Here is a 461,373-nt window from a genome sequence, read left to right as displayed (position 1 = left end):
CATACAGAATTGCACTTAATGTATGAATACGTACCATATTTAGTATTCATAGTGGTATGTGTTAGGTTTCTTTTAAACTTTGAACATTTGATAAGTTTAGAAAACAAAAAGATTTTATTAGGGTCTTTAGCGAATTTAGTATTAGCTTCCAACAGTGATTGAGTTTTATAGTACACGTCTTCAGATATTATACTAGTTGCGAAGTTTGGATATTCTTTACCCTTGCTAACATATATACCTATATACAGTTTTCTTTTTAGAATATTACTTATCGTCCAAAAACTCATATCTATATCAAATTTATCTTGAACATGTTTTAAAGTTTTTCCCTTACTTGAGGTAATTAAGAAATCGTCGAATATAAACTTAACTATTTCAGCTTCATAGGGATCTATTGTATATCTTTTATTCTCAATCTTATACCCAAACATCTTTTGACCTGAAATTACTTCACCTTTAGATAACTTGTCTTTAAATACAAAGTTGATACGTTCTTTAGTTACTGCTGCTTCATTCTCAGCGACACTAAGCATAATGTTGATATGTAGTCTACCACTAGCAGTTGTTGAGTCATAGTCCTCAAGTATTGTCTTCCAACCACAGTTATTAGACTCTAGCACATCAGCAATTTTATAGTAGTTAGCAACTCCACGTGACAACCTATCTAACTTAGTGATAAGTATTAAGTCTATACGACCTTGTCTGACGTCCTCTAAGAGTCTCTGAAGTCCTGGACGGTCTAAGGTAGTAGCAGATAAACCCTCATCACTGTAAACGTCTACAACCTTATAATTTTGATTTTTAGCATATTCTATAAGTGCGTTCTCTTGTGCTATTAAAGACACGCCATGAACAGCTTGTTCTTCCGTTGATACCCTTGTGTAAATTCCTATTTTCATATTTTATTCCTCCTTACCTGGTACAAACTTTGGTTAGGCCACTTCTTGTACCACCCTTTGAGCCACCCTCTAAGCTAGTAATACCAATATATACAGCTATAGTGGTACAATTGGTACAAGAAAATCATTAAATATTTAGAAGTTATATTTATATATACGCGCGCGAGGGAGTATATACACATATATAGATAAGTTTTTTGCAAAAACTTTGTACCAATTGTACCAATTGAGCCACCACACCCCTAAAAGCTAGTAATTGCAATAGGTTCGTGATTGGCTTGAAGTGGTACAAAGTAAAAAGTCTGTACCATATCATTAGACCACTTAGGCCAATTTTTAATTAGAGGGCTTTAAAAAGCCCTCATAAAACCTATGATAAAGCTAAAGATTGTCTATATTCTACCGCTTCAGCATATTTAGTATATTCAACTGTACTACTGAAATTATTTTCAACAACTTCCTTTATCTCTTCAAGTGAGACATTGAAGAACTCTTTTCTCGGATTCACTTTATTAATTCTTCTATCTTCAAAAGCTTTATGTAAAGCACTTTCAAGTGAAGGAGCATCTTCACTAAAAATAGTTGCATGAACATCAAATCTAAATGGTACAGAAGCACTAGATAATTCATTTATTCTATCTTGAGGATCTAATCTTCTAGTCATACCAATTTTATAGATGTTTTCGCCAAATGAACCTATGTTAGATATTATATATACATAACCTGCCCTAGTATTTTGTTCTCTGTTAAGTATATTAGTTTCATCAATGTTTAACTCTTCAAGTTTTTCTTTAAGAGATTCTAACTCTAGCTGCCAGTTGATTTTTTCTTGTTCATCAGTTGGCATGTTCTTTTGAAGTCTTTCAATTTCAGTTAAGAAGTGTGCTTTTTCCTTAAGTAACTTTTTCTTTTCATTTTCAATTTCTTTCTGAACTTTAGCTTCTTCACGCATACGTTCTTTAATTTCTCTCTGTTCTTCTTTTTCTTCTTGCTTCTTTAGCTGGTAATCTAATACTAAGTACAGTTCATCAATTTTAGAAGTTAAATAGTCTTGAGTTATTTCAAGTGGATATAAAGCGTTTACGTCCTTAAAAGATTTTCTAATTCTTTTTTCCTTCCGTTCTACAGTTGATATGGTTAGATTATTTACAGCATTTTCACACTCAAGATTAAACATTTTAATAGCAGCTTTCATATATTTTTTCATAGTAACTTGACCTTTTTTAATACTTCCGTCTACTGCAAATTTTTTATCATATTTAAAACACGATTCATTTTTCACTAATTCCCTCTGTTTATCTTGTAGTTTTAGCAGTTCTTGTCTGTACTGTTCAGAGTTGCTTAGGTTTCTATGAAGATTTTTGAAAAGTCCATAAGATTGCATTTCAGATTCTTCTTCAAAATCAATTAAACTATCTTTCGCTTCTTTTAAGCTGTCTATTTCAGACTGTATCTGTTCTTTTTTTAGTTTAAGTTTTTCAAGTTCACAGTTAGATTTTTCAATATTGTCCATTATCACGTTTACGTTACTTTCAAACCTATGATATTCTTGCTTTTTATCTTCAAACTTAGAAAGTTCTTCAGTTATAGTCTTGTTAGACTCTTCTAAATCTGATAATTCTTTTTGCTTAGTTTTAATACTTTCTTCTAAAGATTTTAACTCATTTTTTAAATCTGTATTTTTGCGTTCTAACAGTAAAACATCATCACTACTCAAAATATTAGATATAAATTTGTGTCGTTTGTACATTATGATAGGTATTACAACCATAATTAAAAATGCTCCAAAACTTGCAATACCATCTCCACCTTCTGTATAAATCCCACCTGAGAACCAAGCAAAACCTAAGAACATTAGAATGTAAATAAAAGTGTTTGATTGCCACCAAGGTGGCTTGAATTGTGATTTTTTCATATTTTTTTCCTCCAAACTTTTTAATTATTGAACGAACACACGTTCTATGTTATAATACAAATATAAAATATTTAAAATTTTTCTAAAAAAGTGAAATACTTAAATCACTGATACATATATTAAAGATAAACCTAAAAGAAAGGAGTATCTTACTATGTTAGAAGAATTAAGAAACGAATTGATAAATGCAGTTAAAAACCTAAACAATGTAGCAATACTTAGACTACTAATAAGTATAGCAAAAGGTGGTAAGTAAACCACCTTCTACTATAAACCCTGCACCTGATTGGACCCTTATTCCATCGGGTGCTTTTTTTCTACCATAATTTCAATTAAATCTCTTATAACCTTTTGTTCTTTTTCGTCAAGCTCGTTAAACATGTAATATACGTCTAATATTAACTCAGCTTTTTCTGGATCATTTTTACATAACCCGTTTACAAACTTTATAAGTTCTTCACTTTTAGATAAGTCTATGAATATATCTCCTTCACCTGTAAGAATGAAGTCTTTATTAACCCCGTATTCACGAGAAATATCATTTAGAGTACGTTCAGTTAAGGAGCGTTCCCCTTTTTCTAAAAAGCTTACTTGCTGCCTCGATAAACCTAAACCTTTGGCAAATTCAGATTGATTTATACCTAAATTTTTTCTGATTTCTTTAATTCTGTCGCCTATTGATTTCACTAGTTTTCACCACCTTTCTATAATCTTATTTTACCACTTTTTACCACTTTTGACTACTATTTTTTGCTACTAAGTTGCATAAAATTTTAAAAAAAGCATTGACATTGTCAACTCAATAGAATATTATAGAGTCATGGAAGCAACACAGTAGACAAAGAGGTGATAAACAATGACAACTTTAGAACTTCACGAATTATCAAATTTAACAGTTGAAGAACTTAAAGAGTTAAAAAAGAAAATGAGAAAGGAGGAGTAAACTTGACAGACGTTTTAAAAGATGTGCCTACTGAGGTTTTACTTGCCGAAGTAAAGTTCAGAGAGATGCAAGAAAATAAAAAACCAGAGTATTTAACTCCAAAAGACTTACAAGAGATTTACGGATACACATCAGATAAGTACATTTATAAAAAAATTAAAGAGGATGGAATCCTAAATAAAAAATACAAAGTCGTAAGAAGCAATGGGGACTCTGGAAAAATATTAATTGACAAGGAATCATTTATGAAATTTTTAAATGGAGGTGAGAAAGATGACTAGAGAGGATATAGCTCCGATAGCTATGGAAGCAACACAGACCATTATATCTTTAGAAGTTGCTGAAATGGTAGGTTCAAGACACACAGACTTAATGAGAAAAATAGACAATATCAACAAAGATTTTGAAAACGCAAAATTGCGTTCTCAGGAATACTGGATAGAAGGAACATATAAAACAGAGGGAAATAACAAATCCTACAGATGTTACAACATCACTAAAAAAGGTTGCGAGTTTCTAGCTCATAAAACTACAGGAACGAAAGGTAACATATTCACAGCACGATATATGGAAAGGTTCGAGCAAATGGAAAAAGCTTTAAAGGTTAGAGCCGAACCACCTAGACAAGAGTTATCAGACATGGAGATATTATCCAGGGCGGTACTTATATCAAATAGCAAGATACAAGACCTACAAGGACAAGTTGAAGAGTTAAAACCTAAAGCTGAATTTGCTGATTACTTCTTAAGTAAACCAGGTGATATATCAGTTGACGAGTTATCTCAGATACTTAACTCAAACAACCTTATAAACTTTGGATATATAAAACTGTTCCAGTGGTTAAGAGATAAGAAGTATGTAAAGAAAAGTTATGGCGACAACGTGCCAACACAAAGAAGTTTAAATTTAAAAATTATGAGAGTTGCAGAAAAAACTTATGAAGTTGAAGGATTAACATTCATGAATAAACAAACTAGAATAACTCCAAAGGGTGTTGAGTATTTTATTAAAAAGTTTAAAGAGGCAAAAGATGTTAGAAATGATAAATAAAGAAGTTTTAGACATTGAAAGTGAAATGCTCGTAAACATCATAACGTGTAGTGGCGAACCAATCGTGAAAAAGTATAGTAGATTAGATTATTCAAATGAGTTTGTAGCACATGTGGTAAACAAGTTACGCGGAGATGGTTACGACGTAGAACTAGTAGATAAGAGAGAACTGATAGTTAGAAGGAGAGAAAAGTAATGAAGAAAATGCACTTAGACTTTGGCCAGGATACCTGGGAAAGACGTATGCCTGGTGTGGATATGTACTACAGTGAAAGCGAAGTACTATATAAAGCTAAAAAAGCTGGACAGAAATCAAAAGGTGGCTTCTCAATAGAAGACGCAATAATGGAAGCTTTTAAACTTGGAGCTGAAACAGCAGCAGAAGCAATAGAAGATGAAATAGATTATTAGGAGGATAAGTAAAATGGATAAACACATAAAAGATATGCTAGACGGAAACATCTTAAACGTAACATTTAAAAAAGTAAACAATGTACTTGATATGAAGGACGCACTTCCAGGTGCACCAATGATGGTAAGAAAAAGAGATAAGTACATGCCTTGTACACTTGTTAAAACAAGCTATGTAACTAAAAGAATAAAAGTTATGGTAGTTAAAAACTGCTTTGATAGAACAGATGTTGAGTCTTATGTAATAAGAGAGGAAGACCTTAAGAAGGGAGATGTGTATGTATGTGCTTAACTGAAAAAGTTTACACAATTCTTGCAGAACTACTTTCAAACGAATACTACGAAGTAAAGGTGGTGAAAGTAGATGATAGGTAAGTTAGTAGTAGTAAAAGATGAAGGGCTAGCGTACATAGGTACTGTGTTAGAAGAACGTGAAGAATACTCAATCGTTGAATGTAAACATATTAGAGAAGGTAACTATTTTATAAAAAGATTTCGCCAAGCTATAGCCCTTAATGAAAACATAATAAAAAAATCTTCAAGACCAGTGAAGATGAAACAACAACTAGGTCTTGAAGAACAACAACCAATTACATTATAGCATGAAACAAGGAGGACAACAACCATGGAATTTTATATACAAATAAACCCTTGTAACCCAAAAGAGTTAAAAGAGTATTTAGATATAGTAGAAGAAAAAGGACTACTAGACTTCACAGACGTTGAAGTAGCTGAAGAACAACAACCAAAAGAAGAAGAAGTAATAATAAATAACTGGACAACTAATGAGGACGAATCTCTAAGAGTTGTAACACGTGAAGAACTGAGAGATATGTTAATGAAAAAAAGTAAAGAAGGTGTAGACGTCAGAGGACTTCTTAAAAAATATAAAGCTAATAGCCTAGGAGAACTTGAAGAAGGTTATTATGCAGCAGTTATGGAGGAACTAGAAAATGGAATACAGAGTTAATACGATAATGGAAGTTAAGGAACTAGCTAAAAAGTATGGTGTACCTAAAAAATCAAGCTTACTACTAGGTTCTAAAAACCCTTATATAGCAATATCAGACGGGACTTGTGGAGTTGAATACGGGCACTACATGTATACTTCAGAACAAGACTTATACTCAATAAACCTAGATGTAGTACCAGATCTTCCAAAAGCAACACTTGTTATAGATGATAATGGAGCAGTTATAAAAGATGAGGGTGTGGAAATACCACTACTTGTAACATGTGGAGTTAGATTAGATAGACCTAAAGAGTTTGCAACAGTTGAGAGAATACCATATAAAGATGATTTAGTATTCTTTAAAGGTTTCATGCCTAAAGAGTCTCAATTGGTGGCTTATTCAGACCACTTAAGTTGTGTTCCAGATGCTGGACAAACAATATTAGTTTCTAGCAAAGGTGCGTATGCACTAGATAAACCTATGAGCTATACAAAAGGTGCAGTTAAGTTTTTAATAGACCATTATGGTTTATCAGATGTCAGAGTACATAAGGTAAAAGAGAAAGTATTTGAAGATGAGATAGAGTGTCAAGACTATATACACATTCATGACAATGTGCATACAAACCACGGATACTTTGAAAAGCAAGAAGTAAATAGACAGATAGACGGACATAAAAATGCTAAGAAGTATAAAAATATAGGAACACTCAACGCAATAAGAATTAGTCCAGTAATAAACAAAGATATAAAAGAAAAGTGTATGAAATCGAGTGTACACGCATTTAAACTAACAAACGAGGCTTTAGAGTTCTTACTTGGCCTAGATATAAAAGCAAAAGACGTGGAAGAGGCTAGAACAATATTTACGATACTTCCTAACAAAGATTTAAAAATAGAAGTACCTAATAAAAAAATTGAAGCAACGTTTAAATTAAACAACTTCCCAATGGTCCAAGGTAACATACATGTTAACTATAACCTACTAAAACCGTATCTGAAACTTTATAAAAAGTTTGGTGGGGAAATATACTTCTACCCAGATAGAAGTACTCTATACTTCAAATTTGAAAAGAGAGCAGAGTTATCAGCAATGGTGCTTGGCATAAGAAAATGGACTAGAGAAGAGATAGAGAAAAATATAGAACATAAAAAAGCGATAGGGGTGGAATAGATGGCACATGCAAAATTATCAGCAAGTGGTGCACACAGATGGCTTAAGTGTCCAGGGAGTGTAGTTTTAGAGGCTAACACACCTAACACAACTAGTGAGTTTGCTGAGGAAGGAACTTTCGCACATGATGTTGTTGAAAGACTTCTTACTGGTAAACCAATAAACAAAGACAGTAAATGGTACTCAGAAGAGTTAATGGAATACGTTGAAAAGCATATAGATTATGTTGAAGAACGTAAAGCCGAAATGTATCCATGTGCTATGAACGTGGAAGTAAGACTAGATATGTCTGACATCATACCTGGTGGCTTTGGTACAGCAGATACAATACTCGTCAACGATAATAAGTTAATAGTTATAGACCTTAAATATGGTAAAGGTGTTAAAGTAGATGCTTTTGAAAACCCACAGTTGATGCTTTACGCGTACGGAGCTTATAAGGCTTTAGACTTCTTATACGAGTTTGACACAGTAGAAGTTGTTATCTCACAACCTAGACTAGACCACATATCTAGCTTTGAGATAAGTTTAAAAAATTTAGTAGCTTGGGCAGAAAACTATGTTAAGCCTAGAGCAACTTACGTACTTTCTAAAGAAGGAGAAAAGGACTTTAACCCAGACAGTACTCGGTGTAAGTTCTGTAAAGCTAGAGCATTTTGTAAAGCTAGAGCAGAGAGTATGTTAGACGTTATAAACAAGTTTGACTTTGATAGTCCAAGTGTACTTTCAAAAGCTGATGTAAGTTTCATACTAGATCATTCAAAAGACATAAGTAGTTGGCTAACAGAGGTTAGTGAATATGCTTTCAATGCTTTAGAAGAAGGAGAGGAAATACCAGGATATAAGCTTGTTGAAGGTAGAAGTAACAGAAAAATAACAGACGAAATAAAAGCATCTAAACTACTACAAGCTGAAGGCTATACAGTAGATGAGTTCACACAGACTAAGTTATTAGGTATTACAGGACTTGAAAAGTTATTAGGTAAAAAAAGATTTAACGAATTATTGGGTGAGATAGTAGAAAAACCACAAGGTAAACCAGTCTTAGCACTTGAGAGTGATAAAAGACCAAAACTATCAAACAATTTAACAGTAGACGATTTTAAAGATTTTGAATAAAGAGAGGTAAAGGAAAATGGCAGAATTAAAAATAAAAGCGAGATTATCATTTGTAAAATTATTTAGAGCAGAAAGCTATATGGGAGGAGAACCAAGATACTCAGTATCACTTTTAATACCAAAAGAAAACAAAAATACTATAAACAAAATAAAAGAAGCAATAGAAAAAGCTAAACAGGATGGTATGAAAAAACACGGATGGACTTCAGGAACTGTTAAAAATACTAACTTTAAAACACCACTTCATGACGGGGATATAAAATTTGAAGAAAACAGTTCTTTATATGAAGCTTATGAAGGTTGCATGTTCATGAACGCATCTAATAGAAAAAGACCAGTATTAATAGATTTAGATGGGGAACCTTTAACAGAGGAAGAACTTTATAGTGGTTGTTGGGGCAATTGCATACTAAGTATATATCCTTTTGATAAGGGTGGCGGAAAAGGTGTATCAGCTTCTATAAGAGGTGTTCAGAAATACAAAGATGATGTTAATTTAGGTGGAGAAGCACCAGTAACAGAAGATAGCTTCAGTGACTTTGGTGATGATGATGAGTTCTTCAAATAAAATATTATCAATAGATATAGAAACCTTTAGTAGTGTTGACATAGGAAAGTGTGGGGCTTACAAGTATGTAAGCTCCAAAGACTTTGAAATACTTCTATTTGCATATCGGTACAACGATGATGAAGTAGAAGTAATAGACATGACTAAAGAAGAACTACCGGAGAGTATTAAAAAAGACTTACTAGATACTAAAGTTACAAAGTGTGCTTTCAATGCAAACTTTGAACGTATAGCACTTAGTGTGTACCTTAAACAGTACTTACCACCAGAAGGTTGGGAGTGTACTATGGTAAAAGCTTTAACACTTGGTCTACCTGGTTCACTTGATGCTTGTGGTAAGGCTTTAGGTTTTAAAGACTCAGATAGGAAAATGAAAGCAGCAGGGACAAGGCTTATAAATACTTTCTCTAAACCTATCAAGCCTACTATAAAAAATGGTGGTAGAACTAGAAACCTACCAGAGCATGAACCCGAAAAATGGGCGGAGTTTATAGAGTACAACAGACGAGATGTTGAAGTTGAGATTAAGATAAGAAAGCTATGTGATAAGTTTCCAATGTTACCTGAAGAATATAAAGCATGGTGTACAGACCAACGCATAAACGATAGAGGTGTAAGACTAGACAAGGACTTAGCAGACAGTGTCATAGAACTTTCTGAGGCTTACTCAAAGTCTTTACTAGGTAGGGCTAAAGCTATTACTGGACTAGATAACCCTAATAGCTTACAACAGTTGAAACTTTGGCTTAGTAATAGGCTAGATAAGACTATAGAAGGATTAACTAAAGCTGATGTGTCAGAATTATTAGAAAACGATATAGATGCTGATGTAAGAAAGGTTTTAGAGATAAGACAAGAGTTAGGTAAGACTAGTACAAAGAAGTACGTCACAATGCAAAATAGCGTATGTGATGATGGTAGGATACACGGACTACTACAGTTTTATGGTGCTAATCGTACGGGACGTTGGGCTGGCAGACTTGTACAAGTACAGAACCTACCACAAAACAAAATTCCCGACCTTGAGTACGCAAAAGACCTTGTAAAAGGTAAAGATTTAGACGGAATAAAGCTTATATATGGAAGTTTCTTTAATACCATATCTCAGCTTATTAGAACTGCATTTATACCTTCTAAAGATAATAAGTTTATGGTAGCAGACTTTAGTGCAATAGAGGCTAGAGTTATTGCTTGGCTTGCAGGGGAACAGTGGAGAATAGATACCTTCCTACAAGGTGGTGACATCTACTGTGCATCAGCTAGTCAGATGTTTGGTGTTCCCGTTGTAAAGCATGGAGTTAATGGACACTTAAGACAGAAAGGTAAGATAGCAGAACTAGCACTAGGTTATGGAGGTAGTGTTGGAGCACTAACTAGTATGGGTGCATTAAATATGGGACTTACAGAGGACGAACTTCCAGAACTTGTAAGTGTGTGGAGAGATACAAACCCTGCTATAACAAAGTTATGGTGGGATATAGATAAAGCAGCTAAAAAGTGTGTTAAGAATAGAACTTCAACTAAGACACACGGAATAACTTTTAAATGGCAAAGTGGAATTATGTTTGTGAAGTTACCTAGTGGAAGGGAATTAGCATACTGTAAACCACATATCACAATGAATAAATTTGATAGTGAGTGCATAGGATATTGGGGTGTAGACCAGACAACGAAACAATGGTGTGAGATTAAAACATATGGTCCAAAATTAGTAGAAAACATAGTACAAGGGATAGCGAGAGATTGTTTAAGAGATGCTATTGAGAACGTTGTAGAGTTAGGACTTAAACCCGTAATGCACGTACACGATGAGATTATAGTAGATGCACCTAAGAGTGCAAGCTTAGATGAAATGGTAAAGGCTATGTGTAAAGTACCAGAGTGGGCTGAAGGTTTACCACTTAATGCAGACGGTTACGAATGTAGCTTTTACATGAAAGATTAAAAAGGAGGATTAGTTATGGAGGACTTAGCTTTAATGGCACAGCAGGGAGATATGCAAGCATACTCTCAGCTTTATACAGATCATGAAAGAATGATATATAAATTCGTAAGGAAATACAGTTTAGGGTTAGAAGGTTACGAAGACTTATATAGTCTAGGACTTGTATTATTTTGTGAGGCGGTAGAGAAATATGACCCAAACAAAGGAAAGTTTATAACAGTACTTGGTAATAACCTTGAATTTGGTTTTAGAACATATAAAAATAGAAAAAAAGATTATGCAGTAAGCATACCACCTACTTGGGCAGAACGGAGCAGTAAGTTGAACAGTTGGGTAAAAGAGTTTTCAGTTAAAGAAGGTAGATTCCCAACAGACGAAGAAAGTATGAAGTTTTTAAATGTAGACGAACAGAGATACAGAGATATAAGAAGTGTATTAAAACAAGATAAAACTGTTGACGTGTCTGAGCTACTGACAGTAAAAGCTTTTGACGATACAGAAGGAAATGCAACAGATAAAGTGTTTGTTAATCAGCTTATGAATAAGTATCTAAACGAGAACGAGAAAAAGACAATAAAACTTTTATTCTTTGACGATATGACACATTCAGAAGCAGCAGAGTTGTTAGGAGTATCTAACTCTTTAATCAGAAACCGTAAACAGAGAGCATTACATAAAATGAGAAAGGGATTGAAGGTGGCTTAGTATGAATTTTATAACAGCTATGGACGAAGTAAAGGAAAAAGGTAAAAGAGTTTATTTAGTAGGTTGGAATCCAGAGAAACAGTATGTGTATTATTCATCAGACGGAGAATATAAAACACATTTTTATGGATTAGAACTAAACTTCACAATACATTGGTGTGATATAGACGAGTACATCATGGAAGGTGTTTGGGAGGAGTTGGAGTAAATGCCTAAAAAAGTTGAATGGACTAAAGAAGAAGACGAATTTTTAATAGAAAACTATCACAAAATGACTTTAAGGGAGTTGTCAGCACATCTCAATAAACCAACACCTACAGTAGACAGACGTGCCAAAGATGTACTTCATTTAGGAAGTAAAGCTAGAATAGACGCAATAACTGATGAAGAGAAAAAGTTTGTAAAATCTAATTGGGAAACTATGACTATTACAGAACTGGCGAAAGAATTAGGTGTAAGCAGAAATAGAGTAAACAGTATATCAGAGATTTTAAAAAAAGAAGGTGTTATAAAACTGAAATATAGAAGATCTGAAATTGTAAGATTAAAATTAATACCAGCTAAACTGAAAGATATAAAAGATTTTATTTTAGAAATTGAAAATTTCAATGAGGCAGATATGTATGATATAGCTGATGAGGTAGAGGCAATTTTAGAAGTTATTAAAGAGAGACTTCAGGAAGGGATTGAATAAGAATGCATGGATCAACTAAAGTAAGAAGAAAAGTTGAGATATACAGAGTATTTTACTCTTACAAGACACAACGAAAAAATGTAAGAGAGAGCAGTTGTGACTTTATGGTTTTAGAAGGTACAGGCGGTAAAAATGAAGCAAGACGGCTATTTTATAAAGCCTTCCTAGATTATAACTTTAAAGAAAAACATAAAAAGATGTTTAACGGAAAAATTCTAAACGTCGAGCTTATAGAAGAGAAAGAGATTGAAATATAAAGAATATAAACCTATATTTCTACACCTTGTATAAAGGTTGGTAAGAGACAAAACGAAAGTAGCTTAATCGTGGAGTTGGAGTAAGGCTAAAACCGTAAAAACTGACGCCGAGAAAGCTGGAGAAGCTGGTCAAGAATTAGTTTATCCATTTAGTTTAGCTAATAACTAGATGGAGGAAATATAGGTGAAGAATATATTTAGTTTTAGTGGTGGGAAAGACTCAACTGCAATGCTTATAAGAGCACTTGAGATAGGCTTCCCAATAGATGAAATAGTATTTATAGATGTAAGATTTAGCGATACATTAGGTGGAGAACTACCTGAGATGTACGAGTATATAGATAAGATAGAAAAGTACATAAACAGACCAATTAAACGTATTAGAAGTGAGTATGTGTTTAATGAATATTTTTTCAATACTTATAAAAGAGGTAAAAGAGAAGGAACTATATATGGTTTCCCTCATACTCTTGGTGGTTGGTGCAATAGCAGGCTTAAGGAAAAACCAATAATAGAATATAAGAAAAATATTAAAGAAAACTACACAATGTTTATTGGTATAGCAGCAGACGAACCTAAAAGACTTGCTAGAATGACAGAGAATGAAAGAAGCTTACTTGCTGAATGGGGTTGGACTGAACAGGACTGTCTTGACTACTTGGAAAGTAAAGGACTTGCAAACCCTTTATATAAGAAGTTTAAACGTACTGGGTGTTGGTTCTGTCCTAAGCAAAGACTTGATAGCTTGAGAATTATTAGAAAAGATTATCCAGAGCTATGGGCAGAGCTTTTAAGACTAGATAAGTACAGTCCTGTATCATTCAAACCAAAATACACTGTACAACAGTTAGATGAGAAGTTTGAAAGAGAGGAACAGAAAAATGTTAATGAAGTTGTTTAGGATACTAGTTATATTCTGTATAACTACACTACTTTTAAGACATTTCAGATAGGAGGCTAATATGCGAATAAAGATTAATTTCGGTAAAAACAAATACACATATATAAAAGACATAATAAGAGTTGAGGATAATTCCTTCCTTAATAATATAGATGACTTCTATTTTGATGAGGATGAAGTTATAGCTAATGTATTTGTAAGTGAAAAAGCTGTTAAGCTTAAACCTAGTCCAAGCTTTAGAGAATGGTATTACAGAGCTTCTAAAGGTAGAAAGCTTACAAGTTTACAAGTAAAAAAATGTTATGTAGATGTACCTTTTATATTTGGAACTAAAGAAGTGCCTACAGGAGATAAGGTATTAATTTTAGACTTTGATGAGGAGGAATAGACAATGCAGCACAATATATGTCTAAAAGGTAAAAGCATAGTAGTTGAGAGTGTAGAAACGATAGATAAGGAAGTCTTACCTTATTCATTAGATTTCTACCCAGACAACTACTGTAAACGTGTAAAAGTTAAAAAGGTTATATACTACAGAAACTTAAATAAATTGGAATTGAAAACAGTTAGAAGTTTGTTCGCAAGATTTAAAAGAGATATAGAAAAAGTTGGTTTAGATAAGGCTATAAACATATTAAATAAATATATACTAGATGCAAAATTCAACAGAGTAACACTACTTCCAGAGGATATAGAAGAAATAGTTTTAAAACTTAAAGATGTTGATAAACTTTCAAATTATAAAGTTGGAGAGTACTTATCCTTCAACTATGGAGTGGTTTATGATGATAGTGCAGTAGGAAGAATATATAAACAAGCTAAAAGGAGTGAACAGAATGCTATTTAAAAAGTTAACAGAGGACGCAGTAACACCAGAATATGCACATGAAGGTGATAGTGGTTTTGATCTTTATACTGCTGAAGAAGTTATATTACTTCCGGGCGAAAGAACTGCTATACCTACAGGACTAAAATTCTTTTTACCTAGAGACCTAGGTATGCAGATAAGACCTAGAAGTGGAAACTCTTTAAGTGGAAAATTTGGAGACGTATTACTAGGCACAATAGATAACGGATACACTGGAGAAGTTAAGATAATAACTGCTAACTACTCTAATAAACCTATAACAATTCCAAAAGGTACAAAGCTTGCACAAGCTGTTATGGAAAAAGTTATAAACGTATCATTTACAGAAACAACAGAGGACTTACCTAACACTAATAGAGGTGAGAAAGGGTTTGGTTCTACGGGGGTGAGATAATGGAAGAACTTAAAATAGTTCAAAACCAAAACAGAGTATTAAACATAGCGGTAGCCGATAAGGCTACTGCTAAAAAATGGAAAAATATAACAATGACGTGGAAGGAAATACTAGAAAAACTTGATGACCCTATAGTGACAGATGAAACTGTAGAAGAGTATAAAGCTATGTCTACATCAGAAAAAGGTCGCATAAAAGATGTAGGTGGGTTTGTAGGTGGCTTTTTAAAGAACGGTAGTAGAAAACGGGGTGACGTACAGAGCAGAAGTATAGTAGCACTGGATATAGATTATCCTGTTGAAGATTTAATAGACTCATTATGTATTTTAATGCCTTATGAGGCTGCTTTATATTCAACTCACTCACACTACAGAGGGCATGAACGTTATAGACTTCTATTACCTTTATCACGTCCAATACTTCCAGACGAATATGAGGCAGTAGCTAGAAAACTTGCTGAGGAATTAGGTATTGAAATGTTTGACGATACAACATATCAGCCTAATAGACTAATGTATTGGGCATCTTGTCCAAAAGATGGAGAGTATGTGTTTGAGCAATTTGATGGTATATTAGTTGATCCAGATGAAATACTTGCGAAGTATGAAGATTGGAAAGATGTATCAACGTGGCCACATTCAAGCCGAGTAACTGCTAAAGTTAAAAGAGATTTATCTGTAGAAGACCCTACAGAGAAAGAAGGTATAGTTGGTACGTTCTGTAGAGCTTACTCTATATCTGAGGCAATAGATACTTTCCTTCCAGATGTTTATACAGAATGTGATATGTTGAAAAGCAGATACACCTATGTACTAGGAAGTACTTACGGAGGGGCAGTAAGTTATGAGGATAAATTCTTATACTCTCATCACAGTACAGACCCAACGTGTGAGCAGTTATGCAATGCTTTTGACTTAGTACGTATACACAAGTTTGGAGAATTAGATAAAAATACTAAAAAAGAAGGTATAGAATTACCTTCATATCAAAAAATGGTCGAATTTATACAAAAAGACAATGAGTTTAATCGTCAATTAGCTGAAGACATTGCTAGAGACGATAGGAGACTCAGAGAAGAGTTTGAAAACTTCGACGATGTAGATAACCTTGAAAAACCTTCTGAGCCAATTTACGAGCTTACTGAAAAGGGTAAAATTAAATCTACTGTAGAAAATATAGTAATTTTTATAGAAAGTCGGTTAAAAGATACAATTTATTATGATAGTTTCTCTTGTAGATGTATGACTACTGGAAAACTTCCTTGGTCTAAAGGTAGAGGACTTTCTGAGTGGAGAGATACAGATGATTCGGCACTTAGAAACTTAATTGAAAAAAGACTAGGTATCTTTTCTAAACCTAAAGTAGAAGATGCTATTAAGATTGTATTTGAAAGACATAAAAAGCACCCAGTAAGAGAATACTTAGATAGTCTTAAATGGGATGGAGTAGAAAGGGTAGATACACTTTTAATAGATTACCTAGGAGCAGAGGACATACCTTATAATCGTTATACAATTAGAAAAGTAATGGCAGCACTTGTTGCTAGAGTTTATAAACCTGGTATTAAGTTTGATAATATGCTAGTTCTTACAGGTGCACAAGGTTTAGGTAAGAGTACATTTCTTAATATCCTTGGTGGCAATTGGTACTCAGACAGTTTAACAACTGTATCTGGTAAAGAAGCTTTTGAACAGTTACAAGGTGTGTGGCTTGTTGAAATGGGAGAACTTACTGCTACTAAAAAGGCAGATATAGAGTCAATCAAACACTTCTTATCTAAACGAGAGGATAGATATAGACAAGCATACGGAAGACGTACAGAAAATTATCCTAGACAATGTGTAATTGTTGGTACTACTAACGATACAGAGTTTTTAAGAGATAGAACGGGTAATAGACGTTTTTGGCCTATTGATGTTGGAAAAGTTAAACCAAGTAAAAACGTGTTTAAGGATCTAACAGAAGAACGAGACCAGATATTAGCAGAGGCTATTGAAATCTTTAAAAGCGGAGAAAACTTATATCTTAATTATGAGCAGAATGAAGAGGCAACACTTGCACAACTTAATCATACTGAAAGTAGTGAACGTGAGGGTGCTGTACTTGCATACCTTGACAAGATGATACCGGATAATTGGGATAAGCTAGATATGTTCACTAGAAGAATGTACTACAGTAGAGAAGACGAAGTTGAAAGTGTCTTTGACTTTGAAAAGGCAAATCTAGTACAACGTGATACAGTATGTGCTATGTCAATATGGTGTGAATTATATGGAAAAGATATGGCATCACTTAAGAACGTTGATGCTAGGGAGTTCAGAGCAATTATAGAAGCAAGTGGAGAATGGGAACCTTGTAGAACTAGCTTTAGTATATACGGACGTCAAAGGGGGTATAAGAGAAAATGTTAGAAAAGGATATAGAAAAATACTTTTGTAACTTGGTAAGTGCAAAAGGTGGAAAAGCTATAAAGGGGGCTGGCACTGGTGTTGCTGGCTTCCCAGATAGAATAGTTTTAAAACCTGGTGGGAAAGTATTCTTTACAGAACTTAAAGCACCAGGGCAGAAACCACGTAAGTTACAAGTACATGTGATAGGTTGGCTTATAGATATGGGATTTAATGTGTATGTAGTAGATAGTAAAGAAAAAGCTTGTGAGGTGATAGACAATGAATTTTAACCCTCATGATTACCAAAAAACTGCTATTGAGTTTATAAAGACTCATGATAGATGTGCTTTATTTTTAGATATGGGTTTAGGAAAAACTGTATCAACTCTTACAGCTTTAAATGATTTGAGTGGTAGATTTATGTCTGGTAAAGTTGGAGAAAAAGATAATAGTTTAGAATGGGGGAAAAGGTATGTAATTTGCTCAAGAAAAAACGGCAAATCCAAAATCACCTATGAGAGTGCAAAAAGAAAAACGGCAAATCTGATTTTACCTTCAACGGCAAATCGAATTTCACCTAAATTTGAAAACGGCAAATCTAATTTCACCAAAACGGCAAATCCAATTTTACCCTCAGAGGGCAAATCGGTTTTTACCTTTCCTTGCTTGGTGATAGCTCCAAAACGTGTGGCACTTACCACATGGACGGACGAGGTTCGGAAATGGGACCATTTAAAGCACCTTGATGTTGTCAGTGCTGCAGGTCTAACACCTGCCAAACGTGGGAAGGTCCTGAAGGAGCCACACGACATATACGTGATTAACGTTGACGTCGTGCCGTGGCTTGTTGATTTATTCGGTAAGTCCTGGCCGTTTAATACTGTTGTACTTGATGAGCTTTCTCTTTTTAAGTCTCCCAGTTCTAAACGCTTTAAGTCCTTAAAGAAGGTTATAAGACAGTCCAAGCGTGTTATAGGTCTTACAGGAACGCCCCTACCAAATGGATATGAAGACCTCTACAGTCAAATATATCTACTTGATGGTGGGGAACGCCTAGGAAGGACTTTGACCGCTTACCGAGAAAGATTTTTCGTGCCTGACAAGGTAAATTATCAAACTGGCACCGTGTACAGTCGTAAGCTTAGAAGTCCAGACTGTAAAAGTAAGATTGACAACGCTATATCTGATATATGCTTATCTATGAAGGCCAAAGACTTCTTAAACATGCCACCTTTAACGATTAATAATATAACTCTATCCTTAGATCCGAAAACACTGAAGCAGTATAAGGAACTAGAAAAAGAGTATATTTTAGAAGTCGATACGGAAAACATAACCGCCCAAAGTGCTGCGAGTGTTAATATGAAACTTGCACAGCTTGCCAATGGGGCAGTGTATTCCGAAAGTGGTGAAGTCGTACATATCCACGACGTAAAGATTGACGCCCTGAAGGAGCTTGTTGAAACGTCTCCAGGTAATATATTAATTTTTTATGAGTTTAAACACGACTTTGACAGAATCGTTGACGCGTTCAAATCTTTAAAACCTCGAAAGCTTGAGACCTCTCAAGACCTTAAAGACTGGAACGAGGGTAATATTAAAATTGCACTGTGCCACCCTAAGAGTGCGGGGCATGGTCTAAACTTACAAGCAGGGGGCAATATTATTGTTTGGTTCGGCCTTCCATGGAGCCTGGAACTCTACCAACAAGCCAACGCGAGACTATACAGACAAGGCCAAACAAATGGCGTTATAGTCCATCAACTTATTGTAAAAAACACTGTAGACGTGGACAAGGTAGAAGTATTGGAAAGTAAGGAAGACAGACAAGAGACATTTTTAAAAGCGTTTAAAAGAAGAGTAGAAGGGACTTTATAAGTCCCTTTTTTCTTTCTTGTCGAATTTTACTTCTATGCCATGCTCTTCTAAAAAAGTTCTATAATATTTATCTTCCGCCTCTTGGCGTGCCTTTATTGCGTCCTCTTTATGTATATAACTACCAAGGGGTATAGTTTCGCCCTTAACCCAAATTTGAGCTATCCAACGCTTATTTCGTTTACTCCAATAAACACCAGTAACACCGCTTGTATTATTAGCTCTCAATTTAGGGTAATTAATAGCGGATGTATTAACATGGTCTATTATATATTTTTCCTGGAAGGCAGTAGAAAACTTTTTGTATATTTCCTCTTTCATCTCTTCAAATAGACAACCACAAGATTTTTTATTTCTTAAGTCATCCACAGTGGCAGTTGTTAGGTTGCCACATTCACAACGACATTCCCAAATAACAGCCCCGTTGCTTGGATCTCTTTTTTCTGTTGGTCTTACAACTGTTAAACGTCCGAATTTTTGCCCTGTTAGGTCTTTAGTTTCAAATTGGTTAGCTTTAGATTCACAACCGCAACTCCTAGATGGTCTATTTTTAGTTGTTAGCCTGTCCGACCTTATCCACTTAGTATTTCCACAATCACACTTGCAAAGGCACCATGTTCGGTTGTTCTCTCGTTTCTGATCTATAACTTCAAGCATTCCAAAACGTTGGCCAATTAAATTCTTTTTTATAATATTCTTTTTTCTAGGTTCTTTTTTCACATTTTTTTCGGCTTCCTGGCGTGCTTTTATTGCATCCTCTTTATCCTCAAAAAGCCCTAAAGAATAGCGTTTACCATTAATAGTTATTTGCGCCGTCCACTTGTCAGCTTTTTTATGCCAAAATACACCAGTAACACCGCTAGTATTATCTTTTCTCATTTTTCAAATCTCCTATAGAAAAGGGGACTTAACAAGTCCCCAATTTTTATATTTAAAACATTTCAACATCTACAACTTTTATTTCGTCGTCTTCTGTTTCAGTTAAAGTTATAAAGAAAGTGTTGTTGTTTCTTTCGCCATCTTCACATCTTACCTCTATTCCTTCGCTAGAGTCTATAAAGTTTATATCGCCGTCTTCTGGGTCTGTTTCGCCTATTGCCATAAATACTGCGTCCCCTATATCCTCTCTAGTTGGCCAACTGTAGCCGACCAACTGACTCTGTAAGTCTAAAAATCTATCTTCAGTTACTTCTTTAAATTTTAAAGATTTTATAACATCTGGAGCTTCAAAGTGAGAGTATATTTTATCCTCTTTATCACCTATAACATACATAACACTTGTTGCGTCTTCGTCTAATGTTTCAGATACTTCTTCAAAGTATTTAGCTACTGCCTCATGTACTTCATCAAGTTCGAAAACTTCATGATTTAAAAACTCATCAAATACATCGCCTACTGCTATTTTAACTTCTGGAGTTTCAAAGTTTTCCATGTCTAAGCTTTCGTCCTGTGCTGCTATTGCTATTAATTCTTTTTCTGTTATTTCGCTTACTTCATAATCAAATTTTACACCGTTTATTATTCTAGTCATTTTCATTTACCTCGTTTCGTTTTATTATTTGGAAGGGCTTTTCCCTTTCCTTGATTATATATTACTACAATTATATTACATTGTCAACTACTTTTTAAATAAATTATAAAAAGTTTTTTCCCTGGAAGGGGAGGGAGCCGAGAAGCTCCCGAAATTATTTATATTCAATCTTATTTTCTTCTAATACTTTTATAGCTTCAGATATTAATTCAACATGTCTAGCTTTTTTATTTAAATAATTTTTTAATTGTTTAACTGTTTTCTTTCCTGTTATTATTTTCGCCTTAACAACAGTATCAGCATTTTCAACTTCTATAGCTTTTAAAGTATTAGCGTTTATAGTGTAAGGTCCTTCGTTCGGGTCGTTTGATAGTTCCGCAAATACAAGATATTTTTCTGTAGATGCCCAAGGATTAAAGCCATTAGGAACTGTGTTACTTTCTAAAATTTCAACTTTTCTTGTTTTTCTACCTATTACTAAATCTTTTGTCATCTTGATTACCTCGTTTCCTTCTGTAATTTTTTATCGCTTTGTGTTACTATGGTTATATATTATCACGCATTGCAATAATATGTCAATACTTTTTATAAAAAAATATCACATAGTGATAAAATGTGATATAATACAGTTATTAAAGATAGGAGGAAGTTGTAATAATGTATGGGGATATGATTAAAAAGATAAGAAAAGAATTAGGATTAAATCAGAAAAATTTCGGGGATGCTTTAGGACTTTCACAGTCTCAAATAGGATCTATAGAAAAAGGATATAGAGCACTTACAGACCGTACCAAGAACGATATTATAAGAGAATATGGAGTGAATCCTGCATACCTAGAAACTGGCGAGGGTGAAATGTTTTTGCAGGAACCGAAGCAAAAAGAAGGTATAAAAAGATTAATTCCAAAATTGGAAAGTTTAACAGTAGAGCAGTTGGAAAGTATAGAAAAATTAATAGAAGCGTTTGGAAAAGTGGGCGAGTAGTCCACTTTTTTCGTTGTTTATATTTTAAAAAATTATGTTAATTTGTTAACTATATTTTAAAATGATTATATTGTATTGTCAACTAAAATATTATAAAAAATGTTGAAAAACTTGAAAAGGTGATTAATTAATAAGAATACAATTATATTAGTTGTGTAATTATTCAGTTTGTATACAAAATACAAAACATTTCTACTATATAAGGACATAAAAAAAAGCCTCTAGGTGACACCCTAAAGGCCTTTAAAAGTCGCGTAGTATATTTGTATACTTTCGTCTATCCAATTGTTCATAATGCCATTTAATTCGCTCATACGCTCCTTGTAGTTGCCTTGTGTCGGCAGTACCCCACCAATAAAAAGAGTGTCCGCATCTGGTGATATGTCGCTTAGATCATCCGTGATGAGCAACTGCATATTAGTTATGTATGCGTATACTTCCGGGAATTGCTCCGTGCTATGCTTTTTAAGTAGTGGACTTATTAGTTTAACAGTATATGAAGTGGCTTTCGGCTTATAAGCTTCTAAAACGCCCGATAGAGTAGTTAAACACATACCAGCTATAGTTTTATTAACAAATTTCTTTCGGCTTGTTTTAACTGTATTTAGGGGCTTATTAAATACCTTTGCTACTTCTTCCAGAGATAATATTTCCGTTTGTATATCTAGGCCTCTTGGAAAGTCTTCCGGCTCTTCTAGGTCTTTAATCTCTGGATATATATATTTAACAGCACTTTTATAGACTATAATTTGTATGCCTTTATAAAAATAGTCCTTATTTTCTATTAACTGCGCTTTAATTTTTAAATTAACTGCATCCCTATGTGCTCCAACTTTTTTGGCAATTGTAGTTGTGTCTGTGAAGAGATCTAGTAATTGTTCTTGTTGCTGCTTATCTAACATTTTATTTTTTCTCCTTTCTTTTTTACTTCTTACTTATCTAATTATATCATATTTTCCTACAATTGTATCACATTATCAACAAAAGTGGCCTAAAGTGGCCTAAAGTGGCTCAAGAAAATTGACTTTGTACCACCCTTTGAGCCACCCTCTAACCAAGTAATACCAATGCTTTCAGAGTAAGTGGTACAATTGGTACAAGAAATACAGTAAATATTTAGTAATTAGTTTTTATATTATATATACGTATACGCGCGCGCGAGGGAGTATATAGATGAGTATAGAAAAAGATTTTCGCGAAAACTTTAGGCCAATTGTACCACCTAAGCTTTTAAAAGTGCTACAAGTCAGTAATTGCAATGGTTTGATAGGGTGGCTCAAAGTGGCTTGACTCTGTAGCATTAGGCCACTTATTAGGCCACTTTGACACGTTAAAAAGCTTGTAAGCTAGTAATTGCAATGGTTTGATAGGGTGGCTCAAGTTAGGCCACTTTGAGCCACTTCAACTATGCTGTAAATATGTATTTTCGGAATAGTTGGAGAAAACATTGAAATTTCAACGATTATTTTTGGAGATTTGATTAGTTAAGTTTATAAAAATGTACAGTAATTAATTTTATAAAGTAATTTATACATATTATATTTATAAAATAAAAACAAACTAAAGAAGTTATTTAATTGTTATGTTTTTGTGGTTCGGTGTGCATATAATAGCCTAAAATGTAATAATTAAATATGTGTAAGACTTTTACATCCCATAGACTTATAAAAAAATACATAATTGAATATCTAAAAAAATAAAAGTCTTACAAACAACAAAAAAGAGATAGAGGAGAGGAGGAGCACAATGGAAGGAAAAGACAGAATAAAGGACGTCCAGAAGTTATTGTACAATTACAAAGCATATAAACGTATATTGACCGATAAGGCGCGGTTATTGGAAGAGATACGCTTGTATGGTCTACCTTCTAAGAGTTCCTCCGTATCTATCTATCCAACTACTACAGGAGACAAGAAAGATGATAAAGAGTTAGAAGAGGAAACGATTAAAACTCTAGAACATCAGATTTCACAGCTTACAAGGCACAAAAACCAAATAGATGGTGCTATGGAATTAATAGAAAATGACGAATATTATGGAATTATAAAATATAAATACTTTAATAAAATGACACATGCAGCAATAGGTCGCATGTTTAACATAGATCCCTCAGGAATAAATAGACATGATAAAAGACTTTTAAAAGAGTTAGCAAAAGTGATATTTGCTTAATGTCTCCTTATTCTACCTCACTACATCAAAAAATTACCCCTTGTAAATGTTATAAATTATCTATCGGAATGCACTAAATACGAACTAAAAACACACTCAAAATACATTATTTATATAGTAGTGTAGTAGTGAGGTATAATAAGGAGATAATGAAAATCTCTTTTCTTAAGCCATGACATAGTGCTTAAGTCCTCCAAAGATTAATGAAATATATATCCTGAAGTGAGACACTCAAAACGAGTGTCTTTTTTCATTTTTTGAAAGAAGGTGAGAACGTTTGAAATACGATAAAAATAATATAAAAGTTATAAAATTTGCTGAGTTTTACGTTGAAACGGGAAATGCTTTAGACAGTGCGAGACGTGCAGGATTTGATAATCCAATGGCAGCAGCTAAGGAATTAAGAAAAAAAGATTCTCCAGCACAAGAACTTATAAAAGAATATTATGCCAGCGTACAGAGTCCAAAAATAATGAGTAGTGTTGAAGTACTTGAAAGACTTACAAGCATAGCACGAGGCGAGACAATAGCTTATACACCTATGGTAGTTGGTAAAGGAGACGGAGTAAGTGAAGTTGAACATGTAGAAGTTACACCGTCTATACGTGAACAGTCTGACGCACTTAAAACACTAGGTAAGATATACGGACTAGACAAGGGATACGATGCGACTAATCAACTAGGTGGGGTTAGCATACAAATTGTAGGAGCTGATATGCTTGAGGATTAACCTTCCTGATATAGTCGGTCGAGGCTATGCTACCTATTGGAACTTTAAAGGACGTTATAGGGTATGCAAAGGGTCGAGAGCCTCTAAGAAGTCCAAGACAACCGCTTTAAACGTGGTATTTAGGACTTTAGAGTACCCAGAGTCTAATACTTTAGTAGTTAGAAAAACAGAAAGAACTTTAAAAGACAGTTGTTATGCCGATATTAAGTGGGCGATACATAGGTTAGGTGTGGATGACTTATTTATTTGTAAAGTTTCCCCACTTGAGATTATAAGAAAAGATACAGGGCAGAAAATATTGTTTAGAGGGTTAGATGATCCTTTGAAAATAACTTCTATAACTGTTGATGTTGGTTATCTTAATTTCTGTTGGATAGAGGAATGTTATGAAATAACAGACGAAAAAAGCTTTGACATGCTTGATGAGTCTATAAGGGGACAAGTCCCAATGGGAATGTTTAAACAAATAACACTTACCCTAAACCCTTGGAACGATAGGCATTGGGTAAAGAAAAGATTTTTTGATGTACAAGACCCCGACATATTAGCTATGACAACAAATTATATGTGCAATGAATGGTTAGATGATGCCGACAAGCGAGTATTTGAACGTATGAAGGTCCAAAACCCTAGACGTTATCAAGTGGCAGGGCTTGGCGAGTGGGGAATTGTAGAAGGTGTTATTTTTGATAATTGGACAGAAGAAAAATTTGATATAAACATGATAAAACGTAAATACACTCAAATATACGGGCTTGACTATGGATACACTAATGACCCGACAGCAGTTTTTATGGGTGCAATAGACCCAGACAAGAAACGTTTATATGTGTTTGATGAAATATACGAATACCATATGTCGAATGAAAAAATAGCCGACGTATTAAGAAAAAGGGGTATAGCACATATGCAAATAACTGCCGATAGTTCCGAGCCAAAGTCTAACGATAGACTTTATGAGTTAGGAATAAGAGGGATAAGAAGAGCAAGAAAAGGAAAAGACAGTATAAACAATGGTATAGACTTCTTACAAGATTATGAAATTATAGCACATCCACAATGTGTAAACTTCCTAAAGGAAATAAGTAATTACACATGGGCGGAGGACAAGTTCGGTAAAAAACTAAACATACCTAATGACGAGTTCAATCACTTAATGGATGCTATGAGATACGCTTGTGAAGACTATATGAGAGGTCCTATTTATAGTTATAGATAGAGAGGAGCTTTGAGAATGTGGAATTTTATAAGAAAGGGGGTAGCGAGACTGAATAACTACATAAACAAAGAAATTGGAGTAAGTCCTGATAATTTAGAATTATTAGCTAAAGAGGTTACAAGGTTTTTACATAGTCCCGAAAGACTAGATATGTTAAAAGCTTATGAGTATTACAACGATAACCAAGACATATTAAGACACAAAAGGACTATGATTAATGAAGACGGAGATATTGAAGAAGTAACTAACGTAAAAAATTACAAAGTTATAGACAATATGTACGCAACACACGTTGACAAGAAAGTATCCTATCTAACGGGTAATAAATTTGCAATTAAGACGGACAATGATGCATACACTGATGTACTTGACGAATATTTTGACTTAAGACTAAGAAACAAAATAAAAATGGTATGCGGTGATATGGTTAAATGTGGTGTTGGCTACCTACACCCCTACTACAAAGATAATGAGTTGAAATTCAAAAGATTTAAACCTTATGAAGTAAAAGTCTACTATGCAGATGATGAGAAAGAGGAAATAGACTTTTTCTTTAGACACTACACAAATAGAGTCTACACAAATAGAGTCTACACAAGAGGCTACAATGAAGAATTTGTGGAGTATGTAGATGTTTATACTAAAGAAGGTGTGAAGACTTACAAATACGTTAATAATCACTTACTTCCTACAGGAGAAGAGGAAAAAAGTTATTTATCTTTTTCTGACGGTAGCAATATGAAGTGGAAAAAGTTCCCCCTTCTAGTATTTAGATACAATGAAGACGAACAAGTACTTTTAAACAGAATTAAATCACTACAAGACGGTATAAACTTAATAACGTCTACATTTGAAAATAATATGCTAGAAGATGCAAGGGATACAATACTTGTTGTAGAAAATTTCGACGGTACTAATCCAGGAGAATTGAGACACAACCTATCAACGTATGGAACTATTCAGATAAGAAATACTGAAGGTGGTAGCGGTGGAGTATCTACTCTAAAACTAGAGATTAACTCCGAAAACTACAAAATAATATTAGAGCAGTTTAAGAAAGCTTTAATTAAAGGTATGAAGTCTGTTGATGTTGAGGACTTAAAGTCAGGAACACCTAATCAGATGAACATACAATCTATGTTCAGTGAAATAGACCAAGACGCAACTAATATGGAAAATGAAATGTTAAAAACATTAGACGATATGTTGTGGTTTATTGATATAGACATAGCTTTAAAAGGACAAGGTAATTTTGAAAATGAAAAAGTTAATATCATATTCAATCGAGACATGCTACAAGACGAAACGTCTATAATAGACAATACTGTTAAACTTATAGGTCTTGTATCTGACGAAACTTTACTTGCACAAATACCTTTTATAGATGATCCAGCAGCAGAAAACGATAGAGTTAAAAAGCAACGTGAGGAAGAACAGCCCGAAGAGTTTAAAATGGGTTATGGTGGAAACGATAAGGACAAGGTAGAAGATGATGAGGAGTAGCAAGTATTGGCAAAAACGATTTGAGCAGTTAGAAGAGAGTCGATACAAGATAAACGATAAAGTAAGACAAGAAGTCGAGAGAGAGTATGAGAGAGCTATTAAGCGCATAGAAAAAGAGATACGTGTATTCTATCATAAGTTTGCAGATAACAACGGAGTAACGTACTCACGGGCTAAGAAGATGCTTAACGCACGTGAACTCAAAGAGTTTAAGTGGGACGTGTGGGAATACATTGAAAAAGCTCAAGAAAATGCGATTGAGGGTAATTGGATAAAAGAACTTGAAAACGCATCTATCAGATTTAGAATATCTAGGCTTGAGGCTTTAGAACTTAAAATACGAGCTATAGTAAATGATATGGAAAATACAGTACTTGAAAAAGTTGATAATCATATTACTAACTCTTATCAATCAACTTACTATCATACAGCTTTTGAAATACAAAAAGGTATTGGTGTAGGTTGGGATATAGCAGCAGTGGTTCCAAGTCACATCGTTATGATAAAATCTAAACCTTGGACAGCAGACGGGACTAACTTTTCTAAAAGGATATGGGGAAAGCATAGACCAGAACTTATAAAGTATTTAGAAAAAGAACTTGCACAAGCTTTAATACAAGGTAGACACCCTAACGAGCTTGTAGAAGATATGGCTAAAAGATTTAATGTTACAAAACATCAAGCATCCAATTTAGTTATGACAGAGAGTGCTTATATAGCCTCTGTAGCACAAAAAGATTGTTACAATGAACTAGATGTCGAAGAATACGAAATAGTCGCTACTCTCGACACTAGAACTTCTAAAATATGTCAAGATATGGACGGAGAAGTATTCAAAATAAGTGAGTATGAACCTTGGGTAACTGCACCGCCATTTCATAACTTTTGTAGAACAGTAACAGCACCATATTTTGAGGATGCTACAGATAAGAGATGGTATAGAGATGCTGAAGGAAATACTGGTCATGTAGATGCGAAAATGAAGTACCACGAATGGTATGATAAATACATTAAAAATAAATAGTGTTGCTCAAAGTCAGTAGACCATTGAGGACCATACCGAGTATAAAACTCGGTATTTTTTATGCAAAAAATCGTCTTTTTGGTATTAAGACGTAAAAGATAAAGACAGAGTTCACCGACTGAACGGTGTAAAAAAATGTACTGAAAAGGAGAAAAAGAAAATGGAATTAAAACAGCTTTTGGACCGAGGAATAGACGAACAGTTAGCAAACGAAATATTAAATTTAGCTAAAAACGATTTAAAAGATATGGTACCGAGGTCAAGATTAAACGAAGAAACATCTAAAAACAAATCTCTTAATGATACGGTTACTGCACTTAACAGTAAGATAGACACACTAACTTCTAACGCATCAGATAATGCAGAGTTAAACAGTATCATAGAGCAGTTAAAAACTGAAAAAGATAATTTACAGAAAAGTTATAACGCAAGCTTAGATGAAATGCGTATTAATAGTGCAGTTGAATCGGCTTTAAGAGATGCAAAAGCGAAAAATATTAAGGCAGTGTTACCTTTCATAAACAAGAACGATTTAAGACTTACTGAGGACAAAACTCGAGTATTAGGACTTAGTGAGATTGTAAAAGACCTTGTTGAAGGAGAGGACACTGCCTTTTTATTTGAGGGGAAAAATACCACAAAAATTGATGGTATCGAACCTAAAGAAACTAACGTTAAGCCCAATGAAAAACCAAAAAATGAATGGACTTATGAAGATTGGGTGGCAGAAATTGAAAGACAAAATAAATAATTTAAAGGAGATAAGATAATATGGCAATAACAGCTACAACTTCAAAATTCGACCATAAGTCGTTTAACCCAGAGGCTTTTGGTAAGTATATAGAAACTATACCAGACCTTAAAAAGAATGAATTTTTAAAAGCAGGAATACTTGTAGGAGATACAAGAGTAAGAAGTGCATTTATGGATCAAACTGGTTCATCATTCGCTCAGTTCCCTATATTCGGTTTACTAGATGGAGAACCTATAAACTATGATGGAGTTAATGATATAACTGCTCAGACTACTAAAACTTTTACTCAGACAATGGGTACATTCGGTAGAGCACAAGCTTGGACAGAAAAAGACTTCTCTTATGACATAACAAGTGGAGTTAACTTCATGACTCATGTAGCATCAAAAGTTTCTAAATATTGGGATGATAAGTTCCAGGGAACATTACTTAAAATATTAGAAGGTGTGTTCTCAATGACAACACCAACAGCAAACAAAACTTTCGTTGATACACATACAATGGATATAACTGGTAAAGGAACTGCTGATGACCCAGGTAAAGTTGGTGCTGATACACTTAACAACACTATGCAGAAAGCTTGTGGAGATAACAAAGACGTATTCAAACTTTGTATAATGCACTCAACTGTTGCAACAAACTTAGAAAACTTAAAACTATTAGAATACATGAAATACACAGATGCAAACGGTGTAGAAAGAAGTTTAGGATTAGCTACTTGGAACGGTAGAGTAGTTTTAATAGACGACTCTGTTCCAACAGTAAAAATATCTAAAGTAGGTACTGCTGAATCTGAACCTAACTATGTAGCAGAAGGTACAGGATATGTAACTTATGTATTTGGTTCAGGTTCAATAATATATGAAGACCTTCCAGTAAAAGTGCCTTATGAAATGGATAGAGACCCTAAAACTAATGGTGGTTTAGATACTCTATACACAAGAAAAAGAGCAGTTATGTGTCCTAAAGGAATATCATACACTGGTAAAAGTCAAACATCTAACTCACCTACAGATGCTGAATTAGCTAAAAAAGAAAACTGGACTTTAGTAAGTGATGGCGAAGGTGGAACTATAGACCCTAAAGCTATAGCAATAGCTAGAATAATATCAAGAGGATAGTCATGATAGACATAGATATGACTGTTGGGTATAAAAAAATTCAACAGTTATTAAAAGCATATAATGTGAAATTGAAGGAGACCGATGAGTCTCTTATTTTTATGCTTGTAGAGGAAGTGGAAGAAGAAATTAAAAACTTTTGCAATATAAAGTTAGTGCCACAAGAACTTCATACTGTAGTAGTTAGAAGGGTTTGTGGCCACTTCCTTGACATTAAAGGTTGGTCTACTAAAGATTTATCACAAAACGAGTCTCAAGAAGATTATGGCGAAATTAAAGCTATGACATTAGGTGAATATCGTATGGAAGTAGATACAGGAATAGATAAGGAAAAAATAAAAATCAAAGCTAAAGAAGTTGAAAGTCTTAAAAAATATGGAAATGAAATGCTTTACAAGTATAGGAGATTAGTCACATGGTAAGTACTAAAAAGTTTATGGAACTTATGAAAAAAAAGATTGAGGCAGATTACCCCGATACAGCTACAGTGTCGACAATGGTTAAATCTAAAGACCCAATAAGTAAACAATCTGATGTAAGGGAAACAGTACTTTTAACAGATATACCTTGTAGACTTTCCTATCTTGTTAAAGGAAGTGGACCTTCCGTAAAAACAGACACATATGACATATCTTCAAATATCGTAAAACTCTTTTTAGCACCAGAACACGACATACCTATAGGAAGTAGAATAACTGTTCATCATCAAGGTGAACATATTAGATACGAGTGTGCTGGTATACCTAAGAAGTATCCAACTCACCAAGAGATTGAGATGCTATTAAGTGAGGCTAACTAATATGGGTAGAGGGGGTAGCTATAACTACAGAGATTTGGTCGCACTAAAGAATAATCTTGAAAAGACAATAGTTGAAATAGATTATTTTTGCGACGTCTTAACTAGAGAACTTGCAGCTAGACTCCTAACTAAAGTTATTAAAAGGACACCCGTTAGAACGGGAGTACTTCGTAGAGGTTGGACAGCAGGTAAAGATGTGAAAATTGGTGAGTATGCCAACTCTCTATCTGTAAGACACGTTAACGGAGAATACATAATAACTATAGTAAACCCTGTACATTATGGGATATATGTCGAGTTTGGACACAGACAAGAAGTAGGAAGGTACGTTCCAGCTATAGGAAAACGTCTTGTAAACCCTTGGGTAAAAGGACAGTTTATGCTGACATACTCTGAAAACGAGTTAAGAAGTGAAGCACCTGACATTATTAGAAAAAAGCTAGATAAGAAACTTAAGGAGGCATTTAGATGGTTATAGATGCTATAACAAATAAATTAGATGAGTTATTCGGTGATAGTGCTGAGTATATAACAGACAATGTTGTTATAGACTTAAACCCACCGTGCTTTATGGTAAAAATGCTAGAAAGTAGTTCTACTGATTACATAGGTGGTAGAAAAGGTATTAAACGTACTTTTGTATTAACTTATGTATCTGATAAAGATAGAGCTAGTGGAAGACAACTAGACTTAAATAACGTGTCTGATAGATTACTTTTAGAATTTGATTTTCTTACTGATCCTTATAATCCTAATGATATATACAGACCATACGAGAAAAATATAGAAAGAACCGAGGGTGAACTACACTTTACTTTCAACATATTTGAAACTTATAGAAAAGTGATAGATGCACCTAAGATGAATAAATTAACACAGACTTGGAGATGTAAATAATGGCAACTAAAAAAGCAGAAGTGAAATTTACTAAAGAACAGATAGTGGAATCACTTAAATATAAAAAATATAGAGATGTACTTACAGCCTTATTAGACGATACAAAAGAGTATTCGTTTGATGAGGCTGATTTTATTTTAAAAGATTATTTAGAAAGAGAGGTATAGGCTTATGGCATTAGGTGGTGGTGTATGGACTACACAAAACAAAATAATACCAGGTACGTATGTAAATATAGTTGGTAAAAATGTCAACAGTTCTGACAATGAACGTGGTGTTGTAGCAGTTCCCGTTGAATTAGATTGGGGAGAAGCTAATAAAGTTATAACACTTACAAAAGAAGAATTTGAAAGAGATGCACTTATACTATTTGGTTATGAATATGATGACCCTAAACTAATAAAGCTTAGAGAAGTATTCAGACACGCAACTAAAGCACACATATATAGAATGTGTAAAGACGGTGTAAAAGCTAGTAATGACATAGCTGAGGCAAAGTTTGTTGGAACTAGAGGTAATAACATAACTATAGTTGTAAAAACTAATGTTGACGAACCTTCTAAGTTTGACGTTGAAACTATGCTAGATGGAAAAAGAGTAGATAGACAAGTTGTAGCTAAATCACAAGATTTAGTTGAAAATGCGTTTGTTACTTTTAAACAACCTAGTCTTTCAGCATCAGCAGGGAAACCACTTATAAGTGGTACTAATGGAACAACTATAACTGGTAAAGAACATCAGGAGTTTTTAGCTAAAGTAGAACCTTATAAATTTAACTGTTTAGTTTGCCCTTCTAAAGATGAAGCAACTAAAAAGATATATACAGCTTTCACTAAGAGATTAAGAGATGAAATAGGACAGAAATTCCAAACAATAACTCATAATTATACAGCAGCAGACTATGAAGGAGTTATATCAGTTAAAAACAATACTGAACCAGATTTAGTTTATTGGGTAGCTGGTGCATCGGCTAGTATACCTTTAAATGGGACTTTACTTAACATGGAATATGACGGTGAGTATGCAATAGATACAGACTACACTCAGTTTGAACTTGAAATGTGCACAAGAAATAAAGAGCTTGTGTTCCATAAATCAGGTGAGGATGTAGTTCTATTAAACGATATAAATACACTTAAAACTTACACAGATATAAAAACTGAGATATTTACTGAAAATAAAGTAATAAGAGTAACAGACTCAATAGCAATAGATACAGCTAACATTTTCAACAAAATGTATTTAGGAAATTATACAAATTTAGCAGATGACAGAGTATCACTTTGGAATAGCATATATTCAAAACTTAAAGCTTATGAAACTGCTAAAACAATAGATAAGTTAGATCCTAAAGATTTAAAAGTTGAAAAAGGAAGAGAAAATGACTCTGTATTGGTAACAGGTAACTTAACAATAGTACGTAACATGGCTAAAGCTTATGTGACATTCAACGTAATATAAGGAGGTATGTAGAATGGCTAATGGAGTAATGAAAGCAAAGGACACTATAGCCGGTAGCTTGGCGACTTGTTACGCGACTATAGAAGGAATAAGATATAACTTTATGCACGTTATAAATTTAGAGGCAAAAATAGATAAAACTAAAACAGAAGTACCTATACTAGGAAAAACTGGTAAAGGTAATAAGTCTACTGGTTGGAGTGGTACGTTTGAAGGAACTGCACACTATAACATGTCTGTTCTTAGAGAGCTTTTAAGAAAGTATAAAGAAACTGGACAAGACATATATTTTGATATGCAGATAACTAATGAAGACCCAACTTCAGCAGCAGGTAGACAGACAACTATATTAAAAGATTGTAACCTAGATGGTGGCATAATAGCTAAGTTTGATGCTGATGCAGATTACTTAGATGAAGACATATCTGGTACATTCGACGACTTCGAAATACCAGAAACATTTAATTTACTAGAAGGGATGAAATAGTAGAAAATGGGATTAACAGAATTTTTAGCTAAAAATAAAAGAACTTCAAAAGAAGTAGAATATACAATATCGAACGATTGGTTAGACGAAAATGGAAAACCAATCGTTTTTAAGTTAAGAGCTATTCCAGAAAAAATAGACAGAGAACTTAGAGAGTCTTGCATGAATATAGTTACTAATAAAAGAGGTCAAATTGTTAAACAGTCTTTTGACAATAATGGATATATGATTAAGCTAGTAGCTAAAAGTATAACAGAGCCTAATCTAAGAGATGCATCACTGCAAGATGCTTATGGAGTAACTAACGAATGGGATTTACTAGGAGAAATGTTGAGTTCAGGAGAGTTTGCTAACTTATTTACTAAAGTACAAGAAATAAATAATTTTGAACCTATGGATGATTTAGTAGAAGAAGCAAAAAACTAATACTCGAGGAAGATTATGAAGCTAATATACGGCATTATTGCTTACATCAGTTACATATTCTTCCTCGTGATTTTGACAACCTTGATACTCAAAGTAAAGCTTTTGTTATAGCTTCTATTCAAGTTAAAATTGAAAAAGAGGCTAAAGAAATGAAAAAAGTTAAATAAACATAAAGCTTAAAAGAAGGGTTTTTACCCTTCTTTTTTTTATTGCATAGGAGGTGTAATAGTTGGCAGTTTTAAAAAATTCAATACAACTTAACGACTATGTTTCACCCGCTTTAAGAAATATATGTAATGCAGTTAATCAAACTATATTAGTCATGGAACGTCTTAATCATAGAATGGGAGACGATATAAATGCTAGTAGTTTGGAGTTTGCAAGAAACACAATAAACTCAACTAGAAACAGTCTGATAAGTACTAACGAAACACTTAGACAAACCCAAACAGAGTTTGACCATACTGGTGTTAGAGGTACTAATGCTTTTAATAGAATGACGAACGCACTTAGAAACTATATAACAACTTATGGTATAGCAATGGGTGCTAGATGGCTTTTAAAGACATCAGACGAAATGTCTATGATAAACGCTAAGATAAATATGATTAACAATACTATGTTATCTACTGTAGAACTTAATAAACTTATATTCCAAACTGCACAAAATGCTAGAGCAGGATACGCGGAAATGGCTAATACGATAACACGTATCAGAATGAATGCTGGGGGAGTGTTTAAGAACACACTAGAAACGGTCCAATTTGCTGAAGTTTTAAACAAACAGTTTAAAATAGCAGGTGCAACTATGGAAGAAACTAATGCAGCAACTTTACAGTTAACTCAGGCACTAGGTAGTGGTGTGTTAAGAGGAGACGAGTTAAACTCAGTATTCGAGTCAGCACCAACACTTTTACAGGCTATAGCAGATTATATGAACGTACCTATAGGTAAGATAAGGCAGATGGCTAAAGAAGGGGAATTAACAGCGGATGTTATAAAAAATGCTTTACTAGATCCTCAGACAATAAGTAAAGTTAATGAACAGTTTAGCGAACTACCACTAACTTGGCAAGATTTATGGGTTAGAGCAACTAACAATGTTAAATTAGGTCTTATGGAAACTAATGATTTACTTAGTAATTTTGCTAACTCTGATGGAATGTTAGCTTTTGTAGATAATTTAGTTGGTATGACACAAGCTATATCAACTTTTATGGCTATGGCACTTATGGGACTTGCGAATATTGCTAATTTTGTTTATGAAAATTGGAGTATGATAGCACCCGTACTTACTACAGTTCTTGCACTTTTTGCACTATATAAAGGTGAGCTGTTAATCATGAATGCACTTGAAATGGCTCATGCATTACGGACCAATGCGGTCGTTATAGCTAAACAACTTTGGGCAGTTGCAACTGGGGCACAAACTGGTGCGCAACTTGCATTAAATACGGCGTTATACGCTTGTCCATTGACTTGGTATATAGCTATGATAATGCTAGTTGTAGGAGCTTTCTTCCTATTGATAGCAATAATCAATAAAGTTACCGGGGCTAATATAAGTGCAGTAGGTGTAATAGTAGGTGTGTGGTATGCAGCAGGTGCAATCATACGAAACATATTTATACTTATAATGAATACAGCTATGTTAGTTGGTACGTTTATAATAAATATGTTTATAGCCGTTGCAACGGATGTACAGAACTCATTTATAGCTATACAAAATGCTGGGATAAATACAGCTAATGATTTAGGAGATATATTCGATAAAGCCGGAAATAAGATATTTGAGGGTATAGCTTGGGGTTGTAATAAGGCTATAGATAAGATTAATAGTGTTATCAACTTAGCTAATAAAATACCTGGTGTAAATATAGGTACAATAGGACATGTAACTCCTAAAGCAGTACATCACACTAAAGCTAGTAGAATACCATACAAAAAAGCTAATTACCTAACTGCTGGGAAGCTACCATATGAGAGCATATCTGGTGCTTATAACAATGGGTACAACATAGGTAAAGACTTCCTTAACTTCGGTAAGAAACAAGATGATACGAATAAAACATTACAAGATTATCTTAATAAATATAATGGAAGTAATACTTTAGACCCAAGTAAAAATGGTGGAGCAGGGGGCAATGGTGGTGTAGGCAAAAATACAAAAGACACTGCTAACAATACTGCTCAAATATTAGAAGAGTTAAAAGCAACAGGTGAAAACATAGAATATTTAAGAGATTTAGCAGAAAGAGAAGTAATAAACAGATACACAACTGCTGAAATAAAAATAGATATGACAAATAATAATAATATAAATAGTGATATGGATGTTGACGGTGTTATGAGAAAGATAGCAGACAAGTTAGCTGAAGAACTTGATATAACAGAAGAAGGTGTCCATATACGGTAGTTTAGGAGGAGAATATGGCTTATAAATTTTATTTAGACGGATTTTTATTACCAGTAGCTCCACCTAAACTGGAGTTAATGATAAATAATAAAAATAAAACTAAAGATCTTGCAAATATGCAAGAGATAAACATTTTAAAACTTCCAGGGCTAACAGATATTAATTTTACTGTTCCTGTACCTCTTAAGGAATATCCTTGGATGAATAGATATGTTAGTCCTAGTGAGGTCATGAGTAAATTAGAAGAACTCAAAACAAGTTGTAAACCATTTCAATTTATAGTTAGTAGAGAATATGATGATGGTTCAACTTCACATTCTACAAATCTAAAAGTTAGTTTAGAGGACTATAGACTTATGGAAGATGCGGAAGATGCTTCAGACCTATCTATTGAAATAAACTTAAAACAGTATGTAAACTTTGGGGCAAAAGTAATATATGTGTCTGAAAAGGATAAAGGAACAGTGACTCAGAAGCCTCAGTCAAGCCCTAACAAGCCTTCTAATAATAAACCTAAGACTTATACAGTCAAACACGGAGATAGTATGTGGGAGATAGCTAAGAAGTATTTAGGTGATGGAAGTAAGTATAAACAGCTTTACAACATGAATAAAGTCATGTTAGATAAGAGGAATGCTAAAGAAGGTACTAGCAAATATACTATATACTCTGGGCAGGTGATAAGACTTGGCTAAAGAACATTATATGGAAAAATATGCTAGGGCTCGTAAAGATGCTATCAATAGAACTACTTTACAAATATCACATAAAGATAAGATATACGAACCTGTAGTGCTAGATAACTTTGAACTTAAACAAGCTAGGAAGGGAGAACCTTCTAAACTTACTTTTACATTACTTAGAGGTGCTGAAGTTGATTTTATAGAAGGCGATGCAGTGAGATTTAGAATATCTCACACATGGCTTTTTTTTGGTTGGATATTTACAAGAGAGATAGACGAAGACGGAAACATTAAATGTACGTGCTATGACCAAATAAGATATTTAAAAAATAAAGATACTTACATATATGAGAATAAAAAAGCTAGTGAACTTATCAAAATGATAGCTAAGGACTTTGGTCTAAAATGTGGTTATATAGAAGACACAAAATATAAAATAGCTGGAAGAATTGAAGAGGATAAATGTTTAATAGACATTATATTAAATGCTTTGGATGAAACTTTAGCTATGACGGGTAAACTGTATGTATTATACGATAACTTTGGAAAATTGATGCTTAAAAATATAGAAGACATGGCTTTTGACCTAGTGATAGATAACTCAACTATTATGGGATATGATTACAAAGCTACTATAGACAATGAAGTTTATAACCAAGTAAAACTTGCCTATCCTAATAAGGAGACAGGTAAATATGACATATCTATGGTTAAGGATTCAAAGAATATAAAACAGTGGGGTGTTCTTCAGTATTATAAAAAGATAGACGATAAAACTAATGCAGCAGCTATGGCAGAACAGTTATTACTTTTATACAACAATGTAAAAAGAAGTATAACTATTAAAGATGCTTTAGGTGATGTTAGAGTAAGACCCGGAACAAGAATACTTGTTAATCTTGATTTAGGTGATTATAAGTTAAAAAGTTATATGATTGTCGAAAATATGATACACAGATATAAAGATGGACTCTACACAATGGATATGGATCTAATAAATAAAGACTTTAGTGCAGAAAGTTACAACCCTAACACATCTACTGCTAACAGTCTTGTAGACAATAGTGGCAGTAGTGGAGGAAGTAGCTTAGGAGAACTTAATGGTAGAAAAGTTAAAGCAAGATTTAGTGCTTACTGTCCTAAAGCAGAAGGGTCTATTGGTGGTGGACCTACTACAGCTAGTGGAGAGAAAATAAACTACACTTTAAAAACTTGTGCAGCACCTTCATGCATACCTTTTGGTACGTTGTTACAGATAAATGGTACAGGTACTAAGTATGACGGTTCTACATTTAAAGTAAATGACCGTGGTGGAGCTATTAAGGTATTATCCGACGGTACTTATAGGTTTGACCTTCTTATGCCTTCTGGTAGTGAGATGAAAAACTTCGGTATGAGAAATGGTTATGCAATAATTGGAGACGGTACAGGCTTCCATAGTGTTGGTAGCTTAGGTGGTAACTCTAAAGCCGTTGAGTATGCTAAATCTAGATTAGGTTGTAGATACGTTTGGGGAGCCCAAGGTCCTAACACATTTGACTGTTCTGGTCTTATGTATTGGGTAGCTAAACAGCTTGGTAAAACTATACCTAGAACTTCTAAAGCTCAATCACAAAGTGGTATGCCAGTTAGTAAAGCTAATTTACTTCCAGGAGATTTAGTATTCTTCGCTAATAAAAATGGTGTGCATCACGTTGGTATGTTTATAGGTGGAGGACAGTTTATACACTCACCACAGACTGGTGATGTTGTTAAAATAAGTAAGTTATCTAGTAGAAAAGACTTCTACTGTGCAAGGAGGTATTTCTAGTGTCAACATTAAGTAATACTATAAAAAAACTAGCAGTAAATGCTAATTATGCAGAAAACCCTACAGACATAAGAATTGGTACGGTAGAAAGTGTTAGTCCTTTAAAAGTTAGATTAAACCAAAAGATAATACTTACCGAACCTTTCTTGAAATTATCGAGAAACGTAAAAGACTATGATACAAAAATGATTATAGAAGGAAAAACACTGAATGTAAGAGTTCTTAATGGGCTTAAAAAAGGTGAGAATGTCCTAATGATAAGTTATCAAAAGGGGCAAAAATATTTAATAATAGAAAGGGCTGATTAGAGTGATACCAGAAACTGATAATTATTCAGACCTTATAACAGATGATTTTGATTATGTCCTAGCTCCGTCTAGGACTTATTCTTTAAATAAAGAAGATGGAAAATTTAATATAGGATATATAGACGGTATAGAGGCAGTAGAGCAAGCTGTATACCTAGTACTTCTTACCGAAAGGTACGATTATATAATTTATGATGAGTATGGAACAGAGATTAAATACTTATTTGGGAAAGAGGATTCTTTCGTTATACCAGAGTTAGAAAGAGTAATAACTGAAGCAGTTATGAGAGATGATCGCGTAACAAACGTTTCAAATTTTAAAATAACTAAGAATAAAGATGCTATGTTATGTACTTTCACAGTACATTCTGTTTTTGGAGATTTTGAAGCAGAAAAGGAGGTGTTAGTGTAAATGTTTGAAAAGTATACATTCGAATATCACATAGACGATATGTTAGCTAGAGTACTTGACGAGTTTGATAAGAGGGAAGGTTCAATAATCTATGACACATTATCACCGACGGCAGTAAAATTTTCTGAAACTTATATAGATTTAGATTTAATACTTGATGAAGTATTTCCAGATACAGCTAGTAGACCATATCTAATACAACATTGTCACTCTAGAGGTATAACACCTACACCTGCTACAAGTGCAATAGTTAAATGTGAGTTTAATCAAGACGTACCAATTGGTAGCAGATTTAACTTTGACAAGTGGAACATTGTTATAACTGAAAAAATTGATAACTTCCATTTCAAAGGGCAATGTGAGGAAACTGGTCCTATAGGTGGCAGTGGAGATATGATACCTATTGAGTATATAGAAGGACTAGAGTACGCAAGACTTACTGAAATACTGATAAACGGAGAGGACGTTGAAGAAACTGAACCTTTAAGAGAGAGATACTTTAGAAGTTTTGACGCACAAGCTTATGGTGGTAATAGAGCTGACTACAGAGAGAAAGTCCCTCAACTACAAGATATAGGAAATATAAAAATTAAAAGAGTTACTGAGACTGATAGGAATATCTATTTAACGATTATAAACTCTACCTATGACGGTGCTAGTCAAGAACTTATAAAAGCTACACAAGAGGCAGTAGACCCAACAGACCATTCTAAAGAAGGTTATGGAATAGCACCAATAGGACACAAGGTAAAGGTGCTAGGTGTGAAGGATAAGGTCGTAAACATAGAAACTAAAATAACTTTTACTGACTCTTTTAGTTTTGAAGATATGAAGTCGCAACTAGAAAAAGCATTAGATGAGTACTTCTTAGAACTTAACAAGACTTGGAGTGATGGTGTTACTCTAGTTGTTAGGATAGCACAGATTGAGACTAGATTACTTGGACTAGATGGAGTACTTGACATAGCTGATACTAAGATAAATGGAGTAGCTAGTAACTTAGTACTTGAGTATGATGAAATTGCTAAAAGAGGTGAGTTGACTAATGCGAAAGTATAAAGACTACTTACCTGAAGAACTGAAAAAGTATAAAGAGTTTATAGCTATAGGAGATACAGTAGATAAACAGTTTGATAAGTTAGAAACTGATAAACGTAGAGTCCTTTTAAATGGCTTTATAATGACTTTAGACGATTATGGGTGTACTAGGTGGGAAAAGATGTTACACCTTGTCAGAAGGGATTCTGATAGCTTAGAGGACAGACGAAAAAGGATACTGATTAAGTTTTTAAACCAGTTACCTTATACAGAAAAAAGACTTAGAGAGATGTTAGACAGTATATGTGGTCAAGGTGGCTATGATTTAAAAGTTGATATTAGTATAGATTGCGTACATGTAAAGATTGACCTTGGAAGGAAGAATCAGTTCCAGGAAGTCGAGAAAATGCTTGAAGATGTAGTCCCTCTTAATCTTTGGCTAAAGGTAGAACTTAAATACAATACACATAGAATACTTGGTCAGTACACACATAGAGAACTAGCACAGTATACACATAGACAGTTAAGAGAGGAGAAGTTACATGGCAATAACAACAGATAATTTAAAGTTAGTGCTTCCTGATGAAGATGAGGCCTATGATGTCAAGATAACTAACTCAAACTTTAATAAGATAGATGAAAAATTTAAAACTATTGGTGATATTAAACTTATAGACGAAAAAGTACAAGTAACTGATAAGAATAATAAGTTTACAGGTACAACACTTGATAAAGTTTTAGATGAGATAGATGATAAGGTTTCAAATATTAGTCTTGTAGCCGATAAAGTTAAATATACAGATACAACTACACAAATCGGAGCTACAAATGTGCAACAAGCGTTAGAGTGGGCAGTTAGAGAGATTAAAGCACTAAAACAAGAAGTTACAGGACAAACAACAAGACTATCTAACATTAATACAGAGTTAGAGACAGAGATAGGTAATCCAGTGTAAGGAGGGATACAATGGCAGATTTAAAAACTACAATAGCACAGACAGAGAATTTAAAAAATAAAGTAAAGTTAGCTAAAGACCGTATTAATCAAGTTGTAGTACGGGGGGGGGGTATCACTTCTAAAAGTTTAGCAGAAGTTCCCGATAATATTAAAAGTATGATAAGTAAGAATTATAAAAAGATAGCTATGGGGAGTTGCAGTATAGAAAAGGTTTTAAAAGTAGGTGGAGAATTTTTAGAAGTTCCAATTGCAACAGATTTTAAACCTAGTAGGGTAATAGTAAGTACTATGGCAGACACTACTCTAAATTTAATATTAGATACGAAACAAAGAAAGCATACTTTTGTAGTTAGTTCGGCTAAGGAAGTTGATGTAAGCTATATTGACAATAAAGTAATTATAAAACTTACAAAAGACCCATACTCTTCTTTTTTAAGAGTTAATGCTAAAGAATGGTTAGCTATCGGATAGGAGAAAAAATGAACTTAAAACAAGAAATAACTAAAACAGAAAATTTAGAAACAAAATTAAAGAAAGGAATAACGAACATAAACAATATTGTTGTTCGGGGGGGTGTACAATCTACAAGTGTAGCCGAGGTTCCGGATAATATAACGAAGATGTTAGGACAATATAAAAAGATAGCGATAATTAAACCGAATAAAACTTTACAATTCTTAAGCACTTTTGGAGAAACAGATTTTGTAATAGATACAAATTTAAATTTTAATCCAAGTTTAATAATTCTAGTACTACAAGGGGACGCCTTCAAAAAAAAATAAATGTAATAAGTACATACAACTACGATTACAGAACGCCTGTTTACGAAACTAACGACAATTATAGTCGGTATATAAAAAATATAACAAACAAAAACTTTACAATTACAGCAACAACAAGACAGGAGGAATCTCTTACATTGCTAGAATACATTGCTATCGAATAGGAGAGTGATAGTATGTCGCTTATAAGCGAGATAAACAGAACAGAAACAGAAAAGAATAAAACTAAAACAGTTGCAACAAATATAGATAATAAGCTTGTCGAATTAGGTGGAGAACAAGCTATAGACCTAAGCGACGTGCCGAATAAAATGGAAGTAATGGTTGGACAATATAAAAAGTTTGCAACAGGAGATTTAAATTATAAAACTAGTTTAGGTCCTAGGCAAGGCTTTAACAAGACGTTACCCGTTGATTTTAAAATAAAAAATTTATTTTTAATAGCGACAAACCCTGTATATAGCTCTGAATTTACAGGTATGATTTCTACTTTGGGAAATACAGAGCCAGTTAATTGGTACATGGGGACAGTACAAGGTGAAGGAGGAACTATTTCAATTAAAATGATAGATAATAACACTTTTAGAATCCAAGAGATAAAAGGTAAAAGTATGGGAACTCTTATATACGGGAAATGGTTCGCATTAGGCTAAGAAAGGAGAATACTATGGCAGGATACAAATACATAGGAAAAAGAATTTACTTTTTAAAAGTAGACGGACGTGTAATATTAGACACAGGAGAGGCAGAAGGTTGGGTAAATCAAACTACTACAGAGGACGATTGGAGAATCTACACAGAACTTAGCAAATACAACAAAAGTGAGGTAGATTATATAGAATTAAAATGGGGCGAATTTAAGACAGAATTTGCAGAGTGTACAAGTTATAGAGTTAATGTGGAAACTAAGACTTTGGAATTTGATTACACACCAGTTCCACCTGCTCCAGATGTTCCGACAAGTCCAACTTTACACGAACGTATGGAAACGCAAGAAAACAGAAATAACGAGCAAGATGATATTATGTTTGAGCAGTCTTATAAGATTGCAATGCTTGAGCTAAATACTGCTAGTCTTAGCAGTTTAGAATAAATATTTTTTTAAAAGGAGGTATGACATTATGTTATACGATTTAACAGTAAGACAGATTAACAAAGCTAAAACAGGAGAAAAATTAGCAGACCTTAAAAACAAGGTAAATGTATTCTTTTTAGTTGGAGAATTTAACGACGAAGAATACAAAGGCTTAATAGCTATGATAGAAGAAAAAGAAAAAGCTCTAGCATAGTAAACTAACAGATAGGGCATAGATTAAGATATGTTCTTTTTTTATGCCCTAAAAAGATTGAAATTTGAACATTTCAAAATAGGCGAGGGAAATTTGTTTCCTTCGCCCAATTAAAAAGGAAGTGATTAAATGTTTAATAAAAATAACATAAGTGGTTTATCGCATACCACTGCTGATGAATTAAGTTATGCAGTTAATAAACTGAAACCTAACAACGCATTATCTAACCTAACAGAGTATTTCCTAAAGGCAGAAAAGAACTATGATATAAATGCAGTAATATTACTTTCTATAGCTTGTTTAGAGTCTAATTATGGACTATCTAAGTTAGCAAAAGATAAGAATAACTTATTCGGTATAGACGCAAGGGACAGTCTACAAGGTAAACCAAACTTCGGTAAAGACTTTGAAACTAAAGAAGCTTGTATAGACCACGCAGGGCATAGGTTAGGTATGCAATATTTAAAAAGGGACTCTAAGGCAGATTGGAGATACTGTGACGGGAAACAAGACATATACTCTGTAGGTAAAAAATGGTGTTCTAAGACTAGTTGGGCAGATAGTGTTATAAGTGTAGCTACTAGACTTGAAAAGGCTATAGAGGACTACAGAGGGCGTGAGACAGTGGACTACAAAAGAAAGTATGAGGACTTGAAAAGTAAAGTAAAAGTACTTATAAAGGAGCTAGAAAATGAAGTTAAATGATTTAAATTTAATCTTAGGGATTGTGGTAGCTATAACAACTCTTTATGCAGGATATTATAAAAAAGCTTTAAAAGAAGCACAAGATAAAGGTAAAGACAATGCTGTTATAATAACCATGCTCGAACATCATGAGTCCTTGCTTACCAAATTAGACGATAAGCTTGAAAAAAGTGCGCACGATAGACACATTATAGAAAAAGACTTGGCTAGACATGATGAGCAAATAGATACAATATTTAGAAACATAAAAAAGATAGAAAGCAATTGTGAAAATTGTAGAAAGAAGTGTGATTAGATGAATTATAAAGACATATATACTTGGATAGGTTTATTCGGTGTTATAGGAACTGCTGCAGGAATAAACGCAGAAAGCTTGACAAGTTGGTCGATACTATTTGAAAACATAATGAACGTTATACAAAACCCTTATCTATTAGGGTGCGTTATTATGGCAGTAGTTGGTGTTATAAGTAAAAATCCTAAGGAAATTAAGAAGGTGAGAAAGTAATGAATTTTAATATACACGCAGGACATAATCCAGACGGAAAGATAGCTTGTGGTGCTAGTGGATATATAAAAGAATCTACAGAAGCAAGAAAAGTAAAAAATGAAGTTATAGCAGAACTTAAAAGACGTGGACATAATGCTTATGACTGTACGTGCGACAATGGTACAGGGCAGACCGATGTGTTAAGAAAGATATGCGGTAAAGCAAATGCTAGAAAAGTTGACTGTGATGTATCTATTCACTTTAATAGTTCTAACGGACAAGGCAATGGCACAGAAGTACTTTATAAAACTTCTAATGGATCTAAATGGGCGACTAAAGTACAAAAGTCTATAGTCAAGGAATGTGGCTTTAAAGATAGAGGAATTAAAAAGAGAGATAACTTATATTATCTAAACAATACGAAAAATGTAGCAATACTTATAGAAGTATGTTTCGTGGATAATAAGAATGATGTAAACAAGTACAATAGTAAAAAAGTTGCTAAAGCTATTGTAGATGGTTTAGTTGGAGAGGAAAAAGGAAGTGTTAAAATGGATAAAGTAATAGCTTATGTAGGAGATATAGACAAGGTAGCTGCAACAGTATTAAATTGGAAACTGAAAGACTATAAACTTGTTGAAGCAAACACTATAAAAGGAAAATCTATAACTAATCTAGTTGTAGTAGGTGGAGGAGCAGAAAAAGTGTTCCCTGCTGCTAAAATTAAATTAGTTGGTAAGGATAGATTTGATACAGTTAAAAAAGTTTTAGATTATGTTGTTGAATCGACACACTAAACAAGGGTATAATGATTTTGGGAGAGGCTTTTTGAAAGTCCTTATTAAAAACTTAATAACAACATTATTTCTTTAGGTGAGGCCTGTCTTTATGACAGGCTTTTAAATTTTTATAGGAAGTGTTATTGAATCGACACACTAACCAAGGTTATAATATAAGTACAATATTAGTATTAGTTTAGCACAATGTGAAGTGAGACTTGTTACAATTCTAATCTAATTATATTTTAAATCACCAATTATTTTTCGAGATAAGACCAAGCCACTGTCTTACGTTGACGTGGCAACTTTAGGTAGTTACATACGTGTGGCTACCTTTTATCGTAAGGGTATAGCCAAGTCGGTAAGGCATAGCACTTTGACTGCTAGATGCGAAGGTTCGAGTCCTTCTACCCTTGCCAATTATAAGAGTATAGTTTAATGGTAAAACAACAGTCTCCAAAACTGTAGATATAGGTCCGATTCCTTTTACTCTTGCCAATTATATACGACAATGTGCACTTGTTATAAACCTAGGAAATGTGACAAGAGGACTCTACTGTACGAAACACAGTTGGTAAATTAAAAGCACTACCACGAACACAGTACCCGAATACTAGTTAAAAATTCTGGCTATAAAAAGTGGGGAGCCATGAGAGAGAGTTAAGTCGTATAAGAAAACTTTCGTTCTTTAAATATTACGATATTATAGCCGTTAGTCTGACCATAATAAAAAAATTCTAATAGTCCAGGTACAGACTAACAAGAAAACACTCATAGCGGTATGGGTGTTTTTTCATGCTTATTAAAATAATGCATAAAAAAAAGAACTCACACGTCTGTGAGTCCTTTTTAACGAAACGAAGTAAACAAGTAGATGACAAACTACTTGCTAACCTTATAATTAATATATCATAATAATATATGAAAGTCAAAAGAAATATTGTTTGTATTATTTTTGGTCTAGTGGAGAAGAAGCAAGTTTGAAGTTGTGGCAGAATGCAGCACCAACTAAAAGACCTAATATAGTTATAGATGAGTCAACGTTACCTTCACCTGATAAAACTAACTGTCTCATTGGGCATCCACCAAGAAGTATAGAACCCCAACCACAAACAACCATTCCTAAGAAGTTCCATAAAGCATCTGTATGAGCAACTGGCTGATCTGCAAATCCAGGAGCAAACTGATGAGTTATTACGTTAGCTATGAAAGCACCAACAAGCATAGCTATGAATCCGCTTACAAGATAGAAGTCTTTGAATAAAACTATATCTCTTATACCACCAGCCATACAAAGTCTTGTTTTCTGGCATATAGCACCAGCTATAAGACCAACTGCAAGAGCGAAGAATATTGGAGCATGCATAGAACCTGGTCCTTCTGTAGAGAATACAAGAAGAGTAGAGTTAACTGCAAGTAATATGAATAAGAATACGCATATTGCAGGCATTATAAATCCTTCTAATTTAGACTGTTTGTAGTTTCTTTTTAAAGTAAATCCTTTGTTTAAGAATACTATACCTATAAGTATACCTACTACAAATCCTGCTAAACCAGCTATGGCATTCCAGTCACCACCAGCTAATCTTAAAACCATTCTTGTTGGACATCCTAAGAACATTAATGCACCAACCATAACTATAAATCCAAGACAGAATCTTATAAGTGGAGAAGATCCTCCTCTTGAGCTGAATTCCTTACTAGCAAATGCAAGAATAAATGAACCTAATATAAATCCTATGATTTCTGGTCTTACGTACTGTACGATAGGAGCCTGATGTAAACTTAAAGCACCAGCAGTATCTCTGATGAAACAAGCTATACATATACCCATGTTTTTAGGGTTACCAAGCATAACTGAAATAACAGCCATTATACCTATAACAGCACCACCGATAATGATATTTCTTTTTTCTTTCATTATGAAAGTACCTCCTGTTTACTTTTTGAGGCAAAGCATTACCCAATCTCATAATAACATATTTGTATGTAACAATTAAGAAATATGCCATACTATAGAAAAAAACTATAATCAAAATAGTTATTATTGAAAAAATCATTTAAAACGAAAAATAATAAATAGATTAAAAATATTAAAAGAATTATCAAAAAAAATATATTCTGATATAATATAAGTAAGTATAAATATTATATTTTGTATATGATATATCTAAAATATAAATTATAAATTGATACGGAGGGAAAATAATATGAGAAAAGTATATTGTGATAATGGGGCAACATCATTTCCAAAAGCACCTGGTGTTGGGGATGCAATAAAAGAATATGTAGAAAGTGTTGGAGGAAATGTAAATAGAGGGGCATATTCATCAGCTTTAAGTGCAGGATTTGTTGTACTTGAAACAAGAGAAATGCTAGCAGAATTATTTGGATTTGATAAACCAGAAAATGTTGTATTCACTAAAAATATAACAGAATCTATGAATACAGTTTTAAAAGGACTATTAAAAGAAGGAGATCATGTTGTAGTATCTTCAGTTGAACATAATGCAGTCATGAGACCACTTGTAAAACTAGAACAGACTAGAGGAGTAACATTTACTAGAGTTCAGTGTAATAAAGTTGGGGAAATAGATTTAAAAGATGTAGAAGCTGCAATAAAAGAAGATACTAGAGCAGTTGTAATGACAGCAGCATCAAATGTATGTGGTACTGCACTTCCAATAAAAGAAATAGGAAAAATATGTAAAGAAAAAAATGTTATATTTATAGTAGATGCAGCTCAGACTGCAGGAGTATTCGAAATGAATATGAAAGAAATGAACATAGATATATTATGTTTTACAGGACATAAAGGATTACTAGGACCTCAGGGTATGGGAGGATTCTTAATAACTGATGAATTAGTTCCTCAGGTAGATAGTTTTATAGAAGGTGGAACAGGAAGTAAATCTGATGAAGAAATACAGCCAGAATACATGCCAGATAAATTCGAAAGTGGAACTCCTAACATACCAGGAACATATGGATTACATGCATCTCTTGAATACATCAAAAAAGTAGGTATAGAAAATATACATAAAAAAGAAATGATGCTTACTGAAAGATTCATAAAAGGTATGGAAGAAATAGATGAAAGATTTATAATAGGTAAGAGAGATACTGAAAATAGAACAGCTGTTGTATCTTTAGACTTTGTTGGAATGGACAATGGTATAATATGCCATGAATTAGATGTTAATTATGGAATATCTACAAGACCAGGTATGCATTGTGCACCATCTGCTCATAAAACATTAGGAACATTCCCTCAGGGAACAGTAAGATTTAGCTTTGGATACTTCAATACAGAAGAAGATGTAGATTATGCATTAAATGCTATAAAAGAAGTAATAAAAGCTTATAATGAATAAAAATTGTAATTGAGTAAATTACTAATAATATACACTGAAAACGTTGAAATATGATTGAATTTATGCGATAATAAAAAAAGGCTAAGAGTTAAAAATCTTAGCCTTTTTTAATTTAGAAAATGATTTGTAGATAAAAGAGTATATTATAAAATTGATTGTAAATAAAAATTATGAATGGTTATATGAGAGGAGGAATATTATTCAAATGAATTTAAAAAAAACAATGACAGTGTGTATGGCATCAACAATGTTAATGGGGAGCGTTATACCTGTTAATGCTGCGGAAAAAGAGGTAATCCAGGGTAAAAATATGTATGAAACAGCAGGATTAATAGCAGATAGACAAAAGTATAATACAGCTATACTTGTAAACTTAGATAACTCTATAGCGGATGGACTTTCAGCAAGTGGGTTATCAGGAGCAACAAATGCACCAATACTTCTTACTAAGAAAAATAGTATACCTGATGAAACATTTAAAAGACTAAAAAATGTAAAAAAGGTATACATAATCGGACTAGAGGATGCTGTATCAAAAGGAGTTGAAAGTACTCTAAAAACTAGAGGAATAAGTGTAGAAAGAATCGGTGGCTCAAATAGAAATAAAACTAGCTATAATGTAGCAAATAAGATAGCTAAATTAAAGAAAATAACTTCAGTAGCAATAACTAATGGTACAAAAGGGGAAGCGGACAGTATAAGTATAGCTTCAAAGGCTGTTAAGGATGGTATGCCTGTTATACTTACAAATGGAAAAACTATAGATTATAAACTAAAAAATGTAAAAACTTATGCAATAGGAGGAACTACTGTAATATCAGATAGCTTAGTAAAAGCAACAAATGCTGAAAGATTAGGTGGAGCTAATAGATATAAAACTAATCAAATAATACTTAATAAGTTCTATCCAAATGTTAATAGATATTATGTGGCAGATGGATATGATTTAAAAAATGCACTAGTAGGATCTACATTGGCAAAAGACGACCCTCTTATGTTAGTTTCTAAAGGGTCTGATAAATCAATATTTAGAGGTGCTTCAAAAATTTCTAAAATAGGTACTTTGAGTACTAGTATATACGAAGACTGTTTAAGACGGGCATCTTCAAGTGATTCAAATGGTTCAAATGAATCGAATGGTTCAACTAATAATGGAGTTGTGCTTGGTTTACCAATACTTTCTAAACCAACATCTACATATGAACAGTGTAGAAGATGGGCGGAAAGTAAAAAAGCATCTGATTTATTTATGGAGATATTACCAATATTATATAATACAGCTGTTGAAAATGGAGTAGACCCTACATTAGTAGTTGCACAGTGTGCAAAAGAAACAGGATATTGTAAATTTGGTGGAGTATTGGATGAAACATTTAAAAATACTTGTGGATTAAAATCTCCAGTAGGAGGAGATGATAAGGACAAAGAAGCACATACAAGATTTGAAACTTGGGAAGATGGTGTGCTAGCACAGGTACAACATTTGGCACTTTACGCTGGTAAAGAAGGGTATCCTCTATCAAATCCTAAAGATCCAAGACATTTTACTAGCCTTTTTGGAAAATGTAAAACAGTTAAATCATTATCTAATAATTGGGCTGGTAGTGGATATGGAGAAGGATTAGAAACTATGATGCAAGAAATAATGAGTAAATAAGATAAAAGTTTATTTTTATAGAAATAAGTTATACGAGTACATGTGCAAAATAGAAAAAATATATTGTTATAGAAAAAAACTATAATAAAAAATAGTATATATAGATATTTGCTATTATTAAAAAATAGTTTATTTACACAAACAGGTACAACAGTGATATATAATTAATATGGAAAACTTAAAATAAGTTATACTATAAAAATTATGATATCGAGGGGTGTGTTTTATAATGACAACAGTAGGACTTCCAGAACAGTTTGAAAGTTGGGGAGAAGCTAGAAGAAATGGTTTCTTAGCAATAAAAAAATTAAAAGATGATGGTAAAAAAGTAGTTGGAGCATATTGTACATTTACTCCAGCAGAAATAATATTAGCTGCAGGAGCAGTTTCAGTAGGTCTTTGTGGTGTTAGTGAAGAACCTATACCAGATGCGGAAAAAGTATTACCAAGAAACCTATGTCCAATGGTTAAATCAAGTTATGGTCATGCTATAACAGATACATGTCCATACTTCTATTTTAGTGATATAGTAGTAGCTGAAACAACTTGCGATGGTAAAAAGAAAATGTATGAACAGATGGCAAAAGTTAAACCAACTCACATAATGCATCTTCCAAACCTAGCAGATGAAGCAGGTATAAAACTATGGGCTGGAGAAATAAAAAGATTTAAAGAAAGATTAGAAGAATTCTACGGAATAACAATAACTGAAGACGATATAAGAGCAGCTATAAAAGATAAAAATGAAGAAAGAGCTTTATTAATGGAATACTTCAAATTAGGAGCTCTTAACCCACCTCCAATGAGTGGAATGGATATACACAGAGTTTTATATCAGACTCAGTTCAAATTTGATAGACCAGCTATGAAAGCAGAACTTAGAAAATTAATAGATGATATAAAAGCAGAATACAATGCAACTGAACATAAAAAATCAAATAGACCAAGAATACTTATAACTGGTTCTCCTATAGCAGGTGCTATAAATAAAATAGCTCCAGCAATAGAGGAAGCTGGTGGAGATGTTGTTGTTTATGAAAACTGTGGTGGTCCAAGATCAAATAGATGGTTAGTAGATGAAGAAAATCCTGATGTATACGAAGCAATAGCTGAAGCATACTTAAAAATAGGATGTTCTTGTATGATGAACAACGACAGAAGAATAGAATTACTTGATGAATTAATAGATGAATTCCAGATAGATGGTGTTATAGATATAGCATTAACTGCTTGCCATACTTTCACTGTTGAAAGTGCAAGAATAAAAGAATTCGTTACTAAAGAAAAAGGAATATCATTCCTTTCATTAGAAACTGATTACTCTCAGTCAGATAGTGAACAGTTAAAAACTAGATTTGAAGCATTTGTAGAAATGTTATAATATAAAAAAGTGCTATCACATATGTGATAGCACTTTTTTAATTTTCATTATTATCCTTTGAAAACATGTACTCTATTGAAGATGTAAAAACATACAATAGTACAGAGAACAAAATTTTAGTCCTAAAAGGAATAGATATAGACTTCATAATACTATCAACAACTAATAATCCCAATAAAACTAAAACGACCTCTACAAAAAACTCTAAAACCTTATAAAAAGATTCTGGAATACGACCTTTAAAACGAACAAAATCTAGAATAGAGGTACTAATAAAATCTAGCGGTATAGTAAAACATACAAAAATAAAGAAAAATAAAAATACCGCTGGAATCGAATTGTACTCAAATCCGATTAGAGTCATAAGCCCAATGCCTACAAAAGTAGTGACTGCATAAATAATACCAAACGAAATTGCCATAACAATAATCAAAGTTATAAGCATTGCAAATATTGAATTTTTTCCTTTTTTAGAAATTGAACTCACCACCTAAAAAATAATACTTTCAAAACATAAATAATTACAAAATTAAATTAAATAAACATTAACATCCTCAAAAATTCAAAATAGTCATCTGTATTGAAGATAACAGTTTTTTCATCCTTTTTCAATACATTTGGATAAAAAGATGCTTTATGTGCATCTTTATGATTTCTAAATCGTATTTCAGCTTCAAAGTACTCTGGAAGTTCAATTTTACAATTATCTAAATTATTTTTAAATGCTTTTTCAGAGTTCAATTCTATTAGTTTAATTGCTTGATTAGGGTGAATTGAAATTGATGCACCACCATTACCTTCTAAAATAGGAGCAGTTAAAATATTTTCGTTTAAAATTTTTGCTGTATCACAAAGAGATTTATCACCGCTTAAGAAAACAACTGGAACACCAAAATAAGCAGCTGTAAATACATTTATTATAAATTCAGACACAAATTCTCCATTTAATTTTATATAGTCAAATTTAAGGTACATTGTATGAGATAGTGGATTTCCATCAGAGCAAGCTCCAGAGTGGTATCCTACAAATGCACAAGCATCAAAACTTTCATCTATACAAGACATCATACAAAGAGGATCTTCTGTCCAACCTCTAATAAGCTTGATGCTAGGAATATCTGGCAACATATCATAAATTATATTTCTTCCGTCCTCATGGGCATCTTTTATTATAATTTCATCAAAAGCGCATTTATTAGCTGCATTACAAACAGCAGCAACTTCTTTAGTCATTTGAGTTCTAAATGTATCCCATTCTGAATTGTTTGTAAAAGTTTCATTCCAGTCGACTATTCCACAACAACCCTCAATATCTGCACTAATATATAATTTCATAAAATCCTCCTAAATAAAAATGTAAAAATAATAACAACTATCTTTGTAAAAAATAATACTATTTATATAGTATTAACCTCTTATATTTAATTTTAATACTTTTTTACAAACTATTAAACATATATTATAAATAAAATAAAGATAAAAGGATTAAATTTTCAAAAATTTTAAGCTAAAATTTATTTATATATGATATAATCTTTAATATAAAAATAGCTTTTCAAATTAAATAAAAAGTTAAAAAATAGATAAGCAATTAAATTAAAATTAGGGGGTATAGAAAATGTCTGAAATAATAGATTTTAATGAATTAAAAAATAAAGTAAAAGAATCTGATGTAGATAAATTTGAAGATTATATGTATAGCCTTTATAGTGATGTGGCAAGCGGTAACCTTAGTATGGCGGGCTTTTCAAGAAAAATGATGGATTATATGAGAGATAATAATATATCTCAAGAAAAATTCTACAAAATACAGCAGAAATTTATGGAAAGATATGGAATGGATACAAAAGAGATGGACGAACAGCTTAAAAAATTTGGTCTAGATCCAGAAAAAATAAGTGGAATAAGTTCTTCAAATCCATCTCAGGAAAGCGTAGACCGGTACACTAAAGCATCTGGATTTTACGATAAATATAGCAACAAAATAAAAATAAGAAGCAATATAACTTCTTATATAAAAAATGATTTAAATGATATAGAAATAATAATAGAAGAGGATAAAGTTTTACTTTTCAGCAGTAAAAAAATAGACTTATCAGATAGAGAACTTAATGAATTTTTAAACTCATACAGAAATATGTTTGATAAAACTATAAGAGTTGTTCTATGTGAGACTACTAGAAAATACGATTATAAATAAAACCCTTACAATTCTTTGAAAAGGGGGGATTAAAATGGAGACTAGAGAAAAAAAGATGTCTACAAGTTCTGAAAGAATAAAAAAAGCGGCACTTCATTGGAGTAATTTGCTTGAAGGATATAACAATATGGCTAAAATACCAGCAGATTATTTCAATAAAGAGAACAACGGCATTTTAGCTAAAGAAAAGATAGTAATAAATGAAGAAAAATATGCTAGATTAAAGAAGTTTTCTGAAAAACAGGGGATAAATATAACAGATATAATAGAATTAATATATGGGTTAATTTTACAGGAATATACATTTGAAAGGGATGTTATGTTTGGTAGTACGATGAACATAATTCCTGTAAGAATAACAACTGAAGAAAATGAGACTTTTACAGAGGCACTTAAAATATTTGTAAAGCAGAAAAATAACTCAAAAGAGTTTTTAACTTATATGTTATCAGAGATAGAAAAAAATAGTCCATTAGATAAAAAATTAATCAATACAATTTTTGTAAGTGGGAATGTTGATATGTATGCGAAAGATATGATTGATGATTTAATGAGGCTTAAGGGGTATGAATTTGCTGTAGATATGGTGGCTGGAGAGGGGACTTTAGTCATAAGGGCTAAATATATGACATCTAAATACAGCAAAGATACAGCTGAAAGAGTTTTGTCTATGTTTGATACAGTTATTTCCCAGATAGTAGAAAATGAAGAAATCAAAATGAAAAATATAAGATTTGTATCTAGGGAAGAGGAAGAAGAGATTTTTGAAGAGTTTAATATGAGCTGTAAGAAAAGACCTCCAGATATGACATTTATGGACGGTTTTTATGAGCAAGTTAAGAAAACTCCGGACAATATAGCCATTAGAGATGAAAAAATGACTATGACATATAGAGAGTTAGATATTGTAACCGAGAGATTTGCTGGGTATTTAAACAGTATAGATATAAAAAGAGAGGATACAGTTGCAGTTATTTTACCGAGAAATATAGGGGTAATAATCGCAGCAGTAAGTATAATGAAAGCTGGAGCAGCAGTATTTCCAATAGATATAAGCAATCCATCTGTTAGGATGTCGTATCTTTTAGAGGATAGCGAGGCAAAGGTTATAATAACTTCTAAAAAATTAGAAAAACAACTTCCTAAAACAGATAAAAAATTATTATTTATAGAGAATGAATCTATGTTTAACACAGATATTCCTATAACAGAATATGTGTATCCAGATAACTGTGCTTATAGAATCTCGACATCAGGATCTACTGGTAGACCTAAGTGTATGTCGATAGAGCATAGAAGTCTTATGAATATGTGTATGTATGCTATAGACTACATAAATGCGGATGAAAATGATATTTGTGGAGTGTATCTAAGTTTTAGCTTTGATGCAGCAGTTAAGCAGATATTCCCGTATTTGCTTTGTGGGGCGTCGGTCGACATAATTCCAGAGACTGCAAGGGCAAATGAATATACTGTAAATGAATACTGTGAAAAGAAAAAGATAACTATTTTAGCTGTTCCAACAATATTTGCAAAAAGATTTATAAAAAATTGTGATAATAAATATTTGAGGGTACTTCAATCAGGTGGAGATAAGCTAAAAGGATATAAAGAAAGAAATTATAAAATCTACAATGAATATGGGCCAGCAGAATTTACTGTGCTTGCTACATCGTTCTATGTAGATAAAGAGTATGAAAAGATTCCAATAGGAAAACCAATTTATAACACTTATGCCTATATATTCGATATGAACGGAAATATATGTCCAATAGGTGTTCCAGGAGAGCTATGCCTTTCTGGAATACAGATTTCCAGAGGGTATATGCATAAGGAAGAGCTTACAAAAGAAAAATTTGTCGAGAATCCATTCGCATTTGATAAATACACTAGATTTATGTATAAGACTGGAGATTTAGCAAAATGGCTAGAGGATGGAAATATAGATTGCATAGGAAGAATGGATAGCCAGGTTAAGATAAAAGGCATAAGGGTTGAAATATACGAGATTGAGAACGAAATAAACAATATTCCAGAAATAAAAAGCTCTGTCTGTATAGCTAGACCCGATGAAAAAGGGGAGCTTTATCTAAAGGCATTTTATGTATCAGATGAGAATGTAGATCCTAAAAAGGTAAAAAAACATCTTCAAATGTCTCTGCCACCATATATGGTTCCTGAGTATATTATGCAGATAGATAAAATACCAGTTACTCCAATAGGAAAGGTAAATAAAAAGAAACTTCCTAAAGAAAATATACCAGTATAAAATAGGATAATGATAAAAATCTATGGAAATTGTTTTGACAAAGGTACAAAATTGTCATCTATATTCATAGATTTTTCTTATTTTTTGAATGATAATATAAATAAAGAGTTATATAACAAAAAAATTGAACCAATGCTTTCTAAAGATACTCTAAATATTATATGAATATATTCTGTATTTTATTTACATTGAAGTAAAAAATCATTAAAATAGGTAATACACGATAATAGTTAGGAGTATTTATTATGAAAAAGAAAAGAAAACTTAAAAAAAGTGTTAAAATAGCAATAGCTTTTGTAGTATTATTGTTAATAGCTACTTATGGAAAAAGTTCGGGTAGAGAAAGTGTTGATTTTACACATATTGAAAATCCTACAAAATACGTTGAAGAGTTTCAAAAGAGAGCGAAGGAAGATGATAGATATAATGAAGTTATACAAAATATAGATACTTATCCTGAGGATGTAATAAAATTATTATATTCTAATGGAGAGACTTTAGACTTTGTTCTTAGTAGAGATAATTTCCAAAAGCCAGCGTTTTTAATAAATGTGGATGAAGAATGTGGTGATGGAAAGATACCAAGACTTCAGCAATGGGATCCAAAATGGGGCTGGAGAGAATATGGAAATAATGTAATTGCTATAAATGGATGTGGTCCAACAGCGTTATCTATGGTTGTATCTGGTCTTACTGGAGATAAAGATATAACACCAATAAAAATCGCAAAATATAGTGATAAACATGGATTTCATGAGGTAGCTGGGACAAATTGGAATCTCATGGTAGAGGGTGCAAAGAAATATGGTGTCAAAGGTTGGGCAATAGATAACACAAAATCTAGCTTTGAAAGTGCTCTAAAAAATGGAAGTCCTATAATTTGCAGTATGGGGCCGGGATATTTTACAAGTGAAGGTCATTTTATAGTAATTGCAGGAATGAAAGACGGAAAGCTTGTTATACACGACCCAAACAATATAAGTAGAAGTGAGAAATTATGGAACTATAATGATATAAAGAGCCAGATAAAAGCTGCTTGGGCTTACTCACTTGAATAGTGGAAGAATAAATTGTAACTAATTCTTTAGCCTTTAGAACATCATACTTTATTAGACGATATTTTAAAAATACGCAAAATGAAATATGTAAAAGCTATTCCATAAAAACCTATGAAAATAAAAAAGACTGTCACCCTAACGACAATCTGGAGACGGCTCACGACTTTGAAATGTGTTACTTTAAAGAGTGAGCCGTCGAAGCCTGGAGTAGGGGACAGTCTTTTTATTTTCATTATTTTACTGGAAACTTTCTGCTAATTCATTTAAGTATTCCCAGCGTTCATATTTATACTCTAATTCTTTTTCTAACTCAGCTTTTTCATTCATTATTTCCTGAAGTTTTGTGAAGTCAGTTGCATAAACAGCAGTACTTTCTTCAAGAGCAGCTATTTTCTTTTCTAACTGTTCTATATCAGAATCTATAGAATCAAATTCTTTCTGCTCTTTATATGAGAATTTAGTCTTTTTATCAGACTTAGGTTTTTCTTTTTCCTTTTTAGGTTCTACTACTTTCTCTGGTTTATCATCTTCAAATTCAATTCCCTGAATTTCTCTAAAAATAGCATAATCACTATAATTCCCTGTAAATATAAAGATTCTACCATTTCCTTCATAAGCAAAAATCTTGTTACATATTCTATCTAGGAAGTATCTATCATGAGATACAGTTATTACAACACCGTCGAATTCATCAAGATAGTCCTCTAATCTGCTAAGAGTTTCTATATCAAGGTCATTTGTAGGCTCATCAAGAAGTAGTACATTTGGAGCACCCATAAGAACTCTCAATAGGTGAAGTCTTCTTCTTTCCCCACCAGATAACTTTTCTATCATAGTATGCTGAAGAGTACCATTGAACAAAAATCTTTCGCACATCATAGATGCAGTTATTTTTGTACCATCAGCAGTTGTTATATAATCACTTTCTTCCTTTATATAATCTATAGCCTTCATACTAGGATCCATATGAGAGTCGTCCTGAGAGAAGCATCCTATTTTTACAGTTTCGCCGATTTCAATAGTACCGCTATCTGGCTGTAATTTACCATTTAAAATATTTATAAGTGTGGACTTACCAAGCCCATTTTTACCTACAATACCAATTCTATCTGTTCTAGCAAGAGTATACTCTAAATCGTCGATAACCTTTTTACCGTCAAAGCTTTTAGAAATATTCTTGATTTCAATTATTTTTTTACCAAGCCTACTTGAAGCAACAGAAATATCTATTTTTTCATCCTCTTTGATAACTTCACGATTTACAAGCTCATCAAATCTCTGAAGTCTAGCTTTCTGTTTAGTTGTTCTAGCTCTAGCACCCCTTTTAACCCATTTAAGCTCGTTTCTAATAAGGTTTTGTCTTTTATCTTCCATGCTAGATTCAAGCTGAAGTCTTTCCATTTTTTTCTCTAAAAATAGAGTATAGTTACCTTCGTAGCTAAATAATCTACCTTTGTCTAGCTCAAGAATCCTATTTGTAACCCTATCAAGGAAGTATCTATCGTGTGTAATCATTAATAGAGAGCCTTTTCTTGAGTTTAGATATTCCTCAAGCCAGTCTATTGTATCACTGTCTAAGTGGTTGGTAGGCTCGTCAAGAACTAGAAGCTCACAAGGTGTTATAAGTGCAGAAGCCAAAGAAATTCTCTTTTTCTGCCCACCTGAAAGCTCAGATACTTTCTGGTCAAAGTTATCTATTCCAAGTTTTGTAAGAACTGCCTTTGCATCATTTTCTAAATCCCACAGGTTCATAGTATCAATCTGTTCCTGAACCTTTATAAGTTCTTCATTTGTTTTATCAGAGTATTCTTTTTCTAATTTTTTTAATAAATCCTGATATTTACCAAGAAGATTAAGCTCCTTTGACTCAGCTTTAAATACCTGTTCAAGAACAGTTGCATTTTCATCATAGTCAGGACTCTGTGGTAAATATTCGATTCTAACTCTGTTTGCTTTTGTTATTTTTCCGCTATCTATCTCTTCCGCACCAGCAACTATTTTTAAAAGAGTAGATTTACCTGTACCATTTACACCAATAAGCCCAATTTTTTCACCGTCGTTTATACCAAAAGATAAATTTTCAATAAGTTTTTTTTCTGAATAACTTTTGCATATATTTTCAAATGTAATTAAGTTCATAATATCTCCTTGCAAATTTTTATTTTATTAATAATTATTTGTTTTATTAATAACTATTTATTTTCGTTACTAATTTCATCTACAGTTTCACCGATTATTTTTATACCTTTTTCTATGTCTTCAAGTGAAAGCCTAGATAACCCAAGTCTTAGGGTATCATATCCACTGTCATCTGTAAAGAATAGGTCTCCAGGCATAAATATTACCTTTTTATTATAGCATCTATCTAAAAGTTCTCTAGCATTTATACCTTTTAACTTTATAAAAATATGTAGACCGCCATCTCCTAAAATATAATCGTTATCTATATATTTTTCAACACAATCTCTAGCAAAACTAAACTTTTCGCCATATACTTTTCTTATTTTTTTTATATACTTTTCAAATTTTCCGCTATTTAAGTAATCGAAAAGTATTCCTTGATCTAAGAAAGATGTGTGTATATTTCTGCAGCGTTTAACACTGATAAGCCTATTTATAATTTTTTTATCAGCATAAATCCAACCTATTCTCATACCTGGGAATAGTATTTTTGAAAAACTTCCTATATAGATTATTCCGTTTCCTGTTGTATCAAAAGAGGAAAGAGGGAATATATGCGAGCTAGAATAGAGAAGTTCTTCGTTAAAACCATCCTCGATTATAGGAATTGAATATTTTTTCATCAAATTATAAAATCTAAGCCTGCTTTCAGGTGGCATAACACTTCCTGTTGGATTGTGATATGAGGGAGTTAGATATGCAAATTTTATAGATTTACTATATTTAACTAGAGTTTCTTCCAACATATCAAAATTTAATCCATCTTTGTCTATACTAACACCTTTTATATCTATTCCATGAGCTTTCATAATTTTTATAGATGTGTTGTGAGTCGGATTTTCGCATATTATCATATCACCAGGAGTTGTAAAAGAGGATAGAATTAAATCAAAAGCCTCAGTAAAGCCATTTGTAACTAAGGTAGTTTTAGACTTAGAAAATGAGCCTTTTTTTCTCATATATTCGCTAAGATAATCTATGAGAGGCTTGTAGCCCTGAGCATAACCATAATTTAAAAGCTTATGACTTTCAACAGAAATTCTACTCATAAAAGACTTTTTAAATTCCTCCATATCGAATAAATCTCCATCTGGGGAGATACTTTTAAAAGAAATTAAATCAGAGCTCCAAGGAATTTCATTTTTTACTATATCTAATTCATTTGCAGCTTTTGAAAAATTATTTTCTATATTATCCCAATTTATATTCCAATCAGATGATGAAATTAACTTTTCTGAGTTTACAAAAGTTCCTTTTCCATTTACAGAATACAGTAATCCATCAGCTTTAAGTTCGTCATATGCTGCAATCACTGAATTTCTGCTAACATCTAATATTTGAGAAAGTTCCCTTGTAGATGGAAGTTTGCTACCATTGGGTAGAAGTCCTTTATTAATCAAAGCACTTAAATAATTTTTAATTTGTGTATATATAGGAAGGTTTCCTTCCAATTTAAAATCTGAAAAAATCAAATTATCACCCTCAAAAATTAAATTTATGTAACATGAATTGGAAAATAATTAAAAAAACTTTCTTTCAAAGTAATTAAAAAAATTATTAACTCCAATTACTATTATATTATACTTTAGAAAATAAAGTTAGACAAAATATATTGAATTAAAAAATGGACTGTGCAAATTTGCAACAGTCCAAATTAAAAAATACTATATAGAATATTATTTTAGAGAGCAATCTATTAATTTATCTAGTAGCTGAGCATAAGAAATTCCTCTAGCTGCAGCACTTCTTGGTATTAAGCTTGTAGCTGTAAGTCCTGGAAGAGTGTTAAGTTCAAGAACATAAGGAACACCGTTGCTTATTATAAAGTCAACTCTAACATAAGCTCTACAATTAAATGCATCCCAGCACATTCTTGAATATTCATTTAGTTTATTCTGAAGTGATTCTTCAAGATAAACAACTTCTTCAACAGCTCCATTATCTGAAGAATATTTAGCTTCAAAATCAAAGAATTCCTGTTCAGATTTTATTGATACAGTAGGGAATACTTCACCGTCAAGTATAAATGAAGTACATTCTTCTCCTGGTAAATACTGTTCTATCATTACTTCTGTATCTACTTCAAGTCCCTGTCTAACAGCATCTTCTATTCCTGCTTTTTCTTTTATCATAAAAGTAGCTACACTTGATCCACCAGAATTTGGTTTAACAAATACAGGGTAACCCATTTCTTCTATTCTATCATAATCTATTTCTTCTATAGATTTAACTGTTATCCAATCTGCTGTTGGTATTCCAGAAACTTTGCATATTTTTTTAGATATATTTTTATCCATACACATTGCACTGCTTAGAGGTCCACATCCAGAGTATGGTATGTCTCTAGTTTCAAGAACAGACTGAACACATCCATCTTCGCCAAATTTTCCATGAAGTGCTAAGAAAGCAAAATCAACATCGTCTGGTATTTTTGTTATTATATCTGTTTTTTTGTCGATAACAACTTCTATTGGTTCATATTTTTCTCTATCAAGACTTCCTAAAACACCAGCTCCTGATTTTAATGATATTTCTCTTTCTGATGATATTCCGCCCATTATTACTGCTATTTTCTTTTTCAAAGTTATTCACTCCTTTTGATACACTGAATCTATTTATATGAGTTAAATTAATTTCTAAAATTTAAATTTTTATTTTTTACTCGATTACTATTATATTGTTATTTGAGAATATAAAAAAGAACCACTATAAAGTAAGTTTCGCTATATCGTGGTTCTAAATGATTATCTTATGTGAAAATTTATTGGCTACGGTTTAATTTTATAGATTATTCTGATAAACTTTATTGTATACAGTAAAAAAGGGGTGAGATGTTTGAGAGCAGAATTAATATCTGTAGGAACAGAATTATTACTTGGAGATATAGTAAATACAAATGCACAGTACATATCTAAAGAACTAGCAGCACTTGGAATAGGAGTATTCCATCAGAGTACAGTTGGAGACAATCCACAGAGACTATTAGAATGTTTTGATGAAGCATTGAAAAGAAGTGATTTAGTTATAACAACTGGAGGTCTTGGGCCAACTAAAGATGATTTAACTAAAGAAATGGCAGCAGAGTATTTTGGACAAAAAATGGTGCTTCATGAAGAATCTTGGGAGTATATAAAAGAAAGATGTAGAAAATTTGCACCAGATAAGCCAATTCCTGAAAATAATAAAAAACAGGCAATGTTCCCAGTTGAAGCAACAGTATTAAAAAATAATAACGGAACTGCACCTGGAGCAATATTTGAAAAAGATGGCAAAAGAATAATAGTATTACCTGGGCCACCTTGGGAAATGAAGGCAATGTTTGATGAAAGTGTAAGACCATTTTTACAACAGTTTACAGATAGTATTTTAGTATCGAGAGTATTAAGATTTAATGGAATAGGGGAGTCTGCACTTGAATTAGAAATAGAGGATATATTAGATAATCAGACAAATCCAACAGTAGCACTTTATGCAAAAGAAATGGAAGTACTTATAAGAATAACTGCCAAAGCAAAAGATGATGATGAGGCAAAAGTTCTTTTAGATAATAAAGTTTCTGAAATAAGAGAAAGAGTTGGGAAATACATTTACGCTGAAGGTGGAGATGAATTAGTAGATGGAGATTCTAAAATAGAAGAAGCTGTAGCAAAACTTCTTGTAGAAAAGGGATTAACTATTGCAACTGCTGAATCATGCACAGGTGGTTTAGTTGCAGGGACATTAATAAATTATCCTGGAATATCTGATGTATTCCTTGAAGGATGTGTAACATATTCTAATGCAGCAAAAGTCAAAAGACTTGGTGTATCTGAAGAAACTCTTGAAAAATATGGAGCAGTAAGTCCTCAGACAGCTACAGAAATGGCAGAAGGAATAAGAAAAGGTCTAGGAGCTGATATAGGATTATCTACAACAGGTGTTGCAGGTCCTGGTGGTGGAACAGAAGAAAAACCGGTTGGTCTAGTTTATACTGCTATATCTATAAACGGAGAAACTAAAGTAAGAAAAAATAACTTTAGAGGAGATAGACAGAAAGTAAGACGTAGAGCTGTAAGACAAATACTAATAGATTTAAAAAGTATGCTTGAAGAATTGTAAAAAAATATTAAAATAATAATTTTATTATTCTAATAGAATAATACTATAAATCAAATTTTGAAAGAAACTGAAGAAAAGGAAGTATTTAAATATGATAAAATATATATTTTGTGATTTAGACGGAACTCTTTATCATAATGGGGTTAGTGAAGAAGATGCAAAAGCTGTAAAGAAAATAGAAGAAAGCGGAAGAATTTTTAATATAGCTACAGGAAGAATATTTAGACAGGGATATGAAATGGTTAAAAATGACATATCTTTAAATGGATATTTTATAGCAGAAAATGGATCATATATATATGATAGTGAATTAAATTTAATATTTACAGGAACTCTAACTGATGATTTAGTAAGAGAAGTAATAAAAGAGTATGAAGAAATAAAAAAGTCTAAACATATTGAAGCTGAAATATACTTTAAATTTGATGGAAATATGCTTGTACTAAATGCTGGAAGTGCATTTGATTCTTACTCTAATGATTTTATAGTAGAGCCAGATTTTGCAAATAGAGAAAGCTTTGACAACAAGGTGGGCAATATAGGATTTGCATCTAATAATCCAGAAGAACTTGAAGAAATAGAATCAAGACTAAAAGAAAAATTATCAGATAAGCTTGATATATACTTCTCTAGTGAAAATACTATAAACTTAGTTCCAAAAGGAGTAGCTAAAAACAAGGCTATAGAATATGTTGTAGAAAAGGAAGGGGTAGATCCAAAAGAAGTTGCAACAATAGGAGATTCTCCAAACGATATAAGTATGATAGCTGGATTTGAACATGGATTTGCAGTTGCAAATGCAAGAGATGATGTAAAGGCTGCCGCTAAGTATGTTGTAAAAAATGTAGCTGAGGCATTAGAGATAATAGCAAATATAAAATAATCTAAGCAAATATATATAAATAGAAAACAATTAAAAGTAAAGCAATTAAAAAATTAATAAAATACATAAAAAGTGATTTTTGAGAAATTTATTTATTTTTATAAAAATCACTTTTTTAGTTATAAAGTTATAAAATAAAAGGGAGTCGTGTGCTGGACTCCCGATAAATCATAGTATAAAGATTAGTTTATGCTATTTGTAAACTTGCAGTAGCATTGCTATTAGAAAGTATATTTCCTAAAACAAAATCAGTAACACTATTGCATACATAAGTAGAAAACTTCAGATCGTTTTCTATATAATTACCATTGCTTTTGTACTGGCTATAAAGAGTATTGAAGAAAGATTCAAACTCTCCTTCTTTTATATCTCCATCGCCTTTAATTTTTACTAAATCAGTTTCTTTAGCTTTAGCAGCAAGCTCTCTTTCGTATATAACATGTTTATTCATACTGTGTTTGAACTCCCATCTTTCGCTGTGAGCAACACAGAAGAAGTCACATAAGAAGTGGCATATAACACCTAGTTCCTGGCTTAGTCTGCTAGTAGAAAATACTTTTGATAAAGATTCAAGAGTTAAGCTACATAAGTACTTAATCTTTTCTATAATCATATTGAAAGATTCTTCCATATAATGCTTTTTTAATTTATATTTTGAAAACGCATCAGGCTTAACGTTGCCGTACACGAAGTTCTTTTCGCTTATTAATACTGCCTTCTTTTCGTCCATATTTTCTAACACTGATTTAGCAATCTGAAAGTGTGTGTTCATTAACATATTTTTTCTCTGCACCTCGTAAAAAAATTTTCATCTAAAGCATCAAAAATCTCAAGTAGAGAAATTTGTATAACTTTAAACTTACACAAACAAATTGATTTGTGAGATGAAACGCACCTGCGCTTCGTTACCTTTATAATAGCAGAAAAACTTGCATTTTACAAGGTTAGAGGGGCAAAAAAGTCATTTTAAATATTATTTTTTAATGTGTTTTCTGATAAGTCTACTAGCTTTTGATTGCGAAATTCCTAGAATTTGAGCGATTTTGTAACTACTTTTATACTTTCTATAATATTCAGAAATAACTTTATTTTCAAAATTATAAATTATACTATCTAAATCCTGCAAATTATCCTCATCTATACAAAATTTGACATCGTTTACTTTTGAAAAAGATATGAGATTTTTTTCTTGAGAATTTTCAATTATTTTAGAATTTATGTTATTATCTATACTAAAATTAACTGTTTTGCTTTCGATACTATGATTTGTCTTAGAGGCATCATTAGAAATAAATGAATTATTGTAAACTGATAAATTATCATTTCTACCAGAATTATTATTTTTTATTGTATATATAATTTTCTCTGGAAGTGAATTTATATCTATATAATTGCTTCTTGATGTAAGTACAATATTTTGCATTATGTTTTGTAGCTCCCTAATATTTCCAGGGAAATTATAGCTTGAAATAAATTTTATCGCCTCATCGGATAATATTTTATCCTTCATATCAAACTGTATTGAATATTTTTTAAAATAATACCGAATTAAATTTAAAAGATTATCCCCGCGCTCTCTAAGTGGAGGCAATTTTATTTCTATTACATTCAATCTATAGTACAAATCCTCTCTAAAAGTTCTTTCCTTTACTTTTGATAGAATATCCGCATTTGTAGCAGATATTATTCTTATATCTACCTTCTTTTGTTTTATTCCACCTACTGGAAGGAAAGTTTTTTCTTGAATTAATTGTAAAAATTTTGATTGAAGTGGAAGTGGAATATCTGCAATTTCGTCTAAAAATAAAGTACCTCCATCTGCAAGCTCTACAAGTCCAACTTTTCCTTTAGAACTAGCACCTGTAAATGCTCCAGAAGTATACCCAAATAGTTCTGATTCTAAAAGTTGTGGAGATATAGCAGCACAGTTTATAGTTATAAAAGGGCCGTTAGATCTACTGCTATGCTGATGTATAAACTTTGCCAAAGAACTCTTTCCTGTACCCGATTCTCCAAGAAGCATAATATTTACATTTGCCTTTGCAACTTGATCTGCTGTATGTATAATGTTTTGCATTACAGGTCCATCGCTTATGATGTTGTCCTCATATTTTAAAGTTGTTCTATAAAATGTCTCAACTTCGGATTTGTATTTATGCATTTCTTTTTCTGTGGTTTGTAGTTTAGTCTTTATTTTATTTAACTCTGTTATATCCCTTACATTTTCAACGACATATTCTATTTCTCCATTACTAGAAAAAACCGGAGTTGCTGTTATAAGTAAATTTTTTCCTGTATGTGTCTCTTGTTCTACTGTAACCTGATTTTTACTTTGTATAACAAGTGGAATAGGGCTTTTTGTAGCATATCCGTGATTTTCTAAGTATTCAACATTTTTACCTATCATTTCAGATTTTAAAATACCGTAGTTTTCTTCAAAAGATTTATTGCAGAATATGATAACTCCATTTTTATCTGATACACATATTTCATCATGAGAAGCTTCTAATATTTTCTGATAAAAGTCTTTGCTATATTTCATGCGTTCCTCCTAAATTATATTTTATAAGTCAAATATAACTTAAATATTATTTTTAAACAATATAAATTAGTGTTATTTCAAAAATAAGTCAAATATAACTTCGATATAAGTTTAAAAAGAATTAAATAAAAAGATAATAAATAAAAGAGTCAAAAATAACTTAAAAATACTTATAAAAAAATATACAAATAATAAGAATATATTTATGGAAAGTATAATATTCATAAAAAATCAAAATGACTGTAATAAAAAAACTGTATAACTTGCAAACGCTAACTTTAAAAAAATATAAAATAAAAAAACAAACACAACAAATAAATGGCATATATTTTGCTTTATAAATATTGTGTAATATGAATATAAAAATATGAGTTTGAGGGAGGCAAGTATATGAAAAAAGGTGTTAATTCATACGCATTTATAGCAATGGCAGGGATATTATGGTCTACATTAGGTCTATTTGGGGATATGCTAATGAATAGAGGTCTATCATCTGAGCAGGTGGCATTTACTAGATTATTTATAGGATTTATAGTTTTATCATTGTATTCATTAATAAGAAGACCAGAAGTTTTAAAAATAAATTTAAAAGGTCTTTTATACTGTGGAGCGATAGGAATAATATGTCAGGGACTTTTTAACAAATGCTATTTTAAAGCAGTAGAAGTTACAGGTGTTTCAGTAGCAGCAGTTCTTTTATATACATCTCCATTGTTTTTAGCTTTATTTTCAAAAATAGTTTATAAAGAAAAAATGACTAGAGCTAAAATAATTTCTTTAATTCTATGCTGTGTAGGAGCTATTATGGCTGTTACAGGAGGAGTACTTGATTTAGAAGGAATAAACACATATGGAATTATAATGGGAATAATGGCAGCTATAACTTATGCATTAATGCCTATAATCAGTAAAAATGCATTAAAAGAATTTTCAAGTGAAACAATTTTAATTTATGGATTTTTATTTGGTGCAATTTTTATGATTCCTTCAGCAAAACCTATAGAAATGATAGGTTTTGTTACAAATATGAATGTACTACCATACATGGTTTTATTAGGAGTATTTCCAGCAGCTATGGCGTATATATTCTATGCAGAGGGTATTGCAAGAGGATGTGAGCTTTCAATAGTAGGTGTTGTAGCATCTGTTGAGCTTATAGCAGCATCTATAATAGGTTGGACTGTAGTAGGAGAGGTGTTTACTGTTGGAAAGGCAATAGGTGTTGCAATAATGTTTATATCAGCATTTACAGCGGTTGTAGGTAACAAAGAAGTGGAAACAGAATCTGTAGAAGAAGTTGAAGCAGAGGTATATGTTGGATAAATTTAATGTATAAGTTTTATGTTTATAAAGTAAATTTATATAAAGTGAATTTATATAAAGTATATGGTAATATCTTATAAATCGGGTGAGGGCTGTTACATTTTAAGTGGGGGTAAAATGTAGCAGTCTTTTTTTATAATACTTATGGATTTTTTTATAATATTTATAGAAAAAGTTAAGAATTCCTCAAGAATAAGAAGGTATAATAAGAACATATATCAAATATATATATTAACGAGGCAAATTAAAATAATTTAAAGATTAAAAGTTACTTAATTTGTATCAAATAGATAAGAGGGGTTTTATTATGGAACATATTCAAAATTTATTATATATTGCACAAGACAATTTAATATTATCGGTAATAGCAGGTCTTTTTAGTGCATTTATAGAAAGCTTTATTCCAGCTCTTCCGCTTGTAGCAATAGTATCGGCTAATGCGGCAATACATGGAATGTTAAAAGGACTTATTATATCTTGGATTGGATCAGGACTAGGTACAATAGCACTGTTTTTAGTAGTTTCGAGATTTAGAAATATTAGAATCTTAAAATGGTTATTAAAAAATAATAAGGTAGACTCGGTAATAGAGTGGGTAGATAAAAAAGGATTTAGTATACTATTCTTAGCTTATGCATGTCCATTCATGCCTAGTTGCCGGGCCACTTTGGCATCTGCACTTTGTGGCAAGAAAAAATTAATAGACTTTATACCTCCTATGTTGGCAGGCAAATTCGTAATGTTTATAATAATAAGTTATATTTCTGAGGATATAACTGGATTTATACACAGTCCAGTTAAGATAGGATTATTCTTAGGATTAACTTTAGTTTCTTGGATAATAGGTAAGAGATTCAATAAAAAACTTGAACAGCATGAAGAAGAAATTGAAGCTAGTATAGTTAAGATAGAAGAAAGTACTAAAAAAATTAAACAGCTACAGGAAGTTAAGAGAGAACATAAAAAAGAAATAAGAGAAGAAAAGAAAGAGCAGAAAAAGGAAAAGAAAAATCTTAGAAAACAGCAGAAAAAGAGATTTGTAAATATAACTATAGATAAGTCAAATAAAAAGTATAGAAAAAAGAAAGAAGATGAACAGGAATAAATTACACATAATCTAGTAGTAAAGTTCACTTTTTTTAGAGATTTGTTGTATAATCTAATAAGTAGAAAATTTTAGAAGGAGATATTTTTTAAGATGAAGGAAATACTTAAGGGACAAAAGGTTGAACTTACAAGAGATATACCAGAACTAGAAAATGTTTTAGTTGAATTTGATTATAGAGTTAATAATTATTTAAAAAAGGATGATTTTGAAATAGGAACAGCTGTATTCTTAACTGATGGAAGTGGGACTATGACTAGCTATGAGGATTTTATCTACAGTGAAAATAGAGAGCATCCATCTGAAGCAGTTAAATTAAATGAAAGAGAGGACAAAGTTTATATAACTATGTCTAAAATACCTAATAAGATAAGAAAAATAGCATTTGCACTTACATTAACTGAATACGGTGAAGTAGCTAGATATTATGATAGATTTGATTATTTATCTATGAGAATAATAGATTTAGATCGGGAAGAGGTAATATATGATTACCAGATAAATGATAGTGTAGGCCAGAATACAGAGATAGTATTTGGAGAAATGTATAGACATAATGGAGAATGGAAATTTAATGTAAATACTGACTACTTAGACGGAGGTCTTTTAAGCTTAGGTAAGAAATTTGGTTTAGGAATTTAATATTTTAGTTGTACTATTTATCAATATTATCCAAGGAGGCGATAATTTATGAAAGGAATTGCGCTAGAAGGTGGATCATCAAAGGGTGCATATCATTTAGGTGTATTAAAGGCTCTTTTTGAAAGAGGATATAAGTTTAAAGGAGCTGTTGGAACTTCGATAGGTGCTTTTAATGCAGCTATGATAGTCCAAGGGGACTTTGATGTATGCTACAATATGTGGAAAAATATGCAACCAGAGACATTATTTAATGTTGATAACCAGTTTATGGAAAATTTAGTCGATAAAAATATAGATAGAGGCATGCTAGAGTACGCATCTACAGAGGCTAAAAAAGTAATAAAAAATAAAGGAATTGATACTGCAAAGCTTAGAAGAATTTTAGATTTATACATAGATGAAGAAAAAATTCGTAAGTCAGATATGGATTTTGGCCTTGTTACAATAGAATTTGACGGATTAAAACCTGTACCAGTAGAGATTTTTAAGGAAGATATTCCAGAAGGAAAGATAAAAGATTACATAATGGCAAGTGCTAATTTACCTGTTTTTAAGAGTGAAGATATAGATGGAAGGACATTTATAGATGGTGGATTTTATGATAATTGTCCACTTAGACTTTTAGAAAGCAAGGGATATGATGATTTAGTGGCTGTCAGGGTGTCTCCAAACAGAAAACTTAGAGAGCCTATAAATGAATCTACAAAATTTATAGAGATTAAACCATCTGAGCCTCTTGGAAGAGGGCTAATTTTTAGCAACGATACAATAAGAAGAAATATGCTTAAAGGATATTTTGACCGGATTAAAAAGATTGAGGGCCTAAAAGGAAATAAATACTACATTACTGGAATAACAGATGATGAATTTATGAAGAGACTTATTTCCTATCCAAATGAAAAAATAATTCCTTATGCTGAAAGTAGGGGAATAGTAGGAAAAGATCCTAAAAGGGTTCTGTTTGAAGATTTAATACCTGAAACCGCAGAAGCTCTAAAAATGGGAAAAGAATCTACTTATCAAGAAATTTTTATAGGTCTACTTGAAGCAATAGCAGAGGGTAAAAAGATTAAAAAGTTTAAAATATATTCACTAGATGAATTTATTAATTGTATAAATAATTCTGAGGATAATGAATCAACTAATTCAAAATTATTGGAGCTTAAAAAAACAGCACTTCGACTTGCAAAGCCAATAGAAAAGATGACACCTATAACGTTTAAAGAGAGTATTTTAAAAGAATTTGAAGAGAATATGCTCGATGATATAGGGTATCATGTAAGTCAGCTAGAAAGTTATGAAAAAAGTGAAGATAGAGATGATGATGGTTGGGATTAAGTAAATATTTATTTATAGATAAAAATAATTAAATATTTATAATTAAAAAATTTGACAGTTTGATGAAAATCTTATATTATAAAAATGACAATCAAATATGTTCGGATGAGGACTGCATTAGAGACTTTTTAAATAAAGCGCCGAAGAAGCAAAACAGAAATTTCATCTTGTTTCTGTGGAAACTGACAGGCAAAAGGAGGGCAGTCTGACGATACTTTGGAGAGAGTGATTAAATTCACCGCCTACGAGGATATAACCAACTGGCAAAAGGACAGAGATATAGATGCATTTATTTGTGTATCTGTATCTCTTTTTATATTTTTTGAAGGTTGGTATTTTTTATACCTATTTATAATAAAAAGAGAAACCCATATTTGTGCAAGATGCAAGACTATATACAAAAGGGAGAGAAAAGATATGAGAATGTTATTAGTAGGTGCCGGAGCAGTCGGTGAATCAATTTTAAGGATATTAAAGGAAAGAGATAAGAATAGCGATTGGCTAGAGCTTGTAGTTGTTTCTGATTATGATTTAGACAGAGCAAAAGAAGTGTGTGATAATCTAGGAGATTACGATAGATTCAAACCAGAATTTGTAAATGCAAAATCAAAAGAAAGTATGAAAGAACTTGTAAAAAAATACGACTTAGATTTTGTTATGGATGCAACAGCTCCATTTTTAAGCAATTATATATTTGATGCAGCATTTGAAGCAGGAGCAAACTACGGAAATATGGGAACTTGGTCTGTTCCAATGGAAAATCCAGCATTTGGTCTAGGTATAGAAAACAGTTATACGGAGCCAATGACAAAGTACAATTTTGATAGACACGAAAAATGGGCAGAAAATGGACAGTTAGCTTGTATATGTATGGGAATAGATCCAGGAGTTGTAAATGTATTTGCAAAATATGCAGCAACAAAATTATTTGATGAAATAAAAGAAATACATGTAAAAGACGGTGGAAATCTTCAGATACCTTCTGCGGATAAAGATGATATTACTTTTGGATTCAATGTATGGACAGTTTTAGATGAATGTATGAATCCTAATGTTGAATGGGATAAAAATAACGGTGGATTTATAGTAGAAGATGCTTTTGCTGGAGAAGAAAAATTTGATATGCCAGAAGTTGGAGAAAATACTCTAGTAAAAATAGAACACGAAGAAACTGTTACAATGCCTAGATACCTTGAACAGTACGGATTAGAAAGAGTTACATATAAAATATCTCTTGACGAAAATCTTATGAATGCATTAAAAGTTATAGATAAATTAGGACTTAGAGGAACTAAACCTGTAGAAGTAGGTGGAGTAAAAGTTTCTCCTAGAGATGTTGTAGCTGCATGTGCTCCACAGCCTAAAGACATAGGAAATGAAATGGTTGGAGAAATGTGTGTTGGAATACATTGTAAGGGAATTAAAGATGGTAAAGAAAAAGAAATAATGATGTATCAGACATTTGACAATCAGGAATCTATGAAAGATTGGGGAATGCAGGCAGTAGTTGCACAGACAGGATTTGGTGCAGCAATAGCAATAGAGCTTATAGGTAGAGGAATATGGACAGGAGAAGGAGTATATTCTCCAGAATACTTTGATCCAATGCCATACCTAAATATAATGGATGAAGCAGGATTTGATTATAAAATAAAAGAAATGTAAGTATAAAAAATAAATGTAAATATAAAAAATAGCTGTTGCAAAGTACGCAACAGCTATTTTTTTACTCTTCATCTTCGTCAGGCATCCATGATGTTTTGAATTTTCTTTTGTTTTTACACATCATGTAGTCCGTTCTACTTACTAAATCAAATATAGATTTATCGTAACCGTATTTGTATGAATCATAGCCTATAGAAGTTATCATTTTTATATCATGAAGTTGGTTGTAAGAAGTTATTACAGATTGGAAAAGTTCTATATACCTTTCAACCTTTTCTTTAGGTTCATTTTTTATAAGCACTATAAACTCATCTCCGCCTATTCTAAAGCAGTTTCCTATATCTTCAAATGTATCTTCTATACTATCTGCTAAATTCTGTATTAATCTATCACCATGAGAGTACCCAAAATTATTGTTCACATATTTAATATCAGATAAATCTATGGAAATAGCCCAATAAGAGTTAAAATCGTTTATATTTTCATCGTCTTGTTTTAATTGTTTTTCAAAAGATTGCCTATTTTTCATTGATGTAAGTATATCTTTATACACAAGTTTTTCCCTCATATATTGAAGAGTTTTATTTCTATATTCTCTTAGAAAATTATCCACAAGAGCTACAGTTGAAACTATTGAAAAAATTAAAATACCTAAAATTATAAGCTCTATGCATTCATTCAATGCAGCAAATACAATACCTAATATAAGTATTAAATTGGCTGCTGAGAAAATAGGTGTAATACTTTTTTCCCTATATATATTTACAGATAATACAGTACCCAATAAAAGAGTAATAAAAATAATTATATAGATAACCGTATCAGAATACTCTATAGAGAAAATAGAGCTATGATCTAGCAAAAATATACCTACAGTAGCAATAACTGTAAAACGAGTAACTAGCTTTATAAAATGATGATATTTAAAATTACAATAGGATTTATAAAGTTTTATCAAAGGAATAACAGACAATCCTAAAAATAAAAATCCATAGCTTGTATCAGGATATTTAGATGAAAATAATGGGACTGCTACCATTACATCAAACAATCCTAGATATAAAAAATCCATAGAATTTACTTCATTCATATACCTATTTAAAAGCGAAAAAAGAAATACTATAAATAATCCATATAAAAAAAGCATATAATTTGTGCTTAGTATTAACTTTTGACTTGTCAAAATTAAATCCCCATCCATAAAAAACACCTCTTAAAAATCATTCTTATTAATTATAATTATAGCACATAAAGATTCTCAAAAATTTTTTTTCAAAAAAATAGATATTTTTTAAAAATCAAACTGAATGTATTGAAAACACTAGGTTTACTAAAATTAAAAAGTTTATCTTATGAATAAATAAAAGTTAGCGTAAAAAGTAAACTTTCACAAAAACTTGCTTTGACATTCATTTAAAAAAGGACTATTATAGGTTTAACGAAAGAGGAAGAAACGAGGTGATATGAATGCTAGAAATAAATAGTTCATCAAAAGTTGATGTAGATCAAAAATATACAGAAAGTAGAAACCTCGTACAAAAGAAGGATAAGTATTCAAGTATTTGTCTAAAGAATTTTATTAAGGTTGTGGAAGGGTCTTATACAAAGAAAGATTTAATTCCACTTATGCTTATAGAAGCCATGGACAGAGAAAATAAAATAAGGATGACTTTAGATGAAATGGCAGAAATCTTTGATTATCCGAAAACATCTCTTTCGACATTGTTTACAAAGTTGAAGAAAAGAGACTTTATTCAGAGGGTAAGAAATGGGGAGTATATGATAAACCCAGCTATCTCTTATAAGGGAAGCAAACCTGAAAGAGACCAGCTAATGGAGGAGTACAATTCCTTATCCAAGAAAAAATATAAATAGGAAGAAGGGATTTAAATGCTGAAGCTAGATAGAAATATACTCCAGTGGTTTGACTCCTTTTTTGAAGAACAGAGAACTTCTCTTCAAAAAAGTAACTTTATCTGTAAACTATATAGATTTGAAGATAAAGGCAGACAAAAGACAGCTCTTACTTTAGAAAAGGATAATCCAAAGTACTGGAAGATATACTTTGAAATGCCTCAAGAGTTGGCAGTTAAACTAGAAAAAAATGTACATCCAATTTTTAGAGAGTATATATACGAGCAAATATCAATATACAATAATAATAGAATGTATAACTTTATAAACTCTAATCTAATTGGAGTGTTCAACAATGTAGCATTTTATAGCTACGACCAAAATTCTGGTGTATATACTATGAATTTTAGAAACTCATTCTTAGAAAAATGTAATAATCTTATGGTTGGAGAAGACAGACAGATTGATACAAATCTATATTTAAATGCATCTTCAAATGATTTATTTAGATTTTTCAATGAGGATAAGAGTTTTGTAATGAATTTAAGATTTGATACTACTAGGGGAGAAAATCTTCTAGATAGTTTAATAGATTTAAGAAAATCTATAATAATAAATGATAGAGCATAAAAATGGAGGGATAGATTATGGACGTAGAAAAAATGACAGTAAGAGTACAGAAGAGTCTGAATGAAGCTTTCCAGGAAGCTGTCAGACACAACAACCAGCAGGTTGATACAATACATTTATTTTCAGCATTAATGAATCAGGAAGATGGATTAATTCCTAATATAATAGAAAAAATGGGAATATCTCCAGATTCAGTTAGAAGATCAGTAGAAAACGAATTAGATAGAATACCTAAAGTTTATGGTGAAGGAGCTCAATCTCAGGGGGTTACAGCTACTAGAAGAATAAACGAGGTACTTTTAAAAGCAGAAGAAATTTCAAAGGACTTTAAAGATTCATATATAAGTGTTGAACATCTTATGCTTGCTATGATAGAGCTAGAAAAAAATACAGCTACAGGCAAGATATTAAAAGATTTTGGTATAACTAAAGATGCATTTTTAGGTGTACTTCATCAGGTAAGAGGAAATCAGAGAGTAGATACTCAAGATCCAGAAGGAACATACGATGCATTAGCAAAATATGGTACAAACTTAGTTGAATTAGCTAAAAAGAATAAATTAGACCCTGTAATTGGTAGAGATGATGAAATAAGACGTGTTATAAGAATATTATCAAGAAGAACTAAAAACAATCCAGTTCTAATAGGTGAACCTGGTGTTGGTAAAACTGCAATAGTTGAAGGATTAGCAGAAAGAATAGTTAGAGGAGATGTTCCTGAAGGTCTAAAAGATAAAATAATATTCTCTCTTGATATGGGTGCATTAATAGCAGGTGCAAAATACAGAGGTGAATTTGAAGAAAGATTAAAAGCAGTTCTTAAAGAAGTTCAGGGCTCTGAAGGTAAGATAATATTATTTATAGATGAAATCCACAATATAGTTGGAGCAGGTAAAACAGAAGGCTCTATGGATGCAGGTAACTTAATAAAACCAATGCTTGCAAGAGGAGAATTAAACTGCATAGGTGCTACAACATTTGATGAATATAGAAAATATATAGAAAAAGATAAAGCACTAGAAAGAAGATTCCAGACAGTTATAGCAGAAGAACCTAGTGTTGAAGATACAATATCAATACTAAGAGGATTAAAAGAAAGATTTGAAATCCACCATGGTATAAGAATACACGATAATGCAATAGTTGCGGCTGCAAAATTATCTGATAGATATATAAGTGATAGATACTTACCAGATAAAGCTATAGACTTAATAGATGAAGCCAGTGCAATGATAAGAAGTGAAATAGACTCTCTTCCAACAGAACTAGACTCAATAAGAAGAAAATTATTTACACTAGAAACTGAAAGAGAAGCACTTCTAAAAGAAGATGATGAAAAAAGTAAAGTAAGATTAATGGATATACAGAGAGAAATAGCTGAATTAAAATCTATGAACGATGAAATGACAGCTAAATACGATAAAGAAAAATCTTATATAACAGAAATTAAAAATTTAAAATCTCAGTTAGACGATGCTAGAGGTAGAGTAGAAAAATATGAAAGAGAATACGACTACAATAAAGCAGCTGAAGTTAAATACAGTGAAATACCTCATTTAGAAGAAGCAATTAAAGAAAAAGAAGAACGGATGAAAAATGGTTCAGAAACATCCCTTCTAAAAGAAGATGTAACAGAAGATGAAATATCAGAAATAGTATCAAAATGGACTGGTATACCAGTTACAAAACTTCTTGAAGGAGAAAGAGAAAAACTTCTTAAACTAGAAGATGAATTACATAAAAGAGTAATAGGTCAGGATAAGGCTGTTACAGCAGTATCTGATGCGGTAATAAGAGCTAGAGCTGGACTAAAAGATGAAAATAAACCAATAGGTTCATTCATATTCTTAGGTCCTACAGGTGTTGGTAAAACAGAACTTGCTAAAACATTAGCTAGAAACTTATTCGACAGTGAGGACAATATAATCAGAATAGATATGTCTGAATACATGGAAAAACACTCAGTATCTAGATTAGTTGGTCCACCTCCAGGATATGTAGGATATGAAGAAGGAGGACAGCTAACAGAAGCTGTAAGAAGAAAACCATATTCAGTTATACTATTCGATGAAATAGAAAAAGCTCATGAAGATGTATTTAATATATTCTTACAGATATTAGATGATGGTAGACTTACAGACAACAAAGGTAAAACAGTTGACTTCAAGAATACTATAATCATAATGACATCTAATATAGGTAGCCAGTACCTACTTGAATCAGGAGGAAATATAACTGAAGAAGTAAATGATGTTGTAATGAGCGAAATGAAACATAGATTTAAACCAGAATTCTTAAACAGAGTAGATGATATTATAATGTTCACTCCTCTAAATAGAGAAGAAATAAAACAGATAATAGATATATTCATGCAGGGATTAAGAAATAGATTAGCAGATAGAGAAATAAAAATAGAACTTACTGATGCAGCTAAAGAAGTTATGATAAATGAAGGTTATGATCCAGTATATGGAGCAAGACCATTAAAGAGATACATCAGTGGTACATTAGAAACTATGCTTGCTAAGAAACTTATCTCAGGCGAAATATACAATGGATCTACTGTTGTAATAGATGGACATGGAGAAAATATTGATATAACAGTTAAATAGGATTGCCCTCTTTTCAAGAACGTTTAGAGTTTTCTAAATAAGTTCAGAGAAATTAAATTAAATATATTGTGTAGACCAACTTAAAATGCTGTTGCAAAGATATTTTGGTGGATATCTTGCAGCAGCATTTTTATTATAAATTTTATTATAATAAAACACAATAAAACTGTATAAAAAAAATAATATATAAAAATAATAAGATAACTTTGAAAAAAATAAAAAATGATGTTAAAATTAAAACTACAAGAAAACGTTTCTTGTTGTAATTGGTTGTCCTCGTAATTCAATCAATTATAAAAAATAATAATCTGCGTGTAGAATGGGATGGTCTCTTAGAAACCCCATTCTTTTTTTGTAAAAAAATACCTATAAAAAATTATAATATACTGTTAAATTTTTTGAAAAAATGAATATGAAATAAAAAATTTATAAAGTTTTTCATAAAGCTAAGAAATTGAAATTTCAATAGATTGAATAAAGCAGAAAAATTTCATGTGGTGTTAATTTTCTGAAAACAGAAAAAACTATGAAAAAATGTATTGACAAATTTTCTAAAAAAATATATAGTATTAATCAAGATAGATGAACACAAAACATCGAATAGAAAAAATTAATAAGTAACGTCTTATCAAGAGAGGTGGAGGGACTGGCCCTGTGAAACCCGGCAACCGGTATATTTCAATATATACAGCGGTGCTAAATCCTGCAACTAGTAATAATCAGTTGATAGATGAGTATAAATCCGTACAGTAATGCCCGAGTTTTATACTCGGGCATTTTTTAATTTGATTGATGAGATGGAAGTAAGGAAAGGAAGGAAGATAATATGATTTCAGTAAAGAATGTTAATAAATTCTTTGGGGAAAAGCAAGTTCTGAAAGATGTGAATATTGAAATAAATGAAGGTGAGATTTTCGGAATTATAGGACACAGTGGTGCAGGAAAATCTACAATACTAAGATGTATGAATGGACTTGAACCTTATCAAGAAGGTAGTGTAAAAGTAGATGGTAAAGAGGTTAAAGACCTTAACGAAAAAGAAATGAGAGAGCTAAGAAAAGATTTAGGAATGATATTCCAGCATTTCTCATTACTAGAAAGAAAAACAGTATTTGAAAATGTAGCACTTCCTCTAGAATGCTTCGGATACTCAAAAGCAGAAAAAGAAAAAAGAGTAATGGAGCTTTTAGATTTAGTAGGATTAAAGGAAAGAAGAAATGATAAACCTAGAAATTTATCAGGAGGTCAGAAACAGAGAGTTGCAATAGCAAGAGCATTAGCACTTAATCCAAAGGTTCTATTATGTGACGAAGCAACATCAGCACTTGACCCAAATACAACTAAATCAATCCTTACTTTAATAGAAGATATAAATAAAAAGATGGGAATAACAGTAGTAGTTGTAACTCATCAGATGGAAGTTATAAAACAGATATGTGGAAGAATAGCAATAATGGAAAATGGACAGGTATTAGAAGTAGGAGAAACAGAAGAAATATTCCTAAAAAATACAGCAGGTCTTAGAAAATTACTTGGTGAAGAAAATATAGTTCTTCCAGAGGGAACAAATGTAAAAATACTATTCCCTAAAGACATATCAAATGATTCAATAATAACAAGTATGGCAAGAGAATTAGACATAGACGTATCTATAGTATTTGGTAGACTTGAGAAATTTAAGGACGATGTACTTGGATCTCTTATAATAAATGTACCAGATAAAAATGGAGAAGCGGTTAAAAAATTCTTAACTGATAAAGATATAAGATGGGAGGAAATAGAAAATGTCAATTAGCGATTTCTTAAGTAAATTATTCCTTGGAGCATTAGGGGAAACATTATATATGACATTGGTTCCTACAGTATTAGCAACAATCATAGGATTTGTGATGGCAGTTATACTAGTACTTACAAAACCAAACGGGTTAAGCCCAAACAAAACAGTAAACTCAATAGGGGGATTCATAGTAAATATTTTAAGAAGTTTCCCATTCATTATATTAATGATAGCAATGATACCTTTAACTAGAGTAATAGTAGGAACAAGTATAGGTGAAACAGCAGCAATCGTTCCAATAACAGTAGGTTCAGCACCATTTATAGCAAGAGTAATTGAAAGTGCTTTAAATGAAGTTGATGAAGGACTTATAGAAGCTGCAAGATCATTTGGAGCAACAAAATCTCAGATAATATGGAAGGTTATGGTAAAAGAAGCAATGCCTTCAATAATATCAGGTATAACACTTTCAATAATATCAATACTTGGATGTACAGCAATGGCAGGAGCTGTTGGAGCTGGAGGATTTGGTAAAGTAGCTATAGTTTATGGATACCAGAGCTTTGATAATAACGTAATGTTATACACAGTAGTAGCACTTGCAATATTAGTACAGATAATACAGTCATTAGGAAATGTAATATACAAAAAACTAAAATAATAAAACATAAAAATATAAAAAGAAAATAATAAAAACTAGGATAAATAGATTTAAAATATAGAGAAAATAAAATTTAAAACAATAGCCTATAACTCGAGGTATTCGAGATTATAAAAAATCCTTAGGTAGCTGCAGAACCTAAGGGTATACATCAAACTGAAAATAATCAGTAATTATAAAAATTATAAGGTAAAGAACTACAAATTTAGGAGGACAAAACAATGAAATTAAAAAAATTATTATCAGTAGCAATAGCATCAGTAATAGCATTATCAGTAGTAGGATGTGGATCAAAATCAGCAGAAGACGATAAAAAAATAGTAGTAGGAGCAACAGCTAACCCACATGCAGTAATTCTTAATGAAGCAGTAAAACCATTACTTGAAAAAGAAGGATATGAATTAGAAGTACAGGAATTCAGTGATTATGTACTACCAAATACAGCACTTGATGAAGGTTCATTAGATGCTAACTACTTCCAGCATATACCATACTTAGAAGAAACAGTTAAAGAAAAAGGATACAAATTAACTTACACATCAAAAGTTCATATAGAACCAATGGGTGTATACTCAAATGATTTAAAAGATTTAGCTAGCTTACCAGATGGAGCAAAAGTAGCTATACCTAACGACCCAACAAATGGATCAAGAGCATTAGAATTATTAGCTAAAAATGGAATAATCAAATTAGCAGATAAAGAATTAGTTACAAAAGTAGATATAACAGAAAATCCTAAAAATATAGAAGTAATAGATATGAATGCAGAACAGTTACCAACAGCTTTAGCAGATGTAGATGTAGCAGTTATAAACTCTAACTACGCTTTAGAAGCAGACCTTAACCCAACTAAAGATGCTATAGCATTAGAAGAATCAGATTCTCCATACGTTAATATATTAGCTTGTAGAGAAGACAACAAAGATAGCGAAAAAATAAAAGCATTATCAGAAGCTTTAAATAGTGAAGAAGTTAAAACATTCATAGAAGAAAAATTCAACGGAGCTATAATACCAGCTTTCTAATAAAGTAAACCAGATTAAACCATAAAGAAATATAAAGCATAAAAAAGATAAAAACAAAATAACTATAAGAAAATAAACAAGCCTTGTAAATGTCTTAAATAATAGATATATACAAGGCTTATTTTTTTATAACTAAAAGTTATTAAATATTTTAATGACACTAATAAAAAAATATTTTTAATATTACAATTTGTTTTTGATTAAGAAAAGTATATTCATAATAATAAAAGAGAAAACATTTTTACGGTTTTGTAAGTAAAAAATATGAGTTTAAATGGAAAAATTTGAATGTATACAAAAATTATTTCTATAATACATTGTTTTTTATCAGAAAAAAATATACAATAAAAGTATAAAGAAAACTTCTTGAAAATAAGGCGCAAGAGAATTTTCTAAATTTTTTGTCTACATAAAATTGTAGATAGAATAGGATAAAAAATAAATCTGTAGGGGTGAGCTTAATGAATAAAAATATAGGTGCTAAGATAAAAAGACTAAGAACACAGAAACAGATGACTCTTAAAGATATGAGTGAAAAAACAAATCTCTCAATAGGATTTTTATCTCAGCTTGAGAGAGGTCTTACAAGTGTAGCAACAGACTCGCTTGAAAAAATAGCAGATGTACTAGAAGTAGATTTAACTTATTTCTTTATGAAACCTAAAGAACATAAAAAAACAGTTATAAGAAGTTATGAAAAAGAGGTATTTGAAATAACAGATGGAAAATATATAAATTATCATCTATCTTCAAATTTAACTGATAAACTAATGTTCCCAAAATTAATAGAAATACTTCCTGGAACTGTAGAAAGTGATGGATTTAATTATTCTGGAGAGGAATTTATATATGTACTAGAAGGTATATTAACTTTAAAAATGGCAGAATCAGAAGTAGACTTATATCCAGGAGATTCAATACATTATTCATACAAGAATAAGGTTATGTTAAAGAATGGAGAAGACAGCAAGATAGTCAATCAGAATCATTCATTATTGAATAAAACTAATAAGGTAACAAAAATAATCATAGTAAGTGTTCCAAATCCTTACTTTGAAGAAGAGAAAAATAAATAATAGAATGATAGAAAGGGCATACACTGCATGGTGTATGTCTTTTTTATTTTTAAGGGAAAATAAGATTTATAAGTGAATTTTTATAATATATAAATAGTATTCTACTATTAATGCATTGTTAATGAAAAATATTATCAACTATTATTGAAAGTTATTGCAAAACAATTTCAATAATGATAGAATAATTACATTGTAAATGATACTTAATATCAATAACTATATAATATCATTTAATTGTAAATAGAAAGAAAGGAAATAAAAAATATTGAGTACTACACTATCAGGAATTGCCACGATAATATTTATTGGACTGATGGCGATATACCCACTAAGTAAGATTAAATTATTTGATTCTAAAAAAGAAAGAATTAAAAATAAAATATACTGCCAGCTTAAAAAGAATCATAATCTACTGGCAATTTTATTTTTATTATTATCATTAGCACATGGAATCATTGCAATAAAAAATGGAGCTACAGAAGGTATGATGTCTGGGAAAATAGCCTGGATGTTTATACTTTTAATGTCTATTCTAATAGTATTTAGAAAAATTAACAAAGAAAAATGGGCAACTTTACACAGATTATTTGCAGTTATATCAACGATTTTAATAATAATACACATAGGAGGAGTTTTGATATGAAGATATTATATATTGTTTTAGGATTTATAGCAATGATAATAGGCTCGATAGGAATAGTACTTCCTGTGCTACCTACAACACCATTTTTATTAGTGGCTGCGGTTTGCTTTGCTAAAGGAAGTAAAAAATTAGATGTTTGGTTTAAGAAAACAAAACTTTATAAAAATCATCTTGAGGACTTTGTAAATAACAGAGAAATGAAGATTAACACAAAGGTTTATATATTAGCATTTGCATCTATATTGCTTTTAGGAGCATTCTTTTCAATGAATAATATATACGGAAGAATGACAATTTTAGCTCTTATAGTATTTAAGTATTATTACTTTATATTTAAGGTTAAAACAGTTAGGGTATGATAAAATTTAAAGCCTAAAAAGTTAGATTGATAGGAGATTTAAGACTATGATGATAAATAAAAGACTTATAAATGAAATGGGGGATACTAAAAAATACATAAAACTACAGGTATTTTTACAGTGGATAGCATTAATATGTAACATAGTGATGGTATTCACACTGACAGGATTACTTCAAAAAGCTATAAATGGTGGAGTAGAGACAGGGGAAATAATAAAAACAGCTATTATATTTATTGTAGTTATGGCAATAAGACATGTTGTTATGTATAAATAATCAGTCTGTTCAGGGGAATCAAGTAAGGTTGTAAAGAAGAAGTTAAGACATATGATTTACGAAAAACTATTAAAAATAGGAGATAAATATCAGGAAAAGTTCTCAACTTCAGAGATACTGCAGGTATCTGCAGAAGGGGTTGAGCAGCTAGAAATATACTTTAGTAAGTATTTACCACAGTTATTTTATAGTTTATTGGCTCCTATGACATTATTTGTACTTGTATCATTTATGAGCTTAAAGACAGCATTTGGGCTGTTTATATGCGTTCCTCTTATACCAATCTCAATAATACGGATTCAGAAGTTTGCTAAGAAGTTACTTGCAAAATACTGGGGAAGCTATGTTCAGCTTGGAGACCATTTCTTAGATAATATGCAGGGACTTACAACACTTAAGGTATATAGGAGTGACGAATTCAAAAACGAGGAAATGAATGTGGATGCAGAAAACTTTAGAAGAATAACAATGAAAGTTCTTACAATGCAGCTAAACTCAGTTACATTGATGGACTTAATTGCATACGGAGGAAGTGCGTTAGGAGTTGTATTTGCAAGTTTAGAGTTTGTACAGGGAAATATAGAGTTTTCTCAGGCACTTGCGATAATACTTTTATCTGCTGAATTCTTTATACCACTTAGATTACTTGGATCATTCTTCCACATAGCTATGAACGGTATGGCTGCAAGCGAAAAAATGTTTAGACTTATAGATATGGAAGAAGATTCTATTGTAGAAAAAATAAATTCTACAAATGAAAGAGAAGATTTTAATTTAAAAGAAGAATCTTCTATGGACAAAAAGGTAGAGGATAAAGCGTATATATCCGGAGAAAATATAGAATTTGGATATGAAGAAGGTAAAAATGTTATAAAGGGAATATCATTTGAAATACCTAAAAACTCTTTTGTATCTATTGTAGGGGAATCTGGATGCGGAAAGAGTACTTTAGTTTCTATTTTAATGGGATACAACAAGATAAATTCTGGGAAATTATCTATAGAAAATAGAAATGCAGAGGAAATAAGTACAGATGAAAAGATGAAACTTATGACTATGGTTTCATTCCAAAATTATTTATTTAAAGGAACAGTTAGGGAAAATCTTCTTATGGGAAGAAATGATATAAGAGATGATAAATTATTGGATGCGTTAAAATCAGTAAACTTATACGAATTCTTCTCTACATTAGAAGGATTAGATACTAAGATTGCTGAGCAGGCGAGCAATTTATCAGGGGGACAGAGACAGAGACTTTGTATAGCTAGAGCATTACTTCACAATAGCGAGATATACATATTCGACGAGGCAACAAGTAATATAGATGTTGAAAGTGAAGAGATAATAGTTGATTTAATCAAGAAATTAAAAAGAGAAAAAACTGTTATACAGATTACACATCGTCTTGCAAATGTTGTAGAAAGTGATGAGATATACATGATGGATTCGGGAAATATTATAGAAAAAGGAACTCACAATGAGCTTATGGAAAGAAAAGGACAGTACGAAAAAATGTACACAGCTCAGAAAGAATTAGAATTATATACTAGAGAGGAGGCTATGTAATGGAGAGAAAAAGAAGTGGAATTCAGATAGTTATGCAGCTTATAGGGCTTGTTAAGCCTATGCTTCCCATAATGATAATGGCTATACTGCTTGGTGTAGTAGGATTTTTATGTGCCATATTTATAGCGATAATGGGTGGATATGGGCTACTTTCTGTAATTGGAGAGAGTAGTATAAGTTTAAAAACTGTGTTTATAGCTGTTGGAATTATGGCAGTTTTAAGAGGAGCGCTTAGATATGGAGAACAGGCTTCAAACCATTATATAGCATTCAAACTACTTGCTATAATCAGGGATAAAGTATTTAAAGCACTTAGAAAACTAGCTCCAGCAAAACTAGAAGGCAAGGACAAAGGAAATTTAATATCTATAATAACTAGTGATATAGAGCTTTTAGAAGTATTCTATGCACATACAATTTCACCTGTATGTATAGCATTTATCACTTGTCTTATAATGGTCGTATTCTTTGCTCAGTACAGTGTAATTGCTGCACTTATTGCACTTGTGGCTTATGTATCTGTAGGTGCAATACTTCCAATGATAACTAGCAATATGGGGAAAAAAGCCGGAAGCACATATAGAGGACGGTTTGGTGAGATAAACACATATCTATTAGATAGTATAAGAGGACTTAGAGAAGTAATTCAGTATGGATATGGAAAAGATAGAATTGAAGAAATAGACAGACAGAGCGACTACTTAGCAGAATTAAACGATGATTTAAAGAAATGCGAAGGTAGTTCAAGAGGAAATTGTGATAGTTTGATAATAGGATTTTCTTTAATTATGCTATTAACTTGTGTATATCTAAATTCAAAAGGAATGATTAGCAATGAAGGAACTGTGATATGCACTATAGGGCTACTTGGATCTTTTGGGCCGGTTACAGCACTTAGCAATCTTGCAAATAATCTTCTTCACACATTTGCTAGTGGAGATAGAATATTAAACATACTTGAGGAAACTCCTTTAATAGAAGAAGTTGAAGGAAATGAAAGTATGTCTATCGCAGGAAAATTAAATGAAAGCAATTCAAAATTAATTGAATGTAAAAATGTAAACTTTGCATACAATACAAATCCAGATGAAGTTATTTTAGATAATGTTAGTATGAATATTGCAAAGGGAGAGATTGTAGGAATTTCTGGGAAGAGTGGTTCTGGAAAATCTACACTGCTTAAACTTATGATGAGATTCTTTGATACATCATCAGGGGAGATAAATATATCTGGAACAAATATAAAAGATTGGAATACTAGCGATTTAAGGGATTCTGAAAGTTATGTAATACAAGATACATATTTATTTGTAGATAGTATAAAGAATAATGTAAAGCTTGCCAATTTAAATGCGTCTGATGAAGATGTGATAGAGGCTTGTAAGAAGGCTAATATACATGAGTTTATTGAAAGTCTTCCAAATGGATATGACACTATAATAGGTGAAGGACATCATCAGCTTTCTGGTGGGGAAAGACAGAGAATAGGTATAGCTAGAGCATTTTTACACGATAGCGACATTATTCTGCTAGATGAGCCTACTAGTAATTTAGATAGTTTAAATGAAGGAGCTATTTTAAAGGTGTTAAATGAAGAAAGAGAGAAAAAGACGATTGTAATTGTATCTCATAGAAAATCTACAATGAAAATTGCAGATAGAGTAATAAATATGAATAATGGAAGAGCATCATAAATCAAAAGGACAAGATAATAACTACTCTGTGCTCCAGGGCTTCAGTGCCTCACACATCTATGTAACACATTTAGAAGATGTGAGGCACTTGCAGCATTGTCGCTTTAGAGTAGTTATTAATCTTGTCCTTAGTTTGTTTTTATGATTTAAAATGGTATGATATATTAAAGTTAGTCAATATGTCATACCATTTATTTTTCGTCAATTGACATAAGTAAATGTGTAAGCTAAGATTAAATTGAATATTACATCATAAAAAATTATATGCAATGGAGGAAAGAGTTGTTAAATATAGTAATTTGTGAAAATGATATAAATGATCAAGAGTTTATAAATAAAAATGTGATTAAAATATTAGATGATTTAAAAATAGAATATGAAATAAAAATATATAATTCTGGAGAGAATTTAATAGAATCCTATAATAACGATACAGATATTATTTTATTGGATATACAAATGGACGGAATAGATGGGATGGAAACTGCTAGAAAAATTAGAGAGTTTGACAATAGAGTAGAAATAATTTTTATTACTTCATTTGCAGAATATGCATTAGAAGGATATGAGGTAAAGGCATATAGATATTTGTTGAAGCCTGTTAAATATGATGATTTAAAAGTTAGTTTAATAAATTGTTTGAGTGATATAAATCTCATTAAAAGAAGTATTGTAATAAGAGAAGGGGATACAAGTATAAAATTAAGCTTAAAGGATATAATGTATATTGAAGTTCAAAGAAATGATATAATCATACACAAATTGGATAAAGTATATACAACAAAAGGGACAATGAATAACTTTGAAAATGAAATAAACAACGATGTATTTGTTAGATGTCATAAAAGCTATCTTCTAAATTTGGAATACATAAAAAGTATAAAAAGGTATAGTGCTATTCTTTCTAATGAGGAAGAGGTGCCTTTGAGCAGAAATAAATACAAAGAGATAAAAGATAAGTTCTTTGATATGATAGAGGATAAGTTATGTTAAATTTGTATAGCGTATATAGAGTTTTATCTTCTATAAATATGTTGTTATTTGTAGTCAGCTTTTTAATACTTATGAATAAAAGAGGATATTATTTTAAATTAGGAAAAGATTTTAGAAGTATAGTTACCTATATTGTAACAGCGACAATGATTGTATTTATGGGTCTTCCTTTTGGAATGGTAAGATTTCAAATATTAGCGGCTATTATAATTATGCTTACTCTGATTTGTAGATTTATCTATGATTTAGATACCAGAAGTATAGTTATAATCTCATTTATCTACAGTTTTTTATATATTCTGATAGAGTCCTCTATTTATTGGATAATATCTATGTCACTAAAATATAATGCCTATACTACATGTTTAATGGACTTAATAATAAGCTCCACGATTATTTTTATAGGTGTATGTTTCTACAATAGATTAAACGAATTTTATAATAAAAATAAATACAAAATATACATATCATTGGCGGTGATTACAAATACTTTGATAATTGTATTTTTAAATACATTTTCAAGTAAAATTGAAGATTTTTATGAAATTTTAATAGAGAATGATATAGAATACGATAAACTGTTATCTACTATAAATTTATCTGGATTTGTAGAATCTGTATTTCCGTATATTTTAGTAATAATAAATATTATTTTGATATTTATATTTATAAATTATGTAAAGTCAGAAAAAGAGAATGCAAAGATGCAAATTGTTAATGAAAAATTAAAAATGCAGTATAAGTACTACTTAGATATGGAAGAAAATCAAGAAAAAATGAGACAAGTATATCATGATATGAACAATCATATAAAAAATATAAAGTCTATGAAAGAAAATGGTACGGAAATAGACGAATATATTAATAGCATAGAAAAAGAAGTAAAGTACAACAGATGTGCGTATAACACTGGAAATACGCTATTAGATATTATTTTGTTTGAGAAAAATAAAGAATGTCTAAAAAATAATATAGAATTTAACACACTTATAGATTTTAAAGAATGTGATTTTATAGAAATGATTGATATAAGCAGTATATTTTCAAATTTACTTGATAATTCAATAGAGGCTTGTATAAAAATAAGTGATAGTGAAAAAAGATATATTACTTTGAGAACAGCGATTATAAATGGATATTTTGTTATAAGATGTGAAAATAGCAAATCTAAAAATGAATACTCTAAAAAAGATAGCAAGAATAAATTTATCACATCTAAAGAGGATAAATTTTATCATGGAATGGGGATTGAGAGTATAAAATCTTCTATATATAAATACGATGGCGATATTAGAATAAAAGAGGATGAGTTAAAATTTGTAGTAAGTATATATTTACCTATGGATAAAAAATAGTATTAAAATAAATTTAAAATAAAAAGTTTGTTATATTTAGATTTATTCACTATAATAGTAATGGGAGAAAATGACATAGGAGGGATATAATGAGTTTAGTAAAAGCAGAAGGATTAGATAAACAAGAGGCCACCACAAGTGTAAACGGATCTAATCCAATAAAAAAAGATGAAAATTTAATGACAGAGGGAAGTATTGTAAAAACAATTTTAATATTTTCCATTCCTTTAATATTAGGAAATCTGTTACAGCAGATGTACAACACAGTCGATTCTATAATTGTCGGAAATTATGTAGGGAAAAATGCCTTAGCAGCAGTAGGGTCGAGCTCGTCTTTAATCTATTTATTAATTGCATTCAGCCAGGGTATTTCAGTAGGTTCAGGGGTAATTGTTTCACAGGCAATCGGTGCAAATAAGGAAAAAGATATTCAATTATCAATTCATACATCTATGGCTATTTCAATAATACTTGGAGCTATATTATCTATTTTAGGGTTTATTTTTACACCGCAAATATTAAAAATGATGAATACACCAACTGAGGTTATGGTAGAATCAGTAAAATATCTTAGATTATATTCATTAGGACTTATATTCAATGTTATTTATAATATGGAAGCAGGAATTTTAAATTCAGTTGGTAACTCAAAACGCTCGTTACTGTATTTAGGAATTGCTTCTGTAATAAATATTATATTCGATTTAATTTTCATAAGAGGATTTGGACTAGGTGTTGAAGGTGCTGCAATAGCTACAAATATTAGTCAGGCAATAGCTTGTATAATAACATTGGGATATTTAGTTAGAGTAAATGCAAATTATAAAGTAACTCTTTCTAAAATAAGAATGCACAAAAGTGTTGCGATAAGACTGATAAAGGTAGGACTTCCAACAGGGATACAGAATATGATGATTTCTCTTTCAAATGTTTTAATTCAGTCTAGTATAAATGTGTTTGGACCTATTGCAATGGCAGGATTTGGAGCATATTTAAAAATAGATGGATTCAACATATTACCTGTATTGAGCTTTAGTATGGCTAGTACGACATTTACAGGTCAGAACTATGGAGCTAAAAAATCAGAACGTGTAAAAAGAGGTATGTGGGTAGTACTTGCGATGTGTGTTGTATATACAATAATCACAGGTGCATTATTGCTTGCATTTGCACATCAGGTTATACGGTTATTCTCTCAAGATCCTGAGGTAATAAATGCTGGGGTAAGTGCAATGAGATACTTCTGCCCATTCTATTTCTTACTTGGAATATTACATTCATTAGCAGGAACAGTAAGAGGAGTCGGAAAAACAGTACCACCTATGATAGTGTTATTCTTATCTTTATGTTTATTTAGAGTTATTTGTATATTATATGTTATACCGATGACTAGCATAAACTATGTTTATGTACTTTATCCAATATCTTGGTTAATCGGTGCTATTTTAATGGCATGTTATTTTATAAAATCAAAACCACTAGCTATAAAATCTACAATATAGAATAATCAATAATATAAAAGGACTGTTGAAAATGACAGTCCTTTTTATATATATATTATGTAATTAATTTATAATTGATTTAAGATATTTTTTTAGAATTTTGCTCAAGTAATCTTTTCCTAAAGAAACATCTCCACTGTTAAGTACTTCGAGAAAAGCTAGATCTTCTATAAGCATCTCACTTAAAAATCCTAACAGTTTTCTATTCATATTAAGATATTCATCATCAGGAAGAAGCATCGTAATTATGCAACTAATCCCTTCAAAATATTCATCTTCAAAATAATCACTATCAGAAATACAAACAGATAGCCTTATTTTTTTAGTACCAGATGTCTTTGTGTGGAATAGAGCAAATCCAATTTCTGGGAATACTTGAGTGGCTATTTTTTCTCTCTCAACTATATCAGATATTATTTTATTTGAATCATCATCAGAATCAATTAATTTATCTTTTAAAATACCTAAATATGCTTTAAAATCTATATCTGATGAAACTGATATTATATTAAAATGATCCATAATCAATCTCATTTGTCTTGTTAAATCGTGTATAAGTTCTAACTGATTATAAAAATCTAAACCATCTTCATAGTTATTTGGAGTAATTTCATATTTTCTTATATTTGCATCGATATTTTTTATATCAGAGTCTGTTATTAAAGGATTGATAAAGATAATATCAGCTCCTTTTGGGACTTCCATATTAATATTTGATACAAAGAAATCTGTTTTTCTTATTGTATTTGTATCTAAGTCTCCCTTTCCATACGTTTCTATAGATATTCTATTTCCAAATACTTTTTCTAATTTTGTTTTAATAAATCTCGAAATACCTATACCACTTGCACAAACTACACCTACATAAACAGTCCTTTTAGATAGATTGTTCTGTTCAAGTCTTACAACTGCAGCTCCAAAATGAACAGCCAAAAATCCTGTTTCAGATTCTGGTACTTTTAAATTTAATTTTTCTTCTAGCATAGCGGTTACTTTTTTACATTTTTTGAATATGTCGGGATAGTCGCTTTTTATTTGCTCTAATAGAGGATTTCGTATAGCCAATCCATTTGTCAGCCTAACCAATGTCGGCTGCATATGAGCAATAAGTCCATCTATAAATGCATTGTCTTGCTCAAGAATATATGAAATATCAGGATCATATGCCTCAATCATTTCATAAACCAATGAAACTAATGTGTTTTTTCTACCAGAGCTTTGAGAGCTGTCTGGATTTTGCATTTTAGATGCCCTAATATGAAGACAGATGTATGTAACCTCTATTTCTGGGATTTCTATATTGAATTCTCTTTCAAGAGAAGAAGCTATTATTACAGCAAGAGAGTAGTCTCTGTCATGCTCTATATCAGCGTCTAATCTACTATCAGGTTCAATTATTTCATTGTGCATTATTCTATTAATTGCAATAGTTATGTGAATTACAAGTCCAGCATAAGAGCTGTCAGTTAAATTTGCAATTTGTTCGTTGTTTAGATTAATTAAACATGAGATAACTCTCTTCATAATATCTGTATCTAGTAGACTATAGATATTTTTGCTACTTTTATTTTCTATTAATTTGATTAAGTTACTTTCTCTCATACTGTTTTTATCATTTTGAGTTAGTTTATAAGATGATGTGTATTCATCTATGAAAGCAGTTAATGCTTTTCTATAGGCTTTTTCTTTACCTTCAAGATAGATTCCAAAACCTTGTTTTTTAACTAACGATAATTTAAACTTATCAAACCACTTTGCAACTTCATCTAAATCGTTGCTTATTGTTGCCTCACTTACTCCTAGCATATTAGCGTAGTAAAATAATTTCTGAGGTTCGCTTTCTTTTAATAATTCAAGTATTAATTTTTTGATACGTTCATCTTTATTTGAAACATCTAAAGTATCATCGGCCATTAAAAGAGCAGAGAGTTTGTCTTTATCTGCTTTATCACCTTCAATCCAAACACCTGTCCCAGCTTTGGATTGAAATGATAAGTTATATTTTTTTAAAGATGATTCTATATATTCAAGTTCCCTTTGGACAGTTCTCTTACTGACACCTACTGAGTCGGCAAGATATTTAACAGAAACTGGAGAATCTTGCATCAGCAGATTTAATGTGATTTGTCCAAGTCTAGGGGAAAAATCAGAAATCATAAACAATCAATCCTTTCTAAAATTTTATTAATCTACATTTTTAATTTTTTCTATTATTGTCTTGTACATATCTTTGTCCATAAAGTTTTCTACTTCTATTATAGATGCATATTCATTGTAATCCCTAGCTTTTTTAGAAATAATCTTCTGGCAAATCAAAAGATCTGCATCCTCTGGTATTTCATCAATTGATGAAGATGTAACTGATATACTTCCTAGTCCATTTTCAATTAACATTTTTTTGAACATAGATGCAGCCATTACACTAGAGCCAATTCCAGCATCACACACAAATACAATATCTTCTACATATCCAAAATCTGGGATAGTAAATGTTTTTCTATATATATTACTATCTTCTTCAGAAATATCAGATTTACATAATTCCCTCTTAAGTATTAAGCAAGCGATAAAGCAACTAACTAATGTGGAAATTAATATTCCCAATGTTATTGCAAGCCAATCTGAAGGAATTGACATCATAAATATAGTTATTATAGAGCCAGGAGAAATAGCACCAATAGCACCTGCATGTAAAAGATAGAATACTAAATTTCCAGACATAGCACCAAATATTAAAGCTATCAGAAGTTTTAAATTTGATAGAACAAGAGGGAAATAAATCTCGTGAATACCACCTATAGCCTGAATAGTCATACAAGAGGCAAAGTATTTTCTTCTTTCTTTATATAATAAGAAAAATGCTAGAAGTATACCTAGTCCTGGCCCAGGATTCGTTTCAAGTAAGAAAAATACAGACTTACCATAAATAGTTGTATTTTCGATTCCTGCTGGAATCAAGAATCCATGATTTATACTATTATTCAGTGAGAAAACTTTCAAAATTTCAATTATAGAGGTAATAATAGGAAGTGATTTTATATTAGATAGATACTCAATTAAACTTGAGAAAAATAAGTCTATATATGAAAACATTGGAGCAAAGATAAAGTATGTTATAGATACAGTAATTACCCCAACTAATCCAAAGAATATATTTTTACTTATCATTTCAAAGCCAGTAAATCTATCAAATTTAATTTTTTTCTTTAAAAAACTACATAAAACACCGCACAAAGTACCAACAAATATAGATGCTATAAAAGATGTATATTCCGAAAATATCGATATAGCAAGGCCGCAGACAGAACCAGTAAATGCACCAGAATCGCCGCCTAGTTTTTTACCTGCAGTAGATGCTAAAATAATCGGCAATACATATTTGTAGCAAGATTGACTTACAAAAGTCATTTTTTCATTGGGTAAAATCCCAGAATTTGAAAAAATGAGCGAAATAAAACCTAACATTATAAATAAAGGAATATTTGTTGCTATTATACCACTATAAAATTTTATTCCCTTAGATAATAAAACTTTTGAATTATCTTCTTTCAATAGATTCACTTCCTTTTATATTATTTTATAAGCTTTTTCATTATATATGATAAAGTTATATTTAAATTATATCAGTAAAACTGTAGTAATTGATTAAAAGTATATCATTAAATTTGGCACTTATCCATAGTGCCAAATAGGTGTTTTGTTTGAATTGAAAATGTTATCCCGACAGAATTATAATATAGTCATAGAGATAAGAAAAAATAAAAGTAAATAAAATAAGTAAAAACGCTACTTAGATAATATATAAATTTTTGGAGGATTTGAGATGTTATTTGGATTTGGGAAAAAGAAAAAAGTAGAACAAGAAGTTAAAGAAATAAAAAAAGAAGTTGTCGAAAAGAAACCATTATTAATGAAAGAAAACATAGTGCTAAACTGTGAAAGAATGGCTAAAAACGACACTATAAGAAAGGTTGGACAGATGTTGGTTGATTCTGGATATGTTAATGAAAATTACATAGAAGGAATGTTAGAAAGAGAGCTTACTTTTTCAACTAATATGGGGAATTGTATAGCACTTCCTCATGGGACAAATAATGTTAAGAAAGAGGTTTTAGCATCTGGGATAGCAGTTCTTACATTCCCAGAAGGTACAGACTGGGGAGGAGAAGATGTTAAGTTAGTAATTGGTATAGCCGGTGTAGGAGATGAACACTTGGAGATACTAGCAAATATAGCTACTAAATTAGTGAGCATGGAGGAAGTTGATAAATTGGTCAATGGAAACAGTGTGGATCTAATATACGATACATTTATGAAGGAGGATTAATCGATGATAGTTACAGTTACAATGAATCCAGCGATAGATAAAACTGTCGACATTGGAAAATTTGAACACGGTGGACTTAATAGAATAAAAAATGTTGAAATCGATGCCGGTGGAAAAGGAATAAATGTTTCAAAAACAATAAAAGAGCTTGGTGGAGAAACAATAGCAACAGGATTTATAGGTGGCACAACAGGTCAGTTAATAGAAAATGTACTTAATGAAATGGGTATAAAAAACGACTTTGTAAAAATAGAAAGCCCAACTAGAACAAATACAAAACTAGTTGAAGAAGGTGGAATAGTTACAGAATTAAACGAGCCTGGACCAGTTATAACAGATGAAGCTATGAAAGAGCTTTTAGCTAAGTTAGAAGGATATGCATCTGAAGAAACTTTATTTGTACTTGCAGGAAGTGTTCCAGCTAGTGTAGATAAAGGAATCTATGGAAAAATAGCAGATGCAATTCACGAAAAAGGTGCAAAGGTATTTATAGATGCTGATGGAGAATTATTTGTAAAATCTCTAGATTCTAAGCCAGATTATATAAAACCTAATAATGTAGAACTTGCAGAATTCTTTGGTGTAGAAGGAGATATAAGTATCAAAGATACTGTAGGTATGGCTGAAAAATTAATGGCTAGAGGAATTGAGCATATAGCTGTATCTATGGGAAAAGATGGTGCAGTATTTGTATCTAATGAAGAAAAATTCAAATGCAAAGGATTAAAGGTTAAAGCACATTCTACAGTAGGTGCTGGAGATGCAATGGTTGCAGCTATTTCTTATGGAGTAGAAAAAGGACTTTGCTACAGAGAGGCAGCAAAACTAGGGGTTGCAACATCAGCAGGAGCTGTTACTACAATAGGAACAAAACCACCTACAAGAGAAGTTGTAGATGAACTTTTGGTGCAGGTTGAATGTGAAGAAATATAGCATATTAATAATAAAAAATTATAGATATATAAACTAGGAGGATTTTTAAAATGAAAACAAGAGCAGTACGTATGTATGGAAAAGAAGATTTAAGATTAGAAGAGTTTGAATTACCTAAAATAAAAGACGACGAAATATTAGTTAAAGTAATGAGTGATAGTATATGTATGTCTACATATAAATTAGTTGAACAGGGTAAAAAACATAAAAGAGCTCCTCAGAATATAGATACAAACCCAGTAATAGTAGGACATGAATTTGCAGGGGTTATAGTTGAAGTTGGTGAAAAATGGAAAAATCAGTTTAAACCAGGTCAGAAATTTGCTCAGCAGCCAGCATTAAACTACAAAGGAAGACTAGATTCTCCAGGATATTCTTATGAATTCTGCGGTGGTGCTTGTACTTACTGCATAATGCCTCACGAAGTTATGGAACTTGGATGCCTTCTTAACTACGATGGAGATTCATTCTTTGAAGCATCATTAGGAGAACCTATGAGTTGTATAATAGGTGGATACCATGCAAACTACCACACAAATAAGAAAAACTACAACCACGCTATGGGTACAAAAGTAGACGGTAATATACTAATAATGGGTGGATGTGGTCCGATGGGACTTGGTGCAGTTAGCTATGGACTACAGTTCGAAAATAAACCTAAGAGAATAGTTGTTACTGATATAAGTGACGATAGAATAGAAAGAGCAAAATCTGTTATACCTGAAGAAAAAGGTGCAGAAAAAGGAATAGAATTAAAATATGTAAACACAGCTAAAATGGAAGATCCAATAAAAGAATTAATGGATTTAACTGAAGGACATGGATTCGACGATGTATTCGTATATGTCCCAATAAAAGAAGTTGCAGAAATGGGAGATAAATTATTAGCATTTGATGGATGTATGAACTTCTTCGCTGGACCAACAAACAACCAGTTTAGTGCTGAAATAAACTTATACAACTGCCACTACACAAGTACTCATATACTAGGAACAACAGGTGGAAACAACGACGATCTTATAGAAGCTAACGACTTAGCAGCTAAAGGTTTAATAGAACCAGCAGTTATGGTTACTCATGTAGGAGGAATAGATAGTATAGCAGATGCAACTCTTAACTTACCAAACATACCAGGTGGAAAAAAACTTACTTACACTCAAATAGATATGCCTCTTACTGCAATAGATGATTTTGAAGAATTAGGAAAAACAGATCCATTATTTGCTAAACTTGATGCAAGTTGTAAAGCTCATAGAGGATTATGGAATGCAGAAGCAGAAAAAATATTATTCGACCACTTTGGTGTAGAATACTAAAATTTCTATCTAAATAATGCCGCTCTGAAAAACTTTTTTGGGGCGGTATTTTTTTAAAGAAAAAAATATTAAATATGTTATACTTTATATAAAGTGCAATTATAATATTTTATTTTTTATTATGAGGAGACAGAAAGATGATAATAACAGTATCTTTTAATCCTGCAATCGACCAAACAGTGGATATTAAAAATTATGAATATGCAGGAGTGAACAGAATCGAACATTTTGAAGTTGATGCTGGAGGAAAAGGAATCAACGTAGCAAAAAACTTAAAGGTTTTAGAAGAAGAGCCTATAGCGCTTGGCTTTATCGGAGGTAGAACTGGTCAGAATTTTAAAGAAATGATTAGCAATCTACAGATAAAAAACGATTTTACCTATATCTATGGCGAAACTAGAATTAATACAAAAATTGTGGAAGAAAATGGAAAAGTTACTGAATTTAATGCGGTTGGTCCAGAAATTTTACAAGACCGGATAAATGAGCTTATGGTAAAAATAGACGGATATGCGACTGAAGACACACTATTTGTAATTTCTGGGAAAGTGCCTCCAGGAGTAGATGCAAATGTGTTTAAAAATATAATCAAATTAGCTCATGATAGAGGTGCTAAAGTGGCTGTAGATTCATCAGGTGCTGTATTTGCAAAAGCAGTTGAAGAAAAACCTGAGATTATAAAAGTTAAGCTTAAAGAAATTGAAAGAGTTTATGAAAAAGAAAATATGACAGATGAAGATATTGTAGAAGTTATTAAAAAATATATAAGAGATGGTGTTAAATATGTGGCTATATCTATGGGGGAAAGAGGAGCCATATTTTCCAATGGGGAAGAAATTTTAAAGTGTAGTATTGAAAAAGTGAAAACTCACTCTACAGTGGGGGCAAGTGATGCACTATTAGCCGGACTAGTATACGGTATAGAAAATAGATTAGAGTTTGAAAAAACTGCTAAGCTAGCAACTGCTATGTCTGTTGGGGCTGTTATGACTATAGGAACAAAACCATCTTCAAAAGATATGATAAAAAAATTATATGAAGAAATTAAATTGATAAAATTCTAGTTTTTATAAAATTACATCTAATCTTTATATCTAGTTTTCATAAAAATTTAAAAAAATATTTTTATGATTATCTATGAAAAATATGTGAATTTTAAAAGGCTTGAAAGTAAGTAAAAGACTAAGATTGAATTGGTTTAATTGTATGAATTTTTTAGAAAAATTAAAAACTTAACATTTGAAAAAGAAAAATTTACTATTGACAGTGAAGTTTTTAGATGATAAAGTTTAATCATCAACTTAATATTTATCATTAAATGATAGAGGCGCGGTATTTATCAGTACATAATGACATAAGCAGGGCAGCTGTTGTTATCGAAAGGAAATATCGCCGAAGTTCAGATTTTGCACCGAAGTCTGTTCTGGGGTATCGTAGAATATGCGGTACACTGTCACATCGAGTGGAGCGCTATCTTGGTTAAATAAAAGGACTTTCCTTTTTATATTGTAAATACAGCCATAAATGCTATATTCTTTGTGATATATCATTTGTGGTTTTTTTTATTGTTTAAAAAGGGGAGGATTTATAAATGAAAAATTCGAAAAAATTATTTAGAATTATGACGATGTGTCTTATGATTGTCATGATGATGTCAGTAACAGTATTTGCGGAAGGAGAAGCAACTGAGTATGTACCAAAATTATACTCTACAGCTTGGGCACTTGTTCCGCCAGTAGTTGCAATAACACTAGCACTTATAACAAAAGAAGTTTATAGTTCATTATTCGTAGGTATAGCAGTTGGTGGTATATTCTACGGAGGTGGAAATTTTGAAAGAACTATAACACATGTATTAAACGACGGACTTATAGGAGTTCTTTCAGATCCATATAATGTTGGTATATTAATATTCCTAGTTATATTAGGGGCTATGGTAAGTTTAATGAACAGAGCAGGTGGTTCTGCTGCATTTGGTAGATGGGCAGGACAGCATATAAAAACAAGAGTTGGTGCTCAGATAACTACTATAATATTAGGATGTTTAATATTCATAGATGACTACTTCAACTGTTTAACAGTAGGTAGTGTTATGAGACCTATAACAGATAAACACAATGTATCTAGAGCTAAATTAGCTTACTTAATAGATTCAACTGCCGCTCCAATATGTATAATCGCACCAATATCATCTTGGGCAGCTGCAGTAACTGGATTTGTTCCTGGTGAGGATGGTCTTTCAGTATTCGTTCAGGCGATACCATTTAACTTCTACGCATTATTTACAATATTAATGATGTTAGGTTTAGTTCTTTTAAAAGTGGACTATGGCCCAATGAAATTACACGAAGATAATGCTAAAAAAGGAGACATATTCACAACAGGAGCAAGACCATATGCTTATAATGAAGATGATGGTAAAAAAGAAAATACTAAAGGTCATGTTTTAGATCTTCTTATACCAATATTCTCTCTTATAGTATTCTGTGTAATCGGTATGATATATACAGGAGGATTCTTCTCAGGAGAAAGTATAGTAACAGCATTCTCAAATGCAGATGCTTCAGTTGGTCTAGCACTAGGAAGTTTCTTTGCACTAGTTGTTACAATATTACTTTATGTACTTAGAAAAGCTCTTACATTTAAAGAATGTATGGATTGTATACCAGAAGGATTTAAATCAATGGTTCCAGCAATAATGATATTAACATTTGCTTGGGCTTTAAAAGCTATGACAGATAGTTTAGGAGCAGCTCCATTTGTTGAAGGAATAATGAAAGGTAATGCAGAAGCTCTAATGAACTTCTTACCAGCAGTTATATTCTTAGTTGGATGTTTCTTAGCATTTGCTACAGGTACATCTTGGGGAACATTTGGTATACTTATACCAATAGTTGTTGGAGTATTCTCTAATGACCACCAGATGATGATAATAGCTATATCAGCTTGTATGGCAGGAGCTGTATGTGGAGACCACTGTTCACCAATATCAGATACTACAATAATGGCATCTGCAGGATCTCAGAGTGACCACGTTAACCACGTTTCAACTCAGATACCATACGCTGCAACAGTAGCTGTGATATCTTGTATAACTTATATAATAGCTGGATTTACAAAATCAGCAGCAATATCATTAGGATTTGGTTTAATAGCTGTTTTAGGAACTCTAGCATTTATAAGAAGCAGAGAAAAAGCAAACGGAACTTATATAGAATAAAACCACTAAATAGATATACGATTGAATTCAGATAAATTAAAGTTGATGAGAGTTTGATTGTTAATTTAAAAAGCTTGTTAGAATTTTTTAATTGATTTATTGATTAAGAAATTATATAATAAATGATTCACTAACCAAAAAGAACCGATAGAACTGGGAACTCTATCGGTTCTTTTTATGTATATAGTGTATATTTTTAAGAAAAGTAAATATTATTTAAAAATCCTATATATATAAATAAGAACCTTCAATCGTTTTGGAGAGATATGTCAAATATAAATATTTTCGTTTGAAATGAGTAATTGTATTTTTATTGGGAATATATATATTAAAAGGGGAGATTATAATGAAAAGAAAAATTAAGACTACAGTAAAAGGATTTAGAACTATAGATGGAGCAGGTGTAAATTTAGTAAGAGTTTTGGGAAGGGATACTGTTAAGGAATTTGATCCAATATTGATGTTGGATTCGTTTGATAGTATAAATCCAGAAGATTATACAGCGGGATTTCCAATGCACCCACACAGAGGGATTGAAACTATAAGTTATGTTTCTAGTGGAAAGATGATGCACAGAGATAGTTTAGGAAATGAAGATACAGTCTCTAGTGGAGAGGTTCAGTGGATGAACTCAGGCTCTGGAATACTTCACGAGGAGCAAATACCAGAAGCAGATAGGCTTTTGGGAGTGCAACTTTGGTTGAATTTACCTAAAGACGATAAAATGAGCAAACCAAGTTATAATAGTATAAAAAAAGAAGATATAAAAGAAATTAATATAGATGGTGGAAAGATAAGACTTTTGGCTGGAGATTACAACGAATTCACTGGCTATAAAGGAAAACACCTACCTTTAAATTACTATGATATACATTTAGATGAAAGTGCTGAAATAACTTTAAACATGGATGAAAATGAATCAGTTATGTTATTTACACTTTTAGGTAGTGTATATATAGAAGACGAGCTTGTTGAAGAAAAAACAGCTGTTAAATTGACAGAAGGAAATAGCCTTTCTATAAAAAATGGAGATGAAAAGGCACAAGTTCTTTATATAAGTTCAAAGGCGTTAAATGAACCTATATCTTGGGCTGGTCCGATAGTTATGAATTCTAAAGAAGAAATTAAAGAAGCTTTAGACGATTTAAATAAAGATAGATTCATAAAAGAACAGTTAGAGTATTAAATTTAAATAAGTTATCAAATATAAATATGTTATTAAAGATAAAAAGGAGAGATTTTTATGATAAGAATAGAATATCAAGTAGATAAGAATAGAGCAATTGCTTTAGATACAGATAAAGAAGATAAGAGAGTAGGAAAGATAAAATACGTTGAACAAGAGGGAAATTGGGTAGTAAATAGTACTTTTGTTCGTCCAGACTATACAGGTCAAGGGATAGCAGGTCTTTTATTGGAAGAAATAGTTAAGCAAGCTAGAGAAAAAGGTGTTAAAATAGTACCTGAGTGCTCTTATGTTGAACATGCTTTTGAGAAAAAGGAAGAATATGCTGATGTTTGGGCAAAATAAGTATTTGAAAGGTAAAATATTATAGATGAAGTTGAAAGAATTTGATAAACAAAAGACTGAGAAATTAAAGGGGAATTTGAAGGCTGTTGTGTTTGATATGGACGGGCTCATGTTTAATACAGAGTGGCTTATAAAGTATTGTTGGGATGTTACAGGAAGAGAAATGGGATATGAAAACTTTGGAGATAATATATACAATACTTTAGGTATGAACTACAACAGAAGAAGAGAGTATTTTTTAGATAAATATGGAAAAGATTTTGATTTTGAAGGATTTACAGATAGATATAGAGAAGTATCAGCTGATTATTTGGCAAAAAATGGAACTCCTGTTAAAAAGGGGTTAGTTAATATTCTAGAATTTTTAAAGGAAAATGGAATAAAGATGGCTGTTGCGACATCTTCTAGCAGAAAGTATGCGATGTCTAAGATAGAGGATGTAGGAGTAGAAGGATATTTTGATACTATAATTTGTGGTGATATGGTGACTAAGTCGAAGCCAGATCCTCAGATATACAAGATTGCATGTGATAATTTAGATGTTGATTATAAAAATTGTATAGCTTTTGAGGATTCTCCAAATGGTATAAAATCAGCATATGCAGCAGGTATGAATCCTATAATGATTCCAGATTTATTGCTAGATGCACCTAAAGATGTGGAAGATATGCTTGTTGCAAAATTAGAGGATTTAGATGAAGCGATAGAATTTTTAAAAAAAGAAATTTTATAGAAATTTGTATAAAGAATAAAAATTTGTATAAAGAATAAAAAAGATAAATATATTACTCACTTAAAAAAGGCTATTGCATTAATTGCAATAGCCTCATCTTTTATTTTTCTTCTTCTTTGTCGTCATTCCCATATAGGAACATAGGTACAGAGTTGAAAATATGCTTATCTCCAACTACTAGTAAAGTATCTCCTTCCATAAATTCTATATATGGACCCGGAGAAATAATAAGTTCATCATTTCTTTTAATGGCAACTATTGTACCGCCAGTATTTTGCCAGAATTTAGTTTTTCCAGCATCTTGACCTATATATTTACACTCTTTAGTAAGTACAAATTGAGCAGGAACAAGAGGGTTTATTATCTCTAGTCTATTTGAATAATCTAAGATTTTATTGATTGTATCTAGAATATTGTCCTCAATTTTTGATTTTGAATCTAAAAGATCGTATAAATCTGACTTATAAGATGAAATGTTTGTAAGGTCTTGATATTTTTTAATAAAAGAAGATGCTTTAGCAGATGAAAGGACTATAACACCCTTTCCTTTAATACTTTTGACAACACCTATGTCTTCAAGTATTTTAACAGAACGTCTAACTGTTTCTGGGGAAACGTTATATTTTCCGGCGAGAACAGAACGACCATATAAAATTGAATTTTCTTCTACTTCACCTGTATATATCTTATTAGCTATATCTAGAGCGATTTTTTGATATATCGGCATTGTGTAATTACTATCCATTAAATCACCCACTTTTAAATAATTATAATACTTTTATTTTATAATATTTTGACAATTTTGTCTAGACATTGGCAACAAATAAAAATGTAACTATGTAAATTTTTTAAAATAAAAAAAGCGAAATAATACAAAATGTTAAATATTTGTATCAAATCGCTTTTTAAAAATTAATGATTAAACATTTAAAAATTCAATAGTTTAGAGTGTATACTATTTTTTAGTTTATAGAAACTATTATTTTTCAGCAGCAACTACACTCATTTCAACAAGTAGATGTTCTCTAGCAAGTCTAGCTTCAACACAAGCTCTAGCTGGTTCGTGTCCTTCTTCTACCCATGCATCCCAAACAGAGTTCATCTGTTCGAAATCTTTCATATCTCTTAAGTATATTGTTACAGAAAGTATGTGTTTTTTATCTGAACCGTAGTTTTCTAATAATTCTTCAACTTTAGCAAGAACACCTTTAGTCTGTTCTATTATATCTCCTTCACCGCAAGTCTGTCCGCATAGATATATAGTATCTTTGTGTTTTACAACTCTGCTCATTCTTCCAGTACCTTCAAATCTTTTTATTGACATTTTATCGTCCTCCTTAAAATAATATGCTATAAAATTATAATATATCTATGAAAAATAATCTAGTACAAGAATAAAATTTAATAAAAATAAGATAAAAAATAATAAATTAATAAAAAAAAGATAATTGAGAAAAATAAATTTAAATTATATTTAATTGAGAATTTTTATCGAGGAAAACGATGTTTAACAATGTTTAGCTTATAAATTAAAAATACTTAATAAAAATGTGTTACTTGACAGAAAATAGGGTAAAATATAAACTAATAAAGGAGTTTGATTTTAATATATAGAGAAAAAATTTTGGGCTAGAATTTAACTATATATTTTAACTATCTATTAAAGTAAAAAATTATAACAGTGAAAAATGTAATTTAAGATTATTTTAAAGGGAAATATAATATAAAATTTAAAGGAAAAATATAATATAAAAAGAGGAGGAAAAATATGGAATCAAGCAATAGATTAAAAGGTGTATTCTTTATAATACTATCTGCAGCCGGATTTGCAGGAATGTCTGCTTTTGTAAAATTAGCAGGAGATTTACCTAGTTTTCAGAAAGTGTTTTTCAGAAATTTAGTGTCTACAGTAATGGCACTTTATCTGATAATAAAGCATAAAGGAAGTTTTACAGGGAAGAAAGAAAATAGAAAACTACTACTTATGAGATCATTATTCGGAACTTTAGGTGTAATATTTAACTTCTATGCAATAGATAAGCTTATATTATCTGATGCAAATATGTTAAACAAAATAAGCCCATTTTTAGTAGTTATTTTAAGTGCAATATTCTTAAAAGAAAAAATAAACACAAAACAGATTACAATGATAATTATTGCATTTGTAGGTGCTTTATTTATAATTAAGCCAACATTTAGTGTGCAAATAGTGCCTTATCTAGCTGGTATACTTGGAGCTATTTCTGCGGCATCTGCATATACTTGCTTAAGAGCTATTGGGAACAAAGAGGATTATTATACAATAGTGTTCTTCTTCTCAGTATTTTCTATAGTTTCAATATTACCTATAGTTGTTATGGTTTATGAGCCTATGACATTTATTCAGCTTGTGTATATGCTTATGGCTGGAGTGTGTGCTAGTATAGGGCAGTTTGGTATAACTTTAGCTTATAGATTTGCTCCTGCAAAGGAAATTTCTATATTCGATTATACAAATATAATATTCTCAGCAATCTTAAGTATAGTTATATTTGGAGCTTATCCAGATAAATGGAGTATACTTGGATATTGTATAGTATTTGCTGCAGCACTTTATATGTTTATGTATAATAGAAAACTAGATAGAGAAGAAAGGGCAAAATCTTAGGAAAAACTTAACAAAATTATCCACAAATAGATTATAATATAATAGAAAAGTCGAAAAATTTATAAAATATAAGTTTGGAGATGTAAAATGAGGAAGTTTAAATTTGGCGGATACGTAGAAAGAAGAAGTGAAATATGGAAACAATAAGGGTAATAAAAAAGCTAAATAGAAATATGAAGATGTTCTTAATTATTAATCTGATTGAATGTTTTGTTATGGGAGTATTCAACACGTTTGTCGGAATATATCTAAAAGAAATTGGATATGGAGAGCATTTTGTAGGATATGTATTGTCTGTAAATACTTTGGTTATAGCGTTTGGCTCTGTTTTTAGTGCATATCTATTGGAAAAAATAGGCAGAAGATATAGTTTTATGTTAGGATTTTTATTTACTGCACTTGGAAGTATAGGAATTATATTTGTTCATAGCAAGATTTTAATACTACTTATGTCTGTTGCAGTTGGATTTGGACTTAGTGTTAGAGCAACAGCAGAGGGAATGTTTATAACGGAAAATACTCCAGAAGAAAATAGGGTTGCTGTCTTTAGTCTTAGTTATGTAATATACAACCTAGGATATGTCTTAGCTACATTTTTAGGTGGAGTGATTTCATCTTATATGGGACATATTGTCGATTCAAAAACAGCAGTTCAGATAATTTTTGTAATATCTACTATTATGTCTTTGATAGCTATAATTCCTATAGCACTTATGAAAGATCCTAAAAACCATATTCCAAGAGATATGAAGGGCTGTTTCAAGGCATATAAAAACATAATGAAGAAAAATGTAATAGCTTTTATGGTATATTATGGAATTATAGGAGTTGGGGCAGGGCTTGTTGTTCCTTTCTTTAGTATATACCTAAAATATAGCATGAATATAAGTGATGCAGTTGTAGGTAGTATTCTATCAATATCTCAGTTTGGTTGTATTGTGGGTGGTATGATTATACCATTTTTAGTATCGAGAATGGGTAGAGCTAGAACAGTTATATTCTGTCAGCTTATTTCTATACCATTTCTACTATCAATAATGTTCCCTCAAGGGCTTATAATGCTTACAATAGCCTTCTTTATGAGAAATGGTCTTATGAATATGGCCACACCTGTTATGCAAAATCTTGAGATGGATCTTATTGAAGAGGATGAAAGAACAAATCTAAGTAGTTTAGCAGCAGTTGTACAAAATCTAAGCAGAGCTATTGGTATTACTGCTGGTGGATTTATTATGGAGAATATTTCTTATAATGCACCTTATTTTGTAACAGTAGTTCTTTATGTGATAGGAGTGCTTATCTTTAGAAAAATTTATAAAAATGATTTAATAGGAAAAAAATAGAAATTAATAAGAAAGACATTCTCATAAACAGAGAATGTCTTTTCTTTAGGGATATAATTAAATTGGTTTTATAGTTAAGTATGTGAGAATACCTACTAACTAGATTAATACTTTAGATTTAAAATCTACTCAAATATTTTTAAATAATCTCCGTATCCTTCTTTTTCCATATCTTCTTTAGGTATGAATCTAAGTGATGCAGAGTTTATGCAGTATCTAAGTCCACCAAGTTCTTCTGGACCGTCATCAAATACATGACCTAAGTGTGAGTTTGACACTCTACTTCTTACTTCTGTTCTCAACATTCCCATAGAGAAATCAGTTCTTTCTGATAAAGAATTGTTTTCTACTGGTTTAGAGAATGCAGGCCAACCACAACCGCTTTCAAATTTATCCTTAGAAGAGAATAAAACTTCTCCTCCAACGACATCTACGTATATTCCTTCTTCAAAGTGGTTAAAGTAGTCATTTTCAAATGGACACTCAGTCATATCATTCTGAGTAACCTCAAACTGAATATCAGTAAGTTTTTCTTTTAATTCATCTCTATCAGGTCTGCTTCCATCCCAAAATGCCTTAACAAAATTGTATCTTCCAGAATTTTTGTAGTACATATTGTAATGTCTAGGTTGTTTTTTGTAGTAATTCTGATGCTCTGGTTCTGCATTATAGAATGTAGTAGCATCAATGATTTCAACTGATATAGGTCTATCAAATCTTTTGCTCTCATCTAATTCTTTTTTAGAGTTTTCTGCTATTTTTCTCTGTTCTTCACCATGAACAAATATAGCAGGTCTGTACTGAGGACCTCTATCAACAAATTGTCCATTAGAATCAGTTGGATCTATCTGTTTCCAGAATACGTCTAATATGTCAGCGTAATCTATTAGAGAGTCATCATAAGTTATTTCAATGGCTTCGTAATGTCCCGTAGTTCCACTGCACACTTCTTTATATGTAGGGTTTTCTGTTTCACCACCTGTGTATCCAGAAACTACCTCAAGTATTCCATCGTATTTAGAGAAGGGCTTTACCATACACCAAAAGCATCCTCCTGCAAATGTAGCTTTTTTTATCATATATTTACACATCCTTTATAATCGTAATTATTAATATACAAGACGAATTGTAATTTATCTTGAAAACTTTAAAATTATCTTATATAAGATATATTCCCAATGAAAATGTTTTTAAACATAAAATAGAGAAATTGTTTAAAATTTATCTTCTTTAAATATAGATGTTTTTATTTTTGAGAAATGATATAATAATATTATTATTAAAATTACAGAAAACTATGAAAAAAGAATAAACTTTTTTATGTTACAAAAGTAAAACACAAAGCATTATAAAACAAAGTGTTATAAATTATAAGAAAAGTATTATAAACAAAATATCATAAAAAAGAAACTATTAAAGAAAGAGATGAAAAAATGGAAAAATTATATTACACAGATAGATACAAAACTGAATTTGATGCAAATGTTGTCGATGTAATAGAAAAAGAAGGAAAATATCTAGTAGAATTAGATCAGACTGCATTTTTCCCAGGTGGTGGAGGACAGTTTTGTGATAAAGGAACTCTAAATGGGGTAGAAGTTGTGGATATGCTTGAAGAAAATGGAAAAGTATATCATATAATAGAAGAAAATTTATCTGAAAAGCAGGTAAAAGGAGTTATAGACTGGGATAGAAGAGAGGACGGTATGCACCAACATTTTGGGCAGCATATACTTTCTGGATGCTTCTTTACAAAATATAATAGAAATACTTGTGGATTCCATTTAGGTGAGGATATAAGTACAGTTGATATAGAAGGTGAATTTACAGATGAGATGCTTTTAGAAGTTGAAAAAATGGCAAACGATGTAATTCGTCAAAATATACACGTAGATATATTTGTACCTTCAAAAGATGAACTAGAGGATACATGGACTAGAAGAAAGCTTCCAGACACAGCTGAGGAAATAAGAATTGTTAGAATAGGTGATTTAGATACCAATGCATGTTGTGGATGCCATCCAGAGTATACAGGAGAGCTAAGACTTTTAAAAATAAAAAGAACAGAAAAATGTAGAAATGCTACAAGAGTAGAGTTTTTAGCTGGAAAAAGAGCAGTTGACTATGTATTAAAAAGGGATGCAGTTATGACAAGTCTTTGTAAACATCTTAGCTGCAACGAAGAAAATATAGAAAAATGTGTTAAAAATATTGAAGAGAAATGTGATGAAATTATACATCAGAAAAATATGCTAGAAGATGAGCTATTAGATTATAGAATTAAGGAATTAGTTGAAAAAGCTGAAATAATAGGTGATATAAAACTTATAAAGGCTGTATTTAAAGATAAGGACAGCAGATATTTAAACAAAATGGTCAAGAAAATTACAGAAAATGAAAAAATGGCTGTTATGTTTTTAAATGAAGTTTCAAATAGGCTAAATGTAGTATTTGCGTATACTGAAGATATAGATGGGCCTAGTATGTCAGATATATTAAGAAGCAATATCTCCATTATAGAAGGAAAAGGTGGAGGAAGTAGATACTCAGCACAGGGTGGCGGAGTAAACAACGGTAGGGCAGATGAATTTATCGAAGAATCTTATAAAATGTTTTTAGCTCATTTTGAGTAGTTTTAATTGGAAAGGTGGAATTTTAAGATGGAAAAATTAACAACTATTATGTATGTATTTTTAGGTTTAGATGTGTTATCAATAGGAATTATGTTCTTATTAAAGAATCTTAGTTCAAACAAGCTTGTTTTTAATGCAATAGGGCTATATATGTTTGTTTTATGTGTTCTATTATTCTCAGTAGTTCCTAGTTCACAGATAGTATTTAAGTTGGTTTCAGCGGCGCTATTTGTTCCAGGAGTTATAGCATTTGTTATGAAGGATAAGGATTTTGGAAAAGCTAGAATACTTATGACTATAACTATAATAGGATCTACAGTAGGACTATTTATGATTAGATAATTAAATAAAAAGGGACTGTTGTATAAAATTGCAATAGTCCCTTTTTAGTATAATCTTTTATAAATTTACTAGCGTAAAGTCGATAAATAAAAATTTACCAAAAACTTTGTTACTATGCGAAGCATATGAGATATAGACAAACTTTTCTCCAGGCTTCGGCGTGCGTGCAAGTGATATGTTTTATTGTAAATAAAATGCACGCCTGCAGATTGTCGAAAGAGTTTTGTCTATATAACTCATATGCTACATACTATCTATAGTTTTGATAAATTTTTATTTATTCGTTTTTTCAAGCTAGTAAATTTATAAAAGATTATGACTAACAAAAGGGACTATTGCAATATTATACTAACAGTCCCTAATTTTTAAATTTTATAATTGTTAAAGTATTTTACATAGCAACATACTTATTTATTTTATAAATGATAATGCTTGTATTTTTAAATTAGTTTTGAGAATACTACAAAGACTATCAGTATAAGTAGTACAGCATAGAATATTTTTATGTATCCGCTTCTTCCTTTGGGAGTAGCGTTTTTTATTTTTTGTTTACGCGCTTTTGTTTTTTGTTCTTTTTTGGCTTGTTCGAATTCTATTATTTTTCCGTCGTTAGTAGTTTTTTTCTTGCCTTCGTATATGTTGACAGTCATAGATTCGCTTAGTTTTTTATCTCTTTTTTCTCTATCTATAGAATTGAAGTCAATTGTTTTCGAATTTTTGTTATCTTTATCCATCGGAAAACCTCCAAATATTTTTTAGTATTATAAAATACTTTATAACTTATTCAAAAATATATCAAGTATATTTATAGGAATTTGTTCGAAAGTTAAGTAGAAAAAAATTATACAAATTTAATAAAATTATTATTAAAAAATCGAACAAAAATCTTGAAATCGAACATATGTGTGATATAATATAATTAACAAGAGGAACAGATGTTCTATAAAAGAACAGAACAATTTTACTAAAAGATGTTTGCAAATATAATAAATTGGGAATAATAACATACATAAAATTTTTTTTGAGGAGAGGATTTTATCATGGAAAGAGAAAGAACATTAAGAGAAATAACTTTTTCAAATTTAGAACACGGAGAAGTAACTTTATACGAGTTAAATGAGATATATAAACAATTAGGATTTTATTTTGAAGTAAAAAGAGGGCAGTTCAAAGGAATGAAAAAAGAAAGGGTCCATTAATACACAGAGCTAGAGAATTGAAATAATCGCAAATCTGTGGTAAAATTAAAAAGATTTAAAATAGCTACAGATACGGAGGTTTAAAATATGGAAGCATATAAAGAACAATTTATAGACTTTATGGTAGAAAGTAAAGTATTAAAATTTGGAGAATTTACTTTAAAAAGTGGAAGAAAATCACCATTCTTCATGAACGCTGGTGCTTATGTAACAGGTTCACAGTTAAAAAGACTTGGAGAATACTACGCTAAAGCTATACACGATAAATATGGCGATGATTTCGATGTATTATTTGGACCAGCTTACAAAGGTATACCACTAGGTGTAGTAACAGCGATTGCATATAGCGAATTATACGGAAAAGAAGTACGTTATTGCTCAGATAGAAAAGAAGTTAAAGATCATGGTGCTGACAAAGGTGGATTCCTTGGAAGCGAACTTCAGGATGGCGATAGAGTAATAATGATAGAAGACGTAACTACATCTGGAAAATCTATGGAAGAAACAGTTCCAAAAGTAAGAGGTGCAGCAAATGTTGAAATAGTAGGACTTATGGTATCTTTAGACCGTATGGAAATAGGAAAAGGCGGAGTAAAATGTGCTTTAGATGAAGTAAAAGAATTATACGGATTCGATACAAATGCTATAGTAACAATGGCAGAAGTTGTAGAATACTTATACAACAAACCATGCAACGGTGAAATAGTAATAAATGATGAAATAAAAGCTGCTATAGACGAATACTACAAACAGTATGGAGCAAAAAAATAATTTTTAATATATTGGGACGATTGTAATAATTTACAACCGTCCCTTTTTTAATATAATTTATTATGAATTTAGTGATTTAACAGAAATTCATGTGATAACAAATAAAACAAAATTAGGACAAGAGGTATAACTGCTCAAAAAGCGACAATACTGCAAGCGCCCCACAACCGCTAAATGTGTTACTCTAACGGAGGTGGGGCGCTGAAGCCTGGAGCAAAGAGCAGTTATTCTCTTGTCATGTTTTTTTATGCAAATATCACAAATTTCGCAACTAATGTTATTATAGGTAAACTTATCGCTGTTCTAACTAAGAATACTACAAGTAAATCCTTTAGATTTAGTGGTATATCTGACTTAAGAACAACAGCACCTGTTTCTGTTAAATATATCAGCTGAGATATTGATAAAACACCGATTATAAACTTAGTAACCTCAGATATTCCATCAACTGATACCATTATAGAAGGTAGGAACATGTCTGTAAATCCTACTAAAACTGCTGGAGCAGCTTCTACTGCATTTGGTATAGCAAGTAATTTAAGTATAAATACTATTGGATAAGATATTATTGTAAAGAATGGAGTGTATTCAGCAACGATAAGTGCTAGAGTACCCCAAGCCATAACAAGTGGAAGTAATCCAAAGTACATATCTATAACAGTCTTGCATCCGTTTAATACTATATCTCCAAAAGAAGGAGAAGTTTCAGCTCTTTCAACTGCCTTTTTAAGTCCGAATGCAAATATATTTTCTCCCTTAGGTATAACCTCTTCTTTAAGATGTTCAACACCCATATAAGTAGTATCTTCAAACTTATTAAGAGGATATATTCTAGGCATTATAAGTGCACAAGCTAATGAAGCTAGACAAACTGTACCGTAGAATGGAACAAATATATCCATAAATCCAAGCTGGTCAGCTATTACTGTAGAGAATGGAAGTGAAACTAGTGAGAAACAAACTGCTATTATTGACGCTTCTTTAGCAGTATAGAATCCCTGTTTGTACTGAGTATCAGTTATCATAATTCCAAGTGTACCATCTCCAAGCCAAGAAGATATAGCATCTATTGCAGATCTTCCAGGAACTTTGAAAAGCTTATACATAAACTTAGATATTAAAGTACCAAATAAATCCATTAACCCAAAGTCAACAACTAGAGGAAGTAGGAAACCTGATACTAAGAATATAGCAAGTAAGCTTGGAAGCACACCTATCATAGTACCTCCTGTTACATCAGAATGTATAAATTCTGGGCCTACTTTAAATATAGTCATGAAAATAAATATTGCACCTAGTATTCTAAATGTCAACCAGAATGGCGAAACCTCAAGAACACTTCTTAAAAAATCATTTTTAATTTTTACAAATTTACTCATAATAGAGAATATTGCAGATGCGATAATCACTACAAGTGCGATGTAGTTCATATAATCGGCAAGTAAAATTTTTATAAGCTCAGCTAAAAAACCTATCCCTATATTTACCGATGAAAGACCTTCAATAGGGAACATGCTTCCGTATGGCAGTGGTATTATGAAAAGAATCATACCAAATAGCGACGGAATAAAGAATTTAAAAAATCCACTAGCTGTTATGGATTTTTTATTCTTGTTATTACTCAAAATAATCCCTCCTAAAAACTTAAAATTTAAATATTTTTTGAAAAATGTTTTTTATTAATAAATATTCTAAAAATAAAATTGACTTTTTAAAATAAATCTATCCTAGAGCATAATAAAATAAATTTAAACAACATTAAAAAAGCCTTTGAAAAAACTTTCAAAAGCTAAGTATAAGTTTATCGTATTTTTGTGATAAAGTCAACGAAAATAGTGTATAATTGTAATTAACAATGAAAACTTGAACTGACAATTAAAGTTGAAGTGAAAAATTTATAATATTGGCGATAATAAAAAATTAGCGATAATTTTAAATCAGAAAGGATTGGTTTGATGATACTTATAAAAAATGGTAGACTTGTAAACCCTGCGACTAACACAGATGAAGTAATGGATGTCGCAATAAAAAATGGAAAAATATTAAAAGTAGGAAAAGGAATTGAAGAGAATGGATTTGAAAAAGTAATCGATGCATCTGGTAAAATAGTAGCTCCAGGACTTATAGATGTACACGTTCACTTTAGAGATCCAGGATTTGAGCATAAAGAAGACTTATTAACAGGTTCTGCATCAGCAGCAAAAGGCGGATTCACTACTGTTGTCTGCATGGCAAACACTAAACCTGTTGTAGATAGCGTTGAAGTATTAAACTATGTGCAGAACAAAGCAGAATTAGTTCCGATAAATATAGTTCAGGCTGCTGCAATAACAAAAGGATTCTTAGGAAAAGAATTAGTAGATATGAAAACTCTTAAAGAAGCTGGAGCACTAGGATTTACAGATGATGGACTTCCAATAAACGACACAGCTCTTGTAATGAAAGCTATGGAAATGGCAAAAGAATTAGATGTGCCACTAAGTTTCCATGAAGAAGATCCTTCATTAATAGGAAATCCTGGTGTAAACGCAGGAGAAGTTGCAAAAGAATTAGGTCTTGTAGGTGCTCCAAACGTAGCAGAAGACGTAATGGTTGCTAGAGATTGTATGATGGCTATGAAAACAGGAGCTAAAGTTGATATACAGCATATAAGCTCAGGAAATTCTGTTGATATGGTTAGATTTGCAAAACAGCATGGTGCAAGAGTGTACGCAGAAGCATCTCCACATCATTTTACATTAACAGAAGACGCTGTTAGAGAGCACAAAACATTTGCAAAAATGAATCCACCTCTAAGAACAGCTTGGGATAGAGATAAAATAATAGAAGGTTTAAAAGACAATACAATAGAAATAATAGCTACAGACCACGCACCTCACACAACTGAGGAAAAAACTGGTGAATTCCAGAATTGCCCAAGTGGAATAATAGGACTAGAAACTTCTTTAGCATTAGGAATAATGTCTTTAGTAAATGCAGGACATCTTACATACCTTCAGTTAATGGAAAAAATGTCTGTTAAACCAGCTGAATTATACAACTTAGATACTGCAAACATAGCAGAAGGAAAACCAGCAGATATAGTAATATTTGATCCTAATGAAAAATGGATAGCAGGTGACTATGCTTCAAAAGCAGAAAATACTCCATTTACAGGAATGGAAATGACAGGTAAAGTAAAATACACTATATGCAATGGAAGAATAGCTTACGAAGATAAATAAAAATTTACTGAAAATAAAAGATTATAATTAAAATTAAAAAAAGTAAAAGATTACATATAAGAGTAAACTTAATAAGAAATAGAAAAAGGTGCTGTTTTAAGAGTGTTTTATACATTCTTTGGCAGCACCATATTTATAGATATATACTTTTTATAGAGGAATAGTAATTTATTAAGGGGGAATAGAAATGATAGTATACTTTACAGGTACTGGAAATAGCAAATACATAGCAGAAAAAATAGCAAAAATAACAGAAGATGAACTAATAGACTCTACAAAATACATAAAAAACAACGAAAATCCTACTCTTAACTCAGAAAAACCATTTGTATTTGTCTGTCCAACTTATGGTTGGAGAATTCCGAGAGTATTTTATGAATTTATAAGAAAATCAAATTTTGAAGGAAGTAAAAAAGCATACTTTGTTATGAACTGTGGAAGCGATATAGGAAATGCAGAGGAAACAATATCAATATTATGTAAAGAAAAAAGTTTTGAATTTATGGGTATCAAAGAAATTATAATGCCTGAAAACTATATAGCGATGTTCCCAGTTCCAAGCGAAGAAGAATCAAAATCAATAATACAAAAAGCTGATCCTATTATAGAAAAAGCAGCCTATGAGATAAAAGAATGTAAGAAATTTGAAGAGAGAAAACTAAGAGCATTTGACAAAGCAAAGAGTGGATTTGTAAACAATATATTCTATAAAAAATTTGTAAAGGCAGATAAATTCTACGCAAAAGATAGTTGTATAGGTTGTGGAAAATGCGAGGAACTTTGTATGCTAAACAATATAAAATTAGTGGATAATAAGCCAATTTGGGGAAGTGATTGCACACATTGTATGGCTTGTATCTGCAATTGTCCTGTTGAAGCTATCGAATACGGAAAGAAAAGTGTAGGAAAGAGAAGATACCTTTGCAAATAGAAAAATTTCTGATAATGTAATAATAGAATTCTTTAAATCGAAAGGAGGATATTATGCTTACGATAGGAATTTGCGATGACGAAAAAGAAATAAGAGAAAAAATAAAAAATGTGGTTGAAAAGACTATGTTTGACGACGATAGAGATTATAGAATAAAAACATTTTCTTCTGGTGAAGAGCTGCTACAGGAAAATGTTGGTGAGATAGATATACTGTTTTTGGATATACTTATGGGCGATATAAATGGAATGGATACCGCTAGAAAAATAAGAGAAAACGATAAAAATATGGAGATAATTTTTATCACATCGTTAGTGGATTATATATCTGATGGATATGAAGTGAGAGCGTATAGGTATCTATTAAAGCCAGTGGACGAGGAGATAGTAGCAAAACATTTAAAATCGTGTATCAAAGATGTAGAGGATAGCAAGGGAAAGTATATAGTTGTAAAATCTGATGATGGGATTAAGAAAATATATCAGAGGGATATACTTTATCTTGAGGCTTTAAACAGAAAAGTAATCATTCACTCAGAAAAGGGAAACAGTGAAACAAGACAGACTCTCTCTGAAATAAGAAATGACTTAGACTCGAATATGTTCTATCAATGTCAAAAGAGCTTTATTGTAAACCTTGATTATATAAATAAAATCAAAGGATATACAGCTGTTTTAGACAATGGTGAAGACATACCAATTGGAAGAACTAAGTACAAGGATCTCAAAGAAAAATTTTTCTGGCGCTTAGGCGGTGGTAATTAGTGGAAAAAATATTTAGAGAACTTATATATCTATTTAGTGTAGTTAATGTATTTTTCATATTTAACACGGTAGTTGAATATAAAAGAGACGCACAAATATCTAAAAAAAGAAATATAATAGTGCAGCTTTTTTTGGTACTTGTTACATATATATTGGTAAGAGCAATTGGAATATGGGAGATATATATAGGAAGTGGATTTTTACCGTATAGAAAAATGGTATTTAGAGATTTTTTAGTTAATCTGCTTTCGATTGGAGCATTTAAAGGTGTAAAGGTAGTAATATGGACATTCAATATATTATTTTTACTACTTTTAGCAAAAGTTTATAAGAAAGAATACAATATAAGTTGCATAAAATCAGCCTTTTTATTCGTAATGACTACAAAATACCTTTCACTAATATGCGATATTATAATTCCAAGAATACTATTTATAATTTGGAAAAAGGACTCTATTTCTTCAGAAATGGTTACAAAATTGAGCTTGCAAGAATGGAACTGGTTTGATTTTTCTGTTATAGCAATAGCTTTTCTTGTATTTCTATTTATGCTTGGAATTGTAAAGATTATAAAAAAATTGGTAAACAATAACAGAGTATATGTGTATGGGATAAATATACTACTGATGAACGTAATAATATTATTCGTTTTAGAGTTTTTAAACGTAATTTCTATAGGAAAAATAGGTTTTATATATGGAGAATTATTGACATCAGAAAGGCATTTATTACAAATACAGGTGCTTCCAGATTTGATTTTCTTAAATCTAATAATGACCATATATCTAGTTATTATGATTAAAAAGGAAAATGACGAAAGAGCAAAGCAAGATTTGATGAATAGCAAACTAAAACTTCAAGAAGAATACTATTCTAGCCTTGAAGAATCTCAGATGCAGGTGAGAAAATTGTACCACGATATGAAAAATCATCTTGAAAATATAAGTAATCTCAATCAAAACAGCGAAGAATCAAGGCAGTATATAGATGAATTGAAGGATCAATTAAATAATAGCAATGATGTAAAAAGTACTGGAAACGCTATAGTAGATATAATTTTGAACGAAAAGAAAAAAGTTTGTATCAGAGAAGGTATAGATTTTGAAATTAATGTAAACTCTAAGGATTTGAGCTTTATGAAGAACGCAGATATATCTAACATTTTCTCAAATGTGCTAAACAATGCAATTGAAGCTTGTCAAAAGATTGAAAACAAGGAGAAATATATCAAGCTTGAGGCGTATAAGATAAAGCGGTACTATGTAATATACTGTGAAAACAGTAAAATAAATAAGATAAAAAGAGCAGGAAGTAGATTTATCACGGAGAAAAAGGACGATTTTGTTCATGGAATAGGAATTAGAAGCATTGAAACATCTGCAAAAGTGTATGATGGAGATGTTGTGATAGACTACGATGATGATAAATTTATGATAAAAATATTAATACCTTTAAATTAATGGAAATGGAGGGGCTGTTGTATAAATTACAACAGTCCTTTTATTATGCTAATCTTTTATAAATTTACTATCTGTATAATAGTGGATAAATCAAAATTTACCAAAAACTTTGTCACTATGCGAAGCATATGAGATATAGACAAACTCTTCTCCAGGCTTCGACGCGTAAGCGAAAAGCAGTTTTGTTGTAGTTAAAACACGCGTCTACAGATTGTCGAAAGAGTTTTGTCTATATAACTCATATGCTACATACACTATCAATAGTTTGTTAAATTTTGATTTTATCCACTTTTTTAGTTAGTAAATTTATAAAAGATTATGACTAATAAAAGAAACTTGTTGCAATGTTATACTAACAGCTCCAAAATTTTTTGAAAATCTTACAGTTTGTAAACTTATTGAAATATTAGAATAAAGCAACCACACTTTACTTTTGAATAGATTTGTAATTTTGATGTTGATCAATCGTGTAACTGTTAAAGTATCTTGTATTACAGTCAACTTTTATTGTTTAATCTTTTATGAATTTAGTATGTAATTAGAGAATTTTATACAGTTTTTTTACCGTTTAGGCACATTTTCATACCATTCGCGCACAATTTAATTATTTAAGAAAATAAAATGATAATATGATTTTATCGAATAGTTAAATGAGGAGTGTGAATAAATATGGTATTTAGTAGCTTGCTTTTTATATTTTTATTTTTACCGATAACACTTTTAATGTATTATGGGGCAAAAGATAAGTGGAAAAATATAGTTCTTTTTATAATGAGTTTACTTTTTTATGCGTGGGGAGAGCCTGTGTATATCTTACTTATGATATTTTCAACAATTGTCGACTACACACATGGAATGAAAGTAGAAGAAAATTTAAATAAAGGAAATAGAAAAAAGGCATTTAGATATGTAATATCTTCGGCGATTATTAATCTTAGTTTGCTTGGATTTTTCAAATATGCAGATTTTATAGTATCTAATGTAAATATTGTATTCAATACAAATATTCCTTTACTTCATTTACCTCTTCCAATAGGGATATCATTCTATACATTCCAGACAATGTCATACACAATAGATATTTACAGAGGAGATGCAAAGGCTCAAAAAAGTGTGATAGATTTTGGAACTTATGTTGCATTATTCCCTCAGCTTGTAGCAGGACCTATAGTACGCTACCAGACTGTGGCAGACCAAATTAATAAAAGAACTCATTCAGAAGAAAAATTTGCTGATGGTGTAAATAGATTTTGTATAGGTTTAGGGAAAAAAGTCATATTATCTAATCAATTGGCTGTTGTAGCAGATGGAGTGTTTAATGCAGCTATTGGAAATATATCAGTATTGGAATCGTGGTTGGGGATAATCTGCTATACATTACAAATATATTTTGATTTTAGTGGATATTCAGATATGGCTATTGGTCTTGGAAAAATGTTTGGATTTGATTTTTTAGAGAACTTCAATTATCCATATATATCTAAAAGTATTTCAGAGTTTTGGAGAAGATGGCACATATCTTTAGGAAGTTGGTTTAGAGATTATGTTTATATACCACTAGGTGGAAGTAGGGTATCGAAGTTAAAAATATATAGAAATATATTTGTAGTCTGGTTCTTGACAGGAATGTGGCATGGAGCAGAATGGACATTTGTAATATGGGGACTTTTATATGGATTGATAATAGCAATGGAGAGAGCCTTTTTGAATGAATGGCTAGAAAAAAGGTCTAATATTTTCAGACATGTATATGTATTAGCTACAGTCACATTATTGTTTGTAATCTTTAGATCTTTAACGATTGGAGATGCAATAGAATTTTACAAAGTTATGTTTGGGTTATCAAACAATCCAATAGCAAGTAATCAATTATACATATACATCATAGACTATTGGTATGTGATAATAGCAGCTATGATACTATCAACTCCAGTAGTAAAAAGAGCGAAAGAATATATAAATTCAAAAATCAATGTAAATGAAAGTAAGAGTTTACAGATTTTATACGGATTAAGCCTTTGTATGTGCGTATTAGTATCTACAATAATGCTTTGTAGCTCTACATACAATCCGTTTTTATATTTTAGATTCTAAAAAAGAATATTGAAGGGAGAATAATTGAAAAATGAAAAAGAATAGATATATAATAATTCCTTTTTTGATTATAATATTTACATTTTTTGTATTTAATATAGCTTTTCCAGATAAAGAATACAGTACAGTAGAAAATAGAACTTTGAGCAAAAGACCGAGTTTAGAAAATGTAGAGGGCAAAAAATTTTCTAAAGAATATGAAGACTATTACAATGACCAATTTGTATTTAGAGATTTTTTAATAGGTGTAAATACAGTTACAGACTATATTTTAAATAAGACAGAAGTAGGAAATTACTATGTTGTAGATGACAACTGGATTTTGGGAAAGTTTCCAAATGTATTTAATGAAAAGCGACTTAATAGATATTCAAATGCTATAAATAAATTGGCTAAGGTTGGAAAAATTGAAGGTAAAGATGTTTATTTTGCTATGACACCACATAAAACTAATGTACTTAAACATATTTATCCCAAATATGTAGAAACGAGCAGTATAGATAAAAATATTAAGGGATTTGAGGATAAGCTTAATAAGGAAGTTGTAAATTATATAGAGATGGATGACTATATGATGAATAAATTTAGTAAAAAAGAATTGGAAAGCATGTATTTTAAAACTGACCACCATTGGAATGGTAAAGGGGCATTTGAAGGATTTAAAAGAATTATAGAAGAGATGGATTTGGATGTAAGTTCAGAAAATTTAAAAAATATTTTCGATAAGTATAAAGAAATAACTGTGGATAGTAAAAAATTTAAGGGTAGTTATAACAAAAATATATGTATGGTTGTAAGAGAAAAGGAGTACCCAGATTATTTTACTATTAAAGAAAATAAAAATAACAATGCTGAATACTTTTTAAATGGAGAAAAAGTTAAAGAAGAAGATGTAATCGCTACGAGTAGACATGAAAAAGAGTGGGATTATGGAGGAGCATATTCTCGTGGAGCACAGATGAATATATTAAAAATAAAGAATGATGATGCGTTTTCGAATAAAAAGATATTGGTGATTAGAGATTCTATGCAAGGAGCGACTACTTGGCTATTTAGAGATTTCTTTAAAGAAACAGAATTAGTTGATCCTAGAAATATAACAGATATCAAAAAAAGTTATACAGAAATTATAAAAGAGAGCGATGCAGATATAGTATTGTTTATGTTTAATAGTTCGGGATTTGATTCTATGATAAATGAAATGATAAAAAAAGGTATATAAAATTACCGTTCAGGCACATTTTTATACCATTCAGACAAAATTTAGAATATAGAAAAAATAAAATGATATTATTTAACTAACCAATCACACAAATAAATTCTAAAAAATTTTCTAAAAAAGAGGTGAGAATATGAAAAATACAAACTTAAAAAAACTTACCAAAAATAAAATGCTTATAGTGTTTTTATTTGCTTTAATAGCGGTTGTACTAATACTTGGAGTAGATGCGGTAAAAATTTCAAAGAGTAAAAATGAAGCAGATGAAATAAAAAATGTATACGGAAGTTATCATACAGAATATGTTGGAATAACTGAGGAACAGATTCAGAGTATTTTTAAAGAAAAAGATATTGAAAGAATCGACAACGTTCAAAACTTAGGAGAAATTACTACAAATAATGGCTCAAAAGTTGAATTAAAGTCATTTGAAGGAAGATACTACGCAACTACACAGTATTTTGCTATGAAATCTCAAAAGCTTGTTGGGAAACAGGCTAGAAACAACAATGAGATTGTACTAGATGAAGAAGCAGCAAAGATTTTGGGAATAAGTGACGAGCTTGGAAAAGAAATTAATGTAACTCTTGAAAAAGAATACACAGATAAAAGTGGAGAAAAGAAGACGTTTAAAGAGGATAAGAAATTCAAAGTTGTCGGATTTGTAAAGAAAAGATATGAAGACAATATAAAAGATGATGTAAAAATCGAGTCTAATACAAATCGACGGATAGCTTACACTTACGGAAATGGTAATGAAAACGTGCAAGGTCTTATATGGAACAAAGGACAAGAGATAATTCCAGATGAAGCTGTTACATACGATGTGATATTAAGATTTAAAACAGGAAAAGAAAATTCTGTTGACTTAAATAAAAATCTTGAAAAGAAAGTAGAGCAGGTAGGAGCTAGAAGCAAAATAGGAAAAGATAAAATCTATCCAAATAGTGAATACATAAATAAACTATCAGAAATAGAAAGAGATTCAGAAAAATTGTGCAATAAAGGAAAAATAATTATTGTAATACTGGCAATATTGGCTGTAGTTGAAATAATTTACGCCGTATACACAAGAAAAAAGAGGTGAGAACATGAAAAATATATATTCTAAACTATCAATCAAATACCTTACTAAAAACAAGAATAGAACTGTGATGATGTTTTTAGGGGTAATTGCTGCGATTGCACTGATATTTGGGCTAAACACAGTAAAAATTTCTCAGAGCATGAACAAAGCAAATGCACTGAAAAAAGTATACGGAAGTTATCATACAGAATACGTTGGAATAACTTTAGATCAGTTGAACAAACTAATGGGAGATAAAGATATTTCAGCAATAGACGATGTTCAAAACTTAGGTGAGATAGTAACAGATAATGGTCTAAAGACAGAGCTAAAGTCTTTTGAAGGAAAATATGTCTCAGCACCATACTATTTCTCTATGAAATCTCAGGAGCTTGTTGGGAGAAAAGCCAGAAACAACAATGAAATCGTGTTAGACGAGGAAGCAGCAAAAATTTTTGGAATAAAAGACAAGCTTGGAAAAGAAATAACTGTAACTCTTAAAAAAGAATATACAGATAAAAATGGGAAAGAGCAGTTATTCACAGAAAAGAAAAAATTCAAGGTTGTAGGAATTGTAAAGAGAAAATATGAGGACAATATAAGAGGAGCTGTTGAAGTAGGTGCAGAGATGAGCCGACGGATAGCGTACACTTATGGAAATGGCAGCGATGAATTACAGGGAATTTCATTTACAAAAAACCAGAGAATAATTCCAGATGAGGCTGTGACTTACGACTCTATAGTAAAATTTAAAACTGATAAGGCTAAGTCATTTAGAGAAAGTATAGCTGTTGGAAATAAGGTAGAACAGGTTGCTATGAGAAATGGAATAGGAAGACCTACATTCTATCCAAACAGCAACTACATAGCTGAACTCACAGAAATACAGTTTTCACTTGAAAATATGTACGACAAAAATAATATGATTATAATACTAACTGTAATACTTCTTATATTTAATATATTTAACATAATGTGGGGAGAAATTATAAGAGAAGTCAGCCTACTTAGACTAGTTGGAGCTACTAAGAACAAGGTTAGAATGATGATAATCTACCAATCAGCTATAATTGCAGTAATAGGAACAATTCTTGGGATATTAGCTGGAATAGTATTTTCAAAAGTTGGATTAATGGTGTTTAAGGATTCTAGTTTAACTGCCCTTAAAATAAAACCTAAGCTATACATAGAAAGTGGAATACTAGTTCAGACAGTAGTTGTATCTCTAATTTCTGTAGTGATAGCAACTATTCCGCCGATTATTAAAATAGGAAGAGTATCAAGCTTAAATGCAGTTAGAGATATTTCAACACATAAGAGAAGAGAAAAACAGGGTGTGTTTGGAAGATTTTTACAGAAAGTATTTGGAATATATGGATACATGGGAATGAGAAATCTAACTCTTAAAAAAAGCAGAACATTGATTTCTGTTATCTCAATAGCACTTGGCGGATATATGATAATGAACACATTTACTTCGATGATGGGAGAAATAGACAATAATATAACTGATATATATTATAAATACGATATAAATGCAAGTCCTGGAATAAGCAACGATATAGATACTTTTGGAATTGATAAGAAATACGTTGAAAATCTAAAAGGAATGAAAGAAGTTGAATCTGTAAATGCTAGATTTGAAGGAGAGGCTAATGTAGAACTTAAAAAGGGATATGCAAATAAGAGAGCTTTAAAATACTATGGAATAAAGGAAACAGATAACATAGATCTTTTAAGCCACATGAGATTTTATACTAATGATGCAATTGACGAAAGAATAAAGGATTATATAAAAGATGGAACTCTTGATAGTATAAAACAGATAAAAGATGGATATGTAAATGTTGCAGTTCTTAATTATTTCTATGATCCTATAGATACACATACATATCACGAGGTTATAAAAGGACTTAAAGTGGGAGATATAATTCCGATAAATGTAAATTATCACAATGGTGATAAGATTGAGAGAAAAACAATAAATGTCAGAGTAGGTGCGCTTATATCTGAAAGTTGGCTAGGTTATGGGGATAGATTGCTTCCAACTAGGGTAGAGATTATAACATCAGAGAATAATATGAAGGCTATATTTGGAAAAGAAACATATAATAATATAGGAATAAATTTAAAAGATACAAACTCTGAGTCTGAAAATAAAAAAGTGATAGACTATGTTGAGGATAATATACCTGCTAGTATAAGCAATAAATTTGATTTTGAAGAAGAGCAAAGGTTGGCAGAGTTGGAAATGAGAAAAGAAGCGATAATAAGCTTAATTCTTATCGTGCTTATATCTATTTTAAATATATTCTGCACAGTTAGAGCCAATTTAATAATTAGAAGAAAAGAGATATTTACAATGAGAGCACTTGGAATGGATGTTTCAGGTATGAAGAAAATGAATAGATTTGAAGCATTAACTTATGGTGTACTTAGCTCAATTGTGGGAATAGCAATAGCTGTTGCAAGTCTTTTGAAAATGGTTAAATGGCACAACGATGCGTATGTAAACTTTGGAATAGAGCATTTTATGGACTTTACATTCCCAACTGGTGGGGCATTTGTGTTTGTAATAACTACAATTATAGCTTGTTTAGTTGCTGTTTCTTTAGCAAATAGAGAATTTGCAAATAAGGAAATAGCAGATGGAATTAGAGATTTAGATGATTAAATTTTGATAGAATGATTTGATTTTAGACTTTATGTTGCCATTTGTGCCGATTTTTATACCGTTTAAGCAGTATATATTGAAGGTAAATATTTAAAATGTTAATCTAATCGTAAATAAATGGTAGATAAATTTTATTCACTAAATAAAATTGAAAGAAATTTGGTGAATGTAGAGGAGATGAGATTTTATGAAAAAAACGTTAAAGATAGAAGGTTTGAAAAAATACTACGGAAAAGATGAGAGGCTTGTTAAAGCTGTAGATGGAATAGATTTAGAGATTGAAAATGGAAAATTTACAGCGATAATAGGGACATCTGGATCCGGAAAGAGTACACTTCTTCACTGTATAGCTGGACTTGATAAGCCTACAGATGGGAAAGTTTTTCTAGGGGATGAAGATTTATACAAGTTAAGTGATAGCGAGCTTTCTAAGATAAGAAGAAAGGAATTTGGATTTATATTCCAGAGTTTTAACTTAATTCCTGTGCTTAGTGTGTACGATAATATTGTGTTGCCAATTCTTTTGGATGGCTCAAAGGAAGATCCAATATATATTGATAGTATTATCAAAAGTATGGGACTTGAGGAGCAAGTTAAGAAGTTTCCAAATGAGCTTTCAGGTGGGCAGCAGCAGAGGGTTGCAATAGCGAGGGCACTTTCTAATAGACCATCAGTTATATTTGCTGATGAGCCGACTGGAAATCTTGATAGCAAGACAACTGAGGAGGTTATGCAGGTGCTTAGAGATACTGTCAATGATTTTGGACGGACACTTGTAATGATAACTCATAACCAGGAAATTGCGGAAACTGCGGATAGAATAGTGACTATTAGTGATGGGAAAATTATAAGTGATAAATAGGAAACTGGGAAAAGGGAGGAGTATATGCAAAACACTCCAGGCAGTCAAGCTGCATTGTCGTTGTTTGCATATACATCCTCCCTTTTTATCAGTTTTTATTTACACTCGCAAATTTTGAATTGATTTATTTTGTAATAACAGGTTTACCATCTTTATCGACTAAAACAGTGAATCCCGCTGCGTTTCCATTTCTATGGAAGATATAGTTTACTCCTGTTTCTGTGTCAACCCAAATTTCAATTACATCAATTGTTCCTTGTTGATAAATTTTCTTAAAACGTCCCATAAAAAATCATCTCCTTTAAAAATTAATTTATTTTAACCTATTTATTACCCTGAATTTAATATCAAAAATTGAATATCTCCAATCAGCTGTTCCCAAAATTAGTTTAAATCCTTGAAATCATCTTTTCCCATAAAAGCAAATAGAAGAGAGATTATGATTATCGAAATGCTTGTTGCTGAAACAGTAGGCATGTAATAGTCAACAATTTTTAGTCCAAAGCTTGTAGCTACAGTATCTAAAACTAAATATAGAATAAATGCAGTACGCCAATTTATTTTACCTAGTTTAAGTAATGCTTTTGGAAATGCACTAGCTATCAAATTTAAAGGAAAGGACATAATAGTTGCTATTATGAAAAATAGTATAATGCTGCCGGCTGATTCATATTGAAATCCAAATATTTTCATTATAGAGCCACTTATCAATGCAATAATTGATAATATCAATAAAAAAATCATTCCACAAATTGCAAATATTTTAAATTTTTCTTTATCTATTTTAGAGCTTCCCAAATATTTACACACCTTTCTAATTAATAAAATATATTTTGATAAAAATAATTTTTAATAATAATCTATCTTTAATTGTAAGTTTAAATCTATTTTTAAATGGAATCAAGCTTTTTTGATTTTACCCGCTATAGGAACTAAAAATAGGGTAGGTAGTAATAAAATAGCTGTGAAAATAAGCCCATATGATATAGAAAAATATTTAGCAACTATTCCAACAATAGGCCCGCCTATTATTTGTCCAAATGAGTCAAATTGACTATTTGTTGAAAATACAGTGGCTTGCAATCCATCTTCTACATGTTCATTCATCCATGCTGATATAATAGGTTCCTTTAAGTTACGCATAAGCCCAGTAATTAAAAATGTGCATAACATAAAGTAAAAGTTTTTACTTAGAGCAAATAGTATTAAAGAAATAATATAACCAGTATTTGTTAATAATACAATACTTGTACGGTTTATGGTTTTTCTTTTTTCAAGAGAAACAATAAGAATCTGTGAACAAAAGATACCAAGTACACTTCCAAGTAAACTCATAAAACCAAACCAAGTAACATCATTTAAAAATCCAACGGATGGAATTATACTATCATTTAGGAAGTGAGCAGTAGAAAGTCGGTCAAATCCTTCGCTAGCAAGTCCACCGCAAAATGTAATTGCAAGCAATGTAATTAATATTGGAGTAGCTTTGATAAAACTAAGATTGACATTGAATAGACCTAGCATATCTAAAAAAATGCTTTCTTTCCTCTTTTGTATTGGGGAAAAATTTGTTTCAGGCATAATGAAAATCAATACAATACCAAGAACAATAGAAAGTAAACCAGCTATTATTATAGGAAGTCTTAAATCTAAATTACCTAATATTGTTCCAATTACTATACCCAACATTCCTCCTAATTGGCCAATTTGACTGCCTTTTAGAAATATTTTATCCATTGAGCAATTTTTTTCTTCTGAAGAAATCCATGCCTCTAAAGCACCACTAATAAAAGTATCTCCACATCCCCAAATTACTTGAGCAAAAAGTACTGTTACAAACCAAGGAAGAGAGCCCTCTAATAAAAATCCGAAGCCATACAAAAATACTCCTATTAGAACAGATAGTCGGCGACTATAAAGATCTGCAACAATTCCAGTAGGGATTTCAAGTAAAAAACATGATGTTTCTAAAACCGTTCCAACTAGCACCAATTCAAAAGCATTTAAGCCAACTATTTCTAAATGATACACAAGAGAAAGTACTGTAGCCATTGAAACTATTAAAGAAAAACAAAATTTAAAAAATATATATACAGAATAAGATTTATAACGCATAAGTATCTCCTTTATAATAAAGTATATTATTCAATCATTAATTATACTATTTACTATATTATTTGTCAATATAGCGTTTTTTACTAATTTAAGGTATATAATTTAGAATCTTTAGAAAATATTTTGTGAAAGGATGTTTTAATTTTGGTATAATTTATTTAAAGAAAGTTTTTGATTTTTAAAAATTATTTTAAAAAATTTAAAAGACGAAAAGAATTTTAAGAAGTTAAGAATAAAAATTTTTAAAAAGAGATTAAACTTAAAATTAATAAATAAATTAGTTAAAGAGAGGATTTTATTATGATTATTAGAAAAGCGACAATGGAAGATTTAAGAGATGTTACAGATGTTGAGGCTGTTTGTTTTTCAGAGGCTGAAGCAGCAAAGGAAAAAGATTTTATTGATAGATTAAAACATTTTCCAAATCATTTTTGGCTTTTATACGATGGAGATAAGCTAATAAGTTTTGTAAATGGAATGACAACAAATGAAAGAGATTTAGCAGATGAAATGTATTCAAATGCATCTTTACACGATGAAAATGGTGATTGGCAGATGATTTTTGGTGTAAATACTATACCTAAATATAGAAGAAAAGGTTATGCAGGTATGGTTATAAAACAGGCAATTGAAGATGCTAAAGCTGATGGAAGAAAAGGATTAGTTTTAACTTGTAGAGATACAAAGATTCATTATTATGCTAAATTTGGTTTTGAAAATGAAGGTGTTTCAAAATCAGATCATGCAGGAGTTCTTTGGTATCAGATGAGATTAACTTTTTAATTTAAAAATAAAACTGTCTAGGTGGTGATATTATGAGCAAGAGAGTGGTAGATTCGGATTTATATGGTAAAAAGACAACTTTTATCAAAATAGCCAATTTAATAAGTCTACTATTTGTTGTTGGGATATTATTATACATCGTAATAACATGGAAAAATATTCCAAAGATGATCCCAGGACACTATAATATCGCTGGCGAGATAGACAAGTACTCATCTAAAAATTCAATATGGATTCTTTTAGCTGTGCAAACACTGTTGTTTACAATGATGTCTGTTCTTGAGAGATTTCCAAACATATGGAATACTGGAGTGAAAATAAATGATAAAAATAGAGAAGTTGTTTATACCACTCTTAGAAATATGCAAGCCTATTTAAAAATGATGATTATGGGATATTTTTCGTATATGACTTTTAAATCAATAGGTGGAGAAAACTTGAACAGCATATCAGTATTTATATTTTTAGTGCTAGTTTTTGTCGGAATGGCGATATTTTTGGTGAAAATATTTAAAAGTAGATAAATTAGTTGGATAAAACTTAGTTAAAATATAAAAATAAATATAAAAATGGAATAAACAGTTATATATAATAAAATTATGTAAAATAAAATGATTATTAAAAAATGATTATTAAAAATTGAATAACAATAATATATTTTGAATCGGGGTGTTTGAGATGATTTTTCAGAAGAAAAGTCCTAAGGACAAGGAATGGGAGCTGCTTCTTAAACAGGAAGATAAGATGCTTAAAAAAAGAGAGAATAAAAAAGAATCGCAAATAAACAAACTGCTTGAAGATAAAGTCACAGAAAAATTACAAACTACATTAAATGCTGCATTTAGAAAAGCTTTTGAGATAGTTTTCAGCAAGGGATCAGGTATAATAGAAAAGACTTACGACAAGGAAAAGTACGATTTTGAGTATGAAAACAGAGAAAGATGGCATGCAGAAACAGGGAATAGAAGGTCTTTGAAGTCATTTTCAAAGGCTGCATCTGCTGGCAAAAATAAAAATATACTAATTTCTGGGCTTGAAGGTGCTGGAATGGGTGCTTTAGGTGTAGGAATTCCAGATATTCCAGTATTTACAGGAGTTATTTTGAAAAGTATATATGAGGTAGCTATGAGCTATGGATTTGAATACGAGAGCGATTTTGAAAAGTTCTTTATTCTAAAAATTATTGAAGTTTCTATGCAGGAATCAGATAAATTTGAAAGACAGAATGATGAATTAAATAGATTCATCGACGAGGTTGATAAGTATGAATTTATTGTCGAAAAAGAGGATATAGACTATCAGATTGCAACGGCTGCAAATTCTGTATCAAAAGAAATGCTTTATATGAAGTTTGTACAAGGAATTCCTATAATAGGTATAGCTGGAGGGCTTACGAATACTGTGTATTTAAAGAAAATAGTCGACTATGCTGAATTAAAATATAGAAGAAGATTCTTAATTTCTAAGGGAAAAGTTCTTAAGGATTAAGGATTTTGAGTGAAAGGTAGTAAGTGAGAGTAGTATGATATTTAATAGAGATGAGTACGAATACGAGGAATTAGGGAATTTTGATATTGAGTCGGAAGAAATAGAAAATATTAAATTTATCGACTGTAATTTTGAAAATTGCTCTATTTCCGAGAGTTTAATACATAACTGTCTGTTCAAAGACTGTAAATTTGAGAATTGTAATATAGCAGGAAACAAGTTTGAATTGACTGTTTTTAAGGATTGCGAATTTAAAAAATGCAATTTAATAGGAATTAATTGGAAGGATATTACTGTTGAGAGGGGATATTCAAATCCATTCTCAAAACTAAAAGAATGTTATTTAAAATATTCTTCATTTATAAAAATGGATATTAAAAAATTTGATTTCAGTGGAAATATTATCCATGATTCAATGTTTGATGAGTCGTGCTTAAAAGATTGCAAGTTTAAGGGATGCGACTTAACGCAGACTAGATTTAATATTTGTGATATTAGAAGTGCAGATTTTAGGGAATCAAAAGGATATTTAGTGGATATAACAAATTGTAAAATAAAGGGAGCAAAGTTTTCATTTCCTGAGGCAATGAGCTTATTGGATTCCTTAGATATAAAAATTTATTAAAAATAAATCTATATAATTTTTTAGATATAATTAAATTTTTAGAAATAAGTTGTATAATTCTTTAGATACTAAAACTTATTAGAAACAAATTACTTTATATGGGAATGGAGTGATTTATATGAGGATTAAGGCTACATCTAAATCAAAATTAAAAGATGGAGATATGGATTTAAAAAGATTTACTAAGGAAAATAATTATACTGTTTCGGGGTGCAATGGTTCAGATAAGGCTTTTCTTGTAGATAAGTTAGTAGAATATAATTTATCTCAAGTACCAGCTACTCAAGAGGAAAATTTTGTGGATCTAAGCAGAAAAGTTATGTCTGAGGACGGAAAGATACTAGCAGGAATAGTTGTTAGAATGTACTGTTGGAAGTGCATTTACATAGATACATTTTGGATAGACGAGTCTATGAGAGGTGAAGGTTTAGGAACGCTACTGCTTGAAGAAGTTGAGAGAGTTGCTAAGGAAAATGGGTCTCACTTAATACACTTGGATACATTTGATTTTCAGGCGAAAGATTTCTATTTGGCTCATGGATATAGCGTGTTTGGAGAATTGAAGGATTGTCCTAAAGGGCATACGAGATATTTCATGAGTAAAGTGTTATAAATGAATCTATAAAAAGTGTAGCAGTTGAAAATGAAGAAAAACCAGTAAAAGTAAAGTGGAACTGTTAAAAGTAAGAAAAGAAGTATATTAAATATTATATGAATTTAGAACGTTAGACTAAAAGGCTGATTGAAAGATAAAATTTTAATCGGTCTTTTTTTTATTACAGAAAAGATACAAAAGTAAAAAATATTACTATTAAAATTACAGATAAGATACAGATTAGCAGAATTTGTTTTTAAGAAAGGATAGGGGATATATAATAGCAGAGTAGTAGGTATATAAGATGATAAAAAACTAGATATTAATATGATAGTAAATTTAGGATTCAATATATAAATAAGCTAAAAATAAATTTATAAAATTTTTTTGAAAAAAATCAAACTTTTTAGCACAGATAAATCGTCTTATATATGAAGGAGGAAATAAGAAGATGAAAATATACAACCTATTAGATAAAAAGAAGGAGAAGCTCATCAAGCAGTACATAATTGATAATAAAGATAGTTTATATAAATTTGCATATAGCTATACTAGAAATCAAAATGATGCTTTGGATATTGTACACGATGCTATTTGTAAGGCACTTGCAAATAAAAGCTCATTAAAAAGTGAAGATAAGATAAAACCTTGGATTTATCAAATCATATCAAATTGTGCTATAGATTATATGAGAAAAAATAATAAATACACAGAAATGACTGATGAAATACAGAATGATAGTATGGTGGGATTTGATGAATATGAGAATTTCGACTTACAACGTGCAATGCGGCTTTTACCTGAAAAATATAAGAGGGTGATAATTCTTAGATATTTTGAAGATATGAAGATTTCTGAGATTACAGAAATGTTAGGAGAGAATGAAAGTACAATAAAGACACGATTATACAGTGGTTTATCAAAGTTAAAAATAGAATTGATGAAAGCAGAAGAGGTGTAGATTATGAAAAATGATAAAATAGACAAACTAAAAGAAAATTATAATAACATTGAAATTCCAAAGGAATTAGACGATGTAATAAATGACGCCTTCAAAGAAAGTGAAGATAAAAAAATAGAAAATAACAAAAAAGATTGGAGAAGAAATATGAAAAATATGAAAAAATGGTATGCATCAGCAGCTGCAGTAGGTTTAATAATAGTATCAGTAAATGCGAGTTCAACATTTGCAACAAGTTTAGAAAATATACCAGTTATAGGAAATATAATAAAAATAGTAAATTTTAACAATTATAGAATAAACAAAGATGGTATGGATGTTTCAATATCGTTACCAGAAGTAAGCTCAGACAGTAAAGATTTAGAATATAAATTAAATAAAGAGTTTGAAAAAGAGGGTAAAGAAGCTTATAAAAAATACGAAGCGGAAGTTGCAAAATTAGAAAAAGAAGGTAAAACAACTCATAAATCTGCAGAGGTATGGTCTGAAACTATAGCAGAAAATGATAAAACAGCTTCAATTGCTATATACAATACTGAAATAGAAGCTTCAGCAGCAACAAGCAGAAAAATATACAACATAAATAAAGAAAATAAAACAGTTCTTACACTTGAAGGAATGTTTGGAAATAACGATTATGTAGATGTATTAAGCAAAAATATATTATCACAGATGAAGGAAAGAACTAAAAAAGATTCAAATGATGTATACTTTGTAGACAATACATTTAAAATCAAAAAAGATCAGCCATTCTACATAAACGACAAAGGTGAACTTGTTATATGTTTCGACGAATATGAAGTAGCCCCAGGTTCAGCAGGATTAGTAGAATTTGTAATACCATCAAATATAGTATCAAAACTAATGAAATAGTTTGATAAAATAAAAAATCAGTAAAAAAATAAATATTGCTCTAAAAACACAACAAAAAAACAGCAATAAAAAGTACAAAAAATCACACAAACACACAACTATCAAAAAGGCAAAATAATAAACTATTTTGCCTTTTTATATTAATAAAAAATATATTTTGCTATATAAAATTTGATATATCGAAATATATTAAGAAATAAATAAAACAAACTGAGGACAAGAGGTATAACTACTCAAAAGCGACAATACTGCAAGCGCCCCGAAACTTTATGCAATACTAACAAGATATAAAATGTATAAATGGTGGCTGTTCAATATTTGCAATATGTCTTTTAGTACATAATCACGAATTAATTTGCATCGACAATTCCGCAAGCGTTCCATACTTTGATATGTGTTAAATATATGGAACGCTGAGGACTGGAGAGCAAATAATCGTGATTATGCACTAAAAAAGGCTATTGCAAATTTGCAACAGCCCATTTATATATTTTATTCTTCTATTTGACCATTAACATCAGGTATTTTTAGTTCTTCTGGATCTATTTTTGGAGATTTATCAACAAGTCCAGCAGAAGGTATAGCATCTCCTTCTTTCATAGTCTTATCTGGATGTTTTAATATTCTATCTCCTGGTTCAAGGTTTGTAACTATTTTAGTTACATTTTTACCTGTTTTAACAACAGTAACTTCCTGTTTTTTAAGTATTCCATCAAGGTCTTTCATTACATAAGCTGAGTCTCCACTTTTTAATACAGCAGATGTAGGAACTTTATACTCATTAGAGATTATTTCTAAATCAGCATCTACGTGGAAACCATTTATTAATCCTTCTTGATCTTCAAAAGATATATCTACTTCATAGTAAGATAGATTATCTTTCATTTCTTTTGTCTTAGTAGTTGTTGGTCTATCTGAAACATAGCTTATTCTACCAGTCATTTTTTTATCAGAAGAATTAACTTTAATACTTACAGTCTGATCTATCTGAACTTTTGATAAATCGTCTTCGCTTACATATCCCTTCATAAAGAATTCGTTACTAACAAGAGATATGAAAGATGTGTTCATATCAGTAGAATTCTGGTCATTTATATATACTTTTCCAGCGAATGGAGCAGTATTTTTTACATAAGCACTACTATTTAATGCTGATATTTGAGCTTCAACTGAAGAAATCTGAGAATTTATAGAAGCTATTGCAGCATTATTTGCATTATCTTTATTATTTCTACTTAAATTAGATTTCTGAGAGTTTAAGCTACTTAACTGAGATTTTAATACATTTATCTGTTCTACAACAGAGTTATCTTTAGTTGTAAATAATAAATCTCCGTCGTTAACTTCCTGACCATTTTCAATACTTATATCACTTAAAGAGTTATTTTCTGGTGTTGCATACTGTTTAGACTCTCTAGGTGTAACCATACCATTTATATCGATATTTTCATAAGCTGGTATTTTATAAATTTCGTATTTTTCCCGAAGTTTTTCTTCTTCCTTAGTTCTTCTTACATAGTCAGTTCCGACCATAAATCCCGCAGCAAGTAATACTACTAGTACAACAGCAGTTCCTTTTTTATGATTCTTTATGAAATTTCCAAATTTTTTAAATCCGGATATAATAGCATTTTTAATTTTTCCAAAGAAAGCTTTAATCTTTGCCATAATTTCCTCCTTTCAAATAATACAATCAATTATAATTAAAAACCATACTACTATTATAATGAAACTAGTATGTATAAGTCAAAGGTATTTATAAAATTATGTAGTTAATTTTATAGATTTTTTAAATTAACAAATAAAAAATAATGGCTATTTAGGTGAATAAAACAATTGTTAAATATTAAATATGATGAGATAATAATCTTAAAGAATAATCTGAAAATTATTTTAATTTTTATTTGAGAAGAGGTGATTTTTATGGCTAAGAAAAATAAGAAGGCAAAAGAAAAATCGGTGAAAAATTTACAGGGATATTCTTTTAAGAGGGCAATTATAAAAACAAAACAAATAAATTTATATATATACTTTGTAGGGCTTGTTTTTAACGGTATATTTTCTGTAATTACTTATAATTTAGCTATGTCAAAAAATGATGGAGTCATGTTAGTGGTATGTACAATTATGGAGATTATGGTTGCAGCAGTGCTCATTTACGGAATAATAAAATATTATAGAAGAAAAATAATTTTAACTAATGAGGGAGTGGAGTATATTCCAACATTTGCTAGAAAGAAAATTTATCTATACAATGAGATAGGTTTTGTACAGTTTGATAAAATAAACGACGAAAATTATACGATTTTCTCTAAAGAAGGAAAGAAAATAGCTTCATTTAATAATGGATACGAAGGAATTGAAGAAGCAATAGTTGCTTTTAAGGGAAATGGAGTTGAAATAAGAGATAAAGAAAATGGAAAGATAGATAATTTAATTTTGAATACAAGAAATAAAATTGAGAAAAACAGAGAAGCTGAGATAAAACACATAAAGAGGAAAGATAGATTAGCACAGATAAATAAAGAAAAAGAGATGATAAGAAAGCTAAATATAGCAATGTGGGTTATTTCGATATTGGCTTTATTTTTAGGAACTCGTATAAGAAGTATTGTTTGGTCTGTAGAACTTCTTTTCATTTGGGGACTTTATATATATCTATATCCTAAAATGGTTGTTGAAGTTCCAACTAAGACAAAGGACGGAAGAGAATTTCACTATGAAATACCTTATGCATCTGCAATTATAGCTTTGTTGATGCTATATAATTTACCTAAATTAAATTATGTAAATTATGATGAAATTAAATTTGGATTGATTTACTTCTTAATACTGTTTGCAATTTATATGATAATGCTCAAAAAACGTAAAATAAGAGAAAAGACTAGTAAAATGTTTACTGTTGCCATGGCAATACTTTTGATAATAGTTTGTACTACTGATCATTTAAACAACGCACTTACATTTACACCAGAAAATCATGAAACTGTAATAGCACTTGAAAAAGACACTAGTAGATCAGCAAAGGGACTTAGACGTTATTATGCTGATGTGGTGATAGATGGGAAAAAAGAGAACGCATCTATTTCTGCGGCGATTTATAATAGTCTAGAAAATTTACCAGAAGCAGTGGTAAAATGTAATAGGAAAAGCATTTTTGGATGTGAGTATTATAAAATACACAGATAAAATATAAAAAGTAAAGTTATAAAAGTGAAGAAGTACAATTATAAATGTAAGAAAATAAAATTGAGAAGTGAGGGATATAGTATGAATTTTAATGTTTTGTCAAATAGATACAAATCAGAAAGAAATGTTATGTATGCAATAAGTGGAGCAGTATCCACTTCAAATCCACAGGCAGCTCAGGCAGGATTAGATATATTGAGAAAAGGTGGAAATGCTGTAGATGCTGCTGTTGCAACTGCTGCAGCACTTGCAGTTACTGAGCCAACAAGCAATGGAATTGGAGGAGATGCATATTCATTGGTTTGGATAGAATCTGAAAAGAAATTATATGGATTAAATTCTAGTGGCTTTGCACCAGAGCTTATGACAAAAGAGGCTTATGAAGGACTTGAAAAAATGCCAAGACATGGGTTTGGTGCTGTAACAGTGCCAGGAATTCCAGCAGCGTGGGCAGAGTTAAATAAAAAATTTGGAAAGTTATCATTATATGAATGTTTGAAACCTGCAATAGACTATGCAAGAGAAGGGTATGTAGTTTATCCTAATGTTGCAAAACTTTGGGAAGAGTCTTTTGAAGATTATTCAAATGATTTAAAGATGTTAGACAATCTTTCAAAAGAAGAATTAGAAAGAAAGACAAATAAAAAAAATGGTATAAAATCAGAGCTTGTAGACAAAGAGCTTTTAAAAGATTGGTTTAATACATTTACAATAGATGGAAAAGCTCCAAAAGCAGGAGATATTTTTAAATGTGAAGAGCAAGCAAAAACTCTTGAAGAAATTGCAAATACTGGTGCAGAGAGTTTCTATAGAGGTCGAATTGCTGAATTAATAGATAAACATAGTAGAAAATTTGGTGGAATGATAAGAAAATCAGACCTAGAAAAATACTATCCTCAGTGGGTTGAGCCTATAAGCACAAACTACAAGGGATATGATATATGCGAAATTCCTCCAAATGGGCATGGAATAACTGTGTTAATTGCACTAAATATACTAAAAGAATTAAAATTGGATGAAGAAAAAGAAACTGTGGATAATATACACAAAATGATTGAGTGTATGAAATTGGCATTTGCAGATTCTAAGAAATATGTAACAGATCCTAAGAAAATGACTGTTTCTGTAGAGGCAATGTTAAATCAAGAATACGCAAAGAAGAGAAGTGAATTAATAGGAGAAAAGGCGTTATACCCAGAAGCTGGAGAACCATTCTGTGGTGGGACAGTGTATATGTGTACTGCAGATAAAGATGGAAATATGGTATCTCACATACAGAGTAATTATATGAACTTTGGCTCAGGAGTTGTAATTCCAGGAACAGGAATAGCACTTCACAATAGAGGAAATAACTTTAGCTTAGATGAAAATCACGATAATATAGTTGAACCATTTAAAAAGCCTTATCATACAATTATTCCTGGATTTATTAAGCAAAATGGTGAAGCTGTTGGAGCATTTGGCGTAATGGGAGCATTTATGCAGCCTCAAGGTCAGTTCCAAGCAGTTACAAATTTAATTGATTTTGCAATGAATCCTCAAGAAGCACTTGATGCACCGAGATGGCAGTGGATTGACGGAATGAAAATTGAAGTTGAGGATGATATTAAAACAGGAATAGCAGAGGGTCTAAAAGAAAAAGGTCATGATATTAAGGTTGTATCTAATAAAATAAATATGGGTAGAGGACAGATTATCCTAAAAAACGAAAAAGGCGGATATATTTGCGGAACAGAAAAAAGATGCGACGGACATGTTGCTGTATATTAGTAAATATATGATTTGGATAAAATATTTGATTTAGATATTTTATTAATATTATTTAGATGTTTTATTAATATTAAAGTTTATATATGTTAAATATTCAAATAATTTGCTTGATTATTGTTAAATATTAAAAATTATTATAAAATATAACTTGATATTTTGCAGATGAGGAGGGAAAAAATGGAAGAAAAAATATGTCCACTGTGTGGGACTAGCGATAAAATATTGGAAATAGTAAGAGAAGGAAAGGTAAACGAAGAAATTGATAATCCGTATAGATGTGAAGGTTGTGGCTGCGAATTCGGTAAAATATACGGATTTATGTATAATGCTATAAAAGAAGTTAGCCTAGCTGTAGAAAAAGACGGACTATGCAGAAAAATAGTTATGGAAAAAAATATGGTCGGTGCTTGGATCAAAGAATTTGAAGGGCCTTCATTTGACAATATGGAGCAGATTTCTGAAGATAAAATAAGAAGCTTAAAATATAGAAGATTTTTAAACAATGTTCTAAAATGCTATGTAATGAGTTGGAGAAACATAAACGAATACGCAAAAACTCATGAAGTAAAAAGAACAGATGTAAATTGGATACTTGAAATGAAAGAAACTGGAAGCAAAATAAGAAGATTCAACGAGTATCTATACGGTGAAGAGGGGAAACTAACAGAAAAAGGTGGAGAACCACTAAAAGGGGATACAGTATTACATGTAGAATCTAATATAGAAGTACCTTACTTCAACGATTTAGTAAAAACTATGGAAAAATTTACTTGTAAGAAAGTATTTAAATAGGAGTATATAAAGGGGTTGTAGTTTTTCAAGATTATTAACTGTACAGCTCAAATCACAAATAGTCTCATCTCCAGGCTTCGACGCCTCACACTTTTATGTAACACATTTATAAGCTGTGAGGCGTCTCCAGATTGTCGAATTTCGACTAATTTGTGACTTTGAGCTAAGTAGAATAAAAATCTATGAGAAAACTACAACCTTTTTTTATATACACATTTAAATACTTTTACAAGTTGCATTACGATAAGAGAGGGTAAAAAGTTCTAACTAACCACATCACTGCCCTTGATAGTAATCATTAAAGGTGTAAATTCAAAATTAAATAAGTAGTTTTTAGGTAAGTATAGATGGCGCAAAGTGTTTTTTGTTTGACATCTTTTGCGATGAAAATAATATCCAAATCGTATTCGACAATTCTGCAAGCGCCCCACATCTGCTAAATGTGTTATTCTGACATTGTGGGGCGCTGAAGCCTGGAGAATAGATTGGATATTATTTTCGAGCATTAAAAAAGATGGCAACAGAAAATCTTGCGCCATCTTTATATATACATAAAATTATTTATTTAATTTGAATTTACTCTTTAATGGCACTATTCTATTAAATACCATTTTTGATTCAGTTGTGTATTTTGTATCTACACTGAAGAATCCGTTTCTGAAGAACTGGAATTTATCAAGAGGCTGAGCTCCTTTTAACTGAGTTTCTTCAACGAATCCTTCTAACACTTCAAGAGAATTAGGATTTATCTGATCTAAGAAGTCTTTTCCTTTGTTTTCTTCTACATCATCAAGTATTAATGGTTCAAATAATCTAAATTCTGCTGGAACTGCTGTTTTACTGTCTACCCAATGTATAGTAGATTTAACTTTACGTCCGTCGTTGCTTTCTCCACCTTTTGTTTCTGGGTCGTAAGTACAATGAACTTCTACAACATTTCCGTTTTCGTCTTTAACACATCCAGTACATTTTACAAAATATGCACCTTTAAGTCTAACTTCATTTCCTGGGAATAATCTGAAGTATTTTTTAACAGGTTCTTCCATGAAATCTTCCTGTTCTATGTATAATTCTTTAGAGAATGTAACTTTTCTCTTACCTTTTGTTTCGTCTTTAGCATGGTTTTCAACTTCAAGAACTTCTACCTGGTCTTCTGGATAGTTGTCTATAACTAATTTAACAGGTCTTAAAACTGCCATTGCAAGAGGTGCTTTTGGCTGTAAGTCTTCTCTTAAGAAGAAGTCTAATAGCTGGCTGTCTACAGTAGAGTCTGCTTTAGCAACACCTATTTCAGCACAGAAGTTTCTTATAGATTCTGGAGTATATCCTCTTCTTCTAAGTCCAGATATTGTTGGTATTCTTGGGTCATCCCAACCATCAACTATATTGTTATCAACAAGTAATTTTAATTTTCTCTTACTCATTACTGTGTTAGTCATGTTTAATCTTGCGAACTCTATCTGTCTTGGTACGCTTTCCATTTCACATTCTCTAACAACCCAATCATAAAGAGGTCTCTGTTCTTCAAATTCTAGAGTACATATAGAGTGAGTTATTCCTTCTATAGCATCTTCTAGTGGGTGAGCAAATGCGTACATTGGGTATATGCACCATTTATCTCCTGTATTGTGATGAGTAGTGTGAGCTATTCTGTATATAACAGGGTCTCTGAAGTTTATATTAGGGCTAGACATATCTATTTTAGCTCTAAGAACTTTTTCTCCGTCAGCGAATTCTCCGTTTTTCATTCTTTCAAATAAATCTAAGTTTTCTTCTATAGATCTATTTCTGTATGGACTTTCCTTACCAGGTTCAGTAAGTGTTCCTCTGTATTCTCTTATCTGATCAGCATTTAAATCACACACAAATGCTTTACCTTTTTTGATTAATAAAACCGCTCTATTGTACATTTCTTCAAAGTAATCAGAAGCAAAGAATAAATCGTCCCAGTTAAATCCTAACCAGTTTACATCGTTTTTTATTGAGTCTACATATTCTACATCTTCTTTTGTAGGGTTAGTATCGTCAAATCTCATATTAACTTTACCACCAAATTCTTTAGCTAGACCAAAGTTTAAGCAGATACTTTTTGCGTGTCCTATATGTAGGTATCCGTTTGGTTCTGGTGGGAAACGAGTAACTATACTTTTATGTTTTCCTGTTTCTAAATCATCAATAATTATATTTTTTATAAAGTTAGATGATACTGTTTCATTTGCCATATTATTATTCCTCCAAAGCATATATTTTGAATTTCTATTTATTAAAATCGCTCAATAGAATAGAAAAATCCAGTTTAATTTTATTTATAATATACATTAATTTTAATCTAATATATGAAAAAAATAAAGAGGATTAGAAGAATTTGTGATATTTTTTGAAACTATTGGCTTAAAATTAAAATTAAAAATATCTTTTGTGTGACATGAAAACGTTTAGGGTATTAATTACATATAAGAAAAATAGAAATAAATTTAAAAAAGATGTATAATGAAAAAAGAAATTAATACATAAAGTGAATTTAGTAAAAATAACGAAGAGAGAGTGATTTTTATGAAAAAAGTATTAAAAATTTTAGTAGGTATTCTAGTTGTAATTGCATTAGCAATGGGAGGTCTTTTCTATGCATTGCAGCCAGAAGGAGGAGTGCAACAGGATATAACTGGTAACAGAGAAATAACAAAAGAAGATATTATAAAGATGGGAATACTTCAAAGCCTAAAATTCAATAGAGAAACAGAAAGTTTTGAAGGAAGCATGACTTTAACAGCACAAGATATAAGTAATATTGTTTACACATTTATGAAAAATTATGAGGACGATATGATTGCCAATGAGATAAAAATATCTGATGATAAACTGAATGTAACTGTTCCTGTTGAGGTAGAATTTTTAAAAACTAAAGCTACTGTAACAGCAGTTCCATCTGTAGAAAATGGAGCTTTAGTGGTTACTATAGATAATGTTAAAGTAGGTAAAATTAATATATCAGGAGGAATTCTTGCAAAAATACTGGCATCACAGCAAAGTGAAATTCCGTTTGAGATAAGAGATAGATCAATTATAATTCCTCCAGAAACATTGAAACCTTTAAATCTTACAGGAATAAAAATTGAAAACAACGAGTTAAAAACTGATATGCGGATTACTTTAAGAGATGCAATGCGGTATGCTTATGATATATTAGTTCAATATGGAAATTCTCTAAAACCAGCTGCATAGTAAAAAAGGACATTATGCTAGATAGACATTATTTTAGATAATGAAATTAAAAACTGAATAAAAACTAAAGAATTAATAAAAAACGGTTTGAATAGTAAAATAAATACTCAAACCGTTTTTTTATATGATATAATCTTCACTAAGGATTTAAAAATAAAAAAGTAAAAAATTTAATATAATGGGATGGAAAGGAGAAAATATGAAAAATTTTAAGTCATATGTTATTTCGTTTATAATAACAGCTGTGTATGCATTTGTAAAACTGCCGGTACTTAGAATAGATTTCACTTCTTTATACTATGTACTAGCGATGTTCTTTGTAATAGCAGGAATACTTAATATGGTATTTGACAGAGAAGAGCAGAGATTCACTATTACAAATAAAAGGAACTTTAAAATAGCTATAGGAATATTAGCGATTGCAGTTGTTTTACCAACTTTAGCTTCTACACCTATAATAAGAGCAAAAGCATATAGAAATCTACTTGGAACTGTAAAAGAAAGTGAGTTTACAAAGGATGTTAGCCCTGTAAATGTAAATGAAATCAGAATAGTAGATGAAGATATGGCAATGAAGCTAGGGGATAAGAAATTAGGTGAGGTTCCAGCTATAGGAAGTGTTTCTAAATTAGGAAAATTCCACATACAAAAGGTTGGAGAAAAACTTTACTGGGTAGCACCTCTAGTACATAGAGATTTTATAAAATGGGTTACTAATATGGGAGGAACAAATGGATACGTTATGGTATCTGCAAATGATCCTCAGGATGTTAAATTAGTGCAAAAGGCAAATGGAGAAGATGTAAAAATAGTATATCAGCCAGATGCATACATACTTCAGGACTTACACAGACATGTATATATAAAAGGTGGAATGAGCAGAGGTATGGCAGACTATACATTAGAAATTGACGATAATGGTAAGCCATTCTGGGTAGTTTCTCTTTATGAGCATAAAGTAGGATTTGGAGGAGCAAATGTAAATGGAACTGCAATAGTCGATACTAAAACAGGAGAGACTAAGTTCTATTCTATAAAAGATACTCCAGAATGGGTTGATAGAATTCAACCAGAAGAATTTGTTATTGACCAGATAAATAGTTGGGGAGTATATGTAAATGGATTTATAAACTCTGTAATATCTGAAAAAGGTGTATTAAAGGCTACAGAAGGAACTTCTTTAGTATACGGTGAAGATGATAAATCATATTGGTATACAGGAATAACTTCAGCAGGTGGAGATGAGTCTACAATAGGATTTATGTTAGTTGACTCAAGAACTAAAGAAGCAAAACTTTATAAACAGCCAGGTGCAACAGAAATGGCAGCTATGAAATCTGCGGAAGGTAGTGTTCAGGAAAAGAACTATGAAGCTACATTCCCTGTTATGTATAATATATTAGGTCAGCCAACTTACGTATCATCATTAAAAGATAAGGCTGGACTTGTTAAGAGAGTCGTATTCGTATCTGTTGAGGACTACAACATAGTTGGAGTTGGACGGGATAAGGCAGAAGCAATGAAAAATTATAAAGATGCGTTAGAGTCTGGTGGAAGTGGTTTAGAAATAGATGAATCTGATGAGTTTGACAAAGAACTTGAAGGTACAGTTAAGAGAATTGCCGCAGATACTAAAAATGGTAATACTATATACTATCTGACTTTAGATACAGATGATGGCAATATATTCTATGCAACTTCTAAAATTTCTAAGGAATTACCTCTAACAAAAGAGGGAGATAAAATAAAAATTACTTTCTCTAAAGATGAAAAAGATGTAATAGAAATTGACGAATTCGATAACTACAATATAGGAAAAACTGTCGAAAAGAAAGAAGATTCTAAGGTTAAGGATAAAAAATCAGAAGATAAAAAACAAGAAGAAAATAAAACTAATAAAAAAGAAACTACAAACAAAGTAGAAACACAAGAAGAATAATATTTTTATGATAAGGCTATTGCGATTTTGCAGTAGCCTTTTTAAATTACAATTTACATTATAAAGTTAATAGAGTTATAGATTTAATCTATGAAGATTAAATGAGTATATAGTTATAATCTATTTTATTTTTTTAATAAAGTGTAATAAGATATTTAGTGGAATATAATAAAATAAAAATGGGGGGTATTTTTTTATGAATACTAAAAAATTGACATTTAGTGCTATGTGTGTTGTAGTAAACCTTGTATTAGGAACTGTTATGGGTATGATACAGATTCCTCTTCTATTCCTTGACACAATAGGTACTATACTTGGTGCAGTAGTTCTCGGACCATTATGGGGTGCTTTAATAGGTGGATGTAGTAACCTTGTATTAGGTGTTATATCAGACCCTACAAACATACCATTCGCAATAGTTAATATAGCTACAGGTCTTATAGTAGGATTTATGGCTAAAAAAGGAAACTTCGGTTATAAAAAAGCTATTATAACAGGTATTATACTTGCAGTAGTTTGTCCTATGATAGGAACACCTATATCAGTTTATATGTTTGGTGGACTTAGCGGAAGTGGAGCTGACTTATTAGTTGGAGCACTTTTACAGGCTGGACAGCAGATATTCACAGCAGCATTTATACCAAGAATATTAAGTAATATAGTAGATAAACCATTATCTTGTTTATTAGTTGTATTATTTATATCTAAAATGCCTAAGAATTTCCTTGCTCAGTTTAAATCACAGGAAAATTAATATTTAGAATGAAATTCATAAAATCCTAAATAAATATTTAAAAAAAGGGTTATCGTATATACATTAAAATATATTTTACGATAACTCTTTTTTATTGTGATTTTGTGAAGGAGTTTCAATCATTTAAAAATTTAGATGTAATAAATTAAAAAAGAGATGAATTTAAATATGATATAATTTTTATAAATGAAATATATTATAAATTAGGGGGAATATATAAAATGAAAGATATTATACTTGTATCTCATTGTATGCTTAACACTTTTTCTAAGGTAGAAAGTTTTGGAGAAGAAGAAGGAAGAGAAGAAGCTAGAAGAAAAGTAATGCAAACAATTATAGAAAATGGAATTGGGATAATACAGCTTCCATGTCCAGAGCTTATAATGTACGGAACAAAGAGATGGGGACATGTTAAAGACCAGTTTGACACACCTCACTTTAGAAATGTATGTAGATGTGAATTTGAAGTATATCTACAGCAGCTACAGGAATATATAAACAATGGCTATAATATAATAGGAATATTAGGGATAGATGGAAGTCCATCTTGTGGTGTAGACCTTACTTGTGTAGGAGATTGGAGAGGAGAAATAGGTAGCAACCCAAATCTTAGACAGACTATAGATAGTATAAAATATGTGAGAGAAAAAGGTGTACTTATAGACGAAATTTCAAAAATACTTTCTGAAAATGGAATAGAGTTAGAAATGTTCGGATTCCAGACTGAAACTGCAGACGATATATGTGAGAGAATAAAAAATTCTATAAAGTAAAAAAATATTAAAAAATATTGCTAAAAAATTTAAAATTTAGGTGTAATAAATAATTTTTACATAAATTTTAAAATTTTCAGAAAAAAAGTTGCAATATTGGAAATAATATGTTTTAATATACTTATCAAAAAAAACAGAATAATAAACCAAGGTAGAGGCGCTATTGTTCAATAGTATCTAAAGGAGTTGGCAGACGTTGAATTTAGAGAAAGGGGATATAGCCGAAGAAAGAATATATGGCGATAATTCTTTCTGGGCCTGTATATAATATATACTGGACTGTCGCTTTAATAAGTGTTGAGCTACAAGGTTACTTTGTATGAATACAGCGGTTCAAAGTTTCCTTTGAACCGTTTTTTTTATTTTGAATATTGAAGTAAAATTTGAATATTAAAGTAAAAGGCGATATATTTGGCAAAAGAATAGGGAATTTGCTAAAGGTAAGATTGAGTTTTATTATTCGCAAGGAGGTAAAAGAATGAGTGTAGTTGTACAGAAATACGGTGGAAGCTCTGTTGCCGATACTGATAAAATCAGAACAATAGCAGAGGGAATAATAGAAAGAAAGAAAACAGATTCTAATATAGTAGTAGTTGTTTCAGCTATGGGAAAAACTACTGATGGATATATAAATATGGCTAAGTCAGTAACAGATAAACCTTGTAAAAGAGAACTAGATGCTCTTTTATCTACTGGAGAAATGATTTCAGCATCAATGCTTGCCATAACATTAGAATCTTTAGGATGTAAAGCTATAAGCTACAATGCTTACCAGTTAGACATACATACAAGTGGAAATCATGGTAAATCATTAATAGATGATATAAATGTTGATAGAATACAGGAAAGTTTAGATGAGGGATATGTAGTAGTAGTTACTGGATTCCAGGGGATAAATGACGAAGGAGATATAACTACTCTAGGAAGAGGAGGATCAGATACTTCTGCTGTAGCATTAGCGGTTAAATTAAACGGAAAATGCGAAATATACACAGATGTAGATGGAGTATACTTCACAGATCCAAGAGCTTATGCAGATGCTAAAAAACTTGATGAAATAGAATATGAAGAAATGCTAGAACTTGCAAGCTTAGGTGCAAAAGTTATGCATTCAAGAAGTATAGAACTAGCTCAGAAATATGGAGTAGAAGTATATGTAGGACGTACATGTGGAACAGTAAAAGGAACATACATAAGAGGAGGAAAAAACATGAAATTAGAAGATAAAGTAATAACAGGAATAGCAACAAGTGATGCAGATAGCTCAATAACAATAAAAGAATTAGATATGGACAACGTATCAGCTCTATTTGAAGATATAGCAAATAAATCTATAAGTGTGGATATGATAAGCCAGACAGCTCCAATAGATGGAAAATTAAACGTATCATTTACTATACCAAAAGATGAAGTAGAAGAATGTATAGAATTAGCTAAAAAATACACTTCAGACGAAAATGTAGCTGTAGACAATGATATAACAAAATTCTCATTAGTTGGACTTGGAATGAAACACACTGCAGGGGTTGCTTCAAAGGTATTTAGAATATTCAAAGAAAACAACATAAGAGTAAAATTAATAACAACATCAGAAATCAGAATAACTTGTGCAATAAATACTTCGGATAAAGAAGTAGCTATACAGAAAATGTGCGAAGAGTTTAATGTATAAAAGAAATTGAAAGAAAGTAGGGAATAGGATATGAGACTTCATGGGAGTATGGAAATAAAAAATGACGAACTTTATATTGGTGGTGTAAATTGCCTAGATATGGTAAAAGAATACAAAACACCTCTTTATGTATTTGATGAGCAGCTTATAAGAGATAATTGTAGAGAATACAGAAAATATTTTAAAGCTGAAGAAAATGGAAATAGAGTGGCATATGCAGGTAAAGCATTTTTACCAGGATATATGTGTAGACTTATAAAAGAAGAAAAGATGTGTCTTGATGTAGTATCTGGTGGGGAATTATACACAGCTCATAAATCAGGATTCCCAATGGAGAACATATTCTTCCATGGAAACAATAAAACAAGAGAAGAAGTTGAGATGGGTGTAGAGTATGGAGTTGGAAAATTCGTAGTTGATAACTTCTATGAATTAGATTTATTAGAAGAAATTTGCGAAAGAGAAGATAAAGTACAGGAAATATACTTTAGAATAACTCCAGGAATAGAAGCTCACACTCATGAGTATATAAAAACAGGACAGATAGACTCAAAATTCGGATTTGCACTTGTAAATGGAGATTTATACAATGCAATCGAAAAGTTAAAAGAGTACAAAAGAATTAAATTAGTTGGACTTCATGCACATATAGGTTCTCAGATATTTGAACTTGAACCATTCCTTGATGAAGTAGATGTTATGATGAATCTTGTTAAGGAAATAAAAGAAAAATATGGAATAGAATTAACAGATGTAGACTTAGGTGGAGGAGTAGGTGTTTATTACACTGAAGAAGATAAACCAAGAGCTATAAAAGATTTCTGTGAATCTATAATTGAAAGAGCAGAAAAAACTTGTGCTGAGCTAGGTATGGAAGTTCCACACCTTGTTATAGAGCCAGGTAGATCTGTAATAGCAAATGCAGGAAGTACACTATACACAATAGGATCAATAAAAGAGATTAAGGATGTTAGAGTGTATGTAAGTGTTGATGGAGGTATGACTGATAATATCAGACCATCTCTATATCATGCGGGATATGAATGCAGCATTGTAAATAAGATGAATGGAGATACAGAAAATAGAGTTACTATTGCTGGAAAATGCTGCGAAAGTGGAGATATACTAATAAATAATGTTGCTATTTCAGAAATAGAAAGTGGCGATATTTTAATAACTACATCAACAGGGGCTTATGGATACTCAATGGCTTCAAACTACAATAAAATTCAGAAACCAGCAGTAATAGCTGTAAAAAATGGTGAAATAACACCAGTATGTAAAAGACAAACATTCGAAGATATACTTGCTTTAGAATTATAAAACTTAGGGCTGTTGTAAATTGCAACAGCCCTTTTTAGAATAATCTTTTATGTTTAGTGAATATAGAGTAGTAAAAACATAAGCTTACCAATCCTTTGTTATTATGCGAAGCATATGAGATATAGACAAACTTCTCTCCAGGCTTCGACGTGCGTGTAGGTAAACTATTTTTGTTGTAATTAAAACCCACGTCTGCAGATTGTCGAGAGAGTTTTGTCTATATGACTCATATGCTACATATTTACATTATTATTGGTAAGCTTTTATTTTTCCTACTCTATATAATACACTAAATTTATAGAAGATTATGGCTAATAAAAGAGGCTTGTTGAAAGTTTACAAGTAGCTCTAATTTTTTATAATTCTGAAGCTGCGTACATCGAGAGTAGGAGAATATAGTTATATGCTTTGAAGGATGAGATACGGCACAGTTATTTATCTTGTCATTTTTTATTTTTATATGTTAAAATTATAGTGAATAAGTAGGAGGTAATGCTATGAAACTTAAAATAAAATTGATTGCACTTAGCATGATAATGGCGCTTAGTTTGACAGCATGTAAGTCTGATGAAGGGTCTGAACTTTTTAATGAAGGTCAGGTTGCATTAGAGAAACACGATTATAAAACTGCTATGCAGAAATTTTCAGATGTGTTAGAAGGCGATAGTGAGAATAAGGTTGCTAGAGACATGTATGGTCAAGCCATTAGAATGATAAGAGTGGAAGATTATGAAAATGATGAAGAATACGAAAAAGCATTAAAAGAAGTAGAAAAGATTCTACGGTTAAAGAATGGTTCGTCAAAAATAAAGAAAGAAGCAGAACAGAAAAAGTCTGAGTTAGAGAAATTAGTTGAAAATTTAAATGCTGAAAGAGAAGAGAGAAAACAAAATGCAAAAGAAGCTGCTAAGAACAATAAAGGTCAGGTAGAGTCTGATGCATTACATTCAAATTCATCTTCAAATATAAATAAGCCAGAAAAACCAACACATAATAATAGTTCGTCAGGTGGAAGCTCATCAAGTGGAAACAGTGGAAGTAGTGGTGGAAGTAGCTCATCAGGTGGAAGTTCATCATCTGGAGGAGGTTCTTCATCAGATAATGGTTCATCAAATAGTGGAGGCTCATCAGGCGGAAACACTGGAAATAGCGGTGGAGGCTCATCATCAGGAGGAGGTTCTTCAGATAATGGAGCTTCTGGAGGAGAAGAGGAATAGAATAATAAATTTGGAAAGGATTTAAAATGAGAATAAATAAATATATAGCTTCTTGTGGGGTAGCATCTAGAAGAAAAGCTGAAGAGCTTATAATTTCTGGAAGAGTTACTATTAATGGAGAGCTAATAACTGAATTATCAACAACAGTAGATGAAACAAAGGATATAGTTGAAGTTGACGGAGTGCCTATAAACCAGGAAGAGAAGAAGGTGTATATACTTTTAAATAAGCCTGAAGGGTATATAACAACAGTTAAAGATCAGTTTGATAGACCTAGTGTGTTAGATATATTAAAAGATGTAGAGGAAAGAGTTTATCCTGTAGGTAGACTTGACTACGAGACAAGTGGTTTATTAATTCTTACAAATGATGGAGATTTAACATATAAACTAACTCATCCTAAACATGAAGTTGAAAAAACATATCTAGCTATGGTAAATGGTATAATTTCGCCTGAAGAAAAAAGAAGATTTGAAAATGGATTACAAATAGAAGATTACACAACTGCAAAAGCAAAATTAAAAATTGTAAAAGCAGATGAAGAAAAAAATTACTCAGTTTGCAAAATAACAATTCATGAGGGCAGAAATAGACAGGTCAGAAAAATGTGCAAGGCTATAGGACATCCAGTTAGAAATCTTAGAAGAATTCAGATGGGAAGAATAAACATAAGAGGCCTTGAAGTTGGAGAGTATAGAAATCTAACAGAGGATGAAGTAAAATATTTAAAAAGTGTAAAATAATTATAGGATTTATAAATGTCGTTGAAGGTAAGTAAAATTATTTTCAGCGACATTTTTTTATTTATAAATTTGCAAATTATTACACCAATTACATTTATAAATTTACCTAATATTACATTTTTTACGTTTATAAATTTATAAAAGATTGCACTTTTGCAGAAACAAAATTTTAGATGAATTGATAAAAACTAAGAAAAGGTTTTTCAAGTTTAAATTTTAAATAAAGTATATTTAACAATTGTATTAAGTATTTAATTTGGTTATAATATAATGTGGAAAAAATAAAAATGAAGTAATTACAGATAACAACCTTTGTTATTGTAGTATTTTATGAAAAGAGATGGAAAAATGAAAAAAAGAAACAATTTTGATAATGTAAATAATATCGCAAAAATATATATACAAGAAGTTGTAAAAGAAGGCGATATTTGTATAGATGCAACTATGGGAAACGGATACGATACTGTATTTTTAGCAGAAAAGGTTGGTAAATCAGGGAAGGTTTATGCATTTGATGTCCAAGAAGAAGCGATAAAATCTACTGAAAAAAAGGTAAAGAAACTAGAATTTGAGGATAGAGTAGAGTTGATTTTAGATGGACATGAAAATATAAATAATTATATAAAAGAAAAAATTAAGTGTGCAGTGTTTAATTTAGGGTATTTACCAAGATGTGAGCACAGAATAATAACTAAACCAGATACAACTATTGAGGCTATAAAACAGTCTGTATCATTACTTGAGGAAAATGGTGTGGTATGTGTTTCAATCTACACAGGACATGAGGGAGGAATGGAAGAAAGAAACGCAGTATTTGATTATGCATCAAATCTAGAACAAAAGGATTATAATGTTTTTGAATCTAAATTTGTAAATCAAAAGAACAATCCACCGTCAATAATATTAATAGAAAGAAAAAAACAAGTATAAGGATAAAATTTCTTGAAACTTTAAAACACGTAAAGTCAAAATATGAAGAAAAAATTGCATTTATTACTTAAAAATAATGCAATAAAGTGTTATAATGATGTAGAGAAATGAATCTTTATATATGTTTAGTTTCAATATACAGAAAATTTGAATATATGTATATTGAGTTGCATTCTTAAAAAATAAAGATATAGGGTAAAAGGAGAAATAAAAAAATGGATGAAACATTAAAGGACAGTAAAAAACTTATATCCGATATACAGACACAGTATACGAGATTAAGTAAAGGTCAGAAATTAATAGCACAGTATATACTGAATAATTACGACAAGGTTGCATTTATGACTGCCTGCAAATTGGGGGAAACTGTCGGAGTTAGTGAATCAACAGTTGTAAGGTTTGCAAATGCACTAGGATATTCTGGTTATCCAAAGTTACAGGCAGCTTTACAGGAATTAATAAAAAATAAATTGACTACAGTTCAGAGGGTTGAAATGGCAAACGACTACTCTGATGAAAATACAATACTTAACAAAATTCTTAAAGGCGATATGGATAATATAAGAGAAACTCTTGAAGAAATAGATGGAGAAGCATTCCAGGAAGCGACTGCTAGACTTTTAAAGGCTAGAAAAATATACATACTTGGAATGAGAACATCATTTGTTGTTGCTCAATATCTAGGATTCTATTTAGGAATAATATTAGACAATGTTCATACTGTAAGAATGGACATGGGGGATGCATTTGAACAGATAGTAAGAATAGGGGAAGGCGATGTTGTTATAGCATTTAGTTTCCCAAGATATTCTAAAAAATCATTCCAGCTAGTAAAATATGCTAAAGAAAAAGGAGCACATGTAATATCTATAACTGACAGTTTATTTGCACCGATAGCTTCAGTATCTGATAATACTTTAATAGTTAAGAGTAACATGGCTTCATTTGTAGACTCTTTAGTTCCTGCAATGAGTGTGGCAAATGCACTTGCAGTATCAGTAGGTATGAAAGAAAAAGAAGATATAAAAGAGCATTTCGACGATTTAGAGCAGATGTGGGATAAATACGGAATGTTTGAATAAGAAATTTATATAAATTTTGGAGGTAGCTCTATGAAAAATTTTGATTATAATATTCCAACAAGAGTGCATTTTGGTAAAGGACAGATAGCTAAGCTAAGAGGTGAAGTTAAAAACTTTGGACATAATGTTCTTCTTGTATATGGAGGAAATAGTATAAAAAGAAATGGAATCTATGACCAGGTTATGGAACAGTTAAATGATTCTGATGTAAATGTATTTGAGCTTTCTGGAATTGCTCCAAACCCAAGAATAGACTCTGCTAGAGATGGTGTTAAACTATGTAAGGAATATAAAATAGATGTAATTCTTGCAGTTGGTGGAGGAAGTGTTATAGATTGTAGTAAATTAATAGCAGCTGGAGCATTTTACGACGGAGATCCTTGGGATTTAGTGCTAAAAAGCTCACTTATAAAAGAAGCACTTCCAATAATATCAGTACTTACTCTTTCAGCAACTGGTTCAGAAATGGACGGATTTGCTGTTATATCTAATATGGAAACAAATGATAAATTAGGTATGGGTGGAGAAATATTAAAACCTAGAGTATCAATACTTGACCCTGAATACACATATACAGTGCCTACAAACCAGACAGCTGCTGGAACTGCGGATATAATGAGTCATATAATAGAAACATACTTCCACGATGTTGAAGGTGCTTATTTACAGGATAGATTTGCAGAATCACTGCTAAAAACTTGTATAGAATTTGGACCAATAGCTGTTAAAGAACCAAAAAATTACGATGCAAGAGCGAACTTAATGTGGGCAAGCTCTCATGCAATAAATGGTATGATTTCTTACGGAACAGATGTAGGTTGGTCAGTTCATCCAATGGAACACGAATTAAGTGCATACTATGATATAACTCATGGTGTTGGACTTGCAATTCTTACTCCAAGATGGATGAAACACATATTAAGCGACGAAACAGTAGGTAAATTTGTTGATTATGGTGTTAATGTATGGGGAATTGATTCTTCAGTAGATAAATTTGAGATAGCGAATATGGCTATTGAAAAGACTTATGAATTCTTCGCAAGTATAGGAATACCAATGAATTTAAGAGAAGTTGGTATAGGTGAAGAAAACTTAGAGGTTATGGCTGAGTTTGCATCTAAGAGAGGTGCTAAGTATGGATATGTATCTCTAAGTAAAGAAGATGTATTAGAAATATACAAAGAAAGTTTATAAGATAGAGCATAAATAGTACCCTGACATCATGGCTTCAGGCTTCGACGATTTTTCTGTATAGCTCGAACTCTGTTCGAGGCTAAAGAGAAAATCGTCTGCAGATTGGCGCTTATGATTGTCAGGGTACTATTTTTTTACCGCTAGTAAACTCATTGTATATAAGAAGATATATATTTTGGTAATTTGTTTTAAATATTAGCGTTTTTTATATTATTAATAAGGTAAATATAGTTAATATTAATATATTGTTAAACAAATATTTTTCCTAACTATGAAAACGGAAAAATTTCATATATAATTAAATATGAAAGGAAGTGGATCATTTTGGAAAAAGAAAAAGAAAGTTTAAGGCTAGGGTTTAGCGATATTTTTATCCTTGTTATAGGATGTATTATGATGGCGATTTCGCTAAATTTATTCTTCAATCCTTATGGAATTGCATCTGGTGGGATAACTGGGCTTGCAGTTGTTCTTAATATGCTTTTTGGAATTCCACTATGGATTGTCAACCTTGTTCTAAATGTACCGCTATTTATCGCAGCGTACAAGATTTTGAGCAAGAGAGACTGTATTAAAACAGTGCTAGGAATAATATTATTAACAGTTGCATTAAAGGTAACTGAGAGTATGTCTTCAATATTTATAACAGAGGACATTTACCTAATTATAATCCTGGGTTCAATACTTATGGGTATTGGACAGGGGTTAATCCTTAGAATAAGTGGTTCTACAGGTGGTACAGACTTAATGGCTTTATTAATTAATAAGGTGTTCCCAACATTAAGTATACCAATTCTTTTAGGAATTATAGACTGTGCAGTAATCGTTATGTCAGGGTTTGCAACAGGTCAGATAGAAATAGCACTATATTCTTCTGTTTCTTTATACATAATTATAAAGGTCAGCGACCTTATGATAGAAGGATTTAACTATTCTAAGTCATTTATGATTATTTCTGATCATTCAAAGGAAATTACAGACAAGATAATGGAGGAATTAGACAGAGGTGCGACTTTCCTTAAAGGTGAAGGTGCGTACACTGGTGCTGATAAGAATGTTATTTTGGTTGTAGTTGAGAAAAAAGAGGTTGTTGCTATGAAGAGACTTGTAAGAGAAGTCGATCCTAAGGCGTTTATAATCATAACTGATATACATGAGGCACTAGGTAACGGATTTAAACCGGTAACAGCAGAATAAGATTAATATTTTTGTTAGAGGAGGCTTTTGAGGAAGTCTCCTTTTTTGGTGCTTGGAAAAAATATATCCCCTTCTCTCCAGGCAGTCGAGCTGCATTGTCGAGTATGGAGATATATTTAATTTCCAAGCAAATAAAGTAAAATTTGCAAAAGCCTCTATGTAATAAAAATATTAATCTTATTTTTAGCTGTTACTGGTTTAAATTTAGGATGTTTAGGAGCAAGATTGCACATTCAACACATTATATGCCCTATTGATGTAAAATTTGTAAAGTGATGAACTTTGCTTGATGTTGAGTATTAAGTAAAGCTCCAAATCATATATCCTAAAAGAAATAGTTGCCGTTTATTCGACAACTATTTTTTTACTCAGTTTATAAAGATTTGTAATAATCTATTATTTTGGTATATAATATAATGTTGAGAGAGATTAATTTTTAAAGTCAAATGACACAGAAATATGACATTATTTCAAATATAAAAAGTGAAAATTTTTAAATGGAGGAAATTATGGGAAATACTTATTATATAGCTAGACATGGACAGACAGAATGGAATATATTAGGAAAAACTCAGGGGCATGGAAACTCACCTCTAACAGAAAAAGGGCTTGCTCAGGCAAATGAGCTTGCAGAAGGAATGGATAAATATCCACTAGATATGATATTCTCAAGCGATTTAGGTAGAGCAATGCAGACAGCAGAAGCAGTTGGAAAGAGATTTGGGATAGAAGTGCAGCCAACAGAAGCTTTAAGAGAAATGGGATTTGGAGAATGGGAAGGAAGATTGATTCCTGAAATAACTGAAAAATACCCAGAAATATACAAAACTTGGAGAAACGAGCCACATCTTGCAAAGATTCCTGGTGGGGAAACTTTAGATGTGATAAAGGAAAGATTAGAAAAATTCATAGACGAACTAAATGAAAAATATGATAACAAGAATATTTTACTAGTTAGTCATTCGGTTACAGTTAGGGTGCTTCTATTATTAATGTTAGATTCACCAATGAAAAATATATACAGAATTAAACAGGACAACACAGCTCTAAATATAGTAGAGTGGAGACATTACGGTCCGGTTGTTACTAAGATGAATGACACATCTCATATAAAAGGGGATTACAAGCTTAACAACTCAGCTCTTGAGTAGAAGATTAGTTATAAAATTAAATAAAAGATTAGTTATAAAATTAAATAAAAGATTAGTTATATAATTAAATAAAAAACTATTTATATAATTAAGTAAAAATAATTTAAATTATTTAATTAAGTATAGGATTTTTTATTATAAGAGAGGATTGTTGGATAAAGGAGATAAATATGGCAAAGGTTGTTATAATCGGTGGTGGAGCAGCTGGTATGATGGCGGCTGTGTCTGCTAGTCAAAATGCGGATAACGAGGTAATACTTCTTGAGAGAAACGGCGAATTAGGAAGAAAAATCAAACTAACTGGTGGAGGAAGATGCAATTTAACTAATGCCAGAGAGATAGATGATTTCTTTGATAAGGTAGTTACAAATAAGAGATTTTTATACAGCAGTTTTGATGCATTTTCAAATAAGGATCTACTAGGGTTCTTTGATAGAATTGGACTAAAATATAAAATAGAAAAAGATAATGATTTTAAGGTATATACAGAAAACGACAAGGCAGAGGATTTAATAGAATCCTTAAATAAAGAGCTTTTAAAGAGAAATGTTAAAATATACTACAATAAAAGAGTTACCGATTTAGATGTTAATATGTTCCCAGAGGAACAGATTTTATCAAAAAAGGACAAGATTGGCGAGATTAAGGGTGTTATCTTAGATAATGGAGATAAGATTGAGTGCGACAAGGTAATAGTTACAGCAGGAGGAAGAAGTTTTTCAAATACAGGATCAGACGGAAATATGTACAAAATCCTAAAAAAATATGGTCATAAAATAGTTGAGCCACTTCCTGCACTTGTACCACTTAAGATAGAAGAGTCTTGGATAATGAATATGCAGGGAATTTCGCTAAAAGACGTGGAATTATCTTGCAAAATCAAGAAGAAAAAGATAAAACAGAATGGAGATATGATATTCACTCACTTTGGAATAAGTGGGCCAGCGGTTTTAATTTTATCTTCTTATATAAATAAGGCATTAGAAGACGGAAATATAGAAATCACTCTAGACTGCCTACCTAATAGCACAAGAGAAGATATCGTTGCAGCGATAAGAGAGTTCCCAAATAGAAATGTAATAACAAATTTAAAGGGAATACTTCCACAGAATTTCTTAAAAGCTATTGGAGAACAGGCAGGAGTTGAAGAAATGAAGGTCAATGAACTTCCTAAAAAACTAGAAAACAAATTAGTATCTTTAATAAAAGAAATGAAGTTGACTTGCACTTCAACACTTGGAATTGAGCCAGCGATAGTAACTTCAGGTGGAGTATCTGTCAAGGATATTAACTCAACTACTATGGAGTCTAAAAAGATAAAAAATCTTCATGTTGCAGGGGAGATTTTAGATATAGATGCAGAAACTGGAGGGTATAATCTACAGATTGCATTCTCAACAGGATTTGCAGCAGGAAAAGATGAATTATAAAAAATAAAAATTAATTGGAAGGGTTGGTAATTATGATAATAGCAGTAGATGGGCCAGCAGGAGCTGGAAAAAGTACTATTTCAAAATTAATAGCTAAAAAATTAAACATAAACTACATAGACACAGGAGCAATGTATAGAGCAGTAACATACAAATGCTTATCTGAATGTGTTGATGTTAAAAATGAGGAAGCTGTGATAGAAATAGCTAAAAGAACTGATATAGACTTTAGAGATAACAATATATATCTTGATTCAAAAGTTGTAAATGAAGAGATAAGAACTAGAGAAGTAAGTGCAAATGTTTCTGATGTCGCTAAGATAAAAGAAGTTAGATATTTAATGGTAGATGTTCAGAGAGAAATAGGAACAAGAAATGATGTAATACTTGACGGTAGAGACATCGGTTCTTATGTATTCCCAAATGCAGACTACAAATTCTTCTTAGTTGCAACTCCTGAAGAAAGAGGAAGAAGAAGATACAAAGAACTTTGTGAAAAGGGATTTGAAGGAACTTTAGAAGAAATTATAAAAGACATAGAAAAAAGAGATGAGATAGACTCTAATAGAGAATTTGCTCCTCTAAAAAAAGCAGATGATGCTATAGAGATAGACACTACTGGACTTGGAATTGACGAGGTTGTAGAGGCTGTAGTGTCTAAGATAAAATAGTTACCATGACTACTATAAAGTTAAATAAAAATAAGAATGGAGAAATTAAATAATGAAGTTTTACGATTTTGCATTGAGTGTGCTTCGTCTATTTTGTAAGGTTTTCTTCAAATACGAGGTAATCGGTATAGAAAATGTGCCTCTTGAAGGAAATGTTATAATAGCTGCGAACCACAAATCAAACCTAGACCCGATATTTGTCGCATCTTCAATGACTACAAGAGAGGTTGCAGCGGTTGCTAAGAAGGAATTATTTGACCATAAAATACTAGGTTTTATTTTAAAGAAATTAAATACTATACCAATAGATAGAGAAAATACTGGAATTTCAACAGTTAAACAGATTTTAAGAGCTATAAAAGATGGTTATGTTTTAGGATTATTCCCAGAAGGAACTAGGGTAAAAGGAAAAGAATTTGGACAGGCAAAGGCTGGTTTATCACTTTTTGCATCTAAAGGAAAGGCAAATGTAGTGCCTATATCTGTAATTTCTACTTATAAATTATTTAGTAGAGTTAAGATATATATAGGTGAACCGATAGATATGAGCCAGTATTTTAAAGCCAAATTGACAAATGAAGACCACGAAAGAATATCAGAAGAAGTTATGCAGGTAATTATTAAAAATTACTGTGAACAAGCAGATGGAATAGTAGATGTTGAAGGAATAGAATACAACGCCTAAGCATCGATTGGAGGAAATTATGAATATAAAGATATCAGAAAAAGCAGGATTTTGTTTTGGTGTTAAAAGAGCTATGGGACTTGCATGGAGAGAATTATGCGACGAACATGATAAACAGACATACGCATTAGGTCCACTTATACATAATAAACAGGCGGTTGAAAAATACGAGGAAAGAGGACTAATAACAGTAGACGATATAGAAGAAATACCAAGTGATGTTAAAATGATAATAAGATCTCATGGGGTATCTAAGTCTATATACGATAGAACAGAGGAAAAGGGATTAGATGTTGTTGATACAACATGCCCATTTGTTAAAAAAATACATGACATAGTTAAAGAAAATTACGACACTGGAAAGAAAATAATATTAATAGGTGATAAAAATCATCCTGAGGTAATTGGGATAAATGGTTGGTGCAAAAATACAGCTATAACTATAAAAACAATTGAAGAGGCAGAAGTACTAGAGTTAAATAATGATAAAAGCTACTGTGCAGTTGCTCAGACAACTATGAATCTTGAAGTTTATAGAAAAATAGTAGAGATATTAAAAACTAAAGCTGATGATATAGAGTTTAATAATACTATATGTTCTTCTACTAAAGCTAGACAGGAAGCTGCTAGAGAGCTTGCATCAGAAATGGACTGCATGATTGTAATCGGTGGAAAACACAGCTCTAACACTCAGAAATTAGTTGGAATATGTAAAGAGGTATGTCCTACTTTTGCAATTGAAACTAGAGATGATTTAGATGTGGAAGAGATAAAAAAATACGAAAATGTCGGAATAACAGCTGGAGCATCTACTCCTGACTGGATAATAGATGATATAATAGAATTTTTAAAAAGTTTATAAAAGTTTTTTAGTATCCTCTTATATTCTTGGGAAAGAGTATAAGGGGATATTTTTTTATTCTTTTTTATTGTGTATATTTATTGTAAAAAAACATTTTCTTTGGATAAATATTTTTAGTATAAAATATTATTTATAAAAAATGTTTGATAATAAAATAATATATGTTAAAATATAACATATAAAAAATACAGAGGTGATAAATATGAAAATATTTGAAAGTATTTTTGACATCTGCTACTTAGTAACAGTTATTACAGTAGGTATAAAGATGATCAAAGCAACAGAAAAAGGTAGCCAGTATAGATTATTTGGTATAATGGCTATAGTTCTTGGATGTGGAGATGCATTCCACCTAGTTCCAAGAGTATATTCTATGTGGACAGTAGGTATAAACAATAATCCTGCTGCTTTAGGATTTGGTGAAGCAGTTGCATCAATCACAATGACTATTTTCTATGTAATATTATTCCATATATGGGAAATGAGATATGAAGTAAAAGACGATAAAAATCTTAAATTCGCAGTTTATGCATTAGCAGCGATAAGAATAATACTTTGTCTATTCCCGCAGAATGATTGGTTATCTCCAAATGCACCAGAAATTTGGGGAATATACAGAAACATACCATTTGCAATAATGGGATTAGTAATAATAGTTATATTCTTTAAGAAAGCAAGAGAATTCAACGATATAAGCTTTAAAAATATGTGGCTTGCAGTTACACTAAGCTTTGGATTCTATATTCCAGTTGTATTATTTGCTAAAACTATTCCAATAGTTGGAGCATTAATGATGCCTAAGACATTAGCATATGTATGGGTAGTATTTATGGGATACAATGCTATGAAAAGAGTAAATGAAAACTAAAAGCTAGGTAAAATAAAAGGACAAGATTATAACTACCATCCGCTCCAGGCAATCAAGTTGCATTGTCGCTGGATGGCAGTTATAAATCTTGTCCTATTTTTTACTTAGCTTCAAACTGAGTTGCTGAGGTAAGTTTGTTATTATACCATACCCAAAAGGTTATTTCCTAAAAAATTTATATTACGCTTTTTTATTATTTATTACAATTAAAATGAATAAGTTTAAGATAAAGGCAAATAATATAAGTAGAATAATATAATATTACAATAAAGAAATAAGTTGAAATGATATAAAGATAATCTAATGATTTCGTGAGAAAAGTTGAAAAAAATGTTATTATATAGTATTATTTAATAAACCATTTTTGTGTCATTTATAAGGAAGGAATACTGATGGCAGTAAGTTATGATAGATTATGGAAATTATTAATAGATCCAATAAAAATGATTTTTGATAAAATGGTATATAACTCTAGTTGGGATGAGATTATAAGTAATGAAATATTTAGGCAAAGAGATAAATCCAATAATAATGATATCGGGTATTTCCACCAAAGAATATTTAAGTATATAAATAAATGTAGAGTTCCAGAAAATGGAGAAGAAAATGGATGGGATATTATATATGAAGATCCAGCTGGAATAAACTTACCTGATGGAAGCGTAGTACATAGAGTTTATGTTGAGATGAAGAATAAGCACAATACTATGAATTCTGCATCTTCAGGAAAAACTTTTATAAAAATGCAAAATCAGTTATTAAATGATGATGATTGTGCATGTTTTTTAGTAGAAGTTATAGCTCAGAAATCACAAAATATAAAATGGGATGTAACAGTAGATAAGAAAAAGGTCGGTCATAAGTTAATAAGACGTGTAAGCATAGATCAATTTTACTCTTTGGTTACTGGCAGAGAAAATGCGTTTTATGATATGTGTATGGTATTACCTAAAGTGATTGAAGATGTAGTTAAGGAATTTGATGAAAGTATCATACCACATGATACAGTCATGGAGGAATTAACAGATATGATAAAAAATAAGGAAATTACATCAAAAGAAGCTGGAATATTGATGTCTATATATATGTTAGGTTTTAAAACATATTCAGGTTTTTCTAGTAGATAAAGTATAAACAAAATTAATGAACAAAATATAAATTTTTATGAAGTTTTTAGCATAAAGAAGGCTGTTGCAGTTGCAACAGCCTTCTTTTAATCGTGTTAAGTTTTCTAAGAGTATTAATTTATTTTAGAAGTTTGTTCTGCTTTCTTTCATCAGCGCTTCGTAGTCTTCTAAATCTTCTTTTGAAGGTTCTACAAATTCTTCTGCTACATTGTTCTTAAATCCAATTCTTCTTGCTGGTTTTTCATCGTCCAATTTTGGAGCTGATGTGATTAAGAAATTGATTTGAGAAACGTGTTGAATTAGTTCAGCATAGTTTCCATTTACGTATCCGAAGTAGTGGATAAGTGAAGGATTGCTGTATCCAATATCAGTTATGTGCATAAGGACGCTTTCACCGAAATTAGTAAGATATAGAGCAACCTCTTTATCTTTGTCTAAATATTGTTCAAAATCGTAAATGCTTTCCATGATTCTTTGATATTGGTAGTCTGCAAGCTCGTAATTTCTTGATGATACTGATTTTCTGATTTTATCGCTAATAGTATCAGGAAGCACATTAGAATCATTTTTACGCATAAAATCACGACCTTTCAAAAATTATTTTATATTTGTAATTATTATTATAGTGTTGTTAAAAAGTTTTTTCAACAGATTGTAGAAATTTTCAGAAAATTATTATAAAAACAAAACTTTATTAAATCATAAAAATAAAAGATTTATAAAATCATTTGAGATTATGATATACTATAAATATAAAAATTAAGAATTTGAAGTACAATTTAGTGTAATGAGGTGCATTTTATGGGATTAAAAACAATAGTAGACTACTATCATTTAGATGTGTTTAATGGAGATCAGCTGTATCAGATAGATTTAGGCTTAAAAGAAGGCATCGATGTAGATGTTTATGCTAAGCCAGAATATAAATTTGAACAGATGTATGAGATAAGAATGGGGTTAAAAGAAGGATTAGATATTTCTTTCTATATAGATCATAGATTAGATTCTAACCAGATGTATGAAATCAGAAGAGGTCTTGAAGCTGGGTACGATGTTTCTGTTTATGCAACAGATAAATTTATCTGGAGCCAGATGGAGCAGATTAGAATGGGACTTGAAAGTGGAGTAGATGTAAGCAAATATGCAAAATCTAACATATACACTTCTGTTATGGAGCAGATTAGAAAAGGTCTTGAAAATGGAGTAGATATCTCTCCATACACAGAAAGAAAGCTTTTTGCTAACCAGATGGAACAGGTTAGACTTGGATTAGAACATGGAATTGACCCAGATTCATACGCTTGGAGAAAATACGAATGTTATGAAATGGAAAAAATGAGACTAGAATTAGAAGAAAAATAAAAAATACTTGATTTCATCTTAATAACGTGATAACGTTTAGTAGAGTAAATGTTATGGAGGGAAAATCATGAAAGAGGGTATAAAATCAGTTCTTCTTAAAATTATAATGTTCGTAATTGCTGTTGGACTTTTATTCAATGTAATTATGATATTCAACATGATAATGAAAAAATTCTAATAAAATAAAAGCTGCTGAGAAATTTCTTGGTAGCTTTTTTTATTTTGAAGTTATATAAAAGTAGAAAAATAAAAAAGATTAAAGAAGGTTAAAAGCATTCTTCACCTGTTGTATGTAGAAACTGGGTTGTAGTATCAACTAACTCTAATGTGACAGACTAGTTATTTTTTAAAAATTTTTTAAAAATAAAATTTAAGGAAAGTTAAGATATAATTAAGTTGTTACTATCCATATCAACTCAAATAAATATTGAAATTTCAATGGATATTAGACATTAAATTTGATTATAAAATAGAAAGTTCCGCCATTTTTCCGCCAAAAATTTATTTGGCGGAAATTTTATTTAAATAACCTTCGAATTTTGTAGAAGATTCATCTTGTAAAGATTTTGTATTTGCTGTGTAAATATTTAATGTAGTATCAATACTAGAGTGTCCTAGACGCATCATCACAGCTTTCATAGATACACCTGACTCAACTAGCATAGTAGCGTGAGTGTGTCTTAGCTGATGTAGATGAAATTTACTATCTATATTTTTTTTAACTTTATTAACTATGAATGCTATATTTTGAAAGTTGTAAAAATCTCCATTTTCTTTTTTAAAGACAAAATCATTCACATCATATATATTGCCTACTGCAAATCTATCTAATAACTGTCTTTTTTTCAATTCTTTTAAAAGCTTAACATCAGAATCTAATATAGATATATCTCTAATGCTAGCTGTATTTTTAGGATTAGATAATTTTAAATATCCTTCTGGAGCTGAAACTTTAATAGCATTATTAACTACATGTATTACATTATTATCTAAATCAATATTGCTCCATTGTAGTCCTAATAATTCTCCACGACGCATTCCTGTATTATATGCTATTTTTAGGAATACTTGCACAGTAAAGTCTTTTTCAAAAACTTCTAATATTTTTTCAAATTTTTCTAATGAAATAAAATCTGTATTTTTATTTTTCACGTCTACATCATCCTTTCTTTTTTTTACTTTTACATATCCAGCAGGATTAGATTTTATAAACCCACATGGATGGACTGCATACTTAAGAGATCCTGAAAGTACGGCTTTATAAACGTCGACTGTATTCACGCTAAGAAACTCTAAAGATTTATCAAGAAAATCTTGTAAAATCATAGGAGTAAGTTGTCTTAGTTCGTAGTAGCCAAGAGCTGGAATAATTCTTTTAAGATGATACTCATACGAATCAATAGAATTTTTAGCTAGATTTTTTCTGACATAATTATCCATCCAATATTTTAAAAAATCTCCGTATGACATTTTACTTTTATCTAGAGTATTGATTCCATATTTTAATTCATTTTCTACTTCTAGCATTATTTTCATAGCTTCTTTTTTAGTTTTAGCCCCTTTTGCTACTCTTTCAACTCTTTTACGCTTCCCATCGACAGGAGCCATTTCGATTGTGTAGTACCAACTATTACCCTTTTTTCTAACACTTCCCATTTTCTCACCTTCCTTTATATTAAAAATTAATACAAAATGTGTAAATTTCAACATTTGTATTATTAACCTTGTTGTCAATCTTGTTGAAAGCTTAATGTCAATAAGGTTAGTAATGCAAACGTATGTTCTTGTAAAGGTCTAAGAAAAGGCGGAAAATAAACCGCCAATAAATAATTTCAATAACTTTTGCTTTTAAATACTTTATAAATAAACCAACCTATAATATACTTTAATTATCATATTAATGTGGAGGTGTTTATGAGTAGTTTAGAAGCTGTAATTGTAACAATAATTTTTTTAATTCCAGGATTCATGGTTATTGAACTAGACAACAGAATGTTTTCTAGAGCTAATAACAATGAGCATGAAATTGAAAAAATAATAAATGCTTTAATATTAAGCATGGTATCTGTAATTGTATCAATACTAATATTAAATATATTTAAAATAGATAATATAAAAAGTCTAAAAGAATTATCTGAAAAAATTGGAGACTTTAATTTTATTTTTAAATATATAGCTATAGTATTAGTATCTATTCCTATAACTGAAATAATTTATAAATGTTACAGGAAACTTATGTTAAAATTTATAAATTTTGTTTACAAGCTTCAAAATAAAAACATTACTGAAGTAGATACAAAGACCGCTTGGGAATTTATATTTGATAGTGCAAATATAAATCCTAGTGATTGTTGTATTGAAGTTGTAAAAAATGATACTGTAATAACAAGAGGTTATTTAAAAGCATTCTCAGATGTAAAGTCAAAGAATAAAGAACTTATTCTTGAAGCAACAAATCAAGTAAATGAATACTTTGAATCAGAAAAAAAGAAACCTGTTGACAAAAAAGTATTCAACGAAATTGATTTCGAGTATTACAATTTAGATAACGACGTGTTATTAAGATTTTATAATATGAGCAAACTTAATGCTTATCTTGATGAGGCTAACAAATAAGCATTATTAATTTCTAGGTGGTGGTGTGCTTTTAATTCTACTAGTATTAGGGTTAGTAGTTTTTAAGCCACCACCACTTCTTACTTCTTCCTTTGAATGTTTGTTACTCAAAATATCACTCCTTATTTAAATTTATATTTTAATAATTCAACTGGAATATTTAATATTATAGAAGCTTGTTCTATAGTATATTCTTCCAGATCTTTTAACGCAACATCACTAACTAATAACTCAACTGCAAATTTATTAGCTTCAATTTCAAATTTATTTTTTAAATGTAGTGTCTTTTTCTCCAGAAAAAAGCAATTAAGATTACTATGCAATATTGCGTGGCCAAGCTCATGAGCTAAGACAAATTTTCTTTGCTGGTAATCTAAACTTGTATTTAAGAAAATAAACTTATTTCTTTTTATATATTTATACATCCCGAGAGTAGAAGATCCTAAATCTATATCTATCGTTTGGATGTTAAAATAATCGACCAATTCAAACACATCATCAGTTTTTGCTTTTTTCTTAATCATAGATACGCATTTTTTCACATCCATATAAACGCACCTACTTTCAATTACTCTTTATCTTTTTTATATTTCTTAGGAGTATATTTTTCTTTATTTTTTACTTTAGCTATTTCAAGAGCTGTACGCATAGCTATTTCTAATTTATCTAAGTCGTCATCATCCAACTCAACTCCATCATAAAAAGCTGGACCAGCTTCTCCTGATTTAAAATCATCCATTATCTTTTTTAAATCTTTTTCTATGTCTTTTTTATCTCTATTATTTAGAGTTGGATTATCCTCATCTAAATCAATAAGATATCCAAGATCTAAATCTAGTGCTGTAGCAAAATCTCTCATTTTTTCAATATCTAATGTCTTTATATCTCCATCTTCATATCTTTTTACAGTTGATTCGTGAAGGTTTACTTTTAAACCTAATTCTTTTCTAGAAAGTTTCATTCTTTTTCTGGCATCAAATATTTTTTTACCAACTTCCTTATTAGAATTCATAATCTCAACTCCTCTCTACACCTTGATATTACAATAAATTTGCATACTATACAAGAAAATTGTAAAAAAATATTAAAAAACTTGCATAAAATTCTTGACGTTATTATTTTTATAGTGTATTATACAAGTATAGAAAACTTGCACAATACGCAAGAGAAAGGAGGAATCCTTTTTGAAGCTAGATAAATTAAAAGGTAAATTTAAAGAATGTAAATTCACCTATGCAGATATTGCTAAGATATTAAATGTAAGCATAACTACTGTTAGTAGTAAAATGAATGGTGAAACAAGATTCTATGCAGAAGAAATAAGAATACTATCTAACGTTCTTAATTTAACAGATGAGGAAAAGATAGATATTTTTTTGAGTTAAAACTTGCATAATATGCAAGAAGAATAAAAATATTTTTTTGAGTTAAAACTTGCATAATATGCAAGAAGAAAGAGGTGTTGAAATGATAGAAAATAGAGTAACAATAACAGATTTAGAACCAATAGCAATGGTAGCAGAAGCAAGAGAAGATGTTGAATTAGTCACAATGGAAGAAATGGAAATAGATGTAAACATAAACAAAATAAATTTAGGTGGAGAAGAAATAAACGTAGTTAGTAGTAGAGATATAGCTGAAGGGTTAGGTAAAAGACACGATAATGTAATGAGAGATTTAGATAACATATTAAAATCTGACTCCTCAAAATTGAGTAGTCAAATAATAAAATCCTCTTACATAAATGAAAGAGGTAAAGAATACAGAGAGTATCTTCTAACAAAAGACGGATTCACGTTATATATGTTCAACATACAAGGCTATAACAATTTCAAGATGGCTTACATAAACAAATTTAATGAGATGGAGCAGGCACTAAGAAATCCATTTAAGAATATGTCGAAGGAAATGCAATCTATATGGTTGCTAGATACTAAGACTCAGGAGCTAGATAAGAAAATAGATACTGTAGCAAAAGATTTTAATAATTTTGTAGAAAATGAAACACTTTCAACAGTAATGTGTGATGAGCTATCAAAGAAAGTAAGAAGAGTAGGAACAAGACTTCTAGGAGGTCATGATTCAACAGCATACAAAATTAATAAAGGACATTACAGAAAAGTACTATTTACAGATATATATAATCAGTTAAAAAGAGAGTTTGGGATAGATGTAAGAACATCATACAAAATATTAAAAAGAAAAGACTTGCAGGAAGCAATGGAATTCTTAGATAGATACAGACTTCCAGCAAGATTGGAAGAAGAAATAAGAGAAATAAATACACAGTTAGAGATGGAGGTATAGAAAATGTTCTACGTAAAAGAAGAAATAAATGGAGTACCAGAAAGAATAGAGATACACGATGAAAATGTGTACTGTGAATGTCCGTACTGTATGAAAGAGCAGTTAGTGGATATAAGTGAAATAATATCTACAGGTGGAGATTTATGCGGAACATCTGTAATATGTTCAGAATGTTCAAAGGTATTGAAGGAAATAAAGAATAATGTAAGACAGATAGTTACAAATATAATTGGAAGTAAATATACAACAGCTGAGCTAGAAAAAGCACTTGAAGCTTTAGTACTTGAATATTGGAATGAAGTCTTATATAGAGATGAGGCAGGTGAGCTAGATGAGTAAAGAAATAAAAAATTTACAGGTAAATGTAAAGATAGAGTTTGATGAAGAAAAAGCACATAAAAAAATAGAAAGAATAGCTGAATTAATGCAGGAAATACAGTTTGAGATGGATACATTTTCTTCTTTATTCAAATTTACGCAAGAGATAGGAGGTGAGCTAGATGAGATTCAAGATGGCGGTTCCCACTCAGGAATCTAAAGAAAAAAAATATAAATCTAATATCGAAGAAAGATTTTTAGATGTAAATGAAGTTGCTAAAAGATTAGCTATATCTCCAACAAACAAAGCTGGATTATACAGAGCTATTGACAAGGGATATATAAAAGCAAGCCGAGTAACTAAGTGGGTAGTTAGAGAAGGTTGGTTAAATAATTTTATAATCGAACATGAAGGCGAAGATATAAGCTATATGTTTAAATAGGAGGACGCCGATGAGCGACATAGTAAGAGTTGAAAATAGAGAAATCTCTTACAATAGGGATTTATTAATTAAGCAGCTAAGAAAAGCTGGAGAGAAAAGTCTTGGAGGATACTCTATAGATGACGCATTAGAGAATGCATTTTTAGAAGGAATTGAAGCAGCATTCAGAGCTGTTTATACAATATTTGATGATGACCAGGAGGAAGAAGAAAATGAAAAAAGCATGTGTATTTTTTAAAAAACTTAGATTAACTTATCCAATACTTATAGGAGTAGCAGTAGCACAGTTATTTAGAGAGTTTGACTTAGTGCTATTTGCCCTAGCATTTACTTTTATAGGATGCTTCTGCGATATATTCTGCGACACTATCTGGACTGCAGAAAGAGTAGAAGAATTAAGAAGAGGAGGTAAAAAGAAATGTTTAAGAGGGTAGGTCGCAAAATGATCATAGACTTCACTAGTTGTGAAAATGCAAAAGAAAAAATAGAAGCAATGCAAGACGTGATGAGAGAAAGACTTCCTACGCATAGAGCTAAGAAGGTTAAAAACAATGTATTTGAAATGAGATTCTATTATGACGACATGCTTGACTGCATGGAAGAAATGCTTACTACAGCATTTAAAGAAATAGACAAAAAAAGAGAATAGCCCAGCTCCAACAATAAGAGCTAGGCTAAATAACAATAACTTTTTTACAACCAACTATAGTCTAGCATATGAAAGGAGAAATGGCAATGAGAAAGATAATACTAGGCTTTAAACAAGACAAATTAGTAGAATTGGGACTGTCTATGGACGAAACTTTAATTCTTAAACATATAGAAGACTTTATAAATAGCGGTAAAACTGAAACTATCTATGATGAAAAAGACAAGATTCTATACCATTGGATTTACTATGAAAAACTACTACAGGACTTACCTATATTAGATATAACTCCAGAATCTATAAGCAGAATAATAAGATGTAATTTAGGTGAAGAGCCTGAAGGCTATAAGGAAAAATTAGCTACTTTAACAGAAAATGGTAGAAGAAAAGCTAAGTCTAGAAAATATCTAGGACTTGTAAAAAATAAAACAGTTAAGAATAACATCTATGGAAGTCGTTCCTATCTAGCATTTACTAGCAAATTTTATGACTTAAAAGAAGATTTGTTTGACGAGTATGACAGGGGGACATCCCCTTACCTAGATAGGGGGACATCCCCTTCTGCGGAGACGACAAAATCCCCTTGTCTAGATAGGGGGACATCCCCTTGTCTAGATAGGGGGACATCCCCCGACCAAAGATATATATATAAATATATATATATAGTCGACTACCTTAATAAAAAGACTGGTAAAAACTTTAAGTCAGATTCTTCTAAGACTAGAAAACTTATAGATGCTAGATTTAACGAAGGATATACGATAGAAGATTTTAGAAAAGTTATAGATACAAAAGTTGCACAGTGGAAGGGCGACGCTAAGATGGATGGATATTTAAGACCAGAAACTTTATTTAGTAATAAGTTTGAAGGATATTTAAACGAAAAAATTATAGAAGATTCTAAAGATGATAAGAAAAAAGCTTCTAACGGAATGACAGGCTACCAAGATATGTAGTAAGAGGTGGACGATATGAAAAATAATTCTCTATTTGATATGGATGCTGAACAGAAAGTCTTAGGAGCATTGCTCCTAGATGACTCTGTTGCATACAAAGCTAGAGAAATAAAAGAAAAACTTTTTTACCTAGAAGCACATAAATTAATATTAAGAGCCATGAAAGAATTGTTGGATAAGAATAAGCCGATTGACTTAGTGCTTTTAAGAGACCTGCTAGAGAAGCAGGGAGTATTAGAAAAAATAGGATTAAACTATATAGCAAGTTTAACAACAATAGTTGCTACTACTGCTAATATCGACTACTACATACAGATCCTTCAGGACAAAGTCTTGATTAGAGAAATCAAAGAACAAGCTGAAGATTTGTTGAAAGATATAGGAAGTAAAAATACAGCACAAATACACAATTCTGTAACTATGCTGCATGAGATATTAGTAGATAGTAGCTCCACAAAAGACAATTATATGGACGCATCCGAAGTTGAATTTGAAGGTGTGGAACATAAAAGTATTTCTACAGGCTATCGGAAAATAGATGAGAACATGGACGGCTTTAGATATGGGACTTTGACAGTCTTATCTGGAAAGCCTTCCAGTGGGAAATCTACTATCATAAATGCTTTTTTAGCATCTGCTATAGATAGTGGCCATAAAGCTTTTTTATACAGTGGAGAGCTTCCAACGGAAATAGTGTTGGATTGGTTTACTAAATACGTTGCTAGTGAAGAAGATATAATTCCATATCAGACTGAGCTGGGAGCAAGATATTCAGCTCCATCTCCAAATGCAATTAGAAAAATAAGAAGATGGATAAAAGGAAAGTTGTTCTTGTATAACGAGGACGCTCCTGCTGATGAAAGAAGTATGTGTGCTACTATAGAGCATCTGTATCTGAAATTTGGAGTAAGGATGTTTATTCTGGATAACTTGATGACTCTAGCTTTAGATGCTAAGGACAAGTATGAATCTCAGAAAGAGTTGGCGAAAAATCTTAAAAATTTAGCTAGAAAATATAATCTAGTAATAATTCTAGTAGCACATCCAAAAAAGACCAACAATGGTGACAATGTAGATATGTTTGACGTATCAGGGGCGAGTGAGATAGTAAATCTATGTGACTATGAGCTATTTACACAGAGAATTATAGATGATGAAGAAGGCAAGGATGAGACTTATCTATTGATTACGAAAAATAGACAGACAGGGAAACAGAAAAAAAGGCTGCAGTTGCACTTTGATGATATTAGAAAGCGACTTTATAGTTGCCCTGCTGAATTAAACAGAGTGTACAGATACGATATTAACGAACAACAGAGCATGGAGGATATAGCTCCATTCTAGAAAGGAAAAGCAAATGAAGTTAAATATGAAACTTGACTCTAGTAAGAGAAAAGAAGCATATAAAAGAGAATGCAAGAGTGCATATGTCAGGACTAGGTTACTAGCATTCCGATATGTGGGCTATGACAGAATAGAAGTTAAAAATAACACTGCTATTTTAAAGGGTAGCGGTGTTGAAGATAGGAAGATTTATTTTTTAGACCTTCCAGAAGGAATACATAAGATAGGGGAGATTTTAAATGCTGAAAGCTAAAGAGTTTTTTAGAAATCTACAAAACAAAAGTTTCAAGCCAGAGCTATTTTTTAAAAATTCTGTGTTCGTTGAAGCGTTGCCAGCAAATACGAATCCTGTATTAATAGCTACAGGTGGACAAGATAAGAAAAAATGGGGAGAAGCAAAGTTAAAATTAGAGGACTATGGAGTTACAGCAAAAGATGTAGCAGAGCAGTCCAAGAGAATGAATCTCTACATAATGAAATATGAGTGCAAGTTGAAGAAGTCTAGAGATGAGTTCGACACAATGACAAAAGAAAAAATAAGAAGAGAGTTCTATGAATCAGAAGGACTTTTGTAGGAGGGTTAAGTTATGGAATGTAAACAGTGTGGAAGTAGCAGAGAGCTTTATGTATTTAAAGATTGCTGTGATTGCGAATGTCTATGTAAGAGATGTTTAATGCAATCTTGTGATGTAGAAGAAGTGGAAGTTAAGAGATATGTGGATGTTAATTCTAGAGAGGTATTTTACAACAACGATGATTTAGCTGAATATGTAGTAGATGCAGGGTTTGTTGAGATAGAAAGTGAAGAAACTACAGCATTCTATGATAGTGATACAGCTGAATACTTAGAAGATGATGAGGATTTGATAAATTATCTTGAAGAAAAATATGATGCAGTAATAACAGAGGCAGATATATGTCCTGAGTGTGGGGCGGTTATGCAACAGTTATATCTTGTAATAGATGAGTCAGGAGACTTTAGAACAGTAATGTGTGAAAAATGTATTTTAGAAACAATGCAAGATGAAGTTGAATCTGAGGACAAACTAAGCAATGAGCTTAGATGGTTTTTAGAAGAAAAATTAAAAATATCAATAATAAAATTATAGGAGGTAGTAAGTATGAATTTATTAGAAGCAATGCAGGCAGTATTAGCAGGGGAAAGAGTTAGAAGAAAAAATTGGGACGAAAGTAGATATGTAAAGCTAGATGCAGATAGCAAAAGACTTGTAGATGAAAAAGGAAGATTTACAAATATGGTGCATCCTGTAGCAGGAGCTGGAGCTATAGAAGCAATGCTTGGAGAAGAATGGGAAATCTATAATGTAGGCGATACATTAACTTTTAAAGGAAAAATATTAGATATAACTAGATATTGTGAATGTCATAATTGTACAGGCTGCTTAATAAGTCCTATGTGTGAATTCTCTCAGCATTCTGATTTAATAATGGCTGACTTCCTTATGGATGTAGAAGACTACAATGATTTAGACGAAAAGAAAATAGATGCAATGTACAGAGTTATAAATTGTTAATAAATAAAAAGCTGGAGTGGGTAATCCTGCTCCAGCAAATAAAAAATTGGAGAAAGAAAATGTTTAGAAGAAGCAAAGGATATATAACAACAACAAATCCTAATACACTTAGAATAAAAAATATTCCGCCACCTAAATCAGAAAATGAAAATATTTTAAAAAAAGGACACACTATAATTATAGATTTATGCGAAGGTGCAAAATCAGATGAAATATTTCTAAAAGAAGGAGATATTTTCTTTGAGGAAGATGGATTTTTTATAACAGAAAGAAAAGATGAAAAAAACAAATATATTTAGACACAAAATAAATAAAGATGCAGTTTTAATGATTACACATATAGACAGAGCATCACTTAAGGAGAAAAAAGATGAATAAAGACATTTGGTTTGATTTTGTACGAGAATATATAATCCCAGAAGATAAGGATGAAATAGAGAGAGCTATAGAAGATCCTGCTGAAGATAGGGATATGAATTTTATAGAATGCTTTGATTGCAGGATGCATTTTCTAGTAGTTAGAAAGTTTGGAAAAGGAAGAGAAATAACTTGTCCTAAATGTGGCTGCAAGCTAAAGATAAAATTCTACAAAAATGGCGGAATAGATATAAGGAGGATTTTATAAATGGAATGGAAGAAAATAATAACAGCAATAGCTGCATTAATGTTAGCTTATTCGCTTGTAGGTTGTAATGATACAGTTGCAAGTGAAGTTGAAGAAGCAATGGCTATTAATAAATTTGAAGAAATTCATTATGAAAGAATTTATCCAGGAACGATAAGGATAGTAAAAGATAAAGAAACTGGAGTTGAATATATCGTAATTAGAGGTGATAGAGAATATTCTATAACTCCAAGACTAAAAGGAGCTGAATAGATATGAGAGAAGATACAAGAGTTTTCTTAAATCGAATAAGAGATTTAGGAAACGACATAATACATTATTTAGGAGAGCTTAATTATGAAGAAAGAGCTCAGGCTATAAAGCTATCAAATGAATTTGAAATGTTTAGTTACATGATAAATTATGCAACTACAAATATATTCATCGTAGAGGATGATGAATATGCTTATAGCAAAATTACACTTACACATTTTGAAGGAGCATTGAGAGCATTATTAAAAGGTAAGGCAGTAAGAAGAACAGATTGGTTACCTGGAGTATATGCGGTTTCTAAATTTGGAACATTAGAAGATCATCAAGGAAGCAGGGTAGAGCTTAGAATAGGATTTGATTTAGATATAGAAGAAAATCTAAATACTGCTTGGGAAATTTTAAATTAAGAAAGAAGATGATAGAAGATGAGAGAGTTTAGTCTTGAGGAAAAAGAATTTAATAAAGAAGTATCTATATTATTTCCAATTACAAATCCAGATCTATCAGAGAGCATAATAGAAAGTTTTAAAAAGCATCATGAGAAATTAGGATATATGCTTACGGGTTATGAAGTAATAATTAATTTAGAAGAAAATATAGGAGTGTTTAAAGCGACACTTACAAAATTAAAAGTATTCAATAGGCTTAAATGAGTGAGATAAATGTAACAACACAGAAAGAGCTGTAATATTTTATGTAAATATTATTGAATAATATGAAATATCTGTGAGGGTATAAGGATGATTATAAACACAGTAAAAAGAGCTTTAGAGTTAGAAAGTAGAATACTAACAAGGATAACATGTGCAATAGATATTTTTTTTAAGAGGTATACTAATATGAATATAGCGGAAGTATTTTTCATAATGTTTGTTAATTTTTTTATGATAATAATCATCATAGAAGTAATAACAGAATTAATAGATGCAATACGTAAACTAAAGAATAAATAAAGTTAATAAACAAAAAAGGAGGAAAAAATAAATGAATAATGCAGTATTAGTTGGAAGACTTACAAAGGACCCAGAATTAAGATATATTCCAGGAAGTGGAACAGCAGTAGCTACATTTACTGTAGCAATAGATAGAGATTTTGTTAAAAGAGATGGAACAAAAGATACAGACTTTATTCCATGCGAAGTAACTGGAAAAGCAGCAGAATATATAGCATCGTATGGAGTCAAAGGTTCTTTAGTAGAAGCTCATGGATATATCAGAGTAGATAGATATCAGGACAAGGATACAGGTGAAAATAAATCATTCACAAAAGTGCGGTGTTCAAAGGTTCATGTATGGGCGAAACCTAATAAATCTGAAAATAATGGAACAACACAAGAGCAGGAAAGCTATCCATCTGTAGAAGATGACGATGTACCATTTTAGGAGGTAAGAGATGGAATTTATTTATAAATTAATACAGGACGAAAATCACAGTAAGACTATGGCTGCATGCAAATTTATAGAAGAAGCTCAGGAATTTTTAGATGAAAGCTATGAAGCTGATATAAATATAGATGCAACACTTGAAGAAGGATTTGATGTAATACAGAGTGTACTGAGCTATTGGGATACAGTAGGAATTACTAAAGATGAGATGTTTGAAGGCTTGAAAAAACACAATGAAAAATTAGAGAATCGTGGATGGGACAGAGAAGCGATACGGAGGGTAGAATATGTTCGGGATATTGACTAAGAAAAAAGTTAGAGAGATAGAAGAGCAATATAAGAAAGAGCTAGAAGAAAAAGATACAAGACTACAGGAGTTGAAAGAGTTTAGTGACAGTAAGCTAAAAGAAATGGAAGAAAATTATAATAAGTCCTTATTAGAGAAGGATGAGCAATTCCATAAGCTAAATAAAGAGTACGAGCTTAATCTAGATCTTACAGATGAGCTTAACAAAGAGATAGGAAAATTAAACAAACAAGTAGTAAGAGAATCTAAAAAGGCTGCTGATATGCTAGGAAAAATAGAAAAAGAGAAAGCAATATTTCTAAGAACAAAGTCAGGAAGAATTAAAAAGAAATATGCGAAAAAGATATTAGAAAAATTAGATTAAAAATAAATAAAAAAAGAGAGACTGTGTAGCGGACAGTCTCTCTTATATACCATGCGAGCATGATATAAATCCCTTACTCATTTATTATAACATGCTCACTAATAAAAATATAGGGGTGAGTAATATGGAAAATATTAAATTTAGATAGATGATTCTAAGAAGGAGGAAATATGGCAGATATAAAGCAGTATTTAGACTTTACGGAAGAAACATTAAGACAGCACAAACAGATGAAATTATATTTAAAGACATTAGCAAAAAGAAAAGAAAATCTTGAAAAAGAAATATCTAACTTAAGAGCTGTAACTTATGATGGAGTAAGTGTTCAGACAAGTAATACATCTAGTCCAGTAGAGGATGAAGTCATTAAAAGATATGAAAGAATGTTAGATGTTGTATCTGAGACAGATAAGACAGAGGCTCTTGTAAAAAAGGTAGATACTGCTATTGCCAATTTAGATGATATCCATAGGAAAGTTCTAACTATGTATGTAGTAGAAGGAATGGATTGGATAAGCATAGAGGACAAACTTCCTTACTCAGAAAGACAGTTAAGAAAGAAAAAAGATGAAGCTGTAAAGAGTGTAGCTATAGCTCTATTTGGAGCTACAGTATTAAAAGAAAAAGATTCAGACACTCTATTTGATTTGTTGTAATTTAAAAGTTCCGTTTTAGTTCCGATATTTAGAGTTAAAAAGAGATAAAATAATATTATGGAAAGATATGAAGGTTGTATCTATCTTCTATAAGAGATTAGACTGGTTAGCCACCGGTCTTTTTTTATTGAAAAAATGAGGTGATTAAGGATGAGTAAAAAGAAGTGGCATGATGCAAATGAAATATTACATGTTGCAGAGCTTCCCGATGAGCTAAGAGCTCTTGACCTGGAGATGAAAAAGAAGCCAAACTTTGACCACTTCCCAAGCAAGAAAAGAAAGAAGGCAAGGAAGCATGAATCAGGTCGAACCGATTAGAGATTTAGATAAACTTGAAGATATGTGTAGATATTTAAAGCAGCATAACGAAAGAGATTATGTTCTTTTTTGTATGGGACTTTATACAGGATTGAGAGTTTCAGATATATTAACTCTTAGAATAAGAGATGTGAAAGACAAGAGCCAGATAGTTATAAAAGAAAAGAAAACTGGTAAAAGAAAATATATTGAAGTCAATCCAATCTTAAAGAAAGTTTTAAGAGATTATACCAGGGATAAAGACCCAGACGATTTCTTAATTAAGTCTAGGAAAAACTATAACAGACCTATAGGAAGGAAGAGAGCTTGGAAGATAATATCTGATTTAGGAGATAAGTTTGGTATTCCTCACTTAGGTTCACATTCAATGAGGAAGACTTTTGGATATCATTTTTATAAGCAGACTAAGGATGTTGCTTTATTGCAAAGTATATTTAACCACGCAAGTCCGAGTATCACACTTAATTATATAGGTATCAATAAAGATGGAATAGATGCAGCATATAGAGATTTTAGGTACTTTAATTAATTCAAAGGGACATATTGAGATTAGGTCGCATTCATATTTCAAATACCTAATTTATAGAGCCTTATACATATTGGAATTACTTATGTTTAAATAGGTTGGATAAGTATGTTGTCGAAAGCGACAGAATATAAGATAAGTCCCTTTCATAAAGGAGTATTAGATGGGAAGAAGAGGTAAAAGACCTTGTCGGAAGGTTGGTTGTCCTAATCTAGTTGAGTATCCAAGAGTATATTGTTCAGCCCATCAGGAGTATGAAGATGGACTCAAGGCAGCTAAAAATAAAATGTATGACAAGAGAAGAGCTGACGATAAGGAATATAAATTTTATAAGAGTTCTAAATGGATTAAGTTTAGAAACTATATCATGCAGCGAGACCATCACTTGTGTCAGATATGTTTACAGAACAACAAGTTGACTGATGCAACAGTTGTTCACCATATAAAACCAGTGAGAGAGTGTTGGGAGTTAAGACTGCAACCAAATAATGTTATAGCTATTTGTGACGAATGCCATAACAAAATACATAAAAGAAAATATACCCCCCCTACCTTTTGATAAAAAAGGAGGAGACGAAAAGACCGAACGCCCCCTCTATATATTACGGACGCAAGTTTTAACATGGGGGGGTATGGGGGGTATAGGTATGAAAAAGAGGTGATAGTTTGGGGAAAAGAGGACCAGCACCAAAACCTACCAATCTAAAACTTTTACAAGGAAATCCAGGAAAAAGAAAGCTAAATGAAGATGAACCAAAGTATGAGTGTTCAGATGAAATTATAAACCCTCCTTCATTCTTGAGTCGATATGCGAAAAAAGAATGGAAAAGAATAATTCCTCTTTTAAAGAAGAATGGAATTATAAGTGATGTAGATGTAAATACTTTAGCAGCATATTGCCAATCTTATCATCGTTGGATAGAGGCAGAAAAAGCAATTAGAACTTATGGTCTAACAACAGTTACTGATAAAGGCAATATAATTCAAAGACCAGAAGTTGGCATAGCCAATAAGCGGATGGAATCAATGGTTAAATATGCAAAAGAATTTGGTCTAACACCATCTTCAAGGACGAGTTTACATGCTACAACTCCAGATGAAGTAGATGATCCTTTTGTTGAATTTATGAAAGGAACTAAAAATGGATAGAACTACTAAGTATGCAAAAGAGGTTCTTGCAGGGAATATTCCTTCATGTAAGTTTGTAAAGCAAGCATGTAAAAGGCATTTAGAAGATATGAAGTCTTCTAAGAAAAAGTCATATCCATATAAGTTCAATTCAGAAAAAGCTGAAAGGAGCATAGAGTTCTTTAAATTACTGAAACATAGTAAGGGAGAATTTGCTGGAGAAGAAATCGAACTTGAATTATGGCAATGTTTTAGAGTTGGAAGTGTCTTTGGTTGGGAAGAGAAGAAAACTGGATATAGAAGATTCAGACAAGCATACAATCAAGTTCCAAGAAAGAATGGAAAGTCTACAGAAGCAGCAGGAATAGGACTTGAAATGATGACTGTAGATGGAGAGCAAGGAGCTGAAATCTATAGTGCAGCAACTAAAAAAGACCAGGCAAAAATCATTTTTGACGAGGCTAAAAGAATGATTAATGCATCTCCATATATCAAGAAACATGTAGATGTATTTCAAGCTAATATAAATATGCCATCTACAAATAGTAAGTTTGAGCCATTAAGTAGAGATGCCAAAGCTCTAGATGGTCTTAACATTCATTGTGGGATTATCGACGAATTACATGCTCATAAGACAAGAGAGGTGTATGACGTATTAGTTACTGCAACTGGAGCTAGAAGACAACCTTTGATATGGATGGTTACTACAGCAGGGTTCCGTACAGATACGATATGTTATGAGATGTATGAATATGCTACCAAGATATTAGATGGAAGTATAAAAGATGAAAGATTTTTCGCCTATATAGCGTGTGCTGACGAAGATGACGACCCATTTGACGAGGCAACGTGGGAGAAAGCTAATCCTAACTTGGATGTATCAGTAAGTAGAGAAGACCTAAGAGCAAAAGCTAAGCAGGCAAAAGAAATTCCTGCAGCTCTTACAAACTTTATGGTAAAACATTTGAACTTGTGGGTGAACGCAGATGATGCTTGGATGAATATGGAGAAATATAAGGAATGTGAAATAGAAAACTCTGACTTTAATGTGGAAGAATTAGAAGGGAAAGAGTGCTTTTGTGGTGTCGACTTGTCTGCTACAACAGATATAACTGCGGTAAATTTGGAGTTCCCTCTCGCTGATGGGCGATATGTATGGCTTAATCATGGCTTTTTACCAGAAGATGGAATAGTTGACAAGGAACATCGAGATAAAGTTCCATATACGACCTGGGCAAGACAAGGATATTTGACATTAACTCCTGGAGCTACAGTAGACCAGGATTGGATTCTATCTTACATAATGGAAATGGGTAAAAGATATCAGATTAAAGAAATTGACTATGACCCTTGGAATGCTACTCAATTCGCTAACAAGGCAATGGATGAAGATATTGAATGTGTTGAAATTCGACAAGGATTTAAGACTATGAGTGAGCCAATTAAGGATGTTGAGAAACTGATAATAGAGAAAAAGTTGGTAACTTTAGGCAATCCTCTTCTTAGGTGGTGCTTCTCTAATGCAGTTCCATCTTTAGATCCTGCAGGAAATATTAAATTAGATAAGTCAAAATCTACACGACGTATTGACCCAGTAATAGCAGGAATCAACTCACATGTCAGAGGAATGCACCACGCATACTTGAATGCGGATATTAATACTCACATCTTAAGTGATGATTGGGGGATGTAAAGTGAAAGAATTTTTAAGGAAATATATAGAAGATATATTGATATTGCTTGGAGCATTAATAGCAGTAATCAATACATATTTTCTAAATATATACATAGCCAATTACCTTCTAGCATTTTTGCTTATAGGTTTTGGAATTATTATAGCTAAGCTATATAAAAAATGATGAAAGGAGGTTAATATGTGCTATTTAGAAAAATATTAGGAAATGATTGGACGGATATGTTTTCAATGAATTATGGGAAAGTTACGACTAGTGGCGAATTTATCTCACCCGAAAATGCTTTTGCTAATATTGGGACTATATTTGAATGTATTGTTATAAGAGCCAATTCATTTTCAAAGTTGCCATTGCAACTTTTTAAATATGATGATACTAGAAAAGTTCGTGATAGAGATAACCCTCTATGGTATCTACTAGAGAAACGACCAAACAAATACCAGACACCGAGTCAGTTTAAAAGTTATATAGAAGTGTCTAGACTTTTGTGGGGAAATGCTTTTGTTGAAATGAAGTTTGATGCAAGAGGGAATATAATAGCCCTTGAACCACTTGAGCCACAGTATGTGACGATAGAGAAAAATCTAAATAATGATTATATCTATATTTACCAGAACTCAATTAAACGAAAAGTATTTACAGAAGATGAGATTTTACATTTTCCATATACAAGCTCTCAGGGAAAAGTGGGAAAAGCTCCAATGGAAGTTGCTCGTGAATCAGTTGGTAATTTAATGGCGATAAATAAGTTTGAAGGAAACTTCTACAAAAACGGAACTTTGACAACTGGTGTATTAGAAGTGGCAGGAGAATTAGGTTCTGCACAAAGGCAAAAGATAAAGGAAGAGTGGAGACGATTATATTCTGGTTCAAGTAATGCAGGAGATATAGCTGTAATTGATAGTGGGTTACAGTATAAGCCAATAACATTACCGATGAAGGATATGGAATTTATTGCCAGTAGGAAAATGAATAAATCTGAGATAGCTACTATATTTGATGTTCCAAGCTATATGTTGAATGATATTGACAACGCAAAGTACACAAATGTTGAGCAACAGAATTTAAGGTATTTGGTTGATGTGCTACAGCCAGAGGTGACTGCAGCGGAAGAGGAATTAAACTACAAACTATTTACAGAAGAGCAAGCGAAAAAGAATTTTGTTAAATTCAACCTTAATTCTGCAATGCGTGCTGATTCAAAAACTAGAGCTGAATATTACAAGGAAATGCTAGGAATGGGATTGATGTCAATTAATGAGGCAAGAGATAAAGAAGATCTCCATAATATAGGTGAGATAGGTGATAAGCATTATATGTCACTTAACTATACAACTTTGGAAACATTAGAAAAGCATAATCGTATTAAAGATACAGGAGGAGGTGATTCTGATGAGTAAGTTGGAGAAGTTTTTAGAGGTTAAAAACTCAACCGAAACAAGTGCTGATTTATATTTTTATGGCGATATTGTTTCAGATTGGATGGATGCATGGACTTCAGAGGACAAGTATCCTGCAACTATAAAAAGATTTCTGAATGATGCAAAGGGGAAGGACTTAAATATCTATGTGAATAGTGCTGGGGGAAGTGTCTTTGCTGGCATGGCAATTTATAACATGCTAAAAAGACATACTGGGCATAAAAAAGTCATAGTAGATGGTCTTGCAGCATCTATTTCTAGTGTAATTGCACTTGCAGGGGATGAGATAGAAATACCTTCTAATGCCTATTTTATGATACATAAACCTTGGATGAGTTGCCAGGGTGATGCAGATGATTTTAAAAGTCGGTCTGAGATGCTTGACAAAATAGAAGAGGGGATTGTGTCTGTATATGAGGAGAACCTTGCTGATGGGACAAGTGTGGATGATATTAAGAACATGATGCAAGAAGAAACGTGGATGACTGGTAAAGAAGCTAGTGAGATATTCAATAAAATATCAGTAGTGGATTCTTTAAATGTTCTGAACTGTGCATCGGATATTAAGTTTAAGCATAGACCAAATAATTTAGAGAATAAGAAAGTTGATGAAGAGTTAGAAAATTTAGCGTTAGAAATAGAGCTTTTATAGAAGGCTCTTTTTTTATACAAATTTTTAAGGAGGAAAACAGAATGAATAAGAAAATGAGAGAATTACTGAACTCTATAAACGAAAAAAGAGTGCAGGCAAGACAGTTAGTAAGTGAAGGTAAAAAAGTGGAAGCTAAAAATCTTATAGAAGAGATAAAATCACTTCAGGAAGATTACGAAATAGAAGCCGCTTTATATGAAAATGAAAAAACTCCAAATCCATCACCAACAAATAGAGTTGAACAGTCTGATGAGATGAGAAGAAGGGTAGCATTTAATAGAGCAGTTCTTCATAAGGATTTAGATCCTCAGGATAAGGGCTTAGTTGAAGGCACAGATGAAGATGGAGGATTCTTAGTTCCTAAAGAGCAGAAAACACAGATAAATGAACTAAGAAGAAGTCAGGTGGCTTTAAAAGATTATTGTAATGTAATAGTAGTTCATAGTCAGGCTGGGTCAATGCCACTTGAAGTTGAAGCCTCTGATAAATTAACTGCCTTTGATGAATTAACTGAAATAAATCAGTCAGATATAAAATTTGGTAATGTAGCTTGGAAATGTAAAGATAAAGGGGACATAATACCTATATCAAATACTTTACTTCAGGATGAAACTGCAAACTTAACATCTTATTGTGGTAGAAGATTCGCTAAAAAAGCGGTTAGAACAGAAAATGCAGATATATTAACTGCTATATCTGGAGCTGAATTAGTATCAGGAACTACATATAAGGATATAAATACAGCTCTTAATACAAAATTACCAGTTGCTATAAAAAATGTAGCAAAAATATTTACAAACCAGACTGGATTTGACTTCTTAGACAATGCAAGAGATGAAAATGGAGACCCAATACTTACAGAGGATAAATCATCTCCATCAGGATATAGTTATAAACATAAACATATAGTTGAACTTGATAATGCTGAACTTGTTACAGAAAAACCTACATTTTATGTTGGTTCTATGGAAGATTATCTAGCCTTCTTTGATAGAGATGTTTATGAAATGGCAGCGTCTGGAGAGGCAGGATTTACTAAAAATGCTACTCTATTAAGAGTTATAGAAAGATACGATGTTCAGAAGGTAGATACTAAAGCACTTGTAAAAGTTGAAATAACTATAGGTGGCTAGGATGGATGTTTTAGAATTTCTTAAAGATAATCTTAGAATAGATGGAGAATCTGAGGAACAATATCTAAAAACTCTTATTAATGCAGCCAAAGAGCTACTGATAGAAGCAGGTGTAACTGAATCAGAATCAGAACTATACAAGCTTACAGTAGCAAAAATATCTACAGAATGGTACTTGAATAGAGAAACAAATGAAAAGTTATCATTAGGAATTGTAGGGATGATAAATCAGTTGCGATATAAAGAAGGTGCTAACTAATGGCTGAGAAACTTGAAAAAATGCGACATCGAATTGAAATACAAAAATTTACAGAAGTAGAAAATGAATTATCAAGCTCACTCGATAAAGAGTGGGCTTTTTATGATAAGTGTTGGGCAAGCAAAGTACAATTAAAAGCATCTAATACTAATCTTCCAGCAGAGAAGATAGGAACAGAGTATGTCTATAGATTTAAAATAAGATATCGTACAGATATAAATGAAGGTATGAGAATTTTTTATAATAACGAATACTATTCAATAAAGCATATCAACAATATAAAAGAGACTTCTCTTTATGAAACTCACTTAGATTGCATAAAAGTAAAAGAGGGTGTTTGGAATGAGTAGAAATGATGGACTTGAAGTCAAAGAATTGGATGATTACATCAAAAAAATGGTAAATCAATATACTATTGAATACCCAAAGGAAAGTAAAAAGTTTGTAAGAGAGCAGGCTAAAAAGGTAAAAGCAAATGTTAAAGCTGATACTCCTAAAGTTACTGGTAATTTAAGGAAAGCTTGGAAGCATTCAGTATCATCTAGAAAAGGTAAGGTAAATGGGAATGTTTATAATAATGCTCCACATGCTCACCTTGTAGAAGATGGTCACTTCAATGTCGATGGAACATGGAATGAAGGAAAGCATATGCTATATAATACTATGCTAAAAAGTCGGCCAGAAATAGATAGTGAGTTTGATAAGTTTGTTGAAGATATATTGGAGATTAAATGATAAGTGTATTAAGTATTAATAAAGCGGTAAATGAAATATTAAAAGAGATAGAGAATGTGAAGGTCTATTCAACTGCAGTAAGAGATCAGTATGATAGGCCTGCTTTTTTTGTCCAAATAACACCAGTAAAAGTTGAGGATATAAAAAGAATATCTTCAACAACGATAAGTGTTATTATACATTACTTCTCAAAAGAAAAAACTCATACTGAAAATTTGAGAATGTTTGACATACTAAGAAAGAAATTTAATACAACTCTGAAAGTTGGAGATAGAAATCTAACTATATATGATGTTGATTTTATAGAGCAGCAGAATGTGTTGCAATATAGATTCGTTTTGAATGTTTGTGATGAAGAAATAATCATAGACAACAGAGAAAAAATGCAAAACTTAGAAATGAGATATGAGTAGAGGTGATAATATGGGTTTACCAGTTATGGAAGCTGAGTTTTTAAAATTAGCAGAGACAGCAATCTTCAGAAGTGGAAATGGTATAGTCTTACTTATATTAGATGATGATACAGCGAAAAATACTTCTTATTCATTCAATGATATAGGCGAGGTAAAATCAGGAACATTTACTGAAAAGAACTTAGACCTCTTAGCAAAAACTTTTAAAGGTCAGCCTTTAAAGGTGTTAGTTGAGGTTATAAGTTCTACAAATGATAGAACATTAGACTCTGTTCTTGCTGATGTTAAATTTAAAAAGTTTAACTATTTAGCATATCCTACAGATAAAGGTAGTTCAAATCAGAAAATAATAGATTATGTAAAAGCTCAGAGAAAGGAAAACATAGATATAAAAGCAGTCCTAGCAAATGCAGATAGCGCTGACTGTGAAGCTATAATAAACTTTACAACCGAAGAAATAAAAAAAAATAACTGATAAGGTGTATACAGCTCTTGAATATACAAGTAGAATAGCTGGAATAGTTGCAGGGATACCTTTAAATAAATCAGTTACTTATTATGTTTTAGATGAAGTCAAATCTATAAAAGAAAGCTCAACTCCAGATGATGATATAGATGCTGGTAAGTTAATACTAGTCAATGATGGAGAAAAAATTAAGATTGGTAGAGGAGTTAATTCCTTACAGACAATAGAGCTAGAAGTAACTGAAGATATGAAGAAAATAAAAATAATAGAAGGTATGGACTTAGTTCATAGTGATATATTAAAAACATTTAGTGATTATTATGTTGGTAATTATCCAAATGGCTATGATGATAAGGTGTTATTCTTTTCAGCTTGTGAAGAATACTATAAATCGCTAAAAGCAAAAGGAGTATTAAATCCAGCAGCAGATGCGACAATGAGACTAGATATGGAAAAACAGAAACGATATATCACTCAGCATGGTGGAGATGTAACTACTATGTCTGATCAGCAGATAAAAGATTATGATACTGGAAGTGATGTATTTTCAATATCATATGTAAAATTCATAGATGCAATGGAAGATATCCATATAAGAATATTCAAATAGGTGGTGATTAGATGGCAGCTAGAACAGAAAGAGGTAATAATCAGGTATCTGGAACTTACTTTGATGTATGGTGGGATGAAGAGCTACTATTTGAAACAAGTAAGTTAGAAGCAAAGGTAATACTTGAAAGAGAAGAAGTACAGTTAGATATAGACGTAGATACAAAGTATACAAAAGCTAAGGGTGAAGGAACATTAGTCATAAAAATGTTCTATACAAGAGGTATGGATAAATACCTTGAAGCATATAAAGCAGGGAAAGACCCAAGAGGAACTATAATAAGTAAAGTAAAAGACCCAGATACTCCAGGAGGACAGGAAGAAAGGGTTAAGATAGGTAATGTATGGCTAAATGAGTTAATATTAGCAATGTATGAAAGAGGAACACCTGCTGAAAGAGAGATACCATTTGGATTTACTCCAAAGGACGCATCATTCTTCAGTACTATAGAAAAATTATCATAAGAGAGAAGGCTTGACCTTCTCTTTTTTATTGGAAGGAGAAATAAAAAATGAGTAAAAAAAAGAATAAAGTTCTTACATTAGATGACATATTAAAGAGAAAAGAGTTCTTTGAGAACAGAAAAAATGAAGTAATAACACTAGATATAGAAACATTAAATTGTTTAGTTAAGGTTAAAAAACCAGATATAACTCTTTACAACGAATGTATGAGTATGGATTCTCCAGAAGGTGATAAGAGATTAATATACGAATGCATGGTAGAACCTAATCTAAAAAATACGGAATTAATAGAGGCTTTTGATTGCTTTACTCCTTTAGATATAGTAGAGAAAATATTTGACCCACTAGAAATATACTCTCTAACATCAGCAATAATTGAGGTTGCTGGATACAATTCAGTATCTAAAGTTATAGAAGAAACAAAAAACTAATCGACAGCGATATAGATGCGAGGATGTTTAGTTATTATCTTTCAAAAGGTCATTCTATAGATGAATTGAGTAGTTTGAGTTTGACTGAACGATATTTTTATATCGCTGCGATGCAATATGAAGAAAATAAACAATTAGATCTCCAAGATAGATTACTTTCAGCATTTAGTTTTGGAGGTGATGAATAAATGGGAAGAAAAAATATAAGTGCAGTTATATCTCTTAAAGACAATATGTCGGCAACTCTTAGAGGTATAAGAAATGAGCAGAAAGCATTTGGTAGAGAAGTAGATGCTCAAACTCAAAAAATAAGAGATAACAGAGCTGAAGCATTAAAGCAAAGAAATGAGCTTAAAAAAGCTAGAACTTTGAGATTAAATGCTACAAAGGCTCATGCCGAGATTACTAAGCTGAGAAATAAGTTAGAGCCTTTGAGAAAGAAAACTGCAAAACTTGTTGCGATAAAGACAACTGGTATTGAAAAAGTAGATAATGCTAAAAAGAAACTGGATACATTAGGTAGAAAGGTAGCAAAACCAGTAGTACAGGTTAAGGATAAAGCTACAGGTATCATTAAAAAGATAGCATCTGGTTTAACTAGCTTAAAAGGTATAGCAGCAACAGTTGGCATAGGAAAAGCAGTTGCAGGTGCATTGGGCGAAGGAGCCACCTTAGAAAAGCAACAGATATCAATGAACCATTTTATGGGAATTGGTAATAAAGGAAAAAGCCAAGCTCAGATAAGCAAGATGAGTAACAGATATCTGAAATCACTTAGAAATAATGCCAACAATACTCCCTTTGAAACTGGAGAAGTAATAGCAGCAGGAACAAGAGCATTACAGGTTGAAAAAGGAAACACTAAAAATGCTATGAGTATGGTAAGACTTGCTGAAGATATGGCAGCAATGAATCCAGGAAAGTCTGTTGGCGATGCAATGGAAGCTTTGGCAGATATGAAAATAGGTGAAATGTCTCGTCTGGCAGAGTTTGGTATTAAAGCTAGTTCAACTGATAATCCTGCAAATGTACAAAAGCAACTAGAGGCAATGTATTCTGGTGGAGCTGGGAAACTAGCACAAAGTGGTGGTGGTTTAGGCTCTACTATAATAGGTAAAGCTAAGTCTATGGTAGCAGATACAGGTTTAGCAGCACTACAAGCTATGGTTCCTGCATTAAAAGGAGTTATAAGTTTATTAGATAGTGCAGCTCCTGGAGTACAAGCTTTTGGTACAGCTATAGGACAAGGAATTGGTGGAGCTATTAGTTTCCTTCAGAGTAGGTCGGCAACACTAGCACCAATATTCCAAAATGCTTTTATGGGTATGCAGAGTATTATTACATCTGCAGGTCCAATTATATCTGAAGGTATTAAAGCTCTATGGCCAGTATTTGAAGGATTGCTTTCAATAGGTGGAGTAGCATTTAGAGGTATAGGAGCTATAGTTCAAGCAGTTGCTCCATTAGTTGTTACATTATTAAAAGGAATATCTCCTGTACTTAAAGATATAGGAAGTGTTCTAAAAAATGTAGGTAGTATATTCAATAAGGTATTTAATGGAATAAGGACAGTAGTTAAAAAAGCAGTTAATGCTATAAGTCCTCTATTAAATACTTTGGCAAATGGTCTATCTAGAATTACAAATGCAGTAAGTTCTGGATTTAGTTGGGTTACTAATAAAATAGGTCGTAATGCTACAGGAACTAAGTATTGGACTGGTGGATTGAGTATCGTTGGAGAACATGGGCCAGAACTTGTTGATATGCCAAACGGAAGTAAGGTTTATACAAATAGCGAAACAAATGCTATGCTACATAATTCTAGAATGGCATCAGCTCCTCCTGTAAGAGGTGGTAGTGGAAAATCAGTTGTAGAAGTAGTTATTAAGAAAATAGCAGATACAGTAATTATAAATGATGATATGGATATAAATGATTTCGTTGAAAAATTTGTAGCAATGTTAAAAATAGCATTATTAAATTTTGCAGGATAGGAGTGGTTATATGGAATTTTATATAGGAGATATAAGGCTTCCAGTTCCTATTTCTGAAGTGAATGTAAAAAGTGGAAGTGAGATAAATACTGTCGGTTTAGCAAAAGGTGGAGAGATAGCTTTTTTTAAAGGTAGAAAACTTGAGAATATTTCATTCTCAGGTTTTTATCCATCTGAATATATGCCATATTGCCAGTACCCAGATTTTCCTAGTCCAGAAAGTTTTTGTAATCAGATGAAAAGTATAATGGAACAGGGAGATCCTATTCGATTCATAATTACAGATACAGATATAAACAATCAATTTTTGATAGAGAGTTTTGAAAAAGTATATAAGGTAAATGGACGAGGAGATATTGATTTCTCTATATCATTGATAGAATACAAGGAGCTTGTAATTCCTCAGATAGCTCCACCTAAAAAAGATTCTTCAAAGGTGACAGAGAAAACTCCTCAGAAACGTCCAAATGATAAAAAGAAGAATAACAATAAAAATAGAACTCACACAGTTGTTAGAGGGGATACTCTTTGGGGACTTGCAAAACGATATTATGGTGATGGAAGTCAGTATATGAAGATAGCAAACGCAAATAAGGATAAGGTAAAAAATCCAAATCTAATTATCGATGGCTGGAAGTTGGTGATCCCTTAGATGCTTAAAAATGTTGAAATGGTAATTCAGAAAAAAGATGAGAGTAAGTACAACATAAGTAGTATTTTGGAAAGTGCAACGACATCTGGAGATATTAAAGCAGCAGGCAGAAAGTGTGAGTTTAGTGTTGCAAGGAGTAAGTTTAGTATAGAAGCTGGAAACTTGGCAAAACTCTATGATGCAAATGAGGAAGTATTTAGAGGAAAGGTGCTAAGTGTTCAGAATACTAGCGAAAATACTGTAAAATATACAGCACTCGATGAAGGATGGAGATTGACTAAGAGTAAATGCTCTTACAATTTTAAAGACAAAACAGCAGCGGAAATAGCTCAGATTGTTTTGAAGGATAATAAGTTTGCATACGGCGAATTTGCAAAATCTAAGGTAAAAATGAGCAAGGTGTTCGTTAATAAGTCTGTTTATGACATTATAATGACTGCATACACAGAAGAGGCAAAGAGCAGTGGAAAGAAGTATATGATAGTTGTTACAAGACAAAAGGTTTCAGTTATCGAAAAAGGTGTAACTGTTTTGAAGATAGGTTTTGAGGAAGATAAAAACCTTACAAATGCAGAGTATAGTATGAGTGCTGAGAATATAGTAAATAGAGTTGTAATAACAGATGCGAACGGAAATAAACTTGATGTAAAGGATAAGAAGGAACTCCAGGAAGTGTATGGAGTGATACAAGAGATAGCTGAGCAGAAAGATAAAGGTCTATCTACAGAGGAAATAAATGATAAATTTAAAGACGTTGAAAAGAAGTGTAGTGTAGGTGGTCTTGTGACAGATGGTACTTGTGTAGCTGGCAATGCAGTTATGGTTAAAGATACTAACTCAGGATTGATAGGTAAGTTTTATATTGATTCGGATTCACAAGAGTATTCTGATGGCATACACAAGACTAATTTGACTCTGAATTTTGAGAACATTATGGATGAAAAAGCCGAAGACGGCAAAGAAGAGAATGCCGATGGAGCATCTGAAAGTGGTGGAGTGCTAAATGGAAAAAGAGTTAAGGCTCTATTTACCGCTTATTATCCATCAAATGATAAACTTCAGGGTGGATTTGTAGCAGCTAATGGAGAAAGGCTTAATCCAAGCTCTAATACATGTGCAGCTCCTCCATCAATACCTTTTAATACACAGATACAAGTTTGTGGTACTGGTACAAGCAACGATGGAAAAGTATATCGTGTAAATGATCGTGGTGGAAAGATACAAGTTGTAAATGGAGTGTACCATATAGATTTACTTTACCCAGACAAAAAGAGTGCTTATGGATGGGGTAAAAAATATGGAGAAATTATCATTGGAAATGGAACAGGATTTTCAAATGGTGGAGGAAATAGTAGAGCTGTAACACTAGCTAAAAGTCAATTAGGTAAGCCATACAAATGGGGAGCAACTGGCCCTAATTCATTTGATTGCAGTGGCTTGATTTACTGGGTAGCTAAACAGATGAGAAAATCAATTCCACGTACATCCTCAGAACAGAGTAGGTATGGTCAATCTGTAAGTAAAGGTAACTTACAACCGGGTGATTTGGTATTCTTCGGAAGTCCTGTACATCACGTTGGAATGTATGTAGGGAATGGAGAATATATACATGCACCAAAGAGTAACGATGTAGTAAGGATAAGTAAGTTGAGTAGTCGTGGTGACTATCATAACGCAAGACGATTTTTATAGGAGGGGCATATGAAGAATAATACAGATCCTATGATAGAGTTAGCAGGAATGCTAAATGAATTAATAAGTAATGCTAAAGAGGAGAAGTTATTTTTAGCAAGTGTTAAGTCTGTTAGTCCGTTTAGTGTTAAGCTAAAAAATATGATATTAGATTCAGATGATTTATTGATATGTGGTTATCTGAAAGATTTATTAAATACGAAAATGACATTTAAAAATGATTATAAGTATAGAATTAGTCCTGGAGATAATGTGTTATTGTTACACGTTGGAGGGAAATTTGTAGTTATAGATAAGGTGGTGAGGATATAAATGAGTGATTTATATCCTTTTATAATTGAGGATAAAGATAATGCAGCGGATAATAATCTTGAGTTATTTAAAGAGATTGGTTGGGATTATCTTAATGATAAACCTTTGATAAATGAGAAAACAAAGGAGTATATAGTTGTCGAAGGTGATGAGGCAATAAAGGTTTGGATTTATAAGACGATAAAAATTGCTAGGTATAGATATCAAATTTTTACTACTGATTATGGTACAGAACTTGAAGAGTTAATCGGAAATAAGTACACAAAAGGATACACCGAAAGTGAGGCTATAAGGTTTATAAGAGAGGCTCTGATGGTGAATGAGTATATTAAAAATGTAAATATTATAGATGCAAGTTTTGAAAATGATAAGCTTACTGTGAATATTAATGTAGATACAGTATATAGCGAGGGGGTGGAGCTAAGTGTCTAGATATGCAACAGAAACAGTTGATGTTATTAGAGATAGGATTTTAGCGAATACAAAGACTGATTTGGCGAAAATTGAAGGCTCTACTACTTACAATAATGCATCTGCTATGGCTATAGATTTGGCACAAGCATATTCAGCATTGGATATGGTGGAAGATCTAGTATTTATTAAAAATACCTTTGGCGAATTTCTTGATGAAAGAATAAATGAATTTGGCCCTAAGAGAAAGCTTGGAGAGAATGCTACAGGAGAGGTTTATTTTGAGGGAACTACAGGAGCAACTATAGAAAATGGTACGAAAATAGAATATGCTGGTCTGGTTTATACAGTTATAAAAGATGTTACTCTAGTAGCTGACAATGAGCAAAATACTAGTCCTGTACAAGCTACAGAGATAGGTTTGAAGTATAACTTAAATGCGAACACAGAGTTCAATTTGGTTGAGGCTAATAGCAATATTACTAAGATTTATAATAGAGTTCCATTTAAGGGTGGTACTGAGAGAGAGTCGGATGAGGACTTTAGAGAGAGGTTTGATATCTATATGACCGATAAAGCAACATCTGGTAATGAGGCCGACTATGAGCAATGGGCAAGGAGCATTGATGGAGTGAAAGATGCAAAAGCTACTGGTCTTTGGAATGGCCCTAGTACTGTTAAGGTTGTAATATTTGGAGAAGGTAATACGGCGGTCGATGAGGAAGTTCTGAAAAACTGTAGGGAATATATAATGAGCAAGAAACCAGTTGGAGCTAATCCTACAGTTATAACTCCGACTGCTATGAATATAAACATAACAGCTACTCTTACATTAGCAGCTAATTCTATTTTAGAGAATGTTAAGTCAGACTTCTTAATTGCTTTGAATGAATATTTCAAGGAAGCAGGCACAAAGATAGCTTATATTAAGGTGCTTGGGTTACTGGCAAATATAGGTGAGGTAGTTAATATAGAAGGCTTGAAGTTAAATGGAGCTACTAATGATGTTGTAGTAGGAGATGAGCAGATAGCAGTTGCGAACTTGGATGGAGTGGTGAGTGATGCTTAAGAAATATAATTGGTTTTATGACAAGTCAGATATTTATTCTAAGTTTCCAAAGTTACTTCAGAATGATATAGATAAGCCTTTTATGGATGCTTTGGATATAGAAATTGATAAGTTGAAGGGAGCATTTACAGATCTTTTTAATCAGTTTTTCGTGAGTACTGCAACATGGGGACTTGAGTTCTGGGAAGATTTGGTGAAGATAGAGACCAATGAGAAACTTAGCTATGAAACTAGAAGAAGTAATGTGATGGCTGAGATGCGTAGGAGAGATATTACTACAGTTGAGGTTATTAAGAAGGTAGCTGAGGCATATAGTAATGGTGAGTGTGATGTGATAGAGGATTTTGAGCATTATATTTTTACCATTAAGTTTATAGGAGTTCGTGGTATTCCAGAAGCTTTACCAGAGTTAGACAAGGTGATTAGGAGAATTAAGCCAGCACACTTGGCACACAAGTATGAGTATTCGTACTTAATTTGGGATGAGTTCGATTCGTACAATAAGACTTGGGACGAGTGGGAGGCTCTTGGAATTACTTGGGATGAATTAGAGGTTTATATGGAGAAAAATAAAGGGGGTGTAGATATTGCCTAGTGCGAATAAGACACCAAATATTAATCTTAGTCAGTGGGCTGGGAATGAATATGTTAAAAGACAAGATTTTTGTGATGATAATTTAATAATAGATAGGGAAGTTGGAGAGCTTAAGACTAATTTAGGGAATAAGGAAGCTCTGACTACTAGTAATAAGGATAGCTTAGTTGATGCGGTAAATGAGTTGGATAAAGATGTAGGAGATATTACAACTCTAACAACAACTAAAAAGGATAATCTAGTAAACGCAATGAATGAAATTAAGGCTCTAGCAGATAAGAATAAGACAGATTTAGGAGATACAAATACAGAAGTTGGGAAATTAAAAGCAACATACGCAGAAGTTACTTTAATATCAAGTAATTGGAGTGAACAGACTTATTCTTTGGAAAGTACTTATCCTTCAAATACATATGATATTGAAATAGAATTAAGTGGCAATGCTACAAAGGATATTGCTAAAGTTTGGGGTAAAACTATTCCTGTTCCTAGTCCAGACAGAAAGAATATTATAAAAGCTTTGGGAACTGTTCCGACAGTTAACATTCCGATTCGTGTAAAGGTGGTGAAGAAGTAATGGCTATAAGTATAAAAAGTATTGGTGGAAGCTTTAATGAGGTTCCAAATGTTACTAATTTAAAAGTTACTGCCTTTGGACAAAATACAATAGATATTGAATATAAAATAGAAGATGTTGAATTAACAATATGTAGACATTATCTCTATGTAAATGGAGGTAAAAAAGAAATAACTAAAGAAGTTGGATACGAATCTGATACAAATGTTTTTAAACACAAAATTACAGGACTTAAAATGAACACTCCTTATACAATTCAAATTGGGGCAAGTGATGGATTAGACGAAGGGCTATCTAAAGCAATTCAACAAACTACTAAAAACTATCAATTATTTGGAGTAAGAGTTATGGAAAATAATAGTAATCCTTCTACTTGTTGTACTTACATTGAAGATGCAGTTGGAATATCTGTAGCTACACCAACTAGTTTAGGCGGTTGGGCAGATAAATTTCCATTTAACAAAATAAGAATAGTAGGTTTTAAAAATGGAACAGTTACAAAAGAAATTAAACCAAGCAATAAAACACAATATACAGATGGAAGTACAGTTCCAACAGATGTAGATGTTATGGTTGAAATTCCAAAAGTTTATTGGAAATTTACTAATATAACTAATGGATATGAAATGAGAATATCTAATTATAAAATAGATAGTTCTTATGATTGTTACGCACATAAAGTAGGAGGAGTAGAGAAAGATTTCATATATGTTGGTGCTTATCTTGGTTACAATGAAGGTGGAAAACTTAGAAGTAAAAGTGGTGTTTCACCTACTACAAGTGCTACTTTAACTCATTTTAGAACTTATGCAAATAATGTTGGAAGTGGTTATCAACAATGGAATTGGTTTACTTTATTATTATTACAAAATTTATATCTTCTTGCATATAAAAATCTTAATTCACAAAACGCTTTAGGTTATGGATACGTAAATAGAAATAGTAATAAAACTAATACTGGTGGCACTAATACAAAAGGTATGGTATTCGGTGAAACTGGTGGTAAACAACAAATGTGTTTCTTAGGTATAGAAGATTTTTGGGGAAATTTATATCAATTTGTGGATGGTATGAAATTAAATGGTTATAACATTATGGTTGCAACAAATAATAAATCATTTAATAATAGTGCAAGTGGATATGAAAATGTAGGTACAACTAGTTCTTTAGGTGTAAGAATAGATAAAGTTGCTCATACAAATAAAGGAGGATTCTTCCCAATGTCAACAAATGGTAGTGATACTACTTATTATTGCGATTATGGTTCGGCAAATTCGGACTGTTTCGGTATCACTGGTGGTAGTAAGGCTGATGGGCTTGGTGCTGGTGCTTTCTGTTTGAGTGTGGGTTATTCTGCTTCTGGTCAGGATTCTTTTGTCGGTTCTCGCCTTGTCTTTTTAGGCTAAAAAAGGGGTGATATAATGCAAGAATTTAAAAATGTACATGGAACACAAACAAAAGTTGATGGAATAGAATTTAACGTAGACACAATTTATATTCGCACAAATATAAGACGTGAAAAAGAAATTGATGGAATAACACAGAAAGAATATGAATTTTGGGTATATGACGAAAAACAGTACAGTTATAATGAGTATTTAGAAGTATTAAATACAAAAGTAGAAAAATCTGAAACAGAACAAAATACAAAGATAACAGATTTAGAAGCAATGAATGCTACACAAGATGACATGATATTTGAGCAATCATACGAGATTGCAATGTTAAAGCTAAACTCTGCTAATGCAGTTTAGAATAAATATTTTAAAGGAGGGATAGCATATGCTATACGATTTAACAGTAAGACAGATTAACAAAGCTAAAACAGGAGAAAAATTAGCAGACCTTAAAAACAAGGTAAATGTATTCTTTTTAGTTGGAGAATTTAACGACGAAGAATACAAAGGCTTAATAGCTATGATAGAAGAAAAAGAAAAAACTCTAGCATAGTAAACTAACAGACAGGGCATAGATTAAGATATGTTCTTTTTTTTATGCCCACAAACTAAAAATATGTGGTATAATAAATATAGAAAAGAACCACGTCAAGTGGCTTATAGAAATAAATGCAGTAATAAAAACTATTCTTCCTTATCGGAAGGAGTATTATGACCACTCTTCCAGTCGCCAAACTTAAGAGTGGTTTTTATTTTATCATAAATTAGATTAATTAATAACCCGTTTAAAATAGGTATTATTGTAATCTCTAATAATATACAAATAAACTCTTTCATAGTTATCACCTCCTTTCATTAGAAAGTAGGTTTAACTATAAGCCACTCTTTTTAAGACGTGATTCCAAAAATGATTATAACATATATTTAACACAAAAAGGGCTGATATTTTATATCGGTCCTTTTTTAATACAATTTTTTAGGAGGTGACTATGTGCATCTTACAGATATAAATGTATTAATAGCTATACTCAGTGGAGTTATAGGTATTTATGCAGGATACAAAAAGGCTCTATCAGAGGCAAAAGGTGATGGAGAAAATGAAGCAAAAATTATAATAATGCTTGAAAATTTAACCGAATCTTATAAGAAAATGGATGTGAAACTTGATGCTTCTATAGATGATAGGCATCAAATCAGAGAGGCAATAGGTGTTCACGAAACACAGATAAAGGCATTGCTTGGAGAAGTTAAGGACATAAAAGAGAATTGCAAGGAATGTAGGAAAAAATGTGATTAAGGAGAAAATGAAATGTATTTCAACAAAAATGATATATCAGAAATAACTGATGTAACTGCTGAAGAATTAGAAAATGCAGTTAATACATTAAAAGAAGATAATGGACTTGAAGGTCTAGGAGCTTACTTTATAGAGGCACAGAATAAATATAATATCAATGCAATAATGCTTGTAGCTATAGCTTGTTTAGAGAGTGCTTATGGGACTTCTAAGCTGGCAATAGAAAAAAACAACTTGTTCGGACTTAGAGCAAATGACGAATATCGAGATGATCCTTCAAAGTATGGAGATTATTTCTCTACAAAAGAGGACTGTATAGATTATGCTGGTCACAAGTTAAGATACCAGTATTTAGAGGAAGATGAAAAAGCTCCATGGTGCTACTGTAATGGAGAGACAGATATATATTCTATCGGCTCTATATGGTGCAGTAATCCAGAATGGGGCGACTATGTAGTTGACTTATCAACTAGATTATCAAAGGTAATTGAATCTGAAAGAGATAGTCAGATAGACTATAAGTCTAAGTATCTAAAAGAAAAAGATAAGCTAGACAGAATAAGAGCTATATTAAATGAAGATGAAATAGACACTTATAATTTAGAAGATGAAGAGGAGGATGAGCCCAGTTATGAATACTAATAGATTTAAAAATGTAGGTTTCTGGATAGGTATAGTAGGTATAGTTTTAACTGCTGCAGGAATAGATCCTGCAAGTATAACTAGTTGGGATATACTTTTTAACAATATAGTAGAGGTTATAAAAAATCCATACATGCTAGTAACTATAATAATGGCGGTAGTTGGAGTATTCACTGACCCAACAACTCCAGGAATAAAAGACAAGAAGGTGAGTAAATAATGGGTGTAAGCTCAGGAAAAATAACTGATAAAAAGTTAGGTAGTGCTAAGGTAACAGTTGATATTCTTCCATCAGGAAGATGCATACCAGGAGGCTCTATGTCTCCAAGCTACATTACAATACATGATACTGGTAATGATGCACCAGCTAAAAATCAGCACAACTATCTAAAAAATAATAATAGAAATGGTAGCAATGCAAAAGCATCATGGCATTTTTCAATTGATGATACTGAGATAATACAAGCAGTTGCTACTAATAAAAAGGCATGGCATGCAGGAAATGCTACTGGTAATGGTAAGAGCATAGGGATAGAAATATCTCAGAGAGGTAATGGAGCCAAACAGAAACAAGCATATCTAAATGCAATAGAGCTTGTAAGAGTTTTGATGAAAGCTTATAACATTCCTATAAGTAGGGTTGTAAGACATAAAGATTGGACTGGTAAAGACTGTCCATACAATATGAATCACAAAAAATTTGGGTATGATTGGAACTGGTTTAAAAAAGAATTATCAGCTCCAAGTAAAAAGGAGGTGTTTGATATGGATAAGGTAGTACTTTATCATGGTGATGCTGATGTGTTTGCTGCAGTTATAGTTGCTCAGAAATATAAGTGTCCTGTGATGAAAGAAACAGATTTCAAAGTGTCTGGATTAAAAGCAAAAGAAGTTGTTCAGATAGGCGGTAAATCAGAAGATGCTAATAGATTCCAGACATTTAAAAACGCAGCTAAATTATTATAGTTGTAAAAGGTACAAAATATAAAAAATAAAATAATCTAAAAGAAAGAAAATATAATAGTCCAAAATAATATATTATAACAGTAAACAACTATGGGAGAGGTCCTATAGTGTTTAAAAATCTAAAAAAATCTCAATATTTATAAAAATGGGCGAGGGAAATTAAATTCCTTCGCCCTATTTTTTTATTCTTCAGAGTGGTCTTTTTCGATTATAAGTTTTCCATCTTCCATATAAAGAAGAACAGCCCTGTCTTCAGGTGTAACACCTAAATCACGAACCATCTGAGCTGGTAAAGATATTCTATATCCTACTGAATTTTTACCAGCATTTCCACCAGCTTTTTGCATCATTATATTTCTTTTAGTTTTTTCCATTTTAAATCCTCCTAATGATTAAATATAATATAAATGTTTATTATAGTTATAATTAAATTTAATACGCTTATTGCAGCTGTTGCAAACAATATTTTTGATAATTTACTCATTAAAAACACCTCCTATTAAGATATATATGTTATAATGATGTAAAGAAAACAAATAAGATTTTATTAATGGTAGAGGGAGGGTCAGTCCCTCTACCGATTGAGTTAGTCTGTTAGGAGTTTTATTAATCCAATTAGACTAGTTATTAATGAGATTATAGATGTCCAAAAGCTAAATCTCGCTGTTTTGTATTCGAAATCTTCTTGTTTTCTTTTTTTTCTGCTCATTTTTATCACCCCCTTTCTTTAATTATATTATACTGTATTGGGGTTCAATAGTCAAGTGTTTTTGTTAAATTTATTCAAAAATAATATATTCATTTTAGCAAATAGAAAAAGACTGTCTAATTAAAGGCAGTCTTTTTTCCGACATTTTTCCGACGGAATTATAAATATGATATAATACAATATAATATTATATTTATATAAATTATAAAAAAATAACTTAATTTAGCAATATTTAATATAAAAAAATATTATATTAACACTTTCAGTTAAGATAGAGTTAAGAATTGTATGCTATGATAAAATAAAGATATAATCTTTTATAAAAATAGTAAAAACAGGTATAAAACTTATCAATTCTTAATAAATAATAAAAATAACGAATTTTTATAATTTAGATTGATAAAATAATACCAAAAAATAAAGGTAAATAGATTATCCTAAAAATTTTAGGGTATTTATTAACTTAGGAATAAAAAAATGGAGGTATGGATAAATGGAACCAAAGAAACCGAAGAGATCGATTTTCTATTATTATGCTATGATGATGCTTTTCGTAATGCTTCTTAATGTACTTGTATTTCCAAGTATGATGGAAAGACAGACTGTTGAGATAACTTACAGCAAATTTGAGCAGATGTTAGAAAAAAACGAGATAAAAACAGTTGATTTAGACGACGACAAAATATCTATAGAGCCTAAGAAAAAAGACGATAGAAATATATACGTGACAGGTAATATGGATGATCCAGATTTAATCAAAAAATTAAATGAAAAGAATGTATCATTCAGTAAGGAAATTCCTAGAGAAAACTCTCCACTTATGAATTTCTTACTTACTTGGATATTACCATTTGCAATTTTAGGTATGCTAGGTAATTTAATGATGAGAAACCTTTCTAAAAAAATGGGCGGAAATTCTATGCAGTTTGGTAAATCAAACGCAAAAGTTTATGTTCCTGCACAGAGTGGAAAGAGATTTTCAGATGTAGCTGGTCAGGATGAAGCAAAAGAAGCTTTAACTGAGATAGTAGATTATCTTCACAACCCAGCTAAGTATAGAGAAATCGGTGCTCAGATGCCTAAAGGTGCACTTTTAGTTGGACCTCCAGGTACAGGTAAAACACTTCTTGCAAAAGCTGTTGCAGGTGAAGCAGGAGTTCCATTCTTCTCAATTTCAGGATCTGAATTTATCGAAATGTTCGTAGGTATGGGTGCTGCTAGAGTAAGAGATTTATTCAAACAGGCTAAGGAAAAAGCACCTTGTATAGTATTTATAGACGAAATAGATGCGATAGGTAAGAAAAGAGATGGAGCTAATGGTATGGGAGGAAATGACGAAAGAGAACAGACTCTTAACCAGTTACTTAGCGAAATGGACGGATTTGATGGTGGAGTAGGAGTTGTAATACTTGCAGCTACAAATAGACCAGAAAGTCTTGATAAAGCACTTTTAAGACCAGGTAGATTTGATAGAAGAGTTCCAGTTGAATTACCAGACTTAAATGGTAGAGAAGCGATACTTAAAGTACATGCAAAAGCAGTTAAATACGATGAAAATATAGATTTCAACGAAATTGCAAGAGCTACATCAGGAGCATCTGGTGCAGAACTTGCAAATATAGTAAACGAAGCTGCACTTAGAGCAGTTAGAGATGGTAGAAAGAAAGTCGAACAGATGGACTTAGAAGAAGCTGTCGAAACAATAATCGCTGGTTACCAGAGAAAAGGCGCAGTTATAAGTCCAAAAGAAAAGAAAATTATCGCATACCACGAAATTGGTCATGCACTTGTTGCAGCTATCAATAAACATTCAGCACCAGTTCACAAGATAACAATAATTCCGAGAACTTCAGGAGCACTTGGATATACAATGCAGGTTGAAGAAGGCGAAAAAGTGCTAATGTCTAAAGAAGAAGCAATAGATAAGATAACAACATTCACTGGTGGACGTGCAGCAGAAGAAATAATCTTCAATATGTGCACATCAGGAGCATCAAACGATATAGAACAGGCTACTAGAATAGCTAGAGCAATGATAACAAGATTCGGTATGAGTGAAGAGTTTGGAATGGTTGCACTTGAAACTCTAAACAACCGGTACTTAGGTGGAGATACTTCACTAGCTTGCTCAGCAGAAACAGCAGCAAAAATAGACAAAGAGGTAATAGCTTTAGTTGGAGCTTGCCACAAAAAAGCAACTCAGATACTTAATGACAATATAGATAAACTTCACGAATTAGCAGATTACCTACTAGAAAAAGAAACAATAACTGGAGACGAATTCATGCGGATATTAAACAATGAAGATCCAGAAAAAGCAAAAGCTCCAGCAGAAGTACAAGAGTCTAAAAATGAAGAATCTACAAATAAAGAAGAAAACTAAAATCCAAAACTAAAATATATAAAAAAGACTGTTACAAAATTTTGTAGCAGTCTTTTTGAATTTAATAAATAATAATATACGATTTAAAATAATTATTGAATAAATATTGACATCAAGTATATACAAAGTATATACTTGATATAGAAATATAATTATTGGAGGTGTTGTATATGAAAACATTATTAGTTAGTAAATGGGGAAATAGCCAAGGTATAAGACTTTCAAAAGAGATATTAAATCAATTAGGTTGGGGAGAAAATGAAGAAGTTGAAGTTGATATACAAGATGGTAAATTAAGTTTAAAACCTGTTATAAAAGAAAGTAGACGCCCAAATGTTATACCAATAGAAGAGCTTTTTAAAGATTATGATATGTCAGATTATGAACCTTCAGAAATTTATTGGGGAGAAAGTGTAGGTCAGGAGGTTATAGAGTATGAAGATTAATAGAGGCGATATAATCAAATTGGATTTAGATCCTGTAAAAGGAGTTGAACAACATGGATTTAGACCAGCACTTGTTATTAGTAATAACTTTTTTAATAAAGTTGCTAAGCTTTTAATAGTAATGCCTATTACAAACACTAATAAAGGTTTTCCATTACATCTGCCACTTGATGATAGAACCAAGACAACAGGTGTAATATTATGTGAACATGCTAGAACAATTGACCCAACAAAAAGAAATGTAAAATTTATAGAAAAAGCACCAGATGATTTAGTTGAAAAAGCTATAGATATTTTAGTTTCTACAATAGAATAGATTAAAATAAAGTATAATATAAAAAGAGCTTCTATCTTAGAAGCTCTTTTTGTTAAAATTACATTTCTTCAGGATATTTCATACCCCATTCATTTCTAATTTCAGTCATCATATCCATTACATCTTTAGTGTAATTTAGGTGCATTACTTCAGGATTTCCATTTAATGCCTTTTCCATATCTTCAACCTCATACAATAATGCGTTTGAAGTTTCTCCAGATTTTATAACTTCTTTGCTACCATCTTCAGTATAAGTTATAACAGCTTCCTCTCCTCTAGGATATTCAAAAATCTCAACATATCCCTTATCAAAAGCGATAGTTCCACGTTTAGGCTGTTTTGCATGAAGAGATAATATCACTGTAGCCATTTCTTCTTCCTTGTTTTTTAGAAGAATACTAGCTTGCTCATCGACACCAGTTGGAGCATACTTAACCTGAGAAAGAATTTCTGTAGGTTTTGAGCTCATAAACCATCTAACAAATGAAAGTGCATAAACTCCAATATCTAGCATAGCACCACCTGCTAAATTTTTATTGAAAAATCTATTACTCATGTCGTATTCTTTATAGCTTCCAAAATTCATCTGAATCAGCTTTAAATCTCCAAGTTTTCCAGATTCTATTATTTTATTAAGTTCTTTGTAAAGTGGCATGTGGAAAATTGTCATAGCCTCGGCTAAAACGACGTGATTTTCCTTAGCAAGAGAAATAGCTTCATCTAATTCATCGCTGTTTAATGTAATTGATTTTTCACAAAGAACGTGTTTACCAGCTTTTAAGGCCTTTCTCAAATATTCTATATGAGTGTTGTGAGGAGTAGATATGTAGATTATATCCACATTTTCATCATCAAAAACATCCTCAATTTTATCGTATACTTTTTCGATTCCATATTTTGCGGCAAAATCTAAAGCTTTTTCATGAGTACGATTTGCAACAGAGTATAAACTATCTCCTCTAGAAATCATAGCTTCTGCAAGCTGATTGGCAATAACGCCACATCCTAAAGTTGCCCAATTATATTTTTTCATAGAAAATCTCCTTTTTATTTTTTATTTCATTCTACTTTTATCATAATTTAAAATAAGAATAATAAATGAAGGAATCATTACAAATACAAGCATTAAAACAGATAAAGTTTTAATTAAAGATGCTAAAAATTTTTTCATAAAATCCCCTCCTAATATTTGAATAATATCATAAGATAATTTAGAACAAATAAGCAGTAAAATTCCTATTATGCAAGGAAGTACTTATTCATAAGCGTTCTACCTATAACATCTGTAATCCAATTATATTTACAAATAACATCATCATATTCAACAAAAGCTCCTTTTGGAAGAGGAACATTGCTATCTGTCATAGTTTCAATTAATGTTATTAGTTTTAATAACTTTTTCTGATCTGATTCAGAAATTCTATCGTCGGCGAAAATCATCTTCTTTATATCTAAATAGTCCGTGTTTTTATTTATATAATAAGAAGATGCAGCCTCTATATCACTATAATTAGCAGTATTTACAGGCTCTTCCTGTTTTTTATATTCGACTGGTTTTCTATAATCATACTGTTTTTTATATTCATTTTCTTTCTTCTTATCCTCTTCTGTTTCAAAAGCATTATACTGTTTTATATGTTCTATAGGTGTTGTGTATTTATATTTTTTACTTTCTACCTCAGTTTCAAAATTGCCCCTTTTAAATGAAAACTCTGGCATTGAACCTATTTCATCTGCTGGCTGGTCGTATTCAAGACCTTTTTGATATACTTCCATAATCATAACAGTTCCAGTTATAAATTCCTTTGCACACAGATACCCTTTTTCTCCTAGAGAAAGTACTGTTTCTCTGATTTCATCTATACTCATATTTTTTATCTTTTCATCTATAAAATTATCTCTCATCAAAACCTTTCTATCATCTATAGCGAATGGTTTTATAAATGAAAGAATATTTTTTTCACTTTGGGTAAGCATTTTATCAACTCCTCGTATAATGTATTTAAATTAATTTTATTTATTATTATACTACACTTTTTGAAAATAATTGAAAAAAACTTGTTAAACCACCTGATATAATCAATAGAAAAAGAACGAATTTCAGTAATAGGTGACAATATGGTATACTTTAAAGTAACAATAAAAATATTATTGAAAAGTGGGGGAGATAGATGAAAATACTAGAATTACAAAGCAATAGGATTTTAGAAAAATTTGGAGATAGTTATAATTTGCAAAATGATTATGTTATATTATCTAAATTTGATGAAGTATGCGAAGTTAAAGATATTTTAGGAATAAATGAAGATTCCTTTGTAGATTGCATGAGTTTTGATAACTCTATAAGAATAAATCCAAATAAAAGCTTTGATTCTATGGTTCTAAGATCTCTCGAATACATAGATGATGAAATAAGAGAGTTTGAGGCACATATATACACAGCAGATAATTTTATATTAACTGTGGCCGATGATGGAAGTTTTATATATAAATTTATGAAAAATTTAATTTTAAATAGGGCTAAGTCTGAAAAAAGCACAAGATATGTACTTTACAAGATAAACCAGTATATTATAAGAGAATATATAATGAACGGATTTGAATTTGTAGAGATGTTAGAGGAGCGAATTTTGGATATAGAAGATGATATGATGGAAAATACAAATAGTAGCCATATAGAGGAGATAAATAAAATAAGGGCGATTGCAAGAAAAGTTGTTAAAAATATAAGACCTCTTATTTATATAACAGACAATGCTGTGAGCAAGGATGTTAGATTCTTAAAAGAAGTAGAGCTTGAAGAATATAATGATATGCAGGGGATAGATTTTGGAATCGATAAATTATATGAGTTTTCAATAGCCACTAGAGATTTAGCAGATAAACTTTTAGATATATATTCTTCAAAGATAAATGAAAAAACAAATTCACTTATAACTAAATTGACTATACTAACTGCAATAGCAGCACCACTTACAATAATTACGGGTGTTTATGGGATGAACTTTAAATATATGCCAGAGCTTGGTATGGCTTATGGTTACCCAATTACAATTGGAATAATGCTACTTATAATCCTTATAGGGATACATTTATTTAAAAAGAATGGTATGCTATAGCAGATTAGGAGATTAGGAGATTTTGAAATAATATAAGAATAGAAAAATAATATAAAAATGTAAAGAAGAGAGGATTTTTAATGGATATAAAAATAAAACCATCAAAGCTTTCTGGAAATGTTGTAATTCCGCCATCAAAAAGTTTTGCACATAGAGCACTTATTTGTGCAGCTCTTTCGGAAGGAAAGAGTATAGTAAGAAATATAGAGCTTTCAGATGATATAAGAGCTACTCTTGAGGCTTTAGAAGAGCTTGGAGCAACATCAAAAATAGAAAATATGAGTATAGAAATTGAAGGAATTCAAATCATGAATAATGATGTTCACGATATAAATAATAATATTCATAATATGAATAATAATATGCACATCATAAACTGCAATGAATCTGGATCTACTCTTAGATTTATGATACCGATAGCTGCAGCTTTAGGATATAAGTGTAGATTTGAGATGAGCGGTAATTTAGGAAAAAGACCACTAGATGTTTATTACGATATTTTTGATAAGAATGGAATTAAATACAAAAGAGGAGAAAATTACTTAGAAATAGACGGAAATCTAAATGCTGGAGAGTATGATATTCCTGGAAACATTAGCTCTCAGTTTATAACAGGGATGTTGTTTGCATTGTCTATGTTAGAAGAGGATTCTTTATTAAAAATTACTGATAAGATAGAATCTAAGAGCTATATAGATATAACATTGCAATGTCTAAAGGATTTTGGAATAGAAATTGAAAATAATAATTATAGAAAATTTAGGATAAAAGGCAATCAAAAGTATAAATGTAGAAAAGAAAAACAGGGCTATAATAAGTACACTGTTGAAGGAGATTTTTCTCAAGGGGCATTTTTCTTATGTGCTGATGCAATTGGAAATGATGTAAATATAAAAGGGCTAAGAAGAGATTCAATTCAAGGAGACAAGGCTACTTTAGAAATTCTTGAAAGAATGGGATGCGAGAGAATTTATAACGAGTGCAGTGATATAAAAATGAAGGTGAATTCTTTAAATAGCACAGTGATTGATGCAACAGATTGCCCAGATATTATACCTGTTCTTTCTGTTTGTGCAGCATTTGCAAATGGTACGACAGAGATTATCAATGCAAAAAGGCTTAGAATTAAAGAATGTGATAGACTTAGTGCGATAAATGAGGAATTATCAAAATTAGGAGCAAATATAGAAGAAAAAGAGGACTCTCTCATAATATATGGAAATGGAAATAAGAAGTTAAAAGGTGGCTGTGATGTTTGGAGCCACAAGGATCACAGAATATGTATGATGCTTTCAATAGCGTCTACAGTTTGCGAGGAAGAAATAATTATAAAAGATGCTGAATGTATTTCTAAATCTTATCCAAGATTTTTTGAGGATTTTGAAAAAATAGGTGGATGTATAGAAGTTATTGAAAAATAATATTAGTTGATTAATAAATATTAATAGAGATTAACGAAGATTAATAGTTGATTAATAGAGATTAATAGTTGATAGGTGGTGATTTTATTTGAGTAGTATGTGGGGAAAAAATTTAAAAATATCAATATTTGGAGAATCTCATGGAGCAGAAATAGGTGTTGTTATAGACGGATTGGAACCAGGATTTGAGATAGATTTAGATGAAGTAGAAAGACAAATGGATAGAAGAAAGCCCGGAAAAAATAGGTTATCCACTGCAAGAAAAGAGGACGACAAGGCAAATATTGTAAGTGGTTTTTTTGAAGGAAAGACTACAGGGACTCCACTTTGTGCAAATATCAAGAATAAGGATAGAAAATCGGCGGATTATACACAAATAAGAGATAATTTTAGACCAGGGCATGCTGATTACACCGGTTTTGTAAGATACAAAGGTTTTAATGATTACCGAGGTGGAGGACACTTTTCTGGAAGACTTACAGCTCCAATTGTGTTTGCGGGGGCTATCTGTAGACAGATTTTAGAGAAAAAAGGTATAAAGATTGTATCTCATATTAAGGCGATAAAAAATATTGAGGATAGTAGTTTTGACTATACTAATATAGATGAGAAATTAATAAAAAGACTTTCATACTCTGACTTTCCTTTAATAGATGAAAGTCTTGAGGATAGTATGAAAAATGAAATTTTAAAGGCTAGAGAAAATTTAGATTCTGTAGGTGGAAGGATTGAGTGTGCTGTTGTAGGAATAGATGCGGGTATAGGAAGTCCAATCTTTGACTCTGTTGAGTCGGTTATTTCTAGTATGATGTTTTCGATTCCTGCTGTGAAAGGGATTGAGTTTGGAGAAGGATTTGATATTTCTAGGATGTATGGCTCAGAAGCAAATGATGAGATGTATGTAGATAATGAAGGAAAAATTTTATCTTATACCAATAATAACGGAGGGGTAATAGGCGGAATTACAAATGGAATGCCTATTGTATTTACCGTTGCGATTAAACCTACTCCTTCTATAGCTAGTAAGCAGAGAACGGTAAACGTGGCCAATTTGAGAGATTGTAAGGATAATGGCGTAAAGAATACAGAGATTGAGGTAAATGGCAGACACGATCCTTGCATAGTGCAGAGAGCTGTTAGTGTAATTGAATCAGCTACTGCAATAGCTATTTTGGATATGATTTATGGGATATAGACTTGTATTAGTATTTTGAGCATGATTTACGTGATATAAATTTATGTTAATATTTGGGTATTATTTAGGTGATGTAAAATTTTAAAGAGTTGATATTTGAAAAGGAGAGTAGTATGACAAAGCTTGATGAATATAGAGTTGAAATAGATGAGATAGATAGAGAGCTTGTGCAGCTTTTTGAAAAGAGAATGGAAACTGTTTTAAAGGTTGCAAATTATAAGAAGGAAAATGGAATGGAAGTATTACAGAGCAGCAGAGAAGAAGTTGTGCTTCAAAAGGCTGTGGATAATTTAAATGATAAAAAATATGAGAATGATATAAGAGAAGTGTTTGAGCTTTTGATGAGATTGAGTAGAGAATCTCAGAAAAAAGAGCTTGGATTGTAGGAGTCTTCTAATTTGAATTGTATAGATTATAATTTAGAATAATTGAAAAGCTAATTCACTGAAAGGGAGTTTTATGAATAATATAGTAAAAGTTAGGAACTTAGAAAAAGTAAAAAGCTTGTTTGGAAATTTGGAGAATAATTTTTTATTGGCTTGCCTACAGGAAATTATGGGAGAAGTGTATTCTCTTGACTTAGATAATCCAAAATCTGCTGTTGCCGTACTTGGAGATTTTAGGATATTTGCAGGTGAGCCTAATGAAAATCTTTTAAAATATGATTATAAAAAAGGTGAGATGGATATAATTATACCTCAAAATGATAAATGGGCAGAACTTGTTAGAAATACATTTGATGTAGATTTAGAAGGTGTGCCGGCGTTAAAAGAGATTAAGAGATATTCTACATTTGAAGATATGAGCCAGTTTGACGTGGGTAAATTGAACGAGATAAAAAGTTCTGCAAAAGAAGGATTTGAAATTTTGGATATAGATGAAGAAATCTACAATAGATGTTTAGAAAACGAGTGGAGCAAAGACTTGGTTGGAATTTATAAGGATTACGAAGACTATTCTAAAAAGGGTATAGGAGTTGTTCTTTTGGATAGAAGTAATAATGAAATCGTGTCTGGAGCATCTTCATACTGTACTTTTGAAGGTGGAATTGAAATCGAGATAGACACAAATGAGCAACATAGAAGAAATGGATATGCTCTTATTTGTGGGGCAAGCATAATATTGAAGTGCTTGGAAAGAGGGATATATCCTAGCTGGGATGCCCACAACAAAGGATCTATAGAGCTTGCCAAAAAACTTGGATATAGAGAAAAAGGTGAGTATACAGCATTTGAGTTGTATAGAAAATAGTTGAAATTTAATCATACGATAAAATGATGTGAATTTGCTGAAATTAAACTTGTGGGAGTTGATATTTATGAGTATTAGCTTGGTTTTAGCGATTGTGTTCTACTTATACTTTGGAATACTGTTTTTCGCTATGAATGGGGTTGCATTTAGCGGATTTTTCTTTGTACTTGGAACAATTTGCTTGGTGTACCACTTCACTAGAGATAAGATTAAAAAACATAGGTGGTTATATATGATTGTAAAAATTTGTGCAGCTGTGGCGATTATAATATTCGTCGCTGTTGAGGGAATGATTATCGCATTTCCTAAGAAAAATACGGAAAACTGTGATTATATCATCGTTTTGGGAGCTAGAGTGATGGGGAATGAGCCAGGACTTACACTTAAAGGAAGGCTTGATAGAGCACTTGAATATGTAAAAAGCAACGACGATGATTGTAAAATAATTGTATCTGGTGGGAAGGGTGACGGAGAAAATATCTCTGAAGCCGAGGCTATGAAAAGATATCTTGTTGAAAGAGGAATTAAACCAGAGATGATTATAAAGGAAGATAAATCTGTAAACACTATGCAGAATTTTGAGTTTTCAAGATATAAAATAGAAAAGGACAGTAAGGAAAATGTAGCTGATGTAGATGTTAAGGTAGTTACTACAGATTTTCACGCATTTAGAAGTGAGAAGTATGCAAAAATGGATGGTTATAAAAATATAAGTTTTTATACAGAAAGAACTAAGTGGTATTTGATACCAGTATTTTATGTAAGAGAATTTTTTGCCATAATAAAAATGATGTTAGTTGGTATTTATACAATCTTTATATAATCTTAATGCTTAAAGAATACATTTTTATCCTAGCTTTATATTTTAACTGTTATATTTAAGATATAAGAAATATGAAAGGGTGTTGTCTATGAAAATATTATCAGGTATATATGAATATAAAGCAAATAAAGATGTAAATGGAGATTTAAAATTTGGATATATAAGAAAAAGCTTAAAATCTGTTTCTATAATTATATCTATAACTGTTATGTTTTTTATATTAGTAGCAAGAGTTTTTGATAAAAATGCATCTAATATAGATATATATGTATTTTTATTTTCATTTTTAGTTGCATTTTTAAGTATATTGATAAGATACTTTAACTCTAAGTATGAAAAAGATATAACAAGAGAGATAAAATCAAAAGAAAAAACAAAAACAGTAACAAAAATTGTTGATTTAGAAAATGGATATGCTGAAAAAATAGATGTAAAAGATATAAAAAAAGGAAATATTTTTATATTAAATAGAGGAGATATAGTTCCTTGTGATGCAACAGTGATTGATGGAGTAGCTCTTTTAGATGAAAGCTGTATAACAGGTGAAAGTGCAGCTGTTTTGGTTGAAGAAGGTGGCGAAAGAGATTCAGTAAAAGAAGGAACTAAACTAATATCGGATTCTTTAGTAGTTAAAGCAAAATCAAATTCTGGTGAAATTAAAAATAAAAGAACAATAAATAAAAGAGTTATAGATGATTTAGATAGAAGATCAAGAGAAAATAAAAGGACTGTATTATCAATAATCGTAGCAATACTTATTATACTTGTATATTCACATTACAATAAAATAGATTTGTTTGAAAAAATATTTTATTTTTTAGGTATATACATAGCAATATTGCCAGATGATATATATAATATTTTAAAATTTTTAAAGCTATTTAAAGGTGAAATTTTAAAATATTATAATATAGATTTAAAAAATATAAATTCAATAAAAAAATTAGCTGATGTAAAAACAATTTTAATAGATAAAACAGGAACTCTTACATTTGGTAATAGAGAGGCAATAAAAATTTATCCTGCTAGAAACATATCTGAAGATGATGTTGCAGAAGCTGCAGCATTGAGTTCAGCATATGATGATACTCCAGAAGGAAAAAGTATATTAGTATATGTAAAAAAATTGTATTCTTTAAGAGGAAAATATATTGGTCAAAAGGATATTAAACCTATTTCATTTGCATTAGGTAGTAGAATTAGTGGATGTGATTTAGAAGGGTTTAAAATTAGAAAGGGTTCTGAAAAAGCAATAAAAAAATTTGTAGAAGATAATGGAGGAACTTATCCTATTGAATGTAAAGAAATAAGTAAAAAAATTTCTATGAAAGGGGGAACTCCTTTATCAATAGCTGTGAATGATAAAGTATTAGGGGTGATTTATTTAAAAGATATTGTAAAAGAAGGGTTAAAAAAATCTTTTAAAAAATTGGAAAATAATGGATACGATATAGTGTTAGCGACAGGAGATAATCCTTTAACAGCTGCAACCATAGCAGCAGAATGTGGAATTAATAAATTTATATCAGAGGCAACTCCTGATAATAAATTGGATTTTGTTGAAGATTGCCAAAGTGTTGGCGATAAAACTGCTGTTGTGGGAGATGGAGAAAATGATATATATGCTCTAGCAAATGCAGATGTTTCAATAGTTATGGGAAATTCAAATGAAGATGTAAAAAGTTTTGGAGATATTATAGATAATGACTCAGATCCTGCAAAAATACCTATGATAATAGGTATAAGTAGGGAAGTTATTAAATCCGAAAAAATAATAAAGGTTATAGATTATATAAAAATGATTATAAAATCTGTTGCTGTAATAATATTAATATTACCTATAATTATGAATAATAATTTATACTTAAAAATAGATGTTTCTGCTATGTATCTACTTTTATTTAATTTATTTACAAGTGTTTTAATGATGATAACAGTTGTGTTTCACAAAAAATAAAGGAGAATAAATTTTACAATTAAAGGGAGGTATAGTCTATGGAAAGACCAGATCCAGATAGTATACTCGAAAAAATTAAAGAAGAAGAAACTTCAAGAGGAAAATTGAAAATATTCTTTGGATATGCTGCGGGTGTTGGTAAAACTTATGCGATGTTAGAAGCGGCTCATTCATTGCAAGATAATGGGATAGATGTGGTAGTTGGATACATAGAACCACATACAAGACCAGATACAATGGCTTTATTAGATGGCTTAGAAAGAATTCCAGTAAAGCAAGTCGAATATAAGGGAATAAAATTGAATGAATTTGATATAGATGCTGCATTAAAAAGAAGACCACACACTATATTAGTAGATGAGTTTGCACATACAAATGCAAAAGGTTCTAGACATAATAAAAGATGGAAGGATATAGAGGAACTTTTATTGGCAGGAATAAATGTATACACAACTTTGAATGTTCAACATCTTGAAAGTCTAAATGATATTATGGAAATAATAACAAATATCAATATAAAGGAAACAGTACCAGATAAAGTAATAGGTGATTCTTATACTCAAATAGAACTTATTGATATTGAGCCAGAAGAATTATTAGAGAGATTTAAAGAAGGTAAAATTTACGAAAAAAATCAAGCAGAAAGAGCTAAAGAAAATTTCTTTGTAAAAGATAATTTAATTGCACTTAGAGAAATTGCACTTAGAAAAACTGCAGATCGTGTCAATAAAGAAGTTCAGATATCAAGAATGTCAAAAGCTGATTCAGGTGTAAAACCTACATCAGATATATTATTAGCGTGTATAAGTCCGTCAACATCTTCATCAAAAGTAATAAGAACGGCGTATAGAATAGCAGATTCTTCTTTAGCAAAATGGATTGCAATATATGTTAAGCCATCAGATATGTCTTCAATTAGTCAAGAGTCTAAAAAAAGACTTGGCGAAAATATGGATCTTGCAAAAAAATTGGGTGCAGAAGTAGTAATATTACATGGCGAAAACCCAGAAGAGCAAATTATTAGATATTCTAAGGTAAGAAATGTAACTAAAATAATAATTGGTAGAGATCACTCTGATAAAGGCAAATTTAAAAGGAAATTTAAAAAGGATATTGCTGATAAATTATTAGATAATATAGATAATATAGATATTCTTATAATTCCGTTTAGAAACGAAATTCATTCGAATAAGGTAAATAAAAATAATAATAAATCCAAACTGAAGAGAGCTTTTTCTGTTTCTAGAGTAGATATTATAAAATTGATTCTTATAAGTATTTTTATTACTGTTATGGCTTATGTTTTACAGTCGATAGGATTTGCAAAAGATAATATTTTGTTAGTTTATATGCTAGGTGTTTCTATGGTGTCTCTTTGGACAAATGGTTATACACTAGGTATTTTAAGTGCATTTTTAAATATAACAATAGTAAATTATCTATTTACTATTCCAAAATATACCTTATCTATAGCAGATCCAAGCCATATTATAACTTTAGCTGTGTTCTGCGTAATAGGAATAATAACAAGTGCTTTAATGTCTAATATAAAATTCCAGGCTAATAATGCAAGTAAAAGAGAAGAACATACACAGATGATTTATCGGATAAGTAGGACATTTTTGAAGGTATCTAGAAAAGAAGATATAATAGAAAAGGCATTAGAAATTTTAAGTGTTAGTCTTGAAAGAGATGTTTCCCTAGTTATGAAAAATGAAGAAAAAATATACTATATTAAATATAAGGGAAAAAATAATGAAATAGAATTTGAACATAAGAGTATCAATGATGTAACAGAACATGACTTTGAAAATAATATAATGATTTCTCCAAACGAAATTGCTGTTGCAAAGTGGGTTGTTAATAATGGTATGAATGCAGGTCATTTTACAGATACACTTAGTGGTGCTGTAGGACTATATATTCCTATAAAAGGAATTAAAAAAATTCATGGTGCTGTAGGTGTTTCATCAGAAGTTAAAAATATAGATACAGATGATGAAATATTTATAGAAACTGTATTAGCACAGGTAAGTATTGCACTTGATAGGGAAGAATTAGCAGAATCAAGAGAAAAAGATAAACTAGAAATGGAAAGTGAAAGGCTTAGAAGTAACCTTTTAAGAGCTATTTCTCATGATTTAAGAACTCCACTTGCGGGGATATCCGGTGCTGTAAGTACAATTATAAAAAATAAAAATGAAATAAGTGAAGAGATTACAGACGAATTACTAAATGGTATATACGAAGATTCTCAATGGTTAATACAATTAGTAGAAAATTTACTAAGTATGACAAAGATAGATGAAGGAAAATTGAAGGTTGGAAAAGAACCAGAGCTTGTAGAGGAGGTATTATCAGAATCCTTGTCTCATATAAAAAGAAGGTTGAACGATGCAGATGTGGAAATTGATATACCAGATGAATTGATATTTGTTCCAATGGATGCAAAATTAATAGAACAAGTATTTGTTAATTTAGTTGATAATTCATTGAAATATGCAACAAGTAGTTGTAAGATTAATATAAGAGTATATAGAGATGATGACAATGCTTGGTTTGAATTTTCAGATAATGGTCCAGGTATATCAGATGATTTAGCTAGTCATATATTTGATAGATTCTATACTGGAGAAAGAAAAAGTAAAGACTCTAGAAAAGGCGTAGGTTTAGGTCTTTCTATATGCAAATCTATAGTAAATGCACATGGTGGAGAAATAAAGGTTAGAAATAGTCAAGAATTAGGTGGTGCTGAATTTATTTTTAATCTTCCACTAGAAGAAGATGAAGAGTAAGGAAGGATAAAAAATGAGTAAAAAACTTATACTTGTTGTAGAAGATGATAGTACAATTAGAAAATTTATATGTACAGCTTTAACAACTCAAGATTATGAAGTAATAGAGAGTTCAACTGGAAAAGAAGCAGTCCAAAATGCTATAGCAAAATCTCCAGATGTTATGCTACTTGATTTAGGTCTTGAAGATATAGATGGTATTGATGTTATTAAAACGGTTAGGCAGATTTCGGACCTTCCAATAATTGTAGTATCCGCTAGAGAACAAGATCGAGAAAAAGTGGAAGCATTTGATACTGGAGCTGATGATTACATAACAAAGCCATTTTCAATAGTTGAACTTCTTGCAAGGGTTAGAGTTGCTCTTAGACATAAAGAAAATAAATCTGTAGATATTTCTATGCCCGAGAAAGAAAAGGAAGATACTTTTTCTGTGGGAGATTTGTTCATAGATTACGATAAGAGAAAGGTGACTGTATCAGGAGAAAATATACATTTAACACCAATAGAATACGATATATTATCCCTTTTAGCAAGAAATCATGGAAAGGTATTAACACATAATTATATTATAAAAAAAATATGGGGTGGAGTAATAGGTGGAGAAACCAAGTCATTAAGAGTATTTATGGCGACAATTAGAAGAAAAATAGAAAAACAACCTGCAAATCCCCAATATATAATGACAGAAGTTGGTGTGGGATATAGATTAAACGATGAAATATAATTAGAATAAGAAAGAGATTGATGTATTTACGATATTTTATTTTTGAATTTATTATTTAAAAATAATTATTGTATCTATATTAATCTCTTTTTTTTATTGAATTTTATAGGAAAATATTTTCTTTTGTTAATTTTTTTCTTGTGTTAAGAAAGTATAAAGATAAAATATAAATCTTGATACAATCTTAATCCTAAAGACACTATCTTTAATCCCGTTTTTATATATAAAAGCATAAAATTATATACATGATAAAGAAAAAGAAGATATTAAAAAATCTTCTAAAAAAGTAGGAGGTAATTGAAATGATGGATGTAATAATGATTATACGGCTTTTAGTTGGAATTATATCTGTTAAACTATTTGCTGATTGGTGTGAAAAACAAATACAGAAATAATAAAATTTATGAAAAGTAACAATTAGTATTTTTAGATGGAGGGAGAAAAATGATACTTTTAGTAGTTGTAATAGTAGCTTTATTAGCATATTTACTTTATGCTTTAATAAACCCAGAGAAATTTTAACAGAGGGCATTATAGATTAATTATTAGATTCTAACTTAGATAGAAAATAAAATATAGTGATTAAGATATTAAAACAGGAGGAAAAAATGTTACAGAATATATTATTTTTAATAGTGTTTATGATATTAGTAATTCCTATGGGTAAATACTTATATCAGGTTGCCAATTGTGAAAAAGCATTTGGCGATAGAATATTTAACAAAGTAGATAATACTATCTATAAAATATTTAAAATAGATAAGGAAGAAATGAACTGGAAACAGTATGTTTTAGCTCTTATCATAACAAATGCAGTTATGATATTTGCAGGATATTTAATTCTTAGAATACAAGGAATAGGATTTTTTAATCCTAGTGAAATTGGAGGAATGGAAGCAAGTCTTTCATTTAATACAATAATAAGTTTCATGACTAATACAAACTTACAGCATTATTCAGGGGAATCTGGTTTATCTTATTTATCTCAGATGTTAGTAATAATTTATATGATGTTTACATCAGCAGCAACTGGTTATGCAGCTTGTATGGCATTTATAAGAGGTCTTGTAGGAAAGAAAAAAACTTTAGGTAACTTCTACGTTGATATGGTTAGAATAACAACAAGAGTTTTAGTTCCACTTGCATTTATAGTAGGTGTTTTACTTATATCTCAAGGTGTGCCTCAAACACTTGGCGGAACAGAAACAGTAAGAACAATTGAAGGTAATTTACAAGATATAGCAAGAGGCCCGGTTGCAGCTCTTGAATCTATAAAACATGTTGGTACAAACGGTGGTGGATTCTTTGGAGCTAACTCTTCTCATCCATTTGAAAATCCAACAATTATATCAAATATGATAGAAATGCTTTCAATGATGATACTTCCAGGAGCTTGTGTTATAGCTTTTGGATATATGATAGGAAATAAAAAACAGAGTAAGGCAGTATTTGGAGCTATGGGAATAATATTCTTAGTAGGTCTTTTAATATGCTGGACTTCTGAAAAAGCAGGTAACCCAGAATTAGCAGCAGCAGGATTAAGCCAAGCTATGGGTAATATGGAAGGTAAAGAGCTTAGATTTGGTATAGATCAATCGGCTTTATTTACAACAGTAACAACATCATTTACTACAGGTACAGTAAACAATATGCATGATACACTTACTCCACTTGGAGGACTTGTTCCAATGCTAAATATGATGTTAAATGTAGTATTCGGAGGAAAAGGTGTAGGGCTTATGAATATGTTAATGTATTCAATACTTACAGTATTCCTTTGTGGATTAATGGTTGGTAGAACACCAGAATTTTTATCAAAAAAACTAGAAGGTAGAGAAGTTAAGTTAGTTGCATTATCAATAATAGTTCATCCATTATTAATATTAGCATTTTCTGCATTAGCAGTTGCTATTCCGGCTGGACTTGAAGGTATAACAAATGGAGGATTCCATGGATTATCTCAGATTCTTTATGAATTCTCATCAGCATCAGCTAACAATGGTTCAGGCTTTGAAGGTTTAGCAGATAATACTTTATTCTGGAATATGACAACTGGAGTAGCAATGTTCTATGGAAGATATTTAGCAATAGTTATACAGTTAGCTGTTGTTGGATCACTAGCAAATAAAAAACCAGTAAATACTAGTGTAGGAACATTAAAAACAGATAACTTTACTTTCACAATACTTCTTGTTGCAATAGTTTTAATAATAGGAGCATTAACATTCTTGCCAGCTCTTGTATTAGGACCAATTGCAGAGCACCTAACTATTTGGGCGTAATAAAATAGACGAATATGTAAGGAGAGTATAAAGGAGATATAGATAAAAATGAAAAACAATGGAAATAAATTTTTAACTAATGATATTCTTAAAAGCTCTATAGTAGAAGCTTTTAAGAAGTTGAATCCAAAATATATGATGAAAAATCCAGTTATGTTTGTCGTTGAAGTAGGTACTGTAGTAGCATTTTTACTTACATTAATGCCAAACTTATTTGGAAATGATGGTTCAGGAAACATAAGAATATATAATGCGGCGGTTACAATTATATTATTTATAACTATATTATTTGCAAACTTTGCCGAATCAGTAGCAGAAGGTAGAGGTAAAGCTCAGGCAGATACATTAAAGAAAACAAGAAAAGATACAATGGCTAGACTTATTGATAAAAATGGAAATGAAAAAATGATAAGTTCAAGCGAATTAAAAAAAGGTGATGTGGTTTTAGTTAATACAGGAGAAGTTATACCAAATGATGGAGAAGTTATAGAAGGTTTAGCTTCAGTTGATGAATCAGCAATAACAGGTGAATCTGCTCCAGTTGTTAGAGAATCAGGTGGAGATTTTGCATCAGTAACTGGTGGTACAACGGTTGTAAGTGACTGGTTAAAAATAAAAATAACTACAAATCCAGGGGAATCATTCTTAGATAAAATGATTTCTTTAGTTGAAGGTGCTTCAAGACAGAAAACTCCAAATGAAATAGCATTAAATACAGTATTAGTTAGTTTAACTTTAATATTTATGATAGTTTTAATAACTTTATACCCAATGGCTAATTACACAGGTGTTCAGATACCAGTATCAACAATGATTGCTCTTTTAGTTTGTTTAATACCTACTACAATAGGTGGACTACTTTCTGCTATAGGGATAGCAGGTATGGACAGAGTTACAAGATTTAATGTAATAGCAATGTCTGGTAAAGCAGTTGAATCTTGTGGTGACGTTGATACAATGATACTTGATAAAACAGGTACAATAACTTACGGAAATAGATTAGCAGCTGATTTTATCCCAGTGGTTAATATAGAAAAAGAAGAATTAATAAACTTTGCAACGTTAAGTTCACTAAAAGATGATACTCCTGAAGGAAAATCAACAGTAACTCTTGCAAAAGACATGAATTGCAATGTAGAAAAATTAGAAGAACTTGCAGAAGGTGCTGAATTTATAGAATTCTCAGCTCAGACAAGAATGAGTGGTCTTGACTTAACAAATGGTGTAAAAATAAGAAAAGGGGCTTTCGATAGTATAAAAGAATATGTTAGAAATTTAGGTGGAGAAATACCATCAGATCTTGATGAAAAAGTAAATGAAATAGCAAAACTTGGAGGTACTCCTCTAGTAGTTGTAGCAGATAATAAAATATACGGTTTAATATATTTAAAAGATACTGTTAAACCAGGGTTAGTAGAAAGATTTGAAAGATTAAGAGAAATTGGTATAAAAACTATAATGTGTACAGGTGATAACCCTCTTACAGCCGCTACAATAGCAAAAGAAGCAGGTGTAGATGGATTTATCGCTGAATGTAAACCAGAAGATAAAATAGAAGCAATTAAAAAAGAACAGTCTGAAGGTAAAATTGTTGCAATGACTGGTGATGGTACAAATGATGCTCCAGCACTTGCGCAGGCAGATGTTGGACTTGCAATGAATAGTGGTACAACATCAGCAAAAGAAGCAGCAAATATGGTAGACTTAGATTCAGACCCAACAAAAATACTAGAAGTTGTTGAAATAGGTAAACAGCTTTTAATAACAAGAGGTGCATTAACAACATTCAGTATAGCTAATGACGTTGCAAAATATTTTGCAATAATACCAGCTATATTTACAGTTGCAATACCTCAGATGGAAATGTTAGATATAATGAATTTAGCAACTCCATTTAGTGCAGTTTTATCAGCACTAATATTTAATGCGATAATAATTCCTTGCTTAATACCTTTAGCAATGAAAGGTGTTAAATATAGACCTATGTCTGCACAGAAATTACTTCTTAGAAATGTAATCGTATTCGGTGGTGGTGGAGTAATCGTCCCATTCATAGGTATAAAATTAATAGACTTATTAATAGCACCACTTTTAATGATGATAGGTCTTTAAAAAAGAAATTTATGGAGGAAAAAAATGAAAGGGTTAAAAAATATATTAAAAAATGCAATTTCATTAAGTTTAGTTTTAATACTAGTTTGTGGGATAGCTTATCCAATGGCTTTAACAGCCACTGGACAAGTGTTATTCAAAGATAAAGCAGAAGGAAGTTTTATAGAAGTAGATGGTGAAAAAGTAGGATCAAAAAACATAGGGCAGCAATTTACAGAACCATATTTCTTTAAAGGAAGAGTGTCTTCTATTAATTACAATACTTATACAGAAAAAGATAAAGAAGATGGAACATACGAAGGACCATCTTCAGGAAGTTTTAACTATGCTCCATCAAATCCTGAACTTAAAAAAAGAGTAGAAGCTAGTGTTGATGAATTCTTAAAAAATAATCCAGAAGTAAATAGAGAAGATATACCAGCAGATTTAATGACAGCATCTGGTTCAGGATTAGATCCTAATATAAGTGTAAAATCAGCAGAAATTCAGGTTCCGGCTATATCAAAAGCAAGTGGAATATCAGAAGAAAAATTAAATAAAATGATAAAAGAAAATACAGACTCTAAATTTTTAGGAATATTTGGTGAAGAAAGAGTTAATGTATTAGAATTAAATATAGATGTTTATAAAAGTATGAATAAAAATAAATAGAAAAAAACAATAATATATAATGATTGAAATGCTCCATTTTATAAATAACACAATAATATATAAAATGGAGTATTTTTTTGCTTATATATAAAAAAATAAAATTAAATTAATTTATACTTAATAAAATATAATAAGTATGAAAAATGACAGAATGGCTAAATTTTCTAATAATTAAGAAAGTCATTGCAAAAAATATATTTTATATATTAATTGAAAATAACATTTGAAACACATTTGGAAATATGATATTTTAGACTAGGTGCGATTAATTAATGGAGGGAGTATAAAGAAATGATTGATGTAAGTAAATTTTTAGTTAATGAAGCGAATGAATGTTTATTATGCAAAAAACCAAGTTGTAGAACAAACTGTCCAGTTCATACAGATATACCTGGCATAATAAACCTATTTAAAGAAGGAAAAATGGAAGAAGCAGGGGAAATACTATTCGACAACAACCCAATGTCAGCAATCTGTGCTATGGTATGTCCTCACGAAGACCAGTGTTTTGGACACTGTATAAAAGGAATCAAAAAAGACCCAGTAGAATTCTACAAAATAGAAGAATTCATATCAAGAGAATATTTAAAAACTGGAAAAATAATTATAAAAGAAGAACCTAAAAACCAGAGAGTTGCGGTAGTTGGTTCAGGTCCAGCAGGTTTAACTATAGCTACTGAATTAGTTAAAAAAGGATACAAAGTAACTGTATTCGAAAAAAATGGTAGAGTTGGTGGTATATTAAGATACGGTATACCTGATTTCAGATTACCAAGAGAAATAGTTAAAGATATGATGAGAATGTTAGAAGAAGCTGGAGTTGTGTTCAGAACAAATACTGCAATAGGTCAGGTTATAACTATAGATAAATTATTCTACGATGGATACGATGCTGTGTTCATAGGAACTGGTACTTGGAGTCCAAAGAGATTAGATATAAAAGGTGAAACATTAGGTAACTCATTATATGCAATAAACTACTTAAGATCACCAAAAAGATATAACTTAGGTAAAAAAGTTATAGTAATAGGTGCAGGAAACGTTGCAATGGATGCTGCAAGAAGTGCTAAACGTTATGGAGCAGATGAAGTTACAATAGCATACAGAAAAGACTTCTGCGATATGAAAGCTTGTAAAGCAGAAATAGAAGAAACTAAAGAAGATGGAGTAGTATTTGATACATACAAAGCTCCAATAGAAATAACTGAAGAAGGTGTAATATTCGCTGATACTCACAGAGTTAAAGGTGAAGACGGAAGAGAATCAGTTGTTATGATAGAAGGAAGCGAAAAATTATACGAATGTGATTCTGTGTTAATAGCTATAAGCCAGACTGCAAGAAATACAATCGTTAAAAACAACCCAGAATTAGAAGTAAACAAATGGGGACTTCTAGTAACTGATGAATACGGTGAAACAACTAGAGATGGTGTATTCTCAGGTGGGGACGTTACTTCAGGACCAAGTACAGTTATAGAAGCTGTTGTTAATTCTAAAAAAGCAGCTGAATCTATAGATAGATACTTAACTAGTAAAAGAGAAAAATAATAACAAATTTATAAAATAGAGGGACAAGAGTATAACTGCTCTTTGCTCCAGGCTTCAGCGCCCCATACTATTATGTAATACATTTATAGGTATGGGGCGCTTGCAGTATTGTCGCTTTAGAGTAGTTATACATCTTGTCCTTAGTTTATAAATTTGTTTGCACATGAGAGAAGTTAAAAATGCTACTGTTGAATATTTTGTAAAGAATGTTCGACAGTAGTTTTTTTGTTGGAAAAATTTGTGAGTATAAGAGACTTGTATATTTTTAAAAATTATTATAAATTTTAATATTTTTATTCAAATTTAATTTGTAAAATGGTATAATATTTTATACATATTATATAAAATAAAAATATGAAATATAAAATTGCTAGGAGTTGACAGATATGTTGAAGGTTTGTGAAAATCTGAACAGACAGACAGACAGACAGACAGACAGACAGACAGACAAGTAAGTCTGTAGTTTTGTTATGCAGTTTTTTAATAGATGTATATAGAGGATACAGTTTTTGTTAGATACAATTACTGTGTCCTTTTTTTGTTGATTTTTAGCGTTTTATGTTTTAAGAGAGGGTGTGTTGTATGAATAAGAATAGGAATAAGGTTGCTGCTATGATGATGGTTGCAGCGATTACAGTTAGTTCAGTTGCTATGCCAGTTGAGGCTGCTGTGAGTAGTGTTGATAATGTAGGAATTGAGAGAGGAAATGTTGTAGATCAGGAAATAAAAGATGTAGAATTGAATGAGGTTAACTTCCCAGATGATGCATTTAGAGAAAGATTAGCAGAAAAATTTAAAATTCCAAACGATGGAACAGGTGTAATAACAGCTTATAATATAAAAAATACAGGTATATTATATTTTTATGATGATTCAAGAACAAAAATAACAAACTTAAAAGGGATAGAAAAATTTGTTAATTTAAATGACTTTATATGTTCCGGACAAAATATAAATAAAGCGGATTTTTCAAAGAATAAAAAACTAAAAAAATTACGTTTCAATAAAAATAATACTTCTGAATTGAACATATCAAACATTAATTTACAGTATTTGGAATGTTATGGAAATCATAATATACAAAATTTAGATTTAAGTTCTAGTACAGAACTAACAAATTTAGAAGCTTACGGAAATAATATATCAAGTATTAAATTGGATCAATGTGAAATGTTAACTGAAATAAATTTGAATGGAAACTCACTAAAATCAATCGATTTAACTGGAAATAAAAAATTATTAGATTTAGGTCTATCAAGTAATAAAGATTTAGTAGATTTAAAATTAAATAAAGATAATAGTAAGATTACAAAATTGGATATATCATATACTGCAATTAAAGATATTGATTTATTGCCACATGAAAAATTAATAGAATTTAATTCAAAAGGAAACAATGTAAAAAATTATAATTTCTCAAGAGCTACTCTTCTAGAAAATCTATACTTAAATGATAATGAAAAAATATCAGAATTAAACCTATCAACAAATACAAAAGTACAACAATTAGAACTTAGTGGATGTACAAGTTTAGAAAAATTAAATGTAAAAGAGTGTTTAGATTTAGTAAGTATAGTTATTAATGGTACTAAATTAAAATCTTTGGATTTACCAAAGTCAAGTAAATTACAAAGTATAGGTATAAGAAATAGTTCAAGGTTAGGATATGTAAATTTAAATGAAAATGCATTAATTAAATATCCAGAATCTATTGAATCAAACTTTTATAATATAAGTATAGATTCAAAACGAAATTATTTAGACTTAGAAGAGCTATTCCCTGGAATAAATATGTCAAAGGTAGATGTTAAAACTGAAGGTGTAACTAAAAAAGATGATGGAAAGTTAGAACTAGGAGATAAAAAGCCTAGAGAGGTAACATATGTTTATGATACTGGAGGAAATCATAATACGATAAAAATGACGGTAAATTTTTATTTAGATTATAATTTCCCTAGTGAAGGCGTTATATTAAATGAAAGCAATTTTAAAGATAAAAACTTTAGAAAGAAAATAACACAAATAACAGGAGTACAAGAAGATCAAAAGATAAGTAGTGAACAATTAGCTAGAATTACAGATTTAGACATTAGCAACTCTGATATTGAAAATTTAGATGGAATACAATTTTTTACTGCTCTTGAATCATTAAATTGTTATAAGAATGATTTGAAAGGTAAACTAGATTTAAGTAATACAAATTTAAAAGAAGTAAATTTTGGAGATAATTTTATAGCAGAAATTAAATTACCAAGTAATATAGAAATTATACGTTGCCAAGATAATGCATTTACAGAATTAAATTTATCAGAATATAGACAACTAAGGACTTTAGACTGTAGCAAAAATAAAGATTTAGTATTAATAGATGTATCACAGAATACAGCATTGGAAAATTTATATGCATCAGAAACAAAAATAAAAGAAAATAATGGTATAAATTTAGTAAATAATACAGGGTTAAAAAAATTAGTATTAAAGGGAAATAAATTAACAAATATAGATTTAAGTGCAAATACAGCATTAGAAACTTTAATATTAGAAGACAATGATTTAACAGGAATAAACATAAGTGCAAACACAGCATTAGTATTATTAAATCTAAAAAATAATAACTTAACAAATATAAATTTATCTACAAATACAGCTTTGCAAGAAGTATATTTAACTAACAATAGATTAAAGAATTTAGATTTATCTACAAATAAAAATTTATATAGAATTTCTTCAAGTGAAACAGAAGGTAAAATATTAGTAAATGATAATTTTAAATTTGAATATGATTATGATGATGTAGAAAATTACTTCCATACAGAAATTAGTTTTGATTTAAAGAATAAAGATTATATAGATCTATATGAAGAGTATGGTATAACTAAGAATGAAATTGATAATAATAAAGTAATATTAAATCCAGAAGAAGTAAAATTAAATAATTTATATTTTGATGGTACAAAAATAAAATGGAATGGAAAAACTCCAGACTTTATATCTTATCAATATAAATGTGGTGGAAGAAAAGATAAAATAAATTTAGGGGTATTCTTACATTTAGAAGGAGAAAACCCAGATAAACCAAACCCTAATCCTAATCCAGGAGGAGGTTCTGGTGGAGGAAGTGGAACAACAACTCCTGAACAAAAACCAGACCAGAAACCTGATGAAAAACCAAACAAACCAGGCAACATAACATCTAAAATAGTAGGAAAGAACAGATATGAAACAGCAGCTAAGATAGCAGATGAGCTAGTTAAGAACAATGTTTCATACAACTCAGTAATACTAGTAAATTCAGATAAATCAATGGCTGACGGACTTTCAGCAGCATCATTATCTGGTAAGAAAAATGCTCCAATTTTACTAGTAAAAAAAGACAGTATACCTGTTGAAGCTATGGCTAAAATAGAAAATGCTAAAAATGTCTACATAATAGGTGGAGAAGGTGCAATTTCTAAAAAGGTAGAAAATCAGTTAAAAGGCAAAAATATAACAAGAATATCTGGAAAAGATAGATATGAAACATCAGCAAAAATAGCTAATATGCTTGGTGGATACAAGATGGCATTTATAGTTAATGGTGCGAAAGGTGAAGCAGATGCAATGTCTGTATCATCAGTTGCAGCAAAATACGGTGCTCCAATATTATTAACTAACGGAAAAACTTCTACACATCCTGTAAAAGCGGGAGTTACATATTATGTAATTGGTGGAAGAAGTGTTGTATCTAATCAGTTAGCGGACAAATACAATGCAGATAGAATTGCGGGTGTTGATAGATATTCAACAAATAGAAAAGTAATAGATGAATTCTATTATGATTCTAAGAAAGTATACTTTGCAAAAGGAGATACTTTAGTAGATGCACTAACAGCATCATTATTAGCAAAAGAAAATGGAATGGTACTAGTATCTAAAAATTCAAATTATAAAAAATTAGAAGGAAAAGAAGCTGTTCAGGTTGGAGGAATGGACTTTGAAATAAGCTTTGAATAAGAATAAATTAAAATGCTACTATGATTAATTTCATGGTAGCATTTTTCATTGCTATATGTTATATATACAAATAATGTTATAATATTATTATAATAAAGGCGGTGTTGAGATGTTAAATATTTACTTTGGAGATAAAGAGGGAAGCAAATATATTTATAATCCCGATTCATATTTTGACCATTGGTATGATCCAAATTGGTTGGTAAAAGATTTATCTAAGGAGATAATAAAGGCTGTAGATAAATCTGAAGTTATAGGACCCAATTTAATTCAAAGTCCTGTTTTTGGAGCGATGTCCCCAGATAGATTGTCTGGAGGTACAAAGACTTTGATATTGATAGATAATGATAATGAGCATATATTTAATGCTACTCACTGTGGAAATAACTGTGCTCCATACTTGTTAAAAATAGCAGAAAATAAGGATGTTACAGTTACATTGGAGTATATAATGGATTTTGGAACTGACTTTGAAATAAAGATACTTAATACAGGTAATGTAGTTAATAATTTTGATGATTATTTTAGAGAAGCTAGAATTGCTCTAAGGGGTGAGTAAATGAAGGGAAAATATAGAATAAAAATTTATGATAGATTTGTTAGCTATGATTTTGAAATAAAAAGAAATATAACTATTATAAGAGGCGATAGTGGAACTGGAAAAACTTCATTAATAAAACTGCTATTAGAACATCAAGATCACCCAGAAAATGTTGCATTTATAGGCGATTGCGAAACATTAGTAATAACAGGAGAAACATCTTGGGAGATGTTTAAACAGGATGCAAAATCAGAAAATCCTAAATATAGCAAGCGAATAGTATTTATTGATGAGGGATATAGATTTGTAGATAAGTGTTTATTTTATGAGTATGACAATTATTTTGTTCTTATATCTAGAAAAGATACTAATAAAAAGCTTTCTCAATTATTATATAGTATAGAAGAAATATACGAAATAGTTAGTTCTGGAAAGTATAATACAACTTCTCCCGTATATAATGAGCTAGTTCCTATGTATAAGAGTAGTCCTAATGATAACCCAGATTTATTGATACTAGAAGATGAAGCATCAGGGTTCCAGTTTTTTGAATCTGTGTTTCCAAACTGTGAGTCTGCAAAAGGGAATTCTAATGTAGTTACAAAATTAGAGGATGTATCTAAAGATAAAAATATTTTAGCTATTGTTGATGGAGCAGCATATGGTCCATATTCAAGTGATTTATTTACTTATATAAGCAAATATAAAAATATAAATGTATATTTTCCAGAGTCTTTTGAATGGATAATTTTAAAATCAGGTGTAATAGAAGATATTCCTAATATAGAAGAAAAACTTAATTGTACATATGACTATGCAGATTCCCTAGAATATAATAGTTGGGAAGATTATTATTTCAAATTATTAGAATATGAAACTTTAAATGATAGACGTAAACAATATAATAAACACAAATTAAAAGAGTTTTACACAAGTAAAGGTATAAAAGAGCTAATTTTAGATGTATTACCTTTTAGATTAATAAATTCAAATTAATAAATACTGATTAAAAAGTGCTACTATGATTAATTTCATGGTAGCATTTTTTATTTGAAGTAATTTTAAAAACTTCTCCGGTATTTGTATAATCGTCGTCACAGGATGTTTTTTAATCAGCCGTATATTTTGTGTAATCACAAATTAATTTGCATCGACAATTCTGCAAGCGCCTCGCAGCCACTAAATGTATTACATAAAAGTGCGAGGCGCTGAAGCCTGGAGAGCAAATAATTGTGATTGATCAAAATAGGCTGTTAAAAAGAAATTGTGATAACTTTTATTGACATATGTCATAAACAGAGTATAATTATAGTTGTAAGTGACATATGTCGATAACTTAGGAGGTGTTTTATGCCTAGACCAATTAAATGGAGAAATGTTTGCGGTCTTCCAGAAAATGAAAGATTTGGACCGATAGACGCTCCTGAATCAGAAAGAAAATTTATAACGATGACTGTAGACGAGTATGAAACAATAAGATTAATAGATCTTGAAGGTTTTAATCAGACTCAGTGTGCAGAGCAGATGAATATCGCAAGAACTACAGTACAGGGAATTTACACAAGTGCGAGAAAGAAACTTGCGGAATCTCTTGTAAATGGTAGTGTTTTAGTTATAAAAGGTGGGGAGTATGTTCTTACAGAAGGCTCAGGAATGGGATGTATGCGAGGATGTAAGAAATGTAGAAAAAGAAAGATGATGGAAAAAGAACAACAAGAAAAAGAAATTTTAAACTTAGAAAAAAATTCAAATGAAGAAAAGTAGTTTGAGGTAGAAATAGGTGCAAATTTAAAAGAAATTTAAAATAATAAAGATTAAAGAGAATAAATATTAAAAATAACAAAGGACGTGTAAAATTATGAGAATAGCTATACCAGTAGACGAAAAAAATATAGATTCAGAGGTTTGTATATCATTTGGACGTACACCATACTTCCTAATATACGACACAGAAAACGGAAATGAAGAAATTTTAGACAATAGTGCAATAGCAGAATCAGATGGTGCAGGAATTAAGGCATCTCAGACAATAGTTGATGCTGAGGTGGAAGTTCTTTTAACACCGAGATGTGGTGAAAATGCAGCCGAAGTTCTTGAAGCAGGAGAAGTTAAGATGTATAGAACATTTAAGGGAACTGCAAGAGAAAATATAGAAGCTTTCAAAGAAGGAAAATTAGAGGAATTAACTGAAATCCACGCTGGATTCCACGGACATGGTGCAAACTAGTATGAATATAGCAGTGCTTAGTGGAAAGGGTGGAACAGGAAAAACCCTTCTTTCAGTAAATATGGCTGCAGCATCAGAATCAGCTACTTATATAGATTGCGATGTAGAAGAGCCAAATGGATATTTGTTCTTTAAACCAGAAGAAATTGTAGAGGAAAATGTATCTGTAAAAATTCCTGAGGTCGATAAAGAACTTTGTAGTGGTTGTAGAAAATGCGTGGATTTCTGCAAATTTAATGCACTTGCATTTATAAAAAAGGCACCAATTGTATTTGGAGATATTTGCCATTCATGTGGTGGCTGTTCGCTACTATGTCCAGAAAATGCAATTACTGAAAAAGATAAAGTAATAGGAAAAATAGAAAAAGGAAAATCTCAGGGAATTGATGTATACACAGGGATTTTGAATACTGGTGAGGTGTCTGGAGTTCCTATAATAGAGAAATTACTTGAGGAAAATAGAAAATCAAAAAGCAGTGCAACAGAAAATAGTGCAACAGGTAATGAAAAACTTTCTATTATAGATTGCCCTCCAGGAAGTGCGTGCATAGTAATGGAAAGTATAAAAGATGCTGATTTTTGTGTGTTAGTTGCTGAACCGACAGCATTTGGAGCACATAACTTAGAAATGGTGTATGAGTTAGTTAGTTTATTTGGTAAATCATTTGGAGTGGTGCTAAATAAATGCTTAGACGGAGAAAACCCATCAGAAGAATTCTGTAAAGAAAAAGGAATTAAAATTCTTGGAAGAGTTCCTTTTGAAAAAGAGCTTGGAGAGATAAACTCAAATGCAAAAATAGCAGCTAGAGAAAGTGAAAAATACAATAAATTGTTTAAAAATATACTTGAAACAGTGAAAGGAGAGGTGCAACATGAAAGAGCTTCTTATACTGAGCGGTAAAGGTGGAACTGGAAAGACTACTGTGGCTAGCTCATTTATAAAGCTTTCAAATACAAAGGCTTATGCTGATTGTGATGTGGATGCTCCAAACCTTCATCTTGTGGCAGGTAAAAAAACTGAGCCTGAAAAGAAAGAGTACTATGGGCTTCCAAAGGCAGTAATAGATCAAGATAAATGTATCCAATGTGGAAAATGTATGGAAAACTGTAGATTTGATTCCATAATGGAAAAAAATGGAGATTTTTCTGTAAAGAAATTTGGCTGTGAGGGATGTGGCGTGTGTGAATATGTATGTCCTTCAGATGCGATAACAATGCAGAAATCAGCTGCAGGAGATACTATGCTTTACAAAGAAGGAGATAGAGTATTTTCAACAGCTAAGTTGTATATGGGAAGTGGTACATCAGGAAAACTTGTCACAGAAGTTAAGAAAAATATGAGAGATAATGCAACTGATGATGTAGAAATAGCCGTTATAGACGGATCTCCAGGAATTGGCTGTCCGGTAATAGCTTCTTTAAATGGTGTGGATGCACTTCTAATAGTTGCAGAGCCTTCTATTTCTGGGATGAGCGATATGGAGAGAATTATAACAACTGCAGCGAGATTTAGAGTGAAAACTGCGGTGTGTGTAAATAAATTCGATACTAATATAGAAAATACAAATAGAATAGAAGAATTCTGTAAAGAAAATAATATTTCTCTAGTAGGAAAAATTCCTTATGACACAGAGGCAGTTAAGGCGATAAACAGTGGAAAAACTATAGTTGAGGTAGATTGTCCTTCTGGAAATGCTGTTAGAGAGGTATATAATAAGGTTGTTGATATGCTTTTTGAAGAAACAGAGAAAGTTTCTAAAGGAAAGGATTATGAAAACGTAATAACACTATAGAATATTAACCACAATAAAATATATTATAAAATGCAAATATTATAAATATATTATGAAATATTAAAATACTATAAAACAGATTATTAGATATTAACATTATAAAATGATGATATAAAATATTTTGGGAAAAGAGATGTTAAACTATGATAATAAAAACACTTTGCGAGAACACATCTGTAAATGAAGATATAAAGGCTGAGCATGGGCTTAGTTTTTATATTGAGTTAAACAATGGAAGAAAGCTTATGATAGACACAGGTCAGACAGATTTATTCTATGAAAATGCTGAAAAAATGGGAGTAGATGTATCTGATGTAGAATGTCTTGTGATTTCACATGGGCATTACGACCACGTTGGTGGATTAAACAAATTCCTTGAAGTAAATAAAAAAGCAAAGGTTTATGTGCACGAACTTGGATTTGATGATTATTTTTCTAAGAGCAGCGGAGAAATAAAATACATTGGAATGGATAAAAATCTTGAAGAAAATCCTCAGATAGTAAAAACTAAGGGAGTATTTGAAGTCGACGAAGATATTAAATTATTTTCAGATGTAGCACACGAAACTCCATTACCTGCATCAAATTCAGGTCTTTTTATGAAAGAGAATGGAGAAATAGTTCAAGATAAGTTCTTACATGAGCAAAATACTATTATAAAAGAAGATGGAAAGTATGTCCTATTTACAGGATGTTCACACAATGGAATAGTTAATATACTAAAACAGTTCTACAAAAACGAAGGAAAATATCCAGATTTTGTTATAGGAGGATTCCATTTCTCTTGGAAAAATGCAGACGCAGATGCGGATTTTAGTTATGTAGATGAGGTAGGAAAATTCTTATTAGAAACAGGAGCTAAGTTCTATACAGGTCATTGCACAGGAATTCCAGCATATGAAAGACTTAAAGAAATCATGGGAGATAAGATTGATTATTTAGCCTCAGGATCTGTTGAGACTTTATAAATAAATAATTTAAATTCAGTCGCAAATTTATGACGTTATTATATGGAGGTATTTGAAATGTTAAAAATAGCAGTAGCAAGTGAAGAAAAAATGGTAGCAGGACACTTTGGTCATTGCTCAAACTTCAATATATTTGATGTTGAAGACGGAAAAATAGTTAAAGAAGAATCAATAGCAAACCCAGGACATAAACCAGGATTTTTACCTAATTTCTTAAATGATATGGGTGTTAAAGTTGTAATATCTGGCGGTATGGGCGGTGGCGCCATAGAAATATTCAATGAAAAGAATATAGAAGTTATAACAGGTGCAACTGGTGAAGCTAAAGCTGCAGTGGAAGCTTATGTAGCTGGAAACTTAAAATCAACTGGAAGCGTATGTAACAAACATGAACACCATGGAGAATGCGGAGGACATTAATATTTCGTTGAAATACAGAGGGGTTGTTGCGATATTTAGCAGCAACCTCTTTTTTTAAACGGATTTTTATAACATATTAATTCCCTTCCAGGCTTCGGCACTTTTTCTGTCTAGTTCGAGCGCTGCTCGAAGCTATTGAAAAAAGTGCCATGCAGATTGTCAGTGGAATTTAATATGTTATCCAAATCCTAAAAAGAGTCGCTTTTTAAATATAGTAACAAACCAATTCTGATATTTTAAAAAAATATTAAAACATACTTAGGGGAAAGAATCAGATTAAAAAATTTTTACTAGAAGACGCTCTTTTATTTCTTGATGACTAATGTGAATAAGAAGTTTATAAATGTTATAATATGGGTATATAATGAATATATTAATGAAATAGTAAATTTATTAAATTTGTTTTATATGGAGGGATAAGATATGTTAGAAGTAGGTACTAAGGCGCCAAGTTTTACACTGCCTGATCAGAACGGAGATATGCATAGTTTAGAGGATTATAGAGGAAAGAAGGTTCTTCTATATTTCTATCCAAAGGATAATACACCTGGTTGTACAAAACAGGCTTGTGGTTATAGTGAGAGAGCACCTAAGTTTGAGGAAAATGGTGTTGTTGTTCTTGGAATTAGTAAAGATAGTGTAGCATCACATAAGAGATTTGAAGAAAAACAGGGACTTTCTTTCACAATTCTTTCAGACACAGAATTAGAAGCTATTCAGGCTTATGATGTATGGAAAGAAAAGAAGAATTTTGGAAAAGTTGCAATGGGTGTTGTGAGAACTACTTACCTTATAGATGAGGAAGGGGTAATCATTGAAGCGAATGGTAAGGTAAAAGCTGCTGAAGATCCAGAAAAAATGTTGAATTTAGTAGAAAATATGTAATTAGATAAAATAATGGCCTATCGAATTATTACGATAGGCCTATAATTTTATTCTATTTCTTTAAATCCATTTCCTAGTACTTCATGAACATCTGTAACGATTAAGAAAGCTTTTGGATCTATTCTTTTTACTAATTTTTTAAGTCCATTTTCCTGTCTCTTATTATTAAGCACAACAAGGAATAAGTCTTTATTTTCGTTAGTATATCCACCTCTTGCATTTATTATAGTTAAACCTCTATCAAGTTCGCTAGTTATTGCAGATCTTAGTTCTTCTTCTTTTTCACTTATTATGAAGAAAGCTTTTGAACTTTCAAATCCTTCCATTACTATGTCGGCGATTTTAACTATTATGAAAAGAGCTAATCCTGAATAAAGAGCTGTTTCTATACTTCTGTTTACTATACCAGCAGATATTACGACCATACCGTCAAGGCAGCTCATAAACTGAGTTGGTTTTAGGTTAGGGAATTTCTTACTAAGTATAAGTGCTATTAAATCCGTTCCTCCAGTTGAAGCATCAACCTTAAACATTATACCTAGAGCAAGTCCGATAAGAACAGCACCTGCTATTGCTGATAGTAGTGCATCATGTGTTAAATTCATACGAGATAATCCATCAGTAGCCTGTACCATAAATGAGAACAGTAAAGTACCGAAAAGAGTTTTCATTGAGTTTTTAACACCCATTATTTTGAAAGTAAGTAGAACAAGTGGAACACCTATTATAAGCATTATTACAGATACTGGTATCCCAGTAACCTTATTTAAAACTACTGATAACCCACTTAACCCACCAGGAGCTATTGTATGAGGTTTAAGGAATGCATTTATCCCAACACTCATAGATATACATCCTAAAATAAGACCGAAAAATTCTAGTATTGCTGATTTTTTACTTTCTTGCATTTTATTCCTCCTAAATATTAAATTTTCTCTTAAATAACAATATCATTATAACATAAATATAAAAATAATAAAATTGAAAAAATAAAATAATATCGACATTTTTCTGTAAATAAATAAAGGAATTATTTAAATATACTTATTATTTAAAAATAAAAATAAATTAGAAAATTTTAAATTTATATAAATTTATAGAAAAATTATATTGATGAGAAATTAAAATAAAAAATACAAAAAAATAAAAAACATGATATAAAAGAAAATTTGTGGGTATAAAAATAAACAAGAGTCAATATAGATTATATTGATAATATTATAGAAAAAAAGTATTTAAAACTTCACTCAAAATAGCAATTGTGGTATAATATTTGAGTAAAGTTGTTTAGGAGATACCCAAGTGGGTATTAACAAACTACAGACAATTAATAATTGAAAGGGGATTAACACAAAATGAAAATAACAGTTCCAGAAACAGCAGCGGAAACTTTAAAATCTATATTAGCAGAAAATCCAACTCAGCCAGATAATATAAGAGTATTCTTCCAGGGAGTATCTTGAAGTGGACCAGCTTTTGGTCTAGCTTTAGATCAGGTAGAAGATAACGACTTAACTTACGAACACGAAGATTTAAAATTCGTAATGAGTAAGGAAGAGCATGAAGCTTACGGAGATATAGTAATAGAAGATACAGGATATGGATTCAAAGTAATACCAGAATCAATGGTAGGACAGGGATGCAGCTGTGACAGTGGTTGCGGTGGATGTTGCGAATAATATTCGCATATGATGCCAAGTTATATAGATAGAAATATTTGTATAATTAAATAGAAAAAAACTATAAATAAAGCGCGAATTATAGAAAGATGTCTTTTTTACAAAGGCATCTTTTTTTATTTCATAAAAAGTATTAATATAGGAGTATAGTGTAAAATCTAAAAATAACTATTTTGGAGGTAATAAAATGAAAATAACAGTTCCAGATACAGCAATAGAAACTTTAAAATCTATATTAGCTGAAAATACTGATAAACCACAGAATATAAGAGTATATTTCCAGGGTGTTGCTTGTAGTGGGCCATCTTTCGGATTAGCTTTAGATGAAATGGAAGAAGGAGATGTTTCTACAGAAGTAGAAGGATTAAACTTCGTAATGGCTTCTAAAGAATATGAAGTTTATGGAGATATAGTAATAGAAGATACAGGATTTGGATTCAGAGTAATACCAGAATCAATGGTAGGACAGAGCTGCAGTTGCGACGGTGGTTGCGGTGGATGCTGCGGAGAATAATCTGTAGAACAATTTTTCTATCACAACAAAAAAGAATAGTTTATTTTGCAAGAAATATAACTATATATCCTAGTTTGAGATACCTTGATAAGAGTAATTTATCAAGGTATCTTTTTTATTCCTAAGGAAATTATAATAATTTAAAATTGTGGAAAACTTATGTACAATAGTAATATGAATGTATTGAAGAAACAAAAAGATGAAAAAATCATTAAGAAAATATTAAAAAATCACTTTGAAGAATTCAAACTAAAATATTGGAATAAAGTTAGAAGAGAAATGAGAGATCAGATAGAAAATACTGTAATAAAGGCTTTAAATTGTGGAAATATAGAGAACGGATATATAAAACACAAATGTATAGACTGTGGAGAAGAGTATATCCAAGGGTTCACTTGTAAAAGTAAGTTTTGTACAAAGTGTGGAAGAAAATATTCTATGGAATGGGCAGAAAAACAGGTAGAAAATATGCTTGATGTTTCTCATAGACATGCAGTTTTCACAATTCCGGAGGAGTTGAGAGTTTATTTCTACAGAAAGCGAGAGCTTTTAAAAGATTTACAAGATGCTACATATGAGGTATTAGATAGTTTTCATAAAAATAAAACAAAGGGAAATTATGAATTAGGGGTAATTGCTGTAGTACACACCTTTGGTGGAGATTTAAAATGGAATCCTCATATACACGCCTTATACACCGAAGGTGGAATAGATAGAAATAATAAGTGGTTCAAAAAATTAGATTTCATACCATATACATATATGAAAAAGGTATGGCGAAAGTTGGTACTAGATATAATAAAAAACAATTTTAGCGATAGAAAAACTAAAAATTTGATAAATAAGCTATATAAGAAAGAATTCTATGTAAATGCAGAAAGACGTTTAACTAATATAAAACAGGCAACTCAATATATAGGTAGATATTTGGCTAGACCAGCTATCGCTGAATATAGAATAATTAATTACGATGGAAAAAATGTAACTTACTGGTATGAAAACAAAAAACCTAAGGAAAAAAGAGAAATAACTGTAAATGTATTAGAATTTATAGGTAAAATAACCCAACATATTCACCCGAAGGGTTTTAGAGTTGCAAGAAGATACGGTCTATATTCAAGAATAAAAAATAAATTAAGCATAGAAATATTGAAGTTATATAACTTTATGAGACACAGAAATATATCTAAGCTGATAAAAAAGAAGAATACAGTAAAGAAAAATTTTAAAGATAGATTGATAGAATCATTTGGAGTAAATCCTTATATTTGTAAAAATTGTGGAAAAGACATGATTCTATGGGAAATATGGCATTATAAATATGGATTAATATATAATGCACTAGATAAATCAAATTATAAAAGAATAATCTACGAAGAAATTATAGAAAAAGAAATTTCTTTGAATACAACAACACAAATAGAATTATTTTAAAAGTCTATTAATAAATAGGCTAGCTTTGCTATACTCAAATATAAATAATAGTGTATAATTAGTGTAATTAAAATTATTAGGAGAAATAGTATGTTAAAAGAATTAGAAGAAATGAGTAAAGGACAAAAGTTATATAATTATGAATGTAAGTCTTGTGGATTTGAAAAAGGAGTACCAGAATTTATAGTAGAAGAATTAAGACAAGATGCATTCTTTTCATCAGGAGCGATAGCTTCGCTAAATGAAAAAAATATGCCAGAATTAATTTGTCCTAATTGTGGAGCTAAATTTGAATACAAAAAAACTGACGACCGTTAGGTGTCAGTAAAGGTACTGTCACAAGAACACCTTTTAAAGGTGTTCTGTGGCAGTATTTTTTTATTGTGTTTAATATATAAGATATAAATTAAAAGCAATACTTTAATTTGTATTTTAGTTTTAATAATTATGATATAATAGAAAAGATAAATACGATTAAAATTGGAGGAGCATAGATGAGAAGAAGAAAGAAAAAAGGTGCTGATATAAAACTTCTTAGCTACACAGACTGCGTATTCCACGAAAACGTAGAAGAAATGGCTGGGAAATGGCACGAAAGATTTGGAAACGAAAATCCAATACACATAGAAGTTGGGACTGGAAAAGGACAGTTTATAACTACATTAGCTGAACTAAATCCAGATAAAAACTACATTGCTATGGAAATAAAAGAAGAGGTACTACTTCATGCGGTATACAAAGCAAAAGAAAAAGGCTTAACAAACATACTATTTATATGGGGAGATGTAAAAATGCTTCCAGAATACTTTGATGTGGCAGAACTTTCAAGAATATATGTAAACTTCTGTGATCCATGGCCTAAAAATAGATGGGCAAAAAGAAGACTAACTCACTCAGATTTCTTAAACATATACAGAAGAGTATTAGACGAGAACGGAGAAATACACTTCAAAACAGACAACGAAAAATTATTCGAATTTAGTCTAAATGAAATTGCTGAAAACGACTGGAAACTAAAAAACATATCTTTAGACCTTGCGAATAGTAACTATGAAGGAAATGTAACTACAGAATACGAGGATAAATTCATGGCTCAGGGAATGAAAATATATAGACTAGAAGCAGCAAAAAGAAAATAAATTAGAATATAAAAATGACTGTTGCATATTTTGCAGCAGTTTTTTTCTTGATTTAAAATAATCCCCCTCTCAGTCTCCAGGCTTCGACGTGTGTGTACGTAAAAGATTTAAAAAAACTATTGCAAAATTATTTTAGCAGCCGTAATTTTGTGAGCAATCACGAATTAATTAGCATCGACAATTCTGCAAGCGACAATATTATTATTTTGGTATAGTAAGCTTCTAAAAAAGGGTAAGAAACGAATTAACACAACAATCTGCAGAACTTTGCAACATTTTGAAAGCATAGCTTGAAAAAGCAAAGTTCGAAGCCTGGAGTGTTAATCGTTCTTACCCTTTTCTCATTAGAAGATTGCTTCTCTTTTTCTCATTGAAAATAATCCAAATAGTATTATTAAGCAATGTATCGCATACAATACAATTCTAATTTTTATTACTTCAAATCCAAAAATCAACTCTGTAGAAGAAGACGGTGGTAGAAGTGCTAAAATTGCTGCAATAAGCATAACTATTGGGTTGATAACTATCTGCTTATCCGATCTAAAAATCAAAATCTTACCAGCCCAAAGAAAAGTTAAAACAAAAAATGCAATTTTTAGTACAAAATCAACGGTTTCTATCATAATATATAAATTCCTTTCATAGCTAATATAACATTTATTTTACTAATATTTTTTACCTAGTATAAATTAAAAAAATAATTAAATTTATTTAAAAATAATACCATATAAAAACGTATATACTATTAAAAAGTATAATAAATAAAAATTAAATTTTCAATACCTAAAGAATAATAATTGTATAAACAACTAAATTTAAAAGATAAATTAAAATAATTTTAAAATGTAAAAATAGAAAAGGGGCTATCACATTTTCTACAGACAATAAAATATACTATCTTGAAGAATAGTTTTTATTTACTAGTAATAGTTTTTATGATATATTATTAGTACTAGGTATTAATAATAGGAGGTAAAAATGAATCTTAAAGAAATAAAAGAGCTTTTAACGCTTATAGACAATACAAAACTTGAATATGTAAAACTAAATACTTCAGACATAGAGCTTGAAGTTTCTAAAAAAGTAGTTGGAAATATAGAAATAGGAACAAAAAACGCTTCAATAGCTGAAAATACAGTAAATAATACAAAAAAGTCATCATCTACATTTAATAATATAAAAGAAGAAAATAATACAATAAATGTAAAAGAATCTTTAGAAGATGAATTATCAAAAGAAAATAAAGTCGACGAAGATAAAATTGAATTTGCAGGAGAAAACTTCAAAGAGGTAAAAGCACCACTTATCGGTACTTTTTATGAATCTCCAGATCCAGATTCTCCAGCATTTGTAAATGTTGGCGACCATGTCGAAAAGGGAGATACACTTTGCATAGTTGAAGCTATGAAATTAATGAACGAAATTAAGAGTGAATTTACAGGAAAAGTTGTAGAGATAAAAGCTACAAATGAAAGCATGGTAGAGTATGGACAGACTTTATTCGTGATAGAGGAAGATTAAAAGGAGATAAAAATGAAAACTTTAAATAAAATACTAATTGCAAATCGTGGGGATATAGCTGTTAGAATAATTAGAACTTGTAGAGAAATGGGAATAAAAACAGTAGCTATTTACTCAGATGCAGATAGAGATTGCATACATAGATTTTTAGCAGATGAATCTATTTGTATAGGTCCTGGAAATATTGCAAAAAGCTATAACAATATAGACAACATATTATACATTGCAGAAAAACTAGAGTGTGATGCAATTCATCCGGGGTTTGGATTCTTATCTGAAAACCCAGAATTTGTTAGAAGATGTAAAGAAAAAAACATAATATTTATAGGGCCATCAGAAGAGCAGATGGTGCTTATGGGGGATAAATCAAAGGCTAGAAGTACAATGCAAAAGCTTGGAGTACCTGTTGTTCCAGGGTCTAAGGCTGTTTTAAAAGATAGAGAAGAAGCTAAGAAAATGGCCGAAGAAATAGGATACCCAGTTATGATAAAAGCATCTGCAGGTGGCGGTGGAAGAGGAATGAGAATAGTCCACAAAGCAGAAGATTTAGAAAAATCTTTTGAAATAGCTAAATCAGAGGCCATATCATACTTTAAAAACGGCGACTTATACATGGAAAAATTTATCCCAAATCCAAGACATATAGAAGTTCAGGTATTTGGAGATAAATTTGGAAATGCAATACATCTAGGTGAAAGAGATTGCTCAATGCAGAGAAGAAATCAGAAAATGATAGAAGAATCTCCAAGTTGCTTTTTAAATGATGAAGAAAGAAAAGGTTTATACGAAAGTGCTTTAAAAGCTGTAAAAGGAACTAATTATGAAGGTGCAGGAACTGTTGAATTTATAGTAGATAAAGATAAAAACTTCTACTTTATAGAAATGAACACGAGAATCCAGGTAGAACACCCTGTAACTGAGATGATAGTAGACAGAGATTTAATAAAATTACAGATACAGATTGCAGCAGGCAACCCAATTCCATTCAAACAGGAAGATATTTTAATGAGAGGACATGTTATAGAATGTAGAATAAATGCAGAAAATCCAGAAAGTGGATTCACACCATGTCCTGGGGAAATTGAAGAGATAAATATTCCAGGTGGATTTGGAGTAAGATTTGACACATTTGTATACGCAGGATACAGCATCCCACCTCTATATGATTCGATGATTGGAAAACTAATATGTAAGGCTGATACAAAAGAGGAATGTGTTGCAAAAATGAATGGGGCATTGGATGAGCTAATAATCGACGGAATAAAAACAAACATAGAATTCCAAAGAGAGCTAATAAACTCTGATGAATTCCTAAATGATACACACGATACAGGATTTATAGAAAGAAAATTAAGCGAAAGATAGGTGATAGATAAGTGTTAAATGGATTACAGCTTTTTAAAAAAGAGAAACAAAAGAATAAAGCTAAGAAAAAAAATGACAACTATACATCTATTCCTATAAAAATTCAAGAAAAAGAAGAAACTAAAGAGGATGGAAATTATATATCAAATAAACATGTTTCAAACAATATAGATGATAGATTTTGGAGTAAATGTCCAGAATGTGGGGAATATACGTTTAACAAAGATTTAGAGGAAAATTTATTTGTTTGTCCAAAGTGTAATAAGCATATGAGAATGAACGTAAGAGATAGAATAGAAATGCTTACAGATAAAGGGACATTTATTGAAATAAATAAGGAAAGTGATGTAGTGGATCCCTTAAAATTCCCTAATTATAGCGAAAAAATAACATCATATAAAGAAAAAACTCACGAGTCAGAATCCGTTATAACGGGGGTTGGAAGAATAAATGGTATTAGATACGTGCTATGTGTTATGAATCCAGCTTTTATGATGGGAAGTATGGGTTCTGTTACAGGTGATAAAATTTCGTATGCTTTTGAATATGGAGCAGAACACAATATACCAGTTGTTGTTTGTAGTGCATCTGGTGGTGCAAGAATGCAAGAGGGAATGATGTCTTTGATGCAAATGGCAAAAACTTCACGGGCTGTTACAAAGCTTTCTGAAAAAGGACAGCCATACATCTCAATTTTAACTGATCCTACAACAGGTGGGGTGACTGCTAGTTTTGCGATGCTTGGAGATATAATAATATCTGAGCCAAAGACACTTATTGGATTTGCAGGGAAAAGAGTTGTTAGACAGACAATAGGTAGAGAGCTACCAGAAGATTTCCAAACTGCTGAGTTTATGATGGTGCATGGATTTTTGGATATGATTGTAGAGCGAAAAGATTTAAAAGATACAGTTTACAAAATTTTGTACATGCATAAGAGGAAGTAAAAATGGAAAGAAATGTAGAACAGATAAAGAAGGATATAAAAAATTTAAAAGAAATTTCTAAAACAAGTGGGCTAGATTTTTCTGATAAAATATTATATTTAGAAGAGATTTTAAAAGAAGAAGAGTCTAAGAAATTTAAAAGTTTGACTCCTTACGAAAAGGTAAGTATAAGTAGGGATATAAAAAGACCTACAGCACTTGATTATATAAATAGAATTGTAAGCAATTTTATAGAGCTGCATGGAGATAGAGGATTTGCAGATGATAAAGCGATTGTAGGTGGTATAGGAAAAATAGGCAAGTACTCTGTTACAGTAATCGGAAATCAGAAGGGAAACAGTACAGAGGAAAATATATACAGAAATTTTGGTATGGCAAATCCAGAAGGATATAGAAAAGCACTTAGACTTATGAAACAGGCCGAAAAATTTAATCGACCTATTATAACTTTTATAGATACATCTGGAGCATACTGTGGAATTGGAGCAGAAGAAAGAGGTCAAGGTGAGGCAATTGCAAGGAATTTAATGGAGATGAGTGCTCTAAAAGTACCTGTTATAGCAATAGTAATAGGAGAAGGCGGTAGTGGTGGAGCACTTGGAATAGGAGTAGGCAATGAAATTTGTATGCTTGAACACTCTGTCTATTCTGTAATATCTCCAGAAGGTCTTTCAAGTATATTATTTAAGGATTCATCAAAATCAAAGGATGCTTGTGAATATATGAAAATGACTGCACAGGATTTAAAAGAGCTTAAAATAATAGACCATATAATTGATGAACCGGTTGGTGGTGCTCAAAATAATCCTGATAAAGTAGCTGAGAGTATGAAAGAATATATAATTGATAGATTAAATTATTATACTAAGTTTAGTGGAGAAAAGATTAAGAATCATAGATACGAAAAATTTAGAAATATAGGAAAGTACTTTTAAAAATTTTTGATGAATATAAAATATTAAAAATAAGGTGAAAATAGAACAAAAGAAGTTTATAATATGTTTATGAGACTTTTGAGGAAGGAGAGTAGATAGATTGAAACTTTTTTTGTTTGATGGGTTGTTCAATGCAGCCTATTTTATATTAGGTACATTTTTGCTAGGACTGATACTCAATTTTATCGAGGATAGAAATATAGATTATCTACAAAATGGGCTTGGGCGAAAAGGAATCTTGATAACTGGAATTGTAGGGGTTCCTGTTCATGAAATGAGCCACTTTTTAGCTTGTAAACTATTTGGGCATGATGTCGAAAAGGTCGAGCTTTTTAGACCATCTAAGAGCAAATCTGATGGTGTGCTTGGAAGGGTAGTTCACTCGAGAAACAAGGGAAATCTATACAAAATGATAGGAGATTTCTTTATAGGAACTGCACCAGTTATAATAGGAAGCTTTATAGTTTATATGCTTATAAAATTTTATTTAGGTAGCGAGTTTGCAATATTTAATATGATAATAGATATTGAAAAGAGCTTAGAAATGATTGAGAGTTTAGATTTAATTAAATTCCTTATACATATAGTTATGGCAGGGATAAATACTTTATTCTTAATAATAAATTCTCCGTCGCTACTTTCTATAAAAGGTATAGTGCTTTTGTTTGGGATTTATTCAATTTGTATACACCTGTCGCTTAGTAGAGCAGATATTGAAAATAGTAAGAGTGCGATTCCTATAGTTGTGCTTATAATTGTGCTTTGTACGATTATTTTTGGACTTATGGGTATTGATTTTAGTGGTAAGTTTATAAGATTAGTTACTTATATGTTCTTGATTATGACTACTTGTATAATAATATCTATACCAGTAACTGTAGTATCGATGATAATATCTGCAATCTTCGGGAGATTTAGATAGAATAAGAGTTAAGCTGTTACAAAATTTTGTAGCAGCTTTTTTAATTAATCACAAGTATTCTTTCTCCAGGCTTCAGCGCCCCACTTTATTAAACTAACACATTTCAAGGTGTGGGGCGCTTGCAGAATTGTCGAGGCGAATTACTTGTGATTAATTTTTAAAAGCTACTTACAAAATTATTGTAATAGAAAACTATTTATATTATTCAAAATTAAAATGTTACACAATAATATTAATAGATTTATTATATTATATTGTTTTTGTTATATTATATTTGTTATATTAAAATTGATTAATAAGGTATTCTGTTATTATATTTAAATTAGTTAAGAAAGTATTCCGTAGTTTGTATTCTCTAATATGTTAAATTCTTTGTTTTCTTTTACTATTTCTATGAAATTTTCAGCGTATTCTGGTAGTTTTCTATTTTTGTGGTATACTACTGAGAATGATCTGTTCCATTCTTTAGTTTTGTTTCTAAATGCGTACATTTCGCCGCTTTGGATTTCTTTTTCAAATAGTCTTAGAGATGCTACAGTTACGCATCCGTCGTTTATTACAGCCTGTTTGATTACTTCTGGAGAGCTTGCTTCCCAAGTTACATTTATTTTTAGTTTGTGTTTTTCAAGGTATTTTTCAAATAATTCTCTTGTTCCACTGCCTGGCTCTCTAAGAACAAAGTTGACATCTTTTAAATCAGCAAATGAGATATGTTTTTTTCCATAGAATGGATGATCTTTTGAACAGACAAGCACTAAAATATCGTCAACTTCTGGTATTGAGATTAGCTCTCTATTTTTCACCTTTCCTTCGACAACAGCTAAATCAAGCTCTGATTCAAGAAGAAGAGTTTCTATGTTTTTAGTATTATTCATTCTTATATATGTTTCAACATTTTTAGTATTTTCCTTAAATTCGGATAAAACTTTAGAAATAAAATTTGTTCCTACAGTAACAGTAACGCCGATTCTAAGAGTTTTAACATCCTTAAAAGCATTCATACCCTCTTCTAATTTGTCAAATTCTGCTAAAACATTTTTAGCATATTCTAAAAGCTTTTTGCCAGCCTCAGTTATATACAATTTTTTAGAAATTCTATCAAATAATAAAACACCATAGTAGTCTTCTAATTCTTTTATTGCTTGACTTACTGCGGGTTGAGATATAAAAAATTTTGACGCTGCTGTGCTCATTTTTCTATTTTCAGCTACACTTACGAAAATTTTTAAATGTCTTATTGTCATAGGAAAGCCCCCTTGAATTAATATATGATTTATAACTTAATTATATCAAAAATATATAAATATATGATAAGGAAATCTTATCTGAACCATAATTTAATATAATTTTAAACCTATATGAAAAAGTGTTATATTAGTAGGTAGAGGCTTTTAAGCAATAAAATTTTCTAGGTAGCAAAATTATTAATAAGGAAATTTTAGACTATAAATTGGGAAAATCACTAAAATTTTAAGGAGGATTTTTGTATGGCAACATTAACAGTAAGTAAGGCGGAAGAGGCTAGAGTAAAAGCATTAGGATTCTTTAGCAACAAAGGAACAGATAATTTTTCAGGAAGAGTAATTACAAAAAATGGTAAAGTAAGTGCAGAAGTTTTAAGAAATGTTGCGGAAGCAGCAGAAAGATTTGGTAACGGAGAAGTTTTAGTTACTACAAGATTAACTTTAGAATGTCCAGGAATACCATTTGAAAATATAGAACCATTTATGAATTTCTTATCAGAAAAAGGTTTAGAAACTGGTGGTTCAGGAAAAAGAGTTAGACCAGTTGTGTCTTGTAAGGGGACAACTTGTCAGTATGGGCTTATAGATACTTATGATTTATCAGAAAAAATACACGATGAATTCTACACAAAATGGCACAATGTAAATCTACCTCATAAGTTCAAAATAGCTGTTGGTGGATGTCCAAATAACTGTGTAAAACCAAACTTAAACGATTTAGGGGTTATAGGAGCTAGAGTTCCAGCTATAAACTTAGAAAAATGTAAGAGCTGTAAAAAATGTGCTGTTGAGGCAGTATGTCCAGTTGGAGCAGCTAAGTTAGTTGATGGAACAATGGTTGTAGATTACGATAAATGTATAAACTGTGGTAGATGTATAGAAAAATGCTATTTCAAAGCAATGGATACACAGAAACAGGGATACAAAGTATACGTTGGAGGAAGATGGGGTAAACAGATTTCTCACGGTAAATTATTAGGAAAAATATTTACAGATGAAGCAGAAGTAATGAAAACTATAGAAAAGGCGATATTATTCTTTAGAGAAAATGGAAACTTTGGAGAAAGATTCGCAGTTACTGTAGAGAGAGTAGGATTTGATAAAGTCGAAAAAGAACTTTTAAGCGATGATATACTTTCAAGAAAAGATGAAATACTAGCAAGAGAATTTTAATTTCATAAATTCATAAAAATTAAAATAGTTCTATTTTAAAACTCTAAATATGAAAATTTCAATGTTTATTTGTATTTTAACTTGTAAAAATTTTAATATAAAGTAAAAAAGACTAGACTTTTTAACTAAATACATTTAAAATAAATACAGGTGTTAAATAAAGTAAAATTTAAGTAATACATTCTAACACTAAATATTTTAAAAAGATTGTTAGAAATTTGTTAAAAGTTTAAATGGAGGAATTGATATGTTAAAAAGACCTAGAAGACTTAGAATAAGCAAAGCAATGAGAAATTTAGTAAGAGAAACTAAAATAGATGTAGACGATCTTATATACCCACTATTCGTTGTTGAAGGTGAAAATATAAAAGAAGAAATACCTTCACTTCCAGATGTTTATCATTTTTCAGTGGATATGTTAGAAGCTGAAATAAAAGAAATAGTGGAATTAGGTATAGAACACGTTATAATGTTTGGTATACCAGGTGAAAAAGATGCTTGTGGTTCAGAAGCATTTGCAGATAACGGAATAGTTCAAAGAGCTGTTAGAAAAATAAAAGAAGTAGCTCCAGAAATGAACGTAATAACAGACGTTTGTATGTGCCAGTACACAAGCCATGGACACTGTGGAATATTAACTGAAAAAGGTTATGTTGATAATGACCAGACATTAGAATATTTAGCTAAGATAGCAGTTAGCCATGCAAAAGCAGGTGCTGATATGGTAGCTCCTTCTGATATGATGGACGGAAGAATAGGTGCTTTAAGAAATGCACTTGATGAAAATGGATTTGAAACAGTAGGAATAATGGCATACAGTGCAAAATATGCTTCAAGTTTCTACGGACCATTTAGAGATGCTGCAAACTCAGCTCCATCATTTGGAGATAGAAAAACTTACCAGATGGATCCAGCAAACAGTACAGAAGCTTTAAGAGAATGTGCTTTAGATATAGAAGAAGGAGCAGATATAATAATGGTTAAACCTGCACTTTCTTACTTAGATGTTATAAGAAGAGTTAAGGATAATTTTGATATGCCACTTTGTGCATACAATGTTTCTGGTGAGTATTCAATGCTTAAGTTAGCAGTTAAGGAAGGACTTTTAAATGAAGATGCTATAATGGAAGCAGTTACTTCAATAAAAAGAGCTGGTGCGGATATGATAATAACATACTTTGCCAAAGATATCGCTAAGAAAATAAAATAATTAATATTGGGATAAAAAAGACTAGTTAATCCTAGTGTAATCTTGAAAAGAGAAGGAATATATTCAAAATACTCCAGGCTTCGACGCTTTCTTTGTCTAGCTCGAACTCCGTTCGAGGCTAATGACGAAAGCGTCATGCAGATTGTCGTAATTTTGAATATAATTCCTTCTTTTTAGTTACACTTGTTTTTAACTAGTCTTTTTTTATCCCAATAATTAATTATGTTTATAAGTCTGTCGCTCGTACAATCTGGGGGACTGGTTTGAAGTTGGATATTTTGAGAAAATTGAGAGAAAAATGAAGAAAGATTATTTATAGGTTTGTGGTATAATTTGAATAAAAGTAAATTAAAGGAGTTGATTTATATGATAAAGAATAAGAAAGATTTTGTTGTTTGGGGAGTGACTTTTATTTCTTTGGCACTTCTTGATTTAGCATTGTGTTTTGCTAAGGATTTTGATTATTATTCTGTTATGATGACATCTTTGATGTTTATGTTCGGGTTGAATGGGATAGTTAATTCAATGTTTGATGAGAGTGACAAGGAGAGAGAAGAGCATAGAAAGGTAGATTCAGCGATTGAGTTTAAGGCTAATAATATAGCGATTACTGTTACTAAGATTTGTGTTGTGTTGTTTTTCGGTGGGATTTATCTTCTTAGAGGAACTACTTGGATTACAGATGCGCTTATGGGATATGGTATGGTTGCGATGGTTGTTTTTGATGTGATGATTTTCTCTGAGTTTTTTGCTAAGATTTATTATATAAGAAAAGTTAATAATAGATAAATTAATTAAAAGGACAAGAGAATAACCACCCTTGTCCTTTTGTTTTATTTATTTATAGAGTCTGCGTACTTTTCCGCATCTTTTTCACTTGCAAATGTATCAAGTCTTACAAGTACACAAGTGTTATTTTTGTCGATTTCTGAAGTGAAGTCTTTGTAGTCGCCCTTTCCATGATTAATAGCTTCCATAGAGTTGCCGTAAGACAATGTTAAAGCAGATAGTACATATGAGCCGCCTGGAACAAGTTTTACACTGTAGTACTCATCTACATCTTCTGCAGCGGCAAAAGATGGCATTGCAGCATTAGGTGCACTGTTTTTATCATTTAATAAGCTTATATCAAAGCTAGTACGAGCAGAAGTTGATGATAGGTTTAGTTTACAATTTTTCCACTCATCATCTATGTCATAAATCATAGTGAATGATTCTTTATTGCTTTCATCAGCAGATCCGCCAAACATAACCACGTTGTTTTCTACCATAGAGCCATTTTCCCAAACTTCATAAGAAAGCACTGTTCCTTTAACATCTTTTGGATAGTTTACATCCACTACAAAAGGATATTCACCTACTAAAGCGGCAATCTGTTTTTCTCTTTCTGTCAATGTTATTGGAGTTACATCAGATGCTTTTCCAGCCTGAGAGCAACCTGTTGCTAGTAGAGATACTGCTAAAATTGATGCTAAAACAAGATTTTTTTTCATAATAATTCTCCTTTCGAGAAATCTTTTTAAATAATAGAAGTCTTTTTTATTATAGAAATCTTTTTAAAAATTTTCTCTTTTAATTTCGTATATAATATGTTCCATTTCTTTCCCATTGTATATTTTTATATAGCTATCTACTGAGGTCATACCAAGCTTTTCTGCTGTCCTAATTGAAGCTATGTTATTAGGTCGAATTTGGGCTATCACTGACTCTGTATCAGTAGTATCAAAGGCTTGTTTTATAGCAGCTCGCCCACCTTCAACAGCATATCCCTTGCCCCAATGTTCCTTATCCAAAATCCAAGCAACTCCGACAAGTCTTTTATCCTCAATTTCTTCAATTAAAGGGCCAATCATACCGATTATATTTTCACTTTTCTTTTCTATAGCAATATAGTAGCTAAAACCATCTCTACCGTATCTCATTATATTTTTATCTATCCAATTCTCAACCTCATCGTCTGAGAAACCATGTTACCAAGCATACATAATTTCCTCATCTTTTAAAATTTTAGCAAGTGAATCAAAATCACTGTGTGTTATCTCTCTAAAATATAAGTTTTCTGATTCGAAAATTATTTTAAACATATATATCACATCCAATTTATTTTGTTTAATTTATTATACTATGAAAATAGTATTCACAAAAGAATTAATATCAAAAAATACAAAATTGTAATATATTTAGAAATAATTTATCAACTTCTCTAAAATGGCTAAAAAGTGTATAAAAATAGAAGTTACCATAATATAATTACAATAACTTCTATAAAATTTAAATTTATAATAATATAAATTCATGCGATAATATACATTTTAAACTAATATACATTCATAAAAACTAAAGAGCAGCACGTTCGCATTTATTATTGTCAAATTCTCTCATTTTTTCAATCATTGATTCTCTGATTTCTTCTCCAAGCTCTACAGTTTTGTATCTTGGGTTTTCTAGATGTTTATAAACAGGATCTAAAAATTCAACTTCAACATCCTTAGAGTTAATTTTTCCAACAGGCTGATATCCTTCATAAGTCCCTTTTGAATTTTTTATAACCATTGGAACAATAGGGCATTTTGCTTTGTATGCGATTTTTAATGCTCCAGATCTAAAGTCTGATATATATGCGTTATCATCCTTTACCCAAGTTAAATCGCCTTCTGGGAAAATAGCCATAGAGTGATTATTTTTTATATTGTCTGCAGCCTGATTTATAGCTTTCATACCTTCACGATTATTTTTTCTGTTGATAAAAACACATTTTGAAAGCTCAATCCACTTGCTTGCAATAGGAATCTTTCTCCAAACTGGCTCATCTGCAATTACACAACCAATCCCTCTATCAACACTTTCTACTAAAATATAGCTATCAAGCATACTTGAATGATTAATTACAAAAAGAACTGGCTCTTTTGGAATTCTCTCCCTACCGATTACATTTACATTGATTTTGACTTTTCTTAACGATTTATTAGCTAATTTTTTTAGAAAAGCGAACTTCTCATTTGAAGTGTATTTGTCTGGATTCCTTCTAAACTTATTTAGCTGCGGAATTGATGAGATAAATCCAAAAATCTGCATAATCCGGAATTTTATATAGTTAAACAAGAAAAACATCTCCTTACGTTCTAAATTTTGCAAAGAATATTTTAGCATAAAACGAAATTAAAGTCTATAAAATGAAATAAAAGTAAAAGAAGTATAAATTTAAAAGATTATAAAAACTCAAAAGAATTTGTTATAATAAAAATATACAAATTAAAACAGTAGGGGGAGATATTTTTGAATGATAAAGAACAAAAATTAGCTGCTAAAAAATTTGCTGAAGATTGGGAAGGTAAAGGTTATGAAAAAGGAGATAGTCAGAAGTTTTGGTTAGCTCTTTTAAATAGGGTTTATGGAATAGCAGAACCTGACAAATATATAAGTTTTGAAGACAAAATAAAATTAGATAATACAAGCTTTATTGATGGATATATCCCTTCAAAACAAATATTAATAGAGCAGAAGAGTTTAGGAAAGAGTTTAAAAACAGCTATTCTTCAATCAGATGGAACAAAATTAACTCCTTTCCAACAGGCTAAGAGATACTCTGCTAATTTACCATTTTCTAAAAGACCTCGTTGGATAATAACATGTAACTTTGAAAGTTTTTTGGTGTATGATATGGAAAATCCTAATTCTGAACCAGAAGAAATACTTTTAAAAGATTTAGAAACAGATTATTATAGATTGAATATTTTAGTAGATGATGAGAATCCTCATCTTAAAAAAGAATTAGAAGTATCTATTAAAGCTGGTGATTTAGTAGGTGTATTATATGAAAAAATATTAGAACAGTATAATAAAATAAGTATGAAAGAAAATTCTCCAGATGAAGAAAGTATTTTAAAAAGTTTAAATGTACTTTGTGTTAGATTAGTATTTTGCTTGTATGCAGAGGATGCAGGATTATTTGGTAAGAAAAGTATGTTCCATGATTATTTAGAACAGTTCGATGCAAAAAACTTGCGTGGAGCAATTATAAAACTATTTAAGATACTAAATCAAAAGAAAGAAGATAGAGATCCTTATGAAGATGAAAGATTATTGGCGTTTCCTTATGTAAATGGTGGGCTTTTTGCTGACGATAGCATAATAATTCCTCAGTTTACAGATGAAATAAGAACATTGCTTTTAGAAAATGCCAGTGATGATTTTGACTGGAGCCAGATAAGTCCGACTATATTTGGTGCAGTATTTGAAAGTACATTGAACCCTGAAACTAGAAGAAGTGGTGGAATGCACTATACTTCAATAGAAAATATACATAAGGTGATAGATCCGTTATTTTTAGATGATTTGAAGTATGAGTTACTTGACATAAAAGAGGAAGCAGTAGTAAGAACTAAAAATAGTAAGCTTGAAAATCTACATAATAAATTAGCAAAACTTAAATTTTTAGATCCAGCTTGTGGTTCAGGAAACTTCCTAACAGAAACATATTTATCTATCAGAAGATTAGAAAATGAGATAATAAAGATGAAGATAGATATAAATTCTAAGAAGGGCGATAGTAATCAGATAAGATTAGTAGATTCTATTGAAGGGCTTGAAAATCCTATAAGGGTGTCAATATCACAGTTTAGTGGTATAGAGATTAATGATTTTGCTGTTACTGTTGCAAAAACTGCTCTTTGGATAGCTGAGTCACAGATGATGGATGAAACGTCTGAAATACTACACATGCCAATAGATTTTTTACCTCTTAAATCTTATGCGAATATTGTTGAGGGAAATGCTCTTAGAATTGATTGGAATGACGTTGTTGGCAAAAGTGAGCTTGATTATATAATGGGGAATCCACCATTTTATGGTGCAAGGCTTATGAATAAAGAACAAAAATCAGATATGGAAAACATATTTAGTAAATTAAAAGGTGTTGGGAATTTGGACTATGTAACTGCATGGTATAAAAAAGCAGCACAGTATATAAATAAAACTGATATAAGGGTAGCATTTGTTTCTACAAATTCAATAGCTCAGGGAGAACAGGTTGGTATACTTTGGAAAAATTTAATGGAAGTAGATGGGATTCATATAGATTTTTGTTATAGAACATTTATATGGAATAGTGAGGCGAGTATAAAGGCAAAAGTACATTGTGTGATAGTTGGATTTAGCAAGAGTCCTTCTACTAATAATAGGATAATATATCATAATAATTCTCAATTAAGTATAGCGGAAAATATTAATGGATATTTAATAGATGCACCAAGTATTTTTATAGAGAGCAGAAAGAAACCTATTGATAATGTTCCAGAAATAGGAATTGGAAATCAACCTATAGATGACGGAAATTATTTATTTGAAGAAGAAGAGATGGATGAGTTTATAAAAAGCGAGCCAAATTCAAAAAAATATTTTAGAAAATGGTATGGTGCAAGAGAATTTATAAATAGAAAACCTAGATATGGTTTATACTTAGGAGAATGTAGCCCATCAGAGTTAAAGAAAATGCCTAAAGTTATGGAAAGAGTAAAAAATGTGAAGGAGTTTAGATTAAGAAGTTCAAGAAAAAGTACTTTAAAATTAGCTGAAACACCTACAAAATATCAAACTGAAAATATACCAAAGGATGATTTTATGGTTATACCTAGAGTTTCATCAGAAAGAAGGAGATATATTCCTATAGGATTTTTAGATAAAAATTCATTAGCATCAGATGCGATACATGTAGTTCAAAATGCTAAAATTTACCATTTTGGAATACTTACATCCAATGTACACATGGCTTGGATGAGAACCGTATGTGGAAGACTAAAAAGTGACTATAGATACTCAAAAGACATAGTATACAACAACTTCCCATGGCCAGAAGTGTCAGAAAAAGACAAATCTAAAATAGAAGAAACAGCACAGGCGATTTTAGATGCTAGAGAACTTTATCCAGATTCTTCTTTAGCAGATTTATACGACGAAACACTTATGCCAGCAGAACTTTTAAAAGCACACAGAGCAAATGATCGTGCAGTTATGAATGCGTACGGATTCACTAAAAAAGGTATGACAGAATCAGAGTGTGTATCAGAGCTTATGAAACTATATGTAAAAAAATTAGAAGAAATAGAAAAAAATAAATAGAAAACATATGTAAATATAAATTTTATAAAAAATAAGATATTAATCTGAATCTAAAAAAACAGTTTAGTATCTTATTTTTTTATGCGTAAAATTTTGATTTCACAAAACAAAGTAAAAAAAATAAAATATTGTTTTCCAAAAGAAAAAATAAAGTGTCATCTGAAAGAAGACATATGACACCTAACAATGATAGATTGTTCTTATAAACATTATAAAGAAAGTTAGGGGTAATGATAATATGAAAACGATGATAGAAAATGAATTTGTATTTAGAGCAGGACCAAAGATGGCAGCTGTTTTAGGAGTTAATGAAGCTCTTGTTTTGGGTATGGTTGACTACTGGATAAATAAAAACAAAGAAAATAATATAAATTACAAAAATGGTAGATATTGGACATTTAACAGTATAAAAAAATGGCGTGAGAGATATTTCTATTTTTGGAGCGAGAGGACAGTTAAGAGGATTTTTGAATCATTAGAGGATAAGGGGATTTTGATAGTAGGCAATTTTAATAAAGTAAGTTTTGATAGAACGAAATGGTACAGTATAGATTACGATAAATTTAATGAAATCGTTGCTGAAAAGAGCGAGTTATTTAATAAATATGATATGGAAAATATAGAAGAAAATATTAAAAATGATGAGTCAGGGTGTCCTGATGCATATTGTCAAGACGGTGAGATGCAATATGACAGACTGTCATCTTGCAATGTGACAACTTGTCATAATGAAAAAGGACAGTCTGTCATAACCAATACCAACAATAACACAAATAAAACTACATTTATTACACAACAACCAAGGCAGAGGGTGGTTGCTATAGAAACAAAAGGTATGTTAAAAAAATTTTTAGGACACTCATATACAGATAGTTATGCTAGTAGGGTTATTGATGTTTTGATGAGCAAGGAGAAAGGTTGTGATTATTTGAGTGAGAAGATAGAGCTTACTAAAAATAGTAATGTATATAATAAGTGTGCGTTTTTAATGGCTGCGTTACAATCTGATTATAAGAGTATCAACGATAGCACTAAAAGAGATAATTATGGTGCTGGAAAAAATAGGAACAAGTTTATCAATTTTGATCAGACAGTGTATAAATATAGCAAAGAGGAGCTTGATGAGATGATAAGAAAAAAGAATCAGTTTTAGATATTTTATTTTAAAATTTAATAAAAATTTGTGATGGTGGCTTTTTATGTTAATTAAATTAAATTCCTTCTAAAAAATATAAATTTAACAGAAGATAACATTTTCTTAAAGTAATCAAATATTCTGAACATAGATATAACATAGTTAGCATAGTTATAGCCTAAATATAGTCTATTTTTAATAAATTTAACATTTTCTTAACAACTTAACACACACTTAACTACTACTTAACTTTTTCTTAATTCTTTTAAATTTGTAATTTGTTATTATAAATATGTTGATTGGTGAGGGAACCAAAAGAAAACAAAAAAAAATAATAATATATAATCTATTTTCAAGGAGGAAGAAATGCAGACAGCAATCACTTTATTAGGCGGCTTAGGAATGTTCCTATACGGTATGACAGTAATGGGAGAGGGACTTCAGAAAGCTGCAGGAAGCAAATTAAAAAAAATAATAGAAATGCTTACAAGTAATGTTGTAATGGGAGTACTTGTAGGGACAGTAGTAACAGGAATCATACAGAGTTCAAGTGCAACTACAGTTATGGTAGTTGGTTTCGTTAATGCAGGGATAATGTCATTATCTCAGGCAATAGGTGTTATAATGGGTGCTAACATAGGTACAACTGTAACAGCTCAGTTAGTATCATTCAGTTTAGAGGATGTTGCTCCAATAGCACTAGGTATTGGTATTATATTCTACATGTTTACATCTAAAGAAAAAACAAAACAGGTAGCAGAAATACTTATAGGTTTTGGTCTTTTATTTACAGGTATGGAATTCATGAAAGAAGCAGTTGAACCATTATCAGAGCTAGCAAGCTTCAGAAATGCATTATTATTCTTAAGTAAAAATCCAATACTTGGAATATTAGCAGGATTCGCAATAACAGGTATAGTTCAGAGTTCTTCGGCATCAATGGGTATGCTTATAGCGCTTGCATCACAGGGACTTGTTCCAATAACAGCAGCACTACCTATACTTTATGGGGATAATATAGGTACTTGTGTAACTTCACTTATATCAAGTTTAGGAGCTAGTAGAAATGCAAAAAGAGCTGCGGTAATGCACTTATCATTCAACGTAATAGGTACATTATTATTCATGCTACTTCTTAATAAACCTATAGTTGCAGTAGTTCAGTATCTAGATCCAGCAAACACAGCTAGACAGATAGCAAATGCACATACACTATTCAACCTTATAAATGTTATGATACTATTACCTTTCTCTAAATACATAGTTAAACTAGCAGAAAGATTAGTTCCAGTTAAAGAAGAAGAAATAGAATTAGCTACAGCTAATACTACTAAATACATAGACGAAAGAATGTTTGAAACTCCATCAATAGCTCTTGGAAACACAGTTCAGGAAGTTGTAAGAATGGGTGAAAAAGCTAAGAAAGCTTATACTTATGCAATGGATGGTCTTACAAATAAAGATTCTAAGTCAATAGATAAAGCATTTAACTACGAAAAGACTGTAAATACACTACATAAGAGCATACTAAACTATTTATTAAAATTATCTAACACTAATATAAACAGTGATGAGAGAATTAAAGCCGATTTATTATTCCATGTAGTAAATGACTTAGAAAGAATCTCAGACCATGCTGAAAACATAGCAGAAATAGACAAATTAGCTTTAGATGGTGAAACTAAATTCTCTGATATAGCTAAGAAAGAGATAGACGAAATATCAGATTTACTATTAAAGAATATAAATTCAGCTATAGAATATATAGATACTAAAAATCATGATTTATATGATGAAATAGAAAAAACTGAGGAAGAAGTTAATATGTTAGTTAAACAGTACAGAAATGAACATATGAGAAGACTTGGGGACGGTGTTTGTACTGTAGATTCAGGAATATTATTCCTAGACTTATTAACAAACTTTGAAAGAATATCTGACCACTGCTCAAATATAGCAGAAAAATTCAATTCATTAAAAAAATAATTGAGAAATATTAGTTAGGTAAGGAAAATAGATTATATAAAAAACGGAATAGATTTAGATAGATATGAAGGGACTGTTGCATATTTTGCAGCAGTCCTTTTTATAATCTGTTATAAATTGAGGTGATTGTCTAAAAATAAACTTAAAAATTTAATGACTTTAGTGAAAAACTGTACTACAATATATATGTAAAGTAAAAAAATAATAAAAATGAATTACTTTAAAAGTAACACAATGGAGGAATGGAAAATGTCAAATTGTAGCAATTGCCCATCAAAAGGGTCATGTAATAATAAGGAACACTGTTCAATAGAAAATAACCCACAGAATAATATAGGTAAAATAATAGGTATAATGAGTGGAAAAGGTGGAGTTGGTAAATCTACTATAACTGCTCTTACTGCTAATCAGTTAGCAAAACAGGGATACTCAGTAGGTATATTAGATGCTGATATAACTGGACCAAGTATACCAAGACTTATGGGAGTTAAAGATTCTAAAGCTTTAAGTGATGGAGAAAGTATATTCCCAGTTGTAAATGCTAACGGAATAAAAGTTATGTCTATAAATCTTATGATGGACGACGAAAATGAACCAGTTATCTGGAGAGGTCCAATATTAGGTGGAGTTGTTAAACAGTTCTACACAGATGTAATATGGGGAGATTTAGATTATCTATTAATAGATATGCCTCCAGGAACAGGTGACGTAGCTTTAACAGTTATGCAGAATATACCAATAAACGGAACTGTTATGGTTTCTGTACCTCAGGATCTTGTATCTATGATAGTTTCAAAAGCTGTTAATATGGCTAAGAAAATGAACATACCTGTATACGGTGTTGTTGAAAATATGAGCTATATAGAATGTCCAGACTGTGGTAAAAAGATAAAATTATTCGAAGGTGAAGGAACAGATGGATTCCTTGAAGGCTTAGGATTAGATTTATTAGCTGAGTTACCAATGAGTAAGGAAGTTATAGATATAACTCACAATGGTGTAAATGAAACTAGTGAAAAAATAGAAAAAATAATAGATGGAGTAGTATCTAAAATAAAATAATTTTGAAATAATGGCTGTTACAATTGCTTTGTAGCAGCCTATTTTACATCCAACCACAATTATTTGCTCTCCAGGCTTCAGCGCCCCACCCATTTATGTAACACATTTCAATGATGTGGGCGCTTGCAGAATTGTCGATGCAAATTAATTTGTAGTTGGATGCAAAAATTTCGGCTGCTAAAAATGCAATTGTAAGCAGCGTTATTTGTAAAATTGTTTTAATTTTAGAATGGGATGAATTTGGAAAAGGATGTAAAATGTATAAGTGATGGTAAATTGTGGCTTTATTAAAGTACACATGTATCTTTACTTTTAAATTATTAAATTTATTTTATTTTCAGCAGGGAAAAGTTTAAGAAAGGTAGGTTTTAGTTATGGATTGTCATCATATTCCTAAGATTGAGTTGCATTGCCATTTGGATGGGAGTGTTAGACCAAAGACTATTATAGATTTAGCTAAGAAAGATGGGATTGAGCTTCCTTCTTATGATTTAGAAGAGATTGAGAAGCTTTCTATTGCTCCAATGGAGTGTAGTTCTCTTGATGAGTATTTGAAGAGGTTTAATCTTCCACTAGCTGTTATGCAAAGTGGTGAAAATATAGAAAAGATTGTGTTTGAGCTTATGGAGGACGCACTTTTTGAAAATGTGAAGTATATGGAAATTAGGTTTGCTCCGGTGCTACATACTAAAAATGGTATGAGTCAGGAAGAAGTTATTCAGAGTGCGATAAATGGGATTAAGAGAGCTGAGATGTTCTTTAATATAGAGGCGACTTTGATTCTTTGTTGCATGAAGCACCTTAGTGAAGAAGATGCTATAGAAACAATAGAAGCAGGTAAGAAATTTATCGGTAAAGGTGTGTCTGCTGTTGATTTAGCTGGTGGAGAGGAAGAAGGATTTGCTGATAAGTTTGTGAATGCTATGAAACTTGCAAAAGAATATGGATACCACATAACTGTTCATGCAGGAGAAGCAGCTTCTGCACAGAATGTTATAGATTCTATTGAAAAACTTGGTGCTGAGAGAATAGGGCATGGAGTTAGGATAGAAAATAATGAGGTAGCATATGAGTTAGTTAAGGAAAAAGGTATTATGCTTGAGCTTTGTCCGACAAGTAATGTTCAGACTAAGGCTGTAGATTCTATGAAAAATCATCCAATAAGAAGATTTTTAGACGATGGAATTAAGATTTCTGTGAATACTGACAACAGAACTGTTTCTAATACATCTATGTCTGATGAGTTTGAAGTTTGCAGAGATGTGTTTGGTTTTGGTGAGGAAGAGTTTAGAAAGGTATATGCAGATTCTGTTAATGCGTTGTTTGTTGATGATAAGAAGAAGGAGAAATTATTGAGAGTATTAAATCAATAAATAATATAATAAAATATTTATAAAAGATAAATTATTAAAAAATATATTTATATAATAAAAAATTGAACGATTTTAAGAGAAAAGGCCTCTACAAAAGTAGGGGTCTTTTTGTATATAGAGAATTGTATGTAGAGAATAATATTTTTATAGAAAGAATTAATTTTTAATACAAAATTTATAGATACTTGTTAAATTTAGTTTGAATGTTATGTGAACTAAAAATCAAATTAATACAATACTAGTTATAGTATAATTAAGTAAAAGGTGGTGTAAGAGATGAAAAAGAAATTTTTTAAGAATCTATTTGAAAAAGAAAATAATCTTCAAATGTACAGTATAAATGAATTCAATGTTTTTAGAGATATAATCTCATTTTCTAAAATGGAAGTATACAAGGAAATGAAATCTATATTAGGTGATATAAATAAAAATATAGACAGACAGATGGCTGAAAGTGTTGAAAAATATCACATTGTTATGGGACTTAAAGCTCAGACTGAAGAAATTAGCTCTCATCTAACTGGTGAAGAAGAGGAGATAGATGTTGTAATAAGTGATGCCAAAGAAGCTAATATAATAGCTAGATATTCAGAAAAAATGTTACACAAACTTTTAGAAATTGGATTCGCATCTTCTGATCGGGAATTAGAAAAAAAGGCAATGACCGTTACTTATTCAAAACGGATTATGATGAAGTTAGATAACCTAGCAAAAAAAGATCCTTCTTTTGTAGAGGAGCATTGTAGTGCTGATATTGAAGAAAGTAGAGAAAATGCAGAATTTATAGATATAGAAGAAGCAAATGAAGATAAATTTGAAAGATTTAATGAAGATAAATTTGAAAACTATAATGAAGATGAGTTAAAAAAATCTAATAATATAGAAGAATTAGGTGAAAAAGATGATTCTTATGTAGAAATTATGGAAAATTTTGATGATGAGGATTCTCATGTAGAGATAACAAATTTAGAAGAGAAAAACATGGAAGAAATACAGGAAGATTTAGAAGAAATAATTGATGGTATAGAATGTAATAGTAGTACAGAAAATGATATTACCGAGTCAAATAATGTAGCTAACGGAAATAATTGTGTAGCTGATAAAGCAGAAGATTCAGATGAAGTAGAGTTTAAAGGGGAATTAAAGATAAATATCTACGGAGAAGATGATTCTGTATCAGATAAAAACAATACATCTGAAGTAGATGAAGGAGGAATCGATATGATCGATGAAAAATATTCTAAAGAAGCATATGATTTATTTGTAAAAGGCGATGATGAAGAAGTATCTGAGGACATCAAGAAATTAGGGGAAGAAGAATACGATGTTATAATCAGAGAAACAGAGGATACTGTTTTAAGAGATAATGAGGATAAGATAAAAGTAGGTGAAGAAGCCTATGAAGAGCTTATTAAAGGAAGAAAAATAAAAGAAGTAGAAGAAGATGAGTATTAAGAAATAATTAAAAACTTGATTAAATAATTAAAAACTTGAGTAAATATTTGAGAACTTAATTAAATAATTTAGAACTTAATTAAATAATTGAGAAGTTGAATAAATATTTGAAATAAGTAAATATTTAAAATAAGAGGCTGTTACATTTTTTGTAATGGCTTCTTTTGTTATAAACTCTTTCATTATAAAATTTATAATAATTTCTAAAAAAATTATTAATTATATTGTAACGACTTTGAGTATCTTCTTTAATATGGTATTATTTAATTATGAAGCTTTCAAAGGAAAGGGGTTACACAAATGAGAAGTACAATGTTTACGATTAAAGGAATTAGAGAAATTTCTAGCGATCCAAATGTCGCACATACTCAGGCGGTTTTATTATATAAATTAGGAAAAACAGAAGCTGCTATAAAAAAATACGAAGAAGCTGCTAGTGAAGGGAATATAAAATCTCAGTATGCACTAGGAACAATTTTTGAAGATATGGGAGAATTAGAAGAAGCTGAAAGATGGTATAAAATAGCTTACAAAAGTGGAAAAGATGAAGCAGCTTTAGATATAGGTAATATAAAATTCTCAGAAGAAGATTATCAGTATGCACTTTATTGGTACGATAAAGCGGTTGAAATAGGGCTTTTAGCTGCACGGAACAATATGGGTGTTACTTATTATGTCTTAAAAAATTATGAAAAGGCTGAAGCAGTTCTTTTAGATGCGGTAGACCATGACTATGGAAAGGCTTGCTACAACCTAGGTGTGCTTTACAATATGCTAGGTAGAGAAGAAGAAGCGTTTGAAATATTTAAAAAAGGAAGCAGATATGAAGACCATGACTGTATGTATAATCTAGCTGTTTTCTATACTCAGATGGGTGAAATAAAGGAAGCGATAAATCTATACAAACAGCTTTATAAAGTTGGATACAATGAGGCTTGCTTTAATTTAGGTATGCTTATGGAAATGGAAGGCAATCTTGATGAGGCTGAGAGATATTATAAAAAAAGTGCAGATAATGGCGATATGAAATCTCAGTATAGATTAGCATATATATATGATAGAGAAGAAGATTTAGATGGTGCAATAGAATATTATGAAAGAGCTATATCTCAGGAACATATTATGTCTAAATTTAGACTTGCAAATTTATTTAATAAAGAAGGAAATATTGTAGATGCTAAGGAATTATACGAAGAAGCTAGTAATGAAGGTATAATTGAAGCGACTAATAACCTTGGTGGAATTTGCTTTGAACAGAGAGAATATAGCAGAGCAGTAGAGCTTTTTAAAGATGCTATAGATATGAAATGTAGACCTGCAATAGAAAATTTAGCTGATTTATATATGGAAACAGGTGCTGTGGATAGTGCTATAAGCTATTTTGAAAAGCTTCCAGGAAAACTTTCTTGTCAGATAAAACTAGCTAAGATTTATGATGATAGAGAAGATATAGAAGGATCAGTTACTTGGTACAAAAAAGCTGCAGAAAATGGAGATATTCCGTCAGCGTATAGATTAGCTTGTATATATGAAAATTTAGGAAATGTAAAAGGCTCAATAAAATATTTTGAACAGGCAGCTACAGCAAATCATCTAAATGCAATGGTTCATCTTGGAAGAATCTACTATTATGAAGGTATGTATGATGAAGCTAAGAATAGATTTAGAGTGCCAGCACAGGAAGGAAATACATACTGCCAGCATATGATGGGGGTTATTTCTGATATTTCTGATGAAAATATTGAAGAGGCAACTAGATGGTATGAAAAAGCTAAGCTAAATAATTGTATAGAATCTGTTGAAAATTTAGGACGGCTTTATTATAAACGGAATGATTTCAATAGAGCTGAAGAGTATTATAAAGAAGGCGTTGAAAAAGGAAGCAGAAAATGCGCGTATATGTTAGGATGCCTTTATTATAAAAAGAGCAATTTAATTTTTGAAAAGCTAGCTAAAAAGGAATTTGAGAATTCTGTAGAAATTCTTAATGATATGAAGGGGATAGATATTGCTGTTAGCGATGTTCAGCTTCCAGCGTTTGAACTATGTCCTGTTGAAGTTGTTGAAGAACCTGAATATGTTCCTGGATATATAATAAATATTAAGGAAGATTTAGAGGGAATGCTTGAAGGATTCAGGGATGATATGGTATTTGATGACGAAAACTAAATAAATTTATTGAAAAGATAGTAAAATGAAAAGGACAATATTATAACTACTATCCGCTCCAGGCTTCGACGTGTGTGCATGTAATATGTTCCGTTGTAATTAAAATACACGTCTGCAGATTGTCGCTGGAGTAGTAGTTATAAATATTGTCCTTATTTTGTTATCTTTTAATAAGTTTTATTTAGTCTTTTGTCTGATTTAAGAGCTGTATTGGCGCTTGCAGAATTGTCGATGCAAATTAATCTGTGGCTATACGCAAAATTTTAGTCTGCTAAGAAATACAGTTGCGGTTATACCTAGTATTTCGTTTTGATGCTAGATAAGAGTTTGTAAAATAATAAAAGCCAAGAGGATTAAGAGATAAATTAATCTTCTTGGCTTTTTATTATTTAAGTTTAACAAATTTGAATTATTAAATTCGATATATCATATCACCCATATTCCATATTCTCATGATTGCAAAAAGTGGGTCATTTTCCTCTTGCCAAATGTATCCCTGAAATGTTGTGTCATATCCACAATATCCCTCTGTAATGATTTCAAATTCTGCATTAGGGTATTGTTCTTTAAATTCATCAAAAGACAATTCTTTGCCAGAAAAAGATTTTACTCCATCATAGCCATAAGGAGTGTTAAATATCATAATATCGCACGCATCTTTATCAATATTTGTGAATTCAATTATTCCATTATGACATTTTTCTTCATTATCAATATATTGAAATATCGGATTCATCTTTAAAGATAGTTTGTTTTCATCAATTAGAATATCTACTATCCTGCTATCGTGTAAGCTAAAAGGAATATTACTTTCTCTGTCTCTGATATAATCCATAATCTTTTGCCTCCAAATTTGAATTTTTTCTTATTATAACATGTATCACATCACAAATATATTAGAAAGGTATAAAATTTATAACAAATTTATTTTCATTATAAAAAATAGCCTGCAAGCAGTACTTATGCAAGCAGACTTTATCTATAATATCCAAGAATAATAAAATAAACTGAGGACAAGAGAAATATCTGCTCAAAAGCGACAATACTGCAAGTGCCCCACAACTGCTAAATGTGTTACTCTAACAGTGTGGGGCACTGAAGCCTGGAGCACAGAGCAGATATACTCTTGTCCTTGTATAATTTATATACTCATTATTAGATACGCTGTATATCCAACGTAAAGAGCAGTTAATATTGCTCCTTCAACCCTGTTTATATCTTTTCTTGCAACAGTAAACACATAACCAAGAACTGTTACACCTATCATAAATAAACAGTCAACAAACAGCTTAGGATCTATTGCTATTGGAGAAATTGCAGCAGATGCACCTAAAACAAATAATATATTAAACATATTTGATCCAATTACATTTCCTAAAGCTATATCACTTTCACCTTTAGTTGCAGCTATTATAGAAGTAACTAATTCTGGTAGAGAAGTACCGATAGCAACTATTGTAAGCCCTATAAGCTGATCACTTACACCAAAGCTCTTTGCTATTCCTGTTGCAGCATTTACAACAACCTGTCCACCTAGAACTATTGCTACTATACCACCTATTGAGAATATTATAGCTTTTGAAATAGGCATAGTTTCAACAGGAGCGTCTATTTCTACAGTTATTTTATCATTTGGATTAGCTTTTTGAGCTTCTAAAGCTTGATTTCTAGAATTTAATGCTGTCATTATTAATGAATACATAAAAACAGCAAAGAACATTAAAAGAACTAAACCATCGCCTCTACTAAGCTGGTTTACAGAAGTTCCTCCAAAGAATTGATCTCCAATTATTACAAATGTAAGAATAGAGATTAATATTAAAAATGGAAATTCTTTGATTCTAACGCTTTTTTCTACCATTAATGGTTTTATCATAGCAGATACACCTACAACCATAAGAAGGTTGAATATATTAGAACCAATTACATTCCCCATAGCCATCCCATTTTGACCACTTAGAGCAGCTGTAATACTTACTGCAGCTTCTGGTGCACTAGTACCAAAAGCGACGATTGTAAGCCCTATTATCAATGAAGGAATCTTCAAAGATTCTGCAATACTTGAAGCACCTTCTACAAAATAGTCGGCACCCTTTACAAGAAGAACAAATCCGACTACAAGTAAGATATAATTCATATTAAGTTTCCCCCTAAAAAATTTTTGAATAACCAGATAGATAAAATTCTATGGTTAGCCATAAAATTAAAAGTCTGTTTCATAAGTATTCTAAATATATTTTAAAACACTTACGAAACAGAATCTATAAAAGTTTATTTTTAGACATTAAAATAGTTATGATTACACAGATTATTGTGGAAATAAATGCAATTAACCAGAATCCATTTGCATTGTTTGCAAGTGGGATTCCGCCGACGTTCATTCCGAAGAATCCTGATATTAATGTAGGTAATGAAACGATAAGTGTTATAACTGTAAGAATCTGCATAACGTTGTTCTGGTTGTTACTTATTATTGCACTGAAAGCATCCATGATTCGGCTAAGTATATCTCCGTAAATTGTTGCCATTTCAAGAGCCTGTCTGTTTTCTACAATAACATCGTCTAGCAAATCGTCATCATCATGATATTTTTTAATACTTGATGTCTTAAGCATCTTATTAAGAACTAATTCATTAGACTTTAATGAAGTAGAGAAGTAAACTAGAGATTTTTCAAGCTCTAGTAACTGTATAAGCTGCTTATTCTGCATAGAATCATAAATTTCTTTTTCTAGAGTAGTAGTCATCTTGTTTATTCTTCTTAGATAATGTAAGTAGTAAGATGCATTTTTGTGCAAAATCTGAAGAAGAAAACGAGATTTCATATTAGTATAAAAATCCTTTATATGACCGACAATGAAGTCGTTAAGAATTTTTGTCTGTTCACTACATACTGTAAGAATTATTTCATCAGTGATTATTATACCAAGCGGTATAGTACTATATAATGAATTATTTGAGTCACTCTCATCTATAGGTATATCTATAAGGATAAGAGTATGGTTGTCGTTTACTTCGATTCTTGAACGTTCCTCCTCATCCAGAGCGGCATTGATACTTTCTATATCAATATCAGTATAATCATGTATTTCATGTATTTCGCTCTGATTAGGCTCAACAAGGTTTATCCAGCATCCTTCTTCTGGCTCGTTTATTTTTTCTAGCTTAGAATCGATAGTTTTATAGTATCTTATCATCGCAACACACTCCTTGTTTTTAATTATAGTAGTTCTATCGGCTAACGAGTGATCAAAGCCAAACTACTAAGCGACTAAGATACTGTTAACAGATAGGTTTTAAATTTTTAATACTTTGCAACGGATAACTATCCATTGCACATCACTCTCCTTTTCCAATTTAAAAATATCTATCCATTAAATAGAATACATTTTATTTGGCAGAAAATCAAGGAAATTTGTTCAATTGGAAGATAAATTTTACAGTATTATATGAAAATAAAAGAGGAAAAAATAATTGACATAGTAGACAATATGAATTATCATAATATATGTGTTTGAAATATACTTTTTTAAGAAATAAGTATAATTTTTTAATATGTGCCTGTAGTTCAATTGGTAGAATGTCAGACTCCGACTCTGAAGGTCTGCGGGTTCGAGTCCCGTCGGGTACACCATTCATTAGGAAGTCCTGCAAATTTTGTGGGACTTTTTATTTTTTATATAATGTTAAATTATTTAAAAAGATTATTTAAAGTTGAAATTTTTATTCTTAAAAGAAAATATTTAAAAGAAAATTTGATTAAAAATTAAGGAGGATTTTATGAATAATAAAATTACAACTAAGGACTTAGTTATGATGTCGCTTTTAGTTGCGATAACTATAATCTTATCGAGATTTTTATCTATATCAACTCCGATAATAAAAATCGGATTTAGCTTTGTCCCTTTAACAATTGCAGGGATTATGTATGGTCCTAAATATACTATGATTATAGCAGTTATAGCTGATTTAGTTGGGGTAACTCTTATAACAGGAGATTTCTTCCCAGGATTTACAGTTACTACTGCATTAGTTGGGTTACTGTATGGTAAATTCCTTTACAACAAACCTAAATCTATAAAAAATATAATTATATGTACTATAATAGTAAACTTAGTAGAGTTAGTTTTAAATACATGTAATATATATTTACTTAGCGGATATGGATTTATGGCTACATTACCAGCAAGAGCATTAAAAGCTGCTTTAATGGTGCCTATAAAAGCTTTTGTTATATATAATGTTTCGTATGCAATAGTAAATATGAAAAATATGGTTGTAAATAGAAGAACTGTCTAAAAAGTTTTGATTTGAAATGTATTTTGTAAAAAAATATTAATTTAAAGATTTGAAATTTATCTCTAAATATATTAATATATAGATAGTTGTGAGTGTGAAGAGATTGAGTTTGAATTTTAAGTAAATATTAAATCGCTAAAAATTTATAAAGTTTTTAGAAGATTAAATTTGCCGATACTTAAAATTTCATAAATCTTTAGAAATAATATCAATTTAATTTAATAATTGGGTGTTAATATTATAGTAAAGTAAAACGAATCAGATAGACAGGAGGTTTTTTTATGAATAATGTAGAAAAAAAACAAATATCTGTGTTTTTCGGAATAGCACTTATTTTTATGACGGCTCTTACGGTTATTTATTCTATCAATAGAAATCCGGATTTATTAATGTATATGATTTTCTCTCCAGCATTGGCGGCACTAATCACAAGGATGATCTGCAGAGAAGGTCTTAGAAATATGTTTTTAAAAGTTAATATAAAAAGGAATAAAAGTATGTACGTAAGAACTATGCTTTTTGCACCTTTTATAATATACTTTGGAGCAGTTATAAATTATATAATATTCCATTCAGGGGTCAAATTATTGGGAATGGTTACAGTTTACAATCTTCAATATACAAGTATTTTTGAATACTTAAAGAGTGTAACGTACGAGGTTTCAAATTTAGCGATAATATTCCCAATATATGGTATAATACAGAGCTTTTGTGAGGAATTTGCTTGGAGGGGATACTTACTTCCTAGAATGTGCAAGATTATGAAGCCAGATAAAGCGGCTGTATTGAATGGATTTTTATGGGGAATTTGGCAGTTACCTATAATGATGCTTTTATATATAAATGTAGCAGAAAATCCATTAAATGGGGCAGTAATGCTTTTAGTTATGAGTACTTCTGTTGGGGTTATTCAGTCTTATCTTCTTTATAAGACAGAATCACTTTGGTGCCCAGTTTTATTTAATTTATCTTTGAACATTATAAATATATATAATCCAGCTTCGATTTTCGTAAATATTTCGACTGGAAATTCTATAAGCCATGTTCTTCCAGGGGTTGTAGGAATGGCAGGGCTTGTTATAGCAGGAATGTTCTGCTATAGAGAAAGTAGAAAAGTATATGTTGATTAATTTGTTATCTTTATAGAGAGTGGATAAATAAAAATTTTATAGGTTAATATCTCTTGGAGATTGAAAACATAGACAAACTTCTCTCCAGGCTTCGACGTGCGTGTAGGTAAATTGCTTTATTGTATTTAAAACCCACGTCTGCAGATTGTCGAGTGCGTTTTGTCTATGTCTTTCAATCTACTAAGTTAGTTATTATTCCTATAAAATTTTGATTTATCCACTCTTTTTAAGTTAACAAATTTGTTTGTAAGAGGAACTTTTTGAAGTTCTTTTTTATTAAAACGGACTATAATTTGCATCGACAATTCCGCAAGCGCCCCATACATTTAAATGTTTTTTAATAATAATTGGGGCGCTGAGGACTGGAGAGCAAATAATTGTGATTACTTGCTTAAAAGGCCTGCAACAGCCTTTTTATTAATAAACACTTATCTTTTTATAGAAGCTGCGATTCTTCTATATGTATGTCTTATACCTCTTATTGTCTTACCATACTCAAGTATATTTTCAGGAAGTGCCATTCCCATATATCCAGAATCACCTAAATGATGAAGATCTGTTCCAGCCATTTTACACATAAGAGCTATATTTTTTATAGTCGAAATATCCGCACCTTCCTGAGAAGTTCCTATTGAAGTAAGGGTTAATTTTCCAAGCTCGTGTGCATAAGAAACAAGAGTTCTTATATATTCCATAGTTATTCCAGGAACTGTACCAGGTGCTGGCATTAGTATGATATCCGCTCCTGCTTTAGCAAATTCCCTAACATCTTCCTTAGTAATTATTTTTTCTCCAGCCTCACCAAGAATACCTGCTGCATGCATTTTACCAGCAATTAAAATAACACTATCTCCAAGCTCTTTTCTATAAAGTTTTAGAGTGTCTGTTATCGCTTTATTTGTAACACCTATTCCAGGGTTTCCTGTAAGAACTATAAAATCTGTTCCCATTTCAACTGCTTTTTTAGCATTTTCTAAAGTTCCAGCACGTCCAGAAGATAATCCAGCCCAGTCGTCAGTTTCAACTGTACTTGCAACACCTTCTTCAAGTGGTTCAAGATTTAAACCAACTGGTCTACCTGTAAGTTCTTTGATTTTTCTTATATAATCCTCAGGTTTAACATCAGAAGGAAGTCCATGCATAACAGGATTATTTACATCGAATATGTTTAAAAGAATTATATCTGCACCCATAGATGCAGCAAATTCTGCATTTGTTATGTCTCCAAGCATTTGTGGGACAGCACCGATAGTTTCACAAACTACGATTCTTCCTTCACTAGCGGCTATTGATTCGATAAGTTCTGGTTTTGTCATTTTTTCAAAATCAGATGCATTGCAATTTAAAAATCTTTTCATAGTAATATTCCTTTCAATTAATTTAATACTCATTTTAATTAATATATTATTCATTTTAATTAACTTTAAAAAAATAAATAGCTACCTAAAAACTTTGAAACTAACCACAAAAAAGAGAATAAGATTTGTTTCTATTATATTAAAAGAAAATAGGTATATGTGGGTTGTTTTAAAATTTAAAGATAGCTACTTATATTTTAATTATACTAATATTCACCGTTAATTGCAAATGCGTGATTCATTGGGCCACTACCTTTTCCAAAGTCAAGCATAGCAGCTAAAGCACCAGAAATATAAGCTTTTGCAGATTCAACAGATTCTTCTAAACTTTTTCCTTTTGCTAAGTTTGAAGCTATTGCACTAGAAAGAGTACAACCTGTTCCATGAGTGTTTGGATTGTCGATTCTTTTTCCGCTAAACCATTTAAATTCTCCATTAGAGTATAGTAGGTCGTTTGCATCATTTATGCTATGTCCACCCTTTAAAAGAAGTGCGGCATTGTATTTTTTACCGATTATTTCTGCAGCTTTTGTCATATCTTCTGCGGAATTTATTTTAATATCTGATAGTATCTCAGCTTCTGGTATGTTTGGTGTAAGAAGCGTTGCAAGAGGGAATAAAACTTCCTCAAGTGTAGAAATTGCATCATCTTGAAGTAGTTTAGAGCCACTAGTAGATACCATAACTGGATCTATTACGATATTTTTTGCTTCGTATTTTTTTAATCCTTCTGCTATTGCTTTTATAATTGGAGCAGAGGATACCATTCCTATTTTTACAGCATCTGGGTAAATGTCAGTGAATACTGCATCTAATTGCTGAGTTACAAATTCTGGAGAAGATTCAAATACCCCAAATACTCCAGTTGTATTTTGTGCAGTAAGTGCTGTAATCACAGATTCTGCAAATACGCCGTTTGTAGTCATAGTCTTAAGATCGGCTTGTATACCTGCACCACCGCTACAATCGCTTCCTGCTATTGTTAAAGCAACTTTCATAACTTTTCCTCCTTAAAAAGATAAGATTTATAATTCTTCAGTTAATTCTTTTAGTTTTTTAGTGGCATCAGTTATATCATCACTTGCAAATATCGCACTTATAACAGATACACCGTCTATTCCACTGCCTTTTAGTTTTAATAAATTGTCTGCATTTATTCCACCTATTGCAACTACTGGTATTGATACAGTTTCACATATTTCTTTTAATGTTTCAAATGTTACGCTGTCAGCATCTCCTTTAGTAGAAGTAGGGAAGACTGCCCCAACACCAAGATAGTCAGCTCCGTCTTTTTCAGCTTTTAAAGCTTCTTCAACAGTGGATGCAGATACACCTAAAATTGCATTTTCTCCAAGCATATCTCTAACTTTTTTAGCATCCATATCTTCCTGACCAACATGAACACCGTCAGCTTTTATTTCGGCTGCGGTATTTATATTATCATTTACGATAAATGGTATTTTAAATTCTTTGCAAAGAGCCTGAACTTCCTTTGCTTCTTCTAAAAATTCATCTTCTGGAAGATTTTTTTCTCTTATTTGAAGTATAGTAGCCCCACCTTCAAGACATTCTCTTACCTGTTCAGCAAGAGTTCTTCCGTTTAGCCAATGTCTGTCAGTTATAGCATATAACTGTAAATCTTTTGGATTTATATTACTTGCTTTTGAATTATTTATATCAATGTTATTTAAATTATTTGACTTTAAGTTATTTTCATTTAATAAACTATTTGATTTCAAATTTAGCACCTTCTTCCAATGTTTTAGCATCCATATTATATATAGCATCGATTATTCTATTTCTGTAAGTAGAGTTTCCATCAGTTTTTTCCATATTAGACCAACCAATTTCTCCAGAAAGTCCCATATCTATTACAGCAGCTGCAGTTGCTTCAAGCATGTTGTCCTGATTTGCAGCGATAAATGATGCAATTAATCCAGAAAGCTGGCATCCAGTTCCAGTTATTTTTCCCATTTCGGCTCTACCATTTCTAATCACAAAGCATCTTTCAGCATCTGCAACCAAGTCGATAGCACCAGTTATTGCAATTATACTACCTGTTTCTTTTGAAAATGATTTTGCAAATTCTACCATAGAATCAAGATTTTCTTCAGTAACTGCATCTCCAACAGCTGCATCGACACCTTTTCCAGCTCCAATACCAGTAGCTAAGAATTTTATTTCTGAAACATTTCCTCTTATTACAGAGAATTTCACATTTTCAAGAAGTTCTTTAGCAGTTTTATTTCTTAAAGCACTCGCACCTACACCAACAGGATCTAGTACAGTTGGGTGATTTAATTCATTTGCTTTTTTACCAGCTAATATCATAGAAGGGATTGTATTTCTGTTAAGTGTACCGATATTGATATTTAAAGCAGTACACACAGAAGTTATATCCTCAACTTCCTCAGAATCGTCGGCCATGATAGGGCTTGCACCACATGCTAATATTATATTTGCAACATCGTTTACAGTAACGTAATTAGTGATGTTGTGGATAAGTGGTGATATTTCTCTTACATTTTCGATAGTTGATTTTAACATTTTAATTCCCCCAGTCTTTTAGTATTGAGAGAGATTTTAAAAATAAAAAAACACGAAACCAACAAGGCTCGTGTTTAATATCTTATCTTCTCCCTACGTTGGCATTATCCAAATCAGGTTAAGGGTCTAGGTTTTACCTACTCTCAGCCGAAAAAGCTCCCCTGCTTGATTTTAAATTATTTTAAAAATTCAACTAGTTAAATGATAGCATAGATAATCGTTTTTTTCAATTGTGTAGAAGTTTTGATGTTAAAAATAAAGGAAAGAGCAGGAATTTTTTTTGAAAAGTAATATTTTTAGTGATATAATATTTAATATGTTATTAGTTATATAAGATTTAAAATATGTCTCTGTAGCTCAGCAGGATAGAGCACCGCTCTCCTAAAGCGGGTGTCGCAGGTTCAATTCCTGTCAGGGACACTTTGAATAATTGAGGATGCCAATGGATTTTTCTAATGGCATCTCTTTTTTTACTCAAAATTATATCATTCTCACCTCCTGGCTTCGACGGCTCACACTGTTAGAGTAACACATTTCAAAGTTGTGAGCCGTCTCCAGATAGTCGAGTTCGAATTGATATAATTCTGAGTAAAAGAGATGCATATTAGGAAAAATGCATTTGGCATCCATCATTTTATTCTGTCGTTTAGGATACAATAAATTTGTAAGCCGTTTGTATATTGTAATTCAAAGCAAAAATAGTCTTGCTAGCAAAAGAGTTGTAACAACCTTTTTCATTCAGTTTTGCATGTATAGAGAAGATAGTATAATTAAAAAAATAGATGTATATTGGGAAAAATTTTACTTATCATACATCAGTTACTAAAAAAGAGCTATTACAAGTTATTGTAATAGCCCTTATAAGTTTTATATTTTATTTTTTGCATTTGTTCCTAGGTATAGGAATGCAGATCCTATAAGCAACCTTTTCTAATTTTATTTATTGCATTATCATAAGCTTGTTTTGTTCTATCATCAAACAATACAAATCTTATGCAATCAAATTCATTTTGATGCTCCATGTAGAAGTCATTTACTGTTTTTACTGCTATTTCTGCAGCTTCTTCTAAAGGATAGCTATATACCCCAGTTGAGATTGACGGAAATGCAATAGTACGAATTTTGTTTTCTAATGCTAGTTTCATAGAGTTTTTATACGCATTTGCAAGTAGTTGTTGTTCGCCAAAGTTCCCACCTCTGTATATTGGACCAACTGTATGAATTACGTATTTACAAGGTAGTTTGTATGCAGATGTTATTTTTGCTTCCCCTGTTTCACATCCGTTTAGTGTTCTACATTCTGCTAAAAGTTCTCGGCCTGCTGCACGATGTATTGCCCCATCTACACCGCCCCCTCCTAAAAGGCTGTTGTTTGCTGCATTTACGATTGCTTCTACGTCTGTTTGTTTTGTTATATCTCCAAGTACTGTTTCTATTATCATGTTAGATTCCTCCTCAGAAAAATTTTAAAATAAGGTGAAATTTATTTTAAAAATAAATATAAATTGATTAAAATTTATTATTTTAAATTATTTTTTTACCACATTCTATAAAATTATTTAGCTTTGTAGAAGTATGGTCCTAGTTCTTCTTCGTGAGGTATTACATAAGTCCAACTGTTTAGTGGATCAAAGAAATAGAAATCTGATGATTCTAAATCGCTTTTTTCAAACAACTCATCTATATCTTTTGAAGTAAGTAAATTTGCGTTTCCAATTATATATGTTTGTTCTGCATATTCAAAGAATAGGTAAATCTCATGTTTTTCTTCTTTATCAAAAGCTGCTTTTGCTTCGTCACCTGTAAGAGCAGGTAGAAGGTCAAAGCTAAATAAATGCCATTTAAACTGGTCAGAGTAGTTCTTTTTATTTTCTTTTGCTTCCTCAGAAACTAAAGTATCAAATTCTTTATCCCACTGTTCAACGATAGGCTTTTTAGGTACATGTAAGAATAGAACACCTTTGTCTATTAAGTTTTTAAGTCTTTCAGATTCTTCTTCGCTTAAGTTTTCTACATCTACAGCTGGGTCTTTAGCGAATTTTTTAGATATAAATACATCGCTTATAAAACTAAACACTATGTATACAATAGTTACAAATAAAAGAACTTGCATACTCCAGTTTAGTTTTAGGAAGTAGCTGACAAGCGATAATATTGCGAAGAATACGACACCGCTTACTAAATATTTTGAGTATCTTTTCATAAAATTATTCCTCCTAGTTTTATTTATTAAATGAATTTAAACTTATTTATATAAATCATTTATTTCTATATATTATAATACTTTATTTATTAGGAAGACAATATTTAATCAAGTTCTTCTTTAGTATATTCTATTTTATAACCTCCTTATTTATTATTATTTTTCTTTTTTTCAACCTTTTTTCTATGTTTTCAAAGTACTGCTAAGATATCCTTCAATACTAGAAAGTTATACAATTTATTACATCTCTACAAATTAGAGTACTCTATTCTGCAAAGTTTATTAATACAAAGGCATTAATATTATATAGTATTTGTGCGAAAAAATCTTGAATATTTATGAGATTAATAATAAATTAATCAGCTAAATTTGACTTATATCGAAAAGAGTGCTATATTTCAAAACTGTAAAGAACTTTTTAAGGGGTGAACTATGAAAACAGGATTATTATTAGAAGGTGGAGCAATGCGTGGTCTATACACTGCGGGTGTTCTAGATGTGTTTATGGAAAATAACATAAAAATCGATGGGATAATAGGTGTTTCTGCTGGGGCATTGTTTGGAATGAACTACAAATCAAAGCAGCATGGTAGAGTGTTGAGATATAATAAAAATTATGCAACAAGCAAGGAATACATGGGATTTCATTCTTGGATAACTACAGGAAATGTTATGAACAAGGAATTTTGTTTTAACAAGCTTGTCAATGAATTAGATCCAGTTGATTTTGATACATATAAAAATAGCGACGAGGAATTTTACGCAACAGTGACAAATATCGAAACTGGAAAGCCAGAGTATATAAAGTTGGATGATTTTAGAGATGAGGATCAGATTGAGTATTTACGTGCATCTGGATCTATGCCATTTTTATCAACTCCAGTTTGTGTGAAGGGTAAGAGCTATTTAGATGGTGGAATTTCTGATAGTATACCAATAGATAAGATTATGAGTATGGGTTACGATAGAGTGATTGTAGTACTTACAAGACCTGAGGACTATAGAAAGAAAAAGTCAAACGAGCTTATGCCTAAGCTTTTCTATCACAAGTATCCTAATTTGATTTCTACTATAAATAATAGATACAAAGTGTACAATGAGGAGCTTGAAAAGGTGAATGAGCTTGAAAGAGAAAAGAAGATTTTTGTACTAAGACCTTCAAGACTTGTCGATATTAAAAGAATTGAAAGAGACTTAGATAAAATTCAGGAGATGTATGATTTAGGTAGAGAAGATGCAATAAAAAATCTTGAGGAATTAAATGAATATTTAAGTTTATAAAAAGTAAAAATGAGAATCGATATAATTGTTCTTTGCTCCAGGCTTCAGCACCCACACTGTTAGAGTAACACATTTATCAGTTGTGGGCGCTTGCAGAATTGTCGCTTTAGAATAATTATTTTCGATTCTCCTAATATTATTTTTATAAATAAAATAATATTATAATTCTCTCTCAAATATAATTTGATAGCATAGAGGAGCTATACTCTTGTCCTTTTTATATACTTTTTTTAATATCCGTGGTCTACGTGTTTCCATTTTCCACCATTTTTTCTAACCAAAATCCAGTTCCAATCAGTATATGTGCTATTTGGATTTAGAGAGCCATCTCCTCCAGACTCATCAACATCAAAAGTCGATAGCAAGACAATTACCTCGTCAGCATTGTATCTTTCGGCAAATTCTTGATGTTCCTTAGATACCTTATCTCCTGCATAGTGGATTTCTTTAAGAGTACAACCCTTCCAATCTCTTTTGAATTCTTTCTTTATAACGTCGATAGCTGAGTTGATTTCTTTTTGAGAATACATCTGTACTGTTTCTCCATTTTGAATTTCTGCATTATTTTCTTTTGAAGAGAAGTTTGAAATTATATTAAAAACAGTTATTGCAGCTATGAAAATAGCTACTCCTAAAAAGATATGGCTATCTCTTTTAGAACCTTTGTCATAACATTCCTTAGACCAAACTAAAAATGTTAATATCATAGATATAAACATTAAAGGAAGTGATATATCGTAAGAAAGTATTTTTGCTAGTCATAGAGAAGCAAATACAACGGTTAATATAGAAAAGATTAATCTTAATTTCCTCATATCAAACACTCCTTTTTAAAAATTTTAAAATATGCTTTTTTCTTTATTATATAATTTAAAACAATAGATAACAATATTAAGTTGAGTTAAAAATATTTATTTTCTAAAAATTTTGTTAATATTTAAAATAAACATTTTATCGAGAAATATAATATGCTAAAATAAGATAAATAGTTAAATAATCACCAAAAATAGACTCTACAATGTGATAGATAGAGTTTTTTAGTCGGAAATTTTGTACCTTGCATCAGCTAGTTTTTTTTAAAATGTTGTGCAAGGTATTTTTTGTATATGATTAAGTTTTTTATAAAATTAATTTTTATCTAACAAATATAAATAAAATTTATAGCTTTTGTAGATTATAAATTTACATATTAAAAATTTATCAGTTGAAAGGAGATTTTTATGAGATTGAAATATAAATGTAAAGAATGTGGAACATCTATAGGATTTGAAGGATTGTGTTGGAAATGTAGAGCAAAGCAGCACAGAAAAGAAGTAAATAATTGGTCTGTAGAAGAAATAGAAGAAAAGAAAAATCAAGTTATAAATAGAATCAAATCTTTAGGTTATGAAAAATTTTATTCAACTGATGAATTTGATTTATTTAGTGATTTAATGACAAGAGGAATAGATTGTAAGGAAATTGCAAAAGCAGCTTGTGAATATGAATTATATTATCCAAGTGCTCTTTATTATAAAGCTGACGAAAAGGTTAGAGATATCTTAATTGTAAGGATAATGGCTACGGAATCAAGTGATGATGCGAGTTGTATCTTAGGATGTTTGGCAATGATAGGAGATGAAAAATCTAAAAATGCGTTGCACGAGTTAAAGATAAATCCAAAACCTTGGAGAAAGAATTTATATGTAGATACAGATGTCTACGCAGAGGAAGGTGGCTGGACTTTCAATGAAGAAAATGAGTACATAAAACTAAACTATGATAGATGCTTTTCATTTGAACCTGGAGATAAAAAAGATGAAAATGGAACATTTATAGCTAGAAAAAGAGGGGAAAAGTGTAAACATTGTGGCTGCGAATTAGTAGATATTTTGATAATTGATGGAAGAGATAAAAGATTTGAGTTCTTGGGAATGGATGGAATAATTACGGCAAGTTGTTGTCCAAATTGTATCTTTTTATCTGAAGGACAGTCAAATAAATTTACTCTTGATGGAAAAAGCGAGATTTTGGAATATGAAGGTATCGAGGAAAATTATTATACAGAGGAAATGATTGAAGATATGGTGTCAAATAAATTGGTATTATCTGAAATTGAAAGACCTTTGTTTTATGGAGCATTTAACTGTGATGTCAATACAATAGGTGGATTTGCTAGTTGGGTACAGGATTGGGAGTATAGAGAGTGTCCAGAATGTGGTAAGAAGATGAGATATCTTGCTCAGATTCATTGGGATACAATTGAGGATTTTGCTGAGGGAACTCTGTATATAGAGATTTGTACGGATTGCAAGGTAATTACAATGTTTCATCAGCAGACTTAAATAATAAAGGAGATACGAGTTGATATGGAAAATATAAGGAAGTTTTTGGAATCACCAGATGAAAATAGGGATGAATTTTGGGAAAGTGAAGATCTTGTATGGATTGATTGGCGAGAAGATGATGAATCTATTATTGAATATTTTAATGAAAAATTGCTACTAGAAGATAACATTCAATTTGAGTGTGTAGAAATAGAAAAAGAACGTGGAATTGATATTATTCTAAAAAAGGATGGCTCTGTTGAGAAAATTCCTTATGAAGATGATTTCGCTGATAGGGATACAACATTGAAAAGTGTTCAAAATTATGTATCTCCAAAGTATCAAGTTCGTTGGTATATGGACTCACTTGGAAGTGATACGTTGGCTTTTTGTGTTAAGTTATCTTTGGAATGGAAAAATTTAGAGAAGGAGTTTGGAGTAGAGAAGGTTAGATATTATTTTGAGATGATAGATAATGATTCTGTAATGTTTGAAATGAGTATTGATGAGGTTTTTGATTTGATAGAAGAAAGAGAAAAATAGAGGAGGAAAATTAGAATGAAAAAATTTGATATTAATTATGATTTATTAAATGAAATGTACCAAGATGACTATTATCCTAATTTTTTAGTAGATAAAATAAGAAATGAACTTCAAAAAGTCATCGATTTACTAGAAACTGGCGAAAAAGATATAAATATTATTCAAGAAAAAATGGATGAAATTATTTGTTCAATCAATAATCTGCAAGATGAATTTGATGAAAATGATAGTGAAATTGAAACAGTAGCTCGAGAGTGTATAGGTGAAACAGTTGGTTATATATTAGATTACTTTGATATTCCAATTGATGTTGAGGAAGCAATTAGAGAAAGAGATTGGTAAAATATAGGAGAAATTGAAAGGTGTTTCAATACCAGGAATGACTTTAAAAATTTCTTATGAGGTAAAAGAATATTAGACATTCGGTATTAAAATGTTGAAGTGAGGTATTATTATGGATAAATATCAAGAAATGTATATAGAGCGGAAAAAACAATTTGAACAATCTGATACAAGTCCAGAGAGTGTAATTAATCTTTACAACCTAAAAGAAAAATTAGAGCAAATTGAAGATAGAAAAGCTAAAGAAGCCTTAGTTAATGTATATGATTTATTGAATTATAAAAAATCTGCGTACGAATTATTATCAGAAATTGGAAATTCATCAGATATAAAAATCCAAAAGCGTTTATTAAAAATGAAATCTTATGCAGAAAATTGGAAGGATTATTTTGCTATACCGAAACCAAAAACAGAAGGAGATATAAAAAATGAAAGAGAAAAACTTGATAAATTAGGTATACCAACATTTAAATATCATCCAAATCCATTGGCAACAGGAGCTTTTGATGAATCTGAAAAAGGTGTAATTTGCGATTGTTGTGGCAAAACTACACACATATATTATCAAGCACCATTTTATTCTGTTGAAGATATTGATTATCTTTGCCCTGATTGTATTGCAAGTGGAGAAGCTGCAAAGAAATTTAATGGAACTTTTCAAGATGATTATTGCGTAGATGATGGAGTAGAGGATATGAGCAAACTTGATGAACTTATTCATCGTACTCCAGGATATTGTGGATGGCAGCAAGAATATTGGCGTGCTCATTGTGGTGATTTTTGTGCATATCTTGGTCGTGTTGGGGCATTAGAGCTAAAAGCTTTGGGAATAATGGACGAGGTTTTAGATGATTCTTTGTGGAATGAGGAGCAAAAGGAATTGATTAGAACTTCGGTAAATGGTGGAAGTTTTCAATGTTATTTATTCCAATGCCTTAATTGTGGTAAGTATATGCTTTGGACAGATGTAGATTAAGTAAAATTTAAACTGTAAATCGTGGCTATATAGGTTATATATAGGAAATAATTGAATATATATTAAATTTGTAAAAATTAAAAGGAGAATTTGTATGGATATTTTAAATGATGTAGGTTGTAAAAAAATGACATTTGAGAATTATGATTTTACAGATTTCTGGTATGACATAGATTATTCATTAAATGAATATGTTGAAGAATATCCTTCTGATGAAATGATTGAAAGTGTAGAAAAAGAGTTAGGATATAAGTTACCAGAGTCATATATTTGGCTGATGAAGCAACATAATGGTGGTATTACTACAAAATCATGCTTTCCAACAAATGAGCCAACTACTTGGGCAGAGAATCACGTTGCCATTACAGGTATTTTAGGTATTGGAAGAAAAAAGAGAAGTTCTCTTTGTGGCGAATTTGGTAGCCAGTTTATGATTGATGAATGGGAATATCCTGCTATTGGAGTTGCTATATGCGATTGTCCAAGTGCTGGACATGATATGATTTTCTTAGATTATAGAGAATGTGGGCCTAAAGGTGAGCCAAAAGTTGTTCATGTTGATCAAGAGCATGATTACAAGATTACTCATCTTGCAGATACTTTTGAGGAATTTATTTGTTGGCTAAAGGATGAGGAATTTTTTGAAGATGAATTTGATGATTTAGAAGATGATAATGTAGAAATATTAGAGCTTGCAAATACAACGCTAAAAATAAGTGATATTTTAAAAAGTGACTTTAATTGGGATGAAGTAAAAATTGAAGAAGATGAATTCGATAAATTAAGTACAGATTTAATTATTGATTTTCTTAGTAAAAATACTCCACAAGAAAGACAATTGTTAGCAATAAGTTGGAATTTTGATAATCCTAAAAAGGTAATTCAATGGATTGTTAATCAGCCTGATACTGATAGAGGAACTATTTTGTATTTATATTGGCATATGTCACCAACATTCTGTAAAAACTTTTCAAACAGAAAAGAGTGCGAAGAAAATGAAAGTTGGTATTTAGAAGATTACGATATAATAAATACTATTGAGAAAAATTGGATTGCAGATTTTTATAAAAATCAAATTTATGCGTTCAATCCTAGTAATGACGTATATTGTGGAGGATATGATTGGACGAGTGAGTATGATAAAAACAAGGTAAAAGTTAAAATACCAGATGAAATGTTTGAAATACTAGATGGTGAAATTCTTGAAAAACCAGAGTGGGAGGAGGGTATACCGTCTGATATTTCAGAGATTATGGATAAACTTTGCGATGCATTAGATGATTAAGGAGAGTGCAGATTATGTATAGTAAAGAATGGTTAAGTAAGTACGAAAGTAAGAAAGAATCACTTAGATGCAAAATAGATTTAGATGCATATTTTATAGAAAACAAGATAGGAAAAATAAATCTTGATGTTTTGAATCTCGGTAAAGTTTCTTTTCCAACAGGAAAAATAATCGCCTGTGATCCATTAATTGAACTTGAGGATGCACCAACTTATATTCAAAATATTCCTCCTGGAAATTATAATGTAGCTATTTCTGTTGCATTAAGTGAAAAATTTGGAGACAGATATTCATGTGTAAAAGTTTCGATTAATGATAATAAACCAGTTTATTACGATTTAGGTGTGATTGGAAATGAGGACTTAGACGAGGAGCTAGAGGATGATGAGTATTTTGGATTTTGTGTAGATGCTGGAATGGGATGTATTCTCGATGAAAGTACTCAAGCAGCATTTAAAGAATATTGGGAGCAGAGATGCGAAAAAGAGGAAGGAATTGATCCATATAACGACTTATTCTGTGATTTGCTAGAAGAGAGTTATGATAAATATCCAAAATACCAGCGTGAAGGTGGTGATTGGTTGAATTGGAAAGTTCCTGAAACGGAGTTGAATATTCCTATATTTGCTTCTGGTTGGGGTGATGGTGTATATCCTGTTTATTTTGGATATGATGATAATGACGAGATTTGTAGTGTTTATATCTTGTTTATTGATGTTACTGATGATATTTTGATTAGGAACTGGAGATAATGAATGGAGTAGTTGTTTTAATTTTACTGTGTTTGGTTGTTATGTTTACAAAATTATTGGTAGATAGAAATTGGATAGGTTTAATTCTATTTTTATTTACAGTAATTTTGATTTTTGGAATAAGTTAATATAAGAATGGCTGCGAGTAAAAATTTTACAAGCAGCTTTTTTTATTATATGTGAAAATGAGCGAATATTGTAAATATAAACCTTTTAGAGTATAATAATTACATTATTTAATAGGAGCAAATGAAATATGAATAAAATACTGATTATAGAGGATGAACAAAGTATTAGAAGAAGTATAGAGCTTTCTCTTCAAAAGGAAGGGTATGATGTAAAAGGAGCTGGAACAATAGAAGAGGCGGAAACTATAACAAAAGAATTCACTCCAGAGCTGTTTTTATGCGATATCAACCTTCCCGATGGAAGTGGACTCGATTATATAAAGAGTATAAGATCAAAAACAAATGCACATATAATTTTACTAACTGCACTAGATAGAGAAACGGATATGGTTATGGGATATGATGCTGGTGCTGACGATTATGTAGTGAAGCCTTTTAGTTTATTAGTGCTTATAATGAAGATAAATGCGTATTTTAGAAAAGAAAAATCAAATGATAATCAGATAATTAAATCGAGAAATGTGAAGATAGATAAAGCTGATATGAAAGTTTTTGTAGATGAAAAAGAGGTATCGGTTACAAAGAATGAGTGGAAACTTCTTTTAATGTTTATGGAAAATCAAAATATTATTATTTCTAAAGAGCAAATACTTGAAAAAATATTTGATACAGATAGCGAGTTTGTCGATGAAAATACTGTAGCTGTAAATATTACAAGGCTTAGAAAGAAAATTAATGATAATAGCGACGGTAAAAAAATAATAAAAAATGTAAGAGGGCTTGGATATGTCTGGAATGGAAAAAATTAAAAAATATAAATGGTATCTGTTTCCACTCATTGCCTTAATTATAATAAATATTACTGTTGTTGCATTGAAATACAACTCATACAAAGATGAAACGATTGTTCTTTCACAGGTGATTACAGAAAACAAAGCTGAGGAAATAACCTTTAAAGAAGCTGAGAATATTTTAGAAAAATACGGATACACATATAATGGTAAGACTATAACATATAAGAATTATATTGAATTGATTAGGGAAATGATAATATTATCTTTAGTATTATATACGATAATTATAATTTCTCTAAGACAATATAAAAAACAATTAAATAAAAATTACTTGGAGTTGATTAGTTTAATTGAGAGCGAGTTAGATTTATTAAAGGAAGGAATATACTCTCCATCTAAATCAGAGCTTAAAGAGTATATAAAATACGACTATAATCATATTATTTCTAGATTAGATACTTTGCTAGACAGCCTATATAACACAATTTTGTTTGAAAGGGAAAAGGCTAAAGATGATAAACTGGATACAAAAGTTGTTGTTACAGATATTTCACATCAGCTAAAAACACCATTAGCAGCAATAAAATCAACATTTGAAATAATGCAAAATGCAAATCTTACTTCCGAGGAAAGAGAAGAAATCGAAAATCTTATGGGATTTCAAATTAATTCATTGGAAAAACTTATACTATCTTTGATTAATATTTCAAGATTAGAAGGTGGTATGATAGAGATAAATCTTTCTGAAGGAAATTTATTCGACTCAATATTAGATGCTGTCAATGGAGTGTGGCCTAAAGCTGACGAAAAAAATATATCTATAGAATTTGATAATCCTGAGGATAAACAGTTACCAAAACTTATGAGAGATAAAAAATGGCTTACAGAGGCATTTATCAATATATTAGATAATGCAGTAAAATATTCAAAAGAGAATACAGAAATTCATATAAATGTTTTGAGTTTAAATACTATGATTAGAATAGAATTTAAAGATCAAGGAATTGGAATACCTGATAATGAAAAGCATAAAATTTTCAAGAGATTTTATAGAGGTAACAAAGAAGAAGTATGTCTAGAATCTGGAAGTGGTGTAGGCTTATATCTTGCAAGATACATCATTTCAAAACACAGAGGAACTATTATGGTAAAGGATAACTTTATTGACGGAAAGAAGTTAGGAAGTATATTTGTTGTACAACTTCCAATTTTAAAAGAAAGTCTTACGAATCTGTAAGACTTTTTTTATGCCTTGAAAGAAAATGGAAATACTTTTACTGTAATATTTATAGTAAAGAAGGAGGTAATGATTATGAAAACAATTTTAAAGACACAGCAGTTATGTAAATATTTTGGAGAAGGCGATAATCAGGTTAAAGCAGTACAAAACGCTGAGATAGAGATTAAAATGGGAGAATTTGTAGCTATTATAGGAAAATCTGGATCAGGGAAAAGTACATTATTACACCTTTTAGGAGGTCTTGATTATCCAACATCTGGAAAAGTATATATAAAAGACAAGGATATATTCAATATGTCAGAGGATGAACTAGCAGTATTTAGAAGACAAAAGATAGGGTTTGTTTTCCAGGCATTTAATCTTGTTTCTTCAATAAATGTGTATGAAAATGTTGTTCTTCCTTTAGGACTTGACGATAAAGAACCAGACGAAAAATATATTGATGATATTTTAGATACATTAGGAATTAAAGACAAGGTAGAAAATTTACCCTCTACATTGTCAGGAGGTCAGCAACAGAGGGTAGCTATTGCAAGAGCTTTAGCAGCAAAGCCAGATATAGTTTTAGCTGATGAGCCAACAGGTAATCTTGATTCTAAGACAGGAGAAGAAGTTATATCTATGCTTAAACTTTCTGCAGAAAAATATGGACAGACTTTAGTTATTATAACTCACAATGAAGAAATAGCTCAGCTTGCAGATAGGATTTTAGTAATTGAAGATGGAAAGGTGGCTGAACTTAAATGAAAACTATAAAAAAGTTAGCCTTAAGTAATAATAAAGAGAATAAAACAAGAAGTATACTTACTATGATTGCAATTGCCCTTACAACAATGATGATAACAGCGATTGGAACATTTGGATACGGTGGTTTAAAAGGAAATATAGATAATGCAGAAAAACTTCATGGAAGTTATATAGCTGCATTTGCAAATATAGATGAGGAACAGTTTCATAAAATGTCAAAAAGAGGTGAAATCAATGACATTGGTATTGTAGCTAGTGTAGGAGAATCTAATACAAAAGGTTATTCAAAAGTGGCTTGGGCTGATAAAAAAGCGTTAATGATGACTAAAGGATATTATGCATTAAAAGAAGGAAATTCGCCTGAAAAATACAATGAAATTGTGGCATCAAGAGTGTTTTTTAAACAATTAGGTTATAAAAATATTAAACTAGGTGATAAAGTAACTGTTCCTATAAGAAAGAATGGTAATGAAGGTTTTAAGAATTATGAATTTGTAATTTCTGGAATACTACAAGATGGTATCGGTAATGAAAAACAGCAATCATCTACAGTACTTGTTTCAAAAGAATATTACGATAGTAAATTTCCTAAAGGACAGAAACAGTTTACAGCGTATTTTAACTTAGATGAAAATATAAAGGGAAACTCTGATGATATTGAATTATTGATTGAAGAGCTTGCAACAAAATGTAATGTTGTTAAGGATAATGTAATTGAAAATAGAAGTTTAATTATAACTAAATATGCACCTACGTCTGAAGTGCTAATACCTTGCGTATTAATGTGTTTAGTAGTAGTTATATTTGCAGCAGTAGTTATATACAATATTTTTCAAATTGGTATTTCTCGTAAAATTCAGGAATACGGAAAAATTAATGCGATAGGTGCAACTAAAAAGCAAATGAAAAAAATAATTATAACAGAAGGCATGCTTCTTGCAGTAATTGCAATACCTATTGGTTTATTCATTGGATACTTTGTAACAGAGATTTTATTTAATAGAATAATGGATTTTGCTAGATCTGGAGGTGCAGTTATAGCAGTTGAAGATATATCATTATTCTCTCCAGTAATTATAATTGTTTCTGCTTTAGTATCATTTATAACAGTACGTATTTCGCTTATTAAATCTATAAAAACTGTTACATCTATTGCTCCAGTAGATGCATTTTCATATGAAGAGTCTATTTCTAATAAAAAAGGATACAAGAAAGGACACAAGGCATTAAATATCTGGGGACTAATTAAATCAGATTTATTAACAAATAAAAAGAGAAATATTATGACAATAATTGTTATGGGAGTATCATGTATTTTATTTGTTGTTATATCGAGTTTAACAAGTAGTATAGATCCAGAGTACGATGCTAGATTAAATGTAGAATACGGAGATTATCAATTAGAGATTAATTACGACAATTACGATAATGTCTACAAAGAAAACAATCTTGATAAGATTTTTGTAAATAACCCAATTTCAGATATTAGAATTAAAGAATTTGAAAATATTGATGGTGTGGAAAAGATTAAAACAAGAAAATATCTTACTTTCAAAGATAAAGAAGGTATAAAAACAGTAGCAATATTTGATAGAGAAAGTTTTGATAAAGAACTAAAAAATCCAGGTAAAGTTGGCGATTTTACTTATGATTCAGTTAGTAAAGCTAATGGATTTGTATATCCATTCTCTCATTTTATGGAAGAATACGGAGAAAAAATTGGTGATAAGATAGACGTTGAACTTAGAAGTGATAAATCGAGTGTAAAATATAAAGGTACTGCAATGGGAGCATTTGGAAGTGTTTTAGCAGATTATATAATAACAGAGGATACAGCTAAAAAACTTGGATTAGATGATAGTAGTTACGCATATATTTGGATATACTGTAATGATAGTGCTAAATCTGCGGTTGAATCCAAAATAAATGAGTTATATGAAAATGATGAACATGTTTATTGGGAATCATACGATGAAGTATATCAACTTGCAGAAAAACAAATGATTTTTATGAAGTTAATATCATACGCATTTTTAGGATTAATAGGAACTATATGTTTCCTTAATATGGCAAATACAATGATTATGAATGTAATAACAAGAAAAAGAGAATTTGGTATACTCCAAGCAGTTGGTATGAGCAATAAGCAGCTTGGAAAAATGCTACAGTTTGAAGGAATTTTATTCACTTTAGGATCTATTGCAACTTCTTTAATAATTGGTCTACCAGCAGGATATGGATTATTCTTATTTGCAAAAGCAAAAGGTATCTTTGGAATAAAGGTATACAATTTCCCTACAGCTGAGGTTTTAATAATGATTTTAGCATTATTGATAATGCAAGTTATTTTATCCTTTGTACTAAGTAAGAATGTAAAACAAGAATCTATTATAGATAGAATTAGATATTAAAGGACATAATTAGATTAAAATATTTCTTGATTTTTTAAGTAAAGTAATATAAATTATATATATAACTTAAAAAGGGAATGAATGTCTCCCTTGGGAAACCTAAACCGCTTATCTAGCTGATGACTTCTGCAACCACGCAGAAACCATCAGCTTTTTTGCGTTTAAAACAAAATAAAAGGAGAAATAAAATGTTAGTATCACTTGCTTTAATTTTTTTAGTGGGAATGAGCTTGGCATCTATATGCGAAAAAATTAAAATTCCAAGAATCATAGGAATGCTTGTAACAGGAATAATCTTAGGGCCTTATGTACTGGATTTTTTAGATAGCTCAATCCTAAACATATCATCAGAGCTTAGAAAAATGGCTCTTATCATCATCTTAATCAAAGCTGGGTTATCACTAGACCTAAAGGATTTAAAAAAAGTTGGGAGAACTGCGCTTTTAATGTCGTTTCTTCCAGCTACATTTGAAATAATTGCTTATGTAATATTCGCACCAATTTTATTTGGTGTCAGTAGAGTAGAGGCTGCACTAATTGGAGCAGTGTTGAGTGCTGTATCTCCAGCAGTTGTAGTTCCTAGAATGGTTGATTTAATGGACAATAATCTTGGCACAAAGAAGGGAATACCTCAGATGATTTTAGCTGGGGCATCTTTTGACGATGTATTTGTAATTGTGCTTTTCAGTACATTCTTAGCTATGAATCAAGGAGAAGGGGTAAATTTGGCTAGTTTTGCAGACATACCAATTTCTATAGTATCTGGGATTTTAATTGGGGCTGTTGTTGGATTAATTCTTTATAGATTCTTTGAGTATAGATATAACAAAGAACATCTAATTAGAAACAGTACAAAGGTAATAATTATTTTAGCAGTATCGTTCTTACTTGTTGCCCTTGAAGATTATTTAAAAGGAAGAGTTGCTATGTCTGGACTTCTTGCTGTAACAAGTATGGCATTAGTACTTGCGATGAAGAGTACAAATATTGTAAAGGTTAGACTTCAGGAGAAATTCGGTAAAATTTGGATAGCTGCAGAAGTTGTTTTATTCGTACTTGTTGGAGCTGCTGTCGATATAAGATACACAATGGATGCGGGATTTACAGCGGTTTTTATGATATTTATCGCACTTGCAATTCGTTCAATAGGTGTATTTATTTGCATGATAGGGACTGAATTAAACTCTAAAGAAAGATTATTCTGCGTGTTCTCATATCTTCCAAAGGCAACTGTTCAAGCTGCGATAGGCTCTGTACCACTTGCTGCAGGACTTAAATGTGGAAAACTTGTACTATCAATTGCGGTACTTGCGATAATAATAACTGCACCACTTGGAGCATTTTTAATAGATTTCTCAAAAGAAAAATTATTATAGCAATTAAAATAAATTTGATATATAAACGTGCAATATTCTGAAAATTATGATAGACTATATTCATACAAAGTTAAGAAAAGCTAACCAACTAAAACTCTTGTTAAATTTTTTTAACCCTCTTTTAACGATTGCTTACTATAATGATTTTTTTATAAGTGTTAGTATTTTAATTATGTGATAATTTTACTAATATTTATAGCAATCAGATAAATATAATATGTATAAAATAAAGATGTTGGGAGAGAGAAAAATGACTAAAAGATACTATGATAACAGAGAAATATCATGGCTAAAATTCAACAAAAGAGTTCTTGAAGAGGCTATGGACCAATCAGTTCCTTTAATGGAAAGACTGACATTTGTGTCGATATTCCAGAGCAATTTAGATGAATTTTTCATGGTAAGAGTCGGATCTTTATATGACCAGATGATAGTTGATCCAGATTCTAGGGATAGTAAAACAAATATGACTCCTGAAGAGGAGATTAAAGAAATTGTAAAATATACAAAAAAATTAAATGAGTTAAAAGATGATGCTTACAATAATTTAATGAGAGAAGTTAAGGAATTTGGAATCGAACTAGTAGATTTCCACTCAAGGGTAAAGTGCAATGCAGCGGGGGACTGTGTTGAAGATTTAGAAAATGAATACAGTAAGGCACTAACTTCTGAGGATGAGGAAGTACTAGAAAGATTATTTGATTCAGAAATAAGACCTCTTATCTCTCCACAAATAATAGGGAAAAGACAGCCGTTCCCATTTTTAAAGGAAAAAGAAATTTATGCAATAGTTTCTTTAGAAGGTAAAAGTGGAACAGAAAAATTAGGTATAGTTCCTTGTTCGGGGGATGTTTTTGAAAGATTAATTCAGATTCCATCTGACGACAGAAAATATATTTTAGCAGAAGAACTAATTCTTCACTTTGTAACAAAAATATTTAAAAAGTATAAGGTTAAGAGTAAGTCTCTTATAAGAATAACTAGAAACGCCGATATTGATGAGGAAACAGTATACGACGAGGATTTAGATTACAGAGATACAATGAAAAAGCTAATTAAGAAAAGAAAAAAACTTGCACCAGTTAGAATGGAAATGTCAAGGGAACTTAATAGCTCAGCATTAAAAACACTTAGAAAATACGTTGGATTAGATGATGAGAGTATATTCTATTCTAATTCACCGCTTGAATTTTCTTTCACTAGAAAGATACAGGATAAGCTTAGAAATCATTCAGAGTTATTCTATGAAAAGAGAGTTCCTCAGAAATCGCCTGAAATTTCATCAAGACGTTCTATAATAGAACAGATTGAAGAAAAGGACAAACTTTTATACTATCCGTACAACAGTATGAAGCCTTTCTTAGATATGCTATATGAAGCATCAGAAGACCCAACTGTTGTATCTATAAAAATGACACTTTACAGACTATCAAGCGATAGTAAGATAGTAGATGCACTTTCAAATGCAGTTGAAAACGGTAAGGAAGTTGTCGTATTAGTTGAGTTAAGAGCTAGATTTGATGAGGAAAACAATATAAACTGGTCAAGAAGACTTGAAAAAGCTGGTTGTAGAGTAATTTATGGACTACCTGGATTAAAAGTTCATTCTAAATTATGTCTAATAACAAGAAAGACTGATGAAGGAATAAAATATATAACTCAGATAGGTACAGGAAATTACAACGAAAAAACAGCAAAATTATACACAGATTACTGCTTAATGACAGCTGATAAGAGAATTGCTCATGAAGCAGGTAGAGTTTTTGATAGATTATCTCTTGGAGAAGTTGTAGAAAAATCAGACCTTCTGCTAGTATCTCCACTTTGTTTAAGACAGCCTATCATGGATATGATAGACAATGAAATTGTCAAAGCAGAACATGGAGCACCGGCTTATATAGGTATAAAGATGAATTCTTTAACTGATAAAGGAATTATGAATAAACTTATAGAAGCTTCTAGAGCAGGAGTTAAAGTTCAGCTTATTGTAAGGGGGATATGCTGCTTAATACCAGGAGTAGAGGGTATTACAGAAAACATAGAAGTTATAAGCATAGTTGGCCGTTACCTAGAACACACTCGTGTGTATATATTTGGTGAAGGTAACGATAGTAAAGTTTATATAGGATCTGCAGATTTAATGTCAAGAAATACAATGAGAAGGGTAGAGGTAGCAACACCAATCTTAGACCCAGATATTAAGAAAAGAATTCTTGAAGACTTTGCAATAATGTACACAGACAATGTTAAAGCAAGAAAACTTCTTAAAGATGGCACATACGAACACGTTAAACAGGAAGGAGCTCCTTTAAATTCACAGGAGTATTTCTTTGAAAGAGCTTATAAGGAATTAGAGATGCTAGATAAATAAATTAGACTCTACTCAAAATGAAGAAAGATTGGAGTAATGTCGATGAGATATGGAATAATAGATGTAGGATCAAATACGATTAGATTAATAATTTTTGAATTAAGAGGAACAGAAATAAAACTAATACTGAAAGAAAAAGAACTTTCTGTAATACTAAGCTTTATACAGAATGGTATTCTTATGGAAGAAGGTCTTGAAAGACTTTTAAAAGTATTAAATAGATTTGCTAAAATTTGTGAATTACTTGGATGTGCAGAAGTATTCTGTTTTGCAACTGCTTCACTTAGAAAGGTAGATAACAGCGTTTATGTTGTTTCTGAGATGAAAAAGATTGTAGAAAATACAGAAATAATAACTGGAGAACAGGAAGCATACTACGACTATGTAGGTCTTAGCCAGGCTGTAAAAGACAGAAGTGGTATGGGACTTGACTTAGGTGGAGGAAGTGTGCAGATATTCAAGTTTAAAGATAGACAGGTTTTAGAGTCAGTTTCTTTACCAATAGGTGGACTTGAAATGAGAAATAAATTTGTATCTATGGTATATCCTACACTTGATGAAATAAAGGAAATAGAGGACTGTGTAAAAGCTAATGTTAAAAGTTCTAAGATTTTTAAAGGAAATAATCATAGAGTTATGTATTTAATGGGTGGTACTGCAAGAGCTGCAGCAAAAATCCATAGATATATTTATGTAACTAAGAAGAAATCAAATAAATATTATATTCCTATTAAAGAATTAAATCAGCTTACAGAGAGATTTTCTGACCCAAGAAAGAGCGATGTAGATATTCTTGAAAGAATAGTTCCAGACCGTATGAATAATATTATACCAAGTTTAATAGTTCTTAATACAATTTGTACACTTTCTGGGGTAGATGAAGTAGTAGTTGTTAAAAATGGTGTAAGAGACGGATATATACACGATAAAATACTACCAATGTAAAAATTAATTTTGGGAATAGTACAAATATGAATAAGAAAGTAAAATGGCTACCATATATATTTATAGTAGCCATTTTTTATTTTTATTTAGTTTTCATTACTTTAGTATTTTCAGTTATTATAGGAGCTAGTTCTGTTTTTTCTCCATATAAGTCTGGTCTAGCAAGTAAGTATTTTTTTAATTCACTTCTGTTGTTGAATTTTGTAGCCTGGAATGGTGTGTCTGGACCATATTTTTCAACAAATAATAGTCCATCATCAGTCTGAACTAATACACCAGTATGACCTACAAAACGAGCATTATCAAAAGTAGAGTGTATATATACATTTATAAGAGACATTCCCTTTGAATTATCTATATAAACATCTCTTTCTTTTAATGCAGACTCTATTCTTCTTATATGCTGAGTTAAAGTTTTTGCATTACCTAGCTTAACCCAGTTAAATAATGTTGCATACTGAAGTTTATCTTCTTTAGTCATTGCAATCTGTTTGTCTGTATCAACTGCATCTAAATCCAACATTAAATATGTATCAGAATCGTCAGGTTTGCAATTAGTATTTAAGGCATTTCTCATTATCATAAAAGATGTAAGTCTACAATTCACATAATAAGAAGGCATGTCTTTTAACTCTAAATTAGAGTAGTCTACTAAATCGCCTTTCATTTTTTCAAATCCATTTGATAAATGTCCATCAGCTACATAAGGATTGAAGTCATCCATCCACTGAGAAAGTTTATTTAACTGATAATCTGAAACATCGTGTTTTTTCAATTCTGTAAATACTTCCTGTCTTGATTCTTTATCTTTCATGTTTGAGTATAATATGTCTTTACTCTCAGCCTCGGAATTACATCCGATAAAATTGACTAGAGCAATTGTACATAAACTCAAAAGAGCGATAATTTTTTTAGTTTTATTTTTCATAATAATTATGTCCTTTTTAAATTATTAGTTTGAAAATCCATTTAATACGTTTTCAAACCAAGCTCTTATTTTATCAAATAAGCCCTGTTCTTCAGCTTTATCATAAGCTTCTTTTGCTTTATCAGCTGCCTGACTTGCAGCTTCTCCTGCCTTATCAGCTGCTTGGCTTGCTAATTCGCCAGCTTTGTCTAATGCAGCATTTGCAGCTTCTTCAACTTTGTCCTGAGTAGCATTTACAACAGCATCAGATCCAAGAGCTGATTCGTCAGTCTGTTCTAATATACCTGCATCAGAACCTCCACCTAAGTTAGAGAACCAATATTTAATTTTTTCAAATAAACCTACTGTATCTACATTTTCTCCAAGTGCAGCAAGGTTTTCATTTATATTGAATTTAACATTTTCTAATGTAATTTTTATATCATTATAATTGTAGTTCTGTGCACCTATTTTTTCCATAAGAGCTGTAAGTGCCTGAATCTGTTCTGGTGTAAGAGTTACATTGTAGTTGTTAGTTACGTTGTTGATTATATCAGCTATCTGAGTAGTATCACTAGTTCCTTCTTTTATAACCTCATTTTTAACATCATTTACAACTCCAGCAGCCTTATCCTGACCTATTTCATCACCTAAGTCCCCAGTAGTTACTAATTCTTCATTGGCTAGTTCCTTTTTAGTTTCATCTAATTTTTCTCCTGATGCATCTTCAAATGCTTTGATAACACCAGTAAGTGCTCCTGTTCCACTAACTGCATAAGGTGCAGCTGCTATTACGTTTGCACTTGTTAGACCTGCTGTAGTAAGTGTTGAAGCTATCATAGAGCTTGTAACCCAAGTAAGATTGGCAGTTTTCACATTTATACCATCTTTTCCTGAAGTAGGCTCAACATAGGCACAAGATATTGTTCTTCTACCTAACTGTGCATCTGTTGCAACACCTTGAAGGTATTTTCTTTCTTCTGCATTTGTTACGTTTATTATCATTGCTTCATTTTCAGAAACACCGAAGTAATCTAACATCATCTGTCTCTGCTGAGCATTTAAGTCGGCGCCAATAGTAACGACTTTAGATCCGTCTGCAAAAGCTAAAGCTAAGCTACTAAATACCATTGTAGCAGAAAGTGCAATTGCAGCGATTTTCTGTTTAATTTTCATTTTGTTTCCTCCTTAAATTTGCAGTTATACTGCATATTCATCATACTTACTATACACTATTTTGAAAAATAATGCGATTACAATAATGTTATTTTAATTACAAAACTTTGCGAATTTGTAAGAAATAGAGAATAAAAGTTACAAAATTATATATTATTTAATAAAAAATTTATTTTGAGATGTAAATAAGCTAAATAAAAATAACAACTATAAAAATAATGTGGTAAAATAATTATATAAAAATAAAATATTAAAAATTTTTAGGAGGAAATTAAAAATGTCAAAAGAATTAGTTCAGGATAGAGTAATAAAATACTTAACAGAAAATTTATATGTGCCACTAGATATGATAGATACTAATGTACCACTATCTGAGTTTGCAGAAGGTATGGAAGGCGAAATAGACGTATTAGTAAATGTTGTAGATGAAGAAGGATACTACGCTCCAGTTATGGTAGTTCAGTGTTTAGATGAAGATGCTCCAATGGAAGGAGATGCACTTGAAAAACATATAGAAAGATTAGAAGAAATAGATGATGTTACATTATCAGGTAGAGTTGTATTAACTAATGGAGATCAGATGATGTATGCAGACTGGAGAGGTGAAGAAAACGAAGAAAAAGACCTACCAGAATATGAAGTTATGGTACAGGAATTTAAGGCTATGGAAGATGAAGTAAAAGCTCATGAAGCAGAACATGCAGCTGATTGCGACTGTGGATGCCATGACCATGATTGCAATTGTGGACACGACCACAACTAAAACATATAATTTTAGAGTATAGGTTAGGTGAAGGTTATGTTTTCATGGGAGATTTTAGAATCTGCTTGTAAAACCTGTAATAGATGTAGACTTGCCGAAAACAGAACAAATGTGGTTGTCGGTGATGGAAACAGAAATGCCAAGATACTTTTAATAGGGGAGGGCCCTGGAGAAAAGGAAGACCTATCAGGTGTGCCATTTGTTGGACCAGCAGGACAGTTGTTAGATAAGATGCTTAAATGTATTGATTTAACAAGAGACGATGTTTATATTGCAAATGTTGTAAAATGTAGACCTCCAGGAAACAGAGACCCAGAGACAGATGAAAAAAACTGTTGTATAGAGTATTTAAGGTATCAATTTGCCCTAATAAAACCAGATATTATTATATGTCTTGGAAGAATAGCTGCTCAGTCAATTATAAATTCACAATTTAGGATAACAAAAGAGCATGGGATATGGTATAAAAAGAAGAACTGTTGGATGATAGCAACATACCATCCGTCAGCACTTTTAAGAGATGCCTCAAAGAAAAAAGTTGCTTTTGAAGATCTTAAAGAAATAAAGAAGAAGATAGATGAATTGGGCATAAATGGGCAATCTGAGGAAAATTAGATAGTATTAAAAAATTAAACAGTATTTATAAAGATAGTTGATATTTTTCGACTATCTTTTTTTATTTTAAAAGTAATTATTTAATTTTTATTTTGTGAAATAGTAAAGTTTTAGTATAGAAAATTGAATAAAATCGAAAAAAATTATCGTTTCTTTCAGATGTATTGACTGAAAATTCCTTAAATGATAGTATAACTTACATAATAACGATTATCAAAAGAAAAGAAAATGGAATTTTTAAGAGACATATACTAATTTAAATATTAGATATAAAGAATTTTTGAGTTCATTTAATTTTGAAAATTTAAGGAGGTAACTAACAGTTAAAAATAATCTATAAATATATATAAGAATATATAAATATTTTATAGATTACTTTAACTAAGCCTCGTATGTAGAGAAATCTACATAGGACACAACTTTAAAACCAGTAATTCCTAAAGCTCAATGACTACAATAGAAGATAGAAAGAAACTTCTATGAATGTGAAGAAATTCAGAAACAACAGTTGAGATGATATATGGTGAGAGCCTAAGTATCAAGGCAATGGATCTTTGGTCGCCAAGCCTAGAAATAGGAAGGTCAAACGACTATCCTGCAAGGGAGTACACTACAAGCTATTGGTAGTGGAAATGGGTTGCCCTAAACAGGTAATGCTGTAGGTGAAGAAATAGTCTACGCTCGTATCCGAAAGGTCGAGGTCATTAGCGTGAGCGAAATGGCATCATACAAGTAGCGTTGTATGGTAAATAATAAAATCTATAAAAACTGAATAAATTACTTATAAAAAATTATAAAATTTTTTCAAAAAACTTGTATAAAAGAAATATTTATCGCCTATGATAATAGTAGAAAGAAATATTATTAGAAAGGCGGTGATGACATGGAAAAAGGATTTAAAGTTCAAATATTTCCTAACAAAGAACAAAAGGAATTGATGTTTAAAAGCTTTGGATGTGCTAGATTTGCATATAACTGGGCATTAGCTAGAGAAAAGGAAAATTATGAAAAAGGTGGAAAATTTATTTCTGATATGGATTTAAGGAAAGAATTTACACAGTTGAAGAAAAAAGAAGAATTTAAATGGCTTAACGAAATAAACAACAACGTTACAAAACAAGCTATAAAAGATTTATGCAAAGCATACAAAAATTTCTTTAATAAAAAAGCTAAACATCCACGATTTAAGAGTAAAAAGAAATCAAAGAAAAGTTTCTATAATGATGTGTATAGAATAAAGTTTGATGATTATAAAGTTAGAATTGCTTCTATAGGTTGGATGGATATGGCAGAAAATAGGATTCCTAAAGATTGTAAATATATAAATCCTAGAATATCATTTGATGGGGTTAAGTTTTGGTTAAGTATTAGTTGTATCTTAGAAGATGAAGAAAATAATCTACTCAAAACTGAGCCGATTGGAATTGATATGGGAATAAAAACATTGATGACTTGTTCAAATGGTATGAATTTCAATAGAGTTAGTACCAAAAAGGAAAAGAAGAGATTAAAAAGACTTCAAAAAAAAGCAAGTAGACACTATGTTCAGATGATGAAAACCAAATCATCTAATAAATCTAAAAATCTACTAAAACTTGAAACTTTAATTCTTAAACAACATCAAAGAATATCAAATGTAAGACTTAATAACATTCATCAAGCGACTACAAAACTTGTAAAACAAAATCCAAAGGCGATAGTAGTTGAGGACTTAAACGTACAAGGAATGATGAAAAATAAGCATTTGTCCGAAAAAATTGCTGATTGTTCATTCTTTGAAATATACAGACAGCTAGAATATAAATGTAAAAATAAAGGGATTGAATTTATAGTTGCTAATAGATTTTATCCTTCATCAAAGATTTGTAGTAACTGTGGATATAAGAAAGAAAAATTAAGTCTATCAGAGAGAACTTATATATGTGAATGCTGTGGAAATGTAATTGATAGAGATTTTAATGCAAGTTTAAACTTAAAGAATTTAGCTTACAACTAGAACTGTAAACTAAATGTGTACCGATACGTTAGTCGGGAATTTAAGCCTTTGGAGAAGTATACAAACTAAAGTAGCTATTCTTTGAATAGTGAAATAGGCTTCAATGAATTAGGAAATAGAATTTGTAGTTTTTTATAAGTAATTTATAGAAATTTATAGATTTTATGTAACGGAATATATATGAGTATTTTAGTTGTAGGCGGTCATGAAAGAATGGAGAAAGATTATTTAGAGTTAGGGAAAAAATCTGGTTTCAAGACAAAGGTCTGTACAAAGAAAGCTAATAAATTAGCGAGCTCTATAGGAAATCCAGATGCAGTTGTTATATTAACATCAACTGTTTCTCATAAGATATGCAATATAGTTGAGATGAAAGCAAAGAAACAGAGTATACCGATATTTAGAAAGAAAAGTAGTAGTAAAAGTGCGTTTAGTGAATGTTTAGAAGAAATCAATAGAGAGCTTAATTGCTAGTTTGAATATTGAAGAATTAATTCTAATTTAATATATTTAATATATATGTTATATACCTAGCATAGGTATGTGTATTTAAAAAGTAAAAATACTTTTGTAAAAATGATAATAAATTTTATACACTTTATAGATTTTGGTTATTATTATTTATATAAATATAGGTAATTACTATAGAAAATAATGTTTTTTCTCTTGTAAGAAACTGTTTTCAATTGTAAAATTTAATTTGAAAAATAAAAAATTTCTTAAGGAGGAAAAAAATGAAATTAGGTAAAAAAATCGCAAGTATTTTACTATGTGGTGCAATGGTTGCCACAATGTTAACGGGATGCGGAAAAGGCGATGGTGGATCTGATAGTGCAGCTAAAGATACATTCACATATGCTGTATCTGATGATCCAGGTAACACACTAAACTTCTTTACAGCTGATGATAGAACATCTCTAACATTAGCAAAAATGACAAATGAACCATTATTTACATTAAAAGCTGATGGTAGTTATAACTACTATGTAGCAGATAGCTTTGAAGCATCAGCTGATGGACTTACTTATACTTGTAAGTTAAAAGATGGTTTAAAATGGTCAGATGACCAGCCTTTAACAGCAGATGACGTTGTTTACACTTTTGAAGAATATATGAAACAGGATCCAGCTGGAATATTAAAAGTAGGAGACCAGAATATAGAAGTTAAAAAAGTTGATGATACAACTATAGAATTAAAATTACCTTCTGTTGCAGCAAGTATGCCAGAAAATATATCAAATGTATATATATTACCAAAACATGTATTTGCAGAAAAAGGTTCTTTCGACATTGATTTAACTCAGGGAGAAGGAGCAGTAGTTGGTTGTGGTCCATATATATTCGAAGAGTATAAATCTGGAGAATATATAAAATGTAAAAAGAATCCTAACTATATGAATGGTGAAGCAAAAATAGAAAATGCTATACTTCAGATAATAACTAACCCAGAAACAGCTAAAGCAGCTCTTCAGAATGGAGAAATAGATGGATGGGTAATGCTTCCTAATGAATTAGAAGGAATGGATGATTTCAAAGTTAATGCATACAGTGAAGGTAGAGTAGCATTCTTAAAATTAAACAGAGTTGCTGATAGTATGCAGGATGCTAACTACAGAAAAGGTATATTCTATGCTCTTAACAGAGAAGAAATATTAAAATCTTCTTATACATCTATGGAATATGCTGAAGCAAGTGTATCATTCTTACCTAAAAACAATAGTTTTTATTCAGAAGATGTTGAACAGTACAACCAGGATTTAGCAAAAGCTAAAGAATTAGTTAAAAATGGACCTAAATCATTAAAATTATGCTATAGAGTAGATGATGCAGCTCAGACTACTCAGGCTCAGGTTATACAGGCAGAACTTAAGGAAATAGGTATAGATGTTGAACTTTGTGGTGTTGACTTAGCAGCTTACATGAAAACTGCTTACGATAATGCTGATAAAGCTTATGATATGTATCTAGGTGGATATGTAATGACTCTTGATCCAGATGGATTCAGTGTTGCATTTGCAAGTGGACAGATGGTTAACTATGCAAGTGAAGAGTTAGACCAGTTATTTGTTGATGGTAGAGCAGAAGCTGATCCAGCTAAGAGAAAAGAAATATACAACAAAGCTCAGCAGGTAGTAGCTGATGAAGCTTTATTCTATCCATTTGGAACTAACTTAAGATTATTAGTTACAAATCCAGCGTTAGAAGGAATAGAAGATGCAGGTCTAGTACCAATATTTACTTTTGAAGATATGTCAAAACTTTATTTCAAATAATTAAGTAATATAGGGGGACTGAGAAGTCCCCTTTTTTAATGAAAGGAGAAAGCGTGTTTAAATATATAATAAAAAGAATAGCCCAAGCGATACCGCTATTAATAGCTATTACAGCTATATGTTTTGCCCTTATAAACCTAGCACCTTATGATGCAGTGGATGCACTTATTACTCCAACTATGACAAGAGAAGAGGTTCGGGCAAAGAGAGAAGAATATGGACTTAATGATCCTGTACCAGTTCAATATGTTAGATGGGTGCAGAATATATGTAAAGGTGAATTAGGTTATTCACTAGTTAGTCACACAAAAATAGAAAATGATTTAAAAGAAAAAATACCTAATACGGTAAAACTTGTTTTACCATCTTATATGACTGCATTTATTCTTGCGATAATAATAGGATTATTTGCAGCGTATCACAAGAATAAAAAAGTTGATAAACTTATAAATACAATGGCATCAGTAGGGTTATCAGTTCCAACATTCTGGTTAGCTCTACTTGCAATTTACCTCTTTGGATGTAAATTGGATTTACTTCCAATAATGGGTATGCATAAGATAGGAGATAATTCATTTGGAGATTTTATGCTTCATTTTATAATGCCTTACTGCGTACTTGTTATAGGATTTTTACCAGATTTAATAAGATATGTAAGAAGTTCGGCAATAACACAATTAGGAGAGGATTATGTACTAGTTCAAAAGGCATTTGGGGCTAGTAAAAGAGAGATTCTATTCAAACATGTAATGTGGAACGTACTACTTCCAATGGTTACAAAATTAGGTATGTCTTTACCTATGCTTGTTACAGGAGCTGTTATAACAGAGACTGTATTCTCATGGCCAGGAATAGGAGTTTACTTTGTAAAAGCAATAAGCTCACTTGATTATCCAATAGTTATGAGTATTTTAGTACTTTCTGGCTCATTAGTAATTTTAGGAAACCTATTATCTGATGTACTTTGTGCATTAATAGACCCTAGAATAAGAATAGATAAATAATAAATTTAAAAGATTAAGAAAAGTAATAAAGATAAAGTAATAAAGATATATATTAGGAAAGGAGACGGAAAAATCCGTATTATATAGATGAACAACAGAAGATTTGAAAATGTAAAAAGAATATTCTGTAATGATAGAGCTACTCAGCTTTCACTTATATTTTTAGTTCTAGTTATAGTATCAAGTATAGTTGTTGCAATGCTACCTATAGATCCAAATGCAATAGATATAGGGAATATGCTACAAGGACCTTCACTATCTCATATATTTGGAACAGATGAATTAGGAAGAGACTATTTTATAAGAGTTCTTAATGGAGCAAAAATATCTCTAATAGTTGGTGTTTTGGCTATGGCTACATCTGTTGTAATAGGTGTTACACTAGGGATTATTTCAGGATATTTTGGAGGATTAGTAGACAGTATAATAATGAGAACAGTTGATGTATTTTGCTCTGTTCCATGGATAATAATGGTTACTGTTGTAAGCCTTATATTTAAAAAAGGATTATTCTCAATAATTTTAGTAATAGGTTTATTCAGTTGGATGGAAATAGCAAGACTAGTTCGTTCTGAAACTATGAGCGCTAAAAATAGAGAATATGTTCAGTATGCAGAATTAATTGGTGTGCCAAAATGGACTATAATGACTAAACATATACTTCCATCAATATACCCACTTATTATAACATCTGCAACATCTGCCATTGCAAATGCAATAATGGTTGAAAGTACGATGAGTTTCTTAGGTATAGGAATACAAGCACCTATGGCAAGCTGGGGAAGCCTTCTTCAGACTGCACAGACAAATTTAGCAAAAGCACCTTATATGGCTTTTATACCAGGTATATTAATAGTCCTAACAATTTGTTCTTTCAATAAATTAGGAGACCTATTGAGAATATATGTAGAGCCAAGAATATCTCAGGAGGAGGAATAAATTATGGATAATAATATATTAAATGTAAAAAATCTACAAACAGTTTTCCATACTCCAAAAGGAGATGTAAAGGCCATAAGAGGAATTGATATAAATGTTTCTCAGGGAGAGATTTTGGGAATAGTTGGAGAGTCTGGAAGTGGAAAAAGTGTGTGCATGAAAAGTGTAATGAGAATACTTCCATCAACTGCCGAAATAACAGCCGATGAAATAAATTATAAAGGTGAGAATATCCTTTTAAAAACAGAAGATGAACTTAGAAAATATAGAGGAAAAGAAATGGCGATGATTTTCCAAGATCCAATGACATCTTTAAATCCGCTTAAAAGAATTGGAAAACACTTAACAGAAGTTGTTATGAGACATAGAAATTGTAGCAAAGAAGAAGCTTATAATATAGCCCTTGATATGCTAAAAAAAGTTGGAATTACAAACCCTGAAATGAGAATGAAACGGTATCCACATGAATTCAGTGGTGGGATGAGACAGAGGGTTTTAATAGCTATGGCTCTTTGTTGTGAGCCATCTCTTTTAATAGCAGATGAGCCTACAACAGCACTTGATGTAACAATTCAGGCTCAGATACTTGAATTATTAAAAGAAATAAATGAAGAAAGAAACATGTCTATAATTTTAATAAGTCATGATATGGGTGTAATGGCATCTACTTGTACAAAAGTTGCTGTAATGTACGGCGGGATAATAGTTGAAGAAGGTACAACAGAAGAAATATTCAACTCACCTAAACATCCATACACAAAATCATTATTAGAATCAATACCAGATATAAATAAAAGTAGACATACAAGACTTACAACTATTGAAGGTACGCCTCCATCTTTATCAAAAATGCCAAAAGGATGTCCATTTGCAGATAGATGTAAGTACAAGCTTGAAAAATGTGAAAATGAGCTACCTAAACATATTGTATTCTCAGAAACACAGAAGGCAGCTTGTTTCTTAGCAGGTAAATTTGAAGAAGGAGTTGATGAAAATGGAAAATAATAAAGAAGTTCTTTTAGAAATAAAGAATCTAAAAAAATCTTTCCCTATCAAAAACTTCTTTGGAAAAACTATAGGGGTTGTAAATGCTGTAAATAACGTATCTTTTGATATATATAAAGGTGAAACATTTGGACTTGTTGGTGAGTCTGGTTGTGGTAAGTCAACGCTTGGTAGATGCTTGTTAAAAATGCAGGATGTAAGCGATGGGAATATAATATATAATGGTACAGATATAACTACGGTAAGTGAAAAAGAATGGGATAAGTACAGAAATAAAATACAGATAATTTTCCAGGATCCATACTCATCTCTAAACCCAAGCTGGACTGTTAGACAACTTATAGAAGAACCTTTAAAACTTATGGGACTTGGAAAAGATGAGATAGAAACTAAGATAAAAAACATTTTATCAATAGTTAGAATGAATGAAGAAGATATGGAAAAATTCCCTTATGAATTCAGTGGTGGTCAGAGACAGAGAATAGGGATAGCTAGAGCTGTAATTTCTGACCCAGAATTTATATTCTGTGATGAACCTGTTTCTGCACTAGATGTATCTGTTCAGGCTCAAGTTATAAATATGCTTAAAGATTTACAGAAAGAATTTGAGCTTACTTATTTATTTACATCACATGACTTATCTATGGTTTACTATATAAGTGATAGAATAGGTGTTATGTATTTAGGGAATATGGTTGAAATAGGAGATAGCGAGGATGTATTTAGAAATCCTGTTCATCCATACACTAAGGGTCTTATAGCATCAATTCCGACTGTAGACGATGTAGAACATGAACATAAAGATATTATGAGAGGAGAGCAGCCAGGACCAATGAATATTCCAAAAGGGTGTTGCTTCTCAACAAGATGTCCTTATGCTGATGAAAAATGTAAAAATGAAAAACCAGAACTAAGAGAAGTTAAAAAAGGACATGTTTGTGCATGTTTTAAATATGAAGAATTAATATAGAAAATTTAGGATATATAGTATTAGGAACTGTTGCAGTGTTGTAACAGTTCTTTTTTGTATATAGAAAACCAGTTAAATGTAAAAATAATACCACTTACTTTAAATATATTGATTAGGCTTAAAAAGATAGTATAATAAAAATAAGAAAATAAATAATTGTTAATAATAAGATATTAATAAGAAAGAAGGTAATATTATGGGATTTTTTAAGAAAAGTATAATATTAGATATAGAAGATTCAACGAAACCTCGGAACTTAGTTGAAACAATAAAAGCAGTTGAAAAATACTGTGCTAAAAATAATCAAACTTGTAAATTTATATCAGATAATGAAGTTGAAATTGATGGTGTATTGTATGAAATTGCTGATCCAGAGGGAGTTGTTATGAGAGGAAATTACTTTGTCAAGATAAAAGAAAAGTAATATAAAATATCAAACTAAAAGGAGTGGATATATCCAAAATGATGTAGTTCCTCTACCAAAATCTTCATCTATTGAGAGAATGAAACAGAATATGGATATACTAGATTTTGAACTTGAAAAAGAAGATTTTGAAAAAATACTCAATATGGAAGAAACCGGATGGTCAGGATTAGATCCTGATAAATAAAAAATAATAGGTTTACATATAATTAAAAATGAATTTTCTAAAATAAAGTTTGCATTTTAACAATCATTTTTCTAAAAATTTATAAAATAAATGTTGAAATAAGCCTATTTAATTTGAAGTTAAAATGAATATAAATTATAAAATGAATTTAATACATATAAAAAAATCAAAATCCTTGAATATACTTATTAAAATGGTAAACTATTAATGTGATAATTAAAATATATTTGGGAGGAACTATTTATGAGAACTTTAAGACCAGAATTGGTCCATTCGATGAAGGGTTACTCAGCAAAGTCATTTACTAAAGACTTAACCGCTGGTATTATAGTAGCAATCATTGCACTTCCTTTATCGATAGCTCTTGCACTTGCGTCGGGTGTAAGACCTGAACAGGGGATTTATACGGCGATAATAGCAGGATTTTTAATTTCTGCACTAGGTGGTAGTAAAGTCCAGATAGCAGGACCTACTGCAGCATTTGCATCAATAGTAGCAGGGATAGTTGCCACAGACGGAATGGACGGACTAGTAGTAGCGACAATACTTGCAGGGATATTCCTTATACTTATGGGAATATTTAAAATGGGAAATCTAATCAAATTCATACCTTACACAATCACTACAGGATTCACTTCAGGAATAGCTGTAACTATATTTATCGGACAGGTAAAAGACTTTTTAGGTCTTACATTCGAAAATTCACCAATAGAAACAATTGAAAAAGTAACTGAAATTTTTAGAAGCATATCAACAATAAACACTACTGCTCTTTTAGTAGGAGTTATTTCATTAGCAATACTTATTATATGGCCTCATATATCTAAAAAAATTCCAGGATCGCTTATAGCAGTTTTAGTAAGTGCTGCATTAGTAAAAGTAATGGATTTAAATGTTAATACAATCGGTGATTTATACACAATTTCATCATCACTACCTCATTTTACAATGCCTACAGTTACATACGATACAGTTAGAAACGTGTTACCAGATGCGTTCACAATAGCAGTACTTGCTGCAATAGAATCACTTTTATCTTGTGTTGTTGCAGATGGTATGATTGGTAGTAGACACAATTCTAACATGGAACTTGTTGCACAGGGGATAGGAAATACAGCATCTGCTTTATTTGGTGGGATACCTGCAACAGGAGCAATAGCAAGAACTGCAGCAAATATCAAAAATGGAGGACGTTCTCCAATAGCTGGTATGGTTCATGCAATTGTACTTCTTATAACTCTACTATTATTAATGCCTTATGCTGCATTAATACCAATGCCTTGTATAGCTGCTATATTATTTATGGTTGCGTACAACATGAGTGAGTGGAGAGAGTTTGTAGATGTAATAAAAGAATCTCCAAAGAGCGATATAATGGTTCTTGTTGCTACATTTACATTAACAGTTGTATTTGACCTAGCTATAGCGATAGGATTTGGTTTAGTACTTGCTTCTGTACTATTTATGAGACGTATGGCAGATGTTACAGACGTTTACGGATGGAAATATATTGAAGAAGAGGACGAAAACTATGATGAAGATTCAGATACTGGAAACATATCACTAAGATACGTTCCAAAAGATGTACTAGTATTTGAAATAACAGGACCAATGTTCTTCGGAGCTGCGGATAAAATAAATAATGTAATATTTGATAAAACTAAGAAGGCGATAATTCTTAGAATGAGAAGTGTTCCTGCAATGGATACGACTTCACTTAATAAATTGAGAGAACTTCATGCAAAATGTAAGAAATACAATGTTGTGCTTATATTCTCTCATGTAAATGATCAGCCACTTCAGTTTATGGAAAAATCAGGATTTATAGATGACATAGGAAGAGAAAATGTATGTCCTTCTATAGATACTGCATTAGAGAGAGCTGAAAGTATATAGAGAATATATAAAAATATAGAGAATATGTAAAAATATAAATAAATATAAATGGAAAAGTGTCATACTTTACTTGATTAGTAAAAGGTGGCACTTTTTTTATACTTATTTTGCTCAAAAGAAAAATGAGTTATTATTGCTAAAAAAACTATTCAATAATATACTACTTTGTAGTAACCACAAAAATTTTTAAAAAAATTTATAAAATCTGTGAACCAAATACAAACGACTATGCTCTTATATACAGATGCATCGATAAAGGAGGTGTTAAGTTTGGAAGATAGAGAACTTGTTGAAAAAGTTGCCAATGGTGATTTTGAAGCATTTGAAGAGCTCTTTAACAAATACAAAGGTACCGCAATGAGAACTGCTTATCTAATATGTGGCAACAAAGCTACAAGTGAGGACATTGTTCAAGAAACATTTGTCCAATGTTATCTAAACATAGGCAGCCTTAAAAATCCGGATTATTTTAAAACTTGGTTTTACAAAATACTTACAAGAATGGCATGGAAACTTTCCAAATCAGATAAAAAGAATGTTCCAATTGATGAAATATTTGCAAAAGCAGAACGGGAGCAAAATCATGAAAGCGACAATATGACAAAGTGTCTGGAATCAGAAACTGTAGAAATTGTCAGAAGTGCTGTAAATAATCTCGATGAGAAGTATAGAGCTGTAGTTGTACTATATTATTTCAACGGATTTAGCGTAAAAGAAATCGCTAATATGTTGGATGTATTTGAAGGAACTGTTAAATCGAGACTTTTCAAGGCTAGAAGGCTTTTAAAGGGTAAGATTGAATCACTTAATTATTTTGGAGGTGTGAACTATGAAAAAGGATAATATAGATTTAAAAATAAGAAAAGCAATGGTAAAAATGTCTGAAGATGTTCAGCCTTCAGATGATATGTTCGAAAAAATAAAATCACAGATAGAATTTGAACAGAGTAGAAAGGAAAAGGTGGTTACTATGAAGAGAAATAGAAAAATGTTAAAAGTTGCATCAGTAGCATGTGCATTAATGATAACAACTGTAGGAGTATATGCAGGTGGAAAAGCAGTAGGATATTTTGGAAGCTCATCAAGCGTATATAAATATAAAGAAGTACCTACAATAGAACAGATGGAAAAAGAAACAGGAGTTAGAAAAGCTTTTGTAGATGAATTTGCAAATGGATATAAATTTGACGGAGCAGTTATTGAAGATTTAAATACAACTGGATCAAATGGAGATACATTAGATAAGACTAAAGCGATGAACCTAGTTTATAAAAAAGACGGTTCTCCAGAAATATTTGTAGATGCACATAAGACAATGCCATCAGAAATAGCTTTAGAAGAACAGAATGGATATAGAAATGTTGAAGTAAATGGAACAAAATTATTCGTCTCAACTACAAATATAAGATTTGTTCCACCTGAACACGAAAAAACAGCAGAAGAAAAACAGTTAGAAAAAGAAGGTAAGATGACTATATCTTACGGAAGTGATAAAGTTGAAGATAAAAAATCAGTTACAGTAGCTTGGGAAAAAGACGGTGTTAGATATTCAATATCTTCATTATCTGATGAAGGAATGCCAGAACAGACATTAATAGACATGGCAGAGGAATTAATATAGATGTTATCAGAACTTAAAGAAGCTATACTACACTACATACCAGTATTTCCAATAGTTTTATTCGTTTTATCAAGATATAAAATGAAAATATATGATTTAAAATTGTACTCGACAGGCAGAGTTTATGAAGGGAATGGGGATTCTAATCTCCATTTCCTTGCTTGCGTTGTATATACTTTTTTAATAACTGGTATGGTTTCAGCTGCTGGAATACCATCAGTAATAGATTTCGGCTTTGGAATAAATTATTTAAACTTCAACTTTATACCATTTGCTGTTAATGGGGTGAGTACAAATGTTTTAAATGTGATAATGTTTGTACCGTTTGGGTTAATGCTTCCAATTATGTGGAATGAGTTTGAATCTTTTAAGAAAACTGTAGAAGCAGGATTTTTATTCTCGCTATTTATAGAAATTACACAGATGTTTAACTTTAGAGCGACTGATGTAGACGATTTAATGATGAATACATTGGGAACAGTTATTGGATTTGGGATTTATTATATTTTATTTGTAAAGATTTTTAAAAATAAATCGGGCAAGGATAGTTTTAGAAGTAAGTTGAGAATGGGAAGTAGCTATAAATCTGTATTTTATAGTGGCTCAGAGTATGTAGACTTGACTGTGCTGACTATTGTTTCGTATGCGATAATTGGATCTTTAGTTAGAAATTACTGTTTTTTATTTATTTAGTTGTTCAAAAGGGCATTTGATAATTATTAAAAATAGTATTTGATGAAAATTTTCGGATGCTATTTTGAATTATTTTTTTATGTTGACAAATAAAGTGTACTATTTATATAATACACTTGTAAAAAGATGTATGATACGGCTAGTACACTTTTGAAATATAAATAGTAAAAAGGGAGTTGTTGTTATGAATGAAACGCTATTAAAATATAAAAAAGTTACATCAATTCTATTCATTGTGTACTTCTTGCTGCTTACATGGATTATCGTCTTCAAAACAGAATTTTCTATAAGTGGCTTAGTTACAGAAAGAAGTATAAACTTAATTCCGTTTAAAGAATCTGTGATTGTTAATGGCAAGATTTCATTTAGCGAGATTATAAACAATGCAATAGTATTTATTCCTGTTGGTGTGTTTACGGCTATGCTTGCAGATAATTGGAAGTTTATAAAAATGGCAGCTGTACCTTTTGGAATAAGTTTGGTTTACGAAATAATTCAGTATATATTTGCAGTTGGAGCATGCGATATAACTGATTTGATAAATAATACTTTAGGTGGGATTGTAGGGATATTGATTTTTAAACTACTGAGAAAAGTTCTTGGAGATAAGACATACAAGGTTGTAAATATTTTCTCTAGCGTGTGTGTGGTGCTGATAGTGATTATGATGGGAGCGTTAATATTCCTGAACTAGCAGAGAAAATTTTAAAAAACTAAGATGATGTAAGAAATTGAATCAGAAATATTTTTAATCTTTTAAAACATATTGAAAATTATTATAAAAAGATACTATAATAAAATTGAGTTAAATATACTCAACAACATAGATAAAAACACAGTTCGGTTGGTAGTCCGGACGCGGAATTTCCGTAAGTAACCTGCCTCCTTGGTTGTCCATTCTATGTATTTTACAATACATAAGGAGGAACAGGATATGAAGAAAATATCAGAAAAACTAACAATATTCTTTGAAGGGCCATTTTGGATTGGATTATTTGAGCAAACAATAGACGATAGGTATGAAGTTTGTAGAGTAGTTTTAAACACATCTGAGCCAAAGGATTATGAAGTTTATGAATATCTTCAAAAGAATTATTATAGTTTAAAATTCAGTCCTGCAATTTGTGGAGAAGTTATCTCTGAAAAGAAGATAAATCCTAAAAGAATGCAGCGAAAAATAAAAAGAGAAGTGCAAGGTAATTTTATTGGCCCTAAAGCTCAACAAGCTCTTAAATTGCAGCATGAACAGATTAAGAAGGAAAAGAAAATTGCTCGTAAGGAAAGAGTAGAAGCTGAAAAGGAAAGAAAAAGGGAAATCCACATATTGAAAAAGAAAGAAAAACATAAAGGTCATTAAAATAAAAAAGCTAGTTAACTTTATAAAGAGTTGACTAGCTTTTTTATTTTATAAGGTTAGTGCAAGATTACTATGTTATCATATTATTAAATACAGAAAAATTAAGGTGGTATTATTATGAAAAAAATATTAATAGCAGACGACGATAAAGAATTATGCAAACTACTACAAATAACACTAAAAAGTGAAAATATAGATTCTAAAATATGCTTTAGCGGAATAGAAGCGATAAACGAACTTGAAAAAGACGAATATATTATGCTGATCCTAGATGTTATGATGCCAGGATTAGACGGATTTAGAACACTTGAAATAGTTAGAGAAAATAGCGATATTCCTGTGCTTATGCTAACCGCAAAAGATGACACATCAAGCAAAGTCAAAGGACTTAGACTTGGAGCAGATGATTATATAACAAAACCGTTTAATACAGAGGAATTTCTGGCTAGAGTTGACTCATTGATTAGAAGATACAATATGAATAACAAACAGAGCAAAAACACAGAAGATTATAGAGAAAGTTTGTATTTTGAAGGATTAGAAATTTTACCTGATGAATACTCTGTAAAAACTGATAAAGGCATGATTGAATTATTACCAAAGGAATTTGATGTTTTGTACTTTTGTGCAATTAATCAAGGTAGAATACTTACTAAAAAACAGATATATGAAGCTGTATGGAATGAAAGTTATGCATTTGACGACAATAATATAATGTCAGTAATAAGCAGGATAAGAAAGAAAATAGAAGAAGATTCTTCAAATCCTAAATACATCCAAACTGTGAAGGGCATAGGATATAGATTTAATAAGGGGGTATAAGTATGCAAGTTTTGTATTTCTTACTGGCAATCTCTTTACTTTTAAATATAGTTTTGTGCAGCAAGGTAATATCTATAAATAATAAGATATCTCAATCGAATGAAGTATTGGATGATATAAAAAAAGGCAATGGAAATAGGAAGATATTATCAAAAGATGAGGATAATTTTTCTGAAATAATATATAAAATAAACGAGATTGTATATATATATGAGGAAAAGTTGGCAGAATTTAGAAAAAAGGAAAATGCGAATAATCAGCTATTGACTAGTCTTTCTCACGATATAAGAACTCCTCTAACATCTATAATTGGATATACCGATGCAATAAAAAAAGAATTATTAAAGGATGGTTTAAATGACAAATACGATTTACAAAATGCAATTGAAAATCATAACACTTTAGAAAATAATAAAATTATAGAAAATTATATAGATATTGTAAGAGAAAAATCTTACTCTCTTAAAGAATATTTGGATAATGTATTTGATTGGTTTAAATTAAATTCCAATGAATTCTACTTAGATTTAAAGGATACTGAAATTACTGAGCTTAGTAGAAATATTATAAAAAGCTGGATTGTGATATTTGAAGAAAAGGATATAGATTTTGATATAGAAATAGAAGAGAAAGAGATAATATGCAACTTAGATCAAAATGCTTATGCAAGGGTTATAAATAATATAATCCAAAATGCAGTTGAGCACAGCAAGACTAAAAAAATTCAAATTTCAATCAAAGAAGAATTTAGAAAAATATTTATAACTATAAAAGATTTTGGAGTAGGTATAGAGCCTGATGATTTGGAGCATATTTTTGACAGACTTTACAAATGCGACAAGGCTAGAAATAAAGTCGGAAGCGGATTAGGACTTTACATTACTAAGGAACTTATAGAGAAAATGAACGGTTGTATAAACGTAGAAAGCGAAGTTGGAGAAGGAACAGAATTTGAAATCACCTTAGAGATATAAGGTTTATGCAAGGTTGGTGCAATGTATATGTTAGGTTTAAGTATTACAATTTAATTAAAGAAAGAGAGGCGATTATATATGAGTGAATATGTAATAGAAACAAAAGGATTAACTAAAGAATACAATGGAAAAAGAAGTGTTTCTGATTTAAACCTACATATAAAAAAGGGAAGAATATACGGACTTTTAGGTAGAAATGGAGCAGGTAAGACTACAACAATGAAGATGATTTTAAATCTTATAGATTCATCTGCTGGAGAAGTCATCGTATTTGGAAAAAGTATGAAAAAACACAACAAGGAAATTCTACCAAGAATAGGCTGCTTAATAGAATCTCCTGGATTTTATCCAAATTTAACCGGTACAGAAAACTTAAAAATATTTGCTCAGCTTAGAGGTATTCCTAAAAGAAATGCTATAAAAGAATCACTAGAGCTAGTTGGGCTAAAATATAATGATAAAAAGTTGTTTTCACAGTATTCTATGGGTATGAAGCAAAGACTTGCAATAGCACTTGCTGTTATGCATGATCCTGAGATTTTAATATTAGATGAGCCAATAAATGGACTTGATCCTATAGGAATAGCAGAAGTTAGAACTTTTATAAGAAAATTATGTACTGAAAAAGGCAAAACAATTCTAATTTCTAGCCATATTTTATCTGAGATAGAGCTTATTGCGGATGATATTGGAATTATAGATAATGGAGTTTTGTTGGAAGAGGAAAGTTTAGAAGAATTAGAAAATAGAAATAAAAAATACATCAAATTAGTTACACCTAATGATTCAAAAGCGGTTAAAGTTTTAGAAGCATGTTTTAATATTAAAAATTATTCTGTTGAAAAGAACGGAACTATAAAAATATACGATTTAGATTTAGTTATTCCAGAGTTGATTAGAGAGCTTGTGAAGGAAGGGATTGCTGTAGAAGAAATACGGATGAAAGAGGATACACTTGAAGATTATTTCAAGAGAATAACTGGGGGTGCTGGAATTGCTTAAACTAGTTAAATGCGAATTTTTAAAATTGAAGAGGAAAAAATTTATCCCTATTGGAGTAATATTTTCTTTACTTTTTCCAATAGCACTCACTTTTATCGTAAAGGGACAGTTTGTTTCAGGAGAGTATCTGAGCCAAAAGGACGCATTTGATTCCTTATTTGACATGGTTATAGTGTACGGAATGCAGTTTTTACTTCCTTGTATGTTGGGAATACTTGCAGCTGTAATTTTCTTTGAAGAAAGAGATAATGACACCTTTAAAAATCTAAAAGCAATCCCTATAACATCAACGCAACTAGTAATTTCCAAGATTATTTTAATGCTTATTTGTTCGATTATATTCTGCTTACTATCATGTATAGCAGCAGGAATTTGCGGATTAATCTTCTTTGAATTAAATGATTTTGGATATAAGTTATTAATCTCTGCTGAAATGGGCATACTTATGGGTATAGGTATTTTACCTTTAGTGGTTGTTGTCGTATATTTTAGCAAAACATATATTTTTTCAATTTTGCTATGCGTATTTTGGACTAGCTTGAATACATTGATAACAGCGATGTATGATGTTTTACCTAAGTTTGTATTATGGATTTTACCAATTCCACTTTCTATGTTCTGGTCGTCAAAAGAGCTACTTGAAAGAGGAATGGTATTAGACTTGTCAGAATTTCAAAAGCTTAATTTATTACCAAGCACTTTAGAAACATTTGCCATATTAGGAGTGATTGGTATAATTTCAATATTCTTAATTGATTACATATATAGAAAGAGAAGTGAGTAGTATGATTACTATAATAAAAACAGAATTTTTAAAATTAAAAAGATACAATATTATATTATCTGGGATTTTTATGATGCTTTTATCTGTAGTACTTACTATATTCACATCTACTGCAAATGATGGATCATTTTGGGATTTTAGATATTTATACGAGCAAGTGATTAAAAACAATATGACATTGATATTCCCAGTTTGTATTACGTTGATTTCAGGGTATATCATGAACAGAGAATACGAAAATGATACAATGAAAAATATACTTACTGTTCCTATTTCATATAAGAAGCTAGTATTTTGTAAGTTGATTGTTTGTGGAGTAGTATCTATATTATTTGGAATTTGTTGCTTTATTTTTACGATAATAGGAGAAAAAGTTATGAATTATACTGGATTTACAGTGAAATATGCTATAGAAGCGTTGTTTAGCATAACTGCAAACAGTTTATTCCTTTATATTGCAACAATGCCGATAATAGTATTATCTTGGAGAAAGCAAAAGGGATACTTAGTAGGTGCAATAGCAGCATTTGTCTATGGGTATTCTGGATTACTAGCATCATCAAAAATGGCTCTAGCAAACATATATCCAATAACTGCAACATTAGGATTAATAGGATATAGAAGCTACGACGTAAGCGTAAATTGGAACATAGGACTAAACATAACATCAATCACCTTAATGATATTACTATCTATACTAATAACAATAAAATCCAACATAAACCTAGACAACTCAAAAGAGAAAAAGAAAAAGGTTAAAACAAAAAAAGGATGGTAAAATTTATTATAAAGATAAACTATTCTTAGTTTTTTAAAAGGTAAATCCATAGTAAAAAAATGGGACAAGAGAAATAACTACTCTAAAGCGACAATACTGCAAGCGCCTCGCAACCTATAAATGTATTACATAAATGGGCGAGGCGCTGAAGCCTGGAGCAAAGAGTAGTTATTCTCTTGTCCTTTATTTTAGTGTAAATTTACCTTTCCTTTTACTCCACGGAATCCTCCTGTACAAGTAGGGCAAGCTAGTACAAGTTTGTCATCTATTCCGGATACATTCTCTATATCATATTCAGCAGTTTCAATAAATCCAAACTTACCAAAATACTCAGGATCTCCAACGACAAAAGCTCCTGGATAACCAAGCTCTGCAGCCATCATACAAGCATTGCAGATAAGCATTCCACCGAGTTTATTATCTCTTTCATCTTTTGCTACGACAATCTGTTCAATTCTAACTCCATGGAAGACTCCACCATCGTCAGTTTCAACATCCTGCTTAGAAAGTATTACATGTCCTATTATTTTACCGTCTTTTTCAGCTACAAATTCACATTCAGGAACATAAGTATCTCTATTTCTTACACCACAAACTAACTCCCGTTCATCTCCTGTTGAATTTTTAGCTGTTTCAAATGCATTTTTTACAAGATTGTATATTTCTTCAAAATCTGATTCATTTACATTTCTTATTAACATTTTAAATAATTCCTTTCTAAATTGCATATTCATGAAAATACTATATTCATTAAATCTATTTTTTAGAATATAAACTTTTCATACTATTATTATAGTCTATTTATCTAATTTTGTAATCCATTTACCACTACTGAATCGTATAAATACAAGCAGTGTTCTTAAAAGCTGGTCTGCCATAATTGCAATCCAAGCACCTTCAAGCCCCATGCCAAATCCATAAATCATTACAATTGCAAGTGTTGGTCTTAAGAATAGGGAAGTAACTGTTACTATTACAGCAGTTGCCTTAGTATCGCCAGCACCTCTTAAAATACCACTTATGATAAACTGAGAGCCTTGAGGAATCTGTATAATAGACACCATGATAAGAAGTCTAGCACCTAGATTTACTATCTCAGGATCAGGATTGTAAAGTGATATTATTTCTTTTGGGAATACAAAGAATAAAATCATAAGTATAATAGAAACTACAGTTCCCATTCTTCTTGAGCGTGTTGCGTATAAATTCGCCATATCGGCTCTTTTTTTACCTAAGCTTTGACCTACTAGAGAAGTTGCAGAAACTGCAAATGCCTGACCATTCATAAATGAAAGCGCCCGTATATTCATACATACATTGTGAACCGCAAATGCCAATGTTCCAAGTGATGCGACTGTTTTTGCAAAGGCTATAAAACCTACACGCATAACTAACTGCTCGATAAGCGCTGGAACACCTATATCTGAAATTGCAGCCATCATTTTAAAATTAGGTTTTAATCCATCTTTAACTCTAAATCTTACATAATTTCTATGTCCAGTAACTGCAACACAAGCCATGATAAATGCTACGAACTGCCCTAAAATTGTGGCAAGTGAAGCACCAGCAACTTCTAATGTTGGGCATCCAAAGTTTCCGTAGATTAATGCATAGTTTAAAATCACGTTTGCTAAGTTTCCTATTAAATTATAAATCATAGCTGTTTTGGAATTTCCTGCACCTCTAAGTGCTGCTGTAATTGTACCTGTAAGAGCAAGTGGAAGGATTCCAAGCATTTGTATTTTTAAATATTCTGTACCTTCTTTTAAAGAAAGAGCATCAGTAGCACCCATAAATTTTATAATAGGTTCTGCTGTTACAAACATTAATATTGAAATTAACGCCGATATAAAAATATTTACTAAAATTGCCTGCCTCAAAACGAGATTTGCCTTTTCTTGTTTTCCTTGTCCTTTGCTACGAGCGACTAGGGCAGTTGTACCGACATTTATAGATGTTATAATTGATATTATTAGGAATTTTGGTTGAGTAGTAAGACCTACAGCAGTAAGAGCTGAGGCTCCAAGACGACCGACCATTATCATATCGACCATAGAAGCTAACTGAGTTAGCATAAGTTCTAAAAGAGAAGGCCATGCTATTGTGATAATGTCTTTGTAAAGCATTTTGGAAGTAATACCTGAAGGTATAACTTTCCCTGAATTTAAATAGGTTTGTGTGGTTTCTCCAGCTTCCAATAAATCTAATGCGAGTTGTTGTTGTTTCAATTTTTGTCCCCCCTTTTAATATTTAGTTTTTTATCCTCTTATTATAAATTATATCACTTGAATATACTATTTTCTATAAATTCACAAAAGTTATTAGTTAAAATATTTATATTATAAAATAAATATATAGAAATATGCGAATAATTTATAATATGGATAAAACCGATTTATAATTAATATCATTCAATTAAAAATAAAAAAATGGCATTAAATCCAACTGGATAAAATGCCATTAAAATTCTTTTTAGAAACTTAAAAGATAAAAAATATTATTAAAAATATATAATTAAAAATATATTTTAAAAGTATGTATATTTATCTATTTAGTTTTCTATATATTCTTTTTTGAATGTAAATCCTTTACCATGAACTTCATTTACTTTACTTACTATCATAAATGCATTTGGATCTATTTCAAGAACCTTGCTATTTAAAGAAGGAAGCTCTCTATTAGAAATAACAGTTAGTACAACTGGATATTCATTTTTCATATATCCTGTTTCTGCCTGAAGAAGAGTAGTACCTCTGTCTATTTCTGTTGAAATCATAGTATTTATTTTTTCGTATTCTTTAGATACTATTTTAACCTGAGTCTGAGATTTACCCATAACAAGCACATTATCAAGTACTAAAGTATAAGTCATAACTAGAAGTATTCCGTATAATACCATTTCTTTGTTTGTAAATAACATCTGAGAAAGAAGTATTAAGAAATCAAAGAAATACATACTTACAGATACTGGAATACCAACCTTTTTGTTTATAACTAGAGGAGGAATATCCATACCACCAGTAGATGCACCACATTTAATAACTATACCTATAGCAACACCTATCATAATACCAGCACATAAAACAGCAAGTAAATTATCACTTGTCATACCACCATAACCGATTGTCTTTTCAAAGAAAGCAAATGCAGTAGGGTAGAAGAATGTACTTATTAAAGTAGAAAGTGCGAACTTCTTACCTAAAACAAATAAACCTACAAGGAACATAACTCCATTAAAAACAAAAATGAATCCAGACATTGGTATACCAAACTGATTGTATAATAACAATGAAAGCCCTGTAGTCCCTCCTGTAATAAGATTATTTGGTACTATAAACAGAACAACTGCTAAAGCATAAATAGCATTCCCTATAAGAATTGCTACTATATTGAAAATAGTCTTCCATGAAAAATTCTCTTTCATACATAACCTCCTTATTAAATTGTATTTTCTGAAAATAAAATATATTCCAATATTATCTTAAAAAGATAAGTACAAAAACTCACTATTACTAATTATATAATTAAAATCGACTTAATTCAACACAAATAACAAATCTTATAAACTAAAATATATCAAAAAATAACTAATCAAATAAATAAAAAATAATAAAATAAATATATTCAACTATTATCAACTTCATTCAATACATATAGAGCTATATAAAATGAATAAAATTATATAGTTCTATTTGTATAAAAGGTGCTGTTCAATCTTTGCGATGAGACTTTTGAGCAAGTAATCACAAATTAATTTACAGCGACAATACTGCAAGCGCCCCATACATTGAAAAAATTTATATAATTGTATGGGGTGCTGAAGCCTGGAGCGTAAATAATTGTGATTACTTACTTATAAAAAAGGCCATTGCAAAATTGCAACAGCCTCTATATTAATAGTAAATATAATTTTATTTAATTATATAGCTCTAGTGTATCCTTTTAACCATTCTCTTTCTTCTTCAGTTAAGTGTGGTCCTATTTTTTCGAATACCTGTCCATGGTACCAGTTTAGATAATCTCTTTCTTCTTTAGTCATAAGTTCTGGATCTATACCATCTAAGTCGATTGGAGCAAATGTTATAACTTCGAAGTTCATAAACTGTCCGTATAAGTTCTTTTCAGCTTTTTTACAAACTATTTCGTTTTCTATTCTTATACCATGAGATCCTTCTATATAAACACCTGGTTCGTTAGTAGTTATCATACCTTCTTCAAGAACAGCAGAGTCAAATCTTTCAGGAACTAATCTCCATCTGAATCCGTTTGGAGCTTCGTGAACGTTAAGAACATGACCTATACCATGTCCAGTACCGCACTGATAGTCTATTCCCATTTTCCACATAACCCCTCTACAAAGTATGTCAAGGTTGTATCCGTGGCATCCGTATAAGAATTTAGCTAATGATAAGTTTATCATACCTCTAACAACAGAAGTGAAGTGAAGTTTTAATTCATCAGTTAATTCACCTAATACGAATGTTCTAGTTATATCAGTTGTACCATCTAAGTACTGTCCACCTGAATCTAATAAGTATAAGTGTTCTGGTTTTAATTCTACATCAGTTTCTGGAGTAGAAGAGTAGTGCATCATAGCAGCGTGTTCTTTGTAAGCTGATATACTTCCGAATGAAGTATCGAAGAAGTCTTTCTGTTCAGCTCTTAATTCCTGTATTTTAGCCTGAGCAGTAAGTTCTGTTATGCCACCTTTAGCTACGTTATTTTTTAACCAGTACATGAATTTAGTTATAGCAACACCGTCTTTTATATGAGCGTTTCTTGTACAAGCAAGTTCTGTTTCGTTTTTGCAAGCTTTGAAGAATAAAGATGGGTTGTAATCAACTATTTTTTCTGCAACTATATTGTTGAATATAGCGTAGTTTAATTTAGTTCCATCAACTAAAACTTTTTCTCCTGCTGGTATACCTTTAACAAATTCGTATACATCGTTGTAAGGTAATATTTCTATATTTTCAGCTACGAATATAGCTTTTAAATCTTCAGGTAATTTAGTTTCATCTAAGAATAAGCAAACTTTGTCAGCAGTTATAACAGTGTAAGCTAAAACAACTGGACTGTGAGCTACGTCTCCACCTCTCATATTGAATATCCAAGCGATATCATCAAGAGTAGTTATTACGTGATGAGAAGCACCTTTTTCAGCCATTTTTTCTCTTATTCTAGTTAATTTAGAAGCTATACTTTCACCAGTGAATTTAACATCTAAAGCAAAAGCTTTTGCATCAGATAAAGCTGGTCTTTCTGTCCATATTTCATCTATTAAATCATACTGATATTCTATTTTTATATTTTTTTCAGCTAAAACAGCAGTAAGTTCATTTCCTTCGTTAGCAGATATAACTCTACCGTCAAATCCTAGAACAGATCCTTCTGAAAGGTTAGCAACTAAGAATTCAGTTGTAGTAGGGAATCCTTCTACACCCATTTTCATTAATTCTATTCCAGTTCCTTCTAACTGTTTTTCAGCCTGTATGAAGTATCTTCCGTCAGTCCAAAGTCCTGCAAAATCTTTAGTTACTATAACAGTACCAGCTGAACCATTGAATCCACTTATGAATTCTCTTGATTTAAAGTATTCTCCAACATATTCACTCTGATGGAAGTCAGCTGATGGTATCATGTATGCATCTATATTTTTTGATGCCATGATTTCTCTTAATTTAGATAGTCTTTCTCTTATATCCATTTTTTTACCCTCCGTAAAAATATCTATTCTTTTGTACCAAAAGATACGTTTTCTTAAAAGTACAAATTTAGAATACCATTTTATCATGATTTATACAACTGTTCTGAAAATACATGAAATTTTAAAAATATTGGAATTTCAACATATTCAAAATTTATAGTAAAAAAATATAAATTAATAGAAATCTATAATTTTTTTGTATGACAATTTCGTTTGAAAATTATGATAGAATGTATCAAAATAAGCTAAATATAAGATAATTTACTATTGTTTCACTATATGTTATCATAGATATTGTCTATTACAATATCATATAAAACTATGATAGAATATAGAGGTAAGCTATAAATAAAAATAATTAATAAAAATATCATATATATTTATAAAAAGTGGGAGGAATTTAAAATAATGTACAGTATAGGAGTAGATTCAGGATCAGTTGCAACAAAAGGGGTTCTATTTGACGGAGAAAAAATAGTAAAAAAAATAATCGTTCCAACAGGATGGAGTCCAATGACAACTGCTAATGAAGTTTATGAAAAATTAAAAGAAGGAATAGCAGATGATGAAATAAAAAAAGTTGTAGGAACTGGATATGGTAGAGGAGTAATGGATTTTGCGGATAAAAAAGTTACTGAGATAACTTGCCATAGTAAAGGAATACATTTTATAAATAATGATGTAAGAACTATACTTGATATAGGTGGACAGGATAGTAAAGTTATAAATCTTGATGAAGACGGAAATGTAGTAAACTTTTTAATGAATGATAAATGTGCTGCAGGTACAGGAAGATTCTTAGAAGTTACTTCTAATATATTAGGAAGTGATATAACAAAAATAGATGAATTAGCAAAAGGAAATCATCCAGTAAATATATCTAGTATGTGTACTGTTTTTGCTGAATCAGAAATAGTAAGTTTATTAGCTCAGAACGTTCCAACTGGAGAAGTTGCTGCAGGTATATTAAAATCAATAGCTAATAAATCTACATCTATGTTATCAAGAGGAGAAATAGTAGAAAAAGTTGCATTCACTGGAGGACTTGCAAAAAGTAGTGAACTTGTTAGAATGATTTCTGAAATAATAGGAAAAGAAATATTCTTAGCTGAAGACACTCAGATAATAGGTGCATTAGGTGCTGCTGTTATAGGATTTGGAAGAAGATAAATTATTAAGGCTGTTGCAGTTTTGCAATGGCCTTTTTTGATATATAATCACAATTATTTGCTCTCCAGTCCTCAGTGCACCATATGTATAAATATTTGAAGTGAAAAGCGATAAATGTTATTAAACCTTGTCAACAACTTTAAAATATTGATATAATCGAATTATATAATTAATATAAAATAATTATCTTTTCAAATAAAATTTACAAATGAGAAGGGGATTAAAAATGAGACAGAAAAAAATAAAAAAACTAACTCCTATACGGAAGTCTAAATATTTAAGTATGTATGAAATGAAATACGAATCTAAGGATAAATCTGAAAAAACTTGGATGTTAGCTACAAGAAAATCAGAAGAAGAGCTTAATGAGATGTATTTTGGAAATGGAAATGACAGGGATGATGCAGTTGTAATGGTTCCTTATCATATAGAAGAGGATAAACTTGTAATAATAAGAGAATATCGTGTGCCTTTAGATGACTATGTTTACTCACTTCCAGCAGGACTTATAGATCCAGGTGAAGATATAGAAGTTTGTGCAAGAAGAGAATTAAAAGAAGAAACTGGATTAGACCTTGTTGAAATAAATAAAATGGATAGTGGTTTTGGTTTATATCCATCTCCAGGTATGACAGATGAGTCATTTTCACTACTTTATTGTACTTGCAAGGGTGAACCATCTAATGAATATCTTGAGCCAACAGAAGAAATCCAGACTTTACTAATAGACAGACAGCAGGCTGTTGAAATATTAAAAAGTAAAGCAAATATGGATGTAAAAGCATTCTTAGCATTACAGATATTTATATCTGTCGGTAAAGATAATGAAAATTAATAATTAGTATAGAATAAAAGAAGAATAGATTGGATAGAATGTATTGAAGATTTTTTACACATATATAATAAGATGCAAAAATAATACCTTATACACGGGCTATACAACCGACATAAAAAGACGAATGATAGAACACACAGAAGGTAAAAACTGTAAGTATACTAAAAATTATGGATTTAGCAGATTAGAGGTTTATTTTGAAAGTAGTAGCAGAAAAACAGCTATGAAGCTGGAGTGTTATATAAAAAAATTAACTAGGGCTAAGAAATTAAAAATAATAGAAAATCCGAATATTTTAGTAGAAATGTTTCTAAAAGATAAGGAAGAAGAGATACGAGTTGGAAGTATAGGTGTGGATATAATTAACAATGAAGTACATGAATTTAAAAATGTTATAGATTAAGAAAAATCTATAATAAATAAAGATAACAAATTACAAATACACGAACTATTATAATATTGACAGATTGTTTATTGGGTTTATAATATATATTATAAGACAATCAGATTTAAAAATAGTTCGTGTATTTATGAAAATAGAGATATTTACATAAAACAGAGCTATTATTAAAATTATAAAATTTAAACTTTTATAAATTAAAATAAAGTGGAAGGATATTAATAAACTTATGAAAATAGTAGTTGCATGTACTGGTGGAATGTCTACGGATATATTAGTAGACAGAATGAAAAAAGAGGCAGAGAGTAGAAGTATAGCTTGTGATATACAGGCAATTCACAGAAATAAAATAGAGGAAGTTCTTTCAAATAATGATATAGATTTACTTCTTTTAAGTCCACAGCTTAGAGGAGAATTTGAACGTATAAAGGCCTTTGCTCCAGGCGAAACAAAAGTAGAAATGTTAGATATGGTAAAATTTGGTGCTTGCGATGGGCACGCTACACTTAATTTTGCTATGGATTTGATAAACGAATAGGATAAGGGTTAAAACTTGAAAAAGGTTCTTAAAAAAATAACTAAGGTAATGGCTGCTGTATTTACTACAGTGGCTCTGCTTTTATGTGCTTATTTAATTTGGCTTACAGTATCAGATTATCAGCCACTATATAAGGAAAATCTTGTAATAGCACATGATGGAGATGAGGAAAAGGTTGCCCCTGGTAAGGAATATTCTATTACAACGTATAATATTGGCTTTGGAGCATATAGCCAAGATTTTGATTTTTTCATGGACGGTGGAACAGAATCTAAAGCAAAGGATAAAGAAACCGTACTAAAAAATATAAAAGGTTCAGTAAATGAATTGAATAAAATAGATCCTGATTTTGCATTTGTTCAGGAAATAGATATAGATAGCTCGAGAAGTAGAAAAACAGATCAAAGAGTACTTGTTGCACATGGACTAGATGATGAGTACACAAACTGCTTTGCTTTTAACTATAAGGTACCATATATAATTTATCCATTTAATGATATGCATGGTAAAGTGTCTGCAGGACAGGGTACATATAGCAAATATAAGTTTGAAACGGCTGAGAGAATATCTCTTCCAACAGATCAGAGTTGGCTTGCTAGATTATTTGGTCTAGATAGATGTATGATAGTTAATAGAGTAAAAACATCAAATAATAAAGAGCTTGTTTTAATAAACCTTCACATGTCAGCATATGATAAAGGCGGAGAATTTAGACAGAAGCAGCTAAATATGCTAGAGGAAGTTTTACAGGATGAATACAAAAAAGGAAATTATGTAATAGCTGGTGGAGATTGGAATCATGTAATTCCAACTACAGATATAAATAAATTTGCAAAAACTGAGGAAAGACCAAATTGGTACGATTATATTCCAGAAAACTTTAGTCCAAAAGGATATAGATTTGAAGTTGATGAAAATATTGCTACTAATAGAACAGCTGGAATTCCTTATGATAAAGATGTGAACTTCACAGCAATTATAGATGGTTTTATTGTGTCTGATAATATAGATGTAGTTGCTAAAAAGGGTAGCGACTTACAATTTAAATACTCTGACCACAATCCAACTACAATAGAATTTAAAATAAAAAATTAATAAATTTATTTTAGGAGATGCTTATATTTAATTCATCTCCTTTTTTATTTTAAGAATATAGTATTAAATTATACATAAAATCTATTTTAAGCAGATATTTTTTTAGTTAAACAAAATATTTTGACACTTCTATTGACTAAATTGATAAAAGTGATTATAATTTATATATGATAACGAATATCATTATATTTAATTTTGAATTTCAATAACATAAATACTGATAAAAGGGAGTGAAAAAATTGCTTAAAAGTAATGTAAAAATAGATTTTAATAACAAAACCGAGGTTAAAAATCAAATCGTGGAGGAGCTAAAGTCTAAGGGACATAGAATAACTTTTCAAAGAAGGTTAATTCTGGATACTATTTTAAGCAATGAAACTCTTATGATAAAAGAGGTATATTATAATGTAAGAAAAAAGGACAGATCTATAGGTTTAGCGACTGTTTATAGATTTATTAAAATTCTCCAAGAAGCAGGGATAATAGACGAAAATGAAAAATTTACGTTTGTTAATACTGATGATGATAAAGTAGAATGTGGGGACTGTAGCGTAACTCTTCAAAATGGAGAAGTTGTAAGAATAAATTGTTATGAATTGTACTCAGCTGTCAAAAATATTTTAGTAAATAAAGGGTACAACGACGATTTAAAAATAGACAGTATAAATACAACAAGAACAAAAAAATAATTTTTTAAAATTTTAAAAAGCTAATAATCAAAATTCTAAACATAAACCTTAACCTAAAACTCCTGTACTATAATCGTATGCCATCTCCTAAAAGTATAGGAGTTTTTTATTGCTTTAATATGATTTTTTATTATCTTAATAGATTTTTAGCATTTTAAAAATATGTATTATAAAGGATTTATTGTAAAAGATTTTCTGTTATGATATAATTTCCTTCAAATGGAGGTGTTGTATATGATAAAGAAACTAACTATGCAACAGGCTATATTTATGCTATCAAATTTACAGAAAAAAGAAAGTAAGTTAAAACAGCAGTTTTATGGTTCTTGTAGAGATATTCCTCTAAAGAAAGATGGAGAATCTGTTGTAAGTCAGGAACTGGTAGATAAAAATATAGAAAGATTTAAGGAATATAAAATATTATTAAAAGATATTGTAAATCTTAAAAAAGCTATACATGTTGGTAACAATAAGGTTGTTTATGAAGGAAAAACATTAAATGATTTATTAATCGAGGCAAAAACAGGTAGACAGTACCTAAGTCTATTAGAAGTAATGATTCACGATTCAAGAATTAGCCTTGAGCCAAATCTAGGTGTTATAGAATACGGAAATCCAAATATAGATATGTTTGCTGAAGAGATTGAATCATTAGATTTAGAAAATAAATTAAATGAACTATCTCAACTTATAGAAAAATTAAATACAGAAGTGGAAATAGAAGTAGATCTAGAAAATGCATAAGGGAAAGAGTATAACTACTCATCTGCTCCAGGCTTCAGCGCCCCGCTATGTTAGAGTAACACATTTAGAGGATGTGGGGCGCTTGCAGAATTGTCGCTGATAGAGTAGCTATAACTCTTTCCACTAGCTTATGCACTTGTTTATAGTGAGGAGTTGGGAGAAGTTTGTAAATTTGTTGTAAGTATATAATTTTTAGGAATGTTAGTAGCTGTACAAAGACGAAAAAGCTTATTATAAAGAAAAAACGAATTTCGATTTTACAATTCTCATTAATTTACATATTACGAATTACGAATAATTAAAAAAACAGTAAATCAATCATTGTAAACAACGAAATTGTACGGCGATGGCTGGATTTTTCTGGCAAAAACTAAATGGTAGAGAGTTTTGCTTTTAGATTTACCAACTGAGCATCTGATTTTATTCAGGTGCTCTTTTTTATGAACAACAGGTTTCATTTTTTTGTGTATCTTTACAAATCATATATTTTTATTCCTCTTTTTATAATAATTTAGCTTATTCTAAAAAAGTTAAATATTCTTTAATAAATTTAATATTTTTTATGTGAACCTTTTTATAAACTGAGGACAAGAGTTATAACTGCTCTAAAGCGACAATTCTGCAAGTGCCACGCATCATTGAAATGTATTACAAATATGTGCGTGGCACTGAAGCCTGGAGCAAGGAGCAGTTATACTATTGTCCTATCTTATAAAAAGGTTACAATTTTGTTTCTTTACAGATTAGGTGTACTACCATTATAATACAGTTAATAGCAAAAGTATTTTCAAAAAAGTGTACTATCTGTGTAGTACATCGAGGTAAAGAAAATCTCACCACACAATCGCGATAGGAGCTGCCGTACTTCTATCAATTATTTTTACCTAGTGTGTACTACACAGATAATACGCTAGCCAAATGAGGAAAAAAATTTTTTATAAGAAGTGTACCATCAAAGTAGTACACTTCAGAAAGGAGAATTTATGTATTTCGAAATAGACTCAAGCTCTCCTATATATTTACAGATAATAAAGAATATCAAAAGAAGAATAATTGTAGGGGAATTAATGCCAGGAGACGAAATTCCATCAAGAAGAGAAATGGCATCAAGTTTAAAAGTAAATCTTAACACTGTACAAAAAGCATATAAGGAGATGGGCGATATGGAATTAATAACAACTTTTGGAAACCATCAGAGCAGAATAACATCAAACCCAGAGATAATAGCATCTCTAAAGGCTGAGATGGTTAACGAATCTCTTGAAAAATTTATCAAAGATATGAAATCAATAAACGTTGAAAAAGAAGAAATAATAAAATTAATAGAAAGATTTTACGACTAAAAACAACTAAAATTCGTATAAAAATTTTGCCAATCTATTTTTAAAGGCTATTGATTATGGCAGAAGAGGAGGACAAAATGTTAGAAGTAAAAAATGTCAGCAGATCATTTAGAAAACTAAGCGGAATAAAATATAAAAAATTCAAAGCTCTAGATGATGTAAGTTTTAATATAGAAAAAGGAAAAGTTACAGCTTTACTTGGGATAAATGGTGTTGGTAAAACAACAGTTATGAAAATAATGGCTGGACTTATCAAACCAGACTCAGGAGAAGTGCTTGTCGACGGAGAAAAATTCAACCAGAATAGCTACAATAAGGTTGCGTTTGTTCCTGATATAAATATACACTTTGCAAACACAAAAATATCAGAAATGTTCGAGTTTATGGAAGTATTCTACAAAAACTGGGACTCTGAAATGGCAGAAGAAATGCTAAAAATATTTGGATTAAATGAAGAAGATATAATAGACAACCTATCAAAAGGGAACATAGCTAGAGTAAAACTAATAATAGGATTTGCTCAGAAGCCAGAGTACCTATTGCTAGATGAACCATTCTCAGGAATAGACTTCTTCAAAAGAGAAGAATTCATAAGCTTAATACCTGAATACATGAATGAAGATCAGGCTATTGTGATAACAACTCACGAAATATCAGATATAGAAAATATAGTAGATGATGTAATCTTCATAGATGAAGGAAAATTAGTAATGAACATAAATGCAGAAGAGCTTAGAGAAAGCGAAAATCTATCAATTCTTGAAAAGATGAGGGAGGTATACAAAAATGAGTAAAATACTGGCACTTTCAAATATAGAGCTAAGAAAGAATTTAAAGTTCTATTATATATACTGTGCCACAGTATTGGTATCTATCATGGCTGTTAACGGATACTACATTTATATGTCAGCTACTACATACAATTTAACAGAAATGTATAGAAATCAAATTGGCGGAGTATTTTATGGGGCTATGATTCTTGAAGGAAACATGGTTATACACCTTTTACTATCTTTAGGCGTAATGGGGGCTATCTTATACACAGCTGCAATATGGCTAAAAGATTGGAATGGGAGCCATAAAAATATATACACTTATATGATGATTCCTGGAAACAAGATGAAAATATATGCAGCAAAAATAATGAATTCATTATTTTTCGTATATATGGTTATGGTTTGTGAAACAATAGCGTTATTTATATCTAAGCTAATGTTTAATATGGTTTTCTCATCAAAATGCAATATAATAGATTCATCATTTAACTCAGATCTTTCATTTGCATCTGATACATTGTTTGTATGCTCAAACTCAGTAGACTTCCTAATAGAAAATATACTTTATGTATTTGTAGGAATAACTATAATCTCTACACTTATGATAATAATTATGAGCATGAAAAACAAAACTGCAGGATTTGCTGCTTTAGGAATATTTGTATTTGTTGCAGCTATTTTAGGAATAAATACAGGGAATGCAAGTTCTAAAGTTTATCAGGCACTATTAAATATGGGAATAACTGATAACATAATTGTTGCAAATATAATAATAGCTGTTATTGTCTTGATAATATGCACATCAATTTCATATTTTCTTTCTAATAGAAAAATGAGTGTGTAAAGGAGGGATATTATGAAATTAAAATTAAAATCAAAAATAATACCCGTCGGAATAATTGCATCTATCGCAGCTTTTATGATTATGTTTGCAAAAGAAGGACACAATACTTTAAATATTTCGGCAATCAAGGGTAATTTAAAAGATATGAATGGAATATATGCTGAGTTAGAGGGAGCAAATGGAAAATATTCAAAGGTAAAATACACTATTGGTAAAAATGGAGTTGTATCAAAAGTTAAGCTATTAAAACAGTCTTCTGATACTCAGGATGCAGTAATAACAAAAATTGGGAAAGATCCTCATGACATGATAGCTTATGTAGGACTTTATCAAGAGTTTGCTGAAGTTTCTAGTACACCAGACAACTTTGCAAATAAACTAGTTATATTAAAAGCTAAGAATGAAAAATATATACCTGAAAAGAATATGAATGTTGCAGAAAGTGAAAATCAGACATCTATTGCAGAAATAGATTCTACAAAATACGAAAAGACTATGATTAACTTAAACAGAAGTATCAAGTCTGGCAAAGTAAAAGATTCTGTTGCAGAAGAAATAGGAGCTGAATTCAATCCTACTTTAAACTACGCATTTAGAAAAGATGGAAATATATTTGCCTTTATAAGTTATGTAATGGATGATTCAAGTACACAGTTTGAAGTACTAAAAATAAATCCAGAAACTTTAGATGTAACTACTGAAAACAAGTTTAATTATAAAGGCGTTGGCTCAGACGGAATATCAATATACGATACATTTATGGATAATGGAAAGATAGTATATTTTGCAGAGGAGCACAATCCTGTAAATGAAAAAGAAGAAAAAATAGTATTTTTAAAATACGATATAGATAAGAAAAACTATTCATCAGTTAAAAGAACTGATTTTAAAATAGGAGATAGTTTTGGTTATTCAATAAATAATGGAATACTTAGTCTGCGGAATGTTTTATCATATAAGGACGGAAAAAAGTTAGATGAATACTTAATAAATTCCTTTGATGTAGACTTAGAAACTATGTCTGTAAAAAACTACAGTGAACATAAAACAAATAATAGAACAACTGATTACGATTTTCCAATCAAAAGTATATATATAGATGGGAAAAATTTAGTTTATATTATTTCAGAAACATATGTAACAAATCCTAATGAACCTAGTATTTCTGGGGTATCATCTCCAGCACTTTTCAGAATATTAGATAGAAATTCTGGAAAAATGAAATTTGAAGGTAAATTAACTAATACAGGAACAAGTTATACTAATAATTTAGACATTGAGCTGAAAGGAGATGGATATAATGAAGAATAATATACTGTATCTTTTCGGTAATGAGCTTAGAAAAAGTAAGCATGATTATATGATTGTAGCTGTTGTACAGAGTTTGATCTGGATAGCATCATATATAGTATCAATTGTAAAATATAATAAATTATATGTTGATGTATCATCAGCTGGATTAGATTTAGGAACTGGGACAACAGTGGTTACAATACTAGATATGCAAAGATTTGGAATTACAATACTTGCTGTAAGTGTTATTTATGCAGCTTTTATATGGATGAGAGAGTATACATCAGGACATAAGAGCATATACACAATAATGATGCTTCCTCAGGAAAGACATCATATATTTATAGTAAAATTCTTAAATGCAGTTACTATGTTCTATATGAACTTAATCCTATTCATAGCAATTACAATACTAGTTTGTCTAGTAGCTCCATTTGTTATGAAGGGTGGAGTATTTATGAATCCATTTACTGCTATGATGCACTCGAGTCTAGCAACAGCAATATATATGCCTATGACATTTAGAAATCTTTTAGTTACAGATGTGCTAATTGTTGCAGCAAATACATCTTTAATAGCACTTGCATTTTTAATAAATAGATTTTGTATATACAAAAGCGGATTTGCAAAATTTATCTCTGTTGTTGTAAGTATAAGTTTATTCGTATTTATGCTGTTTATGTCTTTCATATTAGTATATGAAACAGAAGTCATATATATGGCTGTTATTTCGATAGTAGTAGGATATTTTGGATCTAAATATATTCTACAAAGATTAGAGTTTTAGGAGGGCAGAACGATGAAAATTACAAAACGCCGGAAAATGATACTATCTTCTGTTCTCGTAGCAATGGTTGCAATAACTGCTGGCTTTGAGATTAGCTCAAGCCAGGTTATGGAACCTATATCTCAGACAGGGGATATTAAAGAGATGGGAGATATTTCACTAGTATCCCAGAAAAATATAACAGGAAGAACAAGAATTGCTATATTTGGCAAAGATGGTGAGAAGATAGAATACGGAAAGCATTTCTTGACAAGAAACTTTTTAAGCTCAGATATGGGGCTAAAAGAGTATATGGATTTAACTAAGAAAAATATATTTGATACATATGATTTAGCAGTAGGAGATAAAATCTACTTCTTATCACAGAGAATAGAGGATGAAAAATCTTCTCTAGTTGCTAAGATATACGATAAAAAGTCTGGATCTACCGTAGACAAAAAAATTCCTATAAAAGAAAAAGATACGCAGATTATATCACACTTAACTAATTTTATAGAAAAAGATGGTAAATTCTACGCATTAGTTTCATCAAGTGAAGAGTTTGTATCTGTACTTTCTCTTGATTTTGATAAAGAAAGTTACAAAATATTAAATACATTTAAAGGAACTACAGATTTATCTCCAAATTTATTTGCACAGAGCTGGAATTCAAACGATAAATATATATACATATTAATGAGAAACATAAGTGCACAAGAAGGCGATATAGTATCAAACTATCTACTTAGATATGATTTTAAATCTAATAAATTCTTAAAACCTCTTCCATTAAGAGGGATAGAAATTAATGACGGCTTTGAAGATATAGATACTATGTTCCTTTATGAAAATACTAACGATAAGTTTATCATATATACTGGAAACGCAAAAGATAAGCATCTATATAAAATCACTTATGATTTAGAAACTTTAAAGCTAGAAAAGAAAGAAAAGCTTAATTTAGAAATTGATAGTATCATAGCTCAAAGAAGATACAACAATAGATTTGTAGGTGGTACTTCTGATGATTCAAGAATGATGCTTTTAAATGGTAAGATATACTATATTTCAGCAGTTAAGATTAATCTTCTTAGAAATGCTGATTCTACAGGTGGAAGTGAGGTAAATATTTCTGGAATGAATACATCTGTATTGAAAATATTTGATATAGAAAAAAATAAAGTAGTATATGAAGCAGATTTTGATTCATTAGATATAGAGTCACCAGTATTTATAAAAGGAAATAAATAGAAAAAAAGGCTGTTGCAAATTTTGCAGCAGCTTTTTTAGTCTATTCTTTGATTTCAAATATTATTTTAGTAACATATTGCTCTGGGTCTGAAACTGATAAATCTGTAATTAGATATTCCTCATATACAAATTTACCTAGTTTTATATTATTCTCATATACATAATCCAAAATAGCTTTATATGTTTCATCTAATTTTTTGTAAGGTCCAATATGTATTCCTGATAAGTATTTTCCTTTTTTTCTAGTGTAGATATTTTTCCCATTTTTCTTGTTTGTGTATGTGTATAGATAAGTAAATTCTGAATTTGTATTTGTATCAGTTAGTTTTAATAAATCAGACTGAAACATTGTCCCAATTTTTTGGTGAGCAGATAAATTATTGCTCTTTAAAAACTTTGCATACTCGATAACAAATTCGCTGAAACTGGTATTAATAGCATCGTTTGAATTTCCGCTCAAAAGAAGATTTACCTCATCTAATTCCTCAATAAAAATATTTCCTTCTTTATATTCTGGCCTAGAATATTCCATTCCGGCTTCTGCTACAAATTTTTGAACTTCTATATGTTTTTTTAATTTCTTTAAATGTTTTATAGTTTTGTTTATCTCTTTTTCCTTTTCGTTCAATAAATCCATAAAAATATCTGGATTTCTCTTTTCCATATAAATCTTTATATCATCTAAACTCATTTTAAGAGTTTTAAGTGTGTTTATCATCATAAATGTATCGTATTGGAAATAAGAATAATATCTATATCCTTTTTTATCGCAAAAGGCAGGTTTAAAAAGATCTATCTCATCATAGTAGAATAATACATGCTTAGGAACATCACATAGAGCTGCAAACTCTCCTGTAGTTAGAAATTTTTCCTTACTCACAAAATCAACTCCTTCTATTTATATAATTTATACAATTACTTTTAATTTGTACAATCACTTTAAAATATTTTTTTAAAATTTATCTAAAATACAACAGAAAAATTTATTTTTTTATGCTTATTTTTATAGTACAATAGATTTTAAACATAATCAACAACTTGTAAAATATTTTTTAAAATGTTGAAATTTCAATGATATAATAGATTATTTTAATCTATTATAATTTTATATGATTTACTATTGACTATAAAGTAACATTATACTATAACATAATAGTTAGACAATTTAATATTTTAAGAAAGGAATGATGCTATGAGACTTATTTTACATTATATGAAAAAATACAAACTTCTAGTTTGCATCAATATAATTTCTGTATTCGGATTTGTCCTTACAGAGCTTGGAATTCCAACAATATTAGCTGATATGATAGACTTTGGTGTATCTACAGGAAACAAAGCTTATTTATACAGCGAAGGTTTAAAGATGGCTGGAATTTCAATACTTGGAGTATCTGGAACAATCCTTCTAGGTTATTGTTGTTCCAAAATTTCAACTAGTATCACACACGATATTAGAAAGGATATGTATGAAAAAATTCAACACTTTTCACATGAAGAATACAACAAATTTAAGATAGCAAGCCTTATAACTAGAGTAAACAACGATGCATTCCAAATTCAGTTATTCGTAAATGTGCTTTTAAGAACAGCACTTATGACTCCTGTTATGTTGATTACGAGTCTTTTTCTTACTTACAGATCTAGTGTTCAGCTATTCTCTGTAATATTTGCCACTATACCTCTAATAATAATTGGGGTAATTTTTGTTGCAAAGGTTACAGGACCTATATCTGAAAGACAACAGGCAGGACTTGACGATATGAACAGAATATCTAGAGAAAGTCTTACTGGTGTTAGAGTTGTCAGAGCTTTTAACAGACAGCATACTGAACAGGAAAAATTCTTAGAAACTAACGAATTCTTCACTAAAAACTCTAAAGCCTTATTTATGATAATGCAGCTCACTCAGCCAATATTCTTCCTAGTTATGAATATTGCTGTATGCCGGATATTCTACTTTGGAGCAAACCTTGTAAGTCAGAATGCTTTAGAAGTTGGTAGAATGGTTGCTTTCCTAGATTACCTATTCCACGCGATGATGTCTATGATGTTCTTCTGTACAATATTCATGATGTATCCAAGAGCAAATGTAAGTGCAAAGAGAATTAATGCCGTTCTTAATAAAGAGCTTTCTTTAGTAAATGATTCTAAAACTGAAATAGTTGATAAAGATACAAATACTATTTCATTCAATAATATAGGATATGAAAAAGAAGGTAAAAAGATACTGGACAATATATCTTTTGAAGCAAAAACAGGTCAGACAATAGCAATTGTAGGAAGCACAGGTTCTGGTAAGAGTACTCTTTCTAAACTTATCCCTCGTCTTTTTGATTGTACAAGTGGAGAAATTATGTACAACAACACGAATATAAAAGACTTCGATGTTGAAAGATGGAGAGAAAAAATAGGATTTGTTGCCCAAAAGGCGTTCTTATTCAAGGGAACTATAAGAAGTAATGTATGTTTTGGTAAAGCCGATGCTACAGATGAAGAAATAATGGAGGCACTTGAGTTAGCTCAGGCCACAGAATTTGTAGCTAGTAAAGAAGATGGCATTGATTCTATAATAGAAGAAAATGCTGCCAACTTATCTGGAGGCCAGAAACAGAGACTTTCTATTGCAAGATCTGTAATAAGAAAACCAGATATATACATTTTCGACGACGCATTCTCTGCACTAGATTTCAAAACAGATGCTGCTTTAAGAAAAGCATTAAAGCCTGTTACTAAGAATTCGATAATGTTTATAGTAGCTCAGAGAATTTCTACTATAATGGATGCAGATAAGATTTTAGTTTTAAATCATGGTAAATTAGAAGCAGTAGGGACTCACGAGGATCTTATGAAAAACTGCCCTCTTTATAAAAATATTGCTGAGTCACAGATTGGAGAGGAGGCGATAGATTATGGCGAAGAAGCTTAAAAGATTCGAGTCTGTAAATACTTTGATGAAATATTTAAAACCTTATAGACGAGGGTTTATAATTTCTATCGTTATGCTTGTTGTAACATGTGCTGCAATGGTAACTTCTCCAAATGTAGAAGGTATGATAACAAATAGCATACTAAAAGATGTAACAGATATAGCTAAAGGCGTTCCAGGAGCTCGTTTCCATATGGAAAATGTTGTAAAAATTATAATGTTACTTCTATTTATATATGCTGTAAAAACAGCAGCTCAGATGATAAGTATGATTTGTATAACAAATTCTATTCAGGATACAATGAGAGATTTAAGAAATGCATGTATAGAAAAAATAAATGCACTTCCTGTTAAAACTCTTGACTCTCATCCAAAGGGAGATATACTGAGTAGAATAACAAACGACATAGATGCGATTTCTAATGCAATGCAGCAGACATTTATGAACGTTATAAGTGGTGTACTTATGGTATGTTTTGCTATATTTATGATGTTTAGAGTAAACTTAGTTATGACTGTATGTGTATTAGTTATAATTCCAATTTCTTATGTAATAATTAAAAAGATAGCAAAAATTTCTCAGAAAAGTTTCGATATTCATCAGCGTGCTCTTGGAGAGCTTAGTGCAAATGTAACAGAAAGTTTTTCTGGGTATAATGAAATAATTCTTTTTGGAAAACAAGAAGAATCAGTAAAGAAATTTGAGAAAATCAACGAAAACATAAGAGAAACTGCTTATAAAGCACAGTTCTTATCTTATTTAATGTCACCTCTTTTATCTTTACTTACTTACCTTTCTATAGGTGTTGTTTCTGTAATAGGAACAATATACGCAATTGGCGGTGTGATAACTGTTGGTCAGCTTCAGGCATTTGTTAGATTTATCTGGCAGGTAAATGAACCGCTAACACAGGTATCTCAGTTATCATCTCAGATTCAGTCTGCACTATCTGCAATGGACAGAATCCATGAATTTATAGAATATGAAGAAGAAATAGATGTTGAAAGAGAAGAAAAGGAATTTGAGGGAAACGTCGAATTCAAAGATATAAGATTTGGATATGGTGAAAAAGAAGTGCTTCATGGAGTATCTTTAGATGCTAAAAAAGGTGAAACTGTTGCAATCGTTGGACCTACAGGTTCTGGTAAGACAACAATAGTAAACTTACTTATGAGATTCTATGATCCTAATAGTGGAAGTATCCTAATAGATGGAACAAACTCAAAAGATATAAATAGGTCTACACTTAGAGATAATATCGGTATGGTTCTTCAGGACACTTGGCTATTTACAGGAAGTATAAGAGAAAATATAAGATTCTCAAAACCTGATGCAACTGATGAAGAAATAGAACAAGCTTGTAAATATGCAAATGCTGATGAGTTTATTTCTACTCTTCCTGAAGGATACGATACAATAATTGATGAAGAAGCTGATAATATATCTCAGGGTGAAAAACAGCTTCTAACAATAGCTAGAGCAATATTAAAAGATCCTAAAGTTCTTATACTTGACGAAGCTACTAGCTCAATCGATACAAAAACAGAAAAAAATATACAAAATGCAATGGACTACCTAATGGAAGGTAGAACAAGCTTTATAATTGCACATAGATTATCTACAATTAAAAATGCGGATAAAATTCTTGTGTTAAAAGACGGAAATATAATAGAATGTGGAAACCATAATGAGCTGATGAAGGAAAATGGATTCTACGCTAATTTATATAATTCACAGTTTAATAATTAATATCCCTAAAAAAGACAAAATTTAGCTGAAATTTTTCGACCTCTTAGATTCGATTCTAAGAGGTTATTTTTATGTGTTAATATAAACTATCCTTTAATTGTTTTTATCTTCTTAAAATCGAAATTTGAGAAAGTATAAAAACTGCGTATAATCTATAAAATACGCAGTTTATATTATAACCATTGGAAACACTGGCTTTCAGAAAGAGAGTTTTTGAGGAGTGAAAATAACACGCAGTTTATTTTGATAAAAAGCGCATTTTATGTTACTATATAACTATACCAAAAAGGAGGATAAGATGAGACCGTTAGAGATTTATGAATATAGTCAGATTATGGATTTGTTGGACAGTGGTTTTCAGTATAGGGATCACGATAATAAGAAGAGAATTTTTAGACCAAATCCAAAGGTGAAGATGGCTCTTTTTTTAGAGACAAATTTGGGACTGAGAATTTCCGATATAAAAAGATTAAAGATAAAGAATTTCAAGGGAAGTAGGCTTGAGATTACGGAGAAAAAAACTGGAAAGCTTCAGTATAGAGAGATTAATCCTGAGATTGTCGATATTGTAAAAGATTACGCCATAGAAAATGGGCTTAGGTTAAATGATAATTTACTTGATATTGGGATAAGAAATGTTCAGCAGCAGTTAAAGATTATTACAAATTATCTTGGACTAGAAAATATAAGTACGCACAGTTTTAGAAAGTTGTACGCTACACTTCAATACGAAAAAAGTAACGGAAATATTGAACTTATAAAGGAGCTTCTAAATCATACAAGCATTGCAACTACTCAAAAATACATAAGAGTTAGTCAGCAAGAAATAGACAAGGCAAGTAGAGAATTCTTGCTTAAGTAATAGAATTAAACGAATAAACGAGCAAAATATCAATCTTGTGAACTAAAAATAGCTTATTTCTAATATAAGCGCGTATTTTAGATTTTAAGAAGTTTTTAATTTTTGACAATCAAACATAAGATGAGTTTTTTATAGACACCTTAAAAACGATTTTAAAAGGTCGTTTTTCGAGGTGTTTTTTTATTTCTTTAAAATTAAGTAACATAATATTGTTATGTAAACTTTAAAATTATAAATTTTACAAATATGTTTAAATTTTATTCAATTTGGGTATTTTTATTTTTAACCCAGTATTTATATTGAGGAAAGGGAGTTAACTATGTCAGAAATAAAAAATATCGAAAATACAAAAAGCGACTTTGAAATAAATGAAGAAAGCAAATACATAAAAACATATTTATTTATAAAAGGATACGCTGTTGCAAAGAATTTTCAACAGACTATAATTGCTCTATCTTTAGCAAAAAGATTGCATGAGGGACAATATAGACGAGGTGGAGATCCATACATAACTCATCCATTGAAAGTATGTAATACTTTGATTTCCTGTGGAATAGAAGATGATACTATTTTAGCAGCTGCACTTCTTCACGATGTTTTGGAAGATTGTCAGGATAAGCTAAAAGATAACGGAGAAGAATTTGTCACTGAGTACGGATTATCTCCTGAGGTTTTAGAAATAATCACGATACTTACAAAAGAATCTGGAATATCAGAAGAAGAACTTCAGATATATTTTGACGGAATCAAAAGCAATGGAAAAGCCCTCTTAATAAAATTGAGTGATAGACTTCACAATAGCTCGACATTATACTCATTCCCTTATGAGAAACTAGTTAAATATATCGATGAAACAGATAAATTTATAATACCTATTGCGGATTATGGAAATGATTATTATCCAGAATACACAAATGCAATTAACTTATTAAAGAGCAATATATTCTCTTTAAATAGAAGTATGCGTATAATGCTTGAAAAATCTGAATATCAGATAAGTGCATTGAAAAATGAAATTGAAGAGTTAAAATTAGAGATTGATAAGTTAAAATCTTAAAATTTGATATCTTAATTTATAAAATAAATAATAAATATTTAAAGTATAAAATAAATAGTCAGCATAAAAGAGCAGAGTTATTATAACTTCTTTGCTCTTTTTTATTTTACTATTTTATAAAATAAATTTGTCAAAAGTGTTTATTTACAAATTCTTTAAAATATGTTATCCTATTTGTATTAATATAAATATTTATAAAAAGGGGGATTTATTTTGCAGAGGATAAAAAATAATTTTAAAAAATATAAAATCACATATCTAGCTTTTGGAATTGTCGCTATATTTTTTGTGATTCTTGGGATAAAATACGGTTTTACACAAAAAGGTATATTAACTGGACTAACAGAATTCAGCATAATTGTTGATGGAACAGGCCAAAAGATTATACTAATTGCAGATAAAATTTTAAATCTGCTAATATTACTTTTAGCTTGCATAATAATAATTAAAGAGGGCTTAAATATTTTTAAAAATCGTATATATAAAAAAATGGATATAGAAGATGACTGTTATGGAGATATTTTAGATTCTTTTTTAGATTTAAAAAGCTCTAGAGAAAGTATAAAAAATCTAATAAAAATACTTACTTTATTAATATTATTATTCCTATATGATAAATTATCTTCAATAGAAAGCATAGATTATTCTATTGGATATGATATGTTTAAAAATATTTCAAATTATATAGTCATACTTATTCTTTACTACAGTAGTGTTTCATCAGCAAAAGTAGAGCTTATAGAAAATATAGGAAATTTAAAAGACGATGAAATAGTATGTTTTACTGCTTTTTTAAATTCTAATGAAGATATAGAAAGCAAAAAAGATATAGATGAATTACTACAATATATCAAAACTGTAAAAGCAGAAGGAGATATAGAAGATAAAACTTATAAAATGTCTAAATTTAGATATCGGTTGACAATCTTTGCTTTTATCATTGCGATAACTCAGTTTATTTTAACATTATCTAGTTTATAAAAAATAAAAATTATTATAATATAAAATCTACTATTTTGGTAAAACTCATATAATTTTAGAAATTATTATCTAAAATTATATGAGTTTTTTTGCATTATATACATAAAAAACTACCGTTTATACCATAATCAACAAATTATATTTGAAAACTGATAAAATAAATATAAAGAAAAAGAAAGAAATTTTAATTAATCTAAAGATTAATTAAAGAAAGCTTTAAATTACTTCTAATATAAATTTAACTAAGATATAATTAAAAGAAGTAAATTCAAAGCAAGAATATAATTAGAAAGAGGTAAATATATGAATAAAAAATATATAGCAATAGGACTAGCTGCAGTGCTTTTAGCTGGTGGCGGTGTTGCATACTATAAAAAAACACATGAAGCATCTATAAATGTACTTGGGACTACAGACATACATGGTGCAACTTCAAGGGCAATGATAAAATACGTAGAAGATAAAAGAAAAAATGGTGGCGCAGATTTGGTTGTGGACTCTGGAGATTTCTGGGGCTCAGAAACTTATGAAATGCAGGAATGGTTTGATGGAACTAGACCTACATTTGATGAAAATGGACGTGTAAGATTTTATGGAAAAGATTTGGACGGAGATGGATTCAATGAAACCGACAACGATATAAACGGTGATGATATACCAGATATGATTGTAGAAAAGATTGGAGAACCTCGTGAAGGTCAAGCTCCTTTAATAAGAGATTTAGAAAGAATGAAGTTTGATTCGCTTACTTTAGGTAATCATGAGTTCGTTGAAAATAGTCAGGAAGATTTTGATTATCTAGTAAATGAGCTTAATAAGGCAAATATTTCAGTACTTTCAGCAAATCTATACAATAATAAAACAAACAAAAACGTTGTAAAACCTTACATAGTTAAGGAAATAAAAGAAGGGCCAAATACCATAAAAGCAGCTGTTTTAGGCCTTACACTTCCTGAAGTTGCAGAGCCATATAAATGGGAGGAAGGAAAAGAAAGACCAACTTATACAGGTGATTACAGTCTATCTTCTTTAGAGCAGTACAATAATCAGTATAGATTAGATGATTTAGTGAAAGAAGCAAATAAATGGACAAAATATATAAAAGAAAATGAAAATCCAGATGTTGTAATACTTACAGTTCACTCCGGAGAAGAGCCTAAAAAGCCTAGACATCCTGGAAATAGAGTGAAGGAAATTGCAAGAACTGTAGAGGGAATAGATGCAATAGTTGCTGGACATACTCATGTAACTATTAAGCAGCATAAGTTTAAGAATGAGAAAACAGGTAAAGAAGTTCTAGTTACTCAACCATCTGCTAGAGGTGGAGGAATTTCTGATATAGATATAAATCTTAAGAAGAAAAATGGAAAATGGACTGTTGTTTCTGCAAAGAGCAAGGTTCATGAGTTTGATATATTTGACGGAAGTAAGGTGGACTACGAAAAAACACCGATGAGTGAAGTATATAAAAAAGGATACAGATTATAATGATAAAGAAGAGGAGTTAGCCAAAAGTACTCCAGGCTTCAGCGCCCCACTTGTTTAGGGAACACATTTCAGTGTTGTGGGGCGCTTGCAGAATTGTCGTTGTTTTGGCTAACATCCTCTTCTTTTTATTATTTCACTGTAAACCGAATTGATTTCTCTTGATAAATAGTGTTTTGCAATAGCTTTTTTTATTATTTCACTTTTAACTGAGGTGATTTCTCTAAGTAGACAGGTTTGTTTTTTTATGTTATTATCAATTAGTGTTGTAAATTATATTAAATAATAAAGTATTTTTAAAAATAAGAGAAAGTTTTGAGGGATTTTTATGAGTAAGGTAAAGATTATATTTTTCGATATAGACGGTACTTTGATAGATATGACGAAAAAAGCCATTTCGGATAAGACTGTGGAGACACTTATTAGATTAAAGGAAAATGGAGTGAAGATTTGTATTGCTACTGGTAGAGCACCTGGTAGTGTGCCTAAGTTTGAGGGAGTTGATTTCGATGCGTTTTTAACTTTTAACGGATCATATTGCTATAATAGCAGCGACACTATTCTTAGTACGCCAATTCCTAAGGTAGATGTCGAGAAAATGATTGAAAATGCAACTAAAATCAATAGACCTGTTTCTATTGCTAGCAAAGATAGAGTTGTTGCGAATGGAACAGATAAAGATTTATCTGATTATTTCGGTTTTGCTAAACAGGAAGTTCCTGTAAGCGATGATTTTGATGAGGTTTTAAAAGACGAAATCTACCAGATGATGATGGGTGGAAGAAATGACGAATACGATGATATTTTAAAAGATGTAGAGAATGCTAGAATAACTGCATGGTGGGATAGAGCAGTCGATATAATTCCTGTAAATGGTGGAAAAGGCAAAGGAATCGAGGCTATTTTAGAATACTACGGTATTGATAGATCTGAGTCTATGGCGTTTGGAGATGGTGGAAATGACATCGAAATGCTTCAAACTGTTGGAACAGGTGTTGCTATGGGAAATGCACTTGATAATGTCAAAGCAATTGCAGATGAGATTTGTGGTACTTCAGCAGAGGATGGAATTTATCATTATTGTTTAGAAAATGGCTTAATTTAGCTCAGTTTTGTTAATTTATATAATTTAAAAATATTTTAGTACATAAATTTGATATTTAGATATATTTAATATATAATAAAGATGCTTCGAGTTTGGAGCATCTTTATTTTTTATCATTAAAAAGGATTTTAATAGGGTAAAAGATAAAAAATATATTGTACATGATAAGGAGGTTCAGATGTAAAATGATTGGAAAAACTTTAAAAATAAACAGAGGCAATTTAATGAAGTAAGAGACAGATTTATTAAAAATGATTAGAGTTAATTAGAAGTAAATCAGTTATATTCTAAACATTATATTGCCTCAATAAAACAAAGGAGGCGATTTATATGACAATGATAAAAGTAAATAATTTGACTTTCTCATATCCAGGAAGTTATCAAAATATATTTGAAGATGTAAGTTTTACAATAGATTCTGATTGGAAATTGGGATTCGTTGGAAGAAATGGTAGAGGAAAGACTACATTTTTGAATATATTATTAAACAAATTAGAGTATAAAGGAAGTATTTCGTGTGATATGGAGTTTGGATATTTTCCATATCAAGTAGAAGATATTTCAAAAGATACGATAGAAATAGTAGAAGAAGTATGTAAAACAGATGAAATCTGGGATATTTACAGAGAATTTTCTATGCTTAGGATAGAAGATGATGTTCTGTACAGACCTTTTGAAAGTTTATCGAACGGTGAGCGAACAAAAGTTCTGTTAGCAGCAATGTTTATCTCTGAAAATAAGTTCCTATTATTGGATGAACCTACAAATCATCTTGATATAGGTGCTAGAAAGATTATTTCAGAGTATTTAAAATCTAAAAAAGGCTTTATTTTGGTATCACACGATAGAGAACTTTTGGATAATTGCTGTGATCATATTATTTCTATAAATAAAACAAACATAGAAGTTCAATCAGGTAACTTCTCTTCTTGGTGGAATAACAAAATTATGCAAGATAATTTCGAGTTAGTACAGAACAAAAAGTTAAAATCAGAGATAAAAAGGCTCGAAAAATCCGCACAAAGAACAAATGTTTGGTCATCTAGAGCAGAGAAAGGAAAGAAAATGACTTCTGAAATAGACTCTAAACCAGATAGAGGATATGTTGGACACAAGGCTGAAAAGATGATGAAAAGGTCTAAAAGTATTGAAAACAGACAGCTTAAAGCAATTGAAGAAAAAAATAAGCTGCTTCACAATATAGAAAAGTATGACGACATTAAGCTCGTATTTGACGAATATAGAACAAACGTTCTATTAACAGCAGATAAGCTATCTTTTAAATACCATGACTCAGATAAACCTGATTCATGTAAAAATGTGTTTGAAAATTTGACATTCGATATAAGAAAGGGAGATAGAGTTTGCGTGTCTGGAAAAAATGGCTGTGGAAAATCTACTCTTTTAAAAATCTTAATCGGTGAAATAGATTACAAAACAGGAATAGAAAGTTCTGATAAAATTGGAGAATACAGTATAGAAGGATTTTTAACGATAGGAAGTGGACTTAAAATCTCTTATGTCTCTCAGGACACGTCGTTCTTAAAAGGAAGTTTATCTGAATTTGCTAGAGAAAATGATTTAGATGAGTCGCTATTTAAATCTCTTCTTAGAAAACTAGATTTTTCCAGAGATTTATTTGAGAATGATATGTCTAGCTTTAGTGAAGGTCAGAAGAAGAAAGTACTAATAGCAAAGAGCTTATCTGAAAGAGCACATCTATATGTTTGGGATGAGCCACTGAATTATATAGATATTTACTCAAGAATTCAGATTGAGGAGCTGCTACTTAGATACGAACCTACGATAATATTTGTCGAACACGATTCTACCTTTGCTGAAGAGATTGCTACAAAGTATATAAAATTATAGATAGATTAAACATTATAAATAGATTAGTAATAAAAAAGCATTTAATTTTGTTAATTAAGTGCTTTTTTTATATATTTTTTTTAGTTTAGGATATATAATAATATTATAAATAATCGTGTTATACTAAAATGAATTATTTATTCTTGAGAGATTAATAATTAAATTTTTTAATAATTAATTTATTCATAAGATTATAATAAAATATTGTATTTTATTATATTAATAAAATACTAATTACTAAAATATTTTAATTAGCAGTGATTCACAGAGAGGAGAGTGATTTATCTTGCTGCAAGTTAAAAACATACACAAAGAATACAGAACGGGGCCTCTAGTTCAGAAGGCACTCGACGATGTCAGCCTAAATCTTAGAGATAACGAGTTTGTTTCTATTTTAGGTCCAAGTGGATCTGGAAAAACAACACTTCTAAATATTATTGGTGGTTTGGATAGATACGACGATGGAGATTTAATTATAAACGGAATTTCGACGAGGAAATACAAAGACAGAGATTGGGATTCCTACAGAAACCACACAATAGGATTTGTATTCCAGAGTTACAATCTAATTCCGCATCAGACAATTTTATCTAATGTCGAATTAGCACTTACAATATCGGGGATAACAAAATCTGAAAGGCGTGAAAAATCTATACGGGCTTTGGAAAAAGTTGGACTTATAGACCATATTCATAAAAAGCCAAATCAGCTTTCAGGTGGTCAGATGCAGAGGGTTGCAATTGCTAGAGCACTTGTAAATGACCCTGACATACTTCTTGCAGATGAGCCAACTGGGGCACTTGATTCAGATACAAGTGTTCAGGTTATGGATTTACTTAAAGAAGTTGCCAAAGATAGATTGGTTGTAATGGTAACGCACAATCCAGAGCTTGCCTACGAATATTCTACAAGAATCGTCACATTAAAAGACGGGAAAATATGTGGAGATACAAACCCATTTATAATAGAAGATAATGGAAATTTAGATGAAGCAGTTCACGAGAATATGGGAAAAACTTCTATGTCGTTCCTTACTTCTCTTTCGCTTAGTTTCAACAACTTAAAGACTAAAAAGGGAAGAACATTTTTAACTGCATTTGCTGGATCTATTGGTATAATTGGGATTGCACTGATATTATCTCTATCAAATGGTGTAAACAACTACATTGCAGATATCGAGGAAAAGACTTTATCAGAATACCCACTGCAAATTCAAAAGGCAGGGTATGATTTCACGTCGATGTTGAGTGGAATGTCTGGGGCTTCTTCTGAATCTAAAGGCAGCGATGAGAAAAAAGATATGAAAGTTGAAAATATGGTGAGTGGAATGTTCTCTACTGTAGGCTCAAATGACTTAAAATCTTTTAAAAAGTTCTTGGACTCAGATAAATCAAAAATAGCAAAACATACAAATGCGGTTGAATATTCTTATGATGTTGTCCCTCAGATTTACAGCACTAACACAGAAAAAGTGAGACAGGTGCATCCAGATAAATCATTCAATTCTATGGGACTTGGCTCTGAAGCATCTTCAAATAGTATGGTTTCTAGTATGATGAGTACGGATATATTCTATCAAATGCCTAGAAACAAGAGCCTTTACAGAGACCAGTATGAAGTAAAAGCTGGAAAATGGCCTACAAAATACAATGAATGTGTGTTAGTTCTTACTCAAAATGGCGGAATTAGCGACTATTATTTATATGCACTTAATCTGAGAAATCCTAAAGAACTCGATGAAATGGTTGATAAATTTGCAAAGGAAGAAGAAGTAATTGTTCCTGAAGGCGAAAAAGGATATTCTTACAAAGATGTTCTTGGAAAAGAGTTTAAGCTAGTAAATGCAACAGATTACTATGAATACGATTCAAACTACAATGTTTGGAAAGACAAGAGAAACAACGATGAGTATATGAAAAAGCTAGTTAAAGAAGGGGAAACTCTTAAAATAACTGGAATTGTTCAGCCTAAAAAAGGATCATCTGGTATGGGAATGCTTATGCCAGCGATATACTACACTCCTGAGCTTGAAGACCATGTTATCAAACAGGCTTCTGAAAGTCAGATTGTTAAAAAGCAACTAGCTGACAAGGATACAAACGTATTTACTGGCAAGGGATTTGAAGATACTTCAAAATCTGCTTTTGATATGAAGTCCATGTTTAATGTAGACACTTCAAAATTTGCATCTGCATTTAGTATAAATCCAAATCGGATTAATGCAGATTTTAGTAATTTGAACAACTTATTTAGCCAAATTTCTATGCCTAGTATAAAACCTTCTGATATTATAAATCAGATTAATATAAAAATAACTCCTGAACAGATAAATAGTTTAATAAAAGATGTTGGAAATGGATATTTGATTTATCTAAAGGAAAACAAGGACATGGACTTTACTAAGTATCAGGGAATTATAGAGTCTTATTTTAAAGATCCTGAGCTTGAAAAAATGGTAACGGAGATGGTTGAAGAAGCTATCAAAACAAACGGAGAAATCAAGCTAACTCAGGAACAGATGAACAAGATTTTACAGGCTGCTATTGAAAAGTATAAGAAGTTTATAACTGACAATAATGTAGCAGATGTTATGAAGATAGGAAGATATTTCCTTGAGTATTTAAATACTGCTGATTGTAAGAATATTATTGGAAGTCATTTAGATGCTATTTCAAAGGAAAATAATCTTGAGCAGCAGATATATGCAGTTCTTCAGAAATATATGGGCTCTGCAACAGGTTCTATCTCAGCAACTATTGAAAGAGAAATCACCGCATCAATGAGAAAACTTAGCCAGAGCATGGCAAATGCGTTTAGTTTTGATGCGAGTGTGTTTGCAGATGCAATGAATGTCAATATTTCTGAGGAAGAGATGATGGAAGTAATGACTGCTAGTATGTACAAAGAGCAGGATACTTTTGATAATAATATTAAGAAATTAGGTTATGCTGAAATGGATGATCCTTCTATGATTTCTATATATCCTAAGGATTTTGAGGAAAAGGAAAAGGTTGTGGATATTTTAGATAATTACAACGAAGATATGGAAAAAGTAGATGAGGACAAGGTAATTTCGTATACTGATATGGTTGGAAGTTTGATGTCTTCTGTTACAAGTATTATAAATTCTATAAGTTATATTCTAGTTGCGTTTGTAGCAATTTCACTTGTTGTTTCGTCAATAATGATAGGTGTTATCACTTATATAAGTGTGCTTGAGCGTAAGAAAGAGATAGGTGTACTTAGAGCGATAGGCGCTTCTAAGAGAAATATCTCACAGGTGTTCAATGCCGAAACGTTTATTATTGGGGCACTTGCGGGAATTATAGGTATTGTTGTGAGCTTGATTTTGATTGTGCCTATAAATCAGGTTATACATAATGTTACTGGTAAGACTAATATGAATGCGGCTCTTCCTCTTTGGGCAGGGATAGTGCTTATAATGATAAGTATTATACTGACTCTTTTAGGTGGAATTATTCCATCGAGAAAAGCAGCAAAAGAGGATCCAGTTAAAGCATTAAGAAATGAGTAGTTTATAATTTAAAGGTTTGTAAAATTAAAAAAGAAGGCTCGAATCTATCGAATGCTCCTGGCTTCGACGCTTTATACTATTATGTAAAACATTGAAAATGTATAAAGCGTTTCCAGATAGTCGCTATTCGATTAGATTTCGAGCCTTTTCTTATTTTATTTTTAACCAGATTTTAAATTTTTAAACTACTCATTTTTTATGTGTTTAACATGAAATCTCCTTTTACTTGCTTTTTCAATATGAATTGTTTACCTAAAAGTTGTTAGTATAATACATTCTCATTATTGCGTACTTTTGTGTTAGAGATTTATTTAGGTAAAAAGTTACCTAATATTTTATTATGTCAACAATATTTATTATATAGTTTACTCAATTAGTTGTTTAGTAAGTAGTCTAGTAGTTCGTCTACTGTGCCTACGATTTTGTGAGGGTTTTCGTTTGTTAGTTCTTCCATTGTTCCGTATCCGTAAGATACTGCGACACAAGGTATTCCAAATTGTCTAGCTCCTAGGATGTCGTGTTTTTTATCGCCTACCATTATTATGTTTTCTGTGTCTATAGTTTTTTCTACAGAAATAGAATTTTCTATAGAAGTATAATCTGTATCGTTATTTGAGCAGCTTATTCTTCCAAGTCTTTTTAGTGTTTCTTCAATTACATCTGCTTTGTCAGTTCTTTTTTCGCTCATTGTAGCTCCGACAACTTCATCGAAATACTGTTCAATTTTGAAGTGTTCTAATATTTGTTTTACGAATTTTTCTGGTTTTGATGAAGATACTGCAAGTGTGTAGTTGTTGTCTTTTAGAGTTTTTAGCATTTTTTCTACGTTTGGATATAGCTCGTTTTCAAAGATTCCAACTGTTGTGTATCTTTCTCTGTAGTATGCAACTGCTTGTTCTGCTTCTTCTTTTGAGATGTTTAGGTATTCCATGAACTGAGTTATCAGCGGTGGTCCTATGAAGATTTCTAGTTTTTTTAGGTCGTTTTCTGGGTGTCCCATTTTTTCAAGTGCGTGTTGTACGCATTTTGTAATTCCTATTCCAGATGCTGTTAGTGTACCATCTAGGTCGAATAATATTGTTTTTTCCATATTTTAATACCTCGTTATTTATTTTATGTTTTTATTTATTAAGTATATAAATCCTTTATATTAAAAATGCCCTGTCAACATGAGACTAGGGCTTGATCCGTATGTTTTGATAATAAAATAATATTAATAAAATGTCAATTATTTTATGTGTTTTTAGGTTTATTAATCTAAATATGGGTATTATTTTAGTATCAATATTTTGAAAGGTAGGAGAATAGAGATGTTAGAGTATAGATATGATACGCAGCTTTTGATAGACGGAGAAGGTCTTGATGAGGATGCGATAAATGAGTATTTTGAGAGTAATTTTGATGGTGATTGTCTGTTAGCAGTTGGGGATGAGGATATGATTAAGATTCATTTCCATACTAATGAGCCATGGAAGGTGCTTGAGTATTGTTCGACACTTGGTGAGATTTATGATATTGTTGTCGAGGATATGGATAGACAGGCGAGAGGATTAAGAGGATAGGAATAAGTATTTTTGAGATATATAATGATTGTATTTTTAATTCATTTATTATATGATAAAAATAGATTTATATTTTAATAAAATTTAAAATTAATATTTTATTATATATATACTATATATGGAAGGTGATTTATTACATGGAATATGAATGGATGAATAATGGAAAATATTGGATTGATATAGAAAATATACGCTGTTCCATAATGCGTGATTCATTAATTGCAAAAACAGAATCTCAAACAGCAGAGGCTTTTCAACGTCAAATATATTATTTTATTAGAAGTTCAACTGGTATGGAGATTAATTTTAATCAAGAAACACCTATAAAAGGTGGATTAACTCATAATTTTGGAATACTAAAAAATAGAACTTCTGGTAGAGGTAGATTAGATGCTATCGTTAATAACTTAGTTATTGAATATAAGAATCATTCTAAATTAAAAACCGAAATTGAGCAAGAAACAGCTATAAATCAAGTAAAGGATTATTTAAGTTCATTATACAAAAATAATGGTACAAAATATAATGCAATTTTAACTGATGGTATAAAAATTGTATATCTAGGTTATTCTGGGGATTTGCTTGAAGCAACTTCATTTAAAAATATAGAATCTAAAGATATTGATAGAATTATTAAAGCTATTTTAAATAATAATTATAAAAAATTTATTCCTGAAAATATTTTAAAAGATTTTTCAATAGATGAAAATACTGATTCTTTATCTAAAGATTTGGCAATAGATTTGTATAAAAAACTTTCTAATAATCCAACAGATAAAACAAAAATGTTATACTCTGAATGGGAAAGTTTAATGCACTTATCATATGATGATAGTGGAAAAAGTAATGATATTTTAAAGCGTAGAAATACATTATCTCTAATATTTAAAAGTGATATTGATGAGCCTGGAAAAGAATATCAAGCTTTATTTGCTTTACAAACATCATATGCCATAATAGTTAAATTAATTGCTTGTAAAGTAATAGATAAACTTGATTTTGGCAATACTACTAAAAAATATTCTGATTTAACAAAAATAACATCTTATGAACTTCAAGAATTTCTAGAAAAGCTTGAAGATGGTTATATATACAGAAGCAGTAATATAATTAATTTTTTAGAAGGTGATTTCTTCTCTTGGTATTCTAGTAAAGAACAATGGGACTCAAATTTATGGGAAATTATTATGAAAATTATTGAATGCATAGATGAGTATACGACATTTTCATTTGAAATATCATATAAACCTGTTGATATATTTAAAGATTTATATATGAGTATAATTCCAAAATCTGTTAGACATTCTATGGGTGAATACTTTACACCTGCTTGGTTAGCAGATTATGTTGTAACAGAAGCTATACAATTACAGAATAATAAAAACTGGAAAGCTATAGATCCTTGTTGTGGTTCAGGTACATTTATTATAGAATTAATTAAACATATTGTTGGTGAAGTTAATTTATATTCTTTATCTGATGAAGATAAAATTGAAATCAGAGATAAAATTTTAAGCAGTGTATATGGAATAGATATTAATCCATTATCAGTATTGTCTGCTAGAGTTGGTTATTACCTTGCATTAAGACCTTTCGGAAATATTCATGATATAGAAATTCCTATATATTTAGGAGATTCTGCTCTTATTCCTACAAAGGAAATTATAGATAATATAGAATGTTATGAGTATTCTGTTTCTAATAATAAAAAGTCTTTTAATATTTTATTACCCGTTAGATTGGTTCAACAGAAAAATTTTGGCAAAATAATGGCTTCTTTACAAACAGCAGTTAGAACAAATCAAGAAACTATTTTATTTGAAATGATAAAAGGTAATTTATCAGAAGAAGAAAAAAAATCAACAACTTTAATTTCAGCTATTAAAAAAATGTCTTCGGACTTAATTGAATTAAATAAAAATAATTGGGATGGTATCTGGGTTAGAATAGCAACGAATTTTATGCTTATAGCAAGATTATCTAAATTTGATTTGATAGTAGGCAATCCACCATGGGTAAAATGGGAACATCTCCCTTCAAAATATGCTGCTAAAATCAAAAATTTGTGTAATGTAAAACATATATTTTCAACTAGAGGACGTTTTGGCGGAACTCAATTAAATATTTGTGCATTAATTTCAAATGTTACAGCTACAAACTGGTTAAATAAAGAAGGTATATTGGCTTTTTTAATGCCTGATAGTATAATGTCACAAAATTCATATGAAGAGTTTAGATATTTTTATACAGATTATGAAAAAAAAGAACGATTATATTTGCAAAAAATAGATAAATGGGAAAAACCTCTTAAACCTTTCAGTAGTGACGATATTGTTGTTTCACAAGATTTTAATACTTATTACTATTCTTATAATAAAGTTGATTATTCAAAAGGTATTAAAGTAAAAACTATTTCTAGAGCAAAAAATATTACTGATATTGAAATTAATAAAATGTCATCATTTAATGAAGTTGAAAATTATTTAGTTTTTGGGACTAAAAAAGCAGCTCAATTATCAAAAAAAACAAGTGCTTTTTCTTATCTCTCTGATAAATATGATTTTACAAAGATAATAGGAGATTCTAGCTATGAATATAGAACAGGGGTTGAATTTACTCCTCAAGAATTATACATGCTTATAGCGAAAGGAGCATCCGACATACAAAAAAACTATAAATTTACCAATAAAAAGTTTTCTCGCTCAAAATATATTGTTGAGGATACTCCTATCAACGGTTGGGATTTACCAACAAAATATATTTATCCTATTATAACTGGACCTAGAATAGAAGCATTTAAAGCTAATATTTCTAATGAATTTTGTATTATCCCATATGAAGAAACAGATACAAGCAAACCAGTTGATATTGAGACAATGATTACAAAAAATTATTCATTATTTGAATATTTATTAAATCATCAAGATCTTATTAATAGACAATCTGAAAAAAGTAAGCAAATGCGTAGAGGAAATGAATTTTATGCTTTATCAAAAATAGGACCATATACGTTTGCAAAATATTTAGTTGCAGCAAGAGATAATACAAAATTCCGTGCATCTGTCATAAAATATGCTGATACTCCTTGGGGAGAAAAAAAACAATGTATTTGTGTAAAGCATACCATAATAATTAGTAGAACAATCAGTGGTAGATTTATTTCAAAAGATGAAGCATATTATATTAGTGGAATATTAAATAGTGATATTATAATTGAATATATACAAAATACATTTAAAAGTAATGGATATAGCCTTAAAAAAGCACATTTTTATTTGCCAGAGTTTGATAAAAATAATAAACTTCATAAAGAAATTTCTAAATTAGCTAAAAAAGCTTCATTATCTTCTAATAAATGCGAAATTGAAAATATTCAAATTAAATTATCAGAACTATATTTAAAAATGTGCGAATTTAAATAATTTTTAAATTGAAAATAATAAGATATATATAAAAATTCATATATTTCAGTCATTAAAGCATATTATATTCAAAAGTAACTTTTTACAACTTATGTAAAAAGATGAACAATATCCTAATAACTATTATTTATTTACAATTGATGAAATCAATATATGAAATCTGAGCAAAGTATCTGTTAAGTTGTTTATGCTTATAGAAAATGATAAAAGATAAAGTGAAATAGGCTTGTAACAGAAAGAATGTATCTGGTATGCTTTTGTATGCTAGATCTGATTCAACCTGAAAGCAGCTATGTTATTATTGAAAATAGGATAGATATGAGGACTTTGAATCTTAATTGTGATTTACAACACTACAACAGAACTTTCTATGAAGAAAGCTAGATAAATAATGAACAGAGAAGTAGAAGCAAAGTCGTATGAATCAATCGATTAAATATTAGATGAAATTGATATAAAAAACTAAAATATTTACATAGAAAGGGGCAGACATATTATGACTGCCCCTAATATTTTACTATTAAAACAGTTTTGATTGGCTCTGCAAACCTACTATTAATGTGATTTTTTCAGGACTCACAAACCTACTACATAATACAGTTTTGGTCGGATCTGTAAACCTTCTATTATATACAATCAATACCATACACTTCATCATTGTCAACATATAACACTTTCACTAAATACTTTAACCATTAAACTAAATTCTCCTAACCCCATTAAAAACACAATCTTCATCTTACCAATACTTATCCACAATTTTTTTCATTTCATAATAAAATCTATATCAAACTTGTATAAATTCCACCTAAAAATTTCGTATTTTCAAAATAGTGAAAAAATAGCTATTGATTTTTAAAATTTCCATCTGTATAATTTTGCCCTGTAATATTAAAGCGCTTTTAATTACAAATTTTTCTTTTGCCGGCAAAGATTTTAAAGGAGGTAAAATATGCTATATAAATATAAAATAGCTAATACTATGAGAACTATCTCAGAGCCAAAAAATGGAATAACAATTATTCCAAATCCCACAGGAAGTGGAAAATCTTATGAAACAGCTATATTCATAGCGTGGATGCTGATGAATAGCGAACGAAAAATAATCTTCGTAACTACAAGAATAGCGCATCTAAATCGTATAGAAAACGACATCGCTTATCACTTAAAACAAATGGGGGAACACGACAAAATTGAAAAAATAGTACAAATAAAATCATTTGTTAACTGTATCAAACAGAGTTTTCTAAAATTATCAGATGATATTGAAAAAGTAGCTAATAGAAACTCAGAGTTAAAAGAAGTATTTACTGTTTTAAGAAGTGAGCTTATTAGATTGAACATTGAAACAAACAATGCTAAGAATAACCAAGATTCAAACAAAGCTATTATAAAAAGTATAAACGAGCATATCTCTAACTTAGAACCTAAGTTTAGATGGTTATTATCAAAAGAGTTTGCTCAAAGCTATAAGTATAACAAATACGACGAAAATGGGAATCGTGTAAGCAGCTACGATTATATGATGAATAGCGAAGAATGGAAATTTATATCGGAGTTATACCCATCTTCGCAGCATTCTCAGAAACAAGTATTTATAATGACTAGTGCTAAGTTTTTAGAAAAAGATGACCCTATAATCTCAGAAAGATATGATTTTATAAAAGGGGAGCATTTAAAAGATGCAATTGTCATAATAGATGAGGTAGATGCTGTTAAGGAGGATTTTCTTAGAAAAATCTTATCAAACGACTTAAAAAAGAACATAGTAGATACTTTTAAAGTAATTTATAGGACTTTTGAAAATGTTGATGAAATGGATCCAGACACTATAGAGGTTTCTAAGTCTATAGGTAAGATAAAAGCTATTTCAAATAGAAGTAAAGAAATAAAAGAAAAGTACTTCCCTAGTAAATGGGTAGTAAAACTTTTTGAAAAGGATGAGAACGGAGAACTTCAAGAAGCTAATATTATTGATAAGCTGATGAATTTTTATAGTGTTGATAACTACTTTGATACAAATAGAAAGTATGTGTATATTCCTTTTACAGATGATAGAGAAGATCCTGATAATATGACACAGTGTAATATCATAATATCTGAAAATGATTTAGATGATGATATAAAACCTAAAATAACAATGTACAATATAGCGGATTTTATAAGGGAGGTTAACCAGTTTATTAATAGAACATTCTTTGATTTGCGTACCATATCTAATAAATATATGGAAAATGAAAATAAAAGAAATGAATTAAATCCAAGTAAAGAAATTCTTTGGATAAATGAAAAAGATGCAATTTCAACTCTTTTAACGCAGCTTAGTTTTAGTGAAAAGAATGTAGAGTATCTAGTTGGAAAGATTGTAAGTGCTACAGATTTCAAGAACTTTAAAGAAGCTCTTAAATCAAATAATCCTGATACACCTATTGGTAGGGATGTTTACGACAGGGGACTTTGTTACACAAGCATTACCCAAAATTATAGTTCTAGACATTCATATACGTTAGATAATTATGAAATTCAGTATACTCCAGAGCTTATTTTAGCTTATGTAGCATCAAGAGCTCATGTAATAGGCATTTCTGCAACACCAGAAAATCCAGGAATACAAAACTTTTTCTGGAGCTTTATAAAGAAAAAACTAAATAACCTAAATATAAAAGATAATGATGTATATGAAGAAAGAGCTACTATTCATAAATTACAAGGTAAGTTATTAAATATTCTTAAGGAAGATTATTCTGAAAAGACTTATGGATATTTTGATGAGGATGGAAATATCAAGATAGATACATGGATTAAAGGGATAGATTTTGGCAAGGATAACTTTGATCCAGAAAAGAACTTTGCGATGCTGCTAACAGGAAAGAATGATGTTACTAGGTCAGATATTAGAAATTTAATCAATGACCCAAAACTTAGTGAGATAGACGAATTTATAAAGAACATGAAATCTTTAAAAGATAGTTATATTTCAGATGATAAGATGGGAAGTAAGCTTTATGATTATTCTAGACTTATGAAGATATGCCTTTATATACAGTCTGTACTACTTCAATTTAAAGATAAGAATTTTTCAAAAGCAGCTATTTCTAATGGAATCATTATGACTAATAAGTTGATTGATATTTCTAAAGATAGCAATGAAATTTTTTCTCTTAAAAATTTAAAACTTGCTACAACTTGTATTTGTTCTAATGTGTTTAATATCAGTACAAAAGAAGCTAAGAAAATGGCAAATTCAATGTTTATTATAATAAAAGCCGATGATTTAAACTCTGGAAAAGCACAAGAAAAGTTCGACTTTGTAAGAGATAGAATTTTAGAAAATAAGCCAGTATTTATGCTAACTAGTTATCTAAGTGTAAGTAGAGGAAATAACCTTCAAATTAATATCGGTAAAGATGAAGTAAGAAATAGACTAGATGCAGGTGATCTTCTTCCTGTAAATGATTGGCCTACAAGTGGAGATGTGGATTGGGATAGTATATATATGGAAAAACCATCTCATGTAATACCTGATTTAAAGAATGATTTATCATCACTTGATGAAAATAACGATATTATTACTGGTAGGTTAAAACTTTTCCTTACAGTTGAAGAACTTTTTGCTAGAGGAGATATAAATAAACACAAGAAGAATGATATTTTAAAAGAGGTTTTTGATTATCTTGAAAGTGGATATGCTGAAAAGTTAAATGCACGTTTAAAAAATTATAATGATATTTATCGTCTATTTAGTGTAAAAACAGATTATACAACAATAGTTTATCAGACTATGGGTAGAATAGTTAGAACAAGCGTTAAAAAGCCTTGTAATGCTATTTTCTATGATGTTGATATGTTAGAACATATTATTACAGATACAGATAAATTAAACCTCCCTATTATTACAAATGAATTCGATAGATTTTTATCTCATGTAAAGAAAGAAGTCACAAGTATTTTCAAAAGTGCTCTTGAAAATAGTAATTTAGAGTTTAGAAGAAAGAACAGAGATGTTTATCTAGCAATTAATGATATATTAACTGCTGGAAATGGAGATTTTGGATGGGATAAAGATTTACAGCAGCTTTGGGAGTTTTTAAGAGAAACTGTTTTGAAATATCCTGTAATTTCTAAAAAGGAATTGAAAAAAGTACAGGAAGAATATAACTCTTTAAAATTTGCCTCTCAACTGAAATTAAATATTGAAGATTTATACTTAGATTTTAAGAAAACGGTAAAAGATGATGTTAAATACTTCTATGCACCGTATTCAAGCGATCCTTTTGGCTCAAATTCTAATAAGTATTTTAATGATTTTGAAGATGTTATAATTCATTCTAAGTTATCTAACAATAGACCAAATAGGCTTTTAAAGTTTGAAGTTTCTCTAGAAGATTGCAGGCTTTCTAAACTACTTAAAAATAGAGTAGTTAGAGAGCATTGGACTAAAAATAAGTTTAATTCTAATTGGAAACTTAAAAAAGGCGAGAGATTCTACGGTGTGATTTCTCCTATCGTATACAATAATATTTACAAAGGTGCAATTGGAGAAGAAGTTGCAAAATCACTATTTAAGGAAAATGATATAGATATAGAGCCTATAAGCGATCCAAAATCATACGAAAAGTTTGATTTCTTAATTAAAAATAACGATAAAAAGGTTTATGTAGATGCTAAGAACTTTAGCGATTATAGTATGATTATGGATTTTGCTAATAAAGATTTACTGAAAAAGACTAAAGAAAAAGCTCGTAAGTTGGATGCTGATGCAATTATCTTAGTGAACCTTATAGATGAGTACGGAAAGAGAAATCCTGTTGAATTTTTGGTTAGTAGGGATAGTTCTAATAACGAAGATAATGGTAAGCCAATTAAGTTTATATCATTCCCTGGTATATTCTATATGAATATTTCAAATCAATTAGATTTAAGTAGAGATAGGGAAGGAAACACTATTTTCTATAAGATTAAAGATATTATTGATAATTTAGTTGAAGATGATGTTAATCAGGAGGTTTGTTATGTTGAAGAAGAAAAATAGTTTTTTAGAGAAATATTTTAAAGACTATGCGGAGTCTGATTTTTATTTAAATGAGATAGATTACAATCTTTTTGACGTTGAGAAGTTTAATGAAAGATTTAAGATAGTTAAGATAACTTATGATAAGTTAGACGATGAAGGTAATCCTAAGTATCTTTCTTTTAAGTCTAGATTATTTGCAGATCTTATTGAAAAAGAAAAGATTCTTTCTGTTAGTTATATTGGTGGAAGTTCGGTTTTTATTCTACTAAATAGAAAGTCTGATTTTGATTGGTATGATTTAGCTGATTATTTGGAAGAAAGAGATCCTAATTTTGAAAGAGAGTATTATTCTTATGAGTTTGTAGAAATCAAACCTATGGATGTATATCATAAGATGCAGCTTTTAAACGAAAGAAGAGTAGCTGCTAATAAGAAGTCATTTTGTTATTATGATGATATAGAGAATAGAAGGTTGATGGACACTGTTTATAGGTTATTACTTAATGCTCTTGCAAGAAAGAAGGGTTCTGAGTTTGATGATGGTGTGTCTAATGTCGATGGGCAGCTTTATCTGTATGTTGATAGAGATCGTACATATATAAGAACTCTTAATGTAACTGCTAAAGATGGATTATTAGATTTTAAGGTTGTTACCTTTAAAAAGTATGAGCCTAAAAATGATAATGTTACTGAAAAGGATAATGTTACTGAAGAAGATGATAATTCAGATAAAAATGCTGATAAGGAAAATTCAGATAAATCAAAGAAACCTTTAGATAAGTATAAACTTATATGTGGTACAAATGATTCAGTAAAATTAGAACGTTGCTTTGAGCCTTTTGACAAGTCTGATAAGATATTTATTCAGAAATCTAAGCCAAATAGCAGACATGTTGTTCATTTTGATAATCTTAGTTTAAATGAAAAGAAAGCTAATAAGATAGAGATTATACACAATTTAATAGATGACTTTAATCATGAATATAAAGGTATTTCAGAGTTAGGATTTATTAAAAGAGATTTAAGGTTTAAGGTAATTAGACATAATAATGTAGCTAAAAAAGATGCTTGTTTAGACTATAAGACTTTAGAATCTATAAATGTTGTAGCATGGGATGACGTTGATATTGATTCTAAAGACGCAGATATTTTTTTAAATAATTTAAAAAGACCAGAATTTGAGTTAAATGTTTCTGATATTACTAGGGAATTAAATCCTAATATACCAAATATAGTTATAATTCAAGACGCACAGTATTATGAAGATAGTAAAAAAAGAGATACAAAACTAGATATACCAACAAATATTCTTCATCAATGTGTTACGGTCAATAATATAAGAAAGTCTGGAGATTCTATTGTAAGAAAGTTACTTAGTGAACTTTATATAAAAAAAGACCTTATTAATAGAAATATTGCTAAATGGTCTTTTGGAGAATATGAATTTTATTTAGGTATGAAAATTAAAATTAGAAAAGACGAGTATAAAGAACTACATTGTATAATGAAAATTGATGCAGCTGGTAATTTTGAGTTTATAGATGAAAAATCAATGATAGATGAAATTTATACTCTAGAACTTGGTAAGTTTAAGAGAACAGGTAATATTTGTATTATCAAAAAAGGAGATAAAATAAATGAAATAGAGGAGATGGACTATATACTAATGCCTGAAAAAGATGCTGTTGAAAGTTTAGATAATGAATCTATTGAAAGAGGTATTAAATCTAGGTCTAGATGCAGAGAAGATTTGGATAAAAAATTAGTTTATCCTTACCAAGACAAGATAGTTTTCATGCTTAATGATGATATTCATTATTCTATTGGGAAATCAAATTATGCAATGCAATCTAATTTAGACAAATTAAATAGAGTTTATAGAATTATTTCCTTAAATGATAAACTTGATACTGATTCAAAATATATCCTAGAAATTATTGATATGCTAGATAATTTCCATGTAAGAAGCAATAACTCCGAAAGTGTTAGACCATACCCATTTAAGTACATTCTAGAATACTTAAGAATGAAATATCCTGACATAAAAGATAAAATACGCTTCTAAAGAAACTCTTTAAGCAGCTGTTGACTTCCATGTTATAATAGAATCATACAACTATAACTTGGAGGTCATAATGAATAACGAAATAATTTGTTACTGCTCAAATACAACAAGAGCGGACATCATAAAAGCATTAGATAACGGAGCGAAAACTCTTAAAGACATACAAAATACTACAGGAGCATGCACAAAAGGGCTATGCAAAGAAATGAATCCAAAAGGGGTTTGATGTTCAAAAGACATAATGCAAGTTATTGCAGATTACAACGACATGAACAAGAAAAAAGTTTATAAAAAATTAAACCTTACAATTTAATTCCAAAATCAATGGTTTAAAAATAGGGTATAGCGACCTATAAAATGGTTGCTCTTTTTATTTTCTTCATCTATAAACAAAACATTATAAATCCAAATAAAAAATGCCTGGTCTTTACTCATCAATCTGTAAAGAACCAGGCTATTTTCGATTATAATTTTCCGTATACATTTATTTTTCCTCTTCATTTTCTCGGATTAAACCGATTATTTAATAAAAATATAACAACTATAATATCTAAAAAAACAAATTAAACTGCTTTAGCCATTAAATACATAGCTGGGAATATTATTAGTGCTGAACATATAACTTTTGCTGATAATGCTAACATTTTAGTACCTCCTTATGAATCAAATCTAACTTCTTATTTCATATTACATATATATTATAGCAAGTACTTTCAAAAAACGCAAGATTGTTTTTTGTAAATTTCATTTTTTGAATATTTAATAAAAAAGAGAAATTGTTTAGATACTGTATACAATCCGTTTACCATTTGAATTTAAAATAATCTTTATAAACGTTTAAATTTAAAGCTTTAATTAGATTTAACAAAAAATAAAATTCATCATAAATTCATAAATATTCTCGAAAAAATTCCAATTAAAAGTGTATGCAATATTTGTCAGAATATATCAGTTTTTTGAATAATCATTTCAAAATGATTTATTTAATGAAAGAGAGGATTCATTTACTATCACTTTTTGAAAGTGGTTTATAAAATATCCCATAATTTTATAACTTTCAAACAATTAAGAAATTAATTTTAACGAGGATTATTATATACTCTATAATTTTTTTAATATACATTATAAATACATTAAATATAATTATAAAATTCAAAATAATAAAAAGGAGTTAGCTTATTTTTATAGAAATAGAATATAGTAATAAATTTATAACAAGGGGGAATTTTTATGAGAAAAAATTTTGGTTCTAATCCTTTTATGTATCCAATGCCGGTACTTATAATAGGAACTTATAATGATGATGGTACAGCAAACGCTATGAATGCTGCATGGGGAGGTATTTCAGCTCAGAATAAGATAACTATATGTGTTAGTCCTGGACATAAAACAATGGAAAATATCAAGGCTAAGAAGGCTTTTACTGTTAGTATGGCCGATGCAGATCATGTTGTTGAAGCCGATTTTGTAGGAGTTGTTTCTGGAAACAAAGTAGATAACAAACTTGATAAAGCAGGACTTCATACTTTTAAGAGTGAGCTTGTAGATGCTCCTATAATAGAAGAGTTCCCATTTACTTTAGAGTGTAAACTAGATAGATATGATGACGAATCTAAGCTTTTATTTGGTGAAATCGTCAATGTATCTGCTGATGAAAGAATTTTAGACGAAAATGGAAAGGTTGATTTAGCTAAGCTAAAACCAATTACATTTGATCCTGTAGGACATGGATACCATGTAGTTGGTGAAAAGGTTGGAAATGCATTTTCTGATGGAAATAAATTAAAATAATTATATACTGTGAGAAACCGTTCTGAAAAGAGCGGTTTTTCTATAACATCTAACTATTCATTAAATGTATATTTTCGGAATAGTTAGATAAGAAATAAAAAAAGACCTCTCTCAAGGTCTTAATTTTACTCATTATATAGTCCTTCTTTTATAATCACATTATTAGATCCACAGTTCTGGCAAGAAAGCTCATTTTTCTCAAATGCATCAGAAAGACATCCTTTATATACATTCATAGGTGTCTCGCATTTTGGACAACTATATTTACACTCATATTTGCTATCTGCTGTTTCTACATGTGTATAGAATCCAGCCTCATACTTATTACAATTAGGACATTTAAATAATGTATGTCCAAATCTTTTCCCTTCAAAAAGAACCCATTTTTCATTAAAAGCCTGTTCAATTGATTCGGCATCACCAGATTCAACTATATCCTTTAATTTATTAAATCCTTCTACATACTTCCAATAAAATGTTTCTGCAACAAATTTAAACTTAGAATTCTTATTTTTTCTTTCTTTATCCTGTATTTCTATCTGTTCAGCTAAATCGTCTAATTTTTTCTTTAAATACTTGGTTTTGAAATCTAAGTCATACTTTATTTCAGAAAAGCATCCATAATCGTCGATATTTATCTCTGAGTTGTTTTCTATATTACTTAAAAGTAATTTAAGCTGCTCATGAGCTTTTTCTCCGTACTCATTTTTAAAAATATTATCAAAGTCACTAAAACTTTCTTTATTTGTCCCGAAAAAACATGAAAAAGTCTTTCCACAATCCTGACAAATCATATCTTCAGTAAATCCCATAATTTCCTCCTCTTTTAGATTGTTTAAAAATTAATTATCATTTAAAGTTAAATTATAACATAAAATAAGTTATTATTGCGTTTTAAATATTAAATTTTTATATCCTAATTAAATCTACATCCTAATTCTATCTTAATTAAATTTCTACCTTAATTAAATCAATTAAATCTTAAATTCTTCTTTCTTAATCTAAACAACTTCTATATAATTATAAATATAGGAGGTTTTACTTATGAAAATACACAATAAATCGAGCCGTCCTGATAACATTGTAATTAGAGATAATAAAAAGGTTGAAAAATGCCTTGAAATACAATCGCAGCTCCCAGATTTTATGAAAGATTATTTTATATACCTTAAAGGATCTGTTTCTGTATCAAGTAGGCTTGCATATCTTGAGGATATTTTATTTTTCTGCCATTATCTTGTTGAAACGGCTGAACATACATCTGCAAAAATTACTCACGACATCACTTTAGAGGAATTCTCTGAGATTAAAGCTAGAGACGTAAATCTATTCCTCGGTGAATATTGTAGTAGATATTATAAAGAAATTGGCAATACAACTATGGTATTTGAGAATAATAATCGTGCGCTTGCCAGAAAAAAATCATCTCTCTCTACTCTGTTTAAATTCCTTTATAGGAATGAGCAGCTTAAAGAGAATATAACCGATGGCTTTAACCCAATAAAGCTCCCTAAACCGCAACCAGATGCTATAAAAAGGCTTGAGATTGATGAGGTCGCAGTTATGTTAGATGCTGTAGAAACTGGTGAGGGACTTACTGAGAAAGAAAAAGTTTATTGGAAAAAGACTAAGCTTAGGGATAAGGCAATTCTAGCGCTATTTGTTACTTATGGACTTAGATTAAATGAGCTTAGAGAGCTTAATATTTCTTCTTTTAACTTCTCTCGTGGTGAGTTTACTATATTTAGAAAAAGGGGCAAGGAAGTTTTAATGCCTATTAATAAAACTTGTGAGCATGTTGTTTTGGATTATATTAATAATGAAAGACCTCAGAGTGAGGATATTCCCGAAGAACACAGAGATGCATTATTCTTATCCCTTCAGAAAAAAAGGATGACAGAAAGAGCTATCACTTCCCTAGTTAAAAAGTACACTTCTATATCTATGTGTACAACTAGGGATAAAGGATACAGCCCTCATAAGCTAAGAGCAACTGCGGCTACTTCTCTAATCCAAAATGGCTTTACAATATACGATGTTCAAAACTTACTTGACCACGACAATGTAACGACAACGCAGCTTTATGCAGCTCATAAAAAACACGTTAAACGAGATATAGTGAAGAACTTTGAATGGCTAGATGATGATAAAAACGATGGAATAATAGATGAAGATTTTGAAAGTTTAATTGATGAAGAAAACGATACTGACGATATTCTTGGCAAATAGATGATAACTCTGAAAAACAAAAAACGAACACTTGCTCGACGAATAAATGTTTGTATCCTACTGTTAAATATGATATTATATAGTTATAAATAATAAAATTTTTGACTTTATTAAGCAAATAATTAGCTATGTTCCATTCAATAAAAATAAGTTAAGATATTGAGTTAAATAAAGCGATTAAATAAAGAAATGAGGAATTAGTATGTATTCAAATTTAACAGACAAACAAATAGCGATACTAGAGTTCATAAAATCCGAAATTTCTAAGAAGGGTTATCCACCTGCTGTTAGAGAGATTTGTGATGCGGTAAATTTAAGATCTACATCTACTGTTCATTCTCATCTAAATAAATTAGAAAAATTAGGATATATAAGAAAAGACCCTACTAAGCCAAGAGCTATCGAGGTTCTGGATAAAGCTAGGGATGATGACGATGTTATGGGATTACACCAGGAAATGATAAATCTTCCTCTTATAGGTCAGATAACTGCCGGTGAGCCTATATTTGCTGAGCAGAATATAGAGGAATATATTCCACTACCAGCGTCTCTTGTTAGCGGAAAGGATAATTTTGTTCTTAGAGTAAAGGGAGATAGTATGGTAAATGCGGGTATATTAAATGGAGACTATGTAGTTGTAGATAAGAAAAATACAGCTGCAAATGGTCGAATGGTAGCTGCATTAGTAGAAAATGAAAAAGCTACTGTTAAAACTTTCTACAAAGAAGACGGTAAAATAAGATTACAGCCAGAAAATGACTTTATGGAACCTTTCATATTTGAAGATGCTCAGGTTCAGATAATTGGTATTGTAACTGGTGTATTTAGAGTCTTAAAATAATTTACAATTTAATAATTTAATTTTCACTTATAAATTATCAAAATCTTAGACTTTAGATATATTTAATTGAATAATTGAAAATATTTAAAATGCAATAAAAAAGTACTCCGATTAAACTTGGAGTACTTTTTCTTTTAAACAAACATTCTTTATCTAAATAGTTAAATAATAATTTTTTCCCTTTTGAATTTTTGAAATTAAGTTTTATCTCTTTTGATTTTATACCTTTTTAGTTTAAGTGCTATCTTCCTTCACATCTTTTACAAAGTCTTGGTTTTCCACTATCTGAAATAGTTCCAGACAATACATTCTTGCTCTTCCGTAGCCCAGAACAATCTCTGTATTTATGGTACACCTTGCCATTTTTAGTCCAAAATACTGTCTTTAAATTATCAGAACCATCTGATGAGTTAGATTCAGAATAACTAGATTCATATGAAGAATCTGATGAATATTCATCTACAGAATTGCTGCCTGGATTATAATCTCCCTTTTTAGAATTTGTAGTAATACCATTTCCACTAGATGTAAATAAAAGGTCTCCGCTTTCATCCGTTCTGTATACGTCTATCCCCCTATCTTTAAGCTTCTGCATAGTCTCTCTGTGAGGATGTCCGTATTTGTTATTTCTTCCACATAAAATAACCGCATACTCTGGATTTGTCTTACTTAAAAATGTATCTGTTGTACTGCTGTGAGAACCGTGATGTCCTAATTTCAATAGGTCTACATCTGGAACCTTATTTAAAATTTCGTATTCAACCTCTTCCTCGGCATCCCCCATAAATAGCATCTTGTCATTTCCATGAGTTAAAAGAACAACTAATGACTCATTATTAGTAGTGCTGCCTCCATTAGTATTGAAAACTTCAAAATAAGAATTCTTTAGCTTAAATTTTTTACCCTCTAAAGGTACTGAAGGATTCAAGCCTTTGTCTGAAAGTGCCATGATAAAGTCTCTATATGTACGAGTATCTGCATCGCCATTAGAAACAAATGCATTCTCTACCTTACATTTCTTAACGACTGCATCCAGCCCACCAGCATGGTCTGCATGAGCATGAGTAGATATAAGATATTTAATATCCTTTACTCCCCGTCCATTTAAATAATTTACAACTGACCTTTCATCGTCGTTGTCCCCAGCATCGATAAGCATAGCTACTCCTCCATCATCTATTAGAATCGCATCGCTATTTCCTGTATCGATAAAGTGAATTTGTACATCACCATCAGACAATGTGTCGTTATTCGACCGAGACTTATCGCTCTGATCTTCTGCCGTATCAGATGCCGAATTTGATGCATCATTATCTGAAGATGAAATACTTGTTGATGAACTCGAATTATTAGATGAGCTTGAATCATCTTCTGTGTTATTCGATGAACATCCTGTGAATGTCATTGAAATCGATAATACCCCAGCAAGTATAATACCGATAAATTTAGATCTCAAATTCATATTGCCCTCCTTTATGTACTTTTAAATTTCCTGTGTTTTTGTTTAGATACTTGGATAATTTAATTAAGCTACCAAAAAATTAATTATCCAGTTAAATTTATATTATTAACAGATACTCTTACTATTATACCAATAAATTCATCTTTTGTGAAATTTTATAATAATTAATTACTAATTAAGCAAAATATAGAATGTATTTATGAATTTTGTTATAAAAAATATTTTAAATCATTATAATTTAAATCCTTATAATTTTTTTAACAACTAATTTATTTTTTAAGTAAAAAAAGCTGCTACAAAAGTAAAGATTTTGTAACAGCTTTATATATCCTATTTTTCCTATTTTTTAGGAGTGTTATCTTTTAGTTCCTAAAAGTTCTTTTAAGTTATCTATTACTGAAGCTTTAACTCCTCCACCAGACTGATAAACTTTTTCTGTCTTTTTGCCAGTTAATGCAGATTTCTGAGCTGAGCTTAATGAATTTTTAGCTATTACAACAGGCATATCGTTTTTAGCTGCAAAACTTCCTACTGTAAGAGCATCGACTATCACATCGTCCTTAGCAACAACTACACCATTTAACTTGCTGCTAGTGTAGAATTTTTCAATTACTTCCGCATTTGTATCTTTTCTATTCTGCCCAGCAACTCTGTTTTTACTTACATCCGCTGAAACTACTTTATCAATCTGTTTTATAACAGAATTTGATATTTTCTTTTCGCCACCTATAAAGTAAGCATTTTTAACATTTTCTGATTTTATAAAGTTGTAAGTATTTGTATCTACCTTATTTACATTTGTAAGAAGTATTGGAGCTTTATCTCTACCCGCAACTGATGCTATTGATAATGCATCGACTTCTCCTGTACCACTACTTATGTATACTTTATTTACATCAGCTATTTTGTCTATCTGTTTAGCTATTGCAAGAGATGTTTCGTATCTTGTTTTTCCACCTATACGAGAAACAGTTGCTTTTGTATTGTTCTTTATACTCTTAACAACACTTTCTGGCATTGATGTTGTTCCACCGATTACGTATACATTTGTAGGATTTAAACGTTTTAACTCACTTATTGTGCTAGAAGGAAGTTTTCCGTTATTTGATAGTAGTACTGGTGCATTTTTGATGCTTGCGAATGGTGTAGCTGATAGCCCATCGACTATGTTCTTTTCGTTTCCGTTTACGATTACTACATTTTTCGCTCCAGATGTCCATCCTGTTTTACTTATTTTTGTTGATGTTTCGTATCTATCTGATCCTGACATACTGAATAGCTGTACGTTGTGTTCTGTTGGTTTTTCTTCTTCTTCAGGTTTTTCAGGTTTTGAAGTTCCTCCGCCAGTAGAGCCACCTGTATTGTCGTTGTCTCCTGGTTTTTCTGGCTCTTCAGGTTTTTCTGTTTCTCCTTCAGAACCTCCACCTGATTCTCCTCCGCCAGCGCCACCGCCTTCTGGGTCTGGCTCTGGATCTGGTTTTGGATCTGGATTTTTATTTTCTACATCCTTAGTTAAAAGAATTTCTTTAAAAATAGATTCATCCTTTTCATTTGATTCTATTTTTTTAGATGAATTTCCATTTGTGTCGACAAGATCTACATCTATATTGCTTATTTTATATTCATCACCTTTAGATGCAGAGATTACACTAAATGTACCTATATTTAAAACTCCGCCACTAATTAAATCATTATCAGAGGTTACAGCTACTTTTATAATTGTTTTATTTCCATCTTTTTCAACCTTTACCATTTTCATAGGATTAGATGATTTTATCTTTGTTGGAATAGAAAAACTTTTTTCATTAAATGCAACATTACCTTTAGTTTCAATTTCTAAAGTAACATAAAATCCTGTTGTTGAATCTGAATTTTCAACTTTTATATTAAAATAACTTCCATCATCTTCTTTTAAAACTTTTAATACTCTTCCTATACTTTCTTCAGTTTTATTATCCTGAGAACCTTCATTATTATTTGCCATAACAGCTATACAACTAGAAGCCAGTACTGTAGAAAGTACTACAGAACTTATCATTTTATTCGATTTTTTCATAATACCTCCGTTATACCTATTAATTTTCTTCGTATTTGAAATTATTTGTATTTACATATTTCATAACCATTTCACTTGAACTAGATTTTGATTTTTTTCTACTATTTTCTGTGTCTATATTACCCTGATTTTTTAGAGTTATAACTGGTAATGCATCATAATTTTCAGCACTAACATTCATATATAAAGTGTCACTTACTAACCTCTGCCCAATTGGAGTTTTTCCATCATCTCCTCCAACCTCATTATATCTATAAAGTTCAGCTTTTACTTTAGTAGAAAGCTTATTAAAGTTTTCTTTACTTATCCAGTACATCCATGTACCATCGGCAACACTTCCAAGTTCAGCATCAGCCTTAACTTGAGCCATAAGAAGTGCTTTTCCACCTATAGTATGATTATTTTCATCTATTAATAATGGAACATTAAATGCAGGATTTCCTTTATATTTACCTACTACAAGTATAGAACCCGCTGGTATTTTATTTCCTTTATTGTCATATACAAAATCAGATTCTAATCTACCAATTCCAGTTGATATTTGGTTATCTTCTATATTTACAGCACCTATTTCTATATTGTCACCTGTAGATCCTATTAAAGATATATCTGCTATATCTAAATTAGAATTGCCAGCATCCTTGGCTACAAGTTTTACATATCTTGCATCATATGCATATAAGTTGCTATTTTTAGTAAATATTACTTTTGCTGTATCTTTATCTGTTGCTCCACCAAGTACAGATTTATTTCCAAACTCAAATGTTCCAGTACTTACCGCTTCTCCCCAAGTTTCACCGTCATTACTTAAATATATTTCATAATTTGTTATTGGAGAGTATGTTGTACTTCTATTAAATAATCTTTTTAATGAGAATCTTGAAACCGCACTATTAGATTTAGTGTATTTAAGTCCGCTTATATTTTTACTTCCCTGTAAATCCATTATTATATATGGATCTTCATTTATATTTATACCTTCCTGTTTATGAGGATTATTAGTATATTCATCAGAAGTCATTCTTCTTCCTCTAAATACAGTCGATTTATTCCCATCTTTTATTTTATCTAAACTATTATCTTCAGTTGTATTTTCATTTACTGTACTTTCTCCATTAGAACCTTCTGATTTTCCAACAGTTGAAATCATATTAGATTTTAGTACAAAATCTTCACTGCTCATTGTTCCATCATGACTTAGTTTTACAGAACCTACAGTAACTTCCGCTGTTGGTTTTAAATTATAGTCATAAGCTACAACTTTATATGTAACAGCTCTATTATTCATAGGAGATATATTGTCTGTAAATGTAGCTTCTCCATTTTCATCTGCATTTACAAATCCAACAGGTCTATAATTCACTATAGTTCCTTCATTTTCTCCACCCTTTTTATTTCCATCGTTTCTGATTATTTCATATCCAAGAATTTTATCTCCACTCTGGTTTACATCAAGGTCTAAAGTTACAGAACTTCCTTGAACTATACTTCCATCTTTTACATTGTTAGCGAATGTAGCTTTTACTTCGGTACCTTCAGCCATATCTGCAGTTCCTGCAAGTCTTCTTCTATATGCTTCATCATTTAAGTATTGTATTTTTCTCGTTTCTCTTTTATCCTCGTTAAATCTCTGCTGAAGATAAACAATTGTATTTTCATCAGCTATTAATCCCCAACTAGCAAAGAATTCTCTTAAATCTTTTCCCGCTGCATCAGATGCTTTTCTTATTAATAGCTGATCTTTATCTAGTTTTTTCTCTTTATCAGTAAGATTTCTATATAATCTATTCATTTTTGCATAATATGAATCAGTATTATTCTTTAACATCTGTGATGTATATCCTGGTTCATATGCAAGGTGTAGCTGCCAGAACATTCCAAGAAGTGTAGCAACATCTTGAGATGCACCAACGCTGTTACTAGTTACTTTTTTATATATTTTAGGATATATACTATTCATTTCCAGTCTTGATTTACTCACTCCATCAAATGTCTGAGTTATAAGAGCTAGTATATTATTACTTGTTTCGCCATAAGTTCTCTTACCTATATCAGCTTTATGACCTATTTCGTGGCTTATTCCCCAACCGAATAAATATCCGCCACCGTCTAATTGCTTACCTGTTTCTGGATCAGTACTAGGATTAGTAACTTTTCCTTCTGAGTTAAATTTAAATGGAACACCATTCATAAAGTCTCCAGTGCTATCATATTCTACTCCTACATGATGTCCTCCAGCATACATAAATGCACCACCAAACATTCTCTGGTATTTCACATTTACTCTCTGTCTAGAAGCTTTATTATTAGCATATAATCCAGAACCATTATCCTTTTCAAATACACCTTTTTTAGCGTTTGTTATCTGTATTAGCTGCTCCCAAGCAAGCATACTATCATACATCTTATCTACCCGTTTATTTATTTCTTCTTCACTAGAATTAATTTTTAATCCTAATCCATTATAAACTTGTTCTGCAGGTATTGTTAAAGTAAATCTATCTCCTTCTATATTTGTAGAGTTAAGAATAGAATATTTTCTATCATAATCATAAATATTATTTTCAAAGTTTTTGTCACCTTCATGTTTTTTATTACTTTCAGCCTGTAATGTTTCAATATTTTCTACATGATCTTTAAGTTCTACTATGTATGCTTTTAAAGCATCCTTAACAGGTTTTACTTTTTCATCAGAATTATTACTTTTATTATTAACTAGATAATCTACATCTTCTAATCTATTATTCAGATTAAGGTGAGGTATTTTCTCAGCTCCACTTACTCTAACTCTTATCTTAGTTCCTGGATTATCTGGCATACCAGACATTCTAACGTATAAATTTCCACCTTTTTCCTTATCATAATTATTAAGAGCTTCAATTTTTATTGTATTTTCCCCAGGATTTAATTTGATTGGTTGTGATATAGCAGTTCCAGATTCTGCATAATTCTGTTCATATGCTAAATATACATCTCTATTTATGGCATCATCAGCTATATCTCTTGATAGGTAAACTTTTATAGTTTCACCTGCTTTAGCCGCAAGCCCTAATGCCTGCCAGTCATTTCCATATCCGGTATTTGTTCCACCAGCATTTATTAATATATCAACTTCTGTAATTTTATCATTTAAATTGGTATCATTAAGTAATTGTTCTGCTCTAATTAGCTTCTTTTCAAGTTCTTTTTTATCTGGATGATCTTCACCATTATCTTGTTTATTTAATCTATTTTTTAACTCAGTTATTTTTTCCTTAGTTGCTTTAGTACTAAGTTCTAGGTATAACTCGTCCTTAAATAAAGAATTTATTTCTTTTTCTATATCATCATATTCATAGAATTTTAGTTCTGTTATACTTATATTTCCAGATTTTGAACGCATATTAACCTGTATATGATTTCCTTCTTTAACAGTTATAGGAGATGCAAATTCAAGCATAGTATAAACACCATTATTTGTATGGTTAATTACTTTTGGAACAAATGTTTTTCCATTAGATATTGATGCGTTGTTATCATTTTTATCATTAAAAATATTTACCTCTGCAAAATCAGGAGTCATTCCTGTTCCATCTAATTTACTAACAACTGCAATTTTATCTATTTTATACTCTTTTACATTTTTATTAGTAAAATCAAACTCTATTCTAGGTCCATTATTACCTTTTGCATCTGCTATACCAGAATCAGTATCATTTATAGCCCAATATGACTTATAATCATTATCCACTACAGCATACTTATTTGTTATTACAGCATATTTATTATCAGATTCTAATTTTCCATGCTCTTTATCTTCTGGTATAACTATTCCTGGATAAATAACATCTTTTATATTATCTGTTTTTGTAGTACCATCTTTTGAAACAGTATTTATTAGTTTATAATTTGGTGTTTTTGGTATACTCATATCTATAGTTGTTGCTAAAACAAGCGGAGATTCTCCTCCTTCTCCAAGATGATTTGTTGCAGTCATTTTTATTTCATAAGTTGTATCATCTTTAAGTCCTGTAATATTGTAACTATTTCCAGTTATCTTTGTTTTACCATTTGCGTGAATAAAGTCTTCATTAGAACCTTTTTCTCTATAATATACATCAAAGCTTCTAGCTGAATTATGTGTTTTCCAACTTAAATTAATTGATTTATAGTTACCTTCAGCCTTTATTCCTTCTGGATATTTTGGCACTTCATTAGGAATAACCATTACATTTACTACACCATCTTCTCCATTTTCTTTAAACTTTTCTTCTGTTAAAGGCTTGTAATTATTATTTACATCTACATTTTCTATTACATTTTCTTTAACTTTATTAGTTCCATATCCGCCTAGCCATTCTCCATTTATAGACTGTACACTTAATCTATATCTAGAATATGGTTTTACATTGCTTATTTTAAAGTTATTTTCAGACATTCTAAATGTTTTAGCACTACCTTTAACTTTACCTTCTTCATTTATTTCTTCTACTTTTAGTTCATATCCTGTTATATTTAATGTTTCCGACCAAGATAATTCTATATGTTCATTACCAGTTGATGTAGAAGTTTTTATTCCTGTTATTTTAGGAACTGTCATTTCAGGCTTTGGTATTTCTTTATATACATCATTTAAGAATTCTATCTTTGCTATTTCAGCAAGATTTCTATCGTCACTTACACCTGTTACATTTATAGTTATTTTTGTTACAGCTATTTGCTCTCCTAAATCTATTACTATATTTTTGTTTTGAGCTACAGTAGAGTCTTTAATTAATTTTGCATTTTCACTAGGAGAATCTGTATTTTCTGATGAATTAGATTTTCCAAAATCAATATTGTGTAAAGCTCCATTTTCATCTGTTACTACTATAGTACCACTTTCTAGATTTCCTAATATTGAAAGATACTGCATTGTTATAGGTGAAGTTTCCTCGGCTTCTTGACTTTCTTTATTTAAATCTAAACTTAAATTTACATTGTTAGTTTCAGTTATTTTAGAGTCTGTAGCTGGTTTTATTTCTACTGAAGATTCAGAATCTCCATCGAAAATATTTTCAATTTTACCTTCACCAAAAGAGTTCCCCTCAGCAAGATCTGTTTTAATATTATCTAAATTTGGTATCCATTCAGCATCTTTTACAACTGGTTTTACAGCTGATTTACCTAAATTGTTATGAACATATTGAAGATCTACTATATCAATATCATCATCTCTATCTAAATCATAATGGAAATCCTCTGTTCCTATTTTTTCAAATACTTTTTCATAATCTTTATCATCTATTTTACCATTTCCATCAACATCTCCAAATGGAATAAAGCCTTCTTCTGATTTTTCATTATTATTTCTTTTACTAAGGTTATTTACTACTATTCTTTTTGAATATTTATCTAGATTAACAGTATCTGATACAACTTCACTAAAACCTACTCCACTTATCTTTACTGAGTAGTCTTTATCTGCACCTGCTGAAAGGTTTTTAAATGTCACTCTGTAAGAATACACTTTATCTTTATCTTTATCTTTAGCTTCTGTAGCTCTATCTGATTTAAGAGCCTCAACTGTATAGTCAGATTTTACTTCACTTTCCCCTAAACTTACATTTTTTAGTTCTTCAACAGATTTTTTTTCTCTATCTACTTTATTTAACCGTACATTTATTTCTGAAAAGTTACTATATTTTATAGGCATATCTAGGTTTATATCAACCTCAATATACCCTTTTCTCTCAACAGAATTCTCCTGATTAGCTCCAGAATCTGTTGAGCCTTGCATGTTATCGTTTTCCTCAGCTAAAACCCGTAGCGGCAAATTACTTGTTATAATCGCTGCTGCCAATGCTCCTGAAATTACTTTCTTCATTAAATACCTCCTGGCCTCAAAAAATTTATTATTAATAACAACCCGAATCTATGCACAACTTCGACTCAAATTATTTTATTAATTTCTATTTAATTTATTCACTTAAATTTCTACCCTATTTTATAACATTCAATCAAAAATATCTATAAAAAAATCATGAAAATTTCATTATATATTCAAAATTATAATAACTACTTAACTTTTTTAAATATATACTTAAAACATTTTGAAATATTAAAATAATAAAAATAAAAAATTAATAATTTCCAAAAAATAACGATAAAAAAATTAATAAAAAAAGTGTACAACTCTAAAAACTAAAGTTGTACACTTATTAAAATTTAATATATTGTCTATATTATTTATATTTTTAAACCATTTCTAAACTTTTCTTATAAAATCTCTTCAAAATCATAAATTACAACAGAATTGCTAATCAATGTTTTTTTGACATCAATCACTCTTTGATTTTCAGAGCCTCTATATTTAAGATTTATATTTCTTTTTCCTATATCAAATTTGCCATCAACTAACACATCAACATATTGTAAAATGTTTTTTCTTTTCTCATTTTCAAGGATTTCTTCAAGTAAATATCCAGACCAAAGCCAGATATTTTTGCCTGTTTCCTCTTTTATTCTTTTAAGTAAATTCGGTAAACAATCATCCATAACCTGCTGCATTGGTTCTCCACCTAGAATATTTACTCCGACAACATTATCATTCTTAACATAAGATATAAAGTTATCTTCATCTTCCTGAGTCCAAACCTTTCCTGCTTCAAAATCCTGCAGTTCCTTATTAAAACATCCTTTGCAATTGTGAGTACACCCAGTTACAAATAATGTCGATCTAACACCTGGAGCATTAGACACATCAAATTTTCTTATTTTTTCATATCTCATTCTCTAAAAATCATCTCCTATAAATGAAGTACTCTATCCCCAATTTCCTGAGTACGACCTTTATTCCAGAAATTAGTTCCTATATATCCGCAAGTTCTTCTCATAACCTGCATATCGGCTTCATCTCTATTTCCACAAGAAGGACAGTACCATTCTAGATTTTCATCTAATTTTATTTCTCCAGTGTATCCACATTTGTAGCAAACATCTGGTTTTGTATTTATTTCAGCGTACTGAATGTTGTGGTATATGTAATTTATAATCTGTTCAACAGCTTCTAAGTTTCTACTCATATCTGGAACTTCTATATATGAAATACATCCTCCAGAGCTTATTGCATGGAACTGAGCTTCAAATTTTAACTTACTGAATGCATCTATCTCTTCACACACATTTACATGGTAGCTGTTAGTGTAGTAAAGTTTATCAGTAACATTTGGTATTTCACCGAATTTCTGTTTATCTATTCTACAGAATCTATAAACTAAGTTTTCTGCTGGAGTTCCGTAAAGTCCAAATCCAAGTCCTGTTTCAGCCTTCCATTCGTCACATTTTTTTCTTAAATAATTCATAACTTCTAGTGCAAATTTTTCACCTTTTTCAGTAGTGTGGCTAACACCTAACATAGACTGAACCATTTCGTGTATTCCAACATATCCTAAACTTAATGTAGAATATCCATTTTCAAGAAGTTTGTCTATTTTTTCTCCTTTATCTAATCTAGCTATCGCACCATGCTGCCAGTGAATTGGAGAAACATCTGATAAAGTTCCTTTTAACATATTATGTCTAACTAAAAGAGCTTCCTTACATAATTCTAATCTCTGATCTAATATATTCCAGAACATGTCCATATTTTTGTCAGCTATTATAGCTATCTGAGGTAAGTTTAATGAAACAACACCCTGATTAAATCTTCCATACCATTTGTAGTTTCCATTTTCGTCTTTATATGGACTTAAATGACTTCTACATCCCATTGGTGGGAATGTATTTCCTTCGTAGTTGCTTCTCATTATCTTAGCACTCTGATAATCAGGAACTAATCTCTTAGCAGTACATTCTGCAGCAAGTTTAGTTATATAATCGTATTTTCCACCTTCTAGGCAGTTGTGCTCATCTAAAAGGTAAACTAATTTAGGGAAAGCTTCACCTATCTGCTGTCCTTTGTAGTTTTTCATACCTTCTAATCTCTGTCTTATCATCTCTTCACAGATAAGAGCCATTTCTTCTTCGTATTCGCTTCCTTCTTCTATTTCAAGATATATTGTCGCAAATGGGGCCTGGCCATTAGTTGTCATTAAAGTAGATAATTGGTATCTTATCGTTTGGACACCATCCTTTAAATCCTTCATCATCATATCATGAGCTATATCTTTTGCTAACTCTTCGTTATTATATTTTTCCATATACATTTTAAAGAATTTGTCGTAAGTTCTTCTTAAATATGGAGCAAGATGTTTTATAGTTATACTCTGTCCTCCATACTGGTTACTTGCAACCTGAGCCATTATCTGAGTTGTAACTGTACAAGCAGTTGAGAATGATTTTGGTGACTCAACCATTTTTTCATTTATAACAGTTCCATTATCAAGCATATCCTGTATATTTATTAGGCAACAGTTGAATATAGACTGTAAAGTGTAGTCCATATCGTGCCAATGTATGATCCCTTCATCATGAGCCTGTACTATATGAGGAGGAATTAATTTTCTTCTAGCTATATCCCTTGAAACCTCTCCTGCAATAAGATCTCTCTGAGTAGAAGCTATTATCGAGTTCTTATTAGAATTCTCCTTTAAAATATCTTCATTTGTTTTTGCTATTAATCCAAGTATATTATCATCAGTAGTATTTACATGTCTTTTGAAAGACTGAACAGCTCTGTAGCCTTCATACGCTCTAGCTGTTTCCTTCTGACCATAATGAATTAGTCTATCATAAACATACACCTCTATCTGATGTATAGTAGGTGTAGGCTTGAAGTTTTCAAAATGTTTTTCAGCATCTATTGATATATTTGAAGCTATTTCCGGAATAAATATCCCACTTCCGTTTTTCATAGCTTTTAGAATCGCTACTTCTATCTTAGTTCTATCAAAAGGAACCGTACTACCATCTCTCTTTATAACCTTCATCCAAAATATCCTCCCTTTTTAAGTTTTTCTTTCGTTCTTTCACACAATAATATATTATAACAGAAATTACCCACAAAAAATTTTTGTTTTTTATTTTTCAATCTCAAAATTCGCATTGCAGATAATCTATATATTAAATACCCATTAAAAACACTTAAAAACAAGTATAAGCTTCTATATTTACTATTTTATTCTGAGATTATCTATTTCCAACATATCCAGATAAAAAAATTTTTTTAACTTTTTTTCTAAAAAATTTACTTAAAATTGGAAGCATTGAAATTTCAATTTTTCTATATCGTACAAAATTTTGAGAGAATATAAGTAAAAAATTTACATAATTATAAGAAAAAACTAAGACTAAACTTGAACTAGATAATACAACCTACCTTTAATATTATATTCATTAAAATTTAATACGAAATATATAAAAATAGCTGTTAATGATTATTTTGTAAGCAGCCTTTAAAAACTTAAACACAAGCAACTCATCCTCCACTAAAAATTTTTAATAACGAAAATAAAAAAAGTGTGATGCGATAATTTTGAAAACTAATATTTTGGAGGTTATAATATCAATTCGAACTCGACAATGCAACTTGATTGCCTGGAGAGTAGGATTGATATTATCCGACAAAATGTTTTCAAAATTTCGCCCACACTTTTATATTTTCGTATTAAATTTTTACACTATTCCTATTAGTCCCAACACTACCGGCACCAATATCCCAGGCAATAGATTCGCTATTTTTATATCAGTAACCTCTAAAAGATTAAGCCCAAGTCCAACAATCATAAGACTTCCAACAGCAGTCATTTCCGCAATAACAGCCTGACTCAAAATTCCAGATAAGAATGACGCACATAACGTAATCCCACCCTGATATAAAAGAACTGTTACAGATGAGAATATAACACCGATTCCCATAGATGCAGAGAATATAACAGAACTAACTCCATCTAATACAGTCTTTGCATAGATAGTATCATAATTACCAGAAAGTCCTGCTTGAAGTGCTCCTACAATCGACATTGCTCCAACACAATATAATAAGCTTGCATTTACAAAACCTTCTGCTATTCTACTTTCTTTTCCATTACCTTTATCAAGTTTCTTTTGAATTGTTTCTCCAAGTTTATTTAGCCACTTGTCTATATCTATAAGTTCGCCAACTAAAGCTCCTAAAGCCATAGAAACTATAGTTATTATAGTATTATTTCCTTCTAATGCACCAGAAAAACCTATAAACATAGCACAAAGTGCCAATCCGTTCATTATAATCTTATTAAATCTCTCTGGTATACCGCCTTTAATAAAAAGACCTATTATACACCCAACTATTATAACGCCGCAATTTACAAATGTTGCTATCATTTAAATTCCTTTAACTCCCAAATCCTATAATTCTATTTCGTTTAAAGTAACACCTATATGGTCAAGGTATTTTTTAAGACCTTCTAAAGATATAGTTACTGTTTTGTAGTTTACATTTGGATGGAAGTTTAAAAGTTCTCCTGATAAAAGTTCTTTTTCTATATAAAGTTCAACAACTTTTTCTTCATCATTAACTAAAGAGAATGGATTTACACTTCCTGGAACTAATTTTAATACTTTCATTAATCTATCTTCTGATGCGAAAGAAAGATTTGTGCTGCCTATAAGTTTTTTAACTTCTTTAAGATTAACTGGTTTTGAATCTTCTGCAACTATAAGATAATATTTATTTCCTTTTGCGTTTCTAAGGAATAGGTTCTTAGCATGAAGACCTGGAGCCTGTTCTTTTATCTTGTTAAGATCTTCTGCTGTATATAATGGCTCGTGTTCTACTACACCATAATCAATACCAAGCTCATCTAATATATCATATACCTTCTGTTCTATTTCAGTAGGTTCAGTTGTATATATTTTTTCCATAATGATACCTCCAATTTTTTCTATTATGTTATAGATATTGTTTTAGCTTTAACTAAATTTTACCACATTACAAGAAAAATTTAAAAGATTATTGTGAGAATATAACTCTTGTCCTTTTATTATTAACATTTTGCTCCATCTGGTATATGTTTAATCTTTTCGTCGTAAATCTTCTTAAAGAATACTAAACAAAGCACAAGTGAAACAATTTCAGCTATCGGATAAGATAACCAAACAAAATTGATATTACCTGTTTTAGACATAAAATAAGCTACTGGTAACAGAACAAATAACTGTCTTGCAACAGAGATAATAAGCGAGAATGAACTCTGATTTAATGCCTGGAAAACAGTACTAAGCACTATACTCACTGATGCTAATATAAAATGAGTAGCTATAATTCTAAGCCCTGGAACACCTATCGAAATCATTTCAGCTGATGGATTGAATATTCCTAGAAGTACCTTAGGAGCGCATTCAAATAATACTGTTCCAAAAATCATTATTCCAATAGCATAAGTTGTAGCTAATTTAATTGATTTTAATATACGCTTTCTATTCTGTGCACCGTAATTGTACGAAACTATAGGAACTAAGCCATTGTTTAGACCAAATATAGGCATAAACACAAAGCTCTGTAGCTTTATATACACTCCAAAGAATGCTGCTGAAGTCTTTGTAAAAGTAAGTAAAATCTGGTTCATACCAAATGTCATAACTGACGAAATACTTGCCATTATTATACTCGGAATCCCGACTCTGTAAATCTTACCTATTATATTTAGAGAAGGTCTAAAACTTCTAAAGTGAAGATCTATATCATGATTTACTTTATGATTGAAAAACATCGCAAGTGTCATAGCAGACATCTGTCCAAAAACAGTCGCAATGGCTGCACCAGCAACACCTAATTTTGGAGCGCCAAATAATCCAAAAATAAAAATTGGATCTAGTATGATATTGACTATAGCACCTGTCAACTGAGAAATCATAGAATAGAAAGTTCTACCTGTTGCTTGAAGAATTCTTTCAAATGTTATCTGTAAAAATATACCTAAAGATAACGAACAACATATTGACATATAAGTTATTCCATATTCAGTTATTCTTTCTCCGGCATTTTGCATTACAAAGAAAGGACGGCTAAATAATATCCCTATTATTAAAAATGCTAACCAACTCATAATTGCTAAAAATACACCGTTATTAGCAGCTGCACTTGCTTGCTTTCTATTTTTTTCTCCTAAACTTCTTGAAAGAAGTGCGTTTATACCGACACCTGTACCTGTCGCAACCGCTATCATTAGATTCTGTATTGGAAACGCTAAAGATACCGCAGTCAGAGCATCTTCATTTATCTGCGCAACAAACATACTATCTACTATATTATATAGTGCCTGTACAAGCATCGAAATCATTATAGGCAATGACATAGTAATCAGCAGTTTGTTTATAGGCATGACTCCCATCTTATTTTCTTCTGCCATTTTCTTACCCCCTTGAAATAATAATTAAAATCTATTAAATATAATTACTTTTAAATTTATTTTTACTACTTTAATTATTATAATCAAAATAAAAATACATCGCAACAATTTTAAACACTAAATTCAATACCACTAATAAATATAAGAATTAGAAATTTTGACTTATCCACTCCTAAACAGATAGCAAATAAAAAAAGACTGCTGCAAAATTTGCAACAGCCTCATATTTCTTATTTAATTAATTAATCCTTTTTCCTGTAGGAAGTCCTTAGCCACATCTGATGGTTTCTGTTTCAACTCATCAACTCTGTAGTTTAAGTCTACCATTGTCTCTTCATTCAAATACTGACCTAACTCATTTAAAAGCTTTTCAACTTCCGGGAAATCTTCTTTTACCCTATCATTTGTAACAGGTATCGCATTATAAGGTAGGAAGAACTGTTTATCGTCCTTTAATACCTTTAAGTCGAATTTTTTAAGAAGTCCGTCAGTAGAGTATGCATCTATAACATCACATTCGCCGCTCATTAAAGCTGTATATCTTGGAGATCCATCTATTGGAATGATATCCTTAAAGTTTACTGGATAAGTTTCCTGAAGACCTACTAAACAGTCCTTTCTTTCAACAAATGTCAATGTAGGAGAAAATACTAGCTTATTAGAAACTCTAGCTAAATCACTAATTGTTTCTAGGTTGTATTTTTCTGCAGTTTCCTTCTTAACAGCTAATGTATATGTATTATTAAATCCTAATGATTTTAATACATTTAAGTTGTACTGAGATTTCATTTCATCTTTTACTGTATTATAAACTTCTTCTACATTGCTGTTAGGCTCTTTTCCAAGAACACTTCCGTATATTGTTCCTGTGTAGTCTACATATAAATCGACATCTCCACCTTTAATAGCATCCAATACTATTGAAGATGCACCTAGTGAAAGTGACTGATTTACCTTAATATCACTATTATCTTCTATATAATATTTTAATATGTAGTTTAGAATTTCTTGTTCTGTAAAGTCCATACTACCTATTGTAATCTCTCTATCTGATGTTACCTTTGAAAATGCACTAAATACAAAACTACCTATAAGTGCTATACAAAGTGCTGCTACTACAACCTTATCTCTTATTTTTGCAAATTTACTTCTATTAATAGAAAGCTGTAAGTTTTTAGGAGTAACAACTCTTTCAAGTACTGAGAATATGTAGTCTATTAATAATGCAAGTATACAAGCTGGAACCGCACCTGCTAATATCTGTGCATTGTTTACTGTACGAATACCTGCATATACTAGGTATCCAAGTCCTCCAGCACCTATGAATGCTGCAAGTGTCATCAGACCAACTGCACCAACGGCACTTATTCTAACCCCTGCCATTATAACTGGAGCAGCTAGTGGTATCTGTACCTTGTATAGAATCTGGAATCTATCAAGCCCTATACCTCTTGCAGCCTCTATTGTATCTGGATTGATGTTATTAAGTCCTGCAACTGTATTTTTTATAATAGGTAGTAATGAGTATAGAGTAACCATTACTATTGCAGGCTTTGTACCTATCCCAAATAAAGGAATCATAAAACCTAAAAGAGCCATTGAAGGTATCGCCTGTATGATATTAGTCATACCCATTATAGGCTTTTTAGCTGGTTTGAAGTATGTTATAAGTATCCCAAGAGGAACACCTATAAGTATTGCTATAGCGATTGCTATTACAGTCAACTGTATATGTTCAATACACAAGTTTAAAACTGTTCCTGAATTTTGTTGCATATATTCTATAAAACCACTCATTTTTATTCAACCTCACTTTCATCGTATTTCTTAGAAAGTGCTGTAACAAGTGTACTCTTTGTTATAAGCCCTACTAATTTTTCATTGTCCACAACCGGAATTGTGTACATATTAAATTCCTTTGCTTTATTTAACACACCTACTATAGAATCTCTAGGTGATACAGATACGCAATTTGTATCCATTATATCTAATACTCTCTTTGTTCTATTGACTTCTAATGATGCATCAGATGCATATACTTTACCTAAGAATTTTCTATTTTCGTCTATTACCATTAAACTATCGACTCTATGCTCTCTCATTATATTCTGAGCCTTGATAGCTTTTAGTCTTGATATACAAACTATTGGATTTTCTATCATTATATCTTCTGCTTTTATAAGCTCTGGAGAATCCCAGATACGTTTCTTTCCGACAAAATTTAAAACAAAGTCGTTTGCTGGATGTTTTAATATCTGCTCTGGAGTATCAAACTGCTGGATTTTTCCTTCATTTAATATACAAATTCTATCAGCTAGTTTTATAGCTTCACCCATGTCATGAGTTACAAAGACTATTGTTTTTCTTAATTTATCCTGTAGTGCTACAAGCTCGTCTTGTAGCTGGTTTCTTGTTATTGGATCTAGTGCACTAAATGGTTCGTCCATCAATATTATGTCTGGATTACTTGCAAATGCTCTGGCAACTCCAACTCTCTGCTGCTGACCACCACTCATCTGAACAGGATATTTATCCATATATTCATCTGGATCAAGTCCAACCATTGTAAGAACATTTCTTACATTTTCTAGAAGTTTTTCTGCTTCTTCTTTTTTTCCTTCTTTTTCCTTATTTCTTTTATTCTTTATTTTTGGTATTAATTCGATATTTTCCCTAACTGTCATATGAGGGAAAAGACCTGTCTGTTGGATTACATATCCTATATTTCTTCTAAGTTCTATTTCGTTTTCCTTACTTATATCCTTTCCATTAACGTATATAGTTCCGTCTGTTGGGAGTATTAATTTATTAATCATTTTTAAGGCGGTTGTTTTACCGCAGCCACTTCCTCCGATTATACAAATAAATTCCCCTTCTTCAATATTGAAAGATACATTATCCAGTACTTTTTTGTCTTTAAATGATTTTGAAACATCTTTAAATTCAATCATAACTGAACACTTCCTTTTCTTGTTTATAATTTCATTCTCTTTTAGCAGTATTTTTCTAGTACATAATTTTTTATTTATTACTTTTCTACTGCTATTGTTATACACTTTATCATTTTTCAGAAAATTAATCAAATAATTACAAATTGTAACTTCTTTATAAAGTAATCTTTCATTTTTAAATTTAAAATATTTAATAGTGAAATAAATACTCTAAATTATTGAAATTACAAGTATTTCTAATAATAATTTTTTATTAAATTCTATTTTTCTATATATAATCATAATAAATTCTACTCTTACTCTGTATATTCATCGTTATTCTATATTAAGTTCACATTATTTACATAAATAAAAAATGCAAGTAGAATTTTATCTACTTGCATTTTATTTTTTCATATATTTTATCTTTTATTTTATGTACAAATATTTTTTGCTTATTTTAAGCTCAATTTATAATATATATTTTAGTCAACAATAAATCCTTCAACTTCCAATTTGAATGTTAGGTTAAAGTTGTTTCTTCTTTTTCTTTATTAAATAAATACATTTTGACTATTTTTATAATTAAAAATTATTTTTTATTATCCAACAATTATATTTATAAGCATAATAATCTATATATAGCTAATGCATATATCTCTGTCGCTTTTATTAGATTTTTTATATTTATTCTTTCATTCTCCTGATGTTCAGTTTTTTCATCAAATGGGAACATAGCTCCAAATGCAACGCAATTATCAAGTGCTTTTGCATAAGTTGCCCCACCAGAAGATAAAGGAGTACCTTCAAGACCTGTTTCCTGTTCATATACAGATACAAGTGTTTTTATAAGATCTGAATCTGCTGGGACATAAAGAGATTTTAATCTATCAAACTCTTCAAACTCTAAATTATATTCAGAGGACTTTTCTTTGATTGCATCTTCAAAATTTTCTATAGTGTATTTTACAGGTATTCTAGAGTCGTATCCAAGAACAGATTCATTCTCATTTATTATAAGTTCACCTAAGTTTAAAGTAAGTATTCCAGAAACATCATCTATGCAGTTAGGAAGTATCTTGCTTCCAACAGAATCAGATAACTCAGCTACAAATCTAACTACATCATCTTTTACACCTATTTCATAAAGTGCTTTACAAAGTCTTTCTATTGCATTTATTCCTTTATCAGCAGATGCAGCATGTACTCTCTTTCCTATAACTGTTACCTGATTTTCTTCTTTTTTATACTCAAACTTTAATTCATCTAGCTTATCTGATAATTTATCCGCAAGTTCTCCTGTATAATTAGCTTCTCCTGGAACAGCATTTAATGCTCCTGATATAGCTAAATTTAAATTTTTAGATCCTTTTCCTCTTAAATAGAACTGAACTAGAGATTTTTCTGCATTCGTAACAGGGAATGAAGAATCTGGTGTGAATCCCATAGAAGGAATTTCTTCACCGTTTTCTGTATATTTTGAGATACATCTCCATAGATTTTCTTCATCTCCACCAATTATAAATCTTACTCTTTTACTAAACGTTACTCCTGCCTCTAAAAGTGATTTAACAGCATACATAGCTGCTATTGTAGGGCCTTTGTCGTCCTGTGTACCTCTTCCATATATGTAGCCGTCTTCTTCTGTTGCTGAAAATGGAGGGAATTTCCAATTAGATTCATCACCTACAGGTACAACATCTATATGTCCTAATATTCCAATAAGTTCTTCTCCTTCTCCAACTTCTGCATATCCATAGTATCCGTCTTTATATACTGTTTTAAACCCTAAAGATTCTGCTATTTCTAAAGTTTTTCTAAGAGCATCGTCTACTCCTTTACCAAATGGCATTGTTTCTGTCGCTGTTTTTTCATCCATAACACTATTTATTCTTACCGCAGATTTTAAAGATTCTATCATTTCTTTGCTGTTTTCATTTACTATATTTTTTATCTTAGCTTCCATTTTATTTTCCTTCCTCAAATTTTAATTTGTTTATTAATTGAATTTCACTGTTTTTATTATATCATGTATGTACTTTTTTAGGAATTTTATATCCACTTTGAATCAAAGATAAATATTTTTACATAAATATAAATACTTTTTTAAATACATACAAAAAAAGAGAGCCGAAGCTCTCTAATTTTTTAGTTAGTATATTTATTTAGTTAGTATATATCTTATATAGCTATATTAAAGATTTAAATATTTGCTATATAAGATTATATATTACCACCCAAAATCAGTTGTTGCATATATTTTACCATCATTTGATTGATAAACTGCAACTCCTACATGGTTATATGAACCTTCTAGCATATTTTCATTGTGTCCTTTAGAATTTTTCCATCCATTGAAAGACTGTTGTGCAAATTCCTTTGCTGTTGGAGTATATCCCCGAGCATAATATATATTTTCTGCTGAAAATCTTGCACTTCCACCTTCATTAGGATACATCTCATGTATAAGCTGTCCGTTGTAATAATGATCAAAGTAATTATAATCAGCCATATGTTTAGATTTTAAATATGCCCATCTTTCTAATCCAGATTCTGGTGTTAGAGGCTGTTTTCCATGAGAAGCTCTGTGTGCATTTATTAATTTATAGAATTCTTTTCTGTATTCAGACTGATATGCTTCAGAGTTTACATTTATACTTGGTTTATTTCCACCCGGTTTGTTACCTCCTGGTTTATTTCCACCTGGCTTGTTGCCTGAGCCTCCACTTGGCTCTTTTACTATAAGAGTTAAAGTTTTATAAGCTTTTGCACCTTTAGAGTCAGATACTTCTAAGTTTAATTTATATGTCCCTGGATAAATTATTATTGGAGGATTTATAATCATTATTTCATTAGTTAAATCTCCATCTTCTTTGTCATAAGCTCTAAGACCGTATCCACTTAAATCCCATTCACCTAAAAATTCAAGTGTTACAGTATCTTTTTTAGTTGTTATAACTGGCTTAGAGTTTCCAGATAAATCAACGTTAAAGTTTATTCCACCTACCTGAACAATATCTTTTCCTTTTAGTATGCTATTATCAGAGTTTTTAGATACTAAAACAACTCCATTATTTTTAGCTAAAGATGATACTGTAAGTGCATCTACTAAAGGATTTCCTTTTGTATAATATAATTTCTTAGACTTACTATAGAATTTTTTAACTACAGCTCTATTTGTCCGGTATCTATCATTTCCTGAAAGTCTTGTTGCACCAAATTTAGAAGCTAGCCCTGATGATACAACAGATTTTCCACCTATAACATAGTATGTAACTCCTGATTTTTTACCCTGTTTAGAAGTTTTTCCATTAGTTAAAAGTATAGGTGCTTTATCTCTAGCAGCAACTGATGCAACAGACATTGCATCGGCTTCACCTTTATTTCCATTTACTATGAAAGCTTTGTTGTAGTTTCCTACAAGCTTTGCAACTTTTTCAGATGTTTCGATTCTGTTTCTACCTTCTATTCTTATAATATTTTTACCAGATAATTTACTTTCAACATCTGATCCTATAGTTGCCTTTCCACCTATTATGTACACCTTATTGACATTTTGAAGTCTTTTAAGTGTTTCTTTTGGAATAGAATTTTTCTTTACCAAAAGTATGGGAGCATTTTCTTTACCTGCTAAACTAGATGCAGATAATCCATCTGCTAAGCTTTTGTCCGAGTTTACAAGTATAGCTGTGTTATAATTCCCCATTCTATCAGCTATTTTTGCAGCTGTTTCGTATCTGTTAGCACCTACTATCTCAGATTTTGATGCAGCAGATACTGGGGCTATCGAACTCCCAAACAATACAGCACTTAAAGTAAGAGCACTTAATTTTTTTACAAATTTCATAGTAATCTCTCCTCACATATTATATTTTTGTAATTTTCATACAAATTTTCCTTTGATTCAAGTATCTCATAATTTCATTTTTATGTAAAGTTTTTTCACAAATAATATTATATAAATTTACTATATGTGTAAAAATTATTAAATCAAAATTTATAATGATTTTTTTAGTTAGTAAATTTATAAAAGAATTTAAATAAAAAGGGACTGATACAGTATATGCAACAGTCCCAAATTCAAATTTTTAATTTTATAGTTAAACCTTTACAATTGAAGTAATTTTAATCTATTTTAAATATTATTTTAGATTTATTTCAAAGTCCATTCCTCCAACTTGAACTAAATCTTTATCTTTTAATATACTATTGTCTGATTTAGGTGATACTAAAACTACACCATTGTCCTTAGATAAAGGAGATACTGCTAAAGCATCAACTAATAAATCTCCTTTAGTATAGTAATATTTATTTTCATTAGGATAGAATTCTTCAATAACGGCTCTATTAGTTTCATATCTGTCAGATCCAGATATTCTTTCTGCATCAAATTTAGATACTAAAGAATCTGAGACAACAGCATTTCCGCCTACAACATAGTAGTCAACTCCTGATTTTTTGCTATGTGTTGATGATTTACCATTAGTTAATAATATAGGAGCATGATTTTTTGCTGCTACAGAAGCAACTGATATAGCATCGGCTTCACCAGTATTTCCATTTACTATGAAAGCCTCATCATAATTACCAACTAATTTTGCAACTTTTTCAGAAGTTTCAACTCTATTTTTACCATCTATTCTTACTATTTCTTTTCCAGATAATTGTTTTTCTACATCCTTGCTTATAGCTGATGTACCACCTATTATGTATACTTTTTTAGCTTTTAAAGCTCTAGTTAAAGTTTCTCTAGGTATTGTGTTTTGTTTTACTAGTAATATTGGAGCTTTTTCTTTACCTGCTAGAGATGATGCTGATAGGCCATCTGATAGAGATTTGTCTCCATTTACTAGTATTGCTGTGTCATAGTATCCCATCTCATCAGCTATTTTTACAGCTGTTTCGTATCTGTTACTACCAATTATTTCAGTTTTTATAGGTTCTTCTGGTTTTTCTGGTTCAGATGGAATTGATGGATATACTGGTGGATTAACCGGTTTATCTGGAACTACTGGTTTGTCAGTAACAGTAAAATGATTTTTACTATCTGGCTTAACTACCTGATTATTGCTCACTGGTGTAGTTGCACCGTTATTTGGATTAGCAACATTTCCATTTGAATCGTAATATTCTCTTTCTTGAACCATAACATCAGCATTTGTGTCACTCATTGATAAAGTTGTTGTACCTTGATTTTTTATTTCTTCATCTTTTTCAAACGCACGTCCATCACCTAATAATATATCTCCGTTACAACTTTTAATTATATTCCCTTTTGAATCCGTTGTATTGTAAATAAAAGTTGCATCATTTACAATTAAGTTTGATGTTGCACCATCTTGAGCTACTATACGTATAGGAGCTGCGTAAGTTTTATTTGTACTTGTATCTGTCTCTGTTCCTAATCCGCAATTAATAAATTCACAATTTTCAACAGTTATTATCTGTTTACCTTCTGATTTATTATTTAAGTTTATTGCTACATCTATTTTGTTAAATGTTGTATCAATTACATTAATAGAACCCTTGTAAAGACTGTGAATAGAAGTGTCTTTATGTCCCCCTTTATCACTATCAAAGCTACAATTTTTAACATTAATATTAATAGCTCCAGTAGATTTATTTACATTACCTCTAAACAAAATCTTATGCATATTCTTACAATTTTCAAAATTTAAATTAATCGTATGTCCAGTACTTCTTCCTCCCCAAGCTGCAATACCATTCAAATCTTTTACTGTAATGGTAATATCTTTATTTGAAGGAACTCCGTTATCAATATTTAAATCATGTTCTCCTTTACCTATAACAGATGCGCCATTTCCATAAATAGTTAAATCACCAGATATATTTTCATGTGTCATTGTTCCTACATTTGAATTTGGTTTACAATAAATTTCTTTAGCTCCAGTTGCAGCAATATCTGTATAAGCATTTTTTAATGCTAGCTCAAGACTTGTAAAATAGTTTCCATTATAATATACCGTATTATCTCCCCAATTAAGTTTTAAGCCACTTGGCAATACTACATTACTACTTTCTGCAGTTCCCATTTCTACACCACTATTTGGCAAAACAGTTCCTTCAGCAAATGCTACCGTAGAAAAAACAGTCGACGTTCCAAGTGCAATAGACATCAAAGCTGCTACTAATTTTTGCTTTTTCATAACAATCTCTCTCCTTTTAATAAATTATTTTTATCGACTTATATATATTAAAAACTTAAAAATTAATAATATCACCCAAGATTTTCATATAAGTCAATAAATAAAGCATATAAAAAGCACAGAAAAATATACATAAAGTATTACTTTATATAATTATCCTGTGCTAGTTTAACATTATTAAATTTTTCTTTTAAGGGCATAGTTATGCTGTGTATGTATGTATGTATGTATGTATGTATGTATGTACATTTTCAGATAATAACATAGCTACGTCAACCCTTTCTTACAAAATTATATTTATATTCAAATTATAGCAAATATAGTTAATCTTGTAAATTATCTAAAAGAATTAAATTTTGATTTATTTTTTCATATTCTTTATCCGGCAAATTCCCTGTGTCATTGTTCCCATTGGACAGTATACGCACCAAGATCTCGGTTTGTACAGAAGCATTGTAATCACACCAAGAATAGTAGATGTAAGCATCACACTATAAAATCCAAATGCAAACTGCACCACCCACGCAGGTACATTTGCTCCATTAAACGCAAAACTCCATGGCACTTTAAAAGTCCAAAGTATTGTAACAACTTCTTTTAAACTATTTGTTCCTTTAAATACAAGATATGTTGAAAATAGCATATTTCCAAACATAAACATAAAGAAAGCTAAAAATCCATATCTAAACCATTTACTCTTCAAAAATTTAGGAACATCTTTTTTTCTTGAAAGACCTAACTTTCCACCAAGTATTCCAAATAATTGACCTCTTCCACAATATCTGTTGCAATATGCCTTATTCCTACTCACAATTGAAATTATCAGCGGAACAAAGAAACAAATTAACCCAAGCCAAGCAAACATTATATTAAAAAATCCTAAAACTAGATAAAGTAGAGACACTATCCATAAATAATCGTACCATTTTTTCTGTTTTTTCATTATACTGTACCTCCAACTTTATCATTTTTTATTATAATTTCTTCTTTTTTAATTTCTATAACAGATGCTGGACATTCTTTAGCACAAAGCCCACATCCTACACATTTTTCAATATCAACAACTGCATAAATTCCTTTTGGTACAGATATTGCTTCCTTAGGACAAACTTTCACACAACATCCACAAGCCACACAAAGTGACTCATCTACAGATGCAAATCTTTTCATTTTCTTATTAATACTATTATTCTTTTGCATATCATTATTCCCTTTCACCACAAAATTATTTATTATATCAATATCATGATGATATTCTACAATAAAAAAAGCTGCCTATTCTGTGACATAATCACATAAAAAGCAACTTTTTATAATTTATTACATTTATTTTATACGTTTTTATTATATTTTTATTAATTTTTGAGTTTTATTTTGTTAAATTTTATTTAGCTATTTTTATAAGTTTATCTTTGTCTAAAATTTCAACACTACCTCTTCCAAGAGAAACTATTCCCTCCTGTTCAAAATACTTTAGCATCCTACTAACAACTTCCCTTGCACTTCCAATATATTTTGCAAGTTGCTCATGAGTTATCTTAATCTTCTCTTTTCCTGTAGATTCACTTTCTTCCATTAAAAATATCGCTATTCTTTTATCTATCCCCATAAATAAAATTTGCTGCATAACCCACATAACATCAGAAAATCTCTCTGCAATTCCCTCATACATAAATGCCTTTAAATAAATATTATCTTCCATAATTTTTTTAAATATATTAGAAGGCACATTAATTATTTCAGTATTTTCCTCTGCTTCAATATGCACCTCAAAAGTTATCGCATCTAACACACAAGAGGAAGATAAAGTACACATCTCACCTTCTCTTATCCTATAAAGAGTAACATCCCTACCATCCTCTGAAATAATATGAACTCTAAGAGATCCCTTCTTCACAAAAATAATTCCAAAACAACTCTCGGATTTTTTAGGAATCAACTCTCCTTTTTTAAAACTCACATTATATAAATTACTCTCAACTAAAATTTTTTCCTCTTCGCTCAACAAATCCCAAAGAAGAAGCTTTTTTAACCTATTAACATCTTTCATACTAACTCTCCATAATTATTTAATTATCATAATATATTTATTATAACATTTTCTACATTTAATAAATAATTTTTAATTAAAATCTCTATAATCTGAAAGCACATTCAATATTCAATAAATAAGATTTTATTCTGAATATAAAAAAGGGTATCTTAAAATTTTTAGAATAAATATCTATTTTAGAACGCAAAGATAATAATAAATTATCATTCGACAATCTGGAGACGCCTCACAACCTTTAAATGTTTTACTCTAACATTGTGAGGCGTCGAAGCCTGGAGAATGAAATTATTATTATTTTAAGTTCTTGCTAAAAATAGATATTTATAGAAAAATTTAAGATACCCTTTATGTATCAGAAAAATCTTATTTTCCCTGTTCTCTATGTAAATCTTTTATTCTCTCTATTGCCTTTAATGTACCCATCTTAGAATGGTCAAATGTAAGTCCACCCTGGAAGTAAACATTGTATGGTGGTCTTATTGGAGCATCAGCACTTAACTCTATTGAAGAACCCTGAACAAAAGCTCCTGCAGCCATTATAACCTCATCTTCGTATCCTGGCATTGCCCATGGAACTGGTGTAACGAATGAATCAACTGGAGCCGCATACTGAACACCTTCACAGAATCTAACAACTTCTTCTGGACTTCCAAGCTGAACACACTGTATTATATCACTTCTTAAATCGTCATAAGCTGGAAGTACTTTATATCCCATTTTTTCAAATGCTCTAGCGCAGAATATCCGGCCCATTACCGCCTGAGATACAACATAAGGAGCCATGAAGAATCCCTGAAGTACACTTCTTGTAGTTCCAAATGTAAGACCACATTCCTTACCTATACCAGGACAAGTTAATCTATATGAAATCTGTTCAACTAAATCATGTCTACCAACTATATATCCACCAGTTAAAGCAAGTCCTCCACCTGGGTTTTTGATTAATGATCCAGCCATTATATCTACCCCAACATCTGTTGGTTCTTTAGTATCTAAGAACTCACCATAGCAGTTATCAACCATTATTATAACTTCTGGTTTAACTCTTCTAACTTCTTTAACAGCTTCTTCTATATCTTCTATTGATAGAGATTTTCTCCATTCATATCCTTTAGATCTCTGTATCATAACTAATTTAGTTCTGTCATTTATTTTAGCTTCTATACCATCTATATCTATATTTCCATCTTCTCTAAAATCTAACTGACTGTATGTAACACCGTATTCTTTTAGGCATCCTTTTTCTTCTCTTATACCTATAACTCCCTGAAGAGTATCGTAAGGTGCTGATGTTATAGATAATATTTCATCTCCAGGTCTTACTAATCCTTGAACAGTTAATGATAGTGCATGAGTACCGTTGACTATTATAGGTCTAACAAGTGCATCTTCTGTGTGGAATACTTTTGCATATATTTCTTCTATCTTTTCTCTACCTAAATCGTTGTATCCGTATCCAGTAGTCCAGTTGAAGTGATTATCACTTAAATTGGCTTCCTGCATAGCTCTTAATACTTTGTACTGATTGTATTCTCTTATTTCTTTGATTTCATCAAATTTAAATTTGATGTCCTCCATAACCTCTTCTAAGAATTTCATCATTTCATCGTCTATATTGTAGTGTTCTTTTAAAAAATCTCTTGTAATGTCTAACATTTCTTGCTCCTTTTCTTTATATATTAATATATTATGCTTATGTTATCTACTGGCTGAACAGTAGAAACAGCGTGTTTGTATATTAAGCTCTGTTTTTTATCTTCTCCCTCTAATAAAATAACATAGCTATCAAATCCTTTTACAATTCCTTTAACCTTTACACCATTAACAAGATATATGAAAACAGCCTTTTTCTCTTTTCTTGCCTGATTTAAGAATAAATCCTGTAAGTTTAATACTGTATTTTTCATTTTCTAATCCCCCTAAAAAATATTAAATTTAAAATTAAATAATTATTAAAATAAAAATCAAAAATTTTATTTCTAAAGCATTTCTTTAACATAAGAAACAACTGCATCTTTTAATTCTTCGGCTGAATCAAATTTATCGATTTCAAACCATTTTGCATCCTCATATCTTCTAAACCAAGTTAGCTGTCTCTTTGCATAACGCCTAGAATCTCTTTTAATTATTTCTATAGCTTCTTCAAGAGTATACTCTCCATCGAAATATTTTATAATTTCCTTATATCCTATTCCTTGCATAGAAATCATATCTTTTGTATATCCTCTATCTAAAAGTCCTTTAACTTCTTCAATTAAACCATTTTTTAGCATTATATCGACTCTTAGATTTATTCTATCATATAATGCCTGTCTATCTCTATTTAAAACTATTATAATTGGTCTATACTTTTTATTGTATCTTAAATCCTTTGAGAAGTCATTCATCTTTTCTCCACTCATCGCAACTTCTATTGCTCTTATAACTCTTTTTGTGTTGTTTGGATGAATTCTTTCAGCAGCATCTTTATCTAATGAAACTAATTTTTCGTACATATACGCAGGGCCATTTTCTTCAAGTTCTTTGTTTAATTTATCTCTTAATTCCTGATTTGCATCAGATTTTCCAAAGTCCATATCGTATATTAAAGAATTTAAGTAAAGTCCTGTTCCTCCAGTAACTATTACATTTTTTCCTCTACTAGAAATTTCATCTATATATTCCTCTGCCATTCTTTTGTATTCAGATACAGAAAACGGCATATCTGGCTCTATTTCATCTACTAGATAGTGCTTAACTCCTTGCATTTCCTCTTCAGTTACCTTAGCACTTCCTATGTCCATATACTTGTATATCTGCATTGAATCCGCAGATACTATTTCCGCATCAACCGCCTTTGCAAGCTGAATTGATAAATCTGTCTTTCCAACCGCAGTCGGTCCAGTAAGGATTATAAGTGGTGTCATAAAAATCCCCCTTTCTTTATATTATTTTTATCTCTAATTTATAATGTTTTATATATTAAACATTATTGCATTATTATCTTAAATATTACTATTATCTTAAGTATTACTACATTATTCTTTTAAACATCTTTTCTATTTCAACTTTAGAAATTTCAACCATTGTAGGTCTACCATGTGGGCAAGTGTATGGATTTTCACACTTTTCAAGTTGTCTAAATAGAGATTCTATTTCTATATTTTGAATCCTATCATTTGCTTTAATTGCTGATTTACAAGCCATTACTGCAAATCTATCATCCTTTAAATCATAGTTGTTTGATATTTTATCTATATTATCTATCAATTCTAGGATGAACTTTTCTGATTGAGGAGTTCCAAATAAATTAGGCACTCCCCTTATTAAAATATTATTCATACCAAATATTTCTACTTCAAACCCAAAATTTTTAAACACATCTATATTTTTTTCAACCCGCAGCATATCAACACTAGATAGCTCTAAAACTATTGGATCTAAAAGCATCTGCATGTGTACCTCTCTTTTGTGGAAGGCATTCATATATCTTTCAAAAAGAACTCTTTCATGTGCTGCATGTTGATCCATAAGGTACATTGATTCTCCCTTTTGAAGTACTATATAAGTATCAAATATCACACCTACAACTTTATAATACTTAAGTGAAAATCCTGCTTCCTTTTTTTCAATCTCATCTCTTTTTTCTGAATCAAGTATCGCACCATCAGCAGTAAATGCCATCTGTGATTCAGTTTCAGATATTTTATTAATTTCCTCTAAATTTTTAGCATTTCCATAATAGTTGATTTTATTATCTATATCTTTATTATATATATCTTTATTATCGTTATATCTACTAAATCCATGCGAATAATTTTTATTTGTTGAATTGCTATTTTTTAATGAGCTATTATTCGATTCATTAGCTTTAGATTTTACTTCAGATTTAGGTTTTCCTTCTAAGTTTTTCTTTTTCTCTTCAAAATCGTCTAACTTAATAAATGAGTTTACATCTACCTCATCAGATAAATCTATTGGCTTAATTTCTTTTGTATCAAGGCCTGAGCTAGTACTATTAATATATGGACTTGTATTTCCAAAATTATTCATTTTAAGTGTATTATCATCAAAACCTTGTTTTGCCACAAATTCCTGTTTTACTGCTCTATCCTTAGGTACTCTATCAAATGTTTCATACTTACCTATTAAGCTTTCTTTAAGAAGTTTTGCCCTTAAATACTCCATTATTTCTAGCTTTATCTCATTTTCCTTTTCAAACTTAACTTCTATCTTCCCTGGGTGTATATTCACATCCACTTTATCAGGGTCAAGGTGTAAGTTTATAAAACAAATTGCATGTTTGTTTATAGGTATTATAGATTTGTAGGCGTTTGCAATCGCATCGTAAAGAATCTTGCTTTTCACAAATCTACCATTTATATATACATGCTGTAAATTTCTATTAGACCTGTATATATTGTTATTTCCTATATATCCATCTATCTTAAAAAGACTGCAATCGTAGTTAATTTCAATTAAATTTTCTGCAGTTTCCCTACTGTAAATACTTCTAACTGCACTTAAAAGTTTCCCATCACCTGGAGTATTGACCATAAGTTTTCCTGCATTAAGGTATCTAAATTTTACATTTGGATAGCCTATAGCCAATTTATTTACAATATCTGTAATATTCATTAATTCAGCATGGTCAGTTTTTAAAAATTTCTTTCTTGCTGGAGTATTGAAGAATAAATCTTTAATCACAATAGATGTTCCAGTATTTGCACCTACTGCCTCTTTTGATTCTACATTTCCTCCAACTAAAGTGATTTTTGTTCCAACAGCCTCATCCTCAAATTTTGTAGTCATTTCTAATTTTGAAACTGCACAAATAGAAGCCAGTGCCTCTCCTCTAAATCCAAGCGTAAACAGATTAAATAAATCATCTATCTTATCTATTTTGCTTGTTGCATGTCTTAAAAAGCACTTCTTAACTTCACTTGAAGGAATTCCACACCCATTATCAGTTATCTTAATAAGCGACTTTCCTCCATTTTCAACTTCTATTATTATTCTATCAGCCCCAGCATCTATTGAGTTTTCAACTAATTCCTTTACAATAGATGCTGGTCTTTCAACAACTTCTCCAGCTGCAATTTTATTTATTGTTATTTCGTCTAGCAGGTTTATTCTATTTTTCATAATAACCTCCTAATTTTCTATTTTGAACTTTCTTCCTGAGCTATTTTCTGTAACTCGAATATTTTATTCATAGCGTCTAATGGAGTCATATTCATAAGATTTAAAGATAAAATCTCTTCCTCTAGCTTGCTCTTTTCCATACTTCCAAATGAAATCTGGACTCCTGAAGTACTGTATTCCACTTTTTTACTCTTTTTAGACTGTTTTTCTTTTAATTTTTTAGAAAGTGATTCTACTTTTTCTTCAAGCTCTTTATTTTTATCATTTAAGTTCTCATTATGATTTCTTAAACTATCATTTTCTGTTTTTAAATTGCCAACCTCTGATTTTAAGCTTTTACATTCTTCTTTCAAACTCTTACATTCTTCAAGATTTTTATCTTCGTAAATTATTTTTTCAGCAACTCTATCACTTATATTTACTACATTCTGCGTAAATTCACTATTCCCATTATCAGAAGAAAGTGCATTTAAAACACTCATATTACTTACGTGATTTTTCTCTAAGTCAGAAAGTATCTCAGATGATCTGTTTATAACCTCATCTGGTAATTTTGCCAACTTAGCAACATATATTCCATAACTTTTATCTGCAGCCTGAGGAATTATCTTTCTAAGGAATATTACATCATTTCCGTCTTCCTTAACTCCTATAGAGTAGTTTTTAACCTCGTCAAACTCATCCTCTAAATCAGTTAATTCATGGTAGTGAGTTGCAAATAACGTCTTACATTTTATATTTTTCTGAATGTACTCAACTATAGACCAAGCCAAACTTATTCCGTCATAAGTACTAGTTCCACGACCTATTTCATCAAGTATAACTAAACTCTTGTCTGTAGCATTTTTAAGAATCATTGAAACTTCATTCATCTCAACCATAAATGTAGACTGCCCCTGAGATAAATCATCGCTTGCTCCAACCCTTGTAAATATTCTATCCATTATTGGAATATCAGCGTATTCTGCAGGAACAAATGACCCTATATGAGCCATAAGTGCAATTATCGCAGTTTGTCTCATATATGTAGATTTACCTGACATATTAGGCCCTGTGATTATGTTTATAGTATTTTCTCCAGTTTTTAAATATGTATCGTTTGGAACAAAGTTTTCTATTCCTACAATATTTTCAACAACAGGATGTCTACCATTTTTTATCTCTAATCTATTTTCGTTATTTATACTTGGTTTAACATATCCATTAAGAGATGCTGTTTCGGCAAGTGATGCGTATACATCAACATTTGCAACTATATGTGCAACTTCCTGTATTCTGTTTATATTTTTATAAACTGCTCCTCTAATTTCTGTAAATATTTCATACTCAATAGCTTTTATTTTTTCTTCTGCATTTAGAATTTTTTCTTCTATTTCTTTTAATTCTGGCGTGATAAATCTCTCTGCATTGCTAAGAGTCTGCTTTCTTATGTAGCTTTCATCTATATTTGCCTGAGCTAAATTTGCTTTTGTAATTTCTATATAATATCCAAAAATTTTATTAAATCCTATTTTTAATGATTTAACCCCTGTTCTTTCCTTTTCTTTTACTTCTATATCCTTTATGATATTTGCTCCATTTTTAGAAATATCTCTAAGCTCATCTAATTCTCTATTAAATCCTGATTTTATAATATTTCCGTCTTTTATTGTAATAGAAGGATCTTCTTTTATAGAATCATATATCAATTCGTAAATATCCTCTAAAGTATCCATACTATCTATATATTCCTTTAAAATTACACAACTTGAGCCTTCAACAGTATTTTTTAATAAAGGAAGTTTTTCTATAGAATTTTTTAGATTTATTAACTCTTTTGGAGTTACTTTTTCAAAGGCTATTTTCCCACAGATTCTTTCTATATCGTAAATTTTCTTTAATATTTCAATTAAATCTTCTTTTAAAATATAATCATCGTTTATTTCTTCTATTATATTTAATCTATATTCTATTTTTTCTTTGTTTATAAGTGGCTGCTCTACATATTTTCTAAGAAGTCTACCACCCATTGCAGTTGAAGTTCTGTCTAGTACATGAAGAAGTGAGCCCTTTTTCTTCCCACCTCTTATAGTCTGAGTTAATTCAAGATTTGTTCTAGTAAACATATCAAGTACCATATACTCAGCAGAGTTGTAGACATTTACAGAGCTCATATTTGATGTTATCTGCTTTTGAGTTGAGAATATATAGTTTAAAATAATTGCTATACTTTTCTTTATAAGTCCGTCATTATCTAAATCCAAAGTATCTATATATTCTTTTGAGAAATAGTCGAATATTATAGATTCATCCTCCATTTTCTCGTCAAAACTCTCATTTATGTATATATTTCCAACTGTTGCTATGTCTCTAATTTTTTCAACAAATGAAAGGTCATTTATTATTATTTCAGAAGGATTTACTTTTGCTATTTCTTCAACTATTTTTTCCTCATTTAAATAAGTCGCATTTAATTCTCCTGTACTTATATCTACATAAGACAGTCCGATCATATTTTTGTTTCTGTATATAGACATAAGATAGTTGTTTTTCTTATTTTCTAAAAGAGATCCGTCTAATACCGTACCTGGAGTTATAACCCTTATAACATCTCTTTTTACAATCCCTTTTGCTTTAGCTGGGTCTTCTAGCTGTTCACCTATTGCTACTTTGTACCCATTTTCGACTAATTTTGATATATATGAATTGGCAGAATGGAAAGGTACTCCACACATTGGAGCTCTTTCTTCTAAGCCACAAGCTTTTCCAGTAAGTGCTATTTCAAGTGTCTTTGAGGCTACTATTGCATCATCAAAGAACATTTCATAAAAATCGCCCAATCTATAAAATAGTATACAGTCTTTGTATCTATCTTTTGTTTCCATATACTGTTTCATCATGGGTGTAAGTTTTTTTCTATCTACTTCCATTTTATTCCTCCTTTTTAATTAGTATTTTCAATATAGTATTAAATCAAATTATTAAATCAATTATTCTAAGTCTTTCTTTTAATCAAATTGTTTCAAATCGTACATTCAACTAAAAATTTGTCTCATTGTTTTATTATATCATATTTTTTAAAAGTTTCGCAGAATAACTCTCTTAGTTTGATACTATCCCTTGATTTACTCATAAGTTGTATATTTTGATTTCTCTTATAGCTTATATATCTTGGTTTATTTTATAACTTGTATATATTGGCTTTACTTATAATTGAAATCCTTCTTTCTTTCGTGTAAAATTAGATTTGAATTTATTTTTAATTTTTTTGTTAAATAGAAATTTATAGGGGAGGTTTTTTATTTTGAAAAAGATAGTTTATAATATGGACCTTTGTAATGCTTGCTTTAAATGTCATGCATCATGTGCAAAAGTTCATTCGGATAAAGAAGGACTTAGTTGCAGAAAGATGAAGAGGGTTGAGAATCCTGTAACTAATTCTTTTAGATTAATCACAGAATCTTGTAGACATTGTGAGGATCCTACTTGTTTAAACAACTGCGCTCACGATGTTTTTTCTGTAGACCCTATTACAGGATTTGTCATTACTAATGATGAGAACTGCATAGGATGTCAGATTTGTTCTTTTGTCTGTCCATTTGATGTTCCTAAGTTTTTAAATGAAAAGATTGTAAAATGTGATGGATGTAATGATAGAGTAAAGGCTGGACTACTGCCTGCATGTGTAGAAGCATGCGAATCTCATGCATTAAGAATTGTTGATGTAAAATAGAAAAAATAGAAGCAACAATTAACGCTCCAGGCTTCAGCGCCACATACTTTTTATAAGAACTTTAAATTGTTTGTGGCGCTTCCAGATTGTCGCTGTTAATTTGTTACTTCTATTTTTTTATGTTTTAAATCAGTAAATCCTAGTGCATGAGTTTCTTCGGCAATGCATTGCGAATTTTTTACCATAATTAAATATCTTCTTTATTCTTACAGTTTATTAAATTGTAATGCGTGAGTTTTTGGTGTTAGTGTTATTTTCCTCACATTTTTCATCTCCATTTTTTAAATATAAGTTATAATATAGTTATAAATAATATTTTATTCCTTATAGAAAGGAGATTTTCCTATGAAGCTTATGTACGACGAAGAAACTTTATATAAAGTTATGACCGAGCAAGTTTTACCAAATGTCTCTAAGGAGATTTTTTCTATTCCAAATCATTTAATTCTAGCAGTTATTCAAAAGATAAATAATGTAACATTTAATCAAAATTGTATAATTTCTATAAATAATGAAGGTCTTTTGTTTGGATTTATGAGTAAGTTGAAAGTAGATAAAGCAACTGATTACCATTTTTTCAAGTTTAAAGATATGCAGGGAATTGCTTTAAAAAATGGGATTTTCGGCATGAAGATAATTATCCAATTTAAGAGTGGAACAAGATATAAACTATATGCAAGTAAGAAAAGCAACAACAATCTACCAAATCAGAGAGAAAATTTAGGATATATTATTTCTGTACTTGCTGCTAAAAATTTAAATGATATGAGCAGCAAAAGGTATAGTAGTATAAAGTGGGAAAATAGAAAATCATCATTTGCCTATATTTCTACTTTAATCTTAGCTCTACTTATTCCAATTTGCTTTATAAATCGTATAAAAAGTACTCTGCTTTTTACTATCATAGTTGTCGCAGTTTGGATTTTACATTTTATATTATTTTCTGCACTTGCAACTTCTAGTGAAAAAAGAAAAAATAAGAAGTTTACAGAAGAGTATAATAAAATTATTGAAAAATACAATGAGTCAAAAGATGATTATCAATTATATTGCAATTTAAAAAATATTTTAAATCATCCTCGCACCAAAGATGCTAAAAACTCTTACTATTTATCTTTATCCTCAGCTGCAGCAAATATAGGATATTTCAATGAATCTCTAGATTATTTGGATATGGTCGAATATTTAGAAGGCGATATTTTGAATAAAGCTGTTAATCAACAGAGAGAAGAGATAAAAACACGAAGATATAATCAAAACAATTAAATAATTTTCGTGTTTTTGTATGAATTTATTTTGAATTTTTAACAATAAAATTAATTAAAATTATTATTTTTAAGCAAAATACAAAAAATAGATGAAAAATGTTAAGATTTTTGGTATAATATGAAAAAGTGTGTGTATATTAAGAATCAATTACGCATAAAACAATTTTTATTGTTAGACAGATTAAATTTTAGGAGGCTTATCTATGAACAAAGTAGTAATAATGGATCATCCATTAGTTCAGCACAAATTAACTTTAATGAGAGATAAAAACACTGGATCAAAAGATTTCAGAGAATTATTAACAGAAATAACAATGCTTATGGGATACGAAATAACAAGAGACCTTCCACTTGAAGAAGTTGAAATAGAAACTCCACTTGTTAAAACTAAAGCTAGAGTAATAGCTGGTAAAAAATTAGGTATCGTTCCAATATTAAGAGCAGGATTAGGAATGGTAGACGGATTACTTTCATTAGTTCCAGCTGCTAAAGTTGGACACGTTGGTCTATACAGAGACCCAGAAACTTTAAAACCAGTTGAATACTATAGCAAATTCCCTAAAGATATAAACGAAAGAGATATGATAGTTGTAGACCCAATGCTAGCTACTGGTGGTTCTGCAGTTGCAGCTATAGATGTTGTTAAAAGAGAAGGAGCTAAAAGTGTTAAATTAGTTAACTTAGTAGCTTCTCCAGAAGGTATAGCAGAAGTTCACAAATATCATCCAGACGTTGATATATTTGTAGCAGCTCTTGACGAAAGATTAAACGAACATGGATACATATTACCAGGTTTAGGAGATGCTGGAGATAGATTATTCGGAACTAAATAACAAGGACAAGAGTATATCTGCTCTTGGCTCCAGGCTTCAGCGCCCCACACTGTTAGAATAACACATTTAGCAGTTGTGGGGCGCTTGCAGTATTGTCGCTTTTGAGCAGATATATCTCTTGCCCTCAGTTTGTTATTTTGATGTAAGGAAAGGATGATAGGATAATAATTGCTCGTAGCCTATTTTTATTTCGTTAGTTGTTCTTCATATATTGTTTTTTATTATATAATTTTTCAGAAATATTTTCTATAAAATCTACTAACTCTAATTTATCTAAAAATTTTCTATTTATTCCATCTATACCTAAGTATGCTCCAAGAATATTTCCTGTAATAGATCCTGTGGAATCACTATCTCCATTATGATTTACAGAAGCAATGATTCCTTTTTCAAAGTTATTGCTATATTTCAAAGAGCAATATATGGCTATTGCAAGAGTTTCCTCTGCAACCCATCCTTCTCCAAGTATATGTATAGCTTCAAGTTCTTCAAGATTCTCTTTTGAAAGTTTTAATGCCTTTTCAACTATTTCTATCAATTCATAGGTGTATTCTTTGTCTATAAAGCATTCCTTAACTACTTCTATTGATTTTATTATAGCCCCCTCAATATTCATATTATAATGAACAATGCAAGCTATAATTACAGCAAATATAGCTGATGAAAGATAAGCAAGTTCGTGAGAATGTGTAAGTGCCGATGCTTTTGCTGCCAAAAAAGCAGTCTCTTTTAGATTTTTATTCTTAAAATATAATCCTATTGGTGCGGTTCTCATTATGCCACCACACCCCTTACTATTATTAATTTGCGTTTCTAATGTACCATTTGCTCCATTCCAAATTGACATCAAACAAGTTCTTCCAGGCTCTCTACTAGCAAACAATTCTTTTATATTCATTAAATTAGAATATCCTTCTATTCCAATATTTATCTCGCCCATTTGAGTATTTGCCCAATCTATATAACACTTTCTTAAACTTTCTATCTCATCCCCATCAGATAAAAGCAAACCATCTATAGTAAAAAGTGTCATTTGTGTATCATCAGAAATCTCTGCAACTCCATTATTTAAATTGTATTCTGTTATTCCATTTTCTCCATAAGTAAAAAATATCTCATCTTCAGACATAAATTCAATTGGATAACCTAATGCATCTCCTACAGCCCCACCTAAAATACATCCTTTAAATTTATTTAATAACTTATTCATTTTTATCAGCTCCATTAAAATAATATTATATTCTTATTTTATTATATTATATAAATCACTAACTTTTAAAGCAAAACATATCTATTAGCGAATTTACTTTCTTTTTCTCAGTTTTAAACTTGCTGCAAAATAATATAAATTTGGATGCCGTAGTTGTTTTCTGTGGCAATCCCTTCTCTTATTTTGGGTATCAGTTTAATAATGTGTAAAAGAAAAGACTAGTTTAAATTTAAGCGACAATTCCGCAAGCGCCCCATACATATAAATGTGTTACATAATAGAATGGGGCGCTGAGGACTGGAGCAAAATTTAACTAGTCTTTTCTTGTTTATTATGACCTCCATAAAATAAAGAAGGGATGCCACAGAATTCTGCGACATCCCTATTTATACTATTCTGCTACTTCTGTAGCTTTTTTCTTTCCTGATATCATTGAGTATATAACCATTAGTGCAACTATACCTACTAAAGCTATTGTTACTCCATTTCCTCCGAAGAACTGCTGTAGTTTTCCAAGAACTATACCAACTACTGCGAAGTCTGCATCTGAGAATGTTGAGTTTGCAACACCTAAGTTACCTAATACTGGTAATAATCCAACTGGTAGGAATGATATTAATATACCATTGAAGAATGCTCCAAGTATAGCACCTCTTCTACCACCTGTTGCGTTACCAAATACCCCTGCTGTTGCACCACAGAAGAAGTGAGGAACAACGCCTGGTATTACTATTGTAAGTCCCATAGCACCTAGTGCAAACATTGATACTATACCACCTATAAATGAACTTATGAATCCAACAAGTACTGCATTTGGAGCATAAGGGAACACTATAGGACAGTCTAGTGCTGGTCTTGAGTTTGGAACAAGTTTTGTAGCGATTCCTCTGAATGCTGGAACTATTTCGTTAAGAACAAGTCTAACACCGTTCTGGATTAATATGAATCCTGCTGCGAATTTTAATGCCTGCATCATTGAGAATACTATGAAGTTCTGTCCACCAGATAAGTTTGTTTCAACATATTCTGCACCTGCTGCTATTGCAACTACTATGTAAAGTATTAACATTGTTATTGATATAGAAACAACTGAATCTCTAAGGAAACTTAAAGATTTTGGTACGTTCATTTCTTCTGTTGATTTAGAGTTTTTACCAACTGCTCTACCTATTAATCCTGCACAAGCGTAACCAACTGATGAGAAATGACCTAATGCAACTGAATCATTTTTTGTTACATCTTTCATGAATGGCTGACACATTGCTGGTGAAAGTACCATTATTATTCCAAGTGCTAAAGCCCCTGTAAATACTAACTGTACACCTGTCATTCCTGATACTGAAAGTATAACTGCTACCATACAAGCCATGTATAATGTAACGTGACCTGTTAAGAATATATTTTTGAATTTTGTAAATCTAGCTATTAATATATTAGCAAGCATACCAAATGCCATTATAAGTGCTGTTGCCTGACCGTAGTCTTTAATTGCAAGTGCAACTACTGCTTCGTTGTTTGGTATTACCCCATTTATATGGAATCCGTACTGGAACATCTCACCAAATGGTGCTAATGATGCTGATATTACGTCTGCTGATGCAGATATTACAACGAAACCAACCATTGCTTTTAAAGTAGCTTTTACTACATCTTCAAAAGCTTTTTTCTGTAATAAAAGACCTATTAATACTATAAACCCTACAAGTACAGAAGGTTCTTTAATAAAATCGACTAAATCGCCTAATATTCCGTTCATATTTTCCTCCTTTGTTAATAAAAGTTTATTACTTTTTAATAACTAATCCTTTTAATAACCAATCCCTTTATTTATTTTTTCTTAGTATCCTATTTTTTCTTTTATTTTAGCTTTTAATTCATCTCTATCTAAAAGAGAATCTAAAACTATAAGATTTGGAAGATGAGAAGCACTTGCTTCTAAGTCTTTTCCTGTTACGAATATTTCAGCCTGATCTGCTGTAGCATCTGCTAAAGAGTTGTGAGATGCCTGATATTCTGAAGAAGCACCTAATTCATTTAATATATCTGTTATGTTCATTTCCACCATAAAACTTGATCCTAATCCTGATCCACATACTGCCATTATTGTTTTCATATTACATTACCTCCATAATTTCTTTTTCATTTTTTGAATTTAATATTTTTTCTACTTTTTCTTTGTTCATACATATTTCAGCTAGATTTTTTATTGTATCTATATGAGAAGAACTATCTACAGCTGTTATTGTAAAGAATATTTTTATAGGTTTTCCTAAAAAATCTACTTCTTTATTAAGCTTTAATACACATAAATCAGTTTTTAATGCTCCATCTTCTGGTCTTGCATGAGGCATTGCTATATGGTCTGCTATGCAAAAATATGCCCCAAACTCCTCTATTTTTGATAGGATTGCATCGTAGTATCTATCTTCTATAGAGCCATTTTTAACTAATTCATCACAAGATAGTTTTATCGCTTCTTCATAGTTTTTAACTTCATCTATTACTTTTACTATCATCTTTCTATCTCCTGACTTTTAAACCATTATTTTTAGATCAAAGTATTTTTCTGCGTTCTTAAATTTTTCTGCATTATTATTTTTAGTTAGTATGTTGATTAACTCAATTAGATTCTTATTTTCATCTTTGTTCGCTAAAACAACTACGGATTTAATTCTCACCTCTGAGTTATCACCAAAATAAATTTCATTCTTTAAAGTCAACATCGATACTGCATTGTTTACAACATTCTTATTAGAAGCATGGACAAATGCTATCTCCGGAATAAATACCATATATGTCCCAAGGTCCTCTATCGCCTTTATCATATCGTCTACGTATTCTTCCTTTATATCTCCAGATTTTATCAGCGGTTTTGATGCTTCTGCTATTGCATCTCTCCAGTTATCTGCATCGTATAAGAAGGCTGCATTGCTCTTTCTAATAATTTCTGCAACTGATGATATTTTATCTCCTTTGTACTTAGAAACAAGATATTCACTACTTTTTTCGTATACGTTATTAAATGCTAGTTTTTTAAGCTTTAAAACGTCATCTATATTAAGCATAGGGTTAACTTCAACATATTCAATATCTGTATTTCTTATAGGTACAGTGGAAATTATAATATCAACATCCTTATTTTTTAACTCTTCTTCTAAGTTATTTAATCTACATACACCTTCAACCTGTATCTGAGGAAGCATTACTTCCATTCTCGCACTTAGAAGTCCTGCTGTAGCTAGTCCACTGTTGCAAACTATCAATGCTTTTGTATCAAATATTTCTTGAGTTTTTCTCTCAAAGGCTGCTCCAAAGTGCATAGCCATGTAAGAAACCTCGTCGTCAGGAAATTCTACCCCGATTTCACTTTCGTATTTTTTCATAACATCTTCTGTTATTTGGTAAATTATCCCCAACCTCATTTTTATATCTTCTTTTAATGGATTTTCAATCTTAAAGTTGTTTTGCATTCTGTACATTGCCACACTGAAGTGCATTACAACTGAATTTACAAAATCAAAATCATTTGAATAGTCTATTCCAGTGTATTTTTCCATATCCTCTATTATTCTCATAGCTAGATATTTATTACCATCCATTTTTACATCAGATTTATCATTTATAAAACTCATGACCTTTGCACTTTTAAACCACTTCATTAAGTAGCAAATCTCTTTCTTATCCTCTGTTTTATCAGCAAATGCGTATTGTATAGCCTCGAATTCCTCTTCCTGCTCTTTTTCCTTTATGTATTCTTCACTATAGTTAAAGTTTGAATACTCTCCCATCCTCATAAAGCAGTACATTATAATGATAATTAATTCTTTAAATGATGTGTCTGAATACTCAAGAGAAAGCCTATTTTCTACCTTGTGTATTCTTTTTTCTATATCATTTTTTACAGAATCAAAATCATCTATAATCATTTTTAGAAGTTTGTAATTGTCTGCATTTGAAATCTTATAGTATAGATTGATAAAGGCATATCTTACATCTTCCTCATCACCTTCTATACAAGTTCCAATATAAGCTTTAGAAATTACATTAATTCTTAGATTATTCAATATCTCTTTAGCTTTCTTTAAGTCTGATACAACTGTATTCTTACTTACTGAAAGCATATTTGCCAATTCCTCAACTTTACTATTTCCTATCAAAAGATTTATCGCTATGAAAATCACCCTATCCTCTGGCGAATTGATTTCCACACAATCGAAAATTGATGAAAATGTCAATATATCTCTTTTTCCTTTAAATTCCAACTTGATACCGTATCTTGGCGTTCTAACTAAGGAAATCTTTTCATTATCCTTCAGCGTATATTCTATATTATCTAAATCGTATCTAATTGTTCTTACACTAACTTTAAATTCTTTTGATATTTCATTTATTGTTGTATAGTCTTTTTTATTATATAAGTATTTTAAAATACTATTTTGTCTTTCGTTTAATGTGATCACTTTACTTCATCTCCTAGGATTATTATATCTTTATTATAAATATCACAGTAATTTGCCGCAATTATAAAATTTTTCCTTCATTGTGGCAAATAAAATGCAAAAGTGCCACATTAAAAATCGTTTTCAGCACAATTTCATGCAAGTATATCATCTATTTACCTATAATTTTGCGTTGTCTTATATTTTTTACATAATTCTTTATAAAAACTTTTACATATAATTTTTCATAAAAATTTGCATAAAAAAATATGTACCAGACAATTTTCTGATTCAGCACAATTTCATGCAAGTATATCATCTATTTACCTATAATTTTGCGTTGTCTTATATTTTTTACATAATTCTTTATAAAAACTTTTACATATAATTTTTCATAAAAATTTGCATAAAAAAATATGTACCAGACAATTTTCTGATACATCTCATTTAGTTGAATATAAAAAAATAAGAACAAGAGAAATAACTGCTCTATAGCGACAATTCCACAAGCAACCATATCCTATAAATATGTCATACAATGGGGTGGGTGCTGAGGACTGGAGCACAGAGCAGTTATTCTCTTGTCTCTTTTATAATCCTTCTACTATCCATTCTTTTTTTATCTGCCAAAGTCCAGCTTGTATACCGTTTCTAGTGACATCCTCGCCATTTTTTAGCTTATCTTCATTTCTGAAAAGATTTTGCCAACTATCCATTACTTCCTTTTTCAAATCAGGATAAAAGTTAGTCAACATTATCTTAGTTTCTAACACCCCATAAGGAGCTATCTTTTCCCTAAAAGCAGCTTCTTCTTTTTCGTCTTTTCCTAAATACTTCAAGCACATAATCCTATTCCAATCTCTAACATCGAAAAGAACTACCTCATCTAGCGGAACTTCTAGTTTCAACACATTTCCACCATTTGCTTGGTCTACGTTATATAGGTCTTTAAAGGCCCAATACGGATACTCAGCTCCTTCTGGCTTTTTAGCAAATCTACCAGCCTCATTTACAAACCAAGAATACGCAGTTGTAAATACAGCTGCACTTTCTACATATTTCTTTTCAACATATTTTTTCTTAGAAAAACATACACCGTCTTTCTTTATCGCCTCTATTACAGGGTCTGCCTGAAGTGCATATAAAGTTATTTTATTATTTGAGTAATCCATTCTTCCTTCACCTCCCAAATATTTCCGTAGCATGCATCGCTATTTGCTTTTACATTTTCGTCAAACAATCTCGCCCAACTACTCATAATTTCCATTTTTATCTGCGGATAAAATCTACTCATATACGCCTGTGCATCACTTACACCGTAGTCTGCCAAAAGCTGTCTATGTCTTTTAGCATCAGCTTCATCTGCTGGAATGTATGAATAGTTTAAAATCATTCCCCATTTTTCTATATTTACATGAGTTATCGTATTTGGATCTAGCTCTAGTTCTAATATTACAGTATTTTCATCGTTCATCATTGTCGCATCTTTTTTGAAAGATACCCAAATAGGATAGCTTACATCTTTAGGCTTATCCTTTGAAAGTGGCCCACTTCTCGATAACCAATTGTATACTTCAAGAACTAAATCTGCGTGTTCTTGCAAATCTTTCATTATATATTCTTTTCTTGCTATATATCTTCCGTCTTTTTCTAACTGTTTAAGAACATCTTTATTTTGCTTTGTCCATACCTTTATCTTTTCCATAGCTATCAATTTCCTTTATAAAATATCTGTATTTAAGGTATTCTATAAATTATATTAAATTCCTTCAAAAATTTTTTATTGAATTTTTATTTTTTATACATCTTTTCTTTTTAAAATAATGTTTTCTATTGACGCAAATATCACTGTGAATAAAAGAGATGTTAGTAATATTTTTGCAATTACATCTCCTCCAAAACCGCCAGGCTTCAATGCACTCATGCTGTATATAACTAACGAATATGGAATAGAAAATGCCCTCTCTGCCATAACAAATCTAAGTCCTAATATAGATAAACATACTGAAATTCCAACAGGTACTGCAAAACTCCTCACATTCATAGAGATAAATAGCTGTACTGCTGCTACAGATATTCCCGCAACAGCCCCAAGAGAAATCCATTGTATCAATTCCTTAGGAATATTTGAATCTAATCCCACTATTTTTCCACCGATTATATAAAATATTGCAACCATAATCTGTGAAAAGCATATTAAAATTGTCGCTGACACAAGTTTTGATATAATTATATTTCTTCTTTTTATAGGAGCTGCTAAAATTTTATTCCAATTTGAATTTTCATGTTCTAGCTTACATAAATAAGAGCAAATCAATGCAATTGATGCAGGAAAGAAAAAGTAACTGTAGAACAAAGATACCTGAGTCCAAAGACTGTACCATTTATTTTGAAGTACACCTATATTCATATAATAGTTTCCTGTTCCCATAAACACAGCAATCAACGGAATTATTATCAAAACAGGGATTATGCCACTTCTTTTTAACTTTATAATTTCTGATTTTATACATCTCAAAAGCATATTCTACACCTCTTTTCTATTAAAAAACATCAATTCAACAACTATCAAGAATAAGCTAAACACCATAACAATTCCTATTGTCCCCAAATCAAATGGCAATACTTCAAATCCTGTTATTCTTTTCATCCCCATAATCATTCTTGCAGGAATTAAATCCATATAATAATAACTTGGAATAAATACTGCTATATTTCTTGGAAACAACATAGAGATTATTCCCAATAATCCTAAAAGCAGTCCAGAACCAACACCATACACCTGATTTTTTATAGAAATACAAACTAATAAAAATATCGCTATAAGCATTGTATTTACTACGATTACAGCAATTATAGATTGTATCATTAGTGAAACTGGAACAGCTTCAAAGAAGTCAGAGAAATATGTAGCTACAATAAATCCTAAAAACTGTACTACTGTGCATAAAGAAGCTACTATTTCGCAATACACAAATTTTGATAAATATAAATTCGCTCTACTCTGTCTAGTAAGTAAAATCTTTAAAGTTGCTCCTCTATGCTCTATTTCAGACACTTTAGATGCTGTTATTGATAAGAAAATTGGTGAAAGCAGTGCGTTAATCTGTGCTATCGAAGTCAATCCATATAGCCACATATCACTAGGAGATGTTTTCCCTCTAGAATAAAAGTTATTTGATACAGCCATAGTCCAAACTATTGTCACCAAAGTAAACAACAATGCTATCATAAACACCTTTTTCTTTTTCATTTTTTCAAACTCAAGATATGTTCCCTTTAATATATTGACTTTCATTATATCCTCACCTTCTTACCTGTTAAATCAAGGAATATTTCTTCCAAACTTTTTTTAATTAGCTCTATTCTATAAACCTTTAGTCCATTTTCTACAAATATTCGATTTATCTCTGCAATTTTATCATTGCTTAATTTTTCTAACATTAATCTATTATTTTCTACTTTTGAAACTATTTTTCTATCGTTTAATATTTTCTTTGCCAAAGCTAAATCTGAAACATCTATTCTTATCTGCTCTCTTCCTTTTTCTTTTAATACAGATATTTCATCTTCAAAAATTATCTTTCCGTCTTCTATCACAGCAATATCATCGCATATATGCTCTATTTCAGATAATATATGACTAGAAATTATTACTGTCATTCCGTATTTTTCTGGTAACGTCTTTATTAAATTTCTTATTTCTATTATCCCAGCTGGATCTAGTCCATTTATAGGCTCATCTAATATCAATATACTTGGATATGAAATTAGAGCCATTGCAATTCCTAGACGTTGTTTCATTCCCAGAGAGTAATCTTTTACTTTTTTATTTCTACTATCGTAAATATTTACTGTCTTTAAAATATCTGGAATATTTTCATCTGATACATTCATCAAATTCCGCATTATTTTCATATTTTCCATACCTGTTAAGTGCTCGTAGTATGCTGGATTTTCTATAAGAGAACCTACATTGGATAGAATCTTACTTCTATTTTTTTCGTTCATCTCCATTCCCATAATCTCTATACTTCCTCCACTAGGCTTTATAAGTCCTAGTAGCATCTTCATAGTAGTACTTTTCCCAGCTCCATTTGGACCAATAAGACCGTAAATTCTCTTCTCTCTTATATTTAGATTTGCTCCTTTTACACTGTAAAAGTTTTTATATTTTTTATCTAGGTTGTTAGTTTTTATAATGTATTTCATAAAAATCGACCTCTCTTTTATTATTTTCTTTAATTTAATTATATTGTTTAGCAGTTATTGGAAAAATCGATTCACCTTACAGTTTAAATACCTAACCTTACAATTTTGTAACATTGGACTAAATATTAAATTGAACTAAATAAAAAGAGCTTATACTTAGACACCTTTTCAGATTTCTAATATATAAGCTCTTTTTGAAATTTATATTAACTTTTTAATTACAGTGTTTCATAATCTGATATAAGTGGTCTTGTTCTTAAAAACGGTAATTCCCTTTCAAGTAAGACACCATTTCTATTTGGATAATCGTATCCATAGCTTGATTTTATACACTGAGATATAACTTATTACCGTTTATGTCTTACTCTTAATTTAACTCCTAAAGATTCAGCTAATTCCTTAGATTTTTCTATTTCTTCAGGTGTAATCTCGTCAACTACAGAGAATGCTATATTTATTCCACAATCTCTACATTCCTCAGCAAATTTTAACATTGCATCAAAAGACTGTTCTCCAAATTTTGGTCTAGTTACTCTGCAATAACTTTCTTTATCTGGAGCATTTAAACTTATTGATACAGAGTCTATACAATCTTTTATACATTCAGCTGTATTTTTTTCATGAATAAGGTCCCCAAGTCCATTTGTATTTATTCTTGTTTTTATATCTGCTTTAGATTTTATGTATTTTGCTGTTTCTATAAGGTCATCCATTCTCATCATAGGTTCCCCAAATCCACAGAATACTATCTCTTTATAATCACTTAAATTGAATCTTTCTAAATCTGCTTTTATTTCTTCCATTGATGGATCATGGTCTAACCATAAACTATTATTATTTCCAACTGTTTCATGTTCCTCTCTAACACAGAATACGCATCTACAAGGACATTTATTTGTAAGATTTACATAAAGACTGTCTCCTATTGGATAGAATATTGTCATCATAATTTATCACTCCTATTTCATTATTTTAAAAATTATTTAATTATAGAATTAATTTTCATCAATTAATTTTTATAATTATATTATACTATAACTTCTTTAATCCTTTCAGATAATAGTACAGTATTATCTTTTTTATTAAGATTGTACTGGTACAAAATAAATGATTTTTTCATTTCTTATTTTTTCAAATTTCAAAATGTATAGAAATCGTTTACTTTTTGTAATATAATTATTATAATAAGTCTTAAACAATTTATAAAATATGTGTAAGTAAAATAATTTTGGGAGTTGATTACAATGAAATTTAACAAATTCAATGCAAATCAGATTAGGGAAATAAACAAAGGTTTAAGTTCAGGTCTTGATGTTTCTGTTTACAGAGATGAATGCTTCGACAGTGAACAGATGAGAGAAATAAGACTTGGTTTAAAATCTGGTTTAGATGTTTCTATCTATGCTAAACCAAATTTTGATAGCAAAGATATGAAAACAATAAGAGAAGCTCTAGAAAACGGAAATGATATTTCTAAATACGTAGAAGAAGAGTTCTCTCCTCAGGAGCTTTATTGGATATCAAAGGGGCTTAAAGAAGGCTTTGATGTTTCTCTTTATGCAAAGAAAAGTTATGATAGTTACAAAATGGCAGAAATATTTGGAGCTTTAAAATCAGGACTTGATTTATCTCCGTTCGATATAGATGCTTTATCAGAATATCAGTTACAGCAGATTATACTAGGACTTAGAGCTGGTATAGATGTTTCTTCTTATGCTGATCCTTCAAATGAAAATATGTTTGAAGATAGAGTAAAATTAGTTAGAGAATGTGTTGGTAATGCACTTGCTTCAGGCGAAAATGTAACTCAGCAGCAGCTTAATATAATAGCTCATTATAAAAATGATGGACTAGACACTACAGCTTGGGAAAACTATAAATTTGACAGAGATAGATTAGAACAGATAGTAAAAGGTCTTGAAAAAAATGTTGATGTAGATATATTTGCTAAACCTAAATTTTCTAGAGACCAGATGTATGAAATAAGACATGGTTTAATGGAAAATTGCGATGTTTCTGTTTATGCAACTACTGATTTTGATGCAGAACAGATGTGTGAAATAAGAAAAGGTCTTAGAATAGGCCTTGATGTAAAACCTTATGCAACTACTGATTTTGATATGCATCAGATGTACGAAATAAGACAAGCTATAAAAGAAGGTTCTGAAGTTTCTCTTCTTGCAAATCCTGAATTTGATTTCCAGCAGATGAGAGAAATTAGAAAAGGTCTTGCAGAAAAACTTGATGTTTCTCTTTATGCAAATCCTGAATTCTCTGCTAAAAAAATGTACTACCTATACAAAGGTATGAGTGAAGGATTCGACATGAATAAATACACAGATTTCAACGAAGATCAGCTAAAGAGAATAGTTTCTGGTCTTTTCGAAGCTCTAGAAGTATGCAAGAAAAAATACGGAATAGAAGATTAATATAATAGTATATAAATTGAGGCTGTTGCAATTAATGCAATGGCCTTTTTATATTTCAGTTTACACAAGATTATACAAAAAGAAAAACACCTTTTCAGGTGTTTTCCTTAGATCATTTCTTGGGGAGTAGCTGTATTGCAAATTAGCTATTATTATATAAAAAGTGTTTAAACTTTATGCTGCTAATAAATTATATTTTGTTTTTATTTTTGCTTTATCAAATGCAACTCCTACTATTATAAATACTATCGCACTTCCTAAAGGCTGTACAAGGCTTACAAGGCTCATTACAAATGCTGCCTGCATACTTCCTATCATTATTCCTTCTGCTATCATATATAGTACAGTTCCAACTATTCCTGCAATTATTGTAGCTATTATATTTCTTTTGTTTATTATTTTTTCAGTTTTATTAGTAAAGAATAATACCAATATAGGTTTTATTATCATTGTAGGTATTGCCCATATAGCTGCCCCAGTTGCTACATCTGCAAGACCTGCTCCTATTGCCGCAGCTGCCATTGCGTATGGAGTTGGAAGTATAACAGCAGCTAAGTATATAAATGCATCTCCTACATGTACATATCCCCCATTTCCTCCCATTGGTATATGAAGAATATACGCTGTTGCTAAAAATACTAATGCTGCTAGCAATGCTGAAATTGCTATTAATCTTGTTTTATTTTGTGTTTCTACGTTTCTCATTTTTTATCCCCCTTTGTAGAACAATTAATTAAAAAGCAGTACAAATTTAATTTTTTCTATGTTTATATAATAACCTAAGTCATACAATTTTTAAATATATTTGTCTAAATTTCTTTATTATCTATAATTGTATGGTTACATTTAAAAAGACTAGTACAATTATAATTTCTCTCAAATTAAAATAATAAAAAAAGCTACAGCATAGATATATTATACCTATACTATAGCTTTTATTTTTTAGCATTAAGATTCTCTGCTTGTAAATTCTATTGAGAATAATACCGCATTTCCCCTATTTGTCATTTTGTATTCAAAACCATGTTTAGTAAGAATCTGACTTGTTAAATAAAGACCTAGTCCACTTCCTCCAGTTCTTCTTGATCTTGATTTCTCAACTCTAAAGAATGGATTAAATATATTTTTTAGAGATTCGTCAGATATTGTTATTCCAGTATTTTCAACTTCTAATACAGATGGTCTAAATCCTCTCTCAATAAATCTAATATTTATATTTTCTCCTTCTGGAGTATATTTTATAGCGTTATTTATTATATTATACAATGCTTTTGAGAATTTATCCTTATCAGCATTTATTTTTGCATCATCGCTAATTACAACCTTAGTCTTTAAATTTTTCTCGTCGATAAGAAATTCTTGTCTCTTTAGAATAACCTCTACAAGTTCTCTAACATTAAGTGTTGTCGGTTTAAAGGATGCAGACATTATATCTGTCTTTGAAATTTCAATCATTTCATTTACTAAATCTTTAAGCTCTTGAGTAGATGTATATGATTCCTTCAGATATTTATCTCTATCCTTGTATTTTCCAATTTTATATATCATACCCTCAAGTTGACCACTTATTATCGTTATAGGAGTTTTTAATTCATGAGATATTGTAGCTATAAACTCTCGCCTATTTTCCTCTTCTCGTCTTTCTTTTTCAATCATTTCTATCAGTGGCTTTGTTATCGTGTTGGAGTATATGTAGGCCCCTAATATACCAATCATTATCGCTGCAAAAATTGTAAATGGAACTAAATTCCTAAGTACTTTATTTGCCTCATTAATCGGCTGTAGTGGCATAATTATATCTAAAACACAACTTTCATCCATCTCCTTGATATTTACTTCTGTAGACATTCTATATTCGCTATTTAAGTTATTTATTAAATACTTACTGTATTTAAGGAAAACAACTTCATTTTTACCATATATTATATTACCATCTCTGTCTCTAAGCAGTATTGCAAGATTTTGCTCTTTAGACATTCTATAAAGATCTTCTTCAAACCGGCTTATATCTTCACCTTCTGCTGCAGCAACAGCCTGCTTAACAGAATCTTGAAGAGCCTCTATCTTGTATCTATGATAATACTTAGGTAATAGAAAATATAGCATCCCATATATCAAGAGTGCCAACGCAACTAGAAGAGCAGTTGTTATAGAGAATAGTTTATACTTAATATTCATGTTTTGCCAACGCTTATATATTCTTGTCAAGTGTATATCCTATACCTTTTACAGTTTTTATATAAGGAAGAGTTATTTTCTTTCTTATATTTTTAATATGTGCATCTACTATTCTTGTGTCTCCGTAGTAGTCATATCCCCATATACTATCTAATAAACTTTCTCTTGTTATTACCTGTGGGTATTTTTCTATAAGCTCTTTTAATATGTTAAATTCTTTAAGAGTTAACTCTATTACATCTCCATCAATTTCTGCTGAATATGTATCTAAATTTAATTTTAGTTTTTCAAAAGTTATAAAGTTATCGTTTATTGTTTTGTTGCTTCTTCTCAATATAGCTTCTACCCTTTTAACAAGTAGGTTAAATGAGAATGGTTTTGTTATGTAGTCGTCACACTCTATTTCAAATCCTTTTAACTGATCGCTCTCCTGATTTAGAGCTGTAAGGAATATTATAGGTACACTAGATGTTTTTCTTATCATCTTACATACCCCATATCCATCTAGATTTGGCATCATTATATCTAGAATTATAAGGTCATAATTATTTTCCTTAAATTTCTGTATCCCCTCTATTCCATCATTTGCTGCATCCACATTATATCCTTCTGCACTTAAGAATTCTGTTATTAAATCCTGTATGCTTGCATCATCTTCAATTACTAATATAGAAGAATTCATTTTATCCCTCCTTATAAATTCATACTCTATTATATTATATCACACTTTACTCTTTTTAACTTCATTATAATTTCAACGATTTTACTAAATTATACTATTAAAACATTAATTAAGCCTATATTTTTTAAATTTATAAAATAAAATTGTAAAATTTTAGTATCAAAATAAAAAAAGAACTTCTAGTCTAGAATTATAGACCAAAAGTTCAAACATTTTCAGTATATATTAATAAAATAAATCTTATTTAATATTTAATCATTTAGAATTTTAATACTCAATATTTTAGAATAAAATTTTTATAAATAAAAAATAATTTTAAATTTTCAACTAGAAATCTATTTTATCTATTATACCAGCTAAATATGCCATAACTACACCGTAGTTAGTCATAGGTACGTTTTGTTCTTTTGCAGATTCGATTCTAGATAATACATATTTTCTGTTAAACATACAAGCTCCACAATGTATTATCAAATCATATTTACTTAAATCTTTTGGGAAATCTCTTCCGGCTACTATATCAAAAGTAAGGCCTTCTCCAATTTTCTTTCTTAGTCTATTCGGAATTTTTACTCTTCCTATATCTTCTTCAAGTGGAGCATGAGTACATGCCTCTGCTATTAATACTCTTGAAGATTCTGTAAGATTTTCTATTGATTTTACACTTTCCCTGTAGTAATCTATATCTCCTTTAAAATCTGCAAACAGTACAGAAAATGAAGTAAGTCTACTTTCTTTCGGCTTTTTAGCGTATACATCTCCAAATATCTGTGAGTCTGTTATTATTAAATCTGGAGGAGATACAAGCTTTGAAATCATCGACTCCATGGTGTCCGCTGTTGAGCATAGTACTAAGCATTTGTTATCTAGTAAGTCTCTTATTGTCTGAACCTGAGGAAGTATTAATCTTCCCTTTGGTGCCTGTATATCCTGAGGCATAACTAATAAAACAGTATCTCCGTCTTTTACAATTTTTCCAGTTATACTTCTCATAGAATAATCTTCAGGTAAAAGTCTTATTAATTCTTCTCTTATAAGCTCTATTCCTTTTTTATCAACTGCACTAGTTAGTATAGGTTTTATTTTTAAATCATCTTCTAACTTTTTAGAAATAGCATTTAAATCATCTTTTGATATTTTATCAATCTTGTTTATTACAACTAAATATGGAACTTTCGCTTTTTTTAGCTTATTTATCCATTCTTTTTCGATTTCAATATCTAATACTATTTCATTTTCTTTTTCACTTTTCTCATTTTTTATATCGCTATTTAAATTTTTTAATGAGTTTTCACTATTTTTATTTTTTATTATATTCTCATTAGAAAGCACTACAATTGCTATATCTGTCTTATCTACAGCATCAAGAGTTCTTTCCACTCTCATCTGTCCTAATTCACCCTCATCGTCAAATCCAGCTGTATCTATAAATACAACAGGCCCAATTCCATGAAGTTCCATAGATTTGTAGACAGGATCTGTAGTTGTACCTGCAAAATCAGATACTAAAGATATATTTTGACCAGTTATAGCATTTATTAATGAAGATTTTCCGTTGTTTCTTCTTCCATATATTCCAATATGTAGCCTTTCTGCCCTTGGAGTTTCATTAAGTCCAGCCATTTTTTTCTCCTTATTATATGTTTTTATAGATTAATGGTGTGTCAGAAAATACCAACACACCATATCTTTATCTTTAAAATATTTTTACATTTATAATCTTTTCATTATTAAATTTTATTAGAATCTAAAATCTCTCTTTCCTTCATCTATTGCATTTAAGTATTTTATACAAGTTTCTTTAGCTTTTGGATTAGTTATATTTTCTAATTCTCTTTCTATAAGGGCTTTACCTTTCTTTCTAGTATCTTCTGAAGCGTAATCATCTAAGTATTCGTTAAGAGTTAGAAGTGCATTTGGCTGGCAGCAGTTTGCTATCTGACCAGTTTTTGCAAGTGACATAAATCTATCCCCTGTTCTTCCTTCTCTATAGCAAGCAGTACAGAAACTTGGTATAAATCCGCCATCTAATAACCAATTAACAACCTGATCTAATGTTCTTGTATCGCTTACATCAAACTGAGCTGAGTTATCTTCTTCTGGTTCTGGCTCTGCATATCCACCAACACTTGTTTTAGATCCTCCACTTATCTGAGATACACCTAATTCAAGAACTTTTTCTCTTGATTTCTGAGATTCTCTTGTAGATATTATCATTCCTGTATAAGGAACAGCTATTCTTATTACAGCAACTATTTTGTGGAATATTTCATCAGATATAGCATTTGAGAAATCATCAGTGTCTATATCATCAGCTGGACAGATTCTTGGAACACTTATTGTATGTGGTCCTACTCCCTGAGCTGCTTCAAGATGTTCTGCGTGCATTAAAAGACCTACAAAGTCGTATCTGTACATTTCAAGTCCAAATAGTACACCTATACCAACATCATCTATTCCACCTTCCATAGCTCTATCCATTGCTTCTGTGTGGTAGCAGTAGTCGTGTTTTGGGCCAGTTGGATGAAGTAGTTCGTAGTTTGCTTTATTGTATGTTTCCTGGAATAATATATAAGTTCCTATACCAGCTTCTTTTAATTTTCTGTAGTTTTCAACAGTTGTAGCTGCTATATTTACATTTACTCTTCTTATATCTCCATTTTTGTGTTTTATTCCGTAGATAGTTTTTATACTTTCTAATACATATTCTATTGGGTTGTTTACTGGGTCTTCACCTGTTTCAAGTGCTAGACGTTTGTGTCCCATATCCTGAAGTGCTATAACTTCTTTTTTAATTTCTTCCTGAGTTAATTTTTTTCTAGCTATGTGTTTATTTTTTAGGTGATATGGACAGTATACGCATCCATTTACACAGTAGTTAGATAAATATAAAGGAGCGAACATTACTATTCTGTTTCCGTATATTTTCTGTTTTATTTCTTTTGCTAGGCCAAACATTTTTTCATTTAAATCCTGCTGGTCACATTCTAAAAGAAGAGCTGCTTCTCTATGAGTTAAACCTTTGCAGTCTTTAGCTCTTTCTATTATAGATTCGATTAATTCTCTATTACTCTTATTAGCCTTTGCATATTCTATACTTTCAAGAATTTCTTCGTGATTTATAAATTCTTCTGCTTTTAGTGATTTTGGATCGTATTTGTACATTTTAAAGTCCCCCATTCGTAATTTAATTGCAAAATTAATTTCCTATTTTTTAATTTATTTATATTAATTTAAATTTATTATATTAAGCTAAGAATTTTAATCTTAGCTAATAATCGTTTTCTCATTAACTAGAAATTTTTTCTATCTAATATCACTTCTAATTAATTTAATATTTATTATTTTTAATATTTATTATTTAAACCATTTTTTATTTCTTCTTATCTTATTTTAATCTATTTATCTTTCAAAGCTATGCAATCTCCTCTATCTTCTACTATTTCGTAGCCGATTTTTCTCATAGATTCCTTTAGCTTATTTAATCCTTCTGCTGCCTCTTCTCCATCGCTTAACTTGTCATTGTAAAGCATGTATTTTTTTCTATCCTCTTTTGGAGATAGATTAGGCATAATTACATTTGCACCTGCTAATATTCCTTTTTCTCTACCCTGAGGACTTATTGTCCCAAGTGCAGTTGTTGCAGGTATTAGAGCTTTTGGACAGAGTAATCTCAAAATAGAAATCAGCCTTAAAGTCATCTCCATTGTTCCACTTTCAAAGTCTTTAAATGGTGTATCCTTATGTGGTATAAATGGCCCTATTCCAATCATTTCAGGATTTAATTCCTTGATGAAAAGTAAATCCTCTGCTATATTTTCAAGTGTCTGATATGGAGATCCAACCATTATTCCTGTTCCTGTTTGGTATCCAAGAGCCTTCAAATCTCTCAAACATCTCTTTCTATTTTCAGGATCCAGTTCAACCGGATGCAACTTGTTGTAATGAGTATTGTCAAATGTTTCATGTCTTAAAAGATACCTATCTGCTCCAGCTTCCTTCATTTTTCTGTAGCTTTCAGTACTTCTTTCTCCTAAAGAAAGAGTAACTGCACAATCTGGATATCTTTCCTTTATACTAGAAACAATATCGCATACAACCTCGTCCTTGAAAAACGCATCTTCTCCGCCCTGCATAACAAATGTTCTAAATCCTAGTTCATATCCATTTTCGCAGCAACTTAAAATCTGCTCCTTTGAAAGTCTGTATCTCTGGGCATTCTTATTACTTCTTCTAATGCCACAATAATAGCAATCATTCTTACAATAATTTGATATTTCTATCAAACCTCTTATAAAAACTCTCTTACCGTAAATATCATCTCTGATACACTTTGCCCTTTCTGTAAGGTAATCTATATCATCTTTTTCAGAAATTGCCAAAAGCCTTACAAATTCTTCCTTTGAAAGAATCTGATTCTTCTCTAGTTTATCTATTAGGTTTTTCATTTGAATTCCTTTCGCTATTGACTATAAACTTTTAAAAATATAAAATCTAATTAATGAAATCTGAGGAGGTGCCTTTATGGAAACAAGAATAGCACTTATAGGGATAATTGTTGAAGATTTAAAAGCGTCTGATGCACTGAATAAGACACTACATGACTTTGCTCCCTATATTGTCGGAAGAATGGGAGTCCCATATCCTAAAAAGGAAGTAAGTATCATTAGTGTTATAATTGATGCGCCTTCCGATGTGATAAGCTCACTATCTGGAAAACTAGGTATGATAAAAGGACTAAACGTAAAAGTTCAGTACTCTAAAAAATAAAACTGATTCAAAAATAGCATGATATAAAATCAATATTCAGTCTATTTTTAACAATCGTTTATAAATTTTAATACTCTTTGATAAAAATCCCTGTATAACCTGGACTAAAAAAGCCAAATAATATGGGGATAATTTTATGTGCAAACATCGCCTTTCAACTCGGGAACAACACCCTCACTGTCAGCTCGATTTCATTTTAAGTATAACATTTGAATTTAGAATTTTCAATATTAATAAATACTTTACTTTGACTATTTAAAAATTAATATTTATTCATTTCTAACTTAAAATACTATATATTATTTAAACCCATATTAAAAAACTATTAATTAATACCTTTCCTAATTCAATACTCACTAAAGTTTTAAAAAGTATCAAAATTTATAATAATTTTATAATAAAAATGTATCAACTTTTCTAATTACATCCTTTTTATCCCCTATCCTATCCAATAAGCACTAAGATTAAAAACTATTAAAGCTATAAAAAGGATGGTATTAAAATTTTCTAAAAAATCTCGTCTTATTAAAATATCCTATTCAATAAGCACTAAGATTTTAAAAAGTATTAAAATTTATAAAAATAAGTTTCAAATTTTCTGAGTATATATTTTTTACTTTCTTTAAAAAAGAAGATTTTATTCTGGATAGAAATAAAGGTATCGTAAAATTTTTCAAATAAATATCTATTTTAGAACGAAAAAATAATAATAAATTTTCATTCGACAATCTGGAGACGCTTCACAACTTTTAAATGTATTACTATAACATTGTGAAGCGTCGAAGCCTGGAGAATAAAATTATTATTATTTTAAGTTCTCGCTCAAAATAGAGATTTATAGAAAAATTTAAGATACCTGTTTTTTATATCAGAAAAAATCTTCTTTTCCCTAAAGCAATAAAAAATGCCTCAGAAAATCTGAGACATCCTTTTTTTATAATTTTATAGTTTTTAATCTTAATGCGTTTGACACTACTGATACTGAGCTTAAACTCATCGCCGCAGCCCCTATCATTGGATTTAGTAGTGGTCCACCAAAGATATACAATAACCCAGCTGCAACTGGAATACCAACAGTATTATATCCAAACGCCCAGAATAAATTCTGCTTAATATTCTTTATAGTTTCTCTACTTAATCTAATAGCCTTAGGAACATCTAAAATACTATTTCTCATAAGTACAATATCTGCTGATTCAATAGCTATATCAGTACCATTTCCTATCGCTATACCTATATCTGCCTTTGCAAGTGCTGGAGCATCATTTATACCATCTCCAACCATAGCGACAAATTTTCCTTCTTTCTGAAGATTTTCTATAACCTTAGCCTTTTCTTCAGGAAGAACATCAGAAACAACTGTATCTATTCCAACATTTTTAGCTATAGCTTCAGCAGTTTTCGCATTATCTCCAGTTAACATAACAGTTTTAATGTTCATCTCGTGAAGTTTTTCTATAGCCTCTCTACTAGTTTCCTTAACAACATCAGCAACACCTATCACAGCCTGTAATTTACCGTTTATAGCTATATACATAGGTGTTTTTCCCTGACTAGATAGAGTAGTTGCTTTTTCTTCTGCATCTTTTAACTCTACATTTTCACTATCAATTAATTTCTTGTTACCTATCGCAACATTATTTCCATTAATCATAGCTTTTATACCTTTTCCAGGTATATTTTCAAAATTCTTAGTTTCAAATATTTTTAACTCTTTTTCTTCTACATGTCTTACAATTGCTTCTCCTAGAGGATGTTCAGAAACTTTCTCTGCAGATGCTGCAAATCCTAAAACATCGTCTTTTTCAAAATCAGATCCATCTAAAAGTATTAAATCTGTAACCTCAGGTTTTCCTTCTGTAATCGTACCTGTCTTATCAAATACAACAGTGTCTATTTTATATGCTGATTCAAGAGAATCCCCACCTTTTATAAGTATTCCGTTTTCAGCTCCTTTTCCTGTACCTGCCATTATCGCTGTAGGTGTTGCAAGACCTAATGCACAAGGACAAGCTATAACAAGAACTGATACAAATATTGTCAAACAGAACACTAAATCTTTTCCACCTACAAAGTACCATAAAAGAGCTGACACTATTGCAACTGTCATAACTGCAGGTACAAAATAACCTGCTACAGTATCTGCTAACTTAGCTATTGGAGCTTTTCTTGACTGTGCATCCTCAACTAATCTAATTATCTGAGATAATACTGTATTTTCTCCAGTTTTTTCGATTCTTATCTTTATAAATCCATTCTTATTTAAAGAAGCTCCTGTTACATAATCGCCTTCTTTTTTAGCAACTGGAACACTTTCGCCAGTAATCATCGACTCATCAACATAAGTTGTTCCATAAACTACAGTACCATCTGAAGGTATTTTTTCACCAGGTTTTACAATTACTATATCTCCTTTTTTAATAGTGTCTATATGAACTTCCTTTTCTCCGTCCTCTGTTTCTATTATCGCAGTGTTAGGCTGAAGTCCTATTAATTTTTTTATAGCTTCTGAAGTTTTTCCCTTTGACTTAGTTTCAAAGTATTTACCTAAAGATACAAGTGCGATTATTATCCCAGCACTTTCAAAGTATAGCTGGTGGTGATGTGCATGGTCTACAGTCCCGGTTGCTATCTGGAAAGTAGTGTATAAACTATATACAAATGAAGCTGCTGTTCCAAGTGCAACAAGTGTATCCATATTAGGTGATCCTGAAAGTATTGCTTTAGTTCCGTTTATGTAGAAGTGTTTTCCAATTATCATTATTGGAACAACTAAAACAATCTGAATTAATGCATAGTTTAATAAGTTCGTATCAGGACTTATTATGTCTGGCAGTGGCCAAGGTCCAAGCGGTGAAGGTATCATAGGCCCCATTGCAACATAAAATAATGGTATGGCTAGACACATTGTAATCACAAATTTTACAAACATATCGTGAATTTCTTTCTCTTTGCTAAGTCTTCTTTCCTCATCTGTCTGAGCTACAAATCCACTACTTTCTACTTCTTTTTCTGTAACAGATTCAACATCTTCAAATTCTGAATCTTTCCCCACGCTTATATCTTCTATCTCTGCTTTATCTATTATTGGAGTGAATCCCTTTGATTTTACTGCATTTGCGAAATCTTCTATTCCAACTAATTCAGGATTATACTTTACAAATGCTTTTTCTGTCGCTATATTTACGCTAGCTTCTTCTACTCCCTCTAATTTTTTTAGAGCTTTTTCAGAACCCATTGCACATGCTGCACAATGCATTCCGTCTATTCTAAATGTTATCTCTTTTAAATTAGAAGTTTCTTCAACTTTTTCTACCTTTTCTAAATCTTTTTTATCTATTATTGGAGTAAACCCTTTTGATTTTACTGCATTTGCAAAATCCTCTATCCCAACTTTATCCGTATCATATTTTACAAATGCTTTCTCTGTCGCTATATTTACACTAGCTTCCTCTACTCCTTCTAATTTTTTTATTGCCTTTTCAGCTCCCATTGCACATGCTGCGCAATGCATTCCATCTATTCTAAATGTAATTTCTCTTATACTCATACTCTCCTCCTCTTTCTAAACTAACTTACAATATCATTATACCCCTATAGGGTATAAATTTAAACATATTTTTTATCATTTATAATTAATTTACTTCAACCAATATATTTAATCAAAATATATTCTAGTTACATTATAAATAAATCTTCTAACTTTTCATAATTTTTTATAATGATTCTTCATAAATATTTTATACTAGTTTTTACAAAAGTTGTGCTATAATGTACTATAATTTAAAGAGATGAATGAAATCGCACATTGGTATAATAAAGATATAAAAAAATTCTCTTTGAAAATGGTTTCAAGAAAAAAATACCATTTGAATTCCTTGTGTGACTTTCATGATTGTGATATACTTGTTAAGTTATGATATAAAGAAGGGAGCTAAACTTATGGCAAAGCATAAAATTATAAATATAGCCGTTATCGCCCATGTCGATGCTGGTAAATCAACTCTAGTTGATGCTTTTCTTTCTCAGAGCGGAATATTTAGAGCAAATGAAGAAGTAAGAGAGCGTGTAATGGATAGTAACGACTTAGAACAGGAAAGGGGTATAACAATATATTCTAAAAACTGTTCAATAAACTACGGAGACTACAAAATAAACATAGTAGATACTCCAGGACACTCTGACTTCTCTTCAGAAGTTGAACGTGTTATGAAAACTGTTGATACAGTTATACTTCTTGTTGATGCAAGTGAAGGACCAATGCCTCAGACAAGATTCGTTTTACAGAAATCACTTGAATGTGGTTTAAAACCAATATTATTTATAAACAAAATAGACAAAAAAGACCAGAGAGCTGAAGAAGTCGTTGATGAGGTATTCGACTTATTCGTTGACCTTAACGCAACTGATGAGCAGTGTGAATTCCCTATAATATACGGAATAGCTAAACAGGGAATAGCTAAATTAGATATGGAAGAAGAAAGTGAAGACTTATCTCCTCTATTCAAAACTATAATAGATCACGTTGAAGCTTATCCTAATTATGATGATGAGCCATTACAGCTTCAGATATCTTCTCTAGCTTACGATGACTATATAGGAAGACTTGGTATAGGTAGAGTTTACAAAGGTAAAGTACAGCCAGGACAGAATGTATGCATATGTGGTGAAGCTGAAGAGCCAAGAAAAGGTAGAATAGGTAAACTTACTGTATATGAAGGTTTAAAACAGGTTGAAACTGAAGAAGCTGGAAGTGGTGAAATAGTTGTTATATCTGGTATACCTGATATATCAATAGGTGAAACTATCTGCTACCCAGATAATCCACAGCCAATAGAAATGATAAGCATAGAAGAACCAACACTTTCTATGAACTTCCTAGTAAATGATTCTCCATTTGCTGGTAAGAGCGGTAAATTCGTTACAACTAGACATTTAAAAGATAGATTAGAAAAAGAACTTGAAGTTAACGTTGGGTTAAAAGTTGAACCACTTGATACTACTGACGGATACAAAGTTTCTGGACGTGGAGAACTTCATCTTTCTATATTAATAGAAAACATGAGACGTGAAGGATACGAACTAGGGGTATCTAAACCAGAAGTTTTAATGCACAGAGATGAAAATGGTACTCTTCTTGAACCAATGGAAAGAGTTATCGTAAACTGCCCAGAAGTTTATTCTGGTACAATAATAAATGAATTAAACCAGAGAAAAGGTATGATGGAATCAATGGAAATGGAAGGAGATTATGTAAAAATAGAATTCATAGCTCCTACTAGAGGTCTACTTGGTTACAGAAGTGAATTCATAAACGTTACTAGAGGTGAAGGTACTCTTGTAAGATCATTTGAAAGATTTGAAGAACACAAAGGTGAAATACCTGGAAGAAGTAATGGTGTTCTAATATCTCAGGGACCTGGAACAACTATGGGTTATGCACTTAATGCTTTAAGTGAAAGAGCTACTATGTTCGTTGACCCAGGTGTTGAAGTTTACGAAGGTATGATAATCGGTATGAACTCAAGAAAAGACGATATGACTGTTAACCCATGTAAGAATAAGAAACAGTCAAATGTCCGTGCTTCTGGTTCAGATGATGCTATCAAACTTGCTCCTCCAAGAATATTCACTCTTGAAGAAGCTCTTGAATTTATAGATGAGGACGAATTAGTTGAAATAACTCCAGACGCTATAAGATTAAGAAAAAGATACCTAAACGAACACGAAAGACTACAGTACAACAAAGCTAGACAGGCTGCAAAAAATAAATAAAGATTAATATGGATGTCACAGATTTTCTGTGGCATCTTTTTTATTTCATCAAAAGAGCTGAGGATATTATATTTCACTCCAGGCTTCGACGATTTCTCTCGTCTAGTTCGAACTCTGTTCGAAACTAAAGACGAAATCGTCTCCAGATTGTCGTTGAAATATAAATATCCTCAGCTCCTCTTTAATACACTAAATAGAAAAAATATGTCACTAGAAAATCAATCGACATACCACATTATTATTTTATTTATTTTTGAAATAATAAAATAAAAAAGCTATTTTGAATTACCGATTAGCTAATTATAATTCATTCATATTTTGTTTAATTATAAAATATTTTGATTTTATCTCTTATAAAGTTTTTACATAATATATGTTAATTTTATAGCTATTCTATCAATTTTTTTCATTTTTATTTTACAGAGTTAAATATTATAATTAAAGTAAGGACAGTTTTATTATTCGATGATCCATATATTATGAAAATATCCCGACAACAATGCTTCCTTGTTACCGGGATATTTTTATGTTTATATATCTTTTCCATTAGCGGATAAGAATTTATTAATTGTTGCAATTTATTTATACAGTTATACTTTTGTAGGTAGCATATATTAATTTGCAACGACTATCTGCAAACGCTGAGGGGGTCCCAATTTGTTGAACTTTGCAGCTGAAAGGCGAAGCCTATACTCAATAGGACTCATCCAACCAAGCTTCGCTTTAATTCTTTTCTCATTATAATATTTTATATAATTTTCAATAGCCAATTTGAGTTCGTTATAGCCATTATATACATATCCATAATAAATTTCTTGTTTCAATATACCAAAAAAGTTCTCCATAACAGCATTATCAAGGCAGTTTCCTTTTCTGGACATACTTTGAAAAATTCGTTCTTCTTTTAACTTATTTCTATATAAATGCATCTGATATGCCCAACCTTGATCTGAGTGAAATGTTCTTCTATACTTACAATCGGATGTCACTTCTATAGCTTTATTTAGAGCAGACATTACATTATTTGCAGTTGGTCTTTCGGATATACTAAAACTTAATATTTCACTATTATACATATCCATAAACGCATCAAGATAGAGTTTTTTTACTATAGCTTCGCCATTTTTTCCTTTTTCATAATACTTAAACTCTGAAGTATCAGTTGCTATCTTTTGATGAGGAACACTTGTATAAAATTTCTGTCTAAATCTATTCTTTGCAGTTTTACCTACATTACCTTTATATGAGTTATATTTACGACTTTTTCTTGAAAAGGATTTTACCTGTAGACCTAATTTTTTTACTATTCTATGTACTTTTTTTATGTTAACAACCATAGTTTTTCTAAGTTCCCGATGTATACGTTTATATCCATAGTCTTTATGCTGAGTTCTAATTTCTAATATTAACTGTTCTATTTCCTGGTCTTTATTTTTTCTGTTAAATCTCTTTTGCCAATACATATATGTTGATTTTGGAAAATTGATAGCAGCAAGAATATCTTTTAATTTAAATAATCCTCGGAGATTATATACTATTCTTGCTATTTCTTCGGAAGTTGCTTTTCTTCTTCCAGATATAATCTCCTCTTTGCTTTTAAAAATTCATTCTGTATTCTTAGTTTAAGATTTTCTGCTTCGAGTTCTTCGATTCTTTTTAACGTTTTTTCATCTATATTATCTAACTTTCTTTTTTCACTTTTGGATTTAGCCATTCTTTATCATCCTTTCTTTTTACCTTCGGTTTTAAGGCACTAGTCCCATGCCTTAGATACTTTATTACCCATAATCTTATTGTTGATCTATCGCTCATATTTAGATAGTCAGCTAGGCTTTGATATGAAAAATTACCTTCTAAGTATAACTTTACCACACGCATTTTATATTCAAAAGAATAATTTCCTCTTTTAGGAGCTATTTTTGAATAGTCTCCGACTTTTCTAACGTAATCCATGTACCATTTAGATATGTCAGAACGAGAAGGAATATCATATTTTTTCATTAATACCTTACATCTACATTCTTCATTTATATATTCCTTAAGAACCATTTGTTTAAACTCCTTTGAAAAAGTTCTTTTTTTAGGTCGAAGACATAACGATTCATCTCCGATTTCATTTATGAACTGATTGAACCAATTAGATAGTGTACCTTTTTTTAAATCATATTTTACTTCTATTTCCTTTTGCATACATCCAGAAACAATATATTCCTGAATAATTTTCAATTTAAATGTAGTTGTATACTTACTTTTAGTCTTCGACTTTTTTATTAATGCTAAGTCCTTTGAGTTATTTTTATATTTTTCAATCCATTTGAAAACACTGCTTTGTGATACACAATACTTTTTCGAAAGTTCACTTTGCGTAATTTCAGTATCGAAATATTCACTTGCAATTTTATTCTTGAAATCTTCGCTATATTTAGGCATAAAAAATACTCCAATCATTAGATTTTTAAGTCCAACAAATTGGAGTACCTACACGCCTCGCATCTTTTAAATGTGTTACATAAACGTGCGAGGCGTTGAAGCCAGGAGTGCAAATAATAATGCTAACTACAAAAGTATGGAGTTTAAAATATATGCAACAATAATCATTTCTAAAAGCTTCCACTTGATCCACCGTAGTCGCTTCCTCCTCCACCGCCACTGCTAAAATCATTACTATTATTTTCATTTTTAGGTCTCATTGTTCTAGTTACTGTTCTGTAAAGGAATATATCCTGACTTTTAACAAGTTTCATATCCATTAGATAATCATCTGCTCTGCTTTCACTTTTAACACTTTTTAGCTGAGATTTATACATCATCATTATAACTAATGAAATTGCACATCCAATAACAATTGATAAAGGTATCCAAACTTCATTGTTTATTCCTTTTTCCTCTTCAACTATATTTTCATCTATAGGATAGCTTTCATCATCAACATACTCCTCTTCTCCATAAGGATCTCCTAAAACATACATTGCACTGAGTTCTCTAGCATTATTTGCAAAATTTTCAAATGCAGAATAGTAATCGTCCTCTGCTAAATATGGAAGGAATTCCCCAGATAGAAAATCAAGTCCTTCTTCGTTAAATGCTTCCTTTGCAGAACCATGAGTACTCATCGCCCATTCTCTGTCCTCAGTAGCAACTAAAAGAAGTATCCCATCTCTATTTTCACCTTTTCCAAATTTATTCTGCTCAAATAAATCATTTGCAAATTCTTGTGCAGTTTTTCCGTCTAAATAATCTACTGTAACAACACCTACGTCTATATTATTTTCATCGCTTATTTGTGCCAATTTAGATTTTAATGATTCTAATTCCTCTGTAGTCAAAACATCTGCACTATCTACAGCATACTCCATATCTCCATCCGCAAAAGATTTTTCAATAGTTTTTAAATTAAAAAATACAGAGCAGAAAATCATACTAAATGCTAAAAATATTGAAAATACTACTTTTGTAAAATTATTTTTGTCTAAATTACTTATTAAACTTTTAAAATTATTATTTTTATATGAGGCTTTCAACTTCTTCACCTCCTAAAGCATATTTATAGCAAAAGCAGCTGCATAAACAACTAAAGTCGCTATAATTGCGTATATCGCAAAAAATTTAAAGAATTTCTTATTATCCATAGGCAAATTTCCTACAAATTTTCCTGTTTGCGCATTCATAACAAATGTGTATTTTTCGTCGTTCCAACTAGTTGTAAGCATCCAAACAGGGTAAAGTGCATACTTTGCAGAACCATTTTTAAGCCTTACAGAATTGTACTCTGGGATAACTGTAGCATAAAATCCATCAACAGTTGAAGCAAGTGCCTCAACTGACGAATTCTTTATCCTATCATTCGCTCTACTAACGCTATCATCCTCTGTTACATCATATCTATCAGCCAGATACCCAGCAAGATAAGCAGTCTCAAAATCAACAGCCTCACTTATATCAAATGGCTCTATAGATTCCATAAGCTCATCTGCTATTTTTGAAGATCCATCTACAGGAACATTTCTAAACTTCATATCACCGCTTCTAACTATAGAATAATGGCTCGTTTCTGTATAATCATAATCTCCGTCAGACCAAAAATGCACCCTAGTCGCCTTGTATCTCGCATCAGCTTCAGCATCTGCATCAAAAATCCAAAATGGAACATACATACCTTTTATCTCATCAATATGATTCTCTTCCTTAAAAGGTTCTGGTACAAGCTTTTTACTATTAACGTGCTCTTTTAATTTCTGTTTTGCATATTTCTTATCTAACTTGAAAGGTATAACAAGGTCTGGCTTTAAATCTCCAGCAAGCCTCCCCGTCAAAATCACAGGACTTCCACAGAACGGACAGCTAGTAGCTGCTGTGTTTTCATCTGTCACTAACTCCCCTCCACATGAATTACAAGTGTATACGTTCATAGTGGCTTTTTCACCGTCGTTCCACTCTTGCCCTGCATGAGTCTCCCAACTCATATCATCTGAAACATCTTCATTTTTTATATCTACATAAGCTTTTATATCGTCTATATCAAATACTGTATCACAGTATGGACATTTTAATTTTTGCTTAGAACTGTCAAACTCTATGCTACCACCACAGTTGGGGCATTTAAATTCTTGAACATTAGGCATAGAACCACCTCTCTATCTTTTTGAATTATTTGAGTATATCTTTTTAATCTTTATATCTTAGTAATATAATTATTTAAATATATTATTGTTTATATATTATTGTTTATATATTCTTAATTATTATCTATACCTATTACTAATCATTTTTTATATCATTTTCGTCAAATCTATCTCCACATTCTGGGCAGAATTTTGGCGGATTGTGTGGATCTTCTGGTTCCCATCCACATTTATCACATCTATATAGAGGCATTCCTGCAGGTTTCTTCTTTCCGCAATTTGTACAGAATTTACCTTTATTTACTGTTCCACATTCGCAAACCCAACCGTCTTCAGGCTTTTTAGCTCCACATTCAGAGCAGAATTTTCCTGTATTTTTCGCACCACAGCTGCAAGTCCATTCATCAGCACCATTTCCACTTGAAGAATTTTCATTTAAAGAATTTACGTTTGAGTAATTTGCATTTTCAGCGAATTTTTTATTATCTTCCATCTGCTGTTTTTTATTTTTATCAGCCATTTCAAATAATCCGTTTACATTCATTCCACCTGCATTTGTAGCCATTCCCATGCCCATAAATCCAGTCATTGCACCACCTTCATTACCTGCAGCAGTTTTCATTGCATCTGCCTGAGCTGCAGCTATTGTAGCAGCTGCCATTGAAGGATCTCTTAAAATAGCTGCTTTCTGAGCCTGTTTTATCATATCTGCATCTTCTTCTGGCAATGTCACAGAATTTAAACCTACTGACACAACTGAAATACCTCTAAGTTCTGCCCATTTTTCTGTAAGTGTTGCATTCATTGCCTTTGAAAGCTCATCAACATGGGCAGGAAGAGCATTTGGTCTTATTTCTAAATCAGATATTTTAGCAAATGCTGGCTGTAAAGCACCTATAAACTCTGCTTTTAATTGAGAATCTATCTCTTCTCTTTCATAACTACCTTCAACATTTCCACATACATTTGTGTAGAATAAAACTGGGTCAGTTATCTTATAAGAATAAATCCCGTTGCATCTAACTGAAACATCTATATCTAGTCCGATATTTCTATCAACCACTCTAAATGGAATAGGCATTGCTGTTCCAAATTTATTCCCAATTATTTCTTTTGTGTTTACATAATATACTCTTTGGTCTTTTCCAGTATCTCCACCGTAAGTAAATCTCTTGCCTATTGTTTCAAAAGTCTTTCTAATTCCATCAGAAAGGCTTCCTGTAAAAATACTAGGTTCTGTAGATTTATCAAAAGTATACTCTCCTGGCTCAGCACAAACTTCAACTATCTTACCCTGTTCAACAATTAGCATACACTGTCCATCTGCAACTGCTATTCCTGAACCATCAGATATTATGTTATCACTAGCTTTAGTATTTGAAGATCTCTTTGAAGAAATTCTCTTAGAACCTTTTACCACTAAAGTCTCAGCATCTATTGAATCGCAGTAGAAAAACTCCTTCCACTGATCTGCAAGTGTTCCACCTGCTGCACCTGTTATCGCTTTAATTAATCCCATTTTATTACCTCCTATTGAAGTATTTTAATTTTAAATTCATTTTAATATTTAAGTTTTTTATAAATATATACTTTAATAAGTTTTTTATAAATATATACTTTAATTCATTATATTCTTTCGTTGCAATTTATAAAAGACTTTATCCTATTTTTATGTATTACAAATTTGTAATCAATTTTATCTAAAAATAAATTTCACTTATCTTTATAAATGTTTTATATAAAGTAATCTTCTATAGAACAATTATTTATTATCTTTATATTTTGTATCTTTATCCTTTGTATTTTTATATTTTGTATTTTTATTTCAATGGATTTTTAAAAGTACAAGGTAATCCAATCGTACATTTACCACACACATCTGCCATTTTATTATTTCTTTCATTCTCAACGCAAATCTCCAGACACTTAAATCTATCAAATCCATCGTATCTAAGCACACCAGAAAAACATCTCTCAACGCATTTTCCACAACTTCCATTCAGCTTATAAAGACATCTTTCTTCTTTCAAAGGCTCATCTGTACCTATCTCCATATTTGTAACTATTGAGAAAAATCTTCCATTGATACCCTTCTCAGTTATAAGCATATTATTAAGCCCAAAAGTTCCAAGCCCAGAAAGATACGCTATGTGTCTCTGTGACCATCTGCTCTTCACTTTTCCATCAACTATCCCACAATCTACTGGCTTAGCTGCTCTATAACCCATTTTTTCAATTTCTGCTACAAGATAGTCGTTTAATTTATCTGCCATCTCATTTGTCTCCCGATATGAATGAACCCAAACATCTGAAGGAAGAGTGCCTTCCTTGTTAGAATTTGCAATACTTTCCTTAAATGGAATAAAATATGAAATCATAGTCTTTGCATCTTCTAAATAATCTGTCGCAAGATGATGATCCTCTATAACTGCTTCTCTTAGGTATTTCATATTTTTATCATCTACTTTAGAAAAACCTACAAGTACATCTTCCCATTCAGCAAAAAGATTGTTTTTAGATTTGTATTCTTTTATAAAATTATTTATTAAATTAGTAAATTTCTCTCTCATAAAAATCCCTCTTTTTCAAAATATTCTTTAATTTAATTATACAACTAAAAAAGAGACCATTGCAATTGCAACAGCCTCTATTATATTATTTATTATATTATTTTCTTATCTGACCACAACCACTACATTCATCCCATGCTGGTACACTTACATATTCTTCATAACCTATTAGTGTTTTTATAGGTTCTTGCCAGTAACCACTACCTAAACAAGATGAGTTTAGTACATGATTTTCCCATTTCTGTATATTTGGACCACCATTAATACCATGTCCTGTACTATCATCTATACCAAAATCTTTTCCACAACCTCTACATACTATATGGTATTCTGTTTTATATTTTGGTTTTTTACCCATTATAGCATCATGATGAATCCAGTTATGTTTATGTTCTGGAGTTACAGGTTTACTTGGTTTTTCTGGTTTAGGTTCTACAGGTTTTTCAGGTGTTATTGGTTTATCAGGTTTTTCTTCAGGCTTAGCATCTGGCTTTTCTTCAGGTTTCTGGCCATCTGGTTTCTGTGTATCCTCTGGTTTAACTGGTTTTCCGTCTTCTCCAACTGTGTGAGAAGCTTCAAGTGTATCTCTAACCTGAGTTAATATCCTATTTGACACACCACCTATAGATATAACTTTATCTGCTTTTCCTATAAATCTCTTATCACTTCTTTCAGAAACAAGTGCAACTGGTTTACCCATAGCAGAAGTTGTTAACGCATCAACTAATGGGTTTCCTTTTGCCATATAGTATACTTTTTCGTTCCTAAAGAATTTTTCTATAACTTTTCTGTTTGTTTCGTATCTATCTTTTCCACCTATTCTTGTTGCCTGTGCATTTGAAACTATTGCATTTGACATTACACTAGAACCACCAACTGCATACGTTGGAATATCTGTGCTCACATTAATAGGCATATACTTACCATTTGTTAATATTATCTGTCCTTTATTTTTTGCTGCAACTGGAGCTATACTCATAGCATCTGCTTCACCCTTGAAACCATTTACAAGGTAAACTGCTGTATCTTTTCCAGTCACTTCTGCTATTTCATAAGAAACTTCTATACTAGTTTTTATTCTGTCAGAACCTTCTATTCTTTTAGGTTTTATTCCCATTGATTTTATCTGGTTTTCGACAGAACTAGATATAGCATTTTTACCGCCTATTATATAAGCGTTTTTAGCTCCTTTTAATGCTGCTTTAGTTTCTGCAGGTATTTTATTAGCTTTTACAAGTAATATTGGAGCATTAACTGCACCCGCAAGACCTGAAGCTGATAATCCATCTGCTAAAGATTTATCTGCATTTACAAGTATTACTGTACTTTTATCTCTACCCTGTGCTAATTTTGCTGCTGTTTCATATCTATTTGATCCTGTAATAGCAGCCATATCATAAGGATTAACAGTTACTTTTCTCTGAACATCATTTACTTCATATGCCTGTACTGATGCTATTGGTAACATTGAAGTAACCGCCATACCTAAAGCTAAAGATTTAGTTAGTTTTCTCATAACAATTTTCTCCTCTCACTCAATAAAATTTATTTTAGAAAACTTTTATTTAAGATATTGTATTTGTCTGAGTAAATTTTTGCATTAAAAAAGGACACAATTCTTGTGTTTAACAAAAACTGTATCCTTTATATATACTATTATAAAAATTGTATGCTAAAATTACAGACTTATTTGTTTGTCTGTCTGTCTGTCTGTCTGTCTGTCTGTCTGTCTGTCTGTCTGTCTGTCTGTCTGTTCAGATTTTCCCAAACATTTAGCATATCCGTCAACTCCCTAACAATTTTATATCTTAATAATGTGTTCATATAATAAATTATATCATATTTAATATAAAATGTTAATATTATTTATTCTGTAATTAAATTCTTCAATCCACTCTGCTCGACAATATCATAAAAATGCTGCATCTCATCTTTGCTAAACATTTTATAATTCTCATCGAGTCCATACTCCAAGTCGACAAGTTCATACTTTGATGGAGCAAGTGGATTGTAGTTTAATAACTCATACCTAACCTCTGGATAAGCCCCCACCAAAAATTCTGCTATGCTTCTTACATTTTCATCAGTAGCTGTCATAGTTGGTATAAGTGGAGTTCTTATTATCACTTTATCTCTATGCTCGCTTTCAAGCACATATTTTATATGTTCCTTTATAACTTTTGACGATACACCTGTAAATTCTTTGTGTTTATTTTCGTCAAATACTTTTAAATCTATATATATCAAATCCAAATATGGAAGTACTTTTTCAATAATCTCAAATGGAGCGTACATAGTAGTTTCAATGGCTGTATGTATTCCTTCTTCCTTACAACGCTTTAACACCTCAACCAAAAACTCTCCCTGCATTAAAGGCTCTCCACCAGAAAAAGTAACCCCACCATCATTTCTAAAGAATACCTGATCTTCCTTTATCTTTTCGACTAACTCTTCAATTCCATACTCTTCACTATCATATCTTATTGCTCCAGACGGACACATTTTTACTAACTTATCAAAATTTCCAGCATAATCTAGGTTAAAATACGGTCTATCATCTCTATATTCAAGTTGATTTTTTTCAGAAACTTTTTCGCATATTCTACAATGAATACAGCTATTTTTGAAGTATATCGGTCTTTTCTTTGCCGATAACCCTTCAGGATTTTGACACCACTTACATCTCAATGGGCATCCTTTAAAAAATACCGTTGTTCTAAGTCCAGCACCGTCGTGAACAGCAAATCTCTTAACATCAAATACCAATGCTTTTCTAGAATCCTCTATTTTTTCATTAATTTTTACTTCTTCATTCAATTCTAGCTTTTCATTAGATTTCTTCATAAGCTGTCCTTTCAATTATCTCATCCTGTAATTTTCCTGCTAATTCAACAAAATAAGCTGTATATCCTGCAACACGAATTGTAAGCGATTTATGTCTTTCTGGATGAACTTTCGCATCTAATAAATCCTCTCTTCTCACAACATTGAACTGAATATGAGGGACTTCTAAATCTACAAAAGCTCTTAAAAAGTTTTCGAACTTCATCATTCCTGTTTCTGTTTTGAAAAATTCTGGTAAAAATTTCATATTTAATAGTCCACCGTTTGTAGTATAATCGTTTGATATTCTCGATATAGATTTTAAAACTGCTGTCGGCCCTGCAATATCTCTTCCATACACAGGTGACATACCACCGTCCGCAAGTGGAGTAAGTGCATTTCTTCCGTCTGGAGATGCTCCAACATTTTCTCCCATTGGTACGTGTGCAGAAACGGTATACATTCCTGTGTGATATGCTCCACCACGATAATTTGTGTAATCATTCATTCTTTCTCTAAAATATCCTGCCCATTTTGTACCTAAATCGTCAACCCATTTTACATCATTTCCGTATTTAGGTGCTTTGTTTAACAACATTGTCTGAGTGATTTCGTGTCCTTTAAAATCATCTCTTAAAGCCTGAAGTAACTCTTCTTTTGAAATCATCTCTTCATCATAGACTAGCTCTTTAATCGCAGCTAATGAGTCGGCAAGATTTGCTACCTGAATCATCTGTATTCCAGAAAGGTTGTATTTTGCACCACCTCTAGTAACATCTAGCCCTTTTTCTAAGCAATCGTCTATAACTGTAGATAAAAATGCAGAAGGTAGACAATCCTGATGAGCTTTTTCCACCACAACCTCTGCTTTCATCATCTCATCTATGAAATAATCTATCTGCTTTTTAAAAGCTTCCTCTAAATCTTCAAATGTCTTATAATCCTCTAATTTACCTAAGTTTAGTCCAATCTGTTCACCAGTTAGTAGACATTTTCCTTCATTTAAAGTTAATTCTAGTGCCTTGTTTAAATTGAACATCGCTGCATCAGACCAACCTAAGTTGTTTCCATGTGTAGTAAGCTCAACACAACCTACAATTGCATAATTTCTTGCATCTTTTTCTTCAATTCCAAGATTTATCATTGCCTTTATTATAGACTCGTCATTGAAGAACTGCGGCATACCACTTCCTTTAGCGACAACTTTTATAGATTCCTGCATTAATTCATGCGATGTGTTTTTATTAAGTCTAACTGATAAATTTGGTTGAGGAAGTCCTAAATGATACTGAGCCTTTAATATTAATAACGATAAATTGTTGTAAATATCATCTCCATTTTCATCAACTCCACCGATTGCTATGTTGAATCCTATTGGGAATCCAGCAAAATATTTTGCACTGTGCTGATTTCTTAAATAAACAATCTGGTTGAATTTTAGCCATAAGCACTCAATTATTTCTAGTGCATCCTGTTCAGATATGATACCTTTTTCAATATCTTCTTTATAGTAAGGGTATAAATACTGATCCATTCTTCCTGGAGAGAATGAAGAAGCATTTGACTCCATGTGTAAAATCGTAAATAAGAACCATAATGACTGAACTGCTTCATGGAATGTTTTAGGAGGTCTTTCTGAAAGATTTTTACAAATTTCTGCAACTTTTCTTAAAGATTCTTTATATTCGTCCTCTATTTTATCATCCCCACAATTATTTATCATATTTAAAATATAATCGTGGTATCTCATCATAAAGTTTTTAGCACCTTCTAATACAAGAATCGTACATTCATAAAACTCTTTCTGATTTTCTTCACATTTTGCCATTTTTTCTTTAGCCTTATCAATTAATCCCTGAGGCCCTAATTTTAACCAAAGCTCAGAATCTGGGCAAATATGACCTTGTGCGTGGTCTTTCTGATTTATCTTTACAACCTTCGCCATCGCATTTATCTCTTTACCGTAGTTATTTTTGATAACATCCTCCATAGACTTTCCGTTCCAATATGGATAGATGCTTTCTCTAAATTCTTTAATATCTTCTTCCTTTACCAAGAATTTATCCTGTGGTCTAGTTGGAAGTGTTTCAAACTCCTTATTAACCCAAGAGCATCCACTTTCTGGGAAAACAACCCCATATCTAACTCCCTTTGTTCTATTCCCTACAATTAACTCCTCTTTTTCAACACCGATTTCTAACTCTTCAAGTGCTGCTTTAAGTGATAAAGCTCTTTTTTGGGGAGTAGATAGTTCTTCGTTTTCCTTGTAAATTCTCGTAATTATTCGTGCCTGTTCAATAGATGCGTATCTCGGTGCATCTAACATCTTCTCTTTTAAAATATCTATTCTCTTTGTCTGAATTAAATTATCAAATTTTCCTTGAATTAAATTGCTCATCTTCCACCTCTATACAATTAATTTCTAATTATTAAACTAGATTTATAACATCTTAAATAAATAACTTATAACTCTTTAAATAAATTTATAATCTTTTAAATAATTTCTAATCCTTTTTCTTCTAACTTTTTCTCATCTTCTAAATCCAATTTCTTTTCAAATATATATCCTGTTAAATCTTCTAAATCCGCAAATACATAATTCCCCTCAAGGTTTAGTTTTGCAGTTTCCGCTAAAATATAGCATCTTCTACTAGAATTTATCACTTCTTTTTTAGTTATACCGTCGTCTACAGAATATGTAGTCACCTCTTCTTCGTGCAAATCAATCCCTACAACGCCGATAAATGCTAAATCGAATTTAAACTTTTTAATCTGCTCTATTGTAAATGCTCCTATAAATCCGTCCTTTGCCTCATTCAACACTCCTGCTAAAAAGAACAGCTTTGTGTTGCATTCCTGAGTAAATACATTCATTATATCTATCATATTTGTAACAACTGTTATATTTAAATCTTTCTGATATATTAATTTTGCAATCTCCAAAGTGATTGTAGATACCCCCAAGAAAATGGTTGTTCCTGGTTTAATCATCTCAACTGCTTTTAATGCGATTTCTTTTTTTTCTTCAGCGTAAACATCCTTACGATCGCTGACATTGATTACATGGGGATTTGTTCTAACTGTTGTCGCTCCACCATGTATTCTCTTCAACTTTCCTGCTTTTTCTAATATAGTTAAATCTTTTCTTATACAGTCCTCTGTCACGCCAAAGTCTTGGCTTAATTCTTTTACTCTAACTTTTCCGTCTAAGTTTAATTTTGCGATTATTTGATTATGTCTTTCTTGTTGTAGCAAATTGATCACCTCTTTTCAATTATTATTATGGCATGAATTTTAATAAAAAACAATATTAAATAATAATAAACAATAATTATTTTGTTGTAATCAATATTAAGTAATAATTTACAATAATTTATATAGGATAAACAATACTTTATATAAGCTAAATAATTCTTAGCAATTAAAAAGAACCACGTTGGAGTATATCCCTACGCAGTTCTTTTTATTTTAATTATAATTTTTTACTTTAACTCTTTTATTATTCGAAGTCTATATCGAAGTTCATTCCACCAACTTGAACAGTATTTTTATCTTTTAATATACTCTTGTCAGATTTTTCATTTACTAAAACTATACCATGGTTTTTAGCTATTGTTGAAGCTGTTAATGCATCAACTAAAGTTTCTCCATTTGCTAGGTATAATTTATCTGATCCTGAGTAGAATTCATCTATAACTTCTCTATTTGTTGCATATCTATCTTTTCCTGCTAATCTTTCTGCATTGTATTTATCTGCTATTGATTTATTAACTACAGAAGTTCCACCAACAACGTAGTATTCAACGCCAGATTTTTTAGCATGAGTTGAAGTTTTTCCATTAGTTAATAGTATAGGAGCTTCGTATCTAGCTGCTATTGCTGAAGCTGACATAGCATCTGCTTCACCTTTGAATCCATTAACTATGAATGCATTTGAGTAGTTGCCTAATTTTTCAGCTACTAATTCTGATGTTTCAACTCTATTTTTTCCACCGATTCTTTCAACTTTTATGTTTGCAGCTGTTATCTGATTTGCAACTTTCTGGCTTATTGCATTTTCTCCACCTATTATGTATACTTTTTTAACTTTTTTGATTCTATCCATTGTTGCTTTAGGTATTGAATCTTTTTTAGTTAATAGTATTGCTCCGTTTTCTTTTCCTGCAAGACCTGAAGCTGCTAGACCGTCAGACATTGTAGATGTTGCATTTACAAGTACTACGTTGTCGTATGAACCTAGTTCGTCTGCAACTTTTGCTGCTGTTTCGTATCTGTTTGCTCCAATTACTTCTTTGTGAGTGTATACTGGTTTTGAAGGTTTAGATGGAGTACTTGGTACAGATGGAACACTTGGAATAGATGGGTTTTCATCTTTATCTAAATAATCTTTAAGTTCCTCTTCTGTTTTAAAATAATATCCCAACATTTTTTCTACTTTAACTTTATCTAATCCCTTAAATATTTTATCAGTTTGAGGCTCTTTATCTCCCCAGAAGTTTTTACTAAGGTCTACTTCATTAACTCCATTTTCAAATTCTACTGTTGCTCCTACATCACCATCTTTTGAAGTTTCAATTTTATTATATTTAAATGTTTTATTGTTTCCTTCTGTATAGAATTTTACTCTACTTGATTTATTTTCATCTTTCTTAAATGTATTTTCCTGAATAACAGTTTTGTCATTCATTATATTTAATTTACTACCTTCAACAGTATTTTCTTTAAATACAATACCTGTTGGTCTAAGTATAGAAGCATATTCACAACTATCAAAAGTAGTATTTTGTATTAATATATTTGTATTATTATCATATGCTCCTTCTGCAAAATATATTCCATGATAACAATCTTTTACACTAGAATCTTTTATAGTTAATTTTTTACAATCACTATCTACTAAAAATCCCCAAGTAAATCCTTTTTTACCTATAATATTAACTTTTTCTACTTCATCATTATTATTTAGCCATATTCCAACATTATGATTATTACTTTCAACATTACTTAAATCTATAGTTAAATTTAAAAATTTATTTCCACCACTAGATTTTAATAATGAATCATGTTCTGATGCATTTATTTTTTTATTTACTATTATTTTTTTCCCTTGCCCATCTATTGTTATTCCTTTTATATTTGCTATTTCATTCCATTCATCTACTTCTATATCAGATAATAATTTTACTGTATCTTTCTCATTAGCTGCTTTTATTGCAGATTGTAAATCAGGATAATTTACTCCATTTACAGATGCAACTGCTTTCTGCCATTTAGCATATAGTGTTACTTCTTCATCTGTACTAATACTATCTCCATCTTTATATACAACATCACCATCTGCCTTAGTAGCCCAACCTAAGAATATATATCCGTCTCTAGTGAATGTATTTTTTAATAAAGCTGTTTTAAGAGATGTTCCTCCTTTATTATTTTTAGCTACTTTCTGAATTTTTTCTTCTGAATTTTCTCCTATATTTGAATTAAATGTAACCTTAACTGCATTACATACTACTAAATTATTCTTTTCTAAATCAAGATTAAGCATTTTATTTTCTTCTAAAATATCTATATGACTAGCATCTTCTTGTGTAATTTTATAATTATCTCCAGATACCCATATATCACCTACTTTTGAAATATCGTTATTATTACCACCTCTTCTTATAAAGTTTGCAATTCCCGTAAATTTATCATTCAATAAAATTTTATCATCTACATAAATATCGTATATCCCTTTAGTTGAATTTGGAAGTCTACTTGAGTTATTATATACTTTAACATTCCCTGACATATAAGTTTTAGATCCAGCTCCTACGTGTATACCGCCAGAATCCCCACCAATATTGTTTGTTATTATACCACCTTTAAGATTAAGGCTTCCATTATAACTAGCGATTCCTCCGCCACCCCAAAAGCTTTTATTATTTGCTATGTATGCATCATTTATAGTTATATTGGCACCGCTTGCATAACAGAATATTGCACCACCATATCTAGTTGATTCATTATTTATTAATTTTGCTCCATTTACTGTTAGATTACTATGCTTTACAAGTCTTATTGCTCCACCATCATGCCCTGCTTTATTTTCATTTGGCTTAACTTCTGGATGATAAGCATATCCATTTTGTAATGTAGCTCCATTTTCTAATGTTATATCATTTCCAACTCCTGAATAAAATAGACGAGCTTTTTTGTTACCATCTATAGTTAAATTTTTAATTATAACAGATGATTTTCCAAATGTTCCATTTACTCCGTATTCGTCTTCAGTTGGTTCTAGTGAAACCATACCATAATCTTTTGAAGATTGTAATTCTGTTGGTAATTTTACATCCTCAGATAATTTAATAGATGTTTTTTCATTTATTCCTTGTAATACTATATTCTTATTTTCAGGTATAATAAGATTATTAGTTAATATAATATCCTTAATTACTGTTATAACTGCTGGGTTATCTACTGTACCCTTTGCATTTTTTATGGCATCTCTTAATTCTTCTTCTGTTGATACCTCAAATTTCTGAGAACTTCTTGATACTTCATTAGTATTATTTTCTACTTCTCTTACATTTTCAATTCTTGTTTCATTAACCTGCTCGTGTGCAAAAACATTGGTTGGATAAGCTAACTGAACAGTAGATATAGCCACCGCTGCTACCAATGCTATAGATGTCATTTTTCTTTTATTCATATCTTTTCCCTCCCATTTTTTCAACAAAAAAAGCACAGAAAAAACTATATTCCTTTAGAATATAATCTCTCTGTGCTTATAATCAATTTTATATTTTTTGCATCAAAAGATACAGGCATTAAATCACTCTGTCTGTCTGTCTGTCTGTCTGTCTGTCTGTCTGTCTGTCTGTCTGTCTGTCTGTCTGTCTGTCTGTCTGTAATTATTTTCCCAAACAAATAACATAACTGTCAACTCCCCTTTTGATACTAAATTATTTATACCTATATTATAGCAAATAATTTATATTTTTCAACTTTTTGTTCATAATAATTTCTTATTTATTACAATTAAATTTCATCATCAAACTTATAATTTAATGATATTTCTAATTGTTTTTATTCACTTTAAAATTTTTCTCTAAAATTATTAAAATTTATTTATAACGCAAAAAACCTCCAGCTATTCACTGGAGGTTTCTTTATATATTCTCATTATTAATTATTTTCTTCTGATATATATGATAGAACTGAAAGTCCATAAACTGCTACCACTGCTAGTATAGCTATTGGTAATATCATCATTGTTGCTCGCCCTCTTTCTCAAATCTCTTGTTACTATATTATATTCCCAAAACTTTACATTTTAAACACTTTTAGTATTTCTTCTAAGAATATATTTTTATTATAAAACTTTTATAAATTTTTATCAAGTTAAAATTTTGTAATAATATCTGAAATATCTTTAAAAAATATAAAATTTAAGATACAAATTTGTAATTTAATTTATATTAATTTCATATTATCTTATAAGAAGAAAATTTTTGTAATAAAGAAATAAAATGCTTATAAAATAATTATAATTAAACTTTAAAAGGACATAATTAAAAACTATGCCCTTTCATTTATTTCCCTTATCAACGCTTCTTGAAGTATCTTAGAAAAATTAAGTCCCATATCAGTGGCTTCTTTATTAAGCCATTCAGGTATTGTTAGAGTTTTCTTTACTGATCTAGAACTATGTTTTTTTCTATACTCATCCAAATCAAATTCTATAATCGCGACAAACTCATCCTTATTTTCTGATAAATCTATACTAGTTATTTGTGAAGGTGTGGGTATTTCTTCTCTATCTTCCATACGTGATGTAATTGCTAACCCCAATGCATCGTTTGCCATTTTATAGGCTTCTTCTAGATTATCTCCTTCACTCATACACTCTGGAATATCAGGAAAAGTTATCCAAAATCCGCCTTCTTCTGCTATATGAAACACTGCTGGATAATATAATTTTTTCATAAACAAATCCTCCATTTAAACTCGACAGGGCTATTTAAGCCCTGCCTGTTTTAAAATTTGTGTTTCTAAACCTTTTTTCAAAGATTTAGAGTGATAGGGTACTATAGTCTGTTTTCCAGTTTTATAATTTCTCAATTTTACATGAGATCCATTTTGACTGACGACCACAAAACCCGATTTTTTGAGATGAGCAATCATCTCTCTAGGTGTCATAGGCATAATATTTACCTACCCTTCATAGCTAACTATTAAGGTTTTCACCTTAATTAGATTATAATACGTATTAACACGTGTGTCAATTAAACTATTATAATCTTCATATATATACTTTCCCATCCATGTTACTTTTATTATACTTTATTTTATATTTTTAAAAAATTTGTATCGAGTCGCCGAAGCCTGGAAGGGGAATAACTGCTATCAAAATCCCCCAAAGAAGATTTTACTTAATCTCTACTAGATACTTCCTAACTGCACAAACATAATAAGCAAAATACACAACCGTAAACACCGCAATTGCAATCAATGTCGGTGGATTTGAAATCGGCAAGCTACTTTCTAAAGCAAAGACCTTCTGAATCGACTGCCCTGCAACAATTCCACTTCCAATTCCAAATACATACGGAATCATAAAGAATATAGCTGTCTGCTTTATCACAGATTTCTTGACAAAATCTTCTCCTACTCCAATCTTTCTAAGAATAGAGAATTTTTTCTTATCCTCAACTGCTCCAACCATATACTTAAAGTATAGAATAGCCCCTGTAGAAATTATGAACACAATTGCCATAAATAGAGAAATAAATCCAACTAAATTATAGAATGTGTAATTTTTATAATCAAAATCTTCTGCAGCTACAAATTCTAAATTTCCATTATCCCTTATATAACTACTTATCTTCTGAGTTTCTGTAAATTCCTTAGTATTTGCGGCTAAAAATGTTACTTCTAAGTCTTTCTGTGTTTTAGCTGCATCTAAGCTTTTTAAGAATTTTTCTTCATCTTTTATTATAGATATTTCTTTTATCATGTCTTCTGACAATTTTTTATGAGATAGTTTTTCATAGTCCTCATCAGAAACTATATATCCAAATCCCTCATCAGGAGATGCAAATATATGATTTATTACCATACCTTTTTTCCTAAATTCCATATCTAAAATCTTAAATTTTTCTCTTGATTCAATTCCCATACTTCTAGGAGTTTTTAAAAATACTGCTTCTCCAGATTTTGGCTCTTTTATCTCCATATTTTTCTGAATATCTTTTCCCTTCAACGCTTTCACACGTTCATAATCAGAGTATTTCACAACACTTATATCATTGTATCCTGGATATGTTGAAAATGCGTCTGCCAAAGATCTCATATATTTAATCTTTACCTGCTCTTTGACATTTGATTTATCTTCTTCTAACGCTCTTTTGAAAAGTTCCTCATCCTGATTATTATAAGCTATACAAGATATACTGTATGGAAAATCAGTTTCTTTCATATTTTTAAATATATTATTCATAGTGAGTCCTGCTGAAAGAGCTGTTATACAACAAACTATTAAGATAGATGTAAGGGACATTATTTTATTGTTCTCAACTATGCTAAATGCGATACTATTCAAACTTACTATATTAGTTCCCTTGTATTTTATCTTTTTATGCTTTGTTATCCTTGCAAAAATTTCAGTCAAGAACCCAGAACAAACTAGCTTTAACCCAATTATTACAAGTATCGGAGCAATTATTACTGCAAACATCATTATCATATTCAACTTATCATAATAGACACCTACATAATATCCTGAAAATAGAATCACAACACCTACTACTCCTAATAAAAATCTAGTAACTGAGCTTTTTACAACATAATCTTGCTTAATTTTTGCACCTTTTACAAGTTCTGCTATATCAGTTTTTACAAGTGCTCTATACTCTCTAAAGAATGAGTACATTAGAATAACGCCAAAAATCGCTAATGTGTATATTATCGCAGCTTGAGATATTTCAAAACTAATTGCATTTTTTGATTCAGAAATTTTCATTATCGCCATTATAAACATTCTATTGGTAATCATTCCCAAAAGAGTTCCCATAAAAAGCGATAACAAACCTATCAATAGCCCTTCTTGTGCAAATAATAGAGCTATTTTTCTATTTTCAATTCCCATGAATGTATATATTCCGAATTCTTTTTTCCTCTGTTGAACAAAGAATCCTGTCGAATATCTGATAAATGCTATGAAAAATATAACTAAAACAAATGTACATATACCTACAAGTGCATTAAAAGTTCTAAAATCTCTCATTGCTTCAAGCTGTTCACTGCTGCCTATAGACATGAAATTGTAGAATATTGCTATACAGAAAACCATTGAAAATATGTACATTCCGTAGTTTTTTATGTTGTATTTTATGTTTTTTAAAGATATTTTAAACAATCTCATTAACCGCACCCCCTGTTGAAGAAAGTACTGTCATTATGCTATCGAAAAATTCTTTTCTATTTCCACTACTATTTAACTGCATATTTATCTTTCCATCTTTTATAAATAGAACCTTTTTTGCATAACTTGCTGCAAATGAATCATGAGTTACCATTACTATAGTCTTTCCTAGCTCGTCATTCATTTTTTTAAAGCAATTTAAAAGTTCTACAGATGATTTAGAATCTAATGCTCCTGTTGGCTCATCAGCAAATATTACTTTTGGATCACTTATCAATGCCCTAGCAGCTGCAACTTTCTGCTTCTGCCCTCCTGACAACTCTATAGGATATTTTTTTAATTGAGGATTTAAATTGAAAAAGTTCGCATATTTTTCTACTTCTTTTTCTATTTTTTTATAATTTTCTCCTGAAATAACCATTGGCAATGCTATATTATCCTCTATAGACATTGAATCTATAAGGTTGTAATCTTGGAATATGAAACCTATATTATCCTTTCTAAACTTTGAAATCTCCTTGTTCTTCATGTTAAATACTTCCTTGCCATCGTATTTTACACTTCCAGAAGTTGGCCTTTCTATTGTAGATAATATGTTTAGAAGAGTAGACTTTCCAGCACCTGATGGCCCCATTATTGCAATAAATTCTCCGTCGTTTATCTCAATATCTATATCTTCTAGTATTTTAAACACGTTTCCATGTACTCTAAATTCCTTTTTTAATTTTTCTGCTTTAATCATTTTTTCTCCTTCCATCTTAAATTTATAATACAATATATTTATTAAAAATACACTTCAAACTATATGTTAAAAATATAAACTGAATATAAAACCACATAACCTATCATTAATGGAATTATAATCTTTGATTTTTTTAATAGTCCTTGAAATCCACCTGTAAATATACTTTCTAGTCCGATAAGTAATGTTAGAAATAATAGAATCATTGAAATTATAAATATTACATTCCTCATAAGATTTTCCCCCTCTCATATGTTTTTCTTTATGTATTTATTCTATAATTTTTTTTTAAATCTAAAAATCGATTTACCTTACAAAATACGGCATCTAATGTTACAATTTCGTAAGGTTTGCTCGTAAAATGGTATATATGTGTCATATCCGCTCCAGACAATCAAGTTGTATTGTCGCTGGCTATGACACATATATACCATTTCAGTTTTATAATATTGAAACTGCCTGGATGAGGTTTATCTTTGGTAAATCTTTTAAAGCATAATAATTTTTTAAATTTGTTTTTTATAGGAAAACATTTGTAGTAGAAGTTTTTATTGACGAGTTTGTTTTTATATTATAAAATAACTAATAGTTGTGAATTAAAAATATATATTTTTGCCAATTGGGCTATAGATTTTGCTGTTTCTGAGAATAAACAGTACGTCTATAGCTTTTTTTTATTGCAGTTAATTTTTTAAGGGGAGGTTTTTTAATGGAAAGTATAGAAAAAATAAGTAATTCAAAACCGTCGTCGTATAATCCGATGACAGATAGAAGTGTTGTTCCTTTATTGATTTCTATGGCAGTTCCGCCTATGATTTCAATGCTTATACAATCACTTTACAATATAGTAGATAGTATTTTCGTGGCACAGATAAGTCAGAATGCACTTACAGCAGTAAGTTTAGCATTCCCACTTCAGAATCTTTCACTATCTTTTGGTGTTGGACTCGGTGTTGCGGTAAATGCAAATATAGCCATAAATATGGGTGCAGGAAATATGGAAAAGGCCGATTGCTATGCTGGACAGGGAATAATTCTTACAATAGTTCATTCATTATTATTCGTATTAATAGGTTTATTTGGGCTTAGACCATTCTTCTCAATGTTTACAAATGATCCAGAAGTTATAAACTATGCGATACAGTACGGAACAGTTGTTATAACTCTTACATTTGGATCATTATTCCATATATTATTTGAAAAAATATTCCAGTCAAATGGGAACATGGTTGTTCCAATGTTTTTACAAGGATTTGGAGCAATAGTTAATATAATATTAGACCCTATTTTAATATTTGGTATGTTTGGTGCTCCACAGATGGGTGTTTTAGGAGCTGCTGTAGCTACAATAATAGGACAGTTCTGCGCTGCTACACTTGCGGTTATCCTATTCTTAAAGCAGTCTCCTGTAAAAATAAAAAGACATCATTTAAAAGTTAATTTCAAACTTATATCAGATTTATATAAAGTTGCACTTCCTTCAGGTGTTATGATGTCTCTTCCTTCAATATTAGTATCAATACTTAATGGAATACTAGCATCTGTATCACAGGCAGGTATAGCATTCTTCGGTATATACTACAAACTACAGACATTCGTAAATATGCCTGTAACTGGTATAATTCAGGGAATGAGACCTATAGTAAGCTATAATCATGGTGCAGAACTTAAAGATAGAGTTTTAAAAACAATAAAATACGCTATGATATTCTCTGCAACTATTTTAATTTCAGGAACTATAGCTTTTAACCTATTTACAAAAGATTTATTAGTTATGTTCAGTGCAACAGATGAACTTTTAGGATTCGGTATACCTGGGCTTAAAATACTTTCACTTGGATTTGCATTCTCATTCGTTGGAATAACTATGAGTGGTGTATTTGAAGCATTAGGTAAGGGATTCTATTCTTTATTAATATCAATATTTAGACAGCTTATTATAATAGTTCCACTTTCTTTAATACTTGTTAAATCAATGGGACTTACAGGTGTTTGGATTACATTCCCAATAGCGGAATTTGTGGCAGCTATTATAGCAATAAGACTTTACAAAAGGGTTATTAAGTAATATTATTTCAATCACTCTTTACTAAAAAGTTATTAGGTAATATTATTTCAATTACCCTTTACAAAAAATTTATCAAGTAATATTATATAATTTATTAAATGCTATAAATTAAGAGGTGATTTGATGAAGTTTATAAGATTAAAATCAAAAAATGACAAATACTTTGACGAAACTATGAAAATATATAAGTGTAGTTTCCCAATTTTTGAACAGAGAGTGTTAAAGGATCAAGATGAGGTATTTGAACGCAACAACTACCACGCAGATATAATATGCGAAGAGGATACTTTAGTAGGACTATTATTCTATTGGAAATATGATTTTAAAGGTAGTGAATTTGTCTATATTGAACATCTAGCAATTTCTCCAGAATTAAGAGGTAAAAACTACGGTTCTAAAATACTTACAGAATTCTGTAAAGATAATCCAAATACTATTCTTGAAATAGACGAACCTATAGATGAGGTTTCTATAAAAAGATTAAAATTCTATTCAAATTTAGGCTTTAAACTTCAACAATTCAATCACATCCATCCTCCTTATCGTAAGGGATTTGATGGGCATAGTTTAAAAATCATGAGCTTTGATAGAGATTTATTGGATGAAGAATACAATAAATTTAATGAGTTTTTAAAATATACAGTTATGAAGTATTCAGAAGTAAAATAATTTAAATATGTTTTGATAGTAATAAATACTTAATAATAATCAATTTTGCTTTCAATGAACTAAAATACTTAAATAACCAATTTAAAAAGGGAGAGTATCTTTCATGATACCTCCCTTTTTTATGTGAATTATTCTATTTTATTTTATGTGAATTATTCTATTTTAATAAATTTTTTATTTTCTTTTCTAATTTTTCTGGTTTCATCATTGGAGGGAATCTATCTATTATATTTCCATCTTTATCTACTAAGAATTTAGTAAAGTTCCATTTAATGTTTTTCCCACCTAGGCCTGTTTTCCGTCCTTTTAAATATGTAAATAAAGGTTCTTCATTTTCACCATTTACCTCTATTTTAGAAAACTGCCTAAATGTTATTCCATATTTATCGATTCCAAACTGCTTTACTTCTGCATTAGTTCCTGGAGTCTGTCCAAACTGGTCACTCGGAAAGTCTAGTATTTCAAATCCTTCATCTTTATATTTTTTGTAAAGCTCTTCCAGAGCTTCATACTGTTTAGTGAAGCCTCAATTTGTAGCTGAATTTAAAATAAGAAGTGTCTTTCCTCTAAATTCTTCCATCTCGACGTCATTTCCGTCTATATCTTTCACTTTATAATCATATATACTCATAATATTGTATCCCCCATCTTTTGATTGATTACTTGGTAAATACCCGTATATATGATATATAATCATTTTTATCTATAATTGTATTAAATATTTCTATTTTTAAAATTTAACTTATCTTACCACATCGAAAAAATCGTGTTCTTTATTGAATATTATAGAAACATCACAAAATTCGCCTTCTACAGAGTTTACCTCTATATCATCTCCAAGTGCAGTAAGGATTTTTTTAGAAATATAAAGACCCATTCCTGTTGATTTGAATCTATTTCTTCCATTTTTTCCTGTAAATCCCTTTTCAAAAATCCTATCCAAATCAACTTTATCTATTCCTTCTCCATAGTCTTTTATGTGTATAACCTTTGATTTTTCACGCTGCTCTGGAAAAATCTCTATTTTACCACCTTCATGAGAATATTTACATGCATTATCTATTATAAGCTCTATAATATGAGCAATCCATTTTCTATCTGTATACACTGAAAACCCTGAATTCTCAATATCTATTTCAAGCTTATTGTATATAAATAAATATCTATTTTTCTTTATCACACCTCTTATAATTTTATCTATATCTACATCTTCAATAGAAAAGTCTGAGCTATACTCTCCAGACCTTATTATATACAATGCCTGCTCTACAAGTGAATCTATCCTTTTTATTTCTCTGTTTACATTTTTAGAAATATCGGCATCATCTATTCTTTTAGACATTATTTCTAAAATAGAAATAGGGATTTTTACCTGATGAATCCAATCTGTCATATAGTCATTTGCATCCTTTAGCTCATTTTCTATTTTATCCATTTTATTCATCCAATAAGTATGCTCTTCCTTTATCCGAGAAATCAAACTTTTATCTAATCCTTTTTTAAATTCTTCTTCTACATCTATACTATCTATTGTTCGTATAGTATCTAAAATTCTATCAAACTCATTCTTCTTTTTTAAAAAATCATATCCCCCTAATACAATTAAAATAAGTAAAAATAGTAAATTTAGATATATTAAACTCTCATTGGCTATTTTTATTCCTGGATCTATGTATACATTTAGGTTAAATATAGCTATAAACAACAGATAGATAAATATATAAATTTTATTACTTTTTAAATAATCTTTTATTTTCATATTTTTCCTCTTACAAGTCCTCTATTATATATCCTTGACCTTTTCTAGTCTTTATATAATCATCTAATCCCAATGATTTTAGCTTGTTTCTAAGTCTAGTAACATTGACAGTTAAAGTATTTTCGCCTATAAATTCATCAGTACTCCAAAGTGCATCCATTATTTCATCTCTACTTACGATACTTCCTGCATTTTGCATAAGTATATGTAAAATTTTAAACTCATTTCTACTAAGCTCTACAACTTTTCCGTCCTTTGAAACAGTTCCATCTGCTATATTTAGAGTAATTTCTCCTACTTTTATTATCTCCTTATCTCCAGTAAGATTATAAGAATAAGCTCTTCTAAAAACAGCCTGTACCTTTGCAATCAGAAGTTGTATTGAAAAAGGCTTAACTATGTAATCGTCCCCTCCCATATTTATCGACATTATTATATCCATATCACTATTTCTTGAAGATATGAATATAATCGGTACTTTTAAAAATCTTCTTATCTCATTGCACCACTGAAATCCGTCTTTATATGGAAGGTTTATATCCATTAAAATTAGTTTTGGATTTGCTACAAGGACTTCATTAGTTATATTTTGAAGATCTGTTACAGTTTGTGCTGTGTATCCATACTTTTCTAACCGAAGTTTTATTTCTTTAGCCAATACAAAATCGTCCTCTACAATAAATATATCTAATCCGTTATCATCTAAGGACATCCTAGAAGCTAACTCTGTTTTATATTCGTTAGTTAAACGCATTTTTATCACCTCTTGTTTTTATAATAACTTTTTTTGATATACGATACAATACTTCTTTATTATATAATTGAAATCTATTTATCTTTTACTTTAATTTTTATGCTAAAGTTTATTTTTTTAATATAATATAGATATTTTTTATCAAATCTTTATTAACTTAACATTTATATTGAAAAAATTTATAATAATAGTGTATAATTAAAATAATATATGTAGTTTTATTTTATAATATTGTCGAAATTTCATAATTACAAAGGAGGTAAAAACAGGTAACATGGATAAAAACGAAAAAATCAAACCTAGTGGTAAAGCCCTTATTCCCTTTGCTGTATTTATATTTCTATATCTTGGTGTAGGTATCATATTAGAATTTTCAGGAACAGAGATGGCATTTTACCAGCTACCGGCCCCAGTTGCGATAATCGTGGGTGTTGTTGTAGCGTTTATTATATTTAAAGGAAGTATAGAAGAAAAATTCTCTCAATTTGCAAAAGGATGCGGAAATGAAAACATCCTTATAATGTGTTTTATATACTTATTCGCAGGTGCATTTGCAACAGTTGCAAAATCAATGGGAGGTGTTGATTCTACTGTCAATCTTGGATTATCATTTATCCCAGCTCAGTACATAACTGCTGGCCTGTTCGTAATATCTGCTTTTATTTCTGTAGCAACAGGAACATCAATGGGGACAATAAGTACTGTTGCTCCTATAGCAATTGCAACAGCAGAAAAGGCTGGGTTGAATATGACACTTATAGTTGCTGCAATCATAGGTGGTGCAATGTTTGGCGACAACTTATCTGTAATATCAGATACAACAATCGCTGCAACTAGAACTCAGAATTGCGAGCTAAAAGACAAATTTAAGGTAAACTTCTACATAGCTTTACCTGCAGCGGTTCTTACATTTGTACTTTTAATAGTATTTGGTAAACCAGAAACTATAGTTCCTATACAGAAATTAGATTACAATTTAGTTAAGGTTATACCTTATATATTAGTGCTTGGACTTGCTATATCAGGGTTTAATGTATTCCTTACTCTAGGTGTTGGAACAGTTGTAGCTGGTATAGTTGGTATGGCTTATGGGGATTTAACTCCTCTTACTTTTGCTCAGAACATATATGCAGGATTTACAGGAATGAACGAAATATTCCTACTTTCAATGTTTACTGGCGGTCTAGCACACATGGTTACTCAGCACGGCGGACTTCAGTGGATACTAGAAAAAATTCAGTCTGTTGTCAAAAGTGAAAAATCAGCTCAGATTGGTATATCTGCAATAGCTGCAGCTACTGACATGGCAGTTGCAAACAACACTGTTGCAATAATAATAACTGGGCCAATAGCTAAAGAACTTAGTAGAAAATACAAAGTGGATCCAAGAAAATCGGCTTCACTACTAGATATATGGACTTGTATATTCCAGGGATTCATCCCTTATGGAGCACAGATATTGCTTGCAGGAAGCTTAACAGCAGGTGCAGTTAGCCCACTTGAACTATTCCCATTCTTATGGTATCAGCAGCTTCTAGCGGTATTTACACTAATATCTATGTTTATCCCTTATGCAGACGGATTAATAAAGAAAAAACCTTGGAACTGGGAACTAGATAAAGCAGAAGAAATAACTGAATAACACAAAGAAAAAGACTAGTTAAATTTTGCTCCAGTCCTCAGCGCCTCGCCCTTTTATGTAACACATTTATAGGTACGAGGCGCTTGTGGAATTGTCGCTTAAATTTAAACTAGTCTTTTCTTTTACCCGTTATTAAACTGATTACAAATCTGATTACAAATAAAAAAGATTGTCACACAAAAGAAATTGCGACAATCTAATATAAACTTTATTCTGTTATTTCTATCTTTAAATAAAAATAAAATTGTTAGTAAAAAAATATATAAGTAAGTTATTTTAGTTTTTATTTTTCAACAAAGAGATTGATACACTCGTCAATCCTATTCCCAACATAATAAATGCAGTATTTGTTTTCAACTCTCCTAATACAGCCAAAACAGTTACTGCAATCCCCATAGCAAGCCCAATTCCTTTTGGCGCCACATCCATAACCTCTTCAGACTTACTTTCATTTACAACTTCCTCTTCTCCAGCACCAACATCTGATTTTACTTGCATTAACTCATCCACAGAAACCTCAAAAATCTCTGCTAACTTTGGAATCGAATTTATATCAGGAAACGACAAATCTCTTTCCCACTTAGAAACCGCTTTATCAGTAACTCCCATCTTCTTAGCTAAATCTAATTGTGTCATTCCTCTATCTTTTCTCAACGATGAAATCATCTCACCAAAACTCTGCTTATTCATATACATACCCTCCTCTTATATTATGATAAAATCATACCATACACAGATAAATATACTCAACCAACCTGTAGTTTACACTACTCTACCAATAGTTTATAACCAGTTTACACAAATCCTATCAACAAACTACCCCAACTTCTCCATTTTTAAATACAAATAGAGCTATATAATTGAAATAAAATATGGATTTCGCATTTGTATTTTTTAACATCACTTTTTATCTTTTGTATAATAATTTTAATATCTTATAAAGAAAAAGACTAGTTTGAAACGCCGCAACAATCTACAGACGGCTCGCAACTTTTAAATGTGTTACATAATCAAAGCGAGCCGTCGAAGCCTGGCGCGAAGTTCAACTAGTCTTTTTCTTTGTGTTATTTACGATTAACAAAAGATAAAAAGGGATGTTGCAATACACCGCGACATCCCAATATTTATTCAATTATATAGCTCTAGTGTATTCTTTTAACCATTCTCTTTCTTCTTCAGTTAGATGTGGTCCTATTTTTTCAAATACCTGAGCATGGTAATTATTCAACCATTCTCTCTCAAACTTAGTCATTTCATCTGGATTTATACCGTCTAAATCTATTGGAGCAAATGTTATAGTTTCGAAGTGCATAAACTGTCCAAACTCATTCTTTTCTCCCTTAGTTACTATCATCTCATTTTCTATTCTTATACCATGAGATCCTTCAACGTATACACCAGGTTCATTAGTTAAAACCATACCTTCTTCAAATTTATGGTGTTCGTTTTTAGATTTAACTATCTGCCATCTGAATCCTGTTGGTGGTTCATGTATATTAAGAAGGTATCCTACACCATGTCCTGTACCACATTTAAAGTCTATATCTAAATCCCAAATTGGTCCTCTTGCTATTGCATCTAAGTTATATCCAAAGCATCCGTATAAGAATTTAGCTCTTGATAAATTCATCATACCTCTAACAACTGCTGTGAAATGAGTTTTTAATTCATCAGCAACTGGTCCCATTACAAATGTTCTTGTTATATCTGTAGAACCTTCCATGTATCCTCCACCAGTATCTGTTAAGAATAAATGTTCTGGAAGTACTTCAACATCTGATTCATCAGTTGGAGCATAGTGCATCATAGCTGCATGATCTTTATAAGCACATATTGGCTCAAAACTATCTCTTATATATCCTTCCTGTTCTTTTCTGAATTCTTCAAGCTTTCTAGCTGCACTCATTTCAGTTATTTTTATCTTACCTACATTAGTTTTCATCCAATGCATTAATTTTGTAACAGCTATACCATCTTTTATATGAGCATTTTTTATATTTTTAAGCTCAACTTCATTTTTCATAGCTTTCATAAGTATAGTTGGATTCTGATGTTCTATTTTTTCAACGCCTTCTGGTATATTATTGTAAAGTGCATAGTTTAACTTCATTGGGTCAATCATAACACTTTCACCAGATTTAAGATTTTTAACTTCTTCATATATATCATTATATGGACGAACTGTTATATTATTTTCAGCAAGAAGTGCTTTTGCTTCGTCATTTAATTTATTTTCATCTATAAATAAATCCATGCCATCAAGTTTTACTAATGCATATGAGAATATTAATGGATAATAAACAACGTCATTTCCTCTCATATTAGTTAGCCAACAAACATCATCTAAAGATGCTATTATATGTGCTGTAGCTCCATTTTCTTTCATAACATTTCTAACTCTTTCAAGCTTAGAAGCTACACTTTCTCCTGTATATTTTTCATCAAGTACAAATACTGGTTCTTTAGATATTTCAGGTCTATCTTCCCAAACATCTCCTACTAAATCGCATGAGTATTCTATTGATATATTTTTAGGAGCAAGAGCTTTTTCTAAATCCTGTCCTTCTTCCATAGATACAACACGTCCATCAAATGCTACTTTACCATTTTCTGGAACTATCTGTGCAAGATATTCTTCCATAGTTAGAACACCATCTTCAAACATATGGAATAAAGAAATTCCACTTCCTTCTAGCTGTTTTTCAGCCTGAGTCCAATATCTACCATCAGTCCAAAGTCCAGCTTCATCCTTTGCAATCATAACAGTCCCATAAGAACCGTCAAATCCTGATATATATTCTCTACATTTGAAGTATTCTCCTGCGTTTTCACTCTGATGGAAATCTGCTGTTGGAACTATATATGCATCTATTCCATTCTGTTCCATAAGAGCACGAAGTTTTGATATTCTTTCAGCTACTATCATTTTAAAAGCCCCCTTAATATTAATATAAATACCTATTGTGAAATTTTTATCTTCACTATTCAATAATAACATAATAATTTTGAAAATTCAAATTTATATAAATAAAATATATTTCTTTTTTTAAAATTAACTATTAGTTAAATTTTTTGACCAATTCTTGAAAATCTCTCCATTGTGCTATATATATCACTTTGATATTATAATCTTAACAAGTAGCAAAAGAGGTGATTTTATGAATATAAATATAATAATAAAGGAAAAAAGAAAAGAATTATCCTTAACTCAAGAACAGCTTGCTAATCAACTAGGTGTATCGACTCCAGCGGTAAGTAAATGGGAAAGTGGATCCTCTTATCCAGATATAACTATACTTCCTAACTTGGCAAAAATTTTAAAAACAGATATAAACACTCTTTTATCATTTAAATCTGATTTAAGCGATGAAGAAATAGAAAAGATTATAAAAGATTTATACGATTTCAGTTTTGCACATTCTTTAGATGAAACTTTAGAAAGAGCTTATGAAATTATTTCAGAGTATCCAAACTGTCATAAGCTAATTTTAAATATAGCTTTGACATTAGATGGGTTAGCTATTTTCAAATTGGGCTGTCTTGACAATGGAGAGTCATTATTAGAAGAAACTTCATCTAAAATCGAGAAATTATATCTAAAAGTTATTGAATCTTCTGATATAAATGTTAAGGGTATAGCTCGGCAACAATTAATATTTAAAGAAATTGGTAGAAAAAATTTCGATAAAGCTGAATCACTTTTAGAAAATATTCCTGATAAGATTATGATAGATAAATCAGATGTAAGGACTAGATTAGAATTTAGCAAAGGAAATCTTGATGAAGCTAAAAAGGCAGCTCAGGAAAAATTATATAAATTGAATTCAGATGTCGTATCGTTATTATTGCTTATTTTAGATATAGAGCTTGAGCAAAAGAATATGGAAACAGCTGAGTATATATCAGATGCAATTGTTGAATTCTGCCATTCTTTAGACCTTTGGGAATACACTGCAAACTTAGGAAAACTTCAATTTTATATTAAAACAAAGAATGAAGATGGATTTATTGAATCTTTATCAGCACTTATAAATGCTTATGAAGATATATTTGAAATTAACAAATCTCCTCTTTATAGTAATATTAGCGCTGCAAAAAGTAATGAGGATAAATCTAGATTCAATTCTTTAATAGATTCTTATAAAACAACACTTGTAAAATCACTTGAATATGATGATGAGTTTGACTTTGTTAAAGATAATCCAAAATTCAAAGAAATAGTCGATAAAGCTATAAAAAAATAGAATAGATAAAACTCAAAAAAATGGACTATTGTATCGATAATTCAGTGATACTGTGGTCTATTTTTTTATTACAATGAATATGAGAAAAGTAATACTTGATATTTTTTTAATTTTCTAAAAATATAATGACTATATTTAGAAAACGATATATAATAGAAGAAGAGGAACCATAATAAATTAAACTAAAAAAAGATACTTTTTATAAAAAGAAAAAACTTTATTTGATTTATTCGAATTGTTAAAACCAAAACGAAGATATACTAAAAAAATTAATTTATACTTAAGGAGGATAAAATTATGGGATTAAGTGCAAATTATCAAGAAATTAATACTAACGATCTTGATAGAATTGTTGAAACTATCGAGTCTGAAGTCGAGATAAATTTATACAGAGAGTTAGACGCTTTAGCTAACAACGAGGAATTAAATCAATATAATATGGATAAAATGTGGGATTCTCTAAACTTCTTAATAACAGGTGAAACAAGTGAAAACCT

The 461,373-nt window shown here is 30.7% G+C and carries 439 protein-coding genes, 4 tRNA genes, 2 pseudogenes and 6 riboswitches (2 of these 451 only partly in view); of the genes and pseudogenes, 322 read left to right on the top strand and 123 right to left on the bottom strand.

The window, feature by feature from the left end:
* The 3 genes from ACK2WO_RS09870 to ACK2WO_RS09860 all read right to left on the bottom strand — a co-directional run.
* Positions 1–899, bottom strand: the 5' portion of a protein-coding gene (locus ACK2WO_RS09870; RefSeq protein ID WP_414697711.1) for a recombinase family protein. It extends 475 nt beyond the left edge of the window; 899 of the gene's 1,374 nt are visible here — the first part of the coding sequence; it begins with the start codon at positions 897–899; the stop codon falls past the left edge of the window.
* Positions 900–1,269: 370 nt separating this feature from the next.
* Positions 1,270–2,814, bottom strand: a complete 1,545-nt coding sequence (locus tag ACK2WO_RS09865; protein WP_414697710.1) for a DUF4041 domain-containing protein — start codon at positions 2,812–2,814, stop codon at positions 1,270–1,272.
* 294 nt (positions 2,815–3,108) lie between these two features.
* Positions 3,109–3,501, bottom strand: a complete 393-nt coding sequence (locus tag ACK2WO_RS09860) for a helix-turn-helix domain-containing protein (RefSeq protein WP_414697709.1) — start codon at positions 3,499–3,501, stop codon at positions 3,109–3,111.
* Positions 3,502–3,759: 258 nt separating this feature from the next.
* Here ACK2WO_RS09860 and ACK2WO_RS09855 point away from each other — a divergent pair, with 258 nt between their 5' ends.
* The 22 genes from ACK2WO_RS09855 (at position 3,760) to ACK2WO_RS09750 (ending at position 19,063) form a co-directional block, all read left to right on the top strand.
* The gene (locus ACK2WO_RS09855) at positions 3,760–4,038 is read left to right on the top strand and encodes a hypothetical protein (protein WP_414697708.1); all 279 of its coding nucleotides are present in this window, start codon (positions 3,760–3,762) and stop codon (positions 4,036–4,038) included.
* Complete coding sequence (locus ACK2WO_RS09850; protein WP_414697707.1) at positions 4,031–4,807, top strand: phage antirepressor KilAC domain-containing protein; 777 nt, start codon at positions 4,031–4,033, stop codon at positions 4,805–4,807. The genes ACK2WO_RS09855 and ACK2WO_RS09850 overlap by 8 nt, the downstream gene beginning before the upstream one ends.
* 64 nt (positions 4,808–4,871) lie before the next feature.
* Positions 4,872–5,003, top strand: coding sequence for a hypothetical protein (locus ACK2WO_RS09845; RefSeq protein WP_414697706.1), 132 nt, complete (start codon positions 4,872–4,874; stop codon positions 5,001–5,003).
* A complete protein-coding gene (locus ACK2WO_RS09840) occupies positions 5,003–5,218 on the top strand; it encodes a hypothetical protein (protein WP_414697705.1) in 216 nt (71 codons plus the stop codon). The genes ACK2WO_RS09845 and ACK2WO_RS09840 overlap by 1 nt, the downstream gene beginning before the upstream one ends.
* A 13-nt stretch (positions 5,219–5,231) precedes the next feature.
* A complete protein-coding gene (locus tag ACK2WO_RS09835; protein WP_414697704.1) occupies positions 5,232–5,510 on the top strand; it encodes a hypothetical protein in 279 nt (92 codons plus the stop codon).
* A 72-nt stretch (positions 5,511–5,582) separates the two neighbouring features.
* Positions 5,583–5,819 (top strand): hypothetical protein, encoded by a 237-nt coding sequence (locus tag ACK2WO_RS09830; protein WP_414697703.1) that lies wholly within the window; start codon positions 5,583–5,585, stop codon positions 5,817–5,819.
* A 24-nt stretch (positions 5,820–5,843) separates the two neighbouring features.
* Positions 5,844–6,188 (top strand): hypothetical protein, encoded by a 345-nt coding sequence (locus ACK2WO_RS09825; RefSeq protein WP_414697702.1) that lies wholly within the window; start codon positions 5,844–5,846, stop codon positions 6,186–6,188.
* A complete protein-coding gene (locus ACK2WO_RS09820) occupies positions 6,172–7,344 on the top strand; it encodes a hypothetical protein (protein ID WP_414697701.1) in 1,173 nt (390 codons plus the stop codon). Before ACK2WO_RS09825 ends, ACK2WO_RS09820 begins: the two co-directional genes overlap by 17 nt.
* A complete protein-coding gene (locus ACK2WO_RS09815; RefSeq protein ID WP_414697700.1) occupies positions 7,345–8,463 on the top strand; it encodes a DUF2800 domain-containing protein in 1,119 nt (372 codons plus the stop codon).
* Between the two features lie 16 nt (positions 8,464–8,479).
* The gene (locus ACK2WO_RS09810; RefSeq protein WP_414697699.1) at positions 8,480–9,031 is read left to right on the top strand and encodes a DUF2815 family protein; all 552 of its coding nucleotides are present in this window, start codon (positions 8,480–8,482) and stop codon (positions 9,029–9,031) included.
* A complete protein-coding gene (locus tag ACK2WO_RS09805; protein ID WP_414697698.1) occupies positions 9,015–10,976 on the top strand; it encodes a DNA polymerase in 1,962 nt (653 codons plus the stop codon). Before ACK2WO_RS09810 ends, ACK2WO_RS09805 begins: the two co-directional genes overlap by 17 nt.
* A 15-nt stretch (positions 10,977–10,991) precedes the next feature.
* A complete protein-coding gene (locus tag ACK2WO_RS09800; protein ID WP_414697697.1) occupies positions 10,992–11,681 on the top strand; it encodes a sigma-70 family RNA polymerase sigma factor in 690 nt (229 codons plus the stop codon).
* Between the two features lies 1 nt (position 11,682).
* Complete coding sequence (locus ACK2WO_RS09795) at positions 11,683–11,889, top strand: hypothetical protein (RefSeq protein ID WP_414697696.1); 207 nt, start codon at positions 11,683–11,685, stop codon at positions 11,887–11,889.
* Positions 11,890–12,375, top strand: coding sequence for a winged helix-turn-helix transcriptional regulator (locus tag ACK2WO_RS09790; protein ID WP_414697695.1), 486 nt, complete (start codon positions 11,890–11,892; stop codon positions 12,373–12,375).
* 2 nt (positions 12,376–12,377) lie between these two features.
* Positions 12,378–12,632: a hypothetical protein gene (locus tag ACK2WO_RS09785; protein ID WP_414697694.1), complete on the top strand. Its 255-nt coding sequence runs from the start codon at positions 12,378–12,380 to the stop codon at positions 12,630–12,632.
* 184 nt (positions 12,633–12,816) lie between these two features.
* Positions 12,817–13,533: a phosphoadenosine phosphosulfate reductase family protein gene (locus ACK2WO_RS09780; RefSeq protein ID WP_414697693.1), complete on the top strand. Its 717-nt coding sequence runs from the start codon at positions 12,817–12,819 to the stop codon at positions 13,531–13,533.
* A gap of 61 nt (positions 13,534–13,594) precedes the next feature.
* A complete protein-coding gene (locus tag ACK2WO_RS09775) occupies positions 13,595–13,921 on the top strand; it encodes a hypothetical protein (RefSeq protein ID WP_414697692.1) in 327 nt (108 codons plus the stop codon).
* Positions 13,922–13,924: 3 nt separating this feature from the next.
* On the top strand, positions 13,925–14,380 hold the full coding sequence (locus tag ACK2WO_RS09770; RefSeq protein ID WP_414697691.1) for a hypothetical protein: 456 nt from the start codon (positions 13,925–13,927) through the stop codon (positions 14,378–14,380).
* A complete protein-coding gene (dut, locus tag ACK2WO_RS09765; protein ID WP_414697690.1) occupies positions 14,370–14,795 on the top strand; it encodes a dUTP diphosphatase in 426 nt (141 codons plus the stop codon). Before ACK2WO_RS09770 ends, dut begins: the two co-directional genes overlap by 11 nt.
* Positions 14,795–17,206 carry a VapE domain-containing protein gene (locus ACK2WO_RS09760; RefSeq protein ID WP_414697689.1) on the top strand — a complete coding sequence of 804 codons (2,412 nt, stop codon included), beginning with the start codon at positions 14,795–14,797 and terminating at the stop codon, positions 17,204–17,206. Before dut ends, ACK2WO_RS09760 begins: the two co-directional genes overlap by 1 nt.
* Positions 17,200–17,475, top strand: coding sequence for a VRR-NUC domain-containing protein (locus tag ACK2WO_RS09755; protein WP_414697688.1), 276 nt, complete (start codon positions 17,200–17,202; stop codon positions 17,473–17,475). Before ACK2WO_RS09760 ends, ACK2WO_RS09755 begins: the two co-directional genes overlap by 7 nt.
* Positions 17,465–19,063, top strand: a complete 1,599-nt coding sequence (locus ACK2WO_RS09750; protein ID WP_414697687.1) for an SNF2-related protein — start codon at positions 17,465–17,467, stop codon at positions 19,061–19,063. The genes ACK2WO_RS09755 and ACK2WO_RS09750 overlap by 11 nt, the downstream gene beginning before the upstream one ends.
* Here the strand turns inward: ACK2WO_RS09750 and ACK2WO_RS09745 are convergent.
* The 3 genes from ACK2WO_RS09745 to ACK2WO_RS09735 all read right to left on the bottom strand — a co-directional run bounded on the left by ACK2WO_RS09745 (position 19,058) and on the right by ACK2WO_RS09735 (position 21,084).
* A complete protein-coding gene (locus ACK2WO_RS09745; RefSeq protein WP_414697686.1) occupies positions 19,058–19,939 on the bottom strand; it encodes a hypothetical protein in 882 nt (293 codons plus the stop codon). The genes ACK2WO_RS09750 and ACK2WO_RS09745 overlap by 6 nt on opposite strands.
* A gap of 52 nt (positions 19,940–19,991) precedes the next feature.
* Positions 19,992–20,591: a hypothetical protein gene (locus ACK2WO_RS09740; protein WP_414697685.1), complete on the bottom strand. Its 600-nt coding sequence runs from the start codon at positions 20,589–20,591 to the stop codon at positions 19,992–19,994.
* Positions 20,592–20,745: 154 nt separating this feature from the next.
* The gene (locus tag ACK2WO_RS09735; RefSeq protein WP_414697684.1) at positions 20,746–21,084 is read right to left on the bottom strand and encodes a hypothetical protein; all 339 of its coding nucleotides are present in this window, start codon (positions 21,082–21,084) and stop codon (positions 20,746–20,748) included.
* Between the two features lie 176 nt (positions 21,085–21,260).
* Between ACK2WO_RS09735 and ACK2WO_RS09730 the strand changes: the two genes are divergently transcribed.
* Positions 21,261–21,575 (top strand): helix-turn-helix domain-containing protein, encoded by a 315-nt coding sequence (locus tag ACK2WO_RS09730; RefSeq protein ID WP_414697683.1) that lies wholly within the window; start codon positions 21,261–21,263, stop codon positions 21,573–21,575.
* Between the two features lie 233 nt (positions 21,576–21,808).
* Here ACK2WO_RS09730 and ACK2WO_RS09725 read toward each other — a convergent pair whose 3' ends face one another.
* A complete protein-coding gene (locus tag ACK2WO_RS09725) occupies positions 21,809–22,477 on the bottom strand; it encodes a hypothetical protein (RefSeq protein WP_414697682.1) in 669 nt (222 codons plus the stop codon).
* An 844-nt stretch (positions 22,478–23,321) separates the two neighbouring features.
* On the opposite strand from ACK2WO_RS09725, the gene ACK2WO_RS09720 reads away from it, so the two are divergent.
* The 34 genes from ACK2WO_RS09720 (at position 23,322) to ACK2WO_RS09555 (ending at position 46,336) form a co-directional block, all read left to right on the top strand.
* Positions 23,322–23,747: a hypothetical protein gene (locus tag ACK2WO_RS09720; RefSeq protein WP_414697681.1), complete on the top strand. Its 426-nt coding sequence runs from the start codon at positions 23,322–23,324 to the stop codon at positions 23,745–23,747.
* Between the two features lie 277 nt (positions 23,748–24,024).
* Positions 24,025–24,477 (top strand): terminase small subunit, encoded by a 453-nt coding sequence (locus ACK2WO_RS09715; protein WP_414697680.1) that lies wholly within the window; start codon positions 24,025–24,027, stop codon positions 24,475–24,477.
* Positions 24,467–25,696 carry a PBSX family phage terminase large subunit gene (locus tag ACK2WO_RS09710; RefSeq protein ID WP_414697679.1) on the top strand — a complete coding sequence of 410 codons (1,230 nt, stop codon included), beginning with the start codon at positions 24,467–24,469 and terminating at the stop codon, positions 25,694–25,696. The genes ACK2WO_RS09715 and ACK2WO_RS09710 overlap by 11 nt, the downstream gene beginning before the upstream one ends.
* Before the next feature lie 15 nt (positions 25,697–25,711).
* Positions 25,712–27,199, top strand: a complete 1,488-nt coding sequence (locus ACK2WO_RS09705; RefSeq protein WP_414697678.1) for a phage portal protein — start codon at positions 25,712–25,714, stop codon at positions 27,197–27,199.
* The gene (locus tag ACK2WO_RS09700) at positions 27,186–28,223 is read left to right on the top strand and encodes a minor capsid protein (protein ID WP_414697677.1); all 1,038 of its coding nucleotides are present in this window, start codon (positions 27,186–27,188) and stop codon (positions 28,221–28,223) included. Before ACK2WO_RS09705 ends, ACK2WO_RS09700 begins: the two co-directional genes overlap by 14 nt.
* 160 nt (positions 28,224–28,383) lie before the next feature.
* Positions 28,384–28,974 (top strand): phage scaffolding protein, encoded by a 591-nt coding sequence (locus tag ACK2WO_RS09695; protein WP_414697676.1) that lies wholly within the window; start codon positions 28,384–28,386, stop codon positions 28,972–28,974.
* 20 nt (positions 28,975–28,994) lie between these two features.
* Positions 28,995–30,098, top strand: coding sequence for a phage coat protein (locus tag ACK2WO_RS09690; protein ID WP_414697675.1), 1,104 nt, complete (start codon positions 28,995–28,997; stop codon positions 30,096–30,098).
* Between the two features lie 2 nt (positions 30,099–30,100).
* Positions 30,101–30,520, top strand: coding sequence for a hypothetical protein (locus ACK2WO_RS09685; protein WP_414697674.1), 420 nt, complete (start codon positions 30,101–30,103; stop codon positions 30,518–30,520).
* A complete protein-coding gene (locus ACK2WO_RS09680) occupies positions 30,514–30,897 on the top strand; it encodes a hypothetical protein (RefSeq protein WP_414697673.1) in 384 nt (127 codons plus the stop codon). Before ACK2WO_RS09685 ends, ACK2WO_RS09680 begins: the two co-directional genes overlap by 7 nt.
* 1 nt (position 30,898) lies before the next feature.
* On the top strand, positions 30,899–31,375 hold the full coding sequence (locus ACK2WO_RS09675) for an HK97 gp10 family phage protein (RefSeq protein WP_414697672.1): 477 nt from the start codon (positions 30,899–30,901) through the stop codon (positions 31,373–31,375).
* Positions 31,366–31,794: a DUF6838 family protein gene (locus tag ACK2WO_RS09670; protein ID WP_414697671.1), complete on the top strand. Its 429-nt coding sequence runs from the start codon at positions 31,366–31,368 to the stop codon at positions 31,792–31,794. Before ACK2WO_RS09675 ends, ACK2WO_RS09670 begins: the two co-directional genes overlap by 10 nt.
* Positions 31,794–31,961: a hypothetical protein gene (locus tag ACK2WO_RS09665; RefSeq protein WP_414697670.1), complete on the top strand. Its 168-nt coding sequence runs from the start codon at positions 31,794–31,796 to the stop codon at positions 31,959–31,961. Before ACK2WO_RS09670 ends, ACK2WO_RS09665 begins: the two co-directional genes overlap by 1 nt.
* Positions 31,962–31,965: 4 nt before the next feature.
* Positions 31,966–33,255 (top strand): phage tail sheath subtilisin-like domain-containing protein, encoded by a 1,290-nt coding sequence (locus ACK2WO_RS09660; protein ID WP_414697669.1) that lies wholly within the window; start codon positions 31,966–31,968, stop codon positions 33,253–33,255.
* Between the two features lie 13 nt (positions 33,256–33,268).
* A complete protein-coding gene (locus ACK2WO_RS09655; RefSeq protein WP_414697668.1) occupies positions 33,269–33,742 on the top strand; it encodes a phage tail tube protein in 474 nt (157 codons plus the stop codon).
* Positions 33,743–33,748: 6 nt separating this feature from the next.
* Entirely contained in the window at positions 33,749–34,168 is a 420-nt protein-coding gene (locus tag ACK2WO_RS09650; RefSeq protein WP_414697667.1) for a phage tail assembly chaperone, read from the top strand.
* Between the two features lie 229 nt (positions 34,169–34,397).
* A complete protein-coding gene (locus ACK2WO_RS09645) occupies positions 34,398–36,584 on the top strand; it encodes a tape measure protein (protein ID WP_414697666.1) in 2,187 nt (728 codons plus the stop codon).
* A 14-nt stretch (positions 36,585–36,598) separates the two neighbouring features.
* Positions 36,599–37,279 carry a LysM peptidoglycan-binding domain-containing protein gene (locus ACK2WO_RS09640; RefSeq protein WP_414697665.1) on the top strand — a complete coding sequence of 227 codons (681 nt, stop codon included), beginning with the start codon at positions 36,599–36,601 and terminating at the stop codon, positions 37,277–37,279.
* Complete coding sequence (locus ACK2WO_RS09635; protein WP_414697664.1) at positions 37,272–39,077, top strand: NlpC/P60 family protein; 1,806 nt, start codon at positions 37,272–37,274, stop codon at positions 39,075–39,077. Before ACK2WO_RS09640 ends, ACK2WO_RS09635 begins: the two co-directional genes overlap by 8 nt.
* Positions 39,077–39,385 (top strand): DUF2577 domain-containing protein, encoded by a 309-nt coding sequence (locus ACK2WO_RS09630; RefSeq protein WP_414697663.1) that lies wholly within the window; start codon positions 39,077–39,079, stop codon positions 39,383–39,385. The genes ACK2WO_RS09635 and ACK2WO_RS09630 overlap by 1 nt, the downstream gene beginning before the upstream one ends.
* Before the next feature lies 1 nt (position 39,386).
* The gene (locus ACK2WO_RS09625) at positions 39,387–39,797 is read left to right on the top strand and encodes a DUF2634 domain-containing protein (protein WP_414697662.1); all 411 of its coding nucleotides are present in this window, start codon (positions 39,387–39,389) and stop codon (positions 39,795–39,797) included.
* Complete coding sequence (locus ACK2WO_RS09620; protein WP_414697661.1) at positions 39,798–40,856, top strand: baseplate J/gp47 family protein; 1,059 nt, start codon at positions 39,798–39,800, stop codon at positions 40,854–40,856.
* Positions 40,843–41,397: a putative phage tail protein gene (locus ACK2WO_RS09615; protein WP_414697660.1), complete on the top strand. Its 555-nt coding sequence runs from the start codon at positions 40,843–40,845 to the stop codon at positions 41,395–41,397. Before ACK2WO_RS09620 ends, ACK2WO_RS09615 begins: the two co-directional genes overlap by 14 nt.
* Positions 41,378–41,791 (top strand): hypothetical protein, encoded by a 414-nt coding sequence (locus ACK2WO_RS09610; RefSeq protein WP_414697659.1) that lies wholly within the window; start codon positions 41,378–41,380, stop codon positions 41,789–41,791. The genes ACK2WO_RS09615 and ACK2WO_RS09610 overlap by 20 nt, the downstream gene beginning before the upstream one ends.
* An 11-nt stretch (positions 41,792–41,802) precedes the next feature.
* Complete coding sequence (locus ACK2WO_RS09605) at positions 41,803–42,264, top strand: hypothetical protein (protein ID WP_414697658.1); 462 nt, start codon at positions 41,803–41,805, stop codon at positions 42,262–42,264.
* 8 nt (positions 42,265–42,272) lie between these two features.
* Entirely contained in the window at positions 42,273–42,575 is a 303-nt protein-coding gene (locus tag ACK2WO_RS09600; protein WP_414697657.1) for a hypothetical protein, read from the top strand.
* 176 nt (positions 42,576–42,751) lie between these two features.
* Complete coding sequence (locus ACK2WO_RS09595; protein ID WP_414697656.1) at positions 42,752–43,228, top strand: hypothetical protein; 477 nt, start codon at positions 42,752–42,754, stop codon at positions 43,226–43,228.
* A 14-nt stretch (positions 43,229–43,242) separates the two neighbouring features.
* Positions 43,243–43,668 (top strand): hypothetical protein, encoded by a 426-nt coding sequence (locus ACK2WO_RS09590; protein WP_414697655.1) that lies wholly within the window; start codon positions 43,243–43,245, stop codon positions 43,666–43,668.
* A 28-nt stretch (positions 43,669–43,696) separates the two neighbouring features.
* A complete protein-coding gene (locus ACK2WO_RS09585) occupies positions 43,697–43,864 on the top strand; it encodes a hypothetical protein (RefSeq protein ID WP_414697654.1) in 168 nt (55 codons plus the stop codon).
* A 129-nt stretch (positions 43,865–43,993) separates the two neighbouring features.
* Positions 43,994–44,569: a glucosaminidase domain-containing protein gene (locus ACK2WO_RS09580; RefSeq protein ID WP_414697653.1), complete on the top strand. Its 576-nt coding sequence runs from the start codon at positions 43,994–43,996 to the stop codon at positions 44,567–44,569.
* Positions 44,556–44,864 carry a hypothetical protein gene (locus ACK2WO_RS09575; RefSeq protein WP_414697652.1) on the top strand — a complete coding sequence of 103 codons (309 nt, stop codon included), beginning with the start codon at positions 44,556–44,558 and terminating at the stop codon, positions 44,862–44,864. The genes ACK2WO_RS09580 and ACK2WO_RS09575 overlap by 14 nt, the downstream gene beginning before the upstream one ends.
* Entirely contained in the window at positions 44,865–45,077 is a 213-nt protein-coding gene (locus ACK2WO_RS09570) for a hypothetical protein (RefSeq protein WP_414697651.1), read from the top strand.
* A complete protein-coding gene (locus ACK2WO_RS09565; RefSeq protein WP_414697650.1) occupies positions 45,077–45,856 on the top strand; it encodes an N-acetylmuramoyl-L-alanine amidase in 780 nt (259 codons plus the stop codon). Before ACK2WO_RS09570 ends, ACK2WO_RS09565 begins: the two co-directional genes overlap by 1 nt.
* Before the next feature lie 325 nt (positions 45,857–46,181).
* Positions 46,182–46,257 (top strand) — tRNA-Gln (locus tag ACK2WO_RS09560).
* A 5-nt stretch (positions 46,258–46,262) separates the two neighbouring features.
* Positions 46,263–46,336: transfer RNA gene (locus tag ACK2WO_RS09555), tRNA-Trp, on the top strand.
* 451 nt (positions 46,337–46,787) lie between these two features.
* Here ACK2WO_RS09555 and yedE read toward each other — a convergent pair.
* Positions 46,788–47,759, bottom strand: a complete 972-nt coding sequence (gene yedE / locus ACK2WO_RS09550; protein ID WP_414697649.1) for a YedE family putative selenium transporter — start codon at positions 47,757–47,759, stop codon at positions 46,788–46,790.
* Between the two features lie 289 nt (positions 47,760–48,048).
* Between yedE and ACK2WO_RS09545 the strand changes: the two genes are divergently transcribed.
* The 3 genes from ACK2WO_RS09545 to ACK2WO_RS09535 all read left to right on the top strand — a co-directional run bounded on the left by ACK2WO_RS09545 (position 48,049) and on the right by ACK2WO_RS09535 (position 52,250).
* Positions 48,049–49,212 carry an aminotransferase class V-fold PLP-dependent enzyme gene (locus ACK2WO_RS09545; protein ID WP_040410221.1) on the top strand — a complete coding sequence of 388 codons (1,164 nt, stop codon included), beginning with the start codon at positions 48,049–48,051 and terminating at the stop codon, positions 49,210–49,212.
* Between the two features lie 205 nt (positions 49,213–49,417).
* The gene (locus ACK2WO_RS09540) at positions 49,418–50,869 is read left to right on the top strand and encodes a cell wall-binding repeat-containing protein (RefSeq protein ID WP_414697648.1); all 1,452 of its coding nucleotides are present in this window, start codon (positions 49,418–49,420) and stop codon (positions 50,867–50,869) included.
* A gap of 229 nt (positions 50,870–51,098) precedes the next feature.
* Positions 51,099–52,250: a double-cubane-cluster-containing anaerobic reductase gene (locus tag ACK2WO_RS09535; protein WP_178412321.1), complete on the top strand. Its 1,152-nt coding sequence runs from the start codon at positions 51,099–51,101 to the stop codon at positions 52,248–52,250.
* A gap of 37 nt (positions 52,251–52,287) precedes the next feature.
* On the opposite strand, the gene ACK2WO_RS09530 is transcribed toward ACK2WO_RS09535, so the two are convergent.
* Both ACK2WO_RS09530 and ACK2WO_RS09525 read right to left on the bottom strand, forming a co-directional pair.
* Positions 52,288–52,695 (bottom strand): YrvL family regulatory protein, encoded by a 408-nt coding sequence (locus ACK2WO_RS09530; RefSeq protein WP_414698746.1) that lies wholly within the window; start codon positions 52,693–52,695, stop codon positions 52,288–52,290.
* Positions 52,696–52,784: 89 nt separating this feature from the next.
* Positions 52,785–53,585 (bottom strand): M55 family metallopeptidase, encoded by an 801-nt coding sequence (locus ACK2WO_RS09525; RefSeq protein WP_414697647.1) that lies wholly within the window; start codon positions 53,583–53,585, stop codon positions 52,785–52,787.
* Between the two features lie 283 nt (positions 53,586–53,868).
* Between ACK2WO_RS09525 and ACK2WO_RS09520 the strand changes: the two genes are divergently transcribed.
* The 3 genes from ACK2WO_RS09520 (at position 53,869) to ACK2WO_RS09510 (ending at position 57,777) form a co-directional block, all read left to right on the top strand.
* A complete protein-coding gene (locus tag ACK2WO_RS09520) occupies positions 53,869–54,450 on the top strand; it encodes a DUF3867 family protein (RefSeq protein ID WP_414697646.1) in 582 nt (193 codons plus the stop codon).
* A gap of 34 nt (positions 54,451–54,484) precedes the next feature.
* Entirely contained in the window at positions 54,485–56,719 is a 2,235-nt protein-coding gene (locus tag ACK2WO_RS09515) for an amino acid adenylation domain-containing protein (RefSeq protein WP_414697645.1), read from the top strand.
* Between the two features lie 245 nt (positions 56,720–56,964).
* Positions 56,965–57,777 carry a C39 family peptidase gene (locus tag ACK2WO_RS09510; RefSeq protein WP_414697644.1) on the top strand — a complete coding sequence of 271 codons (813 nt, stop codon included), beginning with the start codon at positions 56,965–56,967 and terminating at the stop codon, positions 57,775–57,777.
* A gap of 237 nt (positions 57,778–58,014) precedes the next feature.
* Here the strand turns inward: ACK2WO_RS09510 and ACK2WO_RS09505 are convergent, their stop codons facing one another.
* From ACK2WO_RS09505 to ACK2WO_RS09495, 3 genes are all read right to left on the bottom strand, one after another.
* Positions 58,015–59,916 carry an ABC-F family ATP-binding cassette domain-containing protein gene (locus tag ACK2WO_RS09505; RefSeq protein ID WP_414697643.1) on the bottom strand — a complete coding sequence of 634 codons (1,902 nt, stop codon included), beginning with the start codon at positions 59,914–59,916 and terminating at the stop codon, positions 58,015–58,017.
* Positions 59,917–59,969: 53 nt separating this feature from the next.
* On the bottom strand, positions 59,970–61,430 hold the full coding sequence (locus tag ACK2WO_RS09500) for a PLP-dependent aminotransferase family protein (RefSeq protein WP_414697642.1): 1,461 nt from the start codon (positions 61,428–61,430) through the stop codon (positions 59,970–59,972).
* A 204-nt stretch (positions 61,431–61,634) separates the two neighbouring features.
* A complete protein-coding gene (locus ACK2WO_RS09495) occupies positions 61,635–62,540 on the bottom strand; it encodes a D-alanine--D-alanine ligase (RefSeq protein WP_414697641.1) in 906 nt (301 codons plus the stop codon).
* Positions 62,541–62,793: 253 nt separating this feature from the next.
* Here ACK2WO_RS09495 and ACK2WO_RS09490 point away from each other — a divergent pair, with 253 nt between their 5' ends.
* Positions 62,794–64,056, top strand: a complete 1,263-nt coding sequence (locus ACK2WO_RS09490; RefSeq protein WP_414697640.1) for a competence/damage-inducible protein A — start codon at positions 62,794–62,796, stop codon at positions 64,054–64,056.
* 91 nt (positions 64,057–64,147) lie between these two features.
* Positions 64,148–64,939, top strand: coding sequence for a Cof-type HAD-IIB family hydrolase (locus ACK2WO_RS09485; protein ID WP_414697639.1), 792 nt, complete (start codon positions 64,148–64,150; stop codon positions 64,937–64,939).
* Between the two features lie 187 nt (positions 64,940–65,126).
* Here the strand turns inward: ACK2WO_RS09485 and ACK2WO_RS09480 are convergent, their stop codons facing one another.
* Together ACK2WO_RS09480 and ACK2WO_RS09475 are read right to left on the bottom strand one after the other, a co-directional pair.
* Positions 65,127–65,717 (bottom strand): zinc dependent phospholipase C family protein, encoded by a 591-nt coding sequence (locus tag ACK2WO_RS09480; RefSeq protein WP_414697638.1) that lies wholly within the window; start codon positions 65,715–65,717, stop codon positions 65,127–65,129.
* Between the two features lie 195 nt (positions 65,718–65,912).
* Positions 65,913–67,481 carry a sigma-54 interaction domain-containing protein gene (locus ACK2WO_RS09475; RefSeq protein ID WP_414697637.1) on the bottom strand — a complete coding sequence of 523 codons (1,569 nt, stop codon included), beginning with the start codon at positions 67,479–67,481 and terminating at the stop codon, positions 65,913–65,915.
* 390 nt (positions 67,482–67,871) lie between these two features.
* Here ACK2WO_RS09475 and ACK2WO_RS09470 point away from each other — a divergent pair, with 390 nt between their 5' ends.
* From ACK2WO_RS09470 to ACK2WO_RS09450, 5 genes are all read left to right on the top strand, one after another.
* Positions 67,872–68,804 (top strand): DMT family transporter, encoded by a 933-nt coding sequence (locus tag ACK2WO_RS09470; protein ID WP_414697636.1) that lies wholly within the window; start codon positions 67,872–67,874, stop codon positions 68,802–68,804.
* A gap of 307 nt (positions 68,805–69,111) precedes the next feature.
* A complete protein-coding gene (locus ACK2WO_RS09465) occupies positions 69,112–69,909 on the top strand; it encodes a TVP38/TMEM64 family protein (RefSeq protein WP_414697635.1) in 798 nt (265 codons plus the stop codon).
* A gap of 93 nt (positions 69,910–70,002) precedes the next feature.
* Positions 70,003–70,551, top strand: a complete 549-nt coding sequence (locus ACK2WO_RS09460; RefSeq protein WP_414697634.1) for a TerD family protein — start codon at positions 70,003–70,005, stop codon at positions 70,549–70,551.
* A 48-nt stretch (positions 70,552–70,599) separates the two neighbouring features.
* Entirely contained in the window at positions 70,600–71,889 is a 1,290-nt protein-coding gene (locus ACK2WO_RS09455) for a patatin-like phospholipase family protein (protein ID WP_414697633.1), read from the top strand.
* Positions 71,890–71,994: 105 nt separating this feature from the next.
* A riboswitch (glycine riboswitch) is annotated at positions 71,995–72,100 on the top strand.
* A 206-nt stretch (positions 72,101–72,306) separates the two neighbouring features.
* Positions 72,307–73,554: a saccharopine dehydrogenase family protein gene (locus ACK2WO_RS09450; RefSeq protein ID WP_414697632.1), complete on the top strand. Its 1,248-nt coding sequence runs from the start codon at positions 72,307–72,309 to the stop codon at positions 73,552–73,554.
* Positions 73,555–73,615: 61 nt separating this feature from the next.
* On the opposite strand, the gene ACK2WO_RS09445 is transcribed toward ACK2WO_RS09450, so the two are convergent.
* Complete coding sequence (locus ACK2WO_RS09445; RefSeq protein ID WP_414697631.1) at positions 73,616–74,626, bottom strand: GGDEF domain-containing protein; 1,011 nt, start codon at positions 74,624–74,626, stop codon at positions 73,616–73,618.
* Between the two features lie 395 nt (positions 74,627–75,021).
* Between ACK2WO_RS09445 and ACK2WO_RS09440 the strand changes: the two genes are divergently transcribed.
* The 15 genes from ACK2WO_RS09440 (at position 75,022) to ACK2WO_RS09370 (ending at position 91,578) form a co-directional block, all read left to right on the top strand.
* Complete coding sequence (locus ACK2WO_RS09440) at positions 75,022–75,429, top strand: replication/maintenance protein RepL (protein WP_414697630.1); 408 nt, start codon at positions 75,022–75,024, stop codon at positions 75,427–75,429.
* Between the two features lie 15 nt (positions 75,430–75,444).
* Positions 75,445–76,038, top strand: a complete 594-nt coding sequence (locus tag ACK2WO_RS09435; RefSeq protein ID WP_414697629.1) for a hypothetical protein — start codon at positions 75,445–75,447, stop codon at positions 76,036–76,038.
* Positions 76,039–76,055: 17 nt separating this feature from the next.
* Positions 76,056–78,650: an ATP-dependent chaperone ClpB gene (gene clpB / locus ACK2WO_RS09430; protein WP_414697628.1), complete on the top strand. Its 2,595-nt coding sequence runs from the start codon at positions 76,056–76,058 to the stop codon at positions 78,648–78,650.
* A gap of 622 nt (positions 78,651–79,272) precedes the next feature.
* Positions 79,273–79,387, top strand: a riboswitch (SAM riboswitch).
* An 89-nt stretch (positions 79,388–79,476) separates the two neighbouring features.
* Positions 79,477–80,445 carry a methionine ABC transporter ATP-binding protein gene (locus ACK2WO_RS09425; protein WP_006439228.1) on the top strand — a complete coding sequence of 323 codons (969 nt, stop codon included), beginning with the start codon at positions 79,477–79,479 and terminating at the stop codon, positions 80,443–80,445.
* A complete protein-coding gene (locus tag ACK2WO_RS09420; protein WP_414697627.1) occupies positions 80,435–81,088 on the top strand; it encodes a methionine ABC transporter permease in 654 nt (217 codons plus the stop codon). The genes ACK2WO_RS09425 and ACK2WO_RS09420 overlap by 11 nt, the downstream gene beginning before the upstream one ends.
* Before the next feature lie 221 nt (positions 81,089–81,309).
* Entirely contained in the window at positions 81,310–82,113 is an 804-nt protein-coding gene (locus tag ACK2WO_RS09415) for a MetQ/NlpA family ABC transporter substrate-binding protein (protein WP_414697626.1), read from the top strand.
* Positions 82,114–82,574: 461 nt separating this feature from the next.
* Positions 82,575–83,189 carry a helix-turn-helix domain-containing protein gene (locus ACK2WO_RS09410; RefSeq protein WP_414697625.1) on the top strand — a complete coding sequence of 205 codons (615 nt, stop codon included), beginning with the start codon at positions 82,575–82,577 and terminating at the stop codon, positions 83,187–83,189.
* Between the two features lie 265 nt (positions 83,190–83,454).
* Positions 83,455–83,832, top strand: coding sequence for a hypothetical protein (locus tag ACK2WO_RS09405; RefSeq protein WP_414697624.1), 378 nt, complete (start codon positions 83,455–83,457; stop codon positions 83,830–83,832).
* Positions 83,829–84,191 carry a YbaN family protein gene (locus ACK2WO_RS09400; RefSeq protein WP_414697623.1) on the top strand — a complete coding sequence of 121 codons (363 nt, stop codon included), beginning with the start codon at positions 83,829–83,831 and terminating at the stop codon, positions 84,189–84,191. The genes ACK2WO_RS09405 and ACK2WO_RS09400 overlap by 4 nt, the downstream gene beginning before the upstream one ends.
* Before the next feature lie 46 nt (positions 84,192–84,237).
* Complete coding sequence (locus ACK2WO_RS09395) at positions 84,238–84,468, top strand: hypothetical protein (RefSeq protein WP_414697622.1); 231 nt, start codon at positions 84,238–84,240, stop codon at positions 84,466–84,468.
* A gap of 51 nt (positions 84,469–84,519) precedes the next feature.
* On the top strand, positions 84,520–86,034 hold the full coding sequence (locus ACK2WO_RS09390) for an ABC transporter ATP-binding protein/permease (protein WP_414697621.1): 1,515 nt from the start codon (positions 84,520–84,522) through the stop codon (positions 86,032–86,034).
* Positions 86,034–87,728: an amino acid ABC transporter ATP-binding/permease protein gene (locus tag ACK2WO_RS09385; RefSeq protein WP_414697620.1), complete on the top strand. Its 1,695-nt coding sequence runs from the start codon at positions 86,034–86,036 to the stop codon at positions 87,726–87,728. Before ACK2WO_RS09390 ends, ACK2WO_RS09385 begins: the two co-directional genes overlap by 1 nt.
* A 282-nt stretch (positions 87,729–88,010) precedes the next feature.
* The gene (locus ACK2WO_RS09380) at positions 88,011–88,721 is read left to right on the top strand and encodes a LytR/AlgR family response regulator transcription factor (protein ID WP_414697619.1); all 711 of its coding nucleotides are present in this window, start codon (positions 88,011–88,013) and stop codon (positions 88,719–88,721) included.
* Entirely contained in the window at positions 88,715–90,076 is a 1,362-nt protein-coding gene (locus ACK2WO_RS09375; protein ID WP_414697618.1) for a GHKL domain-containing protein, read from the top strand. The genes ACK2WO_RS09380 and ACK2WO_RS09375 overlap by 7 nt, the downstream gene beginning before the upstream one ends.
* An 89-nt stretch (positions 90,077–90,165) precedes the next feature.
* A complete protein-coding gene (locus ACK2WO_RS09370; protein WP_414697617.1) occupies positions 90,166–91,578 on the top strand; it encodes an MATE family efflux transporter in 1,413 nt (470 codons plus the stop codon).
* Positions 91,579–91,641: 63 nt separating this feature from the next.
* On the opposite strand, the gene ACK2WO_RS09365 is transcribed toward ACK2WO_RS09370, so the two are convergent.
* Positions 91,642–93,735, bottom strand: a complete 2,094-nt coding sequence (locus ACK2WO_RS09365) for a PRD domain-containing protein (protein ID WP_414697616.1) — start codon at positions 93,733–93,735, stop codon at positions 91,642–91,644.
* 27 nt (positions 93,736–93,762) lie between these two features.
* Complete coding sequence (locus tag ACK2WO_RS09360; RefSeq protein ID WP_414697615.1) at positions 93,763–95,130, bottom strand: hypothetical protein; 1,368 nt, start codon at positions 95,128–95,130, stop codon at positions 93,763–93,765.
* A 271-nt stretch (positions 95,131–95,401) separates the two neighbouring features.
* Here ACK2WO_RS09360 and ACK2WO_RS09355 point away from each other — a divergent pair, with 271 nt between their 5' ends.
* The 8 genes from ACK2WO_RS09355 (at position 95,402) to ACK2WO_RS09320 (ending at position 103,638) form a co-directional block, all read left to right on the top strand.
* Positions 95,402–95,905, top strand: a complete 504-nt coding sequence (locus ACK2WO_RS09355) for a PTS sugar transporter subunit IIA (RefSeq protein WP_178412092.1) — start codon at positions 95,402–95,404, stop codon at positions 95,903–95,905.
* 3 nt (positions 95,906–95,908) lie between these two features.
* Positions 95,909–96,838, top strand: coding sequence for a 1-phosphofructokinase (gene pfkB / locus ACK2WO_RS09350; protein WP_414697614.1), 930 nt, complete (start codon positions 95,909–95,911; stop codon positions 96,836–96,838).
* A 50-nt stretch (positions 96,839–96,888) separates the two neighbouring features.
* Positions 96,889–98,154 carry a zinc-binding dehydrogenase gene (locus ACK2WO_RS09345; protein WP_414697613.1) on the top strand — a complete coding sequence of 422 codons (1,266 nt, stop codon included), beginning with the start codon at positions 96,889–96,891 and terminating at the stop codon, positions 98,152–98,154.
* A gap of 137 nt (positions 98,155–98,291) precedes the next feature.
* On the top strand, positions 98,292–99,218 hold the full coding sequence (locus ACK2WO_RS09340) for a 1-phosphofructokinase family hexose kinase (protein WP_414697612.1): 927 nt from the start codon (positions 98,292–98,294) through the stop codon (positions 99,216–99,218).
* Positions 99,219–99,468: 250 nt separating this feature from the next.
* A riboswitch (Lysine riboswitch) is annotated at positions 99,469–99,635 on the top strand.
* 110 nt (positions 99,636–99,745) lie between these two features.
* A complete protein-coding gene (locus ACK2WO_RS09335) occupies positions 99,746–101,374 on the top strand; it encodes a Na+/H+ antiporter NhaC family protein (protein WP_414697611.1) in 1,629 nt (542 codons plus the stop codon).
* Between the two features lie 346 nt (positions 101,375–101,720).
* On the top strand, positions 101,721–102,560 hold the full coding sequence (locus tag ACK2WO_RS09330; RefSeq protein ID WP_414697610.1) for a pirin family protein: 840 nt from the start codon (positions 101,721–101,723) through the stop codon (positions 102,558–102,560).
* Between the two features lie 57 nt (positions 102,561–102,617).
* Positions 102,618–102,905 (top strand): GNAT family N-acetyltransferase, encoded by a 288-nt coding sequence (locus ACK2WO_RS09325; protein ID WP_178412607.1) that lies wholly within the window; start codon positions 102,618–102,620, stop codon positions 102,903–102,905.
* Positions 102,906–102,930: 25 nt separating this feature from the next.
* Complete coding sequence (locus ACK2WO_RS09320) at positions 102,931–103,638, top strand: HAD family hydrolase (protein ID WP_414697609.1); 708 nt, start codon at positions 102,931–102,933, stop codon at positions 103,636–103,638.
* Between the two features lie 100 nt (positions 103,639–103,738).
* Here ACK2WO_RS09320 and ACK2WO_RS09315 read toward each other — a convergent pair whose 3' ends face one another.
* Entirely contained in the window at positions 103,739–104,383 is a 645-nt protein-coding gene (locus tag ACK2WO_RS09315; protein WP_414697608.1) for a TrkA C-terminal domain-containing protein, read from the bottom strand.
* Positions 104,384–104,617: 234 nt separating this feature from the next.
* Complete coding sequence (locus ACK2WO_RS09310) at positions 104,618–104,962, bottom strand: RidA family protein (protein WP_006440265.1); 345 nt, start codon at positions 104,960–104,962, stop codon at positions 104,618–104,620.
* A 444-nt stretch (positions 104,963–105,406) separates the two neighbouring features.
* Between ACK2WO_RS09310 and ACK2WO_RS09305 the strand changes: the two genes are divergently transcribed.
* Positions 105,407–106,285 carry a DMT family transporter gene (locus ACK2WO_RS09305; protein ID WP_414697607.1) on the top strand — a complete coding sequence of 293 codons (879 nt, stop codon included), beginning with the start codon at positions 105,407–105,409 and terminating at the stop codon, positions 106,283–106,285.
* A gap of 134 nt (positions 106,286–106,419) precedes the next feature.
* Positions 106,420–107,628: an MFS transporter gene (locus ACK2WO_RS09300; RefSeq protein WP_414697606.1), complete on the top strand. Its 1,209-nt coding sequence runs from the start codon at positions 106,420–106,422 to the stop codon at positions 107,626–107,628.
* Between the two features lie 125 nt (positions 107,629–107,753).
* On the opposite strand, the gene msrA is transcribed toward ACK2WO_RS09300, so the two are convergent.
* Positions 107,754–108,707, bottom strand: coding sequence for a peptide-methionine (S)-S-oxide reductase MsrA (gene msrA / locus ACK2WO_RS09295; RefSeq protein ID WP_414697605.1), 954 nt, complete (start codon positions 108,705–108,707; stop codon positions 107,754–107,756).
* Positions 108,708–109,061: 354 nt separating this feature from the next.
* Here msrA and ACK2WO_RS09290 point away from each other — a divergent pair, with 354 nt between their 5' ends.
* Entirely contained in the window at positions 109,062–110,261 is a 1,200-nt protein-coding gene (locus ACK2WO_RS09290) for an alanyl-tRNA editing protein (RefSeq protein ID WP_414697604.1), read from the top strand.
* Between the two features lie 27 nt (positions 110,262–110,288).
* Positions 110,289–110,603, top strand: coding sequence for a hypothetical protein (locus ACK2WO_RS09285; RefSeq protein ID WP_414697603.1), 315 nt, complete (start codon positions 110,289–110,291; stop codon positions 110,601–110,603).
* A 440-nt stretch (positions 110,604–111,043) separates the two neighbouring features.
* Here ACK2WO_RS09285 and ACK2WO_RS09280 read toward each other — a convergent pair whose 3' ends face one another.
* Positions 111,044–111,337 (bottom strand): hypothetical protein, encoded by a 294-nt coding sequence (locus tag ACK2WO_RS09280; protein WP_414697602.1) that lies wholly within the window; start codon positions 111,335–111,337, stop codon positions 111,044–111,046.
* Between the two features lie 306 nt (positions 111,338–111,643).
* Between ACK2WO_RS09280 and ACK2WO_RS09275 the strand changes: the two genes are divergently transcribed.
* Together ACK2WO_RS09275 and pyrE are read left to right on the top strand one after the other, a co-directional pair.
* Positions 111,644–111,802, top strand: coding sequence for a hypothetical protein (locus ACK2WO_RS09275; protein WP_414697601.1), 159 nt, complete (start codon positions 111,644–111,646; stop codon positions 111,800–111,802).
* Between the two features lie 87 nt (positions 111,803–111,889).
* A complete protein-coding gene (gene pyrE / locus ACK2WO_RS09270) occupies positions 111,890–112,573 on the top strand; it encodes an orotate phosphoribosyltransferase (RefSeq protein ID WP_006440274.1) in 684 nt (227 codons plus the stop codon).
* A gap of 245 nt (positions 112,574–112,818) precedes the next feature.
* Here pyrE and ACK2WO_RS09265 read toward each other — a convergent pair whose 3' ends face one another.
* Positions 112,819–114,198: a YjiH family protein gene (locus ACK2WO_RS09265; RefSeq protein WP_414697600.1), complete on the bottom strand. Its 1,380-nt coding sequence runs from the start codon at positions 114,196–114,198 to the stop codon at positions 112,819–112,821.
* A 330-nt stretch (positions 114,199–114,528) separates the two neighbouring features.
* Here ACK2WO_RS09265 and ACK2WO_RS09260 point away from each other — a divergent pair, with 330 nt between their 5' ends.
* The 9 genes from ACK2WO_RS09260 to ACK2WO_RS09220 all read left to right on the top strand — a co-directional run bounded on the left by ACK2WO_RS09260 (position 114,529) and on the right by ACK2WO_RS09220 (position 126,867).
* Complete coding sequence (locus ACK2WO_RS09260; RefSeq protein WP_414697599.1) at positions 114,529–115,797, top strand: dihydroorotase; 1,269 nt, start codon at positions 114,529–114,531, stop codon at positions 115,795–115,797.
* A gap of 187 nt (positions 115,798–115,984) precedes the next feature.
* Positions 115,985–116,728: an EFR1 family ferrodoxin gene (locus tag ACK2WO_RS09255; RefSeq protein ID WP_414697598.1), complete on the top strand. Its 744-nt coding sequence runs from the start codon at positions 115,985–115,987 to the stop codon at positions 116,726–116,728.
* A 53-nt stretch (positions 116,729–116,781) separates the two neighbouring features.
* Positions 116,782–117,492, top strand: a complete 711-nt coding sequence (locus ACK2WO_RS09250; RefSeq protein ID WP_414697597.1) for a LytR/AlgR family response regulator transcription factor — start codon at positions 116,782–116,784, stop codon at positions 117,490–117,492.
* Positions 117,492–118,952 carry a GHKL domain-containing protein gene (locus ACK2WO_RS09245; protein WP_414697596.1) on the top strand — a complete coding sequence of 487 codons (1,461 nt, stop codon included), beginning with the start codon at positions 117,492–117,494 and terminating at the stop codon, positions 118,950–118,952. Before ACK2WO_RS09250 ends, ACK2WO_RS09245 begins: the two co-directional genes overlap by 1 nt.
* A gap of 669 nt (positions 118,953–119,621) precedes the next feature.
* The gene (locus tag ACK2WO_RS09240; RefSeq protein ID WP_414697595.1) at positions 119,622–121,046 is read left to right on the top strand and encodes an MBOAT family O-acyltransferase; all 1,425 of its coding nucleotides are present in this window, start codon (positions 119,622–119,624) and stop codon (positions 121,044–121,046) included.
* A gap of 31 nt (positions 121,047–121,077) precedes the next feature.
* Positions 121,078–122,268, top strand: a complete 1,191-nt coding sequence (locus ACK2WO_RS09235; RefSeq protein WP_414697594.1) for a DHHW family protein — start codon at positions 121,078–121,080, stop codon at positions 122,266–122,268.
* Between the two features lie 130 nt (positions 122,269–122,398).
* Complete coding sequence (locus tag ACK2WO_RS09230) at positions 122,399–123,352, top strand: hypothetical protein (RefSeq protein WP_414697593.1); 954 nt, start codon at positions 122,399–122,401, stop codon at positions 123,350–123,352.
* A 4-nt stretch (positions 123,353–123,356) separates the two neighbouring features.
* Positions 123,357–126,005, top strand: coding sequence for an FtsX-like permease family protein (locus tag ACK2WO_RS09225; RefSeq protein WP_414697592.1), 2,649 nt, complete (start codon positions 123,357–123,359; stop codon positions 126,003–126,005).
* A gap of 187 nt (positions 126,006–126,192) precedes the next feature.
* Positions 126,193–126,867 (top strand): ABC transporter ATP-binding protein, encoded by a 675-nt coding sequence (locus ACK2WO_RS09220; RefSeq protein ID WP_414697591.1) that lies wholly within the window; start codon positions 126,193–126,195, stop codon positions 126,865–126,867.
* Between the two features lie 124 nt (positions 126,868–126,991).
* On the opposite strand, the gene ACK2WO_RS09215 is transcribed toward ACK2WO_RS09220, so the two are convergent.
* From ACK2WO_RS09215 to ACK2WO_RS09205, 3 genes are all read right to left on the bottom strand, one after another.
* Positions 126,992–127,153 (bottom strand): DUF6440 family protein, encoded by a 162-nt coding sequence (locus tag ACK2WO_RS09215; protein WP_414697590.1) that lies wholly within the window; start codon positions 127,151–127,153, stop codon positions 126,992–126,994.
* A 98-nt stretch (positions 127,154–127,251) separates the two neighbouring features.
* Entirely contained in the window at positions 127,252–127,665 is a 414-nt protein-coding gene (locus ACK2WO_RS09210; protein ID WP_414697589.1) for a YrvL family regulatory protein, read from the bottom strand.
* 102 nt (positions 127,666–127,767) lie between these two features.
* Positions 127,768–128,982, bottom strand: coding sequence for an MFS transporter (locus ACK2WO_RS09205; RefSeq protein ID WP_414697588.1), 1,215 nt, complete (start codon positions 128,980–128,982; stop codon positions 127,768–127,770).
* 300 nt (positions 128,983–129,282) lie between these two features.
* Between ACK2WO_RS09205 and ACK2WO_RS09200 the strand changes: the two genes are divergently transcribed.
* The 7 genes from ACK2WO_RS09200 to ACK2WO_RS09170 all read left to right on the top strand — a co-directional run bounded on the left by ACK2WO_RS09200 (position 129,283) and on the right by ACK2WO_RS09170 (position 134,307).
* Positions 129,283–129,765 carry a GNAT family N-acetyltransferase gene (locus ACK2WO_RS09200; protein ID WP_414697587.1) on the top strand — a complete coding sequence of 161 codons (483 nt, stop codon included), beginning with the start codon at positions 129,283–129,285 and terminating at the stop codon, positions 129,763–129,765.
* Positions 129,766–129,797: 32 nt separating this feature from the next.
* On the top strand, positions 129,798–130,289 hold the full coding sequence (locus ACK2WO_RS09195; RefSeq protein WP_414697586.1) for a DUF1648 domain-containing protein: 492 nt from the start codon (positions 129,798–129,800) through the stop codon (positions 130,287–130,289).
* Positions 130,290–130,443: 154 nt separating this feature from the next.
* Complete coding sequence (locus ACK2WO_RS09190; RefSeq protein ID WP_414697585.1) at positions 130,444–131,253, top strand: EcsC family protein; 810 nt, start codon at positions 130,444–130,446, stop codon at positions 131,251–131,253.
* Positions 131,254–131,287: 34 nt separating this feature from the next.
* Positions 131,288–131,878: a pentapeptide repeat-containing protein gene (locus ACK2WO_RS09185; protein ID WP_414697584.1), complete on the top strand. Its 591-nt coding sequence runs from the start codon at positions 131,288–131,290 to the stop codon at positions 131,876–131,878.
* Between the two features lie 118 nt (positions 131,879–131,996).
* The gene (locus tag ACK2WO_RS09180; protein ID WP_414697583.1) at positions 131,997–132,491 is read left to right on the top strand and encodes a GNAT family N-acetyltransferase; all 495 of its coding nucleotides are present in this window, start codon (positions 131,997–131,999) and stop codon (positions 132,489–132,491) included.
* 433 nt (positions 132,492–132,924) lie between these two features.
* Complete coding sequence (locus tag ACK2WO_RS09175) at positions 132,925–133,434, top strand: RNA polymerase sigma factor (RefSeq protein WP_414697582.1); 510 nt, start codon at positions 132,925–132,927, stop codon at positions 133,432–133,434.
* Positions 133,435–133,437: 3 nt separating this feature from the next.
* Complete coding sequence (locus ACK2WO_RS09170) at positions 133,438–134,307, top strand: DUF3298 domain-containing protein (RefSeq protein WP_414697581.1); 870 nt, start codon at positions 133,438–133,440, stop codon at positions 134,305–134,307.
* A gap of 492 nt (positions 134,308–134,799) precedes the next feature.
* Here ACK2WO_RS09170 and ACK2WO_RS09165 read toward each other — a convergent pair whose 3' ends face one another.
* Positions 134,800–135,975, bottom strand: coding sequence for an efflux RND transporter periplasmic adaptor subunit (locus tag ACK2WO_RS09165; RefSeq protein ID WP_414697580.1), 1,176 nt, complete (start codon positions 135,973–135,975; stop codon positions 134,800–134,802).
* 255 nt (positions 135,976–136,230) lie between these two features.
* On the opposite strand from ACK2WO_RS09165, the gene ACK2WO_RS09160 reads away from it, so the two are divergent.
* From ACK2WO_RS09160 to ACK2WO_RS09150, 3 genes are all read left to right on the top strand, one after another.
* Positions 136,231–137,496 carry a hypothetical protein gene (locus ACK2WO_RS09160; RefSeq protein WP_414697579.1) on the top strand — a complete coding sequence of 422 codons (1,266 nt, stop codon included), beginning with the start codon at positions 136,231–136,233 and terminating at the stop codon, positions 137,494–137,496.
* Positions 137,497–137,577: 81 nt separating this feature from the next.
* Complete coding sequence (locus ACK2WO_RS09155; protein WP_414697578.1) at positions 137,578–139,266, top strand: gamma-glutamyltransferase family protein; 1,689 nt, start codon at positions 137,578–137,580, stop codon at positions 139,264–139,266.
* A 177-nt stretch (positions 139,267–139,443) separates the two neighbouring features.
* On the top strand, positions 139,444–140,058 hold the full coding sequence (locus ACK2WO_RS09150; protein ID WP_414697577.1) for a hypothetical protein: 615 nt from the start codon (positions 139,444–139,446) through the stop codon (positions 140,056–140,058).
* 557 nt (positions 140,059–140,615) lie between these two features.
* Here the strand turns inward: ACK2WO_RS09150 and ACK2WO_RS09145 are convergent.
* A complete protein-coding gene (locus tag ACK2WO_RS09145) occupies positions 140,616–142,280 on the bottom strand; it encodes a glutamine--tRNA ligase/YqeY domain fusion protein (RefSeq protein WP_414697576.1) in 1,665 nt (554 codons plus the stop codon).
* A gap of 331 nt (positions 142,281–142,611) precedes the next feature.
* On the opposite strand from ACK2WO_RS09145, the gene ACK2WO_RS09140 reads away from it, so the two are divergent.
* The 19 genes from ACK2WO_RS09140 (at position 142,612) to ACK2WO_RS09050 (ending at position 162,898) form a co-directional block, all read left to right on the top strand.
* A complete protein-coding gene (locus ACK2WO_RS09140; protein WP_414697575.1) occupies positions 142,612–143,280 on the top strand; it encodes a hypothetical protein in 669 nt (222 codons plus the stop codon).
* Positions 143,281–143,479: 199 nt separating this feature from the next.
* The gene (locus ACK2WO_RS09135; RefSeq protein WP_414697574.1) at positions 143,480–145,219 is read left to right on the top strand and encodes a hypothetical protein; all 1,740 of its coding nucleotides are present in this window, start codon (positions 143,480–143,482) and stop codon (positions 145,217–145,219) included.
* Between the two features lie 196 nt (positions 145,220–145,415).
* Positions 145,416–145,973 carry a CD3073 family putative ECF transporter S component gene (locus ACK2WO_RS09130; protein WP_178411365.1) on the top strand — a complete coding sequence of 186 codons (558 nt, stop codon included), beginning with the start codon at positions 145,416–145,418 and terminating at the stop codon, positions 145,971–145,973.
* A 221-nt stretch (positions 145,974–146,194) separates the two neighbouring features.
* Entirely contained in the window at positions 146,195–146,746 is a 552-nt protein-coding gene (locus ACK2WO_RS09125; protein ID WP_414697573.1) for a CD3072 family TudS-related putative desulfidase, read from the top strand.
* Between the two features lie 144 nt (positions 146,747–146,890).
* Positions 146,891–147,059, top strand: a riboswitch (Lysine riboswitch).
* A gap of 165 nt (positions 147,060–147,224) precedes the next feature.
* Positions 147,225–148,418, top strand: coding sequence for an aspartate kinase (locus tag ACK2WO_RS09120; protein WP_414697572.1), 1,194 nt, complete (start codon positions 147,225–147,227; stop codon positions 148,416–148,418).
* Between the two features lie 30 nt (positions 148,419–148,448).
* A complete protein-coding gene (lysA, locus tag ACK2WO_RS09115; protein ID WP_178411691.1) occupies positions 148,449–149,741 on the top strand; it encodes a diaminopimelate decarboxylase in 1,293 nt (430 codons plus the stop codon).
* 497 nt (positions 149,742–150,238) lie between these two features.
* Positions 150,239–150,958, top strand: coding sequence for a hypothetical protein (locus ACK2WO_RS09110; protein WP_414697571.1), 720 nt, complete (start codon positions 150,239–150,241; stop codon positions 150,956–150,958).
* Positions 150,959–150,984: 26 nt separating this feature from the next.
* The gene (locus tag ACK2WO_RS09105) at positions 150,985–151,701 is read left to right on the top strand and encodes a pseudouridine synthase (RefSeq protein WP_414697570.1); all 717 of its coding nucleotides are present in this window, start codon (positions 150,985–150,987) and stop codon (positions 151,699–151,701) included.
* Positions 151,702–152,049: 348 nt separating this feature from the next.
* Positions 152,050–152,631, top strand: a complete 582-nt coding sequence (locus ACK2WO_RS09100) for a tRNA (mnm(5)s(2)U34)-methyltransferase (protein WP_414697569.1) — start codon at positions 152,050–152,052, stop codon at positions 152,629–152,631.
* Positions 152,632–152,846: 215 nt separating this feature from the next.
* On the top strand, positions 152,847–153,713 hold the full coding sequence (locus ACK2WO_RS09095; RefSeq protein ID WP_414697568.1) for a MurR/RpiR family transcriptional regulator: 867 nt from the start codon (positions 152,847–152,849) through the stop codon (positions 153,711–153,713).
* A 30-nt stretch (positions 153,714–153,743) separates the two neighbouring features.
* On the top strand, positions 153,744–154,907 hold the full coding sequence (locus ACK2WO_RS09090; RefSeq protein ID WP_178411899.1) for an iron-containing alcohol dehydrogenase: 1,164 nt from the start codon (positions 153,744–153,746) through the stop codon (positions 154,905–154,907).
* A 324-nt stretch (positions 154,908–155,231) separates the two neighbouring features.
* Positions 155,232–156,104 carry a YitT family protein gene (locus ACK2WO_RS09085; protein ID WP_414697567.1) on the top strand — a complete coding sequence of 291 codons (873 nt, stop codon included), beginning with the start codon at positions 155,232–155,234 and terminating at the stop codon, positions 156,102–156,104.
* Between the two features lie 509 nt (positions 156,105–156,613).
* On the top strand, positions 156,614–157,255 hold the full coding sequence (locus tag ACK2WO_RS09080; RefSeq protein WP_006440318.1) for a histidine phosphatase family protein: 642 nt from the start codon (positions 156,614–156,616) through the stop codon (positions 157,253–157,255).
* A gap of 170 nt (positions 157,256–157,425) precedes the next feature.
* On the top strand, positions 157,426–158,685 hold the full coding sequence (locus tag ACK2WO_RS09075; protein WP_414697566.1) for an NAD(P)/FAD-dependent oxidoreductase: 1,260 nt from the start codon (positions 157,426–157,428) through the stop codon (positions 158,683–158,685).
* 32 nt (positions 158,686–158,717) lie between these two features.
* A complete protein-coding gene (gene cmk / locus ACK2WO_RS09070) occupies positions 158,718–159,356 on the top strand; it encodes a (d)CMP kinase (RefSeq protein WP_414697565.1) in 639 nt (212 codons plus the stop codon).
* A 52-nt stretch (positions 159,357–159,408) separates the two neighbouring features.
* Entirely contained in the window at positions 159,409–160,041 is a 633-nt protein-coding gene (locus ACK2WO_RS09065) for a lysophospholipid acyltransferase family protein (RefSeq protein WP_414697564.1), read from the top strand.
* A 19-nt stretch (positions 160,042–160,060) separates the two neighbouring features.
* Positions 160,061–160,903, top strand: a complete 843-nt coding sequence (locus ACK2WO_RS09060; protein WP_414697563.1) for a 4-hydroxy-3-methylbut-2-enyl diphosphate reductase — start codon at positions 160,061–160,063, stop codon at positions 160,901–160,903.
* A 202-nt stretch (positions 160,904–161,105) separates the two neighbouring features.
* Positions 161,106–161,771, top strand: a complete 666-nt coding sequence (locus ACK2WO_RS09055; RefSeq protein WP_414697562.1) for a hypothetical protein — start codon at positions 161,106–161,108, stop codon at positions 161,769–161,771.
* Positions 161,772–162,163: 392 nt separating this feature from the next.
* Positions 162,164–162,898: an Eco47II family restriction endonuclease gene (locus tag ACK2WO_RS09050; RefSeq protein ID WP_414697561.1), complete on the top strand. Its 735-nt coding sequence runs from the start codon at positions 162,164–162,166 to the stop codon at positions 162,896–162,898.
* Between the two features lie 123 nt (positions 162,899–163,021).
* Here ACK2WO_RS09050 and ACK2WO_RS09045 read toward each other — a convergent pair whose 3' ends face one another.
* Complete coding sequence (locus tag ACK2WO_RS09045) at positions 163,022–163,474, bottom strand: DUF6173 family protein (protein ID WP_414697560.1); 453 nt, start codon at positions 163,472–163,474, stop codon at positions 163,022–163,024.
* A gap of 225 nt (positions 163,475–163,699) precedes the next feature.
* On the opposite strand from ACK2WO_RS09045, the gene ACK2WO_RS09040 reads away from it, so the two are divergent.
* Positions 163,700–164,260 (top strand): hypothetical protein, encoded by a 561-nt coding sequence (locus ACK2WO_RS09040; protein WP_414697558.1) that lies wholly within the window; start codon positions 163,700–163,702, stop codon positions 164,258–164,260.
* Between the two features lie 501 nt (positions 164,261–164,761).
* Here ACK2WO_RS09040 and ACK2WO_RS09035 read toward each other — a convergent pair.
* The gene (locus tag ACK2WO_RS09035) at positions 164,762–165,916 is read right to left on the bottom strand and encodes a tyrosine-type recombinase/integrase (protein ID WP_414697557.1); all 1,155 of its coding nucleotides are present in this window, start codon (positions 165,914–165,916) and stop codon (positions 164,762–164,764) included.
* Between the two features lie 258 nt (positions 165,917–166,174).
* Here ACK2WO_RS09035 and ACK2WO_RS09030 point away from each other — a divergent pair, with 258 nt between their 5' ends.
* Positions 166,175–166,876 carry a hypothetical protein gene (locus tag ACK2WO_RS09030; protein ID WP_414697556.1) on the top strand — a complete coding sequence of 234 codons (702 nt, stop codon included), beginning with the start codon at positions 166,175–166,177 and terminating at the stop codon, positions 166,874–166,876.
* A gap of 122 nt (positions 166,877–166,998) precedes the next feature.
* Here ACK2WO_RS09030 and ACK2WO_RS09025 read toward each other — a convergent pair whose 3' ends face one another.
* The gene (locus tag ACK2WO_RS09025) at positions 166,999–167,424 is read right to left on the bottom strand and encodes an ImmA/IrrE family metallo-endopeptidase (protein ID WP_414697555.1); all 426 of its coding nucleotides are present in this window, start codon (positions 167,422–167,424) and stop codon (positions 166,999–167,001) included.
* A gap of 20 nt (positions 167,425–167,444) precedes the next feature.
* Positions 167,445–167,888, bottom strand: a complete 444-nt coding sequence (locus ACK2WO_RS09020) for a helix-turn-helix domain-containing protein (RefSeq protein WP_414697554.1) — start codon at positions 167,886–167,888, stop codon at positions 167,445–167,447.
* 172 nt (positions 167,889–168,060) lie between these two features.
* On the opposite strand from ACK2WO_RS09020, the gene ACK2WO_RS09015 reads away from it, so the two are divergent.
* The 52 genes from ACK2WO_RS09015 to ACK2WO_RS08760 all read left to right on the top strand — a co-directional run bounded on the left by ACK2WO_RS09015 (position 168,061) and on the right by ACK2WO_RS08760 (position 197,520).
* Positions 168,061–168,261 carry a hypothetical protein gene (locus ACK2WO_RS09015; RefSeq protein WP_414697553.1) on the top strand — a complete coding sequence of 67 codons (201 nt, stop codon included), beginning with the start codon at positions 168,061–168,063 and terminating at the stop codon, positions 168,259–168,261.
* Between the two features lie 82 nt (positions 168,262–168,343).
* Positions 168,344–169,183 (top strand): ORF6C domain-containing protein, encoded by an 840-nt coding sequence (locus tag ACK2WO_RS09010; protein ID WP_414697552.1) that lies wholly within the window; start codon positions 168,344–168,346, stop codon positions 169,181–169,183.
* Positions 169,184–169,186: 3 nt separating this feature from the next.
* The gene (locus ACK2WO_RS09005) at positions 169,187–169,522 is read left to right on the top strand and encodes a hypothetical protein (protein WP_414697551.1); all 336 of its coding nucleotides are present in this window, start codon (positions 169,187–169,189) and stop codon (positions 169,520–169,522) included.
* Positions 169,515–169,721 (top strand): hypothetical protein, encoded by a 207-nt coding sequence (locus tag ACK2WO_RS09000; protein WP_414697550.1) that lies wholly within the window; start codon positions 169,515–169,517, stop codon positions 169,719–169,721. Before ACK2WO_RS09005 ends, ACK2WO_RS09000 begins: the two co-directional genes overlap by 8 nt.
* Positions 169,684–169,944, top strand: a complete 261-nt coding sequence (locus ACK2WO_RS08995) for a hypothetical protein (protein ID WP_414697549.1) — start codon at positions 169,684–169,686, stop codon at positions 169,942–169,944. The genes ACK2WO_RS09000 and ACK2WO_RS08995 overlap by 38 nt, the downstream gene beginning before the upstream one ends.
* Positions 169,945–169,954: 10 nt before the next feature.
* On the top strand, positions 169,955–170,182 hold the full coding sequence (locus ACK2WO_RS08990) for a hypothetical protein (RefSeq protein WP_414697548.1): 228 nt from the start codon (positions 169,955–169,957) through the stop codon (positions 170,180–170,182).
* Entirely contained in the window at positions 170,157–170,378 is a 222-nt protein-coding gene (locus ACK2WO_RS08985) for a hypothetical protein (RefSeq protein WP_414697547.1), read from the top strand. The genes ACK2WO_RS08990 and ACK2WO_RS08985 overlap by 26 nt, the downstream gene beginning before the upstream one ends.
* Positions 170,363–170,593 carry a hypothetical protein gene (locus tag ACK2WO_RS08980; protein WP_414697546.1) on the top strand — a complete coding sequence of 77 codons (231 nt, stop codon included), beginning with the start codon at positions 170,363–170,365 and terminating at the stop codon, positions 170,591–170,593. Before ACK2WO_RS08985 ends, ACK2WO_RS08980 begins: the two co-directional genes overlap by 16 nt.
* Positions 170,594–170,679: 86 nt before the next feature.
* Positions 170,680–171,549, top strand: a complete 870-nt coding sequence (locus tag ACK2WO_RS08975) for a conserved phage C-terminal domain-containing protein (RefSeq protein ID WP_414697545.1) — start codon at positions 170,680–170,682, stop codon at positions 171,547–171,549.
* A 15-nt stretch (positions 171,550–171,564) separates the two neighbouring features.
* Positions 171,565–172,893, top strand: a complete 1,329-nt coding sequence (locus ACK2WO_RS08970) for a DnaB-like helicase N-terminal domain-containing protein (RefSeq protein ID WP_414697544.1) — start codon at positions 171,565–171,567, stop codon at positions 172,891–172,893.
* Between the two features lie 13 nt (positions 172,894–172,906).
* On the top strand, positions 172,907–173,146 hold the full coding sequence (locus ACK2WO_RS08965; protein ID WP_414697543.1) for a hypothetical protein: 240 nt from the start codon (positions 172,907–172,909) through the stop codon (positions 173,144–173,146).
* A complete protein-coding gene (locus ACK2WO_RS08960) occupies positions 173,133–173,468 on the top strand; it encodes a hypothetical protein (RefSeq protein WP_414697542.1) in 336 nt (111 codons plus the stop codon). The genes ACK2WO_RS08965 and ACK2WO_RS08960 overlap by 14 nt, the downstream gene beginning before the upstream one ends.
* A 12-nt stretch (positions 173,469–173,480) precedes the next feature.
* The gene (locus tag ACK2WO_RS08955) at positions 173,481–174,002 is read left to right on the top strand and encodes a hypothetical protein (protein WP_414697541.1); all 522 of its coding nucleotides are present in this window, start codon (positions 173,481–173,483) and stop codon (positions 174,000–174,002) included.
* Positions 174,003–174,014: 12 nt separating this feature from the next.
* Positions 174,015–174,428: a hypothetical protein gene (locus ACK2WO_RS08950; RefSeq protein ID WP_414697540.1), complete on the top strand. Its 414-nt coding sequence runs from the start codon at positions 174,015–174,017 to the stop codon at positions 174,426–174,428.
* Between the two features lie 59 nt (positions 174,429–174,487).
* The gene (locus ACK2WO_RS08945) at positions 174,488–174,727 is read left to right on the top strand and encodes a hypothetical protein (RefSeq protein ID WP_414697539.1); all 240 of its coding nucleotides are present in this window, start codon (positions 174,488–174,490) and stop codon (positions 174,725–174,727) included.
* A gap of 71 nt (positions 174,728–174,798) precedes the next feature.
* Positions 174,799–175,053, top strand: a complete 255-nt coding sequence (locus ACK2WO_RS08940; RefSeq protein WP_414697538.1) for a hypothetical protein — start codon at positions 174,799–174,801, stop codon at positions 175,051–175,053.
* Positions 175,054–175,305, top strand: coding sequence for a DUF6440 family protein (locus ACK2WO_RS08935; protein WP_414697537.1), 252 nt, complete (start codon positions 175,054–175,056; stop codon positions 175,303–175,305).
* A gap of 2 nt (positions 175,306–175,307) precedes the next feature.
* Positions 175,308–175,712 carry a hypothetical protein gene (locus tag ACK2WO_RS08930; RefSeq protein WP_414697536.1) on the top strand — a complete coding sequence of 135 codons (405 nt, stop codon included), beginning with the start codon at positions 175,308–175,310 and terminating at the stop codon, positions 175,710–175,712.
* 18 nt (positions 175,713–175,730) lie between these two features.
* On the top strand, positions 175,731–175,958 hold the full coding sequence (locus ACK2WO_RS08925; RefSeq protein ID WP_414697535.1) for a hypothetical protein: 228 nt from the start codon (positions 175,731–175,733) through the stop codon (positions 175,956–175,958).
* Between the two features lie 87 nt (positions 175,959–176,045).
* Positions 176,046–176,258 (top strand): hypothetical protein, encoded by a 213-nt coding sequence (locus ACK2WO_RS08920; protein WP_414697534.1) that lies wholly within the window; start codon positions 176,046–176,048, stop codon positions 176,256–176,258.
* Positions 176,259–176,289: 31 nt separating this feature from the next.
* Entirely contained in the window at positions 176,290–176,688 is a 399-nt protein-coding gene (locus ACK2WO_RS08915; RefSeq protein WP_414697533.1) for a single-stranded DNA-binding protein, read from the top strand.
* Positions 176,689–176,698: 10 nt separating this feature from the next.
* Entirely contained in the window at positions 176,699–176,998 is a 300-nt protein-coding gene (locus tag ACK2WO_RS08910) for a hypothetical protein (RefSeq protein WP_414697532.1), read from the top strand.
* Entirely contained in the window at positions 176,979–177,362 is a 384-nt protein-coding gene (locus ACK2WO_RS08905; protein ID WP_414697531.1) for a hypothetical protein, read from the top strand. Before ACK2WO_RS08910 ends, ACK2WO_RS08905 begins: the two co-directional genes overlap by 20 nt.
* Before the next feature lie 170 nt (positions 177,363–177,532).
* Positions 177,533–178,018 carry a hypothetical protein gene (locus ACK2WO_RS08900; RefSeq protein ID WP_414697530.1) on the top strand — a complete coding sequence of 162 codons (486 nt, stop codon included), beginning with the start codon at positions 177,533–177,535 and terminating at the stop codon, positions 178,016–178,018.
* 150 nt (positions 178,019–178,168) lie between these two features.
* Entirely contained in the window at positions 178,169–178,336 is a 168-nt protein-coding gene (locus ACK2WO_RS08895) for a hypothetical protein (RefSeq protein WP_414697529.1), read from the top strand.
* A complete protein-coding gene (locus tag ACK2WO_RS08890; RefSeq protein ID WP_414697528.1) occupies positions 178,314–178,865 on the top strand; it encodes a site-specific integrase in 552 nt (183 codons plus the stop codon). Before ACK2WO_RS08895 ends, ACK2WO_RS08890 begins: the two co-directional genes overlap by 23 nt.
* Positions 178,866–179,025: 160 nt before the next feature.
* Positions 179,026–179,421 (top strand): HNH endonuclease, encoded by a 396-nt coding sequence (locus ACK2WO_RS08885; RefSeq protein WP_414697527.1) that lies wholly within the window; start codon positions 179,026–179,028, stop codon positions 179,419–179,421.
* 107 nt (positions 179,422–179,528) lie between these two features.
* Positions 179,529–180,011 carry a phage terminase small subunit P27 family gene (locus ACK2WO_RS08880; RefSeq protein ID WP_414697526.1) on the top strand — a complete coding sequence of 161 codons (483 nt, stop codon included), beginning with the start codon at positions 179,529–179,531 and terminating at the stop codon, positions 180,009–180,011.
* The gene (locus ACK2WO_RS08875; protein WP_414697525.1) at positions 180,004–181,683 is read left to right on the top strand and encodes a terminase large subunit; all 1,680 of its coding nucleotides are present in this window, start codon (positions 180,004–180,006) and stop codon (positions 181,681–181,683) included. The genes ACK2WO_RS08880 and ACK2WO_RS08875 overlap by 8 nt, the downstream gene beginning before the upstream one ends.
* A 1-nt stretch (position 181,684) precedes the next feature.
* Entirely contained in the window at positions 181,685–181,849 is a 165-nt protein-coding gene (locus tag ACK2WO_RS08870) for a hypothetical protein (protein WP_414697524.1), read from the top strand.
* A 56-nt stretch (positions 181,850–181,905) separates the two neighbouring features.
* Positions 181,906–183,084 (top strand): phage portal protein, encoded by a 1,179-nt coding sequence (locus ACK2WO_RS08865; RefSeq protein ID WP_414698745.1) that lies wholly within the window; start codon positions 181,906–181,908, stop codon positions 183,082–183,084.
* Positions 183,077–183,757, top strand: a complete 681-nt coding sequence (locus tag ACK2WO_RS08860) for a head maturation protease, ClpP-related (protein ID WP_414697523.1) — start codon at positions 183,077–183,079, stop codon at positions 183,755–183,757. Before ACK2WO_RS08865 ends, ACK2WO_RS08860 begins: the two co-directional genes overlap by 8 nt.
* 41 nt (positions 183,758–183,798) lie before the next feature.
* Positions 183,799–184,890, top strand: a complete 1,092-nt coding sequence (locus tag ACK2WO_RS08855) for a phage major capsid protein (protein ID WP_414697522.1) — start codon at positions 183,799–183,801, stop codon at positions 184,888–184,890.
* Between the two features lies 1 nt (position 184,891).
* Positions 184,892–185,149, top strand: a complete 258-nt coding sequence (locus ACK2WO_RS08850) for a head-tail connector protein (protein ID WP_414697521.1) — start codon at positions 184,892–184,894, stop codon at positions 185,147–185,149.
* A complete protein-coding gene (locus tag ACK2WO_RS08845; RefSeq protein WP_414697520.1) occupies positions 185,149–185,499 on the top strand; it encodes a phage head closure protein in 351 nt (116 codons plus the stop codon). The genes ACK2WO_RS08850 and ACK2WO_RS08845 overlap by 1 nt, the downstream gene beginning before the upstream one ends.
* Entirely contained in the window at positions 185,492–185,884 is a 393-nt protein-coding gene (locus ACK2WO_RS08840; protein WP_414697519.1) for an HK97 gp10 family phage protein, read from the top strand. The genes ACK2WO_RS08845 and ACK2WO_RS08840 overlap by 8 nt, the downstream gene beginning before the upstream one ends.
* Positions 185,881–186,297, top strand: coding sequence for a DUF6838 family protein (locus ACK2WO_RS08835; protein ID WP_414697518.1), 417 nt, complete (start codon positions 185,881–185,883; stop codon positions 186,295–186,297). Before ACK2WO_RS08840 ends, ACK2WO_RS08835 begins: the two co-directional genes overlap by 4 nt.
* 10 nt (positions 186,298–186,307) lie before the next feature.
* Entirely contained in the window at positions 186,308–186,772 is a 465-nt protein-coding gene (locus tag ACK2WO_RS08830; protein ID WP_414697517.1) for a hypothetical protein, read from the top strand.
* 4 nt (positions 186,773–186,776) lie between these two features.
* A complete protein-coding gene (locus ACK2WO_RS08825; RefSeq protein ID WP_414697516.1) occupies positions 186,777–187,373 on the top strand; it encodes a phage tail sheath C-terminal domain-containing protein in 597 nt (198 codons plus the stop codon).
* An 11-nt stretch (positions 187,374–187,384) separates the two neighbouring features.
* The gene (locus ACK2WO_RS08820; protein ID WP_414697515.1) at positions 187,385–187,837 is read left to right on the top strand and encodes a phage tail tube protein; all 453 of its coding nucleotides are present in this window, start codon (positions 187,385–187,387) and stop codon (positions 187,835–187,837) included.
* A 47-nt stretch (positions 187,838–187,884) separates the two neighbouring features.
* Positions 187,885–188,268 carry a phage tail assembly chaperone gene (locus ACK2WO_RS08815; protein ID WP_414697514.1) on the top strand — a complete coding sequence of 128 codons (384 nt, stop codon included), beginning with the start codon at positions 187,885–187,887 and terminating at the stop codon, positions 188,266–188,268.
* A 188-nt stretch (positions 188,269–188,456) separates the two neighbouring features.
* Positions 188,457–190,262 carry a hypothetical protein gene (locus ACK2WO_RS08810; RefSeq protein WP_414697513.1) on the top strand — a complete coding sequence of 602 codons (1,806 nt, stop codon included), beginning with the start codon at positions 188,457–188,459 and terminating at the stop codon, positions 190,260–190,262.
* 10 nt (positions 190,263–190,272) lie between these two features.
* Positions 190,273–190,914, top strand: a complete 642-nt coding sequence (locus ACK2WO_RS08805) for a LysM peptidoglycan-binding domain-containing protein (protein ID WP_414697512.1) — start codon at positions 190,273–190,275, stop codon at positions 190,912–190,914.
* Positions 190,915–192,606, top strand: a complete 1,692-nt coding sequence (locus ACK2WO_RS08800) for an NlpC/P60 family protein (RefSeq protein WP_414697511.1) — start codon at positions 190,915–190,917, stop codon at positions 192,604–192,606. It abuts the gene before it with no gap.
* A gap of 9 nt (positions 192,607–192,615) precedes the next feature.
* The gene (locus ACK2WO_RS08795; RefSeq protein ID WP_414697510.1) at positions 192,616–192,918 is read left to right on the top strand and encodes a DUF2577 family protein; all 303 of its coding nucleotides are present in this window, start codon (positions 192,616–192,618) and stop codon (positions 192,916–192,918) included.
* Positions 192,919–193,350: a DUF2634 domain-containing protein gene (locus tag ACK2WO_RS08790; RefSeq protein ID WP_414697509.1), complete on the top strand. Its 432-nt coding sequence runs from the start codon at positions 192,919–192,921 to the stop codon at positions 193,348–193,350.
* Positions 193,343–194,398: a baseplate J/gp47 family protein gene (locus tag ACK2WO_RS08785; protein ID WP_414697508.1), complete on the top strand. Its 1,056-nt coding sequence runs from the start codon at positions 193,343–193,345 to the stop codon at positions 194,396–194,398. The genes ACK2WO_RS08790 and ACK2WO_RS08785 overlap by 8 nt, the downstream gene beginning before the upstream one ends.
* Complete coding sequence (locus tag ACK2WO_RS08780; protein ID WP_414697507.1) at positions 194,391–194,993, top strand: putative phage tail protein; 603 nt, start codon at positions 194,391–194,393, stop codon at positions 194,991–194,993. The genes ACK2WO_RS08785 and ACK2WO_RS08780 overlap by 8 nt, the downstream gene beginning before the upstream one ends.
* On the top strand, positions 194,986–195,570 hold the full coding sequence (locus tag ACK2WO_RS08775) for a hypothetical protein (protein WP_414697506.1): 585 nt from the start codon (positions 194,986–194,988) through the stop codon (positions 195,568–195,570). Before ACK2WO_RS08780 ends, ACK2WO_RS08775 begins: the two co-directional genes overlap by 8 nt.
* Positions 195,570–196,976, top strand: a complete 1,407-nt coding sequence (locus tag ACK2WO_RS08770; protein WP_414697505.1) for a hypothetical protein — start codon at positions 195,570–195,572, stop codon at positions 196,974–196,976. Before ACK2WO_RS08775 ends, ACK2WO_RS08770 begins: the two co-directional genes overlap by 1 nt.
* Before the next feature lie 15 nt (positions 196,977–196,991).
* Positions 196,992–197,324: a hypothetical protein gene (locus tag ACK2WO_RS08765; RefSeq protein WP_414697504.1), complete on the top strand. Its 333-nt coding sequence runs from the start codon at positions 196,992–196,994 to the stop codon at positions 197,322–197,324.
* Between the two features lie 28 nt (positions 197,325–197,352).
* Positions 197,353–197,520 (top strand): hypothetical protein, encoded by a 168-nt coding sequence (locus tag ACK2WO_RS08760; RefSeq protein ID WP_414697503.1) that lies wholly within the window; start codon positions 197,353–197,355, stop codon positions 197,518–197,520.
* 131 nt (positions 197,521–197,651) lie between these two features.
* Here ACK2WO_RS08760 and ACK2WO_RS08755 read toward each other — a convergent pair whose 3' ends face one another.
* A complete protein-coding gene (locus ACK2WO_RS08755) occupies positions 197,652–197,804 on the bottom strand; it encodes a hypothetical protein (RefSeq protein WP_178412759.1) in 153 nt (50 codons plus the stop codon).
* 154 nt (positions 197,805–197,958) lie between these two features.
* Between ACK2WO_RS08755 and ACK2WO_RS08750 the strand changes: the two genes are divergently transcribed.
* From ACK2WO_RS08750 to ACK2WO_RS08735, 4 genes are read left to right on the top strand one after another with little or no spacing between them, the layout of a single operon-like run.
* On the top strand, positions 197,959–198,264 hold the full coding sequence (locus ACK2WO_RS08750) for a hypothetical protein (protein WP_414697502.1): 306 nt from the start codon (positions 197,959–197,961) through the stop codon (positions 198,262–198,264).
* A 12-nt stretch (positions 198,265–198,276) separates the two neighbouring features.
* Positions 198,277–198,906, top strand: coding sequence for a glucosaminidase domain-containing protein (locus ACK2WO_RS08745; protein WP_414697501.1), 630 nt, complete (start codon positions 198,277–198,279; stop codon positions 198,904–198,906).
* Positions 198,896–199,126 (top strand): phage holin, encoded by a 231-nt coding sequence (locus ACK2WO_RS08740; protein WP_414697500.1) that lies wholly within the window; start codon positions 198,896–198,898, stop codon positions 199,124–199,126. Before ACK2WO_RS08745 ends, ACK2WO_RS08740 begins: the two co-directional genes overlap by 11 nt.
* Positions 199,126–199,872, top strand: a complete 747-nt coding sequence (locus ACK2WO_RS08735; RefSeq protein ID WP_414697499.1) for an N-acetylmuramoyl-L-alanine amidase family protein — start codon at positions 199,126–199,128, stop codon at positions 199,870–199,872. Before ACK2WO_RS08740 ends, ACK2WO_RS08735 begins: the two co-directional genes overlap by 1 nt.
* 182 nt (positions 199,873–200,054) lie before the next feature.
* Here the strand turns inward: ACK2WO_RS08735 and ACK2WO_RS08730 are convergent, their stop codons facing one another.
* Both ACK2WO_RS08730 and ACK2WO_RS08725 read right to left on the bottom strand, forming a co-directional pair.
* On the bottom strand, positions 200,055–200,246 hold the full coding sequence (locus tag ACK2WO_RS08730) for an AbrB/MazE/SpoVT family DNA-binding domain-containing protein (RefSeq protein WP_414697498.1): 192 nt from the start codon (positions 200,244–200,246) through the stop codon (positions 200,055–200,057).
* Between the two features lie 212 nt (positions 200,247–200,458).
* Positions 200,459–200,581: a hypothetical protein gene (locus ACK2WO_RS08725; RefSeq protein ID WP_414697497.1), complete on the bottom strand. Its 123-nt coding sequence runs from the start codon at positions 200,579–200,581 to the stop codon at positions 200,459–200,461.
* Between the two features lie 493 nt (positions 200,582–201,074).
* Here ACK2WO_RS08725 and ftsH point away from each other — a divergent pair, with 493 nt between their 5' ends.
* The 3 genes from ftsH to ACK2WO_RS08710 all read left to right on the top strand — a co-directional run bounded on the left by ftsH (position 201,075) and on the right by ACK2WO_RS08710 (position 203,726).
* The gene (ftsH, locus tag ACK2WO_RS08720; RefSeq protein WP_414697496.1) at positions 201,075–202,964 is read left to right on the top strand and encodes an ATP-dependent zinc metalloprotease FtsH; all 1,890 of its coding nucleotides are present in this window, start codon (positions 201,075–201,077) and stop codon (positions 202,962–202,964) included.
* 170 nt (positions 202,965–203,134) lie between these two features.
* On the top strand, positions 203,135–203,410 hold the full coding sequence (locus ACK2WO_RS08715; RefSeq protein ID WP_414697495.1) for an AbrB/MazE/SpoVT family DNA-binding domain-containing protein: 276 nt from the start codon (positions 203,135–203,137) through the stop codon (positions 203,408–203,410).
* Positions 203,400–203,726 carry a type II toxin-antitoxin system PemK/MazF family toxin gene (locus ACK2WO_RS08710; protein WP_006440399.1) on the top strand — a complete coding sequence of 109 codons (327 nt, stop codon included), beginning with the start codon at positions 203,400–203,402 and terminating at the stop codon, positions 203,724–203,726. The genes ACK2WO_RS08715 and ACK2WO_RS08710 overlap by 11 nt, the downstream gene beginning before the upstream one ends.
* Positions 203,727–203,784: 58 nt before the next feature.
* Here ACK2WO_RS08710 and ACK2WO_RS08705 read toward each other — a convergent pair whose 3' ends face one another.
* On the bottom strand, positions 203,785–204,759 hold the full coding sequence (locus ACK2WO_RS08705) for a Gfo/Idh/MocA family protein (protein WP_414697494.1): 975 nt from the start codon (positions 204,757–204,759) through the stop codon (positions 203,785–203,787).
* A gap of 206 nt (positions 204,760–204,965) precedes the next feature.
* On the bottom strand, positions 204,966–205,703 hold the full coding sequence (locus ACK2WO_RS08700) for a hypothetical protein (protein ID WP_414697493.1): 738 nt from the start codon (positions 205,701–205,703) through the stop codon (positions 204,966–204,968).
* A 194-nt stretch (positions 205,704–205,897) separates the two neighbouring features.
* Here ACK2WO_RS08700 and ACK2WO_RS08695 point away from each other — a divergent pair, with 194 nt between their 5' ends.
* The 24 genes from ACK2WO_RS08695 to bcp all read left to right on the top strand — a co-directional run bounded on the left by ACK2WO_RS08695 (position 205,898) and on the right by bcp (position 234,434).
* The gene (locus ACK2WO_RS08695; protein WP_414697492.1) at positions 205,898–206,845 is read left to right on the top strand and encodes a CorA family divalent cation transporter; all 948 of its coding nucleotides are present in this window, start codon (positions 205,898–205,900) and stop codon (positions 206,843–206,845) included.
* A gap of 80 nt (positions 206,846–206,925) precedes the next feature.
* Positions 206,926–208,266: a 3-phosphoshikimate 1-carboxyvinyltransferase gene (gene aroA / locus ACK2WO_RS08690; protein WP_414697491.1), complete on the top strand. Its 1,341-nt coding sequence runs from the start codon at positions 206,926–206,928 to the stop codon at positions 208,264–208,266.
* Between the two features lie 88 nt (positions 208,267–208,354).
* Positions 208,355–209,461 carry a chorismate synthase gene (aroC, locus tag ACK2WO_RS08685; RefSeq protein WP_414697490.1) on the top strand — a complete coding sequence of 369 codons (1,107 nt, stop codon included), beginning with the start codon at positions 208,355–208,357 and terminating at the stop codon, positions 209,459–209,461.
* Between the two features lie 113 nt (positions 209,462–209,574).
* Positions 209,575–209,847 carry a chorismate mutase gene (locus ACK2WO_RS08680; RefSeq protein ID WP_414697489.1) on the top strand — a complete coding sequence of 91 codons (273 nt, stop codon included), beginning with the start codon at positions 209,575–209,577 and terminating at the stop codon, positions 209,845–209,847.
* 73 nt (positions 209,848–209,920) lie between these two features.
* Positions 209,921–210,712 (top strand): GNAT family N-acetyltransferase, encoded by a 792-nt coding sequence (locus ACK2WO_RS08675; RefSeq protein ID WP_414697488.1) that lies wholly within the window; start codon positions 209,921–209,923, stop codon positions 210,710–210,712.
* Positions 210,713–210,779: 67 nt separating this feature from the next.
* On the top strand, positions 210,780–211,535 hold the full coding sequence (locus tag ACK2WO_RS08670) for a YdcF family protein (protein ID WP_414697487.1): 756 nt from the start codon (positions 210,780–210,782) through the stop codon (positions 211,533–211,535).
* Positions 211,536–211,623: 88 nt separating this feature from the next.
* Positions 211,624–213,492 carry an HAD-IC family P-type ATPase gene (locus ACK2WO_RS08665; protein WP_414697486.1) on the top strand — a complete coding sequence of 623 codons (1,869 nt, stop codon included), beginning with the start codon at positions 211,624–211,626 and terminating at the stop codon, positions 213,490–213,492.
* A gap of 38 nt (positions 213,493–213,530) precedes the next feature.
* Positions 213,531–216,287, top strand: coding sequence for an ATP-binding protein (locus tag ACK2WO_RS08660; protein WP_414697485.1), 2,757 nt, complete (start codon positions 213,531–213,533; stop codon positions 216,285–216,287).
* Positions 216,288–216,300: 13 nt separating this feature from the next.
* Positions 216,301–217,014, top strand: coding sequence for a response regulator (locus ACK2WO_RS08655; protein WP_414697484.1), 714 nt, complete (start codon positions 216,301–216,303; stop codon positions 217,012–217,014).
* Between the two features lie 444 nt (positions 217,015–217,458).
* Positions 217,459–217,536, top strand: a complete 78-nt coding sequence (kdpF, locus tag ACK2WO_RS08650) for a K(+)-transporting ATPase subunit F (protein WP_071585597.1) — start codon at positions 217,459–217,461, stop codon at positions 217,534–217,536.
* An 86-nt stretch (positions 217,537–217,622) separates the two neighbouring features.
* Positions 217,623–219,296, top strand: a complete 1,674-nt coding sequence (gene kdpA / locus ACK2WO_RS08645; RefSeq protein ID WP_178412106.1) for a potassium-transporting ATPase subunit KdpA — start codon at positions 217,623–217,625, stop codon at positions 219,294–219,296.
* 48 nt (positions 219,297–219,344) lie between these two features.
* The gene (kdpB, locus tag ACK2WO_RS08640) at positions 219,345–221,408 is read left to right on the top strand and encodes a potassium-transporting ATPase subunit KdpB (protein ID WP_414697483.1); all 2,064 of its coding nucleotides are present in this window, start codon (positions 219,345–219,347) and stop codon (positions 221,406–221,408) included.
* Positions 221,409–221,432: 24 nt separating this feature from the next.
* Entirely contained in the window at positions 221,433–222,059 is a 627-nt protein-coding gene (gene kdpC / locus ACK2WO_RS08635) for a potassium-transporting ATPase subunit KdpC (RefSeq protein WP_414697482.1), read from the top strand.
* A gap of 291 nt (positions 222,060–222,350) precedes the next feature.
* On the top strand, positions 222,351–223,607 hold the full coding sequence (locus ACK2WO_RS08630) for an NAD(P)-dependent oxidoreductase (RefSeq protein ID WP_414697481.1): 1,257 nt from the start codon (positions 222,351–222,353) through the stop codon (positions 223,605–223,607).
* 582 nt (positions 223,608–224,189) lie between these two features.
* Positions 224,190–227,600: a cell wall-binding repeat-containing protein gene (locus tag ACK2WO_RS08625; protein ID WP_414697480.1), complete on the top strand. Its 3,411-nt coding sequence runs from the start codon at positions 224,190–224,192 to the stop codon at positions 227,598–227,600.
* 109 nt (positions 227,601–227,709) lie between these two features.
* Positions 227,710–228,159, top strand: a complete 450-nt coding sequence (locus tag ACK2WO_RS08620; protein ID WP_414697479.1) for a DUF4869 domain-containing protein — start codon at positions 227,710–227,712, stop codon at positions 228,157–228,159.
* Entirely contained in the window at positions 228,160–229,137 is a 978-nt protein-coding gene (locus ACK2WO_RS08615) for an ATP-binding protein (protein WP_414697478.1), read from the top strand.
* A 354-nt stretch (positions 229,138–229,491) separates the two neighbouring features.
* The gene (locus ACK2WO_RS08610) at positions 229,492–229,905 is read left to right on the top strand and encodes a DUF134 domain-containing protein (protein ID WP_414697477.1); all 414 of its coding nucleotides are present in this window, start codon (positions 229,492–229,494) and stop codon (positions 229,903–229,905) included.
* 94 nt (positions 229,906–229,999) lie between these two features.
* On the top strand, positions 230,000–230,368 hold the full coding sequence (locus ACK2WO_RS08605; RefSeq protein ID WP_414697476.1) for a NifB/NifX family molybdenum-iron cluster-binding protein: 369 nt from the start codon (positions 230,000–230,002) through the stop codon (positions 230,366–230,368).
* Position 230,369: 1 nt separating this feature from the next.
* Positions 230,370–231,269: a 4Fe-4S binding protein gene (locus tag ACK2WO_RS08600; protein WP_414697475.1), complete on the top strand. Its 900-nt coding sequence runs from the start codon at positions 230,370–230,372 to the stop codon at positions 231,267–231,269.
* Positions 231,241–232,161: an ATP-binding protein gene (locus ACK2WO_RS08595; RefSeq protein WP_414697474.1), complete on the top strand. Its 921-nt coding sequence runs from the start codon at positions 231,241–231,243 to the stop codon at positions 232,159–232,161. Before ACK2WO_RS08600 ends, ACK2WO_RS08595 begins: the two co-directional genes overlap by 29 nt.
* A gap of 143 nt (positions 232,162–232,304) precedes the next feature.
* Complete coding sequence (locus tag ACK2WO_RS08590) at positions 232,305–233,129, top strand: MBL fold metallo-hydrolase (protein ID WP_414697473.1); 825 nt, start codon at positions 232,305–232,307, stop codon at positions 233,127–233,129.
* 57 nt (positions 233,130–233,186) lie between these two features.
* Positions 233,187–233,549, top strand: coding sequence for a NifB/NifX family molybdenum-iron cluster-binding protein (locus ACK2WO_RS08585; RefSeq protein WP_118549155.1), 363 nt, complete (start codon positions 233,187–233,189; stop codon positions 233,547–233,549).
* 423 nt (positions 233,550–233,972) lie between these two features.
* Entirely contained in the window at positions 233,973–234,434 is a 462-nt protein-coding gene (gene bcp, locus ACK2WO_RS08580; RefSeq protein WP_414697472.1) for a thioredoxin-dependent thiol peroxidase, read from the top strand.
* A 47-nt stretch (positions 234,435–234,481) separates the two neighbouring features.
* On the opposite strand, the gene ACK2WO_RS08575 is transcribed toward bcp, so the two are convergent.
* Positions 234,482–235,342 carry a YitT family protein gene (locus tag ACK2WO_RS08575; RefSeq protein WP_414697471.1) on the bottom strand — a complete coding sequence of 287 codons (861 nt, stop codon included), beginning with the start codon at positions 235,340–235,342 and terminating at the stop codon, positions 234,482–234,484.
* A 636-nt stretch (positions 235,343–235,978) separates the two neighbouring features.
* On the opposite strand from ACK2WO_RS08575, the gene ACK2WO_RS08570 reads away from it, so the two are divergent.
* From ACK2WO_RS08570 to trmB, 5 genes are all read left to right on the top strand, one after another.
* Positions 235,979–236,113 carry a hypothetical protein gene (locus ACK2WO_RS08570; protein WP_414697470.1) on the top strand — a complete coding sequence of 45 codons (135 nt, stop codon included), beginning with the start codon at positions 235,979–235,981 and terminating at the stop codon, positions 236,111–236,113.
* A 187-nt stretch (positions 236,114–236,300) separates the two neighbouring features.
* A complete protein-coding gene (locus ACK2WO_RS08565; RefSeq protein WP_178411360.1) occupies positions 236,301–236,627 on the top strand; it encodes a Fe-S cluster assembly protein HesB in 327 nt (108 codons plus the stop codon).
* Positions 236,628–236,786: 159 nt separating this feature from the next.
* Positions 236,787–238,061 (top strand): transposase, encoded by a 1,275-nt coding sequence (locus ACK2WO_RS08560; protein ID WP_414697469.1) that lies wholly within the window; start codon positions 236,787–236,789, stop codon positions 238,059–238,061.
* A gap of 90 nt (positions 238,062–238,151) precedes the next feature.
* A complete protein-coding gene (locus tag ACK2WO_RS08555; RefSeq protein WP_414697468.1) occupies positions 238,152–238,379 on the top strand; it encodes a hypothetical protein in 228 nt (75 codons plus the stop codon).
* Positions 238,380–238,555: 176 nt separating this feature from the next.
* Positions 238,556–239,200 (top strand): tRNA (guanosine(46)-N7)-methyltransferase TrmB, encoded by a 645-nt coding sequence (gene trmB / locus ACK2WO_RS08550; protein ID WP_414697467.1) that lies wholly within the window; start codon positions 238,556–238,558, stop codon positions 239,198–239,200.
* A 344-nt stretch (positions 239,201–239,544) separates the two neighbouring features.
* Here the strand turns inward: trmB and ACK2WO_RS08545 are convergent, their stop codons facing one another.
* On the bottom strand, positions 239,545–239,823 hold the full coding sequence (locus ACK2WO_RS08545; protein ID WP_414697466.1) for a hypothetical protein: 279 nt from the start codon (positions 239,821–239,823) through the stop codon (positions 239,545–239,547).
* A gap of 355 nt (positions 239,824–240,178) precedes the next feature.
* On the opposite strand from ACK2WO_RS08545, the gene accB reads away from it, so the two are divergent.
* The 5 genes from accB to ACK2WO_RS08520 all read left to right on the top strand — a co-directional run bounded on the left by accB (position 240,179) and on the right by ACK2WO_RS08520 (position 244,890).
* The gene (gene accB, locus ACK2WO_RS08540; protein ID WP_414697465.1) at positions 240,179–240,721 is read left to right on the top strand and encodes an acetyl-CoA carboxylase biotin carboxyl carrier protein; all 543 of its coding nucleotides are present in this window, start codon (positions 240,179–240,181) and stop codon (positions 240,719–240,721) included.
* 12 nt (positions 240,722–240,733) lie between these two features.
* Positions 240,734–242,086: an acetyl-CoA carboxylase biotin carboxylase subunit gene (gene accC / locus ACK2WO_RS08535; protein ID WP_414697464.1), complete on the top strand. Its 1,353-nt coding sequence runs from the start codon at positions 240,734–240,736 to the stop codon at positions 242,084–242,086.
* 11 nt (positions 242,087–242,097) lie between these two features.
* Positions 242,098–243,033, top strand: coding sequence for an acetyl-CoA carboxylase, carboxyltransferase subunit beta (gene accD, locus ACK2WO_RS08530; protein ID WP_414697463.1), 936 nt, complete (start codon positions 242,098–242,100; stop codon positions 243,031–243,033).
* A gap of 2 nt (positions 243,034–243,035) precedes the next feature.
* A complete protein-coding gene (locus ACK2WO_RS08525) occupies positions 243,036–243,968 on the top strand; it encodes an acetyl-CoA carboxylase carboxyltransferase subunit alpha (protein ID WP_414697462.1) in 933 nt (310 codons plus the stop codon).
* A gap of 100 nt (positions 243,969–244,068) precedes the next feature.
* Entirely contained in the window at positions 244,069–244,890 is an 822-nt protein-coding gene (locus tag ACK2WO_RS08520) for a hypothetical protein (RefSeq protein WP_414697461.1), read from the top strand.
* A gap of 326 nt (positions 244,891–245,216) precedes the next feature.
* Here ACK2WO_RS08520 and ACK2WO_RS08515 read toward each other — a convergent pair whose 3' ends face one another.
* Positions 245,217–246,134: a LysR substrate-binding domain-containing protein gene (locus ACK2WO_RS08515; RefSeq protein ID WP_414697460.1), complete on the bottom strand. Its 918-nt coding sequence runs from the start codon at positions 246,132–246,134 to the stop codon at positions 245,217–245,219.
* Between the two features lie 243 nt (positions 246,135–246,377).
* Between ACK2WO_RS08515 and ACK2WO_RS08510 the strand changes: the two genes are divergently transcribed.
* The 3 genes from ACK2WO_RS08510 to ACK2WO_RS08500 all read left to right on the top strand — a co-directional run bounded on the left by ACK2WO_RS08510 (position 246,378) and on the right by ACK2WO_RS08500 (position 249,306).
* Positions 246,378–247,307 (top strand): 4Fe-4S dicluster domain-containing protein, encoded by a 930-nt coding sequence (locus tag ACK2WO_RS08510; RefSeq protein WP_414697459.1) that lies wholly within the window; start codon positions 246,378–246,380, stop codon positions 247,305–247,307.
* A 247-nt stretch (positions 247,308–247,554) separates the two neighbouring features.
* Positions 247,555–248,517 carry a porphobilinogen synthase gene (gene hemB / locus ACK2WO_RS08505; protein ID WP_006440441.1) on the top strand — a complete coding sequence of 321 codons (963 nt, stop codon included), beginning with the start codon at positions 247,555–247,557 and terminating at the stop codon, positions 248,515–248,517.
* Positions 248,518–248,883: 366 nt separating this feature from the next.
* The gene (locus tag ACK2WO_RS08500; RefSeq protein WP_414697458.1) at positions 248,884–249,306 is read left to right on the top strand and encodes a hypothetical protein; all 423 of its coding nucleotides are present in this window, start codon (positions 248,884–248,886) and stop codon (positions 249,304–249,306) included.
* Between the two features lie 44 nt (positions 249,307–249,350).
* Here ACK2WO_RS08500 and ACK2WO_RS08495 read toward each other — a convergent pair whose 3' ends face one another.
* The 3 genes and pseudogenes from ACK2WO_RS08495 to ACK2WO_RS08485 all read right to left on the bottom strand — a co-directional run bounded on the left by ACK2WO_RS08495 (position 249,351) and on the right by ACK2WO_RS08485 (position 251,619).
* Complete coding sequence (locus ACK2WO_RS08495) at positions 249,351–250,010, bottom strand: hypothetical protein (RefSeq protein WP_414697457.1); 660 nt, start codon at positions 250,008–250,010, stop codon at positions 249,351–249,353.
* Between the two features lie 63 nt (positions 250,011–250,073).
* Positions 250,074–250,466: pseudogene (locus ACK2WO_RS08490) on the bottom strand (GNAT family N-acetyltransferase); the annotation flags it as partial.
* 388 nt (positions 250,467–250,854) lie between these two features.
* Positions 250,855–251,619: a lysophospholipid acyltransferase family protein gene (locus ACK2WO_RS08485; RefSeq protein WP_414697456.1), complete on the bottom strand. Its 765-nt coding sequence runs from the start codon at positions 251,617–251,619 to the stop codon at positions 250,855–250,857.
* Positions 251,620–251,793: 174 nt separating this feature from the next.
* Between ACK2WO_RS08485 and ACK2WO_RS08480 the strand changes: the two genes are divergently transcribed.
* The 7 genes from ACK2WO_RS08480 to ACK2WO_RS08450 all read left to right on the top strand — a co-directional run bounded on the left by ACK2WO_RS08480 (position 251,794) and on the right by ACK2WO_RS08450 (position 263,814).
* Positions 251,794–254,634, top strand: coding sequence for a DNA methyltransferase (locus ACK2WO_RS08480; RefSeq protein ID WP_414697455.1), 2,841 nt, complete (start codon positions 251,794–251,796; stop codon positions 254,632–254,634).
* A gap of 238 nt (positions 254,635–254,872) precedes the next feature.
* The gene (locus ACK2WO_RS08475; protein WP_414697454.1) at positions 254,873–255,787 is read left to right on the top strand and encodes a hypothetical protein; all 915 of its coding nucleotides are present in this window, start codon (positions 254,873–254,875) and stop codon (positions 255,785–255,787) included.
* Positions 255,788–256,135: 348 nt separating this feature from the next.
* Positions 256,136–257,755 carry a Na/Pi cotransporter family protein gene (locus ACK2WO_RS08470; protein WP_414697453.1) on the top strand — a complete coding sequence of 540 codons (1,620 nt, stop codon included), beginning with the start codon at positions 256,136–256,138 and terminating at the stop codon, positions 257,753–257,755.
* Between the two features lie 249 nt (positions 257,756–258,004).
* On the top strand, positions 258,005–258,817 hold the full coding sequence (locus ACK2WO_RS08465; RefSeq protein WP_178412594.1) for a P-loop NTPase: 813 nt from the start codon (positions 258,005–258,007) through the stop codon (positions 258,815–258,817).
* A gap of 374 nt (positions 258,818–259,191) precedes the next feature.
* On the top strand, positions 259,192–260,190 hold the full coding sequence (add, locus tag ACK2WO_RS08460) for an adenosine deaminase (RefSeq protein WP_414697452.1): 999 nt from the start codon (positions 259,192–259,194) through the stop codon (positions 260,188–260,190).
* Between the two features lie 276 nt (positions 260,191–260,466).
* Positions 260,467–261,645 carry a hypothetical protein gene (locus ACK2WO_RS08455; protein ID WP_414697451.1) on the top strand — a complete coding sequence of 393 codons (1,179 nt, stop codon included), beginning with the start codon at positions 260,467–260,469 and terminating at the stop codon, positions 261,643–261,645.
* A 300-nt stretch (positions 261,646–261,945) separates the two neighbouring features.
* Complete coding sequence (locus tag ACK2WO_RS08450) at positions 261,946–263,814, top strand: tetratricopeptide repeat protein (RefSeq protein WP_414697450.1); 1,869 nt, start codon at positions 261,946–261,948, stop codon at positions 263,812–263,814.
* 412 nt (positions 263,815–264,226) lie between these two features.
* Here the strand turns inward: ACK2WO_RS08450 and ACK2WO_RS08445 are convergent, their stop codons facing one another.
* From ACK2WO_RS08445 to ACK2WO_RS08435, 3 genes are all read right to left on the bottom strand, one after another.
* On the bottom strand, positions 264,227–264,649 hold the full coding sequence (locus ACK2WO_RS08445) for a hypothetical protein (protein ID WP_414697449.1): 423 nt from the start codon (positions 264,647–264,649) through the stop codon (positions 264,227–264,229).
* A gap of 306 nt (positions 264,650–264,955) precedes the next feature.
* Complete coding sequence (locus tag ACK2WO_RS08440) at positions 264,956–265,951, bottom strand: calcium/sodium antiporter (RefSeq protein WP_414697448.1); 996 nt, start codon at positions 265,949–265,951, stop codon at positions 264,956–264,958.
* Positions 265,952–266,075: 124 nt separating this feature from the next.
* Positions 266,076–267,011, bottom strand: a complete 936-nt coding sequence (locus ACK2WO_RS08435; protein WP_414697447.1) for a magnesium transporter CorA family protein — start codon at positions 267,009–267,011, stop codon at positions 266,076–266,078.
* 360 nt (positions 267,012–267,371) lie between these two features.
* Between ACK2WO_RS08435 and ACK2WO_RS08430 the strand changes: the two genes are divergently transcribed.
* The 3 genes from ACK2WO_RS08430 to ACK2WO_RS08420 all read left to right on the top strand — a co-directional run bounded on the left by ACK2WO_RS08430 (position 267,372) and on the right by ACK2WO_RS08420 (position 269,243).
* Positions 267,372–267,448, top strand: a tRNA-Arg gene (locus tag ACK2WO_RS08430).
* 146 nt (positions 267,449–267,594) lie between these two features.
* Complete coding sequence (locus tag ACK2WO_RS08425; RefSeq protein ID WP_414697446.1) at positions 267,595–268,113, top strand: folate family ECF transporter S component; 519 nt, start codon at positions 267,595–267,597, stop codon at positions 268,111–268,113.
* Between the two features lie 281 nt (positions 268,114–268,394).
* Positions 268,395–269,243, top strand: coding sequence for a CPBP family intramembrane glutamic endopeptidase (locus ACK2WO_RS08420; protein ID WP_414697445.1), 849 nt, complete (start codon positions 268,395–268,397; stop codon positions 269,241–269,243).
* A gap of 428 nt (positions 269,244–269,671) precedes the next feature.
* Here the strand turns inward: ACK2WO_RS08420 and ACK2WO_RS08415 are convergent, their stop codons facing one another.
* The 4 genes from ACK2WO_RS08415 to thiM all read right to left on the bottom strand — a co-directional run bounded on the left by ACK2WO_RS08415 (position 269,672) and on the right by thiM (position 273,148).
* Complete coding sequence (locus tag ACK2WO_RS08415; RefSeq protein ID WP_414697444.1) at positions 269,672–270,601, bottom strand: haloacid dehalogenase-like hydrolase; 930 nt, start codon at positions 270,599–270,601, stop codon at positions 269,672–269,674.
* 206 nt (positions 270,602–270,807) lie between these two features.
* Positions 270,808–271,599, bottom strand: coding sequence for a bifunctional hydroxymethylpyrimidine kinase/phosphomethylpyrimidine kinase (gene thiD / locus ACK2WO_RS08410; protein WP_414697443.1), 792 nt, complete (start codon positions 271,597–271,599; stop codon positions 270,808–270,810).
* A gap of 27 nt (positions 271,600–271,626) precedes the next feature.
* Positions 271,627–272,349 carry a thiamine phosphate synthase gene (thiE, locus tag ACK2WO_RS08405; RefSeq protein WP_414697442.1) on the bottom strand — a complete coding sequence of 241 codons (723 nt, stop codon included), beginning with the start codon at positions 272,347–272,349 and terminating at the stop codon, positions 271,627–271,629.
* Positions 272,327–273,148, bottom strand: coding sequence for a hydroxyethylthiazole kinase (gene thiM / locus ACK2WO_RS08400; protein WP_414697441.1), 822 nt, complete (start codon positions 273,146–273,148; stop codon positions 272,327–272,329). Before thiM ends, thiE begins: the two co-directional genes overlap by 23 nt.
* A 73-nt stretch (positions 273,149–273,221) precedes the next feature.
* Positions 273,222–273,321, bottom strand: a riboswitch (TPP riboswitch).
* Positions 273,322–273,494: 173 nt separating this feature from the next.
* Here thiM and ACK2WO_RS08395 point away from each other — a divergent pair.
* Positions 273,495–273,568 (top strand) — tRNA-Arg (locus ACK2WO_RS08395).
* A 494-nt stretch (positions 273,569–274,062) separates the two neighbouring features.
* On the opposite strand, the gene ACK2WO_RS08390 is transcribed toward ACK2WO_RS08395, so the two are convergent.
* Together ACK2WO_RS08390 and ACK2WO_RS08385 are read right to left on the bottom strand one after the other, a co-directional pair.
* Complete coding sequence (locus ACK2WO_RS08390; RefSeq protein WP_414697440.1) at positions 274,063–274,590, bottom strand: O-acetyl-ADP-ribose deacetylase; 528 nt, start codon at positions 274,588–274,590, stop codon at positions 274,063–274,065.
* A gap of 113 nt (positions 274,591–274,703) precedes the next feature.
* The gene (locus tag ACK2WO_RS08385) at positions 274,704–275,351 is read right to left on the bottom strand and encodes a DUF4275 family protein (RefSeq protein WP_414697439.1); all 648 of its coding nucleotides are present in this window, start codon (positions 275,349–275,351) and stop codon (positions 274,704–274,706) included.
* Positions 275,352–275,783: 432 nt separating this feature from the next.
* Between ACK2WO_RS08385 and ACK2WO_RS08380 the strand changes: the two genes are divergently transcribed.
* Positions 275,784–276,632, top strand: coding sequence for a patatin-like phospholipase family protein (locus tag ACK2WO_RS08380; protein WP_414697438.1), 849 nt, complete (start codon positions 275,784–275,786; stop codon positions 276,630–276,632).
* Positions 276,633–276,862: 230 nt separating this feature from the next.
* On the opposite strand, the gene ACK2WO_RS08375 is transcribed toward ACK2WO_RS08380, so the two are convergent.
* On the bottom strand, positions 276,863–277,339 hold the full coding sequence (locus ACK2WO_RS08375; RefSeq protein ID WP_414697437.1) for a hypothetical protein: 477 nt from the start codon (positions 277,337–277,339) through the stop codon (positions 276,863–276,865).
* Positions 277,340–277,852: 513 nt separating this feature from the next.
* Here ACK2WO_RS08375 and ACK2WO_RS08370 point away from each other — a divergent pair.
* From ACK2WO_RS08370 to ACK2WO_RS08310, 13 genes are all read left to right on the top strand, one after another.
* Positions 277,853–278,956: a hypothetical protein gene (locus ACK2WO_RS08370; RefSeq protein ID WP_414697436.1), complete on the top strand. Its 1,104-nt coding sequence runs from the start codon at positions 277,853–277,855 to the stop codon at positions 278,954–278,956.
* Between the two features lie 24 nt (positions 278,957–278,980).
* Entirely contained in the window at positions 278,981–279,481 is a 501-nt protein-coding gene (locus ACK2WO_RS08365; RefSeq protein WP_414697435.1) for a glutathione reductase, read from the top strand.
* A 15-nt stretch (positions 279,482–279,496) separates the two neighbouring features.
* Complete coding sequence (locus ACK2WO_RS08360) at positions 279,497–279,823, top strand: DUF5713 family protein (RefSeq protein WP_414697434.1); 327 nt, start codon at positions 279,497–279,499, stop codon at positions 279,821–279,823.
* 112 nt (positions 279,824–279,935) lie between these two features.
* Positions 279,936–280,799 carry a CbrC family protein gene (locus ACK2WO_RS08355; protein WP_414697433.1) on the top strand — a complete coding sequence of 288 codons (864 nt, stop codon included), beginning with the start codon at positions 279,936–279,938 and terminating at the stop codon, positions 280,797–280,799.
* A 94-nt stretch (positions 280,800–280,893) separates the two neighbouring features.
* Positions 280,894–282,084, top strand: coding sequence for a DUF4274 domain-containing protein (locus tag ACK2WO_RS08350; protein WP_414697432.1), 1,191 nt, complete (start codon positions 280,894–280,896; stop codon positions 282,082–282,084).
* A gap of 14 nt (positions 282,085–282,098) precedes the next feature.
* On the top strand, positions 282,099–282,836 hold the full coding sequence (locus tag ACK2WO_RS08345) for a DUF4241 domain-containing protein (RefSeq protein WP_414698744.1): 738 nt from the start codon (positions 282,099–282,101) through the stop codon (positions 282,834–282,836).
* Positions 282,837–283,092: 256 nt separating this feature from the next.
* Positions 283,093–283,773 carry a response regulator transcription factor gene (locus ACK2WO_RS08340; RefSeq protein WP_414697431.1) on the top strand — a complete coding sequence of 227 codons (681 nt, stop codon included), beginning with the start codon at positions 283,093–283,095 and terminating at the stop codon, positions 283,771–283,773.
* Positions 283,751–284,995, top strand: coding sequence for a sensor histidine kinase (locus ACK2WO_RS08335; RefSeq protein ID WP_414697430.1), 1,245 nt, complete (start codon positions 283,751–283,753; stop codon positions 284,993–284,995). Before ACK2WO_RS08340 ends, ACK2WO_RS08335 begins: the two co-directional genes overlap by 23 nt.
* A 75-nt stretch (positions 284,996–285,070) precedes the next feature.
* Positions 285,071–285,745, top strand: a complete 675-nt coding sequence (locus ACK2WO_RS08330; RefSeq protein ID WP_414697429.1) for an ABC transporter ATP-binding protein — start codon at positions 285,071–285,073, stop codon at positions 285,743–285,745.
* Entirely contained in the window at positions 285,742–288,156 is a 2,415-nt protein-coding gene (locus ACK2WO_RS08325) for an ABC transporter permease (protein WP_414697428.1), read from the top strand. The genes ACK2WO_RS08330 and ACK2WO_RS08325 overlap by 4 nt, the downstream gene beginning before the upstream one ends.
* A gap of 64 nt (positions 288,157–288,220) precedes the next feature.
* A riboswitch (Fluoride riboswitch) is annotated at positions 288,221–288,292 on the top strand.
* A 52-nt stretch (positions 288,293–288,344) separates the two neighbouring features.
* Entirely contained in the window at positions 288,345–289,532 is a 1,188-nt protein-coding gene (locus ACK2WO_RS08320) for a cation:proton antiporter (RefSeq protein WP_414697427.1), read from the top strand.
* A gap of 250 nt (positions 289,533–289,782) precedes the next feature.
* Positions 289,783–291,903 (top strand): polyphosphate kinase 1, encoded by a 2,121-nt coding sequence (gene ppk1, locus ACK2WO_RS08315; protein ID WP_414697426.1) that lies wholly within the window; start codon positions 289,783–289,785, stop codon positions 291,901–291,903.
* 42 nt (positions 291,904–291,945) lie between these two features.
* Positions 291,946–292,848 (top strand): hypothetical protein, encoded by a 903-nt coding sequence (locus ACK2WO_RS08310; RefSeq protein WP_414697425.1) that lies wholly within the window; start codon positions 291,946–291,948, stop codon positions 292,846–292,848.
* Between the two features lie 82 nt (positions 292,849–292,930).
* Here ACK2WO_RS08310 and ACK2WO_RS08305 read toward each other — a convergent pair whose 3' ends face one another.
* Both ACK2WO_RS08305 and ACK2WO_RS08300 read right to left on the bottom strand, forming a co-directional pair.
* Positions 292,931–293,776 (bottom strand): DUF4300 family protein, encoded by an 846-nt coding sequence (locus tag ACK2WO_RS08305; RefSeq protein ID WP_414697424.1) that lies wholly within the window; start codon positions 293,774–293,776, stop codon positions 292,931–292,933.
* A 24-nt stretch (positions 293,777–293,800) separates the two neighbouring features.
* Positions 293,801–294,931: a DUF1002 domain-containing protein gene (locus ACK2WO_RS08300; RefSeq protein WP_414697423.1), complete on the bottom strand. Its 1,131-nt coding sequence runs from the start codon at positions 294,929–294,931 to the stop codon at positions 293,801–293,803.
* Between the two features lie 277 nt (positions 294,932–295,208).
* Between ACK2WO_RS08300 and ACK2WO_RS08295 the strand changes: the two genes are divergently transcribed.
* From ACK2WO_RS08295 to ACK2WO_RS08195, 21 genes are all read left to right on the top strand, one after another.
* A complete protein-coding gene (locus ACK2WO_RS08295) occupies positions 295,209–295,694 on the top strand; it encodes a hypothetical protein (RefSeq protein ID WP_414697422.1) in 486 nt (161 codons plus the stop codon).
* Positions 295,695–295,730: 36 nt separating this feature from the next.
* Complete coding sequence (locus ACK2WO_RS08290) at positions 295,731–296,309, top strand: uracil-DNA glycosylase (RefSeq protein WP_414697421.1); 579 nt, start codon at positions 295,731–295,733, stop codon at positions 296,307–296,309.
* 883 nt (positions 296,310–297,192) lie between these two features.
* The gene (locus ACK2WO_RS08285; protein WP_414697420.1) at positions 297,193–298,305 is read left to right on the top strand and encodes an RNA-guided endonuclease InsQ/TnpB family protein; all 1,113 of its coding nucleotides are present in this window, start codon (positions 297,193–297,195) and stop codon (positions 298,303–298,305) included.
* Between the two features lie 180 nt (positions 298,306–298,485).
* Positions 298,486–298,779 (top strand): DUF2325 domain-containing protein, encoded by a 294-nt coding sequence (locus tag ACK2WO_RS08280; protein ID WP_414697419.1) that lies wholly within the window; start codon positions 298,486–298,488, stop codon positions 298,777–298,779.
* A 260-nt stretch (positions 298,780–299,039) separates the two neighbouring features.
* Positions 299,040–300,578, top strand: a complete 1,539-nt coding sequence (locus tag ACK2WO_RS08275) for an ABC transporter substrate-binding protein (RefSeq protein ID WP_414697418.1) — start codon at positions 299,040–299,042, stop codon at positions 300,576–300,578.
* A gap of 53 nt (positions 300,579–300,631) precedes the next feature.
* The gene (locus ACK2WO_RS08270; RefSeq protein ID WP_414697417.1) at positions 300,632–301,582 is read left to right on the top strand and encodes an ABC transporter permease; all 951 of its coding nucleotides are present in this window, start codon (positions 300,632–300,634) and stop codon (positions 301,580–301,582) included.
* 87 nt (positions 301,583–301,669) lie between these two features.
* The gene (locus ACK2WO_RS08265; RefSeq protein WP_414697416.1) at positions 301,670–302,521 is read left to right on the top strand and encodes an ABC transporter permease; all 852 of its coding nucleotides are present in this window, start codon (positions 301,670–301,672) and stop codon (positions 302,519–302,521) included.
* Between the two features lie 3 nt (positions 302,522–302,524).
* Positions 302,525–303,526 (top strand): ABC transporter ATP-binding protein, encoded by a 1,002-nt coding sequence (locus ACK2WO_RS08260; RefSeq protein ID WP_414697415.1) that lies wholly within the window; start codon positions 302,525–302,527, stop codon positions 303,524–303,526.
* Positions 303,516–304,496: an ABC transporter ATP-binding protein gene (locus ACK2WO_RS08255; RefSeq protein ID WP_414697414.1), complete on the top strand. Its 981-nt coding sequence runs from the start codon at positions 303,516–303,518 to the stop codon at positions 304,494–304,496. Before ACK2WO_RS08260 ends, ACK2WO_RS08255 begins: the two co-directional genes overlap by 11 nt.
* Positions 304,497–304,692: 196 nt before the next feature.
* On the top strand, positions 304,693–304,920 hold the full coding sequence (locus ACK2WO_RS08250) for a DUF4318 domain-containing protein (protein WP_414697413.1): 228 nt from the start codon (positions 304,693–304,695) through the stop codon (positions 304,918–304,920).
* A 430-nt stretch (positions 304,921–305,350) separates the two neighbouring features.
* Positions 305,351–307,003: a SulP family inorganic anion transporter gene (locus ACK2WO_RS08245; RefSeq protein ID WP_414697412.1), complete on the top strand. Its 1,653-nt coding sequence runs from the start codon at positions 305,351–305,353 to the stop codon at positions 307,001–307,003.
* 261 nt (positions 307,004–307,264) lie between these two features.
* Positions 307,265–307,846 carry an RNA polymerase sigma factor gene (locus ACK2WO_RS08240; protein WP_414697411.1) on the top strand — a complete coding sequence of 194 codons (582 nt, stop codon included), beginning with the start codon at positions 307,265–307,267 and terminating at the stop codon, positions 307,844–307,846.
* Positions 307,833–308,624 carry a hypothetical protein gene (locus ACK2WO_RS08235; RefSeq protein ID WP_414697410.1) on the top strand — a complete coding sequence of 264 codons (792 nt, stop codon included), beginning with the start codon at positions 307,833–307,835 and terminating at the stop codon, positions 308,622–308,624. The genes ACK2WO_RS08240 and ACK2WO_RS08235 overlap by 14 nt, the downstream gene beginning before the upstream one ends.
* Positions 308,625–309,317, top strand: a complete 693-nt coding sequence (locus ACK2WO_RS08230) for a VanZ family protein (protein ID WP_414697409.1) — start codon at positions 308,625–308,627, stop codon at positions 309,315–309,317.
* Between the two features lie 184 nt (positions 309,318–309,501).
* The gene (locus tag ACK2WO_RS08225) at positions 309,502–310,011 is read left to right on the top strand and encodes a VanZ family protein (RefSeq protein ID WP_414697408.1); all 510 of its coding nucleotides are present in this window, start codon (positions 309,502–309,504) and stop codon (positions 310,009–310,011) included.
* Between the two features lie 240 nt (positions 310,012–310,251).
* Positions 310,252–310,674 (top strand): YjdF family protein, encoded by a 423-nt coding sequence (locus ACK2WO_RS08220; RefSeq protein WP_414697407.1) that lies wholly within the window; start codon positions 310,252–310,254, stop codon positions 310,672–310,674.
* A gap of 117 nt (positions 310,675–310,791) precedes the next feature.
* Positions 310,792–311,496 carry a response regulator transcription factor gene (locus ACK2WO_RS08215; protein WP_006439527.1) on the top strand — a complete coding sequence of 235 codons (705 nt, stop codon included), beginning with the start codon at positions 310,792–310,794 and terminating at the stop codon, positions 311,494–311,496.
* Between the two features lie 2 nt (positions 311,497–311,498).
* Entirely contained in the window at positions 311,499–312,470 is a 972-nt protein-coding gene (locus ACK2WO_RS08210; RefSeq protein ID WP_414697406.1) for a sensor histidine kinase, read from the top strand.
* Between the two features lie 78 nt (positions 312,471–312,548).
* A complete protein-coding gene (locus ACK2WO_RS08205) occupies positions 312,549–313,472 on the top strand; it encodes an ABC transporter ATP-binding protein (protein WP_414697405.1) in 924 nt (307 codons plus the stop codon).
* Positions 313,465–314,256, top strand: coding sequence for an ABC transporter permease (locus tag ACK2WO_RS08200; RefSeq protein ID WP_414697404.1), 792 nt, complete (start codon positions 313,465–313,467; stop codon positions 314,254–314,256). Before ACK2WO_RS08205 ends, ACK2WO_RS08200 begins: the two co-directional genes overlap by 8 nt.
* Before the next feature lies 1 nt (position 314,257).
* Complete coding sequence (locus tag ACK2WO_RS08195) at positions 314,258–315,034, top strand: ABC transporter permease (protein WP_414697403.1); 777 nt, start codon at positions 314,258–314,260, stop codon at positions 315,032–315,034.
* Positions 315,035–315,222: 188 nt separating this feature from the next.
* Here ACK2WO_RS08195 and ACK2WO_RS08190 read toward each other — a convergent pair whose 3' ends face one another.
* From ACK2WO_RS08190 to ACK2WO_RS08175, 4 genes are all read right to left on the bottom strand, one after another.
* A complete protein-coding gene (locus ACK2WO_RS08190; RefSeq protein ID WP_414697402.1) occupies positions 315,223–315,735 on the bottom strand; it encodes a GNAT family N-acetyltransferase in 513 nt (170 codons plus the stop codon).
* Between the two features lie 96 nt (positions 315,736–315,831).
* Entirely contained in the window at positions 315,832–317,262 is a 1,431-nt protein-coding gene (locus tag ACK2WO_RS08185; RefSeq protein WP_414697401.1) for an MATE family efflux transporter, read from the bottom strand.
* 323 nt (positions 317,263–317,585) lie between these two features.
* Complete coding sequence (locus tag ACK2WO_RS08180) at positions 317,586–318,458, bottom strand: YitT family protein (RefSeq protein ID WP_414697400.1); 873 nt, start codon at positions 318,456–318,458, stop codon at positions 317,586–317,588.
* A gap of 495 nt (positions 318,459–318,953) precedes the next feature.
* Complete coding sequence (locus ACK2WO_RS08175) at positions 318,954–320,741, bottom strand: aminopeptidase P family protein (RefSeq protein ID WP_414697399.1); 1,788 nt, start codon at positions 320,739–320,741, stop codon at positions 318,954–318,956.
* A 408-nt stretch (positions 320,742–321,149) separates the two neighbouring features.
* On the opposite strand from ACK2WO_RS08175, the gene ACK2WO_RS08170 reads away from it, so the two are divergent.
* The 13 genes from ACK2WO_RS08170 (at position 321,150) to ACK2WO_RS08110 (ending at position 332,485) form a co-directional block, all read left to right on the top strand.
* Complete coding sequence (locus ACK2WO_RS08170) at positions 321,150–321,911, top strand: acyl-CoA dehydratase activase (RefSeq protein ID WP_414697398.1); 762 nt, start codon at positions 321,150–321,152, stop codon at positions 321,909–321,911.
* A 226-nt stretch (positions 321,912–322,137) separates the two neighbouring features.
* Positions 322,138–322,746: an NUDIX hydrolase gene (locus tag ACK2WO_RS08165; RefSeq protein WP_414697397.1), complete on the top strand. Its 609-nt coding sequence runs from the start codon at positions 322,138–322,140 to the stop codon at positions 322,744–322,746.
* 43 nt (positions 322,747–322,789) lie between these two features.
* Positions 322,790–323,149, top strand: coding sequence for a GIY-YIG nuclease family protein (locus tag ACK2WO_RS08160; protein WP_414697396.1), 360 nt, complete (start codon positions 322,790–322,792; stop codon positions 323,147–323,149).
* Between the two features lie 226 nt (positions 323,150–323,375).
* On the top strand, positions 323,376–323,684 hold the full coding sequence (locus tag ACK2WO_RS08155; RefSeq protein WP_178411833.1) for a PTS sugar transporter subunit IIB: 309 nt from the start codon (positions 323,376–323,378) through the stop codon (positions 323,682–323,684).
* Positions 323,685–323,699: 15 nt separating this feature from the next.
* Entirely contained in the window at positions 323,700–324,779 is a 1,080-nt protein-coding gene (locus ACK2WO_RS08150; protein ID WP_414697395.1) for an endonuclease/exonuclease/phosphatase family protein, read from the top strand.
* Positions 324,780–325,018: 239 nt separating this feature from the next.
* Entirely contained in the window at positions 325,019–325,468 is a 450-nt protein-coding gene (locus ACK2WO_RS08145) for a Fur family transcriptional regulator (RefSeq protein WP_414697394.1), read from the top strand.
* 234 nt (positions 325,469–325,702) lie between these two features.
* Complete coding sequence (locus ACK2WO_RS08140; protein ID WP_414697393.1) at positions 325,703–326,212, top strand: hypothetical protein; 510 nt, start codon at positions 325,703–325,705, stop codon at positions 326,210–326,212.
* A gap of 983 nt (positions 326,213–327,195) precedes the next feature.
* Positions 327,196–327,555, top strand: a complete 360-nt coding sequence (locus ACK2WO_RS08135) for a GntR family transcriptional regulator (protein WP_414697392.1) — start codon at positions 327,196–327,198, stop codon at positions 327,553–327,555.
* Between the two features lie 77 nt (positions 327,556–327,632).
* Entirely contained in the window at positions 327,633–328,349 is a 717-nt protein-coding gene (locus ACK2WO_RS08130) for an ABC transporter ATP-binding protein (RefSeq protein WP_414697391.1), read from the top strand.
* The gene (locus ACK2WO_RS08125) at positions 328,342–329,175 is read left to right on the top strand and encodes a hypothetical protein (RefSeq protein WP_414697390.1); all 834 of its coding nucleotides are present in this window, start codon (positions 328,342–328,344) and stop codon (positions 329,173–329,175) included. Before ACK2WO_RS08130 ends, ACK2WO_RS08125 begins: the two co-directional genes overlap by 8 nt.
* A gap of 12 nt (positions 329,176–329,187) precedes the next feature.
* On the top strand, positions 329,188–330,486 hold the full coding sequence (locus ACK2WO_RS08120; RefSeq protein WP_414697389.1) for a hypothetical protein: 1,299 nt from the start codon (positions 329,188–329,190) through the stop codon (positions 330,484–330,486).
* Positions 330,476–331,255, top strand: a complete 780-nt coding sequence (locus ACK2WO_RS08115; protein ID WP_414697388.1) for a hypothetical protein — start codon at positions 330,476–330,478, stop codon at positions 331,253–331,255. The genes ACK2WO_RS08120 and ACK2WO_RS08115 overlap by 11 nt, the downstream gene beginning before the upstream one ends.
* A 12-nt stretch (positions 331,256–331,267) precedes the next feature.
* The gene (locus ACK2WO_RS08110; RefSeq protein WP_414697387.1) at positions 331,268–332,485 is read left to right on the top strand and encodes a hypothetical protein; all 1,218 of its coding nucleotides are present in this window, start codon (positions 331,268–331,270) and stop codon (positions 332,483–332,485) included.
* A 40-nt stretch (positions 332,486–332,525) separates the two neighbouring features.
* Here ACK2WO_RS08110 and ACK2WO_RS08105 read toward each other — a convergent pair whose 3' ends face one another.
* Entirely contained in the window at positions 332,526–333,365 is an 840-nt protein-coding gene (locus ACK2WO_RS08105) for a MerR family transcriptional regulator (protein WP_414697386.1), read from the bottom strand.
* Between the two features lie 312 nt (positions 333,366–333,677).
* On the opposite strand from ACK2WO_RS08105, the gene ACK2WO_RS08100 reads away from it, so the two are divergent.
* From ACK2WO_RS08100 to ACK2WO_RS08060, 9 genes are all read left to right on the top strand, one after another.
* A complete protein-coding gene (locus tag ACK2WO_RS08100) occupies positions 333,678–335,414 on the top strand; it encodes an ABC transporter ATP-binding protein (RefSeq protein ID WP_414697385.1) in 1,737 nt (578 codons plus the stop codon).
* Positions 335,398–337,164, top strand: a complete 1,767-nt coding sequence (locus ACK2WO_RS08095; protein WP_414697384.1) for an ABC transporter ATP-binding protein — start codon at positions 335,398–335,400, stop codon at positions 337,162–337,164. The genes ACK2WO_RS08100 and ACK2WO_RS08095 overlap by 17 nt, the downstream gene beginning before the upstream one ends.
* Before the next feature lie 298 nt (positions 337,165–337,462).
* Positions 337,463–338,026, top strand: a complete 564-nt coding sequence (locus ACK2WO_RS08090) for a tyrosine-type recombinase/integrase (RefSeq protein ID WP_414697383.1) — start codon at positions 337,463–337,465, stop codon at positions 338,024–338,026.
* Between the two features lie 319 nt (positions 338,027–338,345).
* Positions 338,346–339,083: an HD domain-containing protein gene (locus ACK2WO_RS08085; protein WP_414697382.1), complete on the top strand. Its 738-nt coding sequence runs from the start codon at positions 338,346–338,348 to the stop codon at positions 339,081–339,083.
* A gap of 213 nt (positions 339,084–339,296) precedes the next feature.
* Positions 339,297–340,064: a hypothetical protein gene (locus tag ACK2WO_RS08080; protein WP_414697381.1), complete on the top strand. Its 768-nt coding sequence runs from the start codon at positions 339,297–339,299 to the stop codon at positions 340,062–340,064.
* A 303-nt stretch (positions 340,065–340,367) separates the two neighbouring features.
* Entirely contained in the window at positions 340,368–341,552 is a 1,185-nt protein-coding gene (locus tag ACK2WO_RS08075) for a metallophosphoesterase (protein ID WP_414697380.1), read from the top strand.
* Positions 341,553–341,877: 325 nt separating this feature from the next.
* On the top strand, positions 341,878–342,654 hold the full coding sequence (locus ACK2WO_RS08070; protein WP_414697379.1) for an HAD family hydrolase: 777 nt from the start codon (positions 341,878–341,880) through the stop codon (positions 342,652–342,654).
* A gap of 330 nt (positions 342,655–342,984) precedes the next feature.
* Positions 342,985–344,526: a ribosomal protection-like ABC-F family protein gene (abc-f, locus tag ACK2WO_RS08065; protein ID WP_414697378.1), complete on the top strand. Its 1,542-nt coding sequence runs from the start codon at positions 342,985–342,987 to the stop codon at positions 344,524–344,526.
* A 286-nt stretch (positions 344,527–344,812) separates the two neighbouring features.
* Positions 344,813–348,061: an ATP-binding cassette domain-containing protein gene (locus tag ACK2WO_RS08060; RefSeq protein ID WP_414697377.1), complete on the top strand. Its 3,249-nt coding sequence runs from the start codon at positions 344,813–344,815 to the stop codon at positions 348,059–348,061.
* A gap of 373 nt (positions 348,062–348,434) precedes the next feature.
* Here ACK2WO_RS08060 and ACK2WO_RS08055 read toward each other — a convergent pair whose 3' ends face one another.
* Positions 348,435–349,151, bottom strand: a complete 717-nt coding sequence (locus tag ACK2WO_RS08055) for an HAD hydrolase-like protein (protein WP_414697376.1) — start codon at positions 349,149–349,151, stop codon at positions 348,435–348,437.
* Between the two features lie 220 nt (positions 349,152–349,371).
* On the opposite strand from ACK2WO_RS08055, the gene ACK2WO_RS08050 reads away from it, so the two are divergent.
* From ACK2WO_RS08050 to ACK2WO_RS08025, 6 genes are all read left to right on the top strand, one after another.
* Positions 349,372–349,623, top strand: coding sequence for a hypothetical protein (locus tag ACK2WO_RS08050; protein WP_006439446.1), 252 nt, complete (start codon positions 349,372–349,374; stop codon positions 349,621–349,623).
* Between the two features lie 137 nt (positions 349,624–349,760).
* Positions 349,761–353,045, top strand: a complete 3,285-nt coding sequence (locus ACK2WO_RS08045; RefSeq protein WP_414697375.1) for an Eco57I restriction-modification methylase domain-containing protein — start codon at positions 349,761–349,763, stop codon at positions 353,043–353,045.
* Positions 353,046–353,997: 952 nt separating this feature from the next.
* Positions 353,998–358,077 (top strand): hypothetical protein, encoded by a 4,080-nt coding sequence (locus ACK2WO_RS08040; RefSeq protein WP_414697374.1) that lies wholly within the window; start codon positions 353,998–354,000, stop codon positions 358,075–358,077.
* A complete protein-coding gene (locus tag ACK2WO_RS08035; protein ID WP_414697373.1) occupies positions 358,058–360,124 on the top strand; it encodes a hypothetical protein in 2,067 nt (688 codons plus the stop codon). Before ACK2WO_RS08040 ends, ACK2WO_RS08035 begins: the two co-directional genes overlap by 20 nt.
* Before the next feature lie 58 nt (positions 360,125–360,182).
* Positions 360,183–360,437, top strand: a complete 255-nt coding sequence (locus tag ACK2WO_RS08030) for a (2Fe-2S)-binding protein (RefSeq protein WP_414697372.1) — start codon at positions 360,183–360,185, stop codon at positions 360,435–360,437.
* A gap of 917 nt (positions 360,438–361,354) precedes the next feature.
* A complete protein-coding gene (locus tag ACK2WO_RS08025) occupies positions 361,355–361,915 on the top strand; it encodes a flavin reductase family protein (RefSeq protein WP_414697371.1) in 561 nt (186 codons plus the stop codon).
* 125 nt (positions 361,916–362,040) lie between these two features.
* On the opposite strand, the gene ACK2WO_RS08020 is transcribed toward ACK2WO_RS08025, so the two are convergent.
* Positions 362,041–362,727, bottom strand: coding sequence for a hypothetical protein (locus ACK2WO_RS08020; RefSeq protein ID WP_414697370.1), 687 nt, complete (start codon positions 362,725–362,727; stop codon positions 362,041–362,043).
* Positions 362,728–362,959: 232 nt separating this feature from the next.
* On the opposite strand from ACK2WO_RS08020, the gene ACK2WO_RS08015 reads away from it, so the two are divergent.
* Positions 362,960–364,144 carry a tyrosine-type recombinase/integrase gene (locus tag ACK2WO_RS08015; RefSeq protein WP_414697369.1) on the top strand — a complete coding sequence of 395 codons (1,185 nt, stop codon included), beginning with the start codon at positions 362,960–362,962 and terminating at the stop codon, positions 364,142–364,144.
* Positions 364,145–364,346: 202 nt separating this feature from the next.
* Positions 364,347–364,985 (top strand): transcriptional repressor LexA, encoded by a 639-nt coding sequence (gene lexA, locus ACK2WO_RS08010; RefSeq protein WP_414697368.1) that lies wholly within the window; start codon positions 364,347–364,349, stop codon positions 364,983–364,985.
* 241 nt (positions 364,986–365,226) lie between these two features.
* Here the strand turns inward: lexA and ACK2WO_RS08005 are convergent, their stop codons facing one another.
* From ACK2WO_RS08005 to mutS, 21 genes are all read right to left on the bottom strand, one after another.
* The gene (locus ACK2WO_RS08005; RefSeq protein ID WP_178413006.1) at positions 365,227–366,447 is read right to left on the bottom strand and encodes an MBL fold metallo-hydrolase; all 1,221 of its coding nucleotides are present in this window, start codon (positions 366,445–366,447) and stop codon (positions 365,227–365,229) included.
* 355 nt (positions 366,448–366,802) lie between these two features.
* Complete coding sequence (locus ACK2WO_RS08000; RefSeq protein ID WP_414697367.1) at positions 366,803–368,503, bottom strand: cell wall-binding repeat-containing protein; 1,701 nt, start codon at positions 368,501–368,503, stop codon at positions 366,803–366,805.
* Positions 368,504–368,522: 19 nt separating this feature from the next.
* A complete protein-coding gene (locus ACK2WO_RS07995; RefSeq protein WP_414697366.1) occupies positions 368,523–374,348 on the bottom strand; it encodes a fibronectin type III domain-containing protein in 5,826 nt (1,941 codons plus the stop codon).
* Positions 374,349–374,740: 392 nt separating this feature from the next.
* Entirely contained in the window at positions 374,741–375,253 is a 513-nt protein-coding gene (nrdG, locus tag ACK2WO_RS07990; protein WP_414697365.1) for an anaerobic ribonucleoside-triphosphate reductase activating protein, read from the bottom strand.
* Between the two features lie 17 nt (positions 375,254–375,270).
* Positions 375,271–377,391, bottom strand: a complete 2,121-nt coding sequence (nrdD, locus tag ACK2WO_RS07985) for an anaerobic ribonucleoside-triphosphate reductase (protein ID WP_414697364.1) — start codon at positions 377,389–377,391, stop codon at positions 375,271–375,273.
* Between the two features lie 685 nt (positions 377,392–378,076).
* Positions 378,077–378,766 carry a DUF554 domain-containing protein gene (locus ACK2WO_RS07980; protein WP_414697363.1) on the bottom strand — a complete coding sequence of 230 codons (690 nt, stop codon included), beginning with the start codon at positions 378,764–378,766 and terminating at the stop codon, positions 378,077–378,079.
* Between the two features lie 24 nt (positions 378,767–378,790).
* Entirely contained in the window at positions 378,791–379,306 is a 516-nt protein-coding gene (locus ACK2WO_RS07975) for a prolyl-tRNA synthetase associated domain-containing protein (protein WP_414697362.1), read from the bottom strand.
* Between the two features lie 122 nt (positions 379,307–379,428).
* Positions 379,429–380,793: an MATE family efflux transporter gene (locus tag ACK2WO_RS07970; protein ID WP_178411554.1), complete on the bottom strand. Its 1,365-nt coding sequence runs from the start codon at positions 380,791–380,793 to the stop codon at positions 379,429–379,431.
* Positions 380,794–381,027: 234 nt separating this feature from the next.
* Positions 381,028–382,590: a glycine betaine ABC transporter substrate-binding protein gene (locus ACK2WO_RS07965; protein WP_414697361.1), complete on the bottom strand. Its 1,563-nt coding sequence runs from the start codon at positions 382,588–382,590 to the stop codon at positions 381,028–381,030.
* Between the two features lie 2 nt (positions 382,591–382,592).
* Positions 382,593–383,744 carry a betaine/proline/choline family ABC transporter ATP-binding protein gene (locus ACK2WO_RS07960; RefSeq protein WP_178412863.1) on the bottom strand — a complete coding sequence of 384 codons (1,152 nt, stop codon included), beginning with the start codon at positions 383,742–383,744 and terminating at the stop codon, positions 382,593–382,595.
* A 598-nt stretch (positions 383,745–384,342) separates the two neighbouring features.
* Positions 384,343–385,689: a Sapep family Mn(2+)-dependent dipeptidase gene (locus ACK2WO_RS07955; RefSeq protein WP_414697360.1), complete on the bottom strand. Its 1,347-nt coding sequence runs from the start codon at positions 385,687–385,689 to the stop codon at positions 384,343–384,345.
* Between the two features lie 264 nt (positions 385,690–385,953).
* A complete protein-coding gene (locus ACK2WO_RS07950) occupies positions 385,954–387,570 on the bottom strand; it encodes a cell wall-binding repeat-containing protein (RefSeq protein WP_414697359.1) in 1,617 nt (538 codons plus the stop codon).
* Between the two features lie 295 nt (positions 387,571–387,865).
* On the bottom strand, positions 387,866–389,890 hold the full coding sequence (locus ACK2WO_RS07945; RefSeq protein ID WP_414697358.1) for a cell wall-binding repeat-containing protein: 2,025 nt from the start codon (positions 389,888–389,890) through the stop codon (positions 387,866–387,868).
* 361 nt (positions 389,891–390,251) lie between these two features.
* A complete protein-coding gene (locus ACK2WO_RS07940) occupies positions 390,252–390,833 on the bottom strand; it encodes a 4Fe-4S binding protein (protein WP_414697357.1) in 582 nt (193 codons plus the stop codon).
* On the bottom strand, positions 390,833–391,090 hold the full coding sequence (locus ACK2WO_RS07935; RefSeq protein ID WP_414697356.1) for a 4Fe-4S dicluster-binding protein: 258 nt from the start codon (positions 391,088–391,090) through the stop codon (positions 390,833–390,835). Before ACK2WO_RS07935 ends, ACK2WO_RS07940 begins: the two co-directional genes overlap by 1 nt.
* 184 nt (positions 391,091–391,274) lie before the next feature.
* Positions 391,275–391,940: a Crp/Fnr family transcriptional regulator gene (locus ACK2WO_RS07930; RefSeq protein WP_414697355.1), complete on the bottom strand. Its 666-nt coding sequence runs from the start codon at positions 391,938–391,940 to the stop codon at positions 391,275–391,277.
* Between the two features lie 366 nt (positions 391,941–392,306).
* Positions 392,307–393,599: an aminotransferase class I/II-fold pyridoxal phosphate-dependent enzyme gene (locus tag ACK2WO_RS07925; RefSeq protein WP_414697354.1), complete on the bottom strand. Its 1,293-nt coding sequence runs from the start codon at positions 393,597–393,599 to the stop codon at positions 392,307–392,309.
* Positions 393,600–393,622: 23 nt separating this feature from the next.
* Positions 393,623–393,850: an RNA chaperone Hfq gene (hfq, locus tag ACK2WO_RS07920; RefSeq protein ID WP_414697353.1), complete on the bottom strand. Its 228-nt coding sequence runs from the start codon at positions 393,848–393,850 to the stop codon at positions 393,623–393,625.
* Positions 393,851–393,922: 72 nt separating this feature from the next.
* On the bottom strand, positions 393,923–394,849 hold the full coding sequence (gene miaA / locus ACK2WO_RS07915) for a tRNA (adenosine(37)-N6)-dimethylallyltransferase MiaA (RefSeq protein WP_414697352.1): 927 nt from the start codon (positions 394,847–394,849) through the stop codon (positions 393,923–393,925).
* A 106-nt stretch (positions 394,850–394,955) separates the two neighbouring features.
* Positions 394,956–397,067 carry a DNA mismatch repair endonuclease MutL gene (gene mutL / locus ACK2WO_RS07910; RefSeq protein WP_414697351.1) on the bottom strand — a complete coding sequence of 704 codons (2,112 nt, stop codon included), beginning with the start codon at positions 397,065–397,067 and terminating at the stop codon, positions 394,956–394,958.
* Between the two features lie 17 nt (positions 397,068–397,084).
* The gene (gene mutS, locus ACK2WO_RS07905; RefSeq protein ID WP_414697350.1) at positions 397,085–399,976 is read right to left on the bottom strand and encodes a DNA mismatch repair protein MutS; all 2,892 of its coding nucleotides are present in this window, start codon (positions 399,974–399,976) and stop codon (positions 397,085–397,087) included.
* A gap of 374 nt (positions 399,977–400,350) precedes the next feature.
* Here mutS and ACK2WO_RS07900 point away from each other — a divergent pair, with 374 nt between their 5' ends.
* The 3 genes from ACK2WO_RS07900 to upp all read left to right on the top strand — a co-directional run bounded on the left by ACK2WO_RS07900 (position 400,351) and on the right by upp (position 402,880).
* Positions 400,351–400,779 (top strand): 4Fe-4S dicluster domain-containing protein, encoded by a 429-nt coding sequence (locus ACK2WO_RS07900; protein WP_414697349.1) that lies wholly within the window; start codon positions 400,351–400,353, stop codon positions 400,777–400,779.
* A gap of 345 nt (positions 400,780–401,124) precedes the next feature.
* Positions 401,125–402,045: a hypothetical protein gene (locus ACK2WO_RS07895; RefSeq protein ID WP_414697348.1), complete on the top strand. Its 921-nt coding sequence runs from the start codon at positions 401,125–401,127 to the stop codon at positions 402,043–402,045.
* A gap of 205 nt (positions 402,046–402,250) precedes the next feature.
* Positions 402,251–402,880 carry a uracil phosphoribosyltransferase gene (upp, locus tag ACK2WO_RS07890; protein WP_414697347.1) on the top strand — a complete coding sequence of 210 codons (630 nt, stop codon included), beginning with the start codon at positions 402,251–402,253 and terminating at the stop codon, positions 402,878–402,880.
* A gap of 193 nt (positions 402,881–403,073) precedes the next feature.
* Here the strand turns inward: upp and ACK2WO_RS07885 are convergent, their stop codons facing one another.
* From ACK2WO_RS07885 to ACK2WO_RS07835, 11 genes are all read right to left on the bottom strand, one after another.
* On the bottom strand, positions 403,074–404,090 hold the full coding sequence (locus tag ACK2WO_RS07885) for an ADP-ribosylglycohydrolase family protein (protein WP_414697346.1): 1,017 nt from the start codon (positions 404,088–404,090) through the stop codon (positions 403,074–403,076).
* Between the two features lie 391 nt (positions 404,091–404,481).
* On the bottom strand, positions 404,482–405,846 hold the full coding sequence (locus ACK2WO_RS07880) for a PTS ascorbate transporter subunit IIC (RefSeq protein ID WP_178412205.1): 1,365 nt from the start codon (positions 405,844–405,846) through the stop codon (positions 404,482–404,484).
* 81 nt (positions 405,847–405,927) lie between these two features.
* The gene (locus tag ACK2WO_RS07875; protein ID WP_006439487.1) at positions 405,928–406,203 is read right to left on the bottom strand and encodes a PTS sugar transporter subunit IIB; all 276 of its coding nucleotides are present in this window, start codon (positions 406,201–406,203) and stop codon (positions 405,928–405,930) included.
* 1 nt (position 406,204) lies between these two features.
* Positions 406,205–406,606, bottom strand: a complete 402-nt coding sequence (locus tag ACK2WO_RS07870) for a PTS sugar transporter subunit IIA (protein ID WP_178412206.1) — start codon at positions 406,604–406,606, stop codon at positions 406,205–406,207.
* Positions 406,607–406,624: 18 nt separating this feature from the next.
* On the bottom strand, positions 406,625–408,550 hold the full coding sequence (locus ACK2WO_RS07865; protein ID WP_414697345.1) for a BglG family transcription antiterminator: 1,926 nt from the start codon (positions 408,548–408,550) through the stop codon (positions 406,625–406,627).
* A 569-nt stretch (positions 408,551–409,119) separates the two neighbouring features.
* Entirely contained in the window at positions 409,120–409,701 is a 582-nt protein-coding gene (locus ACK2WO_RS07860; RefSeq protein ID WP_414697344.1) for a DUF3841 domain-containing protein, read from the bottom strand.
* Positions 409,677–410,234: a DUF3841 domain-containing protein gene (locus tag ACK2WO_RS07855; protein ID WP_414697343.1), complete on the bottom strand. Its 558-nt coding sequence runs from the start codon at positions 410,232–410,234 to the stop codon at positions 409,677–409,679. Before ACK2WO_RS07855 ends, ACK2WO_RS07860 begins: the two co-directional genes overlap by 25 nt.
* Positions 410,235–410,327: 93 nt before the next feature.
* A complete protein-coding gene (locus ACK2WO_RS07850) occupies positions 410,328–411,053 on the bottom strand; it encodes an ABC transporter permease (RefSeq protein WP_414697342.1) in 726 nt (241 codons plus the stop codon).
* A 3-nt stretch (positions 411,054–411,056) separates the two neighbouring features.
* Positions 411,057–411,827 carry an ABC transporter permease gene (locus tag ACK2WO_RS07845; RefSeq protein ID WP_414697341.1) on the bottom strand — a complete coding sequence of 257 codons (771 nt, stop codon included), beginning with the start codon at positions 411,825–411,827 and terminating at the stop codon, positions 411,057–411,059.
* Positions 411,827–412,741 (bottom strand): ABC transporter ATP-binding protein, encoded by a 915-nt coding sequence (locus tag ACK2WO_RS07840; RefSeq protein ID WP_414697340.1) that lies wholly within the window; start codon positions 412,739–412,741, stop codon positions 411,827–411,829. Before ACK2WO_RS07840 ends, ACK2WO_RS07845 begins: the two co-directional genes overlap by 1 nt.
* A gap of 347 nt (positions 412,742–413,088) precedes the next feature.
* The gene (locus ACK2WO_RS07835) at positions 413,089–413,688 is read right to left on the bottom strand and encodes a TIGR04100 family radical SAM protein (protein WP_414697339.1); all 600 of its coding nucleotides are present in this window, start codon (positions 413,686–413,688) and stop codon (positions 413,089–413,091) included.
* Between the two features lie 297 nt (positions 413,689–413,985).
* Between ACK2WO_RS07835 and ACK2WO_RS07830 the strand changes: the two genes are divergently transcribed.
* Positions 413,986–415,170, top strand: coding sequence for a hypothetical protein (locus ACK2WO_RS07830; RefSeq protein ID WP_414697338.1), 1,185 nt, complete (start codon positions 413,986–413,988; stop codon positions 415,168–415,170).
* Positions 415,171–415,344: 174 nt separating this feature from the next.
* On the opposite strand, the gene ACK2WO_RS07825 is transcribed toward ACK2WO_RS07830, so the two are convergent.
* From ACK2WO_RS07825 to hydE, 6 genes are all read right to left on the bottom strand, one after another.
* Positions 415,345–415,875 (bottom strand): TIGR04002 family protein, encoded by a 531-nt coding sequence (locus tag ACK2WO_RS07825; protein WP_178411951.1) that lies wholly within the window; start codon positions 415,873–415,875, stop codon positions 415,345–415,347.
* Between the two features lie 243 nt (positions 415,876–416,118).
* Positions 416,119–417,348 (bottom strand): sensor histidine kinase, encoded by a 1,230-nt coding sequence (locus ACK2WO_RS07820; protein ID WP_414697337.1) that lies wholly within the window; start codon positions 417,346–417,348, stop codon positions 416,119–416,121.
* Between the two features lie 13 nt (positions 417,349–417,361).
* On the bottom strand, positions 417,362–418,030 hold the full coding sequence (locus tag ACK2WO_RS07815; protein ID WP_414697336.1) for a response regulator transcription factor: 669 nt from the start codon (positions 418,028–418,030) through the stop codon (positions 417,362–417,364).
* 327 nt (positions 418,031–418,357) lie between these two features.
* Positions 418,358–419,653 carry a [FeFe] hydrogenase H-cluster maturation GTPase HydF gene (gene hydF, locus ACK2WO_RS07810; RefSeq protein ID WP_414697335.1) on the bottom strand — a complete coding sequence of 432 codons (1,296 nt, stop codon included), beginning with the start codon at positions 419,651–419,653 and terminating at the stop codon, positions 418,358–418,360.
* A gap of 117 nt (positions 419,654–419,770) precedes the next feature.
* The gene (gene hydG / locus ACK2WO_RS07805; protein ID WP_270839394.1) at positions 419,771–421,195 is read right to left on the bottom strand and encodes a [FeFe] hydrogenase H-cluster radical SAM maturase HydG; all 1,425 of its coding nucleotides are present in this window, start codon (positions 421,193–421,195) and stop codon (positions 419,771–419,773) included.
* 233 nt (positions 421,196–421,428) lie between these two features.
* Positions 421,429–422,478 (bottom strand): [FeFe] hydrogenase H-cluster radical SAM maturase HydE, encoded by a 1,050-nt coding sequence (hydE, locus tag ACK2WO_RS07800; RefSeq protein WP_414697334.1) that lies wholly within the window; start codon positions 422,476–422,478, stop codon positions 421,429–421,431.
* Between the two features lie 76 nt (positions 422,479–422,554).
* Between hydE and ACK2WO_RS07795 the strand changes: the two genes are divergently transcribed.
* Complete coding sequence (locus ACK2WO_RS07795) at positions 422,555–422,800, top strand: TM1266 family iron-only hydrogenase system putative regulator (RefSeq protein WP_006439435.1); 246 nt, start codon at positions 422,555–422,557, stop codon at positions 422,798–422,800.
* A 934-nt stretch (positions 422,801–423,734) separates the two neighbouring features.
* On the opposite strand, the gene ACK2WO_RS07790 is transcribed toward ACK2WO_RS07795, so the two are convergent.
* Entirely contained in the window at positions 423,735–426,350 is a 2,616-nt protein-coding gene (locus ACK2WO_RS07790) for a heavy metal translocating P-type ATPase (RefSeq protein ID WP_414697333.1), read from the bottom strand.
* Between the two features lie 392 nt (positions 426,351–426,742).
* Here ACK2WO_RS07790 and typA point away from each other — a divergent pair, with 392 nt between their 5' ends.
* Positions 426,743–428,575, top strand: coding sequence for a translational GTPase TypA (gene typA, locus ACK2WO_RS07785; protein WP_414697332.1), 1,833 nt, complete (start codon positions 426,743–426,745; stop codon positions 428,573–428,575).
* 614 nt (positions 428,576–429,189) lie between these two features.
* Here the strand turns inward: typA and ACK2WO_RS07780 are convergent.
* From ACK2WO_RS07780 to ACK2WO_RS07700, 17 genes are all read right to left on the bottom strand, one after another.
* Entirely contained in the window at positions 429,190–430,113 is a 924-nt protein-coding gene (locus tag ACK2WO_RS07780; protein WP_414698743.1) for an IS3 family transposase, read from the bottom strand.
* Positions 430,114–430,118: 5 nt separating this feature from the next.
* Positions 430,119–430,289, bottom strand: coding sequence for a hypothetical protein (locus ACK2WO_RS07775; RefSeq protein ID WP_158573270.1), 171 nt, complete (start codon positions 430,287–430,289; stop codon positions 430,119–430,121).
* The gene (locus tag ACK2WO_RS07770) at positions 430,256–431,005 is read right to left on the bottom strand and encodes a transposase (RefSeq protein ID WP_414697331.1); all 750 of its coding nucleotides are present in this window, start codon (positions 431,003–431,005) and stop codon (positions 430,256–430,258) included. The genes ACK2WO_RS07775 and ACK2WO_RS07770 overlap by 34 nt, the downstream gene beginning before the upstream one ends.
* Positions 431,006–431,175: 170 nt before the next feature.
* Complete coding sequence (locus ACK2WO_RS07765) at positions 431,176–432,096, bottom strand: TPM domain-containing protein (RefSeq protein WP_414697330.1); 921 nt, start codon at positions 432,094–432,096, stop codon at positions 431,176–431,178.
* Between the two features lie 12 nt (positions 432,097–432,108).
* A complete protein-coding gene (locus ACK2WO_RS07760; protein WP_414697329.1) occupies positions 432,109–433,197 on the bottom strand; it encodes a hypothetical protein in 1,089 nt (362 codons plus the stop codon).
* A gap of 136 nt (positions 433,198–433,333) precedes the next feature.
* The gene (locus ACK2WO_RS07755; RefSeq protein WP_414697328.1) at positions 433,334–434,716 is read right to left on the bottom strand and encodes an SPFH domain-containing protein; all 1,383 of its coding nucleotides are present in this window, start codon (positions 434,714–434,716) and stop codon (positions 433,334–433,336) included.
* Between the two features lie 301 nt (positions 434,717–435,017).
* Complete coding sequence (locus tag ACK2WO_RS07750; protein WP_414697327.1) at positions 435,018–435,767, bottom strand: epoxyqueuosine reductase; 750 nt, start codon at positions 435,765–435,767, stop codon at positions 435,018–435,020.
* Positions 435,768–435,864: 97 nt separating this feature from the next.
* On the bottom strand, positions 435,865–437,283 hold the full coding sequence (locus tag ACK2WO_RS07745) for a cell wall-binding repeat-containing protein (RefSeq protein WP_414697326.1): 1,419 nt from the start codon (positions 437,281–437,283) through the stop codon (positions 435,865–435,867).
* A gap of 350 nt (positions 437,284–437,633) precedes the next feature.
* Positions 437,634–438,626 (bottom strand): glycyl-radical enzyme activating protein, encoded by a 993-nt coding sequence (locus tag ACK2WO_RS07740; protein WP_414697325.1) that lies wholly within the window; start codon positions 438,624–438,626, stop codon positions 437,634–437,636.
* Positions 438,598–440,988, bottom strand: a complete 2,391-nt coding sequence (locus tag ACK2WO_RS07735) for a glycyl radical protein (RefSeq protein WP_414697324.1) — start codon at positions 440,986–440,988, stop codon at positions 438,598–438,600. Before ACK2WO_RS07735 ends, ACK2WO_RS07740 begins: the two co-directional genes overlap by 29 nt.
* Before the next feature lie 95 nt (positions 440,989–441,083).
* Complete coding sequence (locus ACK2WO_RS07730) at positions 441,084–441,854, bottom strand: DeoR/GlpR family DNA-binding transcription regulator (protein ID WP_414697323.1); 771 nt, start codon at positions 441,852–441,854, stop codon at positions 441,084–441,086.
* 235 nt (positions 441,855–442,089) lie between these two features.
* Positions 442,090–445,284 (bottom strand): cell wall-binding repeat-containing protein, encoded by a 3,195-nt coding sequence (locus tag ACK2WO_RS07725; RefSeq protein WP_414697322.1) that lies wholly within the window; start codon positions 445,282–445,284, stop codon positions 442,090–442,092.
* Positions 445,285–446,153: 869 nt separating this feature from the next.
* Positions 446,154–446,561, bottom strand: a complete 408-nt coding sequence (locus ACK2WO_RS07720; protein WP_414697321.1) for a type II toxin-antitoxin system HicB family antitoxin — start codon at positions 446,559–446,561, stop codon at positions 446,154–446,156.
* Positions 446,562–446,591: 30 nt separating this feature from the next.
* On the bottom strand, positions 446,592–446,759 hold the full coding sequence (locus ACK2WO_RS07715) for a type II toxin-antitoxin system HicA family toxin (RefSeq protein WP_330360542.1): 168 nt from the start codon (positions 446,757–446,759) through the stop codon (positions 446,592–446,594).
* A gap of 244 nt (positions 446,760–447,003) precedes the next feature.
* Positions 447,004–448,998: an FtsX-like permease family protein gene (locus ACK2WO_RS07710; protein ID WP_414697320.1), complete on the bottom strand. Its 1,995-nt coding sequence runs from the start codon at positions 448,996–448,998 to the stop codon at positions 447,004–447,006.
* Positions 448,985–449,740, bottom strand: coding sequence for an ABC transporter ATP-binding protein (locus tag ACK2WO_RS07705; protein WP_414697319.1), 756 nt, complete (start codon positions 449,738–449,740; stop codon positions 448,985–448,987). Before ACK2WO_RS07705 ends, ACK2WO_RS07710 begins: the two co-directional genes overlap by 14 nt.
* Before the next feature lie 59 nt (positions 449,741–449,799).
* Entirely contained in the window at positions 449,800–449,973 is a 174-nt protein-coding gene (locus ACK2WO_RS07700) for a hypothetical protein (protein ID WP_300529583.1), read from the bottom strand.
* A gap of 476 nt (positions 449,974–450,449) precedes the next feature.
* Here ACK2WO_RS07700 and ACK2WO_RS07695 point away from each other — a divergent pair, with 476 nt between their 5' ends.
* Positions 450,450–451,808 carry an MATE family efflux transporter gene (locus ACK2WO_RS07695; protein ID WP_414697318.1) on the top strand — a complete coding sequence of 453 codons (1,359 nt, stop codon included), beginning with the start codon at positions 450,450–450,452 and terminating at the stop codon, positions 451,806–451,808.
* A gap of 123 nt (positions 451,809–451,931) precedes the next feature.
* Positions 451,932–452,477, top strand: a complete 546-nt coding sequence (locus ACK2WO_RS07690) for a GNAT family N-acetyltransferase (protein WP_414697317.1) — start codon at positions 451,932–451,934, stop codon at positions 452,475–452,477.
* Positions 452,478–452,634: 157 nt separating this feature from the next.
* Here ACK2WO_RS07690 and ACK2WO_RS07685 read toward each other — a convergent pair.
* From ACK2WO_RS07685 to ACK2WO_RS07675, 3 genes and pseudogenes are all read right to left on the bottom strand, one after another.
* Positions 452,635–452,991 (bottom strand): annotated as a pseudogene (locus ACK2WO_RS07685) (glutathione peroxidase); the annotation flags it as partial.
* Between the two features lie 228 nt (positions 452,992–453,219).
* Positions 453,220–454,236 (bottom strand): sensor histidine kinase, encoded by a 1,017-nt coding sequence (locus tag ACK2WO_RS07680; RefSeq protein WP_414697316.1) that lies wholly within the window; start codon positions 454,234–454,236, stop codon positions 453,220–453,222.
* Positions 454,237–454,246: 10 nt separating this feature from the next.
* The gene (locus ACK2WO_RS07675; protein WP_414697315.1) at positions 454,247–454,990 is read right to left on the bottom strand and encodes a response regulator transcription factor; all 744 of its coding nucleotides are present in this window, start codon (positions 454,988–454,990) and stop codon (positions 454,247–454,249) included.
* A gap of 274 nt (positions 454,991–455,264) precedes the next feature.
* Between ACK2WO_RS07675 and ACK2WO_RS07670 the strand changes: the two genes are divergently transcribed.
* Positions 455,265–456,632: a Na+/H+ antiporter NhaC family protein gene (locus ACK2WO_RS07670; RefSeq protein WP_414697314.1), complete on the top strand. Its 1,368-nt coding sequence runs from the start codon at positions 455,265–455,267 to the stop codon at positions 456,630–456,632.
* A 276-nt stretch (positions 456,633–456,908) separates the two neighbouring features.
* On the opposite strand, the gene ACK2WO_RS07665 is transcribed toward ACK2WO_RS07670, so the two are convergent.
* Together ACK2WO_RS07665 and ACK2WO_RS07660 are read right to left on the bottom strand one after the other, a co-directional pair.
* Entirely contained in the window at positions 456,909–457,322 is a 414-nt protein-coding gene (locus tag ACK2WO_RS07665) for a helix-turn-helix domain-containing protein (protein ID WP_414697313.1), read from the bottom strand.
* 442 nt (positions 457,323–457,764) lie between these two features.
* Positions 457,765–459,558: an aminopeptidase P family protein gene (locus tag ACK2WO_RS07660; protein WP_414697312.1), complete on the bottom strand. Its 1,794-nt coding sequence runs from the start codon at positions 459,556–459,558 to the stop codon at positions 457,765–457,767.
* Positions 459,559–459,790: 232 nt separating this feature from the next.
* Here ACK2WO_RS07660 and ACK2WO_RS07655 point away from each other — a divergent pair, with 232 nt between their 5' ends.
* Together ACK2WO_RS07655 and ACK2WO_RS07650 are read left to right on the top strand one after the other, a co-directional pair.
* Positions 459,791–460,876, top strand: a complete 1,086-nt coding sequence (locus ACK2WO_RS07655) for a helix-turn-helix domain-containing protein (RefSeq protein ID WP_414697311.1) — start codon at positions 459,791–459,793, stop codon at positions 460,874–460,876.
* Between the two features lie 297 nt (positions 460,877–461,173).
* On the top strand, positions 461,174–461,373 hold the beginning of the coding sequence (locus ACK2WO_RS07650) for a YfbM family protein (RefSeq protein WP_414697310.1). The gene runs 322 nt beyond the window's last position; 200 of the gene's 522 nt are visible here — the first part of the coding sequence; the start codon lies at positions 461,174–461,176; its stop codon lies beyond the right edge, outside the window.

It is taken from the genome of Peptacetobacter sp. AB845, from assembly GCF_047528295.1.
Classification (GTDB): domain Bacteria; phylum Bacillota; class Clostridia; order Peptostreptococcales; family Peptostreptococcaceae; genus Peptacetobacter.
The sequence above is the reverse complement of the archived record's forward strand: the minus strand, read 5'-3'. Positions and strand labels throughout refer to the sequence as shown.

Excerpts from the sequence above, each read along its gene's own strand:
- ACK2WO_RS09510 (WP_414697644.1), top strand. The coding sequence starts at position 56,965 with ATGAAAAAGAAAAGAAAACTTAAAAAAAGTGTTAAAATAGCAATAGCT.
- ACK2WO_RS08435 (WP_414697447.1), bottom strand. The coding sequence starts at position 267,011 with ATGATAAGATACTATAAAACTATCGATTCTAAGCTAGAAAAAATAAAC.
- ACK2WO_RS09415 (WP_414697626.1), top strand. The coding sequence starts at position 81,310 with ATGAAATTAAAAAAATTATTATCAGTAGCAATAGCATCAGTAATAGCA.
- ACK2WO_RS09770 (WP_414697691.1), top strand. The coding sequence starts at position 13,925 with ATGCAGCACAATATATGTCTAAAAGGTAAAAGCATAGTAGTTGAGAGT.
- ACK2WO_RS09355 (WP_178412092.1), top strand. The coding sequence starts at position 95,402 with ATGTTATTTGGATTTGGGAAAAAGAAAAAAGTAGAACAAGAAGTTAAA.
- ACK2WO_RS07870 (WP_178412206.1), bottom strand. The coding sequence starts at position 406,606 with ATGATAGTAAAAGTAATAGATGAAGTTAAAAACTATGAAGAAGCGATA.
- ACK2WO_RS09375 (WP_414697618.1), top strand. The coding sequence starts at position 88,715 with ATGTTAAATTTGTATAGCGTATATAGAGTTTTATCTTCTATAAATATG.
- ACK2WO_RS09320 (WP_414697609.1), top strand. The coding sequence starts at position 102,931 with ATGAAGTTGAAAGAATTTGATAAACAAAAGACTGAGAAATTAAAGGGG.
- cmk (WP_414697565.1), top strand. The coding sequence starts at position 158,718 with ATGATAATAGCAGTAGATGGGCCAGCAGGAGCTGGAAAAAGTACTATT.
- ACK2WO_RS08290 (WP_414697421.1), top strand. The coding sequence starts at position 295,731 with ATGTTTTCATGGGAGATTTTAGAATCTGCTTGTAAAACCTGTAATAGA.
- ACK2WO_RS08730 (WP_414697498.1), bottom strand. The coding sequence starts at position 200,246 with ATGGAAAAAACTAAAAGAAATATAATGATGCAAAAAGCTGGTGGAAAT.
- miaA (WP_414697352.1), bottom strand. The coding sequence starts at position 394,849 with ATGACACCACTTATAATCCTTACTGGACCGACTGCGGTTGGAAAGACA.
- ACK2WO_RS08035 (WP_414697373.1), top strand. The coding sequence starts at position 358,058 with ATGTTGAAGAAGAAAAATAGTTTTTTAGAGAAATATTTTAAAGACTAT.
- ACK2WO_RS09080 (WP_006440318.1), top strand. The coding sequence starts at position 156,614 with ATGGGAAATACTTATTATATAGCTAGACATGGACAGACAGAATGGAAT.
- ACK2WO_RS08325 (WP_414697428.1), top strand. The coding sequence starts at position 285,742 with ATGAAAACTATAAAAAAGTTAGCCTTAAGTAATAATAAAGAGAATAAA.
- ACK2WO_RS07660 (WP_414697312.1), bottom strand. The coding sequence starts at position 459,558 with ATGATAGTAGCTGAAAGAATATCAAAACTTCGTGCTCTTATGGAACAG.
- ACK2WO_RS07775 (WP_158573270.1), bottom strand. The coding sequence starts at position 430,289 with ATGGCTAAATCCAAAAGTGAAAAAAGAAAGTTAGATAATATAGATGAA.
- ACK2WO_RS09545 (WP_040410221.1), top strand. The coding sequence starts at position 48,049 with ATGAGAAAAGTATATTGTGATAATGGGGCAACATCATTTCCAAAAGCA.
- ACK2WO_RS08995 (WP_414697549.1), top strand. The coding sequence starts at position 169,684 with ATGAGATTCAAGATGGCGGTTCCCACTCAGGAATCTAAAGAAAAAAAA.
- ACK2WO_RS08715 (WP_414697495.1), top strand. The coding sequence starts at position 203,135 with ATGAAAACATTATTAGTTAGTAAATGGGGAAATAGCCAAGGTATAAGA.
- ACK2WO_RS09775 (WP_414697692.1), top strand. The coding sequence starts at position 13,595 with ATGCGAATAAAGATTAATTTCGGTAAAAACAAATACACATATATAAAA.
- ACK2WO_RS09505 (WP_414697643.1), bottom strand. The coding sequence starts at position 59,916 with ATGAACTTAATTACATTTGAAAATATATGCAAAAGTTATTCAGAAAAA.
- hydE (WP_414697334.1), bottom strand. The coding sequence starts at position 422,478 with ATGAAAAACCTAATAGATAAACTAGAGAAGAATCAGATTCTTTCAAAG.
- ACK2WO_RS08425 (WP_414697446.1), top strand. The coding sequence starts at position 267,595 with ATGAATAATAAAATTACAACTAAGGACTTAGTTATGATGTCGCTTTTA.
- ACK2WO_RS09615 (WP_414697660.1), top strand. The coding sequence starts at position 40,843 with ATGCGAAAGTATAAAGACTACTTACCTGAAGAACTGAAAAAGTATAAA.
- ACK2WO_RS08960 (WP_414697542.1), top strand. The coding sequence starts at position 173,133 with ATGCTGAAAGCTAAAGAGTTTTTTAGAAATCTACAAAACAAAAGTTTC.
- ACK2WO_RS09620 (WP_414697661.1), top strand. The coding sequence starts at position 39,798 with ATGTTTGAAAAGTATACATTCGAATATCACATAGACGATATGTTAGCT.
- ACK2WO_RS08925 (WP_414697535.1), top strand. The coding sequence starts at position 175,731 with ATGAGAGAGTTTAGTCTTGAGGAAAAAGAATTTAATAAAGAAGTATCT.
- ACK2WO_RS08680 (WP_414697489.1), top strand. The coding sequence starts at position 209,575 with ATGACAAAGCTTGATGAATATAGAGTTGAAATAGATGAGATAGATAGA.
- ACK2WO_RS08125 (WP_414697390.1), top strand. The coding sequence starts at position 328,342 with ATGAGTAAAATACTGGCACTTTCAAATATAGAGCTAAGAAAGAATTTA.
- ACK2WO_RS08170 (WP_414697398.1), top strand. The coding sequence starts at position 321,150 with ATGTACAGTATAGGAGTAGATTCAGGATCAGTTGCAACAAAAGGGGTT.
- pyrE (WP_006440274.1), top strand. The coding sequence starts at position 111,890 with ATGGAAGCATATAAAGAACAATTTATAGACTTTATGGTAGAAAGTAAA.
- ACK2WO_RS08020 (WP_414697370.1), bottom strand. The coding sequence starts at position 362,727 with ATGGGATTTACTGAAGATATGATTTGTCAGGATTGTGGAAAGACTTTT.
- ACK2WO_RS08100 (WP_414697385.1), top strand. The coding sequence starts at position 333,678 with ATGAGACTTATTTTACATTATATGAAAAAATACAAACTTCTAGTTTGC.
- ACK2WO_RS07755 (WP_414697328.1), bottom strand. The coding sequence starts at position 434,716 with ATGGGATTAATTAAAGCGATAACAGGTGCAGCAGGTGGAACACTTGCA.
- ACK2WO_RS09410 (WP_414697625.1), top strand. The coding sequence starts at position 82,575 with ATGAATAAAAATATAGGTGCTAAGATAAAAAGACTAAGAACACAGAAA.
- ACK2WO_RS07980 (WP_414697363.1), bottom strand. The coding sequence starts at position 378,766 with ATGATAGCAACATTTGTAAATTGCGGCGTTATAATAGTTGGGTGTATA.
- ACK2WO_RS09130 (WP_178411365.1), top strand. The coding sequence starts at position 145,416 with ATGAATACTAAAAAATTGACATTTAGTGCTATGTGTGTTGTAGTAAAC.
- ACK2WO_RS08225 (WP_414697408.1), top strand. The coding sequence starts at position 309,502 with ATGAATGAAACGCTATTAAAATATAAAAAAGTTACATCAATTCTATTC.
- ACK2WO_RS08280 (WP_414697419.1), top strand. The coding sequence starts at position 298,486 with ATGAGTATTTTAGTTGTAGGCGGTCATGAAAGAATGGAGAAAGATTAT.
- ACK2WO_RS09035 (WP_414697557.1), bottom strand. The coding sequence starts at position 165,916 with ATGGGAAGTGTTAGAAAAAAGGGTAATAGTTGGTACTACACAATCGAA.
- ACK2WO_RS07830 (WP_414697338.1), top strand. The coding sequence starts at position 413,986 with ATGAAATTTAACAAATTCAATGCAAATCAGATTAGGGAAATAAACAAA.
- ACK2WO_RS08675 (WP_414697488.1), top strand. The coding sequence starts at position 209,921 with ATGAATAATATAGTAAAAGTTAGGAACTTAGAAAAAGTAAAAAGCTTG.
- ACK2WO_RS09420 (WP_414697627.1), top strand. The coding sequence starts at position 80,435 with ATGTCAATTAGCGATTTCTTAAGTAAATTATTCCTTGGAGCATTAGGG.
- ACK2WO_RS08180 (WP_414697400.1), bottom strand. The coding sequence starts at position 318,458 with ATGAAAGAGAATTTTTCATGGAAGACTATTTTCAATATAGTAGCAATT.
- trmB (WP_414697467.1), top strand. The coding sequence starts at position 238,556 with ATGAGAAGAAGAAAGAAAAAAGGTGCTGATATAAAACTTCTTAGCTAC.
- ACK2WO_RS09580 (WP_414697653.1), top strand. The coding sequence starts at position 43,994 with ATGTTTAATAAAAATAACATAAGTGGTTTATCGCATACCACTGCTGAT.
- ACK2WO_RS08500 (WP_414697458.1), top strand. The coding sequence starts at position 248,884 with ATGATAAAGAATAAGAAAGATTTTGTTGTTTGGGGAGTGACTTTTATT.
- ACK2WO_RS08590 (WP_414697473.1), top strand. The coding sequence starts at position 232,305 with ATGATAATAAAAACACTTTGCGAGAACACATCTGTAAATGAAGATATA.
- ACK2WO_RS08560 (WP_414697469.1), top strand. The coding sequence starts at position 236,787 with ATGTACAATAGTAATATGAATGTATTGAAGAAACAAAAAGATGAAAAA.
- ACK2WO_RS08615 (WP_414697478.1), top strand. The coding sequence starts at position 228,160 with ATGAAGGGAAAATATAGAATAAAAATTTATGATAGATTTGTTAGCTAT.
- ACK2WO_RS09840 (WP_414697705.1), top strand. The coding sequence starts at position 5,003 with ATGAAGAAAATGCACTTAGACTTTGGCCAGGATACCTGGGAAAGACGT.
- ACK2WO_RS08130 (WP_414697391.1), top strand. The coding sequence starts at position 327,633 with ATGTTAGAAGTAAAAAATGTCAGCAGATCATTTAGAAAACTAAGCGGA.
- ACK2WO_RS08340 (WP_414697431.1), top strand. The coding sequence starts at position 283,093 with ATGAATAAAATACTGATTATAGAGGATGAACAAAGTATTAGAAGAAGT.
- ACK2WO_RS08705 (WP_414697494.1), bottom strand. The coding sequence starts at position 204,759 with ATGAAAAAATATAATTGGGCAACTTTAGGATGTGGCGTTATTGCCAAT.
- ACK2WO_RS07960 (WP_178412863.1), bottom strand. The coding sequence starts at position 383,744 with ATGATTGAATTTAAAGATGTTTCAAAATCATTTAAAGACAAAAAAGTA.
- yedE (WP_414697649.1), bottom strand. The coding sequence starts at position 47,759 with ATGAAAGAAAAAAGAAATATCATTATCGGTGGTGCTGTTATAGGTATA.
- ACK2WO_RS08420 (WP_414697445.1), top strand. The coding sequence starts at position 268,395 with ATGAATAATGTAGAAAAAAAACAAATATCTGTGTTTTTCGGAATAGCA.
- ACK2WO_RS08295 (WP_414697422.1), top strand. The coding sequence starts at position 295,209 with ATGTCAAAAGAATTAGTTCAGGATAGAGTAATAAAATACTTAACAGAA.
- ACK2WO_RS08745 (WP_414697501.1), top strand. The coding sequence starts at position 198,277 with ATGTATTTCAACAAAAATGATATATCAGAAATAACTGATGTAACTGCT.
- ACK2WO_RS07745 (WP_414697326.1), bottom strand. The coding sequence starts at position 437,283 with ATGAGAAAACTAACTAAATCTTTAGCTTTAGGTATGGCGGTTACTTCA.
- ACK2WO_RS09370 (WP_414697617.1), top strand. The coding sequence starts at position 90,166 with ATGAGTTTAGTAAAAGCAGAAGGATTAGATAAACAAGAGGCCACCACA.
- ACK2WO_RS08320 (WP_414697427.1), top strand. The coding sequence starts at position 288,345 with ATGTTAGTATCACTTGCTTTAATTTTTTTAGTGGGAATGAGCTTGGCA.
- ACK2WO_RS09785 (WP_414697694.1), top strand. The coding sequence starts at position 12,378 with ATGCATGGATCAACTAAAGTAAGAAGAAAAGTTGAGATATACAGAGTA.
- ACK2WO_RS08385 (WP_414697439.1), bottom strand. The coding sequence starts at position 275,351 with ATGAAAAGATACTCAAAATATTTAGTAAGCGGTGTCGTATTCTTCGCA.
- ACK2WO_RS08040 (WP_414697374.1), top strand. The coding sequence starts at position 353,998 with ATGCTATATAAATATAAAATAGCTAATACTATGAGAACTATCTCAGAG.
- thiD (WP_414697443.1), bottom strand. The coding sequence starts at position 271,599 with ATGAAAGTTGCTTTAACAATAGCAGGAAGCGATTGTAGCGGTGGTGCA.
- ACK2WO_RS09340 (WP_414697612.1), top strand. The coding sequence starts at position 98,292 with ATGATAATAACAGTATCTTTTAATCCTGCAATCGACCAAACAGTGGAT.
- ACK2WO_RS08025 (WP_414697371.1), top strand. The coding sequence starts at position 361,355 with ATGAGAAAAAATTTTGGTTCTAATCCTTTTATGTATCCAATGCCGGTA.
- ACK2WO_RS09850 (WP_414697707.1), top strand. The coding sequence starts at position 4,031 with ATGACTAGAGAGGATATAGCTCCGATAGCTATGGAAGCAACACAGACC.
- ACK2WO_RS08600 (WP_414697475.1), top strand. The coding sequence starts at position 230,370 with ATGAATATAGCAGTGCTTAGTGGAAAGGGTGGAACAGGAAAAACCCTT.
- ACK2WO_RS08195 (WP_414697403.1), top strand. The coding sequence starts at position 314,258 with ATGATTACTATAATAAAAACAGAATTTTTAAAATTAAAAAGATACAAT.
- ACK2WO_RS07690 (WP_414697317.1), top strand. The coding sequence starts at position 451,932 with ATGAAGTTTATAAGATTAAAATCAAAAAATGACAAATACTTTGACGAA.
- ACK2WO_RS08790 (WP_414697509.1), top strand. The coding sequence starts at position 192,919 with ATGAGTGATTTATATCCTTTTATAATTGAGGATAAAGATAATGCAGCG.
- ACK2WO_RS09100 (WP_414697569.1), top strand. The coding sequence starts at position 152,050 with ATGAAAAAAAGAAACAATTTTGATAATGTAAATAATATCGCAAAAATA.
- accB (WP_414697465.1), top strand. The coding sequence starts at position 240,179 with ATGAATCTTAAAGAAATAAAAGAGCTTTTAACGCTTATAGACAATACA.
- ACK2WO_RS08210 (WP_414697406.1), top strand. The coding sequence starts at position 311,499 with ATGCAAGTTTTGTATTTCTTACTGGCAATCTCTTTACTTTTAAATATA.
- ACK2WO_RS09755 (WP_414697688.1), top strand. The coding sequence starts at position 17,200 with ATGTTAGAAAAGGATATAGAAAAATACTTTTGTAACTTGGTAAGTGCA.
- ACK2WO_RS08740 (WP_414697500.1), top strand. The coding sequence starts at position 198,896 with ATGAATACTAATAGATTTAAAAATGTAGGTTTCTGGATAGGTATAGTA.
- ACK2WO_RS09135 (WP_414697574.1), top strand. The coding sequence starts at position 143,480 with ATGAAAAATTTTAAGTCATATGTTATTTCGTTTATAATAACAGCTGTG.
- ACK2WO_RS07825 (WP_178411951.1), bottom strand. The coding sequence starts at position 415,875 with ATGAGAAACGTAGAAACACAAAATAAAACAAGATTAATAGCAATTTCA.
- ACK2WO_RS08330 (WP_414697429.1), top strand. The coding sequence starts at position 285,071 with ATGAAAACAATTTTAAAGACACAGCAGTTATGTAAATATTTTGGAGAA.
- ACK2WO_RS09790 (WP_414697695.1), top strand. The coding sequence starts at position 11,890 with ATGCCTAAAAAAGTTGAATGGACTAAAGAAGAAGACGAATTTTTAATA.
- ACK2WO_RS08265 (WP_414697416.1), top strand. The coding sequence starts at position 301,670 with ATGAACAACAGAAGATTTGAAAATGTAAAAAGAATATTCTGTAATGAT.
- ACK2WO_RS09255 (WP_414697598.1), top strand. The coding sequence starts at position 115,985 with ATGATAGTATACTTTACAGGTACTGGAAATAGCAAATACATAGCAGAA.
- ACK2WO_RS07705 (WP_414697319.1), bottom strand. The coding sequence starts at position 449,740 with ATGATTAAAGCAGAAAAATTAAAAAAGGAATTTAGAGTACATGGAAAC.
- ACK2WO_RS07970 (WP_178411554.1), bottom strand. The coding sequence starts at position 380,793 with ATGGCAGAAGAAAATAAGATGGGAGTCATGCCTATAAACAAACTGCTG.
- ACK2WO_RS07655 (WP_414697311.1), top strand. The coding sequence starts at position 459,791 with ATGAATATAAATATAATAATAAAGGAAAAAAGAAAAGAATTATCCTTA.
- ACK2WO_RS08005 (WP_178413006.1), bottom strand. The coding sequence starts at position 366,447 with ATGAATTTGAGATCTAAATTTATCGGTATTATACTTGCTGGGGTATTA.
- ACK2WO_RS08625 (WP_414697480.1), top strand. The coding sequence starts at position 224,190 with ATGAATAAGAATAGGAATAAGGTTGCTGCTATGATGATGGTTGCAGCG.
- ACK2WO_RS09180 (WP_414697583.1), top strand. The coding sequence starts at position 131,997 with ATGAGGATTAAGGCTACATCTAAATCAAAATTAAAAGATGGAGATATG.
- ACK2WO_RS08850 (WP_414697521.1), top strand. The coding sequence starts at position 184,892 with ATGGATGTTTTAGAATTTCTTAAAGATAATCTTAGAATAGATGGAGAA.
- ACK2WO_RS08585 (WP_118549155.1), top strand. The coding sequence starts at position 233,187 with ATGTTAAAAATAGCAGTAGCAAGTGAAGAAAAAATGGTAGCAGGACAC.
- ACK2WO_RS08975 (WP_414697545.1), top strand. The coding sequence starts at position 170,680 with ATGAGAAAGATAATACTAGGCTTTAAACAAGACAAATTAGTAGAATTG.
- ACK2WO_RS07700 (WP_300529583.1), bottom strand. The coding sequence starts at position 449,973 with ATGAGGAATGTAATATTTATAATTTCAATGATTCTATTATTTCTAACA.
- ACK2WO_RS08770 (WP_414697505.1), top strand. The coding sequence starts at position 195,570 with ATGGCTATAAGTATAAAAAGTATTGGTGGAAGCTTTAATGAGGTTCCA.
- ACK2WO_RS08085 (WP_414697382.1), top strand. The coding sequence starts at position 338,346 with ATGTCAGAAATAAAAAATATCGAAAATACAAAAAGCGACTTTGAAATA.
- ACK2WO_RS07885 (WP_414697346.1), bottom strand. The coding sequence starts at position 404,090 with ATGAATAAGTTATTAAATAAATTTAAAGGATGTATTTTAGGTGGGGCT.
- ACK2WO_RS07840 (WP_414697340.1), bottom strand. The coding sequence starts at position 412,741 with ATGAAATACATTATAAAAACTAACAACCTAGATAAAAAATATAAAAAC.
- ACK2WO_RS09735 (WP_414697684.1), bottom strand. The coding sequence starts at position 21,084 with ATGACAAAAGATTTAGTAATAGGTAGAAAAACAAGAAAAGTTGAAATT.
- ACK2WO_RS08575 (WP_414697471.1), bottom strand. The coding sequence starts at position 235,342 with ATGCAAGAAAGTAAAAAATCAGCAATACTAGAATTTTTCGGTCTTATT.
- kdpB (WP_414697483.1), top strand. The coding sequence starts at position 219,345 with ATGAAAAACAATGGAAATAAATTTTTAACTAATGATATTCTTAAAAGC.
- ACK2WO_RS09835 (WP_414697704.1), top strand. The coding sequence starts at position 5,232 with ATGGATAAACACATAAAAGATATGCTAGACGGAAACATCTTAAACGTA.
- ACK2WO_RS08380 (WP_414697438.1), top strand. The coding sequence starts at position 275,784 with ATGAAAACAGGATTATTATTAGAAGGTGGAGCAATGCGTGGTCTATAC.
- kdpF (WP_071585597.1), top strand. The coding sequence starts at position 217,459 with ATGATACTTTTAGTAGTTGTAATAGTAGCTTTATTAGCATATTTACTT.
- msrA (WP_414697605.1), bottom strand. The coding sequence starts at position 108,707 with ATGATAAAAAAAGCTACATTTGCAGGAGGATGCTTTTGGTGTATGGTA.
- ACK2WO_RS09650 (WP_414697667.1), top strand. The coding sequence starts at position 33,749 with ATGGGATTAACAGAATTTTTAGCTAAAAATAAAAGAACTTCAAAAGAA.
- dut (WP_414697690.1), top strand. The coding sequence starts at position 14,370 with ATGCTATTTAAAAAGTTAACAGAGGACGCAGTAACACCAGAATATGCA.
- nrdG (WP_414697365.1), bottom strand. The coding sequence starts at position 375,253 with ATGAGATATGAAAAAATAAGAAAATTTGATGTGTCTAATGCTCCAGGT.
- ACK2WO_RS07855 (WP_414697343.1), bottom strand. The coding sequence starts at position 410,234 with ATGGAAAAGATAAAGGTATGGACAAAGCAAAATAAAGATGTTCTTAAA.
- ACK2WO_RS08805 (WP_414697512.1), top strand. The coding sequence starts at position 190,273 with ATGGAATTTTATATAGGAGATATAAGGCTTCCAGTTCCTATTTCTGAA.
- ACK2WO_RS08835 (WP_414697518.1), top strand. The coding sequence starts at position 185,881 with ATGATAAGTGTATTAAGTATTAATAAAGCGGTAAATGAAATATTAAAA.
- ACK2WO_RS08845 (WP_414697520.1), top strand. The coding sequence starts at position 185,149 with ATGGCTGAGAAACTTGAAAAAATGCGACATCGAATTGAAATACAAAAA.
- ACK2WO_RS09455 (WP_414697633.1), top strand. The coding sequence starts at position 70,600 with ATGAAAGGAATTGCGCTAGAAGGTGGATCATCAAAGGGTGCATATCAT.
- ACK2WO_RS08335 (WP_414697430.1), top strand. The coding sequence starts at position 283,751 with ATGTCTGGAATGGAAAAAATTAAAAAATATAAATGGTATCTGTTTCCA.
- ACK2WO_RS09610 (WP_414697659.1), top strand. The coding sequence starts at position 41,378 with ATGGCAATAACAACAGATAATTTAAAGTTAGTGCTTCCTGATGAAGAT.
- ACK2WO_RS07665 (WP_414697313.1), bottom strand. The coding sequence starts at position 457,322 with ATGAATAAGCAGAGTTTTGGTGAGATGATTTCATCGTTGAGAAAAGAT.
- ACK2WO_RS08920 (WP_414697534.1), top strand. The coding sequence starts at position 176,046 with ATGATTATAAACACAGTAAAAAGAGCTTTAGAGTTAGAAAGTAGAATA.
- nrdD (WP_414697364.1), bottom strand. The coding sequence starts at position 377,391 with ATGAAGGTTATAAAGAGAGATGGTAGTACGGTTCCTTTTGATAGAACT.
- ACK2WO_RS09330 (WP_414697610.1), top strand. The coding sequence starts at position 101,721 with ATGAAAAGAAAAATTAAGACTACAGTAAAAGGATTTAGAACTATAGAT.
- pfkB (WP_414697614.1), top strand. The coding sequence starts at position 95,909 with ATGATAGTTACAGTTACAATGAATCCAGCGATAGATAAAACTGTCGAC.
- ACK2WO_RS08810 (WP_414697513.1), top strand. The coding sequence starts at position 188,457 with ATGGGAAGAAAAAATATAAGTGCAGTTATATCTCTTAAAGACAATATG.
- add (WP_414697452.1), top strand. The coding sequence starts at position 259,192 with ATGGATTGTCATCATATTCCTAAGATTGAGTTGCATTGCCATTTGGAT.
- ACK2WO_RS09285 (WP_414697603.1), top strand. The coding sequence starts at position 110,289 with ATGGAAAAATTAACAACTATTATGTATGTATTTTTAGGTTTAGATGTG.
- ACK2WO_RS09385 (WP_414697620.1), top strand. The coding sequence starts at position 86,034 with ATGGAGAGAAAAAGAAGTGGAATTCAGATAGTTATGCAGCTTATAGGG.
- ACK2WO_RS08055 (WP_414697376.1), bottom strand. The coding sequence starts at position 349,151 with ATGGAAAAAACAATATTATTCGACCTAGATGGTACACTAACAGCATCT.
- ACK2WO_RS09470 (WP_414697636.1), top strand. The coding sequence starts at position 67,872 with ATGAAAAAAGGTGTTAATTCATACGCATTTATAGCAATGGCAGGGATA.
- ACK2WO_RS09695 (WP_414697676.1), top strand. The coding sequence starts at position 28,384 with ATGGAATTAAAACAGCTTTTGGACCGAGGAATAGACGAACAGTTAGCA.
- ACK2WO_RS08865 (WP_414698745.1), top strand. The coding sequence starts at position 181,906 with ATGTTTTCAATGAATTATGGGAAAGTTACGACTAGTGGCGAATTTATC.
- ACK2WO_RS09665 (WP_414697670.1), top strand. The coding sequence starts at position 31,794 with ATGGCAACTAAAAAAGCAGAAGTGAAATTTACTAAAGAACAGATAGTG.
- ACK2WO_RS09290 (WP_414697604.1), top strand. The coding sequence starts at position 109,062 with ATGGAAAAATTATATTACACAGATAGATACAAAACTGAATTTGATGCA.
- ACK2WO_RS08895 (WP_414697529.1), top strand. The coding sequence starts at position 178,169 with ATGAGTAAAAAGAAGTGGCATGATGCAAATGAAATATTACATGTTGCA.
- ACK2WO_RS08350 (WP_414697432.1), top strand. The coding sequence starts at position 280,894 with ATGGATATTTTAAATGATGTAGGTTGTAAAAAAATGACATTTGAGAAT.
- ACK2WO_RS08815 (WP_414697514.1), top strand. The coding sequence starts at position 187,885 with ATGAGTAAAAAAAAGAATAAAGTTCTTACATTAGATGACATATTAAAG.
- ACK2WO_RS08310 (WP_414697425.1), top strand. The coding sequence starts at position 291,946 with ATGAGATATGGAATAATAGATGTAGGATCAAATACGATTAGATTAATA.
- ACK2WO_RS08050 (WP_006439446.1), top strand. The coding sequence starts at position 349,372 with ATGTTAGAGTATAGATATGATACGCAGCTTTTGATAGACGGAGAAGGT.
- ACK2WO_RS08285 (WP_414697420.1), top strand. The coding sequence starts at position 297,193 with ATGGAAAAAGGATTTAAAGTTCAAATATTTCCTAACAAAGAACAAAAG.
- ACK2WO_RS08710 (WP_006440399.1), top strand. The coding sequence starts at position 203,400 with ATGAAGATTAATAGAGGCGATATAATCAAATTGGATTTAGATCCTGTA.
- ACK2WO_RS09745 (WP_414697686.1), bottom strand. The coding sequence starts at position 19,939 with ATGAGAAAAGATAATACTAGCGGTGTTACTGGTGTATTTTGGCATAAA.
- ACK2WO_RS09525 (WP_414697647.1), bottom strand. The coding sequence starts at position 53,585 with ATGAAATTATATATTAGTGCAGATATTGAGGGTTGTTGTGGAATAGTC.
- ACK2WO_RS09815 (WP_414697700.1), top strand. The coding sequence starts at position 7,345 with ATGGCACATGCAAAATTATCAGCAAGTGGTGCACACAGATGGCTTAAG.
- ACK2WO_RS08765 (WP_414697504.1), top strand. The coding sequence starts at position 196,992 with ATGCAAGAATTTAAAAATGTACATGGAACACAAACAAAAGTTGATGGA.
- ACK2WO_RS08830 (WP_414697517.1), top strand. The coding sequence starts at position 186,308 with ATGGGTTTACCAGTTATGGAAGCTGAGTTTTTAAAATTAGCAGAGACA.
- ACK2WO_RS09305 (WP_414697607.1), top strand. The coding sequence starts at position 105,407 with ATGGAATCAAGCAATAGATTAAAAGGTGTATTCTTTATAATACTATCT.
- lysA (WP_178411691.1), top strand. The coding sequence starts at position 148,449 with ATGAGACTTCATGGGAGTATGGAAATAAAAAATGACGAACTTTATATT.
- ACK2WO_RS08235 (WP_414697410.1), top strand. The coding sequence starts at position 307,833 with ATGAAAAAGGATAATATAGATTTAAAAATAAGAAAAGCAATGGTAAAA.
- ACK2WO_RS08205 (WP_414697405.1), top strand. The coding sequence starts at position 312,549 with ATGAGTGAATATGTAATAGAAACAAAAGGATTAACTAAAGAATACAAT.
- ACK2WO_RS09600 (WP_414697657.1), top strand. The coding sequence starts at position 42,273 with ATGAACTTAAAACAAGAAATAACTAAAACAGAAAATTTAGAAACAAAA.
- ACK2WO_RS08700 (WP_414697493.1), bottom strand. The coding sequence starts at position 205,703 with ATGCTTACCCAAAGTGAAAAAAATATTCTTTCATTTATAAAACCATTC.
- ACK2WO_RS09590 (WP_414697655.1), top strand. The coding sequence starts at position 43,243 with ATGGCAGGATACAAATACATAGGAAAAAGAATTTACTTTTTAAAAGTA.
- hfq (WP_414697353.1), bottom strand. The coding sequence starts at position 393,850 with ATGAAAAATACAGTATTAAACTTACAGGATTTATTCTTAAATCAGGCA.
- ACK2WO_RS09390 (WP_414697621.1), top strand. The coding sequence starts at position 84,520 with ATGATTTACGAAAAACTATTAAAAATAGGAGATAAATATCAGGAAAAG.
- ACK2WO_RS08800 (WP_414697511.1), top strand. The coding sequence starts at position 190,915 with ATGCTTAAAAATGTTGAAATGGTAATTCAGAAAAAAGATGAGAGTAAG.
- ACK2WO_RS09705 (WP_414697678.1), top strand. The coding sequence starts at position 25,712 with ATGTGGAATTTTATAAGAAAGGGGGTAGCGAGACTGAATAACTACATA.
- ACK2WO_RS09300 (WP_414697606.1), top strand. The coding sequence starts at position 106,420 with ATGGAAACAATAAGGGTAATAAAAAAGCTAAATAGAAATATGAAGATG.
- ACK2WO_RS08855 (WP_414697522.1), top strand. The coding sequence starts at position 183,799 with ATGAATAAGAAAATGAGAGAATTACTGAACTCTATAAACGAAAAAAGA.
- ACK2WO_RS09000 (WP_414697550.1), top strand. The coding sequence starts at position 169,515 with ATGAGTAAAGAAATAAAAAATTTACAGGTAAATGTAAAGATAGAGTTT.
- ACK2WO_RS09195 (WP_414697586.1), top strand. The coding sequence starts at position 129,798 with ATGAGCAAGAGAGTGGTAGATTCGGATTTATATGGTAAAAAGACAACT.
- ACK2WO_RS07940 (WP_414697357.1), bottom strand. The coding sequence starts at position 390,833 with ATGAAAAAACAGAAAAAATGGTACGATTATTTATGGATAGTGTCTCTA.
- ACK2WO_RS08860 (WP_414697523.1), top strand. The coding sequence starts at position 183,077 with ATGAGTAAGTTGGAGAAGTTTTTAGAGGTTAAAAACTCAACCGAAACA.
- ACK2WO_RS07995 (WP_414697366.1), bottom strand. The coding sequence starts at position 374,348 with ATGAAGAAAGTAATTTCAGGAGCATTGGCAGCAGCGATTATAACAAGT.
- ACK2WO_RS08570 (WP_414697470.1), top strand. The coding sequence starts at position 235,979 with ATGAGTAAGGAAGAGCATGAAGCTTACGGAGATATAGTAATAGAAGAT.
- ACK2WO_RS09280 (WP_414697602.1), bottom strand. The coding sequence starts at position 111,337 with ATGGATAAAGATAACAAAAATTCGAAAACAATTGACTTCAATTCTATA.
- ACK2WO_RS09170 (WP_414697581.1), top strand. The coding sequence starts at position 133,438 with ATGAAAAATGATAAAATAGACAAACTAAAAGAAAATTATAATAACATT.
- ACK2WO_RS09110 (WP_414697571.1), top strand. The coding sequence starts at position 150,239 with ATGAAACTTAAAATAAAATTGATTGCACTTAGCATGATAATGGCGCTT.
- ACK2WO_RS09475 (WP_414697637.1), bottom strand. The coding sequence starts at position 67,481 with ATGAAATATAGCAAAGACTTTTATCAGAAAATATTAGAAGCTTCTCAT.
- ACK2WO_RS08555 (WP_414697468.1), top strand. The coding sequence starts at position 238,152 with ATGTTAAAAGAATTAGAAGAAATGAGTAAAGGACAAAAGTTATATAAT.
- ACK2WO_RS08495 (WP_414697457.1), bottom strand. The coding sequence starts at position 250,010 with ATGAAAAAAAATCTTGTTTTAGCATCAATTTTAGCAGTATCTCTACTA.
- ACK2WO_RS08255 (WP_414697414.1), top strand. The coding sequence starts at position 303,516 with ATGGAAAATAATAAAGAAGTTCTTTTAGAAATAAAGAATCTAAAAAAA.
- ACK2WO_RS09190 (WP_414697585.1), top strand. The coding sequence starts at position 130,444 with ATGATTTTTCAGAAGAAAAGTCCTAAGGACAAGGAATGGGAGCTGCTT.
- ACK2WO_RS08915 (WP_414697533.1), top strand. The coding sequence starts at position 176,290 with ATGAATAATGCAGTATTAGTTGGAAGACTTACAAAGGACCCAGAATTA.
- ACK2WO_RS08620 (WP_414697479.1), top strand. The coding sequence starts at position 227,710 with ATGTTAAATATTTACTTTGGAGATAAAGAGGGAAGCAAATATATTTAT.
- ACK2WO_RS09140 (WP_414697575.1), top strand. The coding sequence starts at position 142,612 with ATGAAAAAAGTATTAAAAATTTTAGTAGGTATTCTAGTTGTAATTGCA.
- hemB (WP_006440441.1), top strand. The coding sequence starts at position 247,555 with ATGTTAAAAAGACCTAGAAGACTTAGAATAAGCAAAGCAATGAGAAAT.
- ACK2WO_RS08510 (WP_414697459.1), top strand. The coding sequence starts at position 246,378 with ATGGCAACATTAACAGTAAGTAAGGCGGAAGAGGCTAGAGTAAAAGCA.
- ACK2WO_RS09240 (WP_414697595.1), top strand. The coding sequence starts at position 119,622 with ATGGTATTTAGTAGCTTGCTTTTTATATTTTTATTTTTACCGATAACA.
- ACK2WO_RS09205 (WP_414697588.1), bottom strand. The coding sequence starts at position 128,982 with ATGCGTTATAAATCTTATTCTGTATATATATTTTTTAAATTTTGTTTT.
- ACK2WO_RS08095 (WP_414697384.1), top strand. The coding sequence starts at position 335,398 with ATGGCGAAGAAGCTTAAAAGATTCGAGTCTGTAAATACTTTGATGAAA.
- ACK2WO_RS09655 (WP_414697668.1), top strand. The coding sequence starts at position 33,269 with ATGGCTAATGGAGTAATGAAAGCAAAGGACACTATAGCCGGTAGCTTG.
- ACK2WO_RS09670 (WP_414697671.1), top strand. The coding sequence starts at position 31,366 with ATGGTTATAGATGCTATAACAAATAAATTAGATGAGTTATTCGGTGAT.
- ACK2WO_RS08910 (WP_414697532.1), top strand. The coding sequence starts at position 176,699 with ATGGAATTTATTTATAAATTAATACAGGACGAAAATCACAGTAAGACT.
- ACK2WO_RS09540 (WP_414697648.1), top strand. The coding sequence starts at position 49,418 with ATGAATTTAAAAAAAACAATGACAGTGTGTATGGCATCAACAATGTTA.
- ACK2WO_RS08955 (WP_414697541.1), top strand. The coding sequence starts at position 173,481 with ATGGAATGTAAACAGTGTGGAAGTAGCAGAGAGCTTTATGTATTTAAA.
- ACK2WO_RS08940 (WP_414697538.1), top strand. The coding sequence starts at position 174,799 with ATGAATAAAGACATTTGGTTTGATTTTGTACGAGAATATATAATCCCA.
- ACK2WO_RS09125 (WP_414697573.1), top strand. The coding sequence starts at position 146,195 with ATGAAAGATATTATACTTGTATCTCATTGTATGCTTAACACTTTTTCT.
- ACK2WO_RS08250 (WP_414697413.1), top strand. The coding sequence starts at position 304,693 with ATGGGATTTTTTAAGAAAAGTATAATATTAGATATAGAAGATTCAACG.
- ACK2WO_RS08595 (WP_414697474.1), top strand. The coding sequence starts at position 231,241 with ATGAAAGAGCTTCTTATACTGAGCGGTAAAGGTGGAACTGGAAAGACT.
- ACK2WO_RS07710 (WP_414697320.1), bottom strand. The coding sequence starts at position 448,998 with ATGAGATTGTTTAAAATATCTTTAAAAAACATAAAATACAACATAAAA.
- ACK2WO_RS09535 (WP_178412321.1), top strand. The coding sequence starts at position 51,099 with ATGACAACAGTAGGACTTCCAGAACAGTTTGAAAGTTGGGGAGAAGCT.
- ACK2WO_RS09060 (WP_414697563.1), top strand. The coding sequence starts at position 160,061 with ATGAATATAAAGATATCAGAAAAAGCAGGATTTTGTTTTGGTGTTAAA.
- ACK2WO_RS09185 (WP_414697584.1), top strand. The coding sequence starts at position 131,288 with ATGATATTTAATAGAGATGAGTACGAATACGAGGAATTAGGGAATTTT.
- ACK2WO_RS09595 (WP_414697656.1), top strand. The coding sequence starts at position 42,752 with ATGTCGCTTATAAGCGAGATAAACAGAACAGAAACAGAAAAGAATAAA.
- ACK2WO_RS09235 (WP_414697594.1), top strand. The coding sequence starts at position 121,078 with ATGAAAAAGAATAGATATATAATAATTCCTTTTTTGATTATAATATTT.
- ACK2WO_RS09395 (WP_414697622.1), top strand. The coding sequence starts at position 84,238 with ATGATGATAAATAAAAGACTTATAAATGAAATGGGGGATACTAAAAAA.
- ACK2WO_RS08725 (WP_414697497.1), bottom strand. The coding sequence starts at position 200,581 with ATGAGCAGAAAAAAAAGAAAACAAGAAGATTTCGAATACAAAACAGCG.
- ACK2WO_RS08970 (WP_414697544.1), top strand. The coding sequence starts at position 171,565 with ATGAAAAATAATTCTCTATTTGATATGGATGCTGAACAGAAAGTCTTA.
- ACK2WO_RS09005 (WP_414697551.1), top strand. The coding sequence starts at position 169,187 with ATGTTCTACGTAAAAGAAGAAATAAATGGAGTACCAGAAAGAATAGAG.
- ACK2WO_RS08565 (WP_178411360.1), top strand. The coding sequence starts at position 236,301 with ATGAAAATAACAGTTCCAGATACAGCAATAGAAACTTTAAAATCTATA.
- ACK2WO_RS09010 (WP_414697552.1), top strand. The coding sequence starts at position 168,344 with ATGATAGAAAATAGAGTAACAATAACAGATTTAGAACCAATAGCAATG.
- ACK2WO_RS07955 (WP_414697360.1), bottom strand. The coding sequence starts at position 385,689 with ATGGAAGCTAAGATAAAAAATATAGTAAATGAAAACAGCAAAGAAATG.
- ACK2WO_RS07720 (WP_414697321.1), bottom strand. The coding sequence starts at position 446,561 with ATGAAAAAATTATATTATCCAGCAGTGTTTCATATAGCAGAAGAAGGC.
- ACK2WO_RS09200 (WP_414697587.1), top strand. The coding sequence starts at position 129,283 with ATGATTATTAGAAAAGCGACAATGGAAGATTTAAGAGATGTTACAGAT.
- ACK2WO_RS09830 (WP_414697703.1), top strand. The coding sequence starts at position 5,583 with ATGATAGGTAAGTTAGTAGTAGTAAAAGATGAAGGGCTAGCGTACATA.
- ACK2WO_RS09660 (WP_414697669.1), top strand. The coding sequence starts at position 31,966 with ATGGCATTAGGTGGTGGTGTATGGACTACACAAAACAAAATAATACCA.
- typA (WP_414697332.1), top strand. The coding sequence starts at position 426,743 with ATGGCAAAGCATAAAATTATAAATATAGCCGTTATCGCCCATGTCGAT.
- ACK2WO_RS09445 (WP_414697631.1), bottom strand. The coding sequence starts at position 74,626 with ATGGATTTTTTATATCTAGGATTGTTTGATGTAATGGTAGCAGTCCCA.
- ACK2WO_RS08450 (WP_414697450.1), top strand. The coding sequence starts at position 261,946 with ATGAGAAGTACAATGTTTACGATTAAAGGAATTAGAGAAATTTCTAGC.
- ACK2WO_RS08935 (WP_414697537.1), top strand. The coding sequence starts at position 175,054 with ATGGAATGGAAGAAAATAATAACAGCAATAGCTGCATTAATGTTAGCT.
- ACK2WO_RS08135 (WP_414697392.1), top strand. The coding sequence starts at position 327,196 with ATGTATTTCGAAATAGACTCAAGCTCTCCTATATATTTACAGATAATA.
- ACK2WO_RS09120 (WP_414697572.1), top strand. The coding sequence starts at position 147,225 with ATGAGTGTAGTTGTACAGAAATACGGTGGAAGCTCTGTTGCCGATACT.
- ACK2WO_RS07835 (WP_414697339.1), bottom strand. The coding sequence starts at position 413,688 with ATGATGACAATATTCTATCCAATAGGAGACAGTCTTTATGTAAATCTT.
- ACK2WO_RS09030 (WP_414697556.1), top strand. The coding sequence starts at position 166,175 with ATGAGTAGTTTAGAAGCTGTAATTGTAACAATAATTTTTTTAATTCCA.
- ACK2WO_RS08045 (WP_414697375.1), top strand. The coding sequence starts at position 349,761 with ATGGAATATGAATGGATGAATAATGGAAAATATTGGATTGATATAGAA.
- ACK2WO_RS09275 (WP_414697601.1), top strand. The coding sequence starts at position 111,644 with ATGGAAAGAGAAAGAACATTAAGAGAAATAACTTTTTCAAATTTAGAA.
- ACK2WO_RS09220 (WP_414697591.1), top strand. The coding sequence starts at position 126,193 with ATGAAAAAAACGTTAAAGATAGAAGGTTTGAAAAAATACTACGGAAAA.
- ACK2WO_RS08660 (WP_414697485.1), top strand. The coding sequence starts at position 213,531 with ATGGAAAGACCAGATCCAGATAGTATACTCGAAAAAATTAAAGAAGAA.
- ACK2WO_RS07675 (WP_414697315.1), bottom strand. The coding sequence starts at position 454,990 with ATGCGTTTAACTAACGAATATAAAACAGAGTTAGCTTCTAGGATGTCC.
- ACK2WO_RS07695 (WP_414697318.1), top strand. The coding sequence starts at position 450,450 with ATGGAAAGTATAGAAAAAATAAGTAATTCAAAACCGTCGTCGTATAAT.
- ACK2WO_RS08605 (WP_414697476.1), top strand. The coding sequence starts at position 230,000 with ATGAGAATAGCTATACCAGTAGACGAAAAAAATATAGATTCAGAGGTT.
- ACK2WO_RS09160 (WP_414697579.1), top strand. The coding sequence starts at position 136,231 with ATGGCTAAGAAAAATAAGAAGGCAAAAGAAAAATCGGTGAAAAATTTA.
- ACK2WO_RS09520 (WP_414697646.1), top strand. The coding sequence starts at position 53,869 with ATGTCTGAAATAATAGATTTTAATGAATTAAAAAATAAAGTAAAAGAA.
- ACK2WO_RS07820 (WP_414697337.1), bottom strand. The coding sequence starts at position 417,348 with ATGAATATTAAGTATAAACTATTCTCTATAACAACTGCTCTTCTAGTT.
- ACK2WO_RS07845 (WP_414697341.1), bottom strand. The coding sequence starts at position 411,827 with ATGAAAGTCAATATATTAAAGGGAACATATCTTGAGTTTGAAAAAATG.
- ACK2WO_RS09095 (WP_414697568.1), top strand. The coding sequence starts at position 152,847 with ATGGATGAAACATTAAAGGACAGTAAAAAACTTATATCCGATATACAG.
- ACK2WO_RS08630 (WP_414697481.1), top strand. The coding sequence starts at position 222,351 with ATGATTGATGTAAGTAAATTTTTAGTTAATGAAGCGAATGAATGTTTA.
- clpB (WP_414697628.1), top strand. The coding sequence starts at position 76,056 with ATGGACGTAGAAAAAATGACAGTAAGAGTACAGAAGAGTCTGAATGAA.
- ACK2WO_RS09485 (WP_414697639.1), top strand. The coding sequence starts at position 64,148 with ATGATAAAATATATATTTTGTGATTTAGACGGAACTCTTTATCATAAT.
- ACK2WO_RS08610 (WP_414697477.1), top strand. The coding sequence starts at position 229,492 with ATGCCTAGACCAATTAAATGGAGAAATGTTTGCGGTCTTCCAGAAAAT.
- ACK2WO_RS08440 (WP_414697448.1), bottom strand. The coding sequence starts at position 265,951 with ATGAATTATATCTTACTTGTAGTCGGATTTGTTCTTCTTGTAAAGGGT.
- ACK2WO_RS08275 (WP_414697418.1), top strand. The coding sequence starts at position 299,040 with ATGAAATTAGGTAAAAAAATCGCAAGTATTTTACTATGTGGTGCAATG.
- accC (WP_414697464.1), top strand. The coding sequence starts at position 240,734 with ATGAAAACTTTAAATAAAATACTAATTGCAAATCGTGGGGATATAGCT.
- ACK2WO_RS09820 (WP_414697701.1), top strand. The coding sequence starts at position 6,172 with ATGGAATACAGAGTTAATACGATAATGGAAGTTAAGGAACTAGCTAAA.
- aroA (WP_414697491.1), top strand. The coding sequence starts at position 206,926 with ATGGATATAAAAATAAAACCATCAAAGCTTTCTGGAAATGTTGTAATT.
- ACK2WO_RS07930 (WP_414697355.1), bottom strand. The coding sequence starts at position 391,940 with ATGAAAGATGTTAATAGGTTAAAAAAGCTTCTTCTTTGGGATTTGTTG.
- ACK2WO_RS09345 (WP_414697613.1), top strand. The coding sequence starts at position 96,889 with ATGAAAACAAGAGCAGTACGTATGTATGGAAAAGAAGATTTAAGATTA.
- ACK2WO_RS08670 (WP_414697487.1), top strand. The coding sequence starts at position 210,780 with ATGAGTATTAGCTTGGTTTTAGCGATTGTGTTCTACTTATACTTTGGA.
- ACK2WO_RS09050 (WP_414697561.1), top strand. The coding sequence starts at position 162,164 with ATGGCAGTAAGTTATGATAGATTATGGAAATTATTAATAGATCCAATA.
- ACK2WO_RS08470 (WP_414697453.1), top strand. The coding sequence starts at position 256,136 with ATGCAGACAGCAATCACTTTATTAGGCGGCTTAGGAATGTTCCTATAC.
- ACK2WO_RS09810 (WP_414697699.1), top strand. The coding sequence starts at position 8,480 with ATGGCAGAATTAAAAATAAAAGCGAGATTATCATTTGTAAAATTATTT.
- ACK2WO_RS09460 (WP_414697634.1), top strand. The coding sequence starts at position 70,003 with ATGAAGGAAATACTTAAGGGACAAAAGGTTGAACTTACAAGAGATATA.
- ACK2WO_RS09215 (WP_414697590.1), bottom strand. The coding sequence starts at position 127,153 with ATGGGACGTTTTAAGAAAATTTATCAACAAGGAACAATTGATGTAATT.
- ACK2WO_RS07670 (WP_414697314.1), top strand. The coding sequence starts at position 455,265 with ATGGATAAAAACGAAAAAATCAAACCTAGTGGTAAAGCCCTTATTCCC.
- ACK2WO_RS07715 (WP_330360542.1), bottom strand. The coding sequence starts at position 446,759 with ATGATTGCTCATCTCAAAAAATCGGGTTTTGTGGTCGTCAGTCAAAAT.
- mutL (WP_414697351.1), bottom strand. The coding sequence starts at position 397,067 with ATGAAAAATAGAATAAACCTGCTAGACGAAATAACAATAAATAAAATT.
- ACK2WO_RS09760 (WP_414697689.1), top strand. The coding sequence starts at position 14,795 with ATGGAAGAACTTAAAATAGTTCAAAACCAAAACAGAGTATTAAACATA.
- ACK2WO_RS09825 (WP_414697702.1), top strand. The coding sequence starts at position 5,844 with ATGGAATTTTATATACAAATAAACCCTTGTAACCCAAAAGAGTTAAAA.
- ACK2WO_RS08220 (WP_414697407.1), top strand. The coding sequence starts at position 310,252 with ATGAAGAAAATATCAGAAAAACTAACAATATTCTTTGAAGGGCCATTT.
- ACK2WO_RS09750 (WP_414697687.1), top strand. The coding sequence starts at position 17,465 with ATGAATTTTAACCCTCATGATTACCAAAAAACTGCTATTGAGTTTATA.
- hydG (WP_270839394.1), bottom strand. The coding sequence starts at position 421,195 with ATGTACAAATACGATCCAAAATCACTAAAAGCAGAAGAATTTATAAAT.
- ACK2WO_RS08445 (WP_414697449.1), bottom strand. The coding sequence starts at position 264,649 with ATGGATTATATCAGAGACAGAGAAAGTAATATTCCTTTTAGCTTACAC.
- ACK2WO_RS09425 (WP_006439228.1), top strand. The coding sequence starts at position 79,477 with ATGATTTCAGTAAAGAATGTTAATAAATTCTTTGGGGAAAAGCAAGTT.
- ACK2WO_RS09685 (WP_414697674.1), top strand. The coding sequence starts at position 30,101 with ATGATAGACATAGATATGACTGTTGGGTATAAAAAAATTCAACAGTTA.
- ACK2WO_RS09795 (WP_414697696.1), top strand. The coding sequence starts at position 11,683 with ATGAATTTTATAACAGCTATGGACGAAGTAAAGGAAAAAGGTAAAAGA.
- ACK2WO_RS07895 (WP_414697348.1), top strand. The coding sequence starts at position 401,125 with ATGAAGCTTATGTACGACGAAGAAACTTTATATAAAGTTATGACCGAG.
- ACK2WO_RS07925 (WP_414697354.1), bottom strand. The coding sequence starts at position 393,599 with ATGTTAGACATTACAAGAGATTTTTTAAAAGAACACTACAATATAGAC.
- ACK2WO_RS08465 (WP_178412594.1), top strand. The coding sequence starts at position 258,005 with ATGTCAAATTGTAGCAATTGCCCATCAAAAGGGTCATGTAATAATAAG.
- ACK2WO_RS09585 (WP_414697654.1), top strand. The coding sequence starts at position 43,697 with ATGTTATACGATTTAACAGTAAGACAGATTAACAAAGCTAAAACAGGA.
- ACK2WO_RS07950 (WP_414697359.1), bottom strand. The coding sequence starts at position 387,570 with ATGAAATTTGTAAAAAAATTAAGTGCTCTTACTTTAAGTGCTGTATTG.
- ACK2WO_RS08115 (WP_414697388.1), top strand. The coding sequence starts at position 330,476 with ATGAAGAATAATATACTGTATCTTTTCGGTAATGAGCTTAGAAAAAGT.
- ACK2WO_RS09530 (WP_414698746.1), bottom strand. The coding sequence starts at position 52,695 with ATGCTTATAACTTTGATTATTGTTATGGCAATTTCGTTTGGTATTATT.
- ACK2WO_RS08140 (WP_414697393.1), top strand. The coding sequence starts at position 325,703 with ATGATAAAGAAACTAACTATGCAACAGGCTATATTTATGCTATCAAAT.
- ACK2WO_RS08155 (WP_178411833.1), top strand. The coding sequence starts at position 323,376 with ATGAAAATAGTAGTTGCATGTACTGGTGGAATGTCTACGGATATATTA.
- hydF (WP_414697335.1), bottom strand. The coding sequence starts at position 419,653 with ATGGCTGGACTTAATGAAACTCCAAGGGCAGAAAGGCTACATATTGGA.
- ACK2WO_RS08515 (WP_414697460.1), bottom strand. The coding sequence starts at position 246,134 with ATGACAATAAGACATTTAAAAATTTTCGTAAGTGTAGCTGAAAATAGA.
- ACK2WO_RS09740 (WP_414697685.1), bottom strand. The coding sequence starts at position 20,591 with ATGACTAGAATAATAAACGGTGTAAAATTTGATTATGAAGTAAGCGAA.
- ACK2WO_RS09310 (WP_006440265.1), bottom strand. The coding sequence starts at position 104,962 with ATGTCAATAAAAAGATTTGAAGGTACTGGAAGAATGAGCAGAGTTGTA.
- ACK2WO_RS09640 (WP_414697665.1), top strand. The coding sequence starts at position 36,599 with ATGGCTTATAAATTTTATTTAGACGGATTTTTATTACCAGTAGCTCCA.
- ACK2WO_RS08965 (WP_414697543.1), top strand. The coding sequence starts at position 172,907 with ATGAAGTTAAATATGAAACTTGACTCTAGTAAGAGAAAAGAAGCATAT.
- ACK2WO_RS09720 (WP_414697681.1), top strand. The coding sequence starts at position 23,322 with ATGGAAGGAAAAGACAGAATAAAGGACGTCCAGAAGTTATTGTACAAT.
- ACK2WO_RS08215 (WP_006439527.1), top strand. The coding sequence starts at position 310,792 with ATGAAAAAAATATTAATAGCAGACGACGATAAAGAATTATGCAAACTA.
- ACK2WO_RS08260 (WP_414697415.1), top strand. The coding sequence starts at position 302,525 with ATGGATAATAATATATTAAATGTAAAAAATCTACAAACAGTTTTCCAT.
- ftsH (WP_414697496.1), top strand. The coding sequence starts at position 201,075 with ATGGAACCAAAGAAACCGAAGAGATCGATTTTCTATTATTATGCTATG.
- ACK2WO_RS08120 (WP_414697389.1), top strand. The coding sequence starts at position 329,188 with ATGAAATTAAAATTAAAATCAAAAATAATACCCGTCGGAATAATTGCA.
- ACK2WO_RS08985 (WP_414697547.1), top strand. The coding sequence starts at position 170,157 with ATGAAAAAAGCATGTGTATTTTTTAAAAAACTTAGATTAACTTATCCA.
- ACK2WO_RS08475 (WP_414697454.1), top strand. The coding sequence starts at position 254,873 with ATGAAAACGATGATAGAAAATGAATTTGTATTTAGAGCAGGACCAAAG.
- ACK2WO_RS09145 (WP_414697576.1), bottom strand. The coding sequence starts at position 142,280 with ATGGCAAATGAAACAGTATCATCTAACTTTATAAAAAATATAATTATT.
- ACK2WO_RS09515 (WP_414697645.1), top strand. The coding sequence starts at position 54,485 with ATGGAGACTAGAGAAAAAAAGATGTCTACAAGTTCTGAAAGAATAAAA.
- ACK2WO_RS07815 (WP_414697336.1), bottom strand. The coding sequence starts at position 418,030 with ATGAATTCTTCTATATTAGTAATTGAAGATGATGCAAGCATACAGGAT.
- ACK2WO_RS09435 (WP_414697629.1), top strand. The coding sequence starts at position 75,445 with ATGCTGAAGCTAGATAGAAATATACTCCAGTGGTTTGACTCCTTTTTT.
- ACK2WO_RS07975 (WP_414697362.1), bottom strand. The coding sequence starts at position 379,306 with ATGGAAAAAATATATACAACTGAACCTACTGAAATAGAACAGAAGGTA.
- ACK2WO_RS09575 (WP_414697652.1), top strand. The coding sequence starts at position 44,556 with ATGAAGTTAAATGATTTAAATTTAATCTTAGGGATTGTGGTAGCTATA.
- ACK2WO_RS09400 (WP_414697623.1), top strand. The coding sequence starts at position 83,829 with ATGAAGATATTATATATTGTTTTAGGATTTATAGCAATGATAATAGGC.
- ACK2WO_RS09865 (WP_414697710.1), bottom strand. The coding sequence starts at position 2,814 with ATGAAAAAATCACAATTCAAGCCACCTTGGTGGCAATCAAACACTTTT.
- ACK2WO_RS08390 (WP_414697440.1), bottom strand. The coding sequence starts at position 274,590 with ATGATAATAGAAACAGTACTTGGAGATATAACAAAACAAACAGACGTA.
- ACK2WO_RS08735 (WP_414697499.1), top strand. The coding sequence starts at position 199,126 with ATGGGTGTAAGCTCAGGAAAAATAACTGATAAAAAGTTAGGTAGTGCT.
- ACK2WO_RS08525 (WP_414697462.1), top strand. The coding sequence starts at position 243,036 with ATGGAAAGAAATGTAGAACAGATAAAGAAGGATATAAAAAATTTAAAA.
- ACK2WO_RS08455 (WP_414697451.1), top strand. The coding sequence starts at position 260,467 with ATGAAAAAGAAATTTTTTAAGAATCTATTTGAAAAAGAAAATAATCTT.
- ppk1 (WP_414697426.1), top strand. The coding sequence starts at position 289,783 with ATGACTAAAAGATACTATGATAACAGAGAAATATCATGGCTAAAATTC.
- ACK2WO_RS09805 (WP_414697698.1), top strand. The coding sequence starts at position 9,015 with ATGAGTTCTTCAAATAAAATATTATCAATAGATATAGAAACCTTTAGT.
- ACK2WO_RS07945 (WP_414697358.1), bottom strand. The coding sequence starts at position 389,890 with ATGAAAAAGCAAAAATTAGTAGCAGCTTTGATGTCTATTGCACTTGGA.
- ACK2WO_RS08090 (WP_414697383.1), top strand. The coding sequence starts at position 337,463 with ATGAGACCGTTAGAGATTTATGAATATAGTCAGATTATGGATTTGTTG.
- ACK2WO_RS08695 (WP_414697492.1), top strand. The coding sequence starts at position 205,898 with ATGAAAATACTAGAATTACAAAGCAATAGGATTTTAGAAAAATTTGGA.
- ACK2WO_RS08890 (WP_414697528.1), top strand. The coding sequence starts at position 178,314 with ATGAATCAGGTCGAACCGATTAGAGATTTAGATAAACTTGAAGATATG.
- ACK2WO_RS08245 (WP_414697412.1), top strand. The coding sequence starts at position 305,351 with ATGAGAACTTTAAGACCAGAATTGGTCCATTCGATGAAGGGTTACTCA.
- ACK2WO_RS08165 (WP_414697397.1), top strand. The coding sequence starts at position 322,138 with ATGAGACAGAAAAAAATAAAAAAACTAACTCCTATACGGAAGTCTAAA.
- ACK2WO_RS08190 (WP_414697402.1), bottom strand. The coding sequence starts at position 315,735 with ATGTTAATAAGAAATGTAAATGAATCAGATTTTGAAGAAATATACAAT.
- thiM (WP_414697441.1), bottom strand. The coding sequence starts at position 273,148 with ATGTTAAAATCAACTATCGAAAATGTAAGAGAAATATCACCACTTATC.
- ACK2WO_RS09725 (WP_414697682.1), bottom strand. The coding sequence starts at position 22,477 with ATGTTAGATAAGCAGCAACAAGAACAATTACTAGATCTCTTCACAGAC.
- ACK2WO_RS09075 (WP_414697566.1), top strand. The coding sequence starts at position 157,426 with ATGGCAAAGGTTGTTATAATCGGTGGTGGAGCAGCTGGTATGATGGCG.
- ACK2WO_RS07725 (WP_414697322.1), bottom strand. The coding sequence starts at position 445,284 with ATGAATAAAAGAAAAATGACATCTATAGCATTGGTAGCAGCGGTGGCT.
- ACK2WO_RS09155 (WP_414697578.1), top strand. The coding sequence starts at position 137,578 with ATGAATTTTAATGTTTTGTCAAATAGATACAAATCAGAAAGAAATGTT.
- ACK2WO_RS08345 (WP_414698744.1), top strand. The coding sequence starts at position 282,099 with ATGTATAGTAAAGAATGGTTAAGTAAGTACGAAAGTAAGAAAGAATCA.
- ACK2WO_RS08360 (WP_414697434.1), top strand. The coding sequence starts at position 279,497 with ATGAAAAAATTTGATATTAATTATGATTTATTAAATGAAATGTACCAA.
- ACK2WO_RS09450 (WP_414697632.1), top strand. The coding sequence starts at position 72,307 with ATGAGAATGTTATTAGTAGGTGCCGGAGCAGTCGGTGAATCAATTTTA.
- ACK2WO_RS08795 (WP_414697510.1), top strand. The coding sequence starts at position 192,616 with ATGAAGAATAATACAGATCCTATGATAGAGTTAGCAGGAATGCTAAAT.
- ACK2WO_RS07935 (WP_414697356.1), bottom strand. The coding sequence starts at position 391,090 with ATGCAAAAGAATAATAGTATTAATAAGAAAATGAAAAGATTTGCATCT.
- ACK2WO_RS08305 (WP_414697424.1), bottom strand. The coding sequence starts at position 293,776 with ATGAAAAATAAAACTAAAAAAATTATCGCTCTTTTGAGTTTATGTACA.
- ACK2WO_RS08905 (WP_414697531.1), top strand. The coding sequence starts at position 176,979 with ATGTTCGGGATATTGACTAAGAAAAAAGTTAGAGAGATAGAAGAGCAA.
- bcp (WP_414697472.1), top strand. The coding sequence starts at position 233,973 with ATGTTAGAAGTAGGTACTAAGGCGCCAAGTTTTACACTGCCTGATCAG.
- upp (WP_414697347.1), top strand. The coding sequence starts at position 402,251 with ATGAACAAAGTAGTAATAATGGATCATCCATTAGTTCAGCACAAATTA.
- ACK2WO_RS09730 (WP_414697683.1), top strand. The coding sequence starts at position 21,261 with ATGATTAAAAAGATAAGAAAAGAATTAGGATTAAATCAGAAAAATTTC.
- ACK2WO_RS08820 (WP_414697515.1), top strand. The coding sequence starts at position 187,385 with ATGGCAGCTAGAACAGAAAGAGGTAATAATCAGGTATCTGGAACTTAC.
- ACK2WO_RS08300 (WP_414697423.1), bottom strand. The coding sequence starts at position 294,931 with ATGAAAATTAAACAGAAAATCGCTGCAATTGCACTTTCTGCTACAATG.
- ACK2WO_RS09680 (WP_414697673.1), top strand. The coding sequence starts at position 30,514 with ATGGTAAGTACTAAAAAGTTTATGGAACTTATGAAAAAAAAGATTGAG.
- ACK2WO_RS08840 (WP_414697519.1), top strand. The coding sequence starts at position 185,492 with ATGAGTAGAAATGATGGACTTGAAGTCAAAGAATTGGATGATTACATC.
- ACK2WO_RS09045 (WP_414697560.1), bottom strand. The coding sequence starts at position 163,474 with ATGCGTAAAAATGATTCTAATGTGCTTCCTGATACTATTAGCGATAAA.
- ACK2WO_RS09315 (WP_414697608.1), bottom strand. The coding sequence starts at position 104,383 with ATGGATAGTAATTACACAATGCCGATATATCAAAAAATCGCTCTAGAT.
- ACK2WO_RS07680 (WP_414697316.1), bottom strand. The coding sequence starts at position 454,236 with ATGAAAATAAAAGATTATTTAAAAAGTAATAAAATTTATATATTTATC.
- ACK2WO_RS09700 (WP_414697677.1), top strand. The coding sequence starts at position 27,186 with ATGATGAGGAGTAGCAAGTATTGGCAAAAACGATTTGAGCAGTTAGAA.
- ACK2WO_RS08355 (WP_414697433.1), top strand. The coding sequence starts at position 279,936 with ATGGATAAATATCAAGAAATGTATATAGAGCGGAAAAAACAATTTGAA.
- ACK2WO_RS08950 (WP_414697540.1), top strand. The coding sequence starts at position 174,015 with ATGAATTTATTAGAAGCAATGCAGGCAGTATTAGCAGGGGAAAGAGTT.
- ACK2WO_RS07770 (WP_414697331.1), bottom strand. The coding sequence starts at position 431,005 with ATGCCTAAATATAGCGAAGATTTCAAGAATAAAATTGCAAGTGAATAT.
- ACK2WO_RS08655 (WP_414697484.1), top strand. The coding sequence starts at position 216,301 with ATGAGTAAAAAACTTATACTTGTTGTAGAAGATGATAGTACAATTAGA.
- kdpC (WP_414697482.1), top strand. The coding sequence starts at position 221,433 with ATGAAAGGGTTAAAAAATATATTAAAAAATGCAATTTCATTAAGTTTA.
- ACK2WO_RS08900 (WP_414697530.1), top strand. The coding sequence starts at position 177,533 with ATGGCAGATATAAAGCAGTATTTAGACTTTACGGAAGAAACATTAAGA.
- ACK2WO_RS09225 (WP_414697592.1), top strand. The coding sequence starts at position 123,357 with ATGAAAAATATATATTCTAAACTATCAATCAAATACCTTACTAAAAAC.
- ACK2WO_RS07860 (WP_414697344.1), bottom strand. The coding sequence starts at position 409,701 with ATGGATTACTCAAATAATAAAATAACTTTATATGCACTTCAGGCAGAC.
- ACK2WO_RS08370 (WP_414697436.1), top strand. The coding sequence starts at position 277,853 with ATGAGATTGAAATATAAATGTAAAGAATGTGGAACATCTATAGGATTT.
- ACK2WO_RS09165 (WP_414697580.1), bottom strand. The coding sequence starts at position 135,975 with ATGGCAAAGATTAAAGCTTTCTTTGGAAAAATTAAAAATGCTATTATA.
- ACK2WO_RS08075 (WP_414697380.1), top strand. The coding sequence starts at position 340,368 with ATGAATAAAAAATATATAGCAATAGGACTAGCTGCAGTGCTTTTAGCT.
- ACK2WO_RS09175 (WP_414697582.1), top strand. The coding sequence starts at position 132,925 with ATGAAAATATACAACCTATTAGATAAAAAGAAGGAGAAGCTCATCAAG.
- ACK2WO_RS09025 (WP_414697555.1), bottom strand. The coding sequence starts at position 167,424 with ATGGATGTGAAAAAATGCGTATCTATGATTAAGAAAAAAGCAAAAACT.
- ACK2WO_RS08990 (WP_414697548.1), top strand. The coding sequence starts at position 169,955 with ATGAGCGACATAGTAAGAGTTGAAAATAGAGAAATCTCTTACAATAGG.
- ACK2WO_RS07795 (WP_006439435.1), top strand. The coding sequence starts at position 422,555 with ATGGAAACAAGAATAGCACTTATAGGGATAATTGTTGAAGATTTAAAA.
- ACK2WO_RS09260 (WP_414697599.1), top strand. The coding sequence starts at position 114,529 with ATGATACTTATAAAAAATGGTAGACTTGTAAACCCTGCGACTAACACA.
- ACK2WO_RS07850 (WP_414697342.1), bottom strand. The coding sequence starts at position 411,053 with ATGCTTTTGAGATGTATAAAATCAGAAATTATAAAGTTAAAAAGAAGT.
- ACK2WO_RS08230 (WP_414697409.1), top strand. The coding sequence starts at position 308,625 with ATGTTATCAGAACTTAAAGAAGCTATACTACACTACATACCAGTATTT.
- ACK2WO_RS08755 (WP_178412759.1), bottom strand. The coding sequence starts at position 197,804 with ATGAAAGAGTTTATTTGTATATTATTAGAGATTACAATAATACCTATT.
- ACK2WO_RS08070 (WP_414697379.1), top strand. The coding sequence starts at position 341,878 with ATGAGTAAGGTAAAGATTATATTTTTCGATATAGACGGTACTTTGATA.
- ACK2WO_RS08415 (WP_414697444.1), bottom strand. The coding sequence starts at position 270,601 with ATGAAAAGATTTTTAAATTGCAATGCATCTGATTTTGAAAAAATGACA.
- ACK2WO_RS09040 (WP_414697558.1), top strand. The coding sequence starts at position 163,700 with ATGGGATTAAAAACAATAGTAGACTACTATCATTTAGATGTGTTTAAT.
- ACK2WO_RS09090 (WP_178411899.1), top strand. The coding sequence starts at position 153,744 with ATGAAAAATTTTGATTATAATATTCCAACAAGAGTGCATTTTGGTAAA.
- ACK2WO_RS08875 (WP_414697525.1), top strand. The coding sequence starts at position 180,004 with ATGGATAGAACTACTAAGTATGCAAAAGAGGTTCTTGCAGGGAATATT.
- ACK2WO_RS08110 (WP_414697387.1), top strand. The coding sequence starts at position 331,268 with ATGAAAATTACAAAACGCCGGAAAATGATACTATCTTCTGTTCTCGTA.
- ACK2WO_RS09230 (WP_414697593.1), top strand. The coding sequence starts at position 122,399 with ATGAAAAATACAAACTTAAAAAAACTTACCAAAAATAAAATGCTTATA.
- ACK2WO_RS07875 (WP_006439487.1), bottom strand. The coding sequence starts at position 406,203 with ATGAAAACAATAATGGCAGTATGTGGATCAGGATTAGGATCAAGTTTT.
- ACK2WO_RS09565 (WP_414697650.1), top strand. The coding sequence starts at position 45,077 with ATGAATTTTAATATACACGCAGGACATAATCCAGACGGAAAGATAGCT.
- ACK2WO_RS09325 (WP_178412607.1), top strand. The coding sequence starts at position 102,618 with ATGATAAGAATAGAATATCAAGTAGATAAGAATAGAGCAATTGCTTTA.
- ACK2WO_RS09335 (WP_414697611.1), top strand. The coding sequence starts at position 99,746 with ATGAAAAATTCGAAAAAATTATTTAGAATTATGACGATGTGTCTTATG.
- ACK2WO_RS07750 (WP_414697327.1), bottom strand. The coding sequence starts at position 435,767 with ATGAGAGAGAAATTTACTAATTTAATAAATAATTTTATAAAAGAATAC.
- ACK2WO_RS08175 (WP_414697399.1), bottom strand. The coding sequence starts at position 320,741 with ATGGATATAAGAGAAAGACTATCTAAATTAAGAGAAATCATGGCATCA.
- ACK2WO_RS07760 (WP_414697329.1), bottom strand. The coding sequence starts at position 433,197 with ATGCCTAATGTTCAAGAATTTAAATGCCCCAACTGTGGTGGTAGCATA.
- ACK2WO_RS09020 (WP_414697554.1), bottom strand. The coding sequence starts at position 167,888 with ATGAATTCTAATAAGGAAGTTGGTAAAAAAATATTTGATGCCAGAAAA.
- ACK2WO_RS08930 (WP_414697536.1), top strand. The coding sequence starts at position 175,308 with ATGAGAGAAGATACAAGAGTTTTCTTAAATCGAATAAGAGATTTAGGA.
- kdpA (WP_178412106.1), top strand. The coding sequence starts at position 217,623 with ATGTTACAGAATATATTATTTTTAATAGTGTTTATGATATTAGTAATT.
- ACK2WO_RS09570 (WP_414697651.1), top strand. The coding sequence starts at position 44,865 with ATGAATTATAAAGACATATATACTTGGATAGGTTTATTCGGTGTTATA.
- abc-f (WP_414697378.1), top strand. The coding sequence starts at position 342,985 with ATGACAATGATAAAAGTAAATAATTTGACTTTCTCATATCCAGGAAGT.
- ACK2WO_RS09480 (WP_414697638.1), bottom strand. The coding sequence starts at position 65,717 with ATGTTAATGAACACACACTTTCAGATTGCTAAATCAGTGTTAGAAAAT.
- ACK2WO_RS09800 (WP_414697697.1), top strand. The coding sequence starts at position 10,992 with ATGGAGGACTTAGCTTTAATGGCACAGCAGGGAGATATGCAAGCATAC.
- ACK2WO_RS09675 (WP_414697672.1), top strand. The coding sequence starts at position 30,899 with ATGGGTAGAGGGGGTAGCTATAACTACAGAGATTTGGTCGCACTAAAG.
- ACK2WO_RS09605 (WP_414697658.1), top strand. The coding sequence starts at position 41,803 with ATGGCAGATTTAAAAACTACAATAGCACAGACAGAGAATTTAAAAAAT.
- ACK2WO_RS09440 (WP_414697630.1), top strand. The coding sequence starts at position 75,022 with ATGCTAGAAATAAATAGTTCATCAAAAGTTGATGTAGATCAAAAATAT.
- ACK2WO_RS08885 (WP_414697527.1), top strand. The coding sequence starts at position 179,026 with ATGGGAAGAAGAGGTAAAAGACCTTGTCGGAAGGTTGGTTGTCCTAAT.
- ACK2WO_RS08980 (WP_414697546.1), top strand. The coding sequence starts at position 170,363 with ATGTTTAAGAGGGTAGGTCGCAAAATGATCATAGACTTCACTAGTTGT.
- ACK2WO_RS07735 (WP_414697324.1), bottom strand. The coding sequence starts at position 440,988 with ATGAGCAATTTAATTCAAGGAAAATTTGATAATTTAATTCAGACAAAG.
- ACK2WO_RS07880 (WP_178412205.1), bottom strand. The coding sequence starts at position 405,846 with ATGAACGGAATATTAGGCGATTTAGTCGATTTTATTAAAGAACCTTCT.
- ACK2WO_RS09150 (WP_414697577.1), top strand. The coding sequence starts at position 139,444 with ATGGAAGAAAAAATATGTCCACTGTGTGGGACTAGCGATAAAATATTG.
- lexA (WP_414697368.1), top strand. The coding sequence starts at position 364,347 with ATGTATTCAAATTTAACAGACAAACAAATAGCGATACTAGAGTTCATA.
- ACK2WO_RS09465 (WP_414697635.1), top strand. The coding sequence starts at position 69,112 with ATGGAACATATTCAAAATTTATTATATATTGCACAAGACAATTTAATA.
- ACK2WO_RS07790 (WP_414697333.1), bottom strand. The coding sequence starts at position 426,350 with ATGAGTATAAGAGAAATTACATTTAGAATAGATGGAATGCATTGCGCA.
- ACK2WO_RS09055 (WP_414697562.1), top strand. The coding sequence starts at position 161,106 with ATGAAAATATTTGAAAGTATTTTTGACATCTGCTACTTAGTAACAGTT.
- ACK2WO_RS09065 (WP_414697564.1), top strand. The coding sequence starts at position 159,409 with ATGAAGTTTTACGATTTTGCATTGAGTGTGCTTCGTCTATTTTGTAAG.
- ACK2WO_RS08665 (WP_414697486.1), top strand. The coding sequence starts at position 211,624 with ATGAAAATATTATCAGGTATATATGAATATAAAGCAAATAAAGATGTA.
- ACK2WO_RS08375 (WP_414697437.1), bottom strand. The coding sequence starts at position 277,339 with ATGATATTAACATTTTTAGTTTGGTCTAAGGAATGTTATGACAAAGGT.
- ACK2WO_RS09365 (WP_414697616.1), bottom strand. The coding sequence starts at position 93,735 with ATGATTTCTGATTTTTCCCCTAGACTTGGACAAATCACATTAAATCTG.
- ACK2WO_RS08760 (WP_414697503.1), top strand. The coding sequence starts at position 197,353 with ATGCTATACGATTTAACAGTAAGACAGATTAACAAAGCTAAAACAGGA.
- ACK2WO_RS09250 (WP_414697597.1), top strand. The coding sequence starts at position 116,782 with ATGCTTACGATAGGAATTTGCGATGACGAAAAAGAAATAAGAGAAAAA.
- ACK2WO_RS08000 (WP_414697367.1), bottom strand. The coding sequence starts at position 368,503 with ATGAAAAAATCGAATAAAATGATAAGTTCTGTAGTACTTTCTACAGTA.
- mutS (WP_414697350.1), bottom strand. The coding sequence starts at position 399,976 with ATGGAAGTAGATAGAAAAAAACTTACACCCATGATGAAACAGTATATG.
- ACK2WO_RS08780 (WP_414697507.1), top strand. The coding sequence starts at position 194,391 with ATGCTTAAGAAATATAATTGGTTTTATGACAAGTCAGATATTTATTCT.
- ACK2WO_RS08365 (WP_414697435.1), top strand. The coding sequence starts at position 278,981 with ATGGAAAATATAAGGAAGTTTTTGGAATCACCAGATGAAAATAGGGAT.
- ACK2WO_RS09690 (WP_414697675.1), top strand. The coding sequence starts at position 28,995 with ATGGCAATAACAGCTACAACTTCAAAATTCGACCATAAGTCGTTTAAC.
- ACK2WO_RS07965 (WP_414697361.1), bottom strand. The coding sequence starts at position 382,590 with ATGAGTGGTTTTATAGAATATATGCAACAAAATTCAGGAACAGTTTTA.
- ACK2WO_RS08015 (WP_414697369.1), top strand. The coding sequence starts at position 362,960 with ATGAAAATACACAATAAATCGAGCCGTCCTGATAACATTGTAATTAGA.
- ACK2WO_RS08545 (WP_414697466.1), bottom strand. The coding sequence starts at position 239,823 with ATGATAGAAACCGTTGATTTTGTACTAAAAATTGCATTTTTTGTTTTA.
- ACK2WO_RS08945 (WP_414697539.1), top strand. The coding sequence starts at position 174,488 with ATGTTTAGAAGAAGCAAAGGATATATAACAACAACAAATCCTAATACA.
- ACK2WO_RS09105 (WP_414697570.1), top strand. The coding sequence starts at position 150,985 with ATGAGAATAAATAAATATATAGCTTCTTGTGGGGTAGCATCTAGAAGA.